Annotated in this window: 360 protein-coding genes, 1 tRNA gene, 1 rRNA gene, 4 pseudogenes and 1 riboswitch (1 of these 367 only partly in view); of the genes and pseudogenes, 230 read left to right on the top strand and 136 right to left on the bottom strand. The window is 73.3% G+C overall.

The genetic code is table 11. From position 1 onward, the window contains the following. Positions 1–94: ribosomal RNA gene (gene rrf / locus ACFYXU_RS28190) — 5S ribosomal RNA — on the top strand; the annotation flags it as partial. A 4-nt stretch (positions 95–98) separates the two neighbouring features. Then, positions 99–171: transfer RNA gene (locus ACFYXU_RS28185), tRNA-Thr, on the top strand. A 123-nt stretch (positions 172–294) separates the two neighbouring features. Here ACFYXU_RS28185 and ACFYXU_RS28180 read toward each other — a convergent pair. Continuing rightward, positions 295–2,940 (bottom strand): SpoIIE family protein phosphatase, encoded by a 2,646-nt coding sequence (locus ACFYXU_RS28180; RefSeq protein WP_389408380.1) that lies wholly within the window; start codon positions 2,938–2,940, stop codon positions 295–297. A 269-nt stretch (positions 2,941–3,209) separates the two neighbouring features. Between ACFYXU_RS28180 and ACFYXU_RS28175 the strand changes: the two genes are divergently transcribed. The 9 genes from ACFYXU_RS28175 (at position 3,210) to ACFYXU_RS28135 (ending at position 17,668) form a co-directional block, all read left to right on the top strand. Continuing rightward, a complete protein-coding gene (locus ACFYXU_RS28175; protein ID WP_376639159.1) occupies positions 3,210–8,687 on the top strand; it encodes a HAMP domain-containing protein in 5,478 nt (1,825 codons plus the stop codon). A 397-nt stretch (positions 8,688–9,084) separates the two neighbouring features. After that, the gene (locus tag ACFYXU_RS28170; protein WP_329857354.1) at positions 9,085–9,759 is read left to right on the top strand and encodes a response regulator; all 675 of its coding nucleotides are present in this window, start codon (positions 9,085–9,087) and stop codon (positions 9,757–9,759) included. A 147-nt stretch (positions 9,760–9,906) separates the two neighbouring features. Next, positions 9,907–12,714, top strand: coding sequence for a DNA translocase FtsK (locus tag ACFYXU_RS28165; protein WP_376512269.1), 2,808 nt, complete (start codon positions 9,907–9,909; stop codon positions 12,712–12,714). 222 nt (positions 12,715–12,936) lie between these two features. Further along, complete coding sequence (locus ACFYXU_RS28160; protein WP_361403453.1) at positions 12,937–13,761, top strand: helix-turn-helix domain-containing protein; 825 nt, start codon at positions 12,937–12,939, stop codon at positions 13,759–13,761. Positions 13,762–13,897: 136 nt separating this feature from the next. Continuing rightward, positions 13,898–15,403 (top strand): 30S ribosomal protein S12 methylthiotransferase RimO, encoded by a 1,506-nt coding sequence (gene rimO / locus ACFYXU_RS28155; RefSeq protein WP_389460530.1) that lies wholly within the window; start codon positions 13,898–13,900, stop codon positions 15,401–15,403. Next, positions 15,400–16,074 carry a CDP-diacylglycerol--glycerol-3-phosphate 3-phosphatidyltransferase gene (gene pgsA, locus ACFYXU_RS28150; protein ID WP_329857349.1) on the top strand — a complete coding sequence of 225 codons (675 nt, stop codon included), beginning with the start codon at positions 15,400–15,402 and terminating at the stop codon, positions 16,072–16,074. The genes rimO and pgsA overlap by 4 nt, the downstream gene beginning before the upstream one ends. Continuing rightward, complete coding sequence (locus ACFYXU_RS28145; RefSeq protein WP_389408383.1) at positions 16,071–16,592, top strand: CinA family protein; 522 nt, start codon at positions 16,071–16,073, stop codon at positions 16,590–16,592. Before pgsA ends, ACFYXU_RS28145 begins: the two co-directional genes overlap by 4 nt. Positions 16,593–16,701: 109 nt before the next feature. Continuing rightward, entirely contained in the window at positions 16,702–17,085 is a 384-nt protein-coding gene (locus tag ACFYXU_RS28140) for a helix-turn-helix transcriptional regulator (protein ID WP_329857347.1), read from the top strand. Positions 17,086–17,344: 259 nt separating this feature from the next. Then, positions 17,345–17,668 carry a hypothetical protein gene (locus ACFYXU_RS28135; protein WP_389460528.1) on the top strand — a complete coding sequence of 108 codons (324 nt, stop codon included), beginning with the start codon at positions 17,345–17,347 and terminating at the stop codon, positions 17,666–17,668. On the opposite strand, the gene ACFYXU_RS28130 is transcribed toward ACFYXU_RS28135, so the two are convergent. From ACFYXU_RS28130 to ACFYXU_RS28120, 3 genes are all read right to left on the bottom strand, one after another. Beyond that, positions 17,616–18,392 (bottom strand): SDR family NAD(P)-dependent oxidoreductase, encoded by a 777-nt coding sequence (locus ACFYXU_RS28130; protein WP_376512277.1) that lies wholly within the window; start codon positions 18,390–18,392, stop codon positions 17,616–17,618. The genes ACFYXU_RS28135 and ACFYXU_RS28130 overlap by 53 nt on opposite strands. Positions 18,393–18,424: 32 nt before the next feature. Then, positions 18,425–19,228, bottom strand: coding sequence for a DNA-formamidopyrimidine glycosylase family protein (locus tag ACFYXU_RS28125; protein ID WP_376512279.1), 804 nt, complete (start codon positions 19,226–19,228; stop codon positions 18,425–18,427). Between the two features lie 626 nt (positions 19,229–19,854). Then, positions 19,855–24,504 (bottom strand): DEAD/DEAH box helicase, encoded by a 4,650-nt coding sequence (locus ACFYXU_RS28120; protein ID WP_389460525.1) that lies wholly within the window; start codon positions 24,502–24,504, stop codon positions 19,855–19,857. Between the two features lie 90 nt (positions 24,505–24,594). Here ACFYXU_RS28120 and ACFYXU_RS28115 point away from each other — a divergent pair, with 90 nt between their 5' ends. From ACFYXU_RS28115 to ACFYXU_RS28105, 3 genes are all read left to right on the top strand, one after another. Continuing rightward, positions 24,595–25,476: an AraC family transcriptional regulator gene (locus tag ACFYXU_RS28115; RefSeq protein WP_389460523.1), complete on the top strand. Its 882-nt coding sequence runs from the start codon at positions 24,595–24,597 to the stop codon at positions 25,474–25,476. 158 nt (positions 25,477–25,634) lie between these two features. Continuing rightward, positions 25,635–26,375: an AzlC family ABC transporter permease gene (locus ACFYXU_RS28110; protein ID WP_376512285.1), complete on the top strand. Its 741-nt coding sequence runs from the start codon at positions 25,635–25,637 to the stop codon at positions 26,373–26,375. Then, positions 26,372–26,680 carry an AzlD domain-containing protein gene (locus ACFYXU_RS28105; RefSeq protein ID WP_361403424.1) on the top strand — a complete coding sequence of 103 codons (309 nt, stop codon included), beginning with the start codon at positions 26,372–26,374 and terminating at the stop codon, positions 26,678–26,680. Before ACFYXU_RS28110 ends, ACFYXU_RS28105 begins: the two co-directional genes overlap by 4 nt. A 53-nt stretch (positions 26,681–26,733) precedes the next feature. Here ACFYXU_RS28105 and ACFYXU_RS28100 read toward each other — a convergent pair whose 3' ends face one another. Further along, positions 26,734–27,663 carry a hypothetical protein gene (locus tag ACFYXU_RS28100; RefSeq protein WP_389460521.1) on the bottom strand — a complete coding sequence of 310 codons (930 nt, stop codon included), beginning with the start codon at positions 27,661–27,663 and terminating at the stop codon, positions 26,734–26,736. Positions 27,664–27,742: 79 nt separating this feature from the next. Here ACFYXU_RS28100 and ACFYXU_RS28095 point away from each other — a divergent pair, with 79 nt between their 5' ends. From ACFYXU_RS28095 to ACFYXU_RS28080, 4 genes are all read left to right on the top strand, one after another. Next, the gene (locus ACFYXU_RS28095) at positions 27,743–27,937 is read left to right on the top strand and encodes a DUF3046 domain-containing protein (RefSeq protein WP_041662943.1); all 195 of its coding nucleotides are present in this window, start codon (positions 27,743–27,745) and stop codon (positions 27,935–27,937) included. A 367-nt stretch (positions 27,938–28,304) separates the two neighbouring features. Further along, on the top strand, positions 28,305–29,435 hold the full coding sequence (locus ACFYXU_RS28090; RefSeq protein WP_389460568.1) for an AI-2E family transporter: 1,131 nt from the start codon (positions 28,305–28,307) through the stop codon (positions 29,433–29,435). A gap of 178 nt (positions 29,436–29,613) precedes the next feature. After that, entirely contained in the window at positions 29,614–30,399 is a 786-nt protein-coding gene (locus ACFYXU_RS28085) for an SGNH/GDSL hydrolase family protein (RefSeq protein ID WP_389460519.1), read from the top strand. 39 nt (positions 30,400–30,438) lie between these two features. Then, positions 30,439–31,275 carry an alpha/beta hydrolase gene (locus tag ACFYXU_RS28080; RefSeq protein WP_389460517.1) on the top strand — a complete coding sequence of 279 codons (837 nt, stop codon included), beginning with the start codon at positions 30,439–30,441 and terminating at the stop codon, positions 31,273–31,275. Positions 31,276–31,299: 24 nt separating this feature from the next. Here the strand turns inward: ACFYXU_RS28080 and ACFYXU_RS28075 are convergent, their stop codons facing one another. The 3 genes from ACFYXU_RS28075 to ACFYXU_RS28065 form a co-directional block, all read right to left on the bottom strand. Further along, entirely contained in the window at positions 31,300–32,031 is a 732-nt protein-coding gene (locus ACFYXU_RS28075; protein ID WP_389460515.1) for a VOC family protein, read from the bottom strand. A gap of 19 nt (positions 32,032–32,050) precedes the next feature. Continuing rightward, positions 32,051–32,464 (bottom strand): hypothetical protein, encoded by a 414-nt coding sequence (locus ACFYXU_RS28070; RefSeq protein ID WP_389460513.1) that lies wholly within the window; start codon positions 32,462–32,464, stop codon positions 32,051–32,053. 97 nt (positions 32,465–32,561) lie between these two features. Continuing rightward, positions 32,562–33,983 (bottom strand): alpha/beta hydrolase family protein, encoded by a 1,422-nt coding sequence (locus tag ACFYXU_RS28065; RefSeq protein ID WP_389460511.1) that lies wholly within the window; start codon positions 33,981–33,983, stop codon positions 32,562–32,564. Between the two features lie 344 nt (positions 33,984–34,327). Between ACFYXU_RS28065 and recA the strand changes: the two genes are divergently transcribed. Together recA and recX are read left to right on the top strand one after the other, a co-directional pair. Then, entirely contained in the window at positions 34,328–35,464 is a 1,137-nt protein-coding gene (recA, locus tag ACFYXU_RS28060) for a recombinase RecA (RefSeq protein ID WP_329857320.1), read from the top strand. Continuing rightward, positions 35,391–36,035 (top strand): annotated as a pseudogene (gene recX, locus ACFYXU_RS28055) (recombination regulator RecX); the annotation flags it as partial. The gene recA and the pseudogene recX, both read left to right, overlap by 74 nt. Before the next feature lie 386 nt (positions 36,036–36,421). Here the strand turns inward: recX and ACFYXU_RS28050 are convergent. Beyond that, positions 36,422–36,868, bottom strand: a complete 447-nt coding sequence (locus tag ACFYXU_RS28050) for an anthrone oxygenase family protein (protein ID WP_389460508.1) — start codon at positions 36,866–36,868, stop codon at positions 36,422–36,424. A 92-nt stretch (positions 36,869–36,960) separates the two neighbouring features. Here ACFYXU_RS28050 and ACFYXU_RS28045 point away from each other — a divergent pair, with 92 nt between their 5' ends. After that, positions 36,961–37,539, top strand: a complete 579-nt coding sequence (locus tag ACFYXU_RS28045) for a TetR/AcrR family transcriptional regulator (RefSeq protein WP_389460506.1) — start codon at positions 36,961–36,963, stop codon at positions 37,537–37,539. A gap of 355 nt (positions 37,540–37,894) precedes the next feature. On the opposite strand, the gene ACFYXU_RS28040 is transcribed toward ACFYXU_RS28045, so the two are convergent. The 8 genes from ACFYXU_RS28040 to ACFYXU_RS28005 form a co-directional block, all read right to left on the bottom strand. Continuing rightward, positions 37,895–38,302 (bottom strand): rhodanese-like domain-containing protein, encoded by a 408-nt coding sequence (locus ACFYXU_RS28040; protein ID WP_376512302.1) that lies wholly within the window; start codon positions 38,300–38,302, stop codon positions 37,895–37,897. Beyond that, entirely contained in the window at positions 38,299–38,865 is a 567-nt protein-coding gene (locus ACFYXU_RS28035) for a cysteine dioxygenase (RefSeq protein WP_376512304.1), read from the bottom strand. The genes ACFYXU_RS28040 and ACFYXU_RS28035 overlap by 4 nt, the downstream gene beginning before the upstream one ends. Before the next feature lie 93 nt (positions 38,866–38,958). Then, complete coding sequence (locus ACFYXU_RS28030; RefSeq protein WP_310851512.1) at positions 38,959–39,030, bottom strand: putative leader peptide; 72 nt, start codon at positions 39,028–39,030, stop codon at positions 38,959–38,961. Between the two features lie 47 nt (positions 39,031–39,077). Further along, positions 39,078–40,772, bottom strand: a complete 1,695-nt coding sequence (locus tag ACFYXU_RS28025) for an FAD-dependent monooxygenase (protein WP_389460503.1) — start codon at positions 40,770–40,772, stop codon at positions 39,078–39,080. Between the two features lie 191 nt (positions 40,773–40,963). Then, the gene (locus ACFYXU_RS28020) at positions 40,964–41,854 is read right to left on the bottom strand and encodes an amino acid ABC transporter permease (RefSeq protein ID WP_389460501.1); all 891 of its coding nucleotides are present in this window, start codon (positions 41,852–41,854) and stop codon (positions 40,964–40,966) included. After that, positions 41,851–42,525, bottom strand: coding sequence for an amino acid ABC transporter permease (locus tag ACFYXU_RS28015; RefSeq protein WP_361403395.1), 675 nt, complete (start codon positions 42,523–42,525; stop codon positions 41,851–41,853). The genes ACFYXU_RS28020 and ACFYXU_RS28015 overlap by 4 nt, the downstream gene beginning before the upstream one ends. A gap of 123 nt (positions 42,526–42,648) precedes the next feature. Further along, positions 42,649–43,470, bottom strand: a complete 822-nt coding sequence (locus ACFYXU_RS28010) for a glutamate ABC transporter substrate-binding protein (RefSeq protein ID WP_376512310.1) — start codon at positions 43,468–43,470, stop codon at positions 42,649–42,651. A 54-nt stretch (positions 43,471–43,524) separates the two neighbouring features. Beyond that, entirely contained in the window at positions 43,525–44,322 is a 798-nt protein-coding gene (locus ACFYXU_RS28005; RefSeq protein WP_376512312.1) for an amino acid ABC transporter ATP-binding protein, read from the bottom strand. 286 nt (positions 44,323–44,608) lie between these two features. On the opposite strand from ACFYXU_RS28005, the gene ACFYXU_RS28000 reads away from it, so the two are divergent. Next, positions 44,609–45,322, top strand: a complete 714-nt coding sequence (locus tag ACFYXU_RS28000; protein WP_389460499.1) for a response regulator transcription factor — start codon at positions 44,609–44,611, stop codon at positions 45,320–45,322. Positions 45,323–45,340: 18 nt separating this feature from the next. Further along, the gene (locus ACFYXU_RS27995) at positions 45,341–46,750 is read left to right on the top strand and encodes an ATP-binding protein (protein ID WP_376512316.1); all 1,410 of its coding nucleotides are present in this window, start codon (positions 45,341–45,343) and stop codon (positions 46,748–46,750) included. Between the two features lie 171 nt (positions 46,751–46,921). Here ACFYXU_RS27995 and ACFYXU_RS27990 read toward each other — a convergent pair whose 3' ends face one another. Both ACFYXU_RS27990 and ACFYXU_RS27985 read right to left on the bottom strand, forming a co-directional pair. Further along, positions 46,922–47,920: a TAXI family TRAP transporter solute-binding subunit gene (locus ACFYXU_RS27990; RefSeq protein WP_376512318.1), complete on the bottom strand. Its 999-nt coding sequence runs from the start codon at positions 47,918–47,920 to the stop codon at positions 46,922–46,924. A 370-nt stretch (positions 47,921–48,290) separates the two neighbouring features. After that, positions 48,291–49,925 (bottom strand): glutamate--tRNA ligase, encoded by a 1,635-nt coding sequence (locus tag ACFYXU_RS27985; protein WP_376512320.1) that lies wholly within the window; start codon positions 49,923–49,925, stop codon positions 48,291–48,293. A 182-nt stretch (positions 49,926–50,107) separates the two neighbouring features. Here ACFYXU_RS27985 and ACFYXU_RS27980 point away from each other — a divergent pair, with 182 nt between their 5' ends. The 13 genes from ACFYXU_RS27980 to hemL all read left to right on the top strand — a co-directional run bounded on the left by ACFYXU_RS27980 (position 50,108) and on the right by hemL (position 64,455). Beyond that, positions 50,108–51,349: an MFS transporter gene (locus ACFYXU_RS27980; RefSeq protein ID WP_389408398.1), complete on the top strand. Its 1,242-nt coding sequence runs from the start codon at positions 50,108–50,110 to the stop codon at positions 51,347–51,349. After that, positions 51,346–52,263: a TIGR03619 family F420-dependent LLM class oxidoreductase gene (locus tag ACFYXU_RS27975; protein WP_389460496.1), complete on the top strand. Its 918-nt coding sequence runs from the start codon at positions 51,346–51,348 to the stop codon at positions 52,261–52,263. The genes ACFYXU_RS27980 and ACFYXU_RS27975 overlap by 4 nt, the downstream gene beginning before the upstream one ends. 39 nt (positions 52,264–52,302) lie before the next feature. Then, complete coding sequence (locus tag ACFYXU_RS27970; protein ID WP_329857301.1) at positions 52,303–53,244, top strand: LysR family transcriptional regulator; 942 nt, start codon at positions 52,303–52,305, stop codon at positions 53,242–53,244. A 189-nt stretch (positions 53,245–53,433) separates the two neighbouring features. Beyond that, positions 53,434–54,435, top strand: a complete 1,002-nt coding sequence (locus ACFYXU_RS27965; RefSeq protein ID WP_389408399.1) for a DMT family transporter — start codon at positions 53,434–53,436, stop codon at positions 54,433–54,435. A gap of 189 nt (positions 54,436–54,624) precedes the next feature. Beyond that, positions 54,625–55,200 (top strand): LuxR C-terminal-related transcriptional regulator, encoded by a 576-nt coding sequence (locus ACFYXU_RS27960; protein ID WP_376512325.1) that lies wholly within the window; start codon positions 54,625–54,627, stop codon positions 55,198–55,200. A 25-nt stretch (positions 55,201–55,225) separates the two neighbouring features. Then, complete coding sequence (locus ACFYXU_RS27955) at positions 55,226–55,660, top strand: 4-oxalocrotonate tautomerase family protein (protein ID WP_384569440.1); 435 nt, start codon at positions 55,226–55,228, stop codon at positions 55,658–55,660. 337 nt (positions 55,661–55,997) lie between these two features. Further along, a complete protein-coding gene (locus ACFYXU_RS27950) occupies positions 55,998–56,582 on the top strand; it encodes an arylmalonate decarboxylase (protein ID WP_329857297.1) in 585 nt (194 codons plus the stop codon). After that, on the top strand, positions 56,579–57,829 hold the full coding sequence (locus tag ACFYXU_RS27945; protein WP_389408400.1) for an FAD-dependent oxidoreductase: 1,251 nt from the start codon (positions 56,579–56,581) through the stop codon (positions 57,827–57,829). Before ACFYXU_RS27950 ends, ACFYXU_RS27945 begins: the two co-directional genes overlap by 4 nt. Continuing rightward, positions 57,798–58,598 (top strand): aspartate/glutamate racemase family protein, encoded by an 801-nt coding sequence (locus ACFYXU_RS27940; protein WP_329857293.1) that lies wholly within the window; start codon positions 57,798–57,800, stop codon positions 58,596–58,598. The genes ACFYXU_RS27945 and ACFYXU_RS27940 overlap by 32 nt, the downstream gene beginning before the upstream one ends. A 140-nt stretch (positions 58,599–58,738) precedes the next feature. Beyond that, the gene (gene hemB / locus ACFYXU_RS27935; RefSeq protein WP_329857291.1) at positions 58,739–59,758 is read left to right on the top strand and encodes a porphobilinogen synthase; all 1,020 of its coding nucleotides are present in this window, start codon (positions 58,739–58,741) and stop codon (positions 59,756–59,758) included. A 4-nt stretch (positions 59,759–59,762) separates the two neighbouring features. Then, entirely contained in the window at positions 59,763–61,106 is a 1,344-nt protein-coding gene (hemA, locus tag ACFYXU_RS27930) for a glutamyl-tRNA reductase (protein WP_329857290.1), read from the top strand. Beyond that, complete coding sequence (locus tag ACFYXU_RS27925) at positions 61,103–63,157, top strand: acetate--CoA ligase family protein (RefSeq protein ID WP_389460494.1); 2,055 nt, start codon at positions 61,103–61,105, stop codon at positions 63,155–63,157. The genes hemA and ACFYXU_RS27925 overlap by 4 nt, the downstream gene beginning before the upstream one ends. Next, complete coding sequence (gene hemL / locus ACFYXU_RS27920; protein WP_389460492.1) at positions 63,154–64,455, top strand: glutamate-1-semialdehyde 2,1-aminomutase; 1,302 nt, start codon at positions 63,154–63,156, stop codon at positions 64,453–64,455. Before ACFYXU_RS27925 ends, hemL begins: the two co-directional genes overlap by 4 nt. 198 nt (positions 64,456–64,653) lie before the next feature. Here hemL and ACFYXU_RS27915 read toward each other — a convergent pair whose 3' ends face one another. Continuing rightward, entirely contained in the window at positions 64,654–65,070 is a 417-nt protein-coding gene (locus ACFYXU_RS27915) for an organic hydroperoxide resistance protein (RefSeq protein ID WP_329857285.1), read from the bottom strand. 151 nt (positions 65,071–65,221) lie between these two features. Between ACFYXU_RS27915 and ACFYXU_RS27910 the strand changes: the two genes are divergently transcribed. After that, a complete protein-coding gene (locus tag ACFYXU_RS27910) occupies positions 65,222–66,316 on the top strand; it encodes a CaiB/BaiF CoA-transferase family protein (RefSeq protein ID WP_329857284.1) in 1,095 nt (364 codons plus the stop codon). Here the strand turns inward: ACFYXU_RS27910 and ACFYXU_RS27905 are convergent. The 3 genes and pseudogenes from ACFYXU_RS27905 to ACFYXU_RS27895 all read right to left on the bottom strand — a co-directional run. After that, positions 66,301–66,945: a response regulator gene (locus ACFYXU_RS27905; protein WP_389460489.1), complete on the bottom strand. Its 645-nt coding sequence runs from the start codon at positions 66,943–66,945 to the stop codon at positions 66,301–66,303. The genes ACFYXU_RS27910 and ACFYXU_RS27905 overlap by 16 nt on opposite strands. Next, positions 66,936–68,093 (bottom strand): sensor histidine kinase, encoded by a 1,158-nt coding sequence (locus tag ACFYXU_RS27900; protein WP_376512338.1) that lies wholly within the window; start codon positions 68,091–68,093, stop codon positions 66,936–66,938. Before ACFYXU_RS27900 ends, ACFYXU_RS27905 begins: the two co-directional genes overlap by 10 nt. A gap of 245 nt (positions 68,094–68,338) precedes the next feature. Next, positions 68,339–68,992 (bottom strand): annotated as a pseudogene (locus ACFYXU_RS27895) (DedA family protein); the annotation flags it as partial. 211 nt (positions 68,993–69,203) lie between these two features. Here ACFYXU_RS27895 and miaB point away from each other — a divergent pair. Both miaB and ACFYXU_RS27885 read left to right on the top strand, forming a co-directional pair. Continuing rightward, the gene (miaB, locus tag ACFYXU_RS27890) at positions 69,204–70,724 is read left to right on the top strand and encodes a tRNA (N6-isopentenyl adenosine(37)-C2)-methylthiotransferase MiaB (protein ID WP_376512342.1); all 1,521 of its coding nucleotides are present in this window, start codon (positions 69,204–69,206) and stop codon (positions 70,722–70,724) included. 708 nt (positions 70,725–71,432) lie between these two features. Further along, on the top strand, positions 71,433–72,140 hold the full coding sequence (locus tag ACFYXU_RS27885; protein WP_389408402.1) for a class III extradiol dioxygenase subunit B-like domain-containing protein: 708 nt from the start codon (positions 71,433–71,435) through the stop codon (positions 72,138–72,140). An 82-nt stretch (positions 72,141–72,222) separates the two neighbouring features. Here the strand turns inward: ACFYXU_RS27885 and ACFYXU_RS27880 are convergent, their stop codons facing one another. Both ACFYXU_RS27880 and ACFYXU_RS27875 read right to left on the bottom strand, forming a co-directional pair. After that, positions 72,223–72,480 carry an antitoxin gene (locus ACFYXU_RS27880; RefSeq protein WP_389408403.1) on the bottom strand — a complete coding sequence of 86 codons (258 nt, stop codon included), beginning with the start codon at positions 72,478–72,480 and terminating at the stop codon, positions 72,223–72,225. Positions 72,481–72,576: 96 nt separating this feature from the next. Continuing rightward, positions 72,577–72,846, bottom strand: coding sequence for a hypothetical protein (locus tag ACFYXU_RS27875; RefSeq protein WP_389460487.1), 270 nt, complete (start codon positions 72,844–72,846; stop codon positions 72,577–72,579). Between the two features lie 176 nt (positions 72,847–73,022). Here ACFYXU_RS27875 and miaA point away from each other — a divergent pair, with 176 nt between their 5' ends. The 6 genes from miaA to hflX all read left to right on the top strand — a co-directional run bounded on the left by miaA (position 73,023) and on the right by hflX (position 81,875). Next, a complete protein-coding gene (gene miaA, locus ACFYXU_RS27870; protein ID WP_329857276.1) occupies positions 73,023–73,961 on the top strand; it encodes a tRNA (adenosine(37)-N6)-dimethylallyltransferase MiaA in 939 nt (312 codons plus the stop codon). 108 nt (positions 73,962–74,069) lie between these two features. Beyond that, complete coding sequence (locus ACFYXU_RS27865; protein WP_376510294.1) at positions 74,070–74,582, top strand: hypothetical protein; 513 nt, start codon at positions 74,070–74,072, stop codon at positions 74,580–74,582. A 475-nt stretch (positions 74,583–75,057) separates the two neighbouring features. Then, complete coding sequence (gene dapF / locus ACFYXU_RS27860) at positions 75,058–75,945, top strand: diaminopimelate epimerase (RefSeq protein ID WP_389460485.1); 888 nt, start codon at positions 75,058–75,060, stop codon at positions 75,943–75,945. Positions 75,946–76,195: 250 nt separating this feature from the next. Beyond that, positions 76,196–78,352 carry a RelA/SpoT family protein gene (locus ACFYXU_RS27855; RefSeq protein ID WP_389460483.1) on the top strand — a complete coding sequence of 719 codons (2,157 nt, stop codon included), beginning with the start codon at positions 76,196–76,198 and terminating at the stop codon, positions 78,350–78,352. A gap of 380 nt (positions 78,353–78,732) precedes the next feature. Beyond that, positions 78,733–80,223, top strand: coding sequence for a M1 family metallopeptidase (locus ACFYXU_RS27850; RefSeq protein WP_376510280.1), 1,491 nt, complete (start codon positions 78,733–78,735; stop codon positions 80,221–80,223). Positions 80,224–80,381: 158 nt separating this feature from the next. Continuing rightward, a complete protein-coding gene (hflX, locus tag ACFYXU_RS27845; RefSeq protein ID WP_329857272.1) occupies positions 80,382–81,875 on the top strand; it encodes a GTPase HflX in 1,494 nt (497 codons plus the stop codon). 212 nt (positions 81,876–82,087) lie between these two features. Here hflX and ACFYXU_RS27840 read toward each other — a convergent pair whose 3' ends face one another. After that, on the bottom strand, positions 82,088–83,263 hold the full coding sequence (locus ACFYXU_RS27840; RefSeq protein WP_376510278.1) for a trypsin-like serine peptidase: 1,176 nt from the start codon (positions 83,261–83,263) through the stop codon (positions 82,088–82,090). A gap of 116 nt (positions 83,264–83,379) precedes the next feature. Next, positions 83,380–84,555: a trypsin-like serine peptidase gene (locus tag ACFYXU_RS27835; RefSeq protein WP_376510276.1), complete on the bottom strand. Its 1,176-nt coding sequence runs from the start codon at positions 84,553–84,555 to the stop codon at positions 83,380–83,382. Between the two features lie 344 nt (positions 84,556–84,899). On the opposite strand from ACFYXU_RS27835, the gene ACFYXU_RS27830 reads away from it, so the two are divergent. From ACFYXU_RS27830 to ACFYXU_RS27810, 5 genes are all read left to right on the top strand, one after another. After that, a complete protein-coding gene (locus tag ACFYXU_RS27830) occupies positions 84,900–86,354 on the top strand; it encodes a diaminobutyrate--2-oxoglutarate transaminase family protein (protein WP_389460480.1) in 1,455 nt (484 codons plus the stop codon). 470 nt (positions 86,355–86,824) lie between these two features. Then, positions 86,825–88,672 (top strand): IucA/IucC family protein, encoded by a 1,848-nt coding sequence (locus ACFYXU_RS27825; RefSeq protein ID WP_389460565.1) that lies wholly within the window; start codon positions 86,825–86,827, stop codon positions 88,670–88,672. A 51-nt stretch (positions 88,673–88,723) separates the two neighbouring features. Further along, on the top strand, positions 88,724–89,380 hold the full coding sequence (locus tag ACFYXU_RS27820) for a GNAT family N-acetyltransferase (protein ID WP_389408410.1): 657 nt from the start codon (positions 88,724–88,726) through the stop codon (positions 89,378–89,380). A 290-nt stretch (positions 89,381–89,670) separates the two neighbouring features. Then, positions 89,671–91,482 carry an IucA/IucC family protein gene (locus tag ACFYXU_RS27815; protein WP_389408411.1) on the top strand — a complete coding sequence of 604 codons (1,812 nt, stop codon included), beginning with the start codon at positions 89,671–89,673 and terminating at the stop codon, positions 91,480–91,482. Positions 91,483–91,532: 50 nt separating this feature from the next. Further along, the gene (locus tag ACFYXU_RS27810) at positions 91,533–93,506 is read left to right on the top strand and encodes an ATP-dependent DNA helicase (protein WP_389408412.1); all 1,974 of its coding nucleotides are present in this window, start codon (positions 91,533–91,535) and stop codon (positions 93,504–93,506) included. 162 nt (positions 93,507–93,668) lie between these two features. Here the strand turns inward: ACFYXU_RS27810 and lexA are convergent, their stop codons facing one another. Beyond that, positions 93,669–94,457, bottom strand: a complete 789-nt coding sequence (gene lexA, locus ACFYXU_RS27805) for a transcriptional repressor LexA (protein ID WP_015036661.1) — start codon at positions 94,455–94,457, stop codon at positions 93,669–93,671. A 436-nt stretch (positions 94,458–94,893) separates the two neighbouring features. Between lexA and nrdR the strand changes: the two genes are divergently transcribed. Both nrdR and ACFYXU_RS27795 read left to right on the top strand, forming a co-directional pair. After that, complete coding sequence (gene nrdR, locus ACFYXU_RS27800) at positions 94,894–95,403, top strand: transcriptional regulator NrdR (RefSeq protein WP_376510266.1); 510 nt, start codon at positions 94,894–94,896, stop codon at positions 95,401–95,403. Positions 95,404–95,575: 172 nt separating this feature from the next. Beyond that, a complete protein-coding gene (locus ACFYXU_RS27795) occupies positions 95,576–98,470 on the top strand; it encodes a vitamin B12-dependent ribonucleotide reductase (protein ID WP_361403302.1) in 2,895 nt (964 codons plus the stop codon). 103 nt (positions 98,471–98,573) lie between these two features. Here the strand turns inward: ACFYXU_RS27795 and ACFYXU_RS27790 are convergent, their stop codons facing one another. Then, a complete protein-coding gene (locus ACFYXU_RS27790; RefSeq protein WP_376510264.1) occupies positions 98,574–99,104 on the bottom strand; it encodes a TerD family protein in 531 nt (176 codons plus the stop codon). A 106-nt stretch (positions 99,105–99,210) separates the two neighbouring features. Here ACFYXU_RS27790 and ACFYXU_RS27785 point away from each other — a divergent pair, with 106 nt between their 5' ends. The 4 genes from ACFYXU_RS27785 (at position 99,211) to ACFYXU_RS27770 (ending at position 102,400) form a co-directional block, all read left to right on the top strand. After that, positions 99,211–100,077, top strand: coding sequence for an arylamine N-acetyltransferase (locus ACFYXU_RS27785; RefSeq protein ID WP_389408413.1), 867 nt, complete (start codon positions 99,211–99,213; stop codon positions 100,075–100,077). Between the two features lie 42 nt (positions 100,078–100,119). After that, complete coding sequence (locus tag ACFYXU_RS27780) at positions 100,120–100,725, top strand: YdbC family protein (protein WP_329857259.1); 606 nt, start codon at positions 100,120–100,122, stop codon at positions 100,723–100,725. A gap of 94 nt (positions 100,726–100,819) precedes the next feature. Then, a complete protein-coding gene (locus ACFYXU_RS27775) occupies positions 100,820–101,479 on the top strand; it encodes a histidine phosphatase family protein (RefSeq protein ID WP_361403296.1) in 660 nt (219 codons plus the stop codon). Positions 101,480–101,491: 12 nt separating this feature from the next. Further along, positions 101,492–102,400 carry an ADP-ribosylglycohydrolase family protein gene (locus ACFYXU_RS27770; protein WP_389408414.1) on the top strand — a complete coding sequence of 303 codons (909 nt, stop codon included), beginning with the start codon at positions 101,492–101,494 and terminating at the stop codon, positions 102,398–102,400. A 194-nt stretch (positions 102,401–102,594) separates the two neighbouring features. Here the strand turns inward: ACFYXU_RS27770 and ACFYXU_RS27765 are convergent, their stop codons facing one another. Further along, the gene (locus ACFYXU_RS27765; RefSeq protein WP_389460477.1) at positions 102,595–104,148 is read right to left on the bottom strand and encodes an MFS transporter; all 1,554 of its coding nucleotides are present in this window, start codon (positions 104,146–104,148) and stop codon (positions 102,595–102,597) included. A 132-nt stretch (positions 104,149–104,280) separates the two neighbouring features. Here ACFYXU_RS27765 and ACFYXU_RS27760 point away from each other — a divergent pair, with 132 nt between their 5' ends. The 3 genes from ACFYXU_RS27760 to ACFYXU_RS27750 all read left to right on the top strand — a co-directional run bounded on the left by ACFYXU_RS27760 (position 104,281) and on the right by ACFYXU_RS27750 (position 106,592). Then, complete coding sequence (locus tag ACFYXU_RS27760) at positions 104,281–104,898, top strand: TetR/AcrR family transcriptional regulator (RefSeq protein WP_389460475.1); 618 nt, start codon at positions 104,281–104,283, stop codon at positions 104,896–104,898. Between the two features lie 262 nt (positions 104,899–105,160). After that, positions 105,161–105,871 carry a ribonuclease HII gene (locus tag ACFYXU_RS27755; RefSeq protein ID WP_361403284.1) on the top strand — a complete coding sequence of 237 codons (711 nt, stop codon included), beginning with the start codon at positions 105,161–105,163 and terminating at the stop codon, positions 105,869–105,871. Positions 105,872–105,977: 106 nt separating this feature from the next. Continuing rightward, entirely contained in the window at positions 105,978–106,592 is a 615-nt protein-coding gene (locus ACFYXU_RS27750) for a hypothetical protein (protein WP_329857253.1), read from the top strand. A gap of 198 nt (positions 106,593–106,790) precedes the next feature. Here the strand turns inward: ACFYXU_RS27750 and ACFYXU_RS27745 are convergent, their stop codons facing one another. Next, positions 106,791–107,420, bottom strand: a complete 630-nt coding sequence (locus ACFYXU_RS27745; RefSeq protein ID WP_389460473.1) for a hypothetical protein — start codon at positions 107,418–107,420, stop codon at positions 106,791–106,793. 228 nt (positions 107,421–107,648) lie between these two features. Next, positions 107,649–109,832 (bottom strand): RecQ family ATP-dependent DNA helicase, encoded by a 2,184-nt coding sequence (locus tag ACFYXU_RS27740; protein ID WP_376510246.1) that lies wholly within the window; start codon positions 109,830–109,832, stop codon positions 107,649–107,651. Positions 109,833–109,974: 142 nt separating this feature from the next. Here ACFYXU_RS27740 and ACFYXU_RS27735 point away from each other — a divergent pair, with 142 nt between their 5' ends. From ACFYXU_RS27735 to ACFYXU_RS27705, 7 genes are all read left to right on the top strand, one after another. Then, positions 109,975–111,435 carry a DUF4192 domain-containing protein gene (locus ACFYXU_RS27735; protein ID WP_389460470.1) on the top strand — a complete coding sequence of 487 codons (1,461 nt, stop codon included), beginning with the start codon at positions 109,975–109,977 and terminating at the stop codon, positions 111,433–111,435. Between the two features lie 115 nt (positions 111,436–111,550). After that, entirely contained in the window at positions 111,551–113,626 is a 2,076-nt protein-coding gene (locus ACFYXU_RS27730; RefSeq protein WP_389460468.1) for a glycogen debranching N-terminal domain-containing protein, read from the top strand. Between the two features lie 109 nt (positions 113,627–113,735). Continuing rightward, the gene (locus ACFYXU_RS27725) at positions 113,736–114,503 is read left to right on the top strand and encodes an NUDIX domain-containing protein (protein WP_329857248.1); all 768 of its coding nucleotides are present in this window, start codon (positions 113,736–113,738) and stop codon (positions 114,501–114,503) included. Between the two features lie 122 nt (positions 114,504–114,625). Continuing rightward, positions 114,626–116,494: an ATP-binding cassette domain-containing protein gene (locus tag ACFYXU_RS27720; RefSeq protein ID WP_389460466.1), complete on the top strand. Its 1,869-nt coding sequence runs from the start codon at positions 114,626–114,628 to the stop codon at positions 116,492–116,494. Between the two features lie 160 nt (positions 116,495–116,654). Continuing rightward, positions 116,655–117,542 (top strand): FadR/GntR family transcriptional regulator, encoded by an 888-nt coding sequence (locus ACFYXU_RS27715; protein WP_329857246.1) that lies wholly within the window; start codon positions 116,655–116,657, stop codon positions 117,540–117,542. A gap of 376 nt (positions 117,543–117,918) precedes the next feature. Continuing rightward, on the top strand, positions 117,919–119,463 hold the full coding sequence (locus tag ACFYXU_RS27710) for an RNA polymerase sigma factor (RefSeq protein ID WP_389408581.1): 1,545 nt from the start codon (positions 117,919–117,921) through the stop codon (positions 119,461–119,463). A 143-nt stretch (positions 119,464–119,606) separates the two neighbouring features. Then, complete coding sequence (locus tag ACFYXU_RS27705; protein ID WP_376510236.1) at positions 119,607–120,425, top strand: S1 family serine peptidase; 819 nt, start codon at positions 119,607–119,609, stop codon at positions 120,423–120,425. A gap of 121 nt (positions 120,426–120,546) precedes the next feature. On the opposite strand, the gene ACFYXU_RS27700 is transcribed toward ACFYXU_RS27705, so the two are convergent. Continuing rightward, complete coding sequence (locus tag ACFYXU_RS27700; RefSeq protein WP_017237643.1) at positions 120,547–120,780, bottom strand: hypothetical protein; 234 nt, start codon at positions 120,778–120,780, stop codon at positions 120,547–120,549. Between the two features lie 431 nt (positions 120,781–121,211). Here ACFYXU_RS27700 and ACFYXU_RS27695 point away from each other — a divergent pair, with 431 nt between their 5' ends. From ACFYXU_RS27695 to ACFYXU_RS27675, 5 genes are all read left to right on the top strand, one after another. Further along, the gene (locus ACFYXU_RS27695) at positions 121,212–123,329 is read left to right on the top strand and encodes a DNA topoisomerase IV subunit B (protein WP_329857243.1); all 2,118 of its coding nucleotides are present in this window, start codon (positions 121,212–121,214) and stop codon (positions 123,327–123,329) included. A gap of 208 nt (positions 123,330–123,537) precedes the next feature. Further along, positions 123,538–124,713 (top strand): sensor histidine kinase, encoded by a 1,176-nt coding sequence (locus ACFYXU_RS27690; RefSeq protein ID WP_389460463.1) that lies wholly within the window; start codon positions 123,538–123,540, stop codon positions 124,711–124,713. After that, complete coding sequence (locus ACFYXU_RS27685; RefSeq protein WP_389460461.1) at positions 124,710–125,510, top strand: response regulator; 801 nt, start codon at positions 124,710–124,712, stop codon at positions 125,508–125,510. The genes ACFYXU_RS27690 and ACFYXU_RS27685 overlap by 4 nt, the downstream gene beginning before the upstream one ends. 98 nt (positions 125,511–125,608) lie before the next feature. Next, the gene (locus tag ACFYXU_RS27680; RefSeq protein WP_389460459.1) at positions 125,609–126,109 is read left to right on the top strand and encodes a DUF485 domain-containing protein; all 501 of its coding nucleotides are present in this window, start codon (positions 125,609–125,611) and stop codon (positions 126,107–126,109) included. Next, positions 126,106–127,698 carry a cation acetate symporter gene (locus ACFYXU_RS27675; RefSeq protein ID WP_329857239.1) on the top strand — a complete coding sequence of 531 codons (1,593 nt, stop codon included), beginning with the start codon at positions 126,106–126,108 and terminating at the stop codon, positions 127,696–127,698. Before ACFYXU_RS27680 ends, ACFYXU_RS27675 begins: the two co-directional genes overlap by 4 nt. 188 nt (positions 127,699–127,886) lie before the next feature. Here the strand turns inward: ACFYXU_RS27675 and ACFYXU_RS27670 are convergent, their stop codons facing one another. Continuing rightward, positions 127,887–128,576: a response regulator gene (locus ACFYXU_RS27670; RefSeq protein ID WP_389460457.1), complete on the bottom strand. Its 690-nt coding sequence runs from the start codon at positions 128,574–128,576 to the stop codon at positions 127,887–127,889. Further along, on the bottom strand, positions 128,573–130,294 hold the full coding sequence (locus ACFYXU_RS27665; RefSeq protein WP_389460455.1) for an ATP-binding protein: 1,722 nt from the start codon (positions 130,292–130,294) through the stop codon (positions 128,573–128,575). Before ACFYXU_RS27665 ends, ACFYXU_RS27670 begins: the two co-directional genes overlap by 4 nt. 77 nt (positions 130,295–130,371) lie before the next feature. Here ACFYXU_RS27665 and ACFYXU_RS27660 point away from each other — a divergent pair, with 77 nt between their 5' ends. Further along, positions 130,372–131,454 (top strand): CobW family GTP-binding protein, encoded by a 1,083-nt coding sequence (locus ACFYXU_RS27660; protein ID WP_389408425.1) that lies wholly within the window; start codon positions 130,372–130,374, stop codon positions 131,452–131,454. A gap of 60 nt (positions 131,455–131,514) precedes the next feature. Here the strand turns inward: ACFYXU_RS27660 and ACFYXU_RS27655 are convergent, their stop codons facing one another. Further along, entirely contained in the window at positions 131,515–133,974 is a 2,460-nt protein-coding gene (locus ACFYXU_RS27655) for a DNA topoisomerase (ATP-hydrolyzing) subunit A (RefSeq protein ID WP_389460453.1), read from the bottom strand. A gap of 181 nt (positions 133,975–134,155) precedes the next feature. Between ACFYXU_RS27655 and ACFYXU_RS27650 the strand changes: the two genes are divergently transcribed. The 4 genes from ACFYXU_RS27650 to ACFYXU_RS27635 all read left to right on the top strand — a co-directional run bounded on the left by ACFYXU_RS27650 (position 134,156) and on the right by ACFYXU_RS27635 (position 138,955). After that, complete coding sequence (locus tag ACFYXU_RS27650; RefSeq protein WP_329857234.1) at positions 134,156–135,514, top strand: pitrilysin family protein; 1,359 nt, start codon at positions 134,156–134,158, stop codon at positions 135,512–135,514. A gap of 26 nt (positions 135,515–135,540) precedes the next feature. Then, positions 135,541–136,908, top strand: coding sequence for a M16 family metallopeptidase (locus ACFYXU_RS27645; RefSeq protein ID WP_376510289.1), 1,368 nt, complete (start codon positions 135,541–135,543; stop codon positions 136,906–136,908). A gap of 199 nt (positions 136,909–137,107) precedes the next feature. Further along, positions 137,108–137,272: riboswitch (cyclic di-AMP (ydaO/yuaA leader) on the top strand. 12 nt (positions 137,273–137,284) lie between these two features. Continuing rightward, positions 137,285–138,055, top strand: a complete 771-nt coding sequence (locus tag ACFYXU_RS27640; protein WP_329857233.1) for a M23 family metallopeptidase — start codon at positions 137,285–137,287, stop codon at positions 138,053–138,055. Positions 138,056–138,274: 219 nt separating this feature from the next. Continuing rightward, positions 138,275–138,955 (top strand): GntR family transcriptional regulator, encoded by a 681-nt coding sequence (locus ACFYXU_RS27635; RefSeq protein WP_329857232.1) that lies wholly within the window; start codon positions 138,275–138,277, stop codon positions 138,953–138,955. Between the two features lie 430 nt (positions 138,956–139,385). Here the strand turns inward: ACFYXU_RS27635 and ACFYXU_RS27630 are convergent, their stop codons facing one another. After that, positions 139,386–139,667, bottom strand: coding sequence for an HPr family phosphocarrier protein (locus ACFYXU_RS27630; protein WP_015036698.1), 282 nt, complete (start codon positions 139,665–139,667; stop codon positions 139,386–139,388). A gap of 185 nt (positions 139,668–139,852) precedes the next feature. On the opposite strand from ACFYXU_RS27630, the gene ACFYXU_RS27625 reads away from it, so the two are divergent. The 5 genes from ACFYXU_RS27625 (at position 139,853) to ACFYXU_RS27605 (ending at position 149,365) form a co-directional block, all read left to right on the top strand. Continuing rightward, positions 139,853–142,783 (top strand): GNAT family N-acetyltransferase, encoded by a 2,931-nt coding sequence (locus tag ACFYXU_RS27625; protein WP_389460450.1) that lies wholly within the window; start codon positions 139,853–139,855, stop codon positions 142,781–142,783. A 40-nt stretch (positions 142,784–142,823) separates the two neighbouring features. After that, the gene (locus ACFYXU_RS27620) at positions 142,824–143,420 is read left to right on the top strand and encodes a DUF5998 family protein (protein ID WP_329857230.1); all 597 of its coding nucleotides are present in this window, start codon (positions 142,824–142,826) and stop codon (positions 143,418–143,420) included. Beyond that, complete coding sequence (locus ACFYXU_RS27615; protein ID WP_329857229.1) at positions 143,420–144,622, top strand: nucleotide pyrophosphatase/phosphodiesterase family protein; 1,203 nt, start codon at positions 143,420–143,422, stop codon at positions 144,620–144,622. Before ACFYXU_RS27620 ends, ACFYXU_RS27615 begins: the two co-directional genes overlap by 1 nt. A gap of 43 nt (positions 144,623–144,665) precedes the next feature. After that, complete coding sequence (locus tag ACFYXU_RS27610; RefSeq protein ID WP_376510213.1) at positions 144,666–145,316, top strand: thymidine kinase; 651 nt, start codon at positions 144,666–144,668, stop codon at positions 145,314–145,316. A gap of 203 nt (positions 145,317–145,519) precedes the next feature. After that, positions 145,520–149,365 (top strand): ATP-binding protein, encoded by a 3,846-nt coding sequence (locus ACFYXU_RS27605; protein WP_389460448.1) that lies wholly within the window; start codon positions 145,520–145,522, stop codon positions 149,363–149,365. Between the two features lie 52 nt (positions 149,366–149,417). On the opposite strand, the gene ACFYXU_RS27600 is transcribed toward ACFYXU_RS27605, so the two are convergent. Next, positions 149,418–149,879 (bottom strand): hypothetical protein, encoded by a 462-nt coding sequence (locus ACFYXU_RS27600; RefSeq protein WP_389460447.1) that lies wholly within the window; start codon positions 149,877–149,879, stop codon positions 149,418–149,420. Between the two features lie 104 nt (positions 149,880–149,983). Beyond that, complete coding sequence (locus tag ACFYXU_RS27595) at positions 149,984–150,667, bottom strand: TetR/AcrR family transcriptional regulator (RefSeq protein ID WP_389460445.1); 684 nt, start codon at positions 150,665–150,667, stop codon at positions 149,984–149,986. Positions 150,668–150,786: 119 nt separating this feature from the next. Between ACFYXU_RS27595 and ACFYXU_RS27590 the strand changes: the two genes are divergently transcribed. From ACFYXU_RS27590 to ACFYXU_RS27570, 5 genes are all read left to right on the top strand, one after another. After that, complete coding sequence (locus ACFYXU_RS27590) at positions 150,787–151,680, top strand: MBL fold metallo-hydrolase (protein ID WP_389460442.1); 894 nt, start codon at positions 150,787–150,789, stop codon at positions 151,678–151,680. Between the two features lie 148 nt (positions 151,681–151,828). After that, entirely contained in the window at positions 151,829–152,446 is a 618-nt protein-coding gene (locus ACFYXU_RS27585; protein ID WP_361404139.1) for an isochorismatase family protein, read from the top strand. Positions 152,447–152,609: 163 nt separating this feature from the next. Further along, positions 152,610–155,132 (top strand): YfhO family protein, encoded by a 2,523-nt coding sequence (locus ACFYXU_RS27580; protein WP_389460440.1) that lies wholly within the window; start codon positions 152,610–152,612, stop codon positions 155,130–155,132. A 130-nt stretch (positions 155,133–155,262) separates the two neighbouring features. Continuing rightward, a complete protein-coding gene (locus tag ACFYXU_RS27575) occupies positions 155,263–156,228 on the top strand; it encodes a glycosyltransferase family 2 protein (RefSeq protein ID WP_376510201.1) in 966 nt (321 codons plus the stop codon). 3 nt (positions 156,229–156,231) lie between these two features. Continuing rightward, positions 156,232–157,587 (top strand): polysialyltransferase family glycosyltransferase, encoded by a 1,356-nt coding sequence (locus ACFYXU_RS27570; protein WP_376510199.1) that lies wholly within the window; start codon positions 156,232–156,234, stop codon positions 157,585–157,587. 112 nt (positions 157,588–157,699) lie between these two features. Here the strand turns inward: ACFYXU_RS27570 and ACFYXU_RS27565 are convergent, their stop codons facing one another. Next, positions 157,700–158,473, bottom strand: coding sequence for a VOC family protein (locus ACFYXU_RS27565; RefSeq protein ID WP_376510197.1), 774 nt, complete (start codon positions 158,471–158,473; stop codon positions 157,700–157,702). Positions 158,474–158,633: 160 nt separating this feature from the next. Between ACFYXU_RS27565 and ACFYXU_RS27560 the strand changes: the two genes are divergently transcribed. Further along, the gene (locus tag ACFYXU_RS27560) at positions 158,634–159,461 is read left to right on the top strand and encodes a sulfurtransferase (protein WP_389460438.1); all 828 of its coding nucleotides are present in this window, start codon (positions 158,634–158,636) and stop codon (positions 159,459–159,461) included. Between the two features lie 118 nt (positions 159,462–159,579). Here ACFYXU_RS27560 and sepH read toward each other — a convergent pair whose 3' ends face one another. Then, entirely contained in the window at positions 159,580–160,653 is a 1,074-nt protein-coding gene (sepH, locus tag ACFYXU_RS27555; protein ID WP_361404162.1) for a septation protein SepH, read from the bottom strand. 532 nt (positions 160,654–161,185) lie between these two features. Between sepH and ACFYXU_RS27550 the strand changes: the two genes are divergently transcribed. After that, positions 161,186–161,995 (top strand): hypothetical protein, encoded by an 810-nt coding sequence (locus ACFYXU_RS27550; protein ID WP_389460435.1) that lies wholly within the window; start codon positions 161,186–161,188, stop codon positions 161,993–161,995. 31 nt (positions 161,996–162,026) lie between these two features. Here ACFYXU_RS27550 and ACFYXU_RS27545 read toward each other — a convergent pair whose 3' ends face one another. Both ACFYXU_RS27545 and ACFYXU_RS27540 read right to left on the bottom strand, forming a co-directional pair. After that, entirely contained in the window at positions 162,027–163,376 is a 1,350-nt protein-coding gene (locus ACFYXU_RS27545; protein WP_376510191.1) for a D-arabinono-1,4-lactone oxidase, read from the bottom strand. After that, positions 163,306–164,580, bottom strand: coding sequence for an MFS transporter (locus ACFYXU_RS27540; protein ID WP_376510190.1), 1,275 nt, complete (start codon positions 164,578–164,580; stop codon positions 163,306–163,308). Before ACFYXU_RS27540 ends, ACFYXU_RS27545 begins: the two co-directional genes overlap by 71 nt. Before the next feature lie 167 nt (positions 164,581–164,747). On the opposite strand from ACFYXU_RS27540, the gene ACFYXU_RS27535 reads away from it, so the two are divergent. Both ACFYXU_RS27535 and ACFYXU_RS27530 read left to right on the top strand, forming a co-directional pair. Beyond that, complete coding sequence (locus tag ACFYXU_RS27535; RefSeq protein ID WP_389408435.1) at positions 164,748–165,875, top strand: ferrochelatase; 1,128 nt, start codon at positions 164,748–164,750, stop codon at positions 165,873–165,875. A 9-nt stretch (positions 165,876–165,884) separates the two neighbouring features. Beyond that, complete coding sequence (locus tag ACFYXU_RS27530) at positions 165,885–166,694, top strand: inositol monophosphatase family protein (protein ID WP_376510189.1); 810 nt, start codon at positions 165,885–165,887, stop codon at positions 166,692–166,694. A 226-nt stretch (positions 166,695–166,920) separates the two neighbouring features. On the opposite strand, the gene ACFYXU_RS27525 is transcribed toward ACFYXU_RS27530, so the two are convergent. Further along, positions 166,921–167,094 carry a hypothetical protein gene (locus ACFYXU_RS27525; protein WP_015036717.1) on the bottom strand — a complete coding sequence of 58 codons (174 nt, stop codon included), beginning with the start codon at positions 167,092–167,094 and terminating at the stop codon, positions 166,921–166,923. A 361-nt stretch (positions 167,095–167,455) separates the two neighbouring features. On the opposite strand from ACFYXU_RS27525, the gene ACFYXU_RS27520 reads away from it, so the two are divergent. The 4 genes from ACFYXU_RS27520 to ACFYXU_RS27505 all read left to right on the top strand — a co-directional run bounded on the left by ACFYXU_RS27520 (position 167,456) and on the right by ACFYXU_RS27505 (position 171,166). Next, positions 167,456–168,109 (top strand): response regulator transcription factor, encoded by a 654-nt coding sequence (locus ACFYXU_RS27520; RefSeq protein WP_017237674.1) that lies wholly within the window; start codon positions 167,456–167,458, stop codon positions 168,107–168,109. Positions 168,110–168,113: 4 nt separating this feature from the next. Continuing rightward, positions 168,114–169,406, top strand: coding sequence for a sensor histidine kinase (locus tag ACFYXU_RS27515; protein WP_389408437.1), 1,293 nt, complete (start codon positions 168,114–168,116; stop codon positions 169,404–169,406). 395 nt (positions 169,407–169,801) lie between these two features. After that, the gene (locus ACFYXU_RS27510) at positions 169,802–170,098 is read left to right on the top strand and encodes a DUF4193 domain-containing protein (RefSeq protein WP_003955561.1); all 297 of its coding nucleotides are present in this window, start codon (positions 169,802–169,804) and stop codon (positions 170,096–170,098) included. Positions 170,099–170,110: 12 nt separating this feature from the next. Beyond that, positions 170,111–171,166, top strand: a complete 1,056-nt coding sequence (locus ACFYXU_RS27505; protein WP_389460432.1) for a hypothetical protein — start codon at positions 170,111–170,113, stop codon at positions 171,164–171,166. Positions 171,167–171,348: 182 nt separating this feature from the next. Here ACFYXU_RS27505 and ACFYXU_RS27500 read toward each other — a convergent pair whose 3' ends face one another. After that, a complete protein-coding gene (locus ACFYXU_RS27500; RefSeq protein WP_376517567.1) occupies positions 171,349–171,840 on the bottom strand; it encodes a DUF3093 domain-containing protein in 492 nt (163 codons plus the stop codon). Between the two features lie 58 nt (positions 171,841–171,898). Here ACFYXU_RS27500 and ACFYXU_RS27495 point away from each other — a divergent pair, with 58 nt between their 5' ends. The 4 genes from ACFYXU_RS27495 (at position 171,899) to ACFYXU_RS27480 (ending at position 174,722) form a co-directional block, all read left to right on the top strand. Continuing rightward, positions 171,899–172,483, top strand: coding sequence for a PaaI family thioesterase (locus ACFYXU_RS27495; protein ID WP_376517565.1), 585 nt, complete (start codon positions 171,899–171,901; stop codon positions 172,481–172,483). After that, positions 172,483–172,995, top strand: a complete 513-nt coding sequence (gene dut, locus ACFYXU_RS27490) for a dUTP diphosphatase (RefSeq protein ID WP_041134307.1) — start codon at positions 172,483–172,485, stop codon at positions 172,993–172,995. Before ACFYXU_RS27495 ends, dut begins: the two co-directional genes overlap by 1 nt. 1 nt (position 172,996) lies before the next feature. Further along, positions 172,997–173,758 (top strand): DUF3710 domain-containing protein, encoded by a 762-nt coding sequence (locus ACFYXU_RS27485; RefSeq protein WP_329857206.1) that lies wholly within the window; start codon positions 172,997–172,999, stop codon positions 173,756–173,758. A gap of 235 nt (positions 173,759–173,993) precedes the next feature. Beyond that, positions 173,994–174,722 (top strand): ABC transporter ATP-binding protein, encoded by a 729-nt coding sequence (locus ACFYXU_RS27480; RefSeq protein WP_376511080.1) that lies wholly within the window; start codon positions 173,994–173,996, stop codon positions 174,720–174,722. A gap of 75 nt (positions 174,723–174,797) precedes the next feature. On the opposite strand, the gene ACFYXU_RS27475 is transcribed toward ACFYXU_RS27480, so the two are convergent. Next, a complete protein-coding gene (locus ACFYXU_RS27475; protein WP_389460430.1) occupies positions 174,798–175,022 on the bottom strand; it encodes a YciI family protein in 225 nt (74 codons plus the stop codon). A 183-nt stretch (positions 175,023–175,205) separates the two neighbouring features. Here ACFYXU_RS27475 and ACFYXU_RS27470 point away from each other — a divergent pair, with 183 nt between their 5' ends. From ACFYXU_RS27470 to ACFYXU_RS27455, 4 genes are all read left to right on the top strand, one after another. Continuing rightward, a complete protein-coding gene (locus ACFYXU_RS27470; RefSeq protein WP_389460428.1) occupies positions 175,206–177,752 on the top strand; it encodes an ATP-binding protein in 2,547 nt (848 codons plus the stop codon). A 113-nt stretch (positions 177,753–177,865) separates the two neighbouring features. Further along, positions 177,866–178,552, top strand: coding sequence for a response regulator (locus ACFYXU_RS27465; protein WP_329857202.1), 687 nt, complete (start codon positions 177,866–177,868; stop codon positions 178,550–178,552). Positions 178,553–178,621: 69 nt separating this feature from the next. Continuing rightward, positions 178,622–179,020, top strand: coding sequence for an OB-fold nucleic acid binding domain-containing protein (locus ACFYXU_RS27460; protein ID WP_329857201.1), 399 nt, complete (start codon positions 178,622–178,624; stop codon positions 179,018–179,020). Positions 179,021–179,023: 3 nt separating this feature from the next. After that, on the top strand, positions 179,024–179,788 hold the full coding sequence (locus ACFYXU_RS27455; RefSeq protein ID WP_361404200.1) for a DUF3159 domain-containing protein: 765 nt from the start codon (positions 179,024–179,026) through the stop codon (positions 179,786–179,788). Positions 179,789–179,926: 138 nt separating this feature from the next. On the opposite strand, the gene ACFYXU_RS27450 is transcribed toward ACFYXU_RS27455, so the two are convergent. Together ACFYXU_RS27450 and ACFYXU_RS27445 are read right to left on the bottom strand one after the other, a co-directional pair. Next, on the bottom strand, positions 179,927–180,601 hold the full coding sequence (locus ACFYXU_RS27450; protein WP_376511089.1) for a potassium channel family protein: 675 nt from the start codon (positions 180,599–180,601) through the stop codon (positions 179,927–179,929). Then, positions 180,601–181,269 carry a TrkA family potassium uptake protein gene (locus ACFYXU_RS27445; protein ID WP_030687099.1) on the bottom strand — a complete coding sequence of 223 codons (669 nt, stop codon included), beginning with the start codon at positions 181,267–181,269 and terminating at the stop codon, positions 180,601–180,603. Before ACFYXU_RS27445 ends, ACFYXU_RS27450 begins: the two co-directional genes overlap by 1 nt. Before the next feature lie 234 nt (positions 181,270–181,503). Here ACFYXU_RS27445 and ACFYXU_RS27440 point away from each other — a divergent pair, with 234 nt between their 5' ends. After that, positions 181,504–183,555, top strand: a complete 2,052-nt coding sequence (locus ACFYXU_RS27440; RefSeq protein ID WP_361404204.1) for an APC family permease — start codon at positions 181,504–181,506, stop codon at positions 183,553–183,555. 86 nt (positions 183,556–183,641) lie between these two features. After that, positions 183,642–184,970, top strand: a complete 1,329-nt coding sequence (locus tag ACFYXU_RS27435) for a class I SAM-dependent RNA methyltransferase (RefSeq protein WP_376511091.1) — start codon at positions 183,642–183,644, stop codon at positions 184,968–184,970. Positions 184,971–185,033: 63 nt separating this feature from the next. Here the strand turns inward: ACFYXU_RS27435 and ACFYXU_RS27430 are convergent. Then, positions 185,034–185,369 (bottom strand): annotated as a pseudogene (locus ACFYXU_RS27430) (hypothetical protein); the annotation flags it as partial. Positions 185,370–185,725: 356 nt separating this feature from the next. Between ACFYXU_RS27430 and ACFYXU_RS27425 the strand changes: the two are divergent. From ACFYXU_RS27425 to ACFYXU_RS27410, 4 genes are all read left to right on the top strand, one after another. Continuing rightward, positions 185,726–186,262, top strand: a complete 537-nt coding sequence (locus ACFYXU_RS27425) for a flavoprotein (RefSeq protein WP_389460424.1) — start codon at positions 185,726–185,728, stop codon at positions 186,260–186,262. Positions 186,263–186,437: 175 nt separating this feature from the next. Beyond that, positions 186,438–187,346, top strand: coding sequence for a hypothetical protein (locus ACFYXU_RS27420; protein WP_389460422.1), 909 nt, complete (start codon positions 186,438–186,440; stop codon positions 187,344–187,346). Between the two features lie 975 nt (positions 187,347–188,321). After that, the gene (locus tag ACFYXU_RS27415; protein ID WP_376511101.1) at positions 188,322–188,591 is read left to right on the top strand and encodes a GlsB/YeaQ/YmgE family stress response membrane protein; all 270 of its coding nucleotides are present in this window, start codon (positions 188,322–188,324) and stop codon (positions 188,589–188,591) included. Positions 188,592–188,923: 332 nt separating this feature from the next. Further along, positions 188,924–189,565 (top strand): GPR1/FUN34/YaaH family transporter, encoded by a 642-nt coding sequence (locus tag ACFYXU_RS27410; protein ID WP_329857373.1) that lies wholly within the window; start codon positions 188,924–188,926, stop codon positions 189,563–189,565. Between the two features lie 354 nt (positions 189,566–189,919). Here the strand turns inward: ACFYXU_RS27410 and ACFYXU_RS27405 are convergent, their stop codons facing one another. Next, entirely contained in the window at positions 189,920–190,447 is a 528-nt protein-coding gene (locus ACFYXU_RS27405) for a DoxX family protein (protein ID WP_389460420.1), read from the bottom strand. Positions 190,448–190,663: 216 nt separating this feature from the next. Here ACFYXU_RS27405 and ACFYXU_RS27400 point away from each other — a divergent pair, with 216 nt between their 5' ends. Then, a complete protein-coding gene (locus tag ACFYXU_RS27400) occupies positions 190,664–191,389 on the top strand; it encodes an alpha/beta fold hydrolase (RefSeq protein WP_389460418.1) in 726 nt (241 codons plus the stop codon). Here the strand turns inward: ACFYXU_RS27400 and ACFYXU_RS27395 are convergent. Together ACFYXU_RS27395 and ACFYXU_RS27390 are read right to left on the bottom strand one after the other, a co-directional pair. Continuing rightward, positions 191,382–192,137, bottom strand: coding sequence for a thioesterase II family protein (locus ACFYXU_RS27395; RefSeq protein WP_389460416.1), 756 nt, complete (start codon positions 192,135–192,137; stop codon positions 191,382–191,384). The two genes, ACFYXU_RS27400 and ACFYXU_RS27395, sit on opposite strands and share 8 nt — an antisense overlap. 258 nt (positions 192,138–192,395) lie before the next feature. After that, positions 192,396–193,736: a hydrolytic protein gene (locus ACFYXU_RS27390; protein ID WP_389408475.1), complete on the bottom strand. Its 1,341-nt coding sequence runs from the start codon at positions 193,734–193,736 to the stop codon at positions 192,396–192,398. A 205-nt stretch (positions 193,737–193,941) separates the two neighbouring features. Here ACFYXU_RS27390 and ACFYXU_RS27385 point away from each other — a divergent pair, with 205 nt between their 5' ends. The 4 genes from ACFYXU_RS27385 to ACFYXU_RS27370 all read left to right on the top strand — a co-directional run bounded on the left by ACFYXU_RS27385 (position 193,942) and on the right by ACFYXU_RS27370 (position 201,024). Further along, positions 193,942–194,664 (top strand): response regulator transcription factor, encoded by a 723-nt coding sequence (locus tag ACFYXU_RS27385; RefSeq protein ID WP_389460413.1) that lies wholly within the window; start codon positions 193,942–193,944, stop codon positions 194,662–194,664. A 347-nt stretch (positions 194,665–195,011) separates the two neighbouring features. Continuing rightward, a complete protein-coding gene (locus ACFYXU_RS27380) occupies positions 195,012–198,212 on the top strand; it encodes a hypothetical protein (protein ID WP_389460563.1) in 3,201 nt (1,066 codons plus the stop codon). After that, positions 198,209–198,922: a DUF4255 domain-containing protein gene (locus ACFYXU_RS27375; protein WP_361404239.1), complete on the top strand. Its 714-nt coding sequence runs from the start codon at positions 198,209–198,211 to the stop codon at positions 198,920–198,922. The genes ACFYXU_RS27380 and ACFYXU_RS27375 overlap by 4 nt, the downstream gene beginning before the upstream one ends. After that, the gene (locus ACFYXU_RS27370; protein WP_389460411.1) at positions 198,919–201,024 is read left to right on the top strand and encodes an AAA family ATPase; all 2,106 of its coding nucleotides are present in this window, start codon (positions 198,919–198,921) and stop codon (positions 201,022–201,024) included. The genes ACFYXU_RS27375 and ACFYXU_RS27370 overlap by 4 nt, the downstream gene beginning before the upstream one ends. A gap of 72 nt (positions 201,025–201,096) precedes the next feature. Here ACFYXU_RS27370 and ACFYXU_RS27365 read toward each other — a convergent pair whose 3' ends face one another. Next, the gene (locus ACFYXU_RS27365) at positions 201,097–202,554 is read right to left on the bottom strand and encodes a hypothetical protein (RefSeq protein ID WP_389460409.1); all 1,458 of its coding nucleotides are present in this window, start codon (positions 202,552–202,554) and stop codon (positions 201,097–201,099) included. Beyond that, positions 202,521–203,243: a DUF4157 domain-containing protein gene (locus ACFYXU_RS27360; RefSeq protein ID WP_389460407.1), complete on the bottom strand. Its 723-nt coding sequence runs from the start codon at positions 203,241–203,243 to the stop codon at positions 202,521–202,523. Before ACFYXU_RS27360 ends, ACFYXU_RS27365 begins: the two co-directional genes overlap by 34 nt. A 250-nt stretch (positions 203,244–203,493) precedes the next feature. Between ACFYXU_RS27360 and ACFYXU_RS27355 the strand changes: the two genes are divergently transcribed. From ACFYXU_RS27355 to ACFYXU_RS27295, 13 genes are all read left to right on the top strand, one after another. After that, positions 203,494–205,053: a phage tail sheath family protein gene (locus ACFYXU_RS27355; protein ID WP_329857187.1), complete on the top strand. Its 1,560-nt coding sequence runs from the start codon at positions 203,494–203,496 to the stop codon at positions 205,051–205,053. Positions 205,054–205,099: 46 nt separating this feature from the next. Then, positions 205,100–205,540: a phage tail protein gene (locus ACFYXU_RS27350; protein WP_121833625.1), complete on the top strand. Its 441-nt coding sequence runs from the start codon at positions 205,100–205,102 to the stop codon at positions 205,538–205,540. After that, the gene (locus tag ACFYXU_RS27345; RefSeq protein ID WP_361404248.1) at positions 205,537–206,040 is read left to right on the top strand and encodes a hypothetical protein; all 504 of its coding nucleotides are present in this window, start codon (positions 205,537–205,539) and stop codon (positions 206,038–206,040) included. Before ACFYXU_RS27350 ends, ACFYXU_RS27345 begins: the two co-directional genes overlap by 4 nt. Next, positions 206,037–206,192, top strand: coding sequence for a DUF6760 family protein (locus ACFYXU_RS27340; RefSeq protein ID WP_329857185.1), 156 nt, complete (start codon positions 206,037–206,039; stop codon positions 206,190–206,192). Before ACFYXU_RS27345 ends, ACFYXU_RS27340 begins: the two co-directional genes overlap by 4 nt. A gap of 1,084 nt (positions 206,193–207,276) precedes the next feature. Next, positions 207,277–209,433: a hypothetical protein gene (locus ACFYXU_RS27335; protein WP_389460404.1), complete on the top strand. Its 2,157-nt coding sequence runs from the start codon at positions 207,277–207,279 to the stop codon at positions 209,431–209,433. 29 nt (positions 209,434–209,462) lie between these two features. Further along, entirely contained in the window at positions 209,463–209,888 is a 426-nt protein-coding gene (locus tag ACFYXU_RS27330; protein ID WP_329857183.1) for a phage tail protein, read from the top strand. 65 nt (positions 209,889–209,953) lie between these two features. Further along, positions 209,954–210,676 (top strand): LysM peptidoglycan-binding domain-containing protein, encoded by a 723-nt coding sequence (locus ACFYXU_RS27325; RefSeq protein ID WP_329857182.1) that lies wholly within the window; start codon positions 209,954–209,956, stop codon positions 210,674–210,676. After that, a complete protein-coding gene (locus ACFYXU_RS27320) occupies positions 210,673–212,496 on the top strand; it encodes a VgrG-related protein (protein ID WP_389408478.1) in 1,824 nt (607 codons plus the stop codon). Before ACFYXU_RS27325 ends, ACFYXU_RS27320 begins: the two co-directional genes overlap by 4 nt. Before the next feature lie 33 nt (positions 212,497–212,529). Then, positions 212,530–212,847, top strand: a complete 318-nt coding sequence (locus tag ACFYXU_RS27315; protein WP_148001700.1) for a PAAR domain-containing protein — start codon at positions 212,530–212,532, stop codon at positions 212,845–212,847. 133 nt (positions 212,848–212,980) lie between these two features. Then, complete coding sequence (locus ACFYXU_RS27310; RefSeq protein WP_329857180.1) at positions 212,981–213,403, top strand: GPW/gp25 family protein; 423 nt, start codon at positions 212,981–212,983, stop codon at positions 213,401–213,403. Further along, positions 213,403–215,361, top strand: a complete 1,959-nt coding sequence (locus ACFYXU_RS27305; RefSeq protein ID WP_389460402.1) for a putative baseplate assembly protein — start codon at positions 213,403–213,405, stop codon at positions 215,359–215,361. Before ACFYXU_RS27310 ends, ACFYXU_RS27305 begins: the two co-directional genes overlap by 1 nt. Beyond that, positions 215,358–215,927, top strand: coding sequence for a phage tail protein (locus ACFYXU_RS27300; protein WP_361404262.1), 570 nt, complete (start codon positions 215,358–215,360; stop codon positions 215,925–215,927). Before ACFYXU_RS27305 ends, ACFYXU_RS27300 begins: the two co-directional genes overlap by 4 nt. A gap of 1,254 nt (positions 215,928–217,181) precedes the next feature. Continuing rightward, complete coding sequence (locus ACFYXU_RS27295) at positions 217,182–217,706, top strand: NADase-type glycan-binding domain-containing protein (protein ID WP_376511124.1); 525 nt, start codon at positions 217,182–217,184, stop codon at positions 217,704–217,706. 213 nt (positions 217,707–217,919) lie between these two features. Here the strand turns inward: ACFYXU_RS27295 and ACFYXU_RS27290 are convergent, their stop codons facing one another. Both ACFYXU_RS27290 and ACFYXU_RS27285 read right to left on the bottom strand, forming a co-directional pair. Then, entirely contained in the window at positions 217,920–219,788 is a 1,869-nt protein-coding gene (locus ACFYXU_RS27290; RefSeq protein ID WP_389460399.1) for a DNA/RNA helicase domain-containing protein, read from the bottom strand. A gap of 110 nt (positions 219,789–219,898) precedes the next feature. Next, positions 219,899–220,600: a hypothetical protein gene (locus tag ACFYXU_RS27285; RefSeq protein WP_389460397.1), complete on the bottom strand. Its 702-nt coding sequence runs from the start codon at positions 220,598–220,600 to the stop codon at positions 219,899–219,901. Positions 220,601–220,685: 85 nt separating this feature from the next. Between ACFYXU_RS27285 and ACFYXU_RS27280 the strand changes: the two genes are divergently transcribed. The 4 genes from ACFYXU_RS27280 to ACFYXU_RS27265 are packed head-to-tail and all read left to right on the top strand — an operon-like array spanning position 220,686 to position 227,198. Next, a complete protein-coding gene (locus ACFYXU_RS27280; RefSeq protein ID WP_389460395.1) occupies positions 220,686–221,024 on the top strand; it encodes a CU044_2847 family protein in 339 nt (112 codons plus the stop codon). Continuing rightward, positions 221,024–222,796: a trypsin-like peptidase domain-containing protein gene (locus ACFYXU_RS27275; protein ID WP_389460392.1), complete on the top strand. Its 1,773-nt coding sequence runs from the start codon at positions 221,024–221,026 to the stop codon at positions 222,794–222,796. Before ACFYXU_RS27280 ends, ACFYXU_RS27275 begins: the two co-directional genes overlap by 1 nt. 27 nt (positions 222,797–222,823) lie before the next feature. Next, positions 222,824–223,852 (top strand): AAA family ATPase, encoded by a 1,029-nt coding sequence (locus tag ACFYXU_RS27270; protein ID WP_384563689.1) that lies wholly within the window; start codon positions 222,824–222,826, stop codon positions 223,850–223,852. Beyond that, on the top strand, positions 223,842–227,198 hold the full coding sequence (locus tag ACFYXU_RS27265; protein WP_389460390.1) for a NaeI family type II restriction endonuclease: 3,357 nt from the start codon (positions 223,842–223,844) through the stop codon (positions 227,196–227,198). Before ACFYXU_RS27270 ends, ACFYXU_RS27265 begins: the two co-directional genes overlap by 11 nt. A gap of 36 nt (positions 227,199–227,234) precedes the next feature. Here ACFYXU_RS27265 and ACFYXU_RS27260 read toward each other — a convergent pair whose 3' ends face one another. Together ACFYXU_RS27260 and ACFYXU_RS27255 are read right to left on the bottom strand one after the other, a co-directional pair. After that, on the bottom strand, positions 227,235–227,942 hold the full coding sequence (locus tag ACFYXU_RS27260; protein WP_389460387.1) for a response regulator: 708 nt from the start codon (positions 227,940–227,942) through the stop codon (positions 227,235–227,237). Further along, positions 227,939–228,880, bottom strand: coding sequence for a HAMP domain-containing sensor histidine kinase (locus tag ACFYXU_RS27255; RefSeq protein ID WP_389460561.1), 942 nt, complete (start codon positions 228,878–228,880; stop codon positions 227,939–227,941). The genes ACFYXU_RS27260 and ACFYXU_RS27255 overlap by 4 nt, the downstream gene beginning before the upstream one ends. A gap of 210 nt (positions 228,881–229,090) precedes the next feature. Between ACFYXU_RS27255 and ACFYXU_RS27250 the strand changes: the two genes are divergently transcribed. After that, the gene (locus tag ACFYXU_RS27250) at positions 229,091–229,561 is read left to right on the top strand and encodes a TrkA C-terminal domain-containing protein (RefSeq protein ID WP_329857175.1); all 471 of its coding nucleotides are present in this window, start codon (positions 229,091–229,093) and stop codon (positions 229,559–229,561) included. Positions 229,562–229,566: 5 nt separating this feature from the next. Next, positions 229,567–230,907: a cation:proton antiporter gene (locus ACFYXU_RS27245; RefSeq protein WP_376511128.1), complete on the top strand. Its 1,341-nt coding sequence runs from the start codon at positions 229,567–229,569 to the stop codon at positions 230,905–230,907. Between the two features lie 165 nt (positions 230,908–231,072). On the opposite strand, the gene ACFYXU_RS27240 is transcribed toward ACFYXU_RS27245, so the two are convergent. After that, positions 231,073–231,528 (bottom strand): TerB family tellurite resistance protein, encoded by a 456-nt coding sequence (locus ACFYXU_RS27240; protein ID WP_329857173.1) that lies wholly within the window; start codon positions 231,526–231,528, stop codon positions 231,073–231,075. Positions 231,529–231,669: 141 nt separating this feature from the next. After that, positions 231,670–232,914 carry an SLC13 family permease gene (locus ACFYXU_RS27235; RefSeq protein WP_389460385.1) on the bottom strand — a complete coding sequence of 415 codons (1,245 nt, stop codon included), beginning with the start codon at positions 232,912–232,914 and terminating at the stop codon, positions 231,670–231,672. A gap of 157 nt (positions 232,915–233,071) precedes the next feature. On the opposite strand from ACFYXU_RS27235, the gene ACFYXU_RS27230 reads away from it, so the two are divergent. The 3 genes from ACFYXU_RS27230 (at position 233,072) to ACFYXU_RS27220 (ending at position 235,817) form a co-directional block, all read left to right on the top strand. Continuing rightward, a complete protein-coding gene (locus ACFYXU_RS27230; protein WP_389408488.1) occupies positions 233,072–233,995 on the top strand; it encodes a dihydrodipicolinate synthase family protein in 924 nt (307 codons plus the stop codon). Positions 233,996–234,027: 32 nt separating this feature from the next. After that, on the top strand, positions 234,028–235,032 hold the full coding sequence (locus ACFYXU_RS27225; RefSeq protein ID WP_384563706.1) for a proline racemase family protein: 1,005 nt from the start codon (positions 234,028–234,030) through the stop codon (positions 235,030–235,032). Between the two features lie 107 nt (positions 235,033–235,139). Beyond that, positions 235,140–235,817 carry a GntR family transcriptional regulator gene (locus ACFYXU_RS27220; protein WP_361404304.1) on the top strand — a complete coding sequence of 226 codons (678 nt, stop codon included), beginning with the start codon at positions 235,140–235,142 and terminating at the stop codon, positions 235,815–235,817. Here the strand turns inward: ACFYXU_RS27220 and ACFYXU_RS27215 are convergent, their stop codons facing one another. The 9 genes and pseudogenes from ACFYXU_RS27215 to ACFYXU_RS27175 form a co-directional block, all read right to left on the bottom strand. Beyond that, on the bottom strand, positions 235,818–237,335 hold the full coding sequence (locus ACFYXU_RS27215; protein WP_389460383.1) for a long-chain fatty acid--CoA ligase: 1,518 nt from the start codon (positions 237,333–237,335) through the stop codon (positions 235,818–235,820). Then, the gene (locus tag ACFYXU_RS27210) at positions 237,335–238,213 is read right to left on the bottom strand and encodes a 4'-phosphopantetheinyl transferase (protein WP_389460381.1); all 879 of its coding nucleotides are present in this window, start codon (positions 238,211–238,213) and stop codon (positions 237,335–237,337) included. The genes ACFYXU_RS27215 and ACFYXU_RS27210 overlap by 1 nt, the downstream gene beginning before the upstream one ends. Then, positions 238,210–239,139 (bottom strand): alpha/beta fold hydrolase, encoded by a 930-nt coding sequence (locus ACFYXU_RS27205; protein WP_389460379.1) that lies wholly within the window; start codon positions 239,137–239,139, stop codon positions 238,210–238,212. The genes ACFYXU_RS27210 and ACFYXU_RS27205 overlap by 4 nt, the downstream gene beginning before the upstream one ends. Beyond that, entirely contained in the window at positions 239,136–240,110 is a 975-nt protein-coding gene (locus ACFYXU_RS27200; RefSeq protein ID WP_389460377.1) for a beta-ketoacyl-ACP synthase III, read from the bottom strand. The genes ACFYXU_RS27205 and ACFYXU_RS27200 overlap by 4 nt, the downstream gene beginning before the upstream one ends. A 209-nt stretch (positions 240,111–240,319) precedes the next feature. Further along, positions 240,320–241,150, bottom strand: a pseudogene (gene fabI, locus ACFYXU_RS27195) (enoyl-ACP reductase FabI); the annotation flags it as partial. After that, complete coding sequence (locus tag ACFYXU_RS27190; RefSeq protein WP_361404317.1) at positions 241,150–242,406, bottom strand: beta-ketoacyl-[acyl-carrier-protein] synthase family protein; 1,257 nt, start codon at positions 242,404–242,406, stop codon at positions 241,150–241,152. The gene ACFYXU_RS27190 and the pseudogene fabI, both read right to left, overlap by 1 nt. After that, the gene (locus ACFYXU_RS27185) at positions 242,399–242,653 is read right to left on the bottom strand and encodes a phosphopantetheine-binding protein (protein ID WP_329857163.1); all 255 of its coding nucleotides are present in this window, start codon (positions 242,651–242,653) and stop codon (positions 242,399–242,401) included. Before ACFYXU_RS27185 ends, ACFYXU_RS27190 begins: the two co-directional genes overlap by 8 nt. Positions 242,654–242,701: 48 nt before the next feature. Next, entirely contained in the window at positions 242,702–243,814 is a 1,113-nt protein-coding gene (locus ACFYXU_RS27180; protein ID WP_361404320.1) for a radical SAM protein, read from the bottom strand. Between the two features lie 101 nt (positions 243,815–243,915). Continuing rightward, positions 243,916–244,635 carry a Phenylacetic acid catabolic protein gene (locus ACFYXU_RS27175; protein ID WP_329857161.1) on the bottom strand — a complete coding sequence of 240 codons (720 nt, stop codon included), beginning with the start codon at positions 244,633–244,635 and terminating at the stop codon, positions 243,916–243,918. Positions 244,636–245,100: 465 nt separating this feature from the next. On the opposite strand from ACFYXU_RS27175, the gene ACFYXU_RS27170 reads away from it, so the two are divergent. The 6 genes from ACFYXU_RS27170 to ACFYXU_RS27145 all read left to right on the top strand — a co-directional run bounded on the left by ACFYXU_RS27170 (position 245,101) and on the right by ACFYXU_RS27145 (position 250,124). Then, positions 245,101–246,321: a PLP-dependent aminotransferase family protein gene (locus tag ACFYXU_RS27170; protein WP_389460374.1), complete on the top strand. Its 1,221-nt coding sequence runs from the start codon at positions 245,101–245,103 to the stop codon at positions 246,319–246,321. A 131-nt stretch (positions 246,322–246,452) separates the two neighbouring features. Then, complete coding sequence (locus ACFYXU_RS27165) at positions 246,453–246,908, top strand: PaaI family thioesterase (protein ID WP_376511147.1); 456 nt, start codon at positions 246,453–246,455, stop codon at positions 246,906–246,908. Positions 246,909–246,992: 84 nt separating this feature from the next. Further along, on the top strand, positions 246,993–247,424 hold the full coding sequence (locus ACFYXU_RS27160) for a cell division protein SepF (protein ID WP_361404332.1): 432 nt from the start codon (positions 246,993–246,995) through the stop codon (positions 247,422–247,424). Positions 247,425–247,983: 559 nt separating this feature from the next. Further along, positions 247,984–249,090, top strand: a complete 1,107-nt coding sequence (locus ACFYXU_RS27155) for an ATP-binding protein (protein ID WP_389460372.1) — start codon at positions 247,984–247,986, stop codon at positions 249,088–249,090. Then, on the top strand, positions 249,087–249,509 hold the full coding sequence (locus ACFYXU_RS27150) for a nucleotide pyrophosphohydrolase (RefSeq protein WP_376511151.1): 423 nt from the start codon (positions 249,087–249,089) through the stop codon (positions 249,507–249,509). Before ACFYXU_RS27155 ends, ACFYXU_RS27150 begins: the two co-directional genes overlap by 4 nt. A gap of 126 nt (positions 249,510–249,635) precedes the next feature. After that, positions 249,636–250,124 carry a DUF6099 family protein gene (locus ACFYXU_RS27145; RefSeq protein ID WP_376511153.1) on the top strand — a complete coding sequence of 163 codons (489 nt, stop codon included), beginning with the start codon at positions 249,636–249,638 and terminating at the stop codon, positions 250,122–250,124. 197 nt (positions 250,125–250,321) lie between these two features. Here the strand turns inward: ACFYXU_RS27145 and ACFYXU_RS27140 are convergent, their stop codons facing one another. After that, positions 250,322–250,609, bottom strand: coding sequence for a hypothetical protein (locus ACFYXU_RS27140; protein ID WP_389408590.1), 288 nt, complete (start codon positions 250,607–250,609; stop codon positions 250,322–250,324). Between the two features lie 244 nt (positions 250,610–250,853). Here ACFYXU_RS27140 and ACFYXU_RS27135 point away from each other — a divergent pair, with 244 nt between their 5' ends. The 16 genes from ACFYXU_RS27135 to argF all read left to right on the top strand — a co-directional run bounded on the left by ACFYXU_RS27135 (position 250,854) and on the right by argF (position 279,561). Then, entirely contained in the window at positions 250,854–251,777 is a 924-nt protein-coding gene (locus ACFYXU_RS27135) for an LLM class F420-dependent oxidoreductase (protein WP_389408496.1), read from the top strand. Between the two features lie 13 nt (positions 251,778–251,790). Next, entirely contained in the window at positions 251,791–252,714 is a 924-nt protein-coding gene (mmuM, locus tag ACFYXU_RS27130) for a homocysteine S-methyltransferase (RefSeq protein ID WP_389460370.1), read from the top strand. Positions 252,715–252,787: 73 nt separating this feature from the next. Beyond that, positions 252,788–254,455: a 3' terminal RNA ribose 2'-O-methyltransferase Hen1 gene (locus ACFYXU_RS27125; RefSeq protein ID WP_389460368.1), complete on the top strand. Its 1,668-nt coding sequence runs from the start codon at positions 252,788–252,790 to the stop codon at positions 254,453–254,455. After that, a complete protein-coding gene (locus ACFYXU_RS27120) occupies positions 254,452–256,980 on the top strand; it encodes a polynucleotide kinase-phosphatase (RefSeq protein WP_389460366.1) in 2,529 nt (842 codons plus the stop codon). Before ACFYXU_RS27125 ends, ACFYXU_RS27120 begins: the two co-directional genes overlap by 4 nt. A gap of 546 nt (positions 256,981–257,526) precedes the next feature. Then, complete coding sequence (locus tag ACFYXU_RS27115; protein WP_329857151.1) at positions 257,527–258,252, top strand: Crp/Fnr family transcriptional regulator; 726 nt, start codon at positions 257,527–257,529, stop codon at positions 258,250–258,252. Positions 258,253–258,330: 78 nt separating this feature from the next. Beyond that, entirely contained in the window at positions 258,331–259,164 is an 834-nt protein-coding gene (locus ACFYXU_RS27110; protein WP_389460364.1) for a hypothetical protein, read from the top strand. Continuing rightward, positions 259,161–261,575 carry a hypothetical protein gene (locus ACFYXU_RS27105; RefSeq protein WP_389460362.1) on the top strand — a complete coding sequence of 805 codons (2,415 nt, stop codon included), beginning with the start codon at positions 259,161–259,163 and terminating at the stop codon, positions 261,573–261,575. The genes ACFYXU_RS27110 and ACFYXU_RS27105 overlap by 4 nt, the downstream gene beginning before the upstream one ends. Then, the gene (locus tag ACFYXU_RS27100; RefSeq protein ID WP_389460360.1) at positions 261,572–263,233 is read left to right on the top strand and encodes a hypothetical protein; all 1,662 of its coding nucleotides are present in this window, start codon (positions 261,572–261,574) and stop codon (positions 263,231–263,233) included. The genes ACFYXU_RS27105 and ACFYXU_RS27100 overlap by 4 nt, the downstream gene beginning before the upstream one ends. Before the next feature lie 185 nt (positions 263,234–263,418). Next, positions 263,419–263,865, top strand: coding sequence for a Pycsar system effector family protein (locus ACFYXU_RS27095; RefSeq protein ID WP_361404363.1), 447 nt, complete (start codon positions 263,419–263,421; stop codon positions 263,863–263,865). A gap of 8 nt (positions 263,866–263,873) precedes the next feature. Beyond that, positions 263,874–266,285 carry a VWA domain-containing protein gene (locus ACFYXU_RS27090; protein WP_389460358.1) on the top strand — a complete coding sequence of 804 codons (2,412 nt, stop codon included), beginning with the start codon at positions 263,874–263,876 and terminating at the stop codon, positions 266,283–266,285. Between the two features lie 22 nt (positions 266,286–266,307). Beyond that, positions 266,308–269,967 (top strand): tubulin-like doman-containing protein, encoded by a 3,660-nt coding sequence (locus ACFYXU_RS27085; RefSeq protein ID WP_389460356.1) that lies wholly within the window; start codon positions 266,308–266,310, stop codon positions 269,965–269,967. Continuing rightward, on the top strand, positions 269,964–272,531 hold the full coding sequence (locus ACFYXU_RS27080) for a hypothetical protein (protein WP_389460354.1): 2,568 nt from the start codon (positions 269,964–269,966) through the stop codon (positions 272,529–272,531). Before ACFYXU_RS27085 ends, ACFYXU_RS27080 begins: the two co-directional genes overlap by 4 nt. Further along, a complete protein-coding gene (locus ACFYXU_RS27075; protein WP_389460353.1) occupies positions 272,528–274,822 on the top strand; it encodes a hypothetical protein in 2,295 nt (764 codons plus the stop codon). The genes ACFYXU_RS27080 and ACFYXU_RS27075 overlap by 4 nt, the downstream gene beginning before the upstream one ends. Further along, on the top strand, positions 274,819–277,119 hold the full coding sequence (locus tag ACFYXU_RS27070) for a hypothetical protein (RefSeq protein ID WP_389460351.1): 2,301 nt from the start codon (positions 274,819–274,821) through the stop codon (positions 277,117–277,119). The genes ACFYXU_RS27075 and ACFYXU_RS27070 overlap by 4 nt, the downstream gene beginning before the upstream one ends. A 70-nt stretch (positions 277,120–277,189) precedes the next feature. Then, positions 277,190–278,422: an arginine deiminase gene (locus ACFYXU_RS27065; protein WP_329857141.1), complete on the top strand. Its 1,233-nt coding sequence runs from the start codon at positions 277,190–277,192 to the stop codon at positions 278,420–278,422. Between the two features lie 125 nt (positions 278,423–278,547). Continuing rightward, on the top strand, positions 278,548–279,561 hold the full coding sequence (gene argF / locus ACFYXU_RS27060) for an ornithine carbamoyltransferase (RefSeq protein WP_389460349.1): 1,014 nt from the start codon (positions 278,548–278,550) through the stop codon (positions 279,559–279,561). A 116-nt stretch (positions 279,562–279,677) separates the two neighbouring features. Here the strand turns inward: argF and ACFYXU_RS27055 are convergent, their stop codons facing one another. Further along, positions 279,678–280,193, bottom strand: coding sequence for an ATP-binding protein (locus tag ACFYXU_RS27055; protein WP_389460346.1), 516 nt, complete (start codon positions 280,191–280,193; stop codon positions 279,678–279,680). Between the two features lie 238 nt (positions 280,194–280,431). Here ACFYXU_RS27055 and ACFYXU_RS27050 point away from each other — a divergent pair, with 238 nt between their 5' ends. From ACFYXU_RS27050 to ACFYXU_RS27040, 3 genes are all read left to right on the top strand, one after another. Beyond that, positions 280,432–281,259 carry an enoyl-CoA hydratase family protein gene (locus ACFYXU_RS27050; protein ID WP_389408512.1) on the top strand — a complete coding sequence of 276 codons (828 nt, stop codon included), beginning with the start codon at positions 280,432–280,434 and terminating at the stop codon, positions 281,257–281,259. Further along, positions 281,244–283,559 carry a bifunctional salicylyl-CoA 5-hydroxylase/oxidoreductase gene (locus ACFYXU_RS27045; RefSeq protein WP_389460344.1) on the top strand — a complete coding sequence of 772 codons (2,316 nt, stop codon included), beginning with the start codon at positions 281,244–281,246 and terminating at the stop codon, positions 283,557–283,559. Before ACFYXU_RS27050 ends, ACFYXU_RS27045 begins: the two co-directional genes overlap by 16 nt. Positions 283,560–283,666: 107 nt before the next feature. Then, positions 283,667–284,167, top strand: a complete 501-nt coding sequence (locus tag ACFYXU_RS27040) for a DUF1772 domain-containing protein (RefSeq protein WP_376508898.1) — start codon at positions 283,667–283,669, stop codon at positions 284,165–284,167. Between the two features lie 170 nt (positions 284,168–284,337). On the opposite strand, the gene ACFYXU_RS27035 is transcribed toward ACFYXU_RS27040, so the two are convergent. After that, the gene (locus ACFYXU_RS27035) at positions 284,338–285,159 is read right to left on the bottom strand and encodes a PaaX family transcriptional regulator C-terminal domain-containing protein (protein ID WP_389460342.1); all 822 of its coding nucleotides are present in this window, start codon (positions 285,157–285,159) and stop codon (positions 284,338–284,340) included. Between the two features lie 156 nt (positions 285,160–285,315). Continuing rightward, entirely contained in the window at positions 285,316–286,953 is a 1,638-nt protein-coding gene (locus ACFYXU_RS27030; RefSeq protein WP_389408515.1) for an AMP-binding protein, read from the bottom strand. A 300-nt stretch (positions 286,954–287,253) separates the two neighbouring features. Here ACFYXU_RS27030 and ACFYXU_RS27025 point away from each other — a divergent pair, with 300 nt between their 5' ends. The 3 genes from ACFYXU_RS27025 (at position 287,254) to ACFYXU_RS27015 (ending at position 290,592) form a co-directional block, all read left to right on the top strand. Next, complete coding sequence (locus ACFYXU_RS27025) at positions 287,254–288,540, top strand: acyl-CoA dehydrogenase family protein (protein WP_389460340.1); 1,287 nt, start codon at positions 287,254–287,256, stop codon at positions 288,538–288,540. Then, positions 288,537–288,935, top strand: coding sequence for a RidA family protein (locus tag ACFYXU_RS27020; protein WP_329857132.1), 399 nt, complete (start codon positions 288,537–288,539; stop codon positions 288,933–288,935). The genes ACFYXU_RS27025 and ACFYXU_RS27020 overlap by 4 nt, the downstream gene beginning before the upstream one ends. A 103-nt stretch (positions 288,936–289,038) precedes the next feature. Further along, positions 289,039–290,592 (top strand): MFS transporter, encoded by a 1,554-nt coding sequence (locus ACFYXU_RS27015; protein ID WP_376508906.1) that lies wholly within the window; start codon positions 289,039–289,041, stop codon positions 290,590–290,592. Positions 290,593–290,599: 7 nt separating this feature from the next. On the opposite strand, the gene ACFYXU_RS27010 is transcribed toward ACFYXU_RS27015, so the two are convergent. The 3 genes from ACFYXU_RS27010 to ACFYXU_RS27000 form a co-directional block, all read right to left on the bottom strand. Next, positions 290,600–291,436: a PASTA domain-containing protein gene (locus ACFYXU_RS27010; protein WP_389460338.1), complete on the bottom strand. Its 837-nt coding sequence runs from the start codon at positions 291,434–291,436 to the stop codon at positions 290,600–290,602. A gap of 125 nt (positions 291,437–291,561) precedes the next feature. After that, positions 291,562–293,091 (bottom strand): helix-turn-helix domain-containing protein, encoded by a 1,530-nt coding sequence (locus ACFYXU_RS27005; RefSeq protein WP_376508908.1) that lies wholly within the window; start codon positions 293,089–293,091, stop codon positions 291,562–291,564. Between the two features lie 52 nt (positions 293,092–293,143). Next, positions 293,144–293,503, bottom strand: a complete 360-nt coding sequence (locus tag ACFYXU_RS27000; RefSeq protein WP_376508910.1) for a VOC family protein — start codon at positions 293,501–293,503, stop codon at positions 293,144–293,146. A gap of 306 nt (positions 293,504–293,809) precedes the next feature. On the opposite strand from ACFYXU_RS27000, the gene acnA reads away from it, so the two are divergent. Next, positions 293,810–296,524 (top strand): aconitate hydratase AcnA, encoded by a 2,715-nt coding sequence (gene acnA, locus ACFYXU_RS26995; protein ID WP_376508912.1) that lies wholly within the window; start codon positions 293,810–293,812, stop codon positions 296,522–296,524. Positions 296,525–296,616: 92 nt separating this feature from the next. Here the strand turns inward: acnA and ACFYXU_RS26990 are convergent, their stop codons facing one another. After that, a complete protein-coding gene (locus ACFYXU_RS26990) occupies positions 296,617–297,552 on the bottom strand; it encodes an FG-GAP repeat domain-containing protein (RefSeq protein WP_389460336.1) in 936 nt (311 codons plus the stop codon). 530 nt (positions 297,553–298,082) lie between these two features. On the opposite strand from ACFYXU_RS26990, the gene ngcE reads away from it, so the two are divergent. The 10 genes from ngcE to ACFYXU_RS26940 all read left to right on the top strand — a co-directional run bounded on the left by ngcE (position 298,083) and on the right by ACFYXU_RS26940 (position 311,419). Beyond that, entirely contained in the window at positions 298,083–299,525 is a 1,443-nt protein-coding gene (ngcE, locus tag ACFYXU_RS26985; protein ID WP_361402825.1) for an N-acetylglucosamine/diacetylchitobiose ABC transporter substrate-binding protein, read from the top strand. Positions 299,526–299,630: 105 nt separating this feature from the next. Continuing rightward, complete coding sequence (locus ACFYXU_RS26980) at positions 299,631–300,560, top strand: sugar ABC transporter permease (RefSeq protein WP_329857124.1); 930 nt, start codon at positions 299,631–299,633, stop codon at positions 300,558–300,560. Then, positions 300,560–301,498 (top strand): carbohydrate ABC transporter permease, encoded by a 939-nt coding sequence (locus ACFYXU_RS26975; protein ID WP_376508917.1) that lies wholly within the window; start codon positions 300,560–300,562, stop codon positions 301,496–301,498. The genes ACFYXU_RS26980 and ACFYXU_RS26975 overlap by 1 nt, the downstream gene beginning before the upstream one ends. A 161-nt stretch (positions 301,499–301,659) precedes the next feature. Beyond that, positions 301,660–302,871, top strand: coding sequence for an ROK family transcriptional regulator (locus ACFYXU_RS26970; RefSeq protein ID WP_329857122.1), 1,212 nt, complete (start codon positions 301,660–301,662; stop codon positions 302,869–302,871). 121 nt (positions 302,872–302,992) lie between these two features. Next, entirely contained in the window at positions 302,993–304,057 is a 1,065-nt protein-coding gene (locus ACFYXU_RS26965; protein WP_329857121.1) for a substrate-binding domain-containing protein, read from the top strand. A 276-nt stretch (positions 304,058–304,333) separates the two neighbouring features. After that, complete coding sequence (locus ACFYXU_RS26960; protein ID WP_015037000.1) at positions 304,334–305,122, top strand: ATP-binding cassette domain-containing protein; 789 nt, start codon at positions 304,334–304,336, stop codon at positions 305,120–305,122. After that, positions 305,119–306,417, top strand: a complete 1,299-nt coding sequence (locus tag ACFYXU_RS26955; RefSeq protein WP_376508921.1) for a sugar ABC transporter permease — start codon at positions 305,119–305,121, stop codon at positions 306,415–306,417. The genes ACFYXU_RS26960 and ACFYXU_RS26955 overlap by 4 nt, the downstream gene beginning before the upstream one ends. A 268-nt stretch (positions 306,418–306,685) precedes the next feature. Then, on the top strand, positions 306,686–308,605 hold the full coding sequence (gene dxs / locus ACFYXU_RS26950) for a 1-deoxy-D-xylulose-5-phosphate synthase (protein ID WP_361402814.1): 1,920 nt from the start codon (positions 306,686–306,688) through the stop codon (positions 308,603–308,605). Positions 308,606–308,761: 156 nt separating this feature from the next. Beyond that, on the top strand, positions 308,762–310,240 hold the full coding sequence (locus ACFYXU_RS26945; RefSeq protein ID WP_376508923.1) for an amino acid permease: 1,479 nt from the start codon (positions 308,762–308,764) through the stop codon (positions 310,238–310,240). 99 nt (positions 310,241–310,339) lie between these two features. Next, on the top strand, positions 310,340–311,419 hold the full coding sequence (locus ACFYXU_RS26940) for a hypothetical protein (protein ID WP_376508924.1): 1,080 nt from the start codon (positions 310,340–310,342) through the stop codon (positions 311,417–311,419). A 76-nt stretch (positions 311,420–311,495) separates the two neighbouring features. Here the strand turns inward: ACFYXU_RS26940 and ACFYXU_RS26935 are convergent, their stop codons facing one another. The 6 genes from ACFYXU_RS26935 to ACFYXU_RS26910 form a co-directional block, all read right to left on the bottom strand. Further along, positions 311,496–313,634 carry a 3-hydroxyacyl-CoA dehydrogenase NAD-binding domain-containing protein gene (locus tag ACFYXU_RS26935; protein WP_389460333.1) on the bottom strand — a complete coding sequence of 713 codons (2,139 nt, stop codon included), beginning with the start codon at positions 313,632–313,634 and terminating at the stop codon, positions 311,496–311,498. After that, positions 313,631–314,845 carry an acetyl-CoA C-acyltransferase gene (locus ACFYXU_RS26930; protein WP_329857117.1) on the bottom strand — a complete coding sequence of 405 codons (1,215 nt, stop codon included), beginning with the start codon at positions 314,843–314,845 and terminating at the stop codon, positions 313,631–313,633. The genes ACFYXU_RS26935 and ACFYXU_RS26930 overlap by 4 nt, the downstream gene beginning before the upstream one ends. A gap of 161 nt (positions 314,846–315,006) precedes the next feature. Next, positions 315,007–318,594 (bottom strand): NACHT domain-containing protein, encoded by a 3,588-nt coding sequence (locus ACFYXU_RS26925; RefSeq protein WP_389460559.1) that lies wholly within the window; start codon positions 318,592–318,594, stop codon positions 315,007–315,009. 610 nt (positions 318,595–319,204) lie between these two features. Continuing rightward, positions 319,205–320,488, bottom strand: a complete 1,284-nt coding sequence (locus ACFYXU_RS26920; RefSeq protein WP_389408520.1) for a ribonuclease D — start codon at positions 320,486–320,488, stop codon at positions 319,205–319,207. Between the two features lie 80 nt (positions 320,489–320,568). Further along, on the bottom strand, positions 320,569–321,234 hold the full coding sequence (locus ACFYXU_RS26915; protein WP_015037008.1) for a response regulator transcription factor: 666 nt from the start codon (positions 321,232–321,234) through the stop codon (positions 320,569–320,571). Between the two features lie 235 nt (positions 321,235–321,469). Then, entirely contained in the window at positions 321,470–322,162 is a 693-nt protein-coding gene (locus tag ACFYXU_RS26910; RefSeq protein WP_329857114.1) for a DUF3000 domain-containing protein, read from the bottom strand. A gap of 91 nt (positions 322,163–322,253) precedes the next feature. On the opposite strand from ACFYXU_RS26910, the gene hemE reads away from it, so the two are divergent. After that, positions 322,254–323,330, top strand: coding sequence for a uroporphyrinogen decarboxylase (gene hemE / locus ACFYXU_RS26905; protein WP_329857113.1), 1,077 nt, complete (start codon positions 322,254–322,256; stop codon positions 323,328–323,330). A gap of 58 nt (positions 323,331–323,388) precedes the next feature. Here the strand turns inward: hemE and ACFYXU_RS26900 are convergent, their stop codons facing one another. After that, on the bottom strand, positions 323,389–324,762 hold the full coding sequence (locus ACFYXU_RS26900) for an FAD-dependent oxidoreductase (protein ID WP_329857111.1): 1,374 nt from the start codon (positions 324,760–324,762) through the stop codon (positions 323,389–323,391). A gap of 9 nt (positions 324,763–324,771) precedes the next feature. Continuing rightward, positions 324,772–325,770 carry a DUF4349 domain-containing protein gene (locus ACFYXU_RS26895; protein WP_389408522.1) on the bottom strand — a complete coding sequence of 333 codons (999 nt, stop codon included), beginning with the start codon at positions 325,768–325,770 and terminating at the stop codon, positions 324,772–324,774. 140 nt (positions 325,771–325,910) lie between these two features. Between ACFYXU_RS26895 and hemG the strand changes: the two genes are divergently transcribed. Continuing rightward, positions 325,911–327,374, top strand: coding sequence for a protoporphyrinogen oxidase (gene hemG, locus ACFYXU_RS26890; protein WP_389408523.1), 1,464 nt, complete (start codon positions 325,911–325,913; stop codon positions 327,372–327,374). A gap of 17 nt (positions 327,375–327,391) precedes the next feature. Beyond that, positions 327,392–328,105, top strand: coding sequence for a hydrogen peroxide-dependent heme synthase (hemQ, locus tag ACFYXU_RS26885; RefSeq protein ID WP_329857108.1), 714 nt, complete (start codon positions 327,392–327,394; stop codon positions 328,103–328,105). A 156-nt stretch (positions 328,106–328,261) separates the two neighbouring features. Here the strand turns inward: hemQ and ACFYXU_RS26880 are convergent, their stop codons facing one another. The 4 genes from ACFYXU_RS26880 to ACFYXU_RS26865 all read right to left on the bottom strand — a co-directional run bounded on the left by ACFYXU_RS26880 (position 328,262) and on the right by ACFYXU_RS26865 (position 332,350). Continuing rightward, the gene (locus ACFYXU_RS26880) at positions 328,262–329,005 is read right to left on the bottom strand and encodes a TIGR04222 domain-containing membrane protein (protein ID WP_389460330.1); all 744 of its coding nucleotides are present in this window, start codon (positions 329,003–329,005) and stop codon (positions 328,262–328,264) included. A 48-nt stretch (positions 329,006–329,053) separates the two neighbouring features. Further along, positions 329,054–330,103 carry a TIGR04222 domain-containing membrane protein gene (locus ACFYXU_RS26875; RefSeq protein ID WP_389460328.1) on the bottom strand — a complete coding sequence of 350 codons (1,050 nt, stop codon included), beginning with the start codon at positions 330,101–330,103 and terminating at the stop codon, positions 329,054–329,056. A gap of 2 nt (positions 330,104–330,105) precedes the next feature. Further along, the gene (locus ACFYXU_RS26870) at positions 330,106–331,584 is read right to left on the bottom strand and encodes a DUF692 family multinuclear iron-containing protein (RefSeq protein WP_389460326.1); all 1,479 of its coding nucleotides are present in this window, start codon (positions 331,582–331,584) and stop codon (positions 330,106–330,108) included. 82 nt (positions 331,585–331,666) lie between these two features. Beyond that, positions 331,667–332,350 carry a peptidyl-tRNA hydrolase gene (locus ACFYXU_RS26865; protein WP_376508940.1) on the bottom strand — a complete coding sequence of 228 codons (684 nt, stop codon included), beginning with the start codon at positions 332,348–332,350 and terminating at the stop codon, positions 331,667–331,669. 70 nt (positions 332,351–332,420) lie between these two features. Here ACFYXU_RS26865 and ACFYXU_RS26860 point away from each other — a divergent pair, with 70 nt between their 5' ends. The 3 genes from ACFYXU_RS26860 to ACFYXU_RS26850 are packed head-to-tail and all read left to right on the top strand — an operon-like array spanning position 332,421 to position 334,593. Further along, positions 332,421–333,098 (top strand): AIM24 family protein, encoded by a 678-nt coding sequence (locus ACFYXU_RS26860; protein ID WP_376508942.1) that lies wholly within the window; start codon positions 332,421–332,423, stop codon positions 333,096–333,098. Further along, positions 333,095–333,946 carry an ATP-binding cassette domain-containing protein gene (locus ACFYXU_RS26855; RefSeq protein ID WP_389408527.1) on the top strand — a complete coding sequence of 284 codons (852 nt, stop codon included), beginning with the start codon at positions 333,095–333,097 and terminating at the stop codon, positions 333,944–333,946. The genes ACFYXU_RS26860 and ACFYXU_RS26855 overlap by 4 nt, the downstream gene beginning before the upstream one ends. Beyond that, entirely contained in the window at positions 333,943–334,593 is a 651-nt protein-coding gene (locus ACFYXU_RS26850; protein WP_389460323.1) for an ABC transporter, read from the top strand. The genes ACFYXU_RS26855 and ACFYXU_RS26850 overlap by 4 nt, the downstream gene beginning before the upstream one ends. Before the next feature lie 7 nt (positions 334,594–334,600). Here ACFYXU_RS26850 and ACFYXU_RS26845 read toward each other — a convergent pair whose 3' ends face one another. Together ACFYXU_RS26845 and ACFYXU_RS26840 are read right to left on the bottom strand one after the other, a co-directional pair. Further along, positions 334,601–335,482: a polysaccharide deacetylase family protein gene (locus ACFYXU_RS26845; RefSeq protein ID WP_376509016.1), complete on the bottom strand. Its 882-nt coding sequence runs from the start codon at positions 335,480–335,482 to the stop codon at positions 334,601–334,603. 47 nt (positions 335,483–335,529) lie between these two features. Next, positions 335,530–335,727, bottom strand: coding sequence for a hypothetical protein (locus ACFYXU_RS26840; RefSeq protein ID WP_376508948.1), 198 nt, complete (start codon positions 335,725–335,727; stop codon positions 335,530–335,532). Positions 335,728–335,841: 114 nt separating this feature from the next. Here ACFYXU_RS26840 and ACFYXU_RS26835 point away from each other — a divergent pair, with 114 nt between their 5' ends. Continuing rightward, the gene (locus tag ACFYXU_RS26835) at positions 335,842–337,326 is read left to right on the top strand and encodes a helix-turn-helix domain-containing protein (protein ID WP_389460321.1); all 1,485 of its coding nucleotides are present in this window, start codon (positions 335,842–335,844) and stop codon (positions 337,324–337,326) included. Here ACFYXU_RS26835 and ACFYXU_RS26830 read toward each other — a convergent pair. The 4 genes from ACFYXU_RS26830 to zapE all read right to left on the bottom strand — a co-directional run bounded on the left by ACFYXU_RS26830 (position 337,312) and on the right by zapE (position 341,330). Continuing rightward, the gene (locus ACFYXU_RS26830) at positions 337,312–338,184 is read right to left on the bottom strand and encodes a PPK2 family polyphosphate kinase (RefSeq protein WP_389408529.1); all 873 of its coding nucleotides are present in this window, start codon (positions 338,182–338,184) and stop codon (positions 337,312–337,314) included. The genes ACFYXU_RS26835 and ACFYXU_RS26830 overlap by 15 nt on opposite strands. Before the next feature lie 76 nt (positions 338,185–338,260). Further along, positions 338,261–339,622, bottom strand: a complete 1,362-nt coding sequence (locus ACFYXU_RS26825; protein WP_389460319.1) for an alkaline phosphatase PhoX — start codon at positions 339,620–339,622, stop codon at positions 338,261–338,263. A gap of 162 nt (positions 339,623–339,784) precedes the next feature. Then, on the bottom strand, positions 339,785–340,210 hold the full coding sequence (locus ACFYXU_RS26820; RefSeq protein ID WP_376508955.1) for an OsmC family protein: 426 nt from the start codon (positions 340,208–340,210) through the stop codon (positions 339,785–339,787). Between the two features lie 34 nt (positions 340,211–340,244). Then, positions 340,245–341,330 (bottom strand): cell division protein ZapE, encoded by a 1,086-nt coding sequence (gene zapE / locus ACFYXU_RS26815; protein ID WP_376508957.1) that lies wholly within the window; start codon positions 341,328–341,330, stop codon positions 340,245–340,247. Between the two features lie 36 nt (positions 341,331–341,366). Between zapE and ACFYXU_RS26810 the strand changes: the two genes are divergently transcribed. The 7 genes from ACFYXU_RS26810 (at position 341,367) to ACFYXU_RS26780 (ending at position 348,745) form a co-directional block, all read left to right on the top strand. Then, positions 341,367–342,128 (top strand): dihydrofolate reductase family protein, encoded by a 762-nt coding sequence (locus ACFYXU_RS26810; protein ID WP_389408531.1) that lies wholly within the window; start codon positions 341,367–341,369, stop codon positions 342,126–342,128. 106 nt (positions 342,129–342,234) lie between these two features. Next, positions 342,235–342,705 (top strand): indole-3-glycerol phosphate synthase, encoded by a 471-nt coding sequence (locus ACFYXU_RS26805; protein ID WP_329857090.1) that lies wholly within the window; start codon positions 342,235–342,237, stop codon positions 342,703–342,705. Positions 342,706–342,840: 135 nt separating this feature from the next. Beyond that, positions 342,841–344,232, top strand: a complete 1,392-nt coding sequence (murC, locus tag ACFYXU_RS26800; RefSeq protein ID WP_389460317.1) for a UDP-N-acetylmuramate--L-alanine ligase — start codon at positions 342,841–342,843, stop codon at positions 344,230–344,232. Positions 344,233–344,247: 15 nt separating this feature from the next. Continuing rightward, positions 344,248–344,652 carry a peptide-methionine (R)-S-oxide reductase MsrB gene (gene msrB, locus ACFYXU_RS26795; RefSeq protein WP_376508963.1) on the top strand — a complete coding sequence of 135 codons (405 nt, stop codon included), beginning with the start codon at positions 344,248–344,250 and terminating at the stop codon, positions 344,650–344,652. A gap of 102 nt (positions 344,653–344,754) precedes the next feature. Continuing rightward, positions 344,755–345,228 (top strand): SUKH-3 domain-containing protein, encoded by a 474-nt coding sequence (locus tag ACFYXU_RS26790; protein WP_376508965.1) that lies wholly within the window; start codon positions 344,755–344,757, stop codon positions 345,226–345,228. 162 nt (positions 345,229–345,390) lie between these two features. Continuing rightward, entirely contained in the window at positions 345,391–347,076 is a 1,686-nt protein-coding gene (locus ACFYXU_RS26785; protein WP_376508967.1) for an acetolactate synthase large subunit, read from the top strand. Between the two features lie 154 nt (positions 347,077–347,230). Beyond that, a complete protein-coding gene (locus ACFYXU_RS26780; RefSeq protein WP_376508969.1) occupies positions 347,231–348,745 on the top strand; it encodes an FMN-binding glutamate synthase family protein in 1,515 nt (504 codons plus the stop codon). A 48-nt stretch (positions 348,746–348,793) separates the two neighbouring features. Here the strand turns inward: ACFYXU_RS26780 and ACFYXU_RS26775 are convergent, their stop codons facing one another. Continuing rightward, positions 348,794–349,579 carry an SDR family NAD(P)-dependent oxidoreductase gene (locus ACFYXU_RS26775; RefSeq protein WP_389460315.1) on the bottom strand — a complete coding sequence of 262 codons (786 nt, stop codon included), beginning with the start codon at positions 349,577–349,579 and terminating at the stop codon, positions 348,794–348,796. Positions 349,580–349,699: 120 nt separating this feature from the next. On the opposite strand from ACFYXU_RS26775, the gene ACFYXU_RS26770 reads away from it, so the two are divergent. Beyond that, complete coding sequence (locus tag ACFYXU_RS26770) at positions 349,700–351,082, top strand: hypothetical protein (RefSeq protein ID WP_389460313.1); 1,383 nt, start codon at positions 349,700–349,702, stop codon at positions 351,080–351,082. Positions 351,083–351,147: 65 nt separating this feature from the next. Beyond that, positions 351,148–351,615, top strand: a complete 468-nt coding sequence (locus tag ACFYXU_RS26765) for a hypothetical protein (protein ID WP_389408535.1) — start codon at positions 351,148–351,150, stop codon at positions 351,613–351,615. 31 nt (positions 351,616–351,646) lie between these two features. Here the strand turns inward: ACFYXU_RS26765 and ACFYXU_RS26760 are convergent, their stop codons facing one another. Continuing rightward, the gene (locus ACFYXU_RS26760) at positions 351,647–352,489 is read right to left on the bottom strand and encodes an NmrA family NAD(P)-binding protein (RefSeq protein ID WP_389460311.1); all 843 of its coding nucleotides are present in this window, start codon (positions 352,487–352,489) and stop codon (positions 351,647–351,649) included. A 78-nt stretch (positions 352,490–352,567) separates the two neighbouring features. After that, positions 352,568–353,407, bottom strand: coding sequence for a LysR family transcriptional regulator (locus ACFYXU_RS26755; RefSeq protein ID WP_389460309.1), 840 nt, complete (start codon positions 353,405–353,407; stop codon positions 352,568–352,570). 104 nt (positions 353,408–353,511) lie between these two features. Here ACFYXU_RS26755 and ACFYXU_RS26750 point away from each other — a divergent pair, with 104 nt between their 5' ends. Further along, positions 353,512–354,237 carry an SDR family NAD(P)-dependent oxidoreductase gene (locus tag ACFYXU_RS26750; RefSeq protein ID WP_389460307.1) on the top strand — a complete coding sequence of 242 codons (726 nt, stop codon included), beginning with the start codon at positions 353,512–353,514 and terminating at the stop codon, positions 354,235–354,237. Positions 354,238–354,303: 66 nt separating this feature from the next. On the opposite strand, the gene ACFYXU_RS26745 is transcribed toward ACFYXU_RS26750, so the two are convergent. Beyond that, positions 354,304–355,500, bottom strand: coding sequence for an MFS transporter (locus ACFYXU_RS26745; RefSeq protein WP_389408538.1), 1,197 nt, complete (start codon positions 355,498–355,500; stop codon positions 354,304–354,306). Positions 355,501–355,678: 178 nt separating this feature from the next. On the opposite strand from ACFYXU_RS26745, the gene ACFYXU_RS26740 reads away from it, so the two are divergent. Further along, complete coding sequence (locus ACFYXU_RS26740; RefSeq protein ID WP_389408539.1) at positions 355,679–356,113, top strand: CGNR zinc finger domain-containing protein; 435 nt, start codon at positions 355,679–355,681, stop codon at positions 356,111–356,113. A 47-nt stretch (positions 356,114–356,160) separates the two neighbouring features. On the opposite strand, the gene ACFYXU_RS26735 is transcribed toward ACFYXU_RS26740, so the two are convergent. The 5 genes from ACFYXU_RS26735 to ACFYXU_RS26715 form a co-directional block, all read right to left on the bottom strand. After that, the gene (locus tag ACFYXU_RS26735) at positions 356,161–357,558 is read right to left on the bottom strand and encodes a hypothetical protein (protein WP_389408540.1); all 1,398 of its coding nucleotides are present in this window, start codon (positions 357,556–357,558) and stop codon (positions 356,161–356,163) included. A 27-nt stretch (positions 357,559–357,585) separates the two neighbouring features. Beyond that, positions 357,586–358,002, bottom strand: a complete 417-nt coding sequence (locus ACFYXU_RS26730; RefSeq protein ID WP_389408541.1) for a thioesterase family protein — start codon at positions 358,000–358,002, stop codon at positions 357,586–357,588. Between the two features lie 64 nt (positions 358,003–358,066). Continuing rightward, positions 358,067–359,215 (bottom strand): acyl-CoA dehydrogenase family protein, encoded by a 1,149-nt coding sequence (locus ACFYXU_RS26725; protein ID WP_389408542.1) that lies wholly within the window; start codon positions 359,213–359,215, stop codon positions 358,067–358,069. Between the two features lie 53 nt (positions 359,216–359,268). After that, a complete protein-coding gene (locus ACFYXU_RS26720; RefSeq protein WP_389460305.1) occupies positions 359,269–360,549 on the bottom strand; it encodes an aminotransferase class III-fold pyridoxal phosphate-dependent enzyme in 1,281 nt (426 codons plus the stop codon). Positions 360,550–360,646: 97 nt separating this feature from the next. Continuing rightward, the gene (locus tag ACFYXU_RS26715) at positions 360,647–361,627 is read right to left on the bottom strand and encodes a 3-oxoacyl-ACP synthase III family protein (protein WP_389460303.1); all 981 of its coding nucleotides are present in this window, start codon (positions 361,625–361,627) and stop codon (positions 360,647–360,649) included. 456 nt (positions 361,628–362,083) lie between these two features. Between ACFYXU_RS26715 and ACFYXU_RS26710 the strand changes: the two genes are divergently transcribed. Further along, complete coding sequence (locus ACFYXU_RS26710; RefSeq protein WP_389460301.1) at positions 362,084–363,040, top strand: cupin domain-containing protein; 957 nt, start codon at positions 362,084–362,086, stop codon at positions 363,038–363,040. On the opposite strand, the gene ACFYXU_RS26705 is transcribed toward ACFYXU_RS26710, so the two are convergent. Beyond that, positions 363,021–363,260, bottom strand: coding sequence for a DUF397 domain-containing protein (locus ACFYXU_RS26705; RefSeq protein ID WP_389460299.1), 240 nt, complete (start codon positions 363,258–363,260; stop codon positions 363,021–363,023). The genes ACFYXU_RS26710 and ACFYXU_RS26705 overlap by 20 nt on opposite strands. Beyond that, entirely contained in the window at positions 363,257–364,090 is an 834-nt protein-coding gene (locus tag ACFYXU_RS26700) for a helix-turn-helix domain-containing protein (RefSeq protein ID WP_389460297.1), read from the bottom strand. The genes ACFYXU_RS26705 and ACFYXU_RS26700 overlap by 4 nt, the downstream gene beginning before the upstream one ends. A gap of 148 nt (positions 364,091–364,238) precedes the next feature. Between ACFYXU_RS26700 and ACFYXU_RS26695 the strand changes: the two genes are divergently transcribed. Further along, the gene (locus ACFYXU_RS26695) at positions 364,239–364,709 is read left to right on the top strand and encodes an ATP-binding protein (RefSeq protein WP_376508995.1); all 471 of its coding nucleotides are present in this window, start codon (positions 364,239–364,241) and stop codon (positions 364,707–364,709) included. 50 nt (positions 364,710–364,759) lie between these two features. Continuing rightward, positions 364,760–365,230 (top strand): hypothetical protein, encoded by a 471-nt coding sequence (locus ACFYXU_RS26690; RefSeq protein ID WP_389460295.1) that lies wholly within the window; start codon positions 364,760–364,762, stop codon positions 365,228–365,230. A 48-nt stretch (positions 365,231–365,278) separates the two neighbouring features. Here the strand turns inward: ACFYXU_RS26690 and fusA are convergent, their stop codons facing one another. Continuing rightward, complete coding sequence (fusA, locus tag ACFYXU_RS26685; protein WP_389460293.1) at positions 365,279–367,279, bottom strand: elongation factor G; 2,001 nt, start codon at positions 367,277–367,279, stop codon at positions 365,279–365,281. Positions 367,280–367,519: 240 nt separating this feature from the next. After that, a complete protein-coding gene (locus ACFYXU_RS26680; protein WP_361402682.1) occupies positions 367,520–367,927 on the bottom strand; it encodes a VOC family protein in 408 nt (135 codons plus the stop codon). 163 nt (positions 367,928–368,090) lie between these two features. On the opposite strand from ACFYXU_RS26680, the gene ACFYXU_RS26675 reads away from it, so the two are divergent. The 5 genes from ACFYXU_RS26675 (at position 368,091) to ACFYXU_RS26655 (ending at position 372,400) form a co-directional block, all read left to right on the top strand. Continuing rightward, on the top strand, positions 368,091–368,711 hold the full coding sequence (locus ACFYXU_RS26675; RefSeq protein WP_389460291.1) for a nucleoside/nucleotide kinase family protein: 621 nt from the start codon (positions 368,091–368,093) through the stop codon (positions 368,709–368,711). Positions 368,712–368,973: 262 nt separating this feature from the next. After that, positions 368,974–369,405: a hypothetical protein gene (locus ACFYXU_RS26670; RefSeq protein ID WP_389460289.1), complete on the top strand. Its 432-nt coding sequence runs from the start codon at positions 368,974–368,976 to the stop codon at positions 369,403–369,405. 110 nt (positions 369,406–369,515) lie between these two features. After that, entirely contained in the window at positions 369,516–370,040 is a 525-nt protein-coding gene (locus tag ACFYXU_RS26665) for a tetratricopeptide repeat protein (RefSeq protein ID WP_361402676.1), read from the top strand. 166 nt (positions 370,041–370,206) lie between these two features. Further along, a complete protein-coding gene (locus ACFYXU_RS26660; RefSeq protein WP_329857056.1) occupies positions 370,207–371,166 on the top strand; it encodes a hypothetical protein in 960 nt (319 codons plus the stop codon). 91 nt (positions 371,167–371,257) lie between these two features. Continuing rightward, a complete protein-coding gene (locus ACFYXU_RS26655; protein ID WP_389460286.1) occupies positions 371,258–372,400 on the top strand; it encodes an aminopeptidase P family protein in 1,143 nt (380 codons plus the stop codon). Positions 372,401–372,419: 19 nt separating this feature from the next. On the opposite strand, the gene treZ is transcribed toward ACFYXU_RS26655, so the two are convergent. Both treZ and ACFYXU_RS26645 read right to left on the bottom strand, forming a co-directional pair. Further along, a complete protein-coding gene (gene treZ, locus ACFYXU_RS26650) occupies positions 372,420–374,171 on the bottom strand; it encodes a malto-oligosyltrehalose trehalohydrolase (RefSeq protein ID WP_389460284.1) in 1,752 nt (583 codons plus the stop codon). Between the two features lie 60 nt (positions 374,172–374,231). Continuing rightward, positions 374,232–375,233, bottom strand: a complete 1,002-nt coding sequence (locus tag ACFYXU_RS26645) for a GNAT family N-acetyltransferase (protein ID WP_389408550.1) — start codon at positions 375,231–375,233, stop codon at positions 374,232–374,234. 282 nt (positions 375,234–375,515) lie between these two features. On the opposite strand from ACFYXU_RS26645, the gene ACFYXU_RS26640 reads away from it, so the two are divergent. From ACFYXU_RS26640 to ACFYXU_RS26630, 3 genes are all read left to right on the top strand, one after another. Further along, on the top strand, positions 375,516–376,064 hold the full coding sequence (locus ACFYXU_RS26640) for an FHA domain-containing protein (RefSeq protein WP_389460282.1): 549 nt from the start codon (positions 375,516–375,518) through the stop codon (positions 376,062–376,064). A 129-nt stretch (positions 376,065–376,193) separates the two neighbouring features. Then, positions 376,194–377,315: a cytochrome P450 gene (locus tag ACFYXU_RS26635; protein WP_389460280.1), complete on the top strand. Its 1,122-nt coding sequence runs from the start codon at positions 376,194–376,196 to the stop codon at positions 377,313–377,315. Between the two features lie 100 nt (positions 377,316–377,415). After that, a complete protein-coding gene (locus tag ACFYXU_RS26630) occupies positions 377,416–377,904 on the top strand; it encodes a hypothetical protein (protein ID WP_329857049.1) in 489 nt (162 codons plus the stop codon). A gap of 139 nt (positions 377,905–378,043) precedes the next feature. Here the strand turns inward: ACFYXU_RS26630 and treY are convergent, their stop codons facing one another. Continuing rightward, positions 378,044–380,371, bottom strand: a complete 2,328-nt coding sequence (gene treY / locus ACFYXU_RS26625; protein WP_389460278.1) for a malto-oligosyltrehalose synthase — start codon at positions 380,369–380,371, stop codon at positions 378,044–378,046. 90 nt (positions 380,372–380,461) lie between these two features. On the opposite strand from treY, the gene ACFYXU_RS26620 reads away from it, so the two are divergent. After that, complete coding sequence (locus tag ACFYXU_RS26620; RefSeq protein WP_376513363.1) at positions 380,462–381,694, top strand: MFS transporter; 1,233 nt, start codon at positions 380,462–380,464, stop codon at positions 381,692–381,694. Here ACFYXU_RS26620 and glgX read toward each other — a convergent pair. Continuing rightward, positions 381,669–383,789 carry a glycogen debranching protein GlgX gene (glgX, locus tag ACFYXU_RS26615; protein WP_329857045.1) on the bottom strand — a complete coding sequence of 707 codons (2,121 nt, stop codon included), beginning with the start codon at positions 383,787–383,789 and terminating at the stop codon, positions 381,669–381,671. The two genes, ACFYXU_RS26620 and glgX, sit on opposite strands and share 26 nt — an antisense overlap. A gap of 138 nt (positions 383,790–383,927) precedes the next feature. Here glgX and ACFYXU_RS26610 point away from each other — a divergent pair, with 138 nt between their 5' ends. The 4 genes from ACFYXU_RS26610 (at position 383,928) to ACFYXU_RS26595 (ending at position 388,452) form a co-directional block, all read left to right on the top strand. Next, positions 383,928–384,791, top strand: coding sequence for a Tat pathway signal sequence domain protein (locus ACFYXU_RS26610; RefSeq protein ID WP_389460276.1), 864 nt, complete (start codon positions 383,928–383,930; stop codon positions 384,789–384,791). Positions 384,792–384,843: 52 nt separating this feature from the next. Continuing rightward, positions 384,844–386,199: a copper amine oxidase gene (locus ACFYXU_RS26605; protein WP_376513299.1), complete on the top strand. Its 1,356-nt coding sequence runs from the start codon at positions 384,844–384,846 to the stop codon at positions 386,197–386,199. 121 nt (positions 386,200–386,320) lie between these two features. After that, positions 386,321–387,640 (top strand): SAV2148 family HEPN domain-containing protein, encoded by a 1,320-nt coding sequence (locus tag ACFYXU_RS26600; protein ID WP_376513301.1) that lies wholly within the window; start codon positions 386,321–386,323, stop codon positions 387,638–387,640. An 86-nt stretch (positions 387,641–387,726) separates the two neighbouring features. Then, the gene (locus ACFYXU_RS26595) at positions 387,727–388,452 is read left to right on the top strand and encodes a 3'-5' exonuclease (RefSeq protein WP_376513303.1); all 726 of its coding nucleotides are present in this window, start codon (positions 387,727–387,729) and stop codon (positions 388,450–388,452) included. Here the strand turns inward: ACFYXU_RS26595 and ACFYXU_RS26590 are convergent. Continuing rightward, the gene (locus ACFYXU_RS26590) at positions 388,449–389,279 is read right to left on the bottom strand and encodes an alpha/beta fold hydrolase (protein ID WP_389460274.1); all 831 of its coding nucleotides are present in this window, start codon (positions 389,277–389,279) and stop codon (positions 388,449–388,451) included. The two genes, ACFYXU_RS26595 and ACFYXU_RS26590, sit on opposite strands and share 4 nt — an antisense overlap. Before the next feature lie 46 nt (positions 389,280–389,325). Next, positions 389,326–390,183: a phosphotransferase enzyme family protein gene (locus ACFYXU_RS26585; protein ID WP_389460272.1), complete on the bottom strand. Its 858-nt coding sequence runs from the start codon at positions 390,181–390,183 to the stop codon at positions 389,326–389,328. 104 nt (positions 390,184–390,287) lie between these two features. Here ACFYXU_RS26585 and ACFYXU_RS26580 point away from each other — a divergent pair, with 104 nt between their 5' ends. The 6 genes from ACFYXU_RS26580 (at position 390,288) to ACFYXU_RS26555 (ending at position 395,444) form a co-directional block, all read left to right on the top strand. Continuing rightward, complete coding sequence (locus ACFYXU_RS26580) at positions 390,288–391,274, top strand: carbohydrate ABC transporter permease (protein ID WP_389460270.1); 987 nt, start codon at positions 390,288–390,290, stop codon at positions 391,272–391,274. Then, a complete protein-coding gene (locus tag ACFYXU_RS26575; protein WP_389460268.1) occupies positions 391,271–392,113 on the top strand; it encodes a carbohydrate ABC transporter permease in 843 nt (280 codons plus the stop codon). Before ACFYXU_RS26580 ends, ACFYXU_RS26575 begins: the two co-directional genes overlap by 4 nt. Beyond that, positions 392,110–393,405: an ABC transporter substrate-binding protein gene (locus ACFYXU_RS26570; RefSeq protein ID WP_389460266.1), complete on the top strand. Its 1,296-nt coding sequence runs from the start codon at positions 392,110–392,112 to the stop codon at positions 393,403–393,405. Before ACFYXU_RS26575 ends, ACFYXU_RS26570 begins: the two co-directional genes overlap by 4 nt. Positions 393,406–393,544: 139 nt before the next feature. Beyond that, complete coding sequence (locus tag ACFYXU_RS26565; RefSeq protein WP_389460264.1) at positions 393,545–394,102, top strand: DUF1697 domain-containing protein; 558 nt, start codon at positions 393,545–393,547, stop codon at positions 394,100–394,102. A gap of 74 nt (positions 394,103–394,176) precedes the next feature. Further along, positions 394,177–394,812: a DsbA family protein gene (locus ACFYXU_RS26560; RefSeq protein WP_389460262.1), complete on the top strand. Its 636-nt coding sequence runs from the start codon at positions 394,177–394,179 to the stop codon at positions 394,810–394,812. Positions 394,813–394,871: 59 nt separating this feature from the next. Beyond that, on the top strand, positions 394,872–395,444 hold the full coding sequence (locus ACFYXU_RS26555; RefSeq protein ID WP_389460260.1) for a TIGR03086 family metal-binding protein: 573 nt from the start codon (positions 394,872–394,874) through the stop codon (positions 395,442–395,444). A 90-nt stretch (positions 395,445–395,534) separates the two neighbouring features. Here the strand turns inward: ACFYXU_RS26555 and ACFYXU_RS26550 are convergent, their stop codons facing one another. The 14 genes from ACFYXU_RS26550 to ACFYXU_RS26485 form a co-directional block, all read right to left on the bottom strand. Continuing rightward, positions 395,535–396,269 carry a sirohydrochlorin chelatase gene (locus ACFYXU_RS26550; RefSeq protein ID WP_389460258.1) on the bottom strand — a complete coding sequence of 245 codons (735 nt, stop codon included), beginning with the start codon at positions 396,267–396,269 and terminating at the stop codon, positions 395,535–395,537. Positions 396,270–396,280: 11 nt separating this feature from the next. Continuing rightward, complete coding sequence (locus ACFYXU_RS26545; protein ID WP_329857025.1) at positions 396,281–397,168, bottom strand: ABC transporter permease; 888 nt, start codon at positions 397,166–397,168, stop codon at positions 396,281–396,283. Continuing rightward, a complete protein-coding gene (locus tag ACFYXU_RS26540) occupies positions 397,155–397,949 on the bottom strand; it encodes an ABC transporter ATP-binding protein (RefSeq protein WP_361402611.1) in 795 nt (264 codons plus the stop codon). Before ACFYXU_RS26540 ends, ACFYXU_RS26545 begins: the two co-directional genes overlap by 14 nt. Before the next feature lie 43 nt (positions 397,950–397,992). Continuing rightward, positions 397,993–399,132 (bottom strand): aliphatic sulfonate ABC transporter substrate-binding protein, encoded by a 1,140-nt coding sequence (locus ACFYXU_RS26535; protein ID WP_389460254.1) that lies wholly within the window; start codon positions 399,130–399,132, stop codon positions 397,993–397,995. A gap of 212 nt (positions 399,133–399,344) precedes the next feature. Further along, positions 399,345–400,685, bottom strand: a complete 1,341-nt coding sequence (locus ACFYXU_RS26530; protein ID WP_389408557.1) for a sulfate adenylyltransferase subunit 1 — start codon at positions 400,683–400,685, stop codon at positions 399,345–399,347. Then, entirely contained in the window at positions 400,685–401,623 is a 939-nt protein-coding gene (cysD, locus tag ACFYXU_RS26525) for a sulfate adenylyltransferase subunit CysD (protein ID WP_361402605.1), read from the bottom strand. Before cysD ends, ACFYXU_RS26530 begins: the two co-directional genes overlap by 1 nt. After that, positions 401,620–402,201 carry an adenylyl-sulfate kinase gene (cysC, locus tag ACFYXU_RS26520; RefSeq protein ID WP_376513329.1) on the bottom strand — a complete coding sequence of 194 codons (582 nt, stop codon included), beginning with the start codon at positions 402,199–402,201 and terminating at the stop codon, positions 401,620–401,622. Before cysC ends, cysD begins: the two co-directional genes overlap by 4 nt. Next, complete coding sequence (locus tag ACFYXU_RS26515; protein WP_361402599.1) at positions 402,183–402,890, bottom strand: phosphoadenylyl-sulfate reductase; 708 nt, start codon at positions 402,888–402,890, stop codon at positions 402,183–402,185. Before ACFYXU_RS26515 ends, cysC begins: the two co-directional genes overlap by 19 nt. Further along, positions 402,887–403,066, bottom strand: coding sequence for a hypothetical protein (locus ACFYXU_RS26510; RefSeq protein WP_376513331.1), 180 nt, complete (start codon positions 403,064–403,066; stop codon positions 402,887–402,889). Before ACFYXU_RS26510 ends, ACFYXU_RS26515 begins: the two co-directional genes overlap by 4 nt. Next, the gene (locus tag ACFYXU_RS26505) at positions 403,063–404,760 is read right to left on the bottom strand and encodes a nitrite/sulfite reductase (protein WP_361402596.1); all 1,698 of its coding nucleotides are present in this window, start codon (positions 404,758–404,760) and stop codon (positions 403,063–403,065) included. Before ACFYXU_RS26505 ends, ACFYXU_RS26510 begins: the two co-directional genes overlap by 4 nt. Before the next feature lie 136 nt (positions 404,761–404,896). Further along, positions 404,897–404,980 carry a putative leader peptide gene (locus tag ACFYXU_RS26500; RefSeq protein ID WP_310591794.1) on the bottom strand — a complete coding sequence of 28 codons (84 nt, stop codon included), beginning with the start codon at positions 404,978–404,980 and terminating at the stop codon, positions 404,897–404,899. Between the two features lie 203 nt (positions 404,981–405,183). Then, the gene (locus ACFYXU_RS26495) at positions 405,184–405,753 is read right to left on the bottom strand and encodes a GNAT family N-acetyltransferase (protein ID WP_329857012.1); all 570 of its coding nucleotides are present in this window, start codon (positions 405,751–405,753) and stop codon (positions 405,184–405,186) included. A 137-nt stretch (positions 405,754–405,890) separates the two neighbouring features. Further along, on the bottom strand, positions 405,891–407,183 hold the full coding sequence (locus ACFYXU_RS26490; RefSeq protein ID WP_389408559.1) for a GAF domain-containing protein: 1,293 nt from the start codon (positions 407,181–407,183) through the stop codon (positions 405,891–405,893). Positions 407,184–407,708: 525 nt separating this feature from the next. Next, complete coding sequence (locus ACFYXU_RS26485; RefSeq protein WP_389408560.1) at positions 407,709–409,346, bottom strand: acyl-CoA dehydrogenase family protein; 1,638 nt, start codon at positions 409,344–409,346, stop codon at positions 407,709–407,711. Between the two features lie 17 nt (positions 409,347–409,363). Between ACFYXU_RS26485 and ACFYXU_RS26480 the strand changes: the two genes are divergently transcribed. Together ACFYXU_RS26480 and ACFYXU_RS26475 are read left to right on the top strand one after the other, a co-directional pair. Continuing rightward, entirely contained in the window at positions 409,364–410,488 is a 1,125-nt protein-coding gene (locus tag ACFYXU_RS26480; RefSeq protein ID WP_376513339.1) for a YihY/virulence factor BrkB family protein, read from the top strand. Between the two features lie 28 nt (positions 410,489–410,516). After that, complete coding sequence (locus tag ACFYXU_RS26475) at positions 410,517–411,257, top strand: helix-turn-helix domain-containing protein (protein WP_376513341.1); 741 nt, start codon at positions 410,517–410,519, stop codon at positions 411,255–411,257. On the opposite strand, the gene ACFYXU_RS26470 is transcribed toward ACFYXU_RS26475, so the two are convergent. Continuing rightward, complete coding sequence (locus ACFYXU_RS26470) at positions 411,191–411,619, bottom strand: VOC family protein (protein ID WP_389460251.1); 429 nt, start codon at positions 411,617–411,619, stop codon at positions 411,191–411,193. The two genes, ACFYXU_RS26475 and ACFYXU_RS26470, sit on opposite strands and share 67 nt — an antisense overlap. A gap of 251 nt (positions 411,620–411,870) precedes the next feature. Between ACFYXU_RS26470 and ACFYXU_RS26465 the strand changes: the two genes are divergently transcribed. The 5 genes from ACFYXU_RS26465 (at position 411,871) to ACFYXU_RS26445 (ending at position 417,990) form a co-directional block, all read left to right on the top strand. Continuing rightward, positions 411,871–412,548 (top strand): response regulator transcription factor, encoded by a 678-nt coding sequence (locus ACFYXU_RS26465; RefSeq protein WP_376513345.1) that lies wholly within the window; start codon positions 411,871–411,873, stop codon positions 412,546–412,548. Further along, positions 412,545–414,014, top strand: coding sequence for a sensor histidine kinase (locus ACFYXU_RS26460; protein WP_376513347.1), 1,470 nt, complete (start codon positions 412,545–412,547; stop codon positions 414,012–414,014). The genes ACFYXU_RS26465 and ACFYXU_RS26460 overlap by 4 nt, the downstream gene beginning before the upstream one ends. Positions 414,015–414,345: 331 nt before the next feature. Beyond that, positions 414,346–415,119, top strand: a complete 774-nt coding sequence (locus ACFYXU_RS26455) for an endo alpha-1,4 polygalactosaminidase (RefSeq protein WP_376513365.1) — start codon at positions 414,346–414,348, stop codon at positions 415,117–415,119. 285 nt (positions 415,120–415,404) lie between these two features. Then, entirely contained in the window at positions 415,405–416,529 is a 1,125-nt protein-coding gene (rsgA, locus tag ACFYXU_RS26450; protein ID WP_329856999.1) for a ribosome small subunit-dependent GTPase A, read from the top strand. Between the two features lie 96 nt (positions 416,530–416,625). Beyond that, complete coding sequence (locus ACFYXU_RS26445) at positions 416,626–417,990, top strand: DNA-3-methyladenine glycosylase 2 family protein (protein WP_389460249.1); 1,365 nt, start codon at positions 416,626–416,628, stop codon at positions 417,988–417,990. 151 nt (positions 417,991–418,141) lie between these two features. Here the strand turns inward: ACFYXU_RS26445 and ACFYXU_RS26440 are convergent, their stop codons facing one another. From ACFYXU_RS26440 to ACFYXU_RS26430, 3 genes are all read right to left on the bottom strand, one after another. Further along, positions 418,142–418,624, bottom strand: coding sequence for a DUF456 domain-containing protein (locus ACFYXU_RS26440; protein WP_329856996.1), 483 nt, complete (start codon positions 418,622–418,624; stop codon positions 418,142–418,144). 79 nt (positions 418,625–418,703) lie between these two features. Beyond that, the gene (locus ACFYXU_RS26435) at positions 418,704–419,138 is read right to left on the bottom strand and encodes a hypothetical protein (protein WP_361402564.1); all 435 of its coding nucleotides are present in this window, start codon (positions 419,136–419,138) and stop codon (positions 418,704–418,706) included. A gap of 61 nt (positions 419,139–419,199) precedes the next feature. Next, positions 419,200–420,183 carry a helix-turn-helix domain-containing protein gene (locus tag ACFYXU_RS26430; protein ID WP_329856994.1) on the bottom strand — a complete coding sequence of 328 codons (984 nt, stop codon included), beginning with the start codon at positions 420,181–420,183 and terminating at the stop codon, positions 419,200–419,202. Between the two features lie 232 nt (positions 420,184–420,415). On the opposite strand from ACFYXU_RS26430, the gene ACFYXU_RS26425 reads away from it, so the two are divergent. The 4 genes from ACFYXU_RS26425 to ACFYXU_RS26410 all read left to right on the top strand — a co-directional run bounded on the left by ACFYXU_RS26425 (position 420,416) and on the right by ACFYXU_RS26410 (position 428,426). Further along, on the top strand, positions 420,416–424,186 hold the full coding sequence (locus tag ACFYXU_RS26425; protein ID WP_389408565.1) for a S8 family peptidase: 3,771 nt from the start codon (positions 420,416–420,418) through the stop codon (positions 424,184–424,186). 123 nt (positions 424,187–424,309) lie between these two features. Continuing rightward, positions 424,310–426,157 (top strand): protein phosphatase 2C domain-containing protein, encoded by a 1,848-nt coding sequence (locus ACFYXU_RS26420; protein ID WP_389408566.1) that lies wholly within the window; start codon positions 424,310–424,312, stop codon positions 426,155–426,157. 27 nt (positions 426,158–426,184) lie between these two features. Then, the gene (locus ACFYXU_RS26415) at positions 426,185–427,927 is read left to right on the top strand and encodes a pyruvate dehydrogenase (RefSeq protein WP_376513359.1); all 1,743 of its coding nucleotides are present in this window, start codon (positions 426,185–426,187) and stop codon (positions 427,925–427,927) included. A 94-nt stretch (positions 427,928–428,021) separates the two neighbouring features. Further along, positions 428,022–428,426 (top strand): ATP-binding protein, encoded by a 405-nt coding sequence (locus tag ACFYXU_RS26410; RefSeq protein ID WP_376513361.1) that lies wholly within the window; start codon positions 428,022–428,024, stop codon positions 428,424–428,426. 41 nt (positions 428,427–428,467) lie between these two features. Here the strand turns inward: ACFYXU_RS26410 and ACFYXU_RS26405 are convergent, their stop codons facing one another. Continuing rightward, a complete protein-coding gene (locus ACFYXU_RS26405) occupies positions 428,468–429,580 on the bottom strand; it encodes a DUF2637 domain-containing protein (protein WP_389408567.1) in 1,113 nt (370 codons plus the stop codon). A 194-nt stretch (positions 429,581–429,774) separates the two neighbouring features. Then, complete coding sequence (locus tag ACFYXU_RS26400; protein ID WP_389408568.1) at positions 429,775–430,641, bottom strand: (2Fe-2S)-binding protein; 867 nt, start codon at positions 430,639–430,641, stop codon at positions 429,775–429,777. A gap of 407 nt (positions 430,642–431,048) precedes the next feature. Here ACFYXU_RS26400 and ACFYXU_RS26395 point away from each other — a divergent pair, with 407 nt between their 5' ends. After that, positions 431,049–431,780 carry a GntR family transcriptional regulator gene (locus ACFYXU_RS26395; protein WP_389408588.1) on the top strand — a complete coding sequence of 244 codons (732 nt, stop codon included), beginning with the start codon at positions 431,049–431,051 and terminating at the stop codon, positions 431,778–431,780. Positions 431,781–431,844: 64 nt separating this feature from the next. Then, positions 431,845–433,497, top strand: a complete 1,653-nt coding sequence (locus ACFYXU_RS26390; RefSeq protein WP_376517691.1) for a hypothetical protein — start codon at positions 431,845–431,847, stop codon at positions 433,495–433,497. 93 nt (positions 433,498–433,590) lie between these two features. Here ACFYXU_RS26390 and ACFYXU_RS26385 read toward each other — a convergent pair whose 3' ends face one another. After that, on the bottom strand, positions 433,591–434,379 hold the full coding sequence (locus tag ACFYXU_RS26385) for a hypothetical protein (protein ID WP_361402542.1): 789 nt from the start codon (positions 434,377–434,379) through the stop codon (positions 433,591–433,593). 346 nt (positions 434,380–434,725) lie between these two features. Then, on the bottom strand, positions 434,726–436,420 hold the full coding sequence (locus tag ACFYXU_RS26380; protein WP_329856982.1) for a PucR family transcriptional regulator ligand-binding domain-containing protein: 1,695 nt from the start codon (positions 436,418–436,420) through the stop codon (positions 434,726–434,728). Between the two features lie 302 nt (positions 436,421–436,722). On the opposite strand from ACFYXU_RS26380, the gene ACFYXU_RS26375 reads away from it, so the two are divergent. The 3 genes in view from ACFYXU_RS26375 to pucD are tightly spaced (at most 2 nt apart) and all read left to right on the top strand, a layout consistent with a single transcriptional unit that may run on beyond the window. Then, positions 436,723–437,613, top strand: coding sequence for a xanthine dehydrogenase family protein subunit M (locus ACFYXU_RS26375; RefSeq protein WP_361402537.1), 891 nt, complete (start codon positions 436,723–436,725; stop codon positions 437,611–437,613). A 2-nt stretch (positions 437,614–437,615) separates the two neighbouring features. Beyond that, positions 437,616–438,209, top strand: coding sequence for a (2Fe-2S)-binding protein (locus tag ACFYXU_RS26370; protein WP_329856979.1), 594 nt, complete (start codon positions 437,616–437,618; stop codon positions 438,207–438,209). 2 nt (positions 438,210–438,211) lie between these two features. Beyond that, positions 438,212–439,683: the 5' portion of a xanthine dehydrogenase subunit D gene (gene pucD, locus ACFYXU_RS26365; protein WP_376516486.1), read on the top strand. The gene runs 928 nt beyond the window's last position; only the first 1,472 of its 2,400 coding nucleotides appear in the window; its start codon is at positions 438,212–438,214; its stop codon lies off the right edge, out of view.

Below are 439,683 nucleotides of genomic sequence, written 5' to 3'. Positions count from 1 at the left end.
AACGCCCGGTTACATTCCGAACCCGGAAGCTAAGCCTTTCAGCGCCGATGGTACTGCAGGGGGGACCCTGTGGGAGAGTAGGACACCGCCGAACACCTGCCCTTTTAGCTCAGTCGGTAGAGCGTCTCCATGGTAAGGAGAAGGTCAACGGTTCGATTCCGTTAAAGGGCTCCGAAAAAGAAAAAGGCCCCCGCCTCTTGGCGGGGGCCTTTTTCGTTTTACCGGTGTGTGCTGGAGCGGGTGAGACCCAAAAGCCGGCGCCTCCCTCGCGAGGAGGGAGGCGCCGATGTGACTTCAGCCGAGTTCCGGCTCCCTGAGGCGCATCGCCAGGATGGCCATGTCGTCGGAGGCGGGAGCCTGGGCGAAGCGCTCGACCGCCCTGAGCACGCGGGAGGCGACCGCGCCGGCCGTCAGGCCCGTACACGTCTTGAGGACCTCGGCCAGACCGTCGTCGCCCAGCATGCGCGTGCCCTCGCGGCGCTCCGTCACGCCGTCCGTGACGCAGAGCAGGACGTCGCCCGGGTCGAGCGTGACCGTCTGCTCGTACAGCTCCAGATCCTCCATGACACCGAGGAGCGGCTGCGGTTCGGCCGCCGGCTCCACCGTGCCGTCCGGGCGGAGGCGCAGCGGGAGGGGGTGGCCGGCGCAGACGACCTTGAGGATCGCCGAGCCGTCCGGCTGCGGGCGCATCTCGCCGTACAGCAGGGTGAGGAAGCGGCTCCGGGCGCCCTCGTCGAGGATCGCCGCGTTCAGCCGCTCCAGGACGGCCGGGCCGCCGAAGCCCTCGCGGGCCAGCAGGCGCAGCGCGTGGCGGGCCAGGCCCGTGACGGCCGCCGCCTCGGGGCCCGTGCCGCACACGTCGCCGATCGCGAATCCGTACACGTCGTCCCTGATGGGGAAGACGTCGTAGAAGTCGCCTCCCACCTCGTTGCCCTCGCCCGCCGCGCGGTAGATGACGTCGACCTCGACGCCCGGGATCGTGGGGAGGCCGGGCGGGAGGAGGCTGCGCTGGAGGGACTGGCTGATCGCCACGCGCTCCGAGTAGAGGCGGGCGTTGTCCAGGGCCAGGGCGGCCCGGCGGGACAGGTCCTCGGCGAGCTCCAGGATCTCCTGGCGGAAGTGGTCCTCCGAGGGCCTGCCGAGGGTCAGCATGCCGATGACCCGGTTGCGGGCGACCAGCGGCAGGACGACCGTCTCCCCGGCGACCGCGGTCGCCGTCGCCAGCGTGGTGTCGATGCCGGAGGAGAGCGGGCTCGTCGGGTGGTCGAGGGCGCGGACCGAAGCGGTCAGCGCGGCGCGGTGCGCGGCGTCGCCCGGTGCGGTCCACACGCGGGCGCCGAGGGTCGCCACCGGGTCGGGCGGGGCGATGGAGGAGAGCAGTTCCTTCAGGCCGTCGATGCGGTCCTCGTCCTCGTGGAGCACGAAGGAGAGGTACGGGTCGGAGGCCTGGTCGGCGATCGTGTAGACCGCGCACCAGGTGGCCAGGGTGGGGACCGTCATCTGGGCCATGAGGGCCAGGGTCTGATCGCGGTCGAGGGTGCCGGCCAGGAGGTCGGAGGCCTCGACGAGGAAGCTGAGAGAGCCGCGGCGGAGCCGTTCGAGTTCGCCGAGGCGGGCCGATTCGACGGCCAGGGCGATGCGGTCGGCGGCGAACTGGAGGCGCAGGGCCTCCTCGTTCGAGTAGCGGTTCGCGGACTCGGCGGCCACTCCGAGGGAGCCGGTGAGACGGCCCTCGACCTTGAGCGGGACGGTGACGACCGAGCGCATCCCGGTGCCTTCGAGGAGGGGGACGGCGCCGGGGACGGCGGCCAGGTCCTCGTGGACGGCGGGCATGCGGGCGGAGCCGTAGCGGCTGGCGCCGGTCTCCACGGGCACGCGGGCGAAGCGCTGGCGGGCGGCCGGGAGCCCGGTGGTGGCCCGTACCTCGAGCTCCGTCTCGTCGTCGGTGGCGAGGAGGAGGAAGGCGGCGTCGCCGTCGAGCATGTCGCGAGCGCGCTCGACCGTGCGCTGGAGGAGGCCGTCGAGGTCGTCGGGGGCGGGGGAGCCGATGAAGACCTCGAAGGGGTCGGCGGCGCGGCTCTCGGCGCCCGGCTCGGCGACGGGGCGCTGGGGGGTCTGGAGGACGGCGCGCTCGTGCTCCCGCACCAGGAGGCAGACCGTGGAGGGCTCGCCCTGGGCGTCGCGGACGCGCAGGTGGGAGGCGTACACGGGGATCACGCGGCCGTCGGCGCAGCGGATGCCGTAGCTGCCCTCCCAGCGGGAGAGGCGGAGGGCCTCGGCGAGGCCGGTGCCGATGCCGGGGGTGTGGGGCCAGGCGGCGAGGTCGCCGAGGGGTTTGCCGGTGACCTGCTCGGTGCCGTATCCGAAAAGTTCCTCCGCGTCCTCGTTCCAGGAGGTGATCGCGCCGCTCCGGTCGATCTGGGCGACGGCGACGCGGACGCGGGTCTCGGCGACCGGGAGGAGGGCGTCGGGGACGACCGGGCCGGCGGAGCGCGTGCCGACGGGGCGCTGGGGGAGGTTCAGGTGGAACCAGACGTGCTTGCGCGTGGGGGAGTAGTCGACGCCCCAGCGGTGGGCGAGGGCCGCGCAGAGCAGCAGGCCGCGGCCGTTCTCGCGGTCCGGGCTGCCGAGCGAGCGGCCGCCCTGGACGGGGATCTCGCGCTCGGGGTAACGGTCGGAGACCTCGATGCGGACGCTGTCGTCGGAGCGGAGGCAGAGGACCTCGGCGGCGGTGCCGGCGTGGATGACGGCGTTGGTGACGAGCTCGCTGGTGAGGACGACGGCGTCGTCGACGAGCTCGGGGTGTCCCCAGCCCTGGAGGGTGTCTCTGACGAAGGCGCGGGCGGCCGCGACGGACCGCCCGACGGGCTCGAAGCTGGCAGTCGCCCGCGCGGTGATCACAGCACTCCTCGTACGCGTCTCGACGCCCGGCTCTGCCATGCTCGGTCTGTCCCTCCCGCTGCCCGGTGGTCGTGCGCACGCCACGCCGCCCCCGCCGGGCGGACCGGGGCGGTTGGACAGCCGGATGCCAGGTTACTTACCTTCGCTGTCCGAGCGGATGCCGGTCACCGTTGATTCCGTCCCTCGGGGGTAGGGACGCCGTGGGAAGCTGCCGAACTGTTATCGCCTGGTTCGGTCACGGTGAAACACTGGGCAGGCTGACGACGAGAGTCGGAGCGGAACGGTCGACCCCTTTCGGGAGGGACACGGTGGAGTCTGGCACGGCGGCGCGGCGCGGCGGAGGCACTGGCACGCGCGCGAGGGGCGGACGTTCCCGTGGGGGGACGGTCCAGGTGGACGCGGCGGCGCTGGAGCGGTTGCTGGCCGCGCTGGTCTCGATGCGCGACGGGAACCTTCGTAAGCGGCTCACGGTTTCCGGCGACGGGGTCATGGCGGAGATCTCCGCCGTGTTCAACGAGGTCGCCGACCGGCAGATGCACGTGACGGGGGAGCTGTCCCGGGTGCGGCGGGTGGTCGGCCGTGAGGGCAAGCTGTCCGAGCGGCTGGAGACGGGTCCCGGCGAGGGGGCGTGGGCGGCGGCGATCGAGGCCGCGAACGCGCTCGTCGACGATCTGGCGCGGCCGGTGTCCGAGGTGGGGCGGGTCCTGTCGGCGGTGGCCGAGGGTGATCTGGACCAGCGGATGGACCTTCGTTCGGAGGGTGCGGACGGCACCGTGCGGCCGTTGCGCGGGGAGTTCCTGAAGGTCGCGCGTACGGCCAACAACCTGGTCGACCAGCTGTCGGTGTTCGCCTCCGAGGTGACGAGGGTCGCCGTCGAGGTGGGTACGGACGGCAAGCTGGGCGGGCAGGCGCAGGTGCGCGGGGTGTCCGGTTCCTGGAAGGACCTCACGGACTCCGTCAACACCATGGCGAACCGGCTGACCGCCCAGGTGCGGGACATCGCGCTGGTGACGACGGCGGTCGCCGACGGCGATCTGTCGCAGAAGGTCACGGCGAACGTCGCCGGCGAGATGCTGGAGCTGAAGAACACCGTCAACCGGATGGTGGACCAGCTGTCGTCGTTCTCCTCCGAGGTGACCCGTGTCGCGCGCGAGGTGGGCACGGAGGGTGAGCTCGGCGGTCAGGCCGAGGTGGCCGGGGTCGCCGGTGTGTGGAAGGACCTCACGGACTCCGTCAACACGATGGCGGGCAATCTCACCAATCAGGTGCGGGGCATCGCCGAGGTGACGACGGCGGTCGCCAACGGTGACCTGTCGCAGAAGGTACGGGTCTCCGCGCGCGGAGAGATCGCCCAGCTCGCCGACACGATCAACCAGATGACCGAGACGCTGCGGACGTTCGCCGACGAGGTGACCCGGGTGTCGGGCGAGGTCGGCGCGCAGGGTCTGCTCGGCGGGCAGGCGCAGGTGCCGGGGGCGGCGGGGACGTGGAAGGACCTCACGGACTCCGTCAACACGGTCTTCCGGAACATCACCACGCAGGTGCGGGACATCGCGCAGGTGACGACTGCGGTGGCCAACGGCGATCTGTCGCAGAAGGTCACGGTGGACGTGGCCGGCGAGATGCTGGAGCTGAAGAACACCGTCAACACGATGGTGGACCAGCTCTCCGCGTTCGGTTCCGAGGTGACCCGGGTGGCCCGGGAGGTCGGCGTCGAGGGTCTGCTCGGCGGTCAGGCCGAGGTGCCCGGCGCGGCGGGGACGTGGAAGGACCTCACCGACTCGGTGAACACGGCCTTCCGGAACCTGACCGGTCAGGTGCGGGACATCGCGCAGGTGACGACTGCGGTGGCCAACGGCGATCTGTCGCAGAAGGTCACCGTCGACGTGGCCGGCGAGATGCTGGAGCTGAAGAACACCGTCAACACGATGGTGTCGCAGCTGTCGTCGTTCGCGGACCAGGTGACCAGGATGGCCCGGGACGTGGGCACCGAGGGCCGCCTCGGCGGTCAGGCGCGGGTCGACGGGGTGTCGGGGCGCTGGCGGGAGCTCACGGACTCCGTGAACTTCATGGCCGGGAACCTGACGTCGCAGGTGCGGCAGATCGCGCAGGTGACGACCGCGGTGGCGCGGGGTGACCTGTCGCAGAAGATCGACGTGGACGCGCGCGGCGAGATCCTGGAGCTGAAGAACACCATCAACACGATGGTCGACCAGCTGTCCGCGTTCGCGGACCAGGTGACCCGGGTGGCCCGCGAGGTGGGTACGGACGGCCGGCTCGGCGGTCAGGCGCAGGTGCCGGGTGTGGCCGGTGTGTGGCGTGATCTGACCGATTCGGTGAACGGCATGGCCGGCAACCTGACCACCCAGGTCCGCAACATCGCCCAGGTCGCCACGGCGGTGGCGCGGGGCGACCTGTCGCAGAAGATCGACGTGGACGCGCGCGGCGAGATCCTGGAGCTGAAGAACACCCTCAACACGATGGTGGACCAGCTCTCGAACTTCGCGGAGCAGGTGACCCGGGTGGCCCGCGAGGTGGGCACCGAGGGCATGCTGGGCGGCCAGGCCGAGGTGCAGGGGGTCTCCGGCACCTGGAAGGACCTGACCCAGTCGGTGAACTTCATGGCGAACAACCTCACCATCCAGGTGCGGAACATCGCCGAGGTCACCACGGCGGTCGCCACGGGCGACCTGTCGAAGAAGATCACGGTCGACGCCAAGGGCGAGATCCTCGAACTGGTCACGACCGTCAACACCATGGTCGACCAGCTGTCGAACTTCGCCGACGAGGTCACGCGCGTGGCCCGTGAGGTGGGCACGGAGGGCATCCTCGGCGGTCAGGCACGCGTGCGCGGGGTCACCGGCACGTGGAAGGACCTCAGCGACAACGTGAACCTGATGGCCAACAACCTGACCAGCCAGGTGCGCAACATCTCGCGGGTCTCCGCGGCCGTCGCCAACGGCGACCTGACGAAGAAGGTCACCGTCGAGGCGCGCGGCGAGGTCGCCGAGCTCGCCGACACCGTCAACACGATGGTGACGACGCTGTCGTCGTTCGCCGACGAGGTGACCCGGGTCGCCCGTGAGGTCGGCACGGACGGCATCCTGGGCGGCCAGGCGCGGGTGCCGGGGGTGTCCGGCACCTGGCGGGACCTCACGGACTCGGTGAACGGCATGGCCGACAACCTCACCGGTCAGGTGCGCCAGATCGCCGCCGTCACCACGGCCATCGCCAAGGGCGACCTCACCAAGAAGATCGACATCGACGCGCGCGGTGAGATCCAGGAGCTGAAGAGCACCATCAACACGATGGTCGACCAGCTGTCGAACTTCGCCGAGGAGGTCACCCGGGTCGCCCGCGAGGTGGGCACGGACGGGCAGCTGGGCGGTCAGGCCCGGGTCCGTGACGTGGACGGGACCTGGCGCGACCTGACGGAGTCCGTGAACGAGATGGCCGGGAACCTGACCCGTCAGGTGCGGGCGATCGCGGCCGTCGCCACGGCGGTCACCCGCGGCGACCTCAACCTGAAGATCGACGGTGTCGACGCGGCGGGCGAGATCCAGGCCCTCCAGGAGAACATCAACACCATGATCGCCAACCTGCGCGACACGACCCTCGCCAACGAGGAGCAGGACTGGCTCAAGGGCAACCTGGCCCGCATCTCCGGACTCATGCAGGGCCGGCGGGACCTGGACGACGTGGCCTCGCTCATCATGAGCGAGCTGACCCCGGTGGTCTCGGCGCAGCACGGCGCCTTCTTCGTGGCCATGCCGACGGGCTCCGCGCACAGCGACGCCGAACTCGTCGGCGAGGGCGACGGCGCGTACGAGCTGCGGATGCGGGGGAGTTACGGATACTCCGCCGGGTCGATGCCGACCTCGTTCCGCCCGGGCGAGACCCTCATCGGGACGGCCGCGGAGGAGAAGCGGACCATCCAGGTCAACGTGCCGCCGGGCTATCTGAAGATCTCGTCCGGGCTGGGCGAGGCCGCGCCCGCGCACGTGATCGTGCTGCCGGTGCTCTTCGAGGGGAAGGTCCTCGGTGTGATCGAGCTGGCGTCCTTCCAGCCCTTCACGCAGATCCAGCGCGACTTCCTCAACCAGCTCGCCGAGCTGATCGCGACCACGGTCAACACCATCAGCGTCAACACCAAGACCGAGGTGCTGCTCCAGCAGTCGCAGGAGCTCACCGAGCAGCTCAAGGAGCGGTCGGCCGAGCTGGAGCACCGGCAGAAGGAGCTCCAGGGCTCCAACCTGGAGCTGGAGGAGAAGGCCGAGCTCCTCGCCCGGCAGAACCGCGACATCGAGGTGAAGAACACCGAGATCGAGGAGGCCCGGCAGGTCCTGGAGGAGCGGGCCGAACAGCTCGCCGTCTCCATGCGGTACAAGTCCGAGTTCCTGGCGAACATGTCGCACGAGCTGCGCACGCCGCTCAACTCGCTGCTGATCCTGGCCAAGTTGCTCGCGGACAACGCGGAGACGAACCTGACGCCGAAGCAGGTCGAGTTCGCCGAGACCATCCACGGTGCCGGGTCGGACCTGCTCCAACTGATCAACGACATCCTCGACCTGTCGAAGGTCGAGGCGGGCAAGATGGACGTCTCGCCGACCCGTATCGCCCTCGTCCAGCTCGTCGACTACGTGGAGGCGACGTTCCGGCCGCTCACGGCGGAGAAGGGCCTCGACTTCTCGGTGCGGGTCTCTCCCGAGCTGCCGGCCACCCTGCACACCGACGAGCAGCGGCTGCTCCAGGTGCTGCGCAACCTGCTGTCCAACGCGGTGAAGTTCACCGACACGGGCGCGGTGGAGCTGGTGATCCGGCCGGCCGGCGCGGACGTACCGCAGTCGATCCGCGAGCAGCTCCTGGAGGCCGGTTCGCTGCGCGACGCGGACGCCGACCTCATCGCCTTCTCGGTCACCGACACCGGGATCGGGATCGCGGCGAGCAAGATGCGGGTCATCTTCGAGGCCTTCAAGCAGGCCGACGGGACGACGAGCCGGAAGTACGGCGGCACGGGTCTGGGGCTCTCGATCAGCCGGGAGATCGCGCGGCTGCTGGGCGGCGAGATCTTCGCGGCGAGCGAGCCCGGCCGGGGGTCGACCTTCACGCTCTATCTGCCGCTGAGCCCGACGGAGCTGCCTTCGGGCGGCTACGGGCAGGGCGCACAGGAGGCCGAGGACCCGCAGCAGGGGGCCGAGGAGGGCACCGCCGGTGCCGGTCTCGCCTTCCCGCACTTCCCGCCGGCGCCCGTGCGGACGGAGGCGCGGTCCGGGGCCGGGGCGCTCTTCCGGCACCGGCGGAAGGCCGCGGCTGAGGCGACCGGGGCGCGGGGCGCGGTCTCCGGGGAGTCCGGTGCGCAGACGGCGGACCGGGAGGAGCCGGAGGCGGAGCCGCGCCGCACGTTCGCCTTCTCCGGGGAGAAGGTGCTGATCGTCGACGACGACATCCGCAACGTCTTCGCGCTCACCAGCGTCCTGGAGCAGCACGGGCTCGCGGTGCTGTACGCCGAGAACGGGCGGGAGGGCATCGAGGTCCTGGAACAGCACGACGACGTGACGGTCGTGCTGATGGACATCATGATGCCGGAGATGGACGGGTACGCGACGACGACCGCGATCCGGCGGATGCCGCAGTTCGCCGGGCTGCCGATCATCGCGCTGACGGCGAAGGCGATGAAGGGGGACCGGGAGAAGGCGATCGAGTCCGGTGCCTCGGACTACGTGACGAAGCCGGTCGACCCTGATCACCTGCTGTCCGTGATGGAGCAGTGGATGCGGGGGCAGTGACTCCGCGCCGGGGGTCCGCGCCGGGCCAGGCGCGGACCCCCGGGCCCGGCGGGCGCCCGCGGGACCGTCGGCAGGCGTCCCCCGGGCACGGCGGGCGTCCGCCGGGCCCGTCGGCGGGCGTCCGTGGATCCCCGGGCTCCGCTGCCGCCCGTCGGCGGACTGTCGCCAGGAGCGTGTGAGAGGCCTGGATACGGGGAACCTTCTGGTCTCCCACCGCGTTTGTCGGTACGTGCACAGTGACATCGCGGTGACAGGGTGTGGCGACGGGCGGGGTGCGGCTACGATGACCGGCACAAGCACGGACGGCGCTAGGGAGTCGTCTTCTGGGGCGGCGCCCGGTGCTTCCCCCGGTCCGGGGGACCGGAGAGAGCCGTCGCCGGGACGAGGAGGACGGGGCATGGTGCAGAAGGCCAAGATCCTCCTGGTCGATGACCGGCCGGAGAATCTGCTGGCGCTGGAGGCCATTCTCTCCGCGCTCGATCAGACGCTGGTGCGGGCATCGTCCGGGGAGGAAGCGCTCAAGGCGCTGTTGACGGACGACTTCGCGGTCATCCTGCTCGACGTGCAGATGCCGGGCATGGACGGTTTCGAGACCGCCGCGCACATCAAGCGGCGGGAGCGGACCCGGGACATCCCGATCATCTTCCTCACCGCCATCAATCACGGCCCCCACCACACCTTCCGGGGGTACGCGGCCGGGGCGGTCGACTACATCTCGAAGCCCTTCGACCCGTGGGTGCTGCGCGCCAAGGTCTCCGTCTTCGTCGAGCTCTACATGAAGAACTGCAAGCTGCGCGAGCAGGCCGCCCTGCTGCGGCTCCAGTTGGAGGGCGGCGGCGAGGCCGGCCACGGCAAGGAGTCCGCGGGACTGCTCGCCGAGCTCTCCGCGCGGCTCGCGGCCGTCGAGGAGCAGGCCGAGGCCCTGTCGAAGCAGCTCGACGACGACTCCGCCGACGCGGCCGCCGTCGCCACCGCCGCGCACCTGGAGCGCAAGCTCACCGGGCTGCGGCGGGCGCTCGACGCGCTGGAGCCGGGGACGGGCGCCGCGCCGTCGCTGCCCGCCCAGAGCTGACGTACCGTCACCGCCCGTTCCGGACGGCGGGGATCACCCCCCGTCCGTCCGGGGGCGCCGTGATGCGGCGTCAGCATCGTGCCCCGGCACGGCCGACACGAACGGGTGAGGCGGACAGGCGGTCTCCACACCGGTAACCTCGGCATCATGGCTTCACGTACGTCCGGCAAGGGTTCCCAGGGCACGGCGAACACCGCAAAGCCGCGCGCCGGCCGGACGACGGGCGCCGCGAAGAAAGCGGCGCCCGCGAAGTCGCCCGCCAAGCCGCCCGCGAAGAAGGCGCCGGCCAGGAAGCCCGCGCCCGCCAAGCGGGCCCCCGCGCGGAAGACCGCCGCGAAGAAGGCCCCGCCCCGCCCCGCCCCGTCCCCGACGGGGGGCGTCTACCGGCTCGCGCGCGGCGCCTGGCTCGGTCTCGCGCACGCGATCGGCGCGATGTTCCGGGGCATAGGGCGCGGCGCCAAGGGGCTCGATCCCGCCCACCGCAAGGACGGCCTCGCGCTGCTCCTCCTCGGGCTCGCGCTGATCGTCGCCGCCGGCACCTGGTCCCACCTGAGCGGCCCGGTCGGCGACCTCGTCGAGATGCTGGTGACCGGGTCCTTCGGCCGGCTCGACCTGCTCGTGCCGCTGCTCCTGGGCGCGATCGGCATCCGGCTGATCCTGTATCCGGAGCGGCCCGAGGCCAACGGCCGGATCAGCATCGGCCTCTCCGCCCTCGTCATCGGCGTCCTCGGCCAGGTGCACATCGCCTGCGGCTCACCGGGGCGCGGCGACGGCAGCGCCGCCATGCAGGACGCCGGCGGGCTCATCGGCTGGGCCGCCTCCCAGCCCCTCGTCTTCATGATGGGTGAGGTCCTCGCCGTCCCGATGCTGGTGCTGCTGACCGTCTTCGGGCTGCTCGTGGTCACCGCCACCCCGGTCAACGCGATCCCGCAGCGGCTGCGTCTGCTCGGCGCGAGGCTGGGCATCGTCGAGCTTCCGTACGACCCGGCCGAGGAGGAGGGCCGGGCGGGCCGCCCCGACCCCGAGGCCTACGACGAGGACTGGGACCCGCGGCCCCGGCCCGCGCGGCCCGCCCGGCGGCGCGCGACCGGCCCGGCGGAGCCGTACGACGTGGACCGGGCCGAGGCGGAGATGCTGGAGCGGCGCGGCCGCCCGGCCCGCGGGGCCTCCGCGCGCCAGGGCGCCGACCCCGGTCTCGACCCGGTGGACGTCGCCGCCGCGGCGGCCGCGGCGCTCGACGGGGCCGTGCTGAACGGCATGCCGCCCTCGCCGATCGTCGCCGACCTCACCAAGGACGTCACCGCCGAGCGGAACGCGGCCGTGGCCGCGTCCGGCGCGCCCGCCCCGGCCGAGAAGGCCGCCCCCGTGCCGCCTGCCCGCGGGGGAGACCGCGCCGGTGGCGGCGTACCGGACCTGACGAAGCCGGCGCCCGAGCCGGCCGACCTGCCGCCCCGCGCCGAGCAGCTCCAGCTCGCCGGCGACATCACGTACTCCCTGCCCTCGCTCGACCTCCTGGAGCGCGGCGGGCCCGGCAAGACGCGCAGCGCCGCCAACGACGCGGTCGTCGACGCGCTCTCCAACGTCTTCACCGAGTTCAAGGTCGACGCGGCCGTCACCGGCTTCACGCGCGGTCCGACGGTCACGCGGTACGAGGTCGAGCTCGGACCGGCCGTGAAGGTCGAGAAGATCACGGCCCTGACGAAGAACATCGCCTACGCCGTGGCCTCGCCCGACGTGCGGATCATCTCGCCGATCCCCGGCAAGTCCGCGGTCGGCATCGAGATCCCGAACAGCGACCGCGAGATGGTCAACCTCGGGGACGTGCTGCGGCTCGCGGACGCGGCCGGCGACGAGCACCCGATGCTCGTCGCGCTCGGCAAGGACGTCGAGGGCGGCTACGTGATGGCCAACCTGGCGAAGATGCCGCACGTCCTGGTCGCCGGTGCCACCGGCTCCGGAAAGTCCTCGTGCATCAACTGCCTCATCACGTCGGTCATGATAAGAGCGACCCCCGAGGACGTCCGGATGGTGCTCGTCGACCCCAAGCGGGTCGAGCTCACCGCCTACGAGGGCATCCCGCACCTGATCACCCCGATCATCACCAACCCCAAGAAGGCCGCCGAGGCGCTCCAGTGGGTCGTGCGCGAGATGGACCTGCGCTACGACGACCTCGCCGCCTTCGGCTACCGGCACATCGACGACTTCAACCAGGCGATCCGGGACGGCAAGATCAAACTGCCCGAGGGCAGCGAGCGCGAGCTCAACCCGTACCCGTACCTCCTCGTGATCGTCGACGAGCTCGCCGACCTGATGATGGTCGCGCCCCGCGACGTCGAGGACTCGATCGTCCGGATCACCCAGCTGGCCCGCGCCGCCGGCATCCACCTGGTGCTCGCCACCCAGCGGCCGTCCGTGGACGTCGTCACCGGCCTGATCAAGGCGAACGTGCCCTCGCGCCTCGCCTTCGCCACCTCGTCGCTCGCCGACAGCCGCGTCATCCTCGACCAGCCCGGCGCCGAGAAGCTGATCGGCAAGGGCGACGGCCTGTTCCTGCCGATGGGCGCCAACAAGCCGGTCCGCATGCAGGGCGCCTTCGTCACCGAGGACGAGGTCGCGGCGATCGTGCGGCACTGCAAGGACCAGATGACGCCGGTCTTCCGGGACGACGTCACCGTCGGGACCAAGCAGAAGAAGGAGATCGACGAGGACATCGGCGACGACCTCGACCTGCTGTGCCAGGCGGCCGAGCTGGTCGTCTCGACCCAGTTCGGCTCCACCTCGATGCTCCAGCGGAAGCTGCGCGTCGGCTTCGCGAAGGCGGGCCGCCTGATGGACCTCATGGAGTCGCGGAACATCGTCGGGCCGAGCGAGGGCTCCAAGGCGCGCGACGTCCTCGTGAAGCCGGACGAGCTGGACGGGGTCCTCGCGGTGATCCGGGGCGAGTCGGGAGCGTAGCGGCGGGCGGGCCGGGTACCCGGTTCGAGACCTGGCCGAGACTCACTCGTAAGGGAAGGGTGGGCAACCGTTTCCCCTGGCCGTACGTCAAGTTGGAGGGAGGGACAGAAGGATGTCCCAGCCTCATGGCGTACAAACAGCACCCGCCCGGTTGCCCCACCCTTTCGTACCACCCATAGACTGAACGTCCAGCAGGTGGCTACACGCTCGAAAGGCGCTCTCGTGTCCATCGGCAACTCCCCCGAAGACGACCGGACCTTCCCGGCAGACGACCGGGACCCGATCGGTCGTGCCCTCCAGCAGGCCCGGATCGCCTCCGGTCTCACCGTCGAAGAGGTCAGTGCCTCCACCCGTGTCCGGATTCCGATCGTGCACGCGATCGAGGAGGACGACTTCTCGCGCTGCGGCGGCGACGTCTACGCCCGCGGCCACATCCGTACCCTCGCGCGCGCCGTCGGCCTCGATCCGGCTCCGCTGATCGAGCAGTACGACGCCGAGCACGGTGGCCGTCCCGCGCCCACCCCCGCCGCCCCGCTCTTCGAGGCGGAACGCATCCGCCCCGAGCCGCGCAGGCCCAACTGGACCGCCGCGATGGTCGCGGCCATCGTCGCCGTCGTCGGCTTCGTCGGCTTCACGATGTTCAACGGGAACGAGGCCCCCAAGGGGTCCGCCGTCGCCGACGGCGGACCGGCCCCCGCCCCGGACAAGGCGACCTCGGCCGCCAAGCCGAAGCCCTCCAAGCCCGCGCCCAAGCCCACCGAGAGCGCGATCGCCGCGGTCCCGCAGGACAAGGTCACGATCAAGCTCTCCGCGATCGACGACAAGAGCTGGATCTCCGCCAAGGCGCACGACGGCAAGCTCCTCTTCGACGGGCTCCTCCTCAAGGGCGAGTCCAAGACCTTCCAGGACGACGAGCGCGTCGACCTGGTCCTCGGCAACGCCGGCGCCATCGAGCTCTACGTGAACGGCAAGAAGCTCGACGACAAGTTCGAATCCGGCCAGGTCGAGCGGCTCAGCTACACCAAGGGCGACCCCGAGGCCGGCTGAGCCCCGCGGCGGGACGGGCCCCGAGGCCCGGCGAGACCCGCGGTGACACGGGCCCCGAGGCCCGCGATGTGACCTCTGTCGCGCAGGTGAACCCTGCGCGACGGGGGAACGGCCGGGACGAAGTAGTCTTGAGTCCATGCCCGAACGCCGTACCGTCGCCCTTGTCACTCTTGGCTGCGCCCGTAACGAGGTGGACTCGGAGGAGCTCGCAGGCCGCTTGGCAGCGGACGGCTGGGAGCTCGTCGAGAACGCCGAGGAAGCGGACGTCGCCGTCGTCAACACCTGCGGATTCGTCGAAGCCGCCAAGAAGGACTCCGTCGACGCCCTCCTCGAAGCCAATGATCTGAAGGACCACGGCAAGACCCAGGCCGTCGTCGCCGTCGGCTGCATGGCCGAGCGGTACGGCAAGGAGCTCGCCGAGGCCCTCCCGGAGGCCGACGGCGTCCTGGGCTTCGACGACTACGCCGACATCTCCAACCGCCTCCAGACCATCCTCAACGGCGGCAGTGTCGAGGCCCACACCCCGCGTGACCGGCGCAAGCTGCTGCCGCTGTCGCCCGTGGAGCGCCAAGAGGCCGCCGCGGCCGTGGCCCTGCCGGGACACGGCGCCGTGGAAGCCCCCGCGAACGTGCCGAGCGACCTGCCCGACGGCCTCGCGCCCGCCTCCGGCCCGCGCGCGCCGCTCCGCCGCCGCCTGGACGCCAGCCCCGTCGCCTCCGTGAAGCTCGCCTCCGGCTGCGACCGCCGCTGCTCCTTCTGCGCCATCCCCTCCTTCCGCGGCTCCTTCGTCTCCCGCCGTCCCTCGGACGTGCTGAACGAGACGCGCTGGCTCGCCGAGCAGGGCGTGAAGGAGGTCATGCTGGTCTCCGAGAACAACACCTCGTACGGCAAGGACCTCGGCGACATCCGGCTCCTGGAGAGCCTGCTGCCCGAGCTGGCCTCCGTCGACGGCATCGAGCGCGTCCGCGTCAGCTACCTCCAGCCCGCCGAGATGCGCCCCGGCCTGATCGACGTCCTCACGTCGACCGACAAGGTCGTGCCCTACTTCGACCTGTCCTTCCAGCACAGCGCCCCGGACGTGCTGCGGGCCATGCGCCGCTTCGGCGACACCGACCGCTTCCTGGAGCTCCTGGAGACCATCCGCTCCAAGGCCCCCACCGCCGGCGCCCGGTCCAACTTCATCGTCGGCTTCCCCGGCGAGACCGAGGCGGACTTCGCCGAGCTGGAACGCTTCATCACCCACGCGCGCCTCGACGCCATCGGCGTCTTCGGCTACTCCGACGAGGACGGCACCGAAGCCGCCTCGTACGAGAACAAGCTCGACCAGGACGTCGTCGACGAGCGCCTCGCCCACCTCTCCCGGCTCGCCGAGGAGCTCACCGCGCAGCGCGCGGAGGAGCGGATCGGAGAGACCCTGGAGGTACTCGTCGAGTCCGAGTCGGACGACGAGGACGAGAAGGGCGGCTGGATCGGCCGCGCGGCCCACCAGGCCCCCGAGACCGACGGACAGGTGCTGCTGCTCACCACGGACGGTGGCGCGGGCTCCAGCCTGGCCCCGGGCCGTATGGTCAGTGCGAAGGTCGTCGGCACGGAAGGCGTCGACCTCGTGGCCGAGTGTCTTTTCGAGGAGGCGGGCAGATGACCGGAGTCCCGGCATCCGCGACGGGCGGGACCGGAAGGCCGGCGCCCCGCGGCAAGCTGGGCGCGGCGGCCGTCAACCAGGCCAGCCTGTGGAACATCGCGAACATCCTCACGATGATCCGGCTCGTCCTCGTGCCGGGCTTCGTGGTGCTCCTGCTCCAGGACGGCGGACACGACCCCGTGTGGCGCGCCTGGGCGTGGGCGGCGTTCGCGGTGGCCATGATCACGGACGTCTTCGACGGGCACCTCGCCCGCACCTACAACCTGGTCACCGACTTCGGGAAGATCGCCGACCCCATCGCCGACAAGGCGATCATGGCGGCCGGACTCGTCTCGCTGTCCTCGCTCGGCGACCTGCCCTGGTGGGTGACCGGGGTCATCCTCGCCCGCGAGCTGGGCATCACCCTGATGCGGTTCTGGGTCATCCGGCACGGAATCATCCCCGCCAGCCGCGGCGGCAAGATGAAGACGCTCGCCCAGGGCACCGCCGTGGGCATGTACGTCCTCATGCTCACCGGCGCCCTGGCCACCTTCCGCTGGTGGGTGATGGCGGTCGCGGTCGTCCTGACGGTCGTGACCGGTCTGGACTACGTCCGGCAGGCCGTCGTCCTGCGGCGCCAGGGGATGGCGGCGGAGCGCGAAACCGCCCGGCCGGAGACGGCGACGCGATGACCGAGGCCGCCCGGGTGCTGGCGCTGCTCGCGGAGCGTGACCAGACGCTCGCCGCCGCCGAGTCGCTCACGGGCGGACTGGTGGCCGCCGAGCTCACCGGAGTGCCCGGAGCCTCGGTGTCCTTCCTGGGGTCGGTCACGGCCTACGCCACGGCCCTCAAGCGCGATCTCCTCGGCGTCGACGGAGCCCTGCTCACGGAGCGCGGAGCGGTCGATCCCGAGGTCGCGCTGCAGATGGCGGCCGGTGTGCGGGACCGGCTGGGCGCCGACTGGGGGATCTCGACGACCGGCGTCGCGGGGCCCGCCCCGCAGGACGGCCAGCCCGTCGGAACGGTCTACGTGGCCCTCGCCGGGCCGGCCGCGACGAGCGCCCGCGCCGGGAAAGTGGTGTCGTTGAGGTTGAACGGCGACCGTGCGGAAATCCGTAGAGAGAGCGTACGGAGCGTGCTGGAACTGCTCCGTGAGGAACTCTCGGGAAATGCGCGGGCACAGGATACGGAACACAACGGGGGGAATTGATGTTTGCAGCCCTGAGTGAACACGACATCGCTCCCCGCACGGCCGCCGCGCGAGGCGGTACGGTGGTGCGTGAAGGATGCGGCTACGCGGTCCGAGGAGGGAGCCACCGATGATTCTGCTCCGTCGCCTGCTGGGTGACGTGCTGCGTCGGCAGCGCCAGCGCCAGGGCCGTACTCTGCGCGAAGTCTCCTCGTCGGCCCGAGTCTCGCTCGGCTATCTCTCCGAGGTGGAGCGGGGGCAGAAGGAGGCTTCCTCCGAGCTGCTCTCCGCGATCTGCGACGCGCTGGACGTACGGATGTCCGAGCTCATGCGCGAAGTGAGCGACGAGCTGTCGCTGGCCGAACTGGCCGAGTCGGCAGCGGCGAGCGAACCGGTGCCGACGCCGGTACGCCCGAGGCTCAATTCGGTGTCGGTGACGTCGGTGGCCGGTGTGCCCACCGGGCGGGTGACCATCAAGGCCCCCGCCGAAGCGGTGGACGTCGTCGCTGCCTGAACCGAAACACGGGACGAAGCCCCGGCCGGTGCCTCTTCATGGGGGCCGGCCGGGGCTTTGTTCGTGTGTGGGGGGCTTCCTTGCCGGTCTTTGCGCGTGCCGGTGGGGAGGCGGGCCGTTCCGCTGGAGATGCCGGGTTCCGGGGTGCCGTGCCATGGTGGGAGGGACGTAAGACTGGGCCGTGTGCGCCGGTCCTGCCCCCGGTGCGCCCTCCCGCAGGGTGATCCTGCCGGTCTAGCGTCGACCGCAGGAGGCGGCCATGATACGGCGACGGGTTCCGCTGGTGACGCTCGCGTTGCTCGCGTGCGGCCTCGCGGCCGGAGGGCTCTGGTGGTGGGCGGTCCTGCGGCTGCTGCTCGTGCCCGCGGAGACCGGGACGGTCGAGGGTGCGGTGGCCGCGGGCGGCTGGGGGCTGAGCCTGCTCCCCGTGCACGTGGCGGCCTCGACGGCGCGCAGACGCCCGGCCCCCGGCTCCGTACGGTCCGGGGCGCTCGCGGCGCCGGGGCTTCCGGGCGGGGCCGTCCGGCGGGTCACCAGGGCATCGCGACGCCGCCGTTGGGGCGGAGGATCTGGCCGGTCGTGAAGGCGGACGCGTCGGAGGCCAGGTGCAGCACCGCGTGGGCGATGTCCTCGGCCTCGCCGACCCGCCGCAACGGCGAGTGGCGCACCATCGCCGCCTCGGCCTGCTCCTGGGCCGCCGGCTCGTGGCGGTCCGTCATCGGGGTGCGGATCCAGCCCGGGGCGATCGCGTTGACGCGGATGCCGTGCGGGCCCGCCTCCGTGGCCAGGGTCTTCGTCAGCTGGACGACGGCCGCCTTGGTGACGCTGTAGCAGAGCAGGCCCGGGCTCGCGGTGTCCATCGCGCCCGAGGCCATCGTCACGATGGACCCGGGGACGCCGGAGTCGATCATCGAACGGGCCGCCTCCTGGCAGGCGTGCAGCACCCCCTTGAAGTTCACGGCGAGGACGCGGTCGAGGTCCTCGTCCCGGGTCTCCAGGACCGTGCTCGTGTGCATGATGCCCGCGATGGCGGCCATCACGTGGAGCGGGCCGGCGGCGCGGACGGCCGCCGCGAGGGCGGGCCGGTCGGTGACGTCCAGGACGTGGGTGCGGGCGGTGCCGCCCTCGCGGGCGATGAGGGCGGCGGTCTCCGCGAGCCCCGCCTCGTCGCGGTCGGCGCAGTGGACGGTGGCACCGGCCCGGGCGAGGAGGGCCGCGGAGGCGCGGCCGATGCCGCTCGCGGCTCCGGTGACGAACGCGGTGCGGCCGGTCAGGTCGTACGCCGGGAGGGTCCTCGTCGTCGTCATGTCCGGACCGTACGACCAGATCTGACGGGTCGTCAATTGTCGTGGAGGGTTCCGTCCGGGCCCCGCTGGCAGCCCGGGCACCAGTACGTGACCCGGTCGCCGAGCTCCGCCTTGCGGATCGCGGTGCCGCAGCGCAGGCAGGGGCGGCCCTCGCGGCCGTAGACGTGGAGCGGGGTCCCCGGGCGCCGCGTGGTCGTGGTGCGGCGGTCCGGGCGCTCCTTGTTCGCGTCGAGCAGCCGGTGGGCCGTGGCGACCAGACGGGCCGGGACGTCCGGGGCGAGCTCGCCGACCGGGAGCCAGGGGGTCACGGCGGCCAGGAACGCCAGCTCGGACTTGTACACGTTGCCGATGCCGGCCAGGTTCCGCTGGTCGAGGAGGGCGGTGCCGAGGGGGCGGTCGGGGTCGGCGACGAGCCGTCGCACGGCCTCGTCGGGATCCCAGTCCGGGCCCAGCAGGTCCGGGCCCAGGTGGCCCACGGCCCCCGCCTCCTCGGCCGTGCGGATCAGCTCCAGGACGGGGAGGCGGTAGCCGTACGCGGTGGACTCGGCGTTCCCGAGGATCGCGCGGATCTGGTGCTCGGGGCCGCCGCGCGGGCGCTCCCCGGTGGCGTACACCCGCCAGGCGCCGTCCATCCGCAGGTGCGAGTGGAGGGTGAGCCCGCCCTCGATCCGGGCGAGCAGGTGCTTGCCGCGCGGGGTGACGTCGAGGACGGTGCGGCCGGTGAGGTCGGCGGTCGCGAAGCGGGGGACGCGGAGGTCCGCGCGGGTGAGGACGCGGCCGGCGAGCGCGGCGTGCAGACGCCGCGCGGCCTGCCAGATGGTGTCTCCTTCGGGCACGGCTCCATTGTGCGGCTCGGGGGGCGGGGGTGGGGGCGGTGCGGGCGGTGCGGGGCGTGGCGCCTGGGGTGCGGGGCTTGCCGCCTGCGCCCGGCGTGCGGGCGCGCCGCCCGCGCCCGTGTGGGCCGGCGCCCGGCCCGTTGTGGGCTCGCGCCCCGCCGTTGCGGGCGGCGCCCCCGCCGGGCCCGTTGTGGGCAGGCGTTCCGCAAGGGGCGGAACGGGTGGGCACAACGGACCAGCGCCCTGCCGGTGCCAGAGGCTCCTGCGCCCGGACCCGCACCACCCGGGTGCCGTCACAGGTGGTGCGGGCCCAGGCGCAGAACGCGGAGGCGCCGCGAGAGGGCGCCGTCCCGTGTGCCCACCCGTCCCGCCCCAGCGGGACGATTGCCCACACGGGGCGTGGGCGGCGGGCTCCTATGGGCAGCAGGCCCCGCCCGCACGGGGCGTGGGCGACGGGCCATCCAGGCGCGGGCGCGGGCCTCACAGGCAGCCGTGGGCGACGGCCCCGCGCGGGGAGGGCCCACGCGGGCACAGGCACGTACGGGGCCAGCGGGCGCCGGCCCACGACGGGCACGGGCACCGGTCATACGGGCGTAGGCACCGGCCCGCCCAGGCACCGGCCCGGGTCACGCGCGGAGGCGGAGGCCTCGGGGGGTGGCCAGGAAGCCGGCCGTTTCCAGGGCGCGGGCCAGGGGCGACGTCAGGGACGCCGCACCGTTGACCCGCTCCACCGTCACCGTCCCCAGCGTCCCCGCCCTCGCCGACGCCGCCAGCGCCTCCGCCGCCGCCCGCAGCGCCGGGTCGTCCGGGTCCGACGGCCAGGACAGGAGCGTCTTGCCGCCCCGCTCCATGTAGAGCGTGAGCTCGCCGTCGACCAGGACCACCATCGAGCCCGCCTTCCGGCCCGGCTTGTGACCCGCGCCCGTCGGGGGCTCGGGCCAGGGCAGGGCCGCACCGTACGCGTTCGCGGGATCCGCCGCGGCGAGGACGAGCGCGCGGGGGCCCGCCGCCGCGTCGACGCCCCGGTCGCGGGCCGTCGCGGCGGCCCGCAGCCGGTCCACCGCCCCGTCCATCGCGAACTGCGCCGCGCCGAGCCCCTCCACGACATAGCCGCGCCGCGCCTGGCCGCTGTCCTCGAAGGCGGCCAGGATCCGGTACGTGGCGGAGAAACCGCCCTCCACGCCCTCGGCGGCCACCGCGCCCCGGGTGACCACGCCGTGCCGGTCGAGGAGGGTGCGGGCGAGGGCGTGCGCCCGGTGCGTCGGCTCCGGCTCGGGGGGAGGCAGCAGGGACCAGCGGCCGGAGACCGTCGGCGGACCCGTGCGCGAGACCGGCCGGGAGGCCGCCGTCAGCGTGCCGTACCGGCCGCGCGGGACCGTGCGCCGCGCGCGGTGCGCCGTGGAGCCCGCCGTGCGGCCCGAACCGAGGAGCGCGCGCAGCGGGGCCAGGGTGTCGTTGGTGAGCCGGCCCGACCAGGCCAGGTCCCACAGGGCGTCGGCCAGCTGCGGATCGGTGGCGTCCGGGTGCGTGGTGGCCCGGATCTGGTCGGCGATCTGCCGGAAGAACAGGCCGTACCCGCCGGAGAGGGCCGTCAGGACCGACTCGTGCAGGGCGGACAGCTCCAGGGGGTGCGCCGGCGGCAGGAGCAGCGGGGCCGCCTCCGCCAGGTAGAGGGAGACCCAGCCGTCCTTGCCCGGCAGCGAGCCCGCGCCCGCCCAGACGACCTCGCCGGTCGTCGTCAGCTCGTCCAGGAGCGCGGGGGAGTAGTCCCGCACCCGGGACGGAAGGATCAGCTTCTCCAGGGCCGATGCGGGGACCGGCGCCCCCTGGAGCTGCTCGACGGCGCGCGCGAGCCCGTCGATCCCGCGCAGACCGCCGCTCCCCACGTGCTGCCACTGCGGCAGGAAGGTGGCGAGGGCCGCCGGAGGCACCGGCTCCAGCTCGTGGCGCAGGGCCGCCAGGGAGCGGCGCCGCAGACGGCGCAGGACGGTCGCGTCGCACCATTCCTGGCCGATGCCCGAGGGGTGGAACTCGCCCTGGACGGCCCTGCCCGAGGCCGCGAGGCGCTGGAGCCCGCCGTCCGTGACGGCCGCGCCGAGGCCGAAGCGGGCGGCGGCCTGCGAGGAGGTGAACGGGCCGTGCGTGCGCGCGTACCGCGCGAGGAGGTCGCCCAGCGGGTCCTTGACCGGTTCGGTGAAGGCCTCGGGGACGCCGACGGGCAGGGCCGTCCCCAGGGCGTCCCGGAGACGCCCCGCGTCCTCGATGGCGGCCCAGTGGTCCCGGCCGCCGATCCGCACCCGGATCGCGCGGCGGGCCGCCGAGAGCTCGGGCGCCCAGCCGGGCTCGGCGCCCCGCTCGGCCAGCTCCGCGTCCGTCAGCGGCCCCAGCACCCGCAGCAGGTCGGCGACGCCCTCCACGTCCTTGATCCGGCGGTCCTCCGTCAGCCACTGGAGCTCCCGCTCCAGCTCCGTCAGCACCTCCGGGTCGAGCAGCTCGCGCAGCTCGGCCTGGCCGAGGAGCTCGGCGAGCAGCCGGGAGTCCAGCGAGAGGGCGGCGGCCCGCCGCTCCGCGAGCGGGGAGTCGCCCTCGTACAGGAACTGCGCCACGTAGCCGAAGAGCAGCGAGCGGGCGAAGGGCGAGGGCTCCGGGGTGGTGACCTCGACCAGCCGGACCCGGCGGGCTTCGATGTCCCCCATGAGCTCCGTCAGGCCGGGGAGGTCGAAGACGTCCTGGAGGCACTCGCGGACGGCCTCCAGCACGATCGGGAACGAGCCGAACTCGCTCGCCACCTGGAGGAGCTGGGCCGCCCGCTGCCGCTGCTGCCACAGCGGGGTGCGCTTGCCCGGGTTCCGCTTCGGCAGCAGCAGCGCGCGGGCGGCGCACTCGCGGAAGCGGGAGGCGAACAGCGCCGAGCCGCCCACCTGGTCGGTGACGATCTGCCCGATCTCGCCCCGGTCGAAGAGGGCGTCCGCCGCACCCACGGGAGCCTTGTCCGCGTCGTACGCCGTGTCCAGGTGCCGGCTCGGGTCGACCGGCTCGTGGTCGAGCAGGTCCAGGCCCATGTCCAGGCCCATCAGGTCGGCGTCCGGCAGGCGCAGCACGATGCCGTCGTCCGCGTGCATCACCTGCGCGTCCATGCCGTACCGCTCGGCCAGCCGCGCGCCGAGCGCCAGTGCCCACGGGGCGTGCACCTGCGCCCCGAACGGGGAGTGGATGACGACGCGCCAGTCCCCGAGCTCGTCGCGGAAGCGCTCGACCAGGATCGTCCGGTCGTCCGGGACGTGGCCGCAGGCCTCGCGCTGCTCCTTGAGGTACGCGAGGACGTTCTCCGCGGCCCAGGCGTCCAGGCCCGCGGTGAGCAGCCGCAGGCGGGCGTCCTCGTCCCCGAGGGCGCCGACCTCGCGGAGGAACGCGCCCACCGCACGACCCAGTTCCAGCGGACGGCCCAGCTGGTCGCCCTTCCAGAACGGCAGCCGCCCCGGCACGCCGGGCGCGGGGGAGACGAGCACCCGGTCCCGGGTGATGTCCTCGATCCGCCAGGAGGTGGTGCCGAGCGTGAAGACGTCACCGACCCGCGACTCGTACACCATCTCCTCGTCGAGCTCGCCGACCCGGCCCCCGCCCTTCTTGGGGTCGGAGCCCGCCAGGAAGACGCCGAACAGACCCCGGTCGGGGATCGTGCCGCCCGAGGTCACGGCGAGCCGCTGGGCGCCCGGCCGTCCCGTGACCGTCCCGGCGACCCGGTCCCAGACCACGCGCGGGCGCAGCTCGGCGAAGGCGTCCGAGGGGTAGCGTCCGGCCAGCATGTCCAGGACGCCGGTGAACGCCGACTCCGGCAGCGACGAGAAGGGGGCCGAGCGGCGCACCACGGCCAGCAGGTCGTCCACCTGCCAGGTGTCGAGCGCGACCATCGCGACCAGCTGCTGCGCGAGGACGTCCAGCGGATTGGCGGGGATCCGCATCGACTCGATCGCGCCGGAGCGCATCCGCTCGGTGACCACGGCCGCCTGCACCAGGTCGCCCCGGTACTTGGGGAAGACCACGCCCGTGGAGACGGCGCCCACCTGGTGGCCCGCGCGCCCCACGCGCTGGAGGCCGGAGGCCACCGACGGCGGCGACTCGACCTGCACCACCAGGTCGACCGCGCCCATGTCGATGCCGAGCTCCAGACTGGACGTGGCCACCACGGCGGGCAGCCGGCCGGCCTTCAGGTCCTCCTCCACCTGGGCGCGCTGTTCCTTCGAGACGGAACCGTGGTGGGCGCGCGCGAGCAGCGCCGGGGCGCCCTGCGCCGCCCCCGACTGGGCCATGACCTGGGCCGGAGGAGTGCCCTCCGGGAGCGGCTCGCCGGTCGCCCGCTCGTACGCGATCTCGTTGAGCCGGTTGCACAGGCGCTCGGCGAGCCGGCGGGAGTTCGCGAAGACGATCGTCGAGCGGTGAGACTGCACCAGGTCGGCGATCCGCTCCTCGACGTGCGGCCAGATCGAGGGCTTGTCCCCGCCGTCCTTCCCCTCGGAGGCGGGCGAGCCGCCGAGCTCGCCCATGTCCTCGACGGGGACGACGACGGACAGGTCGAACTCCTTGCCCGACGGGGGCTGCACGATCTCCACGGCCCGCCCCGGCGACAGGTAGCGGGCCACCTCGTCGACCGGGCGGACCGTGGCCGACAGGCCGATCCGGCGCGCCGGGCGGGGCAGCAACTCGTCGAGCCGCTCCAGGGAGAGGGCCAGGTGTGCGCCCCGCTTCGTGCCCGCGACCGCGTGGACCTCGTCCAGGATGACCGTCTCCACGCCCGACAGGGCCTCGCGCGTGGCGGAGGTCAGCATCAGGAACAGGGACTCGGGCGTGGTGATCAGGATGTCCGGCGGCCGCGTCGCGAGCGCCCGCCGCTCGGCCGGCGGGGTGTCCCCGGACCGGATCCCGACCCGGACGTCAGGCTCGGGCAGACCGAGCCGGACCGACTCCTGGCGGATGCCGGTCAGTGGCGAGCGGAGGTTCCGCTCGACGTCCACGGCGAGGGCCTTCAGCGGCGACACGTACAGCACGCGGCAGCGCTTCTTCGCCTCGGCGGGCGGGGGCGAGGCCGCGAGCCGGTCCAGGGAGGCGAGGAAGGCCGCCAGGGTCTTGCCCGAGCCGGTGGGCGCGACGACGAGCACGTCGGAGCCCGCGCCGATGGCCTGCCAGGCGCCTTCCTGCGCGGCTGTGGGCGCGGTGAAGGCCCCGGTGAACCAACCACGGGTCGCCGGGGAGAACGATGCGAGCGCGGACCTGACCATGCCCCCCATCGTGCACCCGGGCACTGACAACCGTCCGGACCTGGGCGGTCCCGATCGTCGCGGGGCGCGGACGGAGCGCAGAATGGGGGAATGGCGACGGGCGCGACGAGGGGCGGAGCGGGCGGGGAGCGGGCCCGGTACTGGCAGTACGCCGAGCTGCCCGGGGTCGACCTGCTGCACGCCCACTACGTCCGCAAGGCCTTCGCCCGGCACACCCACGAGAGCTTCGTCTTCGCCGCGATCACCGAGGGCGTCGAGGCCTTCCACTACCGCGACGAACTCGTCCAGGCGGGTCCCGGACAGATCGCGCTGGTCAACCCGGACACCCCGCACACCGGTCACGCGGGCGTGCCCGAGGGCTGGACCTACCGGACGATCTACCCGGACGCGGAGATCGTCCGGTCGATCGCCGCCGACACGTTCGCCCTGCGCGGCGAGGCCGGCTTCACCTCGCCCGTCGTCGACGACCCGTACGCCGCCCGGCTCGTCGTCGGCGTCCACCGGGCCGCCGAGGAGGGCAACGCGCTCGCCGCGGACAGCCTGCTGCGCCTGGTCACCGCGCGGATGCTGCGCAGCCACGGCGGTCTCGTCACCCCGCTCCCGCCCCGCTCGGCCGGGGCCAGGAACGCGGCACGCGCGCGCGAGGTGCTGGAAGCGGGGATGGCCGGGCCGCCGACCCTGGAGCGGCTCGCCGCCGACCTCGGCACCAGCCCGTTCGCGCTGCTCCGGGCCTTCCGCGAGGCGTACGGGATGCCTCCGCACACCTGGCTCACCGACGCGCGCGTACGGCGGGCCCGCAGGCTCCTCGACACCGGCACGCCGCCGGCGGAGGCGGCCGCCGCCGTCGGCTTCACCGACCAGTCGCACCTCAGCCGGCACTTCACCCGCAGCGTCGGGGTGCCGCCGGGCGCCTACCAGCGCGCGCGTGGCGCGGCCCGGGAGGCACCGGGTCCCGGTGGTGCGAAACCGTAGGCACTGGCTCCGGGTGGCGCGAGACCGTAGGCACCGGCCCCGGGTGGCGCGAGACCGGAGGCACGGGCTCCCGGTGGTCGCAGGACCGGAAGCTTCGGCCCCAGGTGGCGCAAGAACGTACAAGACCTGACCGGAAACGGCCCCGTACCGTCTCCGATGTGGCAGAACAGACAGCACCTCCCGTCATACGCGACGGCACCCCGGTCAAACCCGACGCGGCGGTCGTCCGCGACGCGCTCGGCGTCGGCATCGCCGTCGGGCTCTCCGGCTTCGCCTTCGGCGTGACCTCCGCGGGCTCCGGCCTCAGCCTCCTCCAGACCTGTGTCCTCAGCCTGCTCGTCTTCACCGGCGCCTCGCAGTTCGCCCTGGTCGGAGCGCTCGCCGCGGGCGGCAACCCCTTCACCGCCGCCGCCGGCGCCTTCTTCCTGGGCACCCGAAACGCCTTCTACGGACTGCGGCTCTCCCAGCTCCTGGCCGTACCGAAGTCCGTCCGGCCCCTCGCCGCGCACTGGGTGATCGACGAGACCACGGCCGTCTCCCTCGCCCAGCCGTCCCGCCGCGCCGCCCGGATCGGCTTCACCGTCACCGGCCTCACCCTGTACGTCCTGTGGAACCTGACCACCTTCCTCGGCGCGCTCGGGGCCGAGGCCGTCGGCGACACCGCGGCCTGGGGACTCGACGCCGCGGGCCCCGCCGTCTTCCTGGCCCTGCTGGCCCCGATGCTGAAGTCCACGACCGAGCGCGCCACCGCCGGGATCGCCGTCCTGCTGGGCCTCGGGCTGCTGCCCGTCCTGCCCGCCGGTGTCCCGGTCCTCGCCGCCGCCCTCGCCGCGCCCGCCGTGCTCTGGGCCCAGGGCCGGCGCACGGCCCGCACCGGAGGAGAGAAGGACCCCCGATGAACGTCTGGATCGCGATCGCCCTCACCGCGGGCGGCTGCTACCTCGTCAAGCTGATCGGCCTGCTCGTGCCCGCCGGAGCGCTGGAACGCCCGCTGGTCCAGCGCCTCGCCGCGCTGCTCCCCGTCGCCCTGCTCGCCGCGCTGACGGCGCAGCAGACCTTCAGCACCGGCGGTGACCTCGTCGTGGACGCGCGGGCCGCCGGGCTCGCGGCGGCCGCCGTCGCGCTGATCCTGCGCGCCCCGTTCCTGGTCGTGGTGGGCGCGGCCGTCGCCGTCACGGCGGGGGTGCGGGCCCTCGGGTGGTGACGGCGGGACGCGTGCGGGGCCGGTGACGGCGTCCGGCGCTCGGCCCCGCCCCGTCAGTCGATCGGGCGGCCGTGCGCGCGCAGGGTGCGCAGGGCCTCGACGGTGACGATCGGGCGCCATTCCAGGTCCGAGCCGGGCGCCCACGCCCGCCACCGGATCGGCCAGCCGCCGTCCTCCCGCTGGTCGGCCTGGAGCCGGTCGAGCGAGCGCGCCATCTCCTCCTCCGTGAACCAGCGCCCGGCCAGGGAGTCCGGCACGCGCGCGTAGTCGTGCGGGTAGTGGTACTCGCCGGGCGCGTAGCCGTCCGCGAGCGGGTGGTCCTCCGGCCGGTCCGGATCGAGGACGGCGAGGCCCTGCTCGCGGACGAGCCGGCCGAGCCGGTCCGCCGCGGCCTCGGCGCGCGGGCGGTCGGGGGCCGAGTCCAGGAAGGCGACGGCGGCCTGGACCTCGTACGGATGGGACTTCTCCAGCGACTCCACGGCCGACCAGCAGAACTCGGTGGCCCGGAACAGCCACGCGTGCCACACCTGGTTGCGGTGCAGCACGCCGACCACCGGGCCGGTCGAGAGCAGCGCGCTCGGCGGGGAGTCGACGACCGGGACGAAGGGCGCCGAGGGGTAGCGGCGCTGGGACGGGTGGATCGCGGGGAGCGCCCCGTCGTGGGTGGAGACCTCGGTGAGGTAGCGGCAGATCCGCTCCACGCGCAGTCCGCCGCAGCGGCCGATGGAGTCCAGGATCCGCAGTCCGTGCGCGGTGTGCAGGGGCTGGCTGACCGGGCCGCGCAGATCCGGTTCGAGCGCGTGTCCGTAGCCGCCGTCCTCGTTGAGGTACGCCATGAGGGCCGTCTCGACCCGGTCCGGGCCGCCGCGCAGGAAGTGGTAGGCGAACCGGTGCTGTTCGAGGACGCGGGCCGTCAGCCAGATGAAGTGCTCGGCGCGTGCCAAGGGAGTCGAGGGCGGGGAGGGGAGCGGGTTTTCGGCCATGCTCCGACGGTAGGGCGGAAAAGCGCGGTGACAAGGTCTGCGGAGCGGGCTGCACTCTTGGGAGCGGGATACTGGGGTCATGCGGTTGACGATTTTCTGGGAACGGATGGCCGACCACTTCGGTGCGTCCTACGCCGAGTCCTTCGCTCGCGACCATGTGATGGCGGAGCTCGGGGGCCGGACGGTGCGCGAGGCGCTGGACGCGGGCTGGGAGGCGAAGGACGTGTGGCGGGCCGTCTGCGCGGCCGTCGACGTCCCGGCCGACAAGCGGTGACCCGACGGCGGACCGTGGGCTGACCGGAGGGGATGTGCGGGGTCCGGGAGGGAATGTCCGTGCGGTGCGCGAGACTGGCGGGGTGGCCCCGACTGACGACACCGACCAGACCGAACCGAACGGCGTGCCCGACCCGGCAGGCGTGACGGCCTCCCCGGCCCCTGCTCACGCCCCGGCCCAGGACTCGGCTCCCGCGCCGACCGAGAGTCACGCCCCGGCGCAGGCTCCGGCGCCGGCTCACGCCCCTGTGGCGGCGGCGCAGGCCGCAGCACAGACCCCGGCCCCGAGAACGGCGGCCGACGGCCCGACGACTCCGGCCGCCGCCGTGTCGGACCCGGGGCCCGGACCGGCGGCGGGGGCCGCGCGGATGCCGCGCTGGCTGCCCCGCGCGCTCGTGCTCGCCCTCGCGCTCTACGCCGTCTTCCAGCTGGGGAACTGGGCCTTCCACCAGGTCATCGGCCTCCTCGTCAACATACTGCTGGCCTTCTTCCTCGCCCTCGCCATCGAGCCGGCGGTCGGACGCATGGCGGCGCGCGGCATGCGGCGCGGCCTCGCCACCTTCCTCGTTTTCTTCGCCGTGACGGTCTTCGGCGTCGGCTTCGTCGTCCTCCTCGGGTCGATGCTGGCCGGCCAGATCGTCGACATGGTCGAGAACTTCCCGAAGTACCTCGACTTGCTGATCAACTGGATCAACCAGAACTTCCACACGGACCTGTCGCGCGTCGAGGTCCAGGACAGCGTCCTGAGCTCGGACTGGCTCCAGAAGTACGTGCAGAACAGCGCGTCCGGAGTCCTCGACGTCTCCGCCACGGTCCTCGGCGGGCTCTTCAGACTCCTCACGATCTTCCTGTTCGCCTTCTACTTCGCGGCGGACGGGCCCCGGCTGCGGCGCGCGCTCTGCTCCGTCCTGCCGCCCGCCCGCCAGACCGAGGTCCTGCGGGCCTGGGAGATCGCCGTCGACAAGACCGGCGGCTACCTCTACTCGCGCGGTCTGATGGCGCTCATCTCGGGCGTCGCGCACTTCGTGGTCTTCGAGATCCTGGGCGTGCCCTACGCCCCGGCCCTCGCGGTGTGGGTCGGCCTGGTCTCGCAGTTCATCCCGACCATCGGCACCTACCTGGCCGGCGCGCTGCCCATGCTGATCGCCTTCACGGTCAACCCCTGGTACGCGCTGTGGGTCCTCGGCTTCGTCGTGATCTACCAGCAGTTCGAGAACTACGTGCTCCAGCCCAAGCTCACCTCGAAGACCGTCGACATCCACCCGGCGGTCGCCTTCGGCTCGGTCATCGCGGGCACGGCGCTGCTCGGCGCCGTCGGGGCGCTGATCGCCATCCCGGCCGTCGCCACCCTCCAGGCCTTCCTCGGCGCGTACGTGAAGCGGTACGACGTGACGGACGACCCGCGCGTCCACGGCCACCGCAGGTACGGCGAGGCGGTCGTCGCCCGGTTGCAGAAGGCCCTGCACCACAAGAAGGAGCCCTCGCAGGGGGAGACCTGATCCCGCAGGGCCACCCGGAGCCTCCGACGAGCCGGTGGGCCCTCTCGTACGGGACGCCCGTGCGACGCGGTGAGGCGCGGCGCCGTGTCATTGCTGGCCGAGTTGCTTAGTAAAAAAAGTGACTATGCTGGCCGTGGCGGGCGCGTGGTGCGCCGATGGTCGAGGAAGGCGGAGGCCCATGTCGGACGGCACGTTTCTGCGGTACGTCGCCCTGGGGGACAGCCAGACGGAGGGGGTCGGTGACGGTGACGACACCGTCGGGCTCCGCGGCTGGGCGGACCGCCTCGCCGAGTCGCTCGCCCGCGCGCAGCCCGGCGTGCGCTACGCCAACCTGGCCGTGCGCGGCCGTCTCGCCGGGCAGGTCCGGGCCGAGCAGCTCGGCCCCGCCCTCGCCCTCCGGCCGGACTTCGCCACGGTCGTCGCCGGCGTCAACGACGCCCTCCGGCCCCGCTTCGACGCGGACGCGACGGCCGGACACCTGGAGGCGATGTTCGCCGCGCTGACCGGTCAGGGCGCCCGCGTCGCCACGCTCACCTTCCCCGACGTCAGTCGCATCACCCCGCTCGCCCGCCCGCTCGGCCCCCGGATCGAGGCCCTCAACGAGCGCATCCGCGTCGTCTCGCGCCGGCACGGCGTCCTGGTCGTCGAAGCGTCCGCACACCCCGTCGTCACCGACCCCCGGCTGTGGAGCCCCGACCGGCTCCACGCCGGACCCGTCGGTCACGCGCGCATCGCCGCCGCCGTCGCCCACGCGCTCGCGCTGCCCGGCTCCGACGACTCCTGGACCCACCCCCTGCCCCCGCGGGCTCGCCCCACCGGCCTGGGGACGGTGACCGCCGAACTCCGCTGGGCCGGCACCTTCCTCGGGCCCTGGCTCGGCCGGCGGCTGCGCGGACGCTCCTCCGGCGACGAGCGGCGCGCCAAGCGGCCGGAACTGCTGCCGGTGACCGCCCTTCCCCAGTAGGTTCATGGCGCCGACGGACACAGTGGGAAGGGCGCGGTCGTGATCGAGACCGAACTGGAGCTGGACGACGGGCGCGTGCTGCACGTCTACGACACCGGAGGCGGCGGCACCGGACCGACCGTCTTCTGGCAGCACGGAACGCCGAACATCGGCACGCCCCCGGGGCCGCTCCTCCCGCACTCCGCCCGCCTCGGGATCCGCTGGGTGTCGTACGACCGCCCCGGATACGGCGGATCCACTCCCCGCCCCGGCCGGGACGTCGCCTCGGCGGCCGAGGACGTGCGGGCCGTCGCCGACGCGCTCGGGATCGGCCGGTTCACCGTCATGGGGCACTCCGGCGGCGGCCCGCACGCCCTGGCGTGCGGCGCCCTTCTGCCGGACCGGGTACGGGCCGTGGTCGCGGTGGCCTCATTGGCCCCCTTCGGTGCCGAAGGGCTCGACTGGTTCGCCGGCATGACGCCCTCCGGGGCCGCGGGCCTGCGCGCCGCCGCCGAGGGGCGCGCGGCGAAGGAGGCGCACGAGGCGGACGCCGCGTACGACCCGCAGATGTTCACGCCCGCCGACCACGCCGCGCTGGCCGGGGAGTGGTCCTGGTTCGACGACGTCGTCGAACCCGCCGTGGAGGGCGGGCCGGGCGGGCTGATCGACGACGACCTCGCGTACGTCGCCCCGTGGGGCTGCGACCCGGCCCGGATCGCAGCGCCGGTCCTGCTGCTGCACGGCGGCGAGGACCGCATCGTGCCGAGCGCGCACGGCCGGTGGCTGGCGGGCCGCTGTCCCGGCGCCGAGCTGCGGCTCACCCCGGCCGACGGGCACATCTCCGTCCTCGACGGCGGCCCCGCGGCCCTGGACTGGCTCGCCGACCGCGCCGTGTGACGGCGGGTGGAGCGCGGGGCCCCGTCAGGACCCGGCGGCGATGACGCGGAAGTCGTGGCCCTCGGGGTCGGACATGGGCGTGACGGTGGCACGATCGGCGTTGATCTCGGTGCCGTCGGTGCCGTCGGTGCCGTCGGTGGCGAGTTCGGTGGCGAGTTCGGTGGCGCCGAGGGCCCGCAGTCGTGCCGTCTCCGCCTCCTGATCGTCGCCGGGGCGGCAGAGCAGGCCGAGGAGGACGCGGTCCGGCACGGTCTTCGTGTCGGGGGTGCGGAAGAATTCGAGGTACGGGCCGACCTCTTCGGCGGATCGCAGCACCGCGTGGTCGTCGGCCACCTCGCGCAGCGTCCAGTCCAGTGCCCCGTCCCAGAACCGGGCCATGGCGCGCGGGTCCGCGCAGTCGACGACCACCGCGGCGATCGGGCCGGTGTCCCGGTAGACCTCCCGGGGCTCCAGCACGCACAGCACGTTGCCCTCCGGATCGGCGAGGACGGTCCACGGCACATCGCCCTGGCCGATGTCGACGGGCGTCGCGCCCAGGTCTTCGAGGCGCGCGACCAGCTCCGCCTGATGGGCGGCGGAGGTGGTCGCGAGATCGAGGTGAACCCGGTTCTTGACCGCGGGCCGGGGTCCGGGGGCGGAGACGACCTCGACCCCGAGGCCGAGCGGGTCCGGCGGGCCGAGGGCCTCCGCCCAGAAGCGGCGGACCGCCGCGGGGGCGAGGGCCTCGATGGTCAGGAGGACGGGTCGAAGCGGCATGCGGGCCCCAGGTGGGAGGTCACGAGTAGTACGCGACGTAGGAGGCGGACCGCTCGGCCGGCGAGAACTCGTCGAACTGCCCGGCCGCCTCGTAGTGGAGCAACCGCTTCAGCGCCGCCTGGCTCTCCTCCGCGGGATGCCCCGAGAGGTACGCCTTGGTCTCCTCCAGACCGGCGGCGCACAGGAGCTCCATGTCGAGGGAGCAGTCCGCGTCCCAGCTGGCCGTCTTCGCGCTCCAGATCAGCAGGACGTCATCGGGACGGGCGGCGAGGAACAACTGGACGCAGCACAGTTTCATCAGGATCGTGTCGCCGTGGCCCTGGCTCTCGCGCTCCATCCGGATCTGCTCGGCCAGAAGCGCGCGCACCTCGTCGAGACCACGCTCGTCCGGCCACAGGCCATGACGTGCCAGCCACGCGTCCTCGTCGTCCACTCGTTCTCCTTGCCCGCGCCCGCTCTGCCTGCGATGACACGAACCTATGCGTGGTCGGAATCCCGGCGGCCATCGGGGAGGGCCGTCGGCGGGAGACCTACTTCACCGTGTCCGCGAGCCAGTCGAACACGACCTCGTTGTAGTACTGCGGCGCCATCGGCGAGCAGTGCAGCTGCGCGCCCTGCGCGCGGGTCATGTCGATCAGGTCCTTCTGGCCGCCGATGAGGTCGTACAGCTGGCGCGCCTGGCCGGGGAAGAACTGGTCGTCCTCGAAGTTGACCACCAGGGCGGGCACCTTGATGCCCGGCGCGACCTTGGTGATGTCGAGGTCGACCAGGACCCGGGCGGGGGTGTAGAAGTCGGTGAACATCTTCTTCTGACGGGCCGCCCGCATCACCGCCGCGTCGTAGGGCTCGAAGCGCTTGCTGAGGGTGAACCGGTCCGCGGGCGGCAGTTCCGGAACGACCTCCTTGTTCCAGATCTGGTTCGTCTCCTCCTTCGACGGCGTGAGGATCTTGCGGATCTCGGCCGGGAAGGCGTTCCAGGGGGCGACGCACCCCGGGGAGGCGATGACGGCGGCCAGCCGGGTCTCGAAGGCGGCGGCGCGCGGCGCCAGGTTTCCGCCGAGGCTGAGGCCGGAGAGCGCGATCCGCCGCGGATCGACGTCGTCGCGCGCGATCAGCCAGTCGACCAGGGGGGTCACGACGGTCTCCCAGCGGGTGCTCATCGCGACTCCCTCCACGAAGAGCATCTGTCCCTGGCCGGGCCCGTCGTAGACGAGGGCGTTCCAGCCGCGCTCCAGGGCCGCGGCGACGCCGTAGGTCCACATGTCGACGTTCTGGCCGTCGCTCCCGTTGGTCAGGATGATCGTCGGGCGGCGGGTGGTCGTCGTGTCGGGCCGGAAGAACCACAGCGGCATCTGCTGGCCCGCGAAGCGGATCGCGGCCGTCTCGGCGGCCGGGGTGCAGAGCGAGGCGAAGGTGTCCCAGGAGTCGCGGCCCTTCTGGTAGACCTCCTGCTCGTCGCCGGGGGAGTCCGAGCCCAGGACGAAGTAGAGGGCCTGCTCGTAGTAGGCGCTGGAGCGCAGCGAGCGGAAGCGGCGGGTCTGCGCCTTGGCCTCGCCGCCCGCCTCCCCGGCCTGCGACGCCAGGCGCGCCCCCCAGTCGGCGAAGGTCTTGGTGTACGTCTGGTTGCTCAGGCCGCTGTCGTTGACGGTGTTGACGGCGGTGAGGACCTCGCCGACGTCCGTCGAGTTCTGCCCGGCCCCGCCGAGAGCGAAGAGCGCCTGGAAGTTGAAGTCCGGATTCGGCAGGAGCTCCATCACCCCGGGGGCCCCGGGGGTCGCGGTGCCGGCGCTCGCGGAGCCGGACGGCGAGGCGGTCGCCGCGGCGGGCCCGCCGGTCTGTTCCGTGCCGGACGCGGAGCATCCCGCCGCACCGGCCAGGGCGAGCGCCCCGATCCCGGTCAGGGCCGTACGGCGGGTCGGACGCGGGGACGCGGACGCCCTGGGACCAGTCACGGGAACCACCTTGCAGACGGGGAATCCTGCTCCGAGGCAGACCTGACCGACGCTAGGACCGGCGGTGGCCCCCCACCACCCGGGCTGCTGCGAACGGACCTGCTCCGCACGCACGCGCTCCAGGTCCGCTGCCACAGGACACGGTTCCGCGCGCTCCCCGGAGACCGCGTGGTGCGCTTGACACTAAAATCGAACATCCATTCTCATGGAAGCCCGACCCTTGGAATCACGGGCTTGTCGCCGAGTTGTCCACAGGTCGGAGGGGACGTCGGGGCCCATTGTCAGTGGCAGGGGTTAGCGTCTTTCACATGAAGCGATCGACTCAAGCAAACCGGGTGGAACCCATGGCAGGAACCGACCGCGAGAAGGCGCTCGACGCCGCGCTCGCACAGATTGAACGCCAATTCGGCAAGGGCGCCGTGATGCGCATGGGCGACCGCACCCAGGAGCCGATCGAGGTGATCTCCACCGGATCGACCGCCCTCGACATCGCCCTCGGCGTCGGCGGTCTGCCGCGTGGCCGTGTCGTGGAGATCTACGGACCGGAGTCCTCCGGTAAGACGACCCTGACGCTGCACGCCGTGGCCAACGCCCAGAAGGCCGGCGGCCAGGTCGCCTTCGTGGACGCCGAGCACGCCCTCGACCCCGAGTACGCCAAGAAGCTCGGCGTCGACATCGACAACCTCATCCTGTCCCAGCCTGACAACGGTGAGCAGGCCCTCGAGATCGTCGACATGCTGGTCCGCTCCGGCGCCCTCGACCTGATCGTCATCGACTCCGTCGCCGCGCTCGTCCCGCGCGCGGAGATCGAGGGCGAGATGGGCGACTCGCACGTCGGCCTCCAGGCCCGTCTGATGAGCCAGGCCCTCCGGAAGATCACCAGCGCGCTCAACCAGTCCAAGACCACCGCGATCTTCATCAACCAGCTCCGCGAGAAGATCGGCGTGATGTTCGGCTCGCCGGAGACCACGACCGGTGGCCGCGCCCTGAAGTTCTACGCCTCGGTGCGCCTCGACATCCGCCGTATCGAGACCCTCAAGGACGGCACGGACGCGGTCGGCAACCGCACCCGCGTCAAGGTCGTCAAGAACAAGGTCGCGCCGCCGTTCAAGCAGGCCGAGTTCGACATCCTCTACGGCCAGGGCATCAGCCGCGAGGGCGGTCTGATCGACATGGGCGTGGAGCACGGCTTCGTCCGCAAGGCCGGCGCCTGGTACACGTACGAGGGCGACCAGCTCGGCCAGGGCAAGGAGAACGCCCGCAACTTCCTGAAGGACAACCCCGACCTCGCCGACGAGATCGAGAAGAAGATCAAGGAGAAGCTGGGCGTCGGCGTCCGGCCCGAGGCCGCGAAGGCCGAGACGGCGACGGACGCGGCGGGCGCCGCGGACGGGGCCGGCACGGACGACGCCGCCAAGAGCGTCCCGGCACCCGCGAGCAAGACCGCGAAGGCGACCAAGGCCACCGCGGTCAAGAGCTGAACCGGTGACCGGGCGCACCGAATGGCCGGGTGACAGCTCCGACTCGTCGAGGGCCGAGAAGGAGCTGTCACCCCAGGATCCGGCCGAGCGGGCGCGCGCGATCTGCCTGCGCCTGCTCACCGGAAGCCCCCGCACGCGCAAGCAGCTCGCCGACGCGCTGCGCAAGCGGGAGATCCCCGACGAGGTGGCGGAGGAGGTCCTCTCCCGGTTCGAGGACGTCGGTCTCATCGACGACGCCGCCTTCGCGGGGGCCTGGGTCGAGTCCCGCCATCACGGCCGGGGGCTCGCCCGCCGGGCACTCGCCAGGGAACTGCGCACCAAGGGAGTCGAGCCGACCCTGATCCAGGAGGCGGTGGAGCAGCTCGACTCCGAGCGGGAAGAGGCGACGGCGCGCGAGCTCGTGGACCGCAAGCTGCGCGCCACCCGCGGCCTCGACCGCGACCGGCGCCTGAGACGGCTCGCGGGGATGCTGGCCCGCAAGGGGTATCCCGAGGGCATGGCCCTCCGCGTCGTCCGCCAGGCTCTGGAGGCCGAGGGCGAGGACACGGACGGGCTGGACGAGTCCTTCTGACGCGGGGGGACAGAAGGACTCGTCCGCGGCGACGGTGTGGACGATGCGCCGGCCACCTGAGTCGCCGGCCGTTCATGGGGGCGGGGTCGGACGGGGCGGTCGGGCCTGGACGGGGCGGTCGGGCCCGGAGGGGCGCCGAGGGCGTCGGGCGGGTTGCGGAGTGGCGTCCGCTGGAGCGGGAGCGACCTCGCGGGGGTGGGGGAGCCGTGGGGCCCGCGCGTGTTTGCCGGTGTCGCTGGTGTCGTGTCTGTCGTGGGCCGGAGCGGGCCGGAGTGGGGCCGGGGCGGGTCTGGCGGGTGCGTCGCGGGACGGAGTCCGGTGTGCGCCGGAGGGGGCGCCAGCGGGCCCGGTGGGTGCGCCGGGGTGGGGCGGGCCCGGGGCCGGGGTCAGACGAGGGCGGTCACCAGCAGGGTGAAGGCGGCGATGATGATGCCGACGCGGGCGTAGTGGTAGCGCTCCCAGCGGTTCATCTGCTCCTTCCAGTCGGCGGGCCGGTTCTCCGGTGTCCAGGTCTTGCCGCGGTTGTTGATCGGGACGAGCAGCAGGATCGACATGATCACGCTGACGATGAGCAGCGCCCCGGCGGTGACCACCAGTCCGGCGCCGCCGTGGTCCCATCCGGCGATGGCCCAGACCACGACGAGGACGAGCGAGCCGATGTACCAGAAGGGCATCACGGCCCCCAGCATCCGACCCCCGTGGGAGTGGGCCTGCTGATTGCTGTCGTCGGGGAGGGCGTTGAAGATCGGGTTCATGACAAAGGCGACGGAGAACTCCACCCCCACCATGAGACCGACGGCCACGGTGGTGATGACTTCGAGCGTGCTGGGCATGACGTCCCCCTTGGGATCTAGCGCTGCTAGCTGACGTGAGCAACGCTAGCGCTACTGCCGCTTGAATGTCTAGCGGTGCTAGAATTCGAGTCATGTCGGTACAGGAACGCAAGCAGCGTGAACGGGCGGAGCGCGAGCGCCTCATCGTGGCGACGGCCCGTGAACTCGCCGAGCAGCAGGGCTGGGACGCCGTCACCACCCGTCGGCTCGCCGAGCGCATCGAGTACAGCCAGCCCGTCCTCTACAGCCACTTCCGAGGCAAACGCGAGATCATCGGCGCCGTCGCCCTGGAGGGCGCCGCCGAGATGGCCGCGGCGGTACGGGCCGCGGCCGCCGCCGCGGACGGCCCCCGCGGTCGGGCGGAGGCGCTCGCCCGGGCCTACCTCGACTTCGCCGAGCGCCATCCGGCGGTCTACGACGCGTTGTTCCAGCTCGACGGCGGCCTGCCGTACGCGCGGGAGGACACGCCGGAGCCGCTGAAGGACGCCTTCGCGGCGCTGATGGAGAGCCTGGGCGAGGTGGCGGGGGACGGCGTCGCCCCGGGGCTGTTCACCGAGGTGTTCTGGGCGTCCCTGCACGGCCTGGCGACCCTGACCCGGGCGGGGCGGCTCCTGCCGGAGGAGGCCGCGCGGCGGGTGCAGCTGTTGGTGGACCGGCTGGCTGTGGTCTGACGCGGAGTCCTGGCGGGGCCTTGGGCGGGCCCTCGGGGTTCCGGTCGGGTCGGGTCGTGCCGGGCCTTCTCGTGCCGGTCACGTGCGGGGCCCCGCACGTGACCGGGCCCTTCTCGCGTCGGCCGTGTGCCGCCCCCGCGTTCGGCCGACCGCCAGGACGGGCCGGGAGCGGGGTGGCGGCCGTCGCCGGCGCCTTCGCCCGCTCGGCTCCGGGCCTCGACGTGCCTGCGGGCCGGGCCCCGAAGGCACTCTTCGGGGCCCGGCCCGCAGATCGGATGTGCCTATGGACCAGGGGTCGGAGGGGGACCTGCGACGGCTGGTGCCGCAGGCGGCCCCCGTAAAGTGCCGTCAGGCGTCAGGTGCGGGTGGTCGGGAGCAGGACCGGGAGGCCGGCGGCCTTCCAGGCCTGGAAGCCCCCGACGACGTCCGTCGCCCGGTGCAGGCCCAGGCGGCGCAGGGACTCGGCCGCGAGGGAGGAGGCGTAGCCCTCGTTGCAGAGGACCACCACCCGCAGGTCGTGGCTGTCCGCCTCCGCCGCGCGGTGGCTCCCGAGCGGGTCGAGCCGCCACTCCAGCTCGTTGCGCTCCACGATCAGGGCACCCGGGATCAGGCCGTCCCGTTCCCGCAGGGCCGCGTAGCGGGTGTCCACGAGAAGCGCGTCACCCGCCTCGTACGCCTCGTACGCGTCCCGGGGCTCGATCCGGTCGAGGCCCGACCTGACCCGCTCCAGGAGTTCGTCGATGCCCACCCGTTCCTCGCTCACTGCCAGTCCTCCGGACGCTCGACCTGCTCCAGGCGCAGCACCGCGCCGGTCCGGCTGAACCGCCGGATCAGCGGGAGCGGCGGATAGTAGGCGTGCACCGACACCGCGTGGGTGTCCGCGGACTCGTTGAGCACCTCGTGCACGTGGTGGCGGCCGAAGGCGCGGCCGGTGCCCTCCGAGAGGCGCCGGGAGCGGTCCAGGCCGTCGGCCAGTTCCAGGGTCTTCCAGCCGCTCGCCGGCAGGCGGACCGCGAGCGCGTTCTCGGTGAGCGAGCCGCGGGCGGTCGCGAAGGCGCCCAGCGACTCGGCGTGGTCGTGCCAGCCGGTGCCGGTGCCCGGCGGCCAGCCGATGAGCCAGGCCTCACTGCCGCCGGGGCCTTCGAGCCGTACCCAGGTACGGCCCTCGGGGTCGAGGGGCAGGGAGTCGACCAGTGCCTGGTCGGCGGCCGTGCGCCGCACGAAGTCGAGGAGTTCCGCCGAGGTCGGGGCGGAGGCGGAGGCCGGTGAGGAGGCGACGGGGGAGGGGGAGAGGGCAGGGGGCAGGGGGATTGCGTGCTGCGGCACGGGTGACCGTCCTGAGGTTCGCGGAAGCGCGCGCGACGGCACACGGCACACGGACGTGCGTCAGTGGCGGGGCGCGCGGGGAAAGGGGCGAGTTCAGCAGGACGGGCGACACACGCAGCCCGCATAGCGGAGGAGGTCCATGTGGACCCTCCGCCACAGGCGCACATCGGTGTCGGTCACGCTCCGGAGTACACCATGCGCGCCGAACGGAATCAATGCATGTCCGCCGTGCGGTCGCTCCCCACGGACACCTCGGAGCCCTGCTCGGTGTCCTCGTCCGCCGGGTCCTCCTCGGTGGCCGAGCCGCCGCGGGTCGCGTCGGCCGCCGCGTACAGCTCCTCCGGGCGGACGCCGGAGAAGGCGGCGACGAGGTGCCCGTCGGGCCGGACGAGCAGGACACTGTGGGCCGGAGCGCCCGGATAGGCCTCCGTCACCAGGACCTCGGCCTTCACCGGGAGGGCGTCGACGGCCTCTTCGAGCTTGGGCATCACCCCCGCCGTGCGCCAGTGGCGCCGGTCCCACACCCCGGTGCCGGGTGCGACGAGGAGGACCAGGAGGCGGCCCAGGCCGAGCCGGTCCCGGAGCCGTACCGTCGTGCCGTCCGGGGCGGTCACGCGGACGTCCTCGACCGGGGCGCCCGCCGGGGTGCCCACGGGGGTCCGGCCCTCGGTGCGCGGAGGTGCGAGGGGCGAGTGGGGGTACGCCGGGGGCGCGCCGAGCGGGCCGCGCCCCACGTGGCCGTCGGTCAGCAGGGCGTCGTGGCCGCGCGCGGCCCCCGGGAGGTACGTCCGCAGGCCCCCGCCGCCCCGCAGCACCGGCAGCGACTGGTCCGCCGCGCGCAGCCGGGTGGCGACGGCCGTCCGCCGCTCGCTCTGGTAGCTGTCGAGCAGCCGCTCCGAGCCGTCGCCGCCCTGGTGCCAGGCGTGGGCGAGCTTCCAGGCGAGGTTGTCCACGTCCCGCAGGCCCTCGTCGAGGGCCTGGGTGCCGACCGCGCCGAGCAGGTGGGCCGCGTCCCCGGCGAGCAGGACCCGGTCCACCCGCCAGCGGCGGGCGAGCCGGTGGTGCAGGGTGTGGACGCCGGTGTCGATGAGCTCGTACGGGGGTGTCACACCGTCGCACCAGCCGGCCAGGGTCTCGCGGATCCGCGCGACCAGGGCGTCCGGGGTGACCAGGTCGCCGCGCGGCGGCAGCAGCCAGTCGATCCGCCACACGCCGTCGGGCAGCGGGCGCGCGGTGATCTCCTCGGCCGCGCCGCGCCACGGCGGCTGACGGTGCAACAGGGCCTCTCCGGGCCAGGGGAGTTCGGTGCGGAGCGCCGCGACCGCGTGGCGTTCCACCGCCGTGCGGCCGGGGAAGCGGATCCCCAGCAGCTTGCGCACCGTCGAGCGGGCCCCGTCGCAGCCGACGAGATGGCTGCCGCGCCACCAGGTGCCCGCCGGGCCCCGGGTGTGGGCGACGACCCCGTCGCGGTCCTGCTCGATGGTGTCGAGCCGGGACTCGGTGACCAGCCGGATCAGCTTCTGCCGCGCGATCGCGTCGCGCAGTCCACGGGCCAGGGCGTGCTGGGGGATGTGCAGGGGGGCCGCCGGGGAGGCGGGCGCGTCGGGGTCCTCGGACCACTCCTCGGTGCCGCCGAGACCCAGGTCGAGGGTGAGCCGGCGCACCTCCTGGCGGCGGCGCATCCCGCGCCAGCCGATCCAGCGGACGCCTTCGTCGCGGAGGGTCGTGCAGCCGAGGCGCTCGACCATGGCGGCCATGTCGGCGCGCAGGACGACGCTCCGGGCCGGGCGGGACTCCTCCTTGCCGGACCCCTCGTCGAGGACGACGCTGGGCACGCCCTGAGCGGCGAGCGCGAGGGAGAGCGCGAGGCCGACCGGCCCCGCGCCCACGATGATCACCGGGTCCACGGCGCGGCTCCTGAAGGCCGGACGGTCATGAGGGCAGCACAGCTGAGTGTGGCACGAGCCCGGTGGTTGATCACAGACCGTATGCAACCCACTGAGGGTGCTTGCGTCAAGCGACGGGGTGGGCGCGGTGCGGCCGACCTGAAGTCGGTGCCGCTCCGGCCCACCCCGGTTGTCCTACGGACCCTCGCGGATCAGGCGCCGCTGGTGGCTTCCGACTTCGCGTCGGGGGCTCCGGCCTGGGCCGGGAGGGTCACCGAGGGGGTCTTCTTGCCGCGCCGCAGACGGGCTTCCAGACGGCTCGCGAAGGTGGTGAGGGCGAAGTTGATGATGATGTAGATCAGCGCGATGACCACGAGGGTGGCGATCGTGTTCGCGCCGTAGTTGGCCGTGATCTGCCGGTTCTGGCTGAGCAGCTCCTCGAAGCCGAGCAGGGCGCCGCCGAGCGCGGTGTCCTTGACGATGACGACGAGCTGGCCGACCAGGGCGGGCAGCATGACGGTGACGGCCTGCGGCAGCAGGACGTACAGCATGGTCTGGCCCTTGCGCATGCCGAGCGCGACGGCTGCGTCGCCCTGGCCCCGGGGCAGCGAGAGCACGCCGGACCGGACGACCTCGGCGATCACCGAGGCGTTGTAGAGCACCAGGCCGGTGACGACCGCGTACAGCGGGCGGAAGTCGGAACTGACCGTCGTGAATTCGCGGTAGAGGGCGCTCGCGAACACCATCAGGAGCAGGACGGGGATGGCGCGGAAGAACTCCACGATCACGCCGACGGGAATCCGGACCCAGCGGTGGTCCGAGAGCCGGCCGATGCCGAGGGCCGCGCCGAGCGGCAGCGCGATCACGATGGAGAGGGCGGCGGCCTTGAGGGTCTCGCCGAGACCGGGCAGCAGGTACGTGGTCCAGACGTTCGCGTCGGTGACGAACGGGCTCCACTTGTCCGCGTCCAGCTGGTGCTTGTCGTCCAGCGCGCCCAGCACCCACCAGGCCACCAGGGCGAGGACCGCCAGGAAGACGATCGTGTAGACGACGTTGCGCCGCTTCGCGCGCGGGCCGGGGGTGTCGTACAGGAGGGAGCTCATCGCTTCACCGCCAGTCGCTTGGCCGCCCAGCCGAGGAACAGGCCGGTGGGGAGGGTGAGGACGATGAAGCCGAAGGCGAAGATCGCGAAGACGGTGAAGAGCGCGTCGGTCTCGTTCTCCATCATCGTCTTCATCAGGAGCGAGGCCTCGGCGGCGCCGATCGCGGCCGCCACGGTCGTGTTCTTGGTGAGGGCGATCAGGACGTTGGCGAGCGGGGTCACCGCCGCGCGGAAGGCCTGCGGCAGGACCACCAGGCGGAGGACCTGGGTGAAGCTCAGGCCCAGTGCCCGGGCGGCCTCGGCCTGGCCCGAAGGGACGGTGTTGATGCCCGAGCGCAGCGCCTCGCAGACGAAGGTGCCGGTGTAGGCGACGAGGCCGAGAACGGCGAGCCGGAAGCCGATGTCCTCGGACCGGTCCGCGCCGAGCGAGACGCGGAGGGTCTGGTTCAGGCCCAGCAGGCAGCCGACGAGGACGACGGTCAGCGGCGTGTTCCGGACGATGTTCACGTACACGGTGGCGAAGCCCCGCATCAGCGGGACCGGGCTGACCCGCATCGCGACCAGGGCCGTGCCCCAGATCAGCGAGCCGATCGCCGAGTAGAGGGCGAGCTGAGCCGTCACCCAGAAGGCGCCGAGCAGGTCGTACTGCCCGGAATCAAGAAAGTCGAACACGATGCCCCGCGCTCTCCCCTGGTGGTCGGTCGGTGTGGAAGCCGCCGTGTGGACGGCGGCCGGTGCCGGTGCGACGGCCGCCGCCCATGTGCGGGGCGGCCGTCACAGCAGAGGCGGGGTGGGTCAGTTCTGGACCTTCGGCGCGGGCTCGTACTTGTAGCCCGAGGGGCCGAAGTTCTGCTTGACGAGCTTCTCCCAGGTGCCGTCGGAGACCATCTTCTCCAGCGCCTTGTTGATCTTGCCGCGCAGCTCGTCGTCGCCCTTCTTCAGGCCGATGCCGTAGTTCTCGTCGCTCATCTTCAGGCCGACGAGCTTGAACTTGCCCTGGAGCTCCTTCTGCGAGGCGTAACCCGCGAGGATCGAGGCGTCCGTGGTCAGGGCGTCGACGGCCTTGTTCTCCAGGCCGGTGAGGCACTCGGAGTAGCCGCCGAGCTGCTGGAGGTCGGCCTTCGGGGCGAGCTTCTCCTTGACGTTCTGCGCGGAGGTCGAGCCGGTGACCGAACAGAGCTTCTTGGAGTTGAGGTCCTCGACCTTGGTGATCGTGTTGTCGTCGGCGCGGACGAGGAGGTCCTGGTGGGTCAGGAAGTACGGACCCGCGAAGTCGACCTCCTTCTTGCGCTTGTCGTTGATCGAGTAGCTCGCGACGACGAACTTCACGTCACCGTTCTTGATCAGGTTCTCGCGCTCGGCCGAGGGCGCCTGCTTGAAGTTGATCTTGTCCTCGGCGTAACCGAGCTCCTTGGCCACGTACTTCGCGACATCGACGTCGAAGCCGGCGTAGGTGCCGTCCGGGGTCTTCAGGCCGAGGCCCGGCTGGTCGAACTTGATGCCGATGTTGATCTTGTCGCCGTTGCTGCCCGAGTCGGAGCCGCTGCCGCAGGCGGTGGCGGTGAGGGCGAGGACGACGGCGGCCGCGGCGGCGGCGGAGACGTTGCGAAGCTTCATGGAGGAAAGTCCCTTGAGTAGGCGTGAGTTGGGAAGACTAGGTCGTCAACTCGCTCAGTGGTGAAGGATTTTGGAGAGGAAGTCCTTGGCCCGGTCGCTGCGCGGGTTGCTGAAGAACTCCTCGGGGGTCGCCTGCTCGACGATCTTTCCGTCGGCCATGAAGACGACGCGGTTGGCGGCGGAGCGGGCGAAGCCCATCTCGTGGGTGACGACCACCATCGTCATGCCGTCCCGGGCCAGTTGCTGCATGACCTCCAGGACCTCGTTGATCATCTCGGGGTCCAGGGCCGAGGTCGGCTCGTCGAAGAGCATGACCTTCGGGTCCATCGCGAGCGCGCGGGCGATCGCCACGCGCTGCTGCTGGCCGCCGGAGAGCTGGGCGGGGTACTTGTCCGCCTGGGTGCCGACCCCGACCCGGTCGAGCAGGGACCGCGCCTTGGTCTCGGCGGCCTTCTTCTCCGTCTTGCGGACCTTGACCTGGCCCAGCATCACGTTCTCGAGCACCGTCTTGTGCGCGAAGAGGTTGAAGGACTGGAAGACCATGCCGACGTCGGAACGCAGCCTGGCGAGCTCCTTGCCCTCCTGCGGCAGCGGCTTGCCGTCGATGGTGATGGTGCCGGAGTCGACGCTCTCCAGCCGGTTGATCGTGCGGCACAGCGTCGACTTGCCGGACCCGGAGGGTCCGATGACGACCACGACCTCGCCGCGGGTGATCGTCAGATCGATGTCCTGGAGGACATGCAGTGCGCCGAAGTGCTTGTTCACGTCGGACAGTACGACCAGGTCGTCCGCCGCACGCGGGGTGTCCTCGGGCCCCCTGGGCACGGACTTGGACACTGACTCTCCGCTCATCGGCCTCTTGCTCCGTCCTCCTCGGTTGGGGAGGAGACTAGAGACCCGATGTGATGAGCGTCATCACATCTGAGCGGAACTTGAGGATAACGATACGGCCGCGACCGGACACAGCGGGTGAAGTCGGCCCCCGTCGCCGTACCGGGTCCATAACGGAAACGGTCGCGTCCCAGGGGGACACTTGACTGTGACACCCGTGTTCGGTGTTCATGCCCTGGTACCACCTGGTACACAGAGACCCGCTACGAGCCGCCGCCGGCGGGCGATCATCACGGAGGAGGCACGCATGCGACTGCTGCTCGTCGAGGACGACGACCACGTCGCCGCCGCCCTCTCCGCGATCCTCGCGAAGCACGGCTTCACGGTCACGCACGCCCGCAACGGCGAGGAGGCCCTCCAGGCCGTCCTCCCCACGGCCCAGGGCGAGCGGCCCTCGTACGGAGTGATCCTGCTCGACCTCGGGCTGCCCGACCAGGACGGCTACCAGGTCTGCGGCCGCATCCGGAAGCTCACCACCACCCCGGTGATCATGGTGACCGCGCGCGGCGACGTGCGCTCCCGGATCCACGGGCTCAACCTCGGCGCCGACGACTACGTCGTCAAGCCCTACGACCCCGGTGAGCTCCTGGCCCGCATCCACGCCGTCAGCCGGCGCCGCGCCGGCGCCGAGGAGACCCCCGGGAGCACGGAGGGCGCCGACGGCACCCTGCTGCGGCTCGGCTCCGTCACCATCGAGCTGCCCACCCGCCGGGTCAGCGTCGACGGCGACAGCGTCCCGCTCACCCGCAAGGAGTTCGACCTCCTCGCCCTCCTCGCCCAGCGGCCCGGCGTCGTCTTCCGCCGCGAGCAGATCATCAGCGAGGTCTGGCAGACCAGTTGGGAAGGGACCGGACGCACCCTGGAGGTGCACGTCGCCTCCCTGCGCTCCAAGCTGCGGATGCCCGCCCTGATCGAGACCGTACGGGGCGTCGGCTACCGCCTGGTCGCCCCCGCCGCGTAACCCCGGACGGCTCCTGACGTGCGCACCCGACTGCTCCCGCTGCTCATCGTGCTGATGGCCGGCGTCCTCCTCGCCCTCGGCTTCCCGCTCGCGGCCAGTCTGGCCGCGTCCGAGCAGCAGCGGGTCGTCGTCGACCGGCTCGACGACGCCGCGCGCTTCGCGGCCCTCGCCCAGTTCGTCAGCGAGAGCAACCCCGGCAACGACGAGCGGCAGGCCACCCTCAGCGGCGAACTCGCCAGCTACCACGACGTGTACGACATCCGCGCCGGGATCTTCTTCCGCGACAACCGCTCCATGGCCGCCGCCCCCGAGGACTGGGTCGTCCCGTACGACGGAGAGGGCAGGCGCGCCTTCAACGAGGCGCTGCTCGGGCGCCGCAGCCACGACCCGCCGCAGGTCTGGCCCTGGCAGCCCGACGCGCGGCTCACCATCGCCTCCCCGGTCGTCCGCGACGGGGACGTCGTCGCCGTCGTCGTCACCGACTCGCCCACCGGGCAGCTCCGCTCCCGCATCCTGCGCGGCTGGCTGCTGATCTTCGCCGGCGAGGCGGCGGCGATGCTGCTCGCGGTCGGCGCGGCCTTCCGGCTCACCGGCTGGGTGCTGCGGCCGGTCCGCGTCCTGGACGCCGTCACCCACGACATCGCCACCGGGCGGATGAACTCCCGCGTCGCCGCCACCGGCGGACCGCCCGAGCTGCGGCGCCTCGCCAGCTCGTTCAACGAGATGGCCGACAATGTCGAGGAGGCGCTCGAACAGCAGCGGGCCTTCGTCGCCGACGCCTCCCACCAGCTGCGCAATCCGCTGGCCGCGCTGCTCCTGCGGATCGAGCTGCTCGCCCTGGAGCTGCCCGAGGGCAACGAGGAGATCGCCTCCGTACGGACCGAGGGCAAGCGCCTCGCCCGGGTGCTCGACGACCTCCTCGACCTGGCGCTCGCCGAGCACACGGCTGCCGAGCTGCGGCTGACCGACGTCGGCGCGCTCACCGCCGAGCGGGTCGCGTCCTGGCGCCCGGTCGCCGACGACAAGGGCGTCACGCTGACCGAGCGGTGCGGGGCGGTCACCGCCTGGGCCGACCCGGTGGCCCTCTCCAGCGCACTCGACGCGGTGATCGACAACGCGCTGAAGTTCACCCCCGCCGGCGAGGAGGTCACGGTCACGGTCGTCCCCGACCGGTCGACCGTCGCCGTCGCCGTCGCCGACCACGGGCCCGGACTCACCGAGGAGGAGCTCGGCCGGATCGGCGACCGCTTCTGGCGCTCGGGCCGCCACCAGAACGTCAAGGGCTCGGGGCTCGGCCTCTCCATCGCGCGCGTGCTGCTCACGGCGGGCGGCGGAGGCGTGACCTTCGCCCCGAACGAGCCGCACGGCCTCCGGGTGACCCTCACGGTCCCGCGCCACGCACCGACGGAGCGGGACGGGGCCGCCTGAGGGCGGAGCGGGAACGGGGGCTCTGGCGGTCGGCGCGGAACCCCCGGGGCCTCCGACGGCCGGAGCAGCGAGACCTCAGCCGGCAGCCGGGCCGGGAGGGAAGCCAGGCGTCCGGCGGCAGACGGGTCCGCCGCATCGGTCCGTCACGGCTTCACCGAGCGGTGGTACGGGTCAGGGTTTGACCGAGCGGTAGTAGCGCCGGGCGCCGTCGTGGAGGGGCAGGGGGTCGGTGTAGACGGCGGTGCGCAGGTCGACCAGCTGGGCCGGGTGGACCTGGCGGCCGATCCCGTCCCGGCTCCCGATCACCGTACGGGTGAAGCCCTCCACCAGGTCCGGGTCGGCGTCCACCGTGGTGACCAGCACGTTCGCCACCGCCAGGGTCTCGATCTGCCGACCGTCCTGGGCCTTCGCGTACGCGTCCGGCGGGATCACCGCCGAACGGTAGTGCCGGGTCGACTCGCCGACGTCGTGCAGCCGGTCGACGAGGGGTGCCTCCAGCGGGATCAGCCGGATCGGGAAGTCGGTGGACAGCGTCTGCACCGCCTCGGTGGGCAGTCCGCCCGACCAGAAGAAGGCGTCGAGCTTCCCCTTCTTCAGGAGCCCGGGCATCGTGTCGATGCCCGCCGAGACCGGCACGACGTCCCGGTCCGGGGTCAGGCCGGCCGCCGCGAGGACCCGGTCGGCGATCAGCCGGACGCCGGAGCCGTCCTGGCCGACGCCGACCCGCAGGCCGCGCAGGTCCTGGACCGTCTGCGCCGAGGAGCCCTTGCGCACGACGAGCTGGACGTAGTCGTCGTAGAGCCGCGCGCAGCCGCGCAGCCGCTCGAAGCCGGGCCTGCGATCGCGCTGGTACTGGGCCACCGCGTCGGCCGTCGCGACCGTGAAGTCGGCCTGGCCCGTCGCCACCCGGGCCAGGTTCTGCTGCGAGCCCTCGCTGTCCTTGAGCGTTATCGACACCTCGGGCAGGTCCTGCGCCAAGGCGTTCTTGAGCAGCTCGCCGTACTTCTGGTAGACGCCGGTGGGCACCCCCGTACTGAACGTGATCGCACCGCTCGGGACGGGGGAGCCGAAAGGAATCAGCCACCAGGCCAGCACCCCGCACAGCGCGAGCAGCGCGGCCGAGGCCGCCAGGACACGGCGGCGGGCGGCACGGGAGAGCGAGGCGAGCATGCACCCGATCCTGCCAGCTCCCCGCCGTCCCTGGCCAGGCTCGGCGGGGCGGGGGTGTGTCAGCACGTCCCCGGCCCGGCCCCTCACGGCGGCTCCGCGTGCGCTCCGCCGAAGCGGTGAGCGAGGTCGTCGGCGCGCGTCGGGCCGTGTGTCGCGGCGGGGCGCCGGGGTCCCGGCGGCTAGCGTCGGGACACGCTCGGTGATCTTGAGGACAGTCCCCTGTCCGCCCCTGGCGTCCCCTTCCGAGCGACCCGCGTCACCTCTGTCCCGGAGGAGGTCCCCCACACCCGAACCGAAGGCGTCGGCTCGCCGCGGCCGTCCCCGCCGCCGCTCTCGGCCTGCCCCCGCCCGCCACGCCGGCCGCCCCGCCTCACCCCGCCACGGCGGTGAGGCGGCGCACCACCTCGTCCCGGCCCAGGGCGCGGGCCACGGCGGTCAGGTCCGGGCTGCGGGGCGCGCCGGTGAGCGCCACCCGGGCCACGTTCGCGACGGCCCGCGGCGGCCCCGCCCAGCGCGCCGGGTCCCGGCGCCAGGCGGCCGTGTCCGGGGCGAAGCCGTGGCGCACGGCGATCTCCCCGAGCCGCGCGAACCAGGCGTCGGGGGAGAGGGCGGCGAAGTCGGCCGCGATCCGCCGCACCAGGTCCGGGTCGAGGCCGCCGTACCGGTCGTCGCCCGGCGCCGGGGCCGGCCCGAACAGCTCCGCGAAGAAGAAGCCGTACCGGTCGCGGAAGCACGACCAGCGCTCCAGGTCCTTGCGGGCGGGCGCGTCCCCGGGACGGCCCGTCGCCACCGCCGCCAGGGCGACGTCCCGGTGGCGGACGAGGACCGACGCCAGCTCCGGGTCGTACTCCTCCGCCCAGGCGAGGAGCTGCGCGTACAGCTCCTCCGGGGTGAGGGACGCGATGAACTCCCGGCTGAGCGAGTGGAGTTTGGGCAGGTCGAGCAGGGGCCCCGAGGGGCGCATCCCGTCGAGCCGGACGTCGGCGGCGAGCGCCTCGGCGGTGGGGACGTCCATGAGCCGGATGTTGGCGAGGCCCCGCAGATAGTGCTGGACGGCGGCCGGCGGATAGCCGGCGGACAGGTAGTAGTCCACCGACGCCTCCGGGTCCTTGCGCTTGCTGAGCTTGCGCCGCGACGGGCCCTCCGCCTTCATCAGCGGGGCGAGGTGCGCGTACGCGGGCGGCTCGAAGCCCAGCGCCGTGTGCAGCTGGAGATGGACCGGGGTCGACGACAGCCACTCCTCGCCGCGCACCACGAGCGTCACCCGCATCAGGTGGTCGTCCACGACGTGCGCGAAGTGGTAGGTGGGCAGCGGCAGTTCCTCGTGGGACGACTTGAGGAGGACGATGTCGTTGCCGTTGTCCTGCATGGTGACCGAGGCCCGGATGCGGTCCGCGAACCGGACCCGGCCGGGGAACTCGTACGGGCAGCGGAACCGCACCACGTAGGGCTCGCCCGCCGCGAGGCGGCGCGCCGCCTCCTCCGGCGCGAGGGTCCGGCAGGGCGCCCAGCGCCCGTAGTAGCCCAGCGGCGAACGGCCCGCGCGCTGCTCCTCGGCGCTCCGGGCGAGCAGCTCCCGGCCGCAGAAGCAGGGGTACGCGCGGTCGCGGCGCAGCAGGTCCCGCACATGGGCGAGGTAGATCTCCCGGCGCTCCGACTGGAGGTACGGCCCCCAGGCCCCGTCGCCTGCGACACCACCCTCGTCCGGGGCGAGCCCGAAGGCCCCGAGCAGCCGCGAGAACTCCTCGGCCGCGCCCGCCACCTGCCGGGACCGGTCGGTGTCCTCCACGCGCAGCAGGTGCGTGCCGCCCGACTGGCGGGCCAGCGCCCGCGCCACGGCCGCCGTGTAGAGGCCGCCGATGTGCAGGTGTCCGGTGGGGCTCGGGGCGAAGCGCGTGACCTCGGCGCCGTCCGGCAGGGCGCGCGGTCCGAACCGCCGCTCCCATTCGGCCGGTTCCGGGAGATCGGGCGGGAACATCGCGTTGATGACGGACAGGTCGAGCACGGTGGACTCCCTCCTGGGGTTCCTGGAGAGATCACCGTAGGCCGGTGACCGGCCGATCCGGCGGGTGCGGGGGCGCGAGGCTGCGGAAGTCCGAACCCTCTTCGGCGTTGTGGGCTGCGAGAGGCATGCCCGGTCAGTAGCGTCCCGAGGACCGTTCCGTACGACGACCACAAGGGGGTGCGATGGGCGGCACGCGCGCGGTGGGACTGCTCGCACTGGGTTCCTTCGCCATGGGGACCGACGCCTACGCGATGGCCGGGCTGCTCCCGGACATCGGCGCCGACCTGGACGTCTCCGTCTCCCTCGCGGGCCAGTCCGTCACCGCCTTCACCCTCTGCTACGCCCTGGCCGCTCCGCTCTTCTCGGCCGTCCTCGCCCGCTGGGGCACCCGCACGGTCCTCGTCACCGCCCTGGTCGTCTTCGTCCTCGCCAACGCCGGTACGGCCCTGGCCGGTTCGTACGCCGAACTGCTCGGCACCCGGGCCCTCGCCGGAGCCGGAGCGGGCCTCTTCACCCCGGCCGCGGCGACCGCCGCCGTCGCGCTCGTCCCGCCCGAGCGGCGCGGGCGGGCCCTCGGCCTGGTCCTCGGCGGGATGAGCGCGGGAACCGTGCTCGGCGTGCCCCTCGGGCTGCTCGTCGCGGCCGGCTCCGGCTGGCGGTCGGCCCTGTGGCTGATCACCGCGCTCGGCCTCGCCGCGCTGACCGGTGTCGCGACGGCCCTGCCGCCCGTGCGCGGAGCCGCCGCGCCCTCGCTGAAGGCCCGGCTCGGCGCCCTCGCGCGCCCCCGGGTCGCCGTCGTCGTCGCCGTCACCTTCACCCAGACCGTCGCCAGCCTCGGGCTCTACACCTACCTCGAACCGGTGCTGCACCGCGTCGCCGACGTGGACAGCGCCGTGCCGTACCTCTGGGTCTGGGGCATCGGCGGAGTCTGCGGCAGCTTCCTCGCCGGGACCCTCGTCGACCGGACCGGACGGCCCGCCCGGCTCTCCGTCACCCTCCTCGGGATCCTCGGCCTCGCCCTGGCGCTGCTGCCGTGGACCGGCGCCGTCCCCGGCCTCGTCCTGCTGCCCCTCCTCGTCTGGGGCGCGGTCGGCTGGGCCTTCGTCGTCCCGCAGCAGCACCGGCTCCTCGCCGGCGACGGGTCCGGCGGCAGCGCGGGCGCCGCCGCCGTCGGCCTCAACAGCTCCGCCACCTACCTCGGCGGCGCCGTCGGCTCCGCGCTCGGCGGCCTCGCCCTCGCCCACGGGCTCGACGCCCGTCTGCTCCCGCTCCTCGCCGCCGGGGTCGCGCTCGCGGGAGTCCTCTTCCACCTCACCGTGGCCCGGGGGGTCGTCCGGCGCGACGCCCGCACCACGGACCCTGCCCACGGGGCCGGAGCCGCCGGCGCGACCGCGGCCGAGGCCCCCGAAAGGAACGCCTCATGAAATTCGGCGTCAATCTGCCCAACTACGGGCCCGAAGCCACTCCCGACGCCCTCGCCGACTGGGCGCTGCGGGTCGAGGCGATGGGCTACGACTACGCCATGGTCTCCGACCACGTGGCGCTCACCCCGGACGTCCAGCACCTCTTCCCGGCCCCGTTCTACGACCCCTTCGCGACCCTCGCCTGGCTCGCCGGGGTCACCAGGACCGTCGGGCTCGGCACGACCGTGACGATCCTCCCGTACCGGCATCCCGTGCACACCGCCCGCGTCGCCGCCAACATCGACCGGTTCAGCAACGGGCGTCTGGTGTTCGGCGCGGCGGCGGGCTGGGCGGCCCGGGAGTTCGCCGTCCTCGGCGTGCCGTACCGCAAGCGCGGCGCCATCAGCGACGAGTACCTCGCGGCGATCAAGGCCTGCTGGGCCGACGAGGTCGCCTCCTTCGACGGCGCCCACGTCTCCTTCCGCGAGGTCCACACCGGGCCGCTGCCCGTGCAGCGGCCCGGCCCGCCCGTCTGGGTCGGCGGCCACAGCTACGGGGCGCTGCGCCGCGCCGTCCGCCTCGGCGACGCCTGGCACCCCACCTCCGTCTCCGGCGACTGGCTCCTCGGCGTGGGCCTCCCCACGCTCCGCCAGGTCGCCGAGGAGCAGGAGCGCCCGGTGCCCGACCTCGTCCCCCGGATCAAGCTGCGGGTCACGCCCCGGCCGCTGGGCCCCGGCCGGCTGCTCGGCGAGGGCACCCAGGCGCAGATCGCCGACGACCTCGGGCTGCTCCAGGACCTGGGGGCGAGCGCCGTCGTCCTCGACCCCACCTACCCGGGCGACCGGCGCGAGGCGGGACGCACCGCGCGCGACCTGGACGTCCTGGAGACACTGGTCAAGGAGGTCATCGACGTGGACGCGGGCTGCGTACGATGACGAGAATCTGACACCGGGCCGTACGGAGAGGGGGAGGGAGTGCGGGACGTGACCGATCTGGACCTGCGGAAGCTGCGCGTGCTCAGGGAGCTCAGCGAACGCGGCACCGTCAGCGCGGCCGCCCGCGCCCTCCACCTCACCCCACAGGCCGTGTCCCAGCAGATCAGCGCCCTGGGACGGGAGTTGGGCGTCCAGCTCACCGAACCCTCCGGCCGCCGGCTGCGTCTGACGGGCGCGGCGCGAATCGTGCTCCGGCACGCCGACGCCGTGTTCACCCAGGTCGAGCAGATGCGCGCGGAGCTCGCCGCCCACGAGAGCGGCGAGCGCGGCGAGGTGGCCGTGGCGGGCTTCTCCACCACCCTCTCGGCGCTGATCCTGCCCGCCGTGGCCCGGCTGCGGGAGACCCGGCCGCTGTTGCGGACCTCGCTCGCCGAGGTCGACCCGCCGGAGAGCTTCTCCCTGCTGCACCGGGGGGAGACGGACGTCGTCATCTCCGCGGACACCACGCACCGCCCGGGCCCGGCGGCCGACGACGGGCGCCCCGACGCCCGGTTCCACCGGGTCGCGCTCTGCGACGACCCCTTCGACATCGCCCTGCCCGAGGGCCACCGGCTCCTCGACAGCCCCCGGCTGCTCCTCGCCGACCTCGCCGAGGAGACCTGGATCTTCGCGACGACCGGCATGTGTCACGACATCGGCGTCGCCGCCTGTACGGCCGCCGGGTTCACCCCGCAGGCCTCCCACGCCATCGGCGACTGGGACGCCACGCTCGCGGCGGTGCGGCTCGGCCTCGGGGTCGCGCTCGTCCCGCGGATGGCCAAGCCGGCGCCGCGGCCCGAGGTGACGATCCGCGCGTTCAGCGAGCAGGCCCCGTCCCGGACGGTCTTCGCGGCCGTACGGGAGGGCAGCCAGACCTCCCCGGAGATCGCCGCCGTCCTGGACGCGCTCCGCACGGTGGCCAGGGCGGCCGTCGCCGCCTGACCAGGCGGAACACGATTCGCCACGGCTCGTGGACGGTACCGTCCACGAGCCGTTGCTGGACCGGCCGGGCCGCCGCTGCGAGGCTCGTTCCGTACCGCGGACCACTTCGCGCGTCCCCTTCCTCGCCTCTCGTCTTGCCCCGTACTCCCCCCTCTTCTCCCCATGCCTTCTCCTGGAGCAGGAACACCCATGTCCAAAGCCACGTACACGCGGCTGGCCGCGCTGAGCCTCATCTGGGGCTCCGTCTTCCTGTGGATCAAGATCGCCGGATACGGCTTCTCCCCGGTGCAGATGGTGCTCATCCGGCTCGCCCTCGGCGCCGTCGTCATCCTCGCCATCGGCTACGCCAAGGGGCTCCGACTGCCCAAGGAGCGCGCCACCTGGGGCCATCTGACGGTGGCGGCGCTGCTCGGCAACGCCATCCCCTGGACCCTGTACGCCGAGGGCGAGATCGCCGGCTCCAGCAGCGTCGCCGCCGTGGTCAACGGCAGCGCGCCGATCTGGACCCTGGCCGCCGCGCTCCTCCTCGGCCAGGAGAAGCGCGTCTCGGGCTACAAGGCCGGCGGCGTGCTCCTCGGCCTCGGCGGCACCGCGCTCATCGCCTCCCCCTGGAACTCGGCCTCGGCGGGCACCGGTTGGAGCATCCTCTGCTTCGTCCTCGGCTCGATCAGCTTCGGCGCCAGCTTCGCCTACATGGGCAAGTTCCTGGTGGGCAAGGGCATCCCGCCGCTGATGCTGGCCGGCGGTCAGCTCAGCGTGGCGACCGTGCTGCTCCTCGCGGCCTTCCCGTTCCTCGGCCTCCAGGCCGTGACCTGGCGCGCCGACTCGGTGATCGCGGTCCTCGTCCTGGGCGTGGTGTGCACCGGCTTCGCCGCCCTCCTCAACTTCGAGCTGATCATCAAGGACGGGCCCACCGTGGCCTCGACCGTCACCTATCTGATGACCGCGGTGGCCGTGGTGCTCGGCGCCGTCGTGCTGCGCGAGCCGCTCGGCTGGACCGTGTGGCTGGGCGCGGTGGCCGTGCTCGCCGCCACCGGTCTGCTCCGCCGCAAGCCCCGCCCGGCGGCGGAACCCGCGGATTCCCCGGCCGGAGCGGCGTCGGAACCGGCCGCGGAGCCCTCGGCCGAAGCGGCCGCCGCACCGGCTTCCGGGCCGGCGCCCGTACCGGCTCCGGCGGCGGACCGGACGTAACGGAGTCGAATTTCGGCAGTGCAAGGCGAAACCCGGCCGTTTTCCGGCGGCCGGGCGCAAGCCGTTCCCGTACGACCGTGACCCATGAAATGCCGGGCCGCCGTCCGCAACATTGTGTTCATTCAATGGGCGGGTGGTGGATGGTAGCGTCGCAAGTGGAAACACCCGGCCTTAATGGGGGAGTCGCACGTGGCTTTTGTGGTCGAACTCGTTTTCCGTGGCAATGAGACGGACCGGCTGAGTTTCGGAGAGGCGCACCGGACCTACTGGAAGAAAATGGCCGCGCGCGGCATCCTGCTCGGCGGCGGTCCCTGGCGGGACGGCTCCGGGGAGTTCCTGGTCTGTGAGGCCCCCGACCGCCGCACCCTCTTACGGGTGCTGTACGCCGACCCCTACGCGCAGGCGCAGGTCATCGGCGAGCTGCGGGTCCGGGAATGGAACGCCGTCATGGGGCACGTGGTGCTCGCCGGCCTGGAGCGGTCCACCGGCGGGGCCGGGACCCACGAGCGAATACGCGGGGGCGTGCCCGCCCCCGCCCTGCCGCCCGCACCGCCGCGCGCCCGTGAGGAGCTGACCGCCCACGAGCGGCGCATCGCCACGATGATGCTCGACGGCCTGACCAACAAGCAGATCGCCGAGTCCTTCACGGTCTCCACCCGGGCCGTGGAGCTGCACATCACCCGGATCTACCGGAAGCTCGACATCCGCAGGCGCGCCCAACTGGCCGCTGCCATCGACCGGTTCGAAGCCGCCCTGGCCTGCTGATCCGCACCTCCGCACGCACACACCGATGATGGGAGTCACCATGCCGCTGGTCGAGATAACCGTTCCCGAGGGCACCCTCTCCGAGGCCGCCGCGGAGGTCCTGCAACAGCGGGTCGCCGACTCCGTGCTGACGGCCATGGAGCTGCCCGGCACCGAGTTCTTCGCCGCCGCCACCTGGGTCTACGTCCGCGAGGCCGCCAAGGGCCTCGCCACCACCGGCGCCGGCCGGCCCCCCGGCGTGCTGGTCGTCGTCACGCCCCTGGAGGGCTTCCTCACCCCCGAGCGCAACGAGGCGCTCTCCGCCGAGGTCACCCGGCACGTCCACGAGGCCACCGGTCCCGACACCGTCGTCTGGCTCGTCGTGAACGAGATCCCCGAGGGGAACTGGGCCGTGAACGGCGCCCTCACCCGCCGCGCGAAGATCGACGAACTCGTCGCCGAGGCCGCCGCCGGCCACTGAATTCGGCATTCCTCCCGGCCCCGGCGCCGCACCGTATTCACGGTGCGGCGCCGTTCGCATTTCCCGGACCGGACGTCCGGGAAAGGGGTGCGGATTCCCGTATCGATGTGCGGTTCGCGCCACCCGTACGGTGATGTCAATGGCACCGACGGATGGGAGAGACTCACTCATGGCTCTGCAATCGGCGCCGCGACTCGGTGTGGTGGTTCCGTCCGGGAACGCCGCCGCCGAACCCGAGATCGGCAGCCTCGTAAGCCCCGCATTCAATGTCCACACCTCGCGATTCCCGGTGCTTCCCGGAAAAGACCTGCGCGGTCGTCTCGAGAAGTACAACGACGTGCTCCCCGAAGTGCTGGGGAATTTCGGCGGACTGCGCCTCGACGCGGCCGTCGTCTCCTGCACCGGATCGCACTACCTGCTCACCCCCGAAGGCGACCGCGCGCTCTGCGCGGAGCTCTCCGAGAGCGTCGGCGCGCCCGTCCGGTCCGCCGCCCTCGCCATCCTCGACACCGCGCGTGCCGTGGGCGCCGAGAGCCTGGTCCTCGTCTCGCCGTACGAGCCGTGGCTCACCGAACTCTCGCACGCCTACTGGGAGTCGGCCGGGCTGAAGGTCGACCGGATCGTCAAGATCCGGGCCGGCGCGCGCTTCTCCCCGTACGACGTCACCACCGACGAGCTCGTCGCCCAGGTCAGGGAGGCCGACCTCCCCGAGGACGCGACCCTGCTCTTCACCGGCACCGGCATGTTCACCTTCGACGCCCTCGCCGAGCTCGGCCGGGACAACGAGCGCACCCTCCTCACCTCCAACCTGGCCAGCGCCTGGTGGGCCCGGGACACCCTCGGACTCCCGGCCGAAGGACCCGACGCGCACCCGCTGCTCCGCCGCCTCGCGGAGCGCTCCGCCGCCGTGGCCGTGTCGTGAGCGGCCATCCAGCGGCGCGCGGCACGGTCGCCGTCGCCGGCGCCGGGCCGGTCGGCCTGACCGCCGCGCTCGTCCTCGCCCGCGCCGGCATCCCGGTGACCCTCCTGGAGGCCAGGAGCGAACTGGCCACCGAGTCCCGCGCCTCCACCTTCCACCCCGCGACCCTCGACCTGCTCGACGAACTCGGCGTCGCGGCCGCCCTGCGCGGCCAGGGCCGCACCGTCGACCGCGTCCAGTGGCGCGACCTGGACGGCGGTGTGCACGCCGAACTGGACTACGCCCTGCTCGCCGGGCACACCGGCCACCCGTACCGGCTGCACGTCGAACAGGCCCGGCTCACCCCGCTGCTGCTCGACGCGCTGACCGCGACCGGCCTCGCCGACGTCCGCTTCGGGGCCACCGTCACCGGAGCCGAACAGACCGGCACCGGGGTCCGGCTGCGCACCGAGGACGCGGCGGGACGGGCGACCGTCACCCACCACCCGTACGTCCTGGCGGCCGACGGCAGCCGCAGCAGGCTCCGCGACCTCGCCGGACTGCCCGGCACCGCCGAGGAGTACCCGGACTACGCGCTCCGCGTGGTCACCGACACCCCCCTGGACGAACTGGTCCCCGGACTCGCCGCGCTGACGTACGTCCGCGACCCGCGGGGCTCGGTCAGCCTGCTCGGGATGCCCGACCACTGGCGGCTCATCTTCCGGATCGGCCGCGGGACCCCCCGCGACGAGGTGCTCGCGCCGGAGGCCGTACGGGCCCGGGTCGACGGGTCCCTGCCGGGCGGCGCCGGACGGGCCGTACGCGTCACCGACGCGCACACCTACCGGCTCGCGCGGTTCCTGCTGCCGCGCTACCGGCACGGCCGGGTCCTGTTCGCCGGGGACGCGGCCCACCTCACCTCCACCGCCGGTGGCCTGAACATGAACTGCGGCCTCCACGACGCCGTGGAGACCGCCCGGGCGCTCGCCACCGTCCTGCGGACGGACCCGGCGGACGAGACCCCCCTCGACACGGCCCTCGGCCGCCGCCGCTCCGTCGTCGAGACCGCGGTCCTCCCGCGCAGCGAGGCCCGCACGGCGGGCCTGGACAGCCCGGCCGAACTCGCCGCCCGGATCGACGGCCTGCGGCGCACCGCCGCGGACCCCCGCGCGGCCACCGACTACCTGCTCCAAGCCTCACTTCTCGACGTCGCACCACGACCCCTGAAAGGTGACGCACATGCGGATCTGGTTTCACAAGCACACCGTTGAGGGACGCCTGCCGCTGCTCGACCAGTGGTACCGCGAACACCTCGACGCGATCGCCGCTCCCGGCACCACCGTCGACATCAAGACCCTGCCCGCCGACACGTACCCCGACCGCACCCCCTTCGGGCTGGTCGGCCACCACTCCGCCCAGGTGCTCTTCAGCCGCCACTTCTCCGAGTCCGCGCTCGTCGCGGAGCGGGAGGGCTACGACGCCTGGGTGATCGCCGCCGGCCAGGACCCCGGCCTGCGCGACGCCCGCCACCTCGCCTCCATCCCCACCCTCGGCTACGGCGAGACGGCCTTCTTCCTCTCGGCCCTCACCGGCCAGCGCTTCGGCGTCCTCGGCTTCATGCCGCCCCTGGAGGAGCCCATCCGGGCCAACATCCGCCAGTACCGCCTGGAGTCCTCGCTGAGCTCCTACGAAGTCGTGCCCGGCGGCTGGGACTCCGTCCACCGCTCCCTGGAGGGCGACTTCGACGAGTTCGTCGAGATCTACTCGGCCGCCGCCCTGCGCGCCGCCAAGGCCGGCGCCGAGGTCATCATCCCCGCCGAGGGCATCCCCAACGAGATCCTCTGGCACCTCGGCATCCACGAACTCCACGGCCTGCCCGTGATCGACCCCGCCGGACTCGCCGTCAAGCTCGCGGAGACCCTCGTCCAGCTGGGCGAACTGAAGCTCTTCCAGCGCAGCGGCCACGGCTACTGGTTCAGCCGCCCCGACGAGCCCGTCGCCAAGCACCTGGAGCAGGTCTTCCTCGGCTCGGCCCTCTAACCGGGCCGGACAGGCCCAGGAGATGCCGTGTCCGCAGGACCCCCCGTGTCCCCGGCGCCCCGCGCCGGACACCGCGCCCCGCGCCCGTACCCCCACCGTCACGCACCGCACGCCGTCACGCCTTCGAGGGAGTCACGCCCATGACGTACGACGCCTACGGCCGCAACACCGCGGCCACCGACCCGGCCGCCCCCTACTACCGCCCGCGCCGGCTCCGCCGCACCCCCGCCCTGCGCCGCTTCGCCGCCGAGACCCGCGTCGGCCCCGCCAACCTCGTCCAGCCCCTCTTCCTCCGCGAGGGCCTCACCGAACCGCGTGAGATCCCCTCCATGCCGGGCGTCTTCCAGCACACCCGCGACACCCTCCGCAAGGCGGCCGCCGAAGCCGTCGCCAACGGGGTCGGCGGACTCATCCTCTTCGGCATCCCCGAGCACAAGGACCCCACCGGCACCGGTGCCGTCGACCCCGACGGGATCCTCCAGGTCGCCCTGCGCGACGTGGCCGCCGAGGTCGGCGACTCCACCGTGATCATCGGCGACATCAACCTCGACGAGTACACCGACCACGGCCACACCGGAGTCCTCGACGCCAACGGCGACGTCGACAACGACGCCAGCATCGAGCTCTACGCCCAGGCCGCCGTCGTCCAGGCCGACGCCGGCGCCCAGATCGTCGCCCCCAGCGGCATGATGGACGGCCAGGTCCGCCGCATCCGCGAGGCCCTCGACCGGGCCGGACACCAGTCCGTCGCCATCCTCGGCTACTCCGCCAAGTACGCCTCGCACTTCTACGGCCCCTTCCGCGACGCCGTCGAGTCCACCCTGCGCGGCGACCGCAAGGGCTACCAGCAGTTCCCCGGCAACATCCGCGAATCCCTCCTGGAGGTCTCGCTGGACGTCGCCGAGGGCGCCGACCTCGTCATGGTCAAGCCCGCCCTCGCCTACCTCGACATCGTCCGGCTCATCGCCGACCACGTGCAGGTGCCCGTCTCCGCCTACCAGGTCTCCGGCGAGTACTCCATGGTCGAGGCCGCCGCCGCCAAGGGCTGGATCGACCGCGACCAGGTCGTCCGCGAGAGCCTCGCCTCCATCCACCGCGCGGGCGCCACCCAGATCATCACCTACTGGGCCTCCGAGTTCGCCCAGACCCTGGACCGGTGACCCGGTGACCTCGTCCTCCACCATGCTGGTCCTCGGCATCAGCCACGCCAGCGCCCCGCTCGACCTCCTGGAGAGACTCGCCGGCACCGACCGGCCCGCCGAGGACCTCGTCTCCGACGTGACCTCCGTCGACGGCATCGACGCCGCCGTCGTCGTCTCCACCTGCAACCGCCTGGAGATCTACGCCGAGACCCGCGGCACCACCTCCGAAGCCGCCGAACTCGGCGACCTGGGCGAGCTGTTCGCCCAGCACACCGGCGTCGACCGGGCCGAGATCGCCCCGCACCTCTACAGCCACCACGCCGACGGAGCCGTACGCCACCTCTTCGCCGTGGCCTCCGGACTCGAATCGGTCGTCGTCGGCGAGGACCAGATCCTCGGCCAGGTGAAACTCGGCCTCGAACGGTCCCAGCGGCTCGACCGCACCGGCCGGGTCCTCGCCAAGGCCGTCCAGACCGCCCTCCGGGTCGGCAAGCGGGCCCGGAACGAGACCGGACTCAACGAGGCCGGCCGCTCCCTCGCCACCGCCGGGCTCGGCTTCTTCGAGCGCCGCGTCGGCTCCCTGCACGGCAAGACGGCCCTCGTCATCGGCGCCGGAGCCTTCGCCGGCGTCGTCGTCGCCGCCCTGCGCCGCTCCGGCCTCGACCGGGTGCACGTCGCCAACCGCACCCCGGAGAAGGCCCAGCGGCTCGCCGAGACCACCGGGGGAGTGGGGTACGACCTCACGGACCTGCCCCGACTGCTCACCGAGGTCGACGTCGTCGTCGGGGCCACCGCCGCCACCGGCCACCTCGTCACCGCACAGGACGTCGAGGAGGCCCTCGCCGCCCGCGACGGCCGCGAACTCTTCCTCCTCGACCTGTCGCTGCCGCACAACATCGCCCCCACGGCGGCGGACCTGCCCGGCGTCACCTTCGTCGACCTGCGCCGCATCGCCGAGGAGGGCCAGGAGGACGAGATCTCCGCCGCCAGCGTCCAGGCCGCGCACGAGCTCATCGACGCCGAGGTCGAGCAGTTCCGCACCGGTCTCCGGCTCGCCGGAGCCAAGCCCGTCCTCACCGCCCTGCGCACCGCCGCCACCGAGGCCGCCGAAGCCGAGCTCGACCGGCTCGTCCGCCGCCTCGACGGGCTCGACGGCGCCGCACGGCAGGAGATCGGCCGCAGCGTCCGGCGCATCGTCGACAAGGCCCTGCACCAGCCCACCGTCCTGGTGCGCGAGCTGGCGGCCGACCCGGACGGCGCCCGCCACATCGCCGCCTTCACCCGCCTCTTCGCCGCCGCCGAGTCCACCGACGGCGCCGACCGGACGAACGACCCGAACGAGAAGAAGATCGAGGCCATCGCATGAGTGACATCTCGGCCCTCTGGGAAGCCGAATCCATCGCCGTCATCGGCGCCAGCGAGCGCCCCGGCGCCCTGGGCCGCAAGCCGCTCGACTACCTGCTCCGGTACGGCTACAAGGGCCGCATCCTGCCGGTCAACCCGCGCTCCCCGGAGATCCTCGGCGTCCCCGCGTACCCCAGCGTCAAGGACGCCCCCGGCCCGGTGGACCTCGCCCTGATCATGGTCTCCGCCGAACGCGTCCCGGGCGCCGTCGACGACTGCGTCGCCGCCGGCGTCAAGCTCGCCGTCATCGCCTCCTCCGGCTTCGCCGAGACCGGCGAGGAGGGCGCCCGCCTCCAGGCCGAGGTCGTCGCCAAGGCCCGCGCCGGCGGCCTGCGGATCATCGGCCCCAACTGCATCGGGGCCGTCGCCTACGAGAACCGGGTCCTCGCCACCTTCAGCCCGCTCTTCGGCGCCGAGTCCGTGCCCTTCGAGCCCGGCACCCTCGCCTTCGTCAGCCAGAGCGGCGCCCTCGGCTTCGGCGCCGCCAGCCTCGCCCTGGAACGGGGCCTGCGCCCCGGCTGGGTCGTCAGCACCGGCAACGACGCCGACGTCACCGCCCTGGAAGTCCTCCGCGAACTGGCCGGCGTCCCCGAGGTCACGGGCCTCCTCGGCTACCTGGAGGACACCCCCGACATCGGGACCCTCCGCGAGCTCGCCGGCTCCGGCAAGCCCGTCGCCCTCCTCAAGTCCGGCCGTACGGAGGCGGGCGGCCGCGCCGCCGCCTCGCACACCGGCGCCCTCGCCACCGACGACCGCGTCCTCGACGCCGCACTGCGCGGCCTCGGCATCGTCCGCGTCGACGACATCGACGAACTCCTCGACGTGGCCCGGGTCTTCGAGTCCGAGCGGCGCCCCACCGGCAACCGCGTCGCCGTCGTCACCACCTCCGGCGGCTCCGGCATCCTCGCCGCCGACGCCGTCGAGGCCCACGGCCTGGAGCTCAGCGCCCTCGAACCGCGCAGCAAGGAGGCGCTCGCCGAGATCGTCCCCGCCTTCGGCGCCATCGACAACCCCGTCGACATCACCGCCACCGTCCTCAGCGACCCGTCCCTCTTCGACCGCTCCCTCGACGTCCTGATCGCCGACGAGACCGTCGACATCATCGTCGCCGCCTTCTGCGTGATGGCCGGACCGGACGTCGAGAAGGCCGTCAACGCCCTCTCCCGGGCCGCCGTGAAGGGCGGCAAGCCCATCCTCGTCGCCCGCACCGGAGCCGACTTCCTCGCCCCCGAGGCCCCGCGCGACCTGCGCGAGGCCGGCCTCCCCGAGTACCCCACGCCGGCCCGCGCCCTGCGCGCCGCCGCCGCCCTCTGGGAGGTCAGCCGCCCCCGCACGCTGCCCGGGGCCCCGCGCCCCGGCGCCGCCCCCGGCCCGGGCGCCGACGCCACCGAGCCGCAGCTGAAGGCGCTCCTCGCCGAGGCCGGGATCGCCGTGCCCCAGGGCCGCGTCGCCACCGGCCCCGAGGACGCGGCGGCGGCCGTCACCGAGGTCGGCGGCACCGCCGTCCTCAAGGCCGTCGTCCCCGGCCTGCTGCACAAGACGGAGGCCGGCGGCGTCGAGATCGGCGTCACCGCCGACACCGCGCCCGAGGCCTACGCCCGGCTCGCCGCCCTCGGCGGCCAGGTGCTCGTCGAGGAACTCGTCGGCGAGGGGGTCGAGCTGATCGTCGGCGTCCACTCCACCGACCTCGGCCCGGTCCTCACCGCCGGTCTCGGCGGCATCTTCACCGAGGTCCTCGACGACGTCGGCCACCGGCTCCTGCCGCTCGCCCCCGGCGAGGGCGCCGAGCTCCTCGCCGGACTGCGCGGCGCGAAGATACTCGCCGGCACCCGCGGCCGGGACGCCGTGGACGTCGAGGCCGCCGCCGCACTCCTCCACAAGGTCGGCGACCTCGTCCAGGACTGGCCGGCCGGCTTCGCCCTCGACCTCAACCCGGTCCGGGTCCTCACGAAGGGCGCCGTCGTCCTGGACGCCGCCCTGAGCCACGACACCTCCGAGGAGGCCGGCCGATGAGCGGCACGGAGACGAACAGCAAGGCCCTCTTCGAGCGCGCCCGCAAGGTCACCCCCGGCGGCGTCAACTCACCGGTCCGCGCCTTCGGCGCCGTCGGCGGCACCCCCCGCTTCATCGCCTCCGCCGAGGGCCCGTACCTCATCGACAGCGACGGCAACGAGTACGTCGACCTCATCTGCTCCTGGGGCCCGATGATCCTCGGCCACCGCCACCCGGCCGTCGTCGAGGCCGTCACCACGGCCCTGGAGCGCGGCACCTCCTTCGGCGCGCCCTCCACCGGAGAGGTCGAACTCGCCGAGGAGATCGTCGACCGGGTCGCGCCCGTCGAGCAGGTCCGCCTGGTCAGCTCCGGCACCGAGGCGACGATGTCCGCGATCCGGCTCGCGCGCGGCTTCACCGGACGCAGCAAGATCGTGAAGTTCGCGGGCTGCTACCACGGCCACGTGGACGCCCTCCTCGCCTCGGCCGGTTCCGGGCTCGCCACCTTCGCGCTCCCCGACACCCCGGGCGTCACCGGCGCCCAGGCGAGCGACACGATCGTGCTGCCGTACAACGACCTGCCCGCCGTCGAGAAGGTCTTCGCGGAGATCGGCGACGAGATCGCCGCCGTCATCACCGAGGCGGCCCCCGGCAACATGGGCGCCGTCCCGCCGCTGCCCGGCTTCAACGCCGGCCTCAAGGAGATCACCGCCCGCCACGGCGCGCTCTTCATCTCCGACGAGGTCATGACCGGCTTCCGCGCCAGCCGCTCCGGCTGGTACGGCCGGGACGGCGTCGCCCCCGACCTGCTGACCTTCGGCAAGGTCATGGGCGGCGGCTTCCCGGCGGCGGCCTTCGGCGGACGCGCGGACGTCATGGCCCACCTCGCCCCGGCGGGCCCCGTCTACCAGGCGGGCACCCTCTCCGGGAACCCGGTGGCCACCGCCGCCGGCCTCGCCACCCTGCGGCACAGCACGCCCGAGGTGTACGCACGCCTCGACCACGTCTCGGCCACCATCGGCGCCGAGGTCTCCGCGGCCCTCGCCAAGGAGGGCGTCGCGCACCGGCTCCAGTACTCCGGCACCATGTTCTCGGTCTTCTTCGGCGAGGACGAGGTGGTGGACTTCGACGGGGTCCGCGCCACGGAGGCGTACCGCTACACGCCGTTCTTCCACGAGCTGCTGCGGCAGGGCGTCTATCTGCCGCCCTCGCCCTTCGAGGCCTGGTTCATCTCGGCCTCGCACGACGACCGGGCCGTGAGCCGGGTGGTCGAGGCGCTCCCGTCCGCGGCGGCGGCCGCGGCGGCCGCGAAGAGCTGAACCGTACGAAGGGAAGAGCCCCCGTGGAATCCACGGGGGCTCTTCCCTTTCCGGTCGGGAGCGTCGGACGGCCTGCGGTCGAACCGCTACCGGCCGGAACCGTCGGACGGCTTCCGGTCGGGAGCGTCGGGCGGCTTCCGGTCGGGACCGTCGGGCGGCTTCCGATCCGGACTGTCAGGCGCTTTCCGGTCCGGTCCGTCAGCCGGCGAGGTCGATCCGCACGTCGACATTTCCCCGGATCGCCTTCGAGTACGGGCAGCGGCCGTGGGCGGCGTCGGCCAGCCGACGGGCCTCGGCGGCGTCGAGACCGGGCAGGTCGACGGTGAGGACCACCGACAGGTGGAAGCCGCTCTCCTCCTTGTGCAGCGACACCTCGGCGGTCACGGTGTCGTCCGCGAGCGCGGTCCTGGACTCGCGCGCGGAGACCCGCAGCGCGCTGTGGAAGCACGCCGCGTAGCCCGCGGCGAAGAGCTGCTCGGGGTTGGTCGCGGTGCCGGAGCCGCCGACGGCCTTGGGGCTCGACAGCGGCAGGTCGAGGAGCCCGTCGGAGGAGCGCACGGCGCCGTTGCGCCCGTCCCCGGTGGAGCCGACCTCGGCGGTGTAGACGACGGCCATGTCATGCCTTTCGCAAGCGGAGAAAGGGAATTCCCCCAGTCTCCGGGCCCCCCGAATTCCCGGCGCTACGGATCTCCGCAGTCTTTTCCGGAGCCCCGCCGAATAGCGTCGGAAGCATCACCGATCCAGGAATTCGAAGGAGTTGGCAGCCATGGCCGGACCGCTGACCGGAGTACGCGTACTGGAATTCGCGGGATCGGCGCCCACCGCGTTCGTCGGCACCGTCCTGTCCGGTCTGGGCGCCGACGTCGTCCGCGTCGACCGGGCGCCCGCCGGCGCACCCGACCCCGGCGCGGAGCGGCCCGCGGAGAACCCGCTCTCCCGGGGCCGCCGTTCGGTCGCCCTGGACCTCAAGAGCCCCGACGGCATCGAGCGGGCGCTGCGGCTCGCCGAGCACGCCGACCTCCTCGTCGAGGGCTTCCGGCCCGGCGTCGCCGACCGCCTCGGCATCGGCCCCGAAGCGGCCCTCGCCCGCAACCCGCGCCTGGTGTACGGGCGGCTCAGCGGCTGGGGAGGGCAGGGCGAGTGGGCCGGGCGCGCCGCCCACGACCTCGCGGTCCTCGCGCTGACCGGCGCCCTCGACACCGACCCCGCCACCGGCGCGCCGGTGCCGCCCCCGACCGCGTACCTCTCCAGCTTCGCCGGCGGTGCCAACGCCCATGTCCACGGACTGCTCGCCGCACTCCACGAGCGGGAGCGCTCCGGCCGGGGCCAGGTCGTCGACACCGCGCTCGCCGACGGCGCCGCCCTCATCGCGACCCTGATCCACCAGTGGCGCGCGGTCCCCGGCAACCACACCGTCACCGACGCCCCCCACTACACCTTCTACGCGGCCGCCGACGGCCTCCACCTCGCCGTCGCCGCCATCGAACCCCGCCTCTACCAGAACCTCCTGGAGCAGCTCGGGCTCGGCGACGAGGACGGCCTGCCCGACCGCGCCGACCCGGCCGGCTGGCCCGCGCTCCGCGACCTGATCGCCGCCCGGTTCGCGAGCCGCGACCGCGCGCACTGGGTCAAGGCCTTCGACGCCGTGGACGCCGGAGTGGCCCCGGTCCTCACCGCCGCCGAGGCGGCCGAGCACCACCAGCTGGCCGCGCGCGGCGCCTTCGTGGCCGTCGGCGACAGCCTCCAGCCGGCTCCCGCCTCCCGCTTCGACCGCACCCCGGCCGGTGCCCCGGGCCGCGCCCCGCTGCCCGGCGAGCACACCGACGAGGTGCTCGCCGAGTGGGCTCAGGCCTCCAGGTAGCGCAGCACGGCCAGGATCCGGCGGCTGTAGCCGTCGGTCCGGCGCAGCTCCAGCTTGTCGAAGACGGCGTTGAGGTACTTCTCCACCGCGCTCAGGGAGAGGTGCAGCTGCCGCGCGATGGCCGCGTTCGTGTACCCCTGGGCCAGCACCTCCAGCACCTCCCGCTCGCGCGGGGTGAGCCGGGCCAGGGGATCGGCGTGGGCGCTGCGCACCACGAGCTGGTGCACGACCTGCGGGTCGATCGCCGCCCCGCCCGCGTGGATCCGCTCCAGCGCGTCGAGGAACTCCTCGACCTGGGCCACCCGGTCCTTGAGGAGGTAGCCGACCCGTTCCGCCCCGGCGGCGAGCAGCCGGGCCGCGTAGCTGCGCTCGACGTACTGGGAGAGCACCAGCACCCCCGTCTCCGGCAGCCGCTCGCGGATCTCCACGGCGGCCCGCAGCCCCTCGTCGGTGTGGGTCGGCGGCATCCGGATATCGGCGACCACGACGTCCGGGCGGCGCGCCGCCACCCCGGCGACCAGGCCCTCCGCGTCGCCGAACGAGGCGAGCACCTCGTGGCCCTCCTCGACGAGGAGCCGCACCAGGCCCTCCCGCAGCAGGGTCGAGTCCTCGGCCAGGATCACGCGCACGGCAGCTCCGCGACAAGAGTGGTGGGTCCCCCGAGGGGGCTTTCGACGTGCAGGGTCCCGTCCAGCGCGGAGACCCGGCTGCGCAGCCCGGTGAGCCCGCTGCCCGCCGGGTCCGCGCCGCCCCGGCCGTCGTCCTCGACCCGGACGGTGAGCAGCGGACCGAGGCGCGTCACGCGCACCTGGACGGCGGAGGCGGCGGAGTGCTTGGCGGCGTTCGTGACGGCCTCCGAGACCACGAAGTACGCGGCGGCCTCGACCGCGGGCGGCAGCGGCGCGTCCCCCGCCTCGAAGCGGACCCGCAGCGGGATCCCGCAGCGCTGCGCCACCCCGCCGAGCGCCTCTTCGAGCCCGAGGCTGTCCAGGGCGGCGGGATAGACCCGCCAGGCCACGTCCCGCAGCTCGGCGAGCACGTCCTGGGCCTCCGCGTGCGCCTGCCGCAGCAGCGCGTCGGCCTGCTCCGGGTCGCGCGCGCGGCCCCGGCGCGCCCGGCCGAGCAGCATGGCCAGGGCCACCAGCCGCTGCTGGACGCCGTCGTGCAGGTCGCGCTCGATCCGCCGCCGCTCGGTGTCCACGGCGGTGAGCACGGCGGCCCGGCTGAGGGCGAGCTCGTCGATGCGGCGGCGCAGCAGCTCCTGCTCGGACGGGCCGAAGCACGCGCGCGCGAGACGGGCGTCGAGCGCGCTCAGCGCGTACAGGCCCTGGACGTCGAGGAAGAGCAGGACCCCGCCGAGCAGGAGCTGGGTGAGGAGCTCGGTCCAGCCGAGCGAGCCCCGGACGAGACCCCGGACGAGCAGGACGGCCAGGACCTCGCCGAGGACCAGGAGCCCCAGGACGAGTCCGGACACCAGGCCAGTGCCGACGCGGGCGGCGAGGTACCGCAGGAGACGCCGGTCGGGGACCTCGTACGGGCCGGGGAAACGGTCGCCGAAGAAGACCGAGCGCCGCCGCCGCTCCAGGGCCACGAGCCGCCGGGCCCCGGCCATCAGGGTCCGCCGCGCGCGGGGCCGGGTGCGGGGCCAGAGCAGGAAGGGGCCGAGCGGGATTCCGGCGAGCAGGAGGAACAGGGCGCCGAGGAGGGCGCTCAGGCAGCCGAGCAGGACGCCGGCGAGCCGACGGCCCGCCCCCACCTCGTCCTCGTCCGCGCGCACGCTCCCCGAGCCTACGTGCGGCCCCGTCCCCGGACAAGATCGTGCGTACGCCGCGGGGGCCCGCCCCCCGCTCACCGGGTCCTGCGGTGCTGGGCGCGGCCCCGGTCCTGCCCCGCGCCGTGCCTGCGGTCCTGCCCGGCATCGCGCTCGCGCCCCTGGTTCTGCCCGGCATCGCCCTCGCGTCCCCGGTGCTGACCGGCATCGCGCTCGCGCCCCTGGTTCTGCCCGGCACCGTGCCCGGGTCCCCGGTGCTGCCCGGCGCGGCGCCCGCGCCCGCGTCCCCGGAACCGCACCGCGAGGAACGCGGCGAGCGCCACGACCACCAGCACCAGGACGATCTTCGACAGGACGCCCACGTACCCCTCGACCAGGTCCCAGCGGTCCCCGAGCCAGTAGCCGGCCAGCACCAGCACGCTGTTCCAGAGGAGGCTGCCGACCGTCGTGAGGGCGACGAAGACGTGCAGCGGCATCCGCTCGACGCCCGCCGGGACCGAGATGAGACTCCGGAAGATGGGCACCATCCGCCCCAGGAACACCGCCTTGGTGCCGTGCCGGGCGAACCACCGCTCGGTGCGCTCCAGGTCGGAGACCTTCACCAGCGGCAGCCGGGCCCAGAGCGCGTGCATCCGCTGCCGTCCGAAGAGCGCGCCGATCCAGTACAGCGCCACCGCACCGACCACCGAGCCCAGCGTCGTCCAGAAGAGCGCGGACCCCAGGCTGAGGACCCCCTGCCCGGCGGCGAAGCCGGTCAGCGGCAGGATCACCTCGCTCGGCAGCGGCGGGAAGAGGTTCTCCAGCGCGATGGCGAGCCCGGCACCGGGCCCGCCCATCGTGTCGAGGAGTCCGGCGGCCCACCCGGCGAACCCGTCGGCGGGCTCCCCGGCCAGGGCGAGGGGCAGGGTCGGGGGAGGGAGGGGCACGGCGGGTCTCCAGGGGGCGAGTGGCTTCCCGGGGACGCTCGCCCCGGCACCCTCCACGCTAGGAATCCCCGCTCCGTCCCGGTACGAGGCTTCCCACCCGGCCCCCCTGCGGGAAACCGCAGGGCCCGGTGGCCGGGCCCGGCTCCCGCGCGGGACGGGGGGCTCTCCCGGACCGCCTACCCTTGGACGCATGACGAGCAGCAGCGACCGGAGCACCGCAGTGAGCGTTGACGGCACCAAGACCTACGAGATCCGCACCTACGGGTGCCAGATGAACGTCCACGACTCCGAGCGGCTCTCCGGTCTGCTGGAAGAGGCGGGTTACGTCCGGGCCCCCAAGGGCGCGGACGGCGACGCCGACGTCGTCGTCTTCAACACCTGCGCCGTCCGCGAGAACGCCGACAACAAGCTCTACGGCAACCTCGGCCGGCTCGCCCCCATGAAGACCATCCGCCCCGGCATGCAGATCGCCGTCGGCGGCTGCCTCGCCCAGAAGGACCGCGACACCATCGTCAAGAAGGCCCCCTGGGTCGACGTGGTCTTCGGCACCCACAACATCGGCAAGCTGCCCGTCCTCCTGGAGCGCGCCCGCGTGCAGGAGGAGGCGCAGATCGAGATCGCCGAGTCCCTGGAGGCCTTCCCCTCCACGCTGCCGACCCGCCGCGAGTCCGCGTACGCCGCCTGGGTGTCGATCTCCGTCGGCTGCAACAACACCTGCACCTTCTGCATCGTCCCGGCCCTGCGCGGCAAGGAGGAGGACCGCCGGCCCGGCGACATCCTCGCCGAGATCGAGGCGCTGGTCGCCGAGGGCGTCTCCGAGATCACGCTGCTCGGCCAGAACGTCAACGCGTACGGCTCCGACCTGGGCGACCGCGAGGCCTTCAGCAAGCTGCTGCGCGCCTGCGGCCAGATCGAGGGCCTGGAGCGCGTCCGCTTCACCTCCCCGCACCCGCGCGACTTCACGGACGACGTCATCGCGGCCATGGCCGAGACGCCGAACGTCATGCCGCAGCTCCACATGCCGCTCCAGTCCGGCTCCGACACGATCCTCCGGGCGATGCGCCGCTCCTACCGGCAGGAGCGGTTCCTCGGGATCATCGAGAAGGTCCGCGCGGCCATCCCGCACGCGGCCATCTCCACCGACATCATCGTGGGCTTCCCCGGCGAGACCGAGGAGGACTTCGAGCAGACGATGCACACCGTCCGCGAGGCCCGCTTCGCGAACGCCTTCACCTTCCAGTACTCCAAGCGCCCCGGGACCCCGGCGGCCGACATGGAGGGGCAGATCCCCAAGGAGGTCGTCCAGGACCGCTACATGCGCCTGGTGGCCCTCCAGGAGGAGATCTCCTGGGAGGAGAACAAGAAGCAGGTCGGCCGCACCCTCGAGGTCATGGTCGCCGAGGGCGAGGGCCGCAAGGACGGCGCCACCGACCGCCTCTCGGGCCGCGCCCCCGACAACCGGCTCGTCCACTTCACGAAGCCGGACGAGGACGTCCGCCCCGGTGACGTCGTCACCGTCGAGATCACCTACGCCGCCCCGCACCACCTGCTCGCGGAGGGCCCGGTGTCGGCGGTCCGCCGGACGCGCGCGGGCGACGCGTGGGAGCGGCGCACGTCCGCCCCGAAGCCGACGGGCGTCCTCCTGGGCCTCCCCCAGATCGGCGCCCCGGCCCCCCTCCCGGCCACGACCCCGGCCTGCGGCGCCCACTGAGGGGCCCGAGCCCACCGTCGGGGGTCCACGCCGCCGCGACGCCCGGCCTGCGGGCCCCCGCGGAGCCCCCGCGCCGGGCCTCACGCGACGCCCTTGCGTCGGGCCTCACGCGACGCTTCCGCGCCGGGCCGCCCGCGGGGGCCCGCGCCTTCGGCGGCGCGGCGCCCCGCCACCCGCGCGTGCCCGCGCCCGCTTCGGACGGCGCGGGCCCACCCGCGCCCGTGTGGGGCCGCGCCCGCGCACGGGGTGGGCCCGCGTCTTCGACCGGGCCTTCGCCGGCTGCCCGTGTGGGCAATCGTCCCGCTGGGGCGGGACGGGTGGGCACACGGGACGGCGCGCTGAGCGGCGCCTCCGCGTTCTGTGCCTGGGCCCGCACCACGTGTGACGGCCTGCTTCCGGTGCGGGTTCAGGCGCGGGAGCCTCTGGCGCCGGCAGGGCGCCGTTCCGTTGTGCCCACCCGTTCCGCCCCAGCGGAACGCATGCCCACAACGGGGCCCGAGGGGCGCGCCGCCCACAACGGGGCCCGAGGGGGCGCCGCCCGCGGTGCAACGGCGGGGGCACCGCCCACAGCGGGACCTGCGGGCGCGCCGCCCACAAAGAGACCGACGGGCGCGCCGAACGCGGCGCATCGGCGGGTGCGGACCCACGACCGGCGGGGCCCAGACGCAGGGCGGGGCCCGTGCCGCCCCGCACAGTAGGCTGCCGATCATGCTTGTCGCCGCAGCCGTCACCCCCTGCCCGCCCCTCCTCCTCCCCGACGTCGCGACCGGCGCCGCCCCCGAGCTGGACGCCGCACGGGCGGCCTGCGCCGACGCCGTCGGGCTGCTCGCCGCCGCCCGCCCCGACCGGCTGTACGTGGTCGGACCCGCCGGCGAGGGCGCCCAGGGCGTCCACCCGGCCGGAGCCAGGGGCTCGTTCGCCGGATTCGGCGTCGACCTCGACGTACGCCTGGGAGAGGGACCGGACGGCGGCCGTCCGCTGCCGGCCTCCCTCGCCGTGGGCGCCTGGCTCCTGACCCGCGCCGACTGGGCCGGCGCTCCGGTCGAGGGCCTGGCCGTGGCCGGGTCGACGGCGGCGGACGACTGCGCCGCGACCGGCCGTGACCTCGCCGCCTCGGCCGAGCGCGTCGCCCTCCTGGTCCTCGGCGACGGCAGCGCCTGCCGGACCGTCAAGGCGCCGGGCTACCTGGACGAGCGGGCCGCGGGCTTCGACGCGGAGGCCGCCCGGGCCCTCGGAACCGCCGACACGGCCGCGCTGCTCGCGCTGGACGCCGGTCTCGCGACGGAGCTGCGGGCGGCCGGACGGGCCCCCTGGCAGGTCCTCGCCGGCGCCGCCGAGGGCGCGGGCCTCGACGGCCGCCTGCTCTTCGAGGACGCCCCCTACGGGGTGGGGTACTTCGTGGCGGCCTGGTCCTGAGGAGCCCCCGGCACGGGCACGGAAACGGCGAACGGCCGCGGAGCGTCACGCTCCGCGGCCGTCCGCCGTGCGGAGGGGCCGGTCAGGCGGCCGGCGGCGGCGTCGCGCCACCGCTGTCGGGCGTGCCGTCGTCCTTGTGACCGATCCGGTCGATGGCGTCCTTCGCCTTGCCCGTACCGGACTGGATCTTGTCGCTGTACTTGCCCTTGGTCTTCTCGTCGACCACCTGCGCGGCCTTGTCCAGACCCTGGTCGATCTTCTCGCCGTGCTGCTGCGCGAGATCGGCGACCTTGTCCTTGGCCGGGGCGAGCTTGGCCTTCAGCGAATCCAGGAGACCCATGGGGCACCTTCCCTCCGCGGACCCCGGGGGTCCGTGTTCCGTGTCGTGCGTTCCGTGTCCTGCCCCCAGGACTCCGGGGGCCCAGGGCGTGTGGCCCTAGCGGCGGGCGCCGTCGCCCGCCTCGTTGTCGGCGGCGGCCTCGGCCGACTGCTGCTTCGGGATCTCCACGACCTCGGCGGCCGCGACGCTCCCTCCGGCGGTCACCTCGACCGTTCCGACGTCCTCCGTACCGTCCGCGCCGTCCTCCACCGTGGTCCCGGGGGCCTCCGCCGTGGCGTCCGCTCCGGCTTCGGCCCCGGTCCCCTCGGCGCGGGTGCCGACCCCGTCGTCCCGCGCGTCGTCGTCCCGCTTCTTACGGCGAAACATTGCAAAAACGCCCATATTCACTCCATAGCGTACTCGGATGGGAGGGTTCCGTGATGATCGGCGGCCGGAATCCGCGGTGATCGACGCCCGGAACCTCGCAACAGGCAACGAAGCCGGAGAAGGCCCGTCACGTCGCTCGTTCGGGGACCGGGCCCGGGGGCTGCGAGACTGGGACGGTGAGAAGCGCAGCTCCCGCCCCGCGGGTCATCGCCGTCGTCGGCCCCACGGCAGCCGGAAAGTCCGATCTGGGTGTATTCCTGGCGCAGCAGCTCGGCGGCGAGGTCGTCAACGCCGACTCGATGCAGCTCTACCGGGGGATGGACATCGGGACGGCCAAGCTGACCCCGGAGGAACGCGGCGGCGTCCCGCACCACCTGCTGGACATCTGGGACGTCACCGAGGCCGCCAGCGTCGCCGAGTACCAGCGCCTCGCCCGCGCCGAGATCGACCGGCTGCTCGCCGAGGGCCGCACCCCGGTCCTCGTCGGCGGCTCCGGCCTGTACGTCCGGGGGGCCGTCGACGCCCTCGAGTTCCCCGGCACCGACCCCGCCGTGCGGGCCCGCCTGGAGGCCGAACTGGAGGAGCGCGGCTCCGGTGTCCTGCACGCCCGGCTCGCCGTGGCCGACCCCGAGGCCGCGCGCGCGATCCTCCCCAGCAACGGCCGTCGCATCGTCCGGGCGCTCGAGGTGATCGAGATCACCGGCAAGCCCTTCACCGCCAACCTCCCGGGTCACGACTCCGTCTACGACACCGTCCAGATCGGCGTCGACGTCGCCCGGCCCGAGCTCGACGAGCGGATCACCACGCGCGTGGACCGGATGTGGGAGGCCGGGCTCGTCGACGAGGTGCGCGCCCTGGAGGCGCGGGGGCTGCGCGAGGGCCGCACGGCCGCCCGCGCCCTCGGCTACCAGCAGGTGCTCGCCGCGCTCGCGGGCGAGTGCACCGAGGACGAGGCGCGCGCCGAGACCGTGCGGGCCACGAAGCGCTTCGCCCGCCGCCAGGACTCGTGGTTCCGCCGCGACCCGCGCGTGCACTGGCTCAGCGGAGCCGCCGATCACCGCGGGGAACTCCCGCGAGAGGCGCTGTCGTTGGTCGAACGAGCGGTTACAGCCTGATCACGTGATGGCATCGGGACGCACTGCCCGTCATTTCGGCGGTCATGAGCGTGCCATCATCGAGCATCGATCGACCAAGTGGAGTCCGAGTGGGGAGGGCGCGTGGCGATGGAGGCCGGCCCTCGCGACAGAGAACAGCACGAGGCGGCCCTGGGTGACCCGACGGCGGATCCGTCGGGCGACACACCGGGCCATCCGACGGACGACGTCCCCGTCGGCGCCCCGGGGCTGGCCACGGACGGTCCCGACGACGCCGTGGGCACCGCCGTCGAGGTCGACGCCGACGAGGTCGAGGTCGAGCTCCGCCCCCAGCGCCGGCTGCGGATCTGGCAGCTCGCCCCGATCGTGGGCCTGGCGGCCGTCGGCTCGCTGATGTTCGCCTTCCCGCTGGCCTTCGGTTCCGGTGACGGCGGCGCGGTCGTCGCCATGCTCGGACTGCTCATCAGCTCCTGCGCGGCGGGCTGGGGCATGATGGCCGCCCGCAAGGTCGGCTACACCTGGCCGGGACTGCCGCCGCGCGGCTCGGGCGAGCGCCCGAACTGGCGCGTCCTCGCGCTCTACCTCTCGACGATCGCCGCCCTGGTCGCCCTCGCGGTCTGGCGCGTCGCCCGCCTGCGCTGAGCCACCCGCGCCCGGGAGGAAGCCCGGGCCCGACGAAGCACGCGCCCGGGAGGAAGCCCGGGCCCGACGAAGCACGCGCCCGGGACGAAGCCCGGGCCCGACGAAGCCCGGGCCCGACGAAGCCCGCACCCGGACGAGAGCCCCGACACCGTACGCGGCGCGAACCCACCCCGCCCGCGGAGGCACGGCGCGAACCCACCCCGTGCCCTCGGACGCGCGGGGCGCACGCCTCACCGGCCCCCGGCCTCGACGCCGTACCCCTGTCCCGCCCTGCGGCCTGCCCAGCCCACCCTGCCCCCGCCCCGCGCGCGGCCGAGTCCCCGCTCCCCTACGGAGGCCCCTCGGCCCGGGGGAGCTCGGCGCGGGCCTCGGCGGGGGAGGGGCGGGGTGGGTGGGGCTCGGTGGGCGGGGAGCGGGTGTTCGTGTCGTGGACCGAGCGGGCGGCTCGTCGGACCCGCCCCGTACAGTTGATCGTGTGACCAGCACGCAGACCTCGCCGCTCCCCTTCCTCAAGGGCCACGGCACCGAGAACGACTTCGTGATCGTCCCCGACGCGGAGAACGCCGTCGACCTGCCGCCCGCCGTCGTGGCGCGGCTCTGCGACCGGCGGGCCGGCATCGGCGGCGACGGGCTGCTGCACGTCGTGCGCAGCGCCGCCCACCCCGAGGCGCGGCACCTGGCCGACGAGGCCGAGTGGTTCATGGACTACCGCAACGCCGACGGCTCGGTCGCCGAGATGTGCGGGAACGGCGTCCGGGTCTTCGCCCGGTACCTGGAGCACGCGGGCCACGTCACCGCCGGCGAGGTCGCCGTCGCCACCCGGGGCGGCGTCAAGCACGTCCACCTGGACAAGGACGGCTCCGTCACGGTCGCCATGGGCCGCGCGGTGCTCCCCGAGGCCGGCGTCACCGTCACCGTCGACGGCCGCAGCTGGCCCGCGCGCAACGTGAACATGGGCAACCCCCACGCGGTCGCCTTCGTCGAGGACCTCGACCACGCCGGGAGCCTCTTCACCGAGCCGCCCTACGCGCCCGCCTCGGTCTACCCGGACGGCGTCAACATCGAGTTCGTCGCCGACCGCGGCCCCCGTCACGTCGCCATGCGCGTCCACGAGCGCGGCGCCGCCGAGACCCGCTCCTGCGGCACCGGCGCGTGCGCCGTCGCCGTCGCCGCCGCCCGCCGGGACGGCGCCGACCCCGCCGAGAGCGGCACCCCCGTCACGTACACCGTCGACGTGCTCGGCGGGACCCTGGTCATCACCGAGCACCCCGACGGCCGCATCGACATGACCGGCCCCGCCGTCATCGTCGCCGAGGGCATGGTCGACCCGGCGTGGCTGGGACAGGACACCGGAACGCCGTGATCACACCATCCGTGATCACGTCACCCGCGATCACACCCGCCGTGATCACGCACGTCGTGATCACCCGAGCGGTGATCACGCGCGACGGAATCGAAACTGTCAACGACTGATCTGTCGCTCGAATGGGTGATCCGATTCACGCTGAGCGAGAGCATGACTGCGCCACGTGGTGGGGTCGGTAGCATCAAGCACCGGCCCCCCGGGCACGCCTGGCCCGCCCACCGCCGGTCGACGTTGCCGGAGGTGCCCCATGAGCGCAGAGGCCACCAACCCCGTGAGTGCGGCCGAGGCCGCCACCACCGACGTGGCCGTCCGCAGACGCGGACGCGCCCGGATCGACCTGCGCCGCCTCGGCCGCGCCGCCCTGCTCGGCGCCACCGCCGGACCGGCGCCCCGTGACCGGCTGCCCGACGCCATCGGCCACGTGGCCGAGGCGCACCGCGCCCAGCACCCCGAGGCCGACCTCGGAGTGCTCGGCCGGGCGTACGTCCTCGCCGAGTCCTCGCACCGCGGCCAGTTCCGCAAGAGCGGCGAGGCGTACATCACCCACCCCCTCGCGGTCACCCTCATCCTCGCCGAACTCGGCGCGGAGACCACCACCCTGACCGCCTCCCTCCTCCACGACACCGTCGAGGACACCGAGGTGACGCTCGATCAGGTGCGCCGCGAGTTCGGCGACGAGGTCGCCTACCTCGTCGACGGGGTCACCAAGGTCGAGAAGATCGACTACGGCGCCGCCGCCGAGCCCGAGACCTTCCGCAAGATGCTCGTCGCCACCGGCAGCGACGTCCGGGTCATGTCGATCAAGCTCGCCGATCGCCTGCACAACATGCGCACCCTCGGCGTGATGCGCCCCGAGAAACAGGCGCGCATCGCCAAGGTCACCCGGGACGTCCTCATCCCGCTCGCCGAACGGCTCGGCGTCCAGGCTCTCAAGACCGAGCTGGAGGACCTCGTCTTCTCGATCCTCCACCCCGAGGAGTACGAGACCACCCGCGCGCTCGTCGCGGACCACCCCGACGCCGCACCCGCGCTCGACGCCGTCGCCGAACAGGTCGCCGCCGTCCTGCGCGAGGCGGACATCGGCGCCGAGGTCCACGTCCGCCCCCGGCACTTCGTCTCCGTCCACCGGGCCCGGCTCAAGCGCGGCGAGCTGCGCGGCTGCGACTTCGGACGGCTCCTCGTCCTCGTCGCCGAGGACGCCGACTGCTACGCGGTCCTCGGCGAGCTCCACACCTGTTTCACCCCGGTGATCTCCGAGTTCAAGGACTTCATCGCGGCCCCCAAGTTCAACCTGTACCAGTCCCTGCACACGGCGGTCGCCGCCCCCGACGGCGCCGTCGCCGAGGTCCTCATCCGCACCCACCGCATGCACAAGGTCGCCGAGGCCGGAGTCGTCGCCCTCGGCAACCCGCACGTCGGCCAGGACCAGGACACCGCCGCCCCCGGGACCGACGACGGCGAGCGCGTCGACCCCACCCGCCCCGGCTGGCTCTCCCGGCTCCTCGACTGGCAGCAGGCCGCGCCCGACCCCGACACCTTCTGGAGCTCCCTCCGCGCCGACCTCGCCGAGGACGACGAGATCACGGTCTTCCGCGCCGACGGCAGCGCCCCCGGCACGATCAGCCTGCCCGCCGGGGCCAGCTGCGTCGACGCCGCGTACGCGCAGCACGGCGAGGCCGCCCACGCCTGCCTCGGCGCCCGCGTCAACGGCCGCCTCGCCCCGCTGAGCACGGTCCTCGGCGACGGGGACACCGTCCAGCTGCTCCTCGCCCACGACGCCGTGTCCGGGCCGTCCCCGGAGTGGCTGGACCACGCCCGCACCCCCGCCGCGCGGATCGCGATCACCGGCTGGCTCCGCGCCCACCCCGAGAGCGCCGCGCCGCCCGCCGCCCCCCGGGACCCCCGGCCCCCGGTCAGTGCCCCCGCCGAGCGGCGCGCCGGCGCGGAGCTGCACGCCGAGCCCCTCGACGGCGAGCCGCCCGCCGCAGCCCGCCCGGCGGGCTGCTGCACCCCCGTACCGCCCGACGAGATCACCGGCTTCCGGGTGCGCGGCGGATCCGTGACCGTCCACCGCGCGCGCTGCTCGGCCGTCGACGCCATGCGCGGTCTCGGCCGCGAACCCGTCACCGTCCGCTGGGGCGACACCCCCCAGGGCCGGGTCACCCTGGTCGCCGAGTCCTTCGGCCGGCCGGGACTGCTCGCCGACCTCACCGAGGCCATCGCCGGCTTCGGGGCCGCGGTCGTCTCGGCGAACGTCGAACCGCCCAGCGAGCAGCGGGTCCGCCACACGTACACCCTCCACCTCCCCGACGCGGCGGCCCTGGGCGCCCTCATGCGGGCCATGCGGGACGTGCCGGGCGTGTACGACGTCAGCCGTGCCCGGCACTCGGGCGGCCTGGGCTGACGGCTGCCGCTCGGGCGGCTCGGGCTGGCGTCTGAGACTCGGGCGGCTTGGGCTGGCGTCCGGCACTTGGGCGGCTTGGGCTGGCGTCCGGCACTTGGGTGGGCCTGGGCTGATGCCCGCCACTCGGGCGGCTTGGGCTGACACCTGCCACTCGGGCGGCATGGGCTGACGGCGCTCCTCCGAGCGCCCCGGGCGCGCCCCGGCACCGCCCCGCCCGCGCCCCTGCCCGCCCCCCTCCGCCCGGGCAGCGCCTCGTCCGTGGTCGCCACTCGCGCGGACCGGGCCGACGACCCCCTTCGGGTGTCCGGCGCGCGCGCCGCCCCGGCGTGTGGCGGCGGCCCTGGTAGCCGTAGGGCCATTCCTCCGGAAAGGCCTGGCCCATGCCGCTCGTCCGAACCCCCCTGCCCCGCGCGCGGTGGCTCCGCTCCGCCGTCCTGGTCGCCGCCTCGGCCGGACTCGTCGCCGCCGCGCTGCCCGCCCCGGCGCCGCTCGGCATCGGGGACCCGCTCTTCCCGCATCTCGGCAACCCCGGCTACGACGTCCTCGCGTACACGCTCGACCTCACCTATCCGGGCGTCAACACGAAGCCCCTCGCCGCGGTGACCCGGATCGACGCCCGCGCCACCCAGGACCTGGAGCGGCTCAACCTCGACTTCACGCACGGCACGGTCTCCTCCGTCACCGTCGACGGCCTGCCCGCCGCGTACGCCACGAGCGGCGAGGACCTGGTCGTCACCCCGGTCGCCGCCATCGACGCGGGGGAGGAGGTCAGGATCACCGTCACCCACACCAGCGACCCCACCGGCCCCGCCGACACCGGCGGCTGGGTCCGCACCGGCGACGGGCTCGCCATGGCCAACCAGGCCGACGCCGCCCACCGGGTCTTCCCCTCCAACGACCACCCCGCCGACAAGGCCTGGTTCACCTTCCGGGTCACCGCCCCCAGCGACCTCACCGTGGTCGCCAACGGGCTCCCCGGGGGCCGCGTCGACCACGGCCCCACCACCACCTGGACGTACCGCAGCCGCCATCCCATGGCCACCGAGCTCGCCCAGGTCTCCATCGGCCGCTCCACCGTCGTCCACCGCGCCGGCCCCCACGGACTGCCCGTCCGGGACGTGGTCGCCACCGCCGACCGGCAGCGCATGGAGCCCTGGCTCCGCCGCACCCCCGGCCACCTGGAGTGGATGGAGCGGCAGGTCGGGCCGTACCCCTTCGAGACGTACGGCGTGCTGATCGCCGACGCGGACACCGGCTTCGAGCTGGAGACCCAGACCCTCTCCCTCTTCGAGCGCGGCCTCTTCACCGAGCCCGCCTACCCCGAGTGGTACGTCGACTCCGTCATGGTCCACGAGCTGGCCCACCAGTGGTTCGGCGACAGCGTCTCGCCCCGCACCTGGTCCGACCTGTGGCTCAACGAGGGACACGCCAGCTGGTACGAGGCGCTGTACGCCGAGGAGACCGCCGGCAAGTCCCTGGAGCGCCGCATGAAGGCCGCCTACGCCGCCTCCGACGGCTGGCGCGCCGACGGCGGCCCGCCCGCCGCCCCGGAGCCCCCCTCGCCGGGCCACAAGATCAGCCTCTTCCGGCCCGTCGTCTACGACGGCAGCTCCCTCGTCCTGTACGCGCTCCGCCAGGAGATCGGCACCGACGCCTTCCGCCGCCTGGAGCGCCGCTGGGTCGCCGAGCACCGGGACGGGACCGCCACCACCGCCGACTTCATCGCCCTCGCCGGCCGGGTGGCGGGCCGGGACCTCACCGCCTTCTTCCACGGCTGGCTGTACGAGGCGAAGACCCCGGCCATGCCCGGCCACCCGGACTGGCGCAGCCGCCCCGCCGCGGCCGCGAGGACCGCGCCGAAACCCGGGTGACGGGCCCCGCGGGGCCGTGTCACCATCTTCTGGTCGGCGACGCGGCCGCCACCGGGAACGCTCCGGGACCGCGGACGTGCCGCGACCGGGAATCTTCCGGTGCCCGCGGACGTTGTCACCGGCACAGACGGACATCACCTCTTCGACGTAAGGATCCAATGACCTCCTCTTCTTCCCCTTCCCAGGACGAGCAGAGCTTCGCGGAGACGAGCCGTACCGAGAGCCTTCGGGCCGATGCCCTGATGGAAGAGGACGTCGCCTGGAGCCACGAGATCGACGGAGAGCGGGACGGCGACCAGTTCGACCGCTCCGAGCGCGCGGCCCTGCGCCGCGTCGTGGGCCTCTCCACCGAGCTCGAGGACGTCACCGAGGTCGAGTACCGCCAGCTGCGCCTGGAGCGCGTCGTGCTGGTCGGTGTCTGGACCTCCGGGACCGTCCAGGACGCGGAGAACTCCCTCGCGGAGCTCGCGGCCCTCGCCGAGACGGCGGGCGCCCTCGTGCTCGACGGCGTGATCCAGCGCCGTGACAAGCCGGACCCGGCGACCTTCATCGGCTCCGGCAAGGCGCGCGAGCTGCGCGACATCGTGGTCGAGACCGGCGCCGACACCGTCGTCTGCGACGGCGAGCTCAGCCCCGGCCAGCTCATCGCCCTCGAAGACGTCGTCAAGGTGAAGGTGGTCGACCGGACCGCCCTCATCCTCGACATCTTCGCCCAGCACGCCAAGTCCCGAGAGGGCAAGGCGCAGGTCGCGCTCGCGCAGATGCAGTACATGCTGCCGCGACTGCGCGGCTGGGGTCAGTCGCTCTCCCGTCAGATGGGTGGCGGCGGCGGTGGCGGCATGGCCACCCGTGGTCCCGGTGAGACCAAGATCGAGACCGACCGGCGCCGCATCCGCGAGAAGATGGCGAAGATGCGCCGGGAGATCGCGGAGATGAAGACCGGCCGCGACATCAAGCGGCAGGAGCGCCGCCGGAACAAGGTCCCGTCGGTCGCCATCGCCGGATACACCAACGCCGGCAAGTCCTCCCTGCTGAACCGGCTCACCGGCGCGGGCGTCCTCGTGGAGAACGCGCTGTTCGCCACCCTCGACCCGACCGTACGCCGGGCCGAGACGCCCACCGGCCGGATCTACACCCTGGCCGACACCGTCGGCTTCGTGCGGCACCTGCCCCACCACCTGGTCGAGGCGTTCCGCTCCACCATGGAGGAGGTCGCCGAGTCCGACCTCATCCTGCACGTGGTGGACGGCTCGCACCCGGCCCCGGAGGAGCAGCTCGCTGCCGTGCGCGAGGTCTTCCGTGACGTCGGCGCGGTGAACGTGCCGGAGATCGTCGTCGTCAACAAGGCGGACGCGGCCGACCCGCTGGTGCTCCAGCGCCTGCTGCGGATGGAGAAGCACTCCATCGTCGTCTCGGCCCGGTCGGGCCAGGGCATCGACGAGCTCCTCGCGCTCATCGACTCCGAGCTGCCGCGCCCGGAGGTCGAGCTGGAGGTCCTCGTGCCGTACACGCAGGGCGGCCTCGTCTCGCGGGTGCACGCCGAGGGCGAGGTGGAGTCCGAGGAGCACACCCCGGAGGGCACCCTGCTCAAGGCCCGGGTCCACGAGGAGCTGGCGGCACTGCTCGCGCCGTACGTTCCGGCCGCGCACTGATCCACGGCTGTACGACCGAAGGGCGCTGCCCCCTCCCCTGACAGGGAGGGGGCAGCGCCCTTCGGTGTGGTCGGTCCGGTCAGCACCCTCGGGCGCCGCCCGGACCCGCGCGTTGCTCCTGGCGCCCGGTCTTGTGCCGTGCGCCCTGTACCGGGTGCCTCATGCCGGGTGCCTCGTGCCCCGCTCGGGCTCCCGGGGGCCGTGCTCCCGGGTCAGCGCGCGAACTTCTTGCTGACCATCTCGTGCACGGCCTTGCCGCCGCGTCCCAGCGTCGGTCCGGCGAGCCAGCCGTTGCTCCCGGCCGGGCCGATCGAGGTGTTCGACACCAGCGCCGTCGTGCCGTTCGGCAGGACGCGGAACCAGCCGCCGCCCGAGGAACCGGCGGTCATCGTGCAGCCGATCCGGTACATCGTCGGCGTGGCCGGGGCCGTGGTGAGCCGCGTCGGCCGGTCGAGGCACTTGTGCATGATCACGCCGTTGTACGGCGCCGCCCCCGGGTAACCCCAGGCGCCCATCGTCCTGGCCTGCGCGGCCGTCGGCGCGGAGAAGTCGACCGGAAGGGCCGCGCCGACGGTCTCCTCCAGGGACTTCCCGCCGCGCTCCGGCTGCACGTGCAGCACGGCGTAGTCGTACGGCCAGGCCTGGTTGGTGCCGCCCCGGTTGATCCACTCGCCCGAGGTCACGGCCCAGTCGGCCCAGAACTGGCCGTAGGGGTACACCTCGTGCGGCTGCGCGTTCCGCAGCGCCGCGGGGGACTTGCCCAGGTCGTTGAAGGCCGGGACGAAGGTGATGTTGCGGTACCAGCCGCCCCTCTTGCCCGCGTGGACGCAGTGGCCGGCCGTCCAGACCAGGTTCGACTTCCCGGGACGGCGCGGGTCCTTCACGATCGTGCCGGAGCAGGCCATCGAGCCCTCGGGCGCGTCGAAGAAGATCTTGCCGACCGGGGCCGCGTTGCGGTGGTACGGCGTCTTCTCGCGCTGGGCCTTGACCGGCCGGGGCGTCGGGTCGGTGCCGCCGGAGCCGGCCTGCGCGGTGATCGTCTGGTCCGGGCTCTTCGCCGACTGCATGCGCGCGGGGTCCCAGAGGCCCTCGATCACCGGGTTGACGAAGTCCTGGGCCTCACGGAGCCAGGTGTCGCGGTCCCAGTTCTTCCACTCGCCGTTCTTCCACTTGTCCAGGTCGACGCCGTGCTTCTTGAGCTTGTCGGCGAGGTCCTTGGTGAGGTCGGTGCCGGCGTCGCCGCCGTCGCCCGCCGCTGTGGAGCTGCTCGCTCCGGCGGACGGCTTGGCGTCGGCCGCCGGGGTCTCGGTGGGGCCGCAGGCCGTGGTGGTCAGCGCGAGCGCGGTGACCAGGCCGAGGGCGGCGGGTATGAGTCGTACGGAACGCATGGATGAATTCCCCGTTGGTATTGCCATGGACGTGTCATGAGCGGGTGCACAGTATGCCGGTCGTGACCGGCAGGAGGAGGCGGGACCGGCGGCCCCGCCTCCGTGCGATGCCGTGCCTACTGGCCGGCGTACTTCTTGCTGACCGCGTCGTAGACGGCCTTGGCCTCCGGGCCGAAGCGCGGGCCCGCGAGCCAGCCGGCCGTCGACGGGCCGATCGAGGTGTTCGACACCAGGGCCGGCCGACCGTCGGCGCCCTGGGCGACCCAGCCGCCACCGGACGAACCGCCGGTCATCGTGCAGCCGATCCGGTACATCGTCGGCTGCTCGGCCTTGAGGGACAGCCGGCCCGGCTTGTCCTGGCACTGGAAGGCCTTCTGGCCGTCGAACGGCGGAGCCGCCGGGTAGCCGGTCGCCGTCATCTTCGAGACCTTCGGCACGGCGGGGGCGTTGAAGTTCACCGGGAGCGCCGAACCGACCGTCTCCTCCAGCGACTTGCCCGAGGAACCCTTCTCCGGGGTCACCTTGATGACCGCGAAGTCGTAGGGAGCGCCGGCACCGCCGGTGGACGCGCCCTGGGAGATCCACTGGTCGGAGGTCTTGACCCAGTCCGCCCACCACACGCCGTACGGCGCGATCTGCTCCCGCGTCGCCTTCTCCAGCTGCGCGGTCTCCATCGCGGCGTCGTTGTAGGAGGGGACGAAGGCGATGTTGCGGTACCAGCCGCCCTGCTTGCCCTTGTGCACGCAGTGCCCGGCCGTCCAGACCAGGTTCGACTTGCCCGGGTGCGCCGGGTCCTGCACGACCGTGGCCGAGCAGACCATGGAGCCCTCGGGGCTGTCGAAGAAGACCTTGCCGGACTCGGGCGCGTTGTCGTGGTACTTGGCCGCGACGGCGGTGGCCTTCACGGGCTCCGGCGTCGGGTCGGTGACACCCTCGTCACCCGAGATGTCCTCCTCCTCGACCGGCTTGTCGGGCCGCTCGGCCTCGCGCATCCGGTCCGGGTCCCAGAGGTCCTGGATGATCGGGTTGACGAAGTCCTTCGCCTCGCGCAGCCACTTGTCGCGGTCCCAGTTCCTCCACTCGCCGTTCCGCCACCTGTCGACGTCGATCCCGTGTTCCTTCAGACGGTCCTTCAGGTCCGCCGGAATCTGGATCTTGCCCGGGTCCATGCTGACGGGCGCGGAGGGCTTGTCCCCGCCCGCGTTCTCCTCGCTCGGACCGCAGCCGGTGACGGTGAGCGTCAGCGCCGCGACGGCGGAAGCCGCCATCAGCAACGGACGAATCGATCGCATCTCGTGATCCCCCTGGGACTACGTCTACTTGTACTGCTTCTGCTGGTGCGTCGGCCTGCCGGGACGCACGGCGGCCGGGCCCTCGCGGACACGACCGACGGCCCCCACTATGCCGGTGCCGGAGGGGACGGTACGCGCCCCGTCCACGGTTCCGGGCATCGATCAGCCGTTGCCGTGCCGTGATCCGGGACACGCCAACTTCCCGCCCTCGGCCCGTGATCCCCGGCAGTTCCCGTCGTTGGTACGTGCGGGGGACACAACGAAGGCGTTCCGGCCGGTCCTCGACACGGCCCCACGACGCCCCGATGTGCAACGCAACCGTTACAGCGGGAGGACACCGAGCCGTGGCCGTGACCGAACCAGTTCCGGCCGTCCCACCGGCCGCGCGCACGCAGACCCGGCCGGACCGACGAGGGCATGCGGGCGGCGACCACGAGGGAATCCTGCGCCGGCAGGCCCAGCGCGAGTCCGCCGCGCGCACCTACGCCCGCTCCCTGCCGATCGTCCCCGTGCGGGCCCGGGGGCTGACCATCGAGGGCGCCGACGGCCGCCGCTACCTGGACTGTCTGTCCGGTGCGGGGACGCTCGCCCTCGGCCACAACCACCCCGTGGTGCTCGAAGCCGTCCGCAAGGTCCTCGACTCGGGGGCGCCCCTCCACGTCCTCGACCTCGCCACCCCCCTCAAGGACGCCTTCACCACCGAGCTGTTCGCCACCCTCCCCGGGACGCTGGCGGACGACGCCCGCATCCAGTTCTGCGGACCGGCCGGCACGGACGCGGTCGAGGCGGCCCTCAAGCTCGTCCGGACGGCCACCGGCCGGAGCGGACTGCTCGCCTTCACCGGCGCCTACCACGGCATGACGGCCGGGGCCCTCGCCGCGTCCGGAGGGGCGACGGACGTCCGGGTGACCCGGCTGCCCTACCCCCAGCAGTACCGCTGCCCCTTCGGCGTGGGCGGGGAGCGCGGCGCCGAACTGGCCGCCCGCTGGACCGAGAGCCTCCTCGACGACCCCAAGAGCGGCGTCACCACCCCCGCCGGAATGATCGTCGAGGCCGTCCAGGGCGAGGGCGGGGTCATCCCCGCCCCCGACGACTGGATGCGCCGGATGCGCCGGATCACCGCCGACCGCTCCGTCCCCCTGATCGTCGACGAGGTCCAGACCGGCGTCGGCCGCACCGGAACCTTCTGGGCCGTCGAGCACAGCGGCGTCGTCCCCGACGTGATGGTCCTCTCGAAGGCCATCGGCGGCTCCCTCCCGCTCGCGGTCATCGTCTACCGGCCGGAGCTCGACGCCTGGGAGCCCGGTGCCCACGCCGGAACGTTCCGCGGGAACCAGCTCGCCATGGCCGCCGGAACGGCCACCCTGGCGTACGTCCGGGAGAACAAGCTCGCCGAGCGGGCCGGCACCCTCGGCGCCCGCGTCCTCGGACAGCTCCGGGGCCTCGCCGCCGACCACCCCTGCGTCGGCGACGTGCGCGGCCGGGGGCTGATGATCGGTGTCGAGCTCGTCGACCCCGAGGCGGCCGGACCGGACGACACCGTCCCGCCGCCCGCCTCCGCCCTGGCCCTCGCCGTCCAGCGGGAGTGCCTCGCCCGGGGACTCATCGTCGAACTCGGCGGCCGCCACTCCGCGGTGGTCCGGCTCCTGCCCCCGCTCACCCTCACCGACGAGCAGGCCACCGCCGTCCTGGACCGCTTCGCCGACGCCCTGGCCGCGGCCGAACGGGCCCACACCCCCCACCCGCCCGCCTCCCACCGGGCCACGGCCCCCCGCAACGCCTCCGGACCGTCCCACTGACCCCGGACCGCCCCGGCCCCACCCCCAAGGAAGCCCCCGTGAACGCCACCCCCACCAGTCCGACCCCCACGACCGAACAGCCCCACTCCGGACACCCCCACCCCGGACACCCCCACACCCCCGCCCCCCACCACGCGGAGCCCCCGCACGGGGACACGCTCCGCCCGAAGCCCCTCCACCTCGAACGACGGCACACCCAGGCCCCCGCCCGCCCGGGAACCCTCCGGCCCGAGGAGCACGGCACGACACCGCTCGGCACCGACCCCTTCGGGCCGATCCCCTTCGAACCGACACCCTTCGAGCCGACGTCGTTCGAGCAGGCACCGTCCGACCCGGCGTCGGCCGAGCGGACGCCGTTCGACCCGGCGTCGGCCGAGCAGGCACCGTCCGACCCGGCGTCGTTCGCGCACGCGCCGTTCGAGCACGCGCCGCTCGGCGCCGTGGAGTCCGGAGCGGGTCCGTTCGCCACCGTGGAGCCGGGAGCGGGTCCGTTCGGCCCCGAGGCGCCCGGTGCCGATCCGTTCGGCCCCGTCGAACCGACCGTCCCGCACCAGCACACCGGGCCGCACCAGCCCCGGCCCCAGCGCCCGGCCGGCACCCCCGACCCGCTGGACGACCCCGACCCGCAGCGTGCCGCCGACGCTGCCGCCGTCGAGAACCTCCTCCGCTGCTGGGTCCGGGAGACGAACCTCCCGGCCCCCGGATCCACCACCCTGCGCATCCCCCTCGACGCCAGCGGCACCGCCCTCCTCGTCCCCGTCCGCCACTGGTCGCCCACCGGCTGGCACCGCTTCGGCGCCCCCGCCCTCGAAGGACTCCCGGCCTCGGCGCCGGCCGCCGACGCCGTCACGGTGGCCGCCCTGCTCAGCCGGGAGAGCGGCCGCTCCGAGGGCACCGATCTCGTCGGCCGCGTCGCCGACTCCGCCCGCCGCACCGCCGAGTTCCTGGCCGAGCGCCGCCGCCGGCCCGAACCGCGCCCGGACGCCGACCTCTTCCTCGCCGCCGAGCAGTCCCTGCTGCTCGGCCATCCGCTCCACCCCACCCCCAAGAGCCGCGAGGGCCTCTCCGAGGCCGAGGCCCGGCTCTACTCACCCGAACTCCACGGCTCCTTCCCCCTCCACTGGTTCGCCGTCGACCGCACCCTCCTCGCCTCCGACTCCGCCTGGACCGAACAGGGCCGGCCCGTCACCGCCGAGCAACTCGCCTCCGGCCTCGCCGAGGGACTCACCCTCCCGACCGGCACCGCACCCCTGCCCGTCCACCCCTGGCAGGCCCGCGAACTCCTGCACCGCCCCGACATCAGGGCCCTCGCGGACGCGGGCCTCCTCCACGACCTCGGCCTCCACGGCAGCCCCTGGCACCCCACCTCCTCGGTCCGCACCGTGCACCGCCCCGGCGCCCGGGCGATGCTCAAGCTCTCGCTCGGCCTGCGCATCACCAACTCCCGCCGAGAGAACCTCCGCAAGGAACTCCACCGCGGCGTCGAGGTCCACCGGCTGCTCCGTACCGGCCTCGTCGACGAGTGGCAGGCCGCCCACCCCGGGTTCGACATCGTCCGCGACCCCGCGTGGCTCGCCGTCGACGCCCCGGACGGCACCCCCGTCCCCGGGCTCGACGTCATGGTCCGCCACAACCCCTTCGGCCCCGGCGACGACGCCGTCTGCATCGCCTCCCTCACCGCGCCCCGCCCCTGGCCCGGAGCCACCACGATGCGCTCCCGGCTGGGCGACATCGTCGGACGGCTCTCCGACTGCACCGGCCGCCCCATGACGGCCGTCTCCGCCGAATGGTTCCTCCGCTACCTCGACCAGGTCGTCCGCCCCGTCCTCTGGCTCGACGGCCACGCCGGCATCGCCCTGGAGGCCCACCAGCAGAACACCCTGGTCCTCCTGGACCCGGACGGCTGGCCGGTCGGCGGCCGCTACCGCGACAACCAGGGCTACTACTTCCGCGAGTCCCACCGCGGCGAGCTGGAGAGCCGCCTCCCCGGCATCGGCGACGACAGCGACACCTTCGTCTCCGACCAGGTCACCGACGAACGCTTCGCCTACTACCTCGGCATCAACAACGTCCTCGGTCTGATCGGCGCCTTCGGCGCCCAGCACCTCGCCGACGAACGCGTCCTGCTCGCCGCCTTCCGTAGCTTCCTCACCTCCGCCACCAGCCTGGGCTCGCCCCTTCCGCACCGGCTCCTGGAAGCGTCCACCCTGCGCAGCAAGGCGAATCTCCTCACCCGTCTGCACGGCCTGGACGAACTCGTCGGGCCCGTCGACACCCAGTCCGTCTACGTCACGGTCACCAACCCCCTCCGTTCCTGAACCGGCCGGAGCACCGTGCCCCGACCACACCGCCGAGAGGAGAGCGACACCGTGTCACCCACCCGCCCACCGGTCGACCCGCCCGGGGACGACACCCTGGACCTGAGGGTCGACGACCTCGTCGCCCTCCTCGACGGCGACCTGCTGGACGCCGTCGCCGCCTGGAGTCCCACCGGGACCGCCGTCGGCTCCTTCCGCCTCGTACCCGTGCGACTCGGACGGGATCTGCCGCTGATCACCCGATGGATGAACGATCCCGCCGTCTCCGCCTTCTGGGAGCTCGCGGGACCGGACACCGTCACCGCCGAGCACGTCCGCGCCCAGCTCGAAGGCGACGGCCGGAGCGTCCCCTGCCTCGGCGTCCTCGACGGCACGCCCATGAGCTACTTCGAGATCTACCGGGCCGACCTCGACCCGCTCGCCCGGTACTACCCGGCGCTCCCGCACGACACGGGCATCCATCTGCTGATCGGCGACACCGGCCACCGGGGCCGGGGCGTCGGCACCACGCTTCTGCGTGCCGTCGCCGATCTCGTCCTCGACCACCGTCCCCGCTGCACCCGTGTCCTCGCCGAACCCGACATCCGCAACACCCCCTCCGTCTCCGCGTTCCTCAGCGGCGGCTTCCGCTACGCGGCGGAAGTCGACCTCCCCGAGAAGAAGGCCGCGCTCATGATCCGTGACCGCGCCCTACGCCACGTCCTGTGAATCCCTCCGACTGACCTGTACCGCTCGACCCACAGCGGTTACCACCCCTAGGAGTCCTCGTGTCGACGTCCCCTGCACCTCACGACTCCGCACCACCCACCCCGCTCGCCCCCACACCCGGCACTGCCCCCTCCACACCCCCCGGGCCACCCGCACCGCGCGTGCCCACGACGTCCCCCGCGCCCACAGCGTCCCCTGTGCCTACGACGCCTCCCGTGCCCGCGACACCCCCCGTGCTTACGACGTCCTCTGTGCCCACGGCGTCCCCCAGTTCCACGGAAGCCCCGGAATTGTCGGCACGGCCCGAGCTGCCGACACCACCCGAGCTGCTGGCACCTCCTGAGCTGTCGGCACCGCCCGAGCTGAACGCCGAGGCCTGGTCCCGGGCCTCCGCCCGGATCCTCGCCAAAGCCCTCTCCGAGTTCGCCTACGAGGAGATCGTCGAACCCGTCCCCGCGCCCGGTGCCGAGCCCGACCGCCACGCCCTCCGGCTCGACGACGGGACCACGCTCACCTTCCGTGCCCGCCGCGGCGCCTACGGCAGCTGGCACGTCACCGCGGGCTCGGTCACCCACGAGGGCCGCCCCTTCACCGACCCCTTCGACTTCCTGGTCCGCGCCCGCCGACTCCTCCGGCTCGACGGCGCCACCCTCGGCCACCTCATCCGCGAGCTCTCCACCACCCTCGCCGCCGACACCCGCCTCGACCACACCGCCCTTCCCGCAGCCCGCCTGGCCGAGCTCTCCTACGCGGAACTCGAAGGCCACCAGACCGGCCACCCGTGGCTCGTCCTCAACAAGGGCCGCATCGGCTTCTCCGCCACCGACGCCGCCCGCTGGGCCCCCGAGGCCCGGCGCGCGACCCGGCTGCCCTGGATCGCCGTCAGCAAGCGCCTCGCGGCCTACCGGGGCGTGGCCGGCCTCGACAGCCCCGACCTGCTGTACGCCCGTGAGCTCGACCCCGCGGTGCACTCCTCCTTCCGCGCCGCGCTGGCCGCCCGCGGCCACGCGCCCGACGACTACCTCCTGCTGCCGGTCCACCCCTGGCAGTGGGACGAGGTCCTGCTGCCGCTCTACGCCCCGGCCATCGCCGCCGGGACCGTCGTCCCGCTCCCCGCCGACGAGGACCTCCGGCTGCCGCAGCAGTCCGTCCGCACCTTCCTGAACACCAGCCGCCCCGACCGGCACACCGTCAAACTGCCGCTCTCCGTGCTCAACACTCTCGTCTGGCGGGGGCTGCCGACCGAGCGGACGCTCGCGGCTCCGGCCGTGACCGCCTGGGTCCAGGGCCTGCGCGAAGCCGATCCGTTCCTGCGGGACGAGTGCGGGGTGATCCTCCTCGGCGAGGTCGCCTCCGTCACCGTCGAGCACCCCCTCTACGACCGGCTGCCCGAAGTCCCCTACCAGTACAAGGAACTTCTCGGCGCGATCTGGCGGGAACCGCTGCGGCTGCCCCCCGGCGAGCGAGCCCGCACCCTCGCCTCCCTCCTCCACACCGACCCGGACGGACGGGCCTTCGTCGCCGAACTGGTCGAGCGCTCCGGGCTCGCCCCCACCGCCTGGCTCCAGCGCTTGTTCATCGCCCTGCTCCCCCCGCTGCTGCATTTCCTCTACCGCTACGGCACCGTCTTCTCGCCCCACGGGGAGAACGCCATCGTCGTGTACGACGGCGACGACGTCCCGGTCCGGCTGGCGATCAAGGACTTCGTCGACGATGTGAACATCAGTGCCCAGCCCCTCCCCGAACACGCCACCCTCCCGGATGACGTCCGTGACGTCCTGTTGACGGAAGAGCCCGGATTCCTGATCCAGTTCATCCACTCGGGGCTCTTCGTCGGCGTCTTCCGCTACCTGGCGCCGCTCTGCGAGGAGCAACTCGGCGTGCCCGAGGAGGACTTCTGGGGACTGGTCCGGGCGGAGATCCTCCGGCACCAGGCGCGCTTCCCCGAGCTGAAGGATCGCTTCGAGCTCTTCGACCTCCTCACCCCGCGGATCGCGCGCCTCTGTCTCAACCGCAACCGTCTGCACCTGGACGGCTACCGGGACCGGCCCGAGCGGCCGCACGCGGCCGTCCACGGGACGGTTCCCAATCCGCTCGCGTGAGGTGCTCGTGTGACCCGGCTGTCAGTGCCGCCCCGTAGGGTGGAAGCGCTATGACGAAGCCATCCCTCCCCGACCTCCTCCACGCCGCCGTCTCCGCCGTCGGCGGCACGGAGCGGCCCGGCCAGGTCACCATGGCCGAGGCCGTGGCCGAGGCCATCGACGACAACTCCCACCTCCTCGTCCAGGCCGGCACCGGCACGGGCAAGTCGCTCGGCTACCTGGTGCCGGCGCTGGCCCAGGGCGAGCGGGTGGTGGTGGCCACGGCCACCCTGGCGCTGCAGCGCCAGCTCGTCGAGCGCGACCTTCCCCGGACGGTCGACGCGCTGCACCCGCAGCTGCGCCGCCGCCCGCAGTTCGCGATGCTCAAGGGCCGGTCGAACTACCTCTGCCTGCACCGGCTGCACGAAGGCGTCCCGCAGGACGAGGAGGACGGCCTCTTCGACGCCTTCGAGGCCGCGGCTCCCACGAGCAAGCTCGGCCAGGACCTGCTGCGGCTCCGCGACTGGTCGGACGAGACGGAGAGCGGCGACCGGGACGACCTGACGCCGGGCGTCTCCGACAAGGCCTGGGCCCAGGTCTCGGTCTCCTCCCGCGAGTGTCTGGGCGCCAGCAAGTGCGCCTACGGACCGGAGTGCTTCGCCGAAGCGGCCCGCGAGCGCGCCAAGCTCGCGGACGTCGTCGTCACCAACCACGCCCTGCTCGCCATCGACGCGATCGAGGGCGCCCCGGTGCTCCCGCAGCACGAGGTGCTGATCGTCGACGAGGCCCACGAGCTGGTCTCCCGGGTCACCGGCGTCGCCACCGGCGAGCTCACGCCGGGCCAGGTCAACCGCGCCGTACGGCGGGCCGCGAAGCTCGTGGACGAGAAGACGGCCGACCAGCTGCAGACCGCCGCGGAGGGCTTCGAGCGGGTCATGGAGCTGGCGCTGCCGGGCCGTCTGGAGGAGATCCCGGAAGACCTCGCGTACGCGCTGATGGCCCTGCGGGACGCGGCCCGCGCGGTGATCACGGCCCTGGGCAACACCCGGGACCGCGCCGTGCAGGACGAGGACGCGGTGCGCAAGCAGGCCATGGCCTCGGTGGAGAGCGTGCACGGGGTGGCGGAGCGGATCACGCACGGTTCCGAGTACGACGTCGTCTGGTACGAGCGCCACGACCGCTTCGGGGCCTCGCTCCGGGTCGCCCCGATGTCCGTCTCGGGCCTGCTCCGCGAGAAGCTCTTCACGGAGCGGTCCGTGGTGCTCGCCTCGGCCACGCTCAAGCTGGGCGGCGACTTCAACGGCGTCGGGGCCTCGCTCGGGCTGGCCCCCGAGGGCACCAAGGGCGACGACCTGCCGGTCTGGAAGGGCATCGACGTCGGCTCGCCGTTCGACTACCCGAAGCAGGGCATCCTCTACGTCGCCAAGCACCTCGCGCGCCCGGCGCGCGACGGCGAGCGGGGGGACATGCTCGACGAGCTTACCGAACTGATGCAGGCGGCCGGCGGCCGGACCCTCGGCCTCTTCTCCTCCATGAGGGCCGCCCAGCAGGCGGCGGAGGAGCTGCGGTCCCGGATCCCCGAGCTGCCGATCCTGCTCCAGGGCGAGGACACCCTGGGCGAGTTGATCAAGAACTTCGCGGCCGACCCGAAGACCTGTCTCTTCGGCACGCTGTCGCTCTGGCAGGGCGTGGACGTCCCGGGGCCCAGCTGTCAGCTGGTCGTCATGGACAAGATCCCGTTCCCGCGCCCGGACGACCCGCTGATGAGCGCACGGCAGAAGGCCGTGGAGGAGGCCGGGGGGAACGGCTTCATGGCCGTCGCGGCGACCCACGCGGCCCTGCTGATGGCCCAGGGAGCCGGCCGGCTGGTGCGGGCGACGGGTGACCGGGGCGTGGTGGCGGTCCTCGATCCCCGGCTGGCCACCGCCCGCTACGGCAGCTATCTGAAGGCCTCGCTGCCGGACTTCTGGTACACCACGGACCGCAACCAGGTGCGGAAGTCGCTCGCGGCCATCGACGCCGCCTCGAAGAAGGCCGACGCCTAGCGGGTGTCGCGTCGATCGAGCCGGGCTCGTCGACACGGCACCCCATGAGCGCCGGGGACGTGTCCGACGTGAGGGGTCCACACCCCGCCCACGTCAGGACACGGCAGGGCCCCGGGACCGGCGCAGAGGGTCCCGGGGCCCGGTCAGAGCCGGCGGGGAGCGTCAGACCCGCCGGAGCACCGCCACGACCTTGCCGAGGATCGTGGCCTCGTCGCCGGGGATGGGCTGGTAGGCCGCGTTGTGCGGGAGCAGCCAGACGTGGCCGTCCTCGCGCTTGAAGCGCTTGACCGTGGCCTCGCCGTCGAGCATCGCCGCGACGATGTCGCCGTTCTCCGCGACCGGCTGACGCCGGACGGTGACCCAGTCGCCGTCACAGATGGCGGCCTCGATCATCGAGTCGCCGACGACCTTGAGGACGAACAGCTCGCCGTCGCCGACCAGCTGGCGGGGGAGGGGGAAGACGTCCTCGACGGACTCCTCGGCCAGGATGGGGCCACCGGCCGCGATGCGGCCGACCAGCGGGACGTACGACGCGGCCGGCTTGCCGGTGGTGTCGGTCGGCTGGGTGCTGGGCTGGTCGGAGCCGCGGACCTCGTAGGCGCGGGGGCGGTGCGGGTCGCGGCGCAGGAAGCCCTTGCGCTCCAGCGCCATGAGCTGGTGCGCCACCGAGGAGGTGCTGGAGAGTCCGACCGCCTGCCCGATCTCCCGCATCGACGGCGGGTAGCCGCGCCGCTGGACCGAGTCGCGGATGACTTCGATGACCCTGCGCTGCCGGTCCGTGAGTCCGGAGCTGTCGGCGCGGATGCCTGGAGGTCGCCCGGGGAGGGCGCGGGCGGGTCGCCCGGGCTCCTCACCGTTCATGCTTGCGTCATTCATGGCGTGCACCGGCTCGAGTCGGCCCTGGGAGCGGTCCTGGGCGGTGATGGTGGCACTGTCTGCGGTGGTGGTCACGTCGTCGGCCCCTCTCGAATGGTCTCCCTGGCTGGCACAACGGTAGTGGCTTTCGAAAGGTTGCGCCAAACACACGTTCGAGTGAAAATTCGCAGATTGCCTTACGTGCGTATGTGCGGGGGTGTATGAGCACGCTTGCTCCACCGCCCTGAAACAGCCGTTGCGGTAGCCTTCGCCGCTGGGCCGCGGGCCATCGCGCGCCGTCCCAGTGTCGCACCCGGTGGCGTGGATCCGCGGGAGCGCCGGGGCTGCGACACGCTGACGGCCCCGAAGCGGCCGCAACCCAAGATCTAGTGGTTGGATGGCATCGGCCACCTAGGGGTAGTGGTCCCCGGTCTGCCGGGGTCGCGCGCATCGCCTATGCTGGTGGTCGCTTCGCAGGGCCTTGACGGGCCGGTGAGGCTCGTCAGTCGTGCCGTGAGAAGGGTCGAAACCAATGCACTGCCCCTTCTGCAGGCACCCCGACAGCCGCGTCGTCGACAGTCGCACCACCGACGACGGGACGTCGATCCGGCGTCGTCGCCAGTGCCCCGACTGCTCCCGTCGTTTCACGACGGTGGAGACCTGCTCGCTCATGGTGGTGAAGCGCTCCGGCGTCACCGAGCCCTTCAGCCGCAACAAGGTCATCTCCGGCGTGCGCAAGGCGTGCCAGGGGCGACCGGTCACCGAGGACGCCCTCGCCAAGCTCGGCCAGCGGGTCGAGGAGGCGGTGCGCGCCACCGGCAGTGCCGAGCTGACCACCCACGACGTGGGCCTGGCCATCCTCGGCCCCCTGCAGGAGCTCGACCTCGTCGCGTACCTGCGCTTCGCGTCCGTGTACAAGGCCTTCGACAGCCTCGAAGACTTCGAGGCCGCCATCGCGGAACTCCGCGTGCGGCCTCCCGCTGAGAACGACGGGACCGGTGCGACCCCAGCGGTCCCCGTTCCCGCCACCGCCGCCGACTGATCGGCGGGCCGGGCCCGGGCGGGCCCGGCGACCGGCCGCCGCGCGGCCCTGCAGACGTGCCCCGGGTGACCCCTGTGGTCCCTGTGGCAGCAGTACAGAAGTGCGTACAGAAGACGGTGCCCTGGGACTATCTGGGCGCCAAAGTGTGTTTTGCCCGTATATGGGAGGCGGCATGACAGAGACGGCGAGCGGCCCGGCACGTGGTTCCCGCACCAAGGGAGCCAAGTCGGCGAGCAAGGGCCTGCGTATCGAGCGCATCCACACCACCCCCGGCGTGCATCCGTACGACGAGGTGGCGTGGGAGCGCCGTGACGTCGTCATGACCAACTGGCGCGACGGCTCGATCAACTTCGAGCAGCGTGGCGTCGAGTTCCCCGACTTCTGGTCGGTGAACGCGGTCAACATCGTCACCAGCAAGTACTTCCGCGGGGCCGTCGGCACCCCGCAGCGCGAGACCGGTCTCAAGCAGCTCATCGACCGGATCGTGAAGACGTACACGAAGGCCGGCGAGGACTACGGCTACTTCGCCTCGCCCGCCGATGCCGAGATCTTCGAGCACGAGCTGGCCTACGCCCTCCTGCACCAGATCTTCAGCTTCAACTCGCCGGTCTGGTTCAACGTCGGCACCCCGCAGCCCCAGCAGGTCTCCGCCTGCTTCATCCTGTCCGTCGACGACTCCATGGAGTCCATCCTCGACTGGTACAAGGAAGAGGGCATGATCTTCAAGGGCGGCTCCGGCGCCGGCCTGAACCTCTCCCGCATCCGCTCCTCCAAGGAGCTCCTCTCCTCCGGCGGCAACGCCTCCGGCCCGGTCTCCTTCATGCGCGGCGCCGACGCCTCCGCGGGAACGATCAAGTCGGGCGGCGCCACCCGCCGCGCGGCCAAGATGGTCATTCTCGACGTCGACCACCCCGACATCGAGGACTTCATCCAGACCAAGGTCAAGGAGGAGGAGAAGATCCGCGCCCTGCGCGACGCGGGCTTCGACATGGACCTGGGCGGCGACGACATCACGTCCGTCCAGTACCAGAACGCCAACAACTCCGTCCGCGTGAACGACACCTTCATGAAGGCCGTCGAGGCCGGCGGGAAGTTCGGCCTCACCTCGCGGATGACCGGCGAGGTCATCGAGGAGGTCGACGCCAAGTCGCTCTTCCGTAAGATGGCCGAGGCCGCGTGGGCCTGCGCCGACCCGGGCATCCAGTACGACGACACGATCAACCACTGGCACACCTGCCCCGAGTCCGGCCGCATCAACGGCTCGAACCCGTGCAGCGAGTACATGCACCTGGACAACACGTCCTGCAACCTCGCCTCGCTGAACCTGATGAAGTTCCTCAAGGACGACGGCAAGGGCAACCAGTCCTTCGACGTCGAGCGCTTCGCCAAGGTCGTCGAGCTCGTCATCACCGCGATGGACATCTCCATCTGCTTCGCCGACTTCCCCACCCAGAAGATCGGCGAGAACACCCGCGCCTTCCGCCAGCTCGGCATCGGCTACGCCAACCTCGGCGCCCTGCTGATGGCGACCGGCCACGCGTACGACTCCGACGGCGGCCGCGCCCTCGCCGGCGCGATCACCTCGCTGATGACCGGCACCTCGTACAAGCGCTCCGCCGAGCTCGCCGCGGTCGTCGGCGCGTACGACGGTTACGCCCTCAACGCCGAGCCGCACCAGCGCGTCATGCAGCAGCACGCCGACGAGAACACCAAGGCCGTCCGCGTCGACGACCTGGACTCGCCGATCTGGGCCGCCGCCACGGAGGCCTGGCAGGACGTGATCCGCCTCGGCGCCAAGAACGGCTTCCGCAACGCCCAGGCCTCGGTCATCGCCCCCACCGGCACCATCGGTCTCGCGATGTCCTGCGACACCACCGGCCTCGAGCCCGACCTCGCCCTGGTCAAGTTCAAGAAGCTCGTCGGCGGCGGCTCGATGCAGATCGTCAACGGCACTGTCCCGCAGGCCCTGCGCCGCCTGGGCTACCAGGAGGAGCAGATCGAGGCGATCGTCGCCCACATCGCCGAGCACGGCAATGTGATCGACGCCCCCGCCCTGAAGACCGAGCACTACGAGGTCTTCGACTGCGCCATGGGCGAGCGCTCCATCTCCGCGATGGGCCACGTCCGCATGATGGCCGCCATCCAGCCGTGGATCTCGGGCGCCCTCTCCAAGACCGTCAACCTGCCGGAGACGGCCACGGTCGAGGACGTCGAGGAGGTCTACTTCGAGGCCTGGAAGATGGGCGTCAAGGCGCTCGCGATCTACCGCGACAACTGCAAGGTCGGCCAGCCGCTCTCCGCCAAGAAGAAGGAGGACGAGAAGGCCGAGGTCACCGCGAAGTCCGAGGCGACGATCCGCGAGGCCGTCGAGAAGATCGTCGAGTACCGTCCGGTCCGCAAGCGTCTGCCCAAGGGCCGCCCGGGGATCACCACCTCCTTCACCGTCGGTGGCGCCGAGGGCTACATGACCGCCAACTCCTACCCGGACGACGGTCTCGGCGAGGTCTTCCTGAAGATGTCGAAGCAGGGTTCGACCCTCGCGGGCATGATGGACGCCTTCTCCATCGCCGTCTCCGTCGGTCTCCAGTACGGCGTCCCGCTGGAGACGTACGTCTCGAAGTTCACCAACATGCGCTTCGAGCCGGCCGGCATGACGGACGACCCGGACGTGCGGATGGCGCAGTCGATCGTCGACTACATCTTCCGCCGCCTGGCGCTCGACTTCCTGCCCTTCGAGACCCGCTCCGCCCTCGGCATCCACTCGGCCGAGGAGCGCCAGCGCCACCTCGACACCGGCTCGTACGAGCAGCCCGAGGACGTCGACGTCGATGTCGAGTCCCTGGCCCAGTCCGCGCCCCGCACCCAGGAGCTGAAGGCCGTCGCGGTCCCGGCTCCGAAGGTCGAGGTCCCGGCCCCGAAGCAGGCCCACACCTCGGCGGAGCTCGTCGAGATGCAGCTCGGCATCAGCGCCGACGCCCCGCTCTGCTTCTCCTGCGGCACGAAGATGCAGCGGGCCGGCTCCTGCTACATCTGCGAGGGCTGCGGCTCGACCAGCGGCTGCAGCTGACGCCGGCCGGTGCGCCGCGCGGCAGGGGCCGCTGAGCGCACCGGACCACCCGTGAGGGGGCGCCGACCACCGGTCGGCGCCCCTTTCGCGTGGCGCGGTGGGATCAGGACGGCGCGGAGCCCAGGAGCGCGCCGAAGGTCTGCGGATCGGCGTCGAAGCCGCGGCTGATCGAGCGGTACGTCCAGCCGTCCGTCCCGTCGCGGGTGAACTCCACGACCGTGGCCGAGAGCGCCCCGAGGACGTCCGCGAAGTCGTGGGTCAGCAGATCCGTGTAGCCCTCGCGGACCCGTATGCCCGTGTTCACGACGTCGCCGAAGGTCAGCCGCCCACCGCCCTGCTGGATGGCCACGCCCACGACCACGCGCGCGTACCGCGCGTCCAGCCGGTCCAGCTCCAGGGTCATGGCCTCGTCGTAGCCGAATCCCTGCCCCGTGCGGCTGTCGCGGTGCAGCGTGATCGTGCCGTCCGGGGAGCGGCTGCCGAAGTGCACGAGATGGGCCGGAGCGCCGTACGGATCGCCGGTGGGGAACACCCCGGCGACCAGATCCAGGTCGTGCGCCGGGGCGCCGGCCGGGGCGGGGTCCCACTTGAGCGTGACCTCGACGCGTCCCACCCCTTTGTTGAGTCCGCTCATGGTGCTTCCCCTCTCCGCGCGCCCCCGCGCGCCTCGCCTCGTACCGTCCGGCCGCCCGTTCAAAAGCCCTTGGTCGTGGGCCTGTTGCTCATGGTGTCATGTGCCTGTGACAGAGGACCCGGTGCTGGAGGGGGAGAGCGGTTTGTGGAGTGGTGAGGAGCTGGATCTCGACGCATATCTGGCTCGAATCGGATACGACACCCGGCGGGACGGGGACGTGGCCGCCGATCTGCGGACCCTGACGGCCCTTCACCGGGCGCATGTCGCGGCGGTCCCGTTCGAGAACCTGGACGTCGCCCTCGGGCGGAACATTCCCCTGGACCTGAAGAGCCTGCAAGCGAAGCTCGTCGACCGGCGCCGGGGCGGGTACTGCTACGAGCAGAACTCCCTCTTCGCCGCGGTCCTCGAACGGATCGGCTTCCAGGTGGCCGGGCGCGGCGCCCGCAACCGCTCACGCGGCGCGGCCCTGCCGCCGATCACGCACGCGCTCCTCGTCGTCACCGTCGAGGGCGAGGAGTGGCTCGCCGACGTCGGATTCGGCTGGCAGGGCCCGCTGGAGCCCGTGCCGCTGCGAGACGGCGCGCGCGTGGACCAGAGCGGGTGGACGTTCGGGATCACCGTCGAGGACGAGGGCATCCACGTGCTGCGCTCGCTGCGGCCGGAGGGCTGGACCGATCTGTACGCGTTCTCGCCGCAGAGCCTCTACCCGGGGGACTTCCTCGTCATGAACCACTACAGCTCCAGTCATCCGCTCTCCCGCTTCCTCGGCCAGGTCGTGGTGCAGCGGCCCGGTGCGGACGTGCGCGCGTCCCTGCTGCGCCGGAGACTGTCCACCCTGCATGTGGACGGCACCACCGGGGAACGGAGCGTCGGCGTGCCCGAGTTGTCCGAATCGCTATGGGTCGAGTTCGGTATCGAACTGGATGACGAGGAGCGCGCGGGCCTTGAGCGCGTGCACGCGGCGGGAGCCTGAAGGGGTCTGCCGGGGCGCTCTTCCGCCCCGTACGATGGCGCGGTGCTGGTCAAGTGGATTCGCTGCACCGTGGTGGACCGTCGAGGGTTCGAGCGGGGACAGCGGAAATGGGCGGGGCTGCTCGGTGAGCCGGGATTCCGGGGCCAGGGCGGCGGGTGGAGCCGGGGTCGGCCGGATGTCGCCCACATCTTCGCGTTCTGGGAGAGCCGGGCCTTCTACGACTCGTTCATGGCGCGGTCGCACGACCGTCTGGCCGCGTCCCAGGTGGGCACGTTCAAGGACGTCCAGGTCAAGCTGTTCGACCACCGCTTCGACGTGAAGACGGGCTTCGAGCCGAGGTTCGCCGACGCCGACGTGGCAAGGGTCGCGCACTGCCGCGTCCACGAGGACCGGGCCGAGCACTTCGCGCTCATGCAGGAGAAGGTGTGGAACCCGGCCATGGCCGGGTCCCCCGGAATGCTGCGCGGTCTCTTCGGCGAGGCCCCCGGCAGCGAGTTCCTGGTCCTGTCGATGTGGCAGTCGACCGCCGAGCACGGAAAGTACCGGGCCGAGCGCGTGGAGCGGCTCGGACTGCGGGCGCGTACCGCATCCGACGTGGCGGCCCTGAACGGGGACGTGGTGCGGCTCGAACCGGCCTGGACGGTCTGAGCCCGCCGGCCCCGCACGGCCGGACCTCCCCCGGACGGCGTCCGCGCACCACCTTGGCTGAGCCTGCGCGGGAGCGGCGATCTAGGGTCGAGGTATGGCACGACCGCGGCGCATCGTCCTCGTACGGCACGGAGAGTCCGAGGGCAATGCAGATGACACGGTGTACGAGCGCGAGCCCGACCATGCCCTGAGACTGACCGAGACCGGCTGGCGCCAGGCGGAGGAGACGGGGGAGCGGCTGCGGGACCTCTTCGGGGAGGAGCCGGTCAGCGTCTACGTCTCGCCGTACCGCCGCACCCATCAGACCCTCCGGGCCTTCCGGCTCCCCACGGAGCAGGTCAGGGTGCGGGAGGAACCGCGGCTGCGGGAGCAGGACTGGGGCAACTGGCAGGAACGCGAGGACGTACGGCTGCAGAAGGCCTACCGGGACGCGTACGGCCACTTCTTCTACCGCTTCGCCCAGGGCGAGTCCGGTGCGGACGTGTACGACCGCGTCGGCGCCTTCCTGGAGAGCCTCTACCGCAGCTTCGAGGCGCCCGACCACCCGCCCAACGTCCTCCTCGTCACCCACGGGCTCACCATGCGGCTGTTCTGCATGCGCTGGTTCCACTGGACGGTCGCGGACTTCGAGTCGCTGTCGAATCCCGGCAACGCCGAGACCCGCTCGCTGCTGCTCGGGGCGGACGGCAGGTACCGGCTTGACCGGCCGTTCGAACGCTGGCGCACCCCGGAACCGTACGGCCCCACCGGATAGAGTGGCAGACCGATGACCGCTGACTCCGCACCCGACCGGCGCTTCGACCGCGCCCTGGCCAGCCTGCGCGGGCTGTCCGTGGGAGACGCCCTGGGCTCCCAGTTCTTCGTACCCGCCCACTACCCCCTGCTGAAGCGGCGCGAGCTGCCCGCCGGGCCCTGGCAGTGGACCGACGACACCGAGATGGCCTGCTCCGTCCTGGCCGTCCTCGTCCACCACGACCGGATCGACCAGGACGCCCTGGCCCTGTCCTTCGCCCATCACCACGACTTCGACCGGGGCTACGGCCCTGCGGTCAACCGGATGCTCCGGCTCATCCGGGAGGGTGGCGACTGGCGGGAGCTGGCCGCCGCGCTCTTCAAGGGCCAGGGGTCCTGGGGCAACGGCGCCGCGATGCGGATCGCCCCGCTGGGCGCCTGGTACGCCGACGATCCCGAGCAGGCGACGCACCAGGCCGAGATCTCCGCATACACGACGCACCAGCACCGCGAGGCCGTCGTGGGCGCCATGGCCGTCGCCGCCGCGGCCGCGCTGGCCGCCGATCCCGCCGGACCGCCGACGCCCGAGGCGCTCCTCGACGGCGTCATCGCCCTGGTCCCGCGCAGCGCGGTCGGAGCGGGACTGCGCAGGGCCCGGGACATGCTCGACTACGGCGACGCGAGCACGGTCGCTGCGGTGCTCGGCAGCGGACGCCGCACGAGCGCGCACGACACGGTTCCCTTCGCGCTGTGGTCGGCCGCGCGCGGGCTCGGTGATTTCGAGCGGGTGTTCTGGACGACCGCGCAGGTCGGCGGCGACGTCGACACGACGTGCGCCATCGCGGGCGGTGTGGTCGCCTCCGCGACGGCCGGCGCGCCGCCGGAGGACTGGCTGCGGCAGACCGAGGAGCTTCCGGGGTGGGTCCCGGACGGCGCGGTGTGACGCCGGGAGCGCGTCCCCGGTTGCGGGGACGCGCTCGTGGCCCCTGGACCCCCGTGCGGGATCCAGGGGCGGCTGATGTGGATCGGGAGTGGGGCGCGCTCTCAGGCCACCGGGCCGGCGGCTTCGGCGCGGCCGCTCTGTGCGTCGCGTGGGGCGGTGGGCTGCTTTGTACGTCGCGGGGGGCAGTGCGGCTCTCAGGCCATCGGTCCGGCTGCCTCGGCGCGGCCGCTCAGCGACTCCAGGTCGCTCTTGCGGACCCGGATCACCAGGACGGCCGTGACCAGCGCGATCAGCACCATCCCGACGGCGGCCGTGAAGGCCGAGGAGATGCCGGACGTCAGCACCTCGTGGCCCCAGGGCGCGGGCAGCTCCTTCGTCTTCAGCGCCTGGGCCTGCTGCTCGGGCGTGGAGTGGGCGAGGAAGTCCGGCAGCTGCTTCTCGCCCTCCTCGCGGCTGGCCGTGCCGAAGACGGTGACCAGGATGGAGAGGCCCAGCGAGCCGCCGACCTGCTGGGTCGCGTTGAGCAGCCCCGACGCGGCGCCCGCCTCGTGCTGGGCGACCCCGGAGACGGCGGTGAGCGTGAGCGTCACGAAGTTGAGGCCCATGCCGACGCCGAAGACGACCATCGGCCCGAGCACCCCGCCGAGGTAGCTGCTGTCCGAGGAGATGAACGTCAGCCAGAAGAGGCCGGTGCCGGTGAGCGTCGCTCCGGTCACCATGAACGGCTTGGGGCCGAGTACCGGCAGCAGCCGCTGGGCGAGCCCGGCGCCGACGCCGATCGCGACGGTCACCGGGAGGAAGGCGAGTCCCGCCTCGACCGGCGTGTAGCCCAGGACGTTCTGCACCCACAGCACGATGAAGAAGAACATGCCGAACATCGCGGCCGACAGGCTGAGCATGATGACGTACGTGCCCGAGCGGTTGCGGTCCGCGAACATGCGCAGCGGTGTGATCGGCTCCCTGGCCCGCGACTCGACGACGGCGAACGCGACGAGGAGGATCACCGCCGAGGCGAACGAGCCGATGGTCAGGCTGTCCTTCCAGCCCTCCTCGGACGCCCGGATGAAGCCGTAGACCAGCGCGGCCATGCCCAGCGTCGACGTCGCGGCGCCCGCGATGTCGAACCGGCCCGGGTGGCGCTCGGACTCCGCGATGTAGCGCGGGGCGAGGAAGGCGATCAGCAGGCCGATCGGCACGTTGACGAAGAAGACCCAGCGCCAGTCCAGCCACTCCGTGAGCGCGCCGCCGGCGAGCAGACCGATCGCGCCGCCGCCGGCGGACACCGCCGCGAACACGCCGAACGCCCGGTTGCGCTCCGGCCCTTCGGGGAACGTCGTGGTGATCAGCGCGAGCGAGGTGGGTGACGCGATCGCGCCACCCACGCCTTGCAGGGCGCGTGCCGCGAGCAGCTGCCAGGGCTCCTGGGCGAAGCCGCCGAGCAGCGAGGCGAACGTGAAGAGCAGGATTCCGGCCATGAACACCCGGCGGCGGCCCAGGATGTCGCCGGCGCGGCCGCCGAGGAGCAGCAGGCCGCCGAAGGTGAGCGTGTAGGCGCTGAGCACCCACGACAGGTCGGTGGTCGAGAAGGAGAGCGCGTCCTGGATGTGCGGCAGTGCGATGTTCACGATGGTGGCGTCGAGGACGACCATCAGCTGGCAGGCGGCGATGACGGTCAAGGCGATGCCCGGCCGACCTGCGGCGCGAGCTGGCTCGTCCTTGGTCTGTGTGTCCACCGGAGAAGTTGTCACTATGGATCCCCCACGGAAGAATTAGTGAACGCACCCGTTCACTGTGCGCCACGGTAGTGAGTCCCCCTCAGTGAACGCAACCGTTCACTGTGCGCTGCCGAAAAATCGAATCGCGTCAACGGAGAGATCCTGATGGTTACTTCGCACCCCACGGCCGCCGCCCGGCCGGAGGGAGTCGCGCTGCGGCGTCGCGGCCCCGTGCTCGAGCGGGCGATCCTGGAGGCCGCGCTCGACCAGCTCAGCAGTGTCGGCTGGGGCGGTCTCACCATGGAGGGTGTCGCGGTCGCCGCGCAGACCGGCAAAGCCGCGGTGTACCGGCGGTGGCCGAGGAAGGAAGACCTCGTCGCGGACGCGCTCCAGGCCGGGCTGCCGAAGCTCGACGAGGCACCGGACACCGGTCGCGTGCGGGAGGACCTGTACGAGCTGTGTCTCCGGGTCCGGGAGGTGATGTACTCCAAGCCCGGCTTCGCACTCCGTTCGGTGCTTCACGAATGCGACGCGGGGTCGGCTGCTCGCTTCCACGGACTGATCGAGACGGGCGTGGTCGAACCCTCCAAGAAGCTCTTCCGGGATGTGTTGCGACGCGGAATCTCCAGGGGAGAGGTTCGTCGTGACGCGATCGACGATCTCGTGCTCGATGTCATCCCCGCGATGATGATGTACCGATCCAAGGTGTGCGGAAGCGAATGGCCGGACAGTGAAATCGCCGATGTGATCGACCGGATCATGGTGCCGCTGGTGCGCGCCTGAGGCGGCAGGGGCAGCGGACGTTCGGGGGTACGGGGTACGGGGCGCGGGTGTGGGGCGCAGGTGGCGGGGGCGCGGGGTGCGGTCTGCATCAGTGGCGGGAAGGGCCTTCGGGGGCGGCCGCGCCGGTCGTTGCGCCGGCCTTCGAGGATGCTGATGCCGGTCATTGCAACGGCCTTCGGGTGGTGGCCGCACACGCCTTCGGACGGCTGGGGTGAATCCGGGTATCGCGGGTGGCGTCAGGCGGCGTAACCTGTCTGGCGCCATGCCGTACGAACCTCCCACCCACACCGTCGAGCGGTCGCTCCGAGCCACCACCGGCGCCAAGATCGTCGCCGGGGTCGACGAGGTCGGACGCGGCGCCTGGGCCGGCCCCGTCACCGTGTGCGCGGCCGTCACCGGCCTGCGGCGCCCCCCGGAGGGGCTCACCGACTCGAAACTGATCACCCCCAAGCGCCGCACCGCGCTCGCCGCCGAGCTGGAGGGGTGGGTCACCGCGTACGCGCTCGGCGACGCCTCCCCGCAGGAGATCGACGACCTCGGAATGACGGCGGCGCTGCGGCTCGCGGCGATCCGGGCCCTCGAAGGGCTACCCGTGCGACCCGACGCGGTGATCCTCGACGGCAAGCACGACTACCTCGGCAGCCCCTGGCGGGTCCGCACGGTGATCAAGGGCGACCAGTCCTGCATAGCCGTCGCCGCCGCGTCCGTCATCGCGAAGGTCCGGCGCGACGCCCTCATGGCCGAGCTGGAGGCCGAGAGCGGTGCCTGCGCCGCGTACGCCTTCGGTGCCAACGCGGGCTACCCTTCGCCGGTCCACAAGGCGGCGCTCGAGGAGCTGGGACCCACCCCGTACCACCGACTCTCCTGGTCGTACCTGGACGCGCTGCCCCAATGGCGTCACCTCAAGAAAGCCCGCCTCTCCGCCGAGGCGGCCGCGCTGGAGAGCGGGGGCCAACTCGGCTTCGACTTCTGAACTTCCGGTCGCGGAGGGCCCGTCGAGGGCCGCCCACGCGGCCGGGGCGCACCTGTGTGCCCACCCGCCGGTGCCTCGCGCAGCGGCGTTTGATAGACATCCATTCATGCCTCTCATCCCCGAGGAGCCTCAGATTCACGAGAGCGCCCAGGGTCCCCGCGCCACCGCGTCGACCCCCCGTCCCGTACCCGGCCCGCGTTCCGCGGCCTCTCCGCGCCCAGGACGCCCCGTTCCCGGTCCGGCCCGGCCGGCTGCGCCGGCGCCGCGCCCCGGTGCCGGGCAGTCTCCGGCCCAGCACCCGGAGAATCGTTCCGACCAGCGATCGACCCCGCAGCTCCAGCTGATCCCGGCCCCCGTCGACGGTGCGCTCGACGCCGCCGAGGAGGCCCTGGACCTGCTCCTGGACAGCGGGCGCGCGCCCGGCGAGATCCTGGTGCTCACCACCGGCGACCCGCACCCGTGGGCGGCTCACGAGCTGTCCTTCGGTGAGGTCGCCTACTGGGCCCAGCAGGACACCGGTGACGATGTGTTCTTCGCAGACGCCTCCGCCGTGGAGCGGGCCACCGCCCGCCCCGTGGTGATCGTCGCCGTCAACGGCGGCGACGAGGAGACGGCGGCGCGTACCCTGCCGTCCGCGATGGCCCGCGCGGGCACGCTGCTCGTCGTCTGCGGCGACCCGCAGCGCATCACGGAGCTCCTCGGAGCCGGCGCCGCCGTCTGACCGACCGCTCCTCCGCCGGGACCCCTTGGGGGACCGGCGGAGGTCGTTGCGTCGCGCGCCAAGCCCTACGCGCCAGGTCCTACACGTCAGGCCTCTGCGCGGTCGGCGCCGCTGTGTCGACCCCTGCGCCGGGCCAGGCTTCCGTCCCAACGTTTCAGACCGGGCTGCCGTCCCGGCGGCGCCTCAGGCCCCGCGCGGTCAGCGTGCGGCGGCCCGGCGCAGGGGTTCGGCCGCGCCGCTCGCGGTTCTCGGCGCGAGTACGGCGAGTTCGGCCGGTCCTTCCCCCAGCGGCAGGGGGCGAGAGTCGGAGCTCGGTCGGCGGCCGCCGCGGCCCTCGCCGAGCACCTGCCAGCCCCCGCCGGTCAGCGTGATGTACGCGCCGCAGCGGAGCCCGTGCAGCGTGCAGGTGTCCCGGAGCCCCCACATCCAGGCCCCGTCCTCCTCCGTCCAGCGTTCGTCGCCCTCGCGGCAGTACAGCAGGACCGCGGTCCGCACGGGCGTGCGTCTCCGGAGGTCGTGCGGAATGACCCGCCGCAGATGCGCGAGCAGCGCGTTGCGGAACTCCCAGCCGTCCGGCGGGACGGGGCGGCGGACGAACGAGGCGCTGGCGGCGAGCCGCTCCTCGTGGTCCAGGACGGCGAGGACCGCAGTCGAGGGCGTGGGCGCGTGGCGTGAGTGGAGGCCGCTGACGACCTCACGCGGGTTGCTCAGCAGCGGAATCCCCGCCGCGGCCCACTCGGACGGTTCGAGCATCCGAGCGAGGCGGCTGGCGGACTCGGACGGCGATCTGAGCGAGGCGGCTGTGGGCGGAGCGAATCCGAGGGTCACGGTCCTCCCTTCGGATACGCGCCCGCTCGGCGGGCAAGGTCGGGTGAGGGCGCACCACAGCACAGTCCTTCCGGACCGCTGACGGGCCGTGCGGGGCGGTTTCCCAATTCTTGCGGGCCCGTGCGCGGGCGGCAACGAGCAATTGAGGCCGCTGACTGGATTGAGTCGGTATGCCACTCATATCCCTGCCCAGTTGCCCATTGTTCACTCCCCGTTCTCCCTCCTGTCTCACCCCTGGACGGCGAGCACCAGCGGAAACACTCCTTCCGCTCCGGCCCGGCGCAGCAGCCGTGCCGCCACCGCCAGGGTCCAGCCGGTGTCCGAGAGATCGTCCACGAGGAGCACCGGTCCGCCCGCGTCCGCCAGCCGCCCGGCCAGTTCCGGAGGGACCGTCAGCGTGCGCTGGAGGCCGACGACCCGCTGGGCGCTGTTGGTCCGCGACAGCCGGAGCTCCTCCGCCTCCGGCGCGTACTCCACCGTCCCCAGGAGGGGCATCCTGCCGATTTCGGCGATGCGCTGCCCGAGCGAACCCACCAGCCGAGGCCTTCCGTGCGAGGCGACGGTGACCACGCCGGCGGGCCGCGACGGTGCGTCAGGTGCCCCCGAGGCCCAACCCCCGGGACCCTTGGCCCAGTCCGCGAGCACGTGCACCACGGCCTGCACGACATCGTCCGGCACGGGCCCGTCCGCCGTGCCGTCCGCCAGGAGCGGCCGCAGCCGGTTGCCCCAACCGATGTCGGAGAGCCGCCCCAGGGCCCTGCCGCCGAACGACTGCTCCCCGGGCGGAATGCGGCCCTTCAGATCGACCCCGACCGCGGCGAGCCCGGTGGGCCACATCTTCCGGGGCTCGACCTCCACGCCGGGCCGGCCCAGCTCGCCCTTGGCGGCGTCCAGCGCGGCGACGGACACCTTCGGGTCGAACCGGTTCCCCGCGCAGTTGTCGCAGCGACCGCACGGAGCGGCCTCCTCGTCGTCCAACTGCCGCCGCAGGAACTCCATTCGGCAGCCGGTCGACGCCGCGTAGTCGCGCATCGCCTGCTGCTCGGCCGCCCGCTGCCGGGCCACCCAGGCGTACCGCTCGGTGTCGTACACCCAGGGCTGTCCGGTGCTCTCCCAGCCGCCCTTGACCCGCCGCACCGCGCCGTCGACGTCCAGGACCTTGAGCATCGTCTCCAGGCGGGTCCTGCGGAGCTCCACCAGAGGCTCCAGGGCGGGCAGGGACAGGGGCCGCCCCGCCTGCGCGAGCACGTCGATCGTGCGGCGCACCTGCTCCTCGGGCGGAAAGGCCACCGAGGCGAAGTAGCGCCAGATCGCCTCGTCCTCCTGGCCCGGAAGCAGCAGCACCTCCGCGTGCTCCACCCCTCGCCCGGCGCGGCCGACCTGCTGGTAGTACGCGATGGGGGAGGAGGGCGACCCGAGGTGCACCACGAAGCCCAGGTCCGGCTTGTCGAAGCCCATGCCGAGGGCCGAGGTCGCGACGAGCGCCTTGACCCGGTTGGCCTGCAGGTCGTCCTCCGCCTGCTGCCGGTCCGCGTTCTCCGTGCGGCCGGTGTACGAGGAGACGGTGTGCCCGCACTGGCGCAGATAGGCGGTGACCTCGTCGGCCGCGGCGACCGTCAGGGTGTAGATGATGCCGGAGCCGGGCAGCTCGCCGAGGTGGTCGGCGAGCCAGGCCAGACGGTGTGCCGCGTCCGGGAGCCTGACCACCCCCAGGCTCAGGCTCTCCCGGTCGAGGGGCCCGCGCAGGACGAGGGCGTCCGTGCCCGCGCCGGTGCCGAGCTGCTCGGCCACGTCCGCGGTCACCCGGGCGTTCGCCGTCGCCGTGGTGGCCAGCACCGGCACGCCGGACGGCAGGTCGGCCAGCATCGTCCGCAGCCTGCGGTAGTCGGGCCGGAAATCGTGTCCCCAGTCCGAGATGCAGTGCGCCTCGTCGACCACCAGCAGGCCGGTGGCCGCGGCCAGCCGGGGGAGGACCTGGTCGCGGAAGTCGGGATTGTTGAGCCGCTCCGGACTGACCAGGAGTACGTCCACCTCGCCGGCGGCGACCTCTTCCTGGACGGTGTCCCACTCCTCGGTGTTCGACGAGTTGATCGTCCGGGCGCGGATGCCCGCCCGCGCCGCCGCCTCCACCTGGTTGCGCATCAGCGCGAGCAGGGGGGAGACGATCACGGTCGGACCGCTGCCGCGCTCACGGAGCAGGGAGGTCGCCACGAAGTACACGGCGGACTTGCCCCACCCGGTCCGCTGCACCACCAGCGCCCGGCGCCGGTCGGCGACCAGTGCCTCGATGGCCCGCCACTGGTCCTCGCGCAGTCTGGCCCTGCCCGTCGGGTCGGAGACGAGACGGGCGAGCACGGCGTCGGCGGCGGTTCGGAGGGCGGCGCGGTCTTCCTGCGGGGCTGCTTGGGTCATGCCCCCATGCAACCCGATGCCTCGGACATCGCGCGAATGAGACATCGAACCTGTGGACAACTCGGCAGGACGACGGAAGCCGCGATCCGGGAGTTATCCACAGGGGTTTCGGATTTCGGGAGATCACGAGACCGTCCTGACCATGAACGCGAATCACCACGAATCCAATGGCCCCGCCCGCACCCAGCAGATCACGCTGCGCGGCCCCGCGGAGCTGGCCGACGCCCTGCCGTTCGTGCTGGGCTTCCACCCCACGGACTCCGTCGTCCTGGTCGCCCTCCACGGCGAGCACGGCCGCTTCGGGGGCCGGGTCAGGCTCGGGATCCCGCGCTCGCCCCGGGAGTGGGCGTCCACCGCGGACCATCTCGCCGAGTGCCTCGTCGAGGGAGGTGCCCGGTCCGGCGCCCGGCCGGACGGCATCGTCGTCTTCCTCTGCCAGGACCCCGCCCCCGGTGAGACGGGCCGCAGGGTGATGGAGCGGCTGCGGCCCTTCGCCCAGCGGCTGCGAACCGCCTGCGGCGCCCTCGACATCCCCGTCTACGAGGCCCTCTGCATCACCGACGGGCTCTACTTCTCGTACTGCTGCCCCGACCAGCGCTGCTGCCCGCCCGACGGCACCCCTCTCGCGCTCAACGGCACCTCGGTCATGGCGGCGGCGGCCACCTACGCGGGAGTGCAGGTCCGGGGCACCCAGCGGGACATGGAGGCCCGGCTCAAGCCGCGCGGCGGGCCGAGGGACGAGGAGCAGCGGGCCTCCCTCGACGCGGCCGCCGCAGCGATCGTCCCCCGCATCGTGGAAGGCGCCGAGGATCAGGGGCGCCAAGAGGTGCGCGAGGCGACCCTGGGGCTCGCCCGCGAGATCCTGCGTCGCTTCGCCGGCCCCGGGCGCCGGGGCCCGGAGGGGCCGGGGGCCGCCGGCGGCCGGGTCGCCCCGGCCGCTCCTGTGCGCATTTCGGGCCAGGTGCGGTCCGTCCGCCCGGGGCGGCCCGCCGCTTCGACGGCATCGGGCGACGCCGCGGACGACGCACTGGTCACCACCGAGGAAGCGGCCGCTCTCGTGCTCGGTCTCCAGGACCGGGTCACCCGGGACCGCGCCGCCGAATGGATGGAGGGCTGGGAGGGGACCGCCGCCCTTCGACTGTGGCGCGTTCTCGCCAGGCGCTGCGTCCCGCCCTACCAGGAGCACGCCGCCGCGCCCCTGACCCTCGCGGGCTGGACGGCCTGGTCCATGGGCGACGAGCCGACCGCCCGGGTCGCCCTCGGCCTCGCCCTCGACGCCGACCCCGAATACGTCTTCGCCCGACTGTTGCACCAGGCGTGCAACGAAGGGCTCGACCCCGAATCGCTCCGCTCCTGCCTGAGGGACGAGCGGGACGCCCGCCAGCCCGCGGACGGGCAGGCTCCGCCGTCCTCCCGCCGGATCCGGATGCGGGCGGGTCGCCGCCCGGGAACCGCGTCCTCGCTCAGGAGGCCGGAGCAGCGGACCGGCAAGAACGACCGCCGGACGACGGCGGGAGTCCGCCCCGGCAACCCCGCGAAGGGACGACCCGGGAGCGGGGCCCCGAGGCCCGGCGGGCCGCGCGGGTCCAGGAGTGGCCGATGACGACCGTGACCCGGCCGCCCGCCGACGCGTTCAGCTCTCTGGCGGAGTCGTACGAACCGTCCCGCCGACGCCCCGCCGGCCGACCGGTTCGCACAGAGAGCAGCCCGTACCCGCCATGGCTCCCAGCCCCGTCCCGGCCCCCGGCCGCCCCACCGTCCAGCCGCCCGGACCCGCCTCCGGACACACGTCCGGCGCCGGCATCTCGTTCCCACGCGCCCCCCGCCCCCCGGAGCTCCCCTCGGTGCACGGAGCACTCCTCTGCGTGGCCCTGCCCGCCCTCGCGATCTGCGCCGAGCACGGTCAGCTCACCGGGGAGGGGGCCGAAGGGGTGTACGACGCGGGGCGGCGCCTCCTGTCCCGCTGCGTCCTGCGGATCGCCGGCCGCGAACCCGTCGCGCTCCAGGGCCGCATGGCGGGTGCCGACCGGGCGGTGTTCCTCGGCGCCCTCCGCGTCCCCGGGGACTCCGGGCCGGACCCCGCCCTCACGGTCGAGCGCACGCGGAGCGCCGACGGGACCGAGCGGATCACCCTGCGCAGCGCCGCGGCACGGCCCCTCCGGATCCCGGTGGAAGTCGCTCTGGGCACGGATCTCGCGGACCTGGGCGCCGTGGCGTCGGGGCGCACAGGCCCCGAGCTCGCCGCCAGCGTCCACGGCACGGGACTGCGGTGGACCGGCGACGACGGCCGGTCCACCGCCGTCACGGCCGACCCACCGCCCATGGACTCCCTGGCAGTGGCGGGAGTGCTCCGCTGGGAGGCGGAGCTGGCGCCCGGAGCGGCGTTCACGATTCGGCTGCGGGTCCGCGGCGAGTCGGCGGGCCGCACCTCCCCCTCCACCGGAGCGGGCTCCGGGCGGCCCGGCGGTCACCTCCTCGCCGAAGCCTGCGCCGAGGGCGACGACCCTCGGCCGGGGGACCTGCTCCGCGCCTCGGTCGAGGACCTGCGGGCCCTGCTCCAGCGCGACCCCGCTCGCCCGGCGGACGTCCACTTCGCGGCCGGTGTCCCCTGGCGCTGCGGACCGGTCACCGCCGAGGCGCTCTGGGCGGCCCGCATGGCCCTGCCTCTCGGCACCCGGCTCGCCACCACCACCCTGCGGGCCCTCGGACGCACCCAACTCTCCGGTGACGGCCCCGACTCCGGACGCCTCCAGGGGCCCCTCAGGGACGCCGGTCCGCACCTTCCGCCGCGCTGCACCGGCATCGAGGCCACCCTCGCGTTCCCCGCTGTCCTCGCCGAGGCGCGTCGCTGGGGGCTCCCGGCAGCGGACCTGGAGGAGCTCCTGCCCGTCGCGGAGCGCTGCCTCGACTGGCTCCGACGTACGGCCGACCGGGACGGCCTCGTCCCGGACCCGGGGCCCGCCGGCCCCTGGCGGGCCGAGACCCAGGCCCACGCGCACCGTGCCGCCCTGCTCGGCGCCGACCTCCTCGACGGCTGCGGGCGACCCGGCGGAGGCGCCCTGCGCGAGGCGGCGGGGTCCCTGCGGGAGCGGTTCCGGCGTGACTTCTGGCTCGACGACCCGGGGGGCGGACGTCCCGCCGTGGCCCGCGCCCCGGACGGCCGGACCTGGCCGCACCTCGGCGGCTGGGCGGCGCATCTGCTCGACACCGGGCTGCTGGGCGGCGGACGGTACGCGGCGGGCCTCCTGGACCGGACGCAGACCGAACAGGTGGCGAGGCTGCTCGGCACCCCGGCGCTCGACTCCGGCTGGGGCCTGCGCGGCCTCGGCACCAAGGAACCGGGCCACAACCCCTTCGGCCACCGGTCCGGCGCGGTCCGGGTGCACGAGACCGCGGTCGCCGTCTCCGGTCTCGCCGCAGCGGGCCACGAGAAGGAGGCCGCCTCCCTCCTCCGGGGGCTGCTCGACGCGGCGGCGGCCTTCGGCCACCGGCTCCCCGAGATGTACGCGGGCGAGCAGCGGACGACGGGCGGACGTCCGGTGCCCCACCCGGCGGCGTGCCGCCCGGCGGCCGTCGCGGCCGCCGGAGCCGTCCACGCGCTGCTCGCCCTCGCGGGCGTCAGACCCGACGCGCCCGGCCGGTCCGTGGCGGTGCACCCGCTGGCCTCCGCCCCGCTCGGCGCCATCAGGCTCTCCGGGCTCGTGGTCGCCGGCGAACCGTTCGCCGTGCGGGTCGGCAGGCTGGGTCTCGGTATGGTCGAGGAGGCCGCCGAGGGCCTTCAACTGGGGGTGTGACGGGATGCCGGGCGCAGAGACGAGAGAAGCCTCGCGGCGCGGTGAGGAAGTCGCGGCCGATGCTTCCGCGGGGCGTGTTTATCGTCAGGAAGACGACTATGATCGCGGCATGCCTCCCTACGACCCGTCGGCCTTCCCTCCCTTCGCCGTGACCGTCGATCTGGTCGTGCTCACCGTGCGGCGCCACGCACTGTGCACCCTGGTCGTACGGCGAGGAGAGACGCCGTACCAGGGGCGTTGGGCGCTGCCCGGCGGATTCGTGCGGGAGGACGAGGACCTCGGTACCGCGGCCGCGCGTGAACTGGTCGAGGAGACGGGCCTCTGCGCGCACGACCCCGCCGCCCCGCCGCCCGTGCCGACCAACGGCGCGCACCTGGAGCAGCTGGCGACGTACGGAGCACCCGACCGCGACCCGCGCATGAGGGTCGTGAGCGTCGCCCATCTGGCGCTGGCACCCGACCTTCCCGCGCCGCGCGCGGGCGGCGACGCGAACAGCGCCCGCTGGGCCCCGGTCGAGGAGCTCCTGGGCGAGGACGCGACCGCCAAGGCCGGGGACGGGCCGGGGGCACTCGCCTTCGACCACGCGCGGATCCTCACGGACGGCGTGGAGCGCGCCCGCTCCAAGATCGAGTACTCGTCCCTCGCCACGGCCTTCTGCCCGCCGGAGTTCACGGTCGGAGAGCTGCGGCGCGTCTACGAGGCCGTCTGGGGCGTCTCCCTCGACCCGAGGAACTTCCACCGCAAGGTGACCGGCACGCCCGGCTTCCTGGTGCCCGCCGGAGGAACCACGACCCGTCAGGGAGGGCGCCCCGCGCAGCTCTTCCGGGCTGGTGGGGCCACCCTTCTCAACCCGCCGATGCTGCGCCCGGAGGTCTGAGAGGCGGGCGCATCCGCCGCCCCAGACTGGCAACATTACGCGGAAAGTCCGAAATGTAGCGTTATCTTGCTGCGGAAGCGCCGCCCTTCCGCGGAGCGGTGTCATCGACCGCGAGAGAAGCGATGCTCCAGGCAATCGGACTGACCAGTACTCCCCGCCGCGACCGCCCGCCCGCCGTGGACGATCTGACCTTCGAGGCGCGGCCGGGGACCGTGACCGCTCTGCTCGGCCCGCGCGGAGCCGGCAAGACCACCGCTCTCCGGCTCATGCTCGAACTCGAGCCGGGCCGTGGGATCACCTACTTCCGCGGGCGGCCGCTGCACCGCATCGCCCACCCCCCGCGCGAGGTCGGCGTGCTCCTCGGGGACGTGCCCGGGCACCCCTCCCGCACGCTCCGGGGCCAGCTTCGGATGCTCTCCGCGGCCTCCGGAGTGCCCGCCGCGCGCGCCGACGAACTGGTCCGGACCGTGGGCCTCGCCGGTCTGGAGCGCCGACGCATCGGCACCCTGCCGATCGGCGCGGACCGTCGACTCGGGCTCGCGTCGGCCCTGTTGGGCACCCCCCACACCCTGCTGCTCGACGAACCGGCCGCGGGTCTCTCCGTACCCGAGAGGACCTGGCTGTACGAGCGGCTGCGGGCGCACGCCGCCGAGGGCGGAACCGTGCTGTACACCACGGCGGACCCCAAGGACGCGGCCCGCAACGCCGACCGCGTCGTCACGCTCGGCGGCGGGCGGCTCGTCGCCGACCAGGACGCCGTCGAATTCGCCCGTACCCGTCTGCGTCCCAGGGTCGTCGTCCGCACCCCCCACGCGGCACGGCTCGCCGCGGTCGTGACGCAGGAGGCCAGGGCCGCACGTCGCCCGGTCGAGGTGGTCGCCGAGGACGGCAGCCGGCTGTCCGTCTACGGCAGCGACTGCGCGTCCGTCGGCGACACGGCGTTCCGACACGGCGTCCCCGTCCACCGGCTCGCCGAGGAGCGAGGGGGCGACGGGGACGTCGACGGCCGAGGCCGCGCCGGGGGAGCGGGAGTCCGGCGGACGGCGGCGGGCGGCGGACCCGGGGCCGATGTAGCCCCTGCGGCAGTCGGGAAGGGCCCCGCACGGGCATCCGGAGCTGCGGGGGAGGTCGCGCGTCCCGGACGACGTGTCGCGTTCTCGGGCTCCGGACGGCGCGCTGAGGCTTTCGGCTCCGGGCGAGGTGCCGCGCGGCGGCCGGCACGCTCGCCCCTGCGGCCGCTGAGGTACGAGCTCCACCGGCTCCTGGGGGTGCCCTCCACGCCGCTCGTCGTGGCCGCCGTCCTGCTGGTCTCGCTGACGCTCGCCCTGCTCCTGGGTCGCAGCGGCCGCGCCGACCTGCCCGCGGTCCTGACCGGCTGGCCCGCGCTCTCCCCGCTGCCGCCCGCGGCTCTCGGTGCCGGGCTGATCGGCGCCTTCTCCTTCGGGGAGGAGTACCGCTATCCCGCGCTCACCACGGGGCGGGGGGCCGTACCCCGCAGGCCGGGCCTGCTGTTCGCGAAGCTCGCCGTGGCCGCCTGTGTCGCCCTGGCGCTCGGGGTGCTCGTCGTGACGGTGGACCTTGAGGTCCTGCGCCTCGTCCATGGCGGTGAGTTGATCCCCGTACCGAGGAACTGGCCCGATCTCTTTGCGAGTTGGCTGGGTCTGGTCGTCGGGTGCGCGTGGGCCGGGGTGCTCGGCGCCGGAGTGTTCAGGGCCGCGGCCGCCGGAGTTGCGGCCGTGCTGGCGGTGCCGGTCGCCTTCGTTCCTGTGTTGCAGAAGGTGCTGACGGGGCCGACGGTGCGTTCGGCCGCCGGACTTCCGGCGAGGCTGCGCGAGTTCGCGGGACCGCAGTGGTCCCCGGCCGTCGACCGGTGGCTGGCGGGAGCCCTGAAGGTGGTCGGCCAGCCTTCGGGGGTGGCCCTCTCGCTCACGTTGACAGGGCTGTTGTGCGCCTACGTGTTCACCGGCCTTCGCCGGAAAGCCCGTTGGTGATCACCTTCGGACCAGAACATTCCGCTTTGCCGTCAACTCCCTCGAATTACGCACCTTATGTCCGATTAATCGTCAATTGTGTAGGGGGTGCCGATCACCCTTTCGTGTGCTTTTCACCAAAGACCTCAAGGGCCACGGAAGCAACGCCGACAAAGGATGCGTGAGTACCCTTGCGCACACCATGATGACCGCCGCCCGCTCCGTCGACTCCGGCCTCGGCGCCCCGGGCGATCTCGACCGCTACCCCTACGCGGAGGCGCCCGCCGCCGGCCGCGTGGGTCCGCCCTCCTGGGAGGGGGTGGACACCGACCTCGGCCGCGTCGGCCGCCGGACCGCCGGCAACAGGGGCCGCGGGCTGCACGGGCAGCTCGTCCAGCAGCTCGGTCAGATGATCGTGTCCGGAGACCTGGGGGCCGACCGTCCGCTCGTCCCCGAGGAGATCGGTCAGCGCTTCGAGGTGTCGCGCACCGTCGTGCGCGAGTCGCTGCGTGTGCTGGAGGCGAAGGGGCTGGTCAGCGCCCGCCCGAACGTCGGGACGCGGGTCAGGCCCGTCAGCGACTGGAACCTCCTCGACCCCGACATCATCGAATGGCGCGCGTTCGGCCCGCAGCGCGACGACCAGCGCCGGGAGCTGAACGAGATGCGGTGGACCATCGAGCCCCTCGCCGCCCGCCTCGCCGCCGGGCACGGCCGCGAGGACGTGCAGCAGCGTCTCGCCGACATGGTCGAGATCATGGGGCACGCGTTCGCCCAGGGTGACGGGATCACCTTCTCCCGTGCCGACACCGAGTTCCACTCCCTCCTCATCCAGCTGGCCGGGAACCGCATGCTGGAGCACCTCTCCGGCATCGTCGGCGCCGCCCTCCAGGTCTCCGGGGGCCCCGCCACCGGCTGTGACCGCCCGAGCGAGGCCTGCCTCTCCCACCACGCCCGGATCGTGGACGCACTCGCCGCCGGGGACGCGCACGGCGCCGAGAGTGCCATGCGCCAGCTGCTCACGGTTCACCCCGAGGTGGAGCGTGTCGTTCCCGCCCCTCGCGAACACTGACCCGCGAGCCGTGGCCGGGAACGCGGAGGCGCACGCTTCGCGTGCCGCCGGGTCCGGGCGCCACCCGAGGGGCCGACAGGCTCTCCCCGGGTGACGCCCGGGTTCTGGCGGCACAATGTGTGGTGATCGGCCTCTCTGGCCGTTTCGTCGCAAATGAGGTGTGACTCGGGCCACGAAGATTGGGCGTAACACTCCTCCGAGCCGTGCGATGACCTAAGAGGTGACAGCCGAGGAAGGAATACAGCAGCCCGTGGAGGCGCTGTGCAGTTCCCCGGTCAAGCCCGCGCCGTCGACACATTCCCCGTCGACGGTCGTCGGCTCCAGCCCGATCCAGGGCGGGGCCGGAAGCCGTTTCCATCGTTCCGAGAGGTTGTTCGTGTCGGCCAGCACATCCCGTACGCTCCCGCCGGAGATCGCCGAGTCCGAGTCTGTGATGGCGCTCATCGAGCGGGGAAAGGCTGATGGGCAGATCGCCGGCGATGACGTGCGTCGGGCCTTCGAAGCTGACCAGATTCCGCCAACCCAGTGGAAGAATGTTCTGCGCAGCCTCAATCAGATCCTCGAGGAAGAGGGTGTGACGCTGATGGTCAGTGCAGCGGAGTCGCCGAAGCGCGCCCGCAAGAGCGTCGCAGCGAAGAGCCCGGCCAAGCGCACCGCCACCAAGACCGTCACCGCCAGGACGACCGTGACGAAGACCACCGTCTCGGCCTCCGCGGCCCCGGCGGCCGAGGGCACCGACCCGGCCGACGAGGCCGGATCGGCCGCCAAGAAGGCGGCCGCGAAGAAGACCGTCGCGAAGAAGACGGTCGCGAAGAAGGCCGTCGCCAAGAAGACGGCGGCCAAGAAGACCACGTCCAAGAAGGACGACGAGCTCATTGAGGGCGAGGAGCTCCTCGAGGACGTGGCGCCCGGCAAGGGCGAGGAAGAGGAGACCGAGGGCGAGAGCAAGGGTTTCGTCCTGTCCGACGAGGACGAGGACGACGCTCCGGCCCAGCAGGTCGCCGTCGCCGGTGCCACCGCGGACCCGGTCAAGGACTACCTCAAGCAGATCGGCAAGGTCCCGCTGCTCAACGCCGAGCAGGAGGTCGAGCTCGCCAAGCGCATCGAGGCCGGCCTGTTCGCCGAGGACAAGCTCGCGAACTCCGACAAGCTCGCCCCGAAGCTCAAGCGCGAGCTGGAGATCATCGCCGAGGACGGCCGCCGCGCCAAGAACCACCTCCTGGAGGCCAACCTCCGTCTGGTGGTCTCGCTGGCCAAGCGCTACACCGGCCGCGGCATGCTCTTCCTGGACCTGATCCAGGAGGGCAACCTGGGTCTGATCCGCGCCGTCGAGAAGTTCGACTACACCAAGGGCTACAAGTTCTCCACGTACGCCACCTGGTGGATCCGTCAGGCGATCACCCGCGCCATGGCCGACCAGGCCCGCACCATCCGTATCCCGGTGCACATGGTCGAGGTCATCAACAAGCTCGCGCGCGTCCAGCGCCAGATGCTCCAGGACCTGGGCCGTGAGCCCACCCCGGAGGAGCTGGCCAAGGAGCTCGACATGACCCCCGAGAAGGTCATCGAGGTCCAGAAGTACGGCCGTGAGCCGATCTCCCTCCACACCCCGCTGGGTGAGGACGGCGACAGCGAGTTCGGCGACCTCATCGAGGACTCCGAGGCGGTCGTGCCGGCCGACGCGGTCAGCTTCACCCTGCTCCAGGAGCAGCTGCACTCCGTCCTCGACACGCTCTCCGAGCGTGAGGCGGGCGTCGTCTCCATGCGCTTCGGCCTCACCGACGGCCAGCCGAAGACGCTGGACGAGATCGGCAAGGTCTACGGCGTGACGCGAGAGCGGATCCGCCAGATCGAGTCGAAGACGATGTCGAAGCTGCGCCACCCGTCGCGCTCGCAGGTGCTGCGCGACTACCTCGACTGATCCGTACGAGGTACGCATCGGCACACGGAAGGGCCCGGTTCCCCGAAAGGGGGAGCCGGGCCCTCCGGCTGTGCGCGGGTGCATGTCGGCGCGTCGTGCTGGACGCTGGGTGAACCGACATCACCGGAGAGTCAGGAGGCTCCATGCGTGGTTCCCTCACCCGAGCATTGACGGGTGCTCTGGGCCTGATCACCGCAGCGGCGGGACAGCTCGCCACCGCCGGTCCCGTGGCCGCCGACAGCGTCGTGGTGGGTGGCCGGCCGACCCAGATCACGGACGCGCCGTGGGTCGTCGCCCTGTCCAGTCGTGACCGGTTCGGGGGTACGCGCGCGGGGCAGTTCTGCGGCGGTGTGGTCGTCGCGCCGACGAAGGTGCTCACGGCGGCCCACTGCCTGGGCCGTGAGGTGCTCGGCGGCGAGCCCTGGGAGGTCCGTGACTTCGCGGTCATCGCGGGCCGCGCGGCGCTCGGTGGGCAGGGCGGCCAGGAGGTACGGATCTCCGACACCTGGATCAACCCGGACTACGACCCGACGACCAACGCGGGCGATCTGGCCGTGCTGACGCTCGTGAGCGCGCTGCCGGAGTCGTACGCGATCGGCGTCGCCCGCTCGGGAGACGCCGCGTACGCGCCGGGAACGGCGGCGGACGTCTACGGCTGGGGCGACACCACGGGCAACGGCTCCTACGCCTCCGCGCTGCGGACGGCGCCCGTCCAGGTGTTGCCGGACACGGCGTGCGAGCGCGCGTATCCGGGCGGTTTCGGTGTCCGGTACCAGCGCGGGACGATGCTGTGCGCGGGGGACCCGCAGGGCGGGAAGGACGCGTGCCAGGGGGACAGCGGGGGGCCGCTGGTCGCCCAGGGGCGGCTCGTCGGGCTGGTGTCCTGGGGCAGCGGCTGCGGGCAGGCGGAGAACCCGGGCGTCTACACGCGGGTCTCCGAGGTGCTTCCGGCGGTCTTCTGAGCCGAGGGCGAGGCACCCGGCCACGGAACGGCCGGGTACGAGAACGGGCGGTCACCCCGCGAGGGAGTGACCGCCCGCCGTCCGATCTATGACCGGCCCTGGGCTCGTCGTGGATGGCGCGTCAGGCGTGGTCCTCGCCCTGCGTGCGGGCCGGCACGTCGGTCAGCCGGTCCGTCTCATCCTGTATCTCAACGGCGATCTTCTTGAGTTCCGGCTCGAACTTGCGTCCGTGGTGGGCGCAGAAGAGCAAGTCACCTCCGCTGGTCAGGACGACACGCAGGTAAGCCTGGGCGCCGCAGCGGTCGCAGCGGTCAGCGGCCGTCAGGGGGCTCGCGGGGGTCAGAACAGTAGTCACGTCGCCTCTTCTCTAGCTCGACGAGCTGTCGTACCAGGGTCAACATCCAACCAGGCCGAAAACGTTCCCGCTCGTGCCTTTTCCTTGAAACTTCTTCCCAAGGTGGCTGTCTGCTGCCGGTTGGCGGCGAATGAGCCGTATTGCGTAGCTCTACGGATTTCGCGTTGCTTGTGTCGGTTAGCCCTCCCGGCGGTTGCCGGTTGTTGATGAGGACGTGCCCGGAGCCTAAATGGTTCATGCCTGGAAGGGAACGTGATGTTCACGTCACCCCATCGAGGGATCGAACATCCATGCGACGCTGGACTAGCATGAGGAATCGGGGAGGGTGGCGTTACAACGGCTCTACCAGGCATCGGTACCCTCTGTGCGGTGACCGATGCCGGGCCTTACCCCACCGGGCCAGATTTCAAATTCAGCGAGGAGCGAACCGCGTGACCGCCGAGACGTCCGTGCCGTCCAGTGCGCTGCTGACCGCAGACCGTGACGGTTCCAACTACACCGCGCGGCACCTGCTCGTACTGGAAGGGCTCGAAGCGGTCCGCAAGCGCCCCGGTATGTACATCGGGTCCACCGACAGCCGCGGCCTGATGCACTGCATCTGGGAGATCATCGACAACTCGGTCGACGAGGCCCTCGGTGGCTACTGCGACCACATCGAGGTCATCCTCCACGACGACGGATCCGTCGAGGTCCGGGACAACGGCCGGGGCATCCCGGTCGACGTCGAGCCGAAGACCGGGCTCTCCGGCGTCGAGGTCGTCATGACCAAGCTGCACGCCGGCGGAAAGTTCGGCGGCGGTTCGTACGCGGCCTCCGGCGGCCTGCACGGCGTCGGCGCCTCTGTGGTGAACGCCCTGTCGGCCCGTCTCGACGTCGAGGTCGACCGGAACAGCGCGACGCACGCGATCTCCTTCCGTCGCGGTGTCCCCGGCATCTTCACAGAGCAGGGCCCCGACAGCCCCTTCGATCCGGCCAACGGCCTGATCAAGGGCAAGCGCGTCCCGAAGAACCGCACCGGCACCCGCGTCCGCTACTGGGCGGACCGGCAGATCTTCCTCAAGGACGCCAAGCTCTCCCTGGAGACGCTCCACCAGCGCGCCCGGCAGACCGCCTTCCTCGTCCCCGGTCTCACCATCGTCGTCCGCGACGAGCGGGACCTGGCCGGCGTCGGCAAGAGCGAGGAGACCTTCCGCTTCGACGGCGGCATCAGCGAGTTCTGCGAGTACCTCGCTCAGGACAAGGCCGTCTGCGACATCCAGCGCCTCACCGGACAGGGCACCTTCAAGGAGACCGTCCCCGTCCTCGACGAGCGCGGCCACATGACCCCGACCGAGGTCACCCGTGAACTCGCCGTCGACGTCGCCCTGCGCTGGGGTACGGGCTACGACTCCACGGTCAAGTCCTTCGTCAACATCATCGCCACCCCCAAGGGCGGCACCCACGTCTCCGGCTTCGAGCAGGCCATCACCAAGACGGTGAACGAGGTGCTGCGCTCGGCCAAGATGCTGCGCGTCGCCGAGGACGACATCGTCAAGGACGATGCCCTGGAGGGCCTCACGGCCGTCGTGACGGTCCGCCTCGCCGAGCCGCAGTTCGAAGGCCAGACCAAGGAGATCCTCGGTACCTCCGCCGCCCGCAGGATCGTGGCGAACGTGGTGGCCAAGGAGCTCAAGGCCTTCCTCACCTCCACCAAGCGGGACGCCAAGGCCCAGGCGCGCGCCGTCCTCGAGAAGGCCGTCGCGGCGGCGCGGACCCGGATCGCCGCCCGTCAGCACAAGGAGGCGCAGCGCAGGAAGACCGCGCTCGAGTCCTCCTCGCTGCCGGCCAAGCTCGCGGACTGCCGCAGCGACGACGTGGAGCGCAGCGAGCTCTTCATCGTCGAGGGTGACTCGGCCCTCGGTACGGCCAAGCTCGCCCGGAACAGCGAGTTCCAGGCGCTGCTGCCGATCCGCGGAAAGATCCTCAACGTCCAGAAGTCCTCCGTCTCGGACATGCTCAAGAACGCCGAGTGCGGGGCGATCATCCAGGTCATAGGAGCGGGCTCGGGCCGCACCTTCGACATCGACGCCGCCCGCTACGGCAAGATCGTCCTCCTGGTCGACGCCGACGTCGACGGCGCCCACATCCGGTGCCTGCTGCTGACGCTCTTCCAGCGGTACATGCGGCCCATGGTCGAGTCCGGCCGGGTCTTCGCCGCGGTTCCGCCGCTGCACCGGATCGAGCTGGTCCAGCCCAAGCGGGGCCAGGACAAGTACGTCTACACGTACTCGGACAACGAGCTGCGGCAGACCCTCCTGGAGTTCCAGCGCAAGGGGGTCCGCTACAAGGACTCCATCCAGCGCTACAAGGGTCTGGGCGAGATGGACGCCGACCAGCTCGCGGAGACCACCATGGACCCGCGTCACCGCACCCTGCGCCGGATCAACATCGGCGACCTGGACGCGGCCGAGCAGGTCTTCGACCTCCTCATGGGCAACGACGTGGCGCCCCGCAAGGAGTTCATCACCGGATCGGCGGCGACTCTCGACCGGTCACGCATCGACGCCTGACGGCCTCCACCCGTGGGTGGAGGCACTCGCTCCACCCACGGGCCGATCCCAGCGCCCGCGACTCTCCGTAACATCGAAGTGTCGGAGGGGGACGGACATGGACGGGATGCGCGGCCGAGGTCTCTCGGCATCGGGATCGGCAGGGGCACCGGGATCGGCGTCGGGGCCCGCATCGGGGACGAACGGGCGGGCAGGGGCGGCGAGCGCGGTGGCTCCCGGTCCGTCCTGGCTCTCCTGGCCGTCGCGGGAGGCGCTCACGCGGATCGGGGTGCCCCGGGGACGGATCGTCCTCGACTACACCATGATCGCGGGACTCAGCGTCCTGGTGGTGACCGGCTGCTACACCTCGGGGGCCTTCGGCGGCTGGTACGCGCCTCTGCCCCCGCTCGGCTTCGGGCTCTGCGTGTGGGTGGCCCTGTGGTATCACCACACCACCCTCGATCACCGTCTCGGGGCCTCGCTGGGGCTCCTCGTGGTGATCGCGCTGTGCGGCCTCGGGGCCTACGCGGCGGGGGCCCCGACGCCCGCGACCGTGATCTGGATCGTCGTCTCGGTCATGGCGATGGAGCGGCTGCCGCTTTCCGTGGGGCTGGCCGTCGTGGCCGTCCTCGTGGCCGGGTTCGTGGAGGCCGACGAGACCGGGCTCCTCGGCGCCGGTGTCACCACGGCGGCCGTGCTGCTCGCCGGCTACTCGCTCCGGCTGGACGCCGAGGCGCGCGGGGCCGGGTTCCAGCTGCTCGCGCAGGAACGGCTCGCCCGGGAGGCGGAGGCGGCCTCGGCGGCGCTCGCCGAGCGGGCCAGGATCGCCCGGGAGATACATGACGTGCTCGCGCACAGCCTCTCGGCCCAGATGGTCCACCTGGAGGTCGCGCGGCTCCAGATCGAGGCCGGGGCGGACAGCACGGAGATCCTCAAGCTGGTGACCTCGGCCAGGTCCATGGCCAGGGAGGGGCTCGCCGAGACCCGCCACGCGCTCTCGGCCCTGCGGGGGGACATGGCGCCGGTCGAGGACTATCTGCGGGAGCTGGCGCGGGAGGACCGCGCCGAGGTCGACGTCACCGGTCGCCGCCGGGATCTGCCCGCCGAGGCCTCGCAGGCGGTGCGACGGGTCGCGCAGGAGGCCCTCACCAATGTCCGCAAGCACGCCCCGGGTGCCCGGACGACGATCCTTCTCGCCTACGGGCCGGACGAGGTCTCCCTGGAGATACGCGACTCCGGGCCGCCCCGGACGGACGAGGGCACAGGCGGCGGCGCGGACCTCGGGTCGTCCGGTTCCGGATACGGGCTGCTGGGCATGAGGGAGCGGGCCGAGCTGCTCGGCGGCAGCCTGGACGCGGGTCCCGAGGGGCCGGGGTTCACCGTGCGGCTGCGGGTGCCGGCATGAGCGCCGCGGACCGCGACCGCGTCGCGCGGGTCGTCGTCGCCGACGACCAGGCCGTCGTGCGCGAGGGGATCGTGATGCTGCTCGGACTGCTCCCCGCCATCGAGGTCGTCGGGGCGGCCCGCGACGGGGAGGAAGCGGTCGCGCTCACCGCCGAGCTCGGTCCCGACGTCGTCCTGATGGATCTGCGGATGCCCCGCTGCGACGGCGTCGAGGCCACGCGAAGGATCCGCGAGCGGCATCCGGGGACGGAGGTCGTCGTGCTCACCACCTACGCCGACGACGACTCGCTGTTCCCGGCGCTGCGGGCCGGGGCCCGTGGATACCTCACCAAGGACGCCGGCGGGGAGGAGATCGAGCGGGCCGTGCGGGACGTGATCGACGGCCGGGCCGGTCTCTCACCCGCCGTGCAGCGGCGCCTCCTCGAGCGCCTGATGGATCGGGACGGCCCGGACGGCCCCGACGTCCAGGTCGCCCCGGATGACCGTGGGGGCCAGAGTGATCAGAGTGAACGGAGGGGTCAAAGTGACCGGCGTGACCCGAATGACAGGGGCGGTCGGAGTGACCGGGGCGTCGCGGGCGACGACGGTCTGACGGAGCGGGAGACGGAGGTGCTCGTGCTGGTCGCGGACGGCCTGTCCAACACGGAGATCGCGAAACGGCTGCGGATCTCCACGGCGACGGTGAAGACACACATCAACAATCTCTTCGCCAAGACCGGGGTACGGGACCGCGCGCAGGCCGTGCGGTACGCATATCAGCACGGTCTGGTCAGGCCACCTGGGAAAAGAGTCACCTGATGGGGTGAAGTGAGGGGGGAGAAGAGTCCGGGATCTTCCCGCTCTGTCCATCCTTGGGCACGCGGCCGGAACGGTTCGCTGACAAGGAGAGTTGGTCGGTGGAGCAGGTGGACAAGCAGAAGGGGCGTGACGCCGCGGCGATCGCGGTCGACGACCCCTGGTACGACGTGACGGTCTCCGGCGGGAGTGAGGAGCCGGCGGCCCGCGCGCCCGGCGGCAGCCACCCCGGTGACGGCCGCCCCGACACGGTGCCGCGGCAGCGGGTCCACAGTGCGGCGGAGATCTATCTGGAAGTCCAGCGAAGTCCCGCGTTCCAGGAAGTCCGCCGCCGCTACCGCCGGTTCGTCTTCCCCGCGACCCTGGCGTTCCTCCTCTGGTACCTCGCGTACGTGGTGGCGGCGACCGCCGCACCGGGGCTCATGGCCAGGCCGGTGGCCGGAGTGGTGAACGTGGCGATGGTCGCGGGACTCGGACAGTTCCTCACGACCTTTCTGCTGACCTGGGCCTACGCACGCCACGCGCGGCTGCGGAGGGATCGGGCCGCACTTGAACTGCGCTGGGACACACAGGAGATGACCCGAGGGGTGGCGCAGCGGTGACCGGAGACCACCAGACCCTGGCGCTCGTCCTCTTCAGTGTGTTCGTCGCCGTCACCCTGGGGATCACGACCTGGGTGAGCCGTCACCGGCAGGGTTCGGCGGAGGAGTTCTACGCCGGCGGACGGCTCTTCTCGCCGCTGGAGAACGGCTTCGCCATCGCCGGCGACTACATGTCCGCGGCCTCGTTCCTCGGCATCTCCGGGCTGATCGCGCTCTACGGCTACGACGGCATGCTGTACTCCGTCGGCTTCCTCGTCGCCTGGCTGGTCGTGCTCCTGCTGGTCGCCGAACTGGTGCGGAACTGTGGGCGGTTCACGCTGGCCGATGTCGTCGCCGCGCGGATGGCGGAGCGGCCGGTGCGGATCGCCGCGGGGACATCGTCGGTGGCCGTCTCCGTGCTGTACCTCGTGGCCCAGATGGTGGGGGCCGGGAGCCTTGTCGCGCTGCTGCTCGGGGGATCCAGCGAGGCGGCGCGCTCGTGGACGGTGATCGGCGTCGGAGCACTGATGGTGATCTACGTGTCGCTCGGCGGGATGCGGGCCACCACCTGGATCCAGATCGTCAAGGCGGTCCTGCTCATGGCGGGGACGATCGCGCTCACGGTCCTGGTCCTGCTGCGGTTCCACGGCGACGTGAACAGCCTGCTGTCCACCGCGGCCGAGCGCAGCGGGCACGGCCTGGGCTTCCTGTCGCCCGGGCTGCGCTACGGCGGGGACTGGACGGCCCGCCTCGACTTCATCAGCCTCGGCCTCGCCCTCGTCCTGGGCACCGCCGGACTGCCGCACATCCTGTCGCGCTTCTACACGGTGCCGACCGCCCGCGCCGCCCGCCGCTCCGTCGTCTGGTCCATCGGGCTCATCGGCAGCTTCTACCTGATGACCATCGTGCTCGGCTTCGGCGCGGCAGCGCTGATCGGCCCCGACGAGGTCCGCGCGTCCAACGCCTCCGGGAACACGGCGGTACCGCTGCTCGCCCTCGACCTCGGCGGCGGCGCGGGCTCCACCGGCGGCACGGTGCTCTTCGCGGTCGTCGCGGCCGTCGCCTTCGCGACCATCCTCGCTGTCGTCGCGGGAATCACCCTGGCCTCCTCCGCCTCTGTCGCCCACGACCTCTACAGCTCGCTGCGCCGCCGCCACGCGAAGCAGTACAGCGAGGTGGCCGTGGCCCGGGTCGCCGCCGCCGGGATCGGCGCGGCCGCCATCGGCCTGGGACTGCTCGCCCGCGACCTCAACGTGGCCTTCCTGGTGGGGCTCGCCTTCGCGGTCGCCGCCTCGGCCAATCTGCCGGTGCTGCTCTACTCGCTGTTCTGGCGGAAGTTCACCACTCGGGGCGCGGTGTGGTCGGTGTACGGCGGCCTGGTTCCCGCCGTGCTGCTCGTCCTCGTCTCCCCGGTCGTCTCCGGCAGTCCGGAATCGCTGTTCCCCGGTGTCGACTTCCATCTCTTCCCGTTGCAGAACCCGGGAGTGGTGTCCATCCCGCTCGGGTTCCTCGTCGGCTGGGTGGGCACGGTCACCTCGCCCGAGCCACCGGACGAGGCCCGGCACGCGGAGACCGAGGTGCGGGCCCTGACGGGCGCGGGAGCCGTCTGACCGCCCCGCGTACGGCCCGGCCCGCCCAGGCCGTCGGGCCCGGCCCGCCCGGGCCGCCGGGCCGTCGGGCCGGGCGGACGGTTGGCTCTCCGAGGCCGTCAAGCGGGAAGACGGTGAGCTCTCCCGGGCCGGGCGGACGGGGGCTCTCCCGGGCCCTCAGCCGGCGGGACGGTGAGCATTGCGGTTCCTCAGCCGGCCGACGGTGAGCTCGCCCATGCGTACCGGTGCTCGGGGCGGCCCGTCTCGCCGTACCGGAGGGAGAGCAGCACCCGGCCCGTACGCTCCAGGAGCTTCAGATAGCGCTGGGCTGTCTGGCGGCTGACGCCGGACCGCTCGGCGATCTCCTGCGCGGAGAGCGGGCCGTCGGCCGCGAGCAGCACCTGCCGTACCAGTTCGGCGGTGGTGGGGGAGTGCCCCTTGGGCAGATCGGGGGCGACGGCGCCCGCCGAAAGGACGCCGAAGATCCGGTCCACCTCGGCCTGTTCCGCCTCGCCGCCGCTCTCCAGAGTGCGGCGGAGCGTCGCGTACGCCTCCAGCTTGGCGCGCAGCCCGGCGAAGTTGAACGGCTTGACCAGGTACTGGAGCGCGCCGTGGCGCATCGCCGACTGCACCGTGGCGACGTCTCGGGCCGCGGTCACCATGATCACGTCGCACTGGTGGCCGCGCGCGCGGAGCTCCCGTACCGCCGCGAGGCCGTTCTCGTCGGGCAGGTAGTGGTCCAGCAGGATCAGGTCCACCGGGTGGTCGTCCAGGGCGGCGAGCGCCCCCGCGGTCGAGTGGGCGGTGGCGACGACCCGGAAGCCGGGGACCTTGGCGGCATAGGCGGCGTTGATCCGGGCCACCCGGATGTCGTCGTCGACCACGAGCACGTCGATCATCGCGTCGCCTCCTCGGCGGTCCCGGCGGTCCCAGCGGTCCTGGCGGTCCCGGCAGTGTTCGTGGGCGTCGCGGGTGGGTCCGGTGCGGGCTCCGGATCGGTCAGGGCGTCCGGGAGGACGACCGTGAACACGGCGCCGCCCCCGGGGCCGTCGGCGACCCCCGCGGTGCCGCCCCGGCGCTCGGCGAGCCGGCGCACCAGCGCGAGGCCAAGACCGCGCTTCCCGTGGGACGGCGGCGCCTTCGTCGTCCAGCCCTCGGTGAAGATCAGCTCGCGGCGGTCCTCGGGGACCCCCGGGCCGCTGTCCGACACCCGCAGCACCACCGTACGGTCCTCGGCGCGGAAGGAGGCCTCGACGAGGGCGCCGGGGGTGCCCGCGGCGGCGTCCACGGCGTTGTCGACCAGGTTGCCGACGACCGTGACCAGCTCGCGCGGGTCCACAAGCCGGTCCGGAAGGCGGGAGTCGGGCGCGAGCCGCAGGGAGACGCCGCGCTCGGCGGCGACGGTCGCCTTCCCCACCAGCAGCGCGGCGAGCAGCGGGTCGTGCACCTTCTCGGTGACCTGCTCGGCGGTGGCCCGGTGCACCCCGACGACCTCCGTGACGAACTCGACCGCCTCCTCGTGCATCTCCAGCTCAAGCAGGCCGAGGAGGGTGTGCAGGCGGTTGGCGTGTTCGTGGTCCTGGGCGCGGAGGGCGTCGATCAGGCCATGGGTGGAGTCGAGCTCGCGGCCGAGGCGCTCCAGCTCGGTGCGGTCGCGGAGGGTCGCCACGGCGCCGCCGTCGTCCGTGGGCATCCGGTTGGCGATCAGCACCCGGTGGCCCCGGACGGTCAGCAGGTCCTCGCCGGTGACCCGGCCGGTGAGGACGTCGGCCGTACGGCCCCCGCCGAGGACCTCGTCGAGCGGCCGGCCCGCCGCCTCGGGGCCGACGCCGAGGAGCCGCTGCGCCTCGTCGTTCATGAGCCGGACCGAGCCGTGGGGGTCCAGGGCCACGACACCCTCGCGGATGCCGTGGAGCATGGCCTCGCGCTCGGCGAGCAGCGCCGAGATGTCGGAGAAGGCCAGGTCGTGGGTCTGCCGCTGGAGCCGCCGGGAGATCAGGTACGCGGCGAGCGCACCGGCGGCCAGCGCACCGCCCGCGTAGGCGAGGAGGCCGGGGATGGCGGCGAGGAGCCGGTCGCGGACGCTGTCGTACTCGATGCCGACGGACACCGCGCCGACGATCCGCCCGTCGGCGTCCCGCAGCGGGGCCTTGCCGCGCGCGGAGCGGCCGAGCGTGCCGCTGTCGATCTCCATGACCTCGTTCCCGGCGAGGACGGCGCTCGGGTCCGTCGAGACGACCCGGCCGATCTGCGCGGGGTCGGTGTGCGACCAGCGCACCCCGCGGACGTCCATGACCACGACGTACTCGGCGCCCGTCGAGGTCCTGATCCGCTCGGCCTCCGCCTGCACGGGACCGCGCGCGGACGGGCGGCTGCCGGTGAGGTCCGCGGCCAGCCGGGGCGAGGCGGTGGTCCCGGCGATGGCCAGGGCGCGCCGCATGGCCTGGTCGTCGAGCTGGGCGCTCAGCGGGGCGAGGAAGAGGCCGGTGGCGAGGACGGTCACACCGGTCGCGATGGCCAGCTGCATCAGCAGGACCTGCGAGAACACCCGCTGCGGCCACCCGAACCGCCGACGGCGCGCGCGGGGGCGCGGCGGGCTGCTCTGTGCGGGGCTCATGCCCGAAAAGGTAGACGGCCGCGCGCCGTGACCGGAAACGGTGACGGACCGGCCGCCTATTCTGGGGGTTTCCCACCATGGGCCCCAAGGAACCGGAGGCACGTCCCGTGACCACGCAGCAGATCCCCGTCGTCGTCCTGACCGGGTTTCTCGGGGCGGGGAAGACCACGCTCCTCAACCACCTGCTGCGCACCGCCCGGGGCACCCGGATCGGGGTCATGGTCAACGACTTCGGGGACATCGGCATCGACGCGATGACCGTGGCCGGTCAGGTCGGCTCCACGGTCTCCCTCGGCAACGGCTGCCTGTGCTGCGCCGTCGACGCCGACGAGCTGGACACGTATCTGGAGGTCCTCACCCGGCCCGAGTCCCGGCTCGATGTGATCGTGATCGAGGCGAGCGGTCTCGCGGAGCCGGAGGAGCTGGTCCGCATGGTGCTGGCCAGCGAGAACGAGCGGGTCGTGTACGGCGGACTCGTCCAGGTCGTCGACGCGTCCGAGTTCGCCACCACCCGGCAGCGGCATCCGGGGACGGACCGGCACCTCTCGCTCGCCGATCTCGTCGTCGTCAACAAGGCGGACCGGGTGGCCGAGGCCGAGCTGCGGTCCGTACGGGAGATTGTGGCCGCGCTCGCCGGGCGGGCCGCCGTGGTCGAGGCCACGCACGGGCGCGTCGACCCCGAGCTGCTCTTCGACCGGGTCGTGCCGGAGGGCGAGATCGAGGGCCAGATGTCGATCGAGGACATCCTGTACGGCTCCGAGGACGAGGGGCACGCCCATCCGCACGCGACCTACGAGACCTTCTCCGTCACGGCCTCGACGCCGCTGCACCCGCGCCGGCTGATGGCGTTCCTCGACTCGCGCCCCGAGGGCCTCTACCGGATCAAGGGCTTCGTCGACCTCGGAGCCGCCGACCCGGCCAACCGCTACACCGTGCACGCGGTCGGCCGCTTCCTGCGCTTCTACCCCGAGCCCTGGCCCGCCGGTGAGGAGCGGCTCACCCAGCTCGTCCTGATCGGCTCCGGCGTGGACGCGGCCGGTCTGCGCAAGGAACTGGCCGCCTGCGAGCTGAACGGCCCGCAGGACGCCCCCGACGAGCACAGCATGTGGGGCGTCCTGCGGTACGTGCAGCGGTCCGAGGAGGAACCGGACGAGGCCTGAGGGAGTGCCGTCGGACTCGCGTCGGCGCCCGGAGGGCCGACGGAGTCCGACGACAGGGCCTCAGCTTGCCGGTCCCGCCAGCACCTCGACCGGCTGGGGCAGCGGGGTGCCCGAGCCGTCGCGGCGCGGGTCGGGGTCCGGGAGGGACACCGGGGCGCCGGTCTTCAGGGCCGCGCGGGCCGGAGTGGCGCCCGCCCAGGCCAGCAGCAGGACGTCCTCGCCCTTCAGGAAGCGCTGGCAGCGGACGCCGCCGGTCGCGCGCCCCTTGCGCGGGTACTGGTCGAACGGGGTCAGCTTCGCCGAGGTGCCCGTCGAGTCGTCCAGGGTGCCGGTGGAGCCCGCGACGGTGAAGACGACGGCCTCCGCGGCCGGGTCCACCGCGGTGAACGAGATCACCTCGGCCCCCGCGGTGAGCTTGATGCCCGCCATGCCGCCCGCCGGGCGGCCCTGGGGCCGTACCTGCGAGGCCTGGTAGCGCAGCAGCTGGGCGTCGGAGGTGATGAAGACCAGGTCCTCCTCGCCGGTCCGCAGCTCCCTTCCGCCGACGATGCGGTCACCGTCCTTGAGGGTGATGACCTCCAGCTCGTCCTTGTTCGCCGGATAGTCCGGCACCACGCGCTTGACCACGCCCTGAAGCGTGCCCAGGGCGAGGCCGGGGGAGGACTCGTCGAGCGTGGTCAGGCAGACGACCGTCTCGTCCCCCTCCAGGGAGAGGAACTCGGACAGCGGCGCGCCGCCCGCCAGGTTCGGCGCGGACGCGGTGTCCGGCAGCTGCGGCAGGTCGATCACGGCGATCCGCAGCAGCCGGCCGGACGAGGTCACCGCGCCGACGTCACCGCGCTGGGTGGCCGCCACCGCCGACACGATCACGTCGTGCCGGGCGCGCTTCGCGTCCGGATCGGCCGCGGGCAGCTCCGCCGTCGCCGTGCGGGCCAGGAGACCGGTCGAGGAGAGCAGCACGCGGCAGGGGTCGTCCGCGACCTCCAGGGACACGGCCGCGACGGGGGCGCCCGCCGACTCCAGCAGGACCGTGCGCCGGTCCGTGGCGAACTTCTTGGCGACGGCCGCCAGTTCCGCCGAGACCAACTTGCGCAGCTCCGCGTCGGAGTCGAGGATCCCGGTCAGCTCGTCGATCTCGCCGTTGAGCCGGTCGCGCTCGCTCTCCAGTTCAATGCGGTCGAACTTGGTGAGGCGGCGCAGCGGGGTGTCCAGAATGTACTGCGTCTGGATCTCGCTCAGCGAGAAGCGCTCCATCAGGCGCTCCTTGGCCTGGGCGGAGTTCTCGCTCTCCCGGATGAGCCGGATGACCTCGTCGATGTCGAGCAGCGCGACGAGGAGGCCCTCGACCAGGTGGAGCCGGTCGCGCTTCTTGGTGCGGCGGAACTCGGAGCGGCGCCGGACCACCTCGAAGCGGTGGTCGAGGTAGACCTCCAGGAGCTCCTTGAGGCCGAGGGTGAGGGGCTGCCCGTCGACCAGCGCCACGTTGTTGATGCCGAAGGACTCCTCCATCGGCGTCAGCTTGTAGAGCTGCTCCAGGACCGCCTCGGGCACGAAGCCGTTCTTGATCTCGATGACGAGACGCAGGCCGTGGCTGCGGTCGGTGAGGTCCTTGACGTCCGCGATGCCCTGGAGCTTCTTCGAGCCGACCAGGTCCTTGATCTTGGAGATGACCTTCTCGGGGCCGACCGTGAAGGGGAGCTCGGTCACGACGATGCCCTTGCGGCGGGCCGTCACGGTCTCCACGGTCGTGGTGGCGCGGATCTTGAAGGAGCCGCGGCCCGACTCGTACGCGTCCTTGATGCCGGAGAGGCCGACGATCCGGCCGCCGGTCGGCAGGTCGGGGCCCGGCACGAAGCGCATCAGCGTCTCGAGGTCGGCGTTCGGGTGCCGGATCAGGTGCCGGGCGGCCGCGACGACCTCGCCGAGGTTGTGCGGGGGCATGTTCGTCGCCATGCCGACCGCGATCCCGGACGCGCCGTTCACCAGCAGGTTCGGGTAGGCGGCGGGGAGCGCCACCGGCTCCTGCTCCTGGCCGTCGTAGTTCGGCGTGAAGTCGACCGTGTCCTCGTCGATGGACTCGGTCATGAGGAGCGCGGCCGGGGCCATCCGCGACTCGGTGTACCGCATGGCGGCCGGCGGGTCGTCGTTGCCCAGGGAGCCGAAGTTGCCGTGGCCGTCGACGAGGGGGAGCCGCATGGAGAAGGGCTGTGCCATGCGGACCATCGCGTCGTAGATCGACGCGTCGCCGTGCGGGTGGAGCTTGCCCATGACCTCGCCGACGACGCGGGCGCACTTGACGAAGCCGCGGTCGGGCCGGAGCCCCATCTCGCCCATCTGGTAGACGATGCGGCGCTGGACGGGCTTCATGCCGTCGCGGGCGTCGGGCAGGGCACGCGAGTAGATCACCGAGTACGCGTACTCGAGGAAGGAGCCCTGCATCTCGTCGACCACGTCGATGTCGAGGATCCTCTCCTCGTACGCGTCGTCCGGCGGCGGTGTCTTCGTGCTGCGGCGGGCCATCGCGGCTGCGGCTCCTTCACCAACAAGGTTGATCTGACGCGGACCATTGTGGACCGTGCCACCGACAACGCCGACCGCGACCCGGAAGAGGGACATCACGAAGCCCCGGGAACTTCGCCAGGTGTCGGCGCGCTTGCATACAGTGGCAGGACTTTTTCACATCGCGATCGAAGGGACGTACATGCCCATGGGTCACACGGCCACGGCCGAGGCCGGCTCCGGCGGCCTGACAGCGACCGAGCACCGGTTGGCGAACGGCCTGCGCGTGGTGCTCTCCGAGGACCACCTGACCCCGGTCGCCGCGGTCTGCCTCTGGTACGACGTCGGCTCGCGTCACGAGGTCAAGGGCCGGACGGGCCTCGCCCACCTCTTCGAGCACCTGATGTTCCAGGGCTCGCAGCAGGTCCACGGCAACGGCCACTTCGAGCTGGTGCAGGGCGCGGGCGGCTCGCTCAACGGCACGACGAGCTTCGAGCGCACCAACTACTTCGAGACCATGCCCACGCACCAGCTGGAGCTCGCGCTCTGGCTGGAGGCCGACCGCATGGGCTCGCTGCTCGCAGCACTGGACGAAGAGTCCATGGAGAACCAGCGGGACGTCGTCAAGAACGAGCGCCGCCAGCGCTACGACAACGTGCCGTACGGCACCGCCTTCGAGAAGCTGACCGCGCTCGCCTACCCCGAGGGCCACCCGTACCACCACACGCCGATCGGCTCCATGGCCGACCTGGACGCGGCGACCCTGGAGGACGCGCGGAACTTCTTCCGCACGTACTACGCCCCGAACAACGCCGTGCTGTCCGTCGTCGGCGACATCGACCCGGCGCAGACGCTGGCCTGGGTGGAGAAGTACTTCGGCTCCATCCCCGCCCACGACGGCAAGCCCGCGCCGCGCTCCGGCGAGCTGCCCGAGGTCATCGGCGAGCAGCTCCGCGAGGTCGTCGAGGAGGAGGTCCCGGCGCGCGCGCTGATGGCCGCCTACCGCCTCCCGCACGACGGCACGCGCGCGTGCGACGCCGCCGACCTGGCCCTGACGGTCCTGGGCGGCGGGGAGTCCTCCCGTCTGCACAACCGCCTGGTCCGCCGTGACCGCACGGCCGTCGCCGCCGGCTTCGGCCTGCTGCGGCTCGCCGGGGCTCCCTCGCTGGGCTGGCTGGACGTCAAGACCTCCGGGGGCGTCGAGGTCCCGCAGATCGAGACGGCCGTCGACGAGGAGCTCGCCCGGTTCGCCGCCGAGGGCCCCACGGCCGAGGAGATGGAGCGCGCGCAGGCCCAGTTGGAGCGGGAGTGGCTGGACCGGCTCGGCACCGTCGCCGGCCGCGCGGACGAACTGTGCCGGTTCGCCGTGCTGTTCGGCGACCCGCAGCTCGCCCTGACCGCCGTCGACCGCGTCCTGGACATCACCGCCGAGGAGGTGCGCGAGGCCGCCGCGGCCAAGCTGCGCCCCGACAACCGCGCGGTGCTCGTCTACGAGCCCCTGGCGACCGAGCAGAGCGACAGCGCCGACGGCGAAGACGACGAAGAGGGAGCGGACCAGTGACCGACGCCGCCGTGTCCTTGACGAGCATGGACTTCCACCCGCAGCCCCAGCCGGGCACCGCGAGGCCGTGGGCCTTCCCGGCCCCGGACCGCGGGAAGCTGGAGAACGGTCTGACCCTGCTCACCAGCCACCGCCCCGGCCAGCAGGTCGTCGCCGTGGAGATCTTCCTGCCCGCCCCGCTGGACGCCGAGCCGGCCGGTCTCGACGGTGTCGCCACCATCATGGCCCGCGCCCTGTCCGAGGGCACCGACCAGCACAGCGCCGAGGAGTTCGCGGCCGAGCTGGAGCGCTGCGGCGCCACGCTCGACGCGCACGCCGACCACCCGGGCGTACGGGTCTCCCTGGAGGTCCCGGCCTCCCGGCTGCCCAAGGCGCTCGGGCTGCTCTCCGAGGCCCTGATCGCCCCGGCGTTCCTGGAGACCGAGGTCGAGCGCCTGGTACGCAACCGCCTCGACGAGATCCCGCACGAGTCGGCCAATCCGGGCCGCCGCGCCGCCAAGCAGCTCTCGAAGGAGCTGTTCCCGGCCGAGTCCCGGATGTCCCGGCCGCGCCAGGGCACCGAGGAGACGGTGGCCGCGATCGACGCCGCCGCCGTCCGCGCCTTCTACGAGGCGTACGTCCGTCCCGGCACGGCCACCGCGGTGGTCGTCGGCGACCTGACCGGCGTCGACCTCGACAAGGTCCTCGCCGAGACGCTGGGCGCCTGGACCGGCGAGCTCGCCGAGCCGCTCCCGATGCCGCCGATCACCGCCGACGACACCGGACGGGTCGTCATCGTGGACCGCCCCGGCGCCGTGCAGACGCAGCTGCTCATCGGCCGGATCGGCGCCGACCGGCACGATCGCGTCTGGCCGGCCCAGGTCCTCGGCACGTACTGCCTCGGCGGCACCCTGACCTCGCGTCTGGACCGGGTCCTGCGCGAGGAGAAGGGCTACACGTACGGCGTGCGGGCCTTCGGCCAGGTGCTCCGCTCGGACGCCGGGGGGAACGGGGCCTCGATGCTCGCCATCAGCGGATCCTTCGACACCCCGAACACGGGCCCGGCACTTGAGGACCTGTTCACGGTGCTGCGCACGCTCGCGGCCGAGGGCCTGACCGACGCCGAGCGCGAGACGGCCGTGCAGAACCTGGTGGGCGTGGCGCCCCTCAAGTACGAGACGGCCGCGTCCGTCGCCGGGACGCTCGCCGACCAGGTGGAGCAGCACCTCCCGGACGACTACCAGGCGCAGTTGTACGCGCGCCTGGCCGAGACCGGCACGGTCGAGGCGACGGCCGCCGTGGTCAGCGCCTTCCCGGTCGACCGGCTCGTCACCGTGCTCGTCGGTGACGCGGCGGAGATCGCGGAGCCGGTGCGTGCGCTCGGCATCGGCGAAGTGACCGTCGTGACCGGCTGATTCCGGCCACCGCACGACCCTGCGAGGACCCCGACGGCACCGCCCGTCGGGGTCCTCCCCTTTGTCCGTATTGAGGCCAAGATGATCGTTTGACCTGTGGCATGTCTTACAAAAGGCTGGTCTGGTTGGTGATTGAAAGACGATCCGCATAGCGTCATGGCGGCTGTTCGTCAGTTGCACGTGCCGCACCCGCGGCATCGGACAGTCATCGCCGAGTCCCCGTCAGGCGCGAGCCTGGGGAGCCGGGGACCCACACGTAGTCCCTGGGGTGAATCGGGCGCCTTCGTCTCGACGGAGGGGCTCGTAGGAGACCTTCCTGCTCCGAACCCGTCAGCTAACCCGGTAGGCGAGAGGGAAGGAAAGGATCAGCCCCTACATGGCGTTCACCCGTGCCACCGGGAAGCATCGTGGTTCGAGCCGGATGGCACGCCGCAGCGTGGGCATCGCCGGCGTCGCGACACTCGCCACCACCGGCGTCATCGGAACCCTCGCCTCCCCGGCCCTCGCCGCGGACACGGACCACCGCTCCCTCGAGGACACCGGTCTCACCCAGGTGATCACCGAGGACTCCCTCGTGGACCGGATCAACGCCCAGGCCGCCGCCCAGGAGCAGGAGGCCGTCGAGGCCATCGCCCAGGCGAAGGCCAAGGCCGAGGCCAAGCGCAAGGCCGACGCCCGCGCCAAGGAGATCCGGCTGGAGCGCGAGCGCGCCGCCCGGGAGGCCGAGCGCCGCCGCCTCGCCTCCTTCCAGCTCCCCGTCGCCGGCTCGTACGTCTCCACCGGCTACAAGACCGGCGGCTCGCTCTGGTCCTCCGGCAGCCACTCCGGCGTCGACTTCCACGCCGCCTCCGGCACCCAGGTCGTCTCCGTCGGCTCCGGCACCGTCGTCGAGACCGGCTGGGGCGGCGCGTACGGCAACAACATCGTCATCCGGATGTACGACGGCACGTACACCCAGTACGGGCACCTCTCCTCCATCGGGGTCCACGTCGGCCAGTCCGTCGAGCCCGGCCAGCCGATCGCCCTCTCGGGTTCCACCGGCAACTCCACGGGCCCGCACCTCCACTTCGAGGCGCGCACGAGCCCCGACTACGGCTCGGACATCAACCCGGTCGCGTACCTCCGCGCCCGCGGCGTCAACGTCTGACCCGGACCGGGCCGTCGGCCCGGACCCCGCCGCGCACCGCGTCGCAAAAGCCCCGGCTCGTACTGAGCCGGGGCTTTTCGCTGACCAAAAAGAAGCCAAAGGCCGTCCTGGATTCCGCCGGGGCATCGGAATTTCCGGCGGGCTGCAATAGAGTCGCAGAACGGGCGCGGAAAAGGCGTCGATCGAATGGACTCACGCGGACCAAGGCGGAGGTCGGACATGCGCATTCCCGCGCACTCGGTATGCACGGCGATCCGGGACGACATCGTCTCCGGCGTGTTCGAGCGGGGCGCCCGGCTGACCGAGGAGCAGCTCGCCCGCCGGTACGGGGTCTCCCGGGTCCCGGTCCGCGAGGCGCTGCGCACCCTGGAGTCGGAGGGCTTCGTCGTCACCCGGCGCCACGCGGGCGCCCAGGTCGCCGAGCCGACCGAGCAGGAGGCGGCCGATCTGCTCGACATGCGGGCGCTGCTCGAACCGCTGGGCGCCGCGCGGGCCGCGCAGCGGCGCACCGAGGCCCATCTCAAGGTACTGCGCGGCCTGGTCAGGCTGGGGCAGGAGCGGGCCAGGCGCGGTCAGGGCGAGGACCTGCGCTCGCTCGGCGGCTGGTTCCACGAGACGCTGGCACAGGCGTCCGGGAGCCCGGCCCTGACGGCGCTGCTCACCCAGCTGCGGCACAAGATCGCCTGGACGTACGCGGTGGATCTGCCCGCCCTGCCGGCCGAGGCCTGGGCCGAGCACGGCGCGATCGTGGACGCGGTGGCCCGCGGCGACGCCGAGCGGGCCCGTTCGCTGACGGCGCTGCACGCGGAACGCTCCCTGTCGCTGCACCGGCTCAAAAGGCCCGAGCGCCGTGTGAGGGTTTCGCAACATGCCGTCAACACGGCGAGCTCCCGGAATTAACACGCGCGCCGTATACAAAGAGGAGTAATCGAGCCCGGTATTCGCCCCGGGTATTCGGTGCTGCCCGGAATCACGCCGGAATTGCGCCGGAACCACGCCGGAATCGCGTCGGAATCCTGCGGGAATCAGATCCGGCCGCTGCTCGGAATCGCGTCCGCGGACCGCGGTCGGGAATCCCGTCCGGTTCGCCGCCGGGAATCACATCAGGCCGCTGTCGGCAACGCGTCCGCCCCCCTCGGGAGTCTCATCCGGCCCGCCGCGGGCAGTCGCGTCCGGCCCGGCCGCGCGGAACGGATCGCGCGGACCGCTGCCCGCGCGTCCGGGCGCACCGCCGCGCGGGACCGAGGACGGGAGCCGCCCGGGACACGCGAACGGCCGTGCCCGCCCGAATGCGGGCGGCCACGGCCGTTCGTCGTGCGGGGGGACCGGGTCAGACGGTCTCGGGGAGCTCGTCCAGGCCCTCGGCGACCAGCTTCGCCAGGCGGTCGAGCGCGGCCTCGGCGCCGTCGGCCTCCGACGCGAGCACGATCTCCTCGCCGCCCTGCGCGCCCAGGCCGAGCACCGCGAGCATGGAGGCGGCGTTCACGGGGGTGCCGTCGGACTTGGCGATCGTCACCGGCACGCCGGAAGCCGTGGCGGCACGGACGAAGATGGACGCGGGGCGGGCGTGCAGGCCCTCGGCCCAGCCGACGTTGACGCGGCGCTCAGCCATGGTGTTGCCCTTCAAGTCTCAAGCGGGTTGTCTAGACCAGTCTCTCACGGGTCGCGCGGTGCTCGCGCCGCCCTTCGGCCCGGATCGGACCGCCCTTCGGCCCTTCCTGCCTGGCAACACCTTGCATCGCGCACCCCCGCCGCGCGACCGGTGCCGCACGCGTGTCGCGGCCGTAGGCTGACCCCATGCACAGCGCGTCGGAGCAGTCGGAAGCGGCGGAACCGCCGGCCCCGCCGGAGCATGCCTACCCCGATCACTGGGAGGCGGACGTCGTCCTCCGCGACGGCGGCACCGCCCGCGTCCGGCCCATCACCACCGACGACGCCGACCGCCTCGTGAGCTTCTACGAGCAGGTCTCGGACGAGTCGAAGTACTACCGCTTCTTCGCCCCCTACCCGCGCCTGTCCGCCAAGGACGTCCACCGCTTCACCCATCACGACTTCGTGGACCGGGTCGGCCTCGCGGCGACCGTCGGCGGCGAGTTCATCGCGACCGTGCGCTACGACCGGATCGACGCCCGGGGGCTGCCCGCCTCCGCGCCCGCCGACGAGGCCGAGGTCGCCTTCCTCGTCCAGGACGCGCACCAGGGGAGGGGCGTCGCCTCCGCCCTCCTCGAACACATCGCGGCCGTCGCCCGCGAGCGGGGCATCCGGCGCTTCGCCGCCGAGGTGCTCCCCGCCAACAGCAAGATGATCAAGGTGTTCACCGACGCGGGCTACACCCAGAAGCGCAGCTTCGAGGACGGCTCCGTCCGGCTCCACCTCGACCTCGAACCGACCGATCGCTCCCTCGCCGTCCAGCGCGCCCGCGAGCAGCGCGCCGAGGCGCGGTCCGTGCAGCGGCTCCTCACCCCCGGCTCGGTCGCCGTCGTGGGCGCCGGGCGCGCACCGGGCGGAGTCGGCCGGACGGTCCTGCGCAATCTGCTCGGGGCCGGTTTCACCGGACGGGTGTACGCGGTGAACGCGGCGCTCACCGAGGAGACCGAACTCGACGGCGTCCCCGCCCTTCCCTCCGTCGCCGCCATCGGCGCACCCGTCGACCTGGCCGTCGTCGCCGTCCCCGCCGAACGGGTGCCCGAAGCCGTCGCCGACTGCGGCGAGCACGGGGTGCGCGGCCTCGTCGTGCTCTCCGCCGGATACGCCGAGAGCGGCGCCGCCGGCCGCGAGCGCCAGCGCGCGCTCGTACGGCAGGCCCGCTCGTACGGCATGCGGATCATCGGCCCCAACGCCTTCGGGATCATCAACACCGCCGCCGACGTCCGGCTGAACGCCTCCCTCGCGCCGCAGATGCCCGCCGCCGGGCGCATCGGGCTCTTCACCCAGTCGGGCGCCATCGGGATCGCCCTCCTCGCCGGCCTGCACCGCCGGGGCGCCGGCCTCTCCTCCTTCATCTCGGCCGGCAACCGCGCCGACGTCTCCGGCAACGACTTCCTCCAGCACTGGTACGACGACCCCGGCACCGACGTCGTCCTCCTCTACCTGGAGTCGATCGGCAACCCCCGGAAGTTCACCCGGCTCGCCCGCCGCACCGCCGCCGTCAAGCCCGTCGTGGTCGTCAAGGGCGCCCGGCACAGCGGCAGCGCCCCGCCCGGCCACCGGGTGCCGGTCACCCGCATCCCGCACGCCACCGTCTCCGCGCTGCTCCGCCAGGCCGGGGTGATCCGCGTCGACACGGTCACGGAACTGGTCGACGCCGGGCTGCTCCTGGCGGCCCAGCCGCTGCCCGCCGGGCCCCGGGTCGCGATCCTCGGCAATTCGGAGTCGCTCGGCCTCCTCACGTACGACGCCTGCCTCACCGAGGGGCTGCGGCCGCTGCGGCCACTGGACCTGACGACGGCGGCGGTCCCGGCGGACTTCCGGGACGCGCTCGCCGCGGCCCTCGCCGACGAGACCTCCGACGCGGTCGTCGTCACCGCGATCCCCTGGGTCGGGGAGGACGGGGCCACCGAGTTCGGCGACGGCGAGGTGCTCGCGGCAGCCCTCCGCGAGGCCGTCGCCTCCGCCCCCGCACCGGCGAAGCCGGTCGTCGTCGTCCAGGTGGAGATGGGCGGCCTCGCGGAGGCCCTCGCGGTGGCGACGAGCACCCGGCCGACGGCGGAGCGCGGCGCCGTCACCCGGGAGAACCGTTCCGCCGACACGCCGAAGGACCCGACGGACCGCCCCCACCCGACCCCCGCCCCGACGACCGCGCCCGCACCACCGGCCCCCGCCCCCGCGCCGCAGGCTGCCGTCCCCGACGCGCAGGCCACCCTCCCCGCCTACCCCGCCGCCGAGCGGGCGGTGCGGGCGCTGGCCGAGGCCGTGCGGTACGGGCAGTGGCGGCGGCAGGCCGCCGAGCCCGGGCGGGTGCCCGAGTACGAGGACATCGACGAGGCCGGGGCCGCCGCGCTCATCAGGGACGTGCTCGCCGGCGACCACGTGGACGCCGGCGGCGTGACGCTGGACACCGAGCGGGCCGGGGCCCTCCTCGCGCGCTACGGCATCACCGCGCTGCCGACCCTCCCCGCCCCCACGCCGGACGCCGCCGTCGCGGCCGCCCGCCGGCTCGGCTACCCGGTCGCGCTCAAGACCACCGCACCCCACCTCCGGCACCGCCCCGACCTCGGCGGCGTCCGGCTCGACCTCGCCTCCGAGGGCCAGCTCCGCACGGCGTACGCCGAGATCACCGAGGTCCTCGGCAAGCCGGAGGAGCTCCAGCCGGTCGTCCAGGCGATGGTGCCCCGGGGCGTCGACACCGTCGTCCGTGCCGCGATCGACCCGGCCGTCGGCGCCGTCCTCTCCTTCGGCCTCTCGGGAGCGGCCTCCGAACTGCTCGGCGACACGGCCCACCGGCTGGTCCCGGCCACCGACCGGGACGCCGCCGAACTGATCCGCTCGCTGCGCACCGCCCCCCTGCTCTTCGGCTGGCGAGGCTCCGCCCCCGTCGACACCCCCGCCCTGGAGGAGCTCCTGCTCCGGGTCTCCCGTCTCGTCGACGACCACCCCGAGGTGGTCGCCGTCTCCCTGGAGCCGGTGGTGGTGGCACCCCGCGGACTGTCCGTCCTCGGCGCGACCGTCCGGCTGGCCCCGCCCGCGCCCCGCACCGACCTCGGTCCGCGGAGCCTGCCACGCTACTGACGGGCCTGAGGGGGCCCCTCGGCCCCGTAGGATGGAGTCCATGGCAAAGAGCGGTACGACGACCCAGGGGCTGCGCGCGGCGATCGAGCGCAGCGGCTACTACCCGGCCCTCGTGGCCGAGGCGGTGGAGGCCGCCGTCGGCGGCGAGGCCATCACGTCGTACGTGGTCCACCAGGAGACCACCTTCGACGCGAACGAGGTCCGGCGCCACGTCACCGTCCTCGTCCTGACGCCGCACCGCTTCATCGTCAGCCACACCGACGAGCAGGCCGCCGACACCAGCTCCCCGACCCCGTACGCCACGACGTCGACCGAGTCCGTGAAGCTCGACCGGATCTCGTCGGTCGTCGTCAGCCGTGTCGTCGCCAACCCCGAGTCCTACACGCCGGGCACGCTGCCCCGCGAGGTGGTCCTCACCATCGGCTGGGGCGCCGTCTCCCGCATCGACCTGGAGCCGGCCGCCTGCGGCGACCCGAACTGCGACGCCGACCACGGCTACACGGGCAACGCCACCGCCGACGACCTCAGCCTGCGCGTGAGCGACGCCGGGGACGGCCCGGACACCGTCCGGCAGACCCTCGCCTTCGCCCAGGCGCTCTCCGAAGCCACCGCGGCCACCGCCGCGCCCACCCGCTGATGGCGCAGCCCACCATGACGCACGGCTGGCCCGACGACCCGGTCCCGCTGGCACCGGAGACCGCTCCCGTGCCCGAGTACGCCACGGGCTCGCTCGGCGACCTGCTGCCGACGCTCGTGGCCGGCCAGGGCGTGCCCGGCTTCGACGCGCGGATCGCGGAGCTGGCCCCGGCCGACCGCAACTGCGTCTTCCTGATCGACGGGCTCGGCTGGGAGCAGATCAAGGCCCACCCGGACGAGGCCCCGTACCTGACCTCGCTGCTCGGCTCCTCACGCGGCGGCACGGGCCGTCCGGTCACCGCGGGCTTCCCCGCCACCACCGCGACCTCGCTCGCCTCCGTCGGCACCGGCCGCCACCCCGGGGCCCACGGACTGCCCGGCTACACCGTGCGCGATCCCGCGACCGGCGCCCTGATGAACCAGCTGCGCTGGAAGCCGTGGACCGCGCCGCACGTCTGGCAGCCGTACCCCACCGTCTTCCGGCTCGCGCACGAGGCGGGGGTCCACACCGCCCAGGTGTCGTCCCCGATCTTCGAGCAGACCCCGCTCACGAAGGTCGCGCTCAGCGGCGGAACGTTTCACGGGCGGCTCTCCGGCGAGGAGCGCATGGACTTCGCCGCGGAGCAGCTCGCCGGCGGCGACCGCTCGCTGGTCTACACGTACTACAGCGAGCTCGACGGCGCGGGCCACCGCTTCGGCATCGACTCCGACGCCTGGCGCGGCCAGCTGATGTTCGTCGACCGGCTCGTGCAGCGGCTCGCCGAGCAGCTGCCGCCCCGCGCGGCCCTGTACGTCACGGCCGACCACGGCATGGTCGACATCCCCTTCGACGAGCAGCACCGGATCGACTTCGACGAGGACTGGGAGCTGCGCGCCGGCGTCGCCCTCCTCGGCGGTGAGGGCCGCGCCCGTCACGTCTACGCCGTGCCCGGGGCGGCGGCGGACGTCCTCACCTGCTGGCGCGAGGTCGTCGGCGAGCAGTTCTGGGTGGCGAGCCGCGACGAGGCCATCGACCTCGGCTGGTTCGGGCCCGAGGTCGACGAGCGGGTGTACGGACGGATCGGCGACGTCGTCGCCGCGTCCCACGACGACGTGGCGATCACCGCGTCCGTCAACGAGCCCCACGAGTCCGCGATGGTCGGGATGCACGGGTCCATGACCCCGGCGGAGCAGCTGGTCCCGCTCCTCGAAGTCCGTTCCTGACCCCCGCTCCCGATCCCCGACCCCGAAAGGTCCCCGTTCCGTCATGCCCGAGCTGGTCTTCTTCTCCGGAACCATGGACTGCGGGAAGAGCACCCTGGCGCTCCAGATCGCCCACAACCGCGACGCGCGGGGGCTCCAGGGCGTGATCTTCACGCGTGACGACCGCGCGGGCGAGGGCAAGCTGTCCTCCCGGCTCGGCCTGGTGACGGACGCGGTCGAGGCGCCCCGGGACATGGACCTGTACGCGTACCTGGTCACGCAGCTCTCCCAGGGCGGCAAGGCCGACTACGTGATCGTGGACGAGGCGCAGTTCCTCGCGCCCGAGCAGATCGACCAGCTGGCCCGCATCGTCGACGACCTCAGCCTCGACGTCTTCGCCTTCGGCATCACGACCGACTTCCGCACGAAGCTGTTCCCGGGCTCGCAGCGGCTGATCGAGCTGGCGGACCGGCTCGAACAGCTCCAGGTCGAGGCCCTGTGCTGGTGCGGCGCCCGTGCCACCCACAACGCCCGTACGGTCGGCGGCGCGATGGTCGTCGAGGGCGAGCAGGTCGTCGTCGGGGACGTCAACCGCCCGGCCGAGGAGATCGGTTACGAGGTCCTCTGCCGCCGTCACCACCGCCGCCGCATGACCGCGGCCGCGGCTCGCGCGGGCGCCCTCTCCCCGGACGTCCTGCCCGTCGGCCGGGGCTGAGGAGCGGGCCACCCGCACGTCAGCGGCACCTGACGGCCGGTCGGCCACGAGGGAGGCCGGGTGTCGATCCGTGGGATGCCCCTCCGGGCTCCCCTCCGCCGTGTTATCAGTGAACGAGTGCTGACACGCGGGGCGCTGCCGTCCCCGCGGGACTTCTCGCGGGGGGCTGGTGCTTCATGGGCGACTCCGGGGTCCGGAACGTCATGACGGGAGGGACGTACCTCGGACCGGTGTTCCAGGCCCGGTCCGTGCACGTCACCCTCCAGGAGTCGGACCAGGCCGCCGACCGCGTGCCGGGGGCCGCCGATCCGTGGCTGCGCGCCGCGGCGGGCTCGTCGGTGTGGGACCACGTGCCGGCGACGCGGGACGTGGAGGCGGTCCGCGCGCACGCCTCGGCCGTCGTCCTCGCCCTGGCGGCGCTGCGCGACGAGGCCTCGGCGGTGCTGGGAGACGACCCCTGGCAGGACCCGGGCATGCCGGAGCGGTTCCTGGAGCGGGTGGAGTGGCTCCTCGGCGAGCCGGACCCGGACGCGCCGCTCGACCTCTACCCCGCCGAGGCCGCCCTGCTCGTCCTCGTCCCGTTCCTCCACCGCGTCGACTGGCTGAGGACGGCCGCCCGGTACGCGGCCGTCGGACCGTCGCGTCTGGAGCGCGTACCGGACGCGGGCGACGACCGGCTGTCGTACGAGGCCTTCACGGAGGAGAACGACCGGCTCGTCACCCGAGCGGCGCTGCGACCGGAGGCGACGGCCCCGATCGGATGGTGGCTGTTCCACCGCTGGACCCTGCGCCGCGGCTTCCACGCCGACCCCGCGGCCGTGCGCGAACTGCTCGCCCTCGTCTGCGAGCCGACGGGACCCCTGGGCGACATCCTCGGCGCCGGCCGCGTCGCCCGGTTGCTGCACGGCGTCCGGCGCGGCCCCGATGTCGCCCATGCCGAGTTCCTGGAGCAGCTGCGGTCGGACGACCGGGTCCGGTCCGCCGGCCCGCAGCGCGTGCGGGAACGCCGGCTCGTCCTCCTCACCGCGCTCGCGTACGGGACGTGCCTGGACATGGTGGCGCTGCCGGAGATCGTGGTCGAGCACCTCGGCATCCCGCACCCCGTCGACCTCGGCCTCCTCCTCGACACCCTCGAAGGGGCCACCTGGGGAGGGCAGGCGGCACTGCCCGTACTGCGGGCCGACTGCCATCACGAGGCCGTCATCGAAGGGCTGAGGGACCACACGGCCCGGGCGGACGAGATCCTGCACGCGGTCCACCGCGCCACGCGGGAGTGGATCACCCAGCCCATGCCGGCCCTGCCGACCCGGCTGTCCGCGGACGACGTACGGCCCGCGGACGGGGTCTTCGACGGCTGGGCGGCCTTCCGCCTGGACGAGCGCCGGGTCCGTGAACTCCTCATGGGCGTCCAGCTCTACAAGGACCGGGACCTCGCCGTGCGCGAGCTGTACCAGAACGCGCTCGACGCCTGCCGCTACCGCCGGGCCCGAACCGAGTACCTGAACCGGGCGGAGGGCCACGCCCATTCCTACGGGGGACGGATCACGTTCGAGCAGGGAGTCGACGAGACCGGCCGCGCCTACCTGGAATGCCGGGACGACGGCATCGGGATGGGCGACGCCGAACTGCGGGGGGTCTTCTCGCAGGCCGGCGCGCGGTTCGCCGAGCAGACCGACTTCAAGCTGGAGCGCGCCGCCTGGGAGGCCCTCGATCCGCCCGTCGAACTCTTCCCCAACAGCCGCTTCGGCATCGGGGTGCTGAGCTACTTCATGCTGGCCGACGAGCTGACCGTGACGACCTGCCGGATGGGCCTGAACGGCGCGCCCGGTCCCCTGCTCCAGGTCTCCGTCCACGGCCCGGGGCACCTCTTCCGCATCGCCCGCCTCGCCGAGCGCGGCGACCGGCCCGGCACGCGCGTACGCCTGTACCTGCGGGGCGCGACGGGGCCCGATGACGGCTGGTCCTGCGTCGACGTACTCGAACGACTGCTCGGCATCGCCGAGTTCGGCACCTCCGCCTCCCACGGGGCCCGGCACGCCGAGTGGCAGCCCGGCCGGCTGCCCCTCAGGAAAGCGCCCGACCGGGAGCGCTTCGGTCTCGACACCCACGGCGAACGGGTCCCCTGCCCGGACCCGGCGCCGGGCGTCTCGGTCACCTGGACCGAACACGGCGGCGGCCTGCTCGTGGACGGGCTCGTCGTGCAGTCCGCCGCCCAGGCGGGCGTCCTCTCCTCGGCTCCGTCGGGGCTCACCGGCGTCGTCGTCAACCTGTCCGGGGCACACGCCCCCGGACAGCTCTCCGCCGACCGCGCGCAGGTCCTCGACGACCTCGCGCCCTTCCTGCGGGACGTGCTGACCGGAGCGGCGGACGTCCTCGCCACCGGTGACCACGCCCTCCTGAACTTCACCTGGGTCTGCCGGATCGCCCGCCACAGCCCCCTCCTCGCCGACCTCCTGACCGAAGCGGCCGTACGGGCGGGGAAGCCGGTCGGATTCGGGCCGGAGTCGCTCGACCCCACGCGGACGGGCATCCTGCCCTCCGACGCCGACATGTTCCTGGAGCCCCCGGGACACGGGGAGGAGGAATGGTCCTCCTGGGACGTCCTGGGGAAGCCGCCCGAGCACATCCACCTGTGGCGACTCCTCGCGCACGGACCGCGCCGCATCCTGGAGGAGCTCTCCGAGTTCTGCCCCGAACTCCTCTCACCCGGGCCCGTGCTGCCCGCGGTGCCGTCCGACCTGCTGCTGCTCGCGAGCCCGAGCGACAACACCCAGTACTGGCACTGGAACGGCCCCTACGACGAGGAGGGGAAGTACACCCGGGCGATCGAGGAGTGGGGCCTCGACCCCCGGGCCGCGACCGACCGGGCGGCCCGGCTCGGCCTCCCGGCCGCCCGCCCCGAGGGCCTTCCGCCGGGCGCGCCGGGCGGCGGGGGCGTACCGACGGCGGCGGAGCTCGCCGACGGGGCCCTGGAGGGGGAGAGGACACCCGCGGAGGTCGCCGCGACGTGGCGGGCCGGCGGGGTCGACGTACCGGACGAGGTGGTCCTCCTGGCCCAGGGCTACTTGGAGGAACCCGAGTTCCTGCGCCGGTACGGCGACAGGGAGGCGTCGGGGTGGTTCGCCGCGGGGGAGACCGTGCCTCCCGGGCGCCTCGCACAGGCGAGCGCCGAGCTCGGCCTCACGGTCACCGAGGTGTGCGCACGCTACCGGAGGTTCGGCCTGCCGACGGACGAGCAGGGGCTGGCCGACCGGCCTGCGCCCGGGACCGAGGTCCTCCTGCGCGAGTTCTGCCAGGAGAAGGGCGCCTGGCTGACCCGGCCGTGCGTCCTGGCGCCCGAGCAGATCCTGCGGGCGGCCGACCACCTGGAGGTGGAGCCGTCCGAGGCCGAGCGGATCTACCGCGACCTGGGCTTCGTGGGGGCGCGTCCGCTGCCCCCCGACGCGACGGTCGACGATCTCGCCCTCTTCGGCGACGAGTGGATGTTCTACGACGACTGGTTCACCCCGCCGGGCCCCCTGCCCTACGGGCTGCTCCTCGAGGCGGTCGGTCCGCAGCGCCCGCTCGCGCACGTCGTCACCCGCTTCCGGGCGTACGGATTCGTCGTCCCGCTCCGTGCCCCCGACACCCTCGACGACCTCGACGCGATCCTCCTGAGCACGTCGGGTCCCTGCTCCTGGTGGGGCGTCGACACCGATGACCCCATGCCCTTCGCGCACGTCCTGGAGGCCGCACACACCACCTTCCGCAGGCCGGAGGAGCTCGCCGCGCGTCTGGTCTCCTACGGGGTGCCGTTGTCGTGCGACGGTCTTCCGGACGGGCTGACGTTCGACGCCTCCCGACGCCTCCTCAAGCGCGACGGGGTCGGAGGGGACGAGAAGTTCCTGACGAAAAACTCCGAGGTGTCCTTGCCAGATCTCCTCCAGCGCGCGCGAAACGTCGGTGCCCCGGTCGGGCGCGTGGTCGCCTGGCTGGACGAGCTGGGGATCCCGGTCCCCGACCTCGCCCTCATCCTGCGCCGGTCCCTCGACCGGGTGCCCAGGCCCTAGGCGACGTCAGGCCGGCCTAGCCGCCGCCCCGGCCTGACCGCCGGGACGGCGGCTAGGAGGCGGACGGCGGGGCGGTCCGGTGGACGGTGAGCGTCACGTGGGAGAAGTCCCGGCCCTGGAAGACCTCGCCGCTCTGCGTTCCGCCCCCGATGTGGTTGTGCGTGGTGCCGCCCGCGTCCGCCGCGCGCGCCTGCTGCCACCACTCGTCGAGGAGCCGCGCGAACGAGCTGTCCAGCGCCGCCCGTACGCCCAGCGCCGTCGCCAGGACCTGGGCGCGCGCGGGGTCGTTCGGGGCCTCCTCCAGCGCGACGAGTTCCGGCTCGCCCGAGCTCACGCCGACGGCGACGTCGTCGTCCGCTCCGCCCGCTCCCTCCGTGCCGTCCGCTCCCTCCGCACCGCCGCGCCGGAAGGGGCGCCGGACGAGTGCGGAGAGGCCCTGCCACGCGTGGCGGCCGGCCTCGCCGCCGACTCCTCCGGCCATGGCCGCGAGGGCGGCCGCTGTGATCGGGTCCATGCGCGCGCTCCCTGGGTCGTCTCCTGGGTCGTCTCAGCCTCAGCTTAGGCCGGAGCCCGGTCCACGTGTCGTCAGTTCGCCAGGGAGGAGCGGCTGTCGACGGATCACGCGTCCGGGAGCGGCTGCCTCAGGGCGTCCTTCAGGTCGTCGAGGGCGGCGGGGGCCACCGGCGCCGTACCCGTCAGGGTGCCGAGCAGTGCCTGGGCCAGGACGGTCGCCTCGCCGATCCGGGCGTCCTCGCGTTCGTCGCCCGTGACCTTTCCGACGACGGCGTCCCGTACCGCGTGCGAGATGGCCGGGTCCTGGAAGAGCTCCGGGAACGACAGCGCCGTCATGCAGACGCCCACGTTGGCGGAGAGGATCGACTGGCCCGCGAGTTCGGGGGCGGTGCGCAGGCATCCGGCGTCGCGGCAGCGCTCCACGGCCTTGAGGAGGATCGCCTGCGCCTCCTTGATGGCCTGCGGCTTGGCGTCGCCCGTGGGCGTGAACATCAGCCGGTAGAGGTGCGGGTTGCGCAGCGCGAACGCGACGTGGCTGTCCCAGGCCGTGCGCAGGTCCGCCACCGGATCGTCGGTGAGCGGGTTCCGCCGCTTCTCGGCGAGGAAGCGCTCGAAGCCGATGTCGGCCACCGCCGTCAGCAGTCCCTGCTTGTCGCCGAACTGGCGGTAGATCTCCGGGGCGCCGACCTTCGCCCGCTCGCAGATGGCCCGGGTCGAGATCGCCAGCGCGTCCTGGGTGGCGAGAAGTTCCCCGGTCGCTTCCAGGATGCGCTCGCGTGCCGTCGACATGCCTCTCACGATAACAGCGCTAACAGTCCTGACCTGGGAAACCGAAAGCGACGTTAGCGATGCTTACGCAATGTGTTAGCGTGTGAAACATCGTTCGCAACGCGAGAGCTGGTGTTCCCATGAACCGTTCGACGCTTCTCCGCCGACGCCTGGCCCCGGGCGCGGTCGTGGCCACGGCCGTGGCCCTCCTCGTCGGCTGCGGCGGCGGAACCGGCGAACCGTCTCCCCCCGCCCAGGCGTTCACCGCCACCCACGTCGGCGGGCCGACCACGATCCTGGAGATCGGCGGCCTGCGCCTCCTGCTCGATCCCACCTTCGACGCGCCGAAGAAGTACAGGAGCGGTCTGGAGAAGACCCGGGCCCCCGCGCTCGACGTCGAGCAGATCGGCAGGATCGACGCCGTCCTGCTCTCGCACGACCAGCACGACGACAACCTCGACGACACGGGCCGCGCCCTCCTGAAGGACGTGCCCGTCGTCCTCTCCACGCCCGGCGCGCGCCGGCGGCTCGGCGACCACGTCACCGCCCTGAGGAGCTGGGAGTCCCACCGGATCGCCACCGCCGGCGGCACGGTCGAGGTCACCGCCGTGCCCGCCCTGCACGGGCCCGACGGCGTGGACCGCGGCGCCGACGGCGAGGTCACTGGCTTCGTCCTCAGCGGCGACGGCGTCCCCACCACCTACATCTCCGGGGACAACGCCTCCGTGAAGGTCGCCGAGGAGGTCGGCGACCGGATCAGGAAGGACATCGGCCCCCTCGACACGGCCGTCCTCTTCGCCGGAGCCGCCCGCACCCCCGCGATCCTCGGCAACGCCCCCTTGACGCTCACCTCCGCGAACGCCGCCCGGGTGGCGAAGGCCCTCGACCCCCGCAAGGTGGTCGCCGTCCACACCGACGGCTGGAACATCTACTCCGAGGACATGCCGTCCCTGGTCGAGGCGTTCCGGGCGCAGGGCATCGACGACGAACTCGTCGACCTCGCGCCCGACGGCACCCCCAAGAGCCTCTCCTGACACCGACCGTCCCGACGGCACCCCCAAGAGCCTCTCCTGACACCGACCGTCCCGACAGCACCCCCAAGTCCCTCCCTACCGGACACCCGCCGCCCCTCAGACCCCCTGCCCTTCCGTCCCTCCGGACACCCGTCGAAAGGAACACCCCATGACCGCCTCCACCACCCTCCGCGACGTCATCGGCCTGCCCCAGGAGCTGCCCCGCCTCGGCGAGTCCGCGCTGATCATGATCGACTTCCAGAACACCTACCGCACCGGCGTCATGCGCCTCGACGGAGCCGAGCGGGCCCTCGCCGCCGGCGCCCGGCTCCTCGCCGCCGCCCGCGCGGCGGGCGCCCCCGTCGTCCACATCGTCAACGACGGCGGCGAGGGCACCCCGTACGACATCCGGGCCGAGATCGGCGCGATCAGCGACGAAGTCGCCCCGGTCGAGGGCGAGAAGGTCGTCGTCAAGCAGTTCCCCAACGCCTTCCACGCCACCGACCTGGAGGAGACCCTGAAGGACCTGGGCGTGACCGGCGACCTCGTCATCGCCGGCTTCATGACCCACATGTGCGTCCTCTTCACCGCCCAGGGCGCCTTCAACCTCGGCTACCGCCCGACCGTCGTCGCCGAGGCCACCGCGACCCGCCCCCTGGAGGCCCCGGACGGCAGCGTGCAGCCGTCGGAGGTCCTCCAGGCCGCGAGCCTCACCACCGTCCGGGACCTGTTCGGCACGGTGGCCCGCACGGTGGACGAGCTCGTCGCCCCCGCGCCCGTCGCCTGACGCCCGCGGCCGCCACCGAGGGCACCGGCACCCGGAGTTCACCCGGGGTGTGCCTGAAGAGCGCCTGCCGATCGGTTGCGGGTCGCCCGCCTCGGCGGTAATGGCGGTCGGCCCGTGACGACCCCTCCGGGCCGCTGCCCGCAGTGCGCCCCCTGGAGGATGTGTGCCACCCGCCGCCGAGGCCGTGTACGTCGAGGACCCCGAGCACGGGACCGTACGCGAGGAGCACGGCGGTGACCGGCGGCGGTTCGCGGCCCTGCGGGCCCCGGCCGCCGCCGCCCTGCTCACCGCCGCGCTGCTCTGCCTCGCCACCCGCCTCTCCCGCACGTACCCCTTCGGGCCGGTGACCCGGAACGTCGTCGACCTCGGCCAGCAGTACCTGCCGTACCACGCCTACTGGCGCTCCTTCCTGCTCGGCGAGACCCACGGGGACGCCTTCCTCAACTGGAACTCCGGCTTCGGGTCCAACTTCCTCGGCGACATCGGCACCTACCTGAGCAGCCCCTTCGACCTGCTCGTCGTCCTCTTCCCGGCGGACCGCGTCGAACTCGCGCTCTACGTCGTGACCGCGGCCAAGATCAGCGCCGCAGCGGCCGCCATGGCGTTCCTGCTCCTGCGACTGCGCCCCGGTCCCTGGCCGGTCGCGGCCGTCCTCGGCACCGCGTACGCCCTCTCCGGCTGGACCCTGAACTTCGGTGCCACCGTCCCGATGTGGCTCGACGGCCTCGTCGCCTTCCCCCTGCTCTGCCTGGTCGGCGAGTGGGCCCGCACCGGCCGCCGTCCCGTCCTCGGCCCCCTGGTCGTCGCCCTGGCCTGGATCGCCAACTTCTACACCGCGTACATGGCGACCCTCGGCGCGGCCGTCGTCCTCGCCGTCCGCCTCCTCACCGCCGAGGAGACCGCCGGAGCCCGGGAGCGCCTCGCCGGGGCCCTGCGCGCCGCCCGGAGCGTCCTCATCGGCATCGGGCTCGCCGCGCCCCTGGTCGTGGTCGTCTTCCTCGCCACGAAGGTCGCCGACCCGACGCCCGAGACCACCTTCGCGCCCGCGGCCTGGACCGATGTCCTCGCCCGCTTCCTGCCCGCGACCGCGAGCGTCGCCAGCCCCGCCCTCTACATCGGCACGCCCGCCCTGGCGCTGGCCCTGACCCTGCCCTTCAACCGCGCCGTCGCCCCCCGTGTCCGGGCGGGCTGGACGGCCGCGATCGTCCTGGTGACGCTCTCCCTCCAGTGGGAGCCCACCCATCTGCTGTGGCACGCGGGCGCGTCGCCGAACGGCATCCCGTACCGCCAGACCTTCGTCCTGTGCGGCCTCCTGCTCATCGGCGCCTGGTTCTCGGCCGCCCGGGGCGTCCCTGGGCCACCGGCGCTGCTCGCGGGCGGGGCGCTGCTCGGGGCCCTGGCGTGGGCCGCCCGGGGCAGCGTCGACATCGACCGGTGGACCTTCCCCGCGTCCGGCGCGGCCGCGCTCCTCGCGCTCACCGCCGTCCTCCTCGCCCTGGCGGCCGGCCGCCGGTCCACCGCGCGCGTGCTGCCCGTCCTCGCCGTGCTGCTCCTCGCCGGCGCCCAGGCCGGCGAGGTGGCCGTCACCGGGAAGCGGATCGAGGAGCAGCAGCGGAGCAAGGTCTCCTGGTCCCCCCGGGTCGGCCCCTGGCACACGACCGCCGCCGCCGAGGTGGCCCGCGCGGACGACTGGCCGCGCCACCGCACGGACCCCGGAGAGGTCCCCGGAGGCAACGACGTGCTGCTCGTCGGCGGGCAGGGCGCCGACTACTACAGCAGCCTCACCTCGGACGTCACGTCCCGCACCCTGTCCTCCCTCGGCTTCGGGTACTACGCGAAGGGCCGCCACCCGGTCACCCTCGACAACCCGGTCGCCGACGCCCTCTTCTCCATCGGCACCCGGCTGCGCTCGAAGCCCACGGAGCCGGTACGGCAGGACGCCCCGCCCCGCGCCACGGTCACCGTCACCACGACCCCCGTCCCGCCGCTGATCACCGTCCGCCCGCCGGGGCGCCCGGCCACGCACCCCGGCGACTCCGCGTTCGCACGGCAGGAACGCCTCCTGGGCGCCGACGTGTACGAGCTGCCCGCCCCGCGCCGCACCGGACGCACCCTCACCGCCGGCTGCCCCGCCGGCTCCCAGGTCTGGTTCTGGGCGCCCGAGTACCGGGGCACGGCGGCCCTCGCGGGGGAGCGGCCCGTGTCCTTCGACGGCAAGTCGCCCTCCGTGCGCGCCCCCATGCAGGCCCTCGGCACCGTCCCGGAATCCGGCGCGGTACGGATCGACCTCGGGCCCGAGGGCAAGCTGCGGCTGCCCCGGGAGCCGGTCGGCTGCCTGGTCCGGGCCCGGCTGGACTCCGCCGTGCGGGAGCTCACCGCCACCGGCGCCACGCGCGTGCGTGCCGACGGACACACCGTCACCGCCGAACTACCCCCGGGCAGCGAGGGCGTCGCGGTCCTCGCCGCCCCGCGCGTCTCCGGCTGGCGCTGCGCCGCCGGAGACGCGGACGCCCGCCCCGCGCGCGCGTACCAGGGCCTCGTCGCCGTTCCCCTCGACGGTCGGGCGACCACGGTCAGCTGCTCCTTCCGGCCGCCGGGGATCACGCTCGGCGGCGCGGTCGGCGGGGCGGCGCTCCTCGCGCTCGCGGCGACGGCCGTCCTGCACCGGCGACGGGCCCGCCGGTGACGGCGGTTCGCGCCGGAGACGACAAGAGTTCACCCGGAGTGCACGCGTGGATCGTTCCCCGGGAGAAGTCGGTCGTTACTGTGCCCGCCGTAACGGCGTTCCATTGTTCGAATCAGTGTGGGGATCCCGAGTGCCGAAACTGTCCGTCGTCGTACCGTTCCACAATGTCGGGGCCTACGCGCCCGACACCTTGCGCAGTCTGGCGAACAACGCGGATCCGGAATTCGAGTTCCTGCTGATCGACGACTGCTCGACGGACGACACCCCGGAGATCCTCGACCGCTGGCGCGACCGGCTGCCGAACGCCACCGTCATACGGCACGAGACGAACCAGGGCGTCGCCCAGGCACGCAACACCGGAATCGACGCGGCGCGCGGCGACTACCTCACGTTTCTCGACGGCGACGACTGGTACGCGCCCGGTCACCTGAGCGCCGCCGTGGCCGGGATCTCCCGCCTCGACTGCGACTTCGCCCGTACCGACCACGTCCTCTCGGAAGGACGCAAGCGGCAGATCCGCTATGCCCCGGCCAAGCGGCGCGACGCCGTGATGGACCCCCGGGACGGCATTTCTCCGGCCAGCATGGTCACGATGGTCGACTATCCCTTCGTTCCCTTCGGAATCTACAGCGGGCGCCTTTTCGAGAACGGGGAATCCCGTTTCGAGACCTCGCTGCGGACCGCCGAGGACCGGCTCTGGATCTGGCGGCTCCACCTCAAGGCGCGCACCTTCGCCGCGCTCTCCCTGCACGGGGTCTTCTACCGGCGGGGCGTCACCACCTCGCTCACCCAGATCACCGACAACCGGCAGCTGGACTTCATCCCCTCGTACGACCTGCTGCTCGACGACGTGTCGCGGGACCGGGAGGCGGACCGCTTCCTCCCGAAGGCGGTCCGCACGTACTGCGCGATGATCGCCTTCCACATGGCGAAGGGCGACACGTACGAACCCGCCGTCGCCGCGAAGCTGCGCGCCGACGTCCGCGACGCCCTGCACCGCATGCCGCGGGAGGTCCTCGACGAGACCCTCGCCACCATGGACACCCCCCGCAGCACCCTCCTCCGGAGCCTGCGCGACACCGGAAGGACCGCCTGACCCATGGCACCCGCCCCCGAGCCCGCCGCCGATCTGCCGGTCCAGATCTTCCAGGCTTCCACCCTGTACGGAGCGGCCACCCTCGCCGCCGCGCTCGACGCCGGACAGTTCGGCCCCCGCGGCTCCGCCCGCAGGCTCCTGCTCCTCTCGCACAACGCCGAGATCCCCGAGACCGCGCTGCGCCTGGAGACCATGACCGGGTACGGCCGGATCGCCGCCCGCTTCGACGGCACCCTCGACTGGAACGAGACGATCCGCCCGTACCACCCCGCCGCCTGGGCCCCCCGCCCCGAAGAGGCGCCGCTCTGGCAGCGCGTCCTGCGCACCGCCTGGGACCTGGGCACCGGTCCGGTCGAGCTGATCGTCGAATCCATCCAGGTCAACCCGGCCAAGGCGCTCGCCGGCACCTTCCCCGAGAGCACCGTGCACGTCTACGCCGACGGCCTCATGAGCTACGGCCCGACCCGCTCCGACCTCGCGCAGTCGATCGCCTGCCGCGTGCGCCGGGTCCTCCACCTCGACCTCGTGCCGGGGCTGCGGCCCCTCCTCCTCACCGAGTACGGGGTCGAGTCCGAGCTCGTGCCCGACGCCGCCTTCCGTGCCGTGCTCGCCGAGATCGCCGAGGACGCGGCCGGCGACCCGGAGATCGTCCGCGCCGCCTCGGCGGAGCCGACGGCGCTGCTCCTCGGCCAGTACCTCGCCGCCCTGTCCCTCCTCACCGCCGAGGAGGAGGAGGACCTGCACGTACGGATGCTGCGCGGGGCCGCCGCGGCCGGGCACCGCTCGATCGTCTTCAAGCCCCACCCGACCGCGCCCGCCCGCTACTCCCAGGCCCTGGACGAGGAGGCCGAGCGGAGCGGCGTACGCCTCACGGTCCTGGACGGACCCCTGCTCGCCGAGACCTTCTACGAGCGCTGCCGGCCGGAACTGGTCGTCGGCTGCTTCTCCACGGCGATGATCACCGCCGCGGTCTACTACGGCGTCCCCATCGCGCGCGTGGGCACGGAGGAGGTCCTCGCCCGGCTCACCCCCTTCGAGAACAGCAACCGCGTCCCGCTCACCGTCGTCGACCACCTGGTCGCGGACCTGGAGGGGGGCGAGGAACCCGCCCTGCCCGGTGTGGCACCGGCCTCGCTGACGCCGCTGGTCCGTGCCGTCGGCTACTGCATGCGCCACAAGGTCCATCCGGGGCTGCGCGCTGAGGCCGTCGCCTTCCTCGCGGAGCACCACGCCGAGCCCGGCACCGCGCACCACTTCACCGTCGAGCGCCTGACCGAGCTCGGACTGCCCGGCGGCGGCCCCGCCCCGACGGGCACGTCCCGGCTGCGCCGGAGCCTGGCACGGAGCCGACGGGCCTGAGCCGAGGGCGCCGGCACCGGAGGGCTCAGCGCTCGCTCACCGGAAGGCTGAGCACTCGTCGAAACACTCGGTGCTCAGCGCTCGCCGACACACCCGGCACTCACCGGAACGCTCAGCGCTCGCCCGACCGCACCAGGGTGAACACCGCGCCCTCCGGGTCCGCCACCAGGGCCAGCCGTCCCGCCGTGCCGTCGCGCGGCGGGCGGAGCACCCGGCCGCCGAGCTCCAGCACGAGGGCCGCCGCCGCGTCCGTGTCGGCGACCTCGAAGTACGTCATCCAGTGCGGGCCCCGGTCCCGGGGGAGCGCGTCGCCGACACCGTGCAGCGAGGCCACCGGGGCCCCCGCCACATGGAGCGTCGCGTAGTCGTGGTCCGCGGAGACGACCGGCTCCACCTCGTAGCCGAAGACCGACCGGTAGAACTTGCCGGTCGCGGACGTCTCGTACGTGAGGAGCTCGTTCCACACCGGTGTCCCCGGTGGCCCGGCGATCACCGTGCCGTGGTGCTCCTCCGCCTCCCAGACGCCGAAGACCGCGCCGACGGGGTCGGAGCAGAGGGCCATGCGGCCCGCCTCGCCCGCGTCCAGCGGGCCGACGGCGACGGTGCCGCCGCAGCCGCGGATGCGCTCGGCGGTCTCGTCGGCGTCGTCGGTGGCCAGATACGGGGTCCAGGCGATGCGCAGGTGCCGGTCCGGCGGCAGCTGGCCGATGCCCGCCACCTCCTTGCCGCCGAGCAGGGCGCGCACGTACGGGCCGAGCTGCTGGGGCCCGGGGACGAACTCCCAGCCGAAGAGCGCGTTGTAGAACTCCTGGGTGGCGTCAAGTCCGTGCACCATCAGGCTCACCCAGCAGGGTGTGCCGGGCGATCGCGGAGCCGCCTCGGTCATCGTCACTCTCTCCTCGGACCATCGTCGTGGCCGTTTCCCCGTCCGATGGTGCCACCGACGGCGTCGCCGCGCGTCCCGGCCGCACCGGTCGTGGCGCGATCCGTACGCGGGCCGCCGGGTCCGTCCCCGCGCGCGGCGCGGCTGCGCGAGGATGACCCCCATGAACCCCATCATCTCCGCAAGCGAACTGCTGAGCGAGTCGGCCGGGCCGAGGCCGCCGGTCCTCCTGGACGTCCGCTGGACGCTCGGGGGCCCGCCCGGGCGGCCCGCCTACGAGGCCGGCCACCTTCCCGGCGCGGTCTACGTCGACCTCGACGCGGACCTCGCGGGCCCGCCCGGGAGCGGCGGCCGCCACCCGCTGCCCGACCCGGAGGCCTTCGGCGCCGTGATGCGCCGGGCGGGCGTCTCGGCGGACGCGCCGGTCGTCGTCTACGACGGGGGGCTCGGCTGGGGCGCGGCCCGCGCCTGGTGGCTGCTCCGCTGGGCGGGCCACCCCGACGTGCGGGTCCTGGACGGGGGCCTCGCGGCCTGGACCGGCGAGGTCACGGAGAAGGTCCCCGCCCCCGAGCCGGGCGACTTCCGGCCGGAGCCGGGCGCACTCGGACTGCTCGATGCCGACGCGGCGGCGGCGTTCCCGGGTACGGGGCTGCTCCTGGACGCGCGGGCGGCCGAGCGCTACCGGGGGGACGTGGAGCCGATCGACCGGGTCGGCGGGCACATCCCGGGCGCGGTCTCGGCGCCGACGACGGAGAACGTCGACGCGGAGGGCCTCTTCCTGGCCGCCGACGTCCTGCGGGACCGCTTCACCGCCCTCGGCGCGGGCGAGGGGACGCCGGTGGCCGTCTACTGCGGCTCGGGCGTGTCGGGCGCCCACGAGGTGCTCGCCCTGGAGATCGCGGGCATCCCGGCGGGCCTCTACGCCGGTTCCTGGTCGGAGTGGTCCGCCGACCCGGCCCGGCCGGTCGCCACGGGCCCGGACCCGAGGTAACCACCCGGCCGGTACGCGGCACTGCGGTCCCGGAGAGGGTGACCTTCCGGCCGTACGGGAAGGGCCCGCGCCGTCCGACGGCGCGGGCCCTTCCCGTACACATACGTGCCTACGGCGGTCAGTCCTGCTTCTTCCTGCGGGTGCCGAAGACGATCTCGTCCCAGCTCGGCACGGCCGCGCGGCGGCCCGGGCGGACGCCGTCCGCCTCCGCCTGGCGGTCGGTGGCGCCGTGCAGCCGGTCCCGGTGGCCCGAGACCGCCCGGGGCATCAGGACGTCGGCGTACGCCGAACCCGCGCCCGCCGAGGCGGCCGGGGCCGGGGGCTCCTCCGCCTCCGGCTCGTCGGTCGGCTCGCCGTCCGGCTGCTCGGGCACCACCATGTCGCCGCGGAAGCTCGGCACGGCCTCCAGCAGGCTCGTCAGCGAATCCCGCTCGTCCTCCGGCTCGACGGGCGAGGGCGCCCGCTCCAGCTGGCGGTCGGACCGGTCGATCTGGCGGTCCAGGGCGCGGTCGAGCGGCCTGTCCCGGGGCAGCCGGGCGATACGCGGCACGAAGGGGAAGCTGGGCTCCGGGGCGGCGGCGATCGTGTCGTCGGTCTCGCCGATGAGGGCCCGCGCCTCGTCGTCCACGGCCTGGACGAGCCGCCTCGGCGGGTCGTACGTCCAGCTGGCGGTGTGGACCTCGCCCGCGACCCGGTAGACGAGCAGCACCTCCCAGGTGCCGTCGTCGCGCCGCCAGGAGTCCCACTGCACGGTGTCCTTCTCGGCGCCGCGCAGCAGCAGCCGCTCCTGCACCGCTTCGCCGAGCTGGGGCCCGCTGTTCTCCCCGGGCCTGCGCACCGGCGTCTTGCGGGCGCGCTCGGCCATGAAGGCGCGCTCCGCGAGCACGGGGCCCTCGAAGCGGCGCACGCGGTCGACGGGGATGCCGGCGAGCTGGGCGACCTCCTCGGCGGAGGCACCGGCCCTTATACGGGCCTGGATGTCGCGGGGGCGGAGGTGGCTCTCCACCTCGATCTCGATCTGGCCGAGGCGCGCGCGGTCGTTGCGCACGGCGGCGCGGAGCCGCTCGTCGATCGGAAGTGTGTACTCCGTGCTGTCAGCAGCCTTCAGCACCAGTCGTGTGCCGTCGTTGGAGACGGCCACGACACGCAGTTCGGGCATGGGGACCTCCCGGGTGGTGCCTGCCGACGTCACGTGCGTCGCTGCTTCCGCTAGTCGAGTGTGGCCTGCCCGGGTGCAGCCTGCCACTACCTTGCCGAGTTGCCCGGCGTGTCGGGCATGGACCCTGGGACGCCGTTATGGCACGGTTACCTGTTCACTACCCGGAGTGACTGGCTGTCACTCTCCGCAGTCGATTCCCGCGCGGTGCCGAGGCGCCGCCGGTTCGAGCGCCGTGTCCGGCCCCCTCCCCGTGTTCCCGGGCACCCGTCAGGGCGTCCGGTACCCAGGGTTCGTCAATGTACTCCATTCGGGCCACCTGGGTGGACCGGCGCGCCGCTCAACTTGTCGGGCGGTACGGGAGTTGAGTGTCCGTGATCTTCCCCCGTACGTGGCGCTCTTCACAGAAACACCAGAAACGGAACTAATCGCTTCTCCCGTATGTCCCTTCTGGGTGCAAGGCAAACGGATGGATCACCAGGGGTCGGAGATGCTGCACAGGCCGGAAACCGACAGGGACGAGCCGGAGGAGGCGACGAAGAGCGGGGGGAGAAGGATCGACCTGAGCGTGGCTCAGGTCTCCGGCAGCGCCCTGGCCGCGGTCATCGCCGCCAAACTCGCCTCGACCCTCGGCGTGTACGGCACGATCCTCGGCGCCGGTGTGATCAGCATCATCGCGACCTGCGGCGGACCGCTCTTCCAGCACCTCTTCCGGCGCACCGGCGAGCAGGTGCGCGACGCGACCGCGGCGTCCAGGCCGAAGGGTCGTCAGGTCCCGGTCCCGGCCGCTCCGCGGGACGACCGCACCCTCATGCTCGGTACGGTGCGGGGCCCGCTGCCCTCCGGCGAGCCGGCCGACGAGGAGTTCGGCGAGGCGACCACCCACGGCACGCGCGTGCGGGGCTGGAAGCGCCCGGCGATCGCCGCCGCGCTCGTCTTCGGCGTCACCATGGGCGGCATCACCGCCTACGAGCTGGTCTCCGGCCAGGACTTCAGCGGCAAGCAGGGCACCACCACCTTCGGCTCCGTCGTCCGCGGCGGGGACGCGGGCCGTGACACCCCCGAGCGGGACCGGGCGCCGGCCCCCGCCCCGTCCGGATCCGCCGACGGCACCGGACAACGGCGGGACGGCACCGCCACCCCCACGGAGGACCCCACGCCGAGTGGGGAGCCGGCCACCGGGACGCCGTCGACGGAGCCCACCCCCTCCGGGACCGGCACCGCGACCACACCCACACCCGCGCCGACGCCGACGGGCCCGACGACGGAACCGACCGCGCCGACCCAGGAGCCGACGACCGAGGCTCCGACGGAGGTCCCGTCGGTCCCGGCGCCGGCCGCGGGCGCGACCGAGGTCCCGGGCACGGGGGCCGAGTGAACTGCCGGTCGCGCCGCCGCCCGGCCGGCCGTCAGTCGCCCAGCACCCGTCGCAGGTAGTCGTTGGCGAAGAGCCGGTCCGGGTCGAGCCGGTCGCGCAGCGCCGTGAACTCGGCGAAGCGCGGATAGGCCTCGGACAGGTAGGCGGCGTCCCGGGTGTGCACCTTGCCCCAGTGGGGGCGGCCCCCGTGCGCCGTCATGATGCGCTCCACCGCGGTGAAGTACCCGTGGTGGGGCGTGCCCCGGTACAGGTGGACGGCGATGTAGGCGGTCTCCCGCCCCGAGGCCGTGGACAGCGCGATGTCGTCCGCCGGCGCCGTGCGCACCTCCACGGGGAAGCTCACCTTGAGCGGCGAGCGCTCGACCATCGCCTTGAGCTCGCGCAGCGCGGCGACCGCTTCCGCGCGCGGAAGCGCGTACTCCATCTCCAGGAAGCGGACCCGGCGCGGCGAGGTGAAGACCTTGTACGGGACGTCGGTGTACGTACGGGCCGACAGGGCCCGGCTGGAGACCTTCGCGAGCGACGGGATGACCGGCGGCACCGCGCGGCCCAGCGAGCAGGCGAGCTGGAAGACGCCGTTGGAGAGGAACTCGTCCTCGATCCAGCCGCTGATCCGTCCGGGCGGCGCGGCCGGGCCCGCGCTGCGGTTGTTGCGCTTGGTGTTGCAGTTGTCCGTGTGGGGGAACCAGTAGAACTCGAAGTGCTCGTTCTCCGCGTGCAGCGCGTCGAACTCCGAGGTGACCCGGTCGAAGGTCATCGGCTCCTCGCGCGCGGTGAGCAGGAAGACCGGCTCCACCGCGAAGGTGATCGCGGTGATCACGCCGAGCGCTCCCAGGCCGATCCGGGCGGCCGCGAAGACCTCCGGATTCTCCTTCGCCGAGCAGGTCAGCAGCTCGCCGGAGGCCGTCACCAGCTCCAGCTCGCGGATCTGGGCGGCGATGGAGGCCGACTCGCGGCCCGTGCCGTGGGTGCCGGTGGAGGTGGCGCCGGCGACGGTCTGCTCCATGATGTCGCCCATGTTCGTGAGCGACAGGCCCTCCCGGGCCAGCGCCACGTTGAGCCGCTTCAGCGGGGTGCCCGACTCGACCGTGACGGTCATCGCCTCGCGGTCGATCCGCCGGATCCCGGTCAGCAGGCCGGGACGGACGAGCACGCCGTCGGTGGCCGCGATCGAGGTGAACGAGTGGCCGGTGCCGACGGTCTTGACCCGCAGGCCGTCCTCGGCCGCCCGGCGCACCGCCTCGGCGAGCTCCTCGGCCGAGGCCGGACTCACCTCCCGCACCGGGCGGGAGGTCACGTTCCCCGCCCAGTTACGCCACGGGCTGCCCGCCGTCCTGGCGCTCCCCGACCCCGCTGTCCCCGCTGCTGTCGTCGTGCCCACGCTGCCCCTCCCGGTTCGGCACCGGCCTGCGCAGCCGGCGGTGTCCGAGGAGACCCACCACGGCCGCGAGCGCGCCCGAGACGACGGGCACCACGTACCCCGCCTCCGCCCCCGACGCGTCGACCACCCAGCCGGCGGCCGAGGAGCCGAGCGCCACGCCGATGGCGAGCCCGGTACCCGTCCAGGTCATGCCCTCGGTCAGCTTGGTGCGCGGTACGTGCGCTTCGACGAGGGCCATGGTGGTCACCATCGTCGGTGCGATGGACAGGCCCGCGACAAAGAGCGCCACGGCCAGCAACGGCAGGTTCCCGGCCAGTAGGAGGGGGATCATACTCACGGCCATCGCGCAGGTGCCCAGGAGCCACCGGCGGGACGGATCGCCCTTGAGGTGCAGCAGTCCGAAGACGGCACCGGCCAGGCCGGAGCCGAGCGCGTAGACGGCCAGGACCAGGCTCGCGGCGGCCTTGTGTCCCTCCTGCTCGGCGAAGGCCACGGTCACCACGTCGACCGAGCCGAAGATCGCGCCCGTCGCGACGAAGGCGAGGGTGAGCACCTGGAGGCCGGGGGAACGGAGGGCGGAGACGCCCCGGGTGCCCCGCTGGTGGGGGTGGGGGGCCGGTTCCGTGGCGCGCTGCGAGGTCAGCCAGAAGACGCCCACGGCCAGGAAGGCACCGGCGAAGAGCGGACCGGCCTCGGGGAACCAGGCGGTGGACAGGCCGATGGAGAGGATCGGGCCGAAGATGAAGCACGTCTCGTCGACGATCGACTCCCAGGAGTACGCCGTGTGCAGGCGCCGCTCCTCGCCCCGGTAGATCTCCGCCCAGCGGGCGCGGATCATCGCGCCGACGCTCGGCACGCAGCCGATCACGGCGGTGAAGACGAAGAGGGTCCAGTCCGGTGCCTTCTGCTGCACGCACAGCAGGAGCCCGGCGGCCGCGACCATGGAGACCAGCGTCACCGGCCGGAGCACCCTGCGCTGTCCGTGCCGGTCGACCAGGCGGGAGACCAGCGGGCCGAGGACCGCGGCGGAGGCCGCGAGCGTCGCCGAGAGCGCGCCGGCCAGCCCGTACCGGCCGGTGACCTGCGAAATCATGGTCACGATGCCGATGCCCATCATGGACAGCGGCATGCGGCCGAGGAACCCCGCGACGGAGAACGATGCGGTGCCGGGCGCCGCGAAGATCGCGCGGTAGGGACTGGGCAAGTGAGGTCCTTGGTCAAACGTGTAATTAATAGCTAAAGCCTACGGTGTTGAAGTCGATCGGTCATCCTCGTTTTTCGGACGAACGCGGGGACGCACGCTTGTGCGGACCGCCAGGCACGGAAGGGCCGCGCCCCGCGCGGCCGGAGGCGGGTGGGAGGATCGGTGCCATGTCCGATCAGCACGATCCCGCCCCGTACGACGCCCTGCTGCTGCTCTCCTTCGGCGGCCCCGAGGGCCCGGACGACGTGGTCCCGTTCCTGGAGAACGTGACCCGCGGCCGCGGCATCCCGAAGGAACGGCTCAAGGAAGTGGGGCAGCACTACTTCCTCTTCGGCGGCGTCTCCCCGATCAACGACCAGAACCGCGCGCTCCTCGACGCGCTGCGGAAGGACTTCGCGCAGGCCGGACTCGGCCTGCCGGTCTACTGGGGAAACCGGAACTGGGCGCCCTACCTCACCGACACCCTCCGCGAGATGGTCACCGACGGGCGGCGCCACATCGCCGTCCTCGCCACCAGCGCGTACGCCTCCTACTCCGGCTGCCGCCAGTACCGCGAGAACCTCGCCGACGCGCTCGCCACCCTGGAGGCGGAGGGGCTCCCGCTGCCCCGGGTCGACAAGCTCCGGCACTACTTCAACCACCCCGGCTTCGTCGAGCCGATGGTCGAGGGCGTCCTCGCCTCCCTCGCCGAGCTCGACCCCGCCGTACGGGACGGCGCCCACCTCGCCTTCACCACCCACTCCATCCCCGACTCCGCCGCCGACAGCTCGGGCCCGGTCACCGAGCACGGCGAGGGCGGGGCCTACGTCCGCCAGCACCTCGACGTGGCGCGGATTGTCGCCGACGCGGTCCGCGAGCGGACCGGGACCGACCACCCCTGGAAGCTCGTCTACCAGTCCCGCAGCGGCGCCCCCCACATCCCGTGGCTGGAGCCCGACATCTGCGACCACCTGGAGGAGCTGCACGGCGCCGGCGCGCCCGCCGCCGTCATGGTCCCGATCGGCTTCGTCTCCGACCACATGGAGGTCCTGTACGACCTCGACACGGAGGCCACCGCCAAGGCCGCCGAGCTCGGCCTGCCGGTCCGGCGCTCGGCGACCGTCGGGGCCGACCCGCGCTTCGCCGCGGCCGTCCGCGAGCTCGTCCTGGAGCGCGCCGCGCACGAGCGGGGGACCAGGGCCGAGCGGTGCGCCCTCGGCGCCCTCGGCCCCTCGCACGACCTCTGCCCGATCGGCTGCTGCCCGGCCAGGGCCGATCGGCCCGCCGCGGCCGGCGCCGACAGCCCGTACGCGTAAGGAGTCCGCGTGACCGACCTTCCCGACCCCCTGCTCACCGAACTGCTCGACCTGGCCCTGGAGGCCGCCCGGCGCGCCGGAGCGCTGCTGCGCGACGGACGGCCGGACGACCTCGCCGTGGCGAAGACCAAGTCGAGTCCCATCGACGTCGTCACCGAGATGGACATCGCCGCCGAGAAGCTGATCACCGGCTTCCTCGCCGAGCACCGCCCGCAGGACGGCTTCCTCGGCGAGGAGGGCGCGTCCAGCCCCGGCACCAGCGGGATCCGCTGGGTCATCGACCCGCTCGACGGCACGGTGAACTACCTCTACGGCCTGCCGACCTGGGCGGTCTCCATCGCCGCCGAACGCGACGGCGAGACCGTCGTCGGCGTGGTCGAGGCCCCGATGCGCGGCGAGACCTACCGGGCGGTCCTCGGCGGCGGCGCGTACGCGGGGGAGCGGCGGCTCGCCGTGCGCCCCTCGCCCCCGCTCGACCAGGCCCTCCTCGGCACCGGCTTCGGATACGTCCAGGCCCGCCGCGCGCACCAGGCGGAGGTGGCCCGGCGGGTCATCCCGCGCGTGCGCGACATCCGCCGCGGGGGCTCCGCCGCGATCGACCTGTGCGACGTCGCGGCGGGCCGCCTCGACGCCTACTACGAGCGCGGGCTCAACCCCTGGGACCTGGCGGCCGGCGCGCTCGTCGCCCGCGAGGCCGGCGGCCGCACGGGCGGCCGCCCCGGGGAGCCGGAGTCCGGGGAGCTGACCCTCGCGGCCTCTCCGGGCCTCTTCGGGCCCCTCCAGGAGCTCCTGGAGGACCTGGGGGCCTGGCACGACTAGGGCGGGGTCGTCGCACTCCCGTTGTCGCCCGCGGGGCAGACGGGAGTTTGACGACACGTCCTAGCGGGCCGGGAGACGGACGCACGGGGGCCCCGGTGCCAGGACGGCACCGGGGCCCCCGTGCGTACGGACGGCCTGCGGACCCGACGGTGCGGGTCGGAGACCGGGTACGGATCGAACGGGTGTCCGTGTCGGGCGGTGGGCCCGGGTGGACCGGTGGGACGGGTCAGACGCCCGGCGCGGCAACCTCCACGCCGTGCTCGGCGGCGAGCCGGTGGAGGTCTTCCAGCTCCGCCTGCTCCACCTCCGCCAGGTAGTCGTCGCCCGTCTCACGGGCCCGCGTGAGGTCCGTCTGCGTGGTCCTGATGCGGTGCAGCAGTCCTGCGGTGAAAGCGTCCATCGTGCGCCCCCTCCTCGTGGGTCCGGTGGCACGGGGGTGTGCCGAGGGTGGGTGGATCACACACTGCGAACTCTGGGGGACAGAGAGCGGTAGGTGGCGCGCCACATACAGGGCGTGATCACGGGGTGTGAAGTCGTCCTCCCCAGCCCCTTCCTCAGAGAAACCTCAACTGGCCCGAGAATCCGGTGAATTCTTCGCTCCGGCCCGCGCGCCCGTCGCGCGCCCCCCTCCCGCCCCCGGCCCCGCACCGCCGTCTTACAGCCGGTTTACGCGCGTACGGGGCAGGATGGACACGCACAGTCAGTGCGCAGATTTCAGCCGGTCCCCACCCCGGACAGCGGCTCAACGGGAAGGAAACGACGTGCGCGTACTCGTCGTCGAGGACGAGCAGCTGCTCGCCGATGCGGTGGCCACCGGACTGCGCCGGGAGGCCATGGCCGTCGACGTCGTGTACGACGGCGCCGCGGCCCTGGAGCGCGTCGGGGTCAACGACTACGACGTCGTCGTCCTGGACCGCGACCTCCCGCTCGTCCACGGGGACGACGTCTGCCGCAAGATCGTCGAGCTCGGCATGCCCACCCGCGTCCTGATGCTCACCGCTTCCGGCGACGTCAGCGACCGCGTCGAGGGCCTGGAGCTCGGGGCGGACGACTACCTTCCGAAGCCCTTCGCCTTCACCGAGCTCACCGCGCGCGTGCGGGCGCTCGGCCGCCGCACCACGGTCCCGCTCCCGCCCGTCCTGGAGCGCGCCGGCATCAAGCTCGACCCCAACCGCCGCGAGGTCTTCCGCGAGGGCAAGGAGGTCCAGCTCGCGCCGAAGGAGTTCGCGGTCCTGGAGGTCCTCATGCGCAGCGAGGGCGCCGTCGTCTCGGCCGAGCAGCTCCTGGAGAAGGCCTGGGACGAGAACACCGACCCCTTCACGAACGTCGTGCGCGTCACCGTCATGACCCTGCGCCGCAAGCTCGGCGAACCTCCGGTCATCGTCACGGTCCCCGGCTCCGGGTACCGGATCTGACCTGATGGCCACGACTCCCGCGCCCCACCCCCAAGCGCCTCCGAAACCCACCTGGGACCCCCGGGACCCCGTCCGGCCGCTGCTCCGGCCGACCATCCGGATACGGCTCACGCTGCTGTACGGCGGGATGTTCCTGATCGCCGGCATCCTGCTGCTGTCGATCATCTACCTCTTCACCGCCCAGGCACTCAGCGACAGCACCTCCCAGCTGCCCTTCAAGGTCGTCAACGGCACGGTCCAGCCCACCACCTCCGGGTGCCGGCTGCCCGAGTCGCCCACCGGCGACCAGCTCAACGACGCCGTCACGCTCTGTCTGCGGCACCAGAGCGACATCGCCCTGCACGACCTCCTGCGCAGGTCCCTCTTCGCCCTGCTGGGGCTGAGCATCATCGCCTTCGCCTTCGGCTACGCCATGGCGGGACGGGTGCTGTCCCCGCTCGGCCGGATCACCCGCACCGCGCGCCAGGTGGCCGGTTCCGACCTGACCCGGCGGATCGAGCTGGACGGACCGGACGACGAGCTCAAGGAGCTCGCCGACACGTTCGACGAGATGCTCGAACGGCTGGAACGGGCCTTCACGGCCCAGCAACGCTTCGTCGCGAACGCCTCCCACGAGCTACGGACCCCGCTCGCGATCAACCGCACCCTCCTGGAGGTCCACCTCTCGGACCCCGGGGCACCGGTGGAGCTCCAACAACTGGGCAAGACCCTGCTGGCGACCAACGAGCGCAGCGAGCAGCTCGTCGAGGGCCTGCTGCTGCTCGCCCGGAGCGACAACCAGATCATCGAGCGCAAACCCGTCGACCTGGCCGAGGTCGCCGAGCGGGGCGTCGACCAGGTGCACGCCGAGGCCGAGGCCAAGGGCGTGGAGATCCGCGGCGAGCGCGCGCCCGCCGTCGTCCAGGGCAACGGCGTGCTCCTCGAACGGATCGCGCTGAACCTGCTCCAGAACGCCGTGCGGTACAACGTGCCGAGCGAGCCGGGCCAGCGCGAACCGCTGCCGGAGAAGGGCGGTGGCGGGCGACGGGAGGGCGGCTGGGTGGAGGTCACCACCGAGACCAGGGACGGCCAGGCGGTCCTCGTCGTCTCGAACACGGGACCAGTGGTCCCCGCGTACGAGATCGACAACCTCTTCGAGCCCTTCCGGAGGCTCCGGCAGGAGCGGACCGGCAGCGACAAGGGGGTCGGCCTCGGCCTGTCGATCGCGCGTTCCGTGGCGCGTGCCCACGGCGGCCGTATCATCGCGGAGCCGCGCGAGGGCGGCGGACTCGTGATGCGCGTCACTCTGCCGATCTGACACACTGCACGAGCCGACCGGTTCCGTTCGCTTTGCGCGGAATTCCGGAGCCCCGATCCTGAGACGCTCATGTGTGATCGATCACAGGAAGAGGTGCCCGGCCCTCCACTCTCCGTGACCGAGAAATCCCTCGGAAAACCAGGAAAAGTCCGGGTTTCCGGGGCCCGGAATGACGGGAAGTACACGGGGTGGCGCCTGTGAGGGCCGCCCGGAGGACCGTGTACGGTCCGGTTCGCCACCCGAAGCCGATCACTCGCGAGAGTGCGCGACGGGTGTCGATTGAGTAACAGACCTTGATGTGAGGCAAAATCTCCGCCTCAGGTCGGGCACAAGTCCGACCTCTCACGCGTTACGTGCGCTGGAGACACCGCAACCACCCAGAGGGGGAGAGCGACATGGCAACGGATTACGACACCCCACGCAAGACCGACGACGACGTCGACTCGGACAGCCTTGAAGAACTGAAGGCCCGCCGGAACGACAAGTCGACCTCGACCGTCGACGTCGACGAGTTCGAGGCCGCCGAAGGCCTGGAGCTTCCCGGCGCCGACCTCTCGAACGAGGAGCTGGCCGTCCGGGTCCTGCCCAAGCAGGCCGACGAGTTCACGTGCATGAGCTGCTTCCTCGTGCACCACCGCAGCCAGCTGGCCCGGGAGAAGAACGGTCAGCCGATCTGCCGCGACTGCGACTGAGGTCGCTCGGCCGTGGCAGGCGACACACCGTCCCGGAAGCGGCGTCTGCGGCTCCCCAGGAGCCAGGAGACGCGCAAGGGCGGCACAGGCCCGGCAGAGGGCGCCCAGGAGGCACCTGAGGCCGAGCACGCCGCCTCCCTGCCCTCGCCCGACGCACGTGACGACGACGAGCGAGGCCTCCCGGCCTCGCTCGAAGCGGTCATGGAGGTCGCCGAGGCGGATCCGGCGCGCCCCGGGCAGGGCGACGCGGCGGTCCGTGAGGAGCAGGGCGACACGTCGCCCGGAGCACCACAGGGCGGACGCCTCGGCGCCGTCCGGCGGCTCGCCGATCCCGCGCGGACCCGGCTCGACCGCCTCAGGATCGACTCCGACCGGATCGAGGCCGTCCGGCGCGGGGTCACGCAGGGCGTGCGGCGCGGCGGAGACAGCGCCAAGGCCGGCCTCGGTCATCTGGCCGACCGGCTGATCGACCTCGCCCCGCGGATCCCCGTCCGCGACCTGGCGACCCTGCGCAGACAGTTCCCCGGTCTCGGCCCCGAGGAGCTCGCCGACAAACTCGTCGCCGGCGCGGCGAACGCGAGCTCGACCGTGGGCGCGAGCGTCGGCGCGGCGGCCATGCTGCCCGTACCCCCGGCCCTGCCGGCCGAGCTGGCGGCCGAGATCACCGGCGTCGCCGCCGTGGAACTCAAACTCATCGCCGAGCTGCACGAGGTCTACGGCCTCCGGCCCCCCGGCCGGCTCACCCAGCGCTCGGCGGCCTACCTGACCTCCTGGTCCGAGGAGCGGGGCATCGACCCCGCCCGGCCCACCACCGTCAACGCGGCCCTCGGCGGGCAGCTCAAGCGCGAACTGCGCCAGCAGATCATGAAACGCATGGTCCGCAACCTGCCGAACCTCATGCCCTTCATGGTGGGAGCCGCCGTCGGCGCCGTCATGAACCGCCGCGACACCAAGAGACTGGCCGGGCACATCCGCAAGGACCTCCGCGCCCGGCAGGTCCCCTGGGACTCCCTCACGGAGCTGCCCCCGCTGGAGCAGCCCGAGAACCCGAAGGAAATCGGCTTCTAGATCGATCGGCTTCTCGACGGGGCCCGCGCGCCTTTCGGGCTGATGGGCCCCGCGCCTTTCGGGCTGACGGGCCCCGCGCCGCTCGGGCCGGTCGGCTCCCGCGCGCCCCGGGCCGGCGCGCCCCTGGCGGCCGACCGCCCGAGAGCCCCGGCCGTCCGCCGGGGCCCGGGCCGCCGCAGCCGTCAGGCGCGCTCCGCCTCCAGGGCCGCGACCAGCGCCTCGGGGTCACGGCTGGACAGGTAGACGTACGGCGTCGGGTCCGCCGGGTCGGTCACCACGACCCGTACCGCCCCCGGCACGTAGCTGCGCATCAGCATGAAGGCGCGCGGGTCCGCCTTGTGGGTGCGCCAGGCGCGCGCCTCCTCCGCGTCGAGCACCTCGGCCGCCCCGAGCGCCGTGACCGGGATCCGGGCGTCGCCCGCCACCAGCGAGCCGGCCACCACCCGGATCCGCGCGGAGCCGTACGAGGAGACCGCCACACCGGCGAGGACCGCCGCCACGAGCAGGCCGCCCAGCGTCGGGACGGTGCCCAGCGGGAACATGATCAGGCCGCCGGAGAGCGCGAGCAGGGCCACGATCGCCCACCACGAGCCGGGAGCCTTCAGCCGCTCGTCGAAGCGCGGCGGGGCGGAGGGCGCGGGGGAGGGTGCCGGAGACGGTGCGGAAGGCTGCATGCGTCCAAGCTTGGCACGGCGCGACCTGCGCCCATCCGCGCGGGTAAGGTCTGCGCCTGTGACTGCAACATCTGCCGCCCTCACCCCGCCGGCCGACGCCATACCGCCGGTACGCCACCCCGACGCGCCCGCCCCCGGCGAGCTGCTCGGCGCGCACTACGAGTACTGCTTCGGGTGCGGCGGCGGGCAGCCCCACGGCCTCCACCTGGAAGCGCGCGCGGGCGAGGGCGTGACCGTCACCGCCGAGTTCACGGTGACCCCCGACCACCAGGGGGCCCCCGGCCTGGCGCACGGCGGCGTGCTCGCCACCGCGCTGGACGAGACCCTCGGCTCCCTGAACTGGCTGCTGCGGGTCATCGCCGTGACCGGACGTCTGGAGACCGACTTCGTGCGGCCCGTCCCGGTCGGCACCGTGCTCCACCTGGAGGCCGCCGTCACCGCCGTGCACGGCCGCAAGCTCTACTCGACCGCCGTCGGCCGGATCGGCGGGCCCGAGGGCCCCGTCGCGGTCCGGGCCGACGCCCTCTTCGTCGAGGTCAAGGTCGACCACTTCATCGACAACGGCCGCCCGGAGGAGATCCAGGCCGCCATGTCCGACCCCGACCAGGTCCGGCGCGCCCGCGCCTTCGAGGTGAACCCCTGATGCGCAACCCTGTCGACGTACTGATCCGGCGCGTGGACCCGGAGGTGCCGATCCCGGCCTACGGGCACCCCGGCGACGCCGGAGCCGACCTCGTGACCACCGAGGCCGCCGTCCTGGCGCCCGGCGAGCGCGCCGTCCTGCCCACCGGGGTCTCCATCGCCCTGCCGGACGGGTACGCGGCCTTCGTGCACCCGCGCTCCGGTCTCGCGGCCCGCTGCGGAGTGGCGCTCGTGAATGCCCCGGGGACGGTGGATGCCGGGTACCGTGGAGAGATCAAGGTGATCGTGGTCAATCTCGACCCGCGCGAGGACGTGCGGTTCGAGCGATTCGACCGGATTGCCCAACTTGTCGTCCAGCAGGTCGAGAAGGTCCGCTTCCACGAGGTGGCGGAGCTTCCCGGTTCGGCGCGGGCCGAGGGGGGCTTCGGGTCCACCGGCGGTCATGCCGCCGTGGACGGCACGACGGGTGGGAATCGATACGCTTCGGTCGTATCCGACCGGGAAGGACAGTGACGTGTTCGGACGTCGCAAGAAGAGCGGTGCCGCCGAGGACGCGGCGGGCGAGGCCGAGCAGGTCGTCGACGCGGTGGAGGACGAGGACGGCGCCGAGGCGCCGCGCCGCGTGAACCTTCCTCCCGCGCCCCGGCCCGACGGGCCCTGGGACATCTCCGAGGTCGCCAAGCCCGACGAGGGCCGCGTGGACCTCGGCGGGATCTTCGTGCCCGGAGTCGAGGGCATGGAGCTGCGCGTGGAGGTGGCGGGCGACGCGATCGTCGCGGCCACCGTCGTCCTGCGCGACAGCGCCGTACAGCTGCAGGCCTTCGCCGCCCCCAAGAACGAGGGCATCTGGGGCGAGGTCCGCGACGAGATCGCCACCGGCATCGTCCAGCAGGGCGGTGTCATCGACGAGGTCGAGGGCCCGCTCGGCTGGGAGCTGCGGGCGCAGGTCCCGGTGCAGCTGCCGGACGGCAACCGCGGCGTGCAGCTGGTCCGCTTCGTGGGCGTCGACGGACCCCGCTGGTTCCTGCGCGGAGTGATCTCGGGGCAGGGCGCGGTCCAGCCCGAGGCCGCCGGCCTCCTGGAGCAGATCGTCCGGGACACCGTGATCGTCCGCGGTGACGGCCCGATGGCCCCCCGCGACCCGATCGTCCTCAAGCTGCCGAACGACGCGCAGATGGTGCCGGACGGCGTGCAGCAGGAGGAGCAGGAGAACTCCCGCTTCTCCGGCGGCATGGGCCAGCTCCAGCGCGGTCCGGAGATCTCCGAGATCCGCTGAACCGCCGGGCCCCGGGCCCGCCACACCCGCCGGACCGCCCGCGCGGCCCGGTGTGGAGCAGACACGGCCGGTGGGCCGCTTCCTGTACCTCGCGTACGGGAAGCGGCCCACCGGCCGTTCGTCGTCCACCGGCCCGCTTCTTCGTCGTCCACAGGTCCGCGCCCCGGCCCTGGCCCTCGGCCCCGGCCGCGGACCATACTGACGGGCGCACCGGTTCGAAGAGGGGGAGCACAGGGTGAGTGAGAGCAGCACCGGGTCCGCGACGGCCGTCGTCGAGGACCCGTCCGGCATGCCGATGGTCCGCGTCGAGGGCCTCCGTCGTTCGTACGGCACGGGCGAGGCCGCCGTCCACGCCCTGCGCGGCGTCTCCTTCGACATCCCGCGCGGCGAGCTCGTCGCGCTCAAGGGCCGCTCCGGCTCCGGCAAGACGACCCTGCTCAACCTCGTCGGCGGGCTCGACACCGCCGACGGCGGCCGGATCGTCATCGACGGCACCGACCTCTCCACGCTCGGTGAGAACGGGCTGCTGGAGCTGCGCCGCGACCGGATCGGCTTCATCTTCCAATCCTTCGGACTGCTCCCGATCCTCTCCGCCGCCGAGAACGTCGGCGTGCCCCTGCGGCTGCGCAAGGAGGACCCCAGGGCGCGCGAGGAGCGGGTCGCCCTGATGCTCGGCCTCGTGGGCCTCGCCGACCACGCGAACCAGCGGCCGGGCGAGCTCTCCGGAGGCCAGCAGCAGCGCGTCGCCATCGCCCGCGCCCTCGCCAACAAGCCGGCCCTGCTGATAGCCGACGAGCCGACGGGCCAGCTCGACGCGGAGACCGGGCTCGCCGTCATGCAGCTGCTGCGCGCCGTGGTGCGCAGCGAGGGCTGCACCGCGCTGGTCGCCACCCACGACCCCCAGCTCCTCGGCCTGGCCGACCGGGTGCTGGAGCTCAGCGACGGCGAGATCATCGAGCACTGAGCGCACCGCCGTTGCGGGGTGCGGGGGCCGGCGTCGCCCCGCGCACCCCGCGCCGTGCCCCGCCGTACCCCCCGGTCACGCCTCCGTCGGCGGCGCGGACATCACCTCGCGGACCTCGATCGGCATGCGGAGCGGTGCGCCGCCGGGTCCGGGCGCCGCGGAGACCTCGGCCGCGATCTCCAGGGCCCGCTGCCGCGTGGGGACCTCGACGATCCACCAGCCCGCCAGGAACTCCTTCGTCTCCGCGAAGGGCCCGTCGGTCACCAGCGGCGCACCGTCCGCGCCCGCCCGGACGATCACAGCATGTACTGCATGAAGTGCTCCTCGCACGTGCCGCGCGGCGGCCCGGTGGCCGCCGTCACCCGGTGGTCGGAGCCGGGTCCGCGTTCTCGACACGGGTCCGCCATCAGGATCACGTCAATACCGCACCGGCCCCTCTCCCCGCGTGCGGAATGTCCGATTGGCTGGACGTATGGTCGAGCCATGGGACGCGGCAAGCTTCGGATCTACCTCGGCGCTGCGCCGGGCGTCGGCAAGACCTACGCGATGCTCTCCGAGGGCCACCGCAGGGTCGAGCGCGGCACGGACTGCGTGGTGGCCTTCGTGGAGCACCACGGCCGCCCGCGCACCGAGGTCATGCTGCACGGCCTGGAGCAGGTCCCGCGCCGCACCCTGGAGTACCGGGGGACGACCTTCCCCGAGATGGACATCGACGCCGTCCTCGCCCGGCGCCCCTCGGTCGCCCTCGTCGACGAGCTCGCCCACACGAACGTGCCGGGCTCCCGGAACCCCAAGCGGTGGCAGGACGTCGCCGAACTCCTCGCCGCCGGCATCGACGTCGTGTCGACCGTCAACATCCAGCACCTGGAGTCCCTCGGCGACGTCGTCGAGGCGATCACCGGCGTGCGCCAGCGGGAGACCGTCCCCGACGAGGTGGTGCGCAGGGCCGACCAGATCGAGCTGGTCGACATGTCCCCGGAGGCCCTGCGCCGCCGGATGGCCCACGGCAACGTCTACACCTCGGACAAGGTCGACGCGGCCCTCTCCAACTACTTCCGCCCCGGCAACCTCACCGCCCTGCGCGAGCTGGCGCTGCTGTGGACCGCCGACCGGGTCGACGAGTACCTCCGGCAGTACCGGGGCGAGCACAACATCCGCTCCACCTGGCAGGCCCGCGAGCGCATCGTCGTCGGCCTGACCGGAGGACCCGAGGGCCGCACCCTCATACGGCGCGCCACCCGGCTCGCCGAGAAGGGCGCGGGCGGCGAGGTCCTCGCCGTCTACATCGCCCGCAGCGACGGACTCACCGCGGCCTCCCCGAAGGAGCTCGCCGTCCAGCGGACCCTCGTCGAGGACCTCGGCGGAACATTCCACCACGTCATCGGCGACGACATCCCCTCCGCACTCCTGGAATTCGCCCGGGGCGTCAACGCCACCCAGATCGTCCTCGGCTCCAGCCGCCGCCGCACCTGGCAGTACGTCTTCGGCCCCGGCGTGGGACAGACCGTGGCCCGCGACTCCGGGCCCGACCTCGACGTCCACATCGTCACCCATGGCGAGGTCGCCAAGGGCCGGGGCCTGCCGGTCGCCCGAGGAGCTCGCCTCGGCCGCTCCCGCATCATCGGCGGCTGGCTCGTCGGGGTCGCCGGCCCGCTGGCCCTCGCCCTGCTCCTCACGCACGTCGACGCCGACCTCGGCCTCGCCAACGACATGCTGCTCTTCCTCGCCCTGACGGTCGCCGCCGCGCTCCTCGGCGGCTTCCTGCCCGCGCTGGCCTCGGCCGCCGTCGGCTCCTTCCTCCTCAACTGGTTCTTCACCCCGCCGCTCCACCGGCTGACCGTCGCCGACCCGCTGAACATCGTCGCCATCGCCGTCTTCTTCGGCGTCGCGATGTCCGTCGCCTCCGTGGTGGACCTGGCCGCCCGCCGCACCCACCAGGCCGCCCGCCTGCGCGCCGAGTCCGAGGTGCTGTCCTACCTCGCGGGCAGCGTCCTGCGCGGCGAGACGAGCCTCGACGCCCTCCTGGAGCGGGTCCGCGAGACCTTCTCCATGGAGTCGGTGGCCCTCCTGGAGCGTGCCGACGGGGTCCAGCCGTGGACACGGGCCGCCAGCGTCGGGCCCCACCCGGTGGCCCGCCCCGAGGACGCGGACGTGGACATGCCCGTCGGCGACCACCTGGCCCTCGCCCTGACCGGCCGGGTGCTGCCCGCCGAGGACCGGCGGGTGCTCGGCGCCTTCGCCGCTCAGGCCGCCGTCGTCCTCGACCGGCAGCGGCTCGTCGGCGAGGCCGAGGAGGCCCGGAAGCTCGCCGAGGGCAACAAGATCCGCACCTCCCTGCTCGCCGCCGTCAGCCACGACCTGCGGACGCCGCTCGCGAGCATCAAGGCCTCCGTCACCTCCCTGCGCTCCGACGACGTCGAATGGTCCGAGGAGGACCGCGCCGAACTCCTGGAGGGCATCGAGGCCGGCGCCGACCGCCTCGACCACCTCGTGGGCAACCTCCTCGACATGTCCCGACTCCAGACGGGCACGGTCACCCCGCTGATCCGTACCGTCGACCTCGACGAGGTCGTCCCCATGGCCCTCGGGGGAGTGCCGGACGGCAGCGCCGAGCTCGACATCCCGGAGACCCTGCCGATGGTCGAGGTCGACAAGGGCCTCCTGGAGCGGGCCGTCGCCAACATCGTGGAGAACGCCGTGAAGTACAGCCCCGAGGGCGAGCCCGTCGCCGTCGCGGCCAGTGCCCTGGGGGACCGCGTCGAGCTGCGGGTCGTGGACCGCGGCCCCGGCGTCCCCGACGAGGCCAAGGACGGCATCTTCGAGCCCTTCCAGCGCTTCGGCGACGCCCCGCGCGGCTCCGGCGTCGGCCTCGGCCTCGCGGTCGCCCGGGGCTTCGTCGAGGCCATGGGCGGCACCCTCGGCGCCGAGGACACCCCCGGCGGTGGCCTCACCATGGTGCTCACCCTGCGGGCCGCGCCGGGCGGGCCCGCCGTCCCCGCCACCGACCTCCCGGCCCACGCCGTGACCTGACGGCCATGGTCGCGATCGCGACCATGGCCGTGCCCGTTTCCGTATCCGCACCCGTATCCGTTACGCGTACGGGCATCCTTACCCCGACACAACGAAGAAGGTAGGCCCCCTCCATGACCCGGGTCCTCGTGGTCGACGACGAGCCGCAGATCGTCCGCGCCCTGGTGATCAACCTGAAGGCGCGGAAGTACGAGGTCGACGCCGCGCCCGACGGCGCCACCGCGCTCCGGCTCGCCGCCGACCGCCACCCCGACGTCGTCGTCCTCGACCTCGGACTGCCCGACATGGACGGCGTCGAGGTCATCAAGGGCCTGCGCGGCTGGACGCGGGTGCCGATCCTGGTGCTGTCCGCCCGGCAGACCTCCGACGAGAAGGTCGAGGCGCTCGACGCGGGCGCCGACGACTACGTCACCAAGCCCTTCGGCATGGACGAGCTGCTCGCCCGGCTGCGCGCGGCCGTGCGCCGGGCCGAGCCGGTCGGCGGCGCCGAGGACGGCGTCGTCGTGGTCGAGACCGAGGACTTCACCGTCGACCTCGCGGCGAAGAAGGTGCACCGCGACGGGCGGGACGTCCGGCTCACCCCCACCGAGTGGCACCTCCTGGAGGTCCTCGTCCGCAACAGCGGCCGGCTCGTCAGCCAGAAGCAGCTCCTCCAGGAGGTCTGGGGCCCCTCCTACGGCACCGAGACCAACTACCTCCGGGTCTACATGGCGCAGCTCCGCCGCAAGCTGGAGACAGACCCCTCCCACCCGCGCCACTTCGTCACCGAACCGGGCATGGGCTACCGCTTCGAACACTGAGACGGGAGCCGTGCGGACGGGGGCTCCGGGGCCGCCTCCGGTGACACCGGTGGCCGGTACGCTTTGTGTATGAGTGCAGCACCGCGTACAGAGAAGCCGGCCGGAAGGTTCCGCCGGATGCTCGACCGGCTCTCCACCTCCCCCGAGGAGCTGGAGTCGGAGGAGCTCCAGGAGGACGCCGAGGCCACGGGGTGCACGCGCATCTGCGACTGCTCCGACCGCCAGATAGTCAAGGTGACTGGTACCTTGCGCACGGTCACTCTGCGTCCCCGGGCCGGTGTGCCCGCGCTGGAGGCCGAACTGTTCGACGGCACGGCACCGCTCGACGTCGTCTGGCTCGGCCGGCGCTCCATCGTGGGCATCGAGCCGGGCCGCAAGCTGATCGCCTCCGGCCGCATCTCCATGAGCCACGGCCGGCGGGTCCTCTTCAACCCCAAATACGAGCTCCGACCGCTCGGACAGGAGTAGCCGGTGACGTCCCTCGACAAGCCGACCGCGGACGGGTCGACCACGGACCGGTCGACCCCCGACCAGGACGCCCAGGCGGACAAGGCGGTGACCGAGGCCGCGCTCTTCGAGGCCTTCGGCGGCGTGCGGGGCATGATCGAGACGGTCGTGCCCGGCCTGCTGTTCGTCACGATCTTCACGATCAACAAGAACCTCCAGGTGTCGGCGATCGCCGCGCTCGCGGTCTCGCTCGTCCTGGTGGCCGTCCGGCTGGTCCGGCGGGACACCGTCAAGCACGCCTTCAGCGGCGTCTTCGGCGTCGCCTTCGGCGTCGTCTTCGCGATGATGACGGGCAACGCCAAGGACTTCTACCTGCCGGGCATGCTCTACACCCTGGGCCTCGCCCTGGCGTACATCATCACCGCGCTCGCCGGAGTGCCCCTGATCGGCCTGATCCTGGGGCCGGTCTTCAAGGAGAACCTCTCCTGGCGCACCCGCAACCCGGGCCGCAAGAAGGCCTACACCAAGGCCAGCTGGGCCTGGGGCCTGATCCTGCTCGGCAAGTGCGCCATCCTCTTCCCGATGTACTGGTGGGCCGACACCACCAAGTTCGGCTGGGTGCTCGTCGCCCTGAAGATCCCGCCGTTCCTGCTCTCGGTCTACCTCACCTGGGTGTTCCTCGCGAAGGCCCCGCCGCCGATCGACGTCTTCGCCGAGATGGAGGCCGAGGAGCGCGCCGAGAAGGAGCGCAAGGCGGCCGAGGCGGGGCGGCACCGCCGGGAGGCGTAGGAGAGCGGGGGCGGCACCCTCTGTAGGTGCGCCACTGTGGCCCGGTACCGCCCGGAGGCCTGAGAAGCGGTACGGGGAAGGGCCCGGACCTGACGACCAGGTCCGGGCCCTTCCCCGTACGCACCTCGGAGCCCAGGACTACTCGGTGGGCTCCCGGCGGACCTGCAGAAGGTCCTCCAGCTGCTCCTCGCGGGCCTGCGCGGCCACGAACAGCAGCTCGTCGCCGGCCTCCAGGGTCTCCTCGGGGCTCGGCGTCAGCACCCGCGAACCGCGGATGATCGTCACCAGCGAGGTGTCCTGCGGCCAGGCGACCTCGCCCACCTGCGTACCGGCCACCGCCGACTCCGGCGGAAGCGTCAGCTCCACCAGGTTCGCGTCGCCGTGGCTGAAGCGCAGCAGCCGGACCAGGTCGCCGACGCTCACCGCCTCCTCGACCAGGGCCGACATCAGACGCGGCGTCGAGACGGCCACGTCCACGCCCCAGGCCTCGTTGAACAGCCACTCGTTCTTCGGGTTGTTCACCCGGGCGACCACGCGCGGCACGCCGTACTCGGTCTTCGCGAGCAGCGAGACGACCAGGTTGACCTTGTCGTCACCGGTCGCCGCGATCACCACGTTGCAGCGCTGCAACGCCGCCTCGTCCAGCGAGGTGATCTCGCAGGCGTCGGCGAGCAGCCACTCCGCCTGCGGCACCCGCTCCACCGAGATCGCGGTCGGCGCCTTGTCGACCAGCAGGACCTCGTGCCCGTTCTCCAGGAGCTCGCCCGCGATGGACCGGCCCACCGCACCCGCGCCCGCAATAGCGACACGCATCAGTGACCGCCCTCCTCGGGACCCTCGGCGAAGGCCGCCTCGACCTTCGCGATCTCGTCCGTACGCATCATCACGTGCACCAGGTCGCCTTCCTGGAGCACCGTCTGCGAGGTCGGCAGAATCGCTTCGCCCAGTCGGGTGAGGAAGGCGACGCGGACGCCGGTCTCCTCCTGGAGCAGGCTCACCTTGTGGCCGATCCACGCGGGAGAGGTGTGCACCTCGGCGAGCTGCACACCGCCGCTCGGGTCACGCCACAGCGGCTCGGCGCCCGAGGGGAGCAGCCGGCGGAGCATCTGGTCGGCGGTCCAGCGGACCGTCGCGACCGTGGGGATCCCGAGGCGCTGGTAGACCTCGGCGCGCCGCGGGTCGTAGATCCGCGCCGCCACGTTCTCGATGCCGAACATCTCGCGCGCGACCCGCGCCGCGATGATGTTGGAGTTGTCGCCGCTGCTCACCGCGGCGAAGGCACCGGCCTCCTCGATCCCGGCCTCGCGCAGCGTGTCCTGGTCGAAGCCCACGCCCGTGACCCGGCGCCCGCCGAAGCCCGATCCCAGGCGGCGGAAAGCCGTCGGGTCCTGGTCCACGACCGCGACGGTGTGCCCCTGCTGTTCGAGGGTCTGCGCGAGAGCGGCTCCCACTCGCCCGCAGCCCATGATGACGATGTGCACGTCCCCTTACCCCGCACTCCTGATCGCCCTGCTGACCTGCGAAAACACCCTGCTCACAACTTTCCTCGCCCGATCGGCCCGGGCCGTGGCGGACGACGCCCCGACGGGTCGCCCGGTCCGAGCTTAAGCGGCAACGCTGGCGGGGACCGCATCCGAGGTGGTACTGAGGGAGATTCGGTGCGGATCGGGGGTGCCGGTGCGCGTGGCTCTTTTCGAACGCTTACGATCCTCTCCGTGTCCAAACTGACCGACGTGCCCAAACGGATCCTGATCGGGCGGGCCCTGCGCAGCGACAAGCTGGGAGAGACCCTTCTCTCGAAGCGGATCGCCCTCCCCGTCTTCGCCTCCGACCCGCTGTCCTCGGTGGCGTACGCCCCTGGCGAGGTGCTGCTCGTTCTCTCCGTCGCCGGCCTGTCGGCCTACCACTTCAGCCCGTGGATCGCGCTCGCGGTCGTCGTCCTGATGTTCACGGTGGTCGCCTCGTACCGGCAGAACGTGCACGCGTACCCGAGCGGCGGCGGTGACTACGAGGTCGCCACCACCAACCTCGGGCCGAAGGCCGGACTGACCGTCGCGAGCGCCCTGCTCGTCGACTACGTCCTGACCGTCGCCGTGTCGATCTCCTCGGGCATCGAGAACCTCGGTTCCGCCGTCCCCTTCGTCGTCGAGCACAAGGTGGCCTCGGCCGTCGCCGTCATCGTGCTGCTCACGGTGATGAACCTGCGCGGGGTCAAGGAGTCGGGCACGCTCTTCGCGATCCCGACGTACGTCTTCGTCGCGGGCGTCTTCCTCATGATCCTCTGGGGCGCCTACCGCGGGATCGTCCTGGACGAGACCATGCGGGCACCCACCGCCGACTTCGAGATCAAGGCCGAGCACCAGGGCCTGGCCGGCTTCGCGCTGGTCTTCCTGCTGCTGCGCGCCTTCTCCTCCGGCTGTGCCGCCCTCACCGGCGTCGAGGCCATCTCCAACGGTGTCCCCGCCTTCCGCAAGCCGAAGTCGAAGAACGCCGCCACCACGCTGGCCCTCATGGGCGGCCTGGCCGTCACCATGTTCTGCGGCATCATCTTCCTGGCCATGTCCACCGACGTGCGGATGGCCGAGAAGCCCGCCACGGACCTGCTGCACAACGGCGTCCCGGTCGGCGAGGGCTACGTCCAGGACCCGGTCATCTCGCAGGTCGCGGCCGCCGTCTTCGGCGACGGAACGTTCTTCTTCATCGTCCTCGCCGCCGCCACCGCGCTCGTCCTCTTCCTGGCCGCGAACACCGCGTACAACGGCTTCCCGCTCCTCGGCTCGATCCTCGCCCAGGACCGTTACCTGCCGCGCCAGCTGCACACCCGCGGCGACCGCCTCGCGTTCTCCAACGGCATCGTGCTGCTCGCGGGCGCCGCGGCCCTCCTCGTGGTGATCTACGGGGCCGACTCCACCCGGCTCATCCAGCTGTACATCGTCGGCGTCTTCGTCTCCTTCACCCTGAGCCAGATCGGCATGGTCCGGCACTGGAACCGGCACCTGACGACGGAGCGGGACCCCGCCAAGCGTCGCCACATGATCCGCTCCCGCGCGATCAACACCTTCGGCGCCTTCTTCACCGGCCTCGTCCTGGTCGTCGTCCTCGCCACCAAGTTCACCCACGGCGCCTGGGTCGCGCTGCTCGGCATGGTGATCTTCTACGGCACGATGACCGCGATCCGCCGGCACTACGACTCCGTCGCCGCGGAGATCGCCGCCGCCGAGGAGCGCCCCGACGAGTACGTGCGCCCCTCCCGGGTCCGCTCCATCGTCCTCGTCTCCAAGCTGCACAAGCCCACCCTCCGGGCCCTCGCGTACGCCAAACTCATGCACGCGAACGAGCTGGAGGCGCTGACCGTCAACGTCGACCCGGTCGAGACGAAGGCACTCAAGGAGGAGTGGGAGCGGCGCGGCATCAACGTACCGCTCAAGATCCTCGACTCGCCCTACCGCGAGATCACCCGGCCGGTGATCGAGCATGTGAAGAGCCTCCGCCGCGAGAGCCCGCGCGACGCCGTCTCCGTCTACATCCCGGAGTACGTCGTCGGCCACTGGTACGAGCACCTGCTGCACAACCAGAGCGCCCTGCGGCTCAAGGGCCGGCTCCTCTTCACCCCCGGCGTCATGGTCACCTCGGTCCCGTACCAGCTCCAGTCCTCCGAGGCCGCCAAGAAGCGGGCCAGGAAGCGCCAGGAGTGGAACGCGCCGGGCTCGGTCCGCCGCGGTCCGGTGGAGAAGCGCCAGAAGGAACCCACCGCGAAGAACAACTGAGAAACAACAACTAGACTGGTGGGCTGCCGTACGGACCGACGTCCGCGGGCGGCCCACCTTTCTTCTTCCTCCTGGAGTCCCCGGTCATGCAGAACACCCCTGTTACGTCGCTGGTCGGGGCGGAGTACGAGGTCGAGGTCGGCCCGGTCGCCCACGGCGGCCACTGCATCGCCCGTACGGACGCCGGCCGGGTCCTCTTCGTCCGGCACGCGCTGCCCGGCGAGCGGGTCGTCGCCCGCGTCACCGAGGGCGAGGAGACCTCCCGCTTCCTGCGCGCGGACGCGGTCACGATCCTCGACCCGTCCAAGGACCGCGTCGAGGCCCCCTGCCCCTTCGCCGGCCCCGGCCGGTGCGGCGGCTGCGACTGGCAGCACGCCAAGCCGGGCGCCCAGCGCCGACTGAAGGGCGAGGTCCTCGCCGAACAGCTCCAGCGGCTGGCCGGGCTCACCCCGGAGGAGGCCGGCTGGGACGGCACCGTCATGCCCGCCGAGGGCGACAAGCTGCCCGCGGGCGAGGTCCCGAAGTGGCGCACCCGCGTCCAGTACGCCGTCGACGCCGAGGGCCACGCGGGCCTGCGCAAGCACCGCTCCCACGAGGTCGAGGTCGTCGACCACTGCATGATCGCGGCGGAGGGCGTCTCGGAGCTGGGCATCGAGAAGCGCGACTGGGAGGGCATGGCCGCCGTCGAGGCCATCGCCGCCTCGGGCTCGCACGACCGCCAGGTCATCCTCACCCCCCGCCCGGGCGCCCGGCTGCCCCTGGTCGAGCTGGACAAGCCCGTCTCGGTCATGCGCGTCGAGGAGAAGGACGGCGGCGTCCACCGCGTCCACGGCCGCGCCTTCGTCCGCGAGCGGGCCGACGAGCGCACCTACCGCGTCGGCAGCGGCGGCTTCTGGCAGGTCCACCCGAAGGCCGCGCAGACCCTGATGCTGGCGGTCATGCAGGGCCTCACCCCGCGCAAGGGCGAGACGGCCCTGGACCTCTACTGCGGCGTCGGCCTCTTCGCGGGAGCCCTCGCCGACCGGGTCGGCGACCAGGGCGCGGTCCTCGGCATCGAGTCGGGCAAGCGCGCGGTGGAGGACGCCCGCCACAACCTGGCCGGCTTCCCGCGCGTCCGCATCGAGCAGGGCAAGGTGGAGGCGGTCCTCCCGCGCACCGGGATCACCGAGGTCGACCTCATCGTCCTGGACCCGCCCCGCGCCGGCGCGGGCAAGCAGACGGTCCACCACCTGGCGGGCCTGGGCGCCCGCCGCATCGCCTACGTGGCCTGCGACCCGGCAGCCCTGGCCCGAGACCTGGCGTACTTCGCGGAGCGCGGCTACAAGGTGCGCACGCTGAGGGCGTTCGACCTTTTCCCGATGACGCATCATGTGGAGTGCGTGGCGATCCTGGAGCCGGTGAAGAAGGACGCCTGACGCCTGACCTGGGGTTTTGCGGGTGTGCGGGATGTGCCTCACAGAGCTCCGGCAACTGGAGATCTAGAGAGCGCCGCCGAACGCCCGCTCCACCTCGTCGAGTCGCTCCGTCCACCAGTGGAGGAGAGCCTCGTCGGCGATGAACAGGTCGTCGCAGGAGTGGTCACCCCGGTCGTAGTGGAACTCGAGCTGCCAGAAGTCGGTCATCCGCTTCCACCACAGACGGCGTGCGGCGTCGAGAAGGGCGTCCGGCTCCAACGGGACCACTGACCGGTAGCCGCTCACGAAGGCCGCCACTCGCTTCAGGTCGAAGACGCCCTCCACCCCGAACTGCACCTGCGCCGTACGGACGACCTCCTCGGCGTACGGGCGGATGCCCAGCCGGTCCCAGTCCAGGACGTGTCAGCTCGCTTTCGGCCCGGGGGAGGTTCCCTCAGCCAGATGATGCTTGTCGACGACGTCCCCGAGGCCGAACTCCTTGATCAGCTCCGCAAGATCATCGGAGGGTATGCGGTGCCTTCTCGCCGCATGCGCGTTAGTCACCTCGGCGACGATACGTGAGCTGGGCATGGGGGTGCACAAGGATCACCAGGCGGCACCGGACACCCCTGGTCTGGCGGACGCTTGTACTCAGACGCCGTGCCCGTCGTGCAGGTGGTAGGTGGCTTCTCCGGCCCTGTCCCGTCCGCGGATGCCGACGGCTAGGGTCTGGATCGTGTGACCGCAGGGGAGCGCGTCGACGAGGGGGCAAAGCCATGAACGATCGGTCGGAGAAGCCGTTCCTGTACGTCGTCGTCTGCGCCGCCGGCATCGCGGGCGAGGCACACCGGCTGATCACCGCCGCGCAGGAGCAGGGCTGGGGCGTCGGTGTCGTAGCCACACCCCAGGGTCTCGGCTTCCTCGACACCGAGGCGATCGAGGCCCAGACCGGCTACCCGATCCGCTCGGCCTGGCGCAGCCCCGGCGACCCGCGCCCCCTCCCGCCCGCCGACGCCATCGCCGTCGCGCCCGCCACGTTCAACACGATCAACAAGTGGGCCGCCGGCACTGCCGACACCCTGGCGCTGGGCATCCTGTGCGAGGCGTACGGGATGGGCATCCCGACGGTCGTCCTGCCGTACGTGAACGCAGCTATGGCCACGCACCCGGCGTACAACAGGAGCCTGGACCAGCTGCGGGAGATGGGTGTGCTGGTCGGGTCGTACCAGCCGCACCGGCCGAAGGCCGGCGGGGGAGCGGACCCCTTCCGGTGGGAGGAGGCATTGGAGCTGTTGGAAGGCACGATCGATTGAACGCGATCCGGCCCAGGGAGGGCTTGGCGGGTCGGCAGGCAGAGCGGTGCCATCAATCTGGACGTGGCACGGGACGCCGGATCCTTTGGAGCCTTACCGACGCACCCTGGCGGGCGTTTCAGCTTCCCCAGGAGTGCGGCGGACTCGCCGGGGCCATCTACGACGGGACGTATCCGTGACATACAACCTCCTTACCGTCGGCGCCGTCAGCCCCGAGAGCATGGGCGTCGCACTTGCCGGAAGCCTGGGTATCGCGGTCGGTGATGTGGACGTGGCCGATCCCGACGGCGACCCCGACCTCCGGAACTGGGATGCGCCCGTCTCGTGCGAACACCGCGCGGTCCACGGTGACATCGCGTGGTCGCTGAACATCTACGTCCAGGGCGAAGCGGCTGATCAGCCGCTCGAGTCCGAGCTCGCCGCGGCGTTTGCGAAGGCGGCCACGACGACCGTCCTGTACCCCGCAGCCGAAGCAATCCCGAGTGCCTATGGGGCAGTGACGCCGGACGGCCTTCTCACGCGTGCCCGGCTCGAACTCTCCGACGACGAGCCTCCTCTCTACGAGGTCACCGCCGTCGAGGCGCCGGTGCCGCAGCTGCCCCGGGCGATCGTGACGAGGTTCGCCGAGATCGTGCGGGAACAAAAGCCGGACACTCCTGTGGCCGAGGCCTTTGCGGCATCGGTGGAACAGGTGCGGGAAGCAGCCTCGGGCCTGGCGCGGCTTGCCTGGGACGACGACACGGGCAGTCCCGTCTGGTCCGCCAAGGACAACCTGATCGTATGGGAGCGAGTCATCCGGCAGCTGGAATCCGGGTGGGCACCATCGGGGTGGTATCCGGCCGACCTCTATCGAGAACGGTTGGAAGCCCGCGACGAGCTCGCCGGCATCGGTGCCCGGCTGCCTCGTGAGGTCACCGAGCTGCTCGACGAAGCTCTGGAGGAACTGGACAGCCGGTTTGCTGTGGCAACAGCTGAAGACCCGTCGGGAAGCCTGCGCAGGGAGCTGACCGGGGCGACCGAACAGACCTCCGTCGGATGGTGGTGGCAGCGCCGCCCGGATCCCACGCCGTGGGGGCAGGCCTGACCTCGTGCAGGTCGATCTGACCTTGCCTTCACGGCAACGGTGCAGGCCCGGTGCGCGACGGGAAACGCGCTCCGGGCGTGCCGCCGCAGACCGGGAGCGGTCAGCGAATCCTTACGGTGGCGCAGGTGAACGTCCTGTCCCGCTGCTGGCGCCAGTCGGTCCTGCCTCAACGCGCGTGACGCACGTTTGACGTGCGGCCGGTCCGGCTTTTGACGGGTCGTCATGGGTGAGGGGTGACCGCCGAGTGGAGCCTTCAGCTGAGTGACCGTAGGCACCTTGAGGTGGCTGGGGTGCTGGCTGCCGAGCTGTTGGCTGCCACTGCCCCATCCTCTTCTCGGTAGTGACGTTCCGTGATGCCAGTTGGGGTGTCCGCTGCGTGTTGTGTCAGGGGGGCATATGGCTCCAGTGCCCGAGAAAGGGCCTGAGATCCTCGGCTCGTGGTTCGGGGATGTCGGGCAGCCGGGGCATGTGTTCAGCGTGTCGAGGCGCTCCACACGGGCTGCTGCCCAGTCGAGCCACGCTTTGGCTTCGTTCCCGGCCTGGGGGCATGGCCCTGACCCTGGCGCGTGTGGCGCTCACGTAATCCGTCAGTCGGATGGCGTGGCGCCGTGCCGCTTCCTGCGCCTCGAGGTGCCTGGCCGGGCCCGCATCACCGCCGGCACAACTGCCCGCCCCCTCCAGCGGCTCCTCTGACGCAGCCGGCGGCACCTGTGCTTGGCCCAGGAAGAGGGCACTCGCCGTGCCCGCCGCCCCGGTCCGTCCAGTCGCGCGGGGCGGGAATCCTCACCGGCTCGAGACCGAGGTCCTGCTGACTGCCCACGTGATCGGGGCGTCGCAGGAGTCCCGGCGCGGTCGGCGCCTCTGCCCCGGTGTACGCGTGCGGTCCGATCACGAACGGCAGAAAGGTTTGAAGGCGACCCGAGTGCGTATACGGCGTGTTGACGCGGACTTTATACCAGCAGCTAGGAGACGTTCATGGGCATCATCGCGTGGATTCTGATCGGCCTCATCGCCGGTTTCATCGCCAAGGCCATCATGCCGGGCAAGGACCCCGGTGGTGTCATCATCACGATCCTGATCGGCATCGCCGGCGGCCTGCTGGGCGGCTTCCTCGGCAAGGTCATCTTCGGCGTCAACTCCATCGACGGCTTCTTCGACGTCTCCACCTGGATCGCGGCCATCGTCGGCTCCGTCATCCTCCTTGCGATCTACCGCGTCGTCACCGGCAACCGACGACACGCCTGACGGCTCCCCCCCCACCCCAGACGAAACGGCTCCTCCCTCTTCCCGGGGTGGAGCCGTTCGCCGTGTCCCGGCCTTCTCCTCCCCGAGCATGAAGGGGACCGGATCCCCCCTGGGCAGCACTCCGGACGTGCCTGGTGAGGTAACGGTGATCGTTCGCGCCCGCAGGCCCTCGTCTCCGAGCGCAGCCTGCCCGGCCGTTCGTCCGTATCCTGTCTGCCCCCAGGCGCGAGACCGGGAGCGCAACCGCCGCAGAGCCGTACGCTTCGGTTGTGCCCGATGCTTCCCGTACTTCCAGTCCCCCCGATCCGCCGGCAGCCGACGCGGTCACCCGAATCGTTCTGCGCCCCGTCGCCAGTCCTCTTCCTCTGGGCTTCTTCGCCCTGGGGATGGGCAGTGCGGTGCTGTCCACGCTCCAGCTCGGCTGGGTCCCCCTGGCGCAGAGCGAGGTGCTGCTGCTCCTGATACTGATCTTCGTCGTGCCGCTTCAGTTCATCGCCGGGATCTTCGCCTTCCTCGCCCGCGACGCCGGGGCGGGCACCGCTCTGCTGCTCCTCGGCGCCTCCTGGGCCGGCACCAGCGTGACGTCCCTCGATTCCCCGCCCGGGCAGCCGGTCGCTGCCCAGGCGGTCTTCCTCCTGGCGCTCGTGCCCTTCGTCCTCGCTCTTGCCGGGGCCGCCGTCAAGTCCAAGCCCCTGTTCGCCGTACTGCTCACCCTCACCGCCGTACGGTTCTGCCTGACGGGTCTGTACGAGGCGGGTGCGGGCGAGGTCTGGCAGTCGGCCGCCGGATGGGCCGGCCTGGGCATCGGAACATTCGCCCTCTACGGCGGGCTCGCCCTGCTCGTGGAGGACGGAGAACAACGCACCGTCCTGCCGCTCTTCCGGCGCGGCGCCGCCCGCAGGTCCATCGAAGGAGACCTGCGGGAGCAGTTCACCGCCGCGCAGCAGGAGGCGGGAGTACGCCACCAACTGTGATCCCTTCCGGATGGGGGCGGAGGAACGAGTCGGCCGTGGCTCTGTGCGTGATGCGGCCGGCGCACCCCACTCCGGGGGCCCGCCGGGGGCGTGGGCGGCAAGGCGGGGCGGCGGGGTGCCGGGAAGAGGATTTCGCGAAGCGAAGGGTGGGTGTGACCGGGATCCGCCGTTGGCACCGGCCTCCAGGCCGCAGAGCCGAGAGGGCGGCCGAGACCCACGCGAAGCCGGCGGTGGCCGACCGTCGCACGCTCCTGACCACGAGCGCGACCTTCACCCTCTCGGGAGTCGACCGCAAGGGGGCGCCCCGGGCGGACGGCTCGCACGGGGCGCCTCGTGGTGCGGATGCGTCGGTCCTCAGCGGGATACGCCGAGCGGGCGCAGCGCCGCCCCCGCCTTGCGGCCCGCGGCCTCGACCGGGCGGCGGACGGCGTCGACCGGATGCCGGTGATCGAGGGCGTGACGGGAACGGTAGGCGAGCGAGGGCTTGCCGTGCGTATCGGCGGCGGCGATGAGCAGGCCGCCCAGGGCCGAGAGGTCCGCCAGGAAGAGGGCACGCCGGCGCGCCCGCTCTTCGGGATCCTCCACGGTCCAGAAGGCGTGCTCGGAGAGGGAGACCGGGACGAGCGTCGCGGCGAGCGTGGCCGCCGCGAGCCGCGGGGCCCGGCCCGCCGCGAGCAGCAAGGCCGCACCGGCTTGAACGGCGCCGCCGGCCCGGATCAGCGTCACCGGGTCCGCCGCGAGCGCCGGGATCCGTTTCCCGAGGGCGTGGACGACGGGTTGGGCGAGTCGCGCGGCGGCCTCCGGACGGCGCGCGGTGTGCAGTCCGCCGACGACGAGAGGGGCAGCGAGCAGGGGACGGGCGAGCTTTCGAAGAACAGCCATGCTCAGCGGCTGCCCAGCCTGCGAGTTTCCATCCGACCCTTCTCCGCACACCTGCCCCGGGCCGGGTGACCCACGCCGGACGCCGGGGCCGTATCGACGGTGAGCCGTGGCGTACCCCGGGTGAGCGCCCTCGGCGACGCATACTGGCAGAAATCGCTCGGGAGCCCGCCGCGCAGAGCCGGTCTCCTCATGAGCCCTCTGTCGCGAGGTGCGTGTATGGCCACCTTCCTTCTGGTCCATGGAGCCATGCACGGCGGATGGTGCTGGCGGAAGGTGCGCGACGTCCTGACGGCGCGTGGGCACCGGGTCTTCACCCCGAGTCTCACCGGGCAGGGGGAGCGCAGCAGTCAACTGTCGCCGTCGGTCGGGGTGTCCACCCATGTGGACGACCTGGCGGATCTGCTCTGGTACGAGGACCTCCAGGACGTCCACCTGGTCCTGCACAGCTACTCCGGGATCCTGGCGGGTCCGGTCGCGGAGCGTGCGCGAGGGCGTCTGAGCAGCGTGGTGTGGCTCGGCGGGTTCGTGGTGGGTCCGGGGCAGTGCCTCCTGGACGTGGAACCCCCCGAGGTCGCCCGCCGCTACCGCGAGCGGGTGACCGAGGCCGGCGACGGCTGGTACCTGCCGGCCGATCCCGCCTTCCTGTCGCAGTGGGGCGTTCACGACGAAGAACTCCGCGCCTGGGCGGGCCCCCGGCTCACGGCCTTCCCGTTCCGCTGCCAGACCGACCCCGTGCGGTTCGACCCCGCGCCTCTCGCCGCCCTTCCGAGGTTCTACGTACGGCACACCAGCCCTTCGTTGCCGAGTCTGGACCTCTCCGCCGCGACGGCGCTCGCCCAGGGATGCGCGGTGCGGACGCTCGCCACCGGCCACGACATGATGCTGGAGGCCCCGGACGCCACGGCCCGCCTCCTGCTGGACACCGCGCGCCAGGTCACGTAGTTCCGGTCAGGTGCCCCGCCAGCTCGCGCGTCAGCGTCTCGTGTTGCTGGACCAGGTAGAAGTGGCCGCCCGGCATGACCCGGGACCGGAAGCCGTGGGGGGCGACGTCCGCCCAGGCGTCCATGTCCCGTACCGCGACGTTCGGGTCCGTGTCGCCGATCCAGGTGTGGACCGGGCAGCCGACCGGGGTGGCGGGCCGGGGGCCGTACGTGCCCACGATGGTGAAGTCCGCCCGGACCGGGGGCAGCACGAGCTGGCGGATGTCCGGGTCGTCCAGCAGCGCCGTGTCGGTTCCGCCGAGCTTGCGCAGTTCGGCGACCAGCTCGTCGTCCCCCCTCCGGTGCAGGTCGCGCGGGGTCACCCGGTGCGGGGCCTTGCGGCTGGAGACGTGGAGGGCGGCGGGCGTGACGCGGTGCCGCTCCTCCAGGCGCAGCGTCACCTCGTACGCCAGGGACGCCCCCATGCTGTGGCCGAAGAGCGTCAGGGGTACGTCCGCGAACGGCAGCAGCGCCGCCGTGACCCGGTCGGCGAGCACGTCCATCCGCTCGACGCACGGCTCGTTGAACCGCTCCTGCCGTCCGGGGTACTGCGCCACCAGGACCTCCGTGGCGCCGTCGAAGGCGCTGCCCCAGGCGTGGAAGAAGCTCGCGCTGCCGCCCGCGTGCGGCAGGACCACCAGCCGGCGCCGGGGCGCGGGCGTCGTCGAGTGCCTGCGGAACCAGGTCGTGCCATCCGTGCCGGTCGTCATGCGTGCGTACACCTCGTCCTCGGGTTCGTGGAGTCCCAGTGTCCCCGTAGGGCCCGGTGGCCGGACGCGGTGGGGTCCGGGACCCGGTGCGCCCGGGAGCGGCGGCCGGACAGGCGTCGGCCCCCACGAACATCAGGGTTCGTGGGGGCCGATGCGCGTTTCTAGTCCTGGGCTGGCGATTTCAGGCCGAAAGACATGCCGGACTTTACAGCTGCGATCGAAGCCGATCGATAATGCCCTGGACGGGTAACGTCGGAATCACTCGGTGCTCTTGAGCGCACCGCTCACGTTGACGACCTCGTGGCACTCCCGCGCCTGCTGTCCCGTCGCGGGCGTACCGGGCTTCGTGCAGGTCACGTCGATGGTCACGGTGTCCTTCGCGCCGATCCTGATGGGAGTCACCCAGTGATAGTCCTGGTTGCGGAACGTCTCCAGCGCGATCGTCGTGATCTTACGGTCGCCGAAGGTGATCGTCATCACCCCCTCGTCGCCCTGGAAGTTCGCGACAACGATGTCCGTGATCCCGAACACGGTCTTCTCGGGGACCGTGTACGTCCCGGTCTTGGACTGTCCGGCGCCCGACTTCAGGTCGATGGTGGCCGAGCTCTGCCGGCCCCCGCCGGTCGCGGTGCCGTCGTCCGTGCCGGTCGAACCGTCGCCCCCGCCGCCCGGTCCACCGCCCGTTCCCGGCTTCTGGCTGCTGCCGCCGGACGGCCGGCCCGGGCCGGGGGACGATCCGTCCGAGCCGCTCTCCGAGGGGATCGGGCGGGGCTGCACCGCCTGGGTGGCCGCCTCCTCGGCGGCGCTGCGCACCGCCGGCCGGACCAGCGTGAACCAGGCGATCAGCAGCGCGATCAGCGCCGCGAGCAGCAGGAGCAGCCACTTGGGGAAGATCGGTATCTGGACGAACTCCGCGTCCAGCGTCGGCCCCGCGTGGGGCTCCTCCGCAAGGTCCTCGGTCCGCGCCGGCTCGCCGGTCTCGCGGGAGTCCACGGTGAACGGCCAGACCACGGGGTCGCCGAACCACACCGGGCCCGCGGTGCGGACCCGAAGCCGGAGCTCCTTCGACTCGCCCGGCTCCAGGGCCGGTTCCGCCGGCGTGAAGGCGAACCGGAGCTCCTCGCCCGCCTGTCCGGGGGTGAAGCCCACCCGTACCGGGGTGTTGCCCTGGTTGCGGACGGCCAGCAGATAGCGGCCCCGGAGCCAGCCGCGGCGGCGGCGCGGCGACAGCTCGGTCCGCAGCTCGTGGAACGCGCCGACGCGTACCACGGTCTCGAGGACCTTGACGGACTCGGGCTGCTCGGTCGGGAGGATCCGTACGCCGAGGGGCAGCTCGCCGGCGCGTATCTCGGGCGAGCGCGGCGGGGCCAGACGGAGCGTCACCGTCTCGGACGTGCCGGGATAGAGGGAGAGCCGCTCGGGCTCCACGGTGGTCCATTCGGCACCGTCACCGACGACCTTCAGGTCGTACGCCTCGACGATGTCACTGTCGTTGCGGACGGTCAGGGTGGTGGTGGCGATGTCACCCGGCGTCACGGACACGGCCGGGATGTCGAGGCCGGGCGCACCGGGACCGGAGGAGGCTGCGGAAGGCGTCACCCGCCCCACCGTAGGAGACCTGACAGATCCGTACGAGGCACGCGAGGGCAATGTCCGGGCAGCGCGGCTGCCCGGCAAGCACAAGTCAACTCTCCGGTAACAATGGATTTCTAGTCTGGAGAGCCGTCTTCGGCACACGGCCGTCCCATGGTCGGCTCGTGTCGTGTCCGCCTTCCCCCCACCGACTGAGGAAAACAGGTATCCGATGCTCCGCACCGAGGAGAAGAGGCCGGTCGCGACCGGCAGTACGGCAGATGACGCCGCCCGGGGTCACCCGGACCCCCACGCCTCCGGCTTCGGCCGCCCGCCCCGCGTCACCGTGGCGGTCTACGCCGCCGACCCCGTGCTGCGGGTCGGTGTCGTCCAGCAGCTGCGCCAGCGCCCCGAGACCGAACTCGTCGACGGCGCGGACGTGGAGAACGCCCAGGTCTCCCTGGTCGTCGTCGACGCCCTCGACGACGACGTGACCGCCCTGCTGACCCGGCTACGCCGCAACGGCGCCACCCGCGCGGGACTCGTGATCGGCACCCTCGGCGTCGGCGCCCTCCAGCGCGTCGTCGAGTGCGGCGTGTCGGCGGTGCTGCGCCGCTCCGAGGCCGACCAGGACCAGCTCGTCCAACTGGTCCTGGCGGTGGCCAACGGCGAGGGCGTACTCCCGGGCGACCTGCTCGGCGAATTACTGGGACACGTCGGCAGCATGCGCCGCGCGGCCCTCGACCCCGGCGCCCTGCCCCTCTCGACCCTCACCAGCCGGGAGGCGGAGATGCTGCGCCTGGTCTCGGAGGGCCTGGACACCGCGGCGATCGCCCGCAAGACCTCGTACTCCGAGCGGACCGTGAAGAACGTCCTGCACGAGATCACCACCCGACTCCAACTGCGCAACCGCGCCCACGCCGTGGGCTACGCGCTCCGCAACGGCCTGATATGACCGCCCCGTCCGGCGCCCGGCCCGGGCCGTCTCTTCCGGATCCTGCCTGACCCGCGTCGCCCGGCACCGCACCTCGCCGCGTCGTCGAGGCACCCGGGTACGTCCAGTACGCGGGTACCTCTCCGCCTTGCGACGCACGGCACCGGACGACGCGGGCTCGACCGGCAAGATCCGAAAGAGCCGGCCCGACGGCCGGCGCGACGGCCCGGGGGAAGGCGGCGCTGCCCCAAAGTGCATCCCGCCCTTCCCCCGGCTGCGGCCCCCGGGCCCTCCCGCCGCGCGCGCCGCCGGCGCACGATGACGGGGGGCACCTCCCGGTGCCGCACCGGACGGAGAAGGGCACCGTGATGAAGACCGCTGGCCCCGGTGGACGGCACCGCCGGGGGAGACCCGCCTCGGCGCTCCTGCTGCTCGTCCCCCTGCTGGGCGCGACGGGCCTGGCCGGGCCGGACGACACCCGGACCGTGGCGGCCGCGGCGGACGCCGCGGAGCCCACCCGCATCGCCTACGCGGGCACCGGCCACCGCAGCCTCGGCGAGCCGGCCTCCACCACCTCCAGCACCCCGCTGTTCGGTACGGGACCGACCCACTACGACACCGACCCGTCCGCCCTCGGTGACCAGCTCGTCTTCGCGAGCCGCCGGGACGAGAAGCACCCGCAGATCTATCTGCGGCGCGCCGACGGCGGGGTCCTGCGGCTCACCAGCGGCCTGGACGCGGCCCATCCCCGGCTCACCCCGGACGGGCGGTCGGTGCTCTTCGACGCCGCCGACCCGGCCGCCGGCTCCCAGCGCGACCTGTGGCTGGTACGCACCGACGGCACCGGTCTGACCCGGCTGACGGACACGCCCGCCAGCGAGGAGGACCCGGCGGTCTCTCCCGACGGCGCCCGGATCGCGTACTCCAGCGACGCCGACCCCCTGGCCGGGCGGCAGATCTACGTCCGCGACCTCGCGGGCGGCCTCCCCACCCGCCTCACCGACCCGGCCCGCGGCACCGCCTCCGAGCCCGCCTGGAACCCCGTCGACGACGACGTGAACCGCGCGTGGATCGCGTACACGTCGACCACGACCGAGGACGGGCGGACCAGGCAGCGGCTGCGGATCACCGACGGCACCACCGACGAGACGCTGTTCACCGGCGCGTACGCGAACTGGCAGGGCCACGGGGCGGCCTGGCTGCCCGACGGGGACACCATCGTCTTCCTCAGCCCCGAGACCACCTGCACGTGCAGGACCCCCTACGACCACGTCTTCCGGTCCCTCGTGCACTCCGGCCAGGAACCCGCCCTGTTGCTCGACGAGGACCGCGACGTCCTGTCGCCCACCTGGATCGGCCCCGCCCAGGGCGGCCACCCGGTCGTGGAGCGCAGCTCGGCGGCGACCGCGCACACGGCGACCCTCCAGGACATCCGCGCGGACGGCTCCGACCCGCGCGACCTGGAGCGGAAGATCCTGCGCGAGGACCCCCAGGCCGACACCAACACCGACCCCGCCAAGGACCCGCTCTTCCAGCCCGCGGCGCCGTTCGACCCGTGGACCGAGCGGCAGAACTACACCCCCGACGGGCGCCGCATCGTCCTCACCCGCTTCGAGGGCCCCGACGAGGCCAGGATCGAGCGGATCTGGACGGCCGACGCCGACGGCACGAACGAGGCGCCGATGCCCCTCGACGGGCGGGGCGCGCGGGACTGGGACACCGACCCGACGTTCTCCCCGGACGGCACGCGCCTGGCCTTCACCCGCACCTCGCCCGGCGGGGTCGGCGAGGCCGCCGGAGAGAGCCGCATCCTCCTCGCCGAGGTCGCCACCGGCCGGATCACCGGCGAGATCGTGCCGCCGGCCGGTGAGCTCCGCGGCCGGGACGCCCAGCCGACCTGGTCCTCCGACGGCACCACCCTGGCCTTCACCCGCGTCGCGCAGATCGACGGGGGCGGCGGCAACAAGCACGTGTGGACCGCGTCCGTGGCCGACCCGACCCAGCAGCGCGACCTGAGCGCGACGCACTGCCCGCGCGACTGCGACGTCATCGACGACAGCCCCGCCTTCTCGCCCGACGGACGCTCCCTCGCCTTCAACCGCAAGAACGGCGGCGGGCGGATCGACGAGCGCAACGGCCTCCTCCTGACCACCCTGTCCGGCGACTCCTGCCAGGTCCTGCTGCCCACCGCCGCCCGCGGCCAGGACGGCGCCTGCGACCGGGAACTGCCGGACACCACGCTCAGCGGACCGCACCAGCCGCGCGACGCCGCCTGGACCGCCGACGGCAAGAGCCTGGTCTTCAGCTCGCGGGCCACGGCCGCGGTCAACAGCCCGGAGAAGCTGAACGTCCTGGACGTCGGCTCCGGCGACGTCACCCCGCTCACCGCCGAACTCGCCGGACGCCAGAAGGAACCCACCGTCCAGCAGTCCGTGGACCTCGCCGTGGAGGCACCCGGCACGACGCCGGACGTCACCGTCGGCGGATCCGGCACGGTCACCGTCCAGGTGATCAACCACGGCCCCGCCGCCTCTCCCGGGACCCGGCTCACCGTCGTCCCGCCGGCCGGGGTGCGGGTCACCGGGATCGAGTGGCCCGGCGGCACCTGCGACGCCGCCTCCCTCCAGTGCGACCTGGGCGTCGTCGAGCCCGGCGCCCAGGTCCCCGTGGACGTCACGCTCACCGGCGTCACCGCCGGCGACGCGCCCGTCGACTGGTCGGTCACCGGCGCGGTCCTCGACCCGCAGCCCGGCGACAACGAGGGCCGGAGCGTGATCCCCGTACGCGAGGCACCCCCGACGCCGACCCCCACACCCACCCCGACCCCCACGCCCACCCCGACGCCGACCCCCACGCCGACCCCGACCCGGACCCCGACGCCCACCCCGACTCCGACCGTGCCCCCGCAGCCCCCCGCGCCGAAGGCCGGACCCGGGGTGCGGATCACCGTCCAGCCCGAACCGGGCTACGTCGGCGGACGCGTCGTCGTCACGTACAGCGTCCGCAACGGCCGCAACGCGCTGGCCACCGGACTCCGGCTCAGGATCGGACTGCCCTCAGGGGTGCCCCACGGCGGACTCCCGCCGGGCTGCGACCCGAACGGCGCGTGCGCGCTGCCCGACCTCACCCCGGGCACGACCGCCGTCCTGCGGGTCGTCCTCAGCCCGAAGAAGGCGATGACCGGCCGCGTCACCGCCGTCCTCACCACCACCGGCACGGACGCCGACCGGAGCGACAACACCGCCCGGAAGCGGCTGCGCGTCCTCCAGCCGCGCATCGTCGCCGTGCCCGCGATCGGCAAGCCCGGATTCGTCACCTCCGTGCGCGGCGTGGACTTCCCGCCCGGCGTCCCGGTCAGCTTCCGCTGGAACCCGGGCATCACCGCCGCCGCCTCGCCGACCTTCCCGAAGGCCGACGGCACGTTCATCGGACAGCTGCTCATCCTCGCCAAGGACCAGACCGGGCCGCGCGTCATCACGGCCTCGGGCCCCGGATTCTCCCCGGTGAAGACCGACTTCCTGGTCGTCAGCGGCACCATCCAGCCGCCGGACGGGGTGACCCGCCGGTGATCCACGAGGTCGACGAGGGCCTCAGGCGGCTGCTCAACGGCAGCGGCCTGGAGGCCTCGGGCATCGACGTCACCTTCGACGCCCCCACCCGCGACTGGTCGGCGCGCCGCAGCGCCCCCACCGTCTGCGTGTTCCTGTACGACATCCGCGAGGACGCCCTGCGGCGCGGCTCCGGGACGGGCGAGGTGTACGACGAGGACGGCCACCTCGTGGCGCGCCGCTCACCGCCGCGCTGGTTCCAGCTCACCTACCTGGTGACCGCGTGGGCCAACCGCCCGCAGGACGAGCACCGGCTGCTGTCCCAGGTGCTCGCCACCCTTGTCGCACAGGACGCGCTCCCCGCGCCGCTGCTCACCGGCTCGCTCGCCGAACTCGGCCTGACCGTCGCCCTGGAGGCCGCCGGACCGGTCATGGACGCGCCGGCCGCGGCCGACGTGTGGTCGGCGCTCGGCGGGGAGATGAAGGCGTCCCTCGGGCTACGGGTGTGGGCCCCGCTCGCCGGGGTGGCCAAGGCCGCCGCACCCCCCGTCACCGAAGGACTCGTCGTCCGCTCGGCCGCCGCCCGCGACGGCGCCGCCGAGGAGGGGGACCAGGGCCGCAGGCTGCGCTACACCGAGGCCACCGACCCCGGCCGCGACGGCTTCACCGGCCCCCGCGCCCGCCCGCCCGCCCCGGCCCGGCGGCGACGCAGGGGGGACCGGCAGCCGTGACGTACACCGTCGAACCCCTGACCGTCGGGGGGCCCGGCACGGAGCGGCCCGGCCCCCCGGACGCCCTGTGGACCCGGCTCGCCGCCGTCGAGACGCGCGTACGGGAGGCCGTGGCCGCCCGCCGCGCCGTCGACCCCGACCCCGACGACCCCTACCGGGGCCAGTACCTCGCCCCGGACGCCGCCGCGCGGATCCTGGACGAGCCGGGCGGCCTCGGCCTGCCGAGCGCGGAGCCCTGGCGGCCGCCCGCCGGGTCCCTCCTCGACGTCCTCGCGGAGCGCTTCGGCCTGACCCCGCTCGACCTGGACCTGCTCCTCGTCGCCACCGCCCCGGACCTCGACGCCCGGTTCGAGCGGCTCTACGGCTATCTCAACGACGACCTGACGCGCCGTCGGCCCACCGTCGGTCTCGCCCTGGAGCTGTGCGGACTCGGCGGCGCCTCGCCCGCCCGGTTCCGGCTCGCCCCCGGCGCGCCGCTGATCGACCACGGCCTCCTGGAGGTCACCGAACCGGAACGGCCGCCGCTGTCCCGCGTCCTGGCCGTGCCCGACCGGGTCACCGCCCACCTCCTCGGCGACGGCCGGCCCGACCCCCGCCTCACCCGGGTGCTCGACGAGGTCCGCGCCGATCCGACCGCCGAGGCGCCGGAGGTCCGCCGCGCCGCCTCCGCCGCCACCACCGGCGTCGGACTCGTCCATCTGCGCGGCCGGGGCGGCGACGCCGAGGGACTGGCCGCCGCCGCGCTCGCCGAGGCCGGGCTCGGCACGCTCGTCCTGGACGCGACGGCGCTCGCCCGGCGCCCCGCCGACGTGCCCGCGCTCGCCCGGGTGCTCGCCCGCGAGGCCCGGCTGACCGGCTCCGGCGTCGTCCTCGGACCGCTGACCGCGCTGCCCGGCGAACCCGCCGAACGGGAGCGGGTCCTCGCGTCGCTGTGCGCCGCGCTGCGCGGCCTCCCGCTCCTCACCCACGGCACGATCGGCTGGGACCCCGCCTGGTCGGCCGACACTCCGGTCGTCCTGGACATCGGGCCGCCCTCCCCGGAACGGCTGGCCGCCCGCTGGCGCCACGCCCTCGACCGGGCCGCCGGCGACGGGGGCGCGGCGCCCGGCGACGTCGGGGCGCTCGCCCGTGCCGTCGCCGCGCACCGCCTGGACTCCGGGCAACTGCGCCGGGCCGCCGACGCGGCCGTGCGGACCGCCACCCTGGACGGCCGCCCGGTGGGCCCCGACGACCTGCGGACCGCCGTGCGGGCCCAGAACGGCGCGGGACTCGACCGGCTCGCCCGCCGGGTGGAGCCGGCCGTCGGCTGGGACGACCTGGTGCTGCCGCCGACCACCCACCGCCGGCTGCGGGAACTCGCGCTGCGCGCCCGCCACCGCGAGCAGGTGCTCGGGCAGTGGGGGATGCGGCCCGGCGGCGGCCGGGGGCGCGGGGTCGTCGCCCTGTTCGCCGGCGGGTCCGGCACCGGCAAGACCATGTCCGCCGAGGTCGTCGCCGCCGACCTCGGCATGGACCTCTACGTGGTGGACCTGTCCACGGTCGTCGACAAGTACATCGGGGAGACCGAGAAGAACCTGGAGCGGATCTTCACCGGCGCCTCGGCGGTCAACGCCGTCCTGCTCTTCGACGAGGCCGACGCCATCTTCGGCAAGCGCTCCGAGGTCAAGGACGCGCACGACCGGCACGCCAACATCGAGTCGGCGTACCTGCTCCAGCGCATGGAGTCCTTCGACGGGATCGCGGTGCTGACCACCAACCTGCGGGCCAACCTCGACGAGGCGTTCACCCGGCGCCTCGACGTCGTGGCGGACTTCCCGGTGCCGGACGCGGAGCACCGCCTGGCGCTGTGGGAGCGGTGCCTGGGCACCCGGCTGCCCCGGAGCGAGGACCTGGACCTCGCCTTCTGCGCGGACCGCTTCGAACTGGCCGGCGGCTCGATCCGCGCCTGCGCGGTCACCGCGGCCTACCTCGCCGCCGAGTCCGAGGGGCCGCTCACCATGGGACAGGTGGTCACCGCGGTGGCCCAGGAGTACCGCAAGCTCGGACGGCTCGTCCTGGAGGGCGAGTTCGGACCGTACCTGGCGGAGGCCTTGGGAGCCTGAGGGAGCGATCCGACCTGAGGGAGGTATCCGACGCGAGGGGGCCCGGTCCGCGGACCGGGCCCCCTCGGCGCGTCACATCTCCATCATCTCGGCCTGGTGCACGCCCTGGCCGCCCGCGGCGGGCGCCGCCGTGGGGTCGTTCGCCGCCGCCATGATCGCCGCGCGGGCCTCCGGCGGGACCGACATCAGGTTGGCCTTGCGCGCCTCGTCGGTGATCTCCTGGAACATGCGCGCCAGCTGACCGGGCTGGGTGGCGCGCGTGGTCAGCCAGCGCATCTCGACCGGGGCGCCCTTCTGGCCGCCGATGTGCGGCACGATCGCGGCGTTGGGCGCGTCGGCCTCCGGCAGGGCCTTGCCCGGCGCGATCACCGGGAAGTCCTCCCTGCCGTGGAGGAGGCTGTCCAGCATCTGCGCGGTGTTCACGACCCCGGTGGCACCGTGGCCGTACGCCGGTTCGGCCGGGTTCGGCCGGTTGGCCGGGTACCGCGCCAGCAACGCCTGCCAGTGCGCGACACCGGTCTCCGGGATCTGGCCGTGCAGCCAGGACGCGAGCTCCTGGACGACGTCCTGTCCGACCACCTTCTCGCGCAGCGTGTCCGTGGTCGCTGCCGGACGGATGCGGCCCAGGCTGGCCAGCTTCAGCAGGAACGGCACGGCGTTCTTCGTGGAGGCCGTGGGCCCGCGCACACCCGCCTCGACCATGGCCGAGCCGATCGCGTACGACAGGCCGAGGGCCAGGGTGCCGGTCAGGGCCTCCTGGTCGCCGACGTTCAGTCCGGGGATCAGGCGCGGCACGACCTCGGAACGCAGGCGCGGCACCGCGTTTCTGACCGCGGCGGCGGCGTCGCGCCAGCCGTCGGCGATGTGCTCCTTGCCGGCGGTCCGACGCGAATCGTGGCTGACCTGGGCCTGGTATTCGTAGAGCGACGGCAGTCCGGACGGCAGGACGCCGAGGGTGGCCTGGATGTACATCTCGGCCTTGACCTCGGCCTGGAAGTCCGCGACCGCCTGCCTGACCTCGGGCGTTTCGAACAGCTCAGGGCCCAGCCACTGCTTCAGGGCGTCCAGCGGGGTACCGGTCCAGGCGGTGGGCGAGCCCGGCACCGGGAAGAGGTTGCGGTCCGGCACCTGCTGGAAGATCGCGTTCACATGCGCGTCGATCCGGTCGGCGACCTGCCGGATCGCGACGTCGGAGCCCCCCGCCATCTCGTCGAACGGCGCCGTGACGTACTCCAGGTTGCTCATCGACGCGTCGGGCTGTCCGGTCGCCACCGGCCGCCCGCCGTCGCCGGGCAGCCCGCAGAGCAGCGCGTACAGCGCCCGGGCCTTGCGCCCGACCGAGTTGTGGTCGGTGAGGATCGTCAGGTTCTGCTCGCTCATCACCGTGGTCCCGTAGGTGAAGCCGCCGTGGAAGAACCCGCCGATGTCCGTTCCGGCCGACCGGCCGCCGACGGTGTTCAGATTCGTCGGATCGTGCCGGGCGAAGCTCGGCACGCTCAGCTCCACCTCGAAGCCGACCAGACGCTGCACGGAGTCCGGATCGGCCGCGCGCTGCGCCGTGCCGTGCCCGGGACGGCCGTGGTCGTGCCCGTCGCCCGCGTGGTGCCCGGAGCCGTGATCCTCGACGGCGCGGGCCACCGGCACCGGCCCGGAGAGCACCCGCCGGGCGTTGCTCTCCGCCTCCCGCTCGAAGCGGTCGCCGGGGTCGCTGATCCGCAGCCCGTCCCCCGGTCGGTGCCGGACACCGGGCCCTGGCGCTGCTGGACGACATGGGTCAGCTCATGGGCCAGGGTGTGCTTGTCCCGGCCGCCCTCGCCGAGGACGACATGGCTGCCCGAGGTGTACGCGCGCGCCCCGATGGCCCGGGCCGAGCGGGCCGCCGCGGCCCCGGTGTGCAGCCGCACGCCGGAGAAGTCCGTGCCGAAGCGGGACTCCATCTCCGAGCGCACCGGACCGGCCAGCGGCCGGCCCGCCGAACCCAGCACCTCCCGCACCCCGGTGTCCTGCTGCGCCGGGGCCGGCGCGGCGCTCGCCCGGCGGGCGATCATGCCGCTCACCGCGGCGTTGCCCGCGCTGCCCTGGGCCGCCCGCAGCACGTCGGCCGTGAGCGGGGGCGGGACGGCGGCGCCGGTCCCCGGGCTCTCCTGCCGGGGCCCGGACCGGTCGCGGGCCGGCCGGGGCTCCCCGGCCCGATCGGTGCGCGGCCTGGAAGTCTGCACAGCTGCCTCCTCGTCGGCGCCCGTCGTCCGACGCTTCAGCACACCGCCCGTCCGGCGGCGCGTCCAGGGACGAACGGGCAGCGCCCGGGCAGTCCCCGGTGATGTCCGGGCGGCCCTCGCGGACCGCCCGTTGAGGCAGAAGCGCTGCCCCCGGACAGGTCTCCCGGTCCCTGCCGGTCCGGCCGCGGGCCGAACAGACTCGACCTGGACACAGGTCATCGCGAGGCCGCAAGAACGTGAAGGAGCGAGCATGCCGACGTACCTCACCCCGGGCGTCTACGTGGAGGAGGTGCAGTCCGGTGCCAGGCCGATCGAAGGGGTCGGCACGGCCGTCGCCGCTTTCGTGGGCTTCGCCGAGAAGGGGCCGTTCCACACACCGACCCTGGTCACCGGCTGGGACCAGTACACCCAGACCTTCGGTGGCTTCACCGAGGGCACCTACCTCGCCCACGCGCTCTACGGGTACTTCTCCAACGGCGGCGGCGCCGCGTACGTCGTACGCATCGGCGGCTCGGCCGAGTCCGGCGCCCGGACCACCGGCACCGGCCGGCCCGAGCGCGAGACCGCGGCCGCGCGCCCGGTGGAGCTCGGCGGCTTCCTCATCGCGGCCAAGCCGGGCGTGACCGGCGTCTCCGTCGAGGTCGCCGACCCCGAGGGCGAGAACCCGCCGGAGGACCGCTTCCGGCTGCTGGTCCGCCGCGGCGACCAGGTCGGCGAGACCTACGACGCCTCCGCCCGCAAGAACGTCAAGGGCTACCTGGTCACCCAGGCCCGCGCCTCCGAGCTGATCGAGGTCACCGAGCAGCGCGGCGCCCCCCAGACCCGGCCCGGCACCCAGACCCTGGCAATCCCCGACGCGCCCGGCGTCCCCGCCGCCCCGGCCGCCGCCGACGTGGCCCGCATCGACCCCGCCGAGTACGTCGGCGACGCGGCGGCCCGCACCGGCTTCGGCGGCCTGGAGACCATCGACGAGATCACCATGGTCGCGGTCCCCGACCTGATGGGCGCCTACGAGCGGGGCGACATCGACGCCGAGGGCGTGCGCACCGTCCAGCTCGCCGTCATCTCGCACTGCGAGCAGATGGGCGACCGCGTCGCCGTCCTCGACACCCCGCCCGGCCTCAACGCCCAGCAGGTGCGCAACTGGCGCATGGACGAGGCCGGTTACGACTCGCGGTACGCCACCCTCTACTACCCCTGGGTGCGGGTCTTCGACCCGGCCCTCGGGCGCAACACCACCGTCCCGCCGAGCGGTCACATCGCCGGCGTGTGGGCGCGCAGCGACGCCGAGCGCGGCGTGCACAAGGCCCCCGCCAACGAGGTGATCCGAGGCGCGGTCGACCTGGACATCCGCCTCAGCAAGGGCGAGCAGGACCTGCTGAACCCGATCGGCGTCAACTGCGTCCGGGCCTTCCCCGGCCGCGGCATCCGGATCTGGGGCGCCCGCACGCTCTCCTCCGACCCGGCCTGGCGCTACCTGAACGTGCGCCGCCTCTTCAACTACCTGGAGGAGTCGATCCTCCTGGGCACGCAGTGGGTCGTCTTCGAGCCCAACGACGACCGGCTGTGGTCCAGCATCCGGCGCAACGTCACCGCGTTCCTCATGGAGGAGTGGCGCCGGGGCGCGCTGTTCGGCCGGACCGCCGACGAGGCGTTCTACGTGAAGTGCGACCGCGACAACAACCCGCAGGAGTCCATCGACCAGGGCCGCGTGGTCTGTGAGATCGGCGTCTCGCCGGTCAAGCCGGCCGAGTTCGTGGTCTTCCGACTGGCCCAGTTCTCCGACACCACCAGCCTCATCGACGAGTGACCCGCGGGTCCCGGTCGCACACGCAAGGAAAGGTTGACAGACAGACATGGCAACGGGCGATGCACTCTCCACCCACGTCTTCGGCGTGCAGCTCGGCGGATACCTCGTGGAGTCCATCCAGGAGATCAGCGGCTTCACCGTCGAAGAGGACGTCGTAGAGGTCAAGCAGGTCACCGCCGAGGGCAAGCAGATCATCCGCAAGCAGCCGGGCGCCCGGCAGGCCGGCGAGATCACGATCACCCGCGGACTCGACCAGAGCAGCGAGTTCACCAAGTGGATCAAGGAGACCCTGAACAACGGGGCCGTCAACTCCGCTCGGCAGAACCTGACCATCGAGATCAAGGACACCGAGGGCAACACGGTGCGCCGCATCCAGCTCATGCAGGGCTGGGCGTCCAAGTGGGAGGGCCCGTCGCTGAAGGCGGGCGAGTCCTCCCCGGCCACCGAGTCCGTCACGATCGTGTTCGAGGAGATCGTCGTCGAATGAGGCGTCGCACCGTGACGGCGGGCAACCTGGAGGAGATCCTCCAGCTGACGGAGCCCGACCGGGCGCCGGAGCAGCAGGCCGCGCCCCCCGCCCCCGCCCCGCAGCCCCCGCCGCGCCAGGAGGCCGGCGGGCTGCGCACGGAGTTCGAGTTCGAGCTCCCGCGCGGTTACGTGGACGAGGCGGGCACGGTGCACCGGCACGGCGCCATGCGCCTGGCCACCGCCCGCGACGAACTGCGGCCCCAGATCGACCTGCGGGTCAAGGAGAACCCTGCCTATCTGAGCGTGGTCCTGCTGAGCCAGGTGATCACCCGGCTCGGCGGCATCACCGACGTGCACGCCGGGATCGTCGAGCGGATGTACGCCACCGACGTGGCGTTCCTCCAGGACTTCTACCGCCGCGTCAACAGCGAGGGCCACACCCGCGCCGCGGTCACCTGCCCGCACTGCGAGGGCGGCTTCGAGGTCGACCTCTCGGGTGGGCGCCTGGGGGAATCGTGACGTACGCCCTTCCCCGCCTCCGGGAGGAGATCGCGTACATCGCCTACCACTTCCACTGGCAGCGCGAGGAGATCCTCGACCTCACCCACGGCGAACGGCAGCAGTGGGTGGCCGAGATCGCCCGCATCAACACCCGCATGAACGAAGGCTGAGCACATGGCATGGCGGGACAGGCTGCGCCGCGGCGGCGCGGCCGGCCGCACGGGCGCCGGGCCGGGCACCTCGGCCGGCTCCGGCGGTCCCGGCGCGTCCGGGGGTGCCGGCGGTCCCGGCGCGTCCGGTCCGGGGGCGTCCGGTTCGGGTCCGGCCGTCGGCTCCGGTGCGTCCGGCGGCGTCCCGGATCCCTCCGCCGTGCCCGGCGACTGGGACGGCGGCTGGCGGCGTGCCGCACCGCCGCTCCTGACCCTCTCCCGCGCGCCCCTGGGCGTGAGCGACGGTCTCGCCTTCCGCTCCGGCCTCGCCGCCTGGCAGAACCCGTCCTTCGACAGCGGCATGGGCCACGCCCTGCTGCCCACCGCCCCGACCGGGCTGGTGCACGGGGCGACCCGCCCGGCCACGCCCCGCGCCACCGACTCCGGCGGGGGGCCGCTGCTGCTGCGCGCGGTCCGCGCGGACGGGGCTCCCGAGCCCCTGCCCGCCCCGGACTCCGGCACGGCGGCCCGTCCGTCGTCCGGTGGGCGCGGCACGGCGGCCTCCTCGTCGTCCGGTACGCGCGGCACCGCCGTTCCCTCCGGCGGCCGGAGCGCGGCCGGTCGTCCGCCGAGCCGCGACCTGCCCGTCACGACGTCCCCGGCGGTGCTCTCCGCACCGGAGCCGGCCGCCGTCCAACGGGCCGTCTCCGCCGACGGGGGCGGCACCTCGGCCACGGCCCCTGTCCCGCTGGTCCGACGGGTCGCGGTGGTCCCCGTGGCCCCGCGCACCCGCGAGGCGTCCGCGCCCCGGCCCGCGACGGGCCCGGCACGGACGACCGCGACGGAGACGGGCGCGGCGCGCGAGAGTGCGCCCCGGGGGCGGAGCGAGGTCCGGGGGAGAGGCGAGGTCCGGGGGAGCACGGCACGGGAGGGCGCCGCGTCGAGCGGGTCGCGGGTCACGCCCGGCGGCCGACCGGAGCCCTCAACTCCGTCCTTCGCGCCCGGCGGTGGCCGACCGGAGTCCTCGTCCCCTCCCGTCGTCCGGCCCCGCCCGGTCGGGGCCCGGCTGACGGTCGCCCGCCGTGTGCCGGGGAGCGCCCGCCCGGTGCCCGCGCTCCGGCCCGCCGCCCCGGCGGCACCCCGCCAGGACGGTACGGCGGCGGCCACGGACGCCCCGCCCGCGACCGCATCCGAGCGTGCCGAACCGACCGCACCCGACCGTGCCGAACCGACCGCGACCACGGCCCCCGACCCGGCCGCGTCGAGCCCCGCCGTCCAGCGCGCCGCCGCCCGGACGGTCCTGGGCGCCCCCCTGACCGAACTGCCGCCGACCGCGAGCACCACCCCGGCGACCGGCACCCCTGCCCCCGCGCCGGGCGGCGGAGGAACACCGGGGCCGGGGCTCCCCATCGTCCAGCGACAGACCGAGGGCGCCACCCCGAACCCGTCCGGCGCCTCCGCCTCCGACCCGGTGTCCCCGGGCCGTTCGGGCGCGCGGGCGCGCGGCGGCCTGGGAGCACCCCTGTCCGCGATGCCGCCCAGCGCGACCCCGCCCGCCGGTTCCCCGGCTCCCGGCGCGCGCCCCGGCCGCCCGGCGCCCGGCCCCGGTGTCCAGCGCGCCCCGGCCTCACCCGCCGGGGAACGACCCGCGCCCCGCCCGGACGCCTCCGCACCCGAGGCGCCGCTGCTGGGGGCCACCGACGTGCAGCGCCGCATCACGGACCACCCGGTGCCCCCGGGCGCCGAGCGCGCGGACCGCACGCCGGGCGGCGCCCCCGTCGTGCGTACCCCGGGCTCCGCCGCACCGTCCTCCGGGAGCGCTCCGCACCCCGCCGCGAGCCGCGAGGCCGTACGACCGCACACGGCCCCCGGCGGCTCCGGCTCCACCGCGCCCGCTCCGGTCGTCGTGGCCCGCGCCGTGTCCGGACCGGGTACGAACACCCCGGGCGCGGCGCCCGGATCCGGCGCCGACCGGTCGGGAACGGCCGGACCGTCGCCCACCCCAGGACCCGCGAACACCACCGGATCGAAGCCGACGACCGGATCGAACCCGACCACCGGATCGAAGTCGACCACCGCATCGAAGCCGACCACCGGGCGTCAGGCGGGTCCCGGGTCGAAGCCGGGCACCGCCGCGCGGGCGGCCGCCGGACCGTCGGGGACCGTCCGGGCCTCCGACACCCCCGGGACCGGCCCGCGCCCCACCTCCGGCTCCTCGCCCCGGGCCGGGCGCCCGGCGTTCGCCCCGTACCTCGGGAGCCCGGCGAACGGGACCGTCCCGGTGGCGCGGCGTACCCTCGCGCTGCTCCCGGCCCGCCCCCTCACGCTCAGCACCGGAGCCGCCGAGGGCCTGGCCCCGGCCGCCGCGTCCCGCGCGGTCAGCGGCCCTCCCGTGGTGGCGGCGCGCTGGAACACGGCGCGAGACGCCCCGGGCGGGCCCGCCCCCGTGTCGCCCCCCGGCGGCGCCGGTGCCTCGGCGCCCGTACAGCGGGCCACGTCGGCATCCGTACCGGGAGTCCCGGCGTCCCCCGTACAGCGAGCCGCGTCGGCGCCCGCACGGGGAGCCGGAGCCGAGCGGGCCGCGTCGGCGCCCGTACGGGGAGCCGGAGCCGCGTCCGTACAGCGAGCCGCGTCACCCTCCCAGAGCTTCCCGGCGTCCGGGGCCGTACCGCCCCTGTCCACCAGCCGGCACGCGCCGGGGCCCTTCGCCGCCCCCGCCGTCCAGCGCGCCGCCACCGCCCCCTGGTCATCGCACACCGGCGGGGCACGGGTCCCGGTCGTCACGCCCGCGCCTCCGGGCGCAGGCGCGTCCGGCACCCCGGCCCGCTCCCTCCCGGTCGCACCTCCGCAGGCTCCTCCCGTGGCGCACGGCCCGTCCGCTCCGGGGACGTCCGCGCCCGGCGCGCCCGTCCCTGTGGTGCGGCCCCGCAGCGTGCCCGCGGCGGCCCCCTCGTCGGGTGGCGGCGCCGCGCCCCGGATCCAGCGCGCCGTACCGGACACCGGCAGGAGCGCACCCGCCGCCCCGGCCGTCCCGGTGAAGGAGGTCCCCGCGCGCGGGAAGCAGGCGTCGTCCTCCGCACCGGACGCCGCCGCCCGGAGCACGGGCCGGAACACCGGGCGCGACGCCGAACCGGCGCAGGACCCCGGTCTCGACCTGGACGACCTCGCGCGACGGCTGCTCGACCCGATGGCCCGCCTGCTGCGCACCGAACTGCGGCGCGGCCGGGAGCGCTCGGGCCGCCCCTTCGACGGACGCCGCTGAGCGCACGGCACGGAACGGATGACGGATCAATGACGGACAACATCTTCGCGAGCAGCGTGTTCTTCCGGCTCGCGATCGGCGGCAACGACCTGGGCGCCTTCCACACCTGCTCCGGCATGGGCGCCGAGGTGGAGATGGAGAGCTACGCGGAGGGCGGCAACAACGGCTTCACCTGGCAGCTGCCCGGCCGCGTGAGCTGGTCGAACATCACCCTGACCCGGCCGGTCACCGCCGACACGGCGAAGATCGCCCGCTGGCTCGACGAGACGCTGAAGCGCGTGGAGCCCAAGGACGGCGAGATCGTCGCCCTCCGGCCCGACCTGAGCCGGATCATCAGCTGGCAGGTCTTCGGGATCGTCCCGGTGCGCTGGCAGGGCCCGTCCTTCGACCCCAGCAGTTCGCAGGCGGCGGTGGAGACCCTGGAGATCGCCCACGAGGGACTCCGCCCCTCCTGACGTCCCCCCCGCCGCGCGTCCCCGCCCGCCCCCCACCCGCCCGTTCCCCGGAAAGGATCCCCGTCATGTCCCCAGCGTCCCGAGCCAGTCGGGCCAGGGCCCAGCTCACGCTGAAGGAGCCTCCGGCGTCCGTCGGCGCCAAGCCCGGCGGGACGCTGGCACGGCTGAACCTCCAGTTCAACCCCTCCACCCTGGAACTGAGCAAGACCACCGAGTGGCGGCGCTCCCCGTCCCGGATGGCGGAGGAGTCCTCCCTGCCCGAGTTCGTCGGCAGCGGCCCGCGCCAGCTCAGCCTCGAAGTGTTCCTGGACGCCACCGCCACCCACGACAACTCCGTGGAGCAGGCGGTGGAGAAGCTGATGAAGGCGTGCGTGCCGACCAAGGCCAGCCTGGGGCGCAAGAAGCCCGCCAGCCCCTGGGTCCGGTTCGAGTGGGGCAGCGCGCGCACCACGTCGTTCGACGGCGTGCTCTCCAACCTGTCCGTCTCGTACACGCTGTTCGACGTGGACGGAAAGCCGCTGCGCGCCACCTGCCGCCTGTCCATCGAGGAGGCGAGCGTCGGCCCCGCCGGACAGAACCCGACGTCCGGCTCGCGCACCGGACGCAGCACGCACGTCGTCGTGGCCGGCGACAGCCTGGCCCTGCTGGCCTGGCGGGAGTACGGCGACGCGACGGCCTGGCGGGTCATCGCGGAGGCCAACGACATCGACGACCCGATGGCGCTCGTGCCCGGCACCGAACTCGTCGTACCGGCGCTGACCGACGCGGGCGACGAGGAGGAGCGGTGAGCGGCTCCGAGCGCGAGGGCCGGTCGTTCGCCGCGGACCCGATCGTCGAGACGCCCGGCGAGCTGCCGCCGGTCTGGGCGGCCCAGCTGGTGAGCTGCGTGATCGACGAGAACGTGGGGCTGCCGGACGCGGCCGTGCTCACCTACCGCGACCCCGACCACGAGTTCCTGCGCAAGACCGGCATCACCATCGGCACCCCGCTCCGCGTCTCCGTGGTCACGGTGACCGGGCAGACCCGTGAGCGGCTGTTCGACGGCGAGGTGACGGCCCTGGAGGCGGACCGGGACCGCACCGGTTCGTTCACCGTCCTCCGCGCCTACTCCAAGGCGCACCGGCTCCAGCGCGGCCGGAAGGTGGTGGCGTACCGGAACATGACGGCGGCGGCCATCGTCCGCAAGGTGGCCGCCGGGGCCGGCCTGGCCTGCGGCAAGGTCGAGGCCGCGCCCGTCACCTACCAGCAGCTGTCCCAGGCCAACGTCTCCGACTGGGAGTTCCTCCAGTACCTGGCCGCCGAGAGCGGCGCGCTGGTGCGCGTCGACGACAAGGGACTGCTCCAGTTCACCAAGCCCGTCAAGGCCTCCGGGGCGCCCTCGCCGACCACCTCGGCCGTCCGCGATCCGCTGGTCCTGGAGTACGGGCGCAACCTGCTCGCCCTGCGGGCCTCCCTGTCGACGGCGGACGGGGCGCAGCAGGTGGAGGTGCGCGGCTGGGACGTCACCACCAAGCGGCCGCTGGTGGCCAAGCAGCCCTCGGTCGACAGCGACACCGTCGTGCCGGGCCTGAGCCCGGCGCTCGCCGCCCGGTTCGGCAAGGCGTCGAAGATCACCGTCACCGACACCCCGTACCGCACCCAGGCCGAGACGAAGGCGGTCGCGGACGCGGTCGCCGGGCAGGTGAGCGCCGGTTTCGGCGAGCTGGAGGCGCTGGTCGAGGGCAATCCGCTGCTGCGCGCGGGCAAGCCCGTGGCGCTCGGGAACGTCGGAGGGGCGTTCTCCGGCAAGTACACGGCCACCGCCGTGCAGCACGTCCTCGAACCGAACGGCGGCTACCGCACGACGGTGTGGGTGAGCGCCAGCCCCGACCGCTCCCTGACCGGCCTGGTCACCGGCGCCAACGCGCCGTCCCGGGGGCCGCGCATGCCCGGCCTGGCGATCGGCGTGGTGACGGACGTCCGCGAGACCGGCGGCGCAGAGAGCGGCTCGGTGCGGCTGCGGTTCCCCTGGCTGGACGACACCTACGTCACCGACTGGGTCCGTACGGTGCAGTGGGGCGGCAAGGGCGGCGGCGGAGTGGTGAGCCCCGAGGTCAACGACGAGGTCCTCGTCGGCTTCGAACAGGGCCTGCTCGACAGCCCGTACGTCATCGGCGGGCTCTACAACGGCGTGGACAAGCCCTCGCCGCACGACGTGCCCCTGATCGACAAGACCACCGGCAAGGTCAACCGCCGATCCCTGGTGTCCCGTTCAGGCCACCGGGTGGAGCTGCTCGACGCGCGGGCGCCGGGCCGCTCCGGAGTGCGGCTGATGTCCGCCGACGAGCGCCTGGAGGTCTTCCTCGACGACCGGCGGGACCGCATCGAGCTGACCGTGTACCAGGGGAGGGGCCGGCAGGTGCTGAGCTCCGTCGTCCTCGACAAGAAGGGCATCACCGTGGACGCGGGACACGGCGACGTGAACGTGTCGGGCCGGAACGTCGCCATCAACGGCCGGGTCGGCGTGAAGATCGGCGGCCGCACGGTGGACGTCTCCGGCGCCACCGGCGTCACCGTCGACGGCGGCCTGCTCGCCACCCTCAAGGCCAAGCTCATCCGCATCAACTGACCCTCCGCTGAACGCTCGTGAAAGGAGCTCCGCATGCCCGCCGCCGCCCGTACCGGCGACCCCACCAACCACGGCGGGGTCATCGCCACCCCGCCGCCCGCCGTCGCGAGGGCGGTGGCGACCGTGCTCATCGGCGGCCGTCCCGCCGCCGTCACCGGCAGCCTGCACACCTGCGTGGTGCCGCCGCACGCCGCCACCGGACCGGCCAACGTGATCCTGCCGAACCCGGCCGGGCTCGCCGGCGGGCAGGTCCTCATCGGCGGCCTCCCGGCCGCCCGCGCCCGCGACAAGACGGCCTGCGGCGCGATGATCCTCACCGGGGCGCCCAACGTGCTGATCGGGGGCGTGTGATGGCGGGCTCCGAGCGGGCTGACCTGCGGCTTGGGATGACCGGCGCCGAGCGGCGGCCGGACCGCGACGCCGTGCACGTCTCCCCGGCGGGCACGGGGCGCGCCGCCGCGCACCGCTCCCCGGAGGGCGGCCGATGAGCGAGCGGTTCATCGGCCGGGGCTGGGGATTCCCCCTGCGCGTCGGGCCGACCGGCGGCATCGCCCTCGTCGAACGGGAGCGGGAGATCGAGGAGGCCATCCGCCTGGTCCTCGGCACCGCGCCCGGCGAGCGCCCCATGCGCCCCGAGTTCGGCTGCGGCATCCACGAGTACGTCTTCGCCCCCGGCGACGGCGCCACCGCGGGCCGCGTCGCGCGGCAGGTGCGGGAGGCGCTGGAACGATGGGAGCCGCGGATCACCGTGGACGACGTGGTCGTCGCCTTCGACGCGGTCGAGGACGGCACCCTCTACATCGACGTGCACTACACCCTGCGTTCCACCAACGACCGGCGCAACCTGGTCTTTCCCTTCTACACGATCCCCTCCGAGGAGGGGGCCGAGGAAGCGGGCGCTGACTGATGGCCCTGCCCTCCCCGAACCTGGACGACCGCCGGTTCCAGCAGCTCGTCGACGAGGCGAAGCGGTACGTGCAGCAGCGTGCCCCGGAGTGGACCGACCACAACGTGTCCGACCCGGGCGTCACCCTGATCGAGACGTTCGCCTATCTGGTGGACCAGGTGCTGTACCGGCTCAACCGGGTGCCGGACAAGAACTACCACGCCTTCCTCGACCTGCTCGGCATCCGGCTGTTCCCGCCGACGGCCGCGGCCGCCGACGTCGACTTCTGGCTGTCCGCCCCGCAGCCCGACACCGTCACGCTGCCGCCCGGCACCGAGGTCACCACCGCGGGCGGCGAGACCGACGACGCCGTGGTCTTCGCCACCACCGGCGAACTGCGCATCCTGCCCAGCGAGCTGACGCGCCTGGTGACCGCGTGGCGGAGCGGCGAGCAGCACGACAGGACCGGCATGCTCGCCGACGGCCTCGACATCCCCTGCTTCCAGTCCACGCCGGAACCCGGCGACGCGCTGCTCTTCGGGCTGCCCACGGCCGTGCCCCGCTGCATCGTCGCCGTACGCCTCGACAGCCGCGTCGAGGGCGTCGGCGTCGACCCGCGCCAGCCCCCGCTCGTCTGGGAGGCGTGGAACGGCGGCGGCTGGGAGGCCTGCGAGACCGGCGACGACACCACCGGCGGCCTCAACCGGCCCGGCGAGGTCGTCGTGCACGTGCCCGCCGGACACGTCGCGTCCGTGATCGGCGGGACCCGGGCCGGCTGGCTGCGCTGCCGGGTCACCGAGCCGGAACCGGGCCAGCCGTTCTACTCCGAGTCCCCGACGGTCCGCGAGGCGGAGGTCTTCACCGTCGGCGGCACCATCTCCGCCGAGCACGCCGAGACGGTCACCGACGTGCCGCTCGGCACCTCCGAGGGCGTCGCGGGACAGACCTTCCGGCTCGGCCGGCCGCCCGTCCTGCTCGACGCCGGACCGCCCGAGGTGGAGGTGTCCTCCGAGGAGGGCTGGCAGTCCTGGGAGGTCGTCGAGCACTTCGGCCGGTCCCGTCCCGCCGACCGGCACGTCCGGGTGGACGCCACCACCGGCGAGTTCGCGTTCCCCCCGGCCCTGCGGGAGCCGGACGGCACCCTGCGGCAGTGCGGCGCCGTCCCGCCCAAGGGCGAGCGGATCCGGGTCGCCCGCTACCGCACCGGCGGAGGCCCCGCGGGCAACGTCGCCCGCGGCGCGATCTCCGTCCTGCTCAGCTCCGTCCCGTACGTCGCCCGGGTCGGCAACCGGGAGGCGGCGCGCGGCGGGGTCGCGGGCGAGAGCGTGCACAACGCCCGGCTGCGCGCCCCCGAGGCGCTGCGCATGCAGGACCGCGCGGTGACCGCCGAGGACTACGAGATCATCAGCCGCCAGGCCGCGCCCTCGGTGCGCCGGGTGCGCTGCCTGCCGGCCGCCGACACGGCGGGCGCGGTCCGGGTCCTGGTGGTGCCGGACGCCGTCGCCGACGAGGGCGACGACCGGCTCCGCTTCGAGCAGCTCATCCCCGGCGAGCAGGTCCTCTCGGCGATCACCGCGAGTCTCGACGAACGGCGCCTGATCGGCACCCGCCTCGTGGTGGAGCCGCCGGTCTACCAGGGCGTCACCGTCGTCGCCCGCCTGTCCGCCGCCCCGGGCGACACGGACGCGGTCCGCACCGCCGCCCTGGACGCGCTCTTCCGCCACTTCAACCCGCTGACCGGCGGCCCGGACGGCACCGGATGGCCGTTCGGACGGCCCGTCCAGTACGGCGAGGTCTTCGGCGTCCTCCAGCGCGCCACGGGCGACGCGCTGGTCGAGGAGATCCGGCTCTTCCCGGCCGACCCGGTCACCGGCCGGCGCGGCGCCCCCGCCGACCGCATCGACGTCGGTCCCGGCTCCCTGGTCTTCTCCTACCAGCACCAGGTGGTCGTGACCCCCCGTGAAGCGGAGGCACGATGAGCCGCGCCGCGATCCCCGGGCTGCCCAGCCGGCACCCCATCGGGGAGCAACTGCCCGCCCTCTACGCCGACGACGACCTCGCGCAGCGCCTCACCGCCGGTCTCGACACGGTCCTCGCCCCGGTCTTCTCCACCCTCGACAACCTGCCCTCCTACCTCGATCCCCGGCTGGCGCCGCCGGACTTCCTGGTGTGGCTGGCGTCCTGGGTCGGCGCCGCCGACGACCCGCGCCGGCCCCTGGAGCTGCGCCGCGAGACCGTGGCGCGCGCGGTGGAGCTGCACCGGTGGCGCGGTACGAAGCGGGGACTGGCCGAGGCCCTGCGGCTGGCCCTGGACGTGCGCACCGAGATCGTCGGCGACGGCGGCGCGGTCTGGTCGGCCACCGCCGGCTCCGACCTCCCGCCGGAACCCGACGCCGAACTGCTCGTACGGGTCGTCCCCGAGGGCGCGCGGGCCGGGCGGGTGGACGTGGACCGGGTCCACGAGGTCGTACGGGCGATGTGCCCGGTCCACGTGGCGTTCCGGGTGGAGGTCCTCACCGGCCCGCCCGCCGAGGAAGGGAACTGACACATGCGCGCGTGTCCGGCGTGCGGGGCCGCCAACGACCCCGCCGACGACTTCTGCGGCAACTGCGGCGCGTACCTGGGCTGGTCGAACGAGCCCGCGCGCCCCACGACGAGGGGCGGTACGGAACCGGACGCGAGGAGCTCGTCCGGGGGAGCGGGCGAAGCCGATGCCGCCCCGCCCCGGGAGGGCGCGCCCGCGCCGACGGGTGCGGCCCGCACCCGCGAGCCGGGAGGGGCCGACGCGGGCCCGGCCGTCCGCGGCGGCACCCCGGCGCCCGCGGCGACTCCAGGCGCACCGCCTGCCGCACCGGACGGCCGGACCCCGGACCGCGCGACCCCGGCCGGGACGCGCGAGAGGCCCGGCGCCGAGGGGGAGGACGGCACTCGGGGGGCGGCCACCGCGTCGACGAGCACCCCGACACCGCCTGCCTCCGCACCGGACACCGCAGCTCCGGACCTCCCCACTCCGCACGCCCCGACTCCGCACCTACCGGCTCCACACATCCCGACTCCTGACATCCCGGAGCCGGAGACTCCGGCGTCCGTCACCGAGTCGGCCCGTGCGCGGGTGGTCAGGACCCGGGAGGCGCTCACCCAGGCGGCCCGGAACCGGATCGCCCGGGCGAGGGCGGCCCAGACCCCGGACGACGGAACCCCGGACGCCCCCGCCCAGGACGCTCCGTCGTCCGGCACCGAGGACCCCGTACGCCCCACCGGCCCGGCTGCGACACCTGGCCCGGCTCCGACACCCGCCCCGGCGCCTGCGTCCGAGGCGGCTCCCGCGTCCGGCCCGGCTCGCACGCCGGACCCTGCCCCGGCGGCCGACCCTGCACCGGCGCCCGAAACCGCCCCGGCACCCGACCCGGGCACGCGACCCGGCCCGGACGCGGGTTCCGCTCCGGCGGCGGCCCCCCGTCGGCCGAGCGCTCCCGCCGTGCCGCCCCGGCGCCCCTCCTCCTCGACCGGCCCGCGCACGCCCGCAGGCCCCGCGCCCGCCGGCGACCCGATCCTGCCCGTGCTCCCGGCGAAGGCGGTCGCGCCGCGTCCGGTCGTGCGTCCGGCGGCGGTGGAGGACGAGGGGAGCGGGCTCGCGTGCCCGGCGTGCGGGGCGGCCAACCGGCCGGACCGGCGGTTCTGCCGGCGCTGCGCGGCGGAGTTGCGACCCGCGCCGAAGGCGGCGCCGTTGCCGTGGTGGCGTACCGTGTGGCCGTTCCGGCGCCGGGCGCGGGCGGGTTCGGGGAAGGGCACGCGCTTCGTGGTGATCCTCCTGGCCGTGCTCGCGCTGTGCGCCGGCGGGTTCTTCCTGATGCCGGCCGGCCGGGCCCTGATCGAGGACACCCGGGACAAGCTGGGCAAGGCCACGGCCATCACGCCCGCGAGGACCGAGGGGAGCGGCGAGCTTCCCGGGCACCCCGTGACGAACACCACGGACGGCATCAACAACAAGTACTGGGCGGCCCCCGGAGCGGGCGCCACGGTGACGTACACCTTCCGCAAGCCGTTCCGGATGGTCGACGTGATCATCACCAACGGCGCGTCCAAGTCCCCGGAGGCGTACGCCCGTCAGGGACGCGCCCTCCAGATGGACATGGAGGTGACGGCGGCGGACGGCACGCGCCAGGTCAAGGAACTCACCCTGAGCGACAAGGCGGGCCCGCAGACGATCCAGACCGGGATCAGCGACGTGAAGACGGTCCGGCTGACGCTCCGTTCCCCCGCCGGCCTGGCCCCGGGAACCCATCTCGCCCTGGCGGAGGTGGAGTTCTTCCAGAGAAGCTGAGCCGACGTCGCAGCGTCCGTTCGTACGCGTCGGGGATCGCGGCGACGGCCACCGCGGGTGAGGGGGCGTCTGTCCGGGACCCGACGCCTGGTGGTGCGGAAGGCGCGTCACGTGGAGCGTGTCGCGATCCCGGAGCCGGTGAAGGAGGACGTCTGAGCCGTGGGACGGTCGGGTAGGGGCCGTAGGAGGTCCGGCCCCGACCGTCCTGGGGGCTCAGTGCGAGGGGATCGGCGAGCGCAGCTTCTCGCGGGTCTCGGGGTCCGTCGAGTAGATGATCGTGCCGATCATGCCCCGGGTCAGCAGCACCTTGTAGGTGTTGCGGACCAGGCGGTCGACGTCCTCGTCCGGGGTGGCCTTGCTGAAGGACGGGTCCTTGGACGCCGTGCGGTCCACGACCCAGCGGTCGGTCCGCCAGACGAGGTCCGGGCCCATGATGACTCCGGACCAGTCGTACTCGAAGCCCTGCGCGGTGTAGACGCAGCCGACCTGGCCGAAGCCCGCAGGGTCGGTCGCCCACAGCGGTGCCGGTGGGGCCCCGAGCAGGGAGCGGTCCCCGGCCAGGTTCCACGGCTTCGTCCAGTCGCCGATGACCACGTCGGCCGGCAGCTCCGTCATGTTCGGCGTGATCTTCGTGGTCCATTTCCAGCAGTAGCCGGCGGAGAGCCGGGCCTCGTAGTCCTCCGCGCGCCGCGCGGCGAGGAAGGCCTCCAGCTCCTGGGGGCTGTCGGCCGTGTGCAACCGCACCTTGCCGTCGGGTTCCCACTCCAGGGGCCCGTCGCCCTCCAGCCCCAGGAGACCCGTCACCCAGCGCAGGTACCCGTCACTGCCACCGCACCGGAACTGGCTGTCCAGCTCCACCACGGTGCACTCCAGCCCCTGCTCGGCCGCCGCCTCGCGGATCTCCTCCACCGTGCCCATCTCGCCCGGCCGGACCACCTGGTGCTGGTCCAGCAGGAAGACCGGCACCCGGGCGGCGTCGATCAGCTCCGCCACCTGTGGCCGGCCGGTGCGCAGGGCGGCCCTCGTGTAGCGATTCGCGGAGGTCTTCCTGAGCCGGTGGGCCTCGTCGCAGACGAGGACGTCCAGGTCGTTGGGCTCGGCCTCCATGAAGCTGTTGAAGTAGCGGAACAGCTTCTGGACCTCGGGCTTGCGGGCTCCCGCGACCTTGCGCATCGTCTTCGTGAACGACTGCGAACCGGTGGCGTGGAGGGCGGGCACTCCACGCCGGTAGAGGTCGCCGAGCAGGGACAGAGCGATCACGCTCTTGCCGGAGCCCGGACCGCCCGCCACCACGACCACCTGCTTGTGGTGGGACCTCCGGGCCTTCCTCACCGCGGACATCACCGTCTCGTAGGCGAGTCGTTGTTCACCCAGGAGCACGAACTGCTCCCGGTTGCGGACCTCCTCGGCCGCCACGGCCATCAGCTGCTTGGACGGTCGCACCTTGCCTTGGAGCAGGACGTCGGCAGCGTCGCTGCCGGGCTTCGGCGCCAGTACCGAGCGTAGATACTCCATGAAGGCGCCGCGCTGCTCACCCGTGAACATCCTGCCCCGGCGGTCCTCGGCGACGCCTCGCAGTCCCGCCACGCCGAACTCGGTGGCGTTGTGCAGGTACGCCACGCCGGTGATCGACTCCGGAGTCCGCTCCAGTGCCCCGTTGAACGACACCAGGTAGTCGCAGTAGCCGCGTACCTGTTCGATCGGGTTGAGGACGGGCTCCGGATACGCCTCGACGCGGCAGCGCAGAGGGTCGTCGTCCTCCGGCTCGGCATTGCTCCACTGCTTCAGTTCGACCACGACGTACGACGGTCCGCCGGTCGCCGGGTGGACGCCGGCGAGTATCACGTCCGCGCGCTTGCTCGTCAGCGGCAGGCTGTACTCCAGCAGCATCTCCACCTCGCCGAGGCCGGCCTCGACCAGGGTGTTGGTCAGCGCTGGGATGCTGCGTTCCCAGGAACGGACCTCTGCGGGGTGCGGGCGCTGGCGGTGCTTGTGCAGGAAGTTCTCGCTCAGCAGCTCTGCCAGCCGTCCTTCGACAGCGGTGCGGGTGGCCAACGACGCAGCGGACTCACGGAACAGCAAGAGAGCGCCCCCAGGCAGCACGAAGTAGCTCGTGCGGGTGGGGGCATGTCCTTCAGTTCCACGGGAGTGGAGCGGAAGCCCGGCGGGCCGCTGAGATGGTCAGCACAATCCTAGAACAGGGGAGGAGGCCCTTCCCTGGGCGGTCCGGTGTCAGAGGGTGGGGCTGGGGCGGTGTCGGCCGGGAACGGTACTGTCCCGGCCGAGGGCGGCGTGGATGCCTGCTTCGGAGCCGTGGTCGCCACCGCGGTCCGCAAGCCGGTGAAGTCGGTCTGCGTGGGGGCGAGGCGGAGGAGGCCGGCCAGGGCGAGGGACTTCTGTGTCGGGCAGCGCTCGTTCAGGATCTCGGTCGGCAGGACGTAGAAGGTCCACTGGTCCAGGTCCAGGGGGTTGAGCGTCTGCTTGTCCTGGTGGTGCAGGAGGCAGAAGACGTAGACGTCCGAGGAGCGCCGTGCCTCCGGTGACGAGCTCCCCGTGCGGGCGTCCCACGCCCTGGCCGGGGCGATGCCGAACGTGGGCCGAGACGGCCGGGACTGGGCCCACGACTGCAGGTAGGCCGTCGATTTCACCTCGATGCGCCACCCCTCGGCCGTACGGACGTCGACGGCGTCCCACTCGGTGCGGGTCCCGGCGGCCGCGCCCAGTGCCGTGGCCACCAGATACTCGGCCAGGATGCCGCGCATGGTGTTGCTCGCCAGGTCCGAGCAAGCCCAGCTCCAGAAGTCGCTCAGTCCGGCCAGGCGTTCGCCCCGGGACTCGATCGGCTCACCTCCGCCGCGGCGTGACACGGCCAGCTTGTCGAGGGGAGAGTTCACACGGTCCTCCGGTCCTCCGGCCGGCGCCGGTGTTCGGGGGTCTTAGGATGATGCTGCAATATCACAGCACGGCCCAGGGGGACCCATGGACGAACTGGTCGAATTCAAGACGGACAGCGGCGCCTCGGTCATGGTCGCCGTCGCCGAGGAGACTCGTGGCGCACGGCCGGTCTCCCGCGGGGACGGCGTACTGCGCCAGGCGGGACAGACCTTCGACGGCGCCCTGGAGAGCATCCACACCGCGGCCGAGTCGGCCCTGCGCGTCTTCCGGGACGGTCAGCTCAAGCCCGACGCCGTCGAGATCGAGTTCGGCGTGAAGCTCACCGCCGAGGCGGGGGCGGTGATCGCGAAGACGTCCATGGAGGGACACCTCGTGGTGAAGCTGAGCTGGACGCCTACTTCCGGGGCGACTCCGGCGGGCTGATGCGCTCCAAGTCCTGGCAGGTCCGGGTCTCCGCCCGCGGTGTCGGCTCCGGCTTCCTGGTGACGGAACGGCATGTGGTGACCTGCGCGCACGTCGTGGACGGCGCGGAGCACGTAGAGGTGACGTTCGCCCAGCACCCGGACCTCGGTCCGGTCCGCGCGACCGTGGCCACCGTGGGTGAGTGGAGCCGCGACGGCGACGGCCGGGGCGACGTCGCGGTGCTGGAGCTGGAACGAGCGGTGGGGGTGAGCCCGGCGCGTTTCGCCTCCCCCCACACGCCGCTCGGGCATCGGACGGCCCGGCTGACGGCGTATGGCTTCCCCCTCGGGTACGACGAGGGGATCCTCGGCGAGTTCCGGAGCACCAGCGACCAGCTGATCGCGGGGGAGTGGCTCCAACTGGAGGCGTGGACGGGCCACGGAGCATCCCTGGAGGAGGGATTCAGCGGTGCGGCGGTCGTCCGGGAGGACACGGGTGAGGTCGTGGGCATGGTGACCGCCCGGTACGCGGAGGGCGGCGGCGGGCGCATGCTTCCCGCCCAGGCGCTCGTCCGCCGGTGGTCCGGCGGGGCTGGCCTGGTGCCCGCGCCCGACCACCGGCCCGACACGGTGGTCGCGCTGCGTGATCTCGTCCTGCGGTGCGCCGACGAGCGCACCCCGGAAGCGGTGTACCGGAGCGTCATGGAGCCGCTGTACTCGCTGCCGCCGCTGCCGCCCGCCGGAGGCTTCCTCTCCCTGTGGGACGTGGCCTGGTTCCTCCTGACGGAGGTCGAGCCCGCCCCGGGCAGCGCGCCGTGGGCGGACTTCGCGGCGCACCTCGCGGACCGCTCGCGGGACCCGGCCGTCCGGCGGGAGCTGCTCGCCTGGGCCGCGGACCACGGTGTGCGGCCCGCCCCCCGGGCCGCACTCGACCGCCCCGACGACCACGCCGACCGGGAGCCGCTGGGACCAGATGAGGCGATGTGGTCCCCGATCCTCGTCGAGATCGAACGCAGCGGCTCCGACCGCGACACGTACCTCGTCTCGGTCCATGCCGTCCGGGACGGGCGGGCACGGCTCGTGGCCGGCGCCACCCTGCCCGGGCGGGATGTCCAGGAGTACGTGAGGAAGCACCTCGACCTCGCCTTCGCGCACATCGACCGGGCGGAGGGCGACGAGCTCATCGCGTTCGCGCTCCCGGGAGACTGGCTCGGCGAACCCGTCGACGAATGGCGCACCAGCGAGGACGACGCCGTCCCGCTCGGCTGCTCGTCGCCGGTCGTGGTGATGGACCTGGGCCGCCGCCGCGCCTCCAGGCTCCAGTTCAGGCTCCGGAAGGCCTGGCAGGCCCTCGACCGACGCCGGGAAGGAGCCTGGCAGCGGGTCGAATGCGACAGCAACCAGGATCCCGCCAAGCTCACCGTCCGGCTCCAGTGGCTCGAGACCACGGCCGTGGGGTACGGGTCGCCCCTCTCCACCGAGCGGTCGCGCGGCCTGCTGCGGGCGGGACTGAACGCGGCGGCGCCCGTCGTCGTCTGGTCGCGGGCCGGCTGCTCCGGGCGGCACGACGAGGGCGCCACGGCCGGGCACTCCTGCACCGGCGCCCGCTTCCTCGACGCTCTGGAGGAGCAGCTCGCGTCCGTACCCCTGGCCGAGCTCCCGCGCCGTGTGCACGCCTTGCGGAGGGAGGCGTTCCTGGCGGACGGGCACTGGGCCGCCGGTCTGACCCTGGTCTGGGAGGACCCCCGGTGCTTCCCGCAGACGCACGTCCCCTCTCGATCCCCGATCCTCTGAATCACCTCGTACGGTCTGGAGAACCTGATGTCCCAGTGGCCTGTGTACACCGGCACGGACGAGCCGCACGACGGTGTGTCCCGCCTGCCCGACCCTCCTCCCTGGCGGGCCTTCGACGGCGGACCGAAGCTGCCCTCGCCGTCGTGGGAGGGCGACGCGGTCCCGCTCGACCGGAAGCACCGGGCGGACACCTACCGGGCGACGCGCGAGAGCGTCGACCTGGTGAACGCGGCCCTGGTCCTGCGGAGGCCGCTGCTCATCACGGGCCCGCCCGGCAGCGGCAAGTCGTCGCTGCCCTACGCCGTGGCGAGGGAGCTGCGCCTGGGGCCCGTACTGCGCTGGAACATCACCAGCCGCAGCACGCTCCAGGACGGCCTCTACCAGTACGATCCGATGGCCCGCCTCTACGCCGCCAGCCGGGGCGGGGTCCGCACGCCACCGGCGGAGACCGGCGGCGACCCCGCGGGCGGCGCCGTCGAGGACCACCTGCGGCTCGGCCCGCTGGGGACCGCGCTCCTTCCGTACGGGCGTCCCCGCGTCCTGCTCATCGACGAGATCGACAAGAGCGACCTCGACCTGCCGAACGATCTGCTCAACGTGCTGGAGGAGGGCCAATACGAGATCCCAGAGCTGGTCCGAGCCGCCGAACACACGCCCACCGCCCGGCTGATGGCCGCCGGCGGCGAGGGCCCGGTCGCGGTCGAGCGGGGCCTCGTGCGCTGCCGCGCGTTCCCGTTCATCGTGCTGACCAGCAACGGCGAGCGGGAGTTTCCCCCCGCCTTCTTGCGCCGGTGCGTTCCCCTGCACCTCAGCCGGCCCGATCCGCGTCACCTGGAAGCGATCGTGCGGGCACACCTGGGAGACCTGGACGGGGAGACGACACAACTGATCGCCACGTTCCTGGAGCGCCGCAGCACGGGCGAGCTGGCCACCGACCAGCTCCTCAACGCCATCTACCTGTCGAGGGTTTCCGGTCTGACGGCCGAGTCCCGCGAGGCCCTGGCCGCCTCCCTCATGACCCATCTCGGCCCGACCACGGAGTTCCATGACTTCTGACCCGGGCCGACCGACGTCCCCGACCGAACTCGGACATCTCCTCGATGTCCTGCATCGGGCCGGGGGACGCGACGCCACCGCGACGGAGCTCGCCGAGCTGGTCTGGCTGGCCCGGCACAGTGGCATGCCCGCGCCGAACGCTCGTCCGGGTCCGCCGCGACCGGAGCCGGACGAACCGGATCCGCAGGACGCGGAGTCCGCGTCCGACCGGGCGCCCGAACTGGCCCCGGCCCCGGAGCCGCAGGGCGGCGGAGCGGACGCCCTGCTGTCGCCGCGGTCCGAAGCCGGCTCCCCGGAGGAGGAGGGTCGATACAGCTCGCTCCTGGCGCCGCTGCCTCCCGTGCTGGCGCATCCGCTCCCGCTCCAGCGTGCCCTGAGGCCACTCCGGCGGCAGGTGCCCTCGCACCTGAACCAAGAATTGGACGAGCGGAGCACCGCGTACCGCATCGCCCGTGAGGGCGCGCTGCCAGGGACCTGGCTCCCCGTGCTCCGGGCGAAGCCCGAGCGCTGGCTGACGCTCTACCTCGTGTACGACGCGGGGCCGACGATGCCCGTCTGGCGCCCCCTGTGGCGGGAGCTCCACCGGGTCTTCGGGCAGACGGGCGCGTTCCGAGGGATCAGGCTGCTGGCCCTCACCGAGGACGGCCGTCTCCGGGAGTCCCCCGGTGGCCGCCCGGCCGCCCTCCCTCCGCGCGACGGCCGTGCCGTCGCGCTCGTCCTCAGCGACTGCAGCGGCCCCCACTGGTACGCGGGCCACGAGGCGACGACCCGCTGGTACGGCGTCCTGGGGCGCTGGGCGCGCACGATGCCGACGGCCGTTGTCCAGCCCCTCCCGGAACGGCTCTGGCGCCGCACCGCGCTCCCCGGCACGGCGGGGCTGCTGAGGGCGAGGGGACCGGCCGCGGCCAACTCGGCCCTCCGCTTCACCCCGTACGAGCCGCCGCCGGAGGACCACGCGGGGCTGCCCCTGCCGCTCCTGGAACCCTCCGCCCGCTGGTTCGCGCACTGGGCGGAACTCGTGGCCGGATCCACGGGGACGGAGGTCCCCGGAGTGGCCGCGATGCTGCCCGACCGACCTTCGGCGCCGCCGCTCGAACGCGATGAGGAGGCGGCCGTGTCCCGCGCGCCCGAGGAACTCGTCCTCGACTTCCGCGCCCACGCCTCCCCGCAGGCCCTTCGCCTCGCGGCGCACCTGGCCGCGGGGGAACCAACCCTGCCCGTGATGCGGTTGGTCCAGGCCGCTACGGAGGCGCGGCCGGAGCCGCAGCACCTGGCCGAGGTCGTCCTCAGTGGTCTGCTCACGACGGCCCCCGGAGCGGCGGCCTCCTCGGGCCACTACGCCTTCCGTCCGGGCGTGCGGGAGGTACTGTCCCGCGCTCTGCCCCGCTCGACCGCCGCGCGGATCGGGGCCGTCATCCAGAAGTACGCCGGGGTCGCAGCAGGGGAGTTCCCGGTCGTGGCACCGGGCGAAGACGGTGGCGAGGACAGCGACGAGACCGAAGGTGTGAAGGGGCGTCCTGAGGGACCGCCCGTCGCGGTGGTGACCCAGGAGACGGTGGAGCGGCTGGGCGGCCGTCCGGGCCGCGGCACGGTCGAGGACACACCGGACGTGGCTGTCGACGGATCCGGTTCCCTCGTCGACGGCCGCTACCGGCTGGCCGGACGGCGCCACGCCGGGCCGGTCTCCGACCTCTGGCGCGCGACGGACGAGGTCCGCGACCGGGAGGTGACGCTCAAGCTCTTCCACGCGCGGGTCGCGGACGGCGCCGGACGGGGCGCCTTCCTCGGCGACGCGGCGCGGCTGGCGGAGACCGACGTCCGAGGGCTCGCGCGCGTCACCGGGTGCGGGTTCCACCGCAACCGTCCCTACGTGGTGACGGACCCCGTCGACGGAGAGCCCTTCGCGGACCTGCTCGACCGCGTCGACGGGACCCTGCCGTGGGAGTCGGTCCGGGCGATCGGCGGACAGCTCCTCGAGACGCTCGACGCCCTGCACCGGAACGGACTGCCGCATCTGGATCTCGACGCGGCGACCCTGGTGCGGCGGGGCGACGGCCGGGTGTTCCTCACCGATCCCGGTCTGGGCGTCCACGGCTTGCAGGCCTACTCCGGCGGCGTGTACGGCCGGTGGACGGACGATCTGCCCGACTCCCCGCCGGAGTACCGGTCCCCGGAGCAGCTCTTCGGCGGGCAAGCCGACCACCGCGCCGACCTGTACGCGCTCGGCTGCCTCTTCCACGCGCTCGCCACCGGAACCCCTCCCGCACCGGGTCAGCGGGCCCTGCGCAACGCGTGGGCGCACGGAGGACGGCATCCAGGGCCGGAGTTCCGCTCCGTCTACCCGCGCGAGTTCGACGCGCTCGTCACCGACCTGCTCGCCGTCCGGCCCGAGGACCGGCCGGCCCAGGTGCACGCGGTGAGGGCGAGGCTCATGAGCGTCCCGGCGGAGGACCGGGAACTGACCGAGGTCGCCGCGGCCGTGCTGGCCCTCGATCCCGACGGCAGCCGCATGGGAAGGGTCCTGAGGGAGACCATCGACACCCTCCTCGACGGCGAGCGGACCGGGCGGTACGACTGGGCGCAGCTCCTCAAGACGGAGAAGACGCACCTCGGGACCCTGGTGGAGATCGCCGTCCAACGGGAGTTCGGGTTCGCCGACGGGGTCGACATGGACTACCGGATCGCGGGCGTGGACGTCGACTGCAGGTACGCCCAGCGCTTCGGAGGCTGGATGATCCCGCCCGAGGCCGAGGGACACCTGTGCCTGCTGCTCTGGGCGGACGACGCCCAGAGCCGCTGGAGCGTCGGTCTGGTGCGCGCCGTCAGGGGCCGGCTCAGCGTCGGTTCGAACCGCGACGGGAAGTTCACGGTCGGGCTCGACCGCCGGGACGAGATCTTCTGGCTCTGGCGCGACGCGGACCTCCCGGAGAACATCCTCCTGCACATGCCCGACGAGGACCGTGCCGCGATCTTCGCGCACACGTCCGGCCAGCGTCGTCTCGACGAGCTGTTCCGGCGGGTCCGGGGGCGTCGGATCGGCCGGAACACGGTCCGCACCGTCGCCCAGCAGAAGGACTACATGAAGCGGGTCCGCGGGAACGGCGGCTCCCGCTCCACGCTCCGGCCCCACGGGATCGTCATCCTCGGCGACCAGCGGCCACACCAGGAGATCGCCCGCGCACTCGGGCTGCCCGTCCCCCGGCACGGGGAGTTCGTCAGCGCCCGGCTGGTGCGGGCCGTTCCCGGCGACGGCCGGCCCGTCGCGGAGTTCGACGGGGCCCTGTGGTCGGTGGCGACCCCGGACGAGCCCGCGGTCACGGCGCCGGAACTCCCCTCCAGGCTCTGACGGGTGGGCGGCGAGGGCGCCGCCGCCCCTGCCCGGCTACGGCTCGATCAGGCCCACGCGGATCGCGTACCGCGTGAGTTCCAGGCGGTCGCGCATGCCGAGCTTCTGGAGGAGGTTCGCCCGGTGGCGCTCGACCGTCTTCGGGCTGATGACCAGGAGGTCCCCGATCTCCTTGGAGCTGTGGCCCTCGGCGACGAGCTTCAGGATCTCCTCCTCGCGCTCCGTCACGGCCCGGTCCGGCAGCGGCCGGCCCTGCTCCGCGCGGTCGAGGTACGTGCGGATCAGGGCCTTCTCGGCGCCGGGGCAGATGAACGGCTCGTCCCGTACGGCCGCCCGGCACGCCTCCACCAGGTCCCGGTCGGCCACGGACTTCAGGACGTAGCCGCTCGCCCCCGCCTTCAGCGCCTCGAAGAAGTACTGCTCGTTGTCGTACATCGTGAGGATCAGGATCCTCAGCTCGGGCCGGAGACGGCTCAGTTCGCGGGCCGCCTGGAGGCCGGTGCGCCGGGGCATGGAGATGTCGAGGACGGCCAGGTCGATGTCCGTGGAGCGCGCCAGCGCCACGGCCTCCGCGCCGTCCGCCGCCTCCGCGACCACCGTGAGGTCCGGTTCCGCGTCCAGGATGAGCCGCACCCCGCCGCGTACCAGCGCGTGGTCGTCGGCGAGGAGGATGCGGGTCGGGTTCGGCCCGGAGCCCTGTTTGGTGTCCTCTTCCGCGTCCTGGCGGGCGGTCGGGCTGCTCATGGTGTCGTCCTCGTGTCCAGGCGGACCTCCGTCCCGCCGTCCGGGCCGGCGCCGACCGTCAGTTCCGCGCCGATCAGCAGCGCCCGCTCCCGCATCCCGCGCAGGCCCGCGCCCTCGGGCGCGGTGCCGATGCCCCGGCCGTCGTCCCGTACCAGCAGGCCCACGCCGCCGCGCGGCAGGGCCCTCAGCAGCAGCTCGACCCGGGTGGCGTCCGCGTGCCGCGCCGTGTTCGTCAGGCCCTCCTGAGCGACCCGGTAGAGCACGAGCTCCGTCTCCGGGCCCAGGGCCGGCAGACCCCCGTCGATGCGGGGCCGCACGGTCAGCCCGCCCGTCGAGAACTCGGAGGCCAGCGACCTGAGCGCGCTGTGCAGCCCCAGCTCCTCCAGCACGCCCGGCCGCAGCCGGCGCGCGATGCGGCGGATCTCGTCCAGCCCCGCCCGGGTGGTCTCCTGCGCCTGGTGGAGCTCCGGCCGGAGCCCGTCGGGGGCGTGGTCGGCGGCGTGCTTCAGCTGGAGGAGCACCGCGGTGAGGGTCTGGCCGACCTCGTCGTGCAGTTCCCGCGCGATCCGCCGCCGCTCCGCCTCCTGTGCGGACAGCACGCGCGCGGTGCTCGCGGCCCGCTCGGCCTCCAGGCGGTCCAGCATCGTGTTGAAGGTACGGGTCAGGTCGGCGAGCTCGCCGTGCCCCGTCACCGCCGCGCGCCGCCCCGGCCGCAGCAGGTCCGCGGTGCGCATCGCCCGGGTCAGCCGCTGGAGGGGCGCCAGGCCGACGCGGAGGAGGACGGCGTTGGCGATGAGCAGGACGAGCAGGCCGGCCAGGAGGACGACCGCCTCGCCGAGCAGGACCGGCGTGGAGACCGTGACGGGCCCGAACAGCAGCAGCACGGCGACGACCAGGACCGAGGCGTTGAGCAGGAAGAGGCGCCAGTACAGCGACACGACCGTCCTCTCCTCCTGCTCGCCCACGACCCGATCCAAGGCCTCTGACCTGCGGCGGGACCCATGTCCCCGCCTCATCCTGACCAGTGTGCCAGGGTCCTGTCCATCCGTGCCGACACCCATGTTCCGAGGCTCCGGGCGGATGACACGATGCCCCGACACCACCCACCACGACACCCAGGGAGGGACGGGCCCGTGCCTGCTCCGCGGATGAGAACGACACCCCTGCCCGGCATCGGCGTCCAGTACGACTTCACCACGCGGGAGCACCGTCAGCTCTCGGTCATCGCCCACCGCGACGGAACCCGCACCGTGAACGTCTACCGGGCCGACGACCCCGACGCCTGCGCCCAGTCCCTGCACCTCACGGAGACGGAGACCGCCTCGCTGATCGACGCGCTGATGCCGGCCCACCACAGCCCCAACGTCCTGCACACCACGGACCTGGGCCTGGTCGCCGAGCGGATCGAGCTCTCCGCCCACTCGTACTGGAACGGCCGTGTGCTCGGCGAGACGCGGATGCGCACCGAGGCCGGCGCGTCCATCGTCGCCGTGCTGCGCCGCTCCGGGGCGATACCGTCCCCGACGCCCGCCTTCCGGCTGGCCGGCGGTGACACGCTCATCGTCATCGGCACCCGCGAGGGCGTCGACGCGGCCGCCGCGATCCTCGGTCAGGAGTGAGGGGCGTGCACTCCGCGGTCTTCCTGATCGAATTCGGCGCCATCATCCTCGGTCTCGGTCTGCTCGGGCGGTTCGCCGGCCGCTTCCGCTTCTCCCCGATCCCGCTCTACCTCCTCGCCGGGCTCGCCTTCGGCAAGGGCGGCCTGCTGCCGCTCGGCGCGAGCGAGGAGTTCGTCGCCATCGGCGCCGAGATCGGGGTGATCCTCCTGCTGCTCATGCTCGGCCTGGAGTACACCGCGAGCGATCTCGTCTCCAACCTCAAGACCCAGTACCCGGCCGGGCTCGTCGACTTCGCGCTCAACGCCCTGCCCGGCGCGGCCGCCGCGCTGCTCCTCGGCTGGGGACCGGTGGCCGCCGTCGTCCTGGCGGGCGTCACCTGGATCTCCTCGTCCGGGGTCATCGCCAAGGTGCTCGGCGACCTCGGACGGCTGGGCAACCGCGAGACGCCGGTCATCCTCAGCATCCTGGTCCTCGAAGACCTGGCGATGGCCGTCTACCTGCCGATCATCACGGCCCTCCTCGCCGGAGTCGGCCTCGCCGCGGGCAGCGCGACGCTCGCGATCGCGCTGGGCGTGGCCGGGGCGGTGCTGTTCGTCGCCGTCCGCTACGGGCGCCTGATCTCCCGCTTCGTCTCCAGCGACGACCCGGAGAAGCTGCTCCTCGTGGTCCTGGGCCTGACCCTGCTGGTCGCCGGTGTCGCCCAGCAGCTCCAGGTGTCCGCTGCCGTCGGGGCGTTCCTCGTCGGCATCGCGCTCTCCGGCGAGGTCGCCGAGGGCGCCCACGCCCTGCTGAGCCCGCTCCGCGACCTGTTCGCCGCGGTCTTCTTCGTCTTCTTCGGCCTGCACACCGACCCGTCCAGCATTCCGCCGGTCATCCTCCCGGCGCTCGCGCTGGCCGTCGTCACCGCGCTGACCAAGGTCGCCACCGGGTACTGGGCGGCGCGCCGCGCCGGGATCGGAGTGAAGGGGCGGTGGCGTGCGGGCGGCACGCTGGTGGCGCGCGGCGAGTTCTCGATCGTCATCGCCGGGCTCGCCGTGTCCGCCGGGGTGCAGCCGCAGATGGGCCCGTTCGCCACCGCGTACGTCCTCATCCTGGTCGTCGTCGGCCCGCTCACGGCCCGCTTCACCGAGCCGGTCGCGGCGGCGGTGACCCGGTGGCGGGGCGGGGGAGGGGAGCGGCCCGGGACGGACGCTCCGCCGACCGCACGGAAGTCCCCGGTCGCTCTCGAGGACCCGATCGCTCCCGGGGACCCGATCGCTCTGGAGGACCCGTCCGCCGCTCCCGCTGCGTACGACACGCCGTACGACGGTCTGGCCCCCCGCGGCGAACCGTCGCGCAGCGACTGACCGCCCCGGCGCCCGGAGCGGCCGACCGTCCGGGGCGCCTGTAGCCACCGACCGCCCGGGCGCCCGTACCGGCCGACCGGTCCGGGCGTACGGACCGGCTGACCATCCCGTACGTACGCACCGACCGGCCGCCCCTGCCGACCGGCCGCCCCGCGCCCGTCCCCTCTAGAGGTCGAACTCGTGGGGCGGCAGGTCGAGCGTGAAGCACGCCTCGCGGACCACGGCCTGCTCGGTCTTGTCGAAGTCGCCGTCGGCGCCGCCGATGACGATGCCGATCTGGACGACGGCACGGGCCTCGGCCGGCTTCTTCTTCGCCTTGGCGATCTCCTGGAGGACGCTCACCTTGCCGAAGTCGAAGTCGGCGGTGAGCTTGTCCAGGTTGGCGTCGAAGCGGCGCTGGAGGTCGATCGCGTCGAAGTTCTGAAGCACCTCGTTGCTCGCGATGAGCTCGGCGACCCGGCGGCGCTCGGCGGGGTCGATCGTGCCGTCGGCGGCGGCGACCAGCGCGCACATGGCCATGCTCGCGTCGCGGAAGGCGCCGCTCTTCAGGTCGTTCTTCTTCGCCACCAGCTGGGTCTGCATCGTCGATGCGGATTCCTTGATGCGGTCCCACAGGGCCATGAGTGCTCCAGTCGTCGCTCGTTCCGGCCGGCTGCCCGGCCAGATGCTTCTACGGACTTGTAGAACGTAGCAGCGGCGCCCGGGGTTCCCGGTGTACGGCGGATGTCGCTCCGGTGCGCCCCGGGCGGAGCGGATCCCGTCTCACCCCAGCAGTTGGAGCGAGCCCCACAGGGCCACCGTCGAGGCGACCAGGGCGGCCGGGACCGTGAGCAGGCCGAGGCGGGTGAACTCGCCGAGGGCGACGGGGTGGTCGTGGTCGTGGGCGATGCGGCGCCAGAGCAGGGTGGCGAGCGAGCCGGCGTACGTGAGGTTGGGGCCGATGTTCACCCCGATCAGCACCGCGAGCACCGCGCCCGCTCCCGAGGGCGCCGCCAGCGGCACCAGGGCCAGGGTCGCGGGCAGGTTGTTGATCAGGTTGGCCAGGACCGCGGCGAGCGCGGCGATGCCGAGCAGCGCCGGGAGCGAGGTGCCGTCCGGGAGCACATGGGCGAGCGCGCTGCCGAGCCCCTGGTCCACGACGGCGCGCACGACCACGCCGAGCGCCAGGACGAACGCGAGGAAGGGCAGCGCCGCCGAGTGGACCAGCGCGCGCGGCGTGGTGCGGCGGTGGACCAGGGCGCGCACGGCCAGGGTCGCGGCGCCCGCCGCGGCCGCCCACGCCGGGTCCACGCCGGTCGCCGAGGCGACGCCGAAGCCGACGAGCGTCGCGGCCACGGTGCAGAGCGCGAACAGCGGGAGCTCGACGGGCTCCGGCGGCTCGACGGGTTCGGCCGGGGCGGCGAGGTCGCGGGCGAAGAAGCGGCGGAAGATCCCGTACTCCACCGCGATGGCGGTCAGCCAGGGGAGGAGCATCAGGAGCGCGAACCGGGTGAAGCCCAGCCCGGTGGCGGTGAAGGCGAGCAGATTGGTGAGGTTCGAGACGGGCAGCAGCAGCGAGGCCGTGTTGGACAGGTGGGCGCTCGCGTAGGCGTGCGGCCCGGGTCTGGCCCCCATGCGGGCGGCGGTCGCGAAGACGACCGGGGTCAGCAGGACGACCGTCGCGTCGAGGCTCAGGGCGGCGGTGATCAGCGAGGCGAGGCCGAAGACGGCGCCGAGCAGCCGGGTGGGGCGCTGCCGGGCCCAGCGGGCCATCCAGGTGCCGCAGGCGTGGAAGAGCCCCTCGTCGTCGCAGAGCTTGGCGAGGACGAGGACCGCGGCGAGGAAGCCGATCACCGGCCCGAGGCGCTCGGCCTCCTCGCGCACGGCCTGGGGCGTGACCGCGCCCACGGCCAGGACGACTCCTGCGGCGGGGACGGCGAAGGCCGCCTCGGGCAGGCGGAAGGGGCGGGCGACGGCACCCGCGAGGACCACGGCCAGGGCGAGCACGGAGACGGCGGTGACGAGCATGCGTTCGATCATCCGGGACGGCCGGGGCCGATCTTCCCCGGGGTGGGTCGCAGTCGCCCGAATGGCCTGATCGCGTGTCAGAACTGAGCGCGTCCGGGACTCTTGTGCGCCCCGCCCCCATCAATAAAATGTCACACACCACACAAGGGAGTCCTTCATGGTCCACGCGCACGTCCCCGCGCATCCCGCGCCCCGCACCCACCCCTGGCACGGGATCATGGTCGCCACCGCACTCCCCTTCCGCGAGGACGGCACCGTCGACCACGACGCCTACGCGCGGCACGTGGCCCGGCTCGTCGCCGAGGGCTGCGACGGCGTCGTCCCGAACGGCTCCCTCGGCGAGTACCAGACCCTCACGGACCAGGAGCGCGCCCAGGTCGTCCGCACCGCCGTCGACGCGGCCGGGGACGGGGCCAGGGTGATGCCGGGCGTCTCCGCGTACGGCAGCGGCGAGGCCCGCCGCTGGGCCGAGCAGGCCGCCGAGGCGGGCGCGGGGTCCGTCCTGCTCCTGCCGCCCAACGCCTATCGGGCCGACGAGCGGTCCGTCCGCGCCCACTACGCCGAGGTCGCCCGGGCGGGCCTGCCCGTCGTCGCGTACAACAACCCCTTCGACACCAAGGTCGACCTCACCCCCGGCCTCCTCGCCCGGCTGTACGCCGACGGCAGCGTCGTCGCCGTCAAGGAGTTCAGCGGCGACGTCCGCCGCTCCTACGAGCTCGCCGAGCTCGCCCCCGGACTCGACCTGCTCGTCGGCGCCGACGACGTCCTCCTCGAACTCGCCGTCGCCGGCGCGGTCGGCTGGATCGCCGGCTTCCCGAACGCGCTCCCGCGCGCCTGCGCCACCCTCTACCGGGCCGCCGTCGCCGGCGACCTCGCCGCCGCGCTGCCGCTCTACCGGTCCCTGCACCCGCTCTTCCGCTGGGACTCCAGGACCGAGTTCGTCCAGGCGATCAAGCTCTCCATGGACCTCGCCGGCCACACCGGGGGAGCCACCCGGCCGCCCCGCCTCCCGCTGACGCCCGAGCAGGAGGCCGTCGTGCGCGCCGCCACCGAGAAGGCCCTCGCCGAGGGCCTCGCGTAGCGCCCGCCACCCACCCACCCGAAGGGGATCCCATGCGCACCCGCCACGTCTACCACGCGGTGGACTCCCACACCGAAGGCATGCCCACCCGCGTCATCACCGGCGGCCTCGGGATCATCCCCGGCGCCACCATGGCCGAGCGGCGGCTCCACTTCGCCGAGCACCTCGACCACGTCCGCACCCTCCTCATGTACGAACCGCGCGGCCACGCGGCGATGAGCGGCGCCGTCCTCCAGCCGCCCACCCGCCCCGACGCCGACTACGGCGTCCTCTACATCGAGGTGTCCGGACTGCTGCCGATGTGCGGCCACGGCACGATCGGCGTCGCCACCGTCCTCGTCGAGACCGGCATGGTGCCGGTCGTCGAACCGGTCACCACCGTCCGCCTCGACACCCCCGCCGGACTCGTCACCGTCGACGTCCGGGTCGAGGACGGCCGCGCCCGCTCCGTCACCCTCACCAACGTGCCCGCCTTCTCCGTCGGGCTCGACCTCACGGTGGACGTGCCCGGGTACGGCACCGTCACCTACGACCTCGCGTACGGCGGCAACTTCTACGCCTTCGTCGACCTCGACTCCCTGGGCCTGCCCTTCGACCGCGCCCACAAGGACGAGCTGCTCGCCGCCGGGCTCGCCGTCATGGCCGCCGTCGACGCCGGACCCGACCGGCCCGTCCACCCCGAGAACCCGGCCTTCGCCGGGGTCAAGCACGTCTACCTCGCCGCCCCCGGCTCCGACGCGACCCGCTCCCGCCACGCCATGGCCATCCACCCCGGCTGGTTCGACCGCTCGCCGTGCGGCACCGGCACCAGCGCCCGCCTGGCCCAGTTGCACGCGCGCGGACTGCTCGCCCCGCACACCGACTTCGTCAACGAGTCCTTCATCGGCACCGAGTTCACCGGCCGGATCGTCGGCGAGACGACCGTCGGCGGCCGCCCGGCCGTCGTCCCGACCGTCACGGGACGCGCCTGGATCACCGGCACGGCCCAGTACTTCCTCGACCCCGACGACCCGTTCCCCGCGGGATTCCTGCTCTGAGCCCCAGCGGAGAACGCCCTGTCGTCCCTCTGAGCTCCCACGGGACCGACCGGCGGCGAAACGTGACATTGTACGATGCTCCCCCGTGACTTCTCGGAGGACGCACGATGGGTGACCTGAAGCAGTACGGCCTCGTCAGGGCGCAGGAACGTCTGCGCGACCAGGTCGGCCACGCCCTTCGCGCCGCCCTGATCGCCGGGGAGCTGCGGCCCGGACAGGTCTACTCCGCCCCCGGGCTCGCCGCCGACCTCGGCGTCTCCGCGACCCCGGTCCGCGAGGCCATGCTCGACCTGGCCCGGGAGGGCCTGGTCGAGCCCGTCCGCAACAAGGGCTTCCGCATCACCGAGGTCAGCGAGCGGGACCTCGACCAGTACACCGAGCTCCGCACGCTCATCGAGGTCCCCACCGTCGGCCGGGTCACCCGCCGGGCCACCCGGGAGCAGCTGGAGGAGCTGCGCCCGGTCGCCGAGGAGATCGTCTCCCGCGCCCGCGAGCACGACCTCATCGGCTATCTGGAGGCGGACCGCCGCTTCCACCTCGCGCTGCTCGCCCTCTCCGGGAACGAGCGGCTCGTCGAGACCGTCGGCGACCTGCGCAAGCGCTCCCGGCTCTACGGTCTGACCGGCCTCGACGAGGCCGGCAAGCTCGTCTCCTCCGCCGAGGAGCACGTCGAGCTCCTCGACCTGATGATCGCCGGGGACGCCGAGGGCGCCGAGGCCTGCATGACCCGTCACCTCGGCCACGTCCGCTCCCTGTGGGCGGACGCGGAGTCGGACCGGGCCTGATCAGACCCGGTCCGTCCCCACGCCGTCCGGCGGGACGATCGCCCGCTTGAGGACCTTCCCCGTCGGCCCCTTCGGCAGGGCGTCCGTGAGCCAGATCCGGCGCGGGTACTTGTACGGGGCGAGCCGCTCCCGCACGTGCGCGCGCAGCTCGGCCGGGGAGACCTCGCGGCCGGGCCGCGGCACCACCGCCGCGGCCACCTCCTGCCCGTGCACCGGGTGCGGGACGCCGAGGACGGCGGCCTCCGCCACGTCCGGGTGGAGGTGCAGGACGTCCTCCACCTCCCTCGGGTACACGTTGAACCCGCCCCGGATCACGACGTCCTTGACGCGGTCGACCACCCGGAAGTCGCCGGACGCGTCCCGGGTCCCGAGGTCGCCGGTGTGCAGCCAGCCGTCCCGTACCGCCTCTGCGGTGGCCTCGGGGCGGCGCCAGTACCCCTTCATCACGTTGTGGCCCCGGATGACGAGCTCACCGACCTCCCCGTCGGGGACCTCCTTGCCGTCCCGGTCCACCACCCGCATCTCCACGCCCTCGACGGGGATGCCGATGGTGCCGGGGGAGCGCGGCCGGTCGATCCGGTTCACGCAGGCGAGCGGGGACGACTCGGACAGGCCGTACCCCTCCAGGACCGCGCAGCCGAAGCCGGACTCGAAGCCGGCCAGCACCGCCACCGGCAGCGGCGAACCCCCGCACAGGCCGACCCGCAGCGAGGAGACGTCGTGCCGCGCCCGGTCCGGATGCCGCAGCAGCAGCCCGTACATGGTGGGCACGCCGAGGAGGACCGTGACCCGGTCCCGCGCGACGAGCGTCAGCGCGTCCCCCGGGTCGAAGCGGGCCATGAGGGTCAGACAGGCGCCGACGGACACCGCGCAGTTGAGGCCCATCACCTGCCCGAAGGAGTGGAAGAGCGGCAGCCCGCCGAAGACCACGTCGGACGGCCCGAGCCCGAGGACCCGGACGCCCTCGTCGACGTTGCGCCGGATGTTGCGGTGGGTGAGCTCGGCGCCCTTCGGGGACCCGGTGGTGCCGGAGGTGTAGAGCACGACCGCCGTGTCCAGCGGGGAGCGGGGCGCCTCCGGTACGCGCGCGTGCCCCGCCCGCGGCCCCGCGAAGGCGTCCGGTCCCACGGCGAGGTGCGGGGTGCCCGCGAGCCGGGCGCCCTCGACGGCCTCCCCGCCGTCCCCGAGCGGTGCGACGAGCAGCGCCGCCTCCGCGTCCGCCAGACAGTGCCGGACCTCCCCGGCGCGCAGCAGCGGGTTGAGCGGGACGACGATCGCACCGGCCCGCAGCACGCCGTAGTAGAGCACCGCGAACAGCGTGCCGTTCGGCAGCGAGAGCGCCACCCGGTCGCCCGGCACGATCCCGCGCGCGTGCAGCAGCGCGGCGGCCCGGTCGGCGAGCTCGTCGAGCGCGCGGTACGTCAGCGCGTCGGGACCGCACCGCAGCGCGGTCCGTCCCGGACGCTCGGCCGCGCTCCGGGCGAGCAGCGCGGGAACGGTGCCGTCGTCGAAGCTCATCAGGGGTGCTCCTTCGGGGCCGTGCGATGCGGGGGCGGTACGGGGCGGGGGACGACGACGGCGGTCAGCAGCAGGCCCTCCCGGACGAGCCAGCGCCCGTCCAGCACGCGCGGGAAGGGGTGCGGCCCCACCGGTGCGGGCGGAGGCGGGGCGACCAGCAGCCGCGCCCGGAACCGGCCGGCGGCACGGAGACGACCGGCACGCGCGCGTGCGGGGCGCGGTGGGTGCCCGTCCGGGGCGGTGTCCGGGGCGCTGCTCAGGGGGTTCGCGGCATCCCGGTCGCGGTCCGCCGCGTGGGGCATCCCGTCCGGGGCGGTGTCCGTCCCGGGCCACCACGACACCTCGGCGTCCTCGAAGCCCAGCCAGGCGCCGCCGTACCCGCTCCAGGCCTTGTACACGGACTCCTTGGCGCTGAACAGCAGCCGGTCCCACGCGAGGTCGGGCCGCCCGGCCGCCGCCGTGCGCAGCCAGGCCTCCTCCGGTCCGAACGCCACCGCCCCGCGCACCCCGGGCGGCAGGGGCGCGTGCGGCTCCGCGTCGATGCCGAGGGCCAGCAGGCGGCCGGCCGGCGCCACCGCGGCGGCCCGGTACCCCGCGCAGTGCGTGATGCTGCCGACGGTCCGCGCGGGCCACGCGGGCGCCCCGCGCCGCCCCCGCAGCAGCGGGCCCGGCGCGGCCCCCAGGGCGGCGAGGGCCCGGTGGGCGCAGACGCGCGCCGCCGCGAACTCCCGGCGCCTGCCGGGCACGGCACGCGCCATCAGGGCCTCCTCCTCGGGATACGGGCAGGGCCCGTCGGGCTCGCCGGTCCCCTCCGCCCAGCGCACCCCGTCCGGCAGCAGCGAGCCGAGCAGCACGTCCTCCTCGCCCCGGTCCCTCACGCCCGGGCACCCGACGGCGTGCCGCCCCGCCGCCCGTCCACGCCCTCCGGCGCGGGGAACTCCGCCCACGCCGCGATCCGTTCGACCAGGCCCGCGTTGTGCCGGATCCAGCGGAAGTGGTCGAGCGGCCGGCCTCCGGCGTCCGACGCCCGGTAGGTCCAGCGCCGGACGGCGGCCCGGGGGAGCTTCGCGCACAGGTGGTCCACGGCCCGCGCCGGAGCCAGCGCGTCCCCCTCGACGTCCACGGCGAGCACGGGCAGATCGACGCCCCGCAGCGCCTCCTCGTAGTCGGCGACGGCGCCCCCGGCCCCGTACCGCCCCGTCCTCATCTGGCGCGCCCAGTCCCGCATGACGCCGACGGACTCGCGCCCGCCGAAACCGAACCGGTGCCCCGGCCAGTACCCGAGCAGCTCCGCGCCCGCCACGCACAGCAGGCTCCGGACCAGCCACTTCGCGCCCGGTCGTGGATCCGCCCCCGTGCCCAGCGCGCGCCACCAGGCGGAACCGCTCGCCACCAGGACGACCCCCGCGAGACGCGGCCGGACCAGTCCGCAGTGCACCAGCCCGAGCTGGCCGCCGAGACTGTGCCCGAGCAGCAGCGGGGGCACCCCGGGGAACGCGCGCTCCACGGCGTCGAGGACCGCGCCGATGTCGTGCTCGACGAGCTCCCGGTAGCCGAAGCGCACCCCGCGCGCGGGGACCGGGGTGCTCTCCCCGTGACCCCGCAGGTCCGTCGTCACCACGGTCGCGCCCCGCCGGTGCAGCGCCCGGACCAGCGGCGTGTAGTGGCGGGCGGCCGTCCCCATCGCGGGGAGCACGACCACGACCGGCGCGGCGGGCTCCGGGCGGGCGTGGACGCGGACCACCAGCGTGGCGCCGTCCGGGGCGGTGAGCTCGGCGAGCACGGGGAACGGGGAGGTCCTCATCGGCGCCCCGGGGCTCCGGGGTCCCCGTCCGGCAGCTGCCAGCCGATCACCCCCGCGCCCCACGTCACTCCCGCGCCGAACCCGGCCACCCCGAGCAGGCCCGCCGGGCCCAGGCGCCCCTCCCGCCAGGCCTGGTGGAGGGCGAGGGGGATGGACGCGGAGGAGGTGTTGGCGACCCGGTCCACGTTCAGGTAGAGCCGCTCCGGCGGGACCCCGAGCTCCTTGCCCACGGCCCGCACGATGCGCGCGTTGGCCTGGTGGGCGACGAACAGGTCGACGTCCTCGGCCGTCAGCTCCCGCCGCGCGAGGACGTCCCGGGCGGCCTCGCTCATCCGCTCCACGGCCTGGACGAAGATCTCGGGCCCGTCCATCCGGAGCTTCCGGTCGTACCGGTCGGCGTGGAGCAGCGGGATCAGGTCCCCGTCCGAGCCGAGGCGGAAGGCCGGCTCGACGGAGGGACCCGGTTCCACGTCCGCCACCACCACCGCCCCGGCGCCGTCGCCGAGCAGCACCGCCGTCGACCGGTCCTGGTGATCGGTGATCCGGGTCAGCGCCTCGGCGCCGCAGACCAGCACCGTGTGGGCCCGGCCCGACTCGATCAGGGCCACGGCGTGGTCCAGGGCGTACACGAACCCGGCACAGGCGGCGTGCAGATCGAACGCGGCGGCGCGGTCCGCCCCCAGCCGGGCGGCGACCTCGACCGCGAGCCCCGGGGTCGTCCGGTCGGGGGTCGTGGTCGCCACGACGACGTGCCCCACCTCGCGCGCGGTGCGCCCGGACTGGGCCAGCGCGATCCGGGAGGCGGCCAGCGCGAGATCGGCCAGGTGACCGTCCTCGGGCAGGAAGTGGCGCTGCCGGATGCCGGTCCGCTTCACGATCCACTCGTCGGAGGAGCCGATGGCGGCGAAGTGGCTGTTGGGCACGGCCCGCTCGGGCAGCGCGGAACCGACACCGACGATCGCCGCGGTCATCAGAGGGTCTCCTTCGAGGTGGGGGACGGTCCTGCGGGGGGCGTAGTCGTGGCGGGTGGGACGTCGGGGCCCGCGCTCGTGGGGGACGGTCCGGCGGGGGTCGCGTTCGTGGCGGGTGGGACGCCCGGGCCCGTGTTCGTACGGGTCGCTCCTGCGGGGCCCGCCGCCGTGCGGGCCGGGGCCCCCGGGCCCGGGGGCTCGCCGAGCGCGCCGGCCCCCATGCGGACCGCGTGCATCCCGCCGTCCGCGTGCACGATCTCCCCGGTGACCGTCGCCGCCAGGTCCGAGAGCAGGAAGAGCACCGGACCGACCAGCCGGGCCGGGTCGGCGCGGTTCCAGCCGAGCGGCGCCTCCTGCTCCCAGCGCTCGGCGATCCGGTCGAAGGTGCTGACCGCCCGCCCCGCCACGGTCTCGACCGGCCCGGCGGCGACCAGGTTGACGCGGATCCCGGAGCGCCCGAGGTAGAGCGCGAGATAGCGGCAGACCGCGCCCAGCGTGGCCTTGCCGACGCCCATCCAGTCGTAACCCGGCCAGGCCCCCGACGAGTCGAAGTCGAGCCCGACGACGCTGCCCCGGGCCGCCCCCGCGCCTCCGCCCTCGCGCAGCAGCGGGGCGAGCGCGGTCGTCAGCGAGTGCAGCGAGAACGCCGCCGTGCGCAGCGCCAGGGACGCGCTCTCGACGGGAGTGGTGAGGAAGTTGCCGCTGAGCGCGGACTGCGGCGCGGCGGCGATCGCGTGCAGGACGCCGTCGACGGCTCCCCAGCGGAGCTCCAGCTCCTTCGTCAGCGCGTCGATGTCCTCGGGGCGCGTCACGTCGAGTTCCAGGACGTCGGCGGGGTACGGCAGGCCGGAGGCCGCCGCCTCGGTGATCCGCCGGGACCGCCCGAAGCCCGTGAGCAGCACCTCCGCGCCCGCCTCCTGGAGCGCCCGCGCCGTGTGCCAGGCGATCGAGTCGTCGTTGAGGACACCGGTCACCAGATAGCGGCGCCCCGAGAAGCCGAGCAGGTCGGGAAGGCCGTCGGGGCCGCGGGACGCGCGCATCAGGACCGCCCTTCCACGGCCAGGACGAGCGCCGCGTTGTGTCCGCCGAAACCGAAGGAGGTGGAGAGCCCGAGCAGTTCGCCCGTCCTCGCGCGCGGGGAGAGCTTCCTCGCCGTGCGGACCAGGTCGAGCGGACCGAGGGCCGGGTCCGGACGGCGCAGCCCCGCCGTCGGCGGCGCGACGCCGTGCCGCAGCGCCTGGAGCGTGGCGACGGCCTCGACCGCGCCCGCCGCCCCGAAGAGGTGCCCGAGGGCGCCCTTGCCGGAGGACAGCGGCAGCCCCGCGAGGACGTCGGCCCCGAGGGCCTGCCGCAGGGCCTCGCACTCCAGACGGTCGTTGAGGGCGGTGCCGGTCCCGTGGGCGTTCACGTACGCCAGCTCCCCGGGCTCCGCCGAGGCCTCCCGCAGGGCCAGCGCCACCGCCCGCCCCGCGGGCCCGCCGGTGGGGTCGGGCGCGGTCACGTGATGGGCGTCGGAGGTCGCCCCGTACCCCCGTACGGCTCCGAGGACCTCGGCCCCGCGCCGGGCGGCACCGGCCGCCGTCTCCAGGACGAGGATCCCGGCGCCCTCGCCGATGACGAAGCCGTCCCGGTCCCGGTCGAAGGGGCGGGAGGAACCGGTGGGGGAGAGGGCGCCGGCGTTCCCGAAGGCCGCGGCCACCAGGTCCGACGAGGCGGCCTCCGCCCCGCCCACCACGACGGCGTCGGCCGCGCCGGCGGCCAGCAGCCGCATCCCCGTGCCCACGGCCTGCGCACCGCTGCTGCACGCCGACGCGACACAGAGGCTCTCGCCGCGGAAACCGTGCCGCATGGAGAGGTGGGCGGCCGCCGCGTTGGCCATCATCTGGGGGATCATCAGCGGCGACACGAAGCCCGCGCCCTCCCTTCCGTACACCTCCCGCTGCGCCTCGAAGGAGCCCGTGCCGCCGAGGCCGCAGCCGATGACGCACGCGACCCGGTCGGACGGCCAGGGCGACGGATCCCCGTCGCGCTTCCCGGCCCGCGTCAGGGCCTCCTCCGCCGCCACCAGCGCGAGCTGCGTGAACCGGTCGGTGCGGCGCACCAGGTGCCGCGGCAGATGGTCGGAGGCGGTGAAGTCCGCGGGCCGGACCGCCGGATGGGCGGGAGGCGGACCCGGTGGCGCCGAGTCCCCGGCGACGGCGCGCTCGTGGAGCACCCCGGCGCCGACACCGAGCGGGGTGACCGCGCCGAAACCGGTGACGACGACGTCCCGGCCCCGCGGTCGCGGATCACTCAACTCCGGCCTTCTCGCAGCACAGTTCGAGGATCTGCCCGACGGTGTCGATGCCGTCGAAGTCCTTCGTGCGGACCGGCACGCCGAGGTCCCGCTTGACGGACTGCGCGAGCTCAACCATGTCGAGCGAGTCGATCTCCAGGTCGTCGAGGGCGGCCCCGGGCAGGACGTCGGCGGCGTCGACGCCGAGCTCGACGAGGGCGTCGGTGAGGAACCGCTCGATGGTGGCGCGGTCCAGGGTCTCGGACATGACTCTCCCGTGCGGTGTGCGGACGGCCGGATGGACGGACGGTCTCGGTCAGGTGGCGGACCGGGAGGCGTGGTACGGCGACCAGTGCCACTGGCGCCAGTAGCTCTCCGCGATGTCCACCCACTCCTCCAGGCGCGCGGCGCTGTCCAGGAAGCGGGAGGCGCTCACCACCAGCCAGCTGTAGACGGCCTGGCTGTCGCGGCAGCCGCCGCACTCCCCGGACGTGCAGCAGAACTGCAACGTCTCGTAGTCGGCGCCCCAGGCGGCGAAGCCCGGGATCACCGGGTTGCCGTTGGCCACCCGCTCCTCGTGGTCCGGATGGTCGACGCTGAGGCTGGGGCAGACGTCGTATCCGAAGCGCGCCCCCCAGTGCGAGGTGCCGGTGATCAGGCTGCGGATGAAGTACGGATGGCTGACGACGGCCTCCGGGTACGCCTCCTTGACCCGCAGGGCCTCGTCCAGGACGCGCCGCTCGTTCGCGATCCGGATCGGGTGGTCCGAGCCGTGCTCGCTGTAGAAGTTGAAGGTGACGATGTTGCCGTTCTCGGCGATCCTGCGCACGGTCGGTTCGAGGTACGGCAGCCCGTCCTCGGAGAGCGCGAAGATGAACAGGACCCTCGGGTCGTCCCGGTAGTGCGACAGCGCCGTGTCGAACAGACCGGTGAACTTCGATCCGTTGACGCGGATGGCCCGCAGGTCGTCGTCGAGCGGCCCGCCGCCGAAGATGCTGACCGCCACCGCGATGTGCTCGAACCCCTGCATGGGCATCGGGCGCAGGCCGTTGGTGGAGATGGTGATGTACGGCAGCTCCTCGACGAAGGTCTCCACCCGGCGCAGCACCAGGGTCGGCTCACCGCCGATCAGGGTGGCCTGGTTGACGCCCTCGTCCCGCAGCCGGCGGGCGAAGGAACGGATCCTGTCCAGGTCGGAGAGCTCGCGCACGGCGGTGTCGAAGCCGCCCTCGAAGTACCAGCAGCCCTTGCAGCGGATGTTGCAGGTGTTGGTGAGGTGGACCTCGCAGGACCGCACCTCCCGGCCGAGACGGCGCAGCCGGTGCAGGCGCTCGGCGAGATCGGGACGTTCCGCCAGGAGGGCGGCGGTGCGCTCCTTGGCCTCGCGGCGGCCGAGCGGGCGCGGGGTGATGGTGAGGGGGGTGGCCATGGGCGTGCGGACTCCTCGGTCGGACTGCTGCTCGGTGTCTCTCGCGTGCGGGTGCGCCGTGCTCCTCGTACCGCGGCCCGTCGTGCGCCGGGGGCTCCGGTCTACTCCGGGACCTTCAGGCCGAGGTGTTCGATGCGCGGGGTGACCTTCGCCCGCCAGATGTCGCGGGCCTCGCCGTTGGTGGTCTGCCGCAGCCCGTAGCGGACCGCGAGCTTCGACCGCTCCGAACGCGCGCTTCCGAAGATCCGGTTGAATCCCGGCCACAACCGGTCCAGACCCCGCTGGAGTTCCTCGCGGCCCTCCTCGGTGCGGGCGAGATTCCGGCAGACCCGCGCGCCGTGCGCGATGTGCACCTTCTCGTCGAGAATGATCGTGCGCACCGCCTCGGCCCACGGTTTGTAACTGCTCTGCGCGAATTCCGAGATCATCACCATCGCGGTCTCCTCGCCGATGTACGAGAAGATTCCGCGCTCCGCCCAGGTGGTGCAGGTGTGGAACTCGTGGCCGGCGAAGAGATCACGGTCGGCGAGCCGCTGCTGTTCCATGTAGCCGGTGTCCACGCCGATGTCGGCGAGGATCCTTTTGCCGATCTTGTAGTGGTCGTACTCCTCGACCGCGCGTTCGGCGCAGACCTGGCGTTCCTCGGCGTTCGGCGCCAGCGGCAGGAACACCTGGATGTAGTCGTCGGCGCCCGACAGTTCGCCCTCGGTGTTGACGATCATTCCCCGGACGGCGATCTCCCGGTAGTCCTCGGGCATGGCGAGGAATTCCTCGGGAGTGCGGACGACGACGACCTCGTCGACGGGAACGGAAGATGCCATGGTGATCCACTCGCCTCGCTCGTTCGACTTCGACCCGAAAGCCCGCCGGCCGTGCGGCGGATACCGCGTTCCTCGCGGTGTCGGCGCGGACGCACGCTATCCACGCCGCAGCGCGTCCATCAATGAGTCCAGCGACCGGAATGGCCGATTTCCCCGAGTCGTCCGCGACGCGGGAAGAACCACGCCGATGAGCGACGGCGGCGCGTCGGACAGGGCGAGGAAAGATCACCCCGGCCCTCCTCTCCGGGGGCGACCAGCGAGAAAAGCAGGGGGAGCGCATTCCTCCGAATTTCTCTCCGGCGGCTGGATTACCACGACCCGCAGAGTGGCCGGATCGGAACGGCGGGAATCCCCACGCGCCCCCGGAACACCCCTCTCCGCGCGTTCCCGAGAGGGTCAACTCGGCCACGCCCGGCGGGAATCGAACGACCTGGACACCGCCTCCAATCTCTATATGCTGGCGCCATGCTTTCTGCCGCCTCCGCGCCCACGAACGCCACCTCCTCCGCGCCCGTGCCGGCCACCGCCTCCCGGCTGGCCGACATCGGTTCCTCGCCGGTACGGGAGATCCTGGCGCTCACCGCTCGGCCCGAGGTGATCTCGTTCGCCGGAGGCCTGCCCGCTCCCGAGCTGTTCGACATCGACGGGATCCGCGCCGCGTACGACCGCGTCCTGGCGGAGAACCCCCAGCACGCCCTCCAGTACTCGACGACCGAGGGCGACCCGGAGCTGCGGACCGCCGTCGCCGCCCGGCTCAGCGCGCGCGGACTGCCCACGGACGCCGACGACCTGCTCGTCACCACGGGCTCGCAGCAGGCGCTCACGCTCCTCACCACGGCCCTCGTCGAGCCGGGCAGCGTGGTCCTCGTCGAGGACCCCTGCTACCTCGCCGCCCTCCAGACCTTCGGCTTCGCGGGCGCCCGCGTCGTGCCCGTGCCCACCGACGACCAGGGCCTCATCCCGGAGGCCCTGGAGGAGATCGCGGTCCGCGAGAAGGCCACGCTGCTCTACATCGTCCCCACCTTCCAGAACCCCACCGGCCGCACCCTCCCCGCCGAGCGCCGTCACGCCGTCGCCGAGGCCGCCGCGCGGCACGGCTTCTGGATCATCGAGGACGACCCGTACGGCGAACTGCGCTACGACGGCGAGCGCGTCCCCGCCATCGCCGCCGACCCCGCGGCGGCCGACCGCACCGTCCTGCTCGGCTCCTTCTCCAAGGTGATGGCCCCCGGCCTCCGGCTCGGCTACCTGCGCGCGCCCGCCGGACTCCGCCGCGCCTGCGTCATCGCCAAGCAGGCCGCGGACCTGCACACCTCGACGATCGACCAGGCCGCCGCCGCCCGCTACCTGCGCGACAGCGACCTCGACGCGCACGTCGCGGTGATGCGCTCCGCCTACCAGGAGCGCCGGGACGCGATGCTGGAGGGCCTGCCGGCGGCGCTGCCCGAGGGCTCCCGGTGGAACAGGCCGGAGGGCGGCATGTTCATCTGGGCGACCCTCCCCGCCGGGTACGACGCCACGGCCCTGCTCCAGACCGCCGTCGGCCACGAGGTGGCGTACGTGCCGGGGGCGCCCTTCTTCTGCGGCGAGCCCGACCCCGGCGCGATGCGGCTGTCCTTCACGACGCACTCGGCCGAGGAGATCGGGGAGGGGCTCCGCCGACTGGCGAAGAGCTTCGTCCGATGAGGGAGGCGGGGGGCGCGGCACGGCGGGCGAACGAGGCACGGCCGGGCTCGGCTGTGCCTCCCGCTCCCACCGTCGTCCTCGGGTCTGCTTCTGCCGAGGTCCTGAGGGCCGGAGACGGGCTCGCTCCCGTCGTGGCCCAGGGGCCCGATCCGGCGGCCGTCACCCTGTCGGCGGACGAGCTCAACGCGCTCGTACAGAAGCAGTTCCCCGACTACGCGGCCTGCCGCGTCACCGACGCGAGCGGGACGGACCTCGTCATGGAGGCGGACGGGGCACGGCTCCGCACCCGCCCCGGCGGCACGATCTCCGGCCCCGAACAGGCCGGGCTCGTCGACCTCGCCGCCTTCCTCCTGATCAACGCCCGGCTCGGTCGCCCCACCCCCATGGCGCTCACCACCTCACTCCAGATCAGCTACCTCAACCGCCCCCGGCCCGGACTGCTCCGCACGCACGCGCGCATGGCCAAGTTCGGCCGGCGCCTCTGCGTCGTCCTCGCCGAACTCAGCGACGAGGCGGGCGATCTGGCGGCCTCCGCGACGGTGACGTACTCCGTGCCGCCCCCGGACGCGCGCCGCGCCGCCGGATGACACCGGACCGCGCGCCGACCACCTCCCCGGCATCACCTCGTGTCGTTGTTGGGCCGAACGGGTGAGGAGCGGGAGGATGGACCCATGAGTAGGTACGAGAGGTACGACGTCACCGACGAGCAGTGGGAGGGTCTCGCGCAGGTCCTGCCCCTGCGCGGCCGTGACGAATGGCCGTCCAGAGTCGACCACCGCCCGATCCCCGAGCCGTACGAATCCGCCGAGCAGCGCCGCATGGTCGTGCTCCGCGTGCAGGTCTTCGCCGACGCCCGCGAGGTCGCCGAGTACCTGACCGCCCAGATCCCGGTGCTCCTCGATCTGACGAGCGCCGACACCGAGGTCGCCAAGCGCATCCTCGACTTCAGCAGCGGCGTCGTCTTCGGCCTCGGCAGCGGGATGCACCGCGTCGACCGGAACGTCTTCCTGCTGGCCCCGGCCGGCACGGAGGTGGAGGGCGCGGAGAGCGAGGACGAGGAAGGCCTGGTGGACGGCCGGGGCGCCGGCGTCCCCCGATCGTAGGAAGACCATCTCGCCGTAACGGTTCGCCAGGGAATGATCTGCGTACGGTCCGGGCATGGACCTCACCGGCGGCTCCACGCTCGCCCGCACGTCAGACGCCCCCTCTTCCGACGTCGTTCCTTCCTCAGTGCACCGTTCTCCCGTACCTCCGATCCACCCTTCCCCGGACGGCTCGTCGCCCGACGGTTCTTCTCCTGACGGTTCTTCCCTCGACGACTCGTCCGCCGAAGGCTCGTCCGCCGACGGCTCTTCCTCTGTCGGTTCCGGTGCTTCCTCGGCGGGTTCGCCCCTGGCGGATTCGGCCGCCGTCGTGTCCGTTCCCTCCGTTTCCTCTGCTTCCTCCGTTCCCTCCGGAGCCGCTGTCCCCGCTCCCCGTGCGTCCTTGGTCTCCGGACTTCGGGGATCCGGGTCCCGTACCTCCGTCCCCGAGGCGCGGGGCCCGGTCGCGGGAGAGGGCCGGGTCGGCGGGGCGGGGCGGGGTGGCACGGAGCGACGAGTCGCCACGGGCGGCCGGGTCGCCGTCGGCGGCGGGGGCGCGTCGCGCGTCGCCCGGCCCGCCGTGACCGAGCTGCGGCTGTCCGCCTTCGCGGGACACCGCTCGGCCGTGCACGCGCTCGGCCCGGTCACCGTCTTCGCCGGGCCCAGCGGCAGCGGCAAGTCCACCGCGCTGCGGGCGTACGAGGCCCTGGCCCGGCTCGGTGCGGGCGACCCGCTCGACGAGGTGTTCCCCGACGCCGCCGACTGCGTCCCCGAGCGCGCCCGCCCCGACGCCCAGGGCCGGCGCGGCTTCCGGATCGGGTGCACGGTCGACGGACCCGAGGGACCCGTCCACCTCGACGTCGCGGTCCAGGCCGAGCCCCGGCTCCGGATCGTGGGCGAGCGGCTCACCGGCCGGGACGGCCGCACCCTGCTCGCCACCGCCCTCCGCGACCCCGGCCGGAGCGCCGTCCAGGCCGAGTGGCACACGGCGGGAGCCACCCCCGTCACCCGGGCCCCGTTCCCGGACGACCTGCTCGGTACGGCCCTGCTTCCGCTGCGGGTCGCCGGCAAGACCCGGGGACAGCTGGAGGTCCTGGCCGCCGCCGAGCAGGTGGTCGTGGGGCTGCGCTCCGCCTTCGCGTGCGACCCCAGGCCCGAGCGGATGCGGGCCCCCGTGCCGCCGGGCGAGGGCCGGCTGCGGCGCGGCTGCGGCAACCTCGCCGAGGTCCTCCACCGCACCCACACGGACTGCCCTCGTCGGCACCACCGCCTCGCGGCCGTCGCCGGAGCGGGTTGCGCGGGCCCGGTGACGGGTCTCGGCGTACAGGAGCTTCCGGAGGGCACCCTGCGCGCGGTCCTGGAGCGAGGCGCGCGCCCCGCCACCCCGCTGGGCCGCCTCGGTGACGGCGAACTCCGCTATCTGGCCCTCGCGCTCACCCTGCTCACCGGCCCCGGCGTCCTGGAGATGGACCGGATCGCCGAGGTGCCGGACGCCATGCAGAGCCTGACGGTGCTCGCCGACGGCCTGGACCGGGGGCTCGACGGACGCCAGCTGGGCGAACTGCTCCGACTGGCTGCGGACATCGCCGCCGACGGGCACGTCCGGGTGGCGGCCACGCTCGGCGAGCGGTCGGCGGGGGAGGCACGGCGGACGCCCGGGGTGACGGTGGTAGACCTGGGGGTGTGACGGACAACAACGACGTGGCGGGGCTTCAGCGCAGGCTGGTCGAGTTCGCGGCGGCCCGCGACTGGCAGCCCTACCACACGCCGAAGAACCTGGCAGCGGCGCTCAGCGTGGAGGCGGCCGAACTCCTGGAGATCTTCCAGTGGCTGACGCCCGAGCAAGCGGAGCGGGTGATGGAGGATCCGGAGAAGGCGCACCGGGTCGCCGACGAGGTGGCGGACGTGCTCGCCTACCTGCTCCAGTTCTGTCAGGCGGTCGGGGTCGATCCGCTCGCGGCCCTCGCCGCCAAGATCGACCGGAACGAACTCCGCTTCCCCGCCCGGAGGAGAGGCGGAGGCGCCGACGGCGTGGGGGGCGCGGAGGGGGCCGCCGGCGGAGCCGCGGAGGGGGTTCCGAGCGAAGATCGTCACTCTTCGGAGTGATCAACTTTTCCCCTTTCCGCTTCCTGTCCACAGATTTCCGAATTCCTCTGGTGTTGAGGCTCAGGCGGCCTCACTCTGGGTAATGGAGTGAGTGGGCAGTAAGTCGTACGAACGGGGGCGGCGTTGATGGAAGCGGAACGACTCATCACGCTTGGCCGGCACGCGTTGGCGGAGAGCGGGACAGCACAGGACATCGTGGCGGAGGCCTGGCAGGCGCAGGCGCTCGCCCAGGCGATAGGAAGGCACCTCGCGCTCTGCGGGCCCATGGAGCTGCGCGGTGAGGCACGGGGGCTGAGCGAGATCGGGGAGTACCCGACCTGGGGATCGGCTGGGCCGCGCGCGGCCCAGCTGACCGAAGTGGCGGATCCGTGGGGAGCGTTGACCGAGCTGGGGGAGCTGCTGGGAGAGGTGGGGATCGCGCTGGTGGGGGTGGCCTGTGCCACGGACGAGGAGGGGCTCTACTGGCAGTGCATCGAGGCCATCGATGCCGCCGACGAGTCGAGCGACCGGGTGCGCGGGATGCTGCGACGGCTCGCCGTGCGCGACGGTGAGCGCGCCCGCCCGCCCGACCCCGCCCGAGGAGGAGCGGGCCCGGGCCGGAGCCCGACGTGGTGAGCGCGGTCAGGCGCGGGGCGAGGGGAGACGGGGCGCGGGAGGACGGGGCGGCGCGGAGCCGATCGGTAGGGACTCTTGCTGAGGCCGGGGCCGGGGCCGGGGCCGGGGCCGGTGCAGGTGCCGGTGGCTGTAGCGGTGGCGGTGGCGGTGCCAGTGCCGGTGGCTGTGGCGGTGCCTGGGCCGTCGTGCCGACGCTGCTACGGGTGCTGGATGCGCTCCTCCGGGCTCTCCGGCTTCGGCCCCGCCTCCCGAGCCGGCCCCGCCTCCCGCCCCGGCTCCTGGTCCCGCACCCTGGGCGGGGTGTGGTGGTCCGGGATGGACTGGAGGTCGGCGTCCAGCTGGGAGAGGTCGGCGGAGAGCGCCGCCATCAGCTCCTCCATCTGCTGGAGCAGACCCTGGGGGGCGCCGGCGCCCTTCTGCTCGGGCACGGACCGCGGCACCGGCTGTTCGGGTACGGCCCGCTCCGGCGCGGCTTCCTGGGACATGGCGGCCTCCTCGGCCCCGGCACCGCCGCCGAGGGCGGGGCCGTGAGGGAGACGCACCGGCAGCGGCCGCCGGCGCGCGGGCCGGGCGGTCCGGCTCCGCCCGAGCCAACGACGATGCCCCTCCCCGGTCACTGGCCGGTGGAGACGCGGCCCGCCTGGGGGCCGGATGTTCACCCGACCGAGCCGGTGCGGACCGGGCGCTGACGGCGAGGTTGACGGGCACCCGACGGTGCAGGATGGAGGTATGGATCTTCGCATCTTCACGGAACCCCAGCAGGGGGCCGACTACGACACCCTCCTCGCGGTGGCCCGGGCCACCGAGGAGCTCGGATTCGACGCCTTCTTCCGATCCGACCACTACCTCAGCATGGGATCCGCCGACGGGCTGCCCGGACCCACGGACGCCTGGATCACCCTGGCCGGCCTGGCGCGGGAGACGAAGCGGATCCGGCTCGGCACCCTGATGACGGCAGGGACGTTCCGGCTCCCCGGCGTCCTCGCCATCCAGGTCGCCCAGGTCGACCGGATGTCCGGCGGCCGGGTCGAACTGGGTCTTGGAGCGGGCTGGTTCGAGCAGGAGCACAAGGCCTACGGCATCCCCTTCCCGAAGGAGCGGTTCGGCCGTCTGGAGGAGCAGCTGGCGATCGTCACCGGCCTGTGGGCGACGGAGGTCGGGAAGACGTTCAGCTACGACGGGGAGTACTACCGGCTCGCCGACTCGCCCGCGCTGCCGAAGCCGGCCCAGGCCAAGGTCCCGGTGCTGATCGGCGGGCACGGCGCGAGCCGGACGCCGCGCCTCGCCGCGCGGTACGCGGACGAGTTCAACATCCCGTTCGCCTCGGTCGAGGACAGCGAGCGGCAGTTCGGCCGGGTCCGGGCCGCCGCCGAGGCGGCCGGGCGGCCCGCCGGTGACCTGGTGTACTCCAACGCGCTGGTGGTCTGCGTCGGCAAGGACGACGCCGAGGTCGCCCGGCGGGCCGCCGCCATCGGCCGGGACGTGGACGAGCTCAGGGCGAACGGGCTCGCGGGCACGCCCGCCGAGGTCGTCGACAAGCTCGGGCGGTACGCGGCGATCGGCTCCTCCCGGGTCTACCTCCAGATCCTGGACCTGGAGGACCTCGACCACCTGGAGCTGATCTCCGCCCGGGTCCAGTCGCAGCTGGCGTGAGCGGAGCGCGGCGATGAGACCGGAACGAACGCTCGCCGAGGCCCTCGGGGCGGGGGTGCTCGTCTTCGACGGCGGCCTGTCCAACCAGCTGGAGGCGCAGGGCTGCGACCTCTCGGACGCGCTCTGGTCCGCGCGGCTCCTCGCCGACGGGCCCGAGCAGATCGAGGCGGCCCACACGGCCTACGTGCGGGCCGGGGCCCGGGTGCTGATCACGTCCAGCTATCAGGCCACGTTCGAGGGCTTCGCCCGGCGGGGCGCGGGCCGTGAGGAGGCCGCGCGGCTGCTCGCCCGGAGCGTGGAGCTCGCCAGGTCGGCGGGGGAGGCCGTGGGAGAGGAGGTGTGGGTCGCCGCGTCCGTCGGACCGTACGGGGCGATGCTCGCCGACGGCAGCGAGTACCGGGGACGGTACGGGCTGACCGTGGGCGCTCTCGAGCGGTTCCACCGGCCCCGGATCGAGGTGCTCGCGGCGGCCGGGCCGGACGTTCTGGCCCTGGAGACGGTGCCGGACGCGGACGAGGCGGCGGCGCTGCTGCGGGCGGTCGAGGGGTGCGGGGTGCCGGTGTGGCTCTCGTACACCGTCGAGGGCGGCCGGACCCGGGCCGGGCAGGACCTCGCGGAGGCCTTCGCGGTCGCCGCGGGGAACGACCAGGTCGTGGCCGTCGGGGTGAACTGCTGCGACCCCGCGGAGGCGGGGGACGCCGTGGAGCTCGCCGTGGCCGTCACCGGGAAGCCGGCCGTGGTCTACCCCAACAGCGGGGAGCGGTGGGACGCCCGCGCGCGGGGCTGGAGCGGGGACATGGCCTTCGACCCGGAGCGGGCCCTCGCCTGGGCCGGGGCGGGCGCCCGGCTGGTCGGCGGCTGCTGCCGCGTCGGGCCGGAGACCATCGGCGCGCTCGCCGGCACCCTGGCGGCGGAGAGGGGGGACGGCACCGGCTGAGGGAGGCGCGCCCCGGCCCGGCGGCACGGAAAATGCCTGGTGGGGAGGGGAGGGGCGAACCATACTCGAAGACGTGTTCCTGACGATCAGTACGACCGGCAACCCGGAGCGACCCGCGACCGATCTCGGCTTCCTGCTGCACAAGCATCCCGAGCGGGCGCAGACGTTCCCGACCTCGCACGGCACGGCGCACGTCCTCTATCCCGAGGCGAGCGCCGAGCGGTGCACCGCGGCACTCCTCCTGGAGGTGGACCCCGTGGCGCTGGTGCGCCGCGGCAAGGGCAAGGGCCGGGGCGGCGCCCCGGACTCGGCGCTCGCGCAGTACGTGAACGACCGTCCCTACGCGGCGTCCTCGCTGCTCGCGGTCGCGCTCGCCAAGGTCTTCAAGACGGCGCTGCACGGCGAGTGCAAGGCGATGCCCGAGCGGGCGGCCGCGCCGCTGCCGCTGCGCGTCGAGGTCCCCGCGCTCCCCGCCCGGGGCGGCGCGGAGCTGGTGCGCGCGCTGTTCGGGCCGCTGGGCTGGGCCACCGTGGAGGCCGAACCGGTGCCGCTGGACCGGGAGTTCCCCGCGTGGGGCGACTCGCGGTACGTGCGACTGGTCCTGGAGGGCGAACTGCGGCTCGCGGACGCCCTCAACCACCTGTACGTCCTGCTGCCCGTCCTCGACGACGCCAAGCACTACTGGGTCGCGCCCGACGAGGTCGACAAGCTGCTGCGCGCCGGTGACGGCTGGCTGGCCGGCCACCCCGAGCGGAAGCTGATCACCGCCCGCTACCTCTCGCGTCGCCGGGGCCTGGCCCGCGAGGCGACGGAGCGGCTCGAACTGGTGCGGCTCGCCGAGGCCGAGGGCCTCGACGTGGAGGACGTCGACAACGCCGTCGACGAGACCACCGACACGGAGGAGCGTCCCGTGCCGCTCGCCGAGCGGCGGCGCGAGGCGATCCTCGGCGCCCTCACGGCGGCCGGCGCGAGCCGGGTGCTCGACCTGGGCTGCGGACAGGGCCAGTTGGTGCAGGCCCTGCTCAAGGACCCGCGCTTCACGGAGATCGTCGGCGTCGACGTCTCCGCGCGGGCCCTGGGCATCGCCGCGCGCCGGCTGCGCCTCGACCGGATGGGGGAGCGGCAGGCCGCGCGGGTGAAGCTGACGCAGGGTTCCCTCGCGTACACCGACAAGCGGCTGGCCGGCTACGACGCCGCCGTGCTCAGCGAGGTGATCGAGCACCTGGACCTGCCGAGGCTGCCGGCGCTGGAGTTCGCGGTGTTCGGCTCGGCCCGGCCCGGCACGGTCGTCGTGACCACGCCGAACGTCGAGTACAACGTCCTCTGGGAGACGCTCCCGGCCGGGCACGTCCGGCACGGCGACCACCGTTTCGAATGGACCCGGAAGGAGTTCCGGGACTGGGCGGCGGGGATCGCGGGCCAGTACGGCTACGCAGTCGGGTTCGCCCCCGTGGGACCGGACGACCCGGAGGTCGGCCCCCCGACGCAGATGGCCGTCTTCCGTCGTACGGACAGCCGTGACGCAGGCCATTCCGGCAACGGCACCGGCACCGGCACCGGCACGGGCAACGGCAACGGCACCGGCACGGGCACCAGCAATGGCACCGGCACGGGCACCGACCACCGCACCGACCACCTGACCCCCGACACCACCGACACCACCGACCACCGCACCCACGACACCACCGACCACGCCACCGACCACCGTTCCGACGGGTCCTCGAAGGAGGCAGCCGCATGACCCGCACCCTGCCCGTCACCGATCTGTCCCTCGTGGTGCTGGTCGGTGCCACCGGTTCCGGCAAGTCGACCTTCGCCCGGCGCCACTTCAGGCCGACCGAGGTCCTGTCCTCCGACTTCTGCCGGGGGCTCGTCGCCGACGACGAGAACGACCAGTCCGCGAGCCGGGACGCCTTCGACGTCCTGCACCACATCGCGGGCAAGCGCCTCGCGGCCGGACGGCTCACCGTCGTCGACGCCACGAACGTGCAGCCGGAGGCCCGGCGTCAGCTCGTCCAGCTGGCCAGGGCCCACGACGTGCTGCCGATCGCGATCGTCCTCGACCTGCCCGAGGAGGTGTGCCGCACCCGGAACGCCGCGCGGCCCGACCGGGCGGACCTGCCCCCGCACGTCATCCCGCGGCACCGGCGCGAGCTGCGCCGTTCGCTGCGCGGACTGGAGCGCGAGGGCTTCCGCAAGGTGCACGTGCTGCGCTCGGTGGAGGAGGTCGAGGAGGCCGAGGTCGTCCTGGAGCGCCGCTTCAACGACCTGCGGCACCTCACCGGGCCGTTCGACGTCATCGGCGACATCCACGGCTGCCGCTCCGAGCTGGAGACCCTGCTCGCGAAGCTCGGCTACGTCGACGGACACCACCCCGAGGGGCGGACGGCCGTCTTCGTCGGCGATCTCGTCGACCGGGGTCCGGACTCGCCGGGCGTCCTGCGCCGCGTCATGGCGATGGTCGCGGCCGGCGACGCCCTGTGCGTCCCCGGCAACCACGAGAACAAGCTCGGCCGGTGGCTCAAGGGACGGAAGGTCCAGGAGACGCACGGACTCGCCGAGACCATCGAGCAGCTGGGGCGCGAGAGCGAGGAGTTCCGGGCGGAGGTCGGACGGTTCATCGAGGGACTCGTCAGCCACTACGTGCTCGACGGCGGGAACCTCGTGGTCTGTCACGCCGGTCTGCCGGAGAAGTACCACGGCCGCACCTCCGGGCGGGTCCGCTCGCACGCGCTGTACGGGGACACCACGGGTGAGACCGACGAGTTCGGGCTTCCGGTGCGCTACCCGTGGGCGGAGGAGTACCGGGGCCGGGCCACCGTCGTCTACGGGCACACCCCCGTGCCGAACACCTCCTGGATCAACAACACGCTCTGCCTCGACACCGGGGCCGTCTTCGGCGGGAAGATGACCGCGCTGCGCTGGCCGGAGCGCGAGCTCGTCGACGTGCCCGCGGAGCGGGTCTGGTACGAGCCGGCGCGGCCCCTCGCCACCGAGGCGCCCGGCGGGCACCAGGGACGCCCCCTGGACCTGGCCGACGTGCACGGACGGCGGATCGTGGAGACCCGTCACCTCGGGAACGTCGCCGTGCGCGAGGAGAACGCCGCGGCGGCCCTGGAGGTCATGAGCCGCTTCGCCGTCGACCCCAGGCTGCTCGCCTACCTGCCGCCCACCATGGCGCCCACGGCCACCTCCCGTGAGGAGGGCTACCTGGAGCACCCGGCCGAGGCCTTCGCCCAGTACCGGGCGGACGGTGTCGAGCGGGTCGTGTGCGAGGAGAAGCACATGGGCTCCCGGGCCGTGGCCCTCGTCTGCCGCGACGAGGAGGTGGCCCGCGAGCGCTTCGGCGTCGGCGGGGTGACGGGCGCGCTGCACACCCGTACCGGACGGCCCTTCTTCGACGACCGCGAGGTCACCGAGGAGGTCCTCGGCCGGCTGCGGACCGCGATCGGCGCCGCCGGGCTCTGGGAGGAGCTCGACACGGACTGGCTGCTGCTCGACGGCGAGCTGATGCCGTGGTCGCTCAAGTCGGCGGGCCTGCTCCGCGCGCAATACGCGGCGGTCGGCGCGGCCTCCGGAGCCGTCCTGCCCGGGGCGATCGACGCCCTGGAGCGGGCGGTGGGGCGCGGGGTCGAGGGGATCGACGGGCTGCTCGCCCGGCAGCGGGACCGGGCCGTGGACGCCGAGGCCTTCACCGAGGCGTACCGCAGGTACTGCTGGCCCACCGAGGGCCTGGAGGGGGTGCGCTTCGCGCCGTTCCAGCTGCTCGCGGCGCGCGGCCGCTCGCTCGCGGACGTGCCGCACGACGCCCAGCTGGCCTGGCTCGACCGGCTCGTCGAGCACGACCCGACCGGGCTCCTCCAGGTCACCCGCAGGCTCGTCGTCGACACCGGCGACGAGGCCTCGGTCCGCGCGGGCACCGACTGGTGGCTGGAGCTGACCGGGGCGGGCGGCGAGGGCATGGTCGTCAAGCCGCTGGCGGCGCTCGTCCGCGACGGCAGCGGACGGCTCGGGCAGCCCGGCGTGAAGGTGCGCGGGCGGGAGTACCTGCGGATCATCTACGGCCCCGAGTACACCCGCCCGGAGAACCTGGAGCGGCTGCGGCAGCGGTTCCTCGGCCACAAGCGGTCCCTCGCGCTGCGGGAGTACGCGCTCGGTCTGGAGGCGCTCGACCGGCTCGCGACGGGGGAACCGCTCTGGCGGGTCCACGAGGCCGTCTTCGCGGTCCTCGCCCTGGAGTCGGAGCCGGTCGACCCGCGCCTCTGAGGCCCGGCGCCGCCGAGGCCCGGCGCCGTCCCGGTGTCGCCGAGGCCCGGTGTCGCCGGGATGCCGGCGACACCGGGCGGAAGCGCGCAGTCCGGTGGGGGCGCGCGCGAAGGCACGACGAAGACTTCGCGCGCGCCCCCACCGATCACCGGCGCACCGCTCTCCGATCACGGGCCGATCGCCCCTCGATCACCTGCGGATCGCTCCCCGACCATCGGCCCGTCGCTCCCCATCCCGCCCACATAGGCTCCCCGATCACATGTGGATCGTTCCGCGATCACGTGCGGATCGCTCCGCGATCATCCGCGCATCGCTCCCACGGGGGGCGCAGGGGTGCCGCAGGCGGCGCTTCCCTGCGCCCCCCGTGCTCGTTGACGCGTTTCTTCCGCACCCTCTAGCGTTCTTCACCCCATGACGTGACGCAGCGTCAATAGTGTGGCGTAGCACGCCACATGAGGTGGGAACACACACGCGAATACGCCGGGCGGCCACCGGTGGACGGTCTTCCCAGGAAGGCCCGCGGGACGGTACGGGGGGTGAGCGGCGATGAGTCTCTTCGGCCAGGACCGCTCCTTCCTCCACGCCCTGCCCGCGGCCGACCGGCGGTCGCTCCTCGCCGAAGGCGCCCGGCGCGTCTACGCACCCGGGGAGGTGATGATCCGCGAGCGCGACACCAGCGCCTACGTCCTGGCGCTCCTCTCCGGCTGGTCCGTCGTCTCCGTCGGCACCGAGCGCGGATCGCGGCTCATCCTCGCCCTGCGCGGCGCGGGCGAGGTCGTCGGGGACCTCGCTGCCGTCGACCGGGGCCCGCGCAGCGCCAGCGTCACCGCCCTCGGCACGGTCGAGGCCGTCGCCGTCTCCGGCGACCGGTTCCGGCGCTTCCTCGCCGCCCGGCCGCACGCCACCGCGCTGATCATGCGCCAGCTCGCGACCCGGCTGCGCAGCGCCGACGTCGAACGCCGCGCGCTCGCCTCCGAGACCGTCCTCCAGCGCCTCGCCGCCCGGCTCGTCGAGCTGGCCGAGCGCGCCGGACGACGGTCCGACGGCGGGACCGTACTGGACCTCCCGCTGCCCCAGCACGACCTGGCGGCGGCCATCGGAGCCACCCGGGAGGCCGTGGCGAAGGCGTTGCGCCTGCTGCGGGAACAGGACGTCGTCCGCACCGCGAACCGCACCGTCGTCGTCCTCGACATGCCGGTCCTGGTGCTGCTCGCGCAGGGGCGCGCGCGCCCCGGCGGAAACCCGGCGGACGAATCTCCGCCGGGTGTGTAAACGGCTACATCGCAGGCCGCGCCGCGCGGCCAGTCTGGAACGCGCACCACCACGGCACCACACACAGGGAGTCCGAGAGTGAGCAGTCCGGGAGTGAACGGGGTAGCGGGCGGGATCCACCGGTTCGTCGTCTTCGGCGACATCTGCGGCTCCGGGACCCTCGACATGGCCGAGAAGGAGCTCCACCGGGCCGGGATGTACGCCGCGTTCGACGAGGCGTACGGTTCCGTCGGCGTCGAGCCCGGCACCTTCCACCAGGAGGACCGGGGAGACGGCATCCTGGCCGCCCTGCGCCCCGACGTGCCGCCGACGCTGATGGTCGGACGGTGGATCGACACCCTCTACGAGAGCCTGCGCGCCCACAACAGGGGCCGGAGCCGCCGCCTGCGGCTGCGGATCGGCATGAACGCCGGGCTCGTCGCGCAGGACGCCCACGGCCTCGTCGGACGGGCGGTGGACCTCGCCGCCCGGCTCTGCGACAGCGCGCCGGCCAAGCGCATCATGACGGAGAGCCCGGAGACCGACCTGCTGGTCGTGGTCTCCGACTGGCTGTACGGGAACGTGGTCGCCGAGGGCGGGCGGTACGTCGAGCCGGCCCACTACCGGCCCGCCCGCATCCGGTCCAAGGAGACCGACGAGACCGCGTGGTTCCACGTACCGCGCAGCCCCGCCCCGCCGCTGACCGGGACGGACACGCAGCCGCCGGCGCGCGAGGGGGAGCGGACTCCGGCCGGGGGTCCACGGACCGGCGTTGGGCCGTCGCGGGGGGACGGCCCAACGCCCCGGACCAAGGGCGGGAACCGTACGTACCACGTCGGGGGAGACCTGCTCGACGTCCACGGCAACACGATCCACGGGAACTTCACCGGCATACAGAAGGGCTCCGGCGCGGAGGCGGGTGAACAGCGGTGAGCGACCCGGACGAGCCGTCGGGCAACGACTCCCCGGACTCGGGCCACGACCGCGACGACCGGGGGGACCGGGGCGACGGCGGCCGGGGCGGCGAGCGGGGGGACGGGCACGACCGGAGCGGCGAGCGGGGCGATCGCGGCGACCGTGGAAACCGCTCCGACCGCGACCGCGACGGCGAGCGGGCCGACGGCGCCGGCGACCAGCCGCGCGAGCCCAGCGTCTTCGCCGCCGCCGACCGGGGCCCCCTCGGCGGCGAGAGCGACACCGGCGGCGCCGCCACCGCGCTGCGGGCCGTCCGCACCTGGGCGGGCGGCGCGGCCGACCGCCTGACCACCATCCACGGCGACGGCACGGTCTTCGAGGGCAACCAGATCTTCGCCCTGTACGGCTCCGACCGCTCCCTCTTCGTCCAGGGCCCCGTCCCGCCCGAGACGCTCGACCACCTGGGCCGGGTGTACTGCGCGACCGCGGGATACGCCCGGATGCGCGACCGGCTCCGCGACCACCGGGTCCTCGTCCTGTGCGGCGAACCCGGCAGCGGCCGCAAGGCCACCGCGCTCGCCCTCCTCGACGAGCTCACCGGCGGCAAGGTCTTCCGCCTCGACCCCCGTCACGGCGTCGACGAGATCACCGAGGACGCCCTCCAGGAGAGCGGCGGCCATCTCCTGGAGCTGCTCACGGAGGACGTCCGCACCGAGAGCGAGCCCCGCCCCGCCCGCTCCGGCCGGGGCGAGCACACGAGTGTCGCCCGCCGCCCCGCCACCCGCCTCTCCGAGCTGCACCTCGACCGCTTCGGCGAACTCCTGCGCGGCCGGGAGGCGTACGGGATCGTCCTCGTCGAGAACGGGGAGCTCGCCGACCGGCTGCTGCGCGGACGGTACGGGATGTACTGCCCGCCCCCGCCGGCCGACGAGGTCCTCCACCGCCACCTCTGGCACCGGCTGCGCGCCGAGCCCGACGAGGCCCTCGGCTCCGCACGCGCGCGGGCCCGGCGACCCGACGTCGTCCGGGCCCTCGGCCTTGAGGAGCTGCGGCCCCGCGAGGCCGCCCGGCTCGCCGACCACCTGGCCCGGCACTGGCGCGGCGAGATGACCGACGCGGAACTCCTCGTCGAATGCACCAGCTTCGTCCGCTCGCAGGCCCGCGAGTGGTTCGCCGGCGCCGACCGGCCCGGCGCGCTCCCCGAGGCGCTGCCGGTCCTGAACGCCGGCGCGTTCCGCGTCGCCGTCGCCGTCTTCGACGGCTCCGCCTACAGCCTCGCCGCCGAGGCCGCCGAGCTCCTCGCCTGGGAACTCGCCGTCACGCTCGACCCCGACCACGCCCCGGGGCGGCGCCTGTTCGGCACCCACGCCGAACACCGGCCCGTGCAGGCCAGGGCCGTCCTGGAGGACGGCGAGCTGGACCTCGGCCCCGCCAAGGTGCCGGTGCGCGCCGTCCGCTTCCAGGGCGAGGCGCTGGCCGGAGCCGTCCTCGGCGAGATCTGGCACGGCTACCACAACGTCCGCGGCCCGGTCGCCCGGTGGCTGCGCGCCCTGTGCGACGACGCCCGCCCCGAGGTGTGGGTGCGGGCCTCCGTCGCCGCCGGGGTGCTCTGCTCCTGGGACTGGATCCACGGCTTCCGCGAGCTGGTCGTGCCGCTGGCCGTGACGGACGAGCCCCGGGCCCGGATGGCCGCCGCCACCGCGCTCGCCGAGGCCGCCCGGGACCCGCGGGTCCGGCCCGCCGTCGCCGCCGTGCTCAAGGACTGGGCCGGTTCGGGCGAGGACACCCTCGTCCGGACGGCGCTGCTCGCCCACGGATACGTCCTGGCGGCGGGGAGCGTCCCCGGTTCGCTCGACGCCCTGGCCCGGGTCGTCAGGACCCGCGAGGCGAGCGACATCGACGTGCTCGTGCCCGCCTCCTTCAGCGTGGCGCGGCTGCTCGCCTCGGGCGAACCGGAACCCGTCGTGAGCCGCCTCCACGGGTGGCTCGACGACGGCCGGGTCAACCTCGCCAACCTGGTGCACCTCGCCGTCATCCGGGCGCTCAGCACCCGGACCACCCATCTGTGGGGGCTGCGCGAGGTGCCCGAGCTCGACGAGCACGCGGCCCGCCCCCTGCTCGTCGCGCTCCTCGCCACCCGGCCCGCCCTCGCCCCCGAACTGGCCCGGCTGCTGCGGCACACGCTCGCCACGGCCCGCTCCGGAGAGGCCGCCCTGGAAGCGCTCGGCGGCATGCTCCGGCGCGCCGCGAAGGACCCCGGGGCGCTCGCGCACGTCCGCGCCTTCCTGCCGCGCCTCGCGGTGGACCGCCGCGACCGCGACCGGCTGAGGGGATTGCTCAACGAACTGGTCCGGGACCGTGACCGGCCCCTGGACAGGAGCGCGGCGCGCCGGATGTGGGACGCCGTGACGGAAGGAGCGAACCGATGACCGGGCCCGAGCAGGACAGGAACGCGCGGCCGGACGAGCGGGACCGGGACGAGCGGCGCAGGTACCAGGACCGCGACGGGCGGGAGCGGCAGCGATACGAAGACCGGGAGCCCCGGGACGACCGTGACGACCGGGACCGGCCCCGGTACCAGGACCGGGACGGGCGCGAGCGTCAGCGGTACGAAGACCGGGACGGACGCCGGCCGTACGAGCGGCAGAACGGGGGACAGCACCCCGGCACCCGCGACCCGGACGACGACCCCGATGCCGACCTCGACCGCGAGGACGAGCAGGAGCGGCAGCGCGGCCGGGTGCGGCCGCACGCGGCGGCCACCGGCGGCTCCCGCGCCCCCGGACGCCCGCGCGGCCCCCTCGTCGGCGAGTACGCGCCCCCGTACCGCCGCCGGAGCGGCAAGATCGCCGCCGTGCTCCTCTACCGCAACGGCGGCCACCGGGTGATCTGGCCGGACCGCACGGAGGACGTCAACAAGCCGATGTTCGCCTCTCCGTACACCGTCTTCGAGGTGCGGCTCGGGCGCAACGTCACCGAGTTCCGCCTCCAGCTGCCCGCCGCCGGGGACGGCGTCTTCTTCGACGCCGTCGCCAAGGTGCAGTGGGTGGTGACCGACCCGCACCTGGTCGTCCAGGAACAGGTCGAGGACGTCGCCGAGCTGCTCCACGACGAGCTGCTCGACGCGCTGCGCAGGATCTCCCGGCGCTATCGGATCACCGACGCGCACCGTGCCGACGAGGCCGTCCGCGAGGAACTCGCCGCCGGGCGCCTCGGCTTCGGCAGGGACATCGGCCTGCGGACCCGGGTCCTCGTCTTCATCGACCTCGACGACTCCGTCAGGGCCGAGGTCTCCCGGCGGGACATCGTCAGCGTCACCATGGAGGCCGACGACCGCGTCGCCCAGGCACGCCGGGCCAGCGAGGCCGCGAACCGCGCCCTGGTCGCCGAGCGCGCCCGCGAGCTGGAGGCCCTCTTCCGGCGCGGCGACCTCGCCCAGATCGCGCACCACATGGCGATGCACCCCGACAAGCAGTGGGAGATCCGCACCCAGCTCCAGCAGGAACGGCGCGAGGGCCAGGACGACTACCTGCGCGTCTTCAGCCGCCTCCTGGACACCGGCGTCCTGGAACGCCACGACATCGGCGAGCAGATGTACCAGGTGCTCATGTACCTGCGGTCCCAGACCGGCAGCGTCCTCGGCGGCATCACCGACCGGGTCCTCAACCCCTCGGGCGACACCCCCCGGCGACGCCGCGCCCTGGAGGAGGCGTCCCCGGAGCCGAGCGACCCGGACTGGGACGAGGACCGCCGGGGCGTCCGCGACGAGCCCCGGGCCGAGAACCGTCGGGGCGCCCGCGACGAGCCCTGGGACGAGGAGGAGCACGGCGAGGCCGCCCACGACCCCCGGGTCTACGAACCGACCCGCGTCGAGTCGGGCTCCGAGCGCGAGCGGTCCCGGGGCCGTCGCGACGACGGGTTCGACGACGGCCGCGACCGGTACGAGCCGGACGCGTACGAGCGGAACGACCGGTACGACCGCGACGACCCGTACGACCGCACGGGCCGCGACCGGCCCCGCAGGTCTCCGGGGCCCGCCCGCTCCGCCCGGCCCAGCTCCGACTTCGACGACTGGGACGACGAATGAGCGCCCAGGACCCGGCCCCGCCCCCCGCGCCGCCCCCGCCCGGCCGGACGCCGACGCCCGCCCCCGTACCGACGCCCTCGCCCCCGCCCGGCCGAACGCCGACGCCCGCCCCCGTACCGACCCCCTCGCCTCCCCCCGGCCCGACGGCGGCGCCCGCCCCCGTGCCGTCCGAGGAGCTGAGGTTCATGGCCGAGCGGCTCCTCGCCACCGTCCGTGAGGACATCGGGCGAGCCGACACCAAGGCGGCGATCCTGCTCTCCGGAGCCCTCGCCTTCCTCGCGGTCGTGTTCTCCGGGGGCCGTCTCCCCGTGCCCTCGACCGCCGTGGGACCGGCGTTCCTGCTCGCGGCGGGCGCGCTGTGGACGGCCGGGGTCCTGATGCTCGTCTCGGTGGTCCTGCCGCGCACCCGGATCGGCGCGGACCGCACCCTCCTGCGCGAGCTGACGGCCGGCCCGTCCGCGTCCGCGCTGCGGGAACGGCTCGGCGCGTCCGGCACGGACGCCACCGACTGGCTCCTCGAACAGGCCGGCGTGCACGGGCTCGTGCTCGCGGCGAAGTACCGGTGGCTGCGCCTGGGCGTGTTCGCGCTCGTGCTCGGCGCCCTCCTGGCCCTCTTCAGCGAACTGTGGTGAGAGACAAGATGAAGTGGACCGACAGGGCGCGCGCCCTGCTCCTCGCCGGGCTGCTCCTCGGGCTCACCGGCCCGCTCGGCACGCCCGCCGCCGCCGGCGTCCCCGCGGCCGGGGCGCGGCACCCGGCCCGTACCGCGGCCGACCCGGCCGAGGGCCCCGACCCGCTCGACTTCGCCGTCGTCGTCGACCAGTCGAAGAGCCTCGACGACAAGGACCTGGCACGGGAGACGGAAGCCGCCGCACTGCTCAGCCAGGGCGAGATATCGGAGCGCTCCCGGGCCACGATCATCGGCTTCGGCAGCTCCGAGAAGCCCGGCCAGTCGCCCGTGAACGAGGTCTGCCCGCTCACCGTCGCCGACGCGGCGGGCCGCGAGCGGCTCAGCACCTGCGTCCAGCAGCTGGCCCACCGCGACCGCACGGGACCCGGCACCGACTTCCCGGCCGCCGTCCGGCAGGCCGTCACGCGCCTCACCGAGGGCGGGACCAGGACCCCGGCCGTGCCCAAGGTCGTCTTCCTGCTCACCGACGGCAGGCTGGACGTCGCCGACAGCCCCGAGTACGGCACCGACCGGGACATCCGCCAGGCCAACGGCGCCCGCCGGCTCACCGAGGAACTCGCCCGCGCCCGGGCCGCCGGCGTCCAGATCTGGCCGCTCGGCTTCGGCGGCGAGATCGACCGCTCGGCGCTCACCGCGATGGCCGAGGGCGGCTACCGGGGCGCCTGCTCCGACGTCCCCGGCTCCGTCCCCCGCATGCGGGTGGTCGGCACCTCCGCCGAGATCGACAAGGCGCTCCAGGAGACCTTCGCCGCCGCCCGCTGCGCCCGGATCGCCCAGGGAACCGTCGGGAAGCCCCCCGCCGACCTGTCCGTGACCATCCCGCCCATCGCCACCGACGGCTCCCTGACCGTCGCCAAGCACGACCCCAAGGTGCGGGTCACCTACTACGACCCGGCGGGCCGCAAGGTGCCCGTACAGGGCGAGTTCGACGGCTCGACCTTCGAGGTCAGCGGCCAGGACGGACCGGTCGAGGCGCTGCGCGTGAAGGACCCGCTGCCCGGGCGCTGGCGCGTGCACATCGAGGCGCCCGAGGGCCACGGAGACCGCGAGGTCGCCGTCCGGGCCATCTGGCAGGGCCGCCTCCGCTCCGACGTCACCCTCGACCCGGCGTCCCCGCGCGCCGGCGAGAAGGTCACCGTGCAGGTGCGGATGCAGACCCGGCGCGGAGTCGTCATCACCGACCCGGGACAGCTGGCCGGCCTCGCGGCCTCGGCCGAGGTCGCCGGCGCGGGCTTCCGGCCCTTCACGTTCAAGCTCGCCGACGACGGCCGGGCGCCCGACGCGAAGGCCGGGGACGTCCGCTTCACCGGCACGTTCACCGTGCCCGCCGGGGCCACCGGCGACCTGGAACTCGTCACGCGCATGGCCGCGCCCGGCATCACCTCCGACCGGCGTCCCGTGCACGCCCGGAGCGGCCCGGACGTGCCCAAGGTGACGGCGGGGCTCGTCGTCGAGCGCGTCACCGTGCACCCCGGCGGCACCGTCGACGGCACCCTCGACGTCACCAACAACGACTCCGTCCCGCACACCCTGCGCTTCGCCCTCCAGGACCAGGCGCCCGGCACGGAGCTCACCGTCGCCCCGACACCGGTCACCGCGCCCGCGGGCGGCAGCACCCACATCCCCTTCACCGTGCGCCTCGCGCCCGGCACGCCCCTGGGCGAGCTGGGCGGCAAGGTCGCGGTCGTGGACGGCGGCGACGGCGACACGGTCCTCGACACCGCGTTCCTCGACGTCCTCGTCGTGGCGCCGCCCACCTGGTGGGACCGCTGGTGGAAGGCCGTCACCGGCGGCGCCGCCGTCGTCCTCGTCCTCGCCGTCCTCACCGCGATCCGGCTCGTCGCCCGGCGCCGCCGGCGCGACCTCACCGGGGTCACGCTCGAACTCCGCGACGACGGACGGTCCCTGTACACGCTGACCGTCCGCAGGGGACAGAGCGAGGGCGGGACCTTCGCCTTCGCCGTCGACGAGCCCTACGGCGGGGCCCCGACGCTCCGCGGCGTCCGCGGCTCCGCCGCCCACGCGCTGCGCCGCACCGGCTCCGGCCAGCTCCTGCTCCGCCCCCGGGGCGGCAGCCAGGTGCCGGTGCGGGTGGGCGAACCGATCGGTCTGGGCGAGCACGAACTCGTCGTGGGCGGCGGCCGCACGCCCTCCCCGCGGAGCCGCGACCTCCCGTGGTCCCGCCGCCCCGGCGCGCGCCCCGGCCCGGCCGCCGACACCGGCACCTGGGGGCGGCGCACCCGGGGACGCGACGGGCGCGGCAGGGACACCGGAAGGGGTACGGCCCCGGGCACGGGACCCGACACCGGCCCCGCCACCGGGCCGACCGGCGGCTCCGACCCCTACGACGGCAACTTCTGAACGGGCACCGAGGAGAGACGCCATGAAGATCTACCAGCCCATGCTCTTCGTCGGGCTCGGCGGCACCGGGGGAAAGATCGGCAGCGAACTCGAGCGGCAGCTGCGCCGGGAGCTGTGCGGACCCGACGGCACCGACCTCGTCGACGGCGGCAGCCGACTGCCCTTCCAGCTGCCCGACTGCCTCCAGTTCGTGTACGCCGACTTCAGCGAGGGCGAGCTGCTCGGCTACCCCCAGTTCCGGGCCAAGGGCGCCGAGGGCGCCGCCTACAGCCGTACCTCCCGGATGGTCCGCGACCTGCTGCCCACCGACTTCGACTCCTCGCCCGAGGTCGCCCGCATGCTGCGGGTCTCCCTCCACGAGGAGACCCGGCACTGGCTGCCGCCCCAGGCCCGGCAGCCGCGCGTCGCCCCCCTCAACAGCGGCGCCGGACAGCTCCCGACCGTCGGACGCGCCGCGCTCTTCGCGACCGTGCGCTCCGGCCTCGAACCGGTCCTGCGCCAGCTCCGCGAGGCGATCGGCGCCATCGGGCAGGCGGCCGGCGACCTCCGCCGGGTCGGCGGCGGCCACATCCGGGGCTGCGACGTCTTCGTCGCCTTCTCCGTCGCGGGCGGCACCGGCGCCGGCATCTTCTACGACTTCATCCACCTCATCGGGCACGAGTTCCGCAACGCCAAGGTGCCCGGCGTGAAGATCTACCCGCTCGTGGTGATGCCCTCCGCCTTCCCGCCCGAGGCGGGCGGCGGCCGCGAGGCCGAACTCAACGCGGCCCGCGCGCTCGTGGACCTCTCCCGGCTCGTCGACGACCAGAACGTGCCCGACGCCCTCGACACCGTCGGCGACGTCGAGGAGCGCGGCCGGCTCAGCGTCACCTACCCCGGCGACGGGGTCGTCGCCCTGCGCCCCGCCACCATGCAGACCGCCTTCCTCTTCTCCAAGCCGTCCGTCATCGGCGCCGAGGACCTCCGCCGCTCCATCACCGCCATGGTGATGTCGCTGATCGGCACCGAACTCGGCGAGGACAGCAACGCGGTGAACCGCGCCGAGGACGACTACCAGTCCTTCGCCGCCAGCTTCATCAACAAGGCCGTGGAGCGCTCCACCCCCGCCCGCACCGGCATCGGCTACCGGGGCATGTCCACCAGCCTCGCCGCCTCCCTCACCGTGCCCATCGACGACCTCGCCGAGATCGTCGCCGCCCGGCTCCTCGCCCAGGCCGTCCGCGGCATGTCCGAACGCGCCCGGCGGCCCGCCCGGGACGGCCAGGACATGGTCCGGGACCTCTTCACCCGCTCCGGCATCGGCCGCCTGTGGAGCCGCGAGGCCCCCGACGTGCCGCTGCCCCAGCAACTGCCCCGGGGCAGCCGGGACATCACCCAGGAACTCCGCCACCGGCTCAACGACATGGAGGACTCCCTCCAGCGCCTCGACGTCCACCTCGCCCGCGAGATCCCCCGCCTCACCGAGGACTTCAAGCCGGGCACCGGAGCCCGCGAACTCCTCGGCCTCATCGGACCGTTCCAGCTGGAGACCGTCCTCGCCGGGCTGCCCGCCCACACCGACCGGGTGGCCAGGGAGGGCTTCCTGGGAATGCTCGACAACCGGCGCAACGACCCCGAACGGCCCCCGAACGTCCAGACCTCCGCCCCCAACATCCCCCACATCCGGCGCAGCGTCGGCGGAGTCGTACCGGCCCGGTGGACCGACCCCGACGTCCAGGACACGCTCGCCGCACAGCAGGCCTGGTACCAGTGGCGGGCCCGGGTCCTGTGGCACCGAGGCTGGCAGGCCGGAGAGAACCAGTGGCGGCGCTCCATCAACCGCGTCGCCGCCGAGGTCGCCGAACTCGTCAAGGTGCTCCGCGCGCACGAGCAGGACGAGGCCAAGTCCTTCGCCGACAGCCGCCGCGAGCTCTACCGCGACGACCGCGCCGGCATCGCCTACCTGCTGCCCCCGCAGAACTCCCTGCGGGTCTTCTACGACGACGTCGTCGACCGCCTCGCCCAGACCGAGGGGCTCCCCGAGGCCACCGACGCCGCCGCCCTCCTCGACCGGCTGGTCACGCCCGACGACTGGCGGCGCGCCCTGGACGCGGTCCGCCGCTCGCCCGGGGCGGCCGTGAAGGAGATCAAGCAGGTCGTCGAGCGGCGGGTCAAGCGCCTCTTCGGCGAGGCCAACGACGACGTCTTCGCGCGCCCCCTGCTGCCCTCCATGGAGCTGCTGCTGCGGGCCGCCGCGGGCGACGAGTCCGCCGAGTCGAAGGTCGACCCGCGCTGGCTCGACCAGTTCCGCTCCCGGCTCGCCGGACTCCTCCCGGTGGGCTTCATCCCGGACGGCAGCGGCCCGCTCAAGATCCTCATCGTCCACCCGGCGACCGAGTCCGACGGCCGCGCCGCCGACTTCCTCGCGCAGGAACTCAACCTGCCCTCGCGGGTGTTCCCCGAGTGCCGGGCCGTCGACACCGACTCCATCACCGTCGTCTTCTTCCGCAGCGGCATGAACCTCACCGACATCTCCGAGGTCCGCAGCGTCCTCAGCCTCTGGTCCGAGGCCCGCGACTCCGGCGGCGAGGGCGACTTCCTGCACTGGCGCCAGCGGCTCGGCCACCAGGACGACTGGCTGGTCTCCACCGAGCAGGACCGGCAGCGCATCCTCCACCGGCTGCTCTGCGCCATGTGGAACGGCCACATCGCCGCCGAGGGCCCCGCCGGCTCCCCCCACCTCGTCCGGATCCGCCTCCAGGACGGCGAGTCCGCGACCATGACGCTGCGCCTGGAGGGCTTCGACGGGTCGCTGTCCAGCTGGGCGGGGCTGCTGCGGGCCTACGAACGCTGGGCGCTGCTCGACGAGGGCCAGATCATCGAGCAGTTCTGCGAACGGCTGATGCGCGCGCTGCCCAAGGGCCTCGCCCAGGTCCCCGCGCCCCCGTCGCCGCTCTTCACCCACTTCGTCGAGAACGTCGCCCCCCGCCAGCTCGCCCTGATCGACGAGGTCGCCGCCGAGTACGGCGCGGCGGACGGCGAATGGCTCGCGCCGCTCAGGCACTTCTGGGAGGTCACCTACCCGGGCGCCCTCGACATGCACTTCCCGAGCGCCGCCCGCCCGACCCGAGCGAGCCTCCGCGCCCTCTACGACCGCCACGCCCCGCGCCAGGACCGGACGCCGGGAGGCGGCGGCGCGCAGGGACGGCCCCGGGGCCAGGAGCGGGGCCCCGTACCCCGGGCCCGCCGCGAACCCGGACCGCGCACCGGGTACGACGAGGGCACGCGGTACGAGGAGGACGCGCGGTACGAGGAGGGGACGCGGTACGAGGGGGGCACGCGGTACGAGAACGGCGGGGGCCCGTACGACGGCCGGTACGAAGAGGACGGGCGGCGGAACCCGTACTCCGAGGACAGGTCCCGGAGCGCGTACTCCGACGACAGTCCCCGGACCCCGTACTCCGACGACAGCCCCCGGACCTCGTACGACGACCGCCCCGCACGGGACGACGGGGTTCGGCGCGATCCCGGCCGACCGTCACACGCGAACCGGCCCTCCTCCTCGGCGCCGTCCGCCTACGAGGGCGACTGGGAGCTGGATCCCGAGCCGGACTTCGGGCCCGACGACCCGTCCGACCCGTACCGGGACCGCGGGTCCGACGACGCGCCGCACCGCCGCGACCGGGCCGGTGAGGCGGAATGAGCCCACAGGCCCTTCCCGTCCTGCCCGAGCGACCGCTGCCGGGCCACGCCGTCTGCATCGACCTGCGGGAGTCGCCGGACGCGCACCGCGACCCGGACGCCGACGTCCGCGCCGCCCTGGACGTCCCGCAGCCCGGCGGCGAGCGGCGCTTCCTCGTCGTCGACGAGGCCGACCGGCTGGTGTCCCACCAGCTGCTCTACGAGCGCCTCTCCTCCTACGGGCCCGCGCACGTCGTCTGCCTGGCGGTCGGAGCGCGCGGCCGGCGGACCCTGAGCCGCTCCCTCACGCTCCGCCCGCCCGCCGCCGGCGTCCTGTGGCTCTTCGACTCCACGGAGGACGGCGTCCCGGGCGAGGCCGTGCTGCGCCCGCTCGTCGACGTCCTGTCGACGCCCGAGGTCTTCGACTCCGTCCTGCGCGCGCTGGGCGAGGTGGTGCACGGCGTCGCCGTGCCCGCCGTCCGGGTCCTGGAGCACGACCTCACCGAGGAGGCCAGGGCGCGCGCCTGGCGGCAGGCCGTGGAGGGCCTGGCGGGACCCGACGTCCCGGTCGGGAGCGTCTCCGCCGACCAGGTGCCGGGGGCGCTCGCCCTGCTCCTCGACGAGGGCGTCCCGCGCTCCCTGTCGGGGCACCGGTGGCTGCCCCCGCACGGGCGGGCCGGAGCGGGTCTCGCCGCGTGCGAGGAGGCGGTCGGCGAGGCCGTCGACGGCTACCAGCGGGTGCGGGGCCCGGCCGGTCTGCTCACCCGGGCGGGCCGGGACGTCGATCTGCCCGCGGACATCGAGCGGGTGACGGTGGAGCTGGAGCGGTTCCGGTCGGCCGTCGCGGACGCCTTCGGCGCGGCGGGCGGCACCCGGCTCACCCCCGAGCACCGGGGGATGCTGCGCGACCGGGGGATCGAACTGCCGGAACTGCCCCGGGAGATCTCCCGCGCCGGGATCGTACCGGCGCTGCGCGACCTCACCCACGACCTGATCGGCAAGGGGCTGCCGCTGCGGTCGGTCTCGGCGCGCCTGTCCGCGCTGTCCGCCCGCACCGCGCCCGTCGGCAGCGCGGCGCGGCTCGCCCGGCTCGACGCGATCTGCGGGCCCGAGCGGCTGCGGAGGCTCGCCACCCGCCACCCCTTCACCGCCGGCGGCTCCCGTCCGGTGGCCTTCGCCGTGACGGGACTCCTGGCGCTGCTCGCGGGCCTCTGGCCACTGCTCGGCTGGGTCCTCGGTCCGGCCACCGGCGTCCTCGCCGCCGGGCTCGCCCATCTGATGCTGCGGTGCAGGCCCAACCGCTCGCCCGACGGGCGGATCGACGGCGGCGGGGCGACGGGCGCCGCGCCCCGGCTCTTCGGCGGGCTGCTCGGCGGGCTCGCCGGGGCGGGCCTCGGCCAGTTCCTGGGCCTGCCCGTGGGGGCGGGCGCGGCAGCGGCGGCCGTGTCCGTGACGGGCGTCGTCCTGCTCGCGCTGCGCGACTGGAGCCGGGCCGTCGACGACTGGTGGGCGCTCGCCGACCCCGAGGAGGCCTGGCGGATCCTGGGGGAGATCCAGGACCTGGTGGTCACGACCGCCGTGCACGACTGGCTCTTCGCCGAGGTGCGGCAGCACTGCTCGGCCGGGGCCGGCGCCGTGGCCGGGCTGCTCCGGGGCCTCGCGGACACCGCCGACGGGCACGGGCGGCCGGGGGCGGCGCGGAAGGCGGAGCGCCCGGAGCCCGGGCCGCCGCCGGCGGCGGAGACCGGTGCGTCGTCCTGGAGCTGGGAGGACTGGAGGGACGACGAGGACGATCCGGGCGACTGGGGCGGCGGCGCCGACACCTGGGGCGACGGACCGGACGCCTGGGCGGACGGCGCGGGGGACGACCCCTGGCCCGGCACCGGCGGGACACCCCCGGCGCCCGAGGCCGCCGGGTACGCGCCGCCCACGGCTCCGTCGTCCGCCGACGGGCCGCCGCCCGCTCCCGCGCCCGGCTGGCTGGAGCGGCGGTACGGGGACGGGGGCCCCGCGCTGGTCGACACCCTCGTCGGCGACCTGGTCGCCGGCACCGTCATGATCCTCGACCGCTGCTGGGCGGGCATCGAACGCGAGCCCGGCGCCCTCGCCGGGGCCGGCCACGAGCGGCGCCTCACGGAGCTCCTCGACGAGACCCGGCTCCGGCTGGAGCGGGACGTGGCCGCCTCGCCGCCGCCCCGCCACGAAGGGCTCGCCGACCCCGAGATGCTCACCTCCCTCGCGGCCCTCACCGACCGCTCCGTCCGGCCCGACGCGGCCCGCCTCACCGGCGTCGCCGCGGACGCCGTCGCCCGGCTGCTGCTCGCGGAGGACGACTCCGCCCGCACGGTCGCGCTGTGCGGCCCCGAGCACCTGCGGCTGCTCTCCCACGATCCGCTCGCCGCCCGGCAGGTCCGGTTCGTGCCCGAGGCCATGCGGCGCGGGGCCGCCGGCGACGACATCTGGCGGGGCACCCCCGAGGACGTGGTGTGGACCGGGGCGGGACGGCACGCCGGCATCCTCCGTCTCGTACCGCTGCGCACGGACGTCGTGCACACCGTCCGCGCCGAGGAGGCGGGAGAAGAGTGAGCGACCCGAACCACCCGGAAGGCCCCGGCCCCCAGGGCGACCCGAACCACCCGGACCCGCCGGAATTCCACGGAGATCCGGGCGATCCGGCGGATCCGCACCGGCCGGGCGAACCGGCCCGGCCGATCGGACCGGACCACCCCGATCACCTGCGCGAGCCGGTGCCGCCGTCCCATCCGTACTACCAGGAGCTGGAGTTCCTCACGCACCGGGAGGACCCGGTCCGCTTCGCCGTCCGCTACGGGGAGGACCACCGGGTCCCGGGCCGCCCCGGCGTGCTCGCGCGCCGGGCGACCCTGGGGGAGGGCCTCCCCGTCGTGCAGTACCGGCTGGCGACGTCCGCGCAGGGCGACCCGCGCGCGTACGGCCACCTGGAGCGGGAGGTGGAGGCCGCCGTCGCCCTCGAACGGCGTTACGGAGGGGCGAAGTTCGGCGCGGTCTTCGCCCGTGTCGTCGGCTTCGACCTCACCGCCGCCGAGCCCTTCGTGCTCTACCGCCCGCCGTCGGGCCGCCCGCTGTCCGAGTGGGCGGGCCGCCTCGGCGCCCAGGACCAGGAGCGCGTCACCGGTCAACTCACGATGGCCGTACGGCTCCTGGCCGAGGCCGGTCTCGTGCACCGGGTCATCACGCCCGACACCGTACGGTGGGACGGAGCCCGGGTCCGGCTCTGCGAACCGTACGCGACCCTGCGCGCCGGGGAACTCCGCGAGCCCTTCGGCGGCGCCCCCTGGGCCTCGCCCGAACAGCGTGCCGGGCAGGGTGTGGCCGACCCGCGCGACGACCTCTGGTCCGTCGCCGAGCTCGCCTACCACCTGGTCGCCGGACGCCCCGACCGGGGCGACGGACCCCCCGCCGACCTGGCCGACTACCGGCGGCTCGCCGCCCTCGGGCAGAGCGGGCTCTTCGCCGCCCGCGCGGCCGACCGGCCGCACCCGGCCGCCCTCATGCGGCTCCTGCACGTCCCGGACCCGCTCGCCGCGGGCGTCGGGGCGGCCGCCGACCCGCTCGACCGCTGGCGCACCGTCTACGACCAGCAGGTCGCCAGGAAGCGCGCGGCCTCCGCTGGCGTCCCGCCCGGTGCGGGACCCCACGCGGAGGCGGAGCGGCCGCCCGCGCCCGCCCCGCGGCCGACGCGCCTGCGTGACCGGATCTTCGGCGGCGGGGGCGACACCTTCCGCCCCGCCCCGCCCGTGCCTCCCGAGCCGGTGCCGCTCCCGCCCCCGCGGAGCCGGATGTGCCCGCACTGCCTGCTCCCCGTCGAGTACGACGAGAGGCTCCTCGTCACCATCGACACCAAGGGCAACCGCATCCCGCTCGACCTCAGCGCCGAACGCCGCCCCGGCCACGTCGCGGACGCCCTGCGCAAGGCCTACCACCTGTGCCCGCACACCGTGGACGGCGACGAGGAGCACGAGCTGCCCGTCCCTTACCTCACCAACGGCGAACCGCTCTCCGTCGCCCTCGTCGGCAGCTCCTCCGTCGGCAAGACCCACCTCCTCGCCGCCATGCTCGGCGAGGTCGAACTCGGCGGCCTCGAACCGTACGGACTCAAGTGCCGTCCGCTCAACCCCGAGGCGCACCGCACCTATCTGCGGGAACGGGTCCAGAGCCTCAAGGAGGGGCGGCAGCTGGGCCGCACCGGGCAGCAGACCTTCGCGCGCTTCGCCGACGGGCTGCTCGTCCAGGCGGGCGCCGCCCAGCCCCGTCCCGTCGTCTTCTTCGACCTCGCGGGCGAGGACCTCGCGCAGGACGGCGAGGTCGGCCGCTTCCTCATGGGCGTCGACGCCTTCGTCTTCGTCGTGGACCCGCTGCGCGCCCTGGGGCTGCCGGGTCTCGACCCGGTGCGCGAACAGAGCGGACTGCGCCGGCGCGACCTCGGCGACGAGGCCTTCAGCACGGTGCTCAACCGCATCCCCCGGCAGCACGGCGGACTGATCGCCGCGCCCGCCGCGCTCGCCGTCAACAAGAGCGACCTGGTCCGCTTCGAGCCGGTCGTCGACCGCTGGCTCGGCCGCGCGCTGCCCGGCCGCCACGACCCCGCCGCGCTCCGGGACGAGAGCAGGGACGCGTACGCCTTCCTCGCCCATCACGCCGGCGCCGCCTGGCTCAAGCCCTTCGACGACTGCGCCGACTGCACCCTGCACTTCGTCGCAGCGACCGGCGGGCAGGCGCGCGGCGACCGATTCCCGCACGGGGCCCGGCCGCGCCGGGTCCTCGGACCACTGCTGTCGCTCTTCGCCCTGTGCGGGCTGCTGCCCGGAGCGGAACCTACGGAGGGGATCGTCCGATGACACGGACGGAGAACGAGGCCGACCAGATCGTCTTCCGCTGGGACAGCGAGAACCTCACCGGCAGCACCGGCTTCGGGCCCGTCGCCTGGTCCGGGCCCCGCGACGAGGCGGAGAACCTCTTCCGGGTCTCCGGCCCGGTCCTGCGGGCCAGCGGGGACGAGACCCGGCCGGCCCTGATACGGCTCCAGCAGCGCGCCGGAGTGATGCTGATCCGGCGCCTCCCCTTCACGGACGCCGACGGCGGCACGTCCGTGCTCTGCCACGCCCTCGTGGGCTCGCCCGCCCTCCTCGACCCCGCCGTCTGCCTCGGGCTCCACGCCTGGACCTGGGAGGGGGCCGCCGTCGCGGACCTCGCCGGGGCGCGCGGCCGCCTCCCCGTGGTGCCGGAGGAGGTCCTGGTCCCGGCGACGGGCCGGGGGCAGGGGGAGCTCGACGGGGCCCTGGCCCGGGTGCCGGAGGAACTCATCGGTGCCGTGGCCGAGTTGCTCCGCCATCCCGACGACCGGTTCACCATCCTGGACAAGCGCGGTGACACCGCCTGCCCGGTGCTGTGGGGCCTGCACAGCATGTTCGGTGCGCTCATCGACCGGCGCTGGACCTTCGCCACCCACGACACCCTGGAACTGCCGGCGCTCCGCTTCGCGTTCGTCGGCCGCTGGTCCGGCGCCGCGAGCCGGAACACCGAGCGCCACCGCGTCGACCCGCGCGAGCGGTGCGGCGACCGCGCGGAGGACGTCGCGGACCGGCTCGTACGGCACCACCTGCGGGGGATCGCCGAGGCGGACGGGGACGAGTACGCGGTCGGCCGCGCGCTCCACGCCGCCGCGTCCGCGCGCCGGGGCACGCTCCTGGAGACGGCGTCCCGAGCGGCGGACGCCCTCGCCACGACCCCCCGCCCGGCCACGCCCCCGCGCCCGCGCGCGGAAGTGCCCCCGCGTCCCGAAGCGCCCCCTGTCCGCCCGAACCGCCCTTCCCGGGCCCCGCAGGTCTCCCAGACCCCCCAGGCCTCCCACCCACCCCGGCCAGTCTCGGAGCAGGGGCAGCGGGATGTCCGGGAGCCCCGGGACGCCTGGGACCTCCGGCACAACCCGGATACGCGGGACCCCCGGGACCCCCGCGACCCCCGAGACCCGGTCCACGGGGACACCCCGGACCCCTGGTACGACGAGACGGCGGACCCCCGGTACCGGGAGGCCCCGGACCCCTGGTTCGAGGAGGTCCCGGACGACCGGGCAGGAGCCCCGAGGGACCTCGACCGCCGACGGGACGACCCCGCCCCCTGGTACGACGAGCCGTCCGCCGCCGGAAGGCCGACCACCCCGAGGCCCGTACCCGCCCCCGCGCCCCGGAGCGGGCCCGCCCCCGCGCCCGCGCCCCGGACCGAGCCGGAATCCGCCCCCGTACCGCCCCCCACGCCCCGGACCGAGCCGGAATCCGTCCCCGTATCCGCCCCCGCCACCCACACCGAGCCCGCCCCCGAGACCGCCCCCGCGCCCCCGCCCGTACCCCCCGCTCCCGAGGTCCCGCCCAGCGCGCCCCTCGCGGAGGTCCACCCCCGGCCCGTGCTGCCGTCGGTCGGGCCGCAGTGGACCGGGCCGGGCAAGGGCGCGCGGCGGGTGCGGGTGCGCCGGGAGCGGGAGGCCGAGACCTCGCTGGTGCACAAGCTGCCGGACGTGCGCAGTGTGGAGGAGGCCCGGGAGCTCGTCAGGCGGGCCGGCAGCCGCGAGCTGCTGGACGCGCTGCGCAAGCCCCAGGCGTACGCCGTCGTCACCGTCCTCCTGGGGGAGATCGCCGGGCGCCTGCCGTCCTGGGACCATCCGCTGCGCCGGGAGCTCTGCGACGTGGCCATCGACCGCGAGCTGTGGGCCGTCGTCCCGCCCACCGCGCGGGACGACCCCTCCGAACCGGCCGCCGAGCAGCGCGCGGCGAACTCGGCCGAGCTGCACCGCTGGGTGGTCCGCCCGCTGCTCGGCGGCGGCGACGCCCCGGTCGGACGGTTCGCCGAGCTGCTGTCGCGACTGCGGACGAGCCCGGATCCGTCGGCGCGGGAGGCCTTCTGGCTGATCGTCGAGGGGGAGCGCCCGGGGCTGCCGGAATCGGTCTGGCGCACGCTCCTGAAGGAGGCCTACGGCCTGTCGCGGAGCGCGCGCCGCCCGGGGCCCCAGGGACCGGCGCCCGCGCCCCCGGACGACTTCGGCACCGGGTACACCCGCCGGTTCCTGAGCCGCGTCGGACTGCTGCTCGGGGGACTCGTGGCCCTGATCGTCCTGATCGCCGTGGTCCAAGGGCTCACCTGAGGACGGCGGGGGCCGGACGACCCCTGTCGAAAGGCGGGCCAGGACCGCCCGGCTCCGTCAGGATGGGCGCATGGGATTCCATGTCGACTCCGAGACCGGGCGGCTGCGCCGCGTCATCCTGCACCGGCCCGATCTGGAGCTGAAGCGGCTCACCCCGACGAACAAGGACGCCCTCCTCTTCGACGACGTGCTGTGGGTGCGGCGGGCCCGGCAGGAGCACGACGGCTTCGCCGACGTGCTGCGCGACCGGGGGGTGGCGGTGCACCTCTTCGGGGACCTGCTGCGCGAGTCCCTGGAGGTGCCGTCGGCCCGCGCGCTGGTCCTGGACCGGGTCTTCGACGAGAAGGAGTACGGGCCGCTCGCCACCGACCACCTGCGCGCGGCGTTCGACTCGCTGGACGCCGCCGCGCTCGTCGAGGCGCTGGTCGGCGGGATGACGAAGCGGGAGTTCCTGGCTGCGCACCGGGAGCCGACCTCGGTCCGCTTCCACGCCATGGACCTGGACGACTTCCTGCTGGGTCCGCTGCCGAACCACCTCTTCACCCGGGACACCTCGGCCTGGATCTACGACGGCGTCTCCATCAACGCGATGCGCTGGCCGGCCCGGCAGCGGGAGACGGTGCACTTCGAGGCGATCTACAAGCACCATCCGCTGTTCACGGGGACGGAGGCGGGGCCCTTCCACCACTGGTCGGAGGGGCAGGGGGACTATCCGTCGACGATCGAGGGCGGGGACGTCCTCGTCATCGGCAACGGCGCCGTGCTGATCGGGATGAGCGAGCGGACCACGCCGCAGGCGGTGGAGATGCTGGCCCGGGGGATGTTCGCGGCCGGTTCGGCGCGCACGATCGTGGCCCTGGACATGCCGAAGCGGCGGGCGTTCATGCACCTGGACACGGTGATGACGATGGTCGACCAGGACGTGTTCACGCAGTACGCGGGGCTCGGCATGCTCCGCTCGTACACGATCGAGCCGGGTGACGCGGGCCAGTCCCTGCGGGTGACCGACCATCCGCCGGAGCGGATGCACAGCGCGATCGCGGCGGCGCTCGGGCTCCAGGAGATTCGGGTGCTCACGGCGACCCAGGACGTGCACGCGGCCGAGCGCGAGCAGTGGGACGACGGGTGCAACGTGCTGGCGGTGGAGCCGGGGGTGGTCGTCGCGTACGAGCGGAACGTCACGACGAACACGCATCTGCGGAAGCAGGGGATCGAGGTGATCGAGATCCCCGGCAGCGAACTGGGCCGGGGGAGGGGCGGGCCGCGCTGCATGAGCTGCCCGGTGGAGCGGGACGCCGCCTGAGGACGGTCCGGAAGTCGCGACCCCGGGGGGCTGTATAGAAATGTTGAAGGGCGTATACACTTCCAAAGTCCGATCGTCGGAGTTCCGCCGTCGCCCCCCGACCCGTCACCACAGGAGCGCGTCCCATGGCCACAGACCTCATCGGCCGCCACTTCCTCAAGGAGCTGGACTTCACCGCCGAGGAGTTCCGCGGCCTGATCGCGCTCGCCGCCGAACTCAAGACCGCCAAGAAGGCCGGCACCGAGGTCCAGCGGCTCCGCGGCCGGAACATCGCCCTGATCTTCGAGAAGACCTCGACGCGCACCCGCTGCGCCTTCGAGGTGGCCGCCGCCGACCAGGGCGCCTCCACCACGTACCTGGACCCCGCGAGCTCCCAGATCGGCCACAAGGAGTCGGTCAAGGACACCGCCCGTGTCCTCGGCCGGATGTTCGACGGCATCGAGTACCGGGGCGACAGCCAGGCCGCCGTCGAGGAGCTCGCCGCCTTCGCGGGCGTGCCCGTCTTCAACGGGCTGACGGACGACTGGCACCCCACCCAGATGCTGGCCGACGTGCTCACCATGACCGAGCACACGGACAAGCCGCTCGACGCGATCACCTTCGCCTACCTCGGCGACGCCCGCTTCAACATGGGCAACTCCTACCTGGTCACCGGCGCCCTGCTCGGCATGGACGTCCGGATCGTCGCGCCCAAGGCCTACTGGCCGGCCGAGGAGGTCGTCACGGCGGCCCGCGCGCTCGCCGGGACCAGCGGCGCCACGGTCACCCTCACCGAGGACGTGTCCGAGGGCGTCCGGGGCGCCGACTTCGTCGTCACCGACGTGTGGGTCTCCATGGGCGAGCCCAAGGAGGTCTGGGACGAGCGGATCGCCGCTCTCTCCCCCTACTCCGTGACGATGAACGTGCTGCGCGCCACCGGGAACCCGGACGTCAAGTTCCTGCACTGCCTGCCCGCCTTCCACGACCTGGGCACGGCCGTCGGCCGGGACATCCACGCCCGCCACGGCCTGGCCGAACTGGAGGTCTCGGACGAGGTCTTCGAGTCGGCGCACTCGGTCGTCTTCGACGAGGCCGAGAACCGGATGCACACGATCAAGGCGGTGCTGGTCGCCACGATGGCGGGCGGCGCGTCCGCCTAGGCGTTGCCGGTACGCGGTGCGGTCCGCGACCGCGCGCGTACAGGCTCGCACCGGGCTCTGGTGTGATCCCGAGTGCAGGCTCCGCGACCGTGCAGGCCCCCCGCCCCCGCCGCCCGTCAGCTGTCCGGGTGCCGTCTCTGGGGCGGTATCCGGGGGAGGGTGAACCAGACCGCCTTGCCGTCCGTGGTGGGGCGGTGGCCGCAGTCGCTGCTGAGCGCGCGGACCAGGAGCAGGCCCCGGCCGTGCTCCTGCCAGGGGTCGACCTCGGCGTCCGGGGCGGGGCAGGGGAGGCCGCCGGGGCCCGCGGGCCGGGAGTCGTGGACCTCGATCCGGCAGCCGTCGGGCGCCGCGAGCAGCGCGACGACCAGCTCGATGGGGCCCGCGCCCGCCGTGTGCTCCACGGCGTTGGCGACGAGCTCGGCGGTGAGCAGCTCCGCCGTGTCGCGGTCGGGGAGTGCGGTGCCCCCGGCGTCGAGGTCGGTGAAGGCGTTGCGGATCAGGGCGCGGGCGATCGGCACGGCGGCGGTGGTGTGGGGCAGGCGGATGCGCCAGGACTCGGCGGGGCCGGTCGCTTCGGTTCCGGGGCCGGAGAGCGCGGGTCCTGCGGCCGCGGGTCCGGTGTCATCGGGCATCGGGGTCGGGCTCCGTTCGCGTGGGGCGGGTGGGGTGGGGGCATCCCGAGACGTCCTGGTTTCGACCTTACGAGGCGCAAAATCCTTTTCCCAGGGCACCCCCGCCCTGACCGAGGGGACCTCGGTCATCGGGGGTCCGGGACCTTGTGGGGGTCCGGGCGTACTCCCTCTATCGCGTACTCGTGACGACGGTCACAGGGGAGTGATACCCTCCATCCGGAGGAAGGAGGCCCCTCGAATGAGCCCCTTTACCGGCTCCGCGCCCCGCACGTCACGCTGGCAGCACCTGCGCCTGGAGATCGACCAGGGCGTCGCCACCGTCACCCTCGCCCGCCCGGCCAAACTCAACGCCCTCACCTTCGGCGCCTACGCCGATCTGCGCGACCTCCTCGCCGAGCTCTCCCGCGAGCGCGCCGTCCGCGCCCTCGTCCTCGGCGGCGAAGGACGCGGCTTCTGCTCGGGCGGTGACGTCGACGAGATCATCGGCGCCACCCTCGCCCTCGACACCGCCCGGCTCCTCGACTTCAACCGGATGACCGGCCAGGTCGTCCGCGCCCTGCGCGAATGCCCCTTCCCCGTCGTCGCCGCCCTCCACGGCGTCGCCGCCGGCGCCGGGGCCGTCCTCGCGCTCGCCGCCGACTTCCGGATCGCCGACCCCACCACCCGCTTCTCCTTCCTCTTCACCCGGGTCGGCCTCTCCGGCGGCGACATGGGCGCCGCCTATCTGCTGCCCCGGGTCGTCGGACTCGGCCACGCCACCCGGCTCCTCATGCTCGGCGAGCCCGTCCACGCCGCCGAGGCCGAGCGCATCGGCCTCCTCAGCGAACTCACCGAGGAGGGCGCGTCGGGGGAGCGGGCCGCCGCCCTCGCCCGCCGCCTCGCCGACGGGCCCGCCCTCGCCCTCGCCCAGACCAAGGCCCTGCTCACCGCCGAGCTCGACATGCCCCTCGCCGCCGCCGTCGAACTCGACGCGGCCACCCAGGCGCTGCTGATGAACGGCGAGGACTACGCCGAGTTCCACGCCGCCTTCACCGAGAAGCGCGCCCCGAAATGGCGGGGCCGCTGATGCCCCCGGGCCCGGCGCGCGGGGTCCGGCCGCCCGGGGAAGCGGCGGGCACCGGCCCCCGGAGCGTCGCCGTCGTCGGCGGCGGCCCCGGCGGCCTCTACGCCGCCGCGCTGCTGAAGCGGCAGGACCCGGCCCGCGAGGTCACCGTCTGGGAGCGGAGCGCGCCCTCCGACACCTTCGGCTTCGGCGTCGTGCTCTCCGACGAGACCCTCGGCGGCATCCGCGACGCCGACCCCGTCGTGTACGAGGAGCTCCGCCGCGAGATGGTCCGCTGGGACGACATCGATGTCGTCCACCGGGGCCACCGCACCACCTCCACCGGCCACGGCTTCGCCGCCCTCGGCCGCCGCCGGCTCCTGGAGATCCTGCACGCCCGCTGCACCGGACTCGGCGTACGGCTCCGCTTCCGCGCCGAGGCCCCGCCCGCCGCCGTCCTCGCCGCCGCCCACGACCTGGTCGTGGCCGCCGACGGCGTCCACAGCCCCACCCGCGACACCCACGCCGCGCACTTCCGCCCCCGGATCAGCACCCACCGCTGCCGCTACATCTGGCTCGCCGCCGACTTCCCCTTCGAGGCCTTCCGCTTCGAGATCGCCGAGACCGAACACGGCGTGATGCAGCTGCACGCCTACCCCTTCTCCGCGGACTCCTCCACCGTCATCGTCGAGATGCGCGAGGAGGTCTGGCGGGCCGCCGGCTTCCACGAACTCGACGAGACCGAGTCCACCGCCCGCTGCGCCAAGATCTTCGCCGAGGCGCTCGGCGGCCGCGAACTCCGCTCGAACCACTCCTCCTGGACCGCCTTCCGCACCGTCGCCAACGCGCGCTGGTCCCACGGCAACACCGTCCTCATCGGCGACGCCGCCCACACCGCGCACTTCTCCATCGGCTCCGGCACGAAGCTGGCCGTCGAGGACGCCGTCGCCCTCGCCGACGCCGTCGCCGCCCACCCCGCCCTCGACGAGGCCCTCACCGCGTACGAGACCGAGCGCCGCCCCGTCGTCGAGTCCACCCAGCGCGCCGCCGCCGCCAGCCTGCGCTGGTTCGAGGAGCTCGCCGGGCACGTCGACCGGCCGCCCCGCCGCTTCGCCTTCGACCTGATCACCCGCAGCCGCCGCGTCACCCACGCCAACCTGAGGCTGCGCGACCCCGCCTTCACCGCCGCCGTCGAGGCGGACTTCGGCTGCCCGCCCGGCACCCCGCCGATGTTCACCCCCTTCCGGCTGCGCGGACTGACCCTGCGCAACAGGGTCGTCGTCTCCCCCATGGACCTGTACGTCGCCGAGGACGGCGTCCCCGGCGACTTCCACCTCGTCCACCTCGGCTCCCGCGCCCTCGGCGGCGCCGGACTCGTCATGACCGAGATGGTCTGCGTCAGCCCCGAGGGCCGCATCACCCCCGGCTGCACCGGCCTCTGGACCGACGATCAGGCCGCCGCCTGGACCCGGATCGCCGACTTCGTGCACACCTCGGCCCCCGGCACCGCGCTCGGCGTCCAGCTCGGCCACTCCGGCCGCAAGGGCTCCACCCGCCGCATGTGGGACGGCATCGACCAGCCGCTCCCCGAGGGCAACTGGCCGCTCGTCGCCGCCTCGCCCCTCCCGTACCGAAGTGGCGTCAACCAGATACCCGAGGCCCTCGACCGGGCCGGACTCACCGCCGTACGGAAGGAGTTCACCGCCGCCGCCCACCGCGCCGCCCGCAGCGGCTTCGACCTGCTCGAACTCCACTGCGCCCACGGCTACCTCCTCTCCGGCTTCCTCTCCCCGCTCACCAACCACCGCACCGACGCCTACGGCGGCGACCTCGCGGCCCGGCTGCGCTACCCCCTCGAAGTCTTCGACGCGGTCCGCGAGGCCTGGCCCGCCGACCGGCCCATGACCGTCCGCATCTCCGCCACCGACTGGGCCGAGGGCGGCACGACCGCCGGGGACGCCGTGACCATCTCCCGCGCCTTCGCCGACCACGGCGCCGACGCCATCGACGTCTCCACCGGCCAGGTCGTCCCCGACGAGGAACCCGCCTACGGCCGCTCGTACCAGACCCCCTACGCCGACCGCATCCGCAACGAGCTCGGGATCCCGGTGATCGCCGTCGGCGCCATCTCCTCCTGGGACGACGTCAACTCCCTGCTCCTCGCGGGCCGCGCCGACCTCTGCGCCCTCGCCCGCCCGCACCTCTACGACCCGCACTGGACCCTGCACGCGGCGGCCGAGCAGGAGTACCAGGGGCCGGCCGCGCCCTGGCCCGCCCCGTACCGCGCCGGCAGCCGCCGCCCGCCCACCGGCCGCCGCGACTGACACGCACGCGGAGGCCGTGGACGCTCGCGCATCCCGTGGACGCTCGCGTATGTCCGTGCGACGCGGAACCATGTCTCCCGCACCCCCACCTGCTCTTGAATGAGGGCATGACAGAGAACAGGGGCGGGACGAAGGGCGCCGGGTTGGTCCTCGGCGCGGCGACGGTGGCGACGGGACTGCTCGCGGGGGTGTGGTTCGCGTACGTCTGCTCGGTGATGCCGGCGCTGGCGCGCAGCGACGACCGGGTCTACGTCGAGGTGATGCGCGACATCAACGACGTGATCCAGAACCCGGTGTTCTTCGCCGCGTTCTTCGGCGCGCCGATCCTCGCGGCGGTCGCCGCCTGGCAGCACCGGGCGGGCCGGGCGCGCCTGTGGGCCCTCGCCGGGTTCGTCCTCGGCCTGGCCGTCCTCGTCGTCACCTCGGCGGTGAACGTCCCCCTCAACGACGCCCTCGCGGCGGCGAAGGACCCCGCCGCCGCCCGGGCCGCGTTCGAGGGCCCGTGGGTGGCGTGGAACACCGTCCGCGCCGTCCTGGGCACGGCGAGCCTGGTCTGCCTGGTCGGCGCCCTGGCCGTACGGAACCGGCCCGGGACCCGGGCGGCCTAGGGCGTGTCGTCACACGCCCGTCTGCCCCGCGACGCCTGGCACGCGCTCTCGCCGCACCGGGCGAAAGCCGAGTACGTCCAGTACGCGTGCTTCCACCCGGCGCACCGAGAGCACGCACCAGACGCCGCAGGGCCGCCCTCCGGGCGACGACGGGAGTGTGACGACACGCCCTAGTCTCCCGCGAGCAACGGGCCGACGTACTCCGCGCCCCGGTCCCGCAGCAGCTCGTGCAGGGCCGCGAAGACCTCCGAGGAGCGGCGGCCCGGCCAGTCGTCCGGCAGGAGCTCCGCCGGGAGCACCGGATCCGCGTAGGGGAGCCGGCGCCAGGAGTCCAGGGCGAGGAGGTAGTCCCGGTAGGCGTCCTCGGCGCCCGCCGGGGCCGTCCGCCAGGCCCGCAGGACCGGCTCGTGGGCGGCGAGGAACTCCTCGTGGAGCCGGGCGATCGCCGGCAGGTCCCACCAGCGGGCCACCGCCCCGGCCGTCGCCGTGTAGCCCAGGTGCTCGCCCCGGAAGAGGTCCACGTACGCGGAGAGCTCCAGGCGCTCCAGGGTGTTCCGGGTCTCCTCGTACAGCCGGGCCGGCGCGATCCAGACGCCCGGCGCCGCCGTGCCGAAGCCGAGCCGGGCCAGCCGGGACCGCAGCAGGTGCCGCTTGTGGCGCTCCGCCTCGGGCACCGAGAAGACGGCCAGGACCCAGCCCTCGGCGAGCTTCGGCTCCGTACGGGCGTAGATGCGGCGGTCGCCGTCGTCCAGGAGCCGCAGGGCGTCCGCCGAGAGGGCGTACCCGGCGGCGCCGGCCGGGGTCCGGCCCGGCAGCAGCAGCCCGCGCCGCTTCAGCCGCGACACCGAGGAACGCACCGAGGGCGCGTCCACGCCGAGGACGCCGAGCAGCCGGACGAGCGCGGCCACCGGCACCGGCGACTCGTCGGGCGCACGGCCGTACGCGCCGTAGAGGGAGACGATCAGGGATCGGGGAGTGTGCTGCTCGGCCACGTGATCACTTTAGGCGGTGGCCCGGGTGTCCTGTCGGGCCGTCCGGTCCCGCAGCGGCCTTCCGGTCCCGCCGGGGCCTCCCGTCCCGCCGGGTCCAGGCCGGGGCCTCCCGTCCCGCCGGGTCCAGGCCGGGGCCTCCCGTCCCCTCCCGCCGGGTCACGCCGGGGCTCCCGGTGCCGGGGCCCGCAGCCGGAAGCGCTGGAGCTTGCCCGTCGCGGTCCGGGGCAGCGCGTCGAGGAAGACGATCTCCCGGGGCGACTTGTACGGGGCGATGCGGGCGCGGACGAAGGCCCGCAGCGCGGCGGCGGTGCCCGCGTCGCGCGGCACCCCGTCCCGTACCACCGTGTACGCCACGACGACCTGGCCGCGCAGCTCGTCCGGGCGGCCCACGACCGCCGTCTCGACCACGTCGGGATGGTCCAGGAGCACCTCCTCGACCTGCGGCCCCGCGATGTTGTACCCGGCCGAGATGATCATGTCGTCGGCCCGGGAGACGTAGCGGAACCAGCCGTCCGGTTCCCGGACGTACGTGTCGCCCGTGACGTTCCAGCCGTTCCGCACGTACTCCTGCTGGCGGGGGTCGGCCAGATAGCGGCAGCCCACCGGGCCGCGCACGGCGAGCAGCCCCTCCTCGCCGTCCGGGACGCCGTTCCCCTCGCGGTCGACGATCCTGGCCTGCCAGCCGGGCACCGGACGCCCCGTGGTGCCGGGGCGGATGTCGCCGTCGGCGGCGGAGATGAAGATGTGCAGCAGCTCGGTGGCCCCGATGCCGTTGATCAGACGCAGTCCGGTCCGGGCGTACCAGGCCGTCCAGGTCGCCTCCGGCAGGTTCTCCCCGGCCGAGACGCAGCGGCGCAGCGAGGCCACCTCGGGGGCGGTGCCCTGGGAGAGCTCGTCGAGCATGACCCGGTACGCGGTCGGGGCGGTGAAGAGCACCGACACCCGGTGCCGCTCGATCGCCGCGAGCAGCTGCTTCGGGCCCGCCTGTTCCAGGAGGACCGCGCTCGCCCCGGCCCGCAGGGGGAAGACGACGAGCCCGCCCAGGCCGAAGGTGAAGGCGAGCGGCGGGGAGCCGGCGAAGACGTCGTCGGGCAGCGGGCGCAGGACGTGCGCGGAGAAGGTGTCGGCGACGGCCAGGACGTCCCGGTGGAAGTGGACGCAGCCCTTGGGGTGCCCGGTCGTGCCCGAGGTGAAGGCGATCAGGGCCACGTCGTCGGCGGCCGTCTCCACCGCCTCGTACCGGCCGGGCCGGTGCTCGGCGAGGGCCAGCAGGTCGTCCGGGGAGTCCCCGCCGAAGGGGGTGATCCGGAGCCCGGGTATCCGGGCCGCGACGAGCTCGTCGAGCACGTGGGCGTCGCACAGGGCGTGGCTGCACCGCGCCGCCCCGGCCATGACGGCGAGCTCGGGGGCGCGCTGCTGGGCCAGGACGGTGACGGCGACGCCGCCGGCCTTCATCACGGCGAGCCAGCAGGCGGCGAGCCAGGGAGTGGTGGGGCCGCGCAGGAGGACCCGGTTGCCGGGCCGCACCCGCAGGTCGGTGGTGAGGACGTGGGCGATCCGGTCCACCCGGTCGCGGAGCTCCCCGTAGCTCCAGATCCCGCCCTCGCCGTCGTGGAAGGCGGGCCGGTCGGCGCCGAACCGCTCCAGGGTGCGGTCGAGGAGTTCGGCGCCGCAGTTGAGCCGGTCGGGGTAGTCGAGCTCGGGGAGGTCGAAGACGAGCCGGGGCCACCGGTCGGGCGGCGGCAGTCCGTCACGGGAGAACGTGTCGAGGTGGGCCGAGGGCGTCAGCTCCATGAGTCCGTCCCCCTGTCGTGGTGGGGTCGTCCGTCGCCCGACGAGCGTATCGTGTTGGTGACGGCAGTCAACGGTTCGCGACAAGGGTGCCCACGGGCGCCCGGAGCACGGCGGCGCGCGACGCGGGGACCGGGACGCCCGACGGCGCCGGACCGACGGCCCCGGACGGCCCCGGGCCCAGAGCGGCGGGCGCCGGCGCAGTCAGCGCGCCGGACGGCACAGGGACCGCGTCGACCGGCGCGCGGACCGCGCCGGCCGGCACAGGGACGAAGACGCCCGGGGGCGTCGGAGAGGGCCCACATGCCCGCATTCTCGCTCGATCCGGCACAGACCACCTGGTGCGAGGAGCTCGGCGTGCTCGCCGCCGAACGGCTGAAACCCCTCGCCGACCGGGGCGAACCCGGCCGGGTCAACCGGCCCCTCGTCGCCGCCCTCGGCGACCTCGGACTCCTCGCCCGCCTCTTCGGCGCCGGCGCCCTCGACCTCTGCCTGCTGCGCGAGTCCCTCGCCCGCACCTGCACCGAGGCCGAGACCGCCCTCGCCCTCCAGGGCCTCGGCACCCACCCCGTCGCCGCCTTCGGCACCCCCGCCCAGCGCGCCCGCTGGCTCCCCGAGGCCACCGCCGGACGCGCCGTCGCCGCCTTCGCCCTCTCCGAACCGGACGCCGGCTCCGACGCCGCCGCCCTCGCCCTGGACGCCGTCCCCGACGGCCGGGGCGGCTGGCACCTGCACGGCGAGAAGCGCTGGATCTCCAACGCGCCCGAGGCCGACTTCGCCACCGTCTTCGCCCGCACCACCCGGGGCGTCGGAGCGCGCGGCGTCACCGCCTTCCTCGTCCCCGCCGACCGCCCGGGCCTGGGCGGGGAGCACCTCGACATGCTCGCCCCGCACGCCCTCGGCACCCTCACCTTCGACGGCGTCCCCGTCGGCCCCGACGACCTCCTCGGGGAGCCCGACCAGGGCTTCCGGGTCGCCATGAACACCCTCAACCTCTTCCGCCCCAGCGTCGGCGCCTTCGCCGTCGGTATGGCCCAGGCCGCCCTGGACGCCGCCCTCGCCCACACCGCCGCCCGCCCCGCCTTCGGCGGCGTCCTCGCCGACCTCCAGGCCGTCTCGCACCGCGTCGCCGAGATGGCCACCCGCACCGAGGCGGCCCGCCTCCTCGTGTACGCGGCGGCCGTCGCGTACGACGAGGGCGACCCGGACGTCCCCCGGCGCTCCGCGATGGCGAAGCTCCTCGCCACGGAGACCGCCCAGTACGTGGTCGACGCCGCCGTCCAGCTGCACGGCGCCCTCGCGCTCCAGCGCGGCCACCTCCTGGAACACCTCTACCGCGAGGTCCGCGCGCCCCGGATCTACGAGGGCGCGACGGAGGTGCAGCGCACGATCATCGCGAAGGAGCTGTACGCGAAGGCACGGCGATCCACGAAGGAGCCGTCCGCCGGGGAACGGCCGGTGAAGGGGCCGTCTGCCGAGGAACAGCCGGTGAAGGAGCCGTCCGCCGGGGAACAGCCGGTGAAGGGGCCGTCCGCCGAGGTGCCGCACGCGGACGCGCGGCACGCCGTGACGAAGGAGCCGACCGCATGAGCCTGCACCGGCACAACCCCGCCGAACTCTCCCCGCCCACCGGCTTCTCGCACGCCGTCACCGCCACCGGCACCCGCCTGGTGTTCCTCGCCGGGCAGACCGCCCTCGACAGCGAGGGCAAGGTCGTGGGGGAGGGCCTCACCGAGCAGTTCACCACCGCCCTCGGGAACCTGCTCACCGCCCTGCGCCACGCCGGCGGCGCCCCCGCCGACCTGGCCCGCGTCACGGTCTACACCACCGATGTCGCCGGGTACCGGGAGCACGCCCACGAACTGGGCCGGATCTGGCGACGGTTGGCGGGGCGGGACTATCCGGCGATGGCCGTCATCGGCGTCGTACGGCTCTGGGACGAGCAGGCCCTGGTGGAACTGGACGGTTTCGCGGCCCTGGACTGAGAGGTCCTTGATCAACTGGTCGGCCCTGGGGGCCGGGCTTAGTGTCGAAAGGTGGACTGACCGGCCCACGGCTCACTCACCAGGCGAGGCACGAGGGCGCCCAATGAGTACACCCAAGCCGACGACACCGGCACAGACGGCCGCTCCCAGGAAGGGTGGTGACGGCAAGGGCATCGCCCTTTTCGTGATCGCCTCCTGTCAGCTGATGGTCGTCCTCGACATCACGATCGTGAACATCGCGCTCCCACACATCCAGAGCGCGCTGGACTTCTCCACGACCAGCCTGTCCTGGGTCGTCAACGCCTACACCCTCACCTTCGGCGGCCTGCTGCTCCTCGGCGGTCGCACCGGTGACATCCTGGGCCGGCGACGCGTCTTCATCTTCGGCGTGCTGCTCTTCGGACTCGCCTCGCTCTTCTGCGGACTGGCGCAGAGCGAGTGGCAACTCCTCGCGGCGCGGTCGCTCCAGGGCGTCGGCGGCGCCATCGCCTCGCCGACCTCGCTCTCCCTGATCACCACCACGTTCGACGAAGGACCCGAACGCAACCGGGCCTTCGGCGTCTTCGCGGGCGTCTCGGCCGGCGGCGGCGCGATCGGCCTGGTGGCCGGAGGCATGCTCGTCGAATGGCTCGACTGGCGCTGGATCTTCTTCGTGAACGTGCCGATCGCCGTGCTGATCGCGGTGCTCACACCCCGGCACGTCAAGGAGTCCGAGCGGCACCCCGGTCACTTCGACCTCGCGGGCGCGCTGACGTCGACGCTCGGCATGGTGGCGCTGGTCTACGGCTTCATCCGGGCCGCGCAGGAGGGCTGGAGCGATCCCTACACCATCGGCTCGTTCGTCGCCGCGGTCGTCCTCCTGGCCGCGTTCATCTTCATCGAACGGCGCTCCCGGCAACCCATCACGCCGCTGCACATGTTCGCCGACCGCAACCGCTCGGGCACCTACGTGATCATGCTCTGTCTGGCGGCCGCGATCTTCGGGATGTTCTTCTTCCTCACCCTGTTCGTGCAGCAGGTACTGGGATTCAGCCCCCTGATGACGGGTCTCGCCTTCCTGCCGGTGAGCGCGATCATCGCGGTCGGCGCGGGCATCACGTCCAACCTGCTGCCCAGATTCGGCCCGAAACCCTTCATGGTGACGGGGTCGATCCTCACCGCGATCGGCCTGTCCTGGCTGACGCTGACCGATGTGAGCTCCACCTACGCGGGCAGCATCCTCGGACCGATCCTCATCTTCGGCATGGGCATGGGCCTGATGTTCGTCTCGCTGACCATCATGGCGCTGTCGAACGTCGAGCCACAGGAGTCCGGCGCCGCGTCCGGCCTGCTCAACGCGATGCAGCAGGTGGGCGGTTCGCTCGGCCTCTCGATCCTGGTGACCGTCTTCGGCACGGCCAGCCGGAACGAGGCGGACACGCAGGTGCCCGCCTTCCTGTCGCAGGCCGGCCCGCTGGAGAAGGCCCAGTTCGCCAAGACGGGCCAGCTGCCGCCGCCGTGGGGCGACCAGGTCCTCGCCTCGGGCGTCTCGGCGGGCTTCGTCACGGCGGCGGTCTTCGCCGTCGTCGGCGCCCTGGTCGCCCTGTTCGTGATCCAGGTCCGCCAGTCCGACATCGACCGCCTCAAGGGCGGCGGCGTGATGCCCGGAGCCGGCTGACCCCGCGCTACGAGGCGGGCGTCGGCGTCGGCTCGGGACGCAGCCGGGCGTACGGCTGATCGGGGCAGGGGGCGTCGGGCGGGGCCAGCTTGAGGTAGACGGTCCCGTACTGCGGGTTCTCGATCTCCTGGCCGGGCTCGGGGTCCTGGAAGCAGACCTTCCAGGGGTCGGCGACCCCGGGCAGCTCCACGTCGGAGTACGCGCTCTCCGGCTCGACCTTCCTGAACCCGACGGGCTTCAGGGCCTCCCCGGCCCGCGCGAAGGTCATCCCGGTGACGGCGGGCATCCTCGGCCACGGGATCTTCTCACCGTCGGCGACGGGGCAAGGCGCCTCGGCGCGCACGACGCCGAGGTCGAGCGAAGGCCGTCCGCCGTTCCGCTGCCCCGCCGAAGTCTGGAAGCACACCTTCCAGCTGCTCGCGTCCCACTGCGCGGCGTCCTGGTCGGAGGCGTCGTGCGACACGACGTCGAACCCGGCGGCGGAGGCGACCCCCTTCGCCTCCGTGAGGCTCTTCCCCACGAGCACGGGAGGCCCGGTGGGCGAGGGCGACGCGGAGGGCGTGACGGCGGGGGCGGACCGCGGCGCCCGCGCGTCCTCCGGCACCGTCGGCTTCGCCTCCGACGAGCCCCCGCGCAGCACGAGCAGAAGGGTCCAGACGACGGCGAGCACGGTGGCGATCACCTTCCGCGGCCGGCTCCAGGGACTCACCCAGGCGAGCCCGATCCCCACGGGCGGCAGCACGACCAACGCCCCGACCACCACCCCGGGATGCCGCCACCAGGGCCGCGAGACCGGCAGAGGAGGCAGCGGGGGCGGCGGCGGGGCGTAACGGTACGAGTCCACGCGGGGATCGTAGACACCCTGGGGACCCCGCCACCCCGACTTCCCCGGATCGGCACCACGACGCCCGCCCCCGGAGGTCGGATCCGGGGACGGGCGTGGGACGTTGCGGGACCTGCGACGACGGCTCAGATGTCCCGGAAGATCTCGATCTGCGCCCCGATCGAGTTCAGCCGCTCCGCCAGGTCCTCGTAGCCCCGGTTGATGACGTACACGTTCCGGAGGACCGAGGTGCCCTCCGCCGCCATCATCGCCAGGAGGACGACCACGGCCGGGCGCAGGGCCGGCGGGCACATCATCTCGGCGGCGCGCCAGCGGGTCGGGCCCTCCACCAGGACGCGGTGGGGGTCGAGGAGCTGGAGGCGGCCGCCGAGGCGGTTGAGGTCGGTGAGGTAGATCGCGCGGTTGTCGTAGACCCAGTCGTGGATGAGCGTCTTGCCCTGCGCCGTCGCCGCGATCGCCGCGAAGAAGGGGACGTTGTCGATGTTCAGGCCCGGGAACGGCATCGGGTGGATCTTGTCGATCGGCGCCTCCAGCTTGGAGGGGCGGACCGTCAGGTCGACCAGGCGGGTGCGGCCGTTGTCCGCGGCGTACTCCGCCGAGCGGTCGTGGTCGAGGCCCATCTCCTCCAGGACCGCGAGCTCGATCTCCATGAACTCGATCGGGACCCGGCGGATCGTCAGCTCCGACTCCGTCACCACCGCGGCCGCGACCAGGCTCATCGCCTCGACCGGGTCCTCGGAGGGGGAGTAGTCGACGTCCACGTCGATCTGCGGCACGCCGTGCACGGTCAGGGTGGTGGTGCCGATGCCGTCGACCCGGACGCCGAGCGCCTCCAGGAAGAAGCACAGGTCCTGGACCATGTAGTTGGAGGAGGCGTTGCGGATGACGGTCGCGCCGTCGTGGCGGGCGGCCGCGAGGAGGGCGTTCTCCGTCACGGTGTCGCCGCGTTCGGTCAGGACGATCGGGCGGTCGGGGGAGACCGAGCGCTCGACCTGGGCGTGGTAGATGCCCTCGGTGGCCGTGACCTCCAGGCCGAAGCGGCGCAGCGCGATCATGTGCGGCTCGATCGTGCGCGTACCGAGGTCGCAGCCGCCGGCGTACGGCAGCTTGAAGCGGTCCATGCGGTGCAGCAGCGGGCCGAGGAACATGATGATGGAGCGGGTCCGGATCGCCGCCTCGGCGTCGATGGACTCCATGTCGAGCTCGGCCGGCGGCACGATCTCCAGGTCCACGCCGTCGTTGATCCAGCGGGTGCGGACGCCGATGGAGCCCAGCACCTCCAGGAGCCGGAAGACCTCCTCGATGCGGGCGACCCGGCGCAGGACCGTGCGGCCCTTGTTGAGCAGCGAGGCGCAGAGCAGCGCGACACAGGCGTTCTTGCTCGTCTTGACGTCGATCGCGCCGGAGAGGCGTCGGCGGCCGACGACCCGGAGGTGCATCGGGCCGGCGTAGCCGAGGGAGACGATCTCGCTGTCGAGGGCCTCGCCGATCCGGGCGATCATCTCAAGGCTGATGTTCTGGTTGCCGCGCTCGATCCGGTTGACGGCGCTCTGGCTCGTGGCCAGTGCTTCGGCGAGCTGCGTCTGCGTCCAGCCACGGTGCTGACGGGCGTCACGGATGAGCTTGCCGATGCGTACGAGGTAGTCGTCTGCCATGCGCCTCACGTTATCTCAGATATGAGATGTGACGCGTCATCGGGGTAGGCCATCAGGGTGATGCGTCACCGAGCGCGGTCGGGTGGCGCGGTTCGTACAGGGGGAGTTCGGTGCCGCTCGGCAGCCGGACGGCGGCAAGCAGGCCCCAGCGCTCCTCGGTGATGGCCCGTGAGATCGTGACGCCCTTCTTGTCCAGGCTTGTCAGCGTCTGGGTGAGGTCGTCGCACATGAGGTACACCTCGGACCGCGGCTCGTGCGTCGTCGGGTGCACCGCGATCTCGGCGGGGGGCAGCTTGAAGATGAGCCAGCCCTGCCCGGCGTCCACGTGCTCGAAGCCGACGACGTCCTTGAGGAAGGCCCGGTCGGCCTCCGCGTCCCGGGAGTAGAGGATCACATGCGCGCCGCTGAACATGGCTCGATCGTCCGCCGGGGGGTCCGGCGCGGCAATCGGTGGGCATCCGTTCGGGGCGGTGCGGGGCGGGTAGGGGGTGAGTGCGGAGGGGGCGTGTGGGGTGCGGATCGCGTGATCCGTGCCATGCCAGGCATGACCGAGCGGCGGTGATGTACTAGAGTTATCTCGACATCGAGATATCTGCCGAGGCGCACCGCTGCCGCCAGCCGGTAAGGGTTACCTAACTTAGCCTTACCTTAGCGGATCCGCGACGTGTACGTGGCGGCAGGATGTGGTGAAACGCGCACATATATGAAGGAGACTGTCGTGTCGGCGAACAGCTTCGACGCCCGCAGCACGCTGCGCGTGGGCGACGAGTCGTACGAGATCTTCAAGCTGGACAAGGTCGAGGGCTCCGCGCGCCTCCCTTACAGCCTGAAGGTCCTCCTGGAGAACCTGCTCCGCACCGAGGACGGCGCGAACATCACCGCCGACCACATCCGGGCCCTCGGCAACTGGGACTCGCAGGCTCAGCCGAGCCAGGAGATCCAGTTCACGCCCGCCCGCGTGATCATGCAGGACTTCACCGGCGTGCCCTGCGTCGTCGACCTCGCCACCATGCGCGAGGCCGTCGCCGCGCTCGGCGGCGACCCGGCGAAGATCAACCCGCTGTCCCCGGCCGAGATGGTCATCGACCACTCCGTCATCGCCGACAAGTTCGGCACCCACGACGCCTTCGCGCAGAACGTCGAGCTGGAGTACGGCCGCAACAAGGAGCGCTACCAGTTCCTGCGCTGGGGCCAGACCGCGTTCGACGACTTCAAGGTCGTCCCGCCGGGCACCGGCATCGTCCACCAGGTGAACATCGAGCACCTGGCCCGCACGGTCATGGTCCGCAACGGCCAGGCGTACCCCGACACCCTCGTCGGCACCGACTCGCACACCACCATGGTCAACGGCCTCGGCGTGCTCGGCTGGGGCGTCGGCGGCATCGAGGCCGAGGCCGCGATGCTCGGCCAGCCGGTCTCCATGCTCATCCCGCGCGTCGTCGGCTTCAAGCTGACCGGCGAGCTCCCGGCCGGCACCACCGCCACCGACCTGGTCCTCACGATCACCGAGATGCTGCGCAAGCACGGCGTCGTCGGCAAGTTCGTCGAGTTCTACGGTGAGGGCGTCGCCGCCACCTCCCTCGCGAACCGCGCCACCATCGGCAACATGTCGCCGGAGTTCGGCTCCACCGCCGCGGTCTTCCCGATCGACGGCGAGACCCTGAACTACCTCAAGCTCACCGGCCGCTCCGAGCAGCAGGTCGCGCTCGTCGAGGCGTACGCCAAGGAGCAGGGCCTCTGGCTCGACCCGGCCGCCGAGCCCGACTTCTCCGAGAAGCTGGAGCTCGACCTCTCCACGGTCGTCCCGTCCATCGCCGGCCCGAAGCGCCCGCAGGACCGCATCGTCCTCGCGAACGCCGCCGCGCAGTTCGCCCAGGACGTGCGCAACTACGTCTCGAACGACGACGAGGCGGGCAAGGAGTCCTTCCCGGCCTCCGACGCCCCGGCCGTCAGCAACGGCGTCCCGTCGAACCCGGTCGAGGTGACCGCCCCCGACGGCACCACCTACACGATCGACCACGGCGCCGTCACCGTCGCCGCGATCACCTCCTGCACCAACACGTCGAACCCGTACGTGATGGTCGCCGCCGCGCTCGTCGCGAAGAAGGCCGTCGAGAAGGGCCTGACCCGCAAGCCGTGGGTCAAGACCACCCTCGCCCCGGGCTCGAAGGTCGTCACCGACTACTTCGACAAGGCGGGCCTCACCCCGTACCTCGACAAGGTCGGCTTCAACCTCGTCGGCTACGGCTGCACCACCTGCATCGGCAACTCCGGCCCGCTGCCGGAGGAGGTCTCCAAGGCCGTCAACGAGCACGACCTGGCCGTGACCTCGGTGCTCTCGGGCAACCGCAACTTCGAGGGTCGCATCAACCCCGACGTCAAGATGAACTACCTGGCCTCCCCGCCGCTGGTCGTCGCGTACGCCATCGCGGGCTCCATGAAGGTGGACATCACCAAGGACGCCCTCGGCGTCGACCAGGACGGCAAGCCCGTCCACCTGGCCGACATCTGGCCGTCGGAGGCCGAGGTCAACGACGTCGTCGCCAACGCCATCGGCGAGGACATGTTCAACAAGTCCTACCAGGACGTCTTCGCGGGCGACGCCCAGTGGCAGGCGCTGGAGATCCCGACCGGCAACACCTTCGAGTGGGACGCCGAGTCCACCTACGTCCGGAAGCCCCCGTACTTCGAGGGCATGACGATGGAGACCTCCCCGGTCACCGACATCACCGGCGCCCGCGTCCTGGCCAAGCTGGGCGACTCGGTCACCACCGACCACATCTCCCCGGCCGGCGCCATCAAGGCCGACACCCCGGCCGGCAAGTACCTCACCGAGCACGGTGTGGAGCGTCGTGACTTCAACTCCTACGGCTCGCGCCGAGGCAACCACGAGGTCATGATCCGCGGCACCTTCGCCAACATCCGCCTGCGCAACCAGATCGCGCCGGGCACCGAGGGCGGCTTCACCCGCGACTTCACCGTCGAGGACGGCCCGGTGTCGTTCATCTACGACGCCTCGCAGAACTACCAGGCCGCCGGCACCCCGCTGGTCATCCTGGGCGGCAAGGAGTACGGCTCCGGCTCGTCCCGCGACTGGGCCGCCAAGGGCACCGCGCTCCTCGGCGTCAAGGCCGTCATCACCGAGTCGTACGAGCGCATCCACCGCTCGAACCTCATCGGCATGGGCGTCCTCCCGCTCCAGTTCCCGGCCGGCCAGTCGGCCGACTCGCTCGGTCTGACCGGCGAGGAGACCTTCTCCATCGCGGGCGTCACGGAGCTGAACGAGGGCACCACCCCGAGCACGGTCAAGGTCACCACCGACACCGGTGTCGAGTTCGACGCGGTCGTCCGCATCGACACCCCCGGCGAGGCGGACTACTACCGCAACGGCGGCATCATGCAGTACGTGCTGCGCAACCTGATCCGCGGCTGACGGACCGGTTGAACGGAAAGGGCCCCGCTCCTCGGAAGAGGAGCGGGGCCCTCGCGTTCGTCACGCGCCCTTCAGGATGACGGGAGGCCGGATCAGAACAGGATGCGGTACGTGTTCCAGCCGCTGGTGCCGATGACGGCGCGCGGCTTGAACGGGGCGGCGGCGTTGCCGGTGCCCGAGTAGCGGTACAGCTTGCCGGCCGAGTCGCGCGCGATCAGGTCGGCGCGGCCGTCCCAGTCGAGGTCGCCGATGCCGAGGATGTTGTTGTAGCTGTTCCAGCCGCCGCCGATCTTGGTGCGGCCGGTGAACGGCGCCTTGTAGTCGCCCGTGCCCTTGTAGAGCCACAGGATGCCGGAGGCGTCGCGGGCCACGATGTCGGCCTTGCCGTCACCGCTCAGGTCGCCGACACCGGCGATCTGGCTGTAGGCGTTCCAGCCGCCGCCGACCCGGTAGCGGGTGGTGAGCTTGCCGTTGTCGTAGCCCAGGTACAGGTACAGGACGCCGGAGCTGTCGCGGGCGAGGAGATCCGCCGCCGCGCCGCCACCGAGCGTGCCCGGCGAGAGGATCTTGTTGTAGATGTTCCAGCCGCCACCGATGGTGGTGAACTCGTTGGAGGCCGACTCGCCCGCGGCGTAGCCGAGGGTGCCGTTGGTGTAGAGGATCCAGGCGTCGTCGGCCACACCGTCGTGGTCGTTGTCGGCCTGCTGGGCGGCCTTGACGTTGGTCCAGGTGCTGTTGGCGTACTCGCGGGCCTCGAAGCCACCGGAGCCGTTCGGCTGGTAGTAGTAGAGGGTGGAGCCGGACACGCCCTGCAGGAAGCGGAGCTCGGCGTCGGCCGCGGCGGCGGTGGCGTTCGCGGCGGAGGCGGAGGCGGCGGGCGCGACGGCCGGCTTGATCGCCTTGGCGGCGGTCTGCGGCGCGTCCGCGGCGACCGCGGCCGTCGTGGTGCCGACGAGGGCGGCCGTGATCGCGGCGACCGTGACACGGGACAGGACGCCCGTGCGGTTCAGGCCAGAAGAGTTGGCCACGTAGTACTCCAGGTCCGTGTGGAATTGGCAGGTCCCGCCGCGCGCTCGTGCCGAAGACGGCAGGGGCGGCGGGATCTCTATGATCCCGGATCCTTCTCACGAGATCTTCACCGGGCAACTGGTTTGTGACACAACTGTTTCGATGTCGATCAAATGTCCCTTTTGCGGCTTCCCTTCCGGGGGCTCTCGTGCGCCTCCGCGTCACGCCCGCGGGATGGGGTCGCCATGACGTCCTGTCAAGGGTGTTGCGTGGCGAATGGTTGGACGAAACGCCGCAGATCCCACGTGCTTATCCCGGAGGTCTCAACTCGGGAAAGATGGTCGTGCAAACCTGGTTTCGATCTTGCTCCCGCGAAGGGAAGTGGACTATACCTGTCGGCGTCCAGCCAGTCGGAGCAATGCGACGACGGCCCGACGCGTGCACGACCCGGCTGCAAATGACCGCGGTGGCGGGGCCCTTCGCCTGTGGCGAGCGAGAAACGGGCGACCGGTACACCGCCTGAGTCCTGAATGAAGGCGAGGACTTGAGCATGGGATCCACCTCCGCACACAACGGTGAGGGCCTCGGCCGTCGCGATCTGATCAAGCGTTCCGCCGCTATCGGTCTGATCTCCGTGCCGACGATGAGCTTCCTGTCCGCCTGCGCGAGCAGCGGTGACAGCGGCAATGAGAAGGTCGAAAAGGGCACCAAGTCCGACAAGAACCCGCTCGGGGTGAATGAGTCGGCCCCGATGGAGTTCGTCCTCTTCGACGGCGGATTCGGACAGCAGTACGCCAAGGACGCCATCAAGGTGTACGAGACGAATTACCCCAAGGCGGCCGTCAAGTTCACCCCGACCCAGAAGATCACCACCACGCTCCAGCCGCGCTTCAACGGCGGCACCCCGCCGGACCTCATCGACAACTCCGGCGCCGAGCAGATGGACATGGGCGTCCTCGTCGGCCAGAAGCAGCTGGCGGACCTCACTCCGCTCCTCGACGCGCCGTCGATCGACGACCCGAGCAAGAAGGTCCGCGACACCCTGCGCCCCGGCATCGTCGAGATGGGCCAGTTCGAGGGCGACCCGGTGTGGATCATGTACTACGCGTACACGGTCTACGGCGTCTGGTACTCGCAGAAGCTGCTCGACTCCCTGGACGCCAAGTACCCGGAGACCTGGGACGAGATGCTGGCCGTCTGCGAGAAGGCCAAGAAGAAGGGCATCGCGGGCTGGACGTACGCCGGCAAGTACCCGTACTACGTCCCCTTCTCGCTCTACCCGATGATCGGCAAGGTCGGCGGCCGCGAGGTCCTCGACGCCATCGACAACCTGGAGCCGAAGGCCTGGGAGCACCCCGCGGTCAAGACGTGTTTCGAGGCGTACTACGAGCTGGTCCGGAAGGGCTACATCCTCAAGGGCACCCCCGGCCTCGACCACATCCAGTCGCAGACCGCCTGGACCGAGGGCAAGGCGCTGTTCATCCCGAACGGCTCCTGGGTCGAGAACGAGGCGGCGAAGACCATGCCGGCCGACTTCAACCTGGCCGTGTCGGCGCCGACCGGCATCGACTCCTCCGACAAGATGCCCTTCGGCACCATCTGGGCCTCCGGCGGTGAGCCCTTCATCGTCCCGGCGAAGGCGAAGAACCCCGAGGGCGGTCTGGAGCAGCTGCGCATCATGCTCAGCGAGGCCTCCTCCAAGAACTTCACCCAGTCCGTGAAGTCCCTGACGGCCTTCAACGGCGGCACCGACGGCATCGAGCTGACCCCGGGCCTCAAGTCCGGTGTCGCGGCCCTGGAGAAGGCCGGCCAGAACGTCGTCAACCCGCGCCTCCAGGACTGGTACGTCGCCCTCCAGAAGGAGAAGATCGGCGTCGCCGGCCTCGGCGAGATGATGGCCGGCCGCGCGACCCCGGCCGAGACGATCAAGAAGATCCAGAAGTACGCCGACGAGGCCGCCAAGGACTCGAGCATCAAGCACTACAAGCACTGACGCACTGCGCCGGGGCCCCTTCCCGCCGACCGGGAGCGGGCCCCGGCTCCTTCGCGCGCGGCACCAGCGGCGCGCTTGGCGCGGGAAAGATCGGGGTCGGTAGGAATGCAACACGGCAAGTACCGTTTCATCGTGGGGTTCCTCGTGGCCCCCCTCGCGCTCTATGCGCTGTTCGTGATCTGGCCGTTCATCCAGGCCATCTACTACTCGTTCACGGACTGGACCGGGCTGAGTCCCGAATTCGGCATGGTCGGATTCGACAACTACAGCCGAATGCTGGACGACGAGATCTTCTGGAAATCGCTCCAGCACAGTCTGATCTTCGCGCTGGTGCTCCCGCTGGTGACCGTCGGGATGGCACTTTTCTTCGCCTTCATGCTGAATGTCGGCGGTCGGAGCCGCAAGGGTGCGGCGATCTCGGGTGTGCGGGGCTCCTCGTTCTACAAGATCGTCTATTTCTTCCCGCAGGTGCTGTCGATCGCGATCGTCGCGCTGCTCTTCCAGTTCGCCTACAACCCGAACAGCGGAGCCATCAATTCCGTATTGAAGGGCGTCGGCCTCGGAAGCATCCAGCCGGACTGGCTCGGCGATCCGGACCTCGCCCTCATCTGCGTGATGGCGGTCCTCGTCTGGTCCACGGTCGGTTTCTTCGTCGTCCTCTTCTCGGCCGGCATGGCGTCCATTCCGAGGGACTTCTACGAGGCGGCCCTGCTCGACGGCGCGAACCGCTTCACCACCTTCTTCAGGATCACCATGCCGCTGCTCTGGGACACCGTGCAGTCGGGCTGGATCTACATGGGCATCCTCGCGCTCGGCGCGGAGTCCTTCGCCGTCGTGCAGATCATGACCGTCGGCCCCAACGGCGGCGGGCCGGACTTCTCCACCATCGTCCTTCCGCTGTACGTGTACCAGAAGGCGTTCCGGGACGGTCAGGCCGCCTACGCAACGACCATCGGTGTCGCGCTCCTCGTCGTCACGCTCGCCTTCGCGGCCGTCGTGATGAAGCTGGGCCGGCGCGAGCGGCTGGAGTTCTGATGAAGACGACCGACACTGCCACCACCGGCGTCGGGGCCCCCGACTCCCCGGCCGGTCCCGGCCCCGCCGTCACGAAGACGTCGGCGTCCGCCCCGCGCAGGACCGCCAAGGCCGAGGGCGCGACCCTCAACGTCTTCTCGCACGGCGTCCTGATCATCTGGGCGATCATGGTCGTCATGCCGCTGCTGTGGGCGGTCATGACCTCCTTCAAGACCGACAAGGCGATCTTCACCTCGCCGTGGGCGCTGCCCGACAAGCTGCACTTCGAGAACTGGTCGCGCGCCTGGACCGAGGCGCACATGAGCGACTACTTCCTGAACACCCTCCTGGTGGTCGGCGGCTCGCTCCTCGGCACGCTCCTCCTCGGCTCGATGGCGGCCTACGTCCTGGCCCGCTTCGACTTCCCGGGCAACCGCTTCATCTACTTCCTCTTCATCGGAGGGATGAGCTTCCCGATCATCCTGGCGCTGGTGCCGCTCTTCTACGTCCTTCAGAACATGGCCCTGCTCAACACCCTGCACGGCCTGATCCTGGTCTACATCGCGTACTCGCTGCCGTTCACCGTCTTCTTCCTCACGGCCTTCTTCCGCACCCTGCCGACCTCGGTGGCGGAAGCGGCCTTCGTGGACGGCGCCTCGCACACCCGGACCTTCTTCCAGGTGATGCTGCCGATGGCCAAGCCCGGTCTCATCAGCGTCGGCATCTTCAACTTCCTCGGCCAGTGGAACCAGTACCTGCTGCCGACCGTGCTCAACACCGAGCCGGAGAACAAGGTGCTCTCGCAGGGCCTCGTCCAGCTCGCCGTCAGCCAGGGTTACAAGGGCGACTGGTCCGGCCTCTTCGCCGGCCTCGTGATGGCGATGCTCCCGGTCCTCGCCGCGTACATCATCTTCCAGCGGCAGGTGGTGGCCGGACTGACCGCCGGCGCCGTGAAGTAGCCCGCCGCCCGCACTCCCGGGGCCCCCGGCGCACCCGCGCCGGGGGCCCCGGCGCGTCGTGTGACACTCAGCTCCGACACTCAAGGTCTTGACGGGGACCAAGCCGAAAGCGTCCCCTTAGAGTTCACATGTTGGAGAAAACGGTGGGAGTGAGAGAGTCGATGGAGACTCCGGGGTCGCAGACGTCTCTGCACAGGGCCAATCTCGAACGGGTCGTCCGGGCTGTGCGAATGGCCGGATCGCTGACCCAGGCGGAGATCGCCCGGGCGACCGGGCTCTCCGCCGCCACGGTCTCCAACATCGTGCGGGAGTTGAAGGACGGCGGCACCGTCGAGGTCACCCCCACCTCCGCGGGCGGCCGCCGGGCCCGCAGCGTCTCGCTCTCCGGCGACGCCGGCATCGTGATCGGCGTGGACTTCGGTCACACGCACCTGCGGGTCGCCGTCGGCAACCTCGCCCACCAGGTGCTCGCCGAGGAGGCCGAGCCGCTCGACGTGGACGCCTCCTCCGCGGAGGGCTTCGACCGGGCCGAGCGGCTGGTCAAACGGCTGATCCGGGCCACCGGCATCGGCCCCGACAAGGTGATCGGCGTCGGCCTCGGCGTGCCGGGCCCGATCGACGTCTCCTCCGGGACCCTCGGCTCGACGTCGATCCTGCCGGGGTGGAGCGGGATCAACCCCGCGGAGGAGCTCTCCGGACGGCTCGGCGTCCCCGTGCACGTCGACAACGACGCCAACCTCGGCGCGCTCGGCGAGCTGGTCTGGGGCAGCGGCCGGGGCGTCAAGGACCTGGCCTACATCAAGGTGGCCAGCGGCGTCGGTGCCGGGCTCGTCATCGACGGGCGGGTCTACCGGGGGCCCGGCGGCACCGCGGGCGAGATCGGGCACATCACCCTGGACGAGTCGGGGCCGGTCTGCCGCTGCGGCAACCGCGGCTGCCTGGAGACCTTCACCGCCGCGCGGTACGTGCTGCCGCTGCTCCAGCCGAGCCACGGCCCCGACCTGACCATGGAACGGGTCGTCCAGCTGGCCCGCGAGGGGGATCCCGGCTGCCGCCGGGTGGTCGCCGACGTCGGGCGGCACATCGGCAGCGGCGTCGCCAACCTCTGCAACCTCCTCAACCCGAGCCGGGTGGTGCTCGGCGGCGACCTCGCCGAGGCCGGGGAGCTGGTCCTCGCGCCCATCAGGGACTCGGTCTCGCGGTACGCGATCCCCAGCGCCGCCCGCCAGCTCTCGCTGGCCCAGGGGGCCCTGGGAGGGCGCGCCGAGGTGCTCGGCGCGCTCGCCCTCGTACTGAGCGAAATGGGCGATTCGACCCTGTTGGAGAGCGCTCTGCCCGCGGCGGCGCCGACCTCACGTCTTGCCTTCACTTAGATAACGAACACCGTCGTTGTCATCTCGTTAAGAATTTACTTCTTGACGGCAACGTTGCAGCCGAGTTGACTTCGTGCCACCTCGGCCGCAACGTCGCGGCCTCGTCAGGGAGGCAACCCACATGAACGCAGTGACGCGTCGCGCCGTCATAGCCACGGCCGCGGTCTCGATGGCACTCTCGCTCGCCGCCTGCGGCCAGGCCGGCGGCGACGACAGCGGTGACAAGGGCAGCTCGACCAAGATCGGCCTGCTCCTTCCGGAGAACAAGACCTCGCGCTACGAGGCGCTGGACAAGCCGCAGTTCGAGAAGGCCGTCAAGGCCGCCTGCTCCGACTGCGAGATCGTCTACAACAACGCGGTCTCCGACGTCGTGAAGCAGAAGCAGCAGTTCGACCAGCTGATCGCCGACGGCGTCAAGGTCATCGCGCTCGACCCGGTCGACGCCGCCAAGGCCGAGGGCTGGGTCAAGGACGCGAAGGCCAAGGGCGTCAAGGTCGTCGCGTACGACCGTGCCGTCCCCGGTGCCGACGCCTACGTCAGCCACGACAACAACAAGGTCGGCGAGCTCCAGGGCCAGGCCCTGCTGACCGCGCTCGGCGGCAAGGCCGCCTCGGCGAACGTCGTGATGATCAACGGCGACGAGAAGGACCCGAACGCCGCGCTGTTCAAGAAGGGCGCCCACACCGCGCTCGACGGCAAGGTCGGCAAGATCGCCTACGAGGCCTCCGGCGAGTGGGACCCGAAGGTCGCGGGCGAGAAGATGTCCGCCGCGATCTCCTCGGTCGGCAAGGACAAGATCGGCGCGGTCTACTCCGCGAACGACGGCATGGCCGGCGGCATCATCACCTCCCTCGAGAACGCCGGCGTCAAGGGCATCCCGGTGGGCGGCCAGGACGCCGAGGTCGCGGGCATCCAGCGGATCATCGCGGGCACCCAGACCTTCACGATCTACAAGTCGCCGCTCCAGCTGGCCCCCGAGGCCGCCAAGTTCGCGGTGAACCTGCTCAAGGGCAAGGACCTCGGTGCCCAGGGCGCGACCGACGGCGTGCCCTCCACGCTCTTCGCCCCGGTCGTGGTCGACAAGACCAACATCCAGACCACGGTCGTCAAGGACGGCATCTACAAGGCCGCGGACCTCTGCACCGCGGACCTCGCCGCCAAGTGCACCGCGCTGGGCATCAAGTAACCCAGGCCCCACCTCGCGGGACCCGCACGGTCCCGCGCCACGGATCCCGGCCCCGGCCGCGCCCGTCAGAGGCGCCGCCGCCCGCGTACAGAGGGTGAAGACCCCCGGTAACAAGGGCGGCGCACGGCCCCGGATCCGTCCCCCCAGCCCGTCCGGCCCCCGGCCGACCCAGACCCCGCTGTCGGTCCGGGGGCCGGACGAGCCCAGCCCCCCTCGAAACTTCGGCGCCGCACCCGGCGCGACATGCCGTCGACCCCTCCCCGGGCGGCGAAGGAGTTGGTTCACGTGTCCCAGACGCCCGTGCTGGCGTTGCGCGGGATCTTCAAGCGGTTCGGAGCGGTTCAGGTCCTCTCCGGTGTCGATCTCGAAGTCCACGCAGGAGAGGTCGTCGCGCTCGTCGGCGACAACGGAGCGGGAAAGTCCACGCTGGTCAAGACGATCGCCGGCGTGCACCCCATCGACGAGGGCGTCATCGAGTGGGAGGGCGAGCGCGTCGAGATCCAGCGCCCGCACGACTCCCAGAACCTCGGTGTCGCGACCGTCTACCAGGACCTCGCGCTCTGCGACAACCTCGACGTCGTCGCCAACCTGTTCCTCGGCCGCGAGATCAAGAAGGGCGGCGTCCTCGACGAGGTCGCCATGGAGAAGCGGGCCAAGGACCTGCTCTCCACGCTCTCCATCCGCATCCCCAGCGTCCGCATCCCCGTCGCCGCCCTCTCCGGCGGTCAGCGGCAGGTCGTCGCCATCGCCCGCGCCCTGGTCGGCGACCCCAAGATCGTGATCCTGGACGAGCCCACCGCCGCGCTCGGCGTCGAGCAGACCGCGCAGGTCCTCGACCTGGTCGAGCGGCTGCGCGAGCAGGGTCTCGGCGTGATCCTCATCAGCCACAACATGGCCGACGTCAAGGCCGTCGCCGACACCGTGGCCGTGCTCCGCCTGGGCCGCAACAACGGCACCTTCCCGGTGGCCACCACCACGCACGAAGAGATCATCGCCGCGATCACCGGTGCCACGGACAACGCCGTGACCCGCCGCCAGGCCCGCAACGCGGAGGTAGCGAAGTGAGCACGACCCCCAGCACCTCCGAGGACACCGTGCCCGAGCCGCGCGCGGGCGAGGAGGCGGCCCCGGCCGCCGCCGCGGTGCCCGCCGTCGACCCCCGCCTCCTCGTCCGCGAGCAGGGCTTCAAGGGGTACGTCGACGAGTTCAAGCGCAAGATGCGCTCGGGTGAGATCGGCTCGCTGCCCGTCGTCGTCGGCCTGATCGTGATCGGCGTGGTCTTCCAGGCCCTCACCGGCAACTTCATCACCTCGTACAACCTCGACCAGATCACGCTGTACGCCGTAGGCCCCGGCATCATGGCCGTCGGCATCGTCTTCGTCCTGCTGCTCGGCGAGATCGACCTCGCCGTGGGCTCCGTCGCGGGTCTGGCCGGCTCCGTCTGGGGCGTGCTCGGCACCGACATGCCCGACGGTCTCGCGATCCTCCTCGGCATCCTGTCCGGCACCCTGATCGGCGCCTTCCACGGCCTGGTGTTCGCCAAGATCGGCGTCCCCGCCTTCGTCGTCACCCTCGCCGGCTTCCTCGGCTGGGCCGGTCTCCAGACCTGGGTCATGGGCGACCGGTCGACCATCCCCACCCCGATCGGCAGCTTCGTCGGCGACCTCACCAAGTACTACTTCTCCGACGTCGCCGCCGCCTACGGCCTCGCCGTGGCCGTCGTCGCCGCCTTCTACCTGGCCCAGCTGCGCGACTCCCGCCGCCGCAAGGCCGCCGAGCTGCCGCACCGCCCGCAGAGCGAGATCATCCTGCGCACCGCCGTCCTCGCGGTGCTCGTCCTCGTCGCCGCGTACGGCTTCAACCAGGAGCAGGGCCTGCCGCTCTCCCTGGTGATCTTCCTGGTGATCCTCCTCGTCACGGACTTCGTCCTGCGCCGCACCACGTACGGCCGTCAGGTCTTCGCGGTCGGCGGCGGCATCGAGGCCGCACGCCGCGCCGGCATCAACGTCTCGTGGATCCGGATCTCGGTCTTCATGATCTCCGGCACGATGGGCGCCGTCGGAGGCCTCTTCCTCGCCTCCGCGACGGGCGGCGCCGACCGCTCCCTCGGCGGCGGCAACCAGCTGATGATGTGCATCGCCGCCGCGGTCATCGGCGGAACGTCCCTCTTCGGCGGACGCGGCAAGGTCTGGTCGGCGCTCCTCGGCATCCTGGTCATCCAGTCGATCGTCCAGGGCCTCAACCAGATGAACCTGTCCTCGAACGCCATCCAGTACATGATCACCGGAGCGGTCCTGCTCATCGCCGTGATCATCGACTCGGTCTCCCGCCGCACGCAGAAGACCGCGGGCCGCGCGTAACACCCGTCACAGCAGCCCGGCACCGGGAAACCGGTGCCGGGCTCCCGCGCGTCCGGAGCAGTACACGCGCGCGGAGCGCACTCCGGCGCACGCGCGCCGGAGAACGCCGGAAAGCACAGTGAACGCGCGCGTGCAGAGCCGTACAGATCAGCGGATTGTCGGCCATGAGGGTGACGCCTCACCCCCCGGCCCGATGCCCACGATCCAAGACGGAACATTAGACTCGACAAATCGGCAAGCTCGACCAGCTCAAAGCAAGGAGGAACGGGTGGCTCTGCTGACCCGTATCAGGGGACCGCGAGATCTGGACCGGCTCTCCCCGGAGCAGCTGGACCAGCTGGCCGACGAGATCAGGACGTTCCTCGTGGACGCCGTCTCCAAGACCGGCGGGCACCTCGGCCCCAACCTCGGTGTGGTCGAGCTGACCCTCGCCCTGCACCGGGTGTTCGACTCCCCGAAGGACAAGGTCCTCTGGGACACCGGCCACCAGAGCTACGTCCACAAGCTCCTCACCGGGCGCCAGGACTTCTCGAAGCTCAAGATGAAGGGCGGCCTCTCCGGCTACCCCTCGCAGGCCGAGTCCGAGCACGACGTCATCGAGAACTCGCACGCCTCCACCGTCCTGGGCTGGGCCGACGGCCTCGCCAAGGCCAACGAGGTCCTGAAGAAGGACGACCACGTCGTCGCGGTCATCGGTGACGGCGCCCTCACCGGCGGCATGGCCTGGGAGGCGCTGAACAACATCGCCGCCGCCAAGGACCGCCCGCTCGTCATCGTCGTCAACGACAACGAGCGCTCCTACGCGCCCACCATCGGCGGCCTCGCCAACCACCTGGCCACCCTGCGCACCACGGACGGCTACGAGCGCTTCCTGGCCCGCGGCAAGGACATCCTGGAGCGCACCCCGGTCGTCGGGAAGCCGCTCTACGAGACCCTGCACGGCGCCAAGAAGGGCCTCAAGGACTTCATCGCCCCGCAGGGCATGTTCGAGGACCTCGGCCTGAAGTACGTCGGCCCCATCGACGGCCACGACATCGAGGCCCTGGAGTCCGCCCTCACGCGCGCCAAACGTTTCGGCGGCCCCGTGATCGTGCACTGCCTCACCGAGAAGGGCCGCGGCTACCAGCCCGCCCTCCAGGACGAGGCCGACCGCTTCCACGCCGTCGGCAAGATCCACCCCGACACCGGCCTGCCCATCTCCTCCTCCGGCGCCGACTGGACCGGCGTCTTCGCCGAGGAGATGGTCGCGCTCGGCAAGGAGCGCGCGGACATCGTCGCCATCACGGCGGCCATGCTCCAGCCCGTCGGTCTCGACAAGTTCGCCAAGGCCTTCCCCGAGCGGGTCTTCGACGTCGGCATCGCCGAGCAGCACGCCGCGGTCTCCGCGGCCGGCCTCGCCACCGGCGGACTCCACCCGGTCTTCGCCGTCTACGCCACCTTCCTCAACCGCGCCTTCGACCAGGTCCTGATGGACGTGGCCCTGCACAAGTGCGGCGTCACCTTCGTCCTGGACCGGGCCGGCGTCACCGGCACCGACGGCGCCTCGCACAACGGCATGTGGGACATGTCGATCCTCCAGGTCGTGCCCGGCCTGCGGCTCGCCGCCCCGCGCGACGCCGACCAGGTCCGCGCCCAGCTGCGCGAGGCCGTCGAGGTCACCGACGCCCCGACCGTCGTCCGCTTCTCCAAGGGCGCCGTCGGACCGGCCGTCCCGGCCCTGCGCCGCGTCGGCGGCATGGACGTGCTCCGCGAGGCCGGCTCCGAGCGGCCGGACGTCCTCCTGGTCTCCGTGGGAGCCCTGGCCCCCATGTGCCTGGAGATCGCCGACCTCCTCGACCGGCAGGGCATCTCCACCACCGTCGTCGACCCCCGGTGGGTCAAGCCGGTCGACGAGGCCCTCGCCCCGCTCGCCGAGCGTCACCGGGTCGTCGTCACCGTCGAGGACAACAGCCGCGTCGGCGGTGTCGGCTCCGCCGTCGCCCAGGCGCTGCGCGACGCCGGCGTCGACGTACCGCTGCGTGACTTCGGCATCCCGCCGCGCTTCCTCGACCACGCCTCCCGCGGCGAGGTCCTTGCCGAGATCGGGCTGACCGCCCCGGACATCGCCCGCCAGGTCACCGGTCTGGTCTCGCGTCTGGACGGCCGTTTCGAGAGCAGCGCCCAGGCCGTGGAGCCCGCGCGCGACTGACGGACCCCCGTCACCCGGCGTCACCTCTGGGCCGGTCGGATCACTCTTCGGAGTGCCGACCGGCCCATTCGCGTGCATTCTGTCCCCAGGACGGGCAGCCCCATGGCAGGGAGGTGCGACGTGAGTACGGACCAGCAACCACGCGCCAGGACCGGAATGTTCCGGACGAAATCGGTCGAGCAGTCGATCCGCGACACGGAGGAGCCCGAGCACGCGCTCCGGAAGTCCCTGTCGGCCTGGGACCTGACGGTGTTCGGCGTCGGCGTCATCATCGGCACCGGCATCTTCGTCCTCACCGGCAAGGTCGCCAAGGAGAACGCCGGACCGGCCACCGCCCTCGCCTTCGTCGCCGCGGGCATCGTGTGCGCCCTGGCCGCCCTCTGCTATGCCGAGTTCGCCTCGACGGTGCCGGTGGCGGGATCGGCGTACACCTTCGCGTACGCGTCCATCGGCGAGCTCCCGGCCTGGATCATCGGCTGGGACCTGGTCCTGGAGTTCGCCCTCGGCACGGCCGTGGTCGCCGTCGGCTGGTCCGGGTACGTCAGATCCCTGCTGGACAACATCGGCTGGCACCTGCCCGCCGCGCTCGAAGGCCCGGACATCCCGGGCGGCACCTTCGACATCCTGGCGTTCCTGCTCGTCCTCGTCCTGACCGTGGTCCTCGTCCTCGGCATGAAGCTCTCCGCCCGGATCACCGCGGTCGTCGTCGCGATCAAGGTCACCGTCGTGATGATCGTGATCATCGCCGGCCTGTTCTTCATCGTCGGCGACAACTACAAGCCCTTCATCCCGCCGGCCGTCACCCCGCCCGGCGGCACCTCCGGCTGGGACTCCCCGATGGTCCAGCTGATCTTCGGCTACGAGCCGACGAACTTCGGCGTCATGGGCATCTTCACCGCCGCCTCCGTCGTCTTCTTCGCCTTCATCGGCTTCGACGTGGTCGCCACCGCCGCCGAGGAGACCAAGCTGCCGCAGCGGGACATGCCCCGGGGCATCCTCGGCTCGCTCCTCATCTGCACCGTGCTGTACGTGGCCGTCGCCCTCGTCGTCACCGGCATGCAGCACTACACCGAGCTGTCCGTCAGCGCCCCGCTCGCCGACGCCTTCAAGGCGGCGGGCCACCCCTTCTACGCGGGCGTGATCAGCTTCGGCGCCGCCGTCGGCCTCACCACGGTCTGTCTGATCCTGCTCCTCGGCCAGACCCGCGTCTTCTTCGCCATGAGCCGCGACGGCCTGCTGCCGCGCTTCTTCTCCAAGACGCACCCCCGGTTCCGGACCCCGTACCGGCCGACCATCCTGCTCGGCGTGATCATCGCCGTCGTCGCCGGCTTCACCAGCATCAACGAGCTCGCGACCCTGGTGAACATCGGCACCCTCTTCGCCTTCGTCGTCGTCGCCGTCGGCGTCATGGTGCTCCGCCGCACCCGCCCCGACCTGCCGCGCGCCTTCCGCACCCCCTGGGTGCCCGTGCTGCCGATCGTCTCCATCGCCGCGTCCGTCTGGCTCATGCTCAACCTGCCGGGCGAGACCTGGTTCCGCTTCGCCGTCTGGATGGTGATCGGCTTCGTCGTGTACTTCCTGTACGGGCGCCATCACAGCCGGCTGGCCCGCGAGGGCCGGGAGGCGCGCTCCTGACCCACTGAGGCCGCGGGCGCGGCGGAGAGCGTCCGGGAGGGCGACTACAGTCGGTTCGTACCCGAACTCCTCCCGACGACCGGAGTGCTGGATCCCCTCATGGCGAACCGATCCCAGGCCCCCACCGACCGTGCCCACGGCCCCGCCGCCCCCGTGCTCCAGGGCGGCTGGCTGACCAGAGGGGAGGAGGGCCGGTTCAGCGCCTACCTGCCCCGGGACGGCGAGGTGGTGCGCTGGACGGAGGAGCCCGACGGGGGCTGGAGCGGCCCCGTCTCCCTCGGCGGCGACGGCCTCACCCCGTTCCTCGCCGTCGGCCAGGGCGCCGACCGGTACGTCCACCTCGTCGGTCTGCGGCCGACGGGCGGCGAGGAGGGCCACGTCGAGCTGGTGCACGCCGTCCAGTTCCAGACGGGCCGCCCCGCGGCCCCCTGGCGCTCCCTGGGCCACTCGAACGGCAAGGGTCCCTGGATGGGCAACCCGGCCGTCGCCGTGGACGCCCAGGGCCGCGTCTACGCCTTCGTACGGAACGGCGGCGGCGGCCTCAGCGTCCGGGCGCAGAAGGACGCGGGCGGCTGGCACCCCTGGTGGGACCTGAAGGGGTCGAAGACCGACCCCTCGCCGGTCGCCGTCACCAACGGCTCCGGTCTCGTCGAGCTCTACAGCTCGCACGCCAAGGGCCTCGTCCGCTACGTCCAGCGCGAGGCCGGCGCGAAGCCGGTCCGCGAGGAGCTCCTGCCCGCCTCGGTCACCATGGGCACCCTCGCGGCCGTCACCGGGCCCTCCGGGCACGTGACGCTCTTCTACCTCGACCAGGAGAACCAGGTCACCGCCTGGTCGCCGGAGCGCGAGCAGGCGCCCACCCCGCTCGGCAAGGCCGTCGGCGCCGGACGCCTCTCCGCCACCCGCTGCCTCATCGACGGCTTCGACTGCACGGTCCTGGCCCAGCAGTCCGACGACGGCCGCCTCGCCCTCGCCGCGTACCCCAGCGAGCAGGAGGCCGAGGGGCTGAGCTGGTCGGAGACGGGGGAGCGGCAGGGGAGCCTGGCCACCGCTCTCACCCGGGGCCTCGACGGCGGTCTCGTCGCGATGTCCGTGGCCGACGGGGGCACGCCGGTCACCACCCGTCAGAAGGTGGACGCCGAGGGGCTCCTGCTGGAGGGCTGGCGCTCCATAGGGTGACGCCCCCTCCCCGCGGAACGGGAACGGCCCCGGCACCTGTGCGAGGTGCCGGGGCCGTCGTCATGACGTCCGGGTGTTACGCCGGGACGCTCGCGACGCCCTGCGCCAGGAACGGCTTGCCGTTGACGCGCTCGGAGACGCCCTCACGGTCCAGGTACGGCGTGATGCCGCCCAGGTGGAAGGGCCAGCCCGCGCCGGTGATCAGGCAGAGGTCGATGTCCTGCGCCTCGGCGACGACACCCTCCTCCAGCATCAGGCCGATCTCCTGCGCCACCGCGTCCAGGACGCGGTCGCGGACCTGCTCCTCGGTCAGGACGGAGTCGCCCTGGACGAGGAGGGCGGCGACCTCCGGGTCGAGCTCCGGCTTGAAGCCGTTCTCGGCGTTGTAGACGTAGAAGCCGCGCTTGCCGGCCTCGACGACGCGCTTGAGGTTCGGCGAGACGGTGAAGCGCTCGGGGAAGGAGCGGTTCAGGGTCTCGGAGACGTGCAGACCGATCGCCGGGCCGACGAGCTCCAGGAGCACCAGCGGCGACATCGGCAGACCGAGGGGCTCGATGGCCTTCTCGGCCGTCTCGACGGAGGTGCCCTCGTCGATGACGTTCTGGATCTCGCCCATGAAGCGGGTCAGGATGCGGTTCACGACGAACGCCGGGGCGTCCTTGGTGAGGACCGCGGTCTTCTTCAGCTTCTTGGCGACGCCGAAGGCGGTGGCCAGGGAGGCGTCGTCGGTCTGCTCGCCGCGGACGATCTCCAGGAGCGGGAGGATCGCGACCGGGTTGAAGAAGTGGAAGCCGACCACGCGCTCCGGGTGCTGGAGCTTGGAGGCCATCTCCGAGACGGAGAGCGAGGAGGTGTTGGTGGCGAGGATCGCGTGCGCCGGGGCGACCGCCTCGACCTCCGCGAACACCTTCTGCTTGACGGACATCTCCTCGAACACGGCCTCGATGATGAAGTCCGCGTCCGCGAAGCCCTCGGCCTTGTCCAGGACGCCGGAGACCAGGCCCTTGAGGCGGTTGGCCTTGTCCTGGTTGATGCGGCCCTTGCCGAGCAGCTTCTCGATCTCGGCGTGGACGTAGCCCACGCCCTTGTCGACGCGCTCCTGGTCGATGTCGGTCAGGAAGACCGGCACCTCCAGGCGGCGCAGGAAGAGCAGGGCCAGCTGGGAGGCCATCAGACCGGCGCCGACGACACCGACCTTGGTGACCGGGCGGGCCAGCGACTTGTCCGGGGCACCGGCGGGGCGCTTGCCGCGCTTCTGCACCAGGTTGAAGGCGTAGATGCCGGAGCGCAGCTCGCCGCCCATGATCAGGTCCGCGAGGGCCTGGTCCTCGGCGTCGAAGCCCTTCTGAAGGTCGCCGTCCTTGGCGGCCTCGATGATCTCGAGGGCGCGGTAGGCGGCCGGGGCGGCGCCGTGCACCTTGGAGTCGGCGATGGCGCGGCCCTTGGCGACGGCCTGGTCCCAGGCCTCGCCGCGGTCGACCTCGGGGCGCTCGACGGCGACGGAGCCGTTGAGGACACCGGCGGTCCAGACGAGCGAGCGCTCCAGGAAGTCGGCGCCCTCGAAGAGCGCGTCGGCGATGCCGAGCTCGAAGACCTGCTTGCCCTTGAGCTGGCGGTTCTGGTTCAGCGAGTTCTCGATGATGACCGAGACGGCCTTCTCGGCGCCGATCAGGTTCGGCAGGATCGCGCAGCCGCCCCAGCCGGGCACCAGGCCGAGGAAGACCTCGGGCAGCGAGAAGGCCGGCAGGGCCTTCGACACGGTGCGGTAGGTGCAGTGCAGACCGACCTCGACGCCGCCGCCCATGGCCGCGCCGTTGTAGTACGCGAAGGTCGGCACGGCGAGCGCGGAGAGGCGCTTGAAGACGTCGTGGCCGCCCTTGCCGATGGCGAGCGCCTCGTCGTGCTTCTTCAGGAGCTCGACGCCCTTGAGGTCGGCGCCGACGGCGAAGATGAACGGCTTGCCGGTGATGCCGACGCCGACGATGTCACCGTTCGCGGCCTCGGCCTCGACCTGGTCGATCGCCGTGTTCAGGTTGGCGAGGGACTGCGGGCCGAAGGTGGTCGGCTTGGTGTGGTCGAAGCCGTTGTCCAGCGTGATCAGCGCGAACCGGCCCGCACCCGCGGGCAGTTCGAAGTGCCGTACGTGGGCGCTGGTGACGACCTCGTCCGGGAAGAGCTCGGCGGCGCCCTTCAGAAGTTCGGCGGTGGTGCTCACTTGCCCTCCCAGTGGGGGTTCTCCCAGATGACCGTCGCGCCCATGCCGAAGCCGACGCACATGGTGTTGAGGCCGTAGCGGACCTGCGGGTTCTCCTCGAACTGGCGGGCCAGCTGCGTCATCAGGCGGACGCCGGAGGAGGCGAGCGGGTGACCGTAGGCGATCGCGCCGCCGTACTGGTTCACACGGGCGTCGTCGTCCGCGATGCCGTAGTGCTCCAGGAAGGCGAGGACCTGGACCGCGAAGGCCTCGTTGATCTCGAAGAGGCCGATGTCCTCGATGGACAGGCCGGCCTGCGCGAGGGCCTTCTCGGTGGCCGGGATCGGGCCGTAGCCCATGACCTCGGGCTCGACGCCGGCGAAGGAGTACGACACGAGGCGCATCTTGACCGGGAGCTCGTGCTCCCGGGCGAAGTCCTCGGAGGCGATGATCGAGGCGGTGGCGCCGTCGTTGAGGCCGGCCGCGTTGCCCGCGGTGACGTTGCCGTGGACGCGGAAGGGCGTCTTCAGGCCGGCGAGCGACTCCAGGGTGGTGCCCGGGCGCATCGGCTCGTCGGCGGTGACCAGGCCCCAGCCGGTCTCGCCGGTGGAGGCGTCGGTGCGGCGCACCGAGACCGGCACCAGGTCCTGCTGGATCTTGCCGTCGGCGTACGCCTTGGCGGCCTTCTCCTGCGAGCGCACGGCGTACTCGTCGGCGCGCTGCTTGGTGATGCTCGGGTAGCGGTCGTGCAGGTTCTCGGCGGTCATGCCCATGAAGAGGGCGGACTCGTCGACGAGCTTCTCCGACACGAAGCGCGGGTTCGGGTCGACGCCCTCGCCCATGGGGTGGCGGCCCATGTGCTCGACGCCCCCGGCGATGACGGCGTCGTACGCGCCGAAGGCGATCGAACCGGCGACGCTCGTCACGGCCGTGAGCGCACCGGCGCACATGCGGTCGATGGAGTAGCCCGGCACCGACTGCGGCAGCCCGGCGAGGATGCCCGCCGTACGGCCGAGGGTCAGGCCCTGGTCGCCGATCTGCGTGGTCGCGGCGATGGCGACCTCGTCGATCTTCGCGGGGTCGAGGCCCGGGTTCCGGCGCAGCAGCTCCCGGATGGCCTTGACGACGAGGTCGTCGGCGCGGGTCTCGTGGTAGATGCCCTTCGGGCCCGCCTTGCCGAACGGGGTGCGGACGCCGTCGACGAAGACGACGTCCCTGACGGTACGAGGCACGATGGCTCTCCTCCAGGGTGCGGGATGGCACTGCTGCTGCGGCCCACGCCTAAGCGCGCGCTTGCTCCCCCATGCTACTTGTGGGTAACCAGGCTGCCCACCCCTTGGGGGCCAAGCGGTGAAGGTCACACCCCGGGAGCTGGTTCACGACCCGTTCTCCGTTACCCGGAGGCCCGCCGCCCCCGCCACACTTCCTCGATCCTGTGGAAGACGGCCAAGAGCCCCGCGTCCGCGACCAGCGGGCGCAGAAAATCCACGTCGGAGGGGCGGAGGAGTCCGAGAGACGCGGGTCCGAGGGTGCGCAGCAGCGGCTCCGCGTGCTCGGCCAGCCAGTCGTCCCTGCCCAGCTCCCTTGCCAGCCTCAGGGCGCCGACCAACGTCTCGGGCGAGCGCGCCTGGCCCGGGACTCGGTCGGCTGCCTCACGTGCCTCGTCGAGGAGCCGCGCCTCGGGCAGGCGACCGGACGAGGTCCAGAACCACAGCCGAGTGCTTCCGGCCTCGCGCAGTGCGGTCGCCAGTCCGCGTGGTGCACGGCGCAGGTCCCCGTGGCCGGGACTTCCTGCGTCATCGTGCGCCAACAGCAGCCCCAGCCGCGTGATGACCTGCCCCAGGTCGTCCGCCGGAACGTCGTCCCGTCCTGCCTGTTCCTCCGCACAGGCGAGCAGGGTCGCCCAGGTCGCGGTCCCCACATTCGGGGCCGGGCGGCCCGAAACCGGGGACGTAAGGGTCTTCAGCACGGCGAGGACGGTGCGCCCCCGCAGCCGTCGGGCATCTCTCGCGAGGAGCGGCGCCAGAATGTCGATCACCCGCGACACGCTGTCGTCGGGCAGCAGGTGCAGTGCCGAGGCCGCACCCTCGTACGCGGCCGTCAAAGCCTCCGGACGCTCGTCTGCGCGGCAGGCCAGCACGAGCAGCACATGGGACACGGCCCGCACCGAACCGGACGCGTCCAGGTGGTAGGTGTCCATCGTTCCCGGGAACCGTTCGAGCACGGGGAGGACCGTGTGCAGGAGGTGTGCCGCCTCGGTGTCGCCCAAGAAGGAGATCCGCCGGACGATCTCTGTCATGTCCAGGCTCGGCTGGCCTCGGTAAGACCGCGGGCGGCCTGCCGGGCGGCGCGACAGGGAGCGTCCCGCGTCAGGATCTGGGCCGCGCCCAAGGGAGAGCCACAGGTCCCGCGGGGTGACGCCGTCGGTATCGCTGAACCTCTGCTGTACGGCGAGCGTCTGGCTGAACGCCGACCAGGACGCCTGCCCGAGCTGCGAGCGCCAGAGATGGGCGCACCGCCACCACCGCTCCACCGGCACGTCCGCCGACAGGAACCCGGATGCCTCAAGACCCTCCTCGCCCGCGCACAGAACAGCGAGCAGAAGCAGGTTCGCCGTGTACACGGCGTCGCGCTCCACCCGGCTCTGACGCAGCGGCCGGTACGGAAGTCCGGGGTCACCTCTGTCGTCCTCGTCGCTTGCGAGCACCCGCGCGAAGAGTCCTCGGAGCAACTCGAGCAGATCGACGGGTCGCCCCGCCACACCCCGGTGCAGCAGTTCCTTCGCGTCGCTCAGGATCTCGGCGCGGTCCGTGAGCGGCACGGGCGAGAGCAAGGCGCGCAGCCGGCCGTCGTCCGCCTCCACCCCTTCGGTGCGCGCGGCGCCCCCGAGCACCCGCCGGAGCTCGTGGCAGATCCCCCGCGCCACCAGGTACTCGCCGAACGTGGCATGGAGGAACTCGTACGAGCGGATCTCCTCCTGTTCGGCCACCGCCTGTGCCTCGTGGACGAAGAAGAAGCGGCCGAACAACAGGAGCGAATCCTGCTCACCCAGCAGCGCGCAGATGTCCCGCTCGGCGTCGCGCGCCATGATGCTCTGGCTCCGCCGGTTGAACATTCCTGTCGCGATCACCCCCAGACGCAGGAGTTCCTCCTCGATCGCTGTCTCCTCCTCGCGAGGCGGCAGCGATCCTCCGCGTCGGACGACCTCACGGCGTACGAACTCGCTCAAGAGCCTCTCGTACAGTTCGACACGGCCCATGGCCTCGCCTGTCGCTCGGCGCAGAGGACGACCGGCCGCGTTGTACAGCGCGAGCAGCAGCAACAGCAGCGGTTGCCTCGCGAGCGCGTGGTGCGGGCTGAGAACCTCCCAAGTGAGCGCGCGCGCCTCTCCGGTGCTGGGCAGGTGCGCGTTCACCCGCTCCCAGGTCGTCAGCCAACGCCTGATCCGGGTCTCGTCGAAGGGCTCGAGGCGCAGTACCGTCGTCGCTGCCGGAGTGTGAGTCCGGTCCGCGACCACGGTGCGGCTCGTGACCACGATGACCGTCGGCCGGCCCCATTCCGCCTCCCGCTCCTGGATTCGCTCGACGTCCCGCAGGTAGTTCCACTGCCGACGGGCGCCCAGCTGGCGGGCCCCGGCCTGGAGCAGCTCGTCCAGCCCGTCGAGGAGTACCACACGTACCCGTCCTGACTCAGGGTCCGCCATGTCCGGCAACGGGGTGCGCCGTCCCGTCGTCCGGAGCAGCTCTGCCTCGATCTGTTCCTGTACACCCACGTCGGCGGAAACGTGGCGCAGCTCGACGTGTACGCAGTGGAACTCGGACTCCGGCAACCGCGCGGCGATCAACCGGGTGAGCAGAGACTTTCCCGAGCCGGGATGTCCGAGTACGAGAAGGGGCGCCCGCGTGGCTCGGGCCGTCAGCAGGTGGACGGCGAGGAACCCGGCGAGGTCCTCCCGGATCGGCTGTCTCTCCCACCACTCGTCGCTGGCCAGATCACGGTCGACGGGGTAGTGCGCGATACGGAAGGAGGGATCCACGTACCCCTCGGCCAGGGTGGGGAGGACGCTCCCGGAACCTTCCGTGGCCGCGATGGGGGCGCGCAGACGGGACGAATGCCGCGCGGGGGCGGCCGCGCCGCCGGCGAATCCGGCGAGCGCGCGGCCCAGCCGCTCGAGCCCGGATCCGTCGGTCACGGGTTCGTCCATGTCCTCGGGCACCACCGAGGTCTCGGACGTGAGCCGTAGCTCGGGACAGGTCCAGGTGAGCGAGGACAGTAATCGGTCGTAGCAGCGCAACGCCTCACTGGCGAGGGCCCCGGGCCCTCGATCAGGTGCGTCTCCTGCCGCCAGCACGATTCCGCCTGCCGCCTCGTAGGACGCCGCGATCTCGGCCCGCAACTCCAGGGGCTCGCGGAACCGGCTCGACCCCAGCTCGACCCGGGCCAGCTCTTCGAGGACCTCGGTCGAGAGGTCGGCGCTTCCCGTGCCCCACGCGGGACCGGGGGATATCCCCGAGTCCTGGACGGCGGTGCAGAACGCGGCGACGTGAACCACGACGTCGGCGGCGCAGAGGAGGGCCGTCCGTGCGGTTCCGTGCGCGGCGCGGACGCGCTCGGCGTATCCACCGAAGAGCTCGCGCACGTCCGCCGGGGCCGAGCCGGTGAGCGTCAAGGGTTCGAGCAGCTGTTCCGTGATCTTCTCGCGGGGCTCGCGGCCCGGGTGCAGGATGTCGATCGCGACGGCGAAGTCGAGCCTGCCCGTCTCCAGCCAGGGCGGCGGTTGGTCGGCGGGCCACGCGGGCAGCCGCGCGGTCCCACCGGAGCAGGCGGGTCCGTTCGGCTGGTCGTGGGACGACTTCGGAGCGGAGGCACGCTCGATGTCGGTGGCGTACTCCAGCTCGGCGTGGCGGGTCCGCCACCAGGAGGGGTCCAGGGAGAGCCCGGGTGGACGATGTGGCCCCCCGTGGTCGCGGCAGTACCTCACGATCTCCAGGACGAGGTCCAGGTGCGGCGGGGTGGTACGGCGTCCCTTGAGGAGTTCGGAGACGGTCGAATCGGCGCGGTGCAGTGCACGAGCCAGGTCCGTCTGCTGGACGCCGCACCCGTGGACAAGGCGTCGCAGAGTCTCGCAGAAGTCGACGACAGCGCTCGGTGCGTCCACTGGCTCGAATTCCCCCGAAGTTCGTTCGCCTTCGCCCCCGGTTCACCACCCTACGGTGTGACCTGGGGTGACTGCCCGGTGGTTCGGGGATCTTCGGTGCCTGGAGGTGCGGGCCGACCGTGGGAGCACAGTCGTGTCGTGCGGCGGCACCAGCTGTCGCAGGACGAAAGGGGAACTCATGCCGGGGATCCTGCCGGTGGGGCTGCTGTTGACGTCTGTGCTCATGACCGTTGTCGCGGGGGTGGTCCTTCCGGCGGTCTGGTCCGCGAGCCCCGCTCGACGCCGGGCCGCGGCTGCGGTCCTCGTCCAGCTCCTCAACGCCACCCGTCGACGCCGGTGACGCGAGGCACACATCCACCTCATCGGGGGTCGTGAACGGCGGAGCCCCCCGGCCGCAAGTGGCCGGGGGGCTCTCGTCACGTGCTGCGCGCCGTCAGGCCGTCGCCGTCAGGGACTCGACCAGGAGCGGGGTCACCAGTTCGACCTGCCACGGGCGGGCGCCGTGGCCGGTGAGGGCGGCGGCGACCGTCTCCGGGGTGCCCGGGGTCGGCGGCTCCCAGCAGACCCGGCGCACCGTGTCCGGGGTGATCAGGTTCTCCTGCGGGAGGTTCAGCTCCTCCGCGAGCGCCGAGACCGCCGTGCGCGCCGCCGCGAGGCGGGCCGCCGCGGCGGGGTCCTTGTCCGCCCAGGCGCGCGGCGGGGGCGGGCCGGCGACCTGCTGGCCGGGCTGGGGGAGCTCGCTCTCCGGGAGGGCCCTGGCCCGGTCCACCGCGGCCTGCCACTGCTCCAGCTGACGGCGGCCCGTCCGGTTGCCGAAGCCGGGCAGCGCGGTGAGCGCGGCCACGTTCACCGGCACCGAGAGCGCGGCCTCGACGATCGCCGCGTCGCTCAGCACCTTGCCGGGGGAGACGTCACGGCGCTGGGCGACCTTGTCGCGGGCTGTCCACAGCTCCCGTACGACCGCCATCTGGCGGCGGCGGCGCACCTTGTGCATGCCGGAGGTCCGGCGCCACGGGTCCTTGCGCGGCGGGGCGGGCGGGGCCGAGGCGATCGCGTCGAACTCCTGGTGGGCCCACTCCAGCTTGCCCTGCCGGTCGAGCTCCTTCTCCAGGGCGTCCCGCAGGTCGACGAGGAGCTCGACGTCCAGCGCCGCGTACCGGAGCCACGGCTCGGGCAGCGGGCGGGTGGACCAGTCGACGGCGGAGTGGCCCTTCTCCAGGGCGTAGCCGAGGACGGACTCGACCATGGCGCCGAGGCCGACCCGGGGGAAGCCCGCGAGGCGTCCGGCGAGCTCGGTGTCGAAGAGGGAGGTGGGGCGCATGCCTATGTCGCGCAGGCACGGCAGGTCCTGGGTCGCGGCGTGCAGGATCCACTCGGTCCCGGAGAGCGCCTCGCCCAGGCCCGAGAGATCGGGGCAGCCGACCGGGTCGACGAGCGCGGTGCCCGCGCCCTCGCGGCGGAGTTGGACGAGGTAGGCGCGCTGGCCGTAGCGGTAGCCGGAGGCGCGCTCGGCGTCCACGGCCACGGGGCCGCTTCCGGCGGCGAAGGCGGCGATCACCTCGGCGAGGGCCTCCTCCGTCTCGACGACGGGAGGGATCCCCTCGCGGGGCTCCAGCAACGGGATCGGAAGCCCATTCGCAGGGACATCGTCGTCCGGGGGGCCGCCCCCGGTGGTGCGCAGTGCTGTGTCTGCGGCGGTCTCTTGGGCGTCGGTCACGTGTCAAGGGTATCGGTGAACGGCAAGCGCCTGTCGACGGAACGTTCCGTCGACAGGCGCGGGCCCGTGTCCACCGGCCGTCAGTGGATGATCCCCGTCCGCAGGGCCACCGCGACCATGCCGGCGCGGTCCCCGGTGCCCAGCTTGCGGGCGATGCGGGCGAGGTGGCTCTTGACGGTCAGGGCCGAGAGGCCCATGGAGACGCCGATCGCCTTGTTGGACTGGCCTTCCGCGACGAGCCGCAGCACCTCGACCTCACGGCCGGAGAGCTCGCGGTAGCCGCCCGGGTGGCTCGGGGCACCCGGGGGGCGGCGGTGGCCGAGGCGGGCCGCCGCGGCGCCGATGGGGGCGGCGCCGGGGCGGGTGGGGTGCCCGATGTTGGTACGGGTACCGGTGACGACATAGCCCTTCACGCCGCCCGCCAGGGCGTTGCGTACGGCGCCGATGTCATCGGCGGCCGAGAGGGCGAGGCCGTTGGGCCAGCCCGCGGCGCGGGTCTCGGACAGCAGGGTCAGACCGCTGCCGTCGGGCAGGTGGACGTCGGCAACGCAGATGTCGCGCGGGTTGCCGACGCGGGGACGGGCCTCCGCGATGGACGACGCCTCGATCACGTCGCGCACTCCGAGGGCCCACAGGTGGCGGGTGACGGTGGAGCGGACGCGTGGGTCGGCCACGACGACCATGGCCGTCGGCTTGTTCGGGCGGTAGGCGACCAGGCTTGCGGGCTGCTCGAGGAGAACGGACACCAGGCCTCCTGGGGGGAAGGGTGCGGGACGGAGCCGGCTCGGGGAGGAAGCCGGGGGCGAACCCGGTGAAGGGGTCACTCACTCCTTCGGCAGCTGGGCCGCCCGCCTTTAGGGAAAGATCACGATTTGGTGAGTAACAATTAGGGCAATTCGGATACGTGATCGATCATCCTACGAGCGGGCCCCGCCCTGTCACCCCCACGAGGGACCCCGGAACGGCCCGGCGGGGGCGTCCTCAGGCCCCCTGGGGTCCCCGCCGCTGCGGCAGCGAGACGACCCCCGCGCCCGTCACCGTCCCCGCCCCCGGATCCGCCGGCGCCGGAGGCAGCCCCGCGATCTGGCAGAGCAGGTCGCACCAGGCCGCCAGGTGCGCGCCGGTGTCCGGCACCCCGCCCAGCCCCTCGCGCGGGGTCCACGACGCCCGGATCTCGATCTGCGTCGCCGGTCTGCGGTCCGCGAGCCCGCCGAAGTAGTGCGAGCCCGCCATGGTCACGGTCCCGCTCGCCTCCCCGTACGCCAGCCCCCGCGCCTCCAGGGCCCCGGTCAGCCAGGACCAGCACACCTCGGGCAGCAGCGGGTCCGCGGCCATCTCCGGCTCCAGCTCCGCCCTGACCAGGGTCACCAGACGGAACGTTCCCTTCCAGGCCTCGTGCCCGTCCGGATCGTGCAGCAGCACGAGCCGCCCGTCCGCCAGGTCGTCCTCGCCGTCCACGACGGCCGCCTCCACCGCGTACGCGTACGGGGCGAGGCGCTGCGGCGGCCTGGTCGGGTCGACCTCGATCTCGGGCCGCAGCCTCGCCGCGCGCAAGGCCTCCACCGCCCGCCGGAACGCGGGCGGAACCGGGTTCGTCTCCGTGCTGTCCGCCGTTTCGTCCGTCCCTCGATCGCCGTCGGAATGATCGGAAAAATGTCCCTGAGCCGCAGCCATGCGGGGAAGAGTAGGCGGAACGGGGCCTCCACGCAGGGAGGGACACCCGGCCCGGACGAGCGGCTTCCCGCCACATGCGAAGATTCTGGGCGTGAGTGCCAATGACCGCCCCACGGGCCAGCAGACGAAGCAGCAGTCGCGGACGTACGACTCCGCGTTCCTCAAGGCGTGCCGACGCGAGCCGGTGCCGCACACCCCCGTCTGGTTCATGCGGCAGGCCGGGCGCTCGCTCCCCGAGTACCTGAAGGTCCGCGAGGGCATCCCCATGCTGGAGTCGTGCATGCGGCCCGAGCTGGTCACCGAGATCACGCTCCAGCCGGTGCGCCGCCACAAGGTCGACGCCGCCATCTACTTCAGCGACATCGTCGTCCCCCTCAAGGCCATCGGCCTCGACCTCGACATCAAGCCCGGTGTGGGCCCGGTCGTCGCCGACCCCATCCGCACCCGCGCCGACCTGGCCCGGCTGCGCGACCTCACCCCCGAGGACGTCCACTACGTCACCGAGGCCATCGGCATGCTCACCGAGGAACTGGGCGACACCCCGCTCATCGGCTTCGCCGGCGCGCCCTTCACCCTCGCGAGCTACCTCGTCGAGGGCGGCCCGTCCCGCAGCCACGAGCACACCAAGGCGCTCATGTACGGCGACCCGCAGCTCTGGGCCGACCTGCTCGACCGCCTCGCCGAGATCACCTCGACCTTCCTCAAGGTGCAGATCGAGGCCGGCGCCTCCGCCGTGCAGCTCTTCGACTCCTGGGTCGGCGCCCTCGCCCCGGCCGACTACCGCCGCTCCGTCATGCCCGCCTCCACCAAGGTGTTCGACGCGGTCGCCGGCTACGGCGTCCCGCGCATCCACTTCGGCGTCGGCACCGGCGAGCTCCTCGGCCTCATGGGCGAGGCCGGCGCGGACGTCGTCGGCGTCGACTGGCGCGTCCCGCTCGACGAGGCCGCCCGCCGCGTCGGCCCCGGCAAGGCGCTCCAGGGCAACCTGGACCCCGCCGTGCTCTTCGCCTCGACCGAGGTCGTGGAGGCCAAGACCGACGAGGTCCTGGCCGCGGCCGAGGGCCTGGAGGGCCACGTCTTCAACCTGGGCCACGGCGTCATGCCGGCCATGGACCCCGACGCCCTGTCCCGGCTCGTCGAGTACGTGCACACCCGCACGGCCGTCTGACCGCTCCGCCGCGTCCCGCGCACGCCTCCGCCCCCGCCGGGCGGAGGCGTGCGCCGTCTCAGCCCGCCGCGCGGACCGCCGCCACGGCCTTGCGCGCCGCGACCAGGACCGGGTCCCACACCGGCGAGAACGGCGGCGCGTAGCCCAGGTCCAGCGCCGTCATCCCCTCCACCGTCATCCCCGCCGTGAGCGCCACCGCCGCGACGTCCACCCGCTTCGCCGCTCCCTCCCGGCCCACGATCTGCACCCCGAGCAGCCGTCCCGTCCGCCGCTCGGCCAGCATCTTCACCGTCATCGGCGCCGCCCCCGGGTAGTAGCCCGCGCGGCTCGTCGACTCGACCGTCACCGTCACGAACCGCAGCCCCACCTCCCGCGCGTCCCGCTCCCGCAGACCCGTCCGCGCGATCTCCAGGTCGCACACCTTGGACACCGCCGTGCCCACCACGCCCGGGAAGGTCGCGTACCCGCCGCCGGCGTTCGAGCCGATCACCTGACCGTGCTTGTTGGCGTGCGTGCCCAGCGGCACGTGCCGCTCCCGCCCCGAGACCAGGTCCAGGACCTCCACGCAGTCACCTCCCGCCCAGATGTTCCCGTGGCCCCGCACCCGCATCGCCAGATCGGTGAGCAGTCCGCCGTACGCCCCGAGCGGCAGCCCCGCCGCCCGCGCCAGCGAGGTCTCCGGCACCACGCCCGTGCCCAGCACCACCACGTCCGCCGGATACTCCGCCGCGTCCGTCGCCACCGCCCGCACCCGGCCGTCCGGGCCGGTCAGGACCTCCGTCACCGGCGACGAGACGACCGTCCTGATCCCCAGGGCGTCCATCGCCCGGTGCACCAGCCGGCCCATGTCCGGATCGAGCGTGGCCATCGGCTGCTCGCCCCGGGTCAGGACCGTCACCTCGTACCCCCGGTGCAGCAGGGCCTCCGCCATCTCCACCCCGATGTACCCGGCGCCCACGACGACGGCCCGCCGCCCCGGCGTCCCGGACAGCGCGTCGAGCAGCGCCTGCCCGTCGTCGAGGGTCTGCACCCCGTGCACGCCGGGCGCGTCGATCCCCGGGACCGGCGGGCGCAGCGGCCGGGCCCCGGTCGCGATCACCAGCTGGTCGAAGCCCGTCCACGCCTCCGTACCGGCCTCCAGGTCCCGGGCCCGCACCCGCTGCCCGGGGACGTCGATCTCCGTCACCTCGGTCCGGGTGCGCAGGCCGATGTCACGGGCCCGGTGCTCCTCCGGCGAGCGGGCGATCAGCTGCCCGCGGGTGGCGACGTCCCCGCCGATCCAGTACGGGATGCCACAGGCCGAGTACGAGGAGAAGTGCCCGCGCTCGAACGCGACGATCTCCAGCTCCCCGGGGCCCTTCAGCCTGCGCGCCTGCGACGCGGCGGACATGCCCGCCGCGTCGCCCCCGATGACCACCAGTCGTTCGCTCATGGGAGGACGCTACTTCTCGGGGGCCTCCCGGGGCTGCGGCGCCTTCGTCGCCCCGGGCGCCACGGCCGCCCCGGCGGCGTTCCGCACGGGGGAGTCCGGCAGGACCTCGGGGCCCCGGTCCCGGGACCGGGCCGCGAGGCGCGGGCGGACGAGACGGCGCCACAGCAGGAAGCCGATCAGCGCCACCACGAGCCACGGGGCCAGCGCGCTCAGCACGATCCCGATCCAGGCCGCCACGCCCACCAGGGCGTTCCACCCGCCGCCGAGGGCCTCGCCGAAGCCGGGGCGGCCCTCCTCCTCCACCGGCTCCTCCGGGGCCGCCTTCTCCGCCTCGGAGAGGTGGAGGGTGATCGTCGCCAGCGACGTCCGGTCCTTCAGCGAGGCCTGCTGGGCGAGGAGCGCCTCCAGGTCCGCCTGGCGGCGGCTCAGCTCGCTCTCCAGGGTCACGACGTCGGACAGCTGCTCCGCCCGGTTCATCAGCGCCCGCACCCGCGCCACGCTGGCCCGCTGGGTGGCGATCCGGCTGTCCACGTCCACCACCTGGTCGGTGACGTCCTTGGCGTCCGCCCTGCGGTCGAGCAGCTTTCCGGCGCCCGAGAGCGCGGCGAGCACGGAGTCGTACCTCTCCTGCGGCACCCGGAGCACGATCTGCGAGGTGAGCGACGTGCCGTCGACCCGCTGCGTGGACTCGTTCTCCACGCGCCCGCCCGCGTCCACCGCGGCGCGCCGGGCGTCGGTCAGCGCCCTCGCCGCGTCCTTCACCTCGACGGAGAGCTCGGCGGTGCGGATGACGTGCTTCTGCTCCGGCGCCTTCGCCGCGGGCTTCCCGGCGGCGCCCGAGCCGGCACTGCCGTCGGCGGCCCCCTCCCGGCCCGCCTCGGCGGGCTTCGCCGCCGCGTCCGCCTTGCCGTCCGACGCGGAGCCCCCGGACCCGGCCCCGCAGCCGGTCAGGGCCAGCGCGGCCGTCAGCAGGACCGCGGCCGCCGTTCTCTTTCTCGCCGTGCGCACGAGCGTCCCCCCAGTGGTGGTGGTGAGTGATGCCCGTTGGACGTACGGGCCCCCGGCGCGGGTTGCCGTTCCGCGGTAGCGATGCGGTCACGGTCCGGCCTCGGAACGGGAGCGGGCCGGGCATTTGAGAGAGTGGTGCCATGAACGCGGACATCACGGGACACCACGCCGGGCCTCACGCCGTCGTCGCCGGGGGTGGCATCGCCGGCCTCGCGGCCGCCCACCGGCTGGCCCTCGCCGGCCACCGGGTGACCCTCCTCGAAGCGGACTCCCGGCTCGGCGGGAAGCTCCTCGCCGGGGAGATCGCGGGCGCCCCCGTCGACCTCGGAGCCGAGTCGCTGCTCGCCCGCCGCCCCGAGGCCGTCGCCCTCGCCCGGGCCGTGGGCCTCGGGGACCGGCTCCAGGCCCCGGCGACGACCACCGCGTCCGTCTGGTCCCGGGGCGAGCTCGTCCCCATGCCCAAGGGGCACGTCATGGGCGTCCCCGGCGACCCCGCCGCCGTCGGGGGGCTCCTCTCGGAGGAGGGCGTCCGCCGTGTCGGCGCCGACCTGGAGCTGCCGCCCACCGAGATCGGCGAGGACATCGCCATCGGCGCGTACGTCGCCGCCCGCATGGGCCACGAGGTCGTCGACCGGCTCGTCGAGCCCCTCCTCGGCGGGGTGTACGCCGGAGACGCCCACCGCATCTCGATGAAGGCCGCCGTCCCCGCCCTCTTCGAGGCCGCCCGCGTCCACCCCACGCTCACCTCGGCCGTCCACGCCGTCCAGCGGGCCGGCGCCGCCACCCCCGCCGACGCGGCGGGCGGCGCCACCGGCCTCGGCGGTTCCGTCTTCCTCGGCATCGAGGGCGGCGTCGGCACCCTGCCCGGCGCGGTCGCCGACGCGATCCGCGCCGCGGGCGGCGAGATCCACACCGGAACGCCCGTGACCGCGCTCGTCCGCACCGGCGCCACCGGCTGGCAGGTCGTCACCCCGCACCGGACCTTCGACGCCGACGCCGTCGTCCTCGCCGCCCCCGCCGGTGTCGCCGGCGGACTCCTCGGCGGCCACGCGCCGTCCGCGGCGGCCGTGCTCGACGCGATCGACTACGCCTCCATGGCGCTCGTCACCCTCGCCTTCCGCCGCTCCGACGTGCCCGCCCTCGCCGGATCCGGGTTCCTGGTGCCGCCCGTCGACGGCCACACCATCAAGGCCTCCACCTTCTCCGCGCAGAAGTGGCGGTGGGTCGCCGACGCCGCCCCCGACCTGTTCGTCCTGCGCACCTCCGTCGGCCGGCACGGCGAGGAGCACCAGGTCCGCCGCGACGACTCCGACCTCGTCGCCGCCTCCCTCAAGGACCTCGCCGCCGCCACCGGCCTCGCCGCCCGCCCGGTCGCGAGCACGGTCACCCGCTGGAACGCCGGGCTGCCCCAGTACCCGGTCGGCCACCTGGCCCGCGTCGCCCGGGTCCGCGAGGCCGTCGCCGCCCTCCCCGGACTGCGTCTCGCGGGCGCGGCCTACGACGGCGTCGGCATCCCCGCCTGCGTCGCCTCGGCCCACCGCGCCGCCGACGAGATCATCGCCACGTCGAAAAGGACCGACCCCGGTGCGGGGCACTCCCTGTGACGGGCGAGAATAGGCGCATGAGTGCGCCCGAAAAGATCCCGAACGCCGGTAAGAAGGCGAAGGACCTCAACGAGGTCATCCGCTACACCCTGTGGTCCGTCTTCAAGCTGCGCGACGTTCTCCCCGACGACCGCGCGGGCTACGCCGACGAGGTCCAGGAGCTGTTCGACCAGCTCGCCGCCAAGGACATCACCGTCCGCGGCACGTACGACCTGTCCGGTCTGCGCGCCGACGCCGACGTGATGATCTGGTGGCACGCCGAGACGAGCGACGAGCTCCAGGAGGCGTACAACCTCTTCCGCCGTACGAAGCTGGGCCGCGCTCTGGAGCCGGTCTGGTCGAACATGGCGCTGCACCGCCCCGCCGAGTTCAACAAGTCGCACATCCCGGCCTTCCTGGCCGACGAGAACCCGCGCGACTACGTCTCGGTGTACCCCTTCGTGCGCTCCTACGACTGGTACCTGCTGCCGGACGAGGACCGCCGCCGCATGCTCGCGGACCACGGCAAGATGGCCCGCGGCTACCCCGACGTCCGTGCCAACACGGTCGCCTCCTTCTCGCTCGGCGACTACGAGTGGCTCCTCGCCTTCGAGGCCGACGAGCTGCACCGCATCGTCGACCTCATGCGCCACCTGCGCGCCTCCGAGGCGCGGATGCACGTCCGTGAAGAGGTCCCCTTCTACACGGGCCGCCGCAGGAGCGTCGCCGACCTGGTGGCGGGCCTGGCCTGACGGCCCCGTACGAACCTGGTGCCGCGCCCGGCTTCCGGCCGGGCGCGCCACCCCTCGACCCGGAAGATCAGACGGCGGACGGCGCCATCGTCCGCCGCTCCAGCGACACCGGGTCCGGCTCCGGGTGCGGCGCGCGTCTCGCGCGCCGCACCGGCGTCATTTCCGGGGCCCTTCCCACCCCTTGAGAGCCGCGCGGAGCTCCGGCTCCAGCACGGCGGGACCGCGCGTCGCGAGCGCCGTGAGCGGATCGGCCCGCGAGAGGCCGGCGAGCAGCCGCTGCCCGGCCGGCGACGCCCAGCGGGTGTACGGGAACACCTCGACCAGCCCGATCAGCAGGCAGAGCCCCGAGCCGGTCAGCGGCAGCGCGAAGGCGGCGACGACCGGGCCCCGTCCGCCCTCCGGCACCAGCAGCGCCGCGACCGTCCCGAGCGCCAGCGTCAGCAGGAACCCGGCCCGCGCCGCCCGCACTCCGGCGGCGAGCGCCCGCCGCCCCTCCTCCGGCACGGCGAGGCCCCGCTCGACGAGACCGTCCGCGAGGAGGCGTACGGACTCGGCGGCGGCCACCACCGGACGCACGGCCCAAACCGGTGACTGCCCGCCCGGACCGATGGCACCCAGCACCGCGCGCTCCAGCCCGTCACCGCCGCCCGAGGCGTCCACGACGGTGGCCCAGCCCGTGTGGGCCAGCAGCAGCCGCCGCGCCCGGTGCATCGACACCAGGGTCAGGTCGGTGACCCGCAGCGGCCCCCCGGAGAGGTAGGCCGCCTCGCACACGGTGAGGTCCTCCGCACCGCAGGGGACCTCCCGCGGACGGGCCGCCGCGAGCGCGGCGCGGCAGACCCGCACGCAGCCGGCACCGGCCGCCACGCACGCCACCAGGAGGAGCGGAACCCAGACCATGTCCCGGTTGTACGTCGGCGCGGGCGGGCCCGCCACCCGAATGGCCGCTCAGCTGCTGGAACTCGAACAGGAACTGGAGCTGGAGCTGGAGCACGAGCTGCTGGAGCTGGAGCAGGACGAGCCCGAGGAGCAGGACGAGCCCGACGAGCAGGAAGACCCCGACGAGCAGGACGAGCCGGAGGAGCAGGCCCCGGACGAGCACGAGCCGCCCCCGCCCGAGCAGGAGGAGCCGCCGCCCCCTCCGCAGGAGCTCTGGGTCGCGCACCACTCGGTCGCCACCCCGAGCACGGCCGCGTCCGAGGACGAGAAGTGCGAGGCGGCGGCGGGCCTCCGGCCGCGCTGGTTCCGCCGTCGCGGCGGCGCGTAGAAGCGGGCGGCGGCGACGAGCTGCTCCCGGAGCAGCGGGTCGGGCACGGCCCGCAGCCCGTGCAGCGCCACGAGCAGGCCCGCGTCCGGGACGGCGCCGTGGTCCCTCGCGTACGCGCGGACCGCGCGACGCCCGGCCGAGGTGACCTGCCGGGCGGAGACCGCCCCGCAGACGATGCCGGTGATCAGCGCGGCCATGAGGAGGGGCGCCACCTTGAAGACGAAGGGCAGCCGGAACTCCGGGGCGGACGAGAAGTCGACCACCGTGATGACGATCGAGACCGGGAAGAGCACGAACGCCGTCACCACGAGGGCGGCGCACCAGCGGGCCGTGGTCCGCCGCGTCGCCGGGGGGACCACGAGACCGCGCGCCGCGAGCGCGTCGCCGATCTCCTGGACCGCCGGGTGCCGCATCACACCGAGCCGCAGGTGGTGCAGGGCCCCGTGCGGGGCGGCGGCGTGCTCCTGGAGGACGGCGCGCTCCACCGGGTCGTGCGCGGTGGGACGGACGACCGCGACGATTCCGGGGCCGCCGATCGCGAGCCTGCCGTCCGTCCGGAGCGCGACGAGGGCGGTGTCCACGACCCGCGCCGGGCCGCCGTTGAGGAACGCCACCTCGTACCGGTCGTGGACCGGCCCGCCGCTGCCGCCGCGTGTCCGGACGACTCGGAGGACGACGAGGGCGATGCCGGCGGCGCCCACGAGGTGGACGAGGGTGAGGAGCAGGTCCATGGTCATCTCCGTACGAGGGCGTGGCGGGCGGCTCGCACGAGCCGGGTGGCGCGGCCGGGCGGGCGGCTGCCGGAACGGTCCTGCCACCACTCCGTGAGCTCCCGCCGCGCCGTCGGGTCCTCCGGGCGTCCGGCCAGCAGCAGGTGCTCGACGAAGTCGAGGGCGTCCCGGCGGTAGCCGCCGGTCATGGGGCGGGAGCGGGCGTACGCGAGGAACGCGGGCCGGTAGCCGCCGCCGAGGATCTCCGGGAGCTCCGGCGCGACCTTGGCGACGACCCCGGCGCGCTTGGCGGCGAGCGCGCGGCTCTGGATCCCGACCCGCCGGGTGTCGAAGCCCTCGGGCACGGGGGTCCCGGAGACGAGCGCGGACAGGAGGGAGGCCTGGCGGACGGCGAGGCGCTGGCGCGCGGCCGTGCGCGGGGCGGGGGCAGAGACGGAGGCAGGGGCGGGGGCCTCGGTGACGGGCGCCGCGCCGGGGTCCGGGTCCTGGGCAGGGGCAGGGGCCGGGCCGGCGGCGTCGGTGGCGGGCGTCGGACCGGGCATGGGGCCTCCGGAGACCCTGGCCCCGGCTCCGATCAGGAGCGGGGCTCGACGGGGCGAGGGCACCAGCGGCCGGGCGCCGTGCCGGTGCGCGGTGCCCACCCGTCCCGCCCCGGTGGAGCGCGGGCCCAGGGCGGTCCGGACGACCTCCAGTTCGGCCGCCAGCTCCTCCGCCGGCGGGAAGTCGTCGTCCCGCTCCAGGAGCACCCCCGGCGGGGACACCCGGGACGCGAGGTCCGCCAGGATGTCGAGGACCGCGGGCGGCACCGGGTGGGCGTGGGTGTCGTGCCAGACGCCGTCCCGCTCGACCCCGCCCGCCACGTGCACGTACGCGATCGCCTCGACCGGCAGCTCGGACAGGGCACGGGCCGGGTCCTCGCCCCGGTTCACGTGGTTGGTGTGCAGGTTGGCGACGTCGATGAGGAGCCGCACCCCCGTGCGCTCCACCAGTTCCGCCAGGAAGCGCCCCTCTGTCATCTCCTCGCCCGGCCAGGAGACGAGGGCCGCGATGTTCTCCAGGGCGAGCGGGACGGGCAGCGCGTCCTGCGCGATCCGCACGTTCTCGCAGAGCACGTCGAGGGCGTCCCGGGTCCGGGGCACGGGCAGCAGGTGACCCGCTTCGAGCAGCGGGGTCGCGGTGAGCGGCCCCCCGGCCCGTACGAACGCGATGTGCTCCGTGACCAGCGGCGCCCCCAGGGCCACGGCCTTCTCCCCGAGCGCCGCGAGCCGGGCCGGGTCCGGCCGGTCCGCGCCGCCGAGCCCCAGCGAGACGCCGTGCGGCACGACCGTGACGCCGCGCTCGCGCAGCCGGGCCAGCGAGTCGGGCAGGTGGTCCGCGCAGAGGTTCTCCGCGACGACCTCCACCCAGTCGACGCCGGGCAGTGCCTCCACCGCCCCGGCGATCTCCGGACGCCACCCGATGCCGATGCCGAGTTCCGTCATGTCCCCCTCCTTCGGTCCTCAGTCCCTCACGTGATGGCCCACGCGGGCACGTCCGAACCCCGGGAGGGGGACGTTCAGAGCTTCATTTGAGGTTCGGGAAGGCGGACACGACCGTGCACGAGCCGGGGGCGATCTCCGTGAAGCCCGCGTCGCGGACGACCGGCAGGCCGCTCGACGTCAGGCCCGCCCAGTCCTCGGCCGTCGCGGTCCGCACCGCGAGCGGGAACCCCGCCTCGTGCCACGCCTTCCGGTCGGCCCCGGACATCGCCCACCACAGCAGCTGCGCCCCGTGGCCGGCCTGCGCCATCGCCTTGCCGGCCGACATGTCGAGGTCCGGATTGAGCCAGAGCACGGCCGCCCCCTCCGGTACGGGACCGGGGGCGGCCGGGTCGTCGAGATCGGTGCCCGACACCTGGAGCTTGGCGAGGTCCTTCGGCCAGCCGTCGAGCGGGACCGGCGGGAAGACCCGCACCTCGGCCTCCGCGCCGGTGACCGTGATGCCCGGCAGGGTGTTCGCGCGGCGCCACTCGGCGCCGCGCGCCCGGCGCACCACCTTGCGGATGCGGGCGTCCTGCCAGTCGGTGATCGCCTCCGCCCACTCGCCCTCGCCGAGGGAGCGGTCGTCGGTGAGGACCTCCAGGACGGCCCGGGCCGCGGTCTCCAGGGCGTCGGTACGGGCCGGGGGCGCGTCGCGCTCGATCCGGACGACCAGGGGGAGGACGAACTGGGGCTTCTCGTCGCGGAGATCGGTGTCGTTGCTGCTCACCCGCCAAGTCTGCCACCGCCGTCACGATGGTTTCTTGTGGGAACCATCGCTTCCGGGCCAGGATGCCCCCATGAAGAGTGATCTTTTCGCGGGCGAGCACCTCGCCGAGACGGCGACGTTCCCCGGCATGACCCTCCAGAACGCGAAGTCCGTCAAGTACACGGTGAACGGCGAGATGCACGCCCGTCAGGGTTCGATGATCGCCTTCCGCGGCGACCTCCAGTTCGAGCGCAAGGGCCAGGGCATCGGCGGCCTGCTCAAGCGGGCCGTCACCGGCGAGGGCCTGGCGCTGATGGCCGTGCGCGGCCAGGGGGAGGCCTGGTTCGCGCACGAGGCGCAGAACTGCTTCATCGTCGAGGTCGAACAGGGCGAGGCCTTCACCGTCAACGGCCGCAACGTCCTCTGCTTCGACTCGACCCTCCGCTACGAGATCCGGACCGTGAAGGGCGCCGGCATGACCGGCGGCGGCATCTTCAACTCGGTCTTCTCCGGCCACGGCAAGATCGCCCTGATGTGCGAGGGCAATCCGATCGTCATCCCCGTCACCCCCCAGGCCCCGGTGTACGTCGACACCGACGCGATCGTGGGCTGGAGCGAGCAGCTCCACACCTCCCTGCACCGCTCGCAGTCCCTCGGCTCGATGATGCGCGGCGGCTCCGGCGAGGCGGTGCAGCTCAAGCTGGAGGGACAGGGCTTCGTCGTGGTCCGGCCGAGCGAGCTGACCCCGCAGAAGCACGCGTCGAATTGAGGCTGGAGCACGTCGGGCGGCGGCACGGCGTGCGCGGTCCTTGGGTGCTGCGGGAGGTCTCGCTGGGCCTGCCGGCCGCCGCCCTGGTCCGGGTCACCGGCACCAACGGCACGGGCAAGTCCACGCTGCTCCGGCTGCTCGCGGGCGTCGACGCGCCCACCGAGGGCCGTGTCACGGGCCGGCCGGCCCGCACCGCGTACGTCCCCGAGCGCTTCCCCGTCGCCCTGCCCTTCACGGCCCTCGACTACCTGGTCCACCTCGGACGCGTCCAGGGCCTCGGCCGGGCGGCGGCGCGTGCCCGGGCGGGGGAGTGGCTGGAGCGCTTCGGAGCCGCCGGGCACGCCGCGACCGGACTCGCGGAGCTCTCCAAGGGCACCGGCCAGAAGGTGGCCGTCGCCCAGGCGCTCCTCGCCGATCCGGCCCTGCTCGTCCTCGACGAGGCCTGGACCGGCCTGGACACCGGCGCCCGCGCCACCCTGGACGCGGCCGTCCGCGAACGCCTCGCGGAGGGCGCGACGGTCGTCTTCGTCGACCACGACCCCCGGCGTCTGAAGGGGGAGGCGACGGTGGTGTACGGGGTGGCGGACGGCCGGGTGGAGCAGCTCCGGGAGACCGCGCCGCCCGCCCGCGGCCCCGCCCCGGGCTCCGGCGCGACCGCCGTACGGATCGTGGCCTCCGGGGCCCGGGCGCTTCCCGCGCCGCTGCCCGGCGCGCCCGCGGTCACCCCCGGACCCGACGGCACCACCCTGCTCACCGTGGATCCCGCGCACTCCGACGCCCTGCTCGGCGCGCTCCTGGACGCCTCCTGGCACATCCACCACCTCGACACCGAAGGCGTACGGGCATGACGGCGCTCCTGCGCTACCAGTCGGGTCTGCTGCTCCGCTCCCAGCGCTGGCTGGCGCCCCTCCTCCTGTACGCCGCCTTCATCGGCGTCGGCGTCCAGGTCGGCGAACCGGTGCTCGGCGCGCTCGGCCTCACCGCCGCCGCCCTGCTCCCGGTGTCGGCCTGGTCCGTGCGGATCTGCCTCACCCAGGAGCCGCCCGCCGCCCGGAGCGTGGTCGCGGCGGCGGCCGGGCAGGGCCGCGCCCATCTCGCGGCGCTGCTCACCGGGGCCGGCTGGCCGGTCCTCGTCGGTGCGGTCGCGGTCCTCGGGGTGACGGCGACCGGTGACCGGCGCGGGGTCGACCCGCTCGCCGCGCTCCGCGCGGGGCTGCTCGCGGCACTGGCCTGCGCGCTGACGGGCGCCGTCGTGGGGGCGCTGGCCTCGCGCCCCTTCGCGCGGGCCCCCGGCTGGTCGCTCGCCGCGCTCGTGCTGGGCTCGCTCCTCGCGCTCGTGACGACCGGCTCCCCGGCGAAGCAGGCGACGACCGCCCTGGTGACCGGGGCTCGTACGGCGGAGGTCGGCCCGCCCTGGCTCGCCTGCGGCGGCGCGCTGCTCCTCGCGGCGGCGACGGCGGTCCTGTCGTGCCGGGCGACGGCCCGCCTGGAGTGAGCGCGGGTCAGCGGCTCATGAGCTCCGAGACCTTCACGAAGCGGTAGCCGCGGGCGCGGAGCTCCGGGACGATCCGTCGGATCGCCCGCTCGGTGACGGGCGCGGCGCTGCGGGTGCAGTGCATGACGACGAGGGAGCCGGGCTTCACCCCGTCGAGGACCTGCTCGGCGACGGCGTCCGCGTCCGTCGCGAAGGCGTCGCCGCTGACCACGTCCCACTGGACGGCGGTGACCCCGGCGGGCGCGAGGGCGCGCAGGGCCGCGTCGTCGTAGCAGCCGCCGGGGAAGCGGAAGTACGGGACGACGTTGACGGCCCCGGCGTCCCGGAAGGCGTCGAAGGCGCGCTGCACGTCGGCGGCCATGTCGGGTCCGGGGACGGTCGGCAGGCCGTAACAGGGGGACGCGAAGGCGTAGTGGCTGAAGGAGTGGTTGGCGATCTCGAAGCGCGGGTCGCCGCCGATCGACTTCGCCTGGTCGGGGTACTCCTCCGCCCAGCGGCCGGTCATGAACACGGTCGCGTTCACCTTGAGCCGGCGCAGGGTCGCGATGAGCTCCGGGTTGTCGAAGTGCTCGCCGCCGGCGGCGCGGGGACCCTGATCGGCCGTCATGTCGGCGTCGAAGGTGAGCGCGACGACCTTCTCGGCGCCCTTGGCGCGGTGCGTGTACACGGGGGTGAGGCCGCCGGGCCCGGGCGCCATGGTGGGCGGGGCGGCGGGGACGCGCGCGGGCTTCGGACCGGGTGCGGCGGCGCTGGGGCGGGACGAGGGGCTCCGGGTGCCGTCCGGGCCCGCGGTCGACAGAGCGGTGGCCTTCGCGTGCGGCTCCGGGGGCTCGGCCGGCTGGGTGCCGCAGCCGACGAGGGCGGTGCCCAGAAGACCGAGCACCGCCATTTTTCGTACAGAAGTGTTCACGACCGGAAGTTATCCGATCAAAGTCATTAACGCTCGCGACTCGACAGCAGCAGGACCCGAGTCCACGCGCTGAGCTGACGCACCATCGCCCGGGCGTGTGCCGCCCGGTCCCGGCGGAAGGGCAGGACGAGCAGGGCGGGGACGCAGGCGAGGGTCACGACGAGCAGGGGGAGGGTCGCGACGAGAACGATCAGGGCGCGCTGCGCCCATCGGAGAGTGCGCACGGGCTTCCTCGGGGTAGTGGCGGGAACGGACCTCCACCGTCGGCGGCACCCGGTACGTTGCGAAAGCCGCAACCGTTGCCGTTGTTGCGGCAACGGTCGCGGGGGAGGGGTGCGATGACCGAGGTGGCCCGTACGCGGGGGAACGCGGCGGACGTCGAACGCGGCGAGGTGCCCGAGGCCGTGGCGCTCGGCGGCGTGCTGAAGGAGCTGTTCGCCCGGCTGGGCGTCAGCCAGAGCCAGTACGCCTACCGCGTCCACCTCGACAAGTCCGCCGTGTCCCGCTACCTCAGCGGCCGGCGCGTCGCGCCCCAGGAGTTCATCGACCGCCTGGTGCGGGAGACCGAGGAGCACCTCGGAGCGCCGCTCCAGCTGGAGGCCAGGGAGGCGCTGCGCACCCGGAGGCTCGAAGCGCTGCGGGTCTGCGACCCGGAGGCCTTCCGGCTGGAGGGCCTCCGGGACGAGCTGGCGCGCTCGCGGCGGGACACGGAACGGGCCCACCGGAACATCGAGGCGCTGCACGCCCTCCTCGACCGGAAGGAGGCCCAGGCGCGGGACGTCGCGGACGACCTCACGCGCCTCCGCCTGGACTGGGGCGCGGAGCGGGCGGCCCTGGCCCGCGCCGGGGAGGACCTCCGCCGCGAGGTCGAACGGCTCAGGGAGGACCTGAGGGACGCCGAGCACCTCCGCCAGGAGGCGGAACGGCACGGCGAGGAGCTGCGCGAGACGGTGCTGCGGCTGGAGGAGGAGCTGTCGCGGGGAGCGTCGGGTGCCGGTGCCCTTCCGCTGGACGCCTTCATGCTCCGGCAGCAGGCGCTGTGGGAGGAGGAGGACGACGCCGAGGCGGCGAGGCATCTCACCGAGGCGGCCTGGTCGCGTCCGCTGGACGACGTCGCGGCGCTGCTGCACTGGCTGGATGACTTCGACGCGCGGAACTTCGCCGCGGACGTCGCCCGCCTGCGGCCGTTGGCGGACGTGCTGGAGTTCGCTCCCGAGGTGGCGCGGAAGGATCGGACCGGCGTCCGGCGGGCATGGGTGTCCGCCCTGGCCCCCCGGATCGCGGAAGGGAACGCGGCCGCCGTCTACCAGGCGCTGGGCGGCACCGAAGGGGACCGGGTCCTCGCCGAGGCGGTGCGGAAGATACGGAACGACTCCATCGTGGTGGAGCTGGTGGTGGCGGCGCTGGCGGGGTCGTCCGCACCGGCGCCGCTGCGGGCGCTGTCGAGGACGCTGACCGAGGAGCGCGGCCCCGACCGGTGCGGCCTGCGCGTCACGGTCGGGCTGGCCCAGGCGGGTCGCCACGACGTGGCCGCACACGTCGTCGCGGCGGCGGTCAAGCTCTCCCACGTGGACTTCCGCCACAGCCTGGGCGGGCTCCACCACGTCCAGATCCGCGTCCTGTTCGACCTGGTGACCTGGCTGGACGACACGGCGGTCATGACCGCCTTCACCAAGATGGTGATCCTCGCGGACGAGCCCGCGCTCGGCGACCGCCTGTTCACCATGATGTCCGAGCAGGACCGGCTGAGCCTCGTCGACCGGTCCGTCCGCGACGCCCTGCGCGACGTCGTCGCGGTCTGGCGCCGCTCACGAGGCCAGTAGCCGCGCCCGGCTCTCCTCGACGTCGAAGTCCCCCGGCGGGTACTTCGGGTCCAGCGCCTCCAGGTGCTCCAGCAGGAGCTTGCTGATCGCCCAGTTGCGGTACCACTTGCGGTCCGCCGGGACCAGGTACCAGGGGGCCGCGTCCGTCGAGCAGCGTTCGAGCACGCGTTCGTACGCCTGGCGGTACGCGGGCCACAGCGCGCGCTCCTCGATGTCGCCCGGATTGAACTTCCAGTGCTTGTCCGGGTTGTCCAGGCGCTCCAGGAGCCGGGCGCGCTGCTCCTCGTACGAGAGGTGGAGGAAGACCTTCACCACGGTCACCCCGTCCTCCGCGAGGGACTTCTCGAAGCGGTTGATCTGGCCGTAGCGGCGGCCGATCTCCCGGCGCGGGGCCAGGTCGCGGACCCGGGCGATGAGGACGTCCTCGTAGTGCGAGCGGTCGAAGATGCCGATCTCGCCCGGCTGGGGGAGCACCCGCATGACCCGCCACAGGAACGGATGGTTCCGCTCCTCCCGCGTCGGGGCCTTGAAGGCGTGGATCCGGCAGCCGGACGGGTTGAACAGGCCGATGACGTGCTTGACCGTGCCGCCCTTGCCGCTGGTGTCCATGCCCTGGAGGACGAGGAGCAGCCGCCGGCGGTCACCGGCGGTGCTCGCCGCGTACAGGCGTTCCTGGAGTCCGGCGAGGCGCGGCCCGAGGTCGGCGGTGGCGGCCAGCCCCGCCGCCTTGCCGGTCGGCCCGGCCGGGGTCGCGCGGCTGTCGTACGCGCCGAGGTCGATCGGCTCGCCCCCGGGGATCCTCAGGACGTCCCGCAGGACGGGTTCCCCGCGCTTCCTCCCGCCGTCCTTCTTCGCCACCTCGGGCCCCTTCCGCCGCAGGTCGTGCGTCCCTCCCGATCCTGCGACGGAATCCGGTCCTCCGCACCCGGTCGGGTCAGCGCCACGGCCCCCGCACCGCGAACGTCGTCCCGGGCGTGTAGCAGTTCACGTACATCGTGCCGCGGTCCGGGGAGAAGGTGACGCCGGCGAACTCGCCCCACGCCGGAGCCCCGGGCGTCCCGATGTCCTGCGCGCCCCGCGCGACCGCGTACACCTCGCCCTTCGCGCTCACCCCGAAGACGTGCTGGGCCCCTTCGCCGTCCTCGCAGACCATCAGGCCGCCGGTCGGCGCGAGGCAGATGTTGTCCGGGGACTCGCCGGGGAGCCGGACGTCGGTGGCGGGGCCGAAGACCACGACGAGGGTGAGCCGGCGCCGGTGCGGCTCGTACTTCCAGACCTGGCCGAAGTGCGTGGCGGCCGAGCCGTCCGCGGCGCGGGCGAAGGAGGACACGAAGTAGACCGCCCGCCCGCCCCAGTAGCAGCCCTCCAGCTTCTGGGCGTGCGTGATGCCCCGCGGCCCGAAGTCCTGGTGCCGGATCGGGGTCGAGGTGGCCAGGTGGTCGGGTACGGGGACCCATTCGACGCCCTCGAAGCGGGTGCCGGTCTCCTGGACGACGGAGAGGTCGGGCACGCCGGGCACCCGCATGGCCTCCAGGGCGCCGCCCGCGCGCAGCGAGCCGGTGCCGCCGAGCGGCCGCTCCGGGAGGAAGCGGTAGAAGAGTCCGAAGGGGTGCTCGAAGGCGTCCTCCGTCTCGTACACGATGCCGCTCGCCGGGTCGACGGCGATCGCCTCGTGCTGGAAGCGGCCCATCGCGGTGAGCGGGACGGCCCCGGTGCGGTGCGGGTCGGCGCCGTCGACCTCGAAGATGAAGCCGTGGTCCTTGGCGTAGCCGTTGGTGCCGGCCCGGTCCTCGGTCTCCTCGCAGGTCAGCCAGGTGTTCCAGGGGGTGGGACCGCCGGCGCAGTTCACGGCCGTCCCGGCGATGGCGACCCGCTCGCCGAGGACCTCGCCCCGGCCGTCGAGTTCGAGGACGGTGCAGCCGCCCTTGCCCTCCGGGTCATACGTGAGGCCGGGGACGGTCGGGACCGGGATCTTCCCGGTGACCCGGTTCTCGTGGTTGCGGACGAGGTGCACCCGGCCCCGGCGCCCGGCGAAGGCGCCCATGCCGTCGTGGTTGCTGGGGACCAGGCCCTCGCCGGAGCGGAGCGGGTCGCCCTGCCGGGACAGGACCTTGTAGCGGAAGCCGGCCGGGAGGTCGAGGAGGCCGTCCGGGTCGGGGAGGAGGGGGCCGCAGCCGGCGGTGCGGGGCGCGGCGCCCGCGGTGCCGGCGAAGAGCTCGGAGAGCGCGCCGGTGAAGGCGATACCGGCGACGGACGCGCCGGTGCGGGAGAGGAGCTGACGTCGTGTCGCGGACATGAGGCAACCACTTTCCTGTGGGGGGTCCCCCGGGCCGCGGGGCCGGGGGGAGGACAGGTGCGTGATGTGACGTGTGACCCGCATGTGTGTATCACGCAAGGTGGTGACGGGTGAACCATGCGGGCCGCAACGGCCTCGTGTGGCGCGAGAACTGATCTCTCGTCAGGCGAGCTTGGCGTCCAGGGTGATGGTCGTGCCGGTGAGCGCCTGGCTGACCGGGCAGTTCTTCTTCGCCTCCTCGGCGAGCTCCTGGAAGCGGGCCTCGTCCAGGCCGGGGACCTCGCCGACCACGCTCAGGTGGATGCCGGTGATGCCCTCGCCCGGCTGGAACGTGACGTCGGCCTTGGTCTCCAGGCGGGTCGGCGCGTGGCCGGCGCCGGCCAGGCCGTTCGAGAAGGCCATCGAGTAGCAGGAGGAGTGCGCGGCGGCGATGAGCTCCTCGGGGCTCGTCTTCCCGTTCGGCTCCGCGGACCGGGCCGGCCAGGAGACGTCGTACGAGCCGAGGCCGGAGGAGTCGAGGGTGACGACGCCGGAGCCCTTGAGGAGGTCGCCCTGCCAGACGGTGTGGGCGTGACGCACGGTGGCCATGGTGGATCCCTTTCGATCGGGTACGGCCACCAAGCTACTGCGCGACGAGGCCCTTCGCGTCGCGGGCGAGCGCGGTGAGCCGGGAGATCGCCCGGAAGTACTTCTTGCGGTAACCGCCGTTCAGCATCTCGTCGCTGAACAGCCGGTCGAAGGGGAGGCCGGAGGCGAGCACGGGTATCTCGCGGTCGTACAGGCGGTCGGCGAGCACGACGAGCCGCAGGGCCGTCGACTGGTCCGGGACCGGCTGGACGTCCGTGAGGCAGACCGCCGTGAGGTCGTCGGTGAGGGCGCCGTACCGGCTCGGGTGCACCTTGGCCAGGTGTTCGAGCAGGTGCGGGAAGTCGTCGAGCGAGGCGCCCGGCGTCGCGTACGCGGTCTCCGTGACGACCTGGTCGGAGTACGGGGACGGCGCCTCGGGCAGACCGCGGTGCCGGTAGTCCTCGCCGTCGATCCGCAGCGGGCGGAAGTGGGCGGAGAGGCCCTGGATCTCGCGGAGGAAGTCGGCGGCGGCGAAGCGGCCCTCGCCGAGCTTGCCGGGCAGCGTGTTCGAGGTGGCGGCGAGCGCGACGCCCGACTCGACGAGCTTGCCGAGGAGGCTGGAGACGAGGACGGTGTCGCCCGGGTCGTCGAGCTCGAACTCGTCGATGCAGAGGAGGCGGTGCCCGCTGAGCGTCTTCACCGTCTGCTGGAAGCCGAGCGCGCCGACCAGGTTGGTCAGCTCGACGAACGTGCCGAAGGCCTTCAGCGCGGGCTCCGCGGGGGTCGCGTGCCACAGCGAGGCGAGCAGGTGGGTCTTGCCGACGCCGTACCCGCCGTCCAGGTAGACCCCGCGCGGGCCGCTCGGGGCGGCCGGCTTCCTCGCGAACCAGCGGCGCTTCCCGGCGCCGCTGGCGTGCGCCCCGCCCAGGCCCTCGGCGAAGGCGCTCAGGACCTTGACGGCGTCCGTCTGGCTGGGCTGGTTCGGGTCGGGGAGGTACGTGTCGAAGCGTACGGAGTCGAAGCGCGGCGGCGGCACCATCTCCGCGACGAGGCGGTCGGCGGGGACGTGGGGCTCTCGGGAGCAGAGCGAGAGCGGGGCCGCCTCGGCGGAGGCGGCTTCGGTGAGGGCACGGGTCGACACAGTTCCCCACTGTAAGCGCCGTGCCAGACTTCGATCATGCGCCAGCTCTTGCCTGTGACGGACATGACAGCCCTCGTCGACCGGGAGTGGTCGCTCGACGCCCTCGCCGAGGCCTACGCGTACCCGGAGGGCGACGGCCCGTGGCTGCGGGCCAACATGGTCTCCTCGCTCGACGGGGCCGGACACCACGAGGGGCGTTCCCAGCCGCTCTCCTCCGAGACGGACATGCGGATCTTCGGCACCCTGCGCGCGATCGCCGACGTGGTCGTGGTGGGTGCCGAGACGGTCCGCCTGGAGGGCTACGGCCCGGCCCGCGCGCGGGAGGCCTTCGCGGCCCGCCGCGCCGCCGCCGGGCAGGGACCGGCCGCCGCGATCGCCGTGGTCAGCGCCTCGCTCGACCTGGACCTCTCGCTGCCGCTGTTCACCGAGCCGCTGGTGCCGACCCTGGTCCTGACGGGGGCGGGCGCGCCCGCCGGGCGCGTGGCGGCGGTCCGGGCGGCCGGCGCGGAGGTGGTGGTCGCGGGCGACGGCGCCGGGGTGGACCCGGCCCGCGCGGTGGCGGCGCTCGCGGAGCGCGGGCTGCGCCGCCAGCTGACCGAGGGCGGGCCCCGGCTGCTCGGCCAGTTCGTGGCGGCGGGGGTCCTCGACGAGCTGTGCCTGACGGTCTCGCCGACGATGACGGCGGGCGGCGCCCAGCGGATCGCCGGGGGCCCCTCGGTGGCCGTCCCGACACGCTTCGAGCCGGCCCGCGTGCTGGAGCAGGACGGCTTTCTCTTCACCCGCTACCGTCGGATCTGACAATCGGCGGAATTTGTCGTTCCGCTTAGCGTCCGCTGGGCACACTTACTGACGCAGACCCCGTGCGGGCACGGGGAAGGATGGTTTCCGCAGAAGGGCTCCTGAGGTGTTCACAAGCGTTCTGATGATCGAGAAGCCCCTCACGTCCGTCGACGTGGAATTCGTCACCACCCTGCACGGCGAAGAGGGCGTGTCCTTCATCGTTCTCATGCAGCCGCGTGGTGACCAGGCCGATGTACTGCTGCGTGCCATCGACGACGTCGCCATGGGCGAGCTCAAGGAAGCGACCCACGAGGGCGACGAACCGGAGGGCAAGGAGGCCAGGGGCCCCGCCGAGCAGGCCCTGGAGGTCTCGCTCATGGCCCTGAGGAAGGCGGGCTGCGAGGCGGTCGGCCAGGTGGTCGAGGACCACCCGCTCGACAAGATGAAGGCGGTGGTCGAGGAGTCGGAGGCGGACGAGGTGATCGTCCTCACCGCCCCGCACTACGTGGAGGAGTTCTTCCACCGCGACTGGGCCTCCCGGGCCCGGCACAAGGTCGGCGTCCCCGTGCTGAAGCTCTTCGCCCACAGCGAGTGACGTCCCCGTGACGGGTCCGCGCCCCGCCCGGGGCGCGGACCCGTCACCCGGCGCGCCGCGCCCCGCCGGGGCCCGCGCGCACGAGCCACTAGGCTGGGACCTTCCAGGAACCAAGCACCCCGGGGAGAGATCCGCATGGCACCCGCCATCCCTGCCGCCATGGAACGGCCGCACTTCATCGGCATCGGCGGTGCCGGAATGTCGGGCATCGCGAAGATCCTCGCCCAGTGCGGCGCCAAGGTCGCCGGAAGCGACGCCAAGGAGTCCGCGACCGCCGAGTCGCTGCGCGCCCTCGGTGCCACCGTGCACATCGGCCACGCCGCCGAGCACCTCGCCGACGACGCCTCCGCCGTCGTCGTCTCCAGCGCCATCCGCGCCGACAACCCCGAGCTGGCCCGCGCCGCCGAGCTCGGGATCCCCGTGGTCCACCGCTCCGACGCGCTCGCCTCCCTCATGGACGGCCTGCGCGCGATCGCCGTCGCCGGCACGCACGGCAAGACGACCACCACGTCCATGCTGGCCGTCGCCCTCACCGAGCTCGGTCTGGACCCCTCGTACGCCATCGGCGGCGACCTCGCGGGCCCCGGCACGAACGCCCTGCACGGCGCCGGCGAGGTCTTCGTCGCCGAGGCCGACGAGAGCGACCGCAGCTTCCAGAAGTACGACCCCGAGGTCGCGATCGTCCTCAACGTCGAGCTGGACCACCACGCGAACTACGCCTCCATGGACGAGATCTACGAGTCCTTCGAGGCCTTCACCGCCAAGATCCGCCCCGGCGGCACCCTGGTCGTCGGCGAGCACCCGGGCGCCCGCGAGCTGGCCCGCCGCGTCGCGGACCGCGACGGCCTGAGCATCGTGACGGTCGGCGAGTCCGAGGACTCCGACGCCCGCATCCTCAAGATCGTCCCGAACGGCATGACGAGCGAGGTGACGGTCCTCCTCGACGGCGCCGAGCACACCTTCACCGTCTCCGTCCCCGGCCGCCACTACGCCCACAACGCCGCCGCGGCCCTCGCCGCCGGCGCCCGCGTCGGCATCGACCCGGCCGAGCTCGCCCAGGCGCTGACCGCCTACACCGGCGTCGGCCGCCGCCTCCAGCTCAAGGGCGAGGCCGAGGGCGTCCAGGTCATCGACTCGTACGCGCACCACCCCACCGAGATGACCGCCGACCTGGAGGCCATGCGCGGCGCCGCCGGGGCCTCCCGCCTCCTCGTCGTCTTCCAGCCGCACCTCTTCTCCCGCACCCAGGAGCTGGGCCGGGAGATGGGCGACGCGCTGGCCCTCGCGGACGCCTCCGTCGTCCTCGACATCTACCCGGCGCGTGAGGACCCGATCCCCGGGATCACCAGCGAGCTGATCATCGCCGCGGCGCGTGCCGCCGGTGCCGACGTGACCGCCGTCCACGACAAGGAGACGGTCCCGGACGTCATCGCGGGAATGGCGGGCCCCGGCGACCTCGTTCTCACCATGGGCGCGGGCGACGTCACGGACCTCGGTCCGCGGATCCTCGCCCGCCTGTCGAACTGAGGGAGTGGACGAACGATGGCGTACGAGGTCGAGAAGCCGGACGAGGAATGGCAGGCCGAGCTGACTCCGGCGGAGTACCAGGTGCTCCGGCTCGCCGGCACGGAGCCCGCCTTCCGGGGTGAGTACACGGACACCAAGACCCAGGGTGTCTACTCGTGCCGCGCCTGCGGCGCGGAGCTCTTCACCTCGAAGGAGAAGTTCGAGTCGCACTGCGGCTGGCCGTCCTTCTTCGACCCGAAGGACAGCGCGGCCGTCGAGCTGATCGCCGACACCTCGCACGGCATGGTCCGCACCGAGGTCCGCTGCGCCCGCTGCGGCTCCCACCTGGGCCACGTCTTCGAGGGCGAGGGCTACCCGACCCCGACCGACCAGCGGTACTGCATCAACTCCATCTCGCTGCGGCTGGAGCCGACGGAGTAACACCGCGAGGCACGGTACGAGGGGCTCACTCCGGACCCGGGGCGAGCCCCTCGGTACGTCCGTCCGGCCCCGTACCGCCCCCTCCGCAGCTCAGGAGCGCCCATGCCCCGCCGCGAGACGCCCGCAGACATCGACGCCTGGTTCGCCGAGGGCGGCTGGTACCCGGGCCGGGACGTCGCCGGGCGGGCCGCGGTGTTCGTGGCCGAGGTCGTCGAGGAGACCCGCCGGTACGGCCACCCTGTCGAGCCCTTCGCCGCCGCCACCGACTTCCTCGCCGAGCACGCGGGGGTCCGCCTGACCATCGACGCGCGGCGCGAGGAGTACCTGCGCTTCGAGCCGGTCGTCGTCCGGGACAGCACGTCCGGGGACATCGCGGAGCTGAGCCGCAACCTGGGCGTGCGGCTCTTCCCCGTGGGGTGGGACTCCTCGGAGGGGGAGGTCATCGTCATGGACGAGCGGAACCGTTTCTTCTGCATGCACCACACCGGCGACTACTACCTGGGCACCGGCAAGTACGAGGCGATGGCCGACCTCTACCGGTATCCGATGAAGGACGCCGAGGACTTCTACGTCTGACCGGGCCGGGTCCTCGGTGAGCCTCCCACCACGTGGGGCGAGGACGCGGTGGGCTTCCCGCCGGTCCGGGATGAGCGTGTGCGTGCGGCCGGTCGGCCGGGGTAGACGGCTGACCGGCCCGCTCGTCGGCGCGGGCGGAACTCAAGAGAGGACACGATCAGCGTGAGCGACGCCGAGCACCCGAAGCAGACCCCCGACGGAGCGGCCGAACTCCTCGTTCGCTGCCTGGAGAACGAGGGCGTCGAGGTGGTGTTCGGCGTACCCGGCGAGGAGAACATCCGCTTCACCAACGCCCTCGCCCGCTCGGAGAAGATCCGCTACGTCCTCACCCGGCACGAGCAGGCCGCGTCCTTCATGGCGGAGATGTACGGCCGGCTCACCGGCTCGGCGGGTGTGATGTCCGCGACGCTGGGGCCCGGCGCGATCAACCTGATGCTGGGCGTCGCCGACGCCATGACGAACAGCACGCCCGTCGTCGCGATCACCGCGCAGGTCGGCAAGGAGCGCAACTACAAGGAGTCCCACCAGTTCGTGGACCTGGTGAGCATGTTCGCCCCGGTCACGAAGTGGTCGGCGGGGGTCCCGGCCACCCGGGCCATCCCCGAGATGGTGCGGCGCGCGTTCAAGACCGCGGAGTCCGAGCGGCCCGGCGCCGTCTATCTCGCCGTGCCCGAGGACATCGACGCGGCGACGGACGGCTCGGACCTGCGCCCGCTGCGCAGGAACGTCGTGCAGCCCGAGGCACCGTCCCCGAGGCAGATCGAGCGCGCGGCGGCGCTGCTGCGGGAGGCCCGCCGGCCGGTGATCCTCGCCGGACACGGCGCGGCGCGCGGCGACGCCGCGGAGTCGCTGTCGGCGTTCGCCACCGCACTCGACGTGTCGACGGCGACCACCTTCCACGGCAAGGGCGTCCTGCCCGACGACCACCCGTGCGCGACCGGCACGTTCGGCTTCATGCGGCGCGACTACACCAACTTCGGGTTCGAGGAGGCCGACGTCATCATCGCCGTCGGCTACGAATTGCAGGAGTTCGACCCGTCCCGGATCAACCCGGACGGTGACAAGAAGATCATCCACATCCACCGCGTCCCCGCGGAGGTGGACGACAGCTACTCGGTCGACGTCGGCATCATCGGCGACATCTCGGCCTCCCTCGACGCCCTCGCCACCGCACTCGACGGCCGGCGCTGGACCGTCGACGACGAGGACACCGAGGCCACCCGCGCGCTGCTGGCCAAGGAACTGGAGCAGGGCGCCGCGGACGAGCGCTACCCGCTCGCCCCGCAGCGCGTCATCGCCGACACCCGCGCCGCGCTCGGTCGCGACGACATCGTGCTGGTCGACACCGGCGCGCTGAAGATGTGGATGGCCCGGCTCTACCCGACGTACGCGCCGAACACCTGCCTGATCTCCAACGGCTTGTCCACCATGGGCTTCTCGCTGCCCGGCGCGCTCGCGGTCCAGCTCGCCAGGCCGCGGACGAAGGTGCTGGCGGCGGTCGGCGACGGCTCGTTCCTCATGCACTCCCAGGAGATCGAGACGGCGGTCCGCGAGAACATTCCGCTGACCGTGCTGATCTGGGAGGACAACGGCTACGGGCTCATCAAGTGGAAGATGGACCTGGAGGTCGGGGAGAACTCCAACACCGACTTCGGCAACCCGGACATCGTCCAGTACGCCCGCAGCTTCGGCGCGAAGGGCTACCAGATCGAGTCCGCCGGGGACCTGCTGCCGACGCTCCGTGAGGCGCTGGCGGACCCGGGCGTGTCGATCATCAACTGCCCGGTGGACTACGCCGAGAACATGAACCTCATCAAGCACCTCGGGGACCTCGACTCGGCGCTCTGACCTGCTCGCGGCGCGGCCCGACCCCCGTACGGGCCGCGCCGCGGGCATCCCGCGAGGGCGGTGCCCGCTGTTCTCCGGTATCGCGTGGTATTTCCACGGCGCGGGGTAGAGGGTCACCGTGAGATTCGGCAGGTCGAGGAGAGGAACGAATGTGATGCGTGCTCGGAGCATAGGCGCGGCAGCCGCCACGGGGTTGGCGCTGGTGGCCGCCCGTGACCTCGTGCAGAAGAAGCACGCGCTGCTGAGGAACTTCCCCCTGCTGGGACACGCCAGGTACGTGCTGGAGACGATCGGCCCCGAGCTGCGGCAGTACATCGTGACGTCCAACGACGAGGAGCGTCCCTTCAGCCGGGACCAGCGCAGCTGGATCTACGCGTCGGCGAAGGGGGAGAACAACTACTTCGGGTTCGGCACCGACAACGACGTCGAGCACACGCAGGGCCATGCCTACGTGAAGCAGCGTACGTTCGCCGGTGCGCTGCCCGATCTGAGCGACCCGCAGGCGCCGTTGCCCTCGGCCAAGGTGCTCGGCGGACCGCGCGGCCGCGCGAAGGCGTTCCGCCCGGCGAGCGTCGTCAACATCTCGGCGATGAGCTTCGGCTCGCTGTCCGGCGCGGCCGTCACGGCGCTCAACAAGGGCGCGGCGCTGGCCGGGACGATGCACAACACCGGTGAGGGCGCCCTGTCGCCCTACCACCTCAACGGCGGGGACCTCGTCCTCCAGATCGGTACGTCGTACTTCGGCTGCCGCGACGAGGACGGGACGTTCAACCTCGACAAGCTCAAGGCAGTGGTCGCGGACGCGCCCGTCAAGGCGATCGAGATCAAGCTCTCGCAGGGCGCGAAGCCGGGGCTCGGCGGCATGCTGCCGGGGGCGAAGGTGACCGAGGAGATCGCCGAGATCCGCGGCATTCCCGCGGGCGAGGACTGCGCCTCGCCGTCGCGGCACACCGCCTTCCACGACGTGGACTCGATGCTCGACTTCGTGGAACTGCTGGCCACGGAGACCGGATTGCCGGTCGGGATCAAGAGCGCCGTCGGGGAGATGGAATTCTGGGAGGAACTCGCCACGCTGATGGAGCGGGGTGACCGCGGGGTCGACTTCGTGACCGTCGACGGTGGCGAGGGCGGCACGGGAGCGGCTCCCCTGATCTTCGCCGACTCGGTGTCCCTGCCGTTCCGCGTGGGCTTCTCCCGCGTCTACGGCGTGTTCGCCGAGCGGGGCCTGACCGACGACATCACCTTCATCGGCTCCGGCAAGCTCGGCGTGCCCGAGAACGCCGTCGTCGCGTTCGCCCTCGGCGTCGACATGATCAACGTGGGCCGTGAGGCGATGCTGTCCATCGGCTGCATCCAGGCCCAGAAGTGCCACACCGACAAGTGCCCCACCGGCATCGCCACCCAGAACCCGTGGCTGGCGCGCGGCATCGACGCGCCCTCGAAGGGCATCCGGGCCGCGACGTACCTGCGCACCCTGCGCAAGGAGTTGCTGAAGGTCTCGGGCGCCGTCGGTGTCCCCCACCCGTCGCTCATCACCCCCCACGACATAGACATCCTGAACGGCGACTACGACGCCCGCACCCTGGGGAGTGTGTACGGCTACAAGGACGGCTGGGGCTCGCTCGGGCCGGAGCTCGCCCAGGAGATCACCGAACTGCTCACCACCTGAGCCGGCCCCTCTGCCACGCCACCGCACCGACCCGGTGCGGTGGTGCGGTCAGTGGACGGAGAACCCGCCGTCCACGAAGAGGGACTGGCCCGTCACGTACGCCGAGGAGGCGCTCGCCAGGAAGACGGCCGCGCCCGCGAAGTCCTCCGCCAGGCCGTTGCGGCCGACCATGGTGCGGGCCGCCAGCGCGGCGACCTTCTCCGGGTCCGAGGAGAGGCGCCGGTTGAGCGGGGTCATCACGAAGCCGGGGACCAGGGTGTTCGCGGTGACGCCGTACGGGGACCAGGCCTCGGCCTGCGAGCGGGCCAGCGACTCCAGGGCGCCCTTCGACACCCCGTACGCCCCGCTCTGGACGAACGCCCGGTGCGCCTGCTGCGAGGTGATGTGGATGATCCGCCCGAAGCCCCGCTCGGCCATCCCCGGGCCGAAACGCCGGCCGAGGAGGAACGGCGCCTCCAGGTTCACGGTCATCGTGGCGTCCCACACCTCGTCGCCCAGCTCGCCGAACGGCGGACGCAGGTTGATCCCGGCCGAGTTCACCAGGATGTCCGGCTCCCCGAAGACCGCCGCGGCCGCCTCCGCGCCCGCCCTGACGCCCTCCCGGGTGCTCAGGTCGGCGCTCACCCACGCGGCCCGGCAGCCGTCGGCCGTCAGCTCGTCGACGGTCGCGACGAGTTCGGCCTCCTTGCGGGCCATGACCACCACGCGCGCCCCCGCCCGGGCCAGCGCCCCGGCGATCGCCCTGCCGATGCCGGAGCTCCCGCCGGTCACGAGGGCGGTGCGCCCGTCGAGCGAGAACAGCTGCGAGAGGTAGCCGGAGGGGGTGCTGCTCATGGAGGTCGCTCCTCGTGTCGATGGCGGGCAGGTACACGCATCCTGGCACACGCCCCTCGGGCCCATGTGATGATCATTTCCTCATGACGGGGGTCCGGCGGGATCCCGGGGGAGGGGACCATGGGAATCACGGACGCCAACGGCGTCGACCTGTCCGGCGTCACCGGCAGGCTCATCCAGACCGTCGACCTGGTGAAGGGCCCGGCGCCGCAGGCGATCGCCACCGACACCCGCAACGGCCGGGTCTTCGTCCTCCAGATGGAGAGCGGAAGCCAGCAGGACATCGAGCAGGGCAACATGCGGCTCGACCGCATCGACCGCCTGACCGGGGAGGTCAAGGGGTCCATGCAGCTGAAGGGGTTCGGGCACGGCATCTCGATGGGTGTCGAGCCGCAGGGCGACACGACGTACGTCTGGACCGAGGTCGGATCGTCGGCGGCCGTGCCGCTGCACCTCACCAAGAAGGACGGCAAGGTCACGGCCGCCTTCGGCAAGGCCGTCACGCGGTTCCCGTACGCCGACGACACGGTCCTCCGGGCGGACGATCCGGCCCTGCGGAAGTTCACGCCGCCGGGCAGCACCGCGGGCACCGGACCGTCGGTCGACCCCGTGAACAAGCTCCTGAGCGTCATGTACCACAAGGGCGGCAAGCGGACCTTCACGCGCTACGACCTCGCCGCGGCCGCCGCCGGCTCCTGGGTCCCGGTGGGCACCACCTTCGTCATGAGCGACTGCGACGGGCAGCCCGCGCCGTGCGCGGACGAGGAGACGACCCCCGCCGTGCCCGCCCGGTACCCCCTGGAGAGCAGGCTCACCTCCCAGGGCTACACCGTCCTCGGCGACGTCCTGTACTGGTACCAGTGGGCGCCCTACCTCGTCGACGACGACCCGAACACGCTCCCCGCCGACGGCTTCCCCGGGGTCGCCCTCCTCACCTCGTACGACTGGACGACCGGCCGGCGCGTCGACCGGCAGGTGGTCACCAGCGCAGACGGCCTCACCCGGCGCGAGCCGGAGGGCGTCGCCGTCGAGGTCGACCCCGCGACCCAGGAGACCCGGCTGCTGTTCGGCTTCAGCAACACCGTCCCCGGCACGACCGGTTCGCGGGACGTCACGATCAGCTGGTACCCGACGAGGCCCGGCGTCGACGGCGTCAAGGTCCTCGCCGACTGGGAGGACCTCACCCTCGAACCCGGCGTCCAGCCCGGCGCCCAGCCCCCGCGCGGACGTCTGATCGCCCTCGCCGGAACCACCTACCTCCAGCTGCGCGGCACCGTCACCCGCACGCCCGGCCTGACCGGGGACGGCAGGATCGCGACCCTGCCGCACCGGCTCCGCGCGACGCACCTGACGCGCGCGAGCGTGCCCCGCAACAACGACGACGGACGCTGCGTCTGCCGGATCGAGACCGACGTCAGCGGCGGGCTCCGCGTCTACGGCGCCTCCAGCGACAACGCCATCACCTGGATCGACCTCGACGGCGTCTCCGTCGCCTGGCGATGAACCCCCGCCGGACCGCCGCCCCCGCCCAGCCGTCCGCCCGTCCCACCCGATCCGGAGGATCGCGCATGACCCCGCACACGACCAGCCGCCGTTCCCTGCTCACCGCAGCCCTCGCCGCCCCGGCCGTCGCCGTCGGAGCCCCGCTGCTCTCCGCGGCGCCGGCCGCCGCCGAGCCCTCGGACGGCTGCCAGGTCGTCGTCGACTGGAAGCCGATCACCCTGGAGGCGGGCGTGCGGAACGACCCCCTCTCGCCAGCCGAGGCCCGCGTGATCCGCCTCGCGGGAACCGAGTTCCTCCAGCTGCGCGGGCTGGTCACCTGCGCCTTCACCGCCGACGGCCCGCTCGGCACGCTCCACGGCGACATCCGCCCGCCCAAGCTGACCCGTGGCGTCTGCCCCCGCAACAACAGCCAGGGCGTCAACGCCCTGCGCATCGAGGCCACGACGGCCGGCGTCGTCCACGTCCTGGGCCCCCAGACGGCGAACAAGGTCACCTGGATCCAGCTCGACAACTTCTCGTCCGTCCTGCGCTGACGGCCGGCCGGGGGCCTTGGCGGGGCGCCGTTCAGTCCCGCCAGACCCCGGTCGCGGCGGCGGCCTTGACGTAGTCCGCGAAGTCGCGCGGCTCGCGGCCCAGGGCCCGCCGCACTCCGTCGCCCAGCGTGGCGAAGCGGTTCTCGGCGATCCAGCCGAAGAGCATGTTCAGGAGGCCCGCGAAGTCCTCCGGCAGCCCGCGCCCGGCCGCGTACGCACAGAACTCCTCCGGCGACGCCGGACGGTACGTGACGGTCCGTCCCGTCGCGCGGGCGATCTCGCCCACCACCTCGTCCAGGCTCAGCAGCCGCGGCCCGGACAGCTCGTACGCCTCCCCGGCGTGGCCCTCCTCGGTGAGCGCCGCCACCGCGACGTCCGCGATGTCCTCGACGTCCACGAACGGCTCCGTGCCGGCCCCCGTCGACCACACGACCTCGCCGGCCATGACCTGCCCCCGGAAGAACGGGTCCTCGCTGAAGTTCTGCGCGAACCACGCGGGCTTGAGCAGCGTCCACTCCGCGCCCGACTCCCGCACGGCCCGCTCACAGGGCAGCTTCTCCTGGCCCTCGGGCACGACCCAGTCCCGGTGCGAGAGCAGCACGAGCCGCCGGACCCCGCGGGCGACGGCGAGCTCCGTGAACTTCCGCATCGAGACCCCGGCGTCGCTCCGCATCGAATCGACCAGATAGGCCGCCCCGACCCCGTCGAGGGCGGGCTCCCAGGTGCTCTCGTCGTCCCAGTCGAAGCGGACGGCCCCGCCGCGGGAGGCGGCCCGGACCTCGTATCCGCGCTCCTGGAGGCGCGCGGTCACCCGGCGGCCCGTCTTGCCGGTGGAGCCGAGCACCAGTAAGGGCGATGTCTTCGTCGTCGTCATGCGCCCAGTCAAACGGCGGGGCGGCGAGCGGTGGAATGGTCCAGGCGCTCAGCCCGATGTCTCAGGCGCTCGGCGGCGTCAGAGGCGCGTCGCGGTGCGGACCAGGTCGGCGACGGCCCGGGACCTGCTGTGCGGCGGCCAGGCGATGACGGTCGTGACCGGCGGCGCGTCCGGCACCGGGACCGTCGCGTGCCCGTCGCGCAGGTGGGCCCGGAGGGACTCGGGCACGACCGCGCAGGCCCGGCCCAGCGCGATCAGCTGGAAGAGCTGGGTGTGGTCGCGCACCCGCGGTCCGGGGCCGTCCCGGAAGCTCCCGTCCCGGCGCGGCCAGCGCGGCAGCGGCAGGTCCGTCAGGGCGGTGACCTCCGCCATCGACACCTGGCTCCGGACGGCCAGCGGGTGCCCCGCGGGCAGCACCACGACCTGCCCCTCCGAGCGCAGCTCCTCCGTGTCGAGCCCCGCCGTCGAGTCGAAGGGCCGGTGGAGCAGGGCGACATCGGCGCGCCCGGCGCGCAGCAGCCCCTCCTGCTCGCCCGGCCCGCACAGCACCACCTCGACGCCGACCGCGCCGGGCTCGGCCGCGTAGGCGTCCAGCAGCTTCGCCAGCAGCTCACCGGCCGCCCCGGCCTTCGTGGCCAGCACCACCCCGGGCGCCTCGGCGGCCGCGCGGCGGGTGCGGCGCTCGGCCGCCTCCACCGCGTCCAGGGCGACCCGGGCCTCCCGCAGCAGCACCGAACCGGCCTCGGTCAGCGCGACCTCGCGCGCCGTCCGGTGCAGCAGGACCACCCCGAGCCGCCGTTCGAGCCGCTGGATCGCCCGCGACAGGGGCGGTTGCGCCATGGCGAGCCGCCGCGCCGCCCGCCCGAAGTGCAACTCCTCGGCGACGGCGACGAAGTAGCGCAGCTCCCGGGTCTCCACCACGGCATCGTAGCGGCGCCCACCTCGACCGATACCCGCGCGGTATCACCGCCCACCCACTCGGTCTTGGACGTGCGGGCCCCGCCCGCAGCAGGCTCGACGGCATGACAGAACAGACGATCGCGCTGGTGACCGGCGCGAACAAGGGCATCGGATACGAGATCGCCGCGGGCCTGGGCGCCCTCGGCTGGCGCGTCGCCGTGGGCGCGCGGGACCGGCGGCGCCGCGACGCCGCCGTGGAGAAGCTGCGCGCGGCCGGGGCGGACGCGTTCGGCGTGCCGCTCGACGTGGCCGACGACGCGAGCGTGACCGCCGCGGCCGAGCTGATCGCCGACCGCGCCGGAGGGCTCGACGTCCTGGTCAACAACGCCGCCATCACCGGTGCCGTGCCGCAGACCCCCACCACGGTCGACCCCGCGACCGTGCGCGCCGTCGTCGAGACCAACGTGATCGGCGTCGTCCGCGTCACCAACGCGATGCTGCCCCTGCTGCGCGCCTCCGCGTCGCCCCGCATCGTGAACATGTCCAGCAGCGTCGGCTCGCTCGGCCTCCAGACCACGCCCGGCGTCGACATGGGACCGGTCCCCGCCGCCTACCTGGCGTCCAAGACCTTCCTCAACGCCCTCACCGTCCAGTACGCCAAGGAACTCGGCGGCACCGGCATCCTGATCAACTCCGGCTGCCCCGGCTACACCGCCACCGACCTCAACGGCTTCCAGGGCGTCCGCACCCCCCGCCAGGGCGCGGCGATCGCGCTCCGTCTCGCGACCCTCCCCGACGACGGACCCACCGGCGGCTTCTTCGACGACGACGGCCCCGTGCCCTGGTGACCGGACCCGCCGGCGCGCGGTCCTGCCCGGCCGAGCGGGACCCCGCACCGCATCCGGGCGCGAGGGTCACGCGCGGGCGCGGCGCCGTTTCTCGGCCAGCAGCGAGACGACGCCCAGGGCCGCCGTGAGCGTCGTGCACAGCAGGATGGCGACGCTGGAGTCGGTGTACTTCAGCGCCGCCGCCGACAGCAGACTGGCCACGCCGTAACCGGCCCCGGCCGCCGCGTACAGCAGGGAGAAGCCGGTGGCCCAGACCCGTTCCGGCAACTGCCCCTGGAGCGCCAGGTTACGGATGATCAGCAGGGGGCTGTAGAGCAGACCGGCGACGGCGAAGGCGGCCGCGTAGCTCCACGGGGTACGGGTCCACGCGGGCAGCGTGAGGACCGCGGCCATCGCCAGCAGGAGCACCAGGGACTGCGTCTGCGCGCTGCCGGGCCAGCGGCGGCCGCCGTACACGAGACCGGACAGCACGCTGGCGACGGCGAAGGCGGTCAGCACCGGCCCCGCCAGGGCCTCCGAGGAGCCGACGTCGGTCAGCCGGGCGGGCAGGACCACGTCCACCGTGCCGACGAGGAACATGATCCCGGCGGACAGCACGGCGGTGGGCCACATCAGGCGGAGGACCTTCGCCGGGCTCTCGGCGGGGGCGTCGTCGGGGCCGGGCTGCGGGAGCGAGCGGTGCGGGATGCGGGTGGCGAACAGGGCGGGGAGCCCGGAGAGCACGGCGAGCACGACGACGGCACCCACCGCGGACACCTGGACGTACAGCAGCGACACCAGAGGCGGTCCGAACGCCCACACGCTCTGGTTGAGGGAGCTCTCCAGGCTGAGCGCGGTGCGCCGCAGCTCCGGCGCGACGGTCGCCGCGAGCTGGGCGCGCAGGCCGCCCGGCGCCCCGGCGGCGGCCGCCCCCGCCAGCGCGGCCAGCACGGCCAGCACGGGGATCGGCGCGCTCGACGCCAGTGCGGCCAGCACGGCGAACGCCGCGGCCTCCAGCAGCAGGGCCAGACGCAGCTGTCCGACGAACGGCCGGGTGTCGAAACGGCGCCCCATCAGCGGCGCGCCCGCGGCCTCCCCCAGGGCGTGCGCCGCGGCGAGGAGACCGCCGGCGGCGAAGGAACTGGTGGCGTGCCCGAGCAGGACCAGGGCCAGCGGGGCCATGACGACGGGCGCCCGGACGAGGGCGGCGGCGGTGTACCAGGTGCGGTTCCCGGTGCCGGAGAGGACGGCGCGGTAGGTGGGTGCGGGTTCGGTGGTGGTCATGAAGTACCAGCCCAGTCATTGGGTGAACATCTACATGTGGTCTCTGTTTGGCCGGGTCTACGCTGGCCATATGGCAGTGACTGCGGTAAGCCCGGAAAGTGAAGAGCTACGGATCCTCCTGAACAGCTGGCTCATTCCGAACGACACGAGGCAGCCGACGGAGACCCTGCCGCAGCTCATGAGCGATGCGCGGGGATGGTCCGACTCCTTTCCTTCGGTGGCCCTGCCCGGGGCGGGCGAGCGGACGGAGTTCCGGCGGCTGCGGGACGACCTGCGGGCCGATGTCGCCGACCGCTCCTGCGCCCGGCTGGACGGCTGGCTGACCGACCGTCCCCAGGCGGTGGGGCTCGCCGCCGAGGGCTCCCTCGTCTTCCGCGGCCGGTCGGGCTGCGTGGAGGAACTGCTGCGGCTGGCCGTGCGGGTCGTGGCCCAGGGCCGCTGGCGACGGCTGCGGATGTGCCCCGACTGCCGGTGGGTCTTCTTCGACCAGTCGCGGAACAACTCCCGCACCTGGTGCAGCATGACCGCCGGCGAGACGGGCCGGGCCTGCGGCAGCATCGCCAAGGTGAAGCGGATGCGCGGCCGCAGGGCCGCGCATCCGCAGACCTCGTGAGCGGGGGCGGGGCGCCGTCGAGCGCGCCCCGCCCCCGGTGCCCGGCGTCAGAGGTTCTCGGCCAGGGCGCGCAGACGTTCCTCCGTACGGGCCGCGGCGGCCGGGGTGTCACCGTGCACCAGGTACTGCACGGTCCCGGTCCAGGGCGCGTCGTCGACCAGCAGCAGGGCACCGGTGGATCCGCCGTCGGGTGAGAGCTGTGGATCCTGGCCCATCGCCCAGGCCAGCTTGCCGAAGTCGGTGCACGGGAGGTCGTTGCGGGTGAGCACGGTGTGGTGCACCTGGTAGTCGTCGCCCAGCAGGTGCCGGGCGGCGGCGTCGACGTGGGTGCAGCCGCCGACCCGGGCGTTGACCTCGTTGAACAGCAGCCGGCCGTCGGCGGTGAGGATCGAGTCGCAGTTGACGTAACCGCGGTAGCCGGTGGTCTGGAGATAGCGGGCCATCTCCCGCGACCAGTGGAGCATGGTGCTCTCGGCCGTGGCGGGCAGGTCGAGCGGGGGAATGGCGAAGCCGTTCCACACCGGTTCCATGCGCATGTCCCCGTGGTTGAGCACGGTGGGCGCCGTGGGCGGCGCGGGGACGTCGACCTCGCTGTACAGCGTGCGGCTGTACGGGTAGTAGGCCTCCACCACCGTCTCGCTGGGGCGCAGCCCCGCCGGGAAGTCGCGGGTGACGGCGACGGCGGGGAAGCTGTCGGCGAGCAGACGCTCGACATCCTCCGCGGTCGAGGCCGAGGACACCCGGTGGGTGGTCGAGGCCCCCAGGGCCGGGATGTCCGGGTCGTGGGTGAAGAGGACGTTGCCGTACCCGCTGGCGCTGAAGTCCTCCTTGACGATGACCGCGCCGGTGTGGGGCAGCAGGTCGAGGACCGCTCGTGCCGTCGCCGCCCGGTTGCGGCACACGCGCCCCGGAGCGACGGGGACGCCGAGCCCCTCCGCCCAGATGCGGAAGAACGACTTGCTGTTGAAGACGTCCGAGCCGCCCTGGTCGAAGAAGGCCGGGTGGTCGTCGGGGGCGAGCTCCAGCCGGCGGGCCAGTTCGGCGATGGTCCGGTCGTACAGATAGGGGAGCAGCTGCCAGTCGGGACCGGTGAGGTCGCGGAGCCTGCCCAGGAGTTCGGTTGAGAGCAGGGTGTCGTGGTCGAGGAAGGCGCCGCCTTCCGCGCCTGTACCCGCGCCCGTCTCCGCACCCGCACCCGTCTCCGTATCCTCACTCGCGCTCAGGAAGGTGACGGTGGACAGGTCCAGGCCCAGGGTGGCGGCCAGGTAGTCGCGGAACTCCTCGGTCAGCGGGCGGTGGGTGAGCAGGGCGTCACCGTCCCGCAGCAGCCAGGCGGTCCTGGTCGAGATGGCGTGCTGTTTGGCCGATCCCTTGGCGCCGAAGCTCTCCAGGGCGCAGCCGAACATGTACTCGGAGGTCACGTTGCCGATGATCAGACGTGGCATGGGGGAGTTCTCCTTGCGCGCGGTGGGTCAGCTCGTGGGGCGGGCGGCGAGCCTGGCGGTGAAGCGGGCCCGGTCCACCAGGGCCCTGCCGTGCGTGCCGCGCAGGACGACGGCCTGACCGTCGCGCCCCTCGACGTCGAACTGGAGCTTGGAGCCCTCGACCGCGGTGAGGGTCGCGGTGAGGGTGACGGTCTCCCCCACGGGGGTGGGTGCCAGGTGGGCGGAGTCGTGGGTCAGACCGAGCGTCATGGACCCCTCGGGGAGGTGGTCCTCCAGCACCTTCATGGCCGTGATCTCGCCCAGCCAGAGCAGGACGGGGGTGGCCAGGACGTCGAGACCGTTGCCCCAGTTGCTGGCGGCCTCCTCGGCGGTGACGGTGTGGGTGACGGTGGCGGTGGTGCCGATCAGCTCGGTGAGATCGGTCCCGGTGGTCGGGGCGGTCATGTCGGGTCTCCTCCTGGGACGGTCGGTGTCGGCGGCACGGGCCGCGGGGTACGGGGACGCGGGGTCACGCGGCGTGCTGGAGGGAGCGCATCTGGTTGAAGACGTTCTTGCGCTGCATCTCCGCGGTGCCACCGGCGATCACGGCTCCCAGGGCGTCCTTGAGCGCCTTGGTGTGCGGGCCCTCCATGTAGCCGAGGTGGCCGTAGACCCGCAGGGCGGTCTCGGTGCCGAGCTTGAGGGTCTCGCCGGCGTGGTACTTGGCGACCGAGCACATCAGCGAGGCCTCCGGGCGCTGCTGGAGGAGCGCGTCCAGAGCCCCGTAGGACACCCAACGGGTGGACTCCAGGGCGAACTTGGCGTCCGTGACGCGCCCCTGGACGTACTGGTGCTCGCCGATGGGGACGCGGAAGGCCTGCCGCTGCTGGGTGTAGGCGAGGATCTCGTCGAGCATCGGATCGAGGTAGGACGCCGCGAGGATGCCGTACAGGAGCCGGTCCAGGGCGATGGTGTCGTAGATGAGGTCGACGCCGCCGCCGATCTCCCCGAGGATGTTGCGGCTCTCCACCCGGACGTCGTCCAGGGCGATGGGGCCGGTGGGGCTGGTGCGGTTGCCCATCATGTCCTCGGGGGCCCCGCGGGTGACGCCCTGGGCGTGCAGGTCCACCAGGAACAGGGTGATGTCCCGCTTGCCCGCCTCCGGGACCCGCCCGAGGATCAGGGCGAGATCGGCCGCCGGGCCGTTGGTGATGTGGTCCTTGTGGCCGGTGAGCCGGTAGGTGCCGTCGGGGGCGGAGGTCGCGGCGGACTTGATGCGGGTGACGTCGGAGCCGCCCGTGGTCTCGGTCAGCGCGGTGGCCCCCACCTCGCCGTTGAGCAGGCGCGGAATCCAGTACTGCCGCTGGTCGGGCGTGCCGTACGTGGAGAGGGAGCGGATGAGACCGGCCTGGGCGACCATCGAGAGGCAGAAGCCGAGGTCCCGGCCGCCCGCGGCGACGCCCTCGAAGGCCGCGGCGAAGTCCCACCAGGTGCCGCCCGAGCCGCCGAGCTCCTTGGCCACGGGCAGCTTCCATATGCCGGCCGCGCTGATCTCCTGCCAGGAGTCCAGGTCGAGGCGGTGCTCGGTCGCGCAGTCGTCGGCGCGCTTGGCGACGGTGGTGGCCGCGAGATCGTGGAAGCGGGTGCGCAGCGCGGGGTCGGAGAAGTGCGTGATCACGTGCGGGATCCTTCCGGTCGAAAAGCTCGAACAGATGAGGGGTGAAGGGAACTTCAGTGGGACAGCGCCAGGAGCTGCGGCGCGCTGGGACCCGGCGGTGCCTGCTCGGTGCGCTCCACGGCCCGCTCCAGGCGGGCCAGCAGGTCGTCCACTTCGCCGTCGGCGATGGTCAGCGGCGGGGCGACCATGACCGACTCGGTGACGGGGGTGACCCCGGCGGGGTAGAGCAGCAGGCCCTCCGCACGGGCGCTCTCCACCAGGTCCAGCGAGGTGCCGGGGAAGCGGTCGGGGTCGGACTGCACGCCCAGGGCCAGTTGCAGGCCCGCGCCGCGCACATCGGTGAGCAGACGGTGGCGACCGGCCAGTTCCGCCAGCCGCTCCTGGAGCCGGGCACCGGTCCGGGCGGCCCGCGCGGGAACGTCCTCGCGCTCCAGGTAGTCCAGTACGGCGGCGGACGTCGCGGCCGCCAGCGGCGCTCCGGCCATGGTGTGCCCGAACAGCACGCTGCCCAGCGGCGCGTCGAAGGCGCCGGCGATCCGGTCGGACACCAGGACGGCGGCCACCGGCATGAACCCCGCCGACAGGCCCTTGCCCAGCACCATGACGTCCGGGGTGATGCCCGCGTGATCGCAGCCGAACCAGCGCCCGGTGCGGCCCAGACCGGTCATGACCTCGTCCGCGATGAGCAGGAACCCGTGCTCGTCGGCGAGTTCCCGCAGCCTCACCAGGGTGCGGGGATCGGTGGGCACCGCACCGGAAGAGGCCCCGCCCACCGGCTCGATCACCACGGCGCCGATCCGGTGCGGCCCGATCTCCTTGATGGCCGCCTCCCAGTCCTGGGCGTCCGCGCGCAGCGCGCCCTGCGAGGGGCGGACCCGGGCGACCGAGGTCTGGTTGGTCAGCAGCGGGGTGAGGTTCGTGCGGCGCAGGGGGTGGCCGGAGGCGGCCAGGGCGCCCGCGGTCATGCCGTGGTAGCTCGGCTCCTCGGTCAGCACCACGCACTGGAAGGGCCGGTAGGCGGTGGCGTGGTAGAGCGTCGCCAGGCGCAGGGCCGTCTCGATGCCCTCCGACCCGGAGTTGCAGAACTGCACCTGGTTGAGGTCACCGGGGGCGAGCCGGGTGAGGTGTGCGGTCAGTTCCTCCAGCGCGGGGGAGCGGAACTGGGTGCGGTAGGTGAAGCAGACCTCGTCGATCTGCCGGTGCATCCGCTCGGTGACCTCGGGAACGGTGTGGCCCAGGTTGACGTTGATGGCGCCCGAGCAGCCGTCCAGGTAGGCGGTGCCCTCGGTGTCGTAGAGGTAGACGCCGTCGGCCTTGCTGACAGTGGGAAGCATGGTCTCTCCGTACGTGGGGTGGAGGTACGTGAAGGAGGAAGGCGCGCCGGTCGGGCGCGGGTGAGGTGCTTTCGGCCCCGGGTCGGGGCGGGCGGTGTCAGTACCAGGTGAGGACGACGGCGCCGGCGGTCATGCCGCCTCCGACGGACGCCAGCAGGATCCGCTCGCCGCGGGCGAACGGCTTGCGCGCGTGCTCGTGGGAGAGCGTGAGCGGGATGGAGGCCGCGGCGGTGTTCCCGTAGTCGGGAGCGGTGAGCGCGAGCTTCTCCTGCGGTATGCCCAGCTCCCGGCCCAGAGCCTCGACCAGCCGGGTGTTGCCCTGGTGGAAGACCACCCGGTCGATGTCGCCGACCGTGAGCCCGGCCTGGTCGAGGGCTTCGTGCACGGCCTTGGGGACGAACTGAAGGCCCCAGTCGCGGACCGCGCGCCCGTCCATCCGGAACAGGTGCTCGCCGTCCGCCACGCGCTGCGCGGTCAGCGGCTTGCGGGTGCCGCCCGCCTCGACCCGTACCAGGGAGGTGGTCTGGCCGTCCGCCAGCAGGGCGACGGCGTGGATGCCGAACCCGTCGGGCACCGGCCCCAGGACGACGGCGCCCGCTCCGTCGCCGAAGAGGCTGACGGTCTTGCGGTCCGTCCTGTCCATGATCGTCGAGTACTTGTCGGCGCCCACCACCAGGGCGCACTCCCCGCTGTCCTGCTGCGCCAGCAGGGCGCGGGCGGTCGCCAGGGCGTAGAGGAAGCCCGAGCAGACGGCGTTCACGTCGAACGCGGGGAGGACGGGCAGGTCAAGGCGCTGCTGCACCATGACGGCCGTGGCGGGCTGCGGCTGGTCGGGGGTGGAGGTCGCCGTGATGAGCAGGCCTATACGGGTGCGGAGCTCGGCGTCCTCAAGTAACGGAGCGGCCGCTTCCGCCGCCATCTCCGAGGTCGCCATGCCGGCCGGGGCGTAATGCCGTTCCGAGATGCCGGTGCGGGCGGCGACCCATTCGGGGTCCGTCCCGGCCCATTCGCTGATCTGCTCGTTGTCCACCACGGTGGGCGGCACGTAGCCGCCCACGGACAAGATCCCGATCCCCATCGGGGCTCCCTTCTGAATGTCGAGCGCGCCGTCTGGTCCCGGTGCGTCGCTTGTGTTTACCCGTGTACTCGATAGCCGGTAAGCACAATCCTGCTGCCTGATGTGATGAAAGCGACGTTTTGGCACGCGGTCACCCGCACGCGTGTCGTGACCAGTACGGGTGCGGTGCCCGGTCCGGGAACCGGTGGAAAGGGGTCGTCGTGGACGTGACGAACACGCGTTAAAATTTCGTATCCTGACGGATCGTCAGTTTGCTGGAGAGCGTCGAACCCTCACACCCCGGCCACGCGTCACCCACACGCTGGAAACGTGTGTCCGAGGGGCCGCGAGCGGTCTTCGGGGCATCGCGAGTGCCGCATCAGCAGGCCGTGTCGCGGGTGACGCGGGGCCGTCGCCGGACCGTCGCCGGACCGTCGCCGATCCGGCCTGATCGGCCGGCCCGCCTAGACTCGGGCCGTGGACCCGCTCGCGAGCCTCTTGTACGAAGTCCGTTCCGAGGGAGCCCTGTTCAGCAGGAACATCCTCGCCCCGCCCTGGTCGGTCGCCTTCGCTGACGGGACGCCCCTCGCGGTCGTCACCCCGCTCCGGGGCTCCGGCTGGATCGTCCCGGGCGGCGACGCCGAGCCGGTCGCCCTCGGTCCGGGCGACGTGGCCGTGGTGACGGGGAAGACGCCGTTCTCCGTCACCGACGACCCGAGCGTCTCGACGGCGCCCTTCTACGTCATCCACCCCGGGCACTGCACGACCGCGAACGGCGAGGACGTCAGCGAGGACGTCCTCCTCGGCCTCCGCACCTGCGCCAACGCCCCCGGTGGCACCACTGTCCTGCTCACCGGCAGCTACCAGGTCGACGGCCGCGTCTCCGCACGCCTCCTCGACGTCCTGCCCCGCGTCCTCGTCGTCCCCCAGGAGGGCAGGGCGAGGCCCATCCTGGAACTCACCGACAGCGAGATCAGCCGCGACGACCCCGGCCAGCAGGCCGTCCTCGACCGCCTCCTGGACCTCCTGCTCCTGTCCACGCTCCGCGAGTGGTTCGCCCGCCCCGAGGCGGACCCGCCCGCCTGGTACCGCGCCCTCGGCGACCCGGTCGCGGGCCGCGCCCTGCGCCTGATCCACGACCGGCCGGCCCGCCCGTGGACGGTCACGACCCTCGCCGAGGCGACCGGCGTCTCCCGGGCGACCCTCGCCCGCCGCTTCGGCGACCTCGTGGGCGAACCGCCGATGACGTACCTCACCGGCTGGCGCCTCGCCCTGGCCGCCGACCTGCTGGCCCGTACCGACGCCACGGTGGACGCGGTCGCCCGACAGGTCGGCTACCGGACCGCGTTCGGGCTGAGCGTGGCCTTCAAACGCGTGTACGGGACGAGGCCCAGCGGCCACAGGGCCCCGGCCGTCAGCCCAGCCGGCCGATGAACTCCGTCCAGGTGGCGGGGGAGAGGGCGAGCTGGGGTCCGGTGGGGCGCTTGGAGTCGCGGACGTGGACGGTGGAGGGGCAGGCGGCGACCTCGACGCAGTTGTCACCGTCGCCGCTGCTGTAGCTGGACTTGTGCCAGGAGAGGGCGATCTCGACGCAGTTGTCGCCGCTTCCGCCGCTGTAGCTGCTCTTGAACCAGGCCAGTTCAATGGTGCTCATAGTGCTCCTCGGATCTCCCGCAGCAGGCTCACGGACTCCTCAGGGGACAGAGCCTGTGCCCGCATCCTGGCATAACGCTGCTGGAGGATGCTGACGGCTTTTGGATCGGAGATGAGCTGGCCAGTGCCCTGACCTTCGCTGTACGCGTACCAGGTGTTCTCCTCGGTCTCCAGGAGACACAAGGGACCTCCGAGGCCTGCGTGATACCCGCGCGACTGTGGCATGACCTGGATGTCGATGTTGCGTCGCCCGCCTACGGACAGAATGTGATCGATCTGCTCACGCATGGCTTCCGGCGCGGCCACCCTGCGGCGCAGCGCGGCCTCCTCGATGATGAAGCTGAAGATGGTCTCCACGCGCTCCGTCAGGATCCGCGCCCGCTCCATCCTCCGGACCAGGTTCGACTCGATCTTGTCGTCGCCCATCGCCGGGATCTGTTCCTCGAACAGCGTCCTGGCGTACGCGGACGTCTGGAGCAGGCCCGGCACCAGCCGGTTCTCGTACGTGTACAGCGTCACCGCCAGCGGCTCCAGCTCCGCCCAGCCCTCGAACCACTTCGCCAGGCCCGCCTTGCGGGTCAGGTGCTTCGCCGCCGCCTTGAGCGCGCCGAACGCGTCGAGCACCTCCTCCGCCCGCTCCACGAACTCCTTCGACGGCAGTCGGCGCCCCTGTTCGATCGAGGCGACCGTCGGTACCGAGTAGCCCACCCTCGGGGCGAACTGTTCCTGCGTCAGGACCGCCCTTCTGCGGAAGACCTTGACCACTTCCCCGAAAGCCCTCAGGCTCTCCGACGTCTCCGGTTCGCTCCCCTTCGGAACCTCGTCCGTCACCCCGCCACCTCCGTACCCGTGTGCTCGCGCAGAACCCGTCCAGGTTCACTGATAGTCACCGGTACAGTCCAGAGCGTGAACCCGTACGCTGCGCAGCGTACGGGTTCCTGAGCTGGCAACTCCCCGGGCGCGTCGCCACATTGGCCCCATGACCTCCCCCGCGACCCACGAACCCGACGTCACCGTACGTGTGTTCACCCAGCGCTTCAGCTCGACCCCGCGCGGCGCGCGCCTCGCCCGTCGGCTCGCCCTCCATCAACTCGACCGCTGGCGGATCCCGTACGGCTCCGAGACCTCCGACGCCGCCGGGCTCCTGGTCGCCGAGCTGGCCGCCAACGCCGTCACCCACGGCCGGGTGCCCGGGCGGGACTTCGAGCTGACGCTCGCGTACACGCCCGGGGCGCTGCTCCGGATCGACGTCTCCGACACCCGGGGCGAGCGGCGCCCGGCCGCCGTCGCCCCGGGGCTTCTGGACGAGGGCGGCCGGGGCCTGGTCCTCGTCGAGGCGCTGGCCTCGCGCTGGGCCGTGCTGGATCGCGTACCGGTCGGGAAGACCGTCCGGGCCGAGCTCGACCTCGGCCCCGGTCCTCGGTCCCGGCGGACCGCGGGAGTACCTTGATCAGGAGACGACAACCCAAGGGGGTGGGGGACTTGGACACCGAAATGAAGGTGGACAGGGCAGTCCTGGGGCCGCGTGCGGCGGTCGTGTTCTCGCTGGTGACCACGCTGCTGCTGGCGGCGCTCGCGGGCCTCGTGATGCGCCCGGCGGCCCAGCATCTGCGCTCCCTCCGGGAGGGGGTGCGGGCCGAGGCGACGCTCGTCGCCGCCGGTTCGGGATGCTTCCTGGGGGGATGCGAGGTCAGGTTCGTGGCCGACGGGCGGACCGTGGTGGCGAACCTTCCGGTGGGGAGCAGCCACGGGGATGACACGGCCGGTGAGCCGCTGACCGTCCGCTACCGGGAGGGCGATCCGCAGACGGTCGCCTCCCAGGACGACGTCGGCGGCGGCGGGCCGGCCGTGGCCACCGTGATGTTCGGCGCCGGGGCCGTGCTCTTCCTGCTGACGTCCGTGTGGTCGGTGATCCGCCTGGTGCGGCAGCGGCGCGCGGTGGACGCCCCCGCTCCGGCGGGCGCGGTCTGAGCGGGTGGCCGGGCCGTGGGAAGCTCCACGGCCCGGCCACCCCTTCCGTCAGCCGGCCTGACCGGCCGCCGCCGGGGCGTACCCCGCCGGACGGGTGGTGAAGGTGCCCCGGCCCTGGGTGCGGCCGCGGAGGCGGTTCGCGTAGCCGAAGAGTTCGGCCAGCGGGACCGTCGCCCCGACCACCGCCGTACCGGAGCGGGTCGCCTGGTCCGTGACCCGGCCCCGGCGGGCCGCGAGGTCGCCGAGGACCGCGCCGACGGACTCGGCGGGGACGGTGACCGTCACCTCGGCCACCGGTTCGAGCAGGGTCATCACGCTCGCGCGGAGCGCCTCGCGCAGGGCGAAGCGGCCCGCCGTGCGGAACGCCATCTCCGAGGAGTCCTTCGGATGCGTGGCGCCGTCCGTGAGCGTGACCCGGACGCCCGTCACCGGGTGGCCGCCGAGGGGGCCCTCGACGAGGGCGTCCCGGCAGCCGGCCTCGACCGCGCGGACGTACTCCTGCGGGACGCGGCCGCCCGTGACGGTGGAGGCGAAGAGGAACTCCTCGCCGTCCGGCGCCGGTTCGACGTCGATGACCACATGGGCGAACTGGCCCGCGCCGCCGTCCTGCTTGACGTGCCGGTGGAGCAGGCCCGAGACGCCCTTCGACACCGTCTCCCGGTACGCGACCCGCGGACGGCCGACCGTGACCTCCAGGCCCCGGTCGCGCCGCAGCTTCTCCACGGCGACCTCCAGGTGCAGCTCGCCGAGCCCGGACAGGACGGTCTGGCCCGTCTCCGGGTCGGACCGCACGACGAGCGAGGGGTCCTCCTCGGAGAGCCGGGCGAGGGCCGTCGCGAGACGTCCCGTGTCCGTGCTCCGGCGGGCCTCCAGCGCCACCGAGACCACCGGGTCGGCGGTCGTCGGCGGTTCGAGGACGACCGGGGCGTCGGGGGCGCACAGGGTCGCCCCGGCGCGGGCGGCCTTCGGCCCGACGACGGCGACGATGTCACCGGCGCGCGCCTCGTCCGCCTCCGTCGCCCGGTCGGCCTGGACGCGCAGGATGCGGGAGATCCGTTCGGCGCGGCCGGCGGTGGTGTCGAGCACGGTGTCCCCCTTCCTGAGGGTGCCCGCGTAGACGCGGAGGTAGGTCAAGCGGCCGGTGGCGGTCGCGTTCACCTTGAAGGCGAGCGCGGTGAACGGCGCCGTCGGGTCCGCCGGGACCTCGCCGCGCACCGGCGGCATGTCCGACGGGGCCGGGAGGTACGCGACGACGGCGTCGAGCAGCGGCTCGATGCCCCGGTTGCGGTAGGCGGAGCCGCAGAGCACGACGACGGCGTCGCCGGAGAGGGTGAGGTCGCGGAGGGCGGACGCCAGGGTCTCCCCGGACAGCGCGTCCTCGCCGCAGAACTCCTCCAGGGCGCCGGGGTGCAGCTCGGCGACCGTCTCCTCCAGGCGTCGGCGGCGGTGCCGGGCCTCGTCGCGGAGGTCCTCGGGGACCGGCCGCTCGGTGTACGTGTCGGCGCCGTCGGCCCACACGTACGCCCGCATGGCGACCAGGTCCACGACGCCGGTGAAGCCGTTCTCGCGGCCGACGGGGAGCTGGACGGCGAGCGGGACGGTGCCGAGGCGGTCCCGGATCGAGGCGACGGCCGTGTCGAGGTCGGCGCCGGCGCGGTCGAGCTTGTTGACGAACGCGATCCGGGGGACGCCGTGGCGGTCGGCCTGGCGCCACACCGTCTCGCTCTGCGGCTCGACGCCCGCGACGGCGTCGAAGACGGCGACGGCGCCGTCGAGGACGCGCAGCGAGCGCTCGACCTCGTCGGAGAAGTCGACGTGACCGGGGGTGTCGATCAGGTTGACGCGGTGGCCCGCCCAGTCGCAGCTGACGGCCGCGGCGAAGATCGTGATGCCCCGGTCCCGCTCCTGCGGGTCGAAGTCGGTGACGGTGGTGCCGTCGTGGACCTCGCCGCGCTTGTGGGTGGCGCCGGTGAGGTAGAGGAAGCGTTCGGTGACGGTGGTCTTGCCGGCGTCGACGTGGGCGAGGATGCCGAGATTGCGGACGCGCATGGTGGTGCCTTTCGCTGCTGCGTGGAGAACGGGCAGCGCGATTCCCGGGGTGGTGCGGTCACACCACGGGTCGGCGACGGAGGGCGCGCAGCCGCCGTCGGCCGGAGCGAGAGGCGAGGATCACGTCGAAGCGGCGCGTACGCACGGTCGGCTCTCCTCGGTCGGCACTCTCGCGGCGACGCACCGGTCGGTGCGCCGTGCCGCGAGTGTAGGGAGCGCCGCCGCGCGGGCGACAGCGAATTATTCGGCGGGCTGGAGGAGGTCCCAGCGGTTGCCGTAGAGGTCCTCGAAGACGGCGACCGAGCCGTAGGGCTCGTGACGGGGCTCCTCCAGGAACTTCACGCCGGCCGCGGACATGCGCTCGTGGTCGCGGGCGAAGTCCTCGGTGTGCAGGAAGAAGCCGACCCGGCCGCCGGTCTGGTGGCCGACGGAGGCCTCCTGCTCCTCGTTCTTGGCGCGGGCCAGGAGCAGCCCGGCGTTCCCGATTCCGCCGACGCCGGCGGCGCCGCGCGGGCGGACGACGACCCAGCGGCTTCCGTCGCCCCGGTCGGTGTCCTCGACGAGGTCGAAACCGAGGGCGTCGGTGTAGAAGGCGATGGCCTCGTCGTAGTCACGGACGACGAGGGTGACGAGTGCGATGGACGGCATTACTCCAACGTAATGCGAGGAAGCGGTGGATTCGACCCGCGTCGACCCGCGTCGTGACAGGGGCGACCCTTGCGGGGGACGGGGACGAACGAGGGTCCGGAAGAGGGGTGGGGGAGGGACGCCCCCAGGGACGGGGAGCCGTGCCGGTGCGAGAATCCCCGGCATGGACGTGCGGGAGTTCGATCGGCTCGTCGCCCGGGCGCGGGGTCTGGCCGGGGCGGGGGAGCGGCGGATCCTCGGGATCGCGGGGGCGCCGGGGGCCGGGAAGTCCACGCTGGCCGGGCGCCTGGTGGACCGGCTCGACGGGGCGGCCGTCCTGGTCCCGATGGACGGCTTCCACCTCGCGCGGGCGGAACTGGAGCGGCTCGGACGCGCCGGGCGCAAGGGGGCGCCGGACACCTTCGACGCGGCCGGGTACACCGCGCTCCTCGCCCGACTCCGCACCGCCGGGACCACCGTGTACGCCCCCGCGTTCGACCGCGCCCTGGAGGAGCCGGTCGCCGGGTCGATCCCCGTCCCGCCCGAGGTCCCGCTCGTGATCACCGAGGGGAACTACCTGCTGCACGACGAGGACGCCTGGGCGGACGTCCGGCCCCTCCTCGACGAGGCCTGGTACCTGGACCTGGCCACGACCGTCCGCGTCCCGCGCCTGATCGCCCGCCACATCCACTACGGCAAGGACCGCACCCACGCGGAACACTGGGTCCACACCTCGGATGAACGAAACGCCCGGCTGGTGGCCCTTGGCCGGGACCGCGCGGACCTGGTGGTGAGGGCGGACTGAGGGGGGCAGGGGAGAGCGGGGCCCCGGGGGAAGGTGACGAACTGGGGATGCGACTCCGTCATGTGCCACGGGCGAGTGCCTACGATCGCGATCTTCCGGCGCCAACTCGAGATCTGGGGGCAGAATGACCGCGTCTCGGGGAACCCGGGCCTGTTCCTCTCGTGGGGGCGTCCTTGCCCTTCTGCTCTGCTCCCTCCTCGCCTGCACGAGCGCCCAGGGGGCCTCGGGTGACGCACTCGGAGATGGAATGCAGTCCTCGGGCGTGATCGGAAGCGACCTCGCCGGGGTCGGCCAGAAATGGAACATCGCTCTGCCGCTGATGTACAACACCTCGCCAGGGGAGATCCAGGTGACGGCGGCGGAAGTGGACCACGTACCCGACGGGATCAGGATCCTCGGGTACGGCGCGTACGACAGGAACGACACCGAGGGGGTCGCGCTCATCTCCCGGGTCGGATCGCCCGGCATGCCGGACTTCGACGCGCTGGAGAATCACGCGACCCGAGCGATACCGGTAGAGCCCGGGACCGAATCGGACGTCTACTACGTGGTCAGGGTGGAGATCACGGGGAACGTCACCGACAACATCACCGGTGCCACCTTCACGTACAGGTCCGGGCAGCACACCTCGACACAGTCGCTGCCTTTTGAGGCATCGCTGCGACTGGAACGACCGAAACCCGTCGTCCGCTGACCCGCACCAGGACGACGAGGTTGATCATGCCGCGCCCCTCGTCCACGTCCGACGATGATGGCCGCTTCCTCCCTCACGGACGCCGATACCGGCTTGGCTAGGGTGACCGCATGACGAACGCTCACGACTGGGACACCCGCGTCGCCGCGCTCTGGGAGCGGCTCGACGACCACGAGCCCGCCGACTTCCGTGCCCAGGTCGCCGCCCTCGCCGCCGAGCGGCCCGCCGACGACCCCGCCGCCGTCTTCGAGCAGGGCGCCGCCCACGACTCCACCGGCCTGCCCGAGGAGGCCGTCGCCCACTACCAGCGGGCCCTGGACCTGGGCCTCACCGGACTGCGCCGCCGCCGCGCCGTCATCCAGCTCGCCAGCAGCCTGCGCAACCTCGGCCGCCCCGACCGCAGCGTCGACCTTCTCACCGCCGAGCGGGACATCCCCGCCGACCGGCTCGACGCCGACGAGCGGGCCCTGGCCGGCGCCGTCGACGCCTTCCTCGCGCTCGCCCTCGCCGACACCGGCCGCGACCGCGAAGCCGCCTCCCTCGCACTCGGCGCCCTCGCCCCCCTGCTGCCCCGCTACAACCGTTCCCTCGCGTACTACGCCAAGGACCTGCTGAAGACCCCCTTCGGGTCCTGACCCGGTGGACCCGCACCTCCTCCGGACGGACGTCGCCGCCACCGGGCGGGGCCGTCCGGAGCGGGACGCGAACCGTGCGGCCCGGTGGCCGAGTTCACCCGACGGCTCAAGAGCCGACACCCGCACTCGCTACCCTGTGCGCAACGGCGACGGAAGGCGGACGGGCGTGGGGTGGCTGCGACGAGGACCCAGGCGGGACGGCGACGACGCACCGAGGGATCCCGAGTTCGCGTACTTCTCCCAGCGCGAGGCCGCGGTCTTCCGCGGCCGGGTCCGCCAGACCTTCGCCGAACTGGGCCTTGAGGTCACCGTCTACGCCGGTCACGTCATCGACGACAAGGGCCGCCGCTTCGGCCTCGGCAACCTCGCCGCCGTCTGCCACCAGGACCGGCGGGGCCCCCGCGTCTGGCCCGCCATGATCCACCGCCACATCGGTCTCGTCGTCCGCGCCATGGACGGCCCCTCCGCGCTGGAGACCCTGCCGCCCGAGCAGATCCGCGCCCAGCTCTACCCCCGGGTCGTCAGCGGCGACGGCATCGACGCGGCGGCCTTCGGCTACGCCAGGACCGTCGCCCCCGGGCTCTACGAGGTGCTCGCCCTCGACCTGCCGGAGAGCGTCATGATGCTCACCGACGAGGCCCTGGAACGGCTCGGGGACCACCGTCAGCTCCGCGACCGCGCCCTGAGCAATCTGCGTGGGCTGCCCGTCGAGGAGCACGAGACCGTCCGAGACGCCGACGGCATGTGCTTCGAGGTCATCCTCGGCGACTCCTTCTACACCGCCAGCCGGGTCCTGGACCTCGACGGCGTCGTCCAGCGGGTCACCGGCCTCCCGCTCGGCGAGCACGGCGCCCTCGTCGCCCTCCCCTTCCGGCACCAGCTGGCCTTCCACCCCATCCGGGACACCTCGATCATCCCGGCCCTCGGCGCGATGGCCTCCTTCGCCGCCGCGGGCTACGAGGACGTGCCGGGCGCCATCAGCCCGTACGTCTTCTGGTGGCGCGGCGGCACCCTCACCCAGCTCAGCGAGCACGACGAGGAGGGCGGCGACCTGCGGATCGTCGTCGGCGACGACTTCCACGACCTGCTGGAGCGCCTCATCGCCCAGGGGCCCGACCGCCGCTGACGCGATCGCCTCCGATCCGGTCGCGGCCCGCGCCTCCGCCCGGCAGGATGCTGTACGACGCACCGGACGAGGACGCCGAGGAGAGGCCCCCATGTCGAGCACCCACGCGACCGACGACGTCGTGCCCTTCACCGCGGACGACTACCGGGCCCGGATGGCCCGCGCCGCCGCGTCCGCCGCCGACGCCGGGCTCGCGGGCGTGCTCGTCGCCCCCGGACCCGACCTGGTCTACCTCACCGGCTACCAGCCGACCGCGATCACCGAGCGCCTCACCGTCCTCGTCCTCGCCCCGGGACAGGAGCCGGTCCTCGTCGTCCCCACCCTGGAGGCCCCCGACGCCGAGAAGGCCACCGGAGCCGCCGCGCTCACCCTGCGCGACTGGAAGGACGGCAAGGACCCGTACGCCGTCACCGCCCCGCTCCTCGACGCCGCCGGCCGCTTCGGCGTCAGCGACAACGCCTGGGCCATGCACCTCCTCGGCCTGCAGAAGGCCCTCCCCGGCACCGCGTACGTCTCCCTCACCGAGGCCCTGCCGATGCTCCGCGGCGTCAAGGACGCCCACGAGCTGGACCGGATCGCGGCCGCCGGAGCCGCCGCCGACCAGGCGTACCACGAGATCCTCAAGGTCCGGTTCGAGGGCCGCGAGGAGACCGAGGTCGCCGCCGACCTGGCACGGCTGCTCATGGAGTTCGGGCACTCCCAGGTCGACTTCACCGTCGTCGGCTCCGGCCCCAACGGCGCCAATCCGCACCACGAGGCGGGCGACCGGGTCATCGAGCGCGGCGACATGGTCGTCCTCGACTTCGGCGGCCTCAAGCACGGCTACGGCTCCGACACCACCCGCACCGTGCACGTCGGCGAGCCCACCGACGAGGAGCGACGCGTCCACGACCTGGTCCGTGAGGCCCAGCAGGCCGGCTTCGAGGCGGTGCGCCCCGGCGCCGCCTGCCAGGAGGTCGACCGCGCGGCCCGCAAGGTCATCACGGACGCCGGCTACGGCGAGTACTTCATCCACCGCACCGGCCACGGCATCGGCGTCACCACCCACGAACCGCCGTACATGATCGAGGGCGAGGAGCTGCCCATCGTCCCCGGCATGTGCTTCTCGATCGAACCCGGCGTCTACCTCCCCGGCCGCTTCGGCGTCCGCATCGAGGACATCGTCACGGCCACCGAGGACGGCGCGGGGCGCCGCTTCAACAACACCCCGCACGCGATGGCCCTCGTCGAGTAGCCGACGGGCTCCGCGCCCGTCAGCCGTCCGACAGGACGACCGCGCACTCGCCCGGCAGGCGGAGCACCCCGTCCGCCGCCGGGGCGTCGACCGGCTCCCAGGACGCCAGGACCCGGTCGCGGCCGTTGGACCCGAGGGCGATGTCCACCGGTTCCTTGCCCAGATTGACGCCCACCCGCAGGTCACCCCGCCGGAAGACCAGCCAGCGGGCCTCCTCGTCGAAGGCGACCCGGACGCTCCCCAGGTCCGGGTCCGTCAGGTCGGGCAGGGTGCGGCGCAGCGCGATGAGCTGGCGGTGCCAGGCGAGGAGCCGCTTGTGCGGGTCCCGTTCGCGCTCGCTCCGGTCCAGGACCGAGCGGTCACGGGTGGCCGCCTCCTGCGGGTCGGGGACCTCGTCCTCGGACCAGCCGTGCGCCGCGAACTCCCGCTTCCTGCCCCGCCGTACGGCCTCCGCGAGCTCGGGATCGGTGTGGTCGGTGAAGTACATCCACGGTGTGCCCGCCCCCCACTCCTCGCCCATGAACAGCATCGGCACCGAGGGGCCGGTGAGGACCAGGGTCGCCGCGCAGGCGAGGAGCCCGGGGGAGAGGGAGGCCGAGAGGCGGTCGCCGAGGGCCCGGTTCCCGATCTGGTCGTGCGTCTGCGCGTAGCCCAGGAAGCGGTGCGCTGGGGTGCGCTCGCGGTCCACCGGGCGCCCGTGGTGGCGGCCCCGGAAGGCGGAGTACGTGCCGTCGTGGAAGAAGACCCGGGTGAGCGTCTTGGCGAGCGCCGCCATCGGGGCCCGCGCGAAGTCGGCGTAGTAGCCCTGGGACTCGCCGGTCAGGGCCGTGTGCAGGGAGTGGTGGAAGTCGTCGTTCCACTGGGCGTGGAGGCCGAGGCCGCCGTGCGAGCGCGGGGTGGTGGTGCGCGGGTCGGCGAGGTCGGACTCGGCGACCAGGAAGTGCTGGCGGCCCTGCTCCCTCGCCAGCTCGTCGACCTCCGCCGAGAGCTCCTCCAGGAACGTGAGCGAGCGGGTGTCTGCCAGGGCGTGCACCGCGTCGAGCCGCAGGCCGTCGATCCGGTAGTCCCGCAGCCAGGCGAGCGCGCTCCCCAGGAAGTACGCCCGCACCTCGTCCGAGCCCGGCGCGTCCAGGTTCACCGCCGCGCCCCACGGCGTGTGGTGGGTCTCCGTGAAGTACGGCCCGAAGGAGGGGAGATGGTTCCCGTCCGGGCCCAGGTGGTTGTGCACCACGTCGAGGACCACGCCCATGCCGAGCCCGTGCGCCGCGTCCGTGAACCGCTTCAGCGCCGCGGGACCGCCGTACGGCTCGTGCACGGCCCACGGCGCCACCCCGTCGTACCCCCAGCCCCGCACCCCGGGGAACGGGCACAGCGGCATCAGCTCCACATGGGTGATGCCGAGGCCCGCGAGCTCCCCGAGCCGAGCGGCCGCCGCGTCGAGCGTGCCCTCCGGGGTGAAGGTGCCGACGTGCAGCTCGTAGAGGACGGCGCCGCGCAGCCGCAGCCGGGGGGAGTCGTGGCGCCAGGCGTACGCCGAGTGGTCGACGACCGCGCTCAGGCCGTCGGGTCCGTCGGGGAGCCGGCGCGAGCGAGGGTCGGGGAGCACGTGCCCGCCGTCGAGGGAGAAGCCGTACCGGTCGCCGTCCTCGGCGGGCACCACGCCCGACCACCAGCCGTCCCGCTCGGCGTCCCGGTCCAGGGGATGGCCGGTGCCGTTCAGCTCCAGCGTCACCCGGTCACGGGCGCTCGGCGCCCACACCTCGAAGAGCACGGGAATCCCCTCGTCGACGGTCCAGTCACTCCACCACGGCTACCGCGACCATCCTGGCAGTCAGGAACCCGACGCGCCCGGCGCGTCCCACACGTAGTTGATCGCGCGCTCGAACGTCACGTAGCCCGTGCGGGCGAAGGACGCCGCCATCGGCACGTTCCCCAGGTCCGTCGCGGCACGGATCCGGGGCACGTCGGCGGCGGCCAGGATCCGGGTCCCCTCGGCCAGGATGTCGTCGATGTATCCGTGCCCGCGGTGGGCGGGCAGCACACCGAGGTACGCGATGATGGGGTGGTAGTTGTTCCGCGCGGGCACGACGAAGCCGACCGGCTCGCCGCTCCCCGGCAGCTGGGCGATCCGCCACCACTCGCGCGGCGAGGAGAAGTGCGCCAGCTCCTCGTCGTAGTGCAGCTCGGCCGCCTCCCGCGGGGACAGGCCCGAGGCCAGGTCGGCCTGGCCGTGCCCGTCGAGCGTGCCCTCCATGACCGGCGTCATCAGCGCGAGGAGGTCCTCGCGGTCCCGCACGGGACGGAACTCCAGGCGGCCCGTCGGCTCCGGCACGGGGGTGCCGGGCCGCCACTCCAGGCGCAGCCGCTCGACCAGGGGACGGGCGCCGCTCTTCTCCAGGACGGAGAAGAGGGACTCCAGGGACGCCCGGGTCTCCGGGACGTCCCGCCAGTCCGCCGGCAGGAAGCGGCCGAACTCGGGGCGCTTCGCGCCCGCCGGGACGACGGCGGCCGTGGCCGTCTCCAGGAGCCGCAGACCGACCTCGGCGCGCCGCTCGGCGGAGAGCTCCGGGGCGAGGTCGAAGAAGTCGAGGGCCAGCGGTGCGGCGCCCGCCGCGTTGGTCCACCAGGCGAGCCGGCCGAGGAGCCGGTCGCCGTCGAGCGCCACCCACATCCAGGCGGGGACGCGGCGGCCGGTGGCGAGGTCGTCGGCGAGTTCGTGGTCGAGCGAGTAGGTGAGGCCGAGGAACAGGTCGAGTTCCCCGGGCCCGGAGAGCGGGCGGACGACGAGGTCGGTGTCGGTGTCGGTGGTGGACGGTGCGGAGGACGAGGTCACGTGTGGGTTCCCCCCTGGGGAGCTCGGGTGTGAGGACGGCAGACCGTAACAAGGAACAGGCCACGTGGGGTACGGGGTTTCCGCGCGGGGTCCCGCGCGGGGCGCGGTGGCGGGCGCAGTGCGGGGCGCCGTGGCGGCCGCCGTGCCAGACGCAGCTGGGCTCCCCGGTGGCTGTGCCGGGCTCCGTGCCGGACGTGGTGTCGGGCTTCCCGGTGGCCGTGGCGGGGGTGGCCCGAGGGCCCTTCTGGACACTTCGGGCCCGGCGGGCCGACAATCGCGGATGTGACGACCCCTTTCGAGCTCCCGGCGACCTCCCCTCGGCTGACGGACGCCGAGCGGGACCGCGCGCTGGTGCTGCTCCGTGAGGGCGCCGCTCAGGGCCGGCTCTCGCACGACACCTTCCTCTTCCGGATGGAGCGCGCGCTCCAGGCCCGCCGCCCCGACGAACTCGCCCTCCTCACCGCCGATCTGCGGACCGAGGGCACCTGGACCCGGCGGGTGGTCGGCGCGGTCGAGCGGATGTCGGCGTTCACCGCGCGGGTCGGGCGCGCCTGGAGCGCGGAGCGGCTGCCGAAGCTGCTGCTGCCGCGCCCCGGCCCGCACCCGCTGCGGATCGGCCGCGACCCGGTGAACGGGCTGCGGCTCAGCCACGAGACGGCGTCCCGGCTGCACGCCGAACTCTCGCTCCAGGGCGGGATGTGGGTGCTGCGCGACCTCGGCTCGACGAACGGCACCACCGTCAACGGGCGTCGGGTCACCGGCGCCGTGGTGGTGCGGCCGGGCGACGTGGTCGGTTTCGGCCAGATGTCGTTCCGGCTGTCGCACGACTGAGCGACACCCGTGGGATTTCACCCGTTCGGCGGTACGCGGCGGGCGGTGGGGCTCACGCGGTGATGGGCTGGGCGGACGCGGGCCACGATCTCCGGCCGCGCCACCCACCGCCGATCGACAGGGGGCGAGATGAGCGACGCGCCGAACCGTGAGCCGGACCGGGAGATACGGAGCGAGCGGCCGGAGGAGACCGGGGATCCCTGGACGAGACTGCCGTCGATGGCGCCCGCGGCATCGACGGCGGGGCGGCCCGGCGCCGCGAGCCCCGGTCCCGTCCTCCTGGGCCGGGGGCGGGCCGTCGCCGATCCGGTCACGGCGGGCGCCGTGCCGCCCGGCGGGCGGACCGTCGCGCCGAGCCCCCTCGACCCCGGGGCCTCGTGGGACCCGCACCGGATCCACCGGACGCTGCGCGAGCAGTTCCCGCTCACGTACGACCCGCTGCTGCGGGCCTGGGTCCTCAGCCGGTACGCGGACGTCGCCACCGCCCTCACCGACCCGCGCTTCACGCACGGGCACCGGCCCGGCGATCCGCCGTGCGCGCGCGCCCACGTCGACGTCGACATCGAGGCCCTGCGCGCCGTCACCGAACGCACCGCCTACGTCCTGGCCCGCCGGATCGCCGAGCGGTCCCAGGCCGACCTGGTCGCCGACTTCTGCCACTGGCTGCCCGCCGGGACCGTCGCCGCGGCCGTCGGAGTGCCCTACCGCGACATGATGCGGCTCGTCCGAGGCCGGGCGGCGGGCGCGCTCGCCGGGGAGTGCGGCGGCCAGATCGCCGTACGGGAGAAGGCGCTCGCCTCCTTCCTCGGCAACGTCCTGGACGACCCCGACCAGGTCGCGGCCCTCCGTGACGCCCCCGCCGGGCTCGTCGCCCGCGCCTGGGTCGAGTCGCTGCGCCGGGACCCGCCGGTGCAGATCGCCGTGCGCCGCACCAGCGCGGAGGTGCCGGTGAGCGGCGGTGCCGTCCCGGCGGGCGCGTCCGTGGCCCTGCTCGTCGGCTCGGCGGGCCGTGACCCGGAGCGCTTCCGGGAGGCGGACCGCTTCGACCCGTTCCGCGACGACCCGGGGCAGCTCACGTACGGCGCGGGTTTCTGCCCGGCGGTCCTGCTCGCCGGATTCGAGGCGGAGTACGCCCTGCGCGCCCTCTTCGAGGCGATGCCCCGGCTGCGTCTCGCCGACGGTTTCCGCCCCGTGGCCACCGGCCTCATCACGCGCGCTCCCCGGAGCCTGATCGTCCGGCCCGGCGGCTGAGCCCGGATCCGGGAGGCGCGAGGGCCCTCCCGGCCGCTGTTAGGGTGACGTGCGCTCGTCAACGGGCGTCTGTTTTACCACTTTCAACGGGGATTCAAACATGAAGATGCGTCATGTCCGTGCCATCGCTGTGTTCGGGATCGCGGTGGTCGCCCTCACCGGCGCCCGCGGCTCGCACGGCGGCAGCTGCGGCGGAAGCTCGGGCGGCAGCCACAGCAGCGGCAGCAACCACAGCGACAACGACGGCGGTTCCAGCACCTCCGGCGGCTCCGTGTCCGGCGGCTCCAGCGGCGCGAACAAGGCCATCCGCGACGTGAAGATCGACGACTGCGCGTACGACCCGGCGACGAAGAACCTGGTCGGCCGGATCACCGTCAAGAACGACGGCGTGCTCGACTACGACTACACCGTCACCATGAAGTTCAGCGGCGGTACGGGCGGCACCGCCACCCCCGCGACCGCCACGAAGTCCGCGATCGCGGTCGCGGCGGGCGCCTCCCAGAGCGCCGAACTGTCCACCGCCTACCCCGGAACCGGCGACGGCTCCGAGTACACCACCTGCGAGGTCACGCGGGTGTCCCGCTCCTGACCCCCGCCGTCCGGGGGCCGGGTCACCACCCGGCCGCCGGACGGAGGCGAGCCGCAGGACGCCGGGAGGATCGCCGGACGAACCCGGCGCCCGCACCGGGTCACCCCGGCGCGGGCGCCGTTCTTCACCGAGCGGAACCTCACTCCATCCGCGCCAGCAGGGCCACCGGACGCTCCGCGAACAGCTCCGCCAGTTTCACCTCCGTGGCCGGGCCGCCCGTGAACTCCCGTACGCCGTCCAGCGCGTCCGTCCAGCGACCCTCGGGCAGCACCAGCTCCGTGTCCTGCCAGCCGCCCGCCTGGGCCAGCCGCAGCGAGAGCCGGGTGACGGCCGTGATCACCCGGCCGGACCGGGCGAAGGCCAGGCAGTGTCCCGCCGCCGGCCCCTCCGCCGTCAGCGGGACATAGGTGCCGCCCGGCCCGAAGGCCTCCGGGTGCGCCCGCCGCAGCCCGAGCGCCGCCCGCACGAGGGCCGTCCGCTCGTCCTCGGGACCGACCGCGAACGGCGCCCTGTTGTCCGGGTCGACGAGGGCCCGGTACTCCCGCTCCGTGTTCTGGTACAGCTCCGGCACCCCCGGCATCGTCAGCTGCGCGAGCGCGGCCCCCAGCGCGTGCGCCCGGATGTGCGGCTCCAGGGCGAAGGCCGCCTCCGAGGCCGTCCGGAGCGGGATCCGGCCGGGCCCGGCCGCCGCGAACTCGGCCACCGCCCGCTCGTACTCCGCGTCCGGCTCCGTCCAGCTGGTCCGGAGCCCCGCCTCCCGCACCGACTTGAGGATCGCCGGGACCAGCCGGTCCGGGTCCGGGGTCCCGAAGCCGAAGGCCGTCTGCCAGGCCGTCCACGCCACGTGCGGGTCGGGCGCGGGCACCCCGGCGACCTCCGCCAGGAGCTCCGCCCACTTCTCGGGGCACTGCGCGAGCACCGCGATCGCCGCCCTGACGTCCGCGCTGCGCTTGGTGTCGTGGGTGGACAGGACCGTGCCGGTGGCCGGCCAGTCCCGGGCGATCCGCAGGCAGTACGCGTGGAACTCTTCCACCGGCACCGCCGGGCGCCCCGCGTCCCCGCCGACCTCGTTCGCCGAGAGCAGCGGGGTGTACCGGTAGAAGGCGGTGTCCTCCACGGACTTGGCCCGCAGCGCGGACGAGGTCTGCGCGAACCGCGCCCGGAACGCCCGGTGATCGGGACCGTCGCCGCGGGCCCCGAGCGCCAGGTCCCGTACGACGTCGACCGCCGTCGCCTCCTCCGGCACCGCGAACGCCGCCTTCGCGCCCCGCGCCGCCTCGGGGGTCAGTACCTCCTCGCCGCCCGTCCGGTAGGAGCGGTAGACCGGGACCCGGACGAGGAGCTCCCGGACCGCGGTGCGCAGCGCCCAGGGGGCGTGGTCCCGGAGCGCCGGGTCCGCGGCGCAGATCCGGCCGGCGATCCGGGTCAGCGCGGCGGTCTCCGCGGCCAGGTCGTGGCCGACCACCTCGTACGCCGCACGGCGCTCGGTCGCCTCCCACCGCGCACCCCGGTCCGCGGTCCTGCCGACGAACTCGCGGTACACATCGGCCAGTTCGTGGGCGCCCACCGGGTCGGTGAAGACCCCGTCGAGCCGCCGCAGCGCGTCGTACCCGGTGGTGCCCGCGACCGGCCAGGCCCCGGGCAGCGTCTCCGCCCCGGTGAGGATCTTCTCCACGACCGTCCAGCAGCGCCCGCCGGTCGCCGCCGCGAGGTCCTCCAGATAGCCCTGCGGGTCGGCCAGCCCGTCCGGGTGGTCGATGCGCAGCCCCTCGATCACCCCGTCCGCGACCAGCTCCACGATCTTCGCGTGGCTCGCCGCGAACACCTCGGGGTCCTCCACCCGCACCCCGATCAGCTCCGAGACGGTGAAGAAGCGGCGGTAGCCGAGCTCGGTGCGGGCCAGCCGCCACCAGCCCAGCCGGTACCACTGGGCGTCGAGCAGCTCGTCGAGCGGCAGGTCCTCGGTGCCCGGACGGAGCGGGAAGTCCTGGCCGTCCAGGTGCAGGGCGCCGTCCGCGACCCGGAACCGGTCCCGGACCTCCGGGAGGCGCGCGGGCAGCACCGGGAGCAGCAGCCGGCCGTCCCCGGCCCGCCAGTCGATGTCGAACCAGCGGGCGTACGGCGAGTCCGGGCCGTCGCGGAGCACCGCGCGCAGCGCGTGGTTGTGCCGGGGGGAGGCGGCCATGTGGTTCGGCACCAGGTCCACGACGAGCCCGAGGCCGTGCGTCCGCGCGGTCGCCGCCAGGGCCCGCAGCCCCGCCTCGCCGCCCAGCTCGGCCCGTACGGACCGGTGGTCGGTGACGTCGTAGCCGTGGGTCGAGCCGGGCACCGCCTCCAGGACGGGGGAGAGGTGCAGGTGCGAGATCCCGAGGCCGGCCAGGTGCGGCACGGCTTGCTCGGCGGCCGAGAAGGGGAAGTCGGGCTGGAGCTGGAGCCGGTACGTCGACGTGGGTGGATTGGGCGTCATGCGAACGTACGTACCCCGCTGGAGGGCTTCTGTGTCATCGGCCCATGCACCCGTCCGAGTGCATCGCGTTACGTTCGCGTGATGCTTCGGATGTACCGCGACACGCTCTCCCTGCTCGGCCCGGCCCTGCCGGTCGTCTCGTTCCTCGGCCGGCTGCCCACCGCGATGTGCCAGCTCGGCAGCCTCCTCCTGGTCGCCGAGACGAGCGGATCGCTCGCCACCGCCGGCCTCACGGGCGGCGCGCTCGCCGCGGGACAGACCGTCGCCGGGCCCGTCCTCGGGCGCCTCGCGGACCGGCACGGCCAGCGGGGCGTCGTCCTCGCGGCCTCGCTCGCCAACGCGGTCGCCGTCACGGCCCTCGTCCTCGCCGCCCTCGGCCACGCGACGACCGGCCTGCTCATGGCGCTCGGCGCGGTCGCCGGAGCCACCGTCCCGCAGGTCGGGCCGCTCGCCCGGACCCGCTCCGTGGCCCTCGCCCGCCGCTCCGGCGCGGACGACCGGCTGGTCGGCACGGTGCTCTCCTTCGAGGGCACCCTCGACGAGGTCTCCTTCGTCCTCGGCCCTGCCCTGGTCGGCCTCGCCGCCTCCGTCGCCCACCCGGCCGCCGCGCTGCTCCTGGCGGCGGTGCTGCTCGCCGTCTGCGGGACGGCCTTCGCCCTCCACCCGACGGCCCGGGCGATCACCCCCGAGGCGTCCGGCGCATCCACCCGTACGAGTGCCGCCGAACGGACGCGGCTGCCGGGATCCGCGTACGCCCTGCGCTTCGCGATGGTCCTCCAGGGCGCCATGTTCGGCGCCTCGCAGGCCGGCATCACCGCCCTCACGGAGGAGCTCGGCGAGCCCGCCCAGGCCGGTCTCGTCTACGCGGCGATGGGGATCATGAGCGCCGCCGTCGGCCTGTCCATGGCCGCCGTGCCGGACCGCATCGGGCTGGCGACCCGCTGGCGGGTCGCGACCGCGGCGCTCGTCGTCCTCTCCGTACCGCTGCTCTTCGTCGGCTCCCTGGGCGTGCTGTACGCGGTCGTGGTCGTCCTCGGCGCCGCCTACGCCCCGCACCTGATCACCGTCTTCGGCCTCACCGAGCGGACCGTGCCCGCCTCCCGGCTCGCCGAGTCGATGGCCTTCCTCACCAGCGGGGTCGTCGGCGGTCAGGCCGTCGCCCTGGCCGTCTCCGGCCGGCTCGCCGAGGGCCGGGGCGCCCCCGCCGCCTTCGCGGTGGCGGTGGGGGCGGCCGCGGCCTGCGCGGTGCTGTCCTGGGCGGTGCGGGTGAAGGCCCCCCTGCGGTCGGAGAGCGTGCTCAGGCCGGCCTCCGCAGAACAGTGAGGCTGAGGGGCGCGAGGGTCACCCGCTCCCCGCCCGCGAGCTCCGGGCCCTCCTGCGGTGGCATGCCCTCCGGGTCCGAGGTGTCCACCACCATCCGCCAGCACCGCCCGTGACTGTCGGGGACGGCGAACTCCAGCTCCTCCGACGAGGCGTTGAACATCAGCAGGAACGAGTCGTCGGCGATCCGCTCGCCCTGCGTCCCCGGCTCCGAGATGGCGTTGCCGTTCAGGAAGACGGTCAGCGCCTGGGCGTGCGCCGCCTGCCAGTCGCGGGAGGTCATCTCCTCGCCCTCGGGCGTGAACCAGGCGATGTCCGTCAGCTCGTCGTGGGTGCCCTCCACGGGCCGGCCGTGGAAGAAGCGGCGGCGGCGGAAGACGGGATGGTCATGGCGCAGCCGCACCATCGCGCGCGTGAAGCGCAGCAGCGTGCCCTCGGCCTCGCTGTTCTCCTTGGGCCACCGCACCCAGGACACCTCGTTGTCCTGGCAGTAGGCGTTGTTGTTGCCGCCCTGGGAGCGGCCGAACTCGTCGCCGTGGCTCAGCATCGGCACGCCCTGCGAGAGCATCAGTGTGGCGAGGAAGTTGCGCGTCTGGCGGGCGCGCAGCTCGGTGATCCCGACGTCCTCGGTCTCGCCCTCGGCCCCGCAGTTCCAGGAGCGGTTGTGGCTCTCGCCGTCCCGGTTGCCCTCGCCGTTCGCCTCGTTGTGCTTGTCGTTGTACGAGACGAGGTCGCGGAGGGTGAAACCGTCGTGGCAGGTCACGAAGTTGACCGAGGCGAGCGGGCGCCGTCCGTCGTCCTGGTAGAGGTCGGAGGAGCCGGTCAGCCGCGAGGCGAACTCGGCCAGGGTGCGCGGCTCGCCCCGCCACAGGTCCCGCACGCAGTCCCGGTACTTGCCGTTCCACTCGGTCCACAGCGGCGGGAAGTTGCCCACCTGGTAGCCGCCCTCGCCGACGTCCCACGGCTCGGCGATCAGCTTCACCTGGCTCACCACCGGGTCCTGCTGCACCAGGTCGAAGAACGAGGACAGCCGGTCCACCTCGTGGAACTGACGGGCCAGGGTGGCCGCCAGGTCGAAGCGGAAGCCGTCCACGTGCATCTCGGTCACCCAGTACCGCAGGCTGTCCATGATCAGCTGGAGCACGTGCGGGGACCGCATGAGCAGCGAGTTCCCGGTGCCGGTCGTGTCCATGTAGTAGCGGGGGTCGTCCGCGAGCCGGTAGTACGAGGGGTTGTCCAGGCCCCGCATGGAGAGCGTGGGGCCCAGGTGGTTGCCCTCGGCGGTGTGGTTGTAGACCACGTCGAGGATGACCTCGATGCCCGCCTGGTGCAGCGCCCGCACCGCCGACTTGAACTCCAGGACCTGCTGGCCGCGGTCGCCCCAGGACGCGTAGGCGTTGTGCGGGGCGAAGAAGCCGACCGTGTTGTAGCCCCAGTAGTTGGAGAGCCCCGCGTCCACGAGCCGGTGGTCGTTCACGAACTGGTGGACGGGCATCAGTTCGAGTGCGGTGACGCCCAGTTCCTTCAGGTGACCGATCACCGACGGGTGCGCGAGCCCCGCGTAGGTCCCGCGCAGCTCCTCCGGCAGGTCCGGGTGCAGCATCGTGAGGCCCTTGACGTGCGCCTCGTAGATCACCGTGTGGTGGTACTCGGTGCGCGGCCGCCGGTCGTCGCCCCAGTCGAAGTACGGGTTGACCACGACCGAGGCCATCGTGTGCGGGCCGGAGTCGAGGTCGTTGCGCGCGTCCGGCCGCCCGAAGTGGTACCCGTACACCGCCTCCCCCCACCGCACCTGTCCCGACACCGCGCGCGCGTACGGGTCGAGCAGCAGCTTCGCCGCGTTGCAGCGCAGCCCCTGCTCCGGCGCGTACGGGCCGTGCACGCGGAACCCGTACCGCTGGCCGGGCATCACGCCCGGCAGATAGGCGTGCCGCACGAACGCGTCGGTCTCGCGCAGCTCCACCGCCGTCTCCGAGCCGTCGTCGTTCAGCAGACACAGCTCGATGCGTTGGGCGGCCTCCGAGAAGACCGCGAAGTTGGTTCCCGCTCCGTCATAGGTGGCGCCCAGGGGGTACGCCTGTCCCGGCCAGACCTGCATGGATACGACTCTCCCTCTCCGGTCCGGGTTCTCTAGGTCCTCATCGGCCAGATCCTGCCCGAAAGACGGGCAACCACCTAGGACTTAGGCCCGTCCTACCGGGTGACCGCAGAACATGAGGGGGATGGAGGGGGAAGTGTGTACGAAATAGTGCGCCGCCACCTGGGGAAGGTGGTGGCCGGAGCGGCCATGGCGGTGACGGGAACCGCCGTCGCCGTCGCGATCACCCTGCCGGGCCAGGCAGGGGCGGACACGCCCGCGGGAGCCGCGCGGGCCGGGGGATCCGCGGGAACGACCGGCGCGGCGTCCGCGGCGGCGGGCGGCGCGGGCGCGGCCGACGCCACCGGACCGGGACAGCCCGGCGAGCAGGCCCAGGGGCCCGCGCCGCAGCCGGCCACCGTGGTCCCGGCCGCGGCCGAGGGGAAGAAGGGCGTCGGCAGCGACCCGCTCACCGACGACGAGCTCGCCCGGGCCGAGTCGCTGGCGCTGACCCCGCCCGCCGCCTCCGCCCAGCAGGACGTCACCGGCGGCCGGGGCCCGCAGCGCCTCGGCACCCGGCTCGCCGACCCGCTGCCGGGCGACGGGACGCGGCGCGCCGAGGTCCGGCTCTACGACTACGGCCGCGACGAGCTCGTCACCCGGACCGTCAACCTGGACACCGGCAAGGTCGAGAAGTCCGGGTCGCAGCGCGGGGTCCAGCCCTCCGCCCACCCCGAGGAGCTCCGCGAGGCCCTGGAGCTGATCCTCGCGAGCCCGCTCGGCCAGGGCGTCAAGGAGGACTACAAGGACGCCACCGGCAAGGAGCTCACGTCCACCGGACAGCTGTGGTTCAACGGCGACGTCTACCGCACCTACCGCGAGGCCCACGTGCCCGCGCAGCTCGCCCGCTGCGGGGAGCACCGGTGCGTCCGGCTCGTCACCAAGGTCCTCAACGGAGCCTGGATCGACACCCGGAACCTGATCGTCGACCTCTCCGCGAGGACCGTCACCCGGGTCGGCTGACCGCGCCCCGGACCGCCACAGCCCCACGACACGTACGAGGGAGTACGTCTCCATGCCCAGCCTGTCCCACCCGAGCGGCCCGCTCGCCCCCCGCGGCGGATCCACCCGCAAGCGGGGCGCCGTCCTGACCGCCGCCGTCCTGCTCGGCACCGCCACGGCCGCCGCCGGACCCGCGACCGGCGCCACCGCCGCGCCCGCCCCGCCGCGCGTGCCCGGGCACGCCGCGCCCACCACACCCGACTGCTCCGCCGCGTACCGCATCACGCAGAAGCTCGACGGCGGCACCACCTGGCGCATGTGCTGGCGCTACGACACCGACGCCGGGCTCACGCTCGACCGGGTCACCTACCAGCCGCCCGGCGCCACCGCCCCCGTCAAGGTGCTCACCAGCGCCCGGCTCGCCCAGATCCACGTGCCCTACGACGACGGCGGCGCCGAGTACGACGACCTCACCGGCGCCGGCTTCGGCTACGGCCTCCAGAACCTGAAGCCGGCCGAGTGCCCCGGCGGCACCCTCACCACCGTCAAGGTGGCCGACGTGGGCGACATCAAGGGCCTGTGCACCACCACGCGGGCGCGCGGCCACGCGTACCGCATGGCCAGCGACAACGGCTCCAAGGTCTGGCAGGCCCAGGCCAAGGACCTGCTCGTCTACACCGTCAACAAGGTCGGCTGGTACGAGTACATCACCGAGTGGCGCTTCACCGCCGACGGCACCATCGGCGCCAACGTCGGTGCCACCGGCAGCCTCTCGCCCGTCGACTACAACGCCACCGACGGACGCGGCTGGCCCCTCGGCAAGGGCGCCCGCGGATACGCCACCAGCCACGCCCACAACGTCTTCTGGAAGCTCGACTTCGGTCTGGACGGCTCCACCAAGGACCGGATCGAGCAGTTCGACTCCACCGTCACCGCGCCGCCCGCCGGCGGCGGCGGACCGACCGTGAAGACCAAGCGCACCGTCGTCACCAAGGAACTCGCCGGCGACGCGAAGAACATGCGCTGGTGGCGGGTGGTCAGCGGCACCGGCAAGAACGCCGACGGCCACGCCCGCTCGTACGAGATCGTGCCGGGCCACACCGACACCCACGCGGGCCGGGGCTTCACCAAGCACGACGTGTACTTCACCCAGGCCCGCGCCTGCGAGAAGTTCGCGAGCAACAACATCGGCAACTGCGCGGCGGGCGCCGGTGACAGTGTGGACACGTGGGTCAACGGCGAGACGCTGACTCAGCCTTCCGTGTGGGTCAACATCGGGTTCCACCACATCGCCCGGGACGAGGACCAGCAGCCGATGCCCGTCCACTGGCAGGGCTTCCAGCTCGCGCCCAGGGACGTAACCGCTATGAATCCGCTCACTCCGGCCGAACTGGCCTCCCAGAACGGACAGCCCGATCTGGGGAGTTGAGGAAGCAGCCTGACGATCCTGCTGCACCGCCTCCCGCTCGCGGAGTACCCTTCCTTGATCGTTGTCACATGGTCATCCTGTCCGCCGGAAGGGGTGTCCGGGAGCAGAAGGCGGTGCGCGGGTGAGCTCGGGAGGTCTGGAGCTGCCCCCAGGTGACGCGGGTCACGAGGGGGGTCCGGCCGACCCCGCGGAGGCGCCCGGCGCGGGTGCCCCGCCGGGCGTGGGCGCGCCGCCGGGAGTCGTCCTGCCACCGGGCGTGGTCGTGCCGCCCGGCACGGTCACCGTCGGCCGGCCGGTCGAGATCGGGGCCGAGCTCGACTGGGGCGCCGAGGCCTGGAGCGAGGTCCGCACCCGGGCCCAGCGGGCCGGCCGCGCCTACATCTGGCTGAACCTCGTCGAGCAGCGGCTGCGGGCCGTGGTCGCGGCCGTCCTGCGGCCCGTGTACGAACCGGTGCACGGCGAGGAGTGGGTGGTGGCCGCGGCCGGGCCGGCCGGCCAGGAGTGGGTCCAGCGGGCGGTCGCCGTCCGTGAGGTCTCCCGGCGCAAGGGCTACCTGCTCGACCCGGCCGACGACAACGTGCTGAGCTTCCTCACGCTGCCCCAGCTGCGCGAGCTGATGGTCCAGCACTGGCCCTGCTTCGAGCCCTACTTCGACGACCGGCGCGAGGTCGAGCTGGCCCTCGACGAGCTGGAGGTCACGCGCAACGTGGTCTCCCGCAACCGGGCCCTGTCGCTGACCGTCCTGGCCCAGTCGGAGCGGGCCTCCGCCCGCATCCTGGAGATCCTCGGCAGCGGGGCCGGGGTGCCGTCCGCCGACCGGCTGCCCGTCGACGCGGTCGAGGACCTCGTCGGCGACCGGTACGCGGACGTCGTCTCCGTCCACCCCGACCGGGTCCGGCTCCAGCGGCAGCTGCCCGCCGAGGACCTCTTCGGCGGAGCCCGCCGCCTCGACGCCACCGGCATAGGCCTCAATCTGCTGGTGCAGAACTTCTCCGGCCGCCGCATGGTCCGGCTCGCCGAGTCCGGCTGCCGCACCCGACTGCTCTTCCTCAACCCGGCGAGCAGCGCCGTCAAGCGCCGCGAGCGGGAACTCGGCCTCAAGAAGGGCGAGCTGAGCCGCTCGGTCGAGATGAACATCCTGCACATGCGCCGGGTCCGCTCCAAGCTGCGCGATCCGGGCGCCTTCCAGATCCACGTCTTCGACGAGACCCCCCGCTTCACCGCGTACCTCGTCGACGGCGACGGGCCGGACGGGGTCGGCGTCGTGCAGTCCTATCTGCGCCGTGCCCGGGGCATGGAGGCCCCGGTCCTCGTGCTGCGCGGCGGCGGGCGGAACGTGGTCCGGCACGGACAGTCGTCCCGTGACGGAGATCACGGACTTTTCGAGACATACAGGGAGGAATTCGAGTCCGTCTGGCTCGACTCCCGTCCCGTCTCCTGACCTCCCGCCGGGGGAGCCGGGGGCGTTGTCAGTGGTGCGTGCGAGGGTGTTCAGCACCACGGGGGAGATCACGTAAGGAGGACCCGATGGCTTGGCACGGCGACACGCTGGTCGGCTTCGACCTGGAGACGACCGGCACCGAACCGCTGGAGGCCCGTATCGTCACGGCCTCGATCGTCGAGGTCGAGGGGGACGGACAGGTCGTACGACGACGGGACTGGCTCGCCGACCCGGGCATCCGCATCCCGGAGCAGGCGTCCGCGATCCACGGCATCAGCACCGAGCGCGCGGCGGCCGAGGGCCGCCCGGTCCGCGAGGTCGCCGACGAGATCGCGAAGGCCCTCGCGGAGTACTGGGAGGACGGCGTCCCGGTCGTCGCTTACAACGCCTCTTTCGACCTCACCCTCCTCGCCGCCGAGCTGCGCCGCCACGGCCTGCCCTCGCTGGAGGAGCGGATCGGCGGGACGGCCATCGGCCCGGTCGTCGACCCGTACACCATCGACCGGGCCGTCGACCGCTACCGGCGCGGCAAGCGGACCCTGGAAGCGGTCTGCGGGGAGTACGGCGTCGTCCTCGAAGCCGCCCACCAGGCCGCCGCCGACGCGCTCGCCGCCGTCCGCGTCGCCGTCGCGATAGCCGAGCGGCACCCCAAGGTCGCCGACCTGGACCCGGCCGAACTGCACGAGCGGCAGATCGGCTGGTACCGCGCCTGGGCCGAGAACTTCCAGGACTTCCTGCGCCGCAAGGGCGACGCGGAGGCGGTCGTCGACTCCACGTGGCCCCTGCGCCCGGCCGTCGCGGTGACCGGCTAGCCGTTCTCCTTCAGGAAGGAGAGCAGCAGCTCGTTGACCTTGCCCGGCCGGTCGAGCTGCATCCAGTGACCGGCGTCCTCGACGCGCTCGAAGCGCCAGGGGCCGGCGACGAACTCGGCCGTGCCGGACATCGAGCGCTCCGTCAGGAACCGGTCGCCGGCCGACCAGATGCCCATCACCGGGACGGACTCCGGCAGCGGCACCACGGGCGCGCCCTCGCCGAACTGCACCTCCGCCGGGAGGCCCGCGCGGTAGATGTCCAGGGCCGCCGTCAGCGCCCCCGGTGCGCGCAGCGGCTCGATCACGGCCTCCGCGTCCGGGTGCTCGCCCAGCATCTCCCGCAGGTTCGCGAAGTCGTCCCGCGCGAGCCACTCCTCGGCGAGCCCGGTCAGCTGGAACAGCAGCATGTACCAGGACCGCTGCTTCTGCTCCCAGCCGGCCGAGCGGATCGACGCCAGATGGCCCACGGACAGCAGGCTCAGGGTCCGCACCCGGTCCGGCAGGAACTGCGTCACGCCCTGGGCGATGCCCGAACCCCAGTCGTGACCGACCAGGTGGAAGCGGTCGATCCCGAGGTACGCCAGGAGCTCGATCACGTCGCCGACGTGCTTGGCCGGGTGGTGCGCCCCGACCCCGCCCTCGGGCCGCTCCGAGGCGCCGAAGCCCCGCAGCGAGGGCGCGACCGTGGTGAAGCCGGCGTCGTTCAGCGCCGGGACCTGGTGCCGCCACAGCTCACGGCTGTCGGGAAAGCCGTGCAGGAGCAGCACGGCCGGTCCCTCCCCGCTCACCTCGACGTCGAGGGCCACCTCGGACAGCTGCACCCGCATCTCAACACCCCTTTCCCCTCGCCCGGTTCACGACGGGGCCATGATGTCAGAAGGGATACCAGCGGACCTCCGGGTCGCCGTCCCGCAGGGAGGCCACCCGGCGCTCGAATTCGGCCAGGGCCTTCGGGTTCGCCGGGGCGTGCTGGGCCACCCACGCACAGCTCGCGGTCTCCCGCGCGCCGCGCAGCACCGCGCAGCCCTCCCACTCCCGGACGTCCCAGCCGTACGCCTCGGTGAACGCCTCGTACGCCGCCGGGTCCAGGCCGTACCGGTCCCGGGAGAGGGCCAGCACGACCAGGTCGTGCTCCCGCAGGTCCGAGGAGAAGGTCTCCAGGTCCACCAGGACCGGGCCGTCCGGGCCGACGTGGACGTTCCGCGGCAGGGCGTCACCGTGGATCGGGCCCGGGGCCAGGTGCGGGGTGAGCGCCGCGGCCGCCGGGGCGAAGGAGTCGCGCCGCTCCCGCAGGAAGGCCGCGTCCGCCGGATCGATCGCGTCCCCCGCGAGCCGCAGCCACCGCTCGACCCCGCCGAGCAGCTCACGGCGCGGGAGCGCGAAGCCCGTCGGCTCGGGCAGGGCGTGCACGGCCCGCAGCAGCGGGGCCAGATCGCGCGGCTCCGTGGGCCGCACCGCATCCGGCAGCCGGTGCCAGACGGTCACCGGATGCCCGTCCACCAGACGCGGCTTCTCCTCGGCGGCCCGGACCGTCGGGATCCCGGCCTCCGCCAGCCAGGACGCCAGCGCGAGCTCCCGCTCGGCCCGCGCCCACAGCTCCGCGTCCCGGCCGGCCTTCACCACCAGGTCGCCCACCGCGAAGACCGCGTTCTCGCCCAGCGCCAGGAGCCGTGCCTCCCCGGCCGGCAGGCCCGCCGCCGCCAGGATCTCCCGTGCTCTCGCCTCGTCCATCGACCTTTCCCTCCAGTCCCTCCAGCGCACTTTCGCGCCAAAGTCTCCCATCCGCCCAGCTCACCCCGCCCCTCGCCTTGACGGGCCGACGCGCCGTCAGCACCATGGCGGGATTCCGGACGGCGACGGTGGACGGGGGCGGACGCGTGGGCTCGGTGACCGCGACCAGGCAGCCCGGCCGGGCCGGCACACCGCGCGCCACCCCCGGGGCACGGTCGCGCGGCCCCGACCTCGGCGCCTGGTTCCTGGTGCTCCCCGCCCTGCTGCCGATCCTCGTCCTCAGCGTCGGCCCGCTGCTGTACGGCATCGCGCTCGCCTTCACCGACGCCCAGTCGGGCCGCACCCAGGCCACCCGCTGGATCGGCACCCTGAACTTCCAGGACCTGCTGCACGACACCCTCTTCTGGGAGTCGTTCCGCATCGGCGCGGTCTGGGCCGTCGGCGTCACCGTCCCGCAGTTCCTGCTCGCCCTCGGCCTCGCCCTGCTGCTCGACCAGCAGCTCCGCCTGCGCTGGCTGGCCCGCGCCCTCGCCATCGTCCCCTGGGCCATGCCGGAGGTCGTCGTCGGCATCATGTGGCGGCTCGTCTACCAGCCCGACGCCGGCATCCTCAACGAGACCCTCCGGGACCTGGGCCTCGGCGGGGGACACGACTGGCTCTCCGGCCTCGCCACCGCCCTCCCCGCCGTCCTCGTCGTCGGCGTCTGGGCCGGCATGCCGCAGACCACCGTCGCCCTGCTCGCCGGACTCCAGAACACCCCGCGCGAACTCCACGAGGCCGCCGCCCTGGACGGCGCCGGAGCCTGGCGCCGCTTCCGCGCCGTCACCTGGCCCGCCCTGAGGCCGGTGGCCCTCGCCATCACCGCCCTCGACCTCATCTGGAACTTCAACTCCTTCGCCCTGGTCTACGTCCTCACCAACGGCGGACCCGGCGGCCGGACCCGGCTCCCCATGCTCTTCGCCTACGAGGAGGCCTTCCGGTACGGCCAGTTCGGCTACGCCGCCGCCATGGGCTGCGTGATGGTCGCCGCCGTCTCGGTGCTCATCGCCCTCTCCCTCGTACGCCGACTGAAAGGGGACCAGGACCGGTGAGCGCCCTCCGGACGAGCGGGCCCGCGCGGGCGGGCCAGTACCTGGCCCTCCTCGCCTACCTCCTGTTCCTCGCCCTGCCCTTCCTCTGGCTGGTCTCCACCGCCTTCAAGCCCGCCCCCGAACTGGCCTCGGCGCACCCCACCTGGATCCCGGAGGACCCCACCCTCGACAACTTCCGGCAGGCCTTCGACGAGCAGCCGCTGCTCCGGGCCGCCGCCAACAGCCTGCTCGCGGCCGTCTCCGCCGCCGTGCTCGCGGTGACCGTCGCGACCCCGCTCGCCTATGTGACCGCCCGCCACCGGGGCCGGCTCGCCGGGGCCGCCACCGGCTGGGTGGTGATCAGCCAGGCGTTCCCCTTCGTCCTCGTGATCATCCCGCTCTTCCTCGTCCTTAAGAACCTGCACCTGGTCGACAGCGTCGCCGGGCTCGTCCTGGTCTACGTGGTGTGGTCGCTGCCCTTCGCCCTCTGGATGCTCATGGGGTACGTCCGGTCCGTCCCGGCCGAGCTGGAGGAGGCCGCCGCCGTCGACGGCGCCGGCCGGATCCGGATCCTCGTCTCGGTCACCGCGCCGCTGCTCGCCCCCGGCATCGTGGCCACCGCGCTCTTCGCCTTCGTCACCGCCTGGAACGAGTTCTTCTTCGCCCTCGTCCTGCTCAAGAGCCCCGAGAAGCAGACCCTGCCGGTCGTCCTCACCCACTTCCTCGGCGCCGAGGGCGTCGCCGACCTCGGCCCGCTGGCCGCCGCGGCCTTCCTCGCCACCCTGCCCTCCCTCGTCGTCTTCGGCCTGCTCCAGCGCCGCATCACCGGCGGCGTCCTCGCGGGGGCGGTGAAGACATGACGCGACGGTTCCTCACCCTCGCCGCGGTGCTGCTGCTCCTGCTCACCGGCTGCGCCGCGGGCGGCGACGGCCCCGACGACGGCGTCGTACGGCTCCGCTTCCAGTCCCTCGCCTGGCAGAAGGAGTCCGTCGACGCCAACCGGCGGCTGGTGGCCGAGTGGAACGCCGCCCACCCCGGCATCCAGGTCGAGTACGTCCAGGGCGGCTGGGACTCCGTCCACGACCAGCTCCTCACCTCCTTCGAGGGCGGCGAGGCGCCCGACATCATCCACGACGCCTCCGACGACCTCGCCGACTTCGCGTACGGCGGCGACCTCGCCGACCTCCGCCCCCTGCTCTCCGCGCGGCTCCGCGCCGACATCCCGGCCCGCAGCTGGGAGACCACCACCTTCGGCGAGGGCGTCTACGGCGTGCCCTTCCTCCAGGAACCGAGGGTGATCATCGCCAACCGGAAGATCCTGGAGTCCTCCGGCGTCCGCGTCCCCACCCCGGAGCGGCCCTGGAGCTGGGATGAGTTCCGGCGGATCGCCCAGGACCTCACCCGGACGATGGGCCCCGGCCGGTACGCGGTCGCCTGGCCCCTCAAGGAGCCCGTCTCCGTCAGCCTCAACCTCGGGGTCTCGGCCGGCGGCGGCCTCTTCCGCCGGGGCCCCGCCGGCCGGGTGACCGTCGACTTCGCCGAGGCCGACGGCATCGTCCCCGGCACCGTCCACGACCAGGTCGTCCGGGACCGGACCGCCCCGCGCACGACCCTCGGCAGCGGCGGCTCGGACACCCTGCCCGGCCTCTTCTCCGGCACGTACGCCATGGTCCCGCTGGGCTTCGCCTACCGGCAGCAGATCGCGCAGCAGGCACCCGAGGGCTTCGAGTGGACCGTGCTGCCCGCGCCCGCCGGCAGCGAGGGGCTCGCCCAGGGCGTCTCCCCGCAGACCCTGTCGATCGCCGCGGACAGCCCCCACAAGAAGGAGGCGGCGGCCTTCCTCGACTTCTTCCTCCGCCCGGCGAACATGGTGCGGCTCGCGCGCGGCGACTGGATGCTGCCGACCGGCACGGCCGCGCTCGCCGACCCCTCCCTGCACACGGCGCGGGACGGCTGGGCGACCGGGGCGGCGGTCGCGCGGCACCTGCGGCCGGCGCCCGCGCAGTCGGTGCGCGGCTATCCGGAGTGGAAGGACAAGGTCGCGACCCCCGCCTTCCAGGAGTACTACAGCGGAGCCATCGACGGTGCCGAGCTCCGCAGACGGCTGGTCGAGGACGGCAACCGGGTCCTCGCCCGCTATCAGCGCAGATGACGGATTGGTCATTACGAAACCTTGTTGAACAAGTCACAGATGGGTGAAGGGTCTTCTCCCCGACCGCTCCGTCGGACATTGTTCGAACCGGTCACCGCGCCGCCCCCCACGAGGCGCGGTGGCCCCCTAGATTGACCCCATGACGAAGCCGAAGACCTACGCGGCCCTGCTCCGCGGCATCAACGTGGGCGGACGCCACAAGGTCCCCATGGCGGACCTCCGGAGCCTCCTCGAAGACCTCGGCCACACGGACGTCCGCACCTATCTCCAGAGCGGGAACGCCGTCTTCACCACGGGCTCCGGCGCCTCCGAGGAGACGCTCGGGACCGCCCTTGGGGGCGCGATCGAGGCCCGCTTCGGCTTCCGCGTCGACTGCCTCGTCCGCGACGGCGACTACCTCGCCGCCGTCGCCGACGCCTGCCCCTTCCCGGCCGCCGAGCTGGAGGGCAAGCAGCTCCACGCCATCTACTACTCGGCACCCGTCGACGCCGCGCGCTTCGCTGCGATCGACCGCGAGGCCCACCTCCCCGAGGACTTCGCCCTCGGCGACCGCGTGCTCTACCTCTACGCCCCCGGCGGACTCGGCACGTCCAAGCTGGTCGAGGCCGTCTCCCGCCCGTCCGTCGTGAAGGGGCTCGTCGCCACCGCCAGGAACTGGAACACCGTGGTCAAGCTCGTCGAGATGACCCACGACTGACCCGGAAGTGGCCCAGCGGAAGGGGCGCCGAATGGCCCGTGGCGGCGGGCCAACCCGCCACTAGATTCGACAGCATGACGAGCCACCCGCACACCGGCACCGCCGGCCGCCCCACCGTCGACTTCTACTTCGACCCCGCCTGCCCCTTCGCCTGGATCACCTCCCGCTGGATCCTGGAGGTCGAGCGCCACCGCGCCATCGACCTCCGCTTCAAGGTCATGAGCCTGTACCTGCACAACGAGGGCAACGAACTCCCCAACTGGTACCGCGAGCTCGTCGACGCCTCCCTCGGCCCGGTGCGGGTCGCGGCGGTCGCCGCCGCCCGGCACGGCGAGGACATCCTGCGCCCGCTCTACACCGCCTACGGCACCCGGATCCACGAGCGGAAGCAGAAGGACTTCGACGCCGTCGTCGCCGCGTCGCTCGCCGAGCTCGGCCTCCCGCCGGAACTGGCCGCCGCCGCCCACGACCCGTCCCACGACGACGCCGTCCGCCGCAGCCACGAGGCGGGCAAGGACCCCGAGGCCGGAGGGTACGTCGGCACCCCCACGATCCACGTCGACGGAACCGTCTGGTTCGGCCCCGTCCTGCGGGCGGTCCCGCGCGGCGAGAAGGCCGCCGAACTCTTCGACGGCTTCCGCGTCCTCGCCTCCCACCCGGACCTCTTCGAGCTGAAGCGCACCCGCACCGGCGGCCTCGACTTCAGCTAGCGGGCACCTGTCGCGAAAGTTCAAGACCGGGCGCGGGGCCCCTCCGTACCGTCGACGGCATGAACGAGATCCACAGCCACCTCACCGTCTGCGCCGCCGAGGCGAGCCGCGTCGCCCGCGCCGTCACCGCCGAGCAGCTCGCGGCCCCCTCCGTCTGCGCCGACTGGACGGTCCGCGAACTCGCCAACCACCTCGTCCTCTACTCCGCGCACGGCCTCGAACACCGCGCGCTGCGCACGAAGCTCCCCGAGGAGACCACCGCACGGGACTTCACCGCCGACCCCGACTGGGCCGGGGCCTACGCGGCGCAGCTCGACCGTGCCCTGGCCGCCTGGGAGCGGCCCGGCGTCTGGGACGGCGAGGTCGACACCGGCTACGTCACGATGCCGGCCCCCACGATCGCCTCCCTGCTCGTCAAGGAACTCGCCCTGCACGGCTGGGACCTGGCCCGCTCCACCGGCCAGGAGTTCACGGTCCCCGAGGACACGGCGGTCTTCGTCCTCGGCGTCGTCGAGGAGCACGCCGAGGTCTACCGCCAGTACGAGGGCTTCGCCGCGGTCGTCGACGTCCCCGCCGACGCCCCGCCCTTCGACCGCGCCCTGGCACTCAGCGGCCGGAACCCGAAGGACTGAGCGGCCGGAACCCGAAGGGCCGAGCGGCCGGAACCGAAGGGCCGAGCGGCCGGAACCCGAAGCGCCACGGGGTGTCGTGGCCGTCAGGCCCTACGCCGTTCGGGCGATCGGCCGGACGGCCGCCTCGTAGCGCTCCAGGAGCAGCCGGGCCAGTTCGGGGGAGGGGCCCAGGACGTCCGCCAGGACGTCGGCCTCCGCCGCGCCCTCCGCGATGCGGTCCGGGAGACGGCCCGGGGCGATCACGTACGGGGCCACGGCCACCCGGCGGACGCCCGGATCCGCGCGCAGCGCGCGGACGGCGTCCTCGGTCCGGGGAAGAGATGCGGAGGCGAACGCGGGCCGCACGGAGCACCAACCGGTGCGCCGCAGCTCCCGCGCCGTTTCTGCGATCACCGCGATCGCCTCCGGGTCGGTGGAGCCCGCCGAGGCCAGGACGACCCCGGTCGCGCTCTTGTCGCCGGGCGTGAGCCCGGCCTCGTACAGCCTCCGCTCCACCGCCGCGATCAGCAGCGGCGAGGGGCCGAGGACCTCCGCCTGGCGGACGCTCAGGGACGGGGGCGCCTGCCGCAGGACGGCGGGGATGTCGGCCTTCGCGTGGAAGGCCCGGGTCAGCAGCAGCGGCAGCGCCACCACGTCCCGTACGCCGTCCGACGCGAGCCGGTCGAGCACCCCCGGCACCGACGGCAGGTTGAAGTCCAGGAACGCCGTCTCGACGCGCAGCCCCGGCCGCAGCGCACCGGCCCGGCGCACGAGCGCCTGGACGGTGGCCGCGTGCCGCGGGTCGCGGCTGCCGTGGGCGATCACGAGGAGGACGGGGCGGTTCATGGTCGGTCGGCTCACTTCACCAGGAGGCCGCGGCTGCGGAGCACCCAGCGCTCCAGCGGGCTGAAGATCAGCAGGTCGATGGCGATGCCGACGATCAGGATGAGCAGGATCGCCAGGAACACGCCGGGCAGGTCGATGTTGTTGCGGCCGTTCTCCAGCAGCTGCCCCAGGCCGAGGCCCAGGTCGGGCGAGGAGGCGATGATCTCGGCGGCCATCAGCGAGCGCCAGGAGAACGCCCAGCCCTGCTTCAGGCCCGCCAGGTAGCCGGGCAGCGCGGCCGGCAGCACCACGTGCCAGGTGCCCTTCAGGCCGGTGGCGCCCAGGGTGCGGCCCGCCCGCAGGAAGAGCGGCGGGACCTGGTCCACACCGGAGACCAGGCCGTTGGCGATGGACGGGACGGCGCCCAGCAGGATCACCGTGTACATCATCGCGTCGTTCAGGCCGAACCAGAGCACGGCCGGCGGCACCCACGCCACCGACGGCAGCGACTGGAGGCCGGACAGGATCGGGCCGATCGCGGCCCGCACGAACTTCACCCGGGCCACGAGCAGACCCAGCGGGGTGCCGATGGCGAGCGCGAGCAGGAAGCCGGCCAGGCCGCGGGACACGCTGGTCCAGATGACCTCCAGCAGGGTGCCCTGGAGCCACATGTCGGCCAGACCGTCCCACACCGCGGAGGGCGCGGGCAGCTTGGTCTCGTCGGTGATCTTCGCCGAGACGAGGACCTGCCAGACGGCGAGGACCAGGAAGACGGCCACCGTGGGCGGGAGGACCTTCTTGACGAGGACCTCGCGGACCGGCGTACGGCGGATCTCGACCGCGTCCAGGGCGTCGAGTCCGGCCTCCAGACCGGCGAGGTCGTCCTTCTTGACCGTCGCGGCGGTGTCAGTGCTGGCCATGGCGGCGGATCTCCCCACGCAGGTGTTCAGTGATCTCAAGGGACAGCTCGGCCACGTCCGCGTCCTCGATGCGGCGGGGCTGCGGGATGTCCACGGTCCACTCCTTGGCGACCCGGCCGGGCCGGGAGGAGAGCAGCACCACGCGCTGGGCGAGGCGCACGGCCTCCCGCACGTTGTGGGTGACGAACAGGACGGAGAGGTTCGTCTCCGCCCAGATCCGGGTGAGCTCGCCGTGCAGGACGTCACGGGTGATGGCGTCCAGGGCCGCGAACGGCTCGTCCATCAGCAGCAGCTGGCTGTCCTGGGCCAGCGCCCGGGCGAGGGCCACGCGCTGCCGCATGCCGCCGGACAGCTCGTGCACCCGCTTGCCGTACGCGCCGCCGAGCCGGACCAGCTCCAGCAGTCGCTCCGCCTCCGGCCTGCGCTCGGCGCGGGGCACCCCGCGCAGGCGCAGGGCGAGTTCGATGTTCTTGCCCGCGGTGAGCCACGGGAAGAGGGCGTGCTCCTGGAACATCAGGGCCGGCCGGCCGCCCGGGGTCGCGATGGACCCCTGGGTCGGCAGGTCCAGTCCGGCGACCAGGTTCAGCAAGGTCGACTTGCCGCACCCCGAGGCCCCCAGGATGGTGACGAACTCGCCGGGCGCGACGTCGAGGGTGACGTCGTCCAGGACGAGCTGGGTACCGGCCGGGCCGGAGAAGGACTTCGAGACGTGCTCGATCCGGGCGGCGTGCGTCTGCTCCGCTACGGTGCCGTCGGCAGCCTTGGCGAGCGTCGTGGCCATGGTCGTCACCTCCTGGGGTTACGGATTCTCGGACGTGGCGCGGTTACTTGACGCCGAGACCGGCGTCGGCGGCCTCGGGCTGGCCCTCGGCCTTCAGCACCTTGTTGAGGAGCGTCAGGTCGTAGATGCCGGCCAGGTCGGGCTGCTTGATGAGTCCGGCCTTGACCGCCCACTCGGACTGGGTCTTCAGCGTCGTGGCCAGCGGGTCGTTCGTGATCGCGATGCTCGGCCACGCCGGGTCGATGACCTTGTCGGACAGGGCCTTGCCGCTGAGGGCCTTCAGCGCCGCGTTGGCGGAGGCCTTGGCCTTGTCCGGGTTGGCGTTGATCCACGCGTTGGTCTTCACGGTGCCCCGCAGCACGGCCTCGACCACGTCCGGGTGCTCCGAGAGGAACTTCTGCGACACGATGACGTTCGTGATGACGAACTTCTTGTCGGGCCACAGGGAGGTCTCGTCCAGGAGGACGGATCCGCCCTCGGCGACCAGCTTGGACGCGGTCGGCTCGGGCACCCAGGCACCGTCGATGGAGCCGGACTTGAAGGCGTCGGGGGTGACCTTGTTGTCCGTGCGGACGACGGAGACGTCACCCTTGCCGGACTCCGGGTCGACCTTCCAGCCCTTCTCGGAGATCCAGTTGAGGAGCGCGACGTCCTGCGTGTTCCCCTTCTGCGGGGTGGCGATCCTCTTGCCCTTGAGGTCGTCCAGGGTCTTGATCTTGTCCTTGTTCACGACCAGCTTCACGCCGCCGGAGGCGGAGCCGGAGATGATCCGCAGGTTCTTGCCCTTGGACTTGACGTACGCGTTGATGGACGGCGAGGGGCCGATGAAGCCGATGTCGAGCGAGCCGCCGTTGAGCGCCTCGATCTCGGAGGGACCGGCGTTGAAGGTCGACGGCGTGAGCGTCGTGCCGCCCAGTTCCTTCTGGATCAGGCCGTCCTTGACGCCGATCAGCGCGGTGGCGTGCGTCAGGTTGGGGAAGTAGCCGATCCGGACCTCGGAGGCGGAGAGCTTCTTCGCGTCGGCCGCGACGGGGGCCTTCTTGTCCGCGGACTCGTCCTTCTTCGCGTCGGAACCGTAGCCGCAGGAGGCGAGGGCACCGACCAGGAGCGGCAGCGCGGCGGCGGCGACGATGCTGCGGCGCAGCGTGTTACGGGTGGTGCGGGAGTTTCCGTTGGCAGACACGCGAGGATTTCCTCTCGGTACGTGGTCTCATGACGCACGTCTTCGGCGGTGGAGCAAGGACGGGTACAGCTCGTGGGGGGTGAGGGCGCGCATGCGGTGCGCGTACGTCATCGCGCACATCGCGCCACCCCTCCCTGGCCGCTGCCGAGCGTGCCGCTGCCGACGCGGCCGCCCTCCTTCGCGAAGGTCGAGTAGATGTCGGAGATCATGATCTAGAAGTCCCACCCTTCTTCCTCGTCGACCGCGGCGACGGCCCTGGTCGTGGCGAAGGACTCGCCCGCCATGCCGGCCGCGAGCGTGGTGCCGTCCGCGGGGTCGATCAGCAGGAACGAACCCGTACGGCGGGAGTCCGCGTACGCGTCGAGCGCGAGCGGCTCCGCGGTGCGGACCACGACACGGCCGATGTCGTTGGCGACCAGCTGCCCGGGGTTCGGGTGCTGGGACAGGTCGTCCAGGGTCAGCCGCGAGGGGATGTCCTTGACGATCGCCTTGACCGTGCGCGTGGTGTGCTTGAGCAGGACCCGCTGGCCGACGGAGAGCGGCTGGTCCGCCACGTGGCAGACTGTCGCCTCGACGTCCTGGCTGGTGGCCGGGGCGTCGCCGCTCGGCGCGAGCAGGTCGCCGCGCGAGATGTCGATGTCGTCGGCGAGCCGGATCGTCACCGACTGCGGGGCCCAGGCGATGTCCACGGGCTCGCCCAGCGCGTCGATCCCGGCGATCGTCGACGTCTTCCCCGACGGCAGGACGGTGATCTCCTCGCCGACCCGGAAGGCCCCGGCCGCGATCTGGCCGGCGTAGCCCCGGTAGTCGGGGTGCTCCGCGGTCTGCGGCCGGATCACGTACTGCACCGGGAAGCGCGCGTGGCAGGCCGTCAGGTCGTGGCTGACCGGGACGGTCTCCAGGTGCTCCAGGACCGTCGGGCCGCCGTACCAGTCCATGTTCGAGGACGGCTCCACGACGTTGTCGCCGGCGAGCGCCGAGATCGGGATCGCGGTGATCTCCGGTACGCCGAGCTCGGAGGCGTACGTCGTGAACTCCTCGGCGATCGCGGCGAAGACGGGCTCCCGGTACTCCACCAGGTCCATCTTGTTCACGGCCAGGACGACGTGCGGGACGCGGAGCAGCGCGGCGACGGCGGCGTGCCGGCGGGTCTGCTCGACGACGCCGTTGCGGGCGTCGACCAGGACCACGGCCAGCTCGGCGGTGGAGGCGCCGGTCACCATGTTCCGGGTGTACTGCACGTGCCCGGGGGTGTCGGCGAGGATGAAGCGGCGACGGGCGGTCGCGAAGTAGCGGTAGGCCACGTCGATCGTGATGCCCTGCTCGCGCTCGGCCCGCAGACCGTCCGTGAGGAGCGCCAGGTCGGGGGCCTCCTGCCCGCGCTTGAGGGACGCGGCCTCGACGGCCTCCAGCTGGTCCGTGAGGACCGACTTGGAGTCGTGCAGGAGCCGGCCCACCAGCGTGGACTTGCCGTCGTCGACGGACCCGGCGGTGGCGAAGCGCAGCAGGGTGGTGGCCGAGACGTCGGCGAACTGCTCGGTGGACGTGCTCATTAGAAGTACCCTTCGCGCTTGCGGTCTTCCATCGCGGCCTCGGACATCTTGTCGTCGGCGCGGGTCGCGCCCCGCTCGGTGAGGCGGGAGGCGGCGATCTCGGCGATGACGGCGTCGAGCGTCGTGGCGTCGGAGTCGACGGCGCCGGTGCAGGACATGTCGCCGACGGTGCGGTAGCGGATGAGCCGCGTCTCGACCGTCTCGGTGTCCTTCGGGCCGCCCCACTCGCCGGCCGTCAGCCACATGCCGCTGCGGGCGAAGACCTCGCGCTCGTGGGCGAAGTAGATCTCCGGCAGCTCGATGCCCTCGCGGGCGATGTACTGCCAGACGTCCAGCTCGGTCCAGTTGGAGAGCGGGAAGACGCGGACGTGCTCGCCCGGGGCGTGGCGGCCGTTGTAGAGCTGCCACAGCTCGGGGCGCTGGCGGCGCGGGTCCCACTGGGAGAACTCGTCGCGCAGCGAGAACACCCGCTCCTTCGCGCGCGCCTTCTCCTCGTCGCGGCGGCCGCCGCCGAAGACGGCGTCGAAGCGGTGCTGCTGGATCGCCTCGGTCAGCGGGACGGTCTGGAGCGGGTTGCGGGTGCCGTCGGGGCGCTCGCGGAGCTTGCCGGCGTCGATGTACTCCTGCACCGAGGCCACGTGGAGCCGCAGCCCGTGCCGGGCGACGACCCGGTCGCGGTAGTCGAGGACCTCGGGGAAGTTGTGCCCGGTGTCGACGTGCAGCAGCGTGAAGGGGACCGGCGCGGGGGCGAAGGCCTTCAGCGCCAGGTGCAGCATGACGATGGAGTCCTTGCCGCCGGAGAAGAGGATCACCGGCCGCTCGAACTCGCCCGCCACCTCACGGAAGATGTGGACGGCCTCGGACTCCAGGGAGTCCAGGTGCGACAGCGCGAACGGACTGTCCGTGGTGTCGTGGGCGTGGGCGACGGTGGTGGTCACAGCAGACCCCTCTCGGTGAGCAGCGCGTGGAGCTGCGCCGCGGACTCCTGCACGGTCTGGTTCTGGGACTCGATCCGCAGATCGGGGTTCTCGGGTGCCTCGTACGGGTCGTCGACGCCGGTGAGACCGCTGATCTCGCCCGCGGCCTGCTTGGCGTAGAGCCCCTTCACGTCGCGGACGGAGCAGACGTCCACGGGAGTGGCGACGTGCACCTCGACGAAGGCGGTGCCCTCGGCGGCGTGGCGCTTGCGGACCGCCTCGCGGCTGTCGTCGTACGGGGCGATGACCGGGACCAGGACCTTCACGCCGTGGGAGGCGAGCAGTTCGGCGACGAAGCCGATCCGCTGCACGTTGGTGTGCCGGTCCTCGCGGCTGAAGCCGAGGCCCGCGGAGAGGAACTCGCGGATCTCGTCGCCGTCCAGGACCTCGACGGCGTGGCCCTCGTCGCGGAGGCGGCCGGCCAGCTCGTACGCGATGGTGGTCTTGCCGGCGCTGGGCAGGCCGGTGAGCCAGATGGTGGCACCGGTCACGTGGTTCTCCTGGGGTGTCTGAGTGTCCGTCATCCGTGCAGCCCGCATTCGGTCTTGGCACGTCCGGCCCAGCGTCCGGCGCGGGCGTCCTCGCCCTCCTCGACGCGGCGGGTGCAGGGGGCGCAGCCGACGGAGGCGTACCCGTCCATGAGGAGCGGGTTGGTGAGGACACCGTGCTCCGTGACGTAGGCGTCGACGTCGTCCTGGGTCCAGCGGGCGATGGGGGAGACCTTGACCTTGCGGCGCTTCTCGTCCCAGCCGACGACCGGGGTGTTCGCCCGGGTGGGGGACTCGTCGCGGCGCAGGCCGGTGGCCCACGCGCCGTACGCGGTGAGGCCCTCCTCCAGCGGCTTGACCTTGCGCAGCGCGCAGCACAGGTCGGGGTCGCGGTCGTGCAGCCTCGGACCGTGCTCGGCGTCCTGCTCGGCCACGGTCCGGCGCGGGGTCAGCGTGATGACGTTCACGTCCATGACGGCGTCCACGGCGTCGCGGGTGCCGATGGTCTCCTCGAAGTGGTAGCCCGTGTCGAGGAAGACCACGTCCACGCCGGGGCGGACCCGGGAGGCCAGGTGGGCGACGACCGCGTCCTCCATGGAGGAGGTGACGCAGAAGCGCTCGCCGAAGGTGTCCACGGCCCAGCGGAGGATCTCCAGCGCGGAGGCGTCCTCCAGATCACGGCCGGCCTGCTCGGCGAGTGCCTTCAGGTCGGCCGCGGTCGCGTCCTGAGCGATCGTCATATCGCTTCCCTTCCAGGGTTCTTGTCCGAAGTCGCCGGGGCGAGGAGCCCCAGGAACTTCAACTGGAAGGCTCGACTGCACGCGGCGCATTCCCAGGCGCCGTGACCCTGCTCGTTCGGACGCAGGTCCTCGTCGCCGCAGTAGGGGCAGTGGAACGGTGCGGCTCGCTCGCTCATGACAGGGCCTCCTCCGACGCGCGGGCCGCCCAGGTCGCGAAGCGCTCGCCGGTCTCGCGCTCCGCCTGGTAGCGCGTGAGGACCCGCTCCACGTAGTCCGGGAGCTCGGCCGCCGTGACCTTGAGGCCGCGGACCTTGCGGCCGAAGCCGGCCTCCAGGCCGAGCGCGCCGCCCAGGTGCACCTGGTAGCCCTCGACGCGGTTGCCCTCGTCGTCCAGGACGAGCTGGCCCTTGAGGCCGATGTCCGCCACCTGGATGCGGGCGCAGGCGTTCGGGCAGCCGTTGATGTTGATCGTCAGCGGCTCGTCGAACTCCGGGATGCGGCGCTCCAGTTCGTCGATGAGCGAGGAGCCGCGGCCCTTCGTCTCGACGATCGCGAGCTTGCAGAACTCGATGCCGGTGCAGGCCATGGTGCCGCGCCGGAACGGCGAGGGGGTGACCCGCAGGTCCAGCGCCTCCAGGGCGGAGACGATCGACTCGACCTGCGCCTCCTCGACGTCGAGGACGAGCATCTTCTGCTCGGCGGTGGTGCGGACCCGGCCGGAGCCGTGGGCCTCGGCGACCTCGGCGATCTTCGTCAGCGTGGCGCCGTCGACCCGGCCGACGCGGGGCGCGAAGCCCACGTAGAAGCGGCCGTCCTTCTGCGGGTGGACGCCGACGTGGTCGCGCCAGCGGCCCGCGGGCTGCTCCGGGGCGGGACCGTCGGTCAGCTTCCGCTCCAGGTACTCGTCCTCCAGGACCTGGCGGAACTTCTCCGGGCCCCAGTCGGCGACGAGGAACTTCAGGCGGGCGCGGTTGCGCAGCCGGCGGTAGCCGTAGTCGCGGAAGATCGAGATGACGCCCTCGTAGACGTCGGGGACCTCGTCGAGGGAGACCCAGGTGCCGAGGCGGACGCCGAGCTTCGGGTTGGTGGACAGACCGCCGCCGACCCAGACGTCGAAGCCGGGACCGTGCTCCGGGTGCTCGACGCCGACGAAGGCGATGTCGTTGATCTCGTGGGCCACGTCGAGCAGCGGCGAACCGGAGACCGCGGACTTGAACTTGCGGGGCAGGTTGGAGAAGTCCTTGTTGCCGACGATCCGCCGGTAGATCTCGTCGATGGCGGGGGTGCCGTCGATGATCTCGTTCGCGGCGATGCCGGCCACGGGGGAGCCGAGGATGACGCGCGGGGTGTCGCCGCAGGCCTCGGTGGTGGACAGGCCGACCGCCTCCAGGCGGTTCCAGATCTCGGGGACGTCCTCGATGCGGATCCAGTGGTACTGGACGTTCTGCCGGTCCGTGATGTCCGCGGTGCCGCGGGCGAACTCCTCGGAGATCTCGCCGATGACCCGGAGCTGCTCGGTGGTCAGCCGGCCGCCGTCGATGCGGACCCGGAGCATGAAGTACTCGTCGTCCAGCTCCTCCGGCTCCAGCACGCCCGTCTTGGTGCCGTCCAGACCCTGCTTGCGCTGGGTGTAGAGGCCCCACCAGCGCATGCGTCCGCGCAGGTCGTTGGGGTCGATGGAGTCGAAGCCGCGCTTCGAGTAGATCGTCTCAATACGTGTCCGCACATTGAGACCGTCGTCGTCCTTCTTGAACTGCTCATTGCCGTTCAGGGGGGTGAAGTGCCCCACGGCCCACTGACCCTCGCCACGGTGGCGCCCGGCCTTGCGGCGGGCGGCGGCGGGAGTGGGGTTTTCCGGGGTGGCGGCCATGGCGTCTTGTCCTTCGGGACTGCGAGAGGGCGGCTCTGACCTGCACACTCACGCTCAGGTCAGAGGGTGGCGCGTCAGTGCGCAGCAGGATGGGGCAGAGTCGGGCTGTGAGGAGATCGCGGCGGTGCTGGTTCTCTCAGCGCGCCGGACAGATGGCGCTGGACATGCGGCCGAGGTCGACGTGCCGCCGACTCACCAAGGCAATTCCAGTTCCAGACATGACGGAAGCGTGTCACGGGACTTTGGACCCAGTCCAGCATCGTCCAGGATTCGGACATAGATGTCTCGAAGAGCGAGACGGTGTGCTCCAGGTCACGCCGAAGGGGTCCCGGGTGGGACCCCTTCTGCCCGGTGCGCCGCCGGGGGACCCGGGCGCGACGCGGGGCCGGCGCGGGCGTGTCCGGGCGCGGCCCCGGGAGCGGCTCAGGCGTGGGCGCCGGGCCACGGGCCGGGGGTCCGGGACTCCTCGACCTCCTCCACCTTGGTGTCGAAGAGGCGGAAGCCGCGCCGCTCGTAGTTGGCCATCGCGTGCGGGCCGTCGAGCGAGCAGGTGTGCAGCCAGACCCGCTTCGTGGCCTCCCGGTCCGGCCAGCGCTCGGCCAGGTCCCAGGCGCGCGCCGTGCCGAAGGAGAGCAGGTGCCCGCCGATCCGGCGCCCCCGGAAGGCGGGGATCAGGCCGAAGTAGACGATCTCGACGACCCCGTCGGGCTGCGGGTCGAGCTCCACGTAACCGGCCGGCGTCCCCCGGTCGTACGCCACCCAGATCTCGGCCCCCGGCTTCTCGACGATCTCCGCCCACTGCTTGTACGTGAGCGACAGCCGGTCGTTCCAGCGGATGTCGCCGCCGACCGCCGTATAGAGGAAGCGGCTGTACTCCGGCGAGGGGACCGCCGCCCGCGCGATCGTGACGTCGTCGCCCTCGGGCGCGGGCGAGGGGCGGAGGTCGGACGGAGAGGTCTGTTCGAGGGACCAGGTGGTGAGAGTGATGCTCATGGGGTCATCGCATCATGTGGAGCGTCGGATTCCCACTCTGTTCGGCACCGGCGGACAGGCCGTCCGGCATACGGACACGCCCGGCCGCCCGACGGTCCTGCCCGTCGGCGGGCCGGGTCCGTCGCCGCCTCCTGCGGTCAGGCGGGGTGTGCGGCGCGGACCGCGGGGGCGGTGGAGTGCGGCAGCAGGTCCTCCGGGCGCTCCGGGCGCAGCACCTCCACCGCGACCTCCTCGCGGAAGCGGTACGGGCGGTGGGCCAGGACCCCCGCCAGGTTCCGCCGCACCCGGGACATCTCCGCCCGCACCGTCACCGTCCTCGTACGGTCCCCGAAGACGTCGTCCGCCAGCTCCGCCGCCGTCCGCCCCTCCGGGTGCAGCGCCAGGACGTAGAGGAGCTCCGCGTGCCGGGGGCTGAGCTCCTGCTGCCAGCTGCCCGCCGCCCCCGAGACGGCCACCGTCCAGCGGCGCGGCCGGCTCAGGTCCAGGACCACCCGGCCCGTCTCCCGGGCGCCCGTCTCCTCGGCCCGGTCCTCCTCCTCGACCCGCAGCAGCCAGCCACCGGGCAGGGGCTCCACCGCGCACACGCCCAGCGAGGGCAGCCACATCCGGCCGGCCCGGAACGACTTGGGCAGCGCGACCCGGTCCACCGGCGCCAGACCGGTCACCGCCGCCGTCCAGCCGTGCGCGTCCACCGCGACGGCCCGTCCGCCCACCCGGCACAGGATGGGCGCGGCCACCGCCCGCAGCCGCTCGACCGACCGGCGGTGCCGCTCCCGCATCTCGGCCTCGGCCAGCTGCGCCACCGAGCCGACCAGAGCCAGCATCGCCGGATGGAAGCTGGAGGCGGGACCGCTCACGTCGAGGATCCCGAGGAGCCGCCGGTCGCGCGGATCGTGCACGGGCGCGGCGGCGCAGGTCCAGTTGTGCAGGGCCTGCACGTAGTGCTCGGCGGAGTGCACCTGCACGGCCCGGCCCATGGCGAGCGCCGTGCCGACCGCGTTGGTGCCGGTGGCGTGCTCGGTCCAGGCCGCGCCCTCCTCCAGACAGATGGAGCTCGCCTGCCGCAGCACGGCGAGGTTCCCCTGGCGCCACAGCACCCGGCCGGACTCGTCGGTGACCACCATGATCTGGAGCGAGGCGTCGGCGATCCCGGCGAGCCCGCCGCTCAGCGTCTGCATCACCTCGGAGAGCAGCGTGGTGCGACGCCGCTGCTCCAGCTCGTCGCGCCGGAGCAGCACGGTGCTCGTGCCCTGGTCCGGGTCGAGGCCGAGCCGGGCCATCCGCTGCCAGGACGCGTCGATCACCGGGCGGGGCGCGATCGGGGGCCGGCGGCCCGCCAGGGTCTCCTCGCGCACCCGGTGCAGCAGCCGGGTGGCCTGAGCGGCGTCCATGGCGGCCAGCCGCTTCATGTCGAGCTGCGTGTTGTTCATCGGTCTCTCCCAGCCACCCGGGGTGCTGAATCGGTTCTGCACAGGGCAGATGTCCGGAGTGTCGGAGCCCATCGTGCCGTCCGGGACCGCCCGGCGAGGCCCGGTTCGGGTAATCCTGCAACCCTTTGCAACTCTGGCGAACGGGCGCCTCCTGCGTGAGGGTGGTGCGAGCGGTGGGTGGTGCCGTGTCGGCGCAGCACCACCCCCGCTTTCCGCGCGTACCGGCCCGACCGACACGAACACCCCTCGGGCCCACCCCTGGTACGCGCGGCTCAGCCTCACCGGGCGACGGCGCGCGCCCCCGCCCCCGCCGACGCACCGGCTCCCCAGGCCCGTACGCGCCGCGGCTGCGGCCGCCTGCTCACGCGGCGACGGGTGCTCCCGCCGGGCTCGGTGCCCGCTCACGTAGGCCCGTACCGGCAGCGAGCGCCCACCCCCCGACCACCACCCGGCGCCGACACCCCGGCGCCACAAGCCCGCGCGCCCCACCCCCCTAAGCCTCGACCCGCGCGCCCGCGCTCCCCCTCACCCCTCGACCCGCGCGCGCTCCACCAGTGCCCGCAGGTCCAGCGTGTGCGGCAGGGTTCCGAAGGCCGCGCCCCCGTCGCCGCCGAGCCGCGCCGCGCAGAACGCGTCGGCCACCTCGGGCGGCGCCCACCGCACCAGCAGCGCGCCCTGGAGCACCAGCGCGATCCGCTCCGCCAGCCGCCGCGCCCGCGCCTCGACCCCCTCTAGGTCGGCGAGTTCGACGAGCAGGCCCCGGATCGCCCGGTCGAGCCGGTGATCGGCGCCCCGGGCCGCGCCCACCTCCCGCAGCAGCGCGTCCAGCGCGGCGGGCTCGGTCCGCAGCACCCGCACGACGTCCAGTGCCTGCACGTTCCCCGAGCCCTCCCAGACCGAGTTGAGCGGCGACTCCCGCAGCAGCCGGGGCATCCCCGACTCCTCCACGTACCCGTTGCCGCCCAGGCATTCGAGGGCCTCCGCCACCGCCGGAACGCACCGCTTGGTCACCCAGTACTTCGCCGCCGGGACGGCGATCCGGAGCAGGGCCGACTCCTCCGGGGTACCGGCGTCGTACGCCGCCGCCAGCCGCATCGCGAGGACCGTCGACGCCTCCGACTCCACCGCGAGGTCGGCCAGGACGTTCCGCATCAGGGGCTTGTCGACGAGCGGCCCGCCGAAGGCCGAGCGGTACGCGGTGTGGTGCACGGCCTGCGCCACCGCCTGCCGCGTCAGCGCGGCCGAACCGAGCACGCAGTCCAGCCGGGTCGCCGCCACCATGCCCATGATCGTCCGGAGCCCGCGCCCCTCCTCGCCGACGCGGCGCGCCCAGGTCGTGCCGTCGAACTCCACCTCGGCGGAGGCGTTCGACCGGTTGCCCAGCTTGTCCTTGAGCCGCTGGATCGCGAACGCGTTGCGCGAACCGTCCCCGAGCACCCGGGGCACCAGGAAGCAGGTCAGCCCCGCCGGGGCCTGCGCCAGCACCAGGAAGGCGTCCGACATCGGCGCCGAACAGAACCACTTGTGGCCCGTCAGCACGAACTCCCCGTCGGCCGCCAGGGGCCGGGCCTCCGTCGTGTTCGTCCGGACGTCGCTGCCGCCCTGCTTCTCCGTCATCGCCATGCCCAGCAGCGCCCCGGGCTTCTCCGCGACCGGCCGGAGCTCCCGCTCGTACACGTGCGACAGGGCCGCGGGCTCCCAGACCTCCGCGAGCTCCGGCTCGGCGCGCAGCGCGGGCACGGCGGCGTGCGTCATCGACACCGGGCAGCCGTGCCCCGCCTCCGCCTGCGAGGCCACCAGGAATCCGGCGGCGCGCCGCACATGACCCCCCGGACGGCCCCACGCGTGGGTGAGCCCGGCCGACACGGACCGGCCGAGGAGCCGGTGCCAGGCCGGGTGGAACTCGACCTCGTCGATCCGGTTCCCGTACCGGTCATGGGTCCGCAGCCGGGGCGGATGCGCGTTCGCCCGCTCACCCCACTCCCTGACCTGCGCCGATCCGGAGGCCCGTCCGAGCAGGGCGAGCTCCTCGCGGGCCTCCTCCAGGAGGTCAGGGGGGAGGTGCCGCGCGACCGCCTCCGTCAGCGCCCGGTCGCTCGTGAAGACGTCGTACCCCACCAGGGGCGGAGCCTGGTTGGTCACGGTGTGGGTGCTCGCTGCCATGCCGATACGGTAAGCAGGTGCAGGCAGCAAGAGAAACACCCGATCGGGCCGAGCGTCGGCCCTGGAGCAGGCTCCACCGCGCGCGCGTCCTCTACCGCAACGTCTCGAAGCGGAAGATGGTCTGGCTGCTCCTCAAGGACACCGTCAACTCGTGCATCGAGTACCGGATCCTCGGGCTCGCCGCCGAGGCCGCGTTCTTCACCCTGCTGTCCCTGCCGCCCCTGCTGCTCGGCCTGATCGCCGTCCTCGGCTACGCGGACGACTGGACCAACACCGACACCGTCACCAGCATCCGGGAGAACATCCTCCACGCCGCCGGCACGGTCCTCTCCGACCGGGGCGTCCACGAGATCGCCGAACCCCTCCTGGACGACATCACCCAGGGCAAGCGCCCCGACCTGATCTCGCTCGGCTTCGCCATCGCCCTCTGGTCGGGATCGCGCGCGGTGAACGTCTTCATCGACACCATCACCGTCATGTACGGACTCGACGGCCACCGCGGCATCGTCAAGACCCGGCTCCTCGCCCTGCTGCTCTACGTCGTGGCGCTGCTCCTCGGCGCGGTCGTGCTGCCGCTCGCGGTCGTCGGCCCCGACCGCGTGGTCGAACTGGTCCCCTGGGGCACCGAGGTGGTCGCCGTCCTCTACTGGCCGGCCGTCATCCTGCTGTCCATCGCCTTCCTCACCACGCTCTACCACGTGTCCGTGCCGGTCCGGTCGCCGTGGATCGAGGACATCCCCGGGGCCCTGGTCGCGCTCGGGATGTGGGTCCTCGGCAGCTTCCTGCTACGGATCTACCTGACCAGCCAGGTCGAGGGCCCCACCATCTACGGCTCCCTCGCGGCCCCCATCGCCGTCCTCCTCTGGATCGGCATCTCGGCCTTCGCGGTGCTCGTCGGCGCCGCCGTGAACGCCGCCATCGACCGCGTCTGGCCCTCCGTCGCCACCGCCGCCGCCCGCGAGGCCAACGAACGGGCCCGCGCCGTCCAGGCCGCCGAACTCGTCGCCCGCGTGCGCGCCGAGGCCGAGGACGTCGACGAGGACGACCCGGACATGCCCTCCGAGTTCCCCGAGCGCTGGTCGAGGTTCCTCCCGCCGGACGACGTGAAGTCCCGCCTCCACTCCGGCTGGGAGAAGGACTGACCCACCGGCGGGGGACTACGGTGGCGGGGTGTACGAGGAACGCGCCGCCCTGCTCGACGGAGCCGTCCTGTGGACCGTGACGGCCCGCCCCGCCGCGCGGCCGCCCCGGCCCGTGCTGCCCGACGGCTGCATGGACCTGATCTGGGCCGACGGACACCTCCTCGTCGCCGGACCCGACACACGCGCGCACGTACCGGGAGAGAGCGCGGCGCGGTACGCGGGCCTCCGCTTCGCCCCCGGCGACGCGCCCGCCGTCCTCGGCGTACCGGCCCGTGAACTCCGCGACCGGCGGATCGCCCTCGACGACCTGTGGGGCGCGGCCGAGGCCCGGCGGCTCGCCGAACGGATCACGGCGACCCCCGACCCGGCGCGCGCCCTCGACGCCTTCGTCCGGCGCCGGGCCGCCGACACGGAGCCGCCCGACCCGCTGATGCGGGCCGTCGCGGCGCGGCTCGCCGCGGGCCGGACGGTCGCCGACACGGCCGAGGCGGTCGGACTCGGCGCCCGCCAGCTGCACCGGCGCTCCCTGGACGCCTTCGGATACGGCCCCAAGACCCTCGCCCGTATCCTCCGGCTGCGGCGCGCCCTCGCCCTCGTCCTGGCCGGAGTGCCTCAGGCGGAGGCCGCCGTCCGCGCGGGCTGCGCCGACCAGGCCCACCTCGCCCGCGAGACCCGCGCGCTGGCCGGCATGACGGTGGGGGACTACACCGCGTCGGTGTCCGCGAACAGCGAGACGCCCGACCCGTCGGGGTCGAGGACCACCGCGTAGCGCTGCCCCCAGAAGGCGTCCCAGGGCTTCAGATACCCCCGGTACCCGGCGGCGACCAGCTCCTCGTACACGGCGTCCACCTCCTCCGGCGTACCGCACCGGAAGGCGAGCTCGACCCGGTTCCCGCCCGACGGGCGCGTCCATCCGGGGTCGAAGGAGCGCACGACCTCCTCCGTGTCCCAGGCGATCCGCAGCCCGCCGGGCAGCGCGGCCTCCACGTGCGGGGCCGACTCGGCCCCGTCCGGGATCTCCAGGCCGAGGCGGCGGTAGAAGGCGAGCGAGGCGGCCATGTCGGAGACGACGACGCCGATGACGTCGAGACGGGGGGCGATACGGGGGGTGAGGTCGGGTTCTGTGTCCATGCCGCCACGGTAGGCGGGGCCCTCCCCCCGGGTCTTGTACGAATCGGACGCCGCCCCCGGGCCCGGGCGGGGCGACCTCCGGAAGATCGTTCGACGGGATCCGGCCACTCGTCGTCGAGATCCGCCCGACTGGCCTGATTAATATGACTTCCCGTCCCGCTGCTCACGGCCGTCGAGGCCGCCCCACCGCGGGGCCCCTCCTCCTGTCCGGGCCCCGGGGGCGCCGGCGCGACACCGCAAGGCGGCACCAGATGCGCGTACTCCTCGTCGAGGACGAGACCGACCTCCGTGAACTCATCGAGGCGGGTCTGAAGGACGCCGGGTACGCCGTCGACGCGGTCGCCGACTGGCCCCAGGCGGACTACCTGCTCGACCTCACCCCGTACGACTGCGTCGTCCTGGACCGGATGGTCCCCTCCGGCGACACCCTCCGCGCGCTCGACGGCCGCCGCCGCGCGGGCTGGTCCACCCCCGTCCTCTGCCTGACCGCCCTCCACACCCTGCCCGACCGGGTCGAGGGCTTCCGCGCCGGAGCCGACGACTACCTCGCGAAGCCCTTCGCCATGGTCGAACTGGTCATGCGCGTCGGCAGCCTCACCCGGCGCGCCCCGGGCCGGCTGCCCGTCCACCTGGCGCACGCGGACATCGAACTCGACGGGGCCCGCAGGGAGGTCCGCCGGGGCGGCGTGCTGCTCTCGCTGACGCCCAAGGAGTACGCCGTCCTGCACCACCTCCTGGTCCACCGGGAGAACGTCGTCACCCGCTCCGCGCTCGTCGAGCACTGCTGGGACGAGATGGCCGACCCGATGTCCAACGTGGTCGACGCCGTGATGGCCGGACTCCGCCGCAAGCTCGGCTCGCCGCAGCTGATCCGCACCGTGCGCGGCCACGGATTCCTGCTCGGCGGCCCGGCCGGGGACGGCGCGTGACCGACCGGGACCGCACCGCCGGACCGCGCCGCCGACTGCGCCGGCTCCAGCTGCGGCTCACCCTCGCGTACACGCTCACCACGCTGGTCGGAGTGAGCGTGCTCTCCTGGCTGGTGATCCGCACGGACGGCCGCTCCTGGCGGAACGCGGAGTTCGACGAGATGCGCCGGCACGCGGCGGTCAGCACCTCGCTCATCTACTACACGGACGCGGGTGTCCAGCTCGACGGCCTCCGCGACGACGAGTCCACCCGGGGCAGCCATCAGGTCCTCGTCCTGCTGCGGCCGACGAGGATCGGCACGTCGGCGCGGGGGGTGGCGGAGGGGGCGGGGAAGAAGGCGTCGGGCAGGGCGACCGCTTCGGCGCGCCCGGCGGGCTCCAGCGGCCCTCGCCCGGCCGGCTCCACCGGCCCGCACCCTCGCCCGGCGGATCCCACCGGTCCCACCGGTCCCGGTGGGCTCGACCGGGTCTTCACCTCCGGAAGCCGTTCCCTCCCCGTCTCCGACGAACGGATCGCCGCCCTGGCCCGTACCGCCATGGACGAGGACGTCACGCTGCGGGAGGAGGTCCCGGCCGGGGACCGGACCGCGTACGCCGTGGCGCGGCCGATCTACCACGACGAGACCCAGCAGACGACCGGCGCCGTCGTCGTCATCGGGGACCCCGGACGGCGGATGGCCGAGCACACCCGTCTGACGTACGCGGTCCTCACCGGCTCCGGACTCCTCACCCTGCTCGCCGCCTTCACCGGCCACCTCCTCTCGGGGCGCAGCCTGCGGCCCGCGTGGCAGGCGCTCGAAGCCCAGGAGCGACTGCTCGCCGACGCCGCGCACGAGCTGCGCACCCCGGTGGCGATCATGCGGAGCTCGATGGACGTGGCGGGGACGGACCCGAGGAGCCTGCCCACCCATCTGCCGCGGATCCGGCGGGCCACCGACCGGCTGACCGACGTCGTGGAGAACGTACTGACCCGGGGGCGGCTCCAGGACTCGGCGGCCTCGTTCAGCCCGGTGGCGCTCCGCCTCGACCAGCTGGTGGAGGACGCGTGCGGGGAGCTGCCGCCCGCCCGGCTCACGCTCACGATGCGGCTCGACGAGTCGGTGGTGGACGCCGACCCCGCGCTCACGCGCGTGGCCGTGCGGAACCTGCTGGACAACGCGCTGCGCCACGGGCGCACGCCGGGCGATCCGCACGGCGGGGCGGAGATCGACGTCAGCGTGCGAGGACACACGGTGTCGGTGGCGGACCGGGGGCCGGGCGTGGCGGCGGAGGAGCTGCCGGAGCTGACCGAGCGGTTCCGTTCGCGCGGGGGCGGCTCGGGGATCGGTCTGTCGCTGGTACGGGAGATCGCGGCGGCGCACGGGGGGACGCTCACCGCACGTCCGAGGCCGGGGGGAGGGGCGGTGTTCCTGCTCGCGCTCGGACCGGCGGGGCAGGCGCGGCACGCGCGGGCGGGCGCCTCATGAATTCCTCACGATCGAACGAGGAGGCTACGCACATCCTTTCCCCCCTCGTACTGGAGAACGTGTGCCGAAGCATGCCCCCACCCCGTTCCGCCGCAGGAAGTCGACGCGGGCGGCGCTGGCCGCGGGCGTCGTCGCGGCGCTCGGCGCCGGTGTCCTGTTCACCCAGGCCAACGCGTCACAGGGCGACCCGCGACCGCGCGCCGCGCAGAACACGACCCCCGCGAAGGCGAAGCCGACCACCGCCACGAAGCCGACGGCCTCCACCACGGCGAAGCCGAATCCGAAGCGGACCACGGCTCCGAAGAAGACCACCGCTCCGAAGCCGACCGCCATTCCGAGGAAGACCACCGCTCCGAAGCCGACCGCCCCCGCCGGGCCGACCACCGCGACGGTGACGCTGCCGACCGCGAACGAGCAGTTCGACTACCAGATCGGCAGCGCCTACACCCCGCCGAAGAACGTCAAGGTCGTCTCCCGCGACCGTACGGCGAAGCCCGCCGCCGGGCTCTACAACATCTGCTACGTCAACGCCTTCCAGACCCAGCCGGACGCGCTGGACTGGTGGGAGAAGAACCAGCCGGACCTGCTGCTCCGCGACGGCTCCGGGGCGCCCGTGCAGGACGAGGACTGGGGCGAGGTGCTGCTGGACACCTCGACCGCGGGCAAGCGCGAGCGGCTCGCGCAGATCGTCGGCGGATGGATCGACGGCTGCGCGAAGAGCGGCTTCCAGGCGGTGGAGCCCGACAACCTCGACTCGTACGAGCGCTCGGACGGCCTGCTGACGAAGCAGCACAACGCCGCGTTCGCCCGGCTCCTGGCCCAGCGGTCGCACGCCGCCGGACTGGCCATCGGCCAGAAGAACACCACGGCGCTGCTGCCGGAGCGCAAGACGATCGGCTTCGACTTCGCGGTGGCCGAGGAGTGCGGCCAGTACGAGGAGTGCGAGGAGTACGCGGCGGCGTACGAGAACCGCGTCTACGTCATCGAGTACACCGACACGGGCTACGGCAGGGCGTGCTCGGGCTGGGGCGGCAAGCTCTCGGTCGTCCAGCGCGACCTCGCCGTGAGCGCCCCGGGCGGCTCGTACCGCTACCGCGCCTGCTGATCCCCCCCCCACGGGACCCGGCGGGGGCGGCCGACCGCCCCCGCCGACCCCCACCGAAAAACCGGTGGCGCCCGCCGAAGCGGTGCGGCTACTGTGTTCCCCGTACACGAGCGCGAGGATCCCGACGATCCACGCGAGAAGATCCACAGGAGGTGTGAACGATGGCTGTCGTCACGCAGGGCCCTGCCCTCACGCAGAAGTTCATCCACACCACCTCCGTGGCCGCCGGCGGCTGACCTCACAGCTCTCCCACCGTGCCGGGGCCACCCCTGTGAAGGGTCCCCCTTGTCTTCTCCGTCTTCTTCCGTCTCCTCTTTCTCCGCTTCCTCCTCGCTGCTCGACGCCCACGGCTGGGACTCCGGCTGGGCCGCCACCTTCGCGCCCTACGCCGCCCAGGGACTCGTCCCCGGGCGGGTCATCCGCGTCGACCGGGGCCAGTGCGACGTCGCCACCGCCGAAGGCGTCGTCCGCGCCGACACGGCGTTCGTGACCCCGCACGACCCGCTGCGGGTCGTCTGCACCGGGGACTGGGCGGCCGTCGACCCGGCCGACGCCGGCGACCCCCGGTACGTACGGGCCTGCCTGCCGCGCCGTACCGCCTTCGCCCGCTCCACCTCCTCCAAGCGGTCCGAGGGCCAGATCCTCGCCGCCAACGTCGACCACGCCGTCATCACGGTCTCGCTCGCCGTCGAGCTCGACCTCGGCCGCATCGAACGCTTCCTCGCCCTGGCCTGGGAGTCCGGCGCCCAGCCGACCGTCGTCCTCAGCAAGGCCGACCTCGTGCCCGACCCGGTCGGACTCTCCTACCTGGTCGAGGACGTGGAGACCGTCGCGCCCGGCGTGCCGGTGCTGCCCCTCAGCTCCGCCACCGGCGAAGGGATCGACGTGCTCGCCGCGACCGTCGCGGGCGGCACGACCGTGCTGCTCGGCGTCTCCGGCGCCGGCAAGTCGACCCTCGCCAACGCGCTGGTCGGCGCGGACGTGATGGACGTCCAGGCCGCCCGCGACGTCGACGGCAAGGGACGCCACACCACCACCACCCGCAACCTCTTCGTCCTGCCGGGCGGGGGAGTCCTCATCGACACCCCCGGGCTGCGCGGCGTCGGGCTCTGGGACGCGGAGGCCGGGGTCGGCCAGGTCTTCTCCGAGATCGAGGAGCTGGCCGCCGACTGCCGGTTCCACGACTGCGCCCACGAGTCCGAGCCGGGCTGCGCCGTGGCGGCCGCCATCGCGGACGGCTCGGTGCCCGTGCGCCGCCTGGAGAGCTACCAGAAGCTGATCCGCGAGAACCGGCGGATCGTGGCCAAGACCGACGCCCGGGTCCGCTCCGAGATGCTCAAGGAGTGGAAGCGCATGGGCCGCGGCGGGCGCGCGGCCATGGAGTTCAAGCGCAGCGGCCAGATCCGGTAGCCCCCGACCGGTGCCGTCGGACCGCCGTCCCGCACCCGAACGCGGTGTCCGAAAACCGCGAGCCGGGACCGGGACGGCTCCCGCACACTGGGAGCCATGAGGGACGACGACACCCGCTACGAGGCGGTCAGCAGCAGGGACGCCCGGTTCGACGGAGAGTTCTTCTTCGCCGTCCGGACGACCGGCATCTACTGCCGGCCCAGCTGCCCCGCCGTCACCCCCAAACGGCAGAACGTCTCCTTCTACCCGACGGCCGCCGCCGCCCAGGGCCACGGCTTCCGCGCCTGCCGCCGCTGCCGGCCCGACGCGGTGCCCGGCTCCGCCGCGTGGAACGTCCGGGCCGATGTCGTCGGGCGCGCCATGCGGATGATCGGTGACGGCGTCGTCGACCGCGAGGGCGTGCCCGGACTCGCCGGACGGCTCGGCTACAGCACCCGGCAGGTGCAGCGCCAGCTCACCGCCGAACTGGGCGCCGGACCCGTCGCGCTCGCCCGCGCCCAGCGCGCGCACACCGCGCGGCTGCTGCTCCAGACCACGGGACTCCCCGTCACCGAGATCGCCTTCGCCGCCGGATTCGCCAGCGTCCGCCAGTTCAACGAGACGATCCGCGCCGTCTACGCCCGCACCCCCACCGCCCTGCGCGCCGAGGCCGGCAGCGGGGCGGGAGCCCGGACCGCGCTCGCCGCCGGAGTGCCGCTGCGCCTCGCGCACCGGGGCCCCTACGCGGCGGGCGAGGTCTTCGACCTGCTCGCCGCCGAGGCCGTGCCCCGGATCGAGGAGGTCGTCGGCACCCCCGGCGCCCGCACCTATCGGCGCACGCTCCGCCTCCCGTACGGCACCGGCGTCGTCTCCGTCGACGAGCGCTCCGGCGGGCCCTGGCTGGAGGCCCGCATCCACCTCACCGAGCTCCGCGACCTGACCACCGCCGTGCACCGGCTGCGCCGGCTCTTCGACCTCGACGCCGACCCGTACGCGGTCGCCGAGCGCCTCGGAGCCGCCCCCGGGCTCGCCGCCGCCGTGGCCGCCCGGCCCGGCGTGCGCTCCCCGGGCACGGCCGAGCCGGAGGAGTTCGCGCTGCGGACGGTCGTCGGCGCCAAGGAGTCGGCCCGGCTCGTCGAGCGGTACGGCACCCCGCTGGCCACCGCCTGCGGCACCCTCAGCCATGTCTTCCCCGGGCCCGCCGCCCTCGTCGGCCACCCCGTCGCGGGGCCGCTGGCCCGGGCGCTCGCCGACGGAGCCGTACGCCTCGACCCCGGCGCCGACCGCGACGAGGCCGAGCGCGCGCTGCTCGCCGTCCCCGGCGTCACCGCCGAGGCCGCGGCGCTGATCCGGATGCGGGCCCTCGGCGACCCGGACGTCCCCCTCGCGGACGCCCCGGCACCGGAGGCCTGGCGCCCGTGGCGCTCCTATGCCGCCCGCTACCTCGTTTCGGCCCCGGCGGCGACGGAGCGGACCGGCTAGCCCTCCGGCCCCCAGCCGCGCATCCGGCGCGGAGGGATCCGGACGACCTCCGGGTGGAAGCACGTGTACTGGACGTACTCGGCTTTCGCCCGGGGGGCGGCGAGAGCGCGTGCCAGGCGTCGCAGGGCAGACGGGCGTGTGACGACACGCCCTAGCCCCAGATCACCGCCCCCGCCCACGCCCCCACGATCAGCAGGCAGGCGAAGAGCTCCACCAGGACGCTCGTGCCCGCCGCCCGCATCACGGCGCGGGTCGCCGCCCGCGCCTGGCCGTGGCCGCCGAGGCGGAGGCGTTCCGAGAGGTAGATCCCGCCGACGAAGCCGGGGATCGCGCCGACCACCGGGATCAGGACGAAGCCCAGCACGGCGCCCACGCCCGCGTACGCCACCATCCGCCGGGTGATCCCGACCCCGCGGAAGCGGCGCTGCGGCAGCTGCCAGACGATCACCTGGGTGAGGAGCAGCAGGCCGGTCGAGGAGGCCAGCAGGATCCAGGCCAGGTCCGTCCGCTCGTGCAGCGCCCACCAGAGCATCGCGGCCCACACCAGCCACGTCCCCGGCACGCCGGGCGCGAGCACCCCGAACAGGCCGAGCAGCATCACCGTCGCGATCATCAGGAGCTGCCACACACCCACGCTGCCCAGCGTGCACGATGCCGGGGATTCCCGCAGGTCGCGCGCGGCGTACGGGGTACGGGGCCGGGGGCCGGGTCCGTCAGGCGGCGACGGGCAGCGCGGCGGCCACCGCGTCGCGCTCCTTGCGGGCGAGCAGCGGGAAGATCAGCTTCAGGCCCGTCCCGCCCTCCGCGGGGCACACGACGAAGGACGAGTTGACGATCCGCTCCTTGATCTCCGAGCGGACGAGGCCCGCGCGCGCGAGCGTCACGGTGTGCTCCACCGGCTTCGCGAAGACCGGGTCCGCCCGGTGGACGATGATCCGGCGGTCGGTCATCGTCAGGTACATCGGCACCGGCGTCGGTATCACCGCCATCGCGCCGCCGGAGGCGATCGCGGAGGCCACCGCGAAGGCCGTCGTCCGCCCGACGGAGACACTGCTCAGGTTCACGACGGCCGTCACCTCGACCCGTTCGCCCGCTTCGAGCAGGGGGTGGACCACGGCGAGCAGGGCGCGACGACGCCTTCCGTTCATGGGGACTGGACTCCTGAGATGCGGGGAAAACCGGACGCCCACCCTCCCACGGCCCCCGGCGTCAGCCGCGGGCGACCCAGCCCTTCTCGTACGCGTGCCAGCCCAGCTGGAGCCGGGTCGTCACCCCGGTCAGCTCCATCAGCCCCTTCACCCGCCGCTGCACGGTCCGCAGCCCCAGGTCCAGCTGCTTGGCCACGCTCGCGTCCGTCATCCCGGCGAGCAGCAGCGACAGGATCTCCAGGTCCATCACGTCCGGGCCCGGCGCCTCGTCCTCGGTGACCTGCGCCCCCGCCCCCAGCCGCAGCGGCAGCGCCTCCCGCCACACCGACTCGAAGAGGCCCATCAGGGATTCGAGCAGCCCGCTCGCGTGGACGACGATCGCAGCCGGCTCGGCGCCCCGCCCGGTCAGCGGGACCATGGCCAGCGACCGGTCGGCGACGACCAGCTTGGTCGGGACCCGGTCGGCGACGCGGACCTTCTCCTCGCGACCGAGCGCCGCCGACAGTTCGAGCAGCCCCGTCGGCAGGGCGAGCACCTCGCGCTCCAGGACCACCCGGTAGCGGACCCCGCGCCCCGCCGCCTGCTCCTCGGCGTCGTTCTCCATGCCGGAGACCGCGATCGGCTTGCCCGTCACCAGGGCGCAGACCTCCTCCTGGGCGCCCAGCTGGAGCTGGAGGAAGCGGTGGGTCACCGCGCTCGCGCCGGTCACCACCTCCACCAGGTCGTGCACGGCCGTCTCCGTGGCCTCCGCGCGGTACTCCTCGGCGAGCAGTTTCGCCGCCAGCTCGGCCTGCTCCAGCTCGTGGCGCTGCTGGGTGAGGAGGGCGCCGAGCGCGACGCCGGGCGGGGCCGCGACCCAGCGGCCGGTGCGGGCCGAGGACTGGGCGGCGAGGCCCTGCGACTCCAGGCGGCGCAGCGCCCGCTCGGTGTCCTGCTCGGGCAGGGCGAGCCGGTGCGCGAGATCGGTGACCTCGGCCGCGCCCAGCGCGACCAGGGCGCGGTAAGCGGACTCCTGGCGCTCGTCGAGACCTATCGCTCCCAGCATGGATGCCCCACCCCTCGCCCCACCTCCGGCGGGCGCCCCGGATCTTTCGGGGACGTGCGCCGGAGGCATTCGTTCCGTTGGTGACCTGGCGGGAAACGGCCACGGCGTATTCCCGCCTCTCCCATCATCCCTGTACCGCCCTCACCTCTGCCAATGTGGCGCCACCGCAGCACCAACAGCCTCCGGCGAAGGGCGCCTTGTGCGCTTTTTCCGGATTCAGATGGGGAGAGCGATGCGTCCGATTTCGCGTACGGCCCTGGGGGCGGCGACCGCCGCCGTCCTGGCCGTCACCGCGGTCGCGCCGTCCATGGCCGACGAGCCGCAGGACGACACGGCAGGCAAGCGACCGCTGGTCGGCAGCCAGGCCCCGGCCCGCACCGGCGACGGAGCCCGGACGGCCACGGTGACCCTGGTCACCGGCGACCGCGTCCTGGTCACGCGGGACGCCGAGGGGAACCCTGCGGCCACGGCGTTGCCCCGCGAGGACGGGACCGTCCCCCTGGTCCAGACCCGCCGCTCCGGCCAGGACCTGTACGTCTACCCCGAAGACGCCACCGCCGCCCTCGCCGCCGGACGCGTCGACGAGGAGCTCTTCAACGTCACCGGACTGATCCGCCAGGGCTACGACGACGCCGCCACCACGACCCTGCCCCTGATCGCGGTCTACGGCTCCGACCTCGCCCGCTCCGTCCCCGCCACCCCCCGGGGCGCCCGGCGCGGCCAGGTCCTGAAGGCCGTCGACGGCGTCGCGCTCACGACGGAGAAGAAGCAGGCCGCCACCTTCTGGGCCGAAGTCGGCGCCGCCCCGGCCGCCCGCTCCGCCTCCGGCCTGAAGAAGCTCTGGCTCGACCGCAAGGTCCAGGCCACCCTGGAGCAGTCCACGAAGCAGATCCACGCCCCCGAGGCCTGGGCCGCCGGCTACGACGGCAAGGGCACCAAGGTCGCCGTCCTCGACACCGGCGCCGACGCCGGGCACCCCGACCTCAAGGGCCGCATCGTCGCCTCGGAGAACTTCACCGACTCCGAGACCACCGACGACCACACCGGCCACGGCACCCACACCCTCTCCACCGTCGGCGGCTCCGGCGCCGCGAGCGACGGCAAGGAGAAGGGCGTCGCCCCCGGCGCGGGACTCCTCAACGGCAAGGTCCTCGACGACTCCGGCTCGGGCGCGGCCTCCTGGATCATCGCGGGCATGGAGTGGGCCGTCGCCCAGGGCGCCGACGTCGTCTCCATGAGCCTCGGCAGCCCCGTACCCACCGACTGCACCGACCCGATGAGCGTCGCGGCCGAGGAGCTCGCCCACGACGAGGGCACCCTGTTCGTCATCGCCGCCGGCAACTCGGGCCCCACGCTCGACACGGTCTCCTCGCCCGGCTGCGCGCCCGGCGTGCTCACCGTCGGCGCCACCGACCACGACGACTCCACCGCCTGGTTCTCCAGCCGCGGCCCGACGATCGTCCAGCACACCCTCAAGCCCGAGATAGCCGCCCCCGGAGTCGCCATCTCCGCCGCCGCGGCGGGCGGCCGGGGCGTGTACGCCTACCAGTCCATGTCCGGTACGTCGATGGCCACCCCGCACGTCGCGGGCGCCGCCGCCATCGTCAAGCAGCGCCACCCCGACTGGACCGCCCAACAGATCAAGTCCGCGCTCGTCGCCTCCGCCGACAGCGGGGTCCCCGGCGACGTCCGCGAGGTCGGCGGCGGCCGCCTCGACGTCAAGGCCGCCATCGGCCAGACCGTCCTCGGCGCCCCCGCCGTCCAGGGCGGCACCTTCCACTGGCCCCAGGACAAGAGCGACCGCACCACGGTGTCCGTGCCGTACACCAACACCGCCGCCGCCCCGGTCACCCTGGACCTGGCCGTCGAGAAGGTCACCGGCAACGACGGCTCCGCCGTCCGATCGACCGTCGCCCGCCTCGGCAAGCGGACGGTCACCGTCCCGGCCGGCGCCACCGTCGAGGTCCCCCTCGACCTCGCCCCCGACGCCCGGCTGGAGCGCGCCCAGTACGGCGACGTCACCGGCCGCGTCGTCGCCACCGGCAAGGGCGGCGTCCACGTCTCCACCCCCTTCTCCCTCTACGTGGAGCCCGAGACCGTCACCCTGCGCGTCAAGCTGATCGACCGCCGGGGCAGGCCGGCCGACGGCGCCTCCTCCCTCGACGTCATCGGCACCGACACCGCGAGCGGCGAGCGACGCTTCAACGAGGGCGCCGCCGACCAGGTCTACCGCCTGCGCCCCGGCAGCTACTTCCTCTCCTCCTTCGTCACCACCCCCGACGCCGGAGAGGGCGCCACCCTGAACGACTCGCTCAGCTACCTCGGCCGCCCCCAGGTCGAGCTCAGGAAGGACACGACGGTCGTCCTCGACGCCCGCAAGGCTCACCGGCTGTCCGTGCGGACCGACAGGGCCTCCGAACTCCGCGGCGCCACCCTCGCGTTCGCCCGCTCCTGGGACGGCTTCTGGCTGCACTCCGGGACCGCCGCGGGCCCGCGCGGCATCCGCGGCTACTACGCCTCGGTCGAAGGCGCCGCGCACGACGGCGACTTCGAGTTCGGCAGCTACTGGCGGGCCGCCGCCCCGCAGATCACCTCGCTGCGCACCACCGACGGCCTCACCCTGCACCCGCTGACCGCGTCCCTCGGCTCCGACAACCTCGACGGCACCGGATCCGCCCGTCTCGTCGACGCCGGAACGGGCACGCCGGACGAGCTCAAGGCCGCCGGGGTCCAGGGCCGCGTCGCCCTCGTCCGCCTCCCGGAGGACTCCACCGACGCGGGCACCCTGGCCCGGAACGCCAAGGCCGCCGGCGCCGTCGCCGTCGTCACGTACCACTCGGCCCCCGGCCGCTGGTACCCCACCGGCGGCTTCACCGGCCTCGGCCTGCCCGCGCTCTCCGTCCCGTCCACGGAGGCGACCGCGCTCCTCGCCGAGCTGGCGGCCGGCGAGGTCACCCTCGCCTGGAAGGCCACGGCGAAGAGCCCCTACCTCTACAACCTCGCCTTCCCCGAGACCGGCGCGATCCGCGCCGACCGGGACTACCGGGTCCGTGACGACCGCCTCGGCCGCACCGAGTCGACCTACGGCTCGGCCGGCATCGCCACCGACTTCACGGACTTCCCGGCCGCCCACCGGCCGAACGGCGTCGCCGTCTCCTTCGGCTCGCTGGAGACCGTCCCCGCGCCCGGCACCCGCACCGAGTACTACACCGCCGGAGACACCGCCTGGCAGCAGATGGTCAACAGCAGCTTCCCCTTCGGCGAGATCATGATCGGCGTCCGCCACGCGTACCGGGCCGGCGAGAAGCGCACCGAGAGGTGGTACGACGGCGTCATCGCGCCCACCGCGCCGCGCGACACCACCGGAAAGCCCGTCCTCGTCTCCGAGCGGCAGGGCAACCTCATCGGCTTCGCCGACGCCATGTGGGGCGACGGCACCCACCACGCCGAGCCCGGCTCCTTCGGCGACATCGGCAGCCTGAGCCTGCGGCGCGACGGCGAACTCCTCGGCGAGACCGGCTGGCCCTTCGGCGCCTTCGAGGTACCGGCCGAAGCCGGGACGTACACGCTCGAACAGAACACGACGAAGATCGGCAGCAAGGTGTGGGCCCGGTCCACGTCCGTCAACTCGGTGTGGAAATTCACCTCCAAGCTTGACGAGAGCGTCTATTCTCAGGGCATCCCGATTCTCTTCCCCCGGTACGACCTTCCGGAGGACGGACTCAAGACCCTCGCCGCGACCGACGGCCAACACATCGGCCTCACCGCGACGGGTCACGCGGGCTACACTCCCGCGGCGCTCACCTCGGCCAGGCTCTCGTACTCCTACGACGGGGGCACGACCTGGACCGAAGCGCGGGTGTCTCCGCGTGCCGGAGGCTGGACGGCGACCGTGAACCATGCGGGCGCGACCGGCAAGCAGGTCACGCTGAGGACCGAACTGACGGACGCCAACGGCAACTCCGTCACCCAGACCGTGGTCCGCGCCTACGACGTGCGCTGATCACGACGGTCCGCCGGGCGTCCTTCCCGTGGGGGGTGGGGTCGCCCGGCGGACCACCCTTTCGTGGCAACGGTTTTCCCCATGTCCCGTTTTCGGGCGCCGCGGGCGGTGGACAATAAGGGCATGACGCAGCAGGGGGACAGCTGGTGGGACAAGCTCTACGACGAGTCGGCGCCGGACCCGGCCCCGACGGTCCCGGGTGAGACGCTCGACGACCACTTCGACACGACACCCCGCACGGTGCCGGGCCGGAGCCAGGACCCGGTGAAGAGGGCCCCGGAGCCGGTGCCGGACGCCCCGCCACCGGCACCGCCCACGTCCAGCGTCCCGCCCCGTCCGCCGCTGCCTCCGCCACCGGACACCACCCCACCGAGCGGCACCCTGCCGCCGGCCCCGCGGCCTGCGCGTCCCCCGATCACCGCCCCGAGCCCGGCGTCCACGGCCCCGAGCCCGTCGCCGGCGGCTGTGCCGAGCCCGCCTCCGCCTGCGCCGAGTCCGCCGCCGACCACGCCGAGCCCGGCTCCGCCGAGCCGGCCGCCCGCACCGCCGAAGGCCGCCGCGCCGGGCCCGAGGCCATCGGAGCCGAGCCCGCCCCCGCCGCCCGTGGCCGCCGCACCGCCCCAGCCACCCGCACCGCCGCAGGCCGCCGCGCCCAGCCCCTCGCCCGCACGGCCCAAGGCCGCCGCGCCCAGCCCCCAGCCGTCGGAGCCCAGCCCGCCTAGGCCGAGCCAGCCGCCCGCACCGCCGGTGGCCCCCGCTCCCTGCCCGTCCGGGCCCCCGGCGGTCGCCGCGTCCGACCCCCGCCGGGTGCCGTCCGTGGCTGGGCCCGCGCCCTGGGAGGGGCTCGACGGGGGCGGACCGAGGACCTTCCCCGCACCTGCCCCCGCAGGGCCCGTCGCCGGGACGCCCACCGTCCAGGTGCCCCTGGAGACCGACCCCGAGGGGAGCGGCGCCGACGAGCTCACCGTCGCGGTGTCGGTGCCCCGGCCCAGGGCCGGCTTCGTCGGCAGCAGACCGCCCACCTACGAGCCCGAGCCCACCGCGCTGCCTGTCGCCCGTCCCGGGGAGCTCGCCGAGCTGGTCGCCGACACCGTCCTCGACGGCGCCCGCTACGGCACCTGCACCGTGCGCGCCGCCTCCGTACGCGGGGACTCCGCCCGCTACCGGGGCGAGCCCCGCCGCGACGCCTTGCTGACCGCCCGCTTCGGCCACGACGAGACCGCGCTCGTCCTCGTCGCCGTGGCGGCCGGCTCCCGCGCCGCCGAGGACGCCCACCTCGCCGCCGCCGACGCCTGCCGCTGGATCGGCGAAGCCGTCTGCCGCAGCCACGCCCGGCTCTCCGAGGACATCAGGTCGGGCCGCCGCGGCGACCTCAAGTCCGGGCTGCACCGGCTCACCGACCGGACCTACGGCAAGCTGCGGGCCCGCGCCGCCGAGCGCGGCCTCGCCCCCGACGAGTACACCGCGACCCTGCGCTGCCTCCTCGTCCCCGCCGACCCCGACTGCCGCACCCGGGTCTTCTTCGGCATCGGCGGCGGCGGTCTCTTCCGGCTCCGCGACGGCTCCTGGCAGGACCTCGAACCGCTCCTGCCCGAACCGGCCGCCGTCACCGGCGCCCCCGTTGTCGGCTTCGGCTCGCCGCCCGCGGTCCGGGAGGCCACCGAGGAGGGGGACAGGCTCACCATGGACCTCGGCATCACCACCGCGCCGCCGCTCGTCGAGGACCCCGTCCCGCCGCCCGCCGAGCCGTTCCGCTTCCGCGCCTCCGTCGCCCGTGCGGGGGACACCCTCCTGCTCGCCTCGCCCGGCCTCGCCGAGCCGATGCGCGGCGAACCCGCCCTCGCCCACGAGCTCGCCGCCCGCTGGGGCGAGGCCGAGCCGCCCGGCCTCGCCGCCTTCCTCGCGGACACCCAGCTGAGGGTGACGGGATACGCCGACGACCGCACGGGGGTGGCCGTCTGGGAGGCGTAACCCGCCGCGCCGTGTGTTGATGGAGCCATGGCCAGACAGAACGTGGCGGAACAGTTCGTCGACATCCTCGTCCGCGCCGGCGTCCGGCGGCTCTACGGCGTGGTCGGCGACAGCCTGAACCCGGTCGTCGACGCGATCCGCCGCACCCGCGCGATCGACTGGATCCAGGTGCGGCACGAGGAGACCGCCGCCTTCGCCGCGGGCGCCGAGGCGCAGGTCACCGGCGCTCTCGCCGCCTGCGCCGGCTCCTGCGGCCCCGGCAACCTCCACCTCATCAACGGCCTGTACGACGCCCACCGCTCCATGGCCCCGGTCCTGGCGCTCGCCTCGCAGATCCCGTCCAGCGAGATCGGGCTCTCGTACTTCCAGGAGACCCACCCCGACCAGCTGTTCCGCGAGTGCAGCCACTACAGCGAACTCATCTCCAACCCCCAGCAGATGCCCCGGCTGCTGCACACGGCGATCCAGCACGCCGTCGGCCGGGGCGGCGTCAGCGTCGTCTCGCTGCCCGGCGACATCGCCTCCCAGCCGGCCCCGGAGAAGTCGGCGGAGACCGCGCTCGTCACCACCCGGCCCACCGTCCGCCCCGGGGACACCGAGATCGACGCCCTCGTCCGCATGATCGACGAGGCCGAACGGGTGACGCTCTTCTGCGGCAGCGGCACGGCCGGGGCCCACCCCGAGGTGATGCAGTTCGCCGAGCGGATCAAGGCGCCCGTCGGCCACGCCCTGCGGGGCAAGGAATGGATCCAGTACGACAATCCGTACGACGTCGGCATGAGCGGTCTGCTCGGGTACGGCGCCGCCTACGAGGCCACCCACGAGTGCGACCTGCTGATCCTGCTCGGCACCGACTTCCCGTACAACGCCTTCCTGCCCGACGACGTGAAGATCGTGCAGGTCGACGTCCGGCCCGAGCACCTCGGCCGCCGCTCCCGGCTCGACCTGGCCGTCTGGGGAGACGTCCGCGAGACCCTGCGGTGCGTCCTGCCGCGCGTCCGCGCCAAGACCGACCGTCGCTTCCTCGACAAGATGCTGAAGAAGCACGCCGACGCCCTGGAGGGCGTCGTCAAGGCCTACACCCGCAAGGTCGAGAAGCACGTCCCGGTGCACCCCGAGTACGTCGCCTCCGTCATCGACGAACTCGCCGACGACGACGCGGTCTTCACCGTCGACACCGGCATGTGCAACGTCTGGGCGGCCCGCTACCTCTCGCCCAACGGACGGCGCAGGATCATCGGTTCGTTCAGCCACGGCTCCATGGCGAACGCCCTGCCGCAGGCGATCGGCGCCCAGTTCACCGACCGGAACCGCCAGGTCGTCTCCCTCTCCGGCGACGGCGGCTTCTCCATGCTGATGGGCGACTTCCTGACCCTCGTCCAGTACGACCTGCCCGTGAAGGTCGTGGTGTTCGACAACTCCGCGCTCGGCATGGTCGAGCTGGAGATGCTGGTCGCCGGACTCCCCTCGTACGGCACGACGAACAAGAACCCGGACTTCGCCGCCATCGCCCGCGCCGCCGGGGCCTACGGCGTCCGCGTCGAGAAGCCCAAACAGCTCGCGGGCGCGCTCAGGGACGCCTTCCGGCACAAGGGCCCCGCCCTGGTCGACGTCGTCACCGACCCGAACGCGCTCTCCATCCCGCCGAAGATCAGCGCCGACATGGTGACCGGCTTCGCGCTCTCCGCGAGCAAGATCGTCCTGGACGGGGGAGTGGGCCGGATGCTCCAGATGGCCCGGTCCAACCTGCGCAACGTGCCCCGGCCCTGAGCGGTGTCCGAAAGCCCCACCTCATGAATGCGGGCGGTGAGGCGGGGCATGCATCCCCGGGAGTCTGTTCGACGCGACCTGTGGGTGGGGGGATATGGCCGGGGAGGCACGACAGCCGACTCAACTGCTCAGAAAGGTGGGATGCGCGGATCTCACCGCCGTGCCGGAGGTGCGCCACGCCCTGCGGGAACTGCTGCGGACCTGGGGCGGACCGGGCGCCTCCGACGTGGCCGAGCTGCTCACCAGCGAGCTGGTGACCAACGCCCTGGTCCACACCGACCACGGCGCCGTCGTGACCGCGACGGTCGTCCCGGAGCAGCTCAGGGTCGAGGTCCGCGACTTCGTGCCCGGACTCGCCCGGCCGCTCGTACCCCCCGCCGACGACGGTACGAACGGCAGGGGACTCGTGCTCGTCCAGGCACTCGCCGACTCCTGGGGCGTCGAGGACCGCGAGGTGGGCAAGGTGGTGTGGTTCGAACTGAACGGCGGGGCCGCCTGAGAGGCGGCCCCGCCGTCCGGGTGTGATGTGTCCTTTCCCGCTCAGCCGAACTGCTGCTCCAGGTCCTTGAGCTTGCGCTCCAGGGAGTCGAGACGGGGCAGCGCCTGGGTGTCGTCCTCGGCGGTGAGGTCCACCGTCCGGGACTCGCCGGGGCGGGGCTCATCGCCCCTGACGGCTTGCAGGGAGGGCCGGGGTCGAAGCGGCAGCTGTCCGGGGTCCGCTATGGCGGGCTCCGCGACGGCGGCCTGCACGGCCGGCGTCGCGGAGCCCGAACCGCCGCCCGCACCCGGGCCGGATCCCGCACCGGCCGGGGCGCCCAGCGCCGCCATCTCGACCTGGCGCCCGCCGCCGCGGCCGAGCCCGAAGGCGCGGTGCTGGCGGTTGATCGCCTTGAGCCTCGCCCGGTCCAGCTTGACCTGGTCGCGCCTGCGGAGCCGGTTCTGCTCCTTCTCCCGCCGGTCCTCGCGCACCTCGTCGACCGCCTCGTCCAGGGTCCTCACGCCCTCCAGGAGCATCAGCGACCAGGCCGCGAAGGTCTCCCGGGGCGCCCTCAGCCACCGCACGATGCGGATCTGCGGCAGCGGACGGGGCACCAGGCCCTGCTCGCGCAGCGCCGCCCTCCGGGTCTGCTTCAGCGCCCGGTCGAAGAGGACCGCGGCCGAGAGGGACATGCCCGCGAAGAAGTGCGGAGCCCCGTCGTGGCCCATGCCGCGCGGTGCGTGGACCCAGTTGAACCAGGCCGCCGCGCCCGCGAACAGCCAGACGAGCAGGCGGGAGCCGAGCGCCGCGTCGCCGTGGCTGGCCTCGCGGACCGCGAGCACCGAGCAGAACATGGCGGCGCCGTCGAGGCCGAAGGGGACGAGGTACTCCCAGCCCCCGGCGAGGTTCAGGTTCTGCCGGCCGAAGCCCACGAGGCCGTGGAAGGAGAGCGCCGCCGCGACGGCCGCGCAGAGGAAGAGCAGCCCGTACGAGGCGAACCCGTAGACCGCCTCCTTGCGTCTGCGGCGCTCCTCGCTGCGTTCCCAGGAGTCCTCGGCCGCGGCCTGGTCACCGGCGCGCTTCCCGCGCGCGAGCACCGCCACCGCCGTCAGGACCCCGGCCACCATCACGCCGCCCGGAAGCAGCCAGTCCAGCGATATGTCGGTCAGTCTCATGCGGTGTCCCTTGCATCGCAGTAGGGCGTTTGGCGGCCCATACTGGCCGACCCCGCGGGGCGCTCAAGGGGTTTCCGGGCAAGAGCACGCCATCGGGGTCGTGGGGCATACGAATAGGTGTGATCCGGTCGAACGCCCTTGCAAGGGAAGTGGGTTGAGTTCGATTTACGCCACTCGGGCGGGTGGCGTAGGGCTCAGGCCGTCGCGGCGAGGCGGCTGACGCGCTCGGCGTCGCAGGTGCGCGGACAGGTGAGGCAGGTGTCCTCGGGGCGCAGCGTGTAGAAGAAGCAGCAGGCGGCCCGGTCGCGGGTGGTGCGCGGAGCGCCGTCCGGCCCCGCGGAGCCCGGCAGTTCGCGGAAGCCCGCCCCGCCCGCGTACGGCTTGTGCGTCCTGGGGCTGCCCGGCAGCAGGAGTTCGAGCTCGGCCATCGCCCGGGGCTCCTCGCCGAGCAGCTCCGCGACGTACCAGAGGCCCTCGACGATGTCGTCCGTGGCCATCCCCCACAGCGCCCGTCGGCCGCGCCGCATCCGGGGCGCGAAACCGTCGAGGACGGGCGCGAAGTGCTCGGCGAGCGAGTCCCGTACCTCGGCCCGCAGTGCCTCCTCGTCGGCGACGATCCGGGCGCCGGGCAGGGTGGCGGCGGGGTCGCCGGGCAGGCAGGCGAACTCCTCCACCCGGACCGCCATGCGGCCGAGCACGCGCTGGAAGGACACGTCGTGGACGGGGATCCGGGGCACCCTGCGGTGCAGGAACCAGGGGACGGTGACGAGCAGGCAGGCGGGCCAGGCGTACCGGTGCAGTCCGAAGGTCGCGACGACGTCGGGGCGGGCCTGGGCGCCGTAGTCGCGCAGCACCTGCGCGTCGTCCCAGGCGAGGAACGCGTCGAGGTGGGGGCCGCCGGCCGCGAGGTCGTCCGCGCCGACCCAGCCGGCCCCGCGCGGCAGCCGCTCGCCGGGGGCGATCTCGTCCACGCGCAGACCGGCGTACACCTCGGCGAGCCGGGCGTAGGAGGACGCGACGGGGGAGGCGAGGGGCGTGGGCAACAGGGCGGGGACGGTCATGCGAACCACCGAATCGCGAGCGTTGGAAGGTTAGCCTTACCTTACCCGATTCGGGGCGCCGTCTCACCACCGGAAGGACCGCTCCCACCTGCGGGACAACCCGTATGCCCCGGATGTCGGTCCGTTCGCCTATGGTGCACAGAGGAAACCGGCGACGCGAGCCGGGCCCGGCACGAGGCCGCAGGAGGACCCGGGTGGAGCAGGGGGCAGCGCGCGAGCGGGAGACGGAGAGGCCGTCCCCGCCCTTCGGTGACGCCACGCGTGCGGCGGCGGGGCGTCCGGGTGCGGAAGCCGCGCGTACGAGTCCCGTACCCGGGGAGTCCGTACGCACGGAGTGCGCGCGAGCGGGGGCCGCGGGCCAGGAGTACCGTCCGGATCCCGTGCGCGCGGAGTCCCGCCCCGAGTCCGTGCTTCGGGAGTCCTCCTTCCCCGAGGCGTACGAGGGACCCGTCCGGGTGCCCGAGCAGGCGCGCGGCGAGCACACCCACGGCGAACCGGCGGCCCCCGGCCCCCGGACCGTCCGCAGGCACTCCGTCCGCGGGCAGGTCCTCGAAGCCCTCCGCACCGCCCTCGTCGGCGGCGAGCTCCGCCCCGGCGAGGTGTACTCGGCCCCCGCGCTCGGCGAGCGCTTCGGCGTGTCCGCCACCCCCGTCCGCGAGGCCATGCAGCGGCTCGCCGTCGAGGGGGCGGTCGAGGTCGTGCCGAACCGGGGCTTCCGCGTCACCGAGCGCACGCCCCGTGAGCTCGCCGAGCTCGCCGAGGTCCGGGCGCTCATCGAGGTCCCCGTCATGCTGCGGCTCGCCCGCACCGTCCCCGCCGCCCGCTGGGCCGAGCTCCGGCCCCTCGCCGAGGCGACCGCGACCGCCGCCGCCCGGGGCGACCGCGCCCACTACGCCGAGGCCGACCGGGCCTTCCACCGGGCCGTCCTCTCCCTCGCGGGGAACGAACAGCTGCTGGCCGTCGCCGACGACCTGCACCGCCGGTCCCAGTGGCCCCTCATCAGCGCCCCCACCCTGCGCCACGGCGTCCTCGTCGCCGACGCGGCCGAGCACACCGCCCTGCTCGACGCCCTGGTCGCCCAGGACCTGACGGTCGTCCAGACCCTGGTGCGAGAGCACTTCACCGGATCGGAGTCGTGAGCCCTCCGGACCATTAAGGTCGGAGGCGTCAGCCGCCCGCACCGCGTCACCCGTGAGGTGTCCCATGCCGTCCGCGAGCCCGCCCCCGGCCGGGGACGGAACGGAAGCCGAGGCCGCCGCCCTCCTCGGCTGGCTCACCGATCCCGACGCACCCCGCCTCTGCCTCGTCACCGGCGCCCCCGGCAGCGGCAAGACGGCCCTCCTCGGCTGGCTCGCCGCCCACGGGGCCCGCTCCGGCCGCACCCGCCGCCGCACCGCGCGGGTCCTCGTCCCGCTCGCCGGGCAGAGCGCGCTCGGCGCGGCCTGGACGATCGCCGACCGCCTCGGTGTCGTCGCCCGCTCGCCCGGCGACCTCGTCCACGCCCTCGCCACCAGCGAACCGCGCCCCGCGGGACGGGCCGTCCTCCTCCTCACCGATCTGCACGCCGCCGCCGAACCCGCCGCGCTCACCCGGCTCATCGCCGAGCTCGCCGGCGTCGGCCGGGTCCGTCTCGTGGTCGAGGCCCGCAGCGGCACCCCGGCCCCGGCCGTCCTGCGCGCCGAGGGCCGGGTCACCGTCGTCGACCTCGACGGCGAGCCCGAGACCGCCGACGGCACCTCCGCGCGCCCGGCCCCGCCGCTGCCGGACCTCTCCGACCCGGCGGCCGTCTGCGCGGCCGACCCGCTGCTCGTCACCACCGCGTACGTCACCGGAGCCGCGCTCGCCGGGGTGCCCGGCACCCTCGACGGGCCCGAGCCGTCCCCCCGGCCCGGCGAGGGCACCGCCGACGAGCACGGCGGGCTCCGGACCGCCTGGATGCGCGCCGGACAGTCGCTCTGCCGCGAACAGGAGCCTGCCGAAAGGGCGTTGGTCCTGCTCGCCGCACTGGGCGACGGCGCCGACCCCCGGCTCCGCCCCGCGCTCGCCGCCCTCGCGGACGGCGCGCCCTGGCGGGTCCGGTGGGCCCGGCACCGCGGCGACCTCAACCCGCCCTGGCCCGGCCCGGTCACCGTGCTCGGCGCGGCGGGCGGCCCCCTGGAGGGCACCCTCCTCGTCGGCGACCCCACCGGCACCGTACGGCTGCTCCACGAGGCCGACGCGACCTCCGCCGGGCGCCTCGCGCACACCGTGCCCGGCCGGATCACCGCGCTCGCGCCCGCTCCCGACGGCACGGTGCTGCTCCTGGACGACCGGGGGCGGCTGCACGCGGTACGGGGGGCGGCGCCCCGGCCGCCGTATCTGGAGCGGCTCACCGAGGCGGTCTCGGCGACCCTGGCCCGCCATCCGGGCACGGCCCTCGCGGCGATCGCGGGCTCGGTGGTGGTGGGGGACCGGCTGGGCTCCGTGCACGCCTTCGGCCTGACCGGGCTGTACCAGTCGGCCTCGCACAGCGGCCGGGTCACGGCCGTCGCCGCGGTCGAGTCCGAGACCCCCTTCGTCTGCTCCGGCGGCGCCGACGGGAGCGTCCGGCTCTGGACGCCCGGCCGCGACACCCAGCCCGAGCCGCTCGTCGAACGCCCCTCGCCGGTGGTCTCGCTGCACGCGACGGAGACGCCACACGGGCCGCTGGTCGCCGCCGCCTGGGCCGACGGCCTGGTGGAGCTCCACCGCCCGGAGGGCGGTCCGACGCTCGCCTTCCGCCCGGGCCCCCCGGTGCGCGCGGTCGCCGTCACCGGGGCCGGCTCCCTCCTCGTCGGAACCGACGACAGCCTGGTGTGCCTCGCGCCCCGGTCCTAGGAGGTGGGGCGTCCGGCCGGCCGGTCCGGGCCGGCGGGACGCCCCTTGTCAAGACGGTGACGAGCCGTCATGGAGACCTGACAGTGCGGCGCTTCAGGTCGCCGCCCGGGGTGTCAGCTGGGCCGACAGCCAGGTCGGGACGCCGCCGAGCAGCTGGAAGAGCCGTCGCGCCTCGGCGCGCAGGCGGCCCGCCTCGGGCTCGGTCTCCGTGGCCGCCAGCGCCGTGAGCGCCGGGGCCGTGCCGACCAGATAGCCCAGCTCCTCGCGGATCCGCAGGGACTCCGCGAAGCCGTGCCTCGCCTCCGCCAACTCGCCCTCGCGCAGGGCCAGTCCGGCGAGGTGCCGCCAGGTGAAGGAGAGCAGCAGCGCATCGCCCTGCGCGGTCGCCCCGGCATGCGCCCTGCGGTACGCGGCGCGGGCCGCCTGCGGGGAGTCGCCGAGGTTCTGGGCGATCAGCCCGCGCCGGAAGTCCAGCAGCGGCCGCCCGGCGGCGGACGGGGCGATCAGGGCCGCCGCCCGCCCCAGCGCCATCCGGGCCTCGTCCGCCCGGTCGCGTACGCCCAACAGGGTGGAGGCGTAGGCGAGATAGCCGCGTTCGCAGGCCGCCGCGCCGCGCTCCTCGTCGGTGCGGGCCACCGCCTCCGCGGCCCGCAGGGCCTCCTCCGCGTCGGCCCAGCCCTTCTCGGTGTAGAGGCAGCGCTCGATGAGCAGCGCGGCCCGTTCGAGTGCGGCCGCCGGTTCGGTCGCGTGCGGCGCGAGCAGCGCGGCCGCGTCCGTCCAGCAACCTCGGGAGCGGAGACGCCATATGGCGGTCTCCACGGGTGTCTCCTTGCCGTAGGCGAGGGACGGATCTTCGCCACCCCTTGATTCGGAACCAGACATGGCGGTATCCGCCACATTGCCCTCCCCGAGCGCGCCATCGAGCTGTTGAGTAGGACGGCATCTCAGCACGAACGGGAGCACCCGGCCAAGGGGTCGGGTGAAAGAATTCACAAACTCGGGCGGCGGTGGCGACCCCCGCCGCGACCCGCTCCGACCGCCCGCCGGACGGCCCGCCGGCCCGTGATCAAGCCGGTGATCAGGCCGTGGCCCGGTCCGCGGGACCCGATGGCGAAGGCCCGTCCGGGGCCCGGACGCCACCCCACCGGACTCGCCCGAAGGAGTGAATCGCCTGGGCCCCGGACGGGCCTCGCGGTGTTCGACCCGGGCCACCCGCCGGGCTTCCCGGTCAGCTCATGCGCAGCGCCAGGAAGAAGTCGAGCTTGTCCTCCAGGCGGGCGAGGTCCCGGCCGGTGAGCTGCTCGATCCGGCCCACCCGGTAGCGCAGCGTGTTCACGTGCAGGTGGAGGCGGGTCGCGCAGCGGGTCCAGGAGCCGTCGCAGTCCAGGAAGGCCTCCAGGGTCGGGATGAGCTCCGCCCGGTGGCGCCGGTCGTAGTCGCGCAGCGGGTCCAGCAGGCGGGCCGTGAAGGCGCGCCGCACGTCGTCCGGGACGAACGGCAGCAGCAGCACGTGCGAGGCCAGCTCGTGGTGCCCCGCGGCGCAGACCCGGCCCGGACGGGCGGCGGCCACCCGGCGGGCGTGCCGGGCCTCCTCCAGGGCCCCGCGCAGGCCCTCGGCCGAGTGCACGGCCGCGCTGACGCCCAGCGTGAGGCGCCCGTCGTCCGCCAGGCCCGAGGAGAGCGGCGCCCGCACGGAGGCGAGCAGCGCGTCCGCGTGCAGCCCGAGGGCGGGGGCCGGGCCCTCGTCCTCGCTGTCCGGCAGCGGACCCGCGGCGAGCGGGACCAGCGCGATCGCCTCGTCGCCGCTGTGCGCGACCGCGATCCGGTCGGCCGACTCGGCACCGACGGTCGCCGGGTCGACGAGGACCTCCTCCAGGAGCGCCTGCGCGACCGGCCCGCTGTCCACGGGGGTCTGACCGGCCTCCTGCTCCCACTCCACCCGGGCGACGACCACCTGCCAGTGCGGGGCGGTGCCGAGCCCGGGCAGCAGCACCGGGGCGGCGACCCGCAGCCGGGCCGCGATCTCGGCGGGCGCGGCGCCCGTCTGGACCAGCTCCAGGACCTCCTGGGCGAGCCGGCGCCGCACCGTGCGGGCCGCGTCGCGGCGGTCCCGCTCGACGGCGATCAGCTGGGTCACGCCCTGGAGCAGGTCGAGCCGGGCGGCGGGCCAGTCCCCGGCGTCGGCCTCGACGGCGAGCAGCCAGTCCGACAGGACCGTCTCGCGGACGTCCCGGGAGGCGGGCGCCGCGCCCCGGCCGGTGTTGCGGATCGGGAAGAGCGAGTACGTGGACCCGGCGACGCCCAGGCGGTGCGGACCGCGCCGGCCGGTCCGGGTGGCGGCCAGGTGCTCCCCGGCCAGGGTGGCCGCGAGGCCGGCCTCCAGGGGCTCTCCGGCGCCCGCGATCTGGCGCCCGGTGGGGGAGAGGACCCAGGCCCGGAGGTCCAGGTCGGAGCCGAGGAGGTCAAGGACGACCTCGGGTCCGCCGCCCGCGGGACCGGAGGTCATCAGCCGCCGGTGCCGGTCGACGACCGCCGCCAGGTCGCCCGCCCGCTCGCCGGAGACCTGTCGAACAACGTGCTCGGTGATCGTCGCGAACGCAACGGACTCGTTCACGGCGAACAGGGGGAGCCGGTGGCGCAAACACGCCTCTACGAGATCGTCGGGGATGTCGCCGAGCTCGGCCTCGCCCGCGGCCAGGGCGGCCACCCCGGCCGAGGCCAGGATCCGGACGAAGGGCTCGGCGTCGGCCGGGTCCGTCCGCCAGGCGAGGCCGGTGAGCACCAGCTCTCCGCCGGAGAGGTACCGGCTGGGGTCCTTGAGGTCCGTGGTCATGACGCCTCGGACGGTTCGGTCCAGCTCGTCGTCGCCGCCGAGCAGGCGCAGCCCGAGCGCGTCGTTCTCCAGCAGTGCGCGCAGCCGCATCGTGTCGCCGCCGTTCCTTCGTTCGGTGATGGTGGGTGTCGCGTTGTCGACGGTGGGGTGGTGCCACCGTTTCCAGGGGAAAACGGCGAGGTTTCTGTTCCCCGCCTTTCGTTCGAATCTACAAGACGACGACGGGAGCCAGCCAACTCCTTCATGTTTTCGGTGACTGCACCCGGGCGAGTGGGGCTTGTGTACTAGGCCACACACCGCGTGAACAGCTCATGAACACGTCGAGGGCCGGCCGTCCCCCCGGACCCAGTAGCTCGACCCCCGATCACCAGAATCACTAGAAGAGAGCCACCATGGACTTCCTTCGCCCCGCCAGCTGGGAGGAGGCGCTCGCCGCCAAGGCCGAGCACCCCACGGCCGTGCCCATCGCCGGTGGTACCGACGTCATGGTCGAGATCAACTTCGACCACCGGCGCCCCGAGTACCTCCTGGACCTGAACCGTATCGAGCTGCTGCGCGAGTGGGAGGTCGGCGAGGAGAGCGTGATCCTCGGCGCCTCCGTCCCGTACACGCAGATCATGGAGAACCTGCGCGCAGAGCTCCCGGGTCTGGCGCTGGCCTCGCACACGGTCGCCTCCCCGCAGATCCGCAACCGCGGCGGCGTCGGCGGCAACCTCGGCACCGCGTCGCCCGCCGGCGACGCCCACCCGGCCCTGCTCGCCGCGGGCGCCGAGGTCGAGGTCGAGTCCGTGCGCGGCAGCCGCCTCATCCCGATCGACGAGTTCTACACGGGCGTGAAGCGCAACGCGCTCGAGCCCGACGAGCTCATCAAGACCGTCCACGTCAAGAAGGCGGACGGTCCCCAGCAGTACTCCAAGGTCGGCACCCGCAACGCGATGGTCATCGCCGTCTGCGCCTTCGGCCTGGCCCTGCACCCGGAGACCCGGACCGTGCGTACCGGCATCGGCTCCGCCGCGCCGACCCCGATCCGCGCCAAGGAGGCCGAGGCCTTCCTGAACGCGGCTCTGGACGAGGGCGGCTTCTGGGACAACGGCAAGATCATCACCCCGTCGATCGCCAAGCAGTTCGCCGACCTCTGCTCGGCCGCCGCCAACCCGATCGACGACGTCCGCGGCACCGCCAAGTACCGGCGCCACGCGGTCGGCATCATGGCGCGCCGCCAGCTCGGCTGGACCTGGGAGCAGTACCGCGGCGCCGGCCACACGCTTGAGGGAGCTGCATAACCATGCGCGTCAATTTCACGGTCAACGGTCGTCCGCAGGAAGCCGACGACGTCTGGGAGGGCGAGTCCCTCCTCTACGTTCTGCGTGAGCGCCTGGGCCTGCCCGGCTCCAAGAACGCCTGCGAGCAGGGCGAGTGCGGTTCCTGCACCGTCCGTCTCGACGGCGTGCCGGTCTGCTCGTGTCTGGTCGCCGCCGGTCAGGTCGAGGGCCGCGAGGTCGTCACCGTCGAGGGCCTGGCGGAGTACGCCAAGGAGCGCGAGGCGCACAGCGGCTGCGCGACCGGTGCCTGCGGCACCTCGGTCGACGCCGCCAAGAAGTGGCAGGCCAAGCCCCAGGACTCGCAGACCGGTGAGGGTGTCGAACTCTCCCCGATCCAGCAGGCGTTCATCGACGCCGGCGCCGTCCAGTGCGGCTTCTGCACCCCGGGCCTGCTCGTCGCGGCCGACGAGATGCTGGAGCGCAACCCGTCCCCGACGGACGCGGACATCCGCGAGGCGCTTTCCGGCAACCTCTGCCGCTGCACCGGTTACGAGAAGATCCTCGACGCGGTCCGCCTCGCGGCCGCTCGCCAGGAGCGTCAGGGAGAGGCGGTCTGACGATGGCTCAGAACACCCGCACGACTCCGGTGGGCACGCCCACCGACGTCACGCAGAACCACGTCAAGGGCGGCATCGGCGAGTCCACGCTCCGCCCGGACGGCACCCTCAAGGTCACGGGCGAGTTCGCCTACTCCTCCGACATGTGGCACGAGGACATGCTGTGGGGCCAGATCCTGCGCTCCACCGTCGCCCACGCCGAGATCGTGTCCATCGACATCTCCGAGGCCCTCGCGATGGACGGCGTCTACGCCGTCCTGACCCACGAGGACCTGCCCGCCGCGAAGAACTACGGCATGGAGTTCCAGGACACCCCGGTCCTCGCCTACGGCAAGGTCCGTCACCACGGTGAGCCGGTCGCCCTCGTGGGCGCCGACCACCCGGAGACCGCCCGCCGCGCCGCCGCGAAGATCAAGATCGAGTACCGCGAGCTCCCGCTCATCACGGACGAGGCCTCCGCCCTCGCCCCGGACGCGATCCTGGTCCACGAGAACCGCGACGACCACCACTCGGGTCACGTCCCGCACCCGAACATCGTGCACCGCCAGCCGATCATCCGCGGCGACGCGTCCGAGGCCGCCAAGCGCGCCGACGTGATCGTCAAGGGCGAGTACACCTTCGGCATGCAGGACCAGGCCTTCCTCGGCCCCGAGTCCGGCCTCGCCGTGCCGGCCGAGGACGGCGGCGTCGACCTGTACGTCGCCACCCAGTGGCTGCACTCGGACCTCAAGCAGATCGCTCCCTGCCTCGGCCTGCCCGAGGAGAAGATCCGCATGACGATGGCGGGTGTCGGCGGCGCCTTCGGCGGCCGCGAGGACATCTCCATGCAGATCCTCGCCTCCATCCTCGCCCTGCGCACCGGCAAGCCGGTCAAGATGGTCTACAACCGGTTCGAGTCCTTCTTCGGGCACGTCCACCGGCACCCGGCGAAGCTCTACTACGAGCACGGCGCCACCAAGGACGGCAAGCTCACGCACATGAAGTGCAAGATCGTGCTCGACGGCGGCGCGTACGCGTCGTCCACGGCCTCGGTCGTCGGCAACGCCTCCTCCCTCTCGGTCGGCCCGTACGTCATCGAGGACGTGGAGATCGAGGCGATCGGCCTCTACACCAACAACCCGCCCTGCGGCGCCATGCGCGGCTTCGGCGCGGTCCAGGCCTGCTTCGCCTACGAGGCCCAGATGGACAAGCTCGCGGCCAAGCTGGGCATGGACCCGGTGGAGCTGCGCCAGCTCAACGCCATGGAGCAGGGCACGATCATGCCGACCGGCCAGGTCGTGGACTCGCCGGCCCCGGTCGCCGAGCTCCTCCGCCGGGTCAAGGCCCGTCCGCTGCCGCCGGAGCGCCAGTGGGAGACCGCCGGCGAGAGCGCGGACGTCCGCGCGCTGCCGGGCGGCCTGTCCAACACCTCGCACGGCGAGGGCGTCGTCCGGGGCGTCGGCTACGCGGTCGGCATCAAGAACGTCGGCTTCTC

The organism is Streptomyces sp. NPDC002232 (genome assembly GCF_042890295.1).
Lineage (GTDB): Bacteria > Actinomycetota > Actinomycetes > Streptomycetales > Streptomycetaceae > Streptomyces.
This window is presented reverse-complemented; position numbering and strand designations above follow the sequence as displayed.

What these genes read in the sequence shown, in the direction of transcription:
- ACFYXU_RS28180 (WP_389408380.1), bottom strand. Translation starts at nt 2,940, where the DNA reads ATGGCAGAGCCGGGCGTCGAGACGCGTACGAGGAGTGCTGTGATCACC.
- ACFYXU_RS28170 (WP_329857354.1), top strand. Translation starts at nt 9,085, where the DNA reads ATGGTGCAGAAGGCCAAGATCCTCCTGGTCGATGACCGGCCGGAGAAT.
- ACFYXU_RS28165 (WP_376512269.1), top strand. Translation starts at nt 9,907, where the DNA reads ATGGCTTCACGTACGTCCGGCAAGGGTTCCCAGGGCACGGCGAACACC.
- rimO (WP_389460530.1), top strand. Translation starts at nt 13,898, where the DNA reads ATGCCCGAACGCCGTACCGTCGCCCTTGTCACTCTTGGCTGCGCCCGT.
- pgsA (WP_329857349.1), top strand. Translation starts at nt 15,400, where the DNA reads ATGACCGGAGTCCCGGCATCCGCGACGGGCGGGACCGGAAGGCCGGCG.
- ACFYXU_RS28145 (WP_389408383.1), top strand. Translation starts at nt 16,071, where the DNA reads ATGACCGAGGCCGCCCGGGTGCTGGCGCTGCTCGCGGAGCGTGACCAG.
- ACFYXU_RS28140 (WP_329857347.1), top strand. Translation starts at nt 16,702, where the DNA reads ATGATTCTGCTCCGTCGCCTGCTGGGTGACGTGCTGCGTCGGCAGCGC.
- ACFYXU_RS28135 (WP_389460528.1), top strand. Translation starts at nt 17,345, where the DNA reads ATGATACGGCGACGGGTTCCGCTGGTGACGCTCGCGTTGCTCGCGTGC.
- ACFYXU_RS28130 (WP_376512277.1), bottom strand. Translation starts at nt 18,392, where the DNA reads ATGACGACGACGAGGACCCTCCCGGCGTACGACCTGACCGGCCGCACC.
- ACFYXU_RS28120 (WP_389460525.1), bottom strand. Translation starts at nt 24,504, where the DNA reads ATGGTCAGGTCCGCGCTCGCATCGTTCTCCCCGGCGACCCGTGGTTGG.
- ACFYXU_RS28115 (WP_389460523.1), top strand. Translation starts at nt 24,595, where the DNA reads ATGGCGACGGGCGCGACGAGGGGCGGAGCGGGCGGGGAGCGGGCCCGG.
- ACFYXU_RS28105 (WP_361403424.1), top strand. Translation starts at nt 26,372, where the DNA reads ATGAACGTCTGGATCGCGATCGCCCTCACCGCGGGCGGCTGCTACCTC.
- ACFYXU_RS28100 (WP_389460521.1), bottom strand. Translation starts at nt 27,663, where the DNA reads ATGGCCGAAAACCCGCTCCCCTCCCCGCCCTCGACTCCCTTGGCACGC.
- ACFYXU_RS28095 (WP_041662943.1), top strand. Translation starts at nt 27,743, where the DNA reads ATGCGGTTGACGATTTTCTGGGAACGGATGGCCGACCACTTCGGTGCG.
- ACFYXU_RS28090 (WP_389460568.1), top strand. Translation starts at nt 28,305, where the DNA reads ATGCCGCGCTGGCTGCCCCGCGCGCTCGTGCTCGCCCTCGCGCTCTAC.
- ACFYXU_RS28085 (WP_389460519.1), top strand. Translation starts at nt 29,614, where the DNA reads ATGTCGGACGGCACGTTTCTGCGGTACGTCGCCCTGGGGGACAGCCAG.
- ACFYXU_RS28075 (WP_389460515.1), bottom strand. Translation starts at nt 32,031, where the DNA reads ATGCCGCTTCGACCCGTCCTCCTGACCATCGAGGCCCTCGCCCCCGCG.
- recA (WP_329857320.1), top strand. Translation starts at nt 34,328, where the DNA reads ATGGCAGGAACCGACCGCGAGAAGGCGCTCGACGCCGCGCTCGCACAG.
- ACFYXU_RS28050 (WP_389460508.1), bottom strand. Translation starts at nt 36,868, where the DNA reads ATGCCCAGCACGCTCGAAGTCATCACCACCGTGGCCGTCGGTCTCATG.
- ACFYXU_RS28045 (WP_389460506.1), top strand. Translation starts at nt 36,961, where the DNA reads ATGTCGGTACAGGAACGCAAGCAGCGTGAACGGGCGGAGCGCGAGCGC.
- ACFYXU_RS28020 (WP_389460501.1), bottom strand. Translation starts at nt 41,854, where the DNA reads ATGAGCTCCCTCCTGTACGACACCCCCGGCCCGCGCGCGAAGCGGCGC.
- ACFYXU_RS28010 (WP_376512310.1), bottom strand. Translation starts at nt 43,470, where the DNA reads ATGAAGCTTCGCAACGTCTCCGCCGCCGCCGCGGCCGCCGTCGTCCTC.
- ACFYXU_RS28005 (WP_376512312.1), bottom strand. Translation starts at nt 44,322, where the DNA reads ATGAGCGGAGAGTCAGTGTCCAAGTCCGTGCCCAGGGGGCCCGAGGAC.
- ACFYXU_RS28000 (WP_389460499.1), top strand. Translation starts at nt 44,609, where the DNA reads ATGCGACTGCTGCTCGTCGAGGACGACGACCACGTCGCCGCCGCCCTC.
- ACFYXU_RS27990 (WP_376512318.1), bottom strand. Translation starts at nt 47,920, where the DNA reads ATGCTCGCCTCGCTCTCCCGTGCCGCCCGCCGCCGTGTCCTGGCGGCC.
- ACFYXU_RS27980 (WP_389408398.1), top strand. Translation starts at nt 50,108, where the DNA reads ATGGGCGGCACGCGCGCGGTGGGACTGCTCGCACTGGGTTCCTTCGCC.
- ACFYXU_RS27975 (WP_389460496.1), top strand. Translation starts at nt 51,346, where the DNA reads ATGAAATTCGGCGTCAATCTGCCCAACTACGGGCCCGAAGCCACTCCC.
- ACFYXU_RS27965 (WP_389408399.1), top strand. Translation starts at nt 53,434, where the DNA reads ATGTCCAAAGCCACGTACACGCGGCTGGCCGCGCTGAGCCTCATCTGG.
- ACFYXU_RS27955 (WP_384569440.1), top strand. Translation starts at nt 55,226, where the DNA reads ATGATGGGAGTCACCATGCCGCTGGTCGAGATAACCGTTCCCGAGGGC.
- ACFYXU_RS27940 (WP_329857293.1), top strand. Translation starts at nt 57,798, where the DNA reads ATGCGGATCTGGTTTCACAAGCACACCGTTGAGGGACGCCTGCCGCTG.
- hemB (WP_329857291.1), top strand. Translation starts at nt 58,739, where the DNA reads ATGACGTACGACGCCTACGGCCGCAACACCGCGGCCACCGACCCGGCC.
- ACFYXU_RS27925 (WP_389460494.1), top strand. Translation starts at nt 61,103, where the DNA reads ATGAGTGACATCTCGGCCCTCTGGGAAGCCGAATCCATCGCCGTCATC.
- hemL (WP_389460492.1), top strand. Translation starts at nt 63,154, where the DNA reads ATGAGCGGCACGGAGACGAACAGCAAGGCCCTCTTCGAGCGCGCCCGC.
- ACFYXU_RS27915 (WP_329857285.1), bottom strand. Translation starts at nt 65,070, where the DNA reads ATGGCCGTCGTCTACACCGCCGAGGTCGGCTCCACCGGGGACGGGCGC.
- ACFYXU_RS27910 (WP_329857284.1), top strand. Translation starts at nt 65,222, where the DNA reads ATGGCCGGACCGCTGACCGGAGTACGCGTACTGGAATTCGCGGGATCG.
- miaB (WP_376512342.1), top strand. Translation starts at nt 69,204, where the DNA reads ATGACGAGCAGCAGCGACCGGAGCACCGCAGTGAGCGTTGACGGCACC.
- ACFYXU_RS27885 (WP_389408402.1), top strand. Translation starts at nt 71,433, where the DNA reads ATGCTTGTCGCCGCAGCCGTCACCCCCTGCCCGCCCCTCCTCCTCCCC.
- ACFYXU_RS27880 (WP_389408403.1), bottom strand. Translation starts at nt 72,480, where the DNA reads ATGGGTCTCCTGGATTCGCTGAAGGCCAAGCTCGCCCCGGCCAAGGAC.
- ACFYXU_RS27875 (WP_389460487.1), bottom strand. Translation starts at nt 72,846, where the DNA reads ATGTTTCGCCGTAAGAAGCGGGACGACGACGCGCGGGACGACGGGGTC.
- ACFYXU_RS27865 (WP_376510294.1), top strand. Translation starts at nt 74,070, where the DNA reads ATGGAGGCCGGCCCTCGCGACAGAGAACAGCACGAGGCGGCCCTGGGT.
- ACFYXU_RS27855 (WP_389460483.1), top strand. Translation starts at nt 76,196, where the DNA reads ATGAGCGCAGAGGCCACCAACCCCGTGAGTGCGGCCGAGGCCGCCACC.
- ACFYXU_RS27850 (WP_376510280.1), top strand. Translation starts at nt 78,733, where the DNA reads ATGCCGCTCGTCCGAACCCCCCTGCCCCGCGCGCGGTGGCTCCGCTCC.
- hflX (WP_329857272.1), top strand. Translation starts at nt 80,382, where the DNA reads ATGACCTCCTCTTCTTCCCCTTCCCAGGACGAGCAGAGCTTCGCGGAG.
- ACFYXU_RS27840 (WP_376510278.1), bottom strand. Translation starts at nt 83,263, where the DNA reads ATGCGTTCCGTACGACTCATACCCGCCGCCCTCGGCCTGGTCACCGCG.
- ACFYXU_RS27835 (WP_376510276.1), bottom strand. Translation starts at nt 84,555, where the DNA reads ATGCGATCGATTCGTCCGTTGCTGATGGCGGCTTCCGCCGTCGCGGCG.
- ACFYXU_RS27810 (WP_389408412.1), top strand. Translation starts at nt 91,533, where the DNA reads ATGACGAAGCCATCCCTCCCCGACCTCCTCCACGCCGCCGTCTCCGCC.
- nrdR (WP_376510266.1), top strand. Translation starts at nt 94,894, where the DNA reads ATGCACTGCCCCTTCTGCAGGCACCCCGACAGCCGCGTCGTCGACAGT.
- ACFYXU_RS27795 (WP_361403302.1), top strand. Translation starts at nt 95,576, where the DNA reads ATGACAGAGACGGCGAGCGGCCCGGCACGTGGTTCCCGCACCAAGGGA.
- ACFYXU_RS27790 (WP_376510264.1), bottom strand. Translation starts at nt 99,104, where the DNA reads ATGAGCGGACTCAACAAAGGGGTGGGACGCGTCGAGGTCACGCTCAAG.
- ACFYXU_RS27775 (WP_361403296.1), top strand. Translation starts at nt 100,820, where the DNA reads ATGGCACGACCGCGGCGCATCGTCCTCGTACGGCACGGAGAGTCCGAG.
- ACFYXU_RS27770 (WP_389408414.1), top strand. Translation starts at nt 101,492, where the DNA reads ATGACCGCTGACTCCGCACCCGACCGGCGCTTCGACCGCGCCCTGGCC.
- ACFYXU_RS27760 (WP_389460475.1), top strand. Translation starts at nt 104,281, where the DNA reads ATGGTTACTTCGCACCCCACGGCCGCCGCCCGGCCGGAGGGAGTCGCG.
- ACFYXU_RS27755 (WP_361403284.1), top strand. Translation starts at nt 105,161, where the DNA reads ATGCCGTACGAACCTCCCACCCACACCGTCGAGCGGTCGCTCCGAGCC.
- ACFYXU_RS27750 (WP_329857253.1), top strand. Translation starts at nt 105,978, where the DNA reads ATGCCTCTCATCCCCGAGGAGCCTCAGATTCACGAGAGCGCCCAGGGT.
- ACFYXU_RS27740 (WP_376510246.1), bottom strand. Translation starts at nt 109,832, where the DNA reads ATGACCCAAGCAGCCCCGCAGGAAGACCGCGCCGCCCTCCGAACCGCC.
- ACFYXU_RS27735 (WP_389460470.1), top strand. Translation starts at nt 109,975, where the DNA reads ATGAACGCGAATCACCACGAATCCAATGGCCCCGCCCGCACCCAGCAG.
- ACFYXU_RS27730 (WP_389460468.1), top strand. Translation starts at nt 111,551, where the DNA reads ATGGCTCCCAGCCCCGTCCCGGCCCCCGGCCGCCCCACCGTCCAGCCG.
- ACFYXU_RS27725 (WP_329857248.1), top strand. Translation starts at nt 113,736, where the DNA reads ATGCCTCCCTACGACCCGTCGGCCTTCCCTCCCTTCGCCGTGACCGTC.
- ACFYXU_RS27720 (WP_389460466.1), top strand. Translation starts at nt 114,626, where the DNA reads ATGCTCCAGGCAATCGGACTGACCAGTACTCCCCGCCGCGACCGCCCG.
- ACFYXU_RS27705 (WP_376510236.1), top strand. Translation starts at nt 119,607, where the DNA reads ATGCGTGGTTCCCTCACCCGAGCATTGACGGGTGCTCTGGGCCTGATC.
- ACFYXU_RS27685 (WP_389460461.1), top strand. Translation starts at nt 124,710, where the DNA reads ATGAGCGCCGCGGACCGCGACCGCGTCGCGCGGGTCGTCGTCGCCGAC.
- ACFYXU_RS27670 (WP_389460457.1), bottom strand. Translation starts at nt 128,576, where the DNA reads ATGATCGACGTGCTCGTGGTCGACGACGACATCCGGGTGGCCCGGATC.
- ACFYXU_RS27665 (WP_389460455.1), bottom strand. Translation starts at nt 130,294, where the DNA reads ATGAGCCCCGCACAGAGCAGCCCGCCGCGCCCCCGCGCGCGCCGTCGG.
- ACFYXU_RS27660 (WP_389408425.1), top strand. Translation starts at nt 130,372, where the DNA reads ATGGGCCCCAAGGAACCGGAGGCACGTCCCGTGACCACGCAGCAGATC.
- ACFYXU_RS27655 (WP_389460453.1), bottom strand. Translation starts at nt 133,974, where the DNA reads ATGGCCCGCCGCAGCACGAAGACACCGCCGCCGGACGACGCGTACGAG.
- ACFYXU_RS27650 (WP_329857234.1), top strand. Translation starts at nt 134,156, where the DNA reads ATGCCCATGGGTCACACGGCCACGGCCGAGGCCGGCTCCGGCGGCCTG.
- ACFYXU_RS27645 (WP_376510289.1), top strand. Translation starts at nt 135,541, where the DNA reads ATGGACTTCCACCCGCAGCCCCAGCCGGGCACCGCGAGGCCGTGGGCC.
- ACFYXU_RS27640 (WP_329857233.1), top strand. Translation starts at nt 137,285, where the DNA reads ATGGCGTTCACCCGTGCCACCGGGAAGCATCGTGGTTCGAGCCGGATG.
- ACFYXU_RS27635 (WP_329857232.1), top strand. Translation starts at nt 138,275, where the DNA reads ATGCGCATTCCCGCGCACTCGGTATGCACGGCGATCCGGGACGACATC.
- ACFYXU_RS27630 (WP_015036698.1), bottom strand. Translation starts at nt 139,667, where the DNA reads ATGGCTGAGCGCCGCGTCAACGTCGGCTGGGCCGAGGGCCTGCACGCC.
- ACFYXU_RS27625 (WP_389460450.1), top strand. Translation starts at nt 139,853, where the DNA reads ATGCACAGCGCGTCGGAGCAGTCGGAAGCGGCGGAACCGCCGGCCCCG.
- ACFYXU_RS27620 (WP_329857230.1), top strand. Translation starts at nt 142,824, where the DNA reads ATGGCAAAGAGCGGTACGACGACCCAGGGGCTGCGCGCGGCGATCGAG.
- ACFYXU_RS27615 (WP_329857229.1), top strand. Translation starts at nt 143,420, where the DNA reads ATGGCGCAGCCCACCATGACGCACGGCTGGCCCGACGACCCGGTCCCG.
- ACFYXU_RS27610 (WP_376510213.1), top strand. Translation starts at nt 144,666, where the DNA reads ATGCCCGAGCTGGTCTTCTTCTCCGGAACCATGGACTGCGGGAAGAGC.
- ACFYXU_RS27605 (WP_389460448.1), top strand. Translation starts at nt 145,520, where the DNA reads ATGACGGGAGGGACGTACCTCGGACCGGTGTTCCAGGCCCGGTCCGTG.
- ACFYXU_RS27600 (WP_389460447.1), bottom strand. Translation starts at nt 149,879, where the DNA reads ATGGACCCGATCACAGCGGCCGCCCTCGCGGCCATGGCCGGAGGAGTC.
- ACFYXU_RS27595 (WP_389460445.1), bottom strand. Translation starts at nt 150,667, where the DNA reads ATGTCGACGGCACGCGAGCGCATCCTGGAAGCGACCGGGGAACTTCTC.
- ACFYXU_RS27590 (WP_389460442.1), top strand. Translation starts at nt 150,787, where the DNA reads ATGAACCGTTCGACGCTTCTCCGCCGACGCCTGGCCCCGGGCGCGGTC.
- ACFYXU_RS27585 (WP_361404139.1), top strand. Translation starts at nt 151,829, where the DNA reads ATGACCGCCTCCACCACCCTCCGCGACGTCATCGGCCTGCCCCAGGAG.
- ACFYXU_RS27570 (WP_376510199.1), top strand. Translation starts at nt 156,232, where the DNA reads ATGGCACCCGCCCCCGAGCCCGCCGCCGATCTGCCGGTCCAGATCTTC.
- ACFYXU_RS27565 (WP_376510197.1), bottom strand. Translation starts at nt 158,473, where the DNA reads ATGACCGAGGCGGCTCCGCGATCGCCCGGCACACCCTGCTGGGTGAGC.
- ACFYXU_RS27560 (WP_389460438.1), top strand. Translation starts at nt 158,634, where the DNA reads ATGAACCCCATCATCTCCGCAAGCGAACTGCTGAGCGAGTCGGCCGGG.
- ACFYXU_RS27535 (WP_389408435.1), top strand. Translation starts at nt 164,748, where the DNA reads ATGTCCGATCAGCACGATCCCGCCCCGTACGACGCCCTGCTGCTGCTC.
- ACFYXU_RS27525 (WP_015036717.1), bottom strand. Translation starts at nt 167,094, where the DNA reads ATGGACGCTTTCACCGCAGGACTGCTGCACCGCATCAGGACCACGCAG.
- ACFYXU_RS27515 (WP_389408437.1), top strand. Translation starts at nt 168,114, where the DNA reads ATGGCCACGACTCCCGCGCCCCACCCCCAAGCGCCTCCGAAACCCACC.
- ACFYXU_RS27510 (WP_003955561.1), top strand. Translation starts at nt 169,802, where the DNA reads ATGGCAACGGATTACGACACCCCACGCAAGACCGACGACGACGTCGAC.
- ACFYXU_RS27500 (WP_376517567.1), bottom strand. Translation starts at nt 171,840, where the DNA reads ATGCAGCCTTCCGCACCGTCTCCGGCACCCTCCCCCGCGCCCTCCGCC.
- dut (WP_041134307.1), top strand. Translation starts at nt 172,483, where the DNA reads ATGCGCAACCCTGTCGACGTACTGATCCGGCGCGTGGACCCGGAGGTG.
- ACFYXU_RS27470 (WP_389460428.1), top strand. Translation starts at nt 175,206, where the DNA reads ATGGGACGCGGCAAGCTTCGGATCTACCTCGGCGCTGCGCCGGGCGTC.
- ACFYXU_RS27465 (WP_329857202.1), top strand. Translation starts at nt 177,866, where the DNA reads ATGACCCGGGTCCTCGTGGTCGACGACGAGCCGCAGATCGTCCGCGCC.
- ACFYXU_RS27460 (WP_329857201.1), top strand. Translation starts at nt 178,622, where the DNA reads ATGAGTGCAGCACCGCGTACAGAGAAGCCGGCCGGAAGGTTCCGCCGG.
- ACFYXU_RS27450 (WP_376511089.1), bottom strand. Translation starts at nt 180,601, where the DNA reads ATGCGTGTCGCTATTGCGGGCGCGGGTGCGGTGGGCCGGTCCATCGCG.
- ACFYXU_RS27435 (WP_376511091.1), top strand. Translation starts at nt 183,642, where the DNA reads ATGCAGAACACCCCTGTTACGTCGCTGGTCGGGGCGGAGTACGAGGTC.
- ACFYXU_RS27425 (WP_389460424.1), top strand. Translation starts at nt 185,726, where the DNA reads ATGAACGATCGGTCGGAGAAGCCGTTCCTGTACGTCGTCGTCTGCGCC.
- ACFYXU_RS27415 (WP_376511101.1), top strand. Translation starts at nt 188,322, where the DNA reads ATGGGCATCATCGCGTGGATTCTGATCGGCCTCATCGCCGGTTTCATC.
- ACFYXU_RS27405 (WP_389460420.1), bottom strand. Translation starts at nt 190,447, where the DNA reads ATGGCTGTTCTTCGAAAGCTCGCCCGTCCCCTGCTCGCTGCCCCTCTC.
- ACFYXU_RS27400 (WP_389460418.1), top strand. Translation starts at nt 190,664, where the DNA reads ATGGCCACCTTCCTTCTGGTCCATGGAGCCATGCACGGCGGATGGTGC.
- ACFYXU_RS27395 (WP_389460416.1), bottom strand. Translation starts at nt 192,137, where the DNA reads ATGACGACCGGCACGGATGGCACGACCTGGTTCCGCAGGCACTCGACG.
- ACFYXU_RS27385 (WP_389460413.1), top strand. Translation starts at nt 193,942, where the DNA reads ATGCTCCGCACCGAGGAGAAGAGGCCGGTCGCGACCGGCAGTACGGCA.
- ACFYXU_RS27380 (WP_389460563.1), top strand. Translation starts at nt 195,012, where the DNA reads ATGAAGACCGCTGGCCCCGGTGGACGGCACCGCCGGGGGAGACCCGCC.
- ACFYXU_RS27355 (WP_329857187.1), top strand. Translation starts at nt 203,494, where the DNA reads ATGCCGACGTACCTCACCCCGGGCGTCTACGTGGAGGAGGTGCAGTCC.
- ACFYXU_RS27350 (WP_121833625.1), top strand. Translation starts at nt 205,100, where the DNA reads ATGGCAACGGGCGATGCACTCTCCACCCACGTCTTCGGCGTGCAGCTC.
- ACFYXU_RS27345 (WP_361404248.1), top strand. Translation starts at nt 205,537, where the DNA reads ATGAGGCGTCGCACCGTGACGGCGGGCAACCTGGAGGAGATCCTCCAG.
- ACFYXU_RS27330 (WP_329857183.1), top strand. Translation starts at nt 209,463, where the DNA reads ATGACGGACAACATCTTCGCGAGCAGCGTGTTCTTCCGGCTCGCGATC.
- ACFYXU_RS27325 (WP_329857182.1), top strand. Translation starts at nt 209,954, where the DNA reads ATGTCCCCAGCGTCCCGAGCCAGTCGGGCCAGGGCCCAGCTCACGCTG.
- ACFYXU_RS27315 (WP_148001700.1), top strand. Translation starts at nt 212,530, where the DNA reads ATGCCCGCCGCCGCCCGTACCGGCGACCCCACCAACCACGGCGGGGTC.
- ACFYXU_RS27310 (WP_329857180.1), top strand. Translation starts at nt 212,981, where the DNA reads ATGAGCGAGCGGTTCATCGGCCGGGGCTGGGGATTCCCCCTGCGCGTC.
- ACFYXU_RS27305 (WP_389460402.1), top strand. Translation starts at nt 213,403, where the DNA reads ATGGCCCTGCCCTCCCCGAACCTGGACGACCGCCGGTTCCAGCAGCTC.
- ACFYXU_RS27300 (WP_361404262.1), top strand. Translation starts at nt 215,358, where the DNA reads ATGAGCCGCGCCGCGATCCCCGGGCTGCCCAGCCGGCACCCCATCGGG.
- ACFYXU_RS27280 (WP_389460395.1), top strand. Translation starts at nt 220,686, where the DNA reads ATGGACGAACTGGTCGAATTCAAGACGGACAGCGGCGCCTCGGTCATG.
- ACFYXU_RS27275 (WP_389460392.1), top strand. Translation starts at nt 221,024, where the DNA reads ATGCGCTCCAAGTCCTGGCAGGTCCGGGTCTCCGCCCGCGGTGTCGGC.
- ACFYXU_RS27270 (WP_384563689.1), top strand. Translation starts at nt 222,824, where the DNA reads ATGTCCCAGTGGCCTGTGTACACCGGCACGGACGAGCCGCACGACGGT.
- ACFYXU_RS27265 (WP_389460390.1), top strand. Translation starts at nt 223,842, where the DNA reads ATGACTTCTGACCCGGGCCGACCGACGTCCCCGACCGAACTCGGACAT.
- ACFYXU_RS27260 (WP_389460387.1), bottom strand. Translation starts at nt 227,942, where the DNA reads ATGAGCAGCCCGACCGCCCGCCAGGACGCGGAAGAGGACACCAAACAG.
- ACFYXU_RS27250 (WP_329857175.1), top strand. Translation starts at nt 229,091, where the DNA reads ATGAGAACGACACCCCTGCCCGGCATCGGCGTCCAGTACGACTTCACC.
- ACFYXU_RS27240 (WP_329857173.1), bottom strand. Translation starts at nt 231,528, where the DNA reads ATGGCCCTGTGGGACCGCATCAAGGAATCCGCATCGACGATGCAGACC.
- ACFYXU_RS27235 (WP_389460385.1), bottom strand. Translation starts at nt 232,914, where the DNA reads ATGCTCGTCACCGCCGTCTCCGTGCTCGCCCTGGCCGTGGTCCTCGCG.
- ACFYXU_RS27230 (WP_389408488.1), top strand. Translation starts at nt 233,072, where the DNA reads ATGGTCCACGCGCACGTCCCCGCGCATCCCGCGCCCCGCACCCACCCC.
- ACFYXU_RS27225 (WP_384563706.1), top strand. Translation starts at nt 234,028, where the DNA reads ATGCGCACCCGCCACGTCTACCACGCGGTGGACTCCCACACCGAAGGC.
- ACFYXU_RS27220 (WP_361404304.1), top strand. Translation starts at nt 235,140, where the DNA reads ATGGGTGACCTGAAGCAGTACGGCCTCGTCAGGGCGCAGGAACGTCTG.
- ACFYXU_RS27215 (WP_389460383.1), bottom strand. Translation starts at nt 237,335, where the DNA reads ATGAGCTTCGACGACGGCACCGTTCCCGCGCTGCTCGCCCGGAGCGCG.
- ACFYXU_RS27205 (WP_389460379.1), bottom strand. Translation starts at nt 239,139, where the DNA reads ATGAGGACCTCCCCGTTCCCCGTGCTCGCCGAGCTCACCGCCCCGGAC.
- ACFYXU_RS27200 (WP_389460377.1), bottom strand. Translation starts at nt 240,110, where the DNA reads ATGACCGCGGCGATCGTCGGTGTCGGTTCCGCGCTGCCCGAGCGGGCC.
- ACFYXU_RS27185 (WP_329857163.1), bottom strand. Translation starts at nt 242,653, where the DNA reads ATGTCCGAGACCCTGGACCGCGCCACCATCGAGCGGTTCCTCACCGAC.
- ACFYXU_RS27180 (WP_361404320.1), bottom strand. Translation starts at nt 243,814, where the DNA reads ATGGCCACCCCCCTCACCATCACCCCGCGCCCGCTCGGCCGCCGCGAG.
- ACFYXU_RS27175 (WP_329857161.1), bottom strand. Translation starts at nt 244,635, where the DNA reads ATGGCATCTTCCGTTCCCGTCGACGAGGTCGTCGTCGTCCGCACTCCC.
- ACFYXU_RS27170 (WP_389460374.1), top strand. Translation starts at nt 245,101, where the DNA reads ATGCTTTCTGCCGCCTCCGCGCCCACGAACGCCACCTCCTCCGCGCCC.
- ACFYXU_RS27160 (WP_361404332.1), top strand. Translation starts at nt 246,993, where the DNA reads ATGAGTAGGTACGAGAGGTACGACGTCACCGACGAGCAGTGGGAGGGT.
- ACFYXU_RS27145 (WP_376511153.1), top strand. Translation starts at nt 249,636, where the DNA reads ATGGAAGCGGAACGACTCATCACGCTTGGCCGGCACGCGTTGGCGGAG.
- ACFYXU_RS27140 (WP_389408590.1), bottom strand. Translation starts at nt 250,609, where the DNA reads ATGTCCCAGGAAGCCGCGCCGGAGCGGGCCGTACCCGAACAGCCGGTG.
- ACFYXU_RS27135 (WP_389408496.1), top strand. Translation starts at nt 250,854, where the DNA reads ATGGATCTTCGCATCTTCACGGAACCCCAGCAGGGGGCCGACTACGAC.
- mmuM (WP_389460370.1), top strand. Translation starts at nt 251,791, where the DNA reads ATGAGACCGGAACGAACGCTCGCCGAGGCCCTCGGGGCGGGGGTGCTC.
- ACFYXU_RS27120 (WP_389460366.1), top strand. Translation starts at nt 254,452, where the DNA reads ATGACCCGCACCCTGCCCGTCACCGATCTGTCCCTCGTGGTGCTGGTC.
- ACFYXU_RS27115 (WP_329857151.1), top strand. Translation starts at nt 257,527, where the DNA reads ATGAGTCTCTTCGGCCAGGACCGCTCCTTCCTCCACGCCCTGCCCGCG.
- ACFYXU_RS27100 (WP_389460360.1), top strand. Translation starts at nt 261,572, where the DNA reads ATGACCGGGCCCGAGCAGGACAGGAACGCGCGGCCGGACGAGCGGGAC.
- ACFYXU_RS27095 (WP_361404363.1), top strand. Translation starts at nt 263,419, where the DNA reads ATGGCCGAGCGGCTCCTCGCCACCGTCCGTGAGGACATCGGGCGAGCC.
- ACFYXU_RS27090 (WP_389460358.1), top strand. Translation starts at nt 263,874, where the DNA reads ATGAAGTGGACCGACAGGGCGCGCGCCCTGCTCCTCGCCGGGCTGCTC.
- ACFYXU_RS27085 (WP_389460356.1), top strand. Translation starts at nt 266,308, where the DNA reads ATGAAGATCTACCAGCCCATGCTCTTCGTCGGGCTCGGCGGCACCGGG.
- ACFYXU_RS27080 (WP_389460354.1), top strand. Translation starts at nt 269,964, where the DNA reads ATGAGCCCACAGGCCCTTCCCGTCCTGCCCGAGCGACCGCTGCCGGGC.
- ACFYXU_RS27070 (WP_389460351.1), top strand. Translation starts at nt 274,819, where the DNA reads ATGACACGGACGGAGAACGAGGCCGACCAGATCGTCTTCCGCTGGGAC.
- ACFYXU_RS27065 (WP_329857141.1), top strand. Translation starts at nt 277,190, where the DNA reads ATGGGATTCCATGTCGACTCCGAGACCGGGCGGCTGCGCCGCGTCATC.
- argF (WP_389460349.1), top strand. Translation starts at nt 278,548, where the DNA reads ATGGCCACAGACCTCATCGGCCGCCACTTCCTCAAGGAGCTGGACTTC.
- ACFYXU_RS27055 (WP_389460346.1), bottom strand. Translation starts at nt 280,193, where the DNA reads ATGCCCGATGACACCGGACCCGCGGCCGCAGGACCCGCGCTCTCCGGC.
- ACFYXU_RS27050 (WP_389408512.1), top strand. Translation starts at nt 280,432, where the DNA reads ATGAGCCCCTTTACCGGCTCCGCGCCCCGCACGTCACGCTGGCAGCAC.
- ACFYXU_RS27045 (WP_389460344.1), top strand. Translation starts at nt 281,244, where the DNA reads ATGGCGGGGCCGCTGATGCCCCCGGGCCCGGCGCGCGGGGTCCGGCCG.
- ACFYXU_RS27040 (WP_376508898.1), top strand. Translation starts at nt 283,667, where the DNA reads ATGACAGAGAACAGGGGCGGGACGAAGGGCGCCGGGTTGGTCCTCGGC.
- ACFYXU_RS27030 (WP_389408515.1), bottom strand. Translation starts at nt 286,953, where the DNA reads ATGGAGCTGACGCCCTCGGCCCACCTCGACACGTTCTCCCGTGACGGA.
- ACFYXU_RS27025 (WP_389460340.1), top strand. Translation starts at nt 287,254, where the DNA reads ATGCCCGCATTCTCGCTCGATCCGGCACAGACCACCTGGTGCGAGGAG.
- ACFYXU_RS27020 (WP_329857132.1), top strand. Translation starts at nt 288,537, where the DNA reads ATGAGCCTGCACCGGCACAACCCCGCCGAACTCTCCCCGCCCACCGGC.
- ACFYXU_RS27015 (WP_376508906.1), top strand. Translation starts at nt 289,039, where the DNA reads ATGAGTACACCCAAGCCGACGACACCGGCACAGACGGCCGCTCCCAGG.
- ACFYXU_RS27005 (WP_376508908.1), bottom strand. Translation starts at nt 293,091, where the DNA reads ATGGCAGACGACTACCTCGTACGCATCGGCAAGCTCATCCGTGACGCC.
- ACFYXU_RS27000 (WP_376508910.1), bottom strand. Translation starts at nt 293,503, where the DNA reads ATGTTCAGCGGCGCGCATGTGATCCTCTACTCCCGGGACGCGGAGGCC.
- ngcE (WP_361402825.1), top strand. Translation starts at nt 298,083, where the DNA reads ATGGGATCCACCTCCGCACACAACGGTGAGGGCCTCGGCCGTCGCGAT.
- ACFYXU_RS26980 (WP_329857124.1), top strand. Translation starts at nt 299,631, where the DNA reads ATGCAACACGGCAAGTACCGTTTCATCGTGGGGTTCCTCGTGGCCCCC.
- ACFYXU_RS26975 (WP_376508917.1), top strand. Translation starts at nt 300,560, where the DNA reads ATGAAGACGACCGACACTGCCACCACCGGCGTCGGGGCCCCCGACTCC.
- ACFYXU_RS26970 (WP_329857122.1), top strand. Translation starts at nt 301,660, where the DNA reads ATGGAGACTCCGGGGTCGCAGACGTCTCTGCACAGGGCCAATCTCGAA.
- ACFYXU_RS26965 (WP_329857121.1), top strand. Translation starts at nt 302,993, where the DNA reads ATGAACGCAGTGACGCGTCGCGCCGTCATAGCCACGGCCGCGGTCTCG.
- ACFYXU_RS26945 (WP_376508923.1), top strand. Translation starts at nt 308,762, where the DNA reads ATGTTCCGGACGAAATCGGTCGAGCAGTCGATCCGCGACACGGAGGAG.
- ACFYXU_RS26940 (WP_376508924.1), top strand. Translation starts at nt 310,340, where the DNA reads ATGGCGAACCGATCCCAGGCCCCCACCGACCGTGCCCACGGCCCCGCC.
- ACFYXU_RS26910 (WP_329857114.1), bottom strand. Translation starts at nt 322,162, where the DNA reads ATGGCTGCGGCTCAGGGACATTTTTCCGATCATTCCGACGGCGATCGA.
- ACFYXU_RS26900 (WP_329857111.1), bottom strand. Translation starts at nt 324,762, where the DNA reads ATGAGCGAACGACTGGTGGTCATCGGGGGCGACGCGGCGGGCATGTCC.
- hemG (WP_389408523.1), top strand. Translation starts at nt 325,911, where the DNA reads ATGAACGCGGACATCACGGGACACCACGCCGGGCCTCACGCCGTCGTC.
- hemQ (WP_329857108.1), top strand. Translation starts at nt 327,392, where the DNA reads ATGAGTGCGCCCGAAAAGATCCCGAACGCCGGTAAGAAGGCGAAGGAC.
- ACFYXU_RS26880 (WP_389460330.1), bottom strand. Translation starts at nt 329,005, where the DNA reads ATGGTCTGGGTTCCGCTCCTCCTGGTGGCGTGCGTGGCGGCCGGTGCC.
- ACFYXU_RS26875 (WP_389460328.1), bottom strand. Translation starts at nt 330,103, where the DNA reads ATGGACCTGCTCCTCACCCTCGTCCACCTCGTGGGCGCCGCCGGCATC.
- ACFYXU_RS26870 (WP_389460326.1), bottom strand. Translation starts at nt 331,584, where the DNA reads ATGACGGAACTCGGCATCGGCATCGGGTGGCGTCCGGAGATCGCCGGG.
- ACFYXU_RS26860 (WP_376508942.1), top strand. Translation starts at nt 332,421, where the DNA reads ATGAAGAGTGATCTTTTCGCGGGCGAGCACCTCGCCGAGACGGCGACG.
- ACFYXU_RS26850 (WP_389460323.1), top strand. Translation starts at nt 333,943, where the DNA reads ATGACGGCGCTCCTGCGCTACCAGTCGGGTCTGCTGCTCCGCTCCCAG.
- ACFYXU_RS26845 (WP_376509016.1), bottom strand. Translation starts at nt 335,482, where the DNA reads ATGGCGGTGCTCGGTCTTCTGGGCACCGCCCTCGTCGGCTGCGGCACC.
- ACFYXU_RS26835 (WP_389460321.1), top strand. Translation starts at nt 335,842, where the DNA reads ATGACCGAGGTGGCCCGTACGCGGGGGAACGCGGCGGACGTCGAACGC.
- ACFYXU_RS26825 (WP_389460319.1), bottom strand. Translation starts at nt 339,622, where the DNA reads ATGTCCGCGACACGACGTCAGCTCCTCTCCCGCACCGGCGCGTCCGTC.
- ACFYXU_RS26820 (WP_376508955.1), bottom strand. Translation starts at nt 340,210, where the DNA reads ATGGCCACCGTGCGTCACGCCCACACCGTCTGGCAGGGCGACCTCCTC.
- ACFYXU_RS26810 (WP_389408531.1), top strand. Translation starts at nt 341,367, where the DNA reads ATGCGCCAGCTCTTGCCTGTGACGGACATGACAGCCCTCGTCGACCGG.
- murC (WP_389460317.1), top strand. Translation starts at nt 342,841, where the DNA reads ATGGCACCCGCCATCCCTGCCGCCATGGAACGGCCGCACTTCATCGGC.
- msrB (WP_376508963.1), top strand. Translation starts at nt 344,248, where the DNA reads ATGGCGTACGAGGTCGAGAAGCCGGACGAGGAATGGCAGGCCGAGCTG.
- ACFYXU_RS26790 (WP_376508965.1), top strand. Translation starts at nt 344,755, where the DNA reads ATGCCCCGCCGCGAGACGCCCGCAGACATCGACGCCTGGTTCGCCGAG.
- ACFYXU_RS26780 (WP_376508969.1), top strand. Translation starts at nt 347,231, where the DNA reads ATGCGTGCTCGGAGCATAGGCGCGGCAGCCGCCACGGGGTTGGCGCTG.
- ACFYXU_RS26775 (WP_389460315.1), bottom strand. Translation starts at nt 349,579, where the DNA reads ATGAGCAGCACCCCCTCCGGCTACCTCTCGCAGCTGTTCTCGCTCGAC.
- ACFYXU_RS26770 (WP_389460313.1), top strand. Translation starts at nt 349,700, where the DNA reads ATGGGAATCACGGACGCCAACGGCGTCGACCTGTCCGGCGTCACCGGC.
- ACFYXU_RS26765 (WP_389408535.1), top strand. Translation starts at nt 351,148, where the DNA reads ATGACCCCGCACACGACCAGCCGCCGTTCCCTGCTCACCGCAGCCCTC.
- ACFYXU_RS26760 (WP_389460311.1), bottom strand. Translation starts at nt 352,489, where the DNA reads ATGACGACGACGAAGACATCGCCCTTACTGGTGCTCGGCTCCACCGGC.
- ACFYXU_RS26750 (WP_389460307.1), top strand. Translation starts at nt 353,512, where the DNA reads ATGACAGAACAGACGATCGCGCTGGTGACCGGCGCGAACAAGGGCATC.
- ACFYXU_RS26745 (WP_389408538.1), bottom strand. Translation starts at nt 355,500, where the DNA reads ATGACCACCACCGAACCCGCACCCACCTACCGCGCCGTCCTCTCCGGC.
- ACFYXU_RS26740 (WP_389408539.1), top strand. Translation starts at nt 355,679, where the DNA reads ATGAGCGATGCGCGGGGATGGTCCGACTCCTTTCCTTCGGTGGCCCTG.
- ACFYXU_RS26735 (WP_389408540.1), bottom strand. Translation starts at nt 357,558, where the DNA reads ATGCCACGTCTGATCATCGGCAACGTGACCTCCGAGTACATGTTCGGC.
- ACFYXU_RS26730 (WP_389408541.1), bottom strand. Translation starts at nt 358,002, where the DNA reads ATGACCGCCCCGACCACCGGGACCGATCTCACCGAGCTGATCGGCACC.
- ACFYXU_RS26720 (WP_389460305.1), bottom strand. Translation starts at nt 360,549, where the DNA reads ATGCTTCCCACTGTCAGCAAGGCCGACGGCGTCTACCTCTACGACACC.
- ACFYXU_RS26715 (WP_389460303.1), bottom strand. Translation starts at nt 361,627, where the DNA reads ATGGGGATCGGGATCTTGTCCGTGGGCGGCTACGTGCCGCCCACCGTG.
- ACFYXU_RS26705 (WP_389460299.1), bottom strand. Translation starts at nt 363,260, where the DNA reads ATGAGCACCATTGAACTGGCCTGGTTCAAGAGCAGCTACAGCGGCGGA.
- ACFYXU_RS26695 (WP_376508995.1), top strand. Translation starts at nt 364,239, where the DNA reads ATGACCTCCCCCGCGACCCACGAACCCGACGTCACCGTACGTGTGTTC.
- fusA (WP_389460293.1), bottom strand. Translation starts at nt 367,279, where the DNA reads ATGCGCGTCCGCAATCTCGGCATCCTCGCCCACGTCGACGCCGGCAAG.
- ACFYXU_RS26680 (WP_361402682.1), bottom strand. Translation starts at nt 367,927, where the DNA reads ATGCCGTCCATCGCACTCGTCACCCTCGTCGTCCGTGACTACGACGAG.
- ACFYXU_RS26675 (WP_389460291.1), top strand. Translation starts at nt 368,091, where the DNA reads ATGGACGTGCGGGAGTTCGATCGGCTCGTCGCCCGGGCGCGGGGTCTG.
- ACFYXU_RS26665 (WP_361402676.1), top strand. Translation starts at nt 369,516, where the DNA reads ATGACGAACGCTCACGACTGGGACACCCGCGTCGCCGCGCTCTGGGAG.
- ACFYXU_RS26655 (WP_389460286.1), top strand. Translation starts at nt 371,258, where the DNA reads ATGTCGAGCACCCACGCGACCGACGACGTCGTGCCCTTCACCGCGGAC.
- ACFYXU_RS26635 (WP_389460280.1), top strand. Translation starts at nt 376,194, where the DNA reads ATGAGCGACGCGCCGAACCGTGAGCCGGACCGGGAGATACGGAGCGAG.
- ACFYXU_RS26630 (WP_329857049.1), top strand. Translation starts at nt 377,416, where the DNA reads ATGAAGATGCGTCATGTCCGTGCCATCGCTGTGTTCGGGATCGCGGTG.
- treY (WP_389460278.1), bottom strand. Translation starts at nt 380,371, where the DNA reads ATGACGCCCAATCCACCCACGTCGACGTACCGGCTCCAGCTCCAGCCC.
- ACFYXU_RS26620 (WP_376513363.1), top strand. Translation starts at nt 380,462, where the DNA reads ATGTACCGCGACACGCTCTCCCTGCTCGGCCCGGCCCTGCCGGTCGTC.
- glgX (WP_329857045.1), bottom strand. Translation starts at nt 383,789, where the DNA reads ATGCAGGTCTGGCCGGGACAGGCGTACCCCCTGGGCGCCACCTATGAC.
- ACFYXU_RS26605 (WP_376513299.1), top strand. Translation starts at nt 384,844, where the DNA reads ATGCCCAGCCTGTCCCACCCGAGCGGCCCGCTCGCCCCCCGCGGCGGA.
- ACFYXU_RS26595 (WP_376513303.1), top strand. Translation starts at nt 387,727, where the DNA reads ATGGCTTGGCACGGCGACACGCTGGTCGGCTTCGACCTGGAGACGACC.
- ACFYXU_RS26590 (WP_389460274.1), bottom strand. Translation starts at nt 389,279, where the DNA reads ATGCGGGTGCAGCTGTCCGAGGTGGCCCTCGACGTCGAGGTGAGCGGG.
- ACFYXU_RS26585 (WP_389460272.1), bottom strand. Translation starts at nt 390,183, where the DNA reads ATGGACGAGGCGAGAGCACGGGAGATCCTGGCGGCGGCGGGCCTGCCG.
- ACFYXU_RS26580 (WP_389460270.1), top strand. Translation starts at nt 390,288, where the DNA reads ATGGCGGGATTCCGGACGGCGACGGTGGACGGGGGCGGACGCGTGGGC.
- ACFYXU_RS26570 (WP_389460266.1), top strand. Translation starts at nt 392,110, where the DNA reads ATGACGCGACGGTTCCTCACCCTCGCCGCGGTGCTGCTGCTCCTGCTC.
- ACFYXU_RS26565 (WP_389460264.1), top strand. Translation starts at nt 393,545, where the DNA reads ATGACGAAGCCGAAGACCTACGCGGCCCTGCTCCGCGGCATCAACGTG.
- ACFYXU_RS26560 (WP_389460262.1), top strand. Translation starts at nt 394,177, where the DNA reads ATGACGAGCCACCCGCACACCGGCACCGCCGGCCGCCCCACCGTCGAC.
- ACFYXU_RS26555 (WP_389460260.1), top strand. Translation starts at nt 394,872, where the DNA reads ATGAACGAGATCCACAGCCACCTCACCGTCTGCGCCGCCGAGGCGAGC.
- ACFYXU_RS26550 (WP_389460258.1), bottom strand. Translation starts at nt 396,269, where the DNA reads ATGAACCGCCCCGTCCTCCTCGTGATCGCCCACGGCAGCCGCGACCCG.
- ACFYXU_RS26545 (WP_329857025.1), bottom strand. Translation starts at nt 397,168, where the DNA reads ATGGCCAGCACTGACACCGCCGCGACGGTCAAGAAGGACGACCTCGCC.
- ACFYXU_RS26540 (WP_361402611.1), bottom strand. Translation starts at nt 397,949, where the DNA reads ATGGCCACGACGCTCGCCAAGGCTGCCGACGGCACCGTAGCGGAGCAG.
- ACFYXU_RS26530 (WP_389408557.1), bottom strand. Translation starts at nt 400,685, where the DNA reads ATGAGCACGTCCACCGAGCAGTTCGCCGACGTCTCGGCCACCACCCTG.
- cysC (WP_376513329.1), bottom strand. Translation starts at nt 402,201, where the DNA reads ATGCGGGCTGCACGGATGACGGACACTCAGACACCCCAGGAGAACCAC.
- ACFYXU_RS26515 (WP_361402599.1), bottom strand. Translation starts at nt 402,890, where the DNA reads ATGACGATCGCTCAGGACGCGACCGCGGCCGACCTGAAGGCACTCGCC.
- ACFYXU_RS26510 (WP_376513331.1), bottom strand. Translation starts at nt 403,066, where the DNA reads ATGAGCGAGCGAGCCGCACCGTTCCACTGCCCCTACTGCGGCGACGAG.
- ACFYXU_RS26505 (WP_361402596.1), bottom strand. Translation starts at nt 404,760, where the DNA reads ATGGCCGCCACCCCGGAAAACCCCACTCCCGCCGCCGCCCGCCGCAAG.
- ACFYXU_RS26500 (WP_310591794.1), bottom strand. Translation starts at nt 404,980, where the DNA reads ATGTCTGGAACTGGAATTGCCTTGGTGAGTCGGCGGCACGTCGACCTC.
- ACFYXU_RS26495 (WP_329857012.1), bottom strand. Translation starts at nt 405,753, where the DNA reads ATGAGCATCACTCTCACCACCTGGTCCCTCGAACAGACCTCTCCGTCC.
- ACFYXU_RS26490 (WP_389408559.1), bottom strand. Translation starts at nt 407,183, where the DNA reads ATGAACAACACGCAGCTCGACATGAAGCGGCTGGCCGCCATGGACGCC.
- ACFYXU_RS26485 (WP_389408560.1), bottom strand. Translation starts at nt 409,346, where the DNA reads ATGGCAGCGAGCACCCACACCGTGACCAACCAGGCTCCGCCCCTGGTG.
- ACFYXU_RS26470 (WP_389460251.1), bottom strand. Translation starts at nt 411,619, where the DNA reads ATGGACACAGAACCCGACCTCACCCCCCGTATCGCCCCCCGTCTCGAC.
- ACFYXU_RS26465 (WP_376513345.1), top strand. Translation starts at nt 411,871, where the DNA reads ATGCGCGTACTCCTCGTCGAGGACGAGACCGACCTCCGTGAACTCATC.
- ACFYXU_RS26445 (WP_389460249.1), top strand. Translation starts at nt 416,626, where the DNA reads ATGAGGGACGACGACACCCGCTACGAGGCGGTCAGCAGCAGGGACGCC.
- ACFYXU_RS26435 (WP_361402564.1), bottom strand. Translation starts at nt 419,138, where the DNA reads ATGAACGGAAGGCGTCGTCGCGCCCTGCTCGCCGTGGTCCACCCCCTG.
- ACFYXU_RS26430 (WP_329856994.1), bottom strand. Translation starts at nt 420,183, where the DNA reads ATGCTGGGAGCGATAGGTCTCGACGAGCGCCAGGAGTCCGCTTACCGC.
- ACFYXU_RS26425 (WP_389408565.1), top strand. Translation starts at nt 420,416, where the DNA reads ATGCGTCCGATTTCGCGTACGGCCCTGGGGGCGGCGACCGCCGCCGTC.
- ACFYXU_RS26420 (WP_389408566.1), top strand. Translation starts at nt 424,310, where the DNA reads ATGACGCAGCAGGGGGACAGCTGGTGGGACAAGCTCTACGACGAGTCG.
- ACFYXU_RS26415 (WP_376513359.1), top strand. Translation starts at nt 426,185, where the DNA reads ATGGCCAGACAGAACGTGGCGGAACAGTTCGTCGACATCCTCGTCCGC.
- ACFYXU_RS26410 (WP_376513361.1), top strand. Translation starts at nt 428,022, where the DNA reads ATGGCCGGGGAGGCACGACAGCCGACTCAACTGCTCAGAAAGGTGGGA.
- ACFYXU_RS26405 (WP_389408567.1), bottom strand. Translation starts at nt 429,580, where the DNA reads ATGAGACTGACCGACATATCGCTGGACTGGCTGCTTCCGGGCGGCGTG.
- ACFYXU_RS26400 (WP_389408568.1), bottom strand. Translation starts at nt 430,641, where the DNA reads ATGACCGTCCCCGCCCTGTTGCCCACGCCCCTCGCCTCCCCCGTCGCG.
- ACFYXU_RS26390 (WP_376517691.1), top strand. Translation starts at nt 431,845, where the DNA reads ATGCCGTCCGCGAGCCCGCCCCCGGCCGGGGACGGAACGGAAGCCGAG.
- ACFYXU_RS26385 (WP_361402542.1), bottom strand. Translation starts at nt 434,379, where the DNA reads ATGTCTGGTTCCGAATCAAGGGGTGGCGAAGATCCGTCCCTCGCCTAC.
- ACFYXU_RS26380 (WP_329856982.1), bottom strand. Translation starts at nt 436,420, where the DNA reads ATGCGGCTGCGCGCACTGCTGGAGAACGACGCGCTCGGGCTGCGCCTG.
- ACFYXU_RS26375 (WP_361402537.1), top strand. Translation starts at nt 436,723, where the DNA reads ATGGACTTCCTTCGCCCCGCCAGCTGGGAGGAGGCGCTCGCCGCCAAG.
- ACFYXU_RS26370 (WP_329856979.1), top strand. Translation starts at nt 437,616, where the DNA reads ATGCGCGTCAATTTCACGGTCAACGGTCGTCCGCAGGAAGCCGACGAC.